Origin of the sequence: Sphingobium fuliginis (genome assembly GCF_004152845.1) — a bacterium.
GTDB lineage: Bacteria > Pseudomonadota > Alphaproteobacteria > Sphingomonadales > Sphingomonadaceae > Sphingobium > Sphingobium fuliginis.
In genome coordinates this window covers 1-350,847 of record NZ_SEON01000006.1, presented here as the reverse complement: position 1 = coordinate 350,847, position 350,847 = coordinate 1, and the positions used below count along the sequence as shown (strand labels likewise).

Annotated in this window: 285 protein-coding genes, 1 pseudogene and 1 riboswitch; of the genes and pseudogenes, 135 read left to right on the top strand and 151 right to left on the bottom strand. The window is 66.0% G+C overall.

The features are described from left to right. Positions 1-127: 127 nt before the first annotated feature. A pseudogene (gene acs, locus EWH10_RS16060) lies at positions 128-1,921 on the top strand (acetate--CoA ligase); the annotation flags it as partial. A gap of 67 nt (positions 1,922-1,988) precedes the next feature. Here acs (EWH10_RS16060) and EWH10_RS16055 read toward each other — a convergent pair. From EWH10_RS16055 to EWH10_RS15990, 14 genes are all read right to left on the bottom strand, one after another. Continuing rightward, positions 1,989-2,882, bottom strand: a complete 894-nt coding sequence (locus tag EWH10_RS16055) for a pirin family protein (protein WP_048575653.1) — start codon at positions 2,880-2,882, stop codon at positions 1,989-1,991. A 119-nt stretch (positions 2,883-3,001) separates the two neighbouring features. Continuing rightward, positions 3,002-4,072, bottom strand: coding sequence for a phosphotransferase (locus EWH10_RS16050; RefSeq protein ID WP_065846751.1), 1,071 nt, complete (start codon positions 4,070-4,072; stop codon positions 3,002-3,004). Beyond that, positions 4,069-5,238: an acyl-CoA dehydrogenase family protein gene (locus EWH10_RS16045; RefSeq protein WP_065846788.1), complete on the bottom strand. Its 1,170-nt coding sequence runs from the start codon at positions 5,236-5,238 to the stop codon at positions 4,069-4,071. Before EWH10_RS16045 ends, EWH10_RS16050 begins: the two co-directional genes overlap by 4 nt. A 16-nt stretch (positions 5,239-5,254) precedes the next feature. Then, positions 5,255-5,986, bottom strand: a complete 732-nt coding sequence (locus tag EWH10_RS16040; RefSeq protein ID WP_025549444.1) for a glucose 1-dehydrogenase — start codon at positions 5,984-5,986, stop codon at positions 5,255-5,257. A 19-nt stretch (positions 5,987-6,005) separates the two neighbouring features. Then, positions 6,006-6,734 (bottom strand): SDR family NAD(P)-dependent oxidoreductase, encoded by a 729-nt coding sequence (locus tag EWH10_RS16035; RefSeq protein ID WP_025549443.1) that lies wholly within the window; start codon positions 6,732-6,734, stop codon positions 6,006-6,008. A 25-nt stretch (positions 6,735-6,759) separates the two neighbouring features. After that, on the bottom strand, positions 6,760-7,200 hold the full coding sequence (locus tag EWH10_RS16030) for a nuclear transport factor 2 family protein (protein WP_065846753.1): 441 nt from the start codon (positions 7,198-7,200) through the stop codon (positions 6,760-6,762). Positions 7,201-7,225: 25 nt separating this feature from the next. Continuing rightward, positions 7,226-8,152, bottom strand: a complete 927-nt coding sequence (gene kce / locus EWH10_RS16025; protein WP_083199132.1) for a 3,5-dioxohexanoate:acetyl-CoA acetone transferase — start codon at positions 8,150-8,152, stop codon at positions 7,226-7,228. 5 nt (positions 8,153-8,157) lie between these two features. Continuing rightward, the gene (locus tag EWH10_RS16020) at positions 8,158-9,171 is read right to left on the bottom strand and encodes an NADP-dependent oxidoreductase (protein WP_065846756.1); all 1,014 of its coding nucleotides are present in this window, start codon (positions 9,169-9,171) and stop codon (positions 8,158-8,160) included. A 4-nt stretch (positions 9,172-9,175) separates the two neighbouring features. After that, positions 9,176-11,521: a TonB-dependent receptor gene (locus tag EWH10_RS16015; protein WP_065846757.1), complete on the bottom strand. Its 2,346-nt coding sequence runs from the start codon at positions 11,519-11,521 to the stop codon at positions 9,176-9,178. Positions 11,522-12,015: 494 nt separating this feature from the next. Further along, positions 12,016-12,999: a fumarylacetoacetate hydrolase family protein gene (locus EWH10_RS16010; RefSeq protein ID WP_065846793.1), complete on the bottom strand. Its 984-nt coding sequence runs from the start codon at positions 12,997-12,999 to the stop codon at positions 12,016-12,018. A gap of 29 nt (positions 13,000-13,028) precedes the next feature. After that, on the bottom strand, positions 13,029-14,063 hold the full coding sequence (locus EWH10_RS16005) for a VOC family protein (RefSeq protein WP_065846759.1): 1,035 nt from the start codon (positions 14,061-14,063) through the stop codon (positions 13,029-13,031). Then, entirely contained in the window at positions 14,060-15,670 is a 1,611-nt protein-coding gene (locus tag EWH10_RS16000) for an FAD-dependent monooxygenase (RefSeq protein WP_065846762.1), read from the bottom strand. The genes EWH10_RS16005 and EWH10_RS16000 overlap by 4 nt, the downstream gene beginning before the upstream one ends. Positions 15,671-15,763: 93 nt before the next feature. Beyond that, positions 15,764-16,447 (bottom strand): TetR/AcrR family transcriptional regulator, encoded by a 684-nt coding sequence (locus EWH10_RS15995; RefSeq protein ID WP_025549437.1) that lies wholly within the window; start codon positions 16,445-16,447, stop codon positions 15,764-15,766. 125 nt (positions 16,448-16,572) lie between these two features. Further along, positions 16,573-17,190: a TetR/AcrR family transcriptional regulator gene (locus tag EWH10_RS15990; RefSeq protein WP_025549436.1), complete on the bottom strand. Its 618-nt coding sequence runs from the start codon at positions 17,188-17,190 to the stop codon at positions 16,573-16,575. Between the two features lie 101 nt (positions 17,191-17,291). Here EWH10_RS15990 and EWH10_RS15985 point away from each other — a divergent pair, with 101 nt between their 5' ends. The 3 genes from EWH10_RS15985 to EWH10_RS15975 all read left to right on the top strand — a co-directional run bounded on the left by EWH10_RS15985 (position 17,292) and on the right by EWH10_RS15975 (position 21,223). After that, the gene (locus EWH10_RS15985; protein WP_048575642.1) at positions 17,292-18,053 is read left to right on the top strand and encodes an SDR family NAD(P)-dependent oxidoreductase; all 762 of its coding nucleotides are present in this window, start codon (positions 17,292-17,294) and stop codon (positions 18,051-18,053) included. A gap of 106 nt (positions 18,054-18,159) precedes the next feature. Then, positions 18,160-19,320 carry an acetyl-CoA C-acetyltransferase gene (locus EWH10_RS15980; RefSeq protein ID WP_048575641.1) on the top strand — a complete coding sequence of 387 codons (1,161 nt, stop codon included), beginning with the start codon at positions 18,160-18,162 and terminating at the stop codon, positions 19,318-19,320. Between the two features lie 193 nt (positions 19,321-19,513). After that, positions 19,514-21,223: an ATP-binding protein gene (locus EWH10_RS15975; protein WP_065846764.1), complete on the top strand. Its 1,710-nt coding sequence runs from the start codon at positions 19,514-19,516 to the stop codon at positions 21,221-21,223. 214 nt (positions 21,224-21,437) lie between these two features. Here the strand turns inward: EWH10_RS15975 and EWH10_RS15970 are convergent, their stop codons facing one another. Both EWH10_RS15970 and EWH10_RS15965 read right to left on the bottom strand, forming a co-directional pair. Then, entirely contained in the window at positions 21,438-22,091 is a 654-nt protein-coding gene (locus EWH10_RS15970) for a CoA transferase subunit B (RefSeq protein WP_065846766.1), read from the bottom strand. Continuing rightward, on the bottom strand, positions 22,091-22,801 hold the full coding sequence (locus EWH10_RS15965; protein ID WP_025549432.1) for a CoA transferase subunit A: 711 nt from the start codon (positions 22,799-22,801) through the stop codon (positions 22,091-22,093). Before EWH10_RS15965 ends, EWH10_RS15970 begins: the two co-directional genes overlap by 1 nt. 84 nt (positions 22,802-22,885) lie before the next feature. Between EWH10_RS15965 and EWH10_RS15960 the strand changes: the two genes are divergently transcribed. Continuing rightward, on the top strand, positions 22,886-23,788 hold the full coding sequence (locus EWH10_RS15960; protein WP_065846768.1) for a LysR family transcriptional regulator: 903 nt from the start codon (positions 22,886-22,888) through the stop codon (positions 23,786-23,788). A gap of 18 nt (positions 23,789-23,806) precedes the next feature. On the opposite strand, the gene EWH10_RS15955 is transcribed toward EWH10_RS15960, so the two are convergent. The 6 genes from EWH10_RS15955 to EWH10_RS15930 form a co-directional block, all read right to left on the bottom strand. After that, positions 23,807-24,406, bottom strand: coding sequence for a hypothetical protein (locus tag EWH10_RS15955; protein ID WP_025549430.1), 600 nt, complete (start codon positions 24,404-24,406; stop codon positions 23,807-23,809). A 292-nt stretch (positions 24,407-24,698) separates the two neighbouring features. Further along, the gene (locus tag EWH10_RS15950; RefSeq protein ID WP_065846794.1) at positions 24,699-26,495 is read right to left on the bottom strand and encodes a fatty acyl-AMP ligase; all 1,797 of its coding nucleotides are present in this window, start codon (positions 26,493-26,495) and stop codon (positions 24,699-24,701) included. Between the two features lie 117 nt (positions 26,496-26,612). After that, positions 26,613-27,479, bottom strand: a complete 867-nt coding sequence (locus tag EWH10_RS15945) for an SAM-dependent methyltransferase (protein WP_025551304.1) — start codon at positions 27,477-27,479, stop codon at positions 26,613-26,615. Then, positions 27,476-27,778, bottom strand: a complete 303-nt coding sequence (locus EWH10_RS15940) for an acyl carrier protein (RefSeq protein ID WP_025551306.1) — start codon at positions 27,776-27,778, stop codon at positions 27,476-27,478. The genes EWH10_RS15945 and EWH10_RS15940 overlap by 4 nt, the downstream gene beginning before the upstream one ends. Beyond that, positions 27,778-28,569, bottom strand: a complete 792-nt coding sequence (locus EWH10_RS15935; RefSeq protein WP_025551308.1) for an acyl-homoserine-lactone synthase — start codon at positions 28,567-28,569, stop codon at positions 27,778-27,780. The genes EWH10_RS15940 and EWH10_RS15935 overlap by 1 nt, the downstream gene beginning before the upstream one ends. 118 nt (positions 28,570-28,687) lie before the next feature. Next, positions 28,688-29,236 carry a hypothetical protein gene (locus EWH10_RS15930; protein ID WP_065846770.1) on the bottom strand — a complete coding sequence of 183 codons (549 nt, stop codon included), beginning with the start codon at positions 29,234-29,236 and terminating at the stop codon, positions 28,688-28,690. Positions 29,237-29,479: 243 nt separating this feature from the next. On the opposite strand from EWH10_RS15930, the gene EWH10_RS15925 reads away from it, so the two are divergent. Further along, entirely contained in the window at positions 29,480-31,672 is a 2,193-nt protein-coding gene (locus EWH10_RS15925; protein WP_065846771.1) for a TonB-dependent receptor, read from the top strand. 171 nt (positions 31,673-31,843) lie between these two features. Then, positions 31,844-33,961, top strand: a complete 2,118-nt coding sequence (locus tag EWH10_RS15920) for a putative bifunctional diguanylate cyclase/phosphodiesterase (protein ID WP_065846774.1) — start codon at positions 31,844-31,846, stop codon at positions 33,959-33,961. A gap of 190 nt (positions 33,962-34,151) precedes the next feature. Here EWH10_RS15920 and EWH10_RS15915 read toward each other — a convergent pair whose 3' ends face one another. Next, positions 34,152-35,003, bottom strand: coding sequence for a glucose 1-dehydrogenase (locus EWH10_RS15915; RefSeq protein WP_065846776.1), 852 nt, complete (start codon positions 35,001-35,003; stop codon positions 34,152-34,154). Positions 35,004-35,099: 96 nt separating this feature from the next. Between EWH10_RS15915 and EWH10_RS15910 the strand changes: the two genes are divergently transcribed. From EWH10_RS15910 to EWH10_RS15895, 4 genes are all read left to right on the top strand, one after another. Further along, complete coding sequence (locus tag EWH10_RS15910) at positions 35,100-35,708, top strand: flavodoxin family protein (RefSeq protein ID WP_065846778.1); 609 nt, start codon at positions 35,100-35,102, stop codon at positions 35,706-35,708. Between the two features lie 6 nt (positions 35,709-35,714). After that, a complete protein-coding gene (locus tag EWH10_RS15905; RefSeq protein WP_025551316.1) occupies positions 35,715-36,671 on the top strand; it encodes a cation diffusion facilitator family transporter in 957 nt (318 codons plus the stop codon). A 120-nt stretch (positions 36,672-36,791) separates the two neighbouring features. After that, complete coding sequence (locus EWH10_RS15900) at positions 36,792-38,081, top strand: MFS transporter (protein WP_065846779.1); 1,290 nt, start codon at positions 36,792-36,794, stop codon at positions 38,079-38,081. A gap of 22 nt (positions 38,082-38,103) precedes the next feature. After that, a complete protein-coding gene (locus tag EWH10_RS15895; protein ID WP_044661053.1) occupies positions 38,104-38,835 on the top strand; it encodes an SDR family oxidoreductase in 732 nt (243 codons plus the stop codon). A 6-nt stretch (positions 38,836-38,841) separates the two neighbouring features. On the opposite strand, the gene EWH10_RS15890 is transcribed toward EWH10_RS15895, so the two are convergent. From EWH10_RS15890 to EWH10_RS15850, 9 genes are all read right to left on the bottom strand, one after another. Beyond that, a complete protein-coding gene (locus tag EWH10_RS15890; protein ID WP_065846781.1) occupies positions 38,842-40,878 on the bottom strand; it encodes a M3 family metallopeptidase in 2,037 nt (678 codons plus the stop codon). 84 nt (positions 40,879-40,962) lie between these two features. Further along, on the bottom strand, positions 40,963-41,352 hold the full coding sequence (locus EWH10_RS15885) for a nuclear transport factor 2 family protein (RefSeq protein ID WP_048575628.1): 390 nt from the start codon (positions 41,350-41,352) through the stop codon (positions 40,963-40,965). Positions 41,353-41,555: 203 nt separating this feature from the next. Next, on the bottom strand, positions 41,556-42,578 hold the full coding sequence (locus tag EWH10_RS15880) for a family 8 glycosyl hydrolase (RefSeq protein WP_065846784.1): 1,023 nt from the start codon (positions 42,576-42,578) through the stop codon (positions 41,556-41,558). Further along, on the bottom strand, positions 42,568-43,044 hold the full coding sequence (bcsD, locus tag EWH10_RS15875) for a cellulose biosynthesis protein BcsD (protein WP_048578729.1): 477 nt from the start codon (positions 43,042-43,044) through the stop codon (positions 42,568-42,570). The genes EWH10_RS15880 and bcsD overlap by 11 nt, the downstream gene beginning before the upstream one ends. Further along, entirely contained in the window at positions 43,044-46,442 is a 3,399-nt protein-coding gene (locus EWH10_RS15870) for a cellulose biosynthesis protein BcsC (RefSeq protein WP_229742645.1), read from the bottom strand. The genes bcsD and EWH10_RS15870 overlap by 1 nt, the downstream gene beginning before the upstream one ends. A gap of 2 nt (positions 46,443-46,444) precedes the next feature. Then, on the bottom strand, positions 46,445-50,770 hold the full coding sequence (bcsA, locus tag EWH10_RS15865; protein WP_065846478.1) for a UDP-forming cellulose synthase catalytic subunit: 4,326 nt from the start codon (positions 50,768-50,770) through the stop codon (positions 46,445-46,447). Beyond that, complete coding sequence (locus EWH10_RS15860) at positions 50,770-51,507, bottom strand: cellulose synthase operon protein YhjQ/BcsQ (RefSeq protein WP_025550001.1); 738 nt, start codon at positions 51,505-51,507, stop codon at positions 50,770-50,772. Before EWH10_RS15860 ends, bcsA begins: the two co-directional genes overlap by 1 nt. Further along, a complete protein-coding gene (locus EWH10_RS15855) occupies positions 51,507-51,836 on the bottom strand; it encodes a hypothetical protein (RefSeq protein WP_061935063.1) in 330 nt (109 codons plus the stop codon). The genes EWH10_RS15860 and EWH10_RS15855 overlap by 1 nt, the downstream gene beginning before the upstream one ends. A gap of 479 nt (positions 51,837-52,315) precedes the next feature. Then, a complete protein-coding gene (locus EWH10_RS15850; RefSeq protein WP_065846477.1) occupies positions 52,316-53,686 on the bottom strand; it encodes an FAD/NAD(P)-binding protein in 1,371 nt (456 codons plus the stop codon). 253 nt (positions 53,687-53,939) lie between these two features. Here EWH10_RS15850 and yaaA point away from each other — a divergent pair, with 253 nt between their 5' ends. Then, positions 53,940-54,692: a peroxide stress protein YaaA gene (gene yaaA / locus EWH10_RS15845; RefSeq protein ID WP_065846482.1), complete on the top strand. Its 753-nt coding sequence runs from the start codon at positions 53,940-53,942 to the stop codon at positions 54,690-54,692. 85 nt (positions 54,693-54,777) lie between these two features. Here yaaA and EWH10_RS15840 read toward each other — a convergent pair whose 3' ends face one another. From EWH10_RS15840 to EWH10_RS15810, 7 genes are all read right to left on the bottom strand, one after another. Beyond that, positions 54,778-55,668 carry a Ros/MucR family transcriptional regulator gene (locus EWH10_RS15840; RefSeq protein WP_065846476.1) on the bottom strand — a complete coding sequence of 297 codons (891 nt, stop codon included), beginning with the start codon at positions 55,666-55,668 and terminating at the stop codon, positions 54,778-54,780. 173 nt (positions 55,669-55,841) lie between these two features. Then, positions 55,842-56,189, bottom strand: coding sequence for a hypothetical protein (locus tag EWH10_RS15835; RefSeq protein WP_065846475.1), 348 nt, complete (start codon positions 56,187-56,189; stop codon positions 55,842-55,844). 31 nt (positions 56,190-56,220) lie between these two features. Beyond that, positions 56,221-56,445 carry a hypothetical protein gene (locus tag EWH10_RS15830; protein WP_337960590.1) on the bottom strand — a complete coding sequence of 75 codons (225 nt, stop codon included), beginning with the start codon at positions 56,443-56,445 and terminating at the stop codon, positions 56,221-56,223. A gap of 595 nt (positions 56,446-57,040) precedes the next feature. Next, positions 57,041-57,907 (bottom strand): acyltransferase family protein, encoded by an 867-nt coding sequence (locus EWH10_RS15825; RefSeq protein WP_083199062.1) that lies wholly within the window; start codon positions 57,905-57,907, stop codon positions 57,041-57,043. 86 nt (positions 57,908-57,993) lie between these two features. Beyond that, entirely contained in the window at positions 57,994-58,569 is a 576-nt protein-coding gene (locus tag EWH10_RS15820) for a pseudouridine synthase (RefSeq protein WP_025550008.1), read from the bottom strand. A gap of 6 nt (positions 58,570-58,575) precedes the next feature. Continuing rightward, positions 58,576-59,721, bottom strand: coding sequence for a cupin domain-containing protein (locus EWH10_RS15815; RefSeq protein ID WP_065846473.1), 1,146 nt, complete (start codon positions 59,719-59,721; stop codon positions 58,576-58,578). Positions 59,722-59,782: 61 nt separating this feature from the next. Beyond that, positions 59,783-60,235 carry a hypothetical protein gene (locus EWH10_RS15810; protein ID WP_007686433.1) on the bottom strand — a complete coding sequence of 151 codons (453 nt, stop codon included), beginning with the start codon at positions 60,233-60,235 and terminating at the stop codon, positions 59,783-59,785. Positions 60,236-60,307: 72 nt separating this feature from the next. Here EWH10_RS15810 and EWH10_RS15805 point away from each other — a divergent pair, with 72 nt between their 5' ends. Continuing rightward, entirely contained in the window at positions 60,308-60,988 is a 681-nt protein-coding gene (locus tag EWH10_RS15805) for a spermine/spermidine synthase domain-containing protein (RefSeq protein WP_025550010.1), read from the top strand. Between the two features lie 285 nt (positions 60,989-61,273). After that, a complete protein-coding gene (locus tag EWH10_RS15800) occupies positions 61,274-61,861 on the top strand; it encodes an outer membrane protein (RefSeq protein WP_025550011.1) in 588 nt (195 codons plus the stop codon). A 60-nt stretch (positions 61,862-61,921) separates the two neighbouring features. Here EWH10_RS15800 and EWH10_RS15795 read toward each other — a convergent pair whose 3' ends face one another. The 3 genes from EWH10_RS15795 to EWH10_RS15785 form a co-directional block, all read right to left on the bottom strand. Further along, positions 61,922-62,440, bottom strand: coding sequence for a GNAT family N-acetyltransferase (locus EWH10_RS15795; RefSeq protein ID WP_044661061.1), 519 nt, complete (start codon positions 62,438-62,440; stop codon positions 61,922-61,924). A gap of 166 nt (positions 62,441-62,606) precedes the next feature. Next, entirely contained in the window at positions 62,607-64,355 is a 1,749-nt protein-coding gene (locus tag EWH10_RS15790; protein WP_065846472.1) for an MFS transporter, read from the bottom strand. Positions 64,356-64,369: 14 nt separating this feature from the next. After that, positions 64,370-65,812, bottom strand: a complete 1,443-nt coding sequence (locus EWH10_RS15785; protein WP_065846481.1) for a DcaP family trimeric outer membrane transporter — start codon at positions 65,810-65,812, stop codon at positions 64,370-64,372. 179 nt (positions 65,813-65,991) lie between these two features. Between EWH10_RS15785 and acs (EWH10_RS15780) the strand changes: the two genes are divergently transcribed. Beyond that, a complete protein-coding gene (gene acs / locus EWH10_RS15780; protein ID WP_065846471.1) occupies positions 65,992-67,944 on the top strand; it encodes an acetate--CoA ligase in 1,953 nt (650 codons plus the stop codon). After that, complete coding sequence (locus tag EWH10_RS15775) at positions 67,941-68,561, top strand: LuxR C-terminal-related transcriptional regulator (RefSeq protein ID WP_025549456.1); 621 nt, start codon at positions 67,941-67,943, stop codon at positions 68,559-68,561. Before acs (EWH10_RS15780) ends, EWH10_RS15775 begins: the two co-directional genes overlap by 4 nt. Here EWH10_RS15775 and EWH10_RS15770 read toward each other — a convergent pair. The 9 genes from EWH10_RS15770 to EWH10_RS15735 all read right to left on the bottom strand — a co-directional run bounded on the left by EWH10_RS15770 (position 68,551) and on the right by EWH10_RS15735 (position 79,356). Then, entirely contained in the window at positions 68,551-71,880 is a 3,330-nt protein-coding gene (locus EWH10_RS15770; RefSeq protein WP_065846469.1) for a PAS-domain containing protein, read from the bottom strand. The two genes, EWH10_RS15775 and EWH10_RS15770, sit on opposite strands and share 11 nt — an antisense overlap. A gap of 95 nt (positions 71,881-71,975) precedes the next feature. Next, positions 71,976-72,200, bottom strand: coding sequence for a hypothetical protein (locus EWH10_RS15765; protein WP_229742647.1), 225 nt, complete (start codon positions 72,198-72,200; stop codon positions 71,976-71,978). A gap of 154 nt (positions 72,201-72,354) precedes the next feature. After that, entirely contained in the window at positions 72,355-72,828 is a 474-nt protein-coding gene (locus tag EWH10_RS15760) for a YaiI/YqxD family protein (RefSeq protein WP_065846468.1), read from the bottom strand. Positions 72,829-72,886: 58 nt separating this feature from the next. After that, positions 72,887-73,036, bottom strand: a complete 150-nt coding sequence (locus EWH10_RS21795; RefSeq protein ID WP_165363373.1) for a hypothetical protein — start codon at positions 73,034-73,036, stop codon at positions 72,887-72,889. A gap of 23 nt (positions 73,037-73,059) precedes the next feature. After that, positions 73,060-73,299, bottom strand: coding sequence for a hypothetical protein (locus EWH10_RS15755; RefSeq protein ID WP_025549459.1), 240 nt, complete (start codon positions 73,297-73,299; stop codon positions 73,060-73,062). A gap of 52 nt (positions 73,300-73,351) precedes the next feature. Further along, positions 73,352-76,564, bottom strand: coding sequence for an efflux RND transporter permease subunit (locus EWH10_RS15750; protein WP_065846467.1), 3,213 nt, complete (start codon positions 76,562-76,564; stop codon positions 73,352-73,354). Between the two features lie 3 nt (positions 76,565-76,567). Next, the gene (locus EWH10_RS15745) at positions 76,568-77,695 is read right to left on the bottom strand and encodes an efflux RND transporter periplasmic adaptor subunit (protein ID WP_025549461.1); all 1,128 of its coding nucleotides are present in this window, start codon (positions 77,693-77,695) and stop codon (positions 76,568-76,570) included. Continuing rightward, on the bottom strand, positions 77,692-78,957 hold the full coding sequence (locus EWH10_RS15740; protein ID WP_025549462.1) for a TolC family protein: 1,266 nt from the start codon (positions 78,955-78,957) through the stop codon (positions 77,692-77,694). The genes EWH10_RS15745 and EWH10_RS15740 overlap by 4 nt, the downstream gene beginning before the upstream one ends. A 60-nt stretch (positions 78,958-79,017) precedes the next feature. Beyond that, a complete protein-coding gene (locus EWH10_RS15735) occupies positions 79,018-79,356 on the bottom strand; it encodes a hypothetical protein (protein ID WP_025549463.1) in 339 nt (112 codons plus the stop codon). A 688-nt stretch (positions 79,357-80,044) separates the two neighbouring features. Between EWH10_RS15735 and EWH10_RS15730 the strand changes: the two genes are divergently transcribed. Further along, entirely contained in the window at positions 80,045-80,185 is a 141-nt protein-coding gene (locus tag EWH10_RS15730) for a hypothetical protein (protein ID WP_197565247.1), read from the top strand. An 84-nt stretch (positions 80,186-80,269) separates the two neighbouring features. Here the strand turns inward: EWH10_RS15730 and EWH10_RS15725 are convergent, their stop codons facing one another. Then, positions 80,270-80,641, bottom strand: a complete 372-nt coding sequence (locus EWH10_RS15725; RefSeq protein ID WP_025549465.1) for a winged helix-turn-helix transcriptional regulator — start codon at positions 80,639-80,641, stop codon at positions 80,270-80,272. A gap of 86 nt (positions 80,642-80,727) precedes the next feature. Here EWH10_RS15725 and EWH10_RS15720 point away from each other — a divergent pair, with 86 nt between their 5' ends. Beyond that, positions 80,728-81,462 (top strand): SDR family NAD(P)-dependent oxidoreductase, encoded by a 735-nt coding sequence (locus EWH10_RS15720; protein ID WP_065846466.1) that lies wholly within the window; start codon positions 80,728-80,730, stop codon positions 81,460-81,462. Between the two features lie 90 nt (positions 81,463-81,552). On the opposite strand, the gene EWH10_RS15715 is transcribed toward EWH10_RS15720, so the two are convergent. After that, on the bottom strand, positions 81,553-82,305 hold the full coding sequence (locus EWH10_RS15715) for an SDR family NAD(P)-dependent oxidoreductase (RefSeq protein ID WP_065846465.1): 753 nt from the start codon (positions 82,303-82,305) through the stop codon (positions 81,553-81,555). Positions 82,306-82,421: 116 nt separating this feature from the next. On the opposite strand from EWH10_RS15715, the gene EWH10_RS15710 reads away from it, so the two are divergent. The 4 genes from EWH10_RS15710 to EWH10_RS15700 all read left to right on the top strand — a co-directional run bounded on the left by EWH10_RS15710 (position 82,422) and on the right by EWH10_RS15700 (position 85,537). Further along, positions 82,422-83,327 carry a LysR family transcriptional regulator gene (locus tag EWH10_RS15710; protein ID WP_065846464.1) on the top strand — a complete coding sequence of 302 codons (906 nt, stop codon included), beginning with the start codon at positions 82,422-82,424 and terminating at the stop codon, positions 83,325-83,327. Positions 83,328-83,876: 549 nt separating this feature from the next. Next, entirely contained in the window at positions 83,877-84,008 is a 132-nt protein-coding gene (locus tag EWH10_RS22145) for a hypothetical protein (protein ID WP_268236521.1), read from the top strand. Further along, positions 83,998-84,984, top strand: a complete 987-nt coding sequence (locus tag EWH10_RS15705) for an ABC transporter substrate-binding protein (RefSeq protein WP_065846463.1) — start codon at positions 83,998-84,000, stop codon at positions 84,982-84,984. The genes EWH10_RS22145 and EWH10_RS15705 overlap by 11 nt, the downstream gene beginning before the upstream one ends. Positions 84,985-85,240: 256 nt before the next feature. Further along, positions 85,241-85,537, top strand: a complete 297-nt coding sequence (locus EWH10_RS15700; RefSeq protein ID WP_065846462.1) for a hypothetical protein — start codon at positions 85,241-85,243, stop codon at positions 85,535-85,537. A gap of 93 nt (positions 85,538-85,630) precedes the next feature. Here EWH10_RS15700 and EWH10_RS15695 read toward each other — a convergent pair whose 3' ends face one another. Then, positions 85,631-87,733, bottom strand: a complete 2,103-nt coding sequence (locus EWH10_RS15695; protein WP_242495896.1) for a penicillin acylase family protein — start codon at positions 87,731-87,733, stop codon at positions 85,631-85,633. 65 nt (positions 87,734-87,798) lie between these two features. Continuing rightward, a complete protein-coding gene (locus EWH10_RS15690) occupies positions 87,799-90,627 on the bottom strand; it encodes a TonB-dependent receptor (RefSeq protein ID WP_065846461.1) in 2,829 nt (942 codons plus the stop codon). 181 nt (positions 90,628-90,808) lie between these two features. Between EWH10_RS15690 and EWH10_RS15685 the strand changes: the two genes are divergently transcribed. From EWH10_RS15685 to EWH10_RS15670, 4 genes are read left to right on the top strand one after another with little or no spacing between them, the layout of a single operon-like run. Next, complete coding sequence (locus tag EWH10_RS15685; protein ID WP_082166057.1) at positions 90,809-91,402, top strand: RNA polymerase sigma factor; 594 nt, start codon at positions 90,809-90,811, stop codon at positions 91,400-91,402. Beyond that, the gene (locus EWH10_RS15680; RefSeq protein ID WP_229742649.1) at positions 91,332-92,333 is read left to right on the top strand and encodes a FecR family protein; all 1,002 of its coding nucleotides are present in this window, start codon (positions 91,332-91,334) and stop codon (positions 92,331-92,333) included. The genes EWH10_RS15685 and EWH10_RS15680 overlap by 71 nt, the downstream gene beginning before the upstream one ends. A 38-nt stretch (positions 92,334-92,371) precedes the next feature. Then, on the top strand, positions 92,372-93,673 hold the full coding sequence (locus EWH10_RS15675) for an MFS transporter (RefSeq protein WP_025549475.1): 1,302 nt from the start codon (positions 92,372-92,374) through the stop codon (positions 93,671-93,673). A 23-nt stretch (positions 93,674-93,696) separates the two neighbouring features. After that, on the top strand, positions 93,697-95,202 hold the full coding sequence (locus EWH10_RS15670; RefSeq protein ID WP_065846460.1) for a CRTAC1 family protein: 1,506 nt from the start codon (positions 93,697-93,699) through the stop codon (positions 95,200-95,202). Between the two features lie 31 nt (positions 95,203-95,233). Here the strand turns inward: EWH10_RS15670 and EWH10_RS15665 are convergent, their stop codons facing one another. After that, entirely contained in the window at positions 95,234-96,373 is a 1,140-nt protein-coding gene (locus EWH10_RS15665) for an acyl-CoA dehydrogenase family protein (protein WP_242495895.1), read from the bottom strand. Between EWH10_RS15665 and EWH10_RS15660 the strand changes: the two genes are divergently transcribed. Further along, positions 96,366-96,701 (top strand): hypothetical protein, encoded by a 336-nt coding sequence (locus EWH10_RS15660; protein WP_165363372.1) that lies wholly within the window; start codon positions 96,366-96,368, stop codon positions 96,699-96,701. The genes EWH10_RS15665 and EWH10_RS15660 overlap by 8 nt on opposite strands. Positions 96,702-96,738: 37 nt before the next feature. Here EWH10_RS15660 and EWH10_RS21790 read toward each other — a convergent pair whose 3' ends face one another. After that, a complete protein-coding gene (locus EWH10_RS21790; RefSeq protein WP_158230068.1) occupies positions 96,739-96,906 on the bottom strand; it encodes a hypothetical protein in 168 nt (55 codons plus the stop codon). Between the two features lie 122 nt (positions 96,907-97,028). Between EWH10_RS21790 and EWH10_RS15655 the strand changes: the two genes are divergently transcribed. Beyond that, a complete protein-coding gene (locus EWH10_RS15655) occupies positions 97,029-97,976 on the top strand; it encodes a D-isomer specific 2-hydroxyacid dehydrogenase family protein (protein WP_025549478.1) in 948 nt (315 codons plus the stop codon). A gap of 216 nt (positions 97,977-98,192) precedes the next feature. Here EWH10_RS15655 and EWH10_RS15650 read toward each other — a convergent pair whose 3' ends face one another. Continuing rightward, positions 98,193-99,029, bottom strand: coding sequence for a LysR substrate-binding domain-containing protein (locus EWH10_RS15650; RefSeq protein ID WP_065846458.1), 837 nt, complete (start codon positions 99,027-99,029; stop codon positions 98,193-98,195). A 290-nt stretch (positions 99,030-99,319) separates the two neighbouring features. On the opposite strand from EWH10_RS15650, the gene EWH10_RS15645 reads away from it, so the two are divergent. The 9 genes from EWH10_RS15645 to EWH10_RS15605 all read left to right on the top strand — a co-directional run bounded on the left by EWH10_RS15645 (position 99,320) and on the right by EWH10_RS15605 (position 109,405). Further along, positions 99,320-100,138, top strand: a complete 819-nt coding sequence (locus EWH10_RS15645) for an ABC transporter permease (RefSeq protein ID WP_061936147.1) — start codon at positions 99,320-99,322, stop codon at positions 100,136-100,138. A gap of 2 nt (positions 100,139-100,140) precedes the next feature. After that, positions 100,141-100,941 (top strand): ABC transporter ATP-binding protein, encoded by an 801-nt coding sequence (locus EWH10_RS15640; RefSeq protein ID WP_065846457.1) that lies wholly within the window; start codon positions 100,141-100,143, stop codon positions 100,939-100,941. Beyond that, on the top strand, positions 100,938-101,564 hold the full coding sequence (locus tag EWH10_RS15635; RefSeq protein WP_025549481.1) for a cysteine dioxygenase family protein: 627 nt from the start codon (positions 100,938-100,940) through the stop codon (positions 101,562-101,564). Before EWH10_RS15640 ends, EWH10_RS15635 begins: the two co-directional genes overlap by 4 nt. Further along, on the top strand, positions 101,561-102,823 hold the full coding sequence (locus EWH10_RS15630; protein ID WP_048575950.1) for a rhodanese-like domain-containing protein: 1,263 nt from the start codon (positions 101,561-101,563) through the stop codon (positions 102,821-102,823). Before EWH10_RS15635 ends, EWH10_RS15630 begins: the two co-directional genes overlap by 4 nt. 17 nt (positions 102,824-102,840) lie before the next feature. Continuing rightward, on the top strand, positions 102,841-103,929 hold the full coding sequence (locus EWH10_RS15625; protein WP_065846456.1) for an LLM class flavin-dependent oxidoreductase: 1,089 nt from the start codon (positions 102,841-102,843) through the stop codon (positions 103,927-103,929). Between the two features lies 1 nt (position 103,930). Continuing rightward, positions 103,931-104,890 carry an ABC transporter substrate-binding protein gene (locus tag EWH10_RS15620; RefSeq protein ID WP_065846455.1) on the top strand — a complete coding sequence of 320 codons (960 nt, stop codon included), beginning with the start codon at positions 103,931-103,933 and terminating at the stop codon, positions 104,888-104,890. A 124-nt stretch (positions 104,891-105,014) separates the two neighbouring features. Continuing rightward, entirely contained in the window at positions 105,015-107,597 is a 2,583-nt protein-coding gene (locus EWH10_RS15615) for a TonB-dependent receptor plug domain-containing protein (RefSeq protein ID WP_065846454.1), read from the top strand. After that, positions 107,587-108,531, top strand: a complete 945-nt coding sequence (locus EWH10_RS15610) for an ABC transporter substrate-binding protein (protein WP_207212590.1) — start codon at positions 107,587-107,589, stop codon at positions 108,529-108,531. Before EWH10_RS15615 ends, EWH10_RS15610 begins: the two co-directional genes overlap by 11 nt. 82 nt (positions 108,532-108,613) lie before the next feature. Beyond that, on the top strand, positions 108,614-109,405 hold the full coding sequence (locus EWH10_RS15605; protein WP_065846452.1) for a class II aldolase/adducin family protein: 792 nt from the start codon (positions 108,614-108,616) through the stop codon (positions 109,403-109,405). Positions 109,406-109,574: 169 nt separating this feature from the next. On the opposite strand, the gene EWH10_RS15600 is transcribed toward EWH10_RS15605, so the two are convergent. Both EWH10_RS15600 and EWH10_RS15595 read right to left on the bottom strand, forming a co-directional pair. After that, positions 109,575-110,252: a fumarylacetoacetate hydrolase family protein gene (locus tag EWH10_RS15600; RefSeq protein ID WP_065846451.1), complete on the bottom strand. Its 678-nt coding sequence runs from the start codon at positions 110,250-110,252 to the stop codon at positions 109,575-109,577. 221 nt (positions 110,253-110,473) lie between these two features. Further along, on the bottom strand, positions 110,474-111,736 hold the full coding sequence (locus tag EWH10_RS15595; RefSeq protein WP_065846450.1) for an MFS transporter: 1,263 nt from the start codon (positions 111,734-111,736) through the stop codon (positions 110,474-110,476). Positions 111,737-111,957: 221 nt separating this feature from the next. Here EWH10_RS15595 and EWH10_RS15590 point away from each other — a divergent pair, with 221 nt between their 5' ends. Next, complete coding sequence (locus EWH10_RS15590; protein ID WP_065846449.1) at positions 111,958-112,974, top strand: fatty acid desaturase family protein; 1,017 nt, start codon at positions 111,958-111,960, stop codon at positions 112,972-112,974. Between the two features lie 81 nt (positions 112,975-113,055). On the opposite strand, the gene EWH10_RS15585 is transcribed toward EWH10_RS15590, so the two are convergent. After that, entirely contained in the window at positions 113,056-114,129 is a 1,074-nt protein-coding gene (locus EWH10_RS15585; RefSeq protein WP_061936133.1) for an aromatic ring-hydroxylating oxygenase subunit alpha, read from the bottom strand. Between the two features lie 249 nt (positions 114,130-114,378). Here EWH10_RS15585 and EWH10_RS15580 point away from each other — a divergent pair, with 249 nt between their 5' ends. Continuing rightward, the gene (locus EWH10_RS15580; protein ID WP_065846479.1) at positions 114,379-116,118 is read left to right on the top strand and encodes a sigma-54-dependent Fis family transcriptional regulator; all 1,740 of its coding nucleotides are present in this window, start codon (positions 114,379-114,381) and stop codon (positions 116,116-116,118) included. Between the two features lie 16 nt (positions 116,119-116,134). Here the strand turns inward: EWH10_RS15580 and EWH10_RS15575 are convergent, their stop codons facing one another. Beyond that, positions 116,135-117,061 (bottom strand): LysR substrate-binding domain-containing protein, encoded by a 927-nt coding sequence (locus EWH10_RS15575; protein ID WP_048575941.1) that lies wholly within the window; start codon positions 117,059-117,061, stop codon positions 116,135-116,137. A 121-nt stretch (positions 117,062-117,182) separates the two neighbouring features. Here EWH10_RS15575 and EWH10_RS15570 point away from each other — a divergent pair, with 121 nt between their 5' ends. From EWH10_RS15570 to EWH10_RS15480, 19 genes are all read left to right on the top strand, one after another. Beyond that, the gene (locus EWH10_RS15570; protein ID WP_065846448.1) at positions 117,183-118,625 is read left to right on the top strand and encodes a 2-hydroxymuconic semialdehyde dehydrogenase; all 1,443 of its coding nucleotides are present in this window, start codon (positions 117,183-117,185) and stop codon (positions 118,623-118,625) included. Next, entirely contained in the window at positions 118,622-119,431 is an 810-nt protein-coding gene (locus tag EWH10_RS15565; RefSeq protein ID WP_083199059.1) for a fumarylacetoacetate hydrolase family protein, read from the top strand. The genes EWH10_RS15570 and EWH10_RS15565 overlap by 4 nt, the downstream gene beginning before the upstream one ends. Continuing rightward, positions 119,424-120,209, top strand: coding sequence for a 2-keto-4-pentenoate hydratase (locus tag EWH10_RS15560; protein ID WP_065846447.1), 786 nt, complete (start codon positions 119,424-119,426; stop codon positions 120,207-120,209). Before EWH10_RS15565 ends, EWH10_RS15560 begins: the two co-directional genes overlap by 8 nt. Beyond that, complete coding sequence (locus EWH10_RS15555; protein WP_025548043.1) at positions 120,209-120,412, top strand: tautomerase family protein; 204 nt, start codon at positions 120,209-120,211, stop codon at positions 120,410-120,412. The genes EWH10_RS15560 and EWH10_RS15555 overlap by 1 nt, the downstream gene beginning before the upstream one ends. Beyond that, the gene (locus tag EWH10_RS15550; protein WP_025548042.1) at positions 120,412-121,302 is read left to right on the top strand and encodes an acetaldehyde dehydrogenase (acetylating); all 891 of its coding nucleotides are present in this window, start codon (positions 120,412-120,414) and stop codon (positions 121,300-121,302) included. The genes EWH10_RS15555 and EWH10_RS15550 overlap by 1 nt, the downstream gene beginning before the upstream one ends. Then, complete coding sequence (gene dmpG / locus EWH10_RS15545; RefSeq protein WP_025548040.1) at positions 121,299-122,345, top strand: 4-hydroxy-2-oxovalerate aldolase; 1,047 nt, start codon at positions 121,299-121,301, stop codon at positions 122,343-122,345. Before EWH10_RS15550 ends, dmpG (EWH10_RS15545) begins: the two co-directional genes overlap by 4 nt. Positions 122,346-122,374: 29 nt before the next feature. Further along, positions 122,375-123,148: an SDR family oxidoreductase gene (locus EWH10_RS15540; protein ID WP_102999889.1), complete on the top strand. Its 774-nt coding sequence runs from the start codon at positions 122,375-122,377 to the stop codon at positions 123,146-123,148. Between the two features lie 15 nt (positions 123,149-123,163). After that, a complete protein-coding gene (locus EWH10_RS15535) occupies positions 123,164-123,589 on the top strand; it encodes a tautomerase family protein (protein ID WP_044661076.1) in 426 nt (141 codons plus the stop codon). Positions 123,590-123,720: 131 nt separating this feature from the next. After that, the gene (locus EWH10_RS15530) at positions 123,721-124,068 is read left to right on the top strand and encodes a 2Fe-2S iron-sulfur cluster-binding protein (protein WP_025548035.1); all 348 of its coding nucleotides are present in this window, start codon (positions 123,721-123,723) and stop codon (positions 124,066-124,068) included. Further along, a complete protein-coding gene (locus EWH10_RS15525) occupies positions 124,065-124,511 on the top strand; it encodes a GlcG/HbpS family heme-binding protein (RefSeq protein ID WP_025548034.1) in 447 nt (148 codons plus the stop codon). The genes EWH10_RS15530 and EWH10_RS15525 overlap by 4 nt, the downstream gene beginning before the upstream one ends. Next, on the top strand, positions 124,512-125,444 hold the full coding sequence (locus tag EWH10_RS15520; RefSeq protein ID WP_025548032.1) for a catechol 2,3-dioxygenase: 933 nt from the start codon (positions 124,512-124,514) through the stop codon (positions 125,442-125,444). It abuts the gene before it with no gap. A gap of 64 nt (positions 125,445-125,508) precedes the next feature. Next, positions 125,509-128,058 carry a TonB-dependent receptor gene (locus EWH10_RS15515; RefSeq protein WP_065847830.1) on the top strand — a complete coding sequence of 850 codons (2,550 nt, stop codon included), beginning with the start codon at positions 125,509-125,511 and terminating at the stop codon, positions 128,056-128,058. Between the two features lie 295 nt (positions 128,059-128,353). Beyond that, positions 128,354-128,605 (top strand): phenol hydroxylase subunit, encoded by a 252-nt coding sequence (locus EWH10_RS15510; RefSeq protein WP_025548028.1) that lies wholly within the window; start codon positions 128,354-128,356, stop codon positions 128,603-128,605. A 23-nt stretch (positions 128,606-128,628) separates the two neighbouring features. Then, entirely contained in the window at positions 128,629-129,624 is a 996-nt protein-coding gene (locus tag EWH10_RS15505) for a ferritin family protein (RefSeq protein WP_044661077.1), read from the top strand. After that, the gene (locus tag EWH10_RS15500) at positions 129,621-129,893 is read left to right on the top strand and encodes an MmoB/DmpM family protein (protein WP_065847515.1); all 273 of its coding nucleotides are present in this window, start codon (positions 129,621-129,623) and stop codon (positions 129,891-129,893) included. Before EWH10_RS15505 ends, EWH10_RS15500 begins: the two co-directional genes overlap by 4 nt. Before the next feature lie 3 nt (positions 129,894-129,896). Further along, positions 129,897-131,453 carry a YHS domain-containing protein gene (locus EWH10_RS15495; RefSeq protein WP_065847518.1) on the top strand — a complete coding sequence of 519 codons (1,557 nt, stop codon included), beginning with the start codon at positions 129,897-129,899 and terminating at the stop codon, positions 131,451-131,453. Between the two features lie 51 nt (positions 131,454-131,504). Further along, on the top strand, positions 131,505-131,864 hold the full coding sequence (locus EWH10_RS15490; RefSeq protein WP_025548022.1) for a phenol hydroxylase subunit P4: 360 nt from the start codon (positions 131,505-131,507) through the stop codon (positions 131,862-131,864). Further along, positions 131,864-132,922 (top strand): NADH:ubiquinone reductase (Na(+)-transporting) subunit F, encoded by a 1,059-nt coding sequence (locus EWH10_RS15485; protein ID WP_025548020.1) that lies wholly within the window; start codon positions 131,864-131,866, stop codon positions 132,920-132,922. Before EWH10_RS15490 ends, EWH10_RS15485 begins: the two co-directional genes overlap by 1 nt. A gap of 69 nt (positions 132,923-132,991) precedes the next feature. Then, positions 132,992-134,659: a sigma-54-dependent Fis family transcriptional regulator gene (locus EWH10_RS15480; protein WP_065847520.1), complete on the top strand. Its 1,668-nt coding sequence runs from the start codon at positions 132,992-132,994 to the stop codon at positions 134,657-134,659. 16 nt (positions 134,660-134,675) lie between these two features. Here the strand turns inward: EWH10_RS15480 and EWH10_RS15475 are convergent, their stop codons facing one another. Then, entirely contained in the window at positions 134,676-136,082 is a 1,407-nt protein-coding gene (locus tag EWH10_RS15475) for a sulfatase family protein (protein WP_065847522.1), read from the bottom strand. Between the two features lie 21 nt (positions 136,083-136,103). After that, entirely contained in the window at positions 136,104-138,464 is a 2,361-nt protein-coding gene (locus EWH10_RS15470; RefSeq protein WP_065847524.1) for a TonB-dependent receptor, read from the bottom strand. A gap of 173 nt (positions 138,465-138,637) precedes the next feature. Here EWH10_RS15470 and EWH10_RS15465 point away from each other — a divergent pair, with 173 nt between their 5' ends. Then, entirely contained in the window at positions 138,638-139,528 is an 891-nt protein-coding gene (locus EWH10_RS15465) for a LysR family transcriptional regulator (RefSeq protein WP_037481824.1), read from the top strand. A 224-nt stretch (positions 139,529-139,752) separates the two neighbouring features. On the opposite strand, the gene EWH10_RS15460 is transcribed toward EWH10_RS15465, so the two are convergent. From EWH10_RS15460 to EWH10_RS15445, 4 genes are all read right to left on the bottom strand, one after another. Continuing rightward, the gene (locus tag EWH10_RS15460) at positions 139,753-140,844 is read right to left on the bottom strand and encodes a potassium channel family protein (RefSeq protein WP_065847525.1); all 1,092 of its coding nucleotides are present in this window, start codon (positions 140,842-140,844) and stop codon (positions 139,753-139,755) included. 92 nt (positions 140,845-140,936) lie between these two features. Further along, entirely contained in the window at positions 140,937-141,683 is a 747-nt protein-coding gene (locus EWH10_RS15455) for a type 1 glutamine amidotransferase domain-containing protein (RefSeq protein WP_065847535.1), read from the bottom strand. Positions 141,684-141,764: 81 nt separating this feature from the next. Then, positions 141,765-142,355 (bottom strand): hypothetical protein, encoded by a 591-nt coding sequence (locus EWH10_RS15450; RefSeq protein WP_065847527.1) that lies wholly within the window; start codon positions 142,353-142,355, stop codon positions 141,765-141,767. Between the two features lie 11 nt (positions 142,356-142,366). Next, the gene (locus tag EWH10_RS15445; RefSeq protein ID WP_025548007.1) at positions 142,367-143,542 is read right to left on the bottom strand and encodes a zinc-dependent alcohol dehydrogenase; all 1,176 of its coding nucleotides are present in this window, start codon (positions 143,540-143,542) and stop codon (positions 142,367-142,369) included. A gap of 135 nt (positions 143,543-143,677) precedes the next feature. Here EWH10_RS15445 and EWH10_RS15440 point away from each other — a divergent pair, with 135 nt between their 5' ends. Continuing rightward, a complete protein-coding gene (locus tag EWH10_RS15440) occupies positions 143,678-145,189 on the top strand; it encodes a PAS domain-containing protein (RefSeq protein WP_065847529.1) in 1,512 nt (503 codons plus the stop codon). 245 nt (positions 145,190-145,434) lie between these two features. Continuing rightward, positions 145,435-146,097, top strand: a complete 663-nt coding sequence (locus EWH10_RS15435; RefSeq protein ID WP_065847531.1) for a peroxiredoxin-like family protein — start codon at positions 145,435-145,437, stop codon at positions 146,095-146,097. Positions 146,098-146,234: 137 nt separating this feature from the next. Here the strand turns inward: EWH10_RS15435 and EWH10_RS15430 are convergent, their stop codons facing one another. From EWH10_RS15430 to EWH10_RS15395, 8 genes are all read right to left on the bottom strand, one after another. Next, positions 146,235-146,627 (bottom strand): 4Fe-4S dicluster domain-containing protein, encoded by a 393-nt coding sequence (locus EWH10_RS15430; protein WP_065847533.1) that lies wholly within the window; start codon positions 146,625-146,627, stop codon positions 146,235-146,237. After that, positions 146,624-148,216, bottom strand: coding sequence for an FAD-dependent oxidoreductase (locus EWH10_RS15425; RefSeq protein ID WP_130030068.1), 1,593 nt, complete (start codon positions 148,214-148,216; stop codon positions 146,624-146,626). Before EWH10_RS15425 ends, EWH10_RS15430 begins: the two co-directional genes overlap by 4 nt. Continuing rightward, positions 148,213-149,556: an LLM class flavin-dependent oxidoreductase gene (locus tag EWH10_RS15420; RefSeq protein WP_025548000.1), complete on the bottom strand. Its 1,344-nt coding sequence runs from the start codon at positions 149,554-149,556 to the stop codon at positions 148,213-148,215. Before EWH10_RS15420 ends, EWH10_RS15425 begins: the two co-directional genes overlap by 4 nt. Positions 149,557-149,656: 100 nt before the next feature. Then, on the bottom strand, positions 149,657-150,163 hold the full coding sequence (locus EWH10_RS15415; RefSeq protein WP_025547998.1) for a RidA family protein: 507 nt from the start codon (positions 150,161-150,163) through the stop codon (positions 149,657-149,659). Between the two features lie 17 nt (positions 150,164-150,180). Beyond that, positions 150,181-151,698 carry a flavin monoamine oxidase family protein gene (locus tag EWH10_RS15410; RefSeq protein ID WP_165363375.1) on the bottom strand — a complete coding sequence of 506 codons (1,518 nt, stop codon included), beginning with the start codon at positions 151,696-151,698 and terminating at the stop codon, positions 150,181-150,183. Between the two features lie 4 nt (positions 151,699-151,702). Beyond that, on the bottom strand, positions 151,703-154,276 hold the full coding sequence (locus EWH10_RS15405; protein ID WP_065847587.1) for a TonB-dependent receptor plug domain-containing protein: 2,574 nt from the start codon (positions 154,274-154,276) through the stop codon (positions 151,703-151,705). Between the two features lie 259 nt (positions 154,277-154,535). Beyond that, positions 154,536-155,873: an LLM class flavin-dependent oxidoreductase gene (locus tag EWH10_RS15400; protein ID WP_048576877.1), complete on the bottom strand. Its 1,338-nt coding sequence runs from the start codon at positions 155,871-155,873 to the stop codon at positions 154,536-154,538. Between the two features lie 80 nt (positions 155,874-155,953). Continuing rightward, complete coding sequence (locus EWH10_RS15395) at positions 155,954-156,523, bottom strand: 3'-5' exonuclease (RefSeq protein WP_025547992.1); 570 nt, start codon at positions 156,521-156,523, stop codon at positions 155,954-155,956. 322 nt (positions 156,524-156,845) lie between these two features. Here EWH10_RS15395 and EWH10_RS15390 point away from each other — a divergent pair, with 322 nt between their 5' ends. The 3 genes from EWH10_RS15390 to EWH10_RS15380 are packed head-to-tail and all read left to right on the top strand — an operon-like array spanning position 156,846 to position 161,315. Then, positions 156,846-157,709, top strand: coding sequence for a TauD/TfdA dioxygenase family protein (locus EWH10_RS15390; RefSeq protein ID WP_044661083.1), 864 nt, complete (start codon positions 156,846-156,848; stop codon positions 157,707-157,709). A 50-nt stretch (positions 157,710-157,759) separates the two neighbouring features. Continuing rightward, on the top strand, positions 157,760-158,773 hold the full coding sequence (locus EWH10_RS15385; RefSeq protein WP_065847591.1) for an ABC transporter substrate-binding protein: 1,014 nt from the start codon (positions 157,760-157,762) through the stop codon (positions 158,771-158,773). A 31-nt stretch (positions 158,774-158,804) separates the two neighbouring features. After that, a complete protein-coding gene (locus EWH10_RS15380) occupies positions 158,805-161,315 on the top strand; it encodes a TonB-dependent receptor plug domain-containing protein (RefSeq protein WP_025547984.1) in 2,511 nt (836 codons plus the stop codon). Positions 161,316-161,334: 19 nt separating this feature from the next. Here EWH10_RS15380 and EWH10_RS15375 read toward each other — a convergent pair whose 3' ends face one another. From EWH10_RS15375 to EWH10_RS15355, 5 genes are all read right to left on the bottom strand, one after another. Beyond that, entirely contained in the window at positions 161,335-162,756 is a 1,422-nt protein-coding gene (locus EWH10_RS15375) for an efflux transporter outer membrane subunit (RefSeq protein ID WP_371873092.1), read from the bottom strand. An 8-nt stretch (positions 162,757-162,764) separates the two neighbouring features. Beyond that, entirely contained in the window at positions 162,765-165,962 is a 3,198-nt protein-coding gene (locus EWH10_RS15370; RefSeq protein WP_044661086.1) for an efflux RND transporter permease subunit, read from the bottom strand. Positions 165,963-166,174: 212 nt separating this feature from the next. After that, positions 166,175-167,425 carry an efflux RND transporter periplasmic adaptor subunit gene (locus EWH10_RS15365; protein WP_025549483.1) on the bottom strand — a complete coding sequence of 417 codons (1,251 nt, stop codon included), beginning with the start codon at positions 167,423-167,425 and terminating at the stop codon, positions 166,175-166,177. A gap of 4 nt (positions 167,426-167,429) precedes the next feature. Then, positions 167,430-167,807 carry a hypothetical protein gene (locus EWH10_RS15360; protein WP_025549484.1) on the bottom strand — a complete coding sequence of 126 codons (378 nt, stop codon included), beginning with the start codon at positions 167,805-167,807 and terminating at the stop codon, positions 167,430-167,432. Positions 167,808-168,155: 348 nt separating this feature from the next. After that, positions 168,156-168,764 carry a TetR/AcrR family transcriptional regulator gene (locus EWH10_RS15355; protein ID WP_025549485.1) on the bottom strand — a complete coding sequence of 203 codons (609 nt, stop codon included), beginning with the start codon at positions 168,762-168,764 and terminating at the stop codon, positions 168,156-168,158. Positions 168,765-168,864: 100 nt separating this feature from the next. Here EWH10_RS15355 and EWH10_RS15350 point away from each other — a divergent pair, with 100 nt between their 5' ends. Next, a complete protein-coding gene (locus tag EWH10_RS15350) occupies positions 168,865-169,761 on the top strand; it encodes a LysR family transcriptional regulator (RefSeq protein ID WP_025549486.1) in 897 nt (298 codons plus the stop codon). Positions 169,762-169,820: 59 nt separating this feature from the next. Here the strand turns inward: EWH10_RS15350 and EWH10_RS15345 are convergent, their stop codons facing one another. Beyond that, positions 169,821-170,270 (bottom strand): MarR family winged helix-turn-helix transcriptional regulator, encoded by a 450-nt coding sequence (locus EWH10_RS15345; protein ID WP_025549487.1) that lies wholly within the window; start codon positions 170,268-170,270, stop codon positions 169,821-169,823. A 78-nt stretch (positions 170,271-170,348) separates the two neighbouring features. Here EWH10_RS15345 and hmgA point away from each other — a divergent pair, with 78 nt between their 5' ends. The 9 genes from hmgA to fdhD all read left to right on the top strand — a co-directional run bounded on the left by hmgA (position 170,349) and on the right by fdhD (position 180,018). After that, positions 170,349-171,689 carry a homogentisate 1,2-dioxygenase gene (gene hmgA, locus EWH10_RS15340; RefSeq protein ID WP_065847028.1) on the top strand — a complete coding sequence of 447 codons (1,341 nt, stop codon included), beginning with the start codon at positions 170,349-170,351 and terminating at the stop codon, positions 171,687-171,689. Next, positions 171,686-172,987 carry a fumarylacetoacetase gene (gene fahA / locus EWH10_RS15335; protein ID WP_044661089.1) on the top strand — a complete coding sequence of 434 codons (1,302 nt, stop codon included), beginning with the start codon at positions 171,686-171,688 and terminating at the stop codon, positions 172,985-172,987. The genes hmgA and fahA overlap by 4 nt, the downstream gene beginning before the upstream one ends. Then, positions 172,984-173,628 (top strand): maleylacetoacetate isomerase, encoded by a 645-nt coding sequence (maiA, locus tag EWH10_RS15330; protein WP_044661090.1) that lies wholly within the window; start codon positions 172,984-172,986, stop codon positions 173,626-173,628. The genes fahA and maiA overlap by 4 nt, the downstream gene beginning before the upstream one ends. Next, complete coding sequence (locus tag EWH10_RS15325; RefSeq protein WP_025549493.1) at positions 173,625-173,990, top strand: Rieske (2Fe-2S) protein; 366 nt, start codon at positions 173,625-173,627, stop codon at positions 173,988-173,990. Before maiA ends, EWH10_RS15325 begins: the two co-directional genes overlap by 4 nt. A gap of 87 nt (positions 173,991-174,077) precedes the next feature. Continuing rightward, positions 174,078-174,545: a formate dehydrogenase subunit gamma gene (locus EWH10_RS15320; RefSeq protein WP_025549494.1), complete on the top strand. Its 468-nt coding sequence runs from the start codon at positions 174,078-174,080 to the stop codon at positions 174,543-174,545. Next, entirely contained in the window at positions 174,542-176,122 is a 1,581-nt protein-coding gene (locus tag EWH10_RS15315) for an NADH-ubiquinone oxidoreductase-F iron-sulfur binding region domain-containing protein (RefSeq protein ID WP_044661091.1), read from the top strand. The genes EWH10_RS15320 and EWH10_RS15315 overlap by 4 nt, the downstream gene beginning before the upstream one ends. Beyond that, on the top strand, positions 176,119-178,965 hold the full coding sequence (fdhF, locus tag EWH10_RS15310; RefSeq protein ID WP_025549495.1) for a formate dehydrogenase subunit alpha: 2,847 nt from the start codon (positions 176,119-176,121) through the stop codon (positions 178,963-178,965). Before EWH10_RS15315 ends, fdhF begins: the two co-directional genes overlap by 4 nt. A 10-nt stretch (positions 178,966-178,975) precedes the next feature. Then, positions 178,976-179,212 carry a formate dehydrogenase subunit delta gene (locus EWH10_RS15305; protein WP_025549496.1) on the top strand — a complete coding sequence of 79 codons (237 nt, stop codon included), beginning with the start codon at positions 178,976-178,978 and terminating at the stop codon, positions 179,210-179,212. After that, positions 179,209-180,018 (top strand): formate dehydrogenase accessory sulfurtransferase FdhD, encoded by an 810-nt coding sequence (fdhD, locus tag EWH10_RS15300; RefSeq protein ID WP_025549497.1) that lies wholly within the window; start codon positions 179,209-179,211, stop codon positions 180,016-180,018. Before EWH10_RS15305 ends, fdhD begins: the two co-directional genes overlap by 4 nt. A 66-nt stretch (positions 180,019-180,084) precedes the next feature. Here the strand turns inward: fdhD and EWH10_RS15295 are convergent, their stop codons facing one another. The 5 genes from EWH10_RS15295 to EWH10_RS15275 form a co-directional block, all read right to left on the bottom strand. Further along, positions 180,085-181,650: a DUF4139 domain-containing protein gene (locus tag EWH10_RS15295; RefSeq protein ID WP_052628177.1), complete on the bottom strand. Its 1,566-nt coding sequence runs from the start codon at positions 181,648-181,650 to the stop codon at positions 180,085-180,087. Between the two features lie 8 nt (positions 181,651-181,658). Beyond that, positions 181,659-183,149 carry a DUF4139 domain-containing protein gene (locus EWH10_RS15290; protein WP_025549499.1) on the bottom strand — a complete coding sequence of 497 codons (1,491 nt, stop codon included), beginning with the start codon at positions 183,147-183,149 and terminating at the stop codon, positions 181,659-181,661. A 222-nt stretch (positions 183,150-183,371) separates the two neighbouring features. Continuing rightward, positions 183,372-184,766 (bottom strand): NAD(P)(+) transhydrogenase (Re/Si-specific) subunit beta, encoded by a 1,395-nt coding sequence (locus tag EWH10_RS15285; protein ID WP_044661092.1) that lies wholly within the window; start codon positions 184,764-184,766, stop codon positions 183,372-183,374. Between the two features lies 1 nt (position 184,767). After that, positions 184,768-185,058, bottom strand: a complete 291-nt coding sequence (locus tag EWH10_RS15280) for an NAD(P) transhydrogenase subunit alpha part 2 (protein WP_025549500.1) — start codon at positions 185,056-185,058, stop codon at positions 184,768-184,770. Continuing rightward, positions 185,055-186,194 carry an NAD(P) transhydrogenase subunit alpha gene (locus EWH10_RS15275; RefSeq protein ID WP_025549501.1) on the bottom strand — a complete coding sequence of 380 codons (1,140 nt, stop codon included), beginning with the start codon at positions 186,192-186,194 and terminating at the stop codon, positions 185,055-185,057. The genes EWH10_RS15280 and EWH10_RS15275 overlap by 4 nt, the downstream gene beginning before the upstream one ends. A 223-nt stretch (positions 186,195-186,417) precedes the next feature. Here EWH10_RS15275 and EWH10_RS15270 point away from each other — a divergent pair, with 223 nt between their 5' ends. Together EWH10_RS15270 and EWH10_RS15265 are read left to right on the top strand one after the other, a co-directional pair. Next, the gene (locus EWH10_RS15270) at positions 186,418-187,113 is read left to right on the top strand and encodes an FCD domain-containing protein (RefSeq protein ID WP_025549502.1); all 696 of its coding nucleotides are present in this window, start codon (positions 186,418-186,420) and stop codon (positions 187,111-187,113) included. Positions 187,114-187,203: 90 nt separating this feature from the next. Further along, a complete protein-coding gene (locus EWH10_RS15265; RefSeq protein ID WP_025549503.1) occupies positions 187,204-187,788 on the top strand; it encodes a TetR/AcrR family transcriptional regulator in 585 nt (194 codons plus the stop codon). Positions 187,789-187,820: 32 nt separating this feature from the next. Here EWH10_RS15265 and EWH10_RS15260 read toward each other — a convergent pair whose 3' ends face one another. Continuing rightward, positions 187,821-188,531 (bottom strand): helix-turn-helix domain-containing protein, encoded by a 711-nt coding sequence (locus tag EWH10_RS15260; RefSeq protein ID WP_025549504.1) that lies wholly within the window; start codon positions 188,529-188,531, stop codon positions 187,821-187,823. 147 nt (positions 188,532-188,678) lie between these two features. On the opposite strand from EWH10_RS15260, the gene EWH10_RS15255 reads away from it, so the two are divergent. From EWH10_RS15255 to EWH10_RS15245, 3 genes are read left to right on the top strand one after another with little or no spacing between them, the layout of a single operon-like run. After that, positions 188,679-190,412: an acyl-CoA dehydrogenase family protein gene (locus EWH10_RS15255; RefSeq protein ID WP_065847030.1), complete on the top strand. Its 1,734-nt coding sequence runs from the start codon at positions 188,679-188,681 to the stop codon at positions 190,410-190,412. 14 nt (positions 190,413-190,426) lie between these two features. Continuing rightward, entirely contained in the window at positions 190,427-192,514 is a 2,088-nt protein-coding gene (locus EWH10_RS15250) for a 3-hydroxyacyl-CoA dehydrogenase NAD-binding domain-containing protein (protein WP_044661094.1), read from the top strand. Next, on the top strand, positions 192,511-193,689 hold the full coding sequence (locus tag EWH10_RS15245; protein ID WP_025549505.1) for an acetyl-CoA C-acyltransferase family protein: 1,179 nt from the start codon (positions 192,511-192,513) through the stop codon (positions 193,687-193,689). The genes EWH10_RS15250 and EWH10_RS15245 overlap by 4 nt, the downstream gene beginning before the upstream one ends. 83 nt (positions 193,690-193,772) lie before the next feature. Here the strand turns inward: EWH10_RS15245 and dmpG (EWH10_RS15240) are convergent, their stop codons facing one another. Continuing rightward, entirely contained in the window at positions 193,773-194,795 is a 1,023-nt protein-coding gene (gene dmpG, locus EWH10_RS15240; RefSeq protein WP_025549506.1) for a 4-hydroxy-2-oxovalerate aldolase, read from the bottom strand. Further along, positions 194,792-195,733 carry an acetaldehyde dehydrogenase (acetylating) gene (locus EWH10_RS15235; RefSeq protein WP_025549507.1) on the bottom strand — a complete coding sequence of 314 codons (942 nt, stop codon included), beginning with the start codon at positions 195,731-195,733 and terminating at the stop codon, positions 194,792-194,794. The genes dmpG (EWH10_RS15240) and EWH10_RS15235 overlap by 4 nt, the downstream gene beginning before the upstream one ends. Before the next feature lie 127 nt (positions 195,734-195,860). On the opposite strand from EWH10_RS15235, the gene EWH10_RS15230 reads away from it, so the two are divergent. Then, on the top strand, positions 195,861-196,625 hold the full coding sequence (locus EWH10_RS15230; RefSeq protein ID WP_025549508.1) for an IclR family transcriptional regulator: 765 nt from the start codon (positions 195,861-195,863) through the stop codon (positions 196,623-196,625). Between the two features lie 41 nt (positions 196,626-196,666). On the opposite strand, the gene EWH10_RS15225 is transcribed toward EWH10_RS15230, so the two are convergent. From EWH10_RS15225 to EWH10_RS15180, 10 genes are all read right to left on the bottom strand, one after another. After that, complete coding sequence (locus tag EWH10_RS15225) at positions 196,667-198,646, bottom strand: hybrid sensor histidine kinase/response regulator (protein ID WP_065847032.1); 1,980 nt, start codon at positions 198,644-198,646, stop codon at positions 196,667-196,669. Then, a complete protein-coding gene (locus tag EWH10_RS15220) occupies positions 198,639-199,277 on the bottom strand; it encodes a chemotaxis protein CheX (RefSeq protein WP_025549510.1) in 639 nt (212 codons plus the stop codon). The genes EWH10_RS15225 and EWH10_RS15220 overlap by 8 nt, the downstream gene beginning before the upstream one ends. Then, entirely contained in the window at positions 199,274-199,657 is a 384-nt protein-coding gene (locus EWH10_RS15215; RefSeq protein ID WP_025549511.1) for a response regulator, read from the bottom strand. The genes EWH10_RS15220 and EWH10_RS15215 overlap by 4 nt, the downstream gene beginning before the upstream one ends. 81 nt (positions 199,658-199,738) lie before the next feature. Beyond that, a complete protein-coding gene (locus tag EWH10_RS15210) occupies positions 199,739-199,984 on the bottom strand; it encodes a hypothetical protein (protein ID WP_025549512.1) in 246 nt (81 codons plus the stop codon). Then, positions 199,981-201,930, bottom strand: a complete 1,950-nt coding sequence (locus EWH10_RS15205) for a chemotaxis protein CheA (RefSeq protein WP_130030067.1) — start codon at positions 201,928-201,930, stop codon at positions 199,981-199,983. Before EWH10_RS15205 ends, EWH10_RS15210 begins: the two co-directional genes overlap by 4 nt. Next, a complete protein-coding gene (locus EWH10_RS15200; RefSeq protein ID WP_025549513.1) occupies positions 201,930-202,766 on the bottom strand; it encodes a CheR family methyltransferase in 837 nt (278 codons plus the stop codon). The genes EWH10_RS15205 and EWH10_RS15200 overlap by 1 nt, the downstream gene beginning before the upstream one ends. Next, entirely contained in the window at positions 202,763-203,908 is a 1,146-nt protein-coding gene (gene cheB / locus EWH10_RS15195; RefSeq protein ID WP_065847825.1) for a chemotaxis-specific protein-glutamate methyltransferase CheB, read from the bottom strand. The genes EWH10_RS15200 and cheB overlap by 4 nt, the downstream gene beginning before the upstream one ends. Then, positions 203,905-205,311, bottom strand: a complete 1,407-nt coding sequence (locus tag EWH10_RS15190; protein WP_065847827.1) for a chemotaxis protein CheW — start codon at positions 205,309-205,311, stop codon at positions 203,905-203,907. Before EWH10_RS15190 ends, cheB begins: the two co-directional genes overlap by 4 nt. Further along, entirely contained in the window at positions 205,308-207,113 is a 1,806-nt protein-coding gene (locus tag EWH10_RS15185; RefSeq protein ID WP_242495894.1) for a methyl-accepting chemotaxis protein, read from the bottom strand. The genes EWH10_RS15190 and EWH10_RS15185 overlap by 4 nt, the downstream gene beginning before the upstream one ends. Before the next feature lie 279 nt (positions 207,114-207,392). Further along, on the bottom strand, positions 207,393-208,316 hold the full coding sequence (locus tag EWH10_RS15180; RefSeq protein ID WP_025547710.1) for a LysR family transcriptional regulator: 924 nt from the start codon (positions 208,314-208,316) through the stop codon (positions 207,393-207,395). A gap of 301 nt (positions 208,317-208,617) precedes the next feature. Here EWH10_RS15180 and EWH10_RS15175 point away from each other — a divergent pair, with 301 nt between their 5' ends. Genes EWH10_RS15175 through EWH10_RS15165 form a run of 3 tightly spaced genes read left to right on the top strand, consistent with a single transcriptional unit; the run spans position 208,618 to position 209,302 of the window. Further along, positions 208,618-208,884 carry a DUF2171 domain-containing protein gene (locus EWH10_RS15175; protein WP_044661102.1) on the top strand — a complete coding sequence of 89 codons (267 nt, stop codon included), beginning with the start codon at positions 208,618-208,620 and terminating at the stop codon, positions 208,882-208,884. Between the two features lie 26 nt (positions 208,885-208,910). Further along, positions 208,911-209,096 carry a hypothetical protein gene (locus EWH10_RS15170; protein WP_025547709.1) on the top strand — a complete coding sequence of 62 codons (186 nt, stop codon included), beginning with the start codon at positions 208,911-208,913 and terminating at the stop codon, positions 209,094-209,096. Further along, complete coding sequence (locus tag EWH10_RS15165) at positions 209,096-209,302, top strand: hypervirulence associated TUDOR domain-containing protein (protein WP_025547707.1); 207 nt, start codon at positions 209,096-209,098, stop codon at positions 209,300-209,302. The genes EWH10_RS15170 and EWH10_RS15165 overlap by 1 nt, the downstream gene beginning before the upstream one ends. A 17-nt stretch (positions 209,303-209,319) precedes the next feature. On the opposite strand, the gene EWH10_RS15160 is transcribed toward EWH10_RS15165, so the two are convergent. Both EWH10_RS15160 and EWH10_RS15155 read right to left on the bottom strand, forming a co-directional pair. Further along, on the bottom strand, positions 209,320-211,197 hold the full coding sequence (locus EWH10_RS15160) for a gamma-glutamyltransferase family protein (RefSeq protein ID WP_130030065.1): 1,878 nt from the start codon (positions 211,195-211,197) through the stop codon (positions 209,320-209,322). Between the two features lie 74 nt (positions 211,198-211,271). Further along, positions 211,272-214,394, bottom strand: coding sequence for a TonB-dependent receptor domain-containing protein (locus EWH10_RS15155; protein ID WP_170825641.1), 3,123 nt, complete (start codon positions 214,392-214,394; stop codon positions 211,272-211,274). 452 nt (positions 214,395-214,846) lie between these two features. On the opposite strand from EWH10_RS15155, the gene EWH10_RS15150 reads away from it, so the two are divergent. The 8 genes from EWH10_RS15150 to EWH10_RS15115 all read left to right on the top strand — a co-directional run bounded on the left by EWH10_RS15150 (position 214,847) and on the right by EWH10_RS15115 (position 225,582). Beyond that, on the top strand, positions 214,847-216,721 hold the full coding sequence (locus EWH10_RS15150) for a gamma-glutamyltransferase family protein (protein ID WP_065847259.1): 1,875 nt from the start codon (positions 214,847-214,849) through the stop codon (positions 216,719-216,721). 12 nt (positions 216,722-216,733) lie between these two features. After that, positions 216,734-219,682 (top strand): amidohydrolase family protein, encoded by a 2,949-nt coding sequence (locus EWH10_RS15145; RefSeq protein ID WP_065847256.1) that lies wholly within the window; start codon positions 216,734-216,736, stop codon positions 219,680-219,682. A gap of 84 nt (positions 219,683-219,766) precedes the next feature. Next, on the top strand, positions 219,767-220,270 hold the full coding sequence (locus EWH10_RS15140; RefSeq protein WP_065847265.1) for a RidA family protein: 504 nt from the start codon (positions 219,767-219,769) through the stop codon (positions 220,268-220,270). A gap of 28 nt (positions 220,271-220,298) precedes the next feature. Beyond that, complete coding sequence (locus EWH10_RS15135; RefSeq protein ID WP_065847254.1) at positions 220,299-221,885, top strand: flavin monoamine oxidase family protein; 1,587 nt, start codon at positions 220,299-220,301, stop codon at positions 221,883-221,885. Then, complete coding sequence (locus EWH10_RS15130) at positions 221,882-222,289, top strand: c-type cytochrome (RefSeq protein ID WP_025547696.1); 408 nt, start codon at positions 221,882-221,884, stop codon at positions 222,287-222,289. Before EWH10_RS15135 ends, EWH10_RS15130 begins: the two co-directional genes overlap by 4 nt. 112 nt (positions 222,290-222,401) lie before the next feature. Continuing rightward, positions 222,402-223,853 carry a UbiA family prenyltransferase gene (locus EWH10_RS15125; RefSeq protein WP_065847252.1) on the top strand — a complete coding sequence of 484 codons (1,452 nt, stop codon included), beginning with the start codon at positions 222,402-222,404 and terminating at the stop codon, positions 223,851-223,853. Positions 223,854-223,874: 21 nt separating this feature from the next. Beyond that, positions 223,875-224,285: a DMT family transporter gene (locus EWH10_RS15120; protein WP_025547692.1), complete on the top strand. Its 411-nt coding sequence runs from the start codon at positions 223,875-223,877 to the stop codon at positions 224,283-224,285. Position 224,286: 1 nt separating this feature from the next. Further along, positions 224,287-225,582 (top strand): hypothetical protein, encoded by a 1,296-nt coding sequence (locus EWH10_RS15115; RefSeq protein ID WP_065847250.1) that lies wholly within the window; start codon positions 224,287-224,289, stop codon positions 225,580-225,582. A gap of 1 nt (position 225,583) precedes the next feature. Here EWH10_RS15115 and EWH10_RS15110 read toward each other — a convergent pair whose 3' ends face one another. The 5 genes from EWH10_RS15110 to EWH10_RS15090 are packed head-to-tail and all read right to left on the bottom strand — an operon-like array spanning position 225,584 to position 231,230. Beyond that, positions 225,584-226,627: an acyltransferase family protein gene (locus tag EWH10_RS15110; protein ID WP_025547690.1), complete on the bottom strand. Its 1,044-nt coding sequence runs from the start codon at positions 226,625-226,627 to the stop codon at positions 225,584-225,586. Positions 226,628-226,647: 20 nt separating this feature from the next. Beyond that, the gene (locus EWH10_RS15105) at positions 226,648-227,727 is read right to left on the bottom strand and encodes an acyltransferase family protein (protein WP_065847248.1); all 1,080 of its coding nucleotides are present in this window, start codon (positions 227,725-227,727) and stop codon (positions 226,648-226,650) included. Then, positions 227,724-228,947, bottom strand: coding sequence for a polysaccharide biosynthesis protein GumE (locus EWH10_RS15100; protein ID WP_065847246.1), 1,224 nt, complete (start codon positions 228,945-228,947; stop codon positions 227,724-227,726). The genes EWH10_RS15105 and EWH10_RS15100 overlap by 4 nt, the downstream gene beginning before the upstream one ends. 25 nt (positions 228,948-228,972) lie before the next feature. After that, a complete protein-coding gene (locus EWH10_RS15095) occupies positions 228,973-230,097 on the bottom strand; it encodes a GumK N-terminal domain-containing glycosyltransferase (RefSeq protein ID WP_037481683.1) in 1,125 nt (374 codons plus the stop codon). Then, positions 230,094-231,230, bottom strand: a complete 1,137-nt coding sequence (locus EWH10_RS15090; protein ID WP_025547684.1) for a glycosyltransferase — start codon at positions 231,228-231,230, stop codon at positions 230,094-230,096. Before EWH10_RS15090 ends, EWH10_RS15095 begins: the two co-directional genes overlap by 4 nt. A gap of 133 nt (positions 231,231-231,363) precedes the next feature. Here EWH10_RS15090 and EWH10_RS15085 point away from each other — a divergent pair, with 133 nt between their 5' ends. After that, positions 231,364-232,332, top strand: a complete 969-nt coding sequence (locus tag EWH10_RS15085; RefSeq protein WP_229742655.1) for a glycosyltransferase family 2 protein — start codon at positions 231,364-231,366, stop codon at positions 232,330-232,332. A gap of 18 nt (positions 232,333-232,350) precedes the next feature. Here the strand turns inward: EWH10_RS15085 and EWH10_RS15080 are convergent, their stop codons facing one another. The 9 genes from EWH10_RS15080 to EWH10_RS15040 are packed head-to-tail and all read right to left on the bottom strand — an operon-like array spanning position 232,351 to position 242,728. Next, positions 232,351-233,376 carry a polysaccharide pyruvyl transferase family protein gene (locus EWH10_RS15080; RefSeq protein ID WP_044661109.1) on the bottom strand — a complete coding sequence of 342 codons (1,026 nt, stop codon included), beginning with the start codon at positions 233,374-233,376 and terminating at the stop codon, positions 232,351-232,353. After that, entirely contained in the window at positions 233,373-234,389 is a 1,017-nt protein-coding gene (locus EWH10_RS15075; protein WP_238320158.1) for a glycosyltransferase family A protein, read from the bottom strand. The genes EWH10_RS15080 and EWH10_RS15075 overlap by 4 nt, the downstream gene beginning before the upstream one ends. A gap of 28 nt (positions 234,390-234,417) precedes the next feature. Continuing rightward, positions 234,418-236,304 (bottom strand): WecB/TagA/CpsF family glycosyltransferase, encoded by a 1,887-nt coding sequence (locus EWH10_RS15070; RefSeq protein ID WP_025547678.1) that lies wholly within the window; start codon positions 236,302-236,304, stop codon positions 234,418-234,420. Positions 236,305-236,326: 22 nt separating this feature from the next. Then, positions 236,327-236,995, bottom strand: a complete 669-nt coding sequence (locus EWH10_RS15065; RefSeq protein ID WP_037481691.1) for a tyrosine-protein kinase family protein — start codon at positions 236,993-236,995, stop codon at positions 236,327-236,329. Next, the gene (locus EWH10_RS15060; RefSeq protein WP_025547675.1) at positions 236,992-238,362 is read right to left on the bottom strand and encodes an exopolysaccharide biosynthesis protein; all 1,371 of its coding nucleotides are present in this window, start codon (positions 238,360-238,362) and stop codon (positions 236,992-236,994) included. Before EWH10_RS15060 ends, EWH10_RS15065 begins: the two co-directional genes overlap by 4 nt. A gap of 30 nt (positions 238,363-238,392) precedes the next feature. Then, positions 238,393-239,673, bottom strand: coding sequence for an ATP-binding protein (locus tag EWH10_RS15055; RefSeq protein ID WP_065847244.1), 1,281 nt, complete (start codon positions 239,671-239,673; stop codon positions 238,393-238,395). A 22-nt stretch (positions 239,674-239,695) separates the two neighbouring features. Then, positions 239,696-240,493: an SLBB domain-containing protein gene (locus EWH10_RS15050; protein WP_065847242.1), complete on the bottom strand. Its 798-nt coding sequence runs from the start codon at positions 240,491-240,493 to the stop codon at positions 239,696-239,698. A gap of 10 nt (positions 240,494-240,503) precedes the next feature. After that, entirely contained in the window at positions 240,504-241,703 is a 1,200-nt protein-coding gene (locus tag EWH10_RS15045; RefSeq protein ID WP_065847240.1) for an outer membrane beta-barrel protein, read from the bottom strand. Continuing rightward, positions 241,703-242,728 (bottom strand): glycoside hydrolase family 5 protein, encoded by a 1,026-nt coding sequence (locus tag EWH10_RS15040; protein ID WP_065847263.1) that lies wholly within the window; start codon positions 242,726-242,728, stop codon positions 241,703-241,705. Before EWH10_RS15040 ends, EWH10_RS15045 begins: the two co-directional genes overlap by 1 nt. 71 nt (positions 242,729-242,799) lie before the next feature. Here EWH10_RS15040 and EWH10_RS15035 point away from each other — a divergent pair, with 71 nt between their 5' ends. Then, positions 242,800-243,369 (top strand): hypothetical protein, encoded by a 570-nt coding sequence (locus EWH10_RS15035; protein WP_237764072.1) that lies wholly within the window; start codon positions 242,800-242,802, stop codon positions 243,367-243,369. Positions 243,370-243,374: 5 nt separating this feature from the next. Here EWH10_RS15035 and EWH10_RS15030 read toward each other — a convergent pair whose 3' ends face one another. Genes EWH10_RS15030 through EWH10_RS15020 form a run of 3 tightly spaced genes read right to left on the bottom strand, consistent with a single transcriptional unit; the run spans position 243,375 to position 246,816 of the window. After that, entirely contained in the window at positions 243,375-244,370 is a 996-nt protein-coding gene (locus tag EWH10_RS15030) for an NAD-dependent epimerase/dehydratase family protein (protein WP_025547668.1), read from the bottom strand. Beyond that, positions 244,367-245,095: a methyltransferase domain-containing protein gene (locus tag EWH10_RS15025; protein WP_065847398.1), complete on the bottom strand. Its 729-nt coding sequence runs from the start codon at positions 245,093-245,095 to the stop codon at positions 244,367-244,369. The genes EWH10_RS15030 and EWH10_RS15025 overlap by 4 nt, the downstream gene beginning before the upstream one ends. Next, positions 245,092-246,816 carry an ArnT family glycosyltransferase gene (locus EWH10_RS15020; RefSeq protein WP_065847401.1) on the bottom strand — a complete coding sequence of 575 codons (1,725 nt, stop codon included), beginning with the start codon at positions 246,814-246,816 and terminating at the stop codon, positions 245,092-245,094. The genes EWH10_RS15025 and EWH10_RS15020 overlap by 4 nt, the downstream gene beginning before the upstream one ends. Before the next feature lie 243 nt (positions 246,817-247,059). On the opposite strand from EWH10_RS15020, the gene EWH10_RS15015 reads away from it, so the two are divergent. The 13 genes from EWH10_RS15015 (at position 247,060) to EWH10_RS14955 (ending at position 260,659) form a co-directional block, all read left to right on the top strand. Continuing rightward, positions 247,060-247,995: a glycosyltransferase family 2 protein gene (locus EWH10_RS15015; RefSeq protein WP_025547665.1), complete on the top strand. Its 936-nt coding sequence runs from the start codon at positions 247,060-247,062 to the stop codon at positions 247,993-247,995. A gap of 3 nt (positions 247,996-247,998) precedes the next feature. Further along, positions 247,999-248,976: a glycosyltransferase family 2 protein gene (locus EWH10_RS15010; protein ID WP_025547663.1), complete on the top strand. Its 978-nt coding sequence runs from the start codon at positions 247,999-248,001 to the stop codon at positions 248,974-248,976. Beyond that, the gene (locus EWH10_RS15005; RefSeq protein ID WP_065847412.1) at positions 248,969-250,132 is read left to right on the top strand and encodes an FAD-dependent oxidoreductase; all 1,164 of its coding nucleotides are present in this window, start codon (positions 248,969-248,971) and stop codon (positions 250,130-250,132) included. The genes EWH10_RS15010 and EWH10_RS15005 overlap by 8 nt, the downstream gene beginning before the upstream one ends. Beyond that, a complete protein-coding gene (locus tag EWH10_RS15000) occupies positions 250,125-250,856 on the top strand; it encodes a hypothetical protein (protein WP_025547660.1) in 732 nt (243 codons plus the stop codon). The genes EWH10_RS15005 and EWH10_RS15000 overlap by 8 nt, the downstream gene beginning before the upstream one ends. Continuing rightward, positions 250,853-252,043 (top strand): glycosyltransferase family 4 protein, encoded by a 1,191-nt coding sequence (locus EWH10_RS14995; RefSeq protein WP_065847405.1) that lies wholly within the window; start codon positions 250,853-250,855, stop codon positions 252,041-252,043. Before EWH10_RS15000 ends, EWH10_RS14995 begins: the two co-directional genes overlap by 4 nt. After that, the gene (locus EWH10_RS14990) at positions 252,040-253,257 is read left to right on the top strand and encodes a polysaccharide biosynthesis protein (RefSeq protein ID WP_025547659.1); all 1,218 of its coding nucleotides are present in this window, start codon (positions 252,040-252,042) and stop codon (positions 253,255-253,257) included. The genes EWH10_RS14995 and EWH10_RS14990 overlap by 4 nt, the downstream gene beginning before the upstream one ends. 3 nt (positions 253,258-253,260) lie before the next feature. Beyond that, complete coding sequence (locus tag EWH10_RS14985) at positions 253,261-255,057, top strand: HAD-IIIC family phosphatase (RefSeq protein ID WP_025547657.1); 1,797 nt, start codon at positions 253,261-253,263, stop codon at positions 255,055-255,057. Next, positions 255,057-255,287 carry an acyl carrier protein gene (locus tag EWH10_RS14980; RefSeq protein WP_025547655.1) on the top strand — a complete coding sequence of 77 codons (231 nt, stop codon included), beginning with the start codon at positions 255,057-255,059 and terminating at the stop codon, positions 255,285-255,287. The genes EWH10_RS14985 and EWH10_RS14980 overlap by 1 nt, the downstream gene beginning before the upstream one ends. Positions 255,288-255,291: 4 nt before the next feature. Next, the gene (locus EWH10_RS14975) at positions 255,292-255,822 is read left to right on the top strand and encodes an acyltransferase (RefSeq protein WP_025547653.1); all 531 of its coding nucleotides are present in this window, start codon (positions 255,292-255,294) and stop codon (positions 255,820-255,822) included. After that, a complete protein-coding gene (locus tag EWH10_RS14970) occupies positions 255,819-256,376 on the top strand; it encodes an acyltransferase (protein ID WP_048575521.1) in 558 nt (185 codons plus the stop codon). The genes EWH10_RS14975 and EWH10_RS14970 overlap by 4 nt, the downstream gene beginning before the upstream one ends. Before the next feature lie 10 nt (positions 256,377-256,386). After that, on the top strand, positions 256,387-257,847 hold the full coding sequence (locus EWH10_RS14965; protein WP_025547649.1) for a lipopolysaccharide biosynthesis protein: 1,461 nt from the start codon (positions 256,387-256,389) through the stop codon (positions 257,845-257,847). A gap of 309 nt (positions 257,848-258,156) precedes the next feature. Beyond that, positions 258,157-260,046, top strand: coding sequence for a PAS domain S-box protein (locus tag EWH10_RS14960; RefSeq protein WP_235600857.1), 1,890 nt, complete (start codon positions 258,157-258,159; stop codon positions 260,044-260,046). Then, the gene (locus tag EWH10_RS14955; RefSeq protein WP_226869583.1) at positions 260,033-260,659 is read left to right on the top strand and encodes a response regulator transcription factor; all 627 of its coding nucleotides are present in this window, start codon (positions 260,033-260,035) and stop codon (positions 260,657-260,659) included. Before EWH10_RS14960 ends, EWH10_RS14955 begins: the two co-directional genes overlap by 14 nt. A gap of 216 nt (positions 260,660-260,875) precedes the next feature. On the opposite strand, the gene EWH10_RS21785 is transcribed toward EWH10_RS14955, so the two are convergent. Then, positions 260,876-261,028, bottom strand: a complete 153-nt coding sequence (locus EWH10_RS21785; protein WP_165363374.1) for a hypothetical protein — start codon at positions 261,026-261,028, stop codon at positions 260,876-260,878. A gap of 555 nt (positions 261,029-261,583) precedes the next feature. Between EWH10_RS21785 and EWH10_RS22035 the strand changes: the two genes are divergently transcribed. After that, on the top strand, positions 261,584-262,975 hold the full coding sequence (locus EWH10_RS22035; protein ID WP_048575519.1) for a sugar transferase: 1,392 nt from the start codon (positions 261,584-261,586) through the stop codon (positions 262,973-262,975). Positions 262,976-263,114: 139 nt separating this feature from the next. Then, the gene (locus tag EWH10_RS14940) at positions 263,115-264,902 is read left to right on the top strand and encodes an FAD-dependent oxidoreductase (protein ID WP_229742659.1); all 1,788 of its coding nucleotides are present in this window, start codon (positions 263,115-263,117) and stop codon (positions 264,900-264,902) included. 52 nt (positions 264,903-264,954) lie between these two features. Here the strand turns inward: EWH10_RS14940 and EWH10_RS14935 are convergent, their stop codons facing one another. The 6 genes from EWH10_RS14935 to EWH10_RS14910 form a co-directional block, all read right to left on the bottom strand. Then, positions 264,955-265,926: an alpha/beta hydrolase gene (locus tag EWH10_RS14935; RefSeq protein WP_130030062.1), complete on the bottom strand. Its 972-nt coding sequence runs from the start codon at positions 265,924-265,926 to the stop codon at positions 264,955-264,957. 25 nt (positions 265,927-265,951) lie between these two features. Then, complete coding sequence (locus EWH10_RS14930) at positions 265,952-267,520, bottom strand: alpha-N-arabinofuranosidase (RefSeq protein WP_065847763.1); 1,569 nt, start codon at positions 267,518-267,520, stop codon at positions 265,952-265,954. A 40-nt stretch (positions 267,521-267,560) separates the two neighbouring features. Beyond that, positions 267,561-270,185: a glycoside hydrolase family 3 C-terminal domain-containing protein gene (locus tag EWH10_RS14925; protein WP_065847761.1), complete on the bottom strand. Its 2,625-nt coding sequence runs from the start codon at positions 270,183-270,185 to the stop codon at positions 267,561-267,563. A gap of 100 nt (positions 270,186-270,285) precedes the next feature. Beyond that, entirely contained in the window at positions 270,286-271,416 is a 1,131-nt protein-coding gene (locus EWH10_RS14920; protein WP_065847758.1) for a glycoside hydrolase family 43 protein, read from the bottom strand. A gap of 80 nt (positions 271,417-271,496) precedes the next feature. Continuing rightward, positions 271,497-273,041 (bottom strand): tryptophan halogenase family protein, encoded by a 1,545-nt coding sequence (locus EWH10_RS14915; RefSeq protein ID WP_044661124.1) that lies wholly within the window; start codon positions 273,039-273,041, stop codon positions 271,497-271,499. A gap of 83 nt (positions 273,042-273,124) precedes the next feature. Further along, positions 273,125-276,013: a TonB-dependent receptor gene (locus tag EWH10_RS14910; protein ID WP_044661125.1), complete on the bottom strand. Its 2,889-nt coding sequence runs from the start codon at positions 276,011-276,013 to the stop codon at positions 273,125-273,127. Between the two features lie 234 nt (positions 276,014-276,247). Between EWH10_RS14910 and EWH10_RS14905 the strand changes: the two genes are divergently transcribed. From EWH10_RS14905 to EWH10_RS14890, 4 genes are all read left to right on the top strand, one after another. Then, positions 276,248-276,991, top strand: a complete 744-nt coding sequence (locus tag EWH10_RS14905; protein ID WP_229742661.1) for a SapC family protein — start codon at positions 276,248-276,250, stop codon at positions 276,989-276,991. Between the two features lie 2 nt (positions 276,992-276,993). Further along, complete coding sequence (locus EWH10_RS14900; protein ID WP_044661126.1) at positions 276,994-278,013, top strand: cupin-like domain-containing protein; 1,020 nt, start codon at positions 276,994-276,996, stop codon at positions 278,011-278,013. 62 nt (positions 278,014-278,075) lie between these two features. After that, positions 278,076-279,137, top strand: coding sequence for an alpha/beta hydrolase (locus tag EWH10_RS14895; RefSeq protein WP_044662965.1), 1,062 nt, complete (start codon positions 278,076-278,078; stop codon positions 279,135-279,137). Between the two features lie 113 nt (positions 279,138-279,250). Beyond that, on the top strand, positions 279,251-281,212 hold the full coding sequence (locus EWH10_RS14890; RefSeq protein ID WP_065846424.1) for a sialate O-acetylesterase: 1,962 nt from the start codon (positions 279,251-279,253) through the stop codon (positions 281,210-281,212). A 15-nt stretch (positions 281,213-281,227) separates the two neighbouring features. Here the strand turns inward: EWH10_RS14890 and EWH10_RS14885 are convergent, their stop codons facing one another. From EWH10_RS14885 to EWH10_RS14860, 6 genes are all read right to left on the bottom strand, one after another. After that, positions 281,228-283,135, bottom strand: a complete 1,908-nt coding sequence (locus EWH10_RS14885; protein WP_065846425.1) for an NPCBM/NEW2 domain-containing protein — start codon at positions 283,133-283,135, stop codon at positions 281,228-281,230. After that, complete coding sequence (locus EWH10_RS14880) at positions 283,132-285,465, bottom strand: glycoside hydrolase family 95 protein (RefSeq protein WP_044661129.1); 2,334 nt, start codon at positions 285,463-285,465, stop codon at positions 283,132-283,134. Before EWH10_RS14880 ends, EWH10_RS14885 begins: the two co-directional genes overlap by 4 nt. After that, on the bottom strand, positions 285,462-287,021 hold the full coding sequence (locus EWH10_RS14875; protein ID WP_065846426.1) for a glycoside hydrolase family 43 protein: 1,560 nt from the start codon (positions 287,019-287,021) through the stop codon (positions 285,462-285,464). The genes EWH10_RS14880 and EWH10_RS14875 overlap by 4 nt, the downstream gene beginning before the upstream one ends. 11 nt (positions 287,022-287,032) lie before the next feature. Continuing rightward, entirely contained in the window at positions 287,033-288,652 is a 1,620-nt protein-coding gene (locus EWH10_RS14870) for a glycoside hydrolase family 43 protein (RefSeq protein WP_065846436.1), read from the bottom strand. A gap of 147 nt (positions 288,653-288,799) precedes the next feature. Beyond that, positions 288,800-289,792 (bottom strand): glycoside hydrolase family 43 protein, encoded by a 993-nt coding sequence (locus EWH10_RS14865; protein ID WP_065846427.1) that lies wholly within the window; start codon positions 289,790-289,792, stop codon positions 288,800-288,802. A gap of 22 nt (positions 289,793-289,814) precedes the next feature. Further along, the gene (locus tag EWH10_RS14860; protein WP_065846428.1) at positions 289,815-291,479 is read right to left on the bottom strand and encodes a carboxylesterase/lipase family protein; all 1,665 of its coding nucleotides are present in this window, start codon (positions 291,477-291,479) and stop codon (positions 289,815-289,817) included. 250 nt (positions 291,480-291,729) lie between these two features. On the opposite strand from EWH10_RS14860, the gene EWH10_RS14855 reads away from it, so the two are divergent. Continuing rightward, positions 291,730-292,773, top strand: coding sequence for a LacI family DNA-binding transcriptional regulator (locus tag EWH10_RS14855; protein WP_065846429.1), 1,044 nt, complete (start codon positions 291,730-291,732; stop codon positions 292,771-292,773). On the opposite strand, the gene EWH10_RS14850 is transcribed toward EWH10_RS14855, so the two are convergent. Together EWH10_RS14850 and EWH10_RS14845 are read right to left on the bottom strand one after the other, a co-directional pair. Further along, on the bottom strand, positions 292,737-294,368 hold the full coding sequence (locus EWH10_RS14850; RefSeq protein ID WP_065846430.1) for a glycoside hydrolase family 43 protein: 1,632 nt from the start codon (positions 294,366-294,368) through the stop codon (positions 292,737-292,739). The genes EWH10_RS14855 and EWH10_RS14850 overlap by 37 nt on opposite strands. Beyond that, a complete protein-coding gene (locus EWH10_RS14845; RefSeq protein ID WP_065846431.1) occupies positions 294,365-295,609 on the bottom strand; it encodes an MFS transporter in 1,245 nt (414 codons plus the stop codon). The genes EWH10_RS14850 and EWH10_RS14845 overlap by 4 nt, the downstream gene beginning before the upstream one ends. Before the next feature lie 339 nt (positions 295,610-295,948). On the opposite strand from EWH10_RS14845, the gene EWH10_RS14840 reads away from it, so the two are divergent. Together EWH10_RS14840 and EWH10_RS14835 are read left to right on the top strand one after the other, a co-directional pair. After that, on the top strand, positions 295,949-298,846 hold the full coding sequence (locus tag EWH10_RS14840) for a TonB-dependent receptor plug domain-containing protein (protein ID WP_229742662.1): 2,898 nt from the start codon (positions 295,949-295,951) through the stop codon (positions 298,844-298,846). Between the two features lie 306 nt (positions 298,847-299,152). Next, the gene (locus EWH10_RS14835; RefSeq protein ID WP_025549230.1) at positions 299,153-300,502 is read left to right on the top strand and encodes a cation:proton antiporter; all 1,350 of its coding nucleotides are present in this window, start codon (positions 299,153-299,155) and stop codon (positions 300,500-300,502) included. Positions 300,503-300,691: 189 nt separating this feature from the next. On the opposite strand, the gene EWH10_RS14830 is transcribed toward EWH10_RS14835, so the two are convergent. The 3 genes from EWH10_RS14830 to EWH10_RS14820 form a co-directional block, all read right to left on the bottom strand. Further along, a complete protein-coding gene (locus tag EWH10_RS14830; protein ID WP_044661133.1) occupies positions 300,692-301,696 on the bottom strand; it encodes an SMP-30/gluconolactonase/LRE family protein in 1,005 nt (334 codons plus the stop codon). Then, complete coding sequence (locus tag EWH10_RS14825) at positions 301,693-302,748, bottom strand: Gfo/Idh/MocA family protein (protein WP_044662968.1); 1,056 nt, start codon at positions 302,746-302,748, stop codon at positions 301,693-301,695. The genes EWH10_RS14830 and EWH10_RS14825 overlap by 4 nt, the downstream gene beginning before the upstream one ends. An 84-nt stretch (positions 302,749-302,832) precedes the next feature. Beyond that, on the bottom strand, positions 302,833-303,129 hold the full coding sequence (locus tag EWH10_RS14820) for a response regulator transcription factor (protein WP_025549227.1): 297 nt from the start codon (positions 303,127-303,129) through the stop codon (positions 302,833-302,835). A 356-nt stretch (positions 303,130-303,485) separates the two neighbouring features. Here EWH10_RS14820 and EWH10_RS14815 point away from each other — a divergent pair, with 356 nt between their 5' ends. Beyond that, the gene (locus tag EWH10_RS14815; RefSeq protein WP_025549226.1) at positions 303,486-304,832 is read left to right on the top strand and encodes a GntT/GntP/DsdX family permease; all 1,347 of its coding nucleotides are present in this window, start codon (positions 303,486-303,488) and stop codon (positions 304,830-304,832) included. 43 nt (positions 304,833-304,875) lie between these two features. Next, on the top strand, positions 304,876-305,553 hold the full coding sequence (locus EWH10_RS14810) for a FadR/GntR family transcriptional regulator (protein WP_044661134.1): 678 nt from the start codon (positions 304,876-304,878) through the stop codon (positions 305,551-305,553). Positions 305,554-305,559: 6 nt separating this feature from the next. On the opposite strand, the gene EWH10_RS14805 is transcribed toward EWH10_RS14810, so the two are convergent. Further along, complete coding sequence (locus EWH10_RS14805) at positions 305,560-306,090, bottom strand: gluconokinase (RefSeq protein WP_025549225.1); 531 nt, start codon at positions 306,088-306,090, stop codon at positions 305,560-305,562. A 172-nt stretch (positions 306,091-306,262) separates the two neighbouring features. On the opposite strand from EWH10_RS14805, the gene EWH10_RS14800 reads away from it, so the two are divergent. The 3 genes from EWH10_RS14800 (at position 306,263) to EWH10_RS14790 (ending at position 315,534) form a co-directional block, all read left to right on the top strand. Next, positions 306,263-309,307, top strand: a complete 3,045-nt coding sequence (locus tag EWH10_RS14800; protein WP_065846432.1) for a glycosyl hydrolase family 28-related protein — start codon at positions 306,263-306,265, stop codon at positions 309,305-309,307. 137 nt (positions 309,308-309,444) lie between these two features. Beyond that, positions 309,445-312,414 (top strand): TonB-dependent receptor plug domain-containing protein, encoded by a 2,970-nt coding sequence (locus EWH10_RS14795; protein ID WP_044661135.1) that lies wholly within the window; start codon positions 309,445-309,447, stop codon positions 312,412-312,414. Between the two features lie 69 nt (positions 312,415-312,483). Beyond that, positions 312,484-315,534 carry a glycosyl hydrolase family 28-related protein gene (locus tag EWH10_RS14790; RefSeq protein WP_065846433.1) on the top strand — a complete coding sequence of 1,017 codons (3,051 nt, stop codon included), beginning with the start codon at positions 312,484-312,486 and terminating at the stop codon, positions 315,532-315,534. Here EWH10_RS14790 and EWH10_RS14785 read toward each other — a convergent pair. Continuing rightward, positions 315,482-316,447, bottom strand: a complete 966-nt coding sequence (locus EWH10_RS14785) for an AraC family transcriptional regulator (protein ID WP_044661137.1) — start codon at positions 316,445-316,447, stop codon at positions 315,482-315,484. The genes EWH10_RS14790 and EWH10_RS14785 overlap by 53 nt on opposite strands. Before the next feature lie 97 nt (positions 316,448-316,544). Here EWH10_RS14785 and EWH10_RS14780 point away from each other — a divergent pair, with 97 nt between their 5' ends. Next, positions 316,545-317,294 carry an SDR family oxidoreductase gene (locus tag EWH10_RS14780; protein ID WP_025549220.1) on the top strand — a complete coding sequence of 250 codons (750 nt, stop codon included), beginning with the start codon at positions 316,545-316,547 and terminating at the stop codon, positions 317,292-317,294. Here the strand turns inward: EWH10_RS14780 and EWH10_RS14775 are convergent. Together EWH10_RS14775 and EWH10_RS14770 are read right to left on the bottom strand one after the other, a co-directional pair. Then, complete coding sequence (locus EWH10_RS14775) at positions 317,240-318,187, bottom strand: DMT family transporter (RefSeq protein ID WP_229742664.1); 948 nt, start codon at positions 318,185-318,187, stop codon at positions 317,240-317,242. The genes EWH10_RS14780 and EWH10_RS14775 overlap by 55 nt on opposite strands. 252 nt (positions 318,188-318,439) lie before the next feature. Next, the gene (locus tag EWH10_RS14770) at positions 318,440-319,039 is read right to left on the bottom strand and encodes a helix-turn-helix transcriptional regulator (RefSeq protein WP_025549219.1); all 600 of its coding nucleotides are present in this window, start codon (positions 319,037-319,039) and stop codon (positions 318,440-318,442) included. Positions 319,040-319,458: 419 nt separating this feature from the next. Between EWH10_RS14770 and EWH10_RS14765 the strand changes: the two genes are divergently transcribed. The 5 genes from EWH10_RS14765 (at position 319,459) to EWH10_RS14745 (ending at position 324,938) form a co-directional block, all read left to right on the top strand. Further along, complete coding sequence (locus EWH10_RS14765) at positions 319,459-320,004, top strand: spore coat protein U domain-containing protein (protein WP_044661138.1); 546 nt, start codon at positions 319,459-319,461, stop codon at positions 320,002-320,004. An 87-nt stretch (positions 320,005-320,091) separates the two neighbouring features. Then, positions 320,092-320,664, top strand: coding sequence for a spore coat protein U domain-containing protein (locus EWH10_RS14760; RefSeq protein ID WP_025549217.1), 573 nt, complete (start codon positions 320,092-320,094; stop codon positions 320,662-320,664). An 82-nt stretch (positions 320,665-320,746) separates the two neighbouring features. Further along, entirely contained in the window at positions 320,747-321,538 is a 792-nt protein-coding gene (locus EWH10_RS14755) for a fimbrial biogenesis chaperone (protein ID WP_025549215.1), read from the top strand. 29 nt (positions 321,539-321,567) lie between these two features. Then, the gene (locus EWH10_RS14750; protein WP_128830744.1) at positions 321,568-324,057 is read left to right on the top strand and encodes a fimbria/pilus outer membrane usher protein; all 2,490 of its coding nucleotides are present in this window, start codon (positions 321,568-321,570) and stop codon (positions 324,055-324,057) included. Between the two features lie 2 nt (positions 324,058-324,059). Further along, entirely contained in the window at positions 324,060-324,938 is an 879-nt protein-coding gene (locus EWH10_RS14745) for a hypothetical protein (protein WP_037482525.1), read from the top strand. 27 nt (positions 324,939-324,965) lie between these two features. On the opposite strand, the gene EWH10_RS14740 is transcribed toward EWH10_RS14745, so the two are convergent. The 3 genes from EWH10_RS14740 to EWH10_RS14730 form a co-directional block, all read right to left on the bottom strand. Continuing rightward, positions 324,966-325,448 (bottom strand): hypothetical protein, encoded by a 483-nt coding sequence (locus EWH10_RS14740; protein ID WP_130030061.1) that lies wholly within the window; start codon positions 325,446-325,448, stop codon positions 324,966-324,968. Positions 325,449-325,678: 230 nt separating this feature from the next. Continuing rightward, positions 325,679-326,938 carry a spinster family MFS transporter gene (locus tag EWH10_RS14735; protein WP_044661139.1) on the bottom strand — a complete coding sequence of 420 codons (1,260 nt, stop codon included), beginning with the start codon at positions 326,936-326,938 and terminating at the stop codon, positions 325,679-325,681. A gap of 22 nt (positions 326,939-326,960) precedes the next feature. Next, entirely contained in the window at positions 326,961-329,294 is a 2,334-nt protein-coding gene (locus EWH10_RS14730; protein ID WP_025549209.1) for a TonB-dependent receptor, read from the bottom strand. A 158-nt stretch (positions 329,295-329,452) separates the two neighbouring features. Between EWH10_RS14730 and EWH10_RS14725 the strand changes: the two genes are divergently transcribed. The 3 genes from EWH10_RS14725 (at position 329,453) to EWH10_RS14715 (ending at position 334,136) form a co-directional block, all read left to right on the top strand. Next, on the top strand, positions 329,453-330,088 hold the full coding sequence (locus EWH10_RS14725; RefSeq protein ID WP_025549208.1) for a TetR/AcrR family transcriptional regulator: 636 nt from the start codon (positions 329,453-329,455) through the stop codon (positions 330,086-330,088). A gap of 236 nt (positions 330,089-330,324) precedes the next feature. Then, the gene (locus EWH10_RS14720; RefSeq protein ID WP_025549207.1) at positions 330,325-333,423 is read left to right on the top strand and encodes a TonB-dependent receptor plug domain-containing protein; all 3,099 of its coding nucleotides are present in this window, start codon (positions 330,325-330,327) and stop codon (positions 333,421-333,423) included. A 149-nt stretch (positions 333,424-333,572) separates the two neighbouring features. After that, the gene (locus EWH10_RS14715) at positions 333,573-334,136 is read left to right on the top strand and encodes a CC0125/CC1285 family lipoprotein (protein WP_161942146.1); all 564 of its coding nucleotides are present in this window, start codon (positions 333,573-333,575) and stop codon (positions 334,134-334,136) included. Positions 334,137-334,199: 63 nt separating this feature from the next. Here the strand turns inward: EWH10_RS14715 and EWH10_RS14710 are convergent, their stop codons facing one another. The 3 genes from EWH10_RS14710 to EWH10_RS14700 form a co-directional block, all read right to left on the bottom strand. Then, positions 334,200-334,550 (bottom strand): glycine zipper 2TM domain-containing protein, encoded by a 351-nt coding sequence (locus EWH10_RS14710; protein WP_025551033.1) that lies wholly within the window; start codon positions 334,548-334,550, stop codon positions 334,200-334,202. Positions 334,551-334,651: 101 nt separating this feature from the next. Then, positions 334,652-335,668: a LacI family DNA-binding transcriptional regulator gene (locus tag EWH10_RS14705; protein ID WP_025551035.1), complete on the bottom strand. Its 1,017-nt coding sequence runs from the start codon at positions 335,666-335,668 to the stop codon at positions 334,652-334,654. Further along, complete coding sequence (locus EWH10_RS14700) at positions 335,665-336,903, bottom strand: MFS transporter (RefSeq protein ID WP_065846438.1); 1,239 nt, start codon at positions 336,901-336,903, stop codon at positions 335,665-335,667. The genes EWH10_RS14705 and EWH10_RS14700 overlap by 4 nt, the downstream gene beginning before the upstream one ends. A 160-nt stretch (positions 336,904-337,063) precedes the next feature. Here EWH10_RS14700 and EWH10_RS14695 point away from each other — a divergent pair, with 160 nt between their 5' ends. The 5 genes from EWH10_RS14695 to EWH10_RS14675 all read left to right on the top strand — a co-directional run bounded on the left by EWH10_RS14695 (position 337,064) and on the right by EWH10_RS14675 (position 346,246). Beyond that, on the top strand, positions 337,064-339,508 hold the full coding sequence (locus tag EWH10_RS14695; protein ID WP_065846435.1) for a TonB-dependent receptor: 2,445 nt from the start codon (positions 337,064-337,066) through the stop codon (positions 339,506-339,508). Between the two features lie 23 nt (positions 339,509-339,531). Next, the gene (locus tag EWH10_RS14690) at positions 339,532-341,085 is read left to right on the top strand and encodes a tryptophan halogenase family protein (RefSeq protein WP_025551041.1); all 1,554 of its coding nucleotides are present in this window, start codon (positions 339,532-339,534) and stop codon (positions 341,083-341,085) included. Continuing rightward, positions 341,085-343,352: a beta-glucosidase family protein gene (locus EWH10_RS14685; RefSeq protein WP_044661141.1), complete on the top strand. Its 2,268-nt coding sequence runs from the start codon at positions 341,085-341,087 to the stop codon at positions 343,350-343,352. The genes EWH10_RS14690 and EWH10_RS14685 overlap by 1 nt, the downstream gene beginning before the upstream one ends. Before the next feature lie 120 nt (positions 343,353-343,472). Next, a complete protein-coding gene (locus tag EWH10_RS14680) occupies positions 343,473-345,944 on the top strand; it encodes a glycoside hydrolase family 3 protein (protein WP_025551045.1) in 2,472 nt (823 codons plus the stop codon). 104 nt (positions 345,945-346,048) lie between these two features. After that, entirely contained in the window at positions 346,049-346,246 is a 198-nt protein-coding gene (locus EWH10_RS14675; protein ID WP_025551047.1) for a hypothetical protein, read from the top strand. Between the two features lie 228 nt (positions 346,247-346,474). On the opposite strand, the gene EWH10_RS14670 is transcribed toward EWH10_RS14675, so the two are convergent. Further along, a complete protein-coding gene (locus EWH10_RS14670) occupies positions 346,475-346,702 on the bottom strand; it encodes a hypothetical protein (RefSeq protein WP_025551049.1) in 228 nt (75 codons plus the stop codon). Beyond that, positions 346,692-346,895: a hypothetical protein gene (locus tag EWH10_RS14665; protein ID WP_048575535.1), complete on the bottom strand. Its 204-nt coding sequence runs from the start codon at positions 346,893-346,895 to the stop codon at positions 346,692-346,694. The genes EWH10_RS14670 and EWH10_RS14665 overlap by 11 nt, the downstream gene beginning before the upstream one ends. A 204-nt stretch (positions 346,896-347,099) precedes the next feature. Here EWH10_RS14665 and EWH10_RS14660 point away from each other — a divergent pair, with 204 nt between their 5' ends. Then, positions 347,100-347,753, top strand: coding sequence for an RBBP9/YdeN family alpha/beta hydrolase (locus EWH10_RS14660; RefSeq protein WP_044661142.1), 654 nt, complete (start codon positions 347,100-347,102; stop codon positions 347,751-347,753). 180 nt (positions 347,754-347,933) lie between these two features. Here the strand turns inward: EWH10_RS14660 and EWH10_RS14655 are convergent, their stop codons facing one another. After that, on the bottom strand, positions 347,934-349,919 hold the full coding sequence (locus EWH10_RS14655; protein ID WP_044661143.1) for a TonB-dependent receptor: 1,986 nt from the start codon (positions 349,917-349,919) through the stop codon (positions 347,934-347,936). Between the two features lie 178 nt (positions 349,920-350,097). Further along, a riboswitch (cobalamin riboswitch) is annotated at positions 350,098-350,342 on the bottom strand. A 26-nt stretch (positions 350,343-350,368) separates the two neighbouring features. Then, the coding region (locus EWH10_RS14650) for a hypothetical protein (protein ID WP_207212589.1) at positions 350,369-350,847 on the bottom strand (479 nt) is incomplete at its 5' end.

The following is a 350,847-nucleotide window of genomic DNA, read 5'->3' as shown; positions in this document are numbered from 1 at the left end:
GTAGAGGAGCGGATCGACCTAATGCCCGCGCTCGCCAATCCTCTTTACAAGCCGATGGTACCGGACGATCTTATGACTAAAGTCGACGACGTACTATATTACGCCAATGATGTGTCGCAACCAGACACCTACCCGCGCCGATGAGAGCAGCTTTGCGGAAGGGGATTTCGGCATAAGCTGGTTCAGCGACGGCATGCTCAACGTGTCGGCCAATTGCGTGGACCGCCATCTGGAGACGCGCGGCGATCAGGCGGCGATCATCTGGGAACCGGACGATCCGGAGGAACCGGCGCGGCGCTTCACCTACCGGCAATTGCATGAAGAGGTGTGCCGCTTCGCCCATGTGCTGAAAGGCGCGGGCGTGGGGCGCGGCGACCGGGTGACGCTCTATCTGCCGATGATTCCGGAGGCGGCCTTCGCCATGCTCGCCTGCGCGCGGATCGGGGCGATCCATTCGGTGGTGTTCGGCGGTTTCTCGCCCGAGGCGCTGGCGGGACGGATCAGCGATTGCGACAGCCGGATCGTCATCACCGCCGATGAGGGGCGGCGGGGCGGCAGGATCGTGCCGCTGAAGCGCAATGTCGACGCGGCGGCGGCTCTGGCGCCGGGGCTGGAACGCGTGATTGTCGTCCGGGCGACGGGCGGGGACGTCGCGATGGACCCCGCGCGGGACGCCTATTATGACGAACTGGCCGCTGAGGTCTCCGCCGACTGTCCGGCAGAGGCGATGGCGGCGGAAGACCCGCTGTTCCTGCTCTACACCTCCGGATCGACGGGCAAGCCCAAGGGCGTGCTGCATTCGACCGGCGGCTATCTGCTCTGGGCGGCGATGACCTTCGACCTTGCCTTCGACCATCGGCCGGGCGAGGTCTTCTGGTCCTCCGCCGATGTCGGTTGGGTCACAGGCCACAGCTATATCGTCTATGGACCGCTCGCCAATGGCGGCACCACGCTGATGTTCGAGGGGGTGCCGAACTGGCCGACGCCCAGCCGCATCTGGGAAGTGGTCGACCGGCATCGGGTGACGACGCTCTACACCGCGCCGACGGCGCTGCGTTCGCTGATGAAGGAGGGGGACGAACATGTGACCCGCACCAGCCGCGCCTCGCTGCGGCTGATGGGCACGGTGGGGGAGCCGATCAATCCCGAAGCCTGGCGCTGGTATCATGAGGTGGTGGGCGAGGGGCGCTGCCCCATTGTCGATACCTGGTGGCAGACGGAGACGGGCGGCCACATGATCACGCCGCTGCCGGGCGCGACGGACCTGAAGCCGGGCGCGGCGACCAAGCCCTTTTTCGGGGTCGAGCCCTTGCTGGTCGACGGCAATGGCGTCGCCGTGGAGGGCGAGGGGGAAGGCAATCTCTGCATCGCGCGGAGCTGGCCGGGGCAGGCGCGGACCGTGTGGGGCGATCATGAGCGCTTCTTCCAGACCTATTTCACCACCTATCCGGGCCTGTACTTCACCGGCGACGGCTGCCGGCGCGACGCGGACGGGGACTATTGGATCACGGGGCGCGTCGACGACGTGATCAACGTGTCGGGCCATCGCATGGGCACGGCGGAGGTGGAAAGCGCGCTGGTGCTGCACGAGGCGGTGGCGGAGGCGGCGGTGGTGGGCTTCCCGCACGACATAAAGGGACAGGGCATCTACGCCTATGTGACGCTGAACAGCGGCGAGGAAGCGACCGACGAACTGCGTCAGGCGCTGGTGAAATGGGTGCGCAGCGAGATCGGGCCGATCGCGACGCCCGACGTGATCCAGTTTGCCCCCGGCCTGCCCAAGACCCGTTCGGGCAAGATCATGCGCCGCATCCTGCGCAAGATCGCGGAGGGCGAGGTGTCGCCCCAGGCGCTGGGGGACATATCGACGCTGGCCGAGCCGGCCATTGTGGAGGAATTGATCCGGAACCGGGCCCGGTGATGCTTTCGGCCCCCGGGTCTCATCGAAACCCGCAGCCTTGGCGGGTTCCGATCGTCTGGAAATCGCTCTAGCGGAAGACCGGCACGCTTCCCGATGCCGTCCTTGCAGGGCCCTCCTGCCTCAGCCGCTGGGCGATCTCCGCGATCCGCCCTTCGCCCTCCGCAAGGGCGGCGGCTGTCGTGTGCACCGAATAGGAACCGAGGTGAAGCGGATGGGGATGCGGCCGTGCGGACCCCAGGACGAAGATCGCGCCCGCATCGCCCGCCTGGAGCGTGATCGCCTCCTCTCCCGGCTCGAACAGCGCCATCTCGCCCTGCGCTATCGGGGCGGAGCCGGAAAGACCGCCCTTCGCTACCGCCGCCCAAGCGAGCGAATGGCCGGGGGGCGGTGCGTAGGTCCAGCTTTCCCCGGCTTGCAGGCGGACCAGCAGATAGGTGATCCCGTCAGGCGCGCGGACCGGGCTCTGCGCGCCCGCGTGTCGGCCCAGGATCACATAAGCGGGGCCGGCCATGGGCATATGGTCCGCCTCTATATATTGGCTGTCGACCGGTCCGTTCTCCAGTTCGGGCGGCAGGGCGATCCAGAGCTGGAAGCCCTGCATCAGCGCCGAGCGTCCGGCGGACAGTTCCTTCCCGTGCCAGACGCCGCCGCCCGCGCGCATCCATTCCACGCCGCCGAAGGCCAGCGTGCCGGTGCCCGCCTGCGGATCGTCATAGGTCACGTCCCCTTCGGTGAAGACGGTGACGGTCGCGATGCCCGAATGGGGATGCAGCGGCATGGCGGCGGAAAGCTGCCGCATGTCGCCTGCAAACAGGTCGAGGAACACGAAGGGCTTCAGATAGCGGCCCAGATCGGACGGGCTCATCAGCCGGACGATCGAACCATGTCCGCTGCCGCGCGTGCGATGAACGACCGGGCGGGGGGCCGCCGTGCCGGCCATCATTCCATGAAGGGTTGCCATAATGCTTCCTGTTCCTGCTCCGCAGCGATCGAGACGATGATTTATGGCGGCGGGAATCGGGATGCCAGGCCCATTTCCTCAAAGCATCGTTGCCATATCCGGAACGATCGCCCGGCGCGTCACCCTGCCGCCGCCCTTTCCGCCTGCATCCAGGCGAGTTCGGCCAGTTCCGGGAACGCGTTCGCCCGTTCGCGCGCCTGGGCCGAGGCGGCGGTGCCGCGCAGCGCCCTGCCCTTGATGCCGTGGAAGATCGCCGCCAGCCGGAAGAAGTTGAAGGCGACGTGGAAATCATGATCGGGAATCGCCTCCCGACCGGTCCGGCGGCAATAGGAGGCCACATACTCCGCCTCGGTGGGAATGTTGAGCGCGGCGATGTCCATGCCGCCCAGTCCCGCGACGATGTGGGGCGGCATCCGGTACATCATCGCATGATAGGCGAAGTCCGCGAGCGGATGGCCGAGCGTCGACAATTCCCAGTCGAGCACCGCCAGGACGCGGGGTTCGGTGGGGTGGAAGATCATATTGTCGCAACGGAAGTCGCCATGGACGATCGACGTCTGGTCGTCCGGCGGAATATGCGCCGGCAGCCATTCGACCAGCCGGTCCATGTTCCGGTCCCGCCCGGCATCGGCATCCTCCAGATATTGCCTGGACCAGCGGTCGATCTGACGCTGGAAATAATTGCCGGGGCGGCCATAGTCGGCCAGTCCGATCGCTGCATAATCCAGGCTGTGCAGCCGGGCCAGCGTCTCGTTCATCGCGTCGAAATAGGCCGGGCGGTCATGGCTGGCGACCTGCGGGAAGCTGGCGTCCCAGAATATCCGCCCCTCGACCATGTCCATGACATAGAAGGGGGTGCCGATGACCCCTTCGTCGACGCAGAGGGCATGGACATGGGCGACCGGAAATCCCGCCGATCCCAGCGCGGACAGCACGCGCGCCTCCCGCTCGACGGCATGCGCGCCCTTGACCAGCCGGCCCGGCGGCTTGCGGCGCAGCACATAGTGGCGACCCGGCGTGACGAGCTTGTAGGTGGGATTGCTCTGCCCGCCCCTGAACTGTTCGACGCGGAGCGGTCCCGAATAGCCCTCGACATGATCCGCCATCCATCGCGCCAGACTGGCTTCGTCGAACCGGTGCGCCTCCCGAACGGCGACGGTGCCGGCGTTTTCCGCTTCACCGGTGCTCATGGCACGTCCCCCGGATGGGCGCGCCCGATGGCCTTGGCGAGCGACCATTTGTGCACCTCCGTCGGTCCGTCATAGATGCGGAAGGCCCGGATTTCGCGGAATATCTGCTCTACCACCGTGTCGCCGCTCACCCCGGTCCCGCCCATGACCTGCACGCAGCGGTCCGCGATCCGCCACAGCGCTTCGGATACCGCCACCTTCGTCATCGAGCTTTCGATGATGCCGGGCGCGCCGGAGTCCAGCACGCCCGCGCACCAGTCGATCATCAGTTCCGACTGTTTCAGGTCGATCAGATTGTCCGCCAGCATGAAGCCCACGCCCTCATGGTCGATCAGCGGCTTGCCGAAGGCCTGTCGCTTGACGGCATAGCCGCGGGCGATGTCGTGCGCGCGCCTCGCGCTGCCCCACCAGCGCATGCAATGGGTGAGGCGCGCGGGCGCCAGACGCACCTGCGCGTAGCGGAAGCCCTGATCGACCTCCCCGAGTATCCGGGTCGCGGGCACCCGCACGCCGTCGAGCCGCACGACGGCATGGCCGCCGGGCATGGTCCCATCGATGGTGTCGAGCAGCCGCTCGACGGTGATGCCGGGGCTGTCCATGTCGACAAGGAACATGGTGGCCGACTCCCCCGTGCGCGCCATGACGATCGAGAAGGCAGCGCCCTCCGCGCCTGTCGCGAAGCTCTTGCGCCCGTCGATGATCCAATGGTCGCCATCGGGGCGCGCCACGGTCCTGAGCATCGAGGGGTCGGAACCGGCCCCATCCTCGTCCGCCGGTTCGGTCATCAGGAAGGCCGACCGCGTCGTCCCGGCGGCAAGCGGCCGGAGGAAGCGGTCGATCTGCGCCGGGGTGGCCACGCGGGCGAGGAGGTGCATATTGCCCTCGTCCGGAGCCGCCAGGTTCATCGCCAGCGGGCCGAGCGGCGAATAGCCCGCCGACCGGAACAGCCGCGCCGTCGCGGCATGGTCCAGCCCCTGTCCGCCCAGTTCCGGCGGCAGATGGGGGGCGATGAGGCCGGCAGAGCGCGCCCGCGCCCGCAAATCCTCGACCAGCGCGTCCGAAGGGCCGTGACCGCCCATCCGGGGGTCGGTTTCGAAGGGGATCACCACGTCGCGGATGAAGGCGTCCGTTCGCGCGAGCAGTTCGTCCAGACTATCCCGCGTCATGGATGCGATAGCCTCGTCACTGCGCAAGATAGCCGCCATCGATCACCAGTTCGGCGCCGGTCATGAAGCTGGATTCGTCGCTGGCGAGGAACAGCACGCCATTGGCCAGTTCGATCGGCTGGCCCATGCGTCCCAGCGGCGTCGCCGCCACCACCCCGGCGCTGGTTTCCTCCGCCTGATCCTCCAGCACCATGGGGGTGGCGATGATGCCGGGATGGATCGAGTTCACCCGCACATTGTCCGGCGCATAGGTGACGGCGGCATGTTTGGTCAGGTGCCGGACGGCCGCCTTGGACGCATGATAGGCGGCCGCGCCGGGGACCGCCGCGATCCCCCAGATCGACGAGAAATTGACGATCGACCCCGCCCTTTTGGCGCGCATGCCCGGCAGCACGGCGCGCATGCCCAGGAAGACGCCGGTCTGGTTGACCGCGATCACCCGGTCCCAGTCGGCCAGATTCTCATCGGCAAGCGGCAGTTGCGACCCGCCGATGCCCGCATTGTTGACGAGGATGTCGACGGCGCCATGACGCGCCACGATGCCCTCCACCAGCTCCGCCCATTGCCCTTCGTTCGCGACGTCCATGATGGAAAAGCGGATCGCCGGATCGTCATAGGGCGCGTCGGGCGGGTTGACGTCGGTGACATGAACCTGCGCGCCCTCGCGGGCGAAGAGTTCCGCGGTGGCGCGGCCGATGCCGCGCCCCCCGCCGGTGATGATGGCAACCTTGCCCTGCAACCGCCCCATATGATGTCCTTTCGATCCTTCAGCCGATCCCGCCGTCGACGGTGATTTCCGCGCCGGTGACGTAGCTCGCCTCGTCGGAGGCGAGGAACAGCACCAGCCGGGCCACCTCGTCGGTGGTTCCGATGCGCTTCATGGGGATCATGTCCTCGTAGAATTTCAGCCGTTCGGGCGTGTTCTCGCCCAGCATCGGCGTGTCGATGATGCCGGGATGGATCGAATTGACGCGGATGCCGAGCGGCGCGAGTTCCGACGCCGCCAGCTTGCTCATGCCGCGCACGGCCCATTTGCTGGTGGCATAGGCGAAGATGCCGGGAACATTGCCCAGGCCCGCGCCCGACGAGATGTTGACGATGGCGCCGCCGCCGGTCTTCGCCATCGCCTCCGCGGCGGCGCGCATCCCCAGGAAGACGCTGAGCTGATTGACGCGATAGTGCAGGTCCCACAGCGCGGCGTCCGTCTCCAGCAAGGGCGCGGGCTTGTAGACGCCCGCATTGTTGACCAGAATGTCGATCTTCCCGAAGCGCTCCTCCGCCTCGCGCACGACCCGCGCCCAATCGGCCTGTTCCGCCACGTCATGGCGAACGAAATGACCGTTGGCTCCCAGTTCGGCGGCGACCGCCGCTCCGGCTTCGTTGAGGTCGGTGACGACCACCTTCGCGCCTTCCGCCGCGAACAGCCGCGCCTCCGCTGCGCCCTGGCCGCTTGCCGCGCCCGTGATCAGGGCGACCTTGCCTTGCAGCCTGCTCATGCGAACCTCTCCTCCTTCATGGCGATCACCAGCGCCGGTCCCTGCCCCACAGGAACCGCGCCTCGTCCCGGCTGGTGTAATCGGGGTCGAGATAGATGTGCATGCGGGCGATCAGCGCGCCGCGAAATTCGAAGACGCTGCAAAAGCGCCCGCCCGGCGTCGTGCCGCCTTCCCATGTCGCGTCTTCCCTGTCTTCGCCGCGCGTGGTGCCTTCGACCACCACGCTGTCGCCGCTCTCGATGAAGCGCAGCCCGTCAATATCGTGCCCGAACGCCTTGAACGAACCCACAAGGCCGGCGGCGAAGGCCATGAAGTCATCGCGACCCCGGCCGATGCCGAATTTGGGAAAGAAAAATTCGAAATCGTCGGTGAACCCGTCGAGCATGTCGGGCCGACCCGCGTCGCCCCGCCGGAAATAGTCGATCACCGCCATGATGCGGGGCGAATGGTCCTGCTGCTCGGCCATGGGCTCTCCCTCCCTGTCGATTGCTCTAGAAGGTGACATTGTCGCCGCCCTTCAGCGCCAATATCTCACGCGTCTCCGCCGGTGTCGCCACCTCCAGCGACAAGGGCTCCAGGATCGATCGGATCAGCCGCACCTGTTCGGCATTGGACCGGGCGAGCCGTCCCTTGCCTGCATAGAGCGAATCCTCCAGCCCGACGCGGACGTTCGCGCCATTGATCGCGCCCATGGTGACGAAGGGGATCTGATGCTTGCCCGCCGCCATGACCGACCAGCGATAATCGTCCCCGAACAGCTTGTCCGCGATGCGCCTGGCGTGGAGCAGATTTTCCGTGTCCGCGCCGGTGCCGCCGAGCAGGCCGAAGATGGATTGCACGAACAGCGGCGGCGTCACCAGTTTGCGGTCCAGGAAATGGGCGAGCGTATAGAGATGGGCGGTGTCGTAGCATTCGAACTCGAACTTGGTGCCGTGCCCCTTGCCCAGCCGCTCCAGGATCAGCTCTATATCCTTGAAGGTGTTCTTGAAGATCCAGTCGCGCGAAGCCTCCAGATGCGCCGCTTCCCAGTCATGTCGGAAGCTCTTGTAACGCTCCAGCATGGGATACATGCCGAAATTCATCGATCCCATGTTGAGCGAGCAAAGCTCCGGCGATGCGCGCAGCGGCGCGGCGAGCCGCTCGTCGAGCGACATGCCCTGGCCGCCGCCCGTCGTGATGTTGACCACGGCGTCGGTCGCCTGCTTGATGCGCGGCAGGAACTGCATGAACACATCGGGATCGGGCGTCGGCCTGCCCGTCTCCGGGTCCCGCGCATGAAGGTGGAGGACGGATGCGCCCGCCTCGGCCGCCTCGATCGCCTGCTGCGCGATCTCGTCGGGCGTCACCGGCAGATGGGGGGACATGGTGGGGGTGTGGACGGCGCCGGTGAGGGCGCAACTGATGATGACCTTCGACACGCCGTTCAATCCTTCGCTGCGGGAAGCCGGATCAGCAGCTTCCCCTGATTCTGCCCGGAATAGAGGCGCGCTATCGCGCCGGGGGCCTCGCCAAGCCCTTCCAATATGTCCTCGCGGTAATGCAGCCGTCCCTCGCGCAGCCAGGCCGACAATTGGGCGACGGCCTCATCGAAGCGATCGGCATAGTCGAACGTCAGGAATCCGCGCATCGTCGCGCGCTTCACCAGCAGGTGACGCTCGGGCCGGGCGCCCTGCGGCCAGGGATCCCAGCTTGCGATGGAGGCGGTGCCGCAAACGGCGATCCGCGCATGCAGGCGCAAATGGCGCAGCACCGCGTCGCTGATCGGCCCGGCTATATTGTCGAAATAAATGTCGACCCCGTCGGGACAGGCGCGGGCGATGGCGGCATCCAGATCGGGCTCGCCGCGATAGTCGATCGCGGCGTCATAGCCGAACTCGTCCAAGCACTGGCGCCGCTTTTCCGGCCCGCCCGCCAGGCCGACGGTGCGGCAGCCCGATATGGCGGCGATCTGGCCCACGCACGACCCCACCGAACCCGCCGCCGTCGAGACGAGCACCGTCTCGCCGGGACGGGGGGCGCAGATATCGAGCAGCCCGAAATAGGCGGTGACGCCGTTCAGCCCCAATATGCCCAGATAGAGCGACAGCGGCAGATCGGTGTCCGGGACGCGCAGCAATATGGCGGACGGGTCGACCGCCGCATGCTCCTGCCAGCCGAACAGGCCCATAACCCTGTCGCCCGGCGCGAAATCGCCATGCCGCGATTCCACCACCTCTCCGACGGCGAAGGCGCGCATGACGTCCCCGACATGGATCGGGTCGGAATAGTTGCTCGCATCGCTCAGCCAGCCCCGCATGGCGGGCTCGACGGACAGATAATGGTTGCGCACCCATATCTGTCCATCGGCGGGAACGGGCATGGGGCGTTCCTCCAGCGCGAAATGCTCGCTCTGGGGAATGGCCTGCGGACGGCGCGCAAGGATGACGGCCCGGTTCATCGCATCAATAGCTGTAGCTGAGCGTCGCGCCGTAAGTGGCGGGCATGCCGGTGGTGCGCGCCACCGTATCGACCACATGGGTGACGGTGGTGACGTAGAATTTATTGGTGACGTTGCGGCCCCAGAGCTGGAACTTCCATCCGCTGTCCGGGCTTTCGATGCCGACCCGCAGGTCGAGCACGGCATAGCCGGGCAGGGCGAATTCGGGCGCTCCCCCGAACGCCGCCACGCTGCGCGAGCGGTAGCGGACATTGCCGCCCAGCGAGAGGTCGAGATTGCCGGTCAGCGCGAAACGATAGTCGAGATCGCCGTTGAGCTGCCATTTTGGCGTGCTGGGAAAGGGTTCGCCCTTGATGTCGACGACGGCGGCATAGGGATCGTTGGCGAGGAAGCTCCGGTCGACGCGCGAGTCGACATAGGTCGCGCCGCCATTGAAGGTCAGCCCGTCGACGGGCCGCCAGTTGACGCTCAGCTCCGCGCCGCGGACGCTCGACCTCGGAACCTGCACCAGCCCGGGCAGATTGCCGAAGGCGGTGGTGATGTAGCCGATGATCTGCTTGTCGTCATATTTGTAATAGAAGCCCGCGCCCGTCAGTTGCAGCCGCCGGTCGAGCAGCGAAAGCTTGAAGCCGGCCTCATAGGCGAGCACCGATTCCTGCGTCACCGGGTCGAACTGGCTGGGGAAAAGGCCGGGCACCGTCGGGAAGCTGCCCGCCTTATAGCCGCGCGTGACGTTGGCGTAGAGCAGGCTGTCGGGATTCGGTTTCCAGTTGAGGCTGGCGCGCCAGGAAATATTATCCTCCTTCAGCGACTTTTCGACGCTGGGCACCGGGATGAAGGGCGTGCCATAGCCGACTTCGCCCAGCGTCGCGCAGGCGCCCGGCGCGAGCGCCACCGTCGGCGGATCGAAATTGCGCGACAGGTTCGACAGGAAGCTGAACGCGTTGGAGATCAGGCCGTCCCCCACGTCCAGCAGGCAGCCGCTGAACCGGTTGCGCTGGTCGCTGTAGCGCGCCGAAACCTGCGCCGTCACCCTGTCCGTCAGCTCATAGTCGAGGCTGCCGAACACCGCCTTGGTCGTGATCTTCTGATGGTTGCTGTTGATGAAGGAGGTGTAGCGGAACGGCCCCACCCCGCTGTTGCTGGCGATATAATCGCCGCGCTGGTCGTCCCCGGTGGTGTCGTGGCTGTAATTGCCGCCCAGCATCCAGCGGATCGGACCCGCCATGCCCGCGAGCCGCAATTCCTGCGACACCGTCTCTATGTCGGCGTTGATCGTCAGCAGGAAATTATTCTGCGGCACGCCGTCAGTGTCGCTGGGCGAGCGCTGCCTGAACCGCGAATAGGCGCTGATCGAGGTCAGGGTCACGGCATCGCTGACGTCCAGGTCGCCGCGCAGCGAGAATTGATAGAAGCTGTCGTCGCGGCGAAGGTCGGCGCCGGGGTCCCAGTCCGCGATGCGGCTGCGGTTGGGGGCCGGGACGGCGGCTTCCAGCGCGGCGGTGATGTCGGTATAGCCGCCCGCGGACGGAGCCACGGTCGGGGCATATTTGACGAACTGCGCCGCCTGCGTTTCGCTCCGGTCGATCCAGCCATTGGCGTTGAATTCGAAGCGCAGCGTGTCGGTGGGTTCCCAATCGAGCAGCAGGCGGGCGGTGGAATAGTCCCGGCGGCCGAGGCGGTCGGACGGGCGGGTCTGGCTGATCTGCCAGCCGTCGCGATATTCGTGGCGCACCGCCAGCCGCGCCTTCAGATTGTTTGCGATCGGGCCGCTGACGAAGCCCTGCGCATCCACCTGGTCGAACCGGCCATAGCTGAGGTCGACGCCGGCGGCGAGGTGGTCGGTCGGCTTGGCCGCGATATAGTTGATCGCGCCGCCGGTCGAATTCTGGCCGAACAACGTGCCCTGCGGCCCTTTCAGCGCCTCGACGCGCTCCACGTCGAGCGACGCCCCCTGCGTCATGGCGAGATAGGGCAGGGGCACCTGGTCGACATAGACGCTGACCGCCGGGGCCACGGCGACGGCGACGTCGTAGAAGCCGATGCCGCGCATCGTGAAGACCGGCGTGCCATAGGCGCTCGGCTGATAGGTGAAGCCGGGAACGATCTTCACCAGGTCCGACGGCTGGGTCACGCCCGCATTTTCAAGCTGGCTGGCGGACGCCGCCGTGATGGAGACCGGCACGTCGTTCAGCCGTTCCTCACGCTTCTGCGCGGTGACGATGATCTCGCCCACGGCAAGGTCGCGTTGCGGCGCGGCCTCGGCCTGTTCGGCGGGGGATTGCGCATGGCTGCACAGCGGAGCGACGAGCGCGCTGGTCGCGAGCAGGACGCATATGGGCTTCCTCATTTTTCCTCTCCCTCGTTCAAGCCCTGACTGCCTGATCTGGTGGGGCAGCCGGGTTGTTTGTTCATTCCTTGGCGCGGCATCTTCCCGGGCCGCATGCCCTTCGTTCAGGTCAGCGGCGGGCGCGCTTCCACAGCCGCCGGGCAAGGCGCCAGACCGGCGGGGCCGGGACGGTCGGACGGAAGTGGGGTGCATGATCGCGGCGCGCCGATTGTCCGCGAGCGGGCGGCGACATACCAAATGCTCTCGATGAACATCGCATTTCCTCTCCGGAAAGCCCTGTTGCCCTGCCGCCCCGCCCCGCATCGATCGTGGGGGTCAGGGGCGGTTGGCGGTCTTTCGATGCGGCGCGTTGATGTCGTGGACAATCTCGGCGCCGCCGGTTCGCCCTGTCGGCTCGGCTTTTCTTTTCGGGTTTCTGTGACCGTAGAATGCCATGCCGGCGGGCTGTGTCAATATAAAACTCTACATATGTGGAGTATTTCCCAGCCTCCCATTTACGCGCCTGTTATCCGGCTTCTTTGCCCGCCCAGCGACATGCCGCTGACCCCGTCGCGCAGCGTCAGATTGAGCTCGTCGCCCGGTTGCAGGAACCGGCCCAGCGTCTTCATTTCGACGCGCATGCCATCGCGGCGCGCGGCGTCGTTCAGCAGGTTGGTCTTGAGCAGTTCGATCAGGCCCGGTGTGCCTTGCGCGATGACGCCGCCCGGCGTTCCGGTCAGCACCATGTCGCCGGGCTTCAGGTCCATGATCGCCGCGATCTGGGTCAGCGTTTCGGCGGGCTTGTAGATCAGCTGTCCGGTGTTGGCGGACTGGCGGACCTTTCCATCATAGGTCAGCGAAAGTTCCAGATTGTCGACCGTCGCCGCGACCTCTTCGGGTTCGAGCAGATAGAAGACCGGCCCGGCCGGGCAGAAGGTGCGATAGCTCTTGCCCTGGAACCATTGCATGAAGGACGCGCCGAACATGGTGTCGCGCGCCGACATGTCGTTGCACAGGACCACGCCGGCAAGATAGGAGCCGAGATTGCCGGCCGTCACGGTGGTTCCCGCCTCCAGCGGACGGCGCAGGACGATGCCGACCTCCACCTCATAATCCAGAAGCTCGACCCCCTTGGGACGGACGATGTCGGCATAGGCGCCGCAGAGCGACGAACTGGCCTTGGCGAAAAGGAGGTTCTCCTTGCGCACATGATGACCGGCCTCCGCCGCATGCTCATCATAGTTGAGCCCCTGGCAGATCAGCGTCGCATCGGGGGTGACGGGGCTCAGAAGGGCGCTCGCGGCAAAGCGCACCGCCTCGCCCGTGGCGGTCAGGTCCGGCGCGGCTTCGATCGCGCCGATCAGTTCGCCCAGGGTCTTCGCGCCGCTCGCAATGCCCCGTCCCTCGACCCGGTCGACCGGCCCCTCGGGCGCATCGCCGGTCAGCACGGCCCAGCGCGGGCCCGCGCCTTCATCATAGCGGACGATCATCAATGCCATCATTCTACTCCTGCATTCCAATGGGGATGTCAGCGAAGCCAGGGGCGCGGAGGCACCAGCAGGGCGTCGACGATATTGCGGACGAGCGGCGGCGCGTCGGCCGGGGCGGGGGCGGGCGGCCGCATGGAATCGGGCAGGTCGTCGCCCCAGGACCAGAGGTCGCCGCGGGACAGCGGATGGAAACCGGTCGGATAATCGGCGGTCATCAGGTCGCCGTCCGCATAATGTTCCCACTCGTCCCCGGCGGAGTCCTTCCAATAATCGAAGACCTGACTGCCGAGCACATGGCGGCCGATGCCCCAATAATGGTTCCAGCCCCTGCCGCGCAGATATTGCTGGCCCTGCCCCACCGCATCGACGTCGATCGTCTCGGTCGAGATGTGCAGCAGGCGCGATTCCGGCCCGGCGAGCAGCGCGAGGCTGTGATGGTCGGCGGGCTCCGCGCCCCGGTCGAAGCGGAAGAAGCCCAGCACCGGCGCATCCTCGCCCACGGTCGCGACGTCGGTCGGGAGATAGCCGAAATGGCGCCGGTACCAGGTGGCGGTCCGTTCGAAGTCCGGCGTCTGGAGCACGACATGGCCGATGCGGAACACCGGCGCGGGCGCGGTCGGCGTCCGGACCGGCCTGTCGATGCGGCGGCTGGCCACGGGCGAGTTGACCTCGGTCAAGGGCTCCCGCACCGGCAGCGGCTCCAGCGATGCCGCGCCCCAGAGCAGGTCGACGCGCACGCCTTCCGGATCGAAGAGGCGCACCCGCTCGCCGCCGCCCGGCGCATTCGTCGCTTCGACCGGCGACTGGGTGGCGGCGGACAGCCGATCGAGATCGGCACGGTCCCTGGCGGCAAGGCCGAAGCCGACGAAGGCGTCCCGCTCCGATGCGATCAGCTCGACGCAATAGGGTTGCGGTCCATAGCCGCGGAAATGGCGCTGCCCGCCGCTGCCGCCCGCGACCGGCACGAAGCCGAAATCCTCCAGGAAGCGGGCCATGGCATCGATGTCGCGCCGCTCGAAGCTCACATGGACGACGGCGTCCGCCCGGACGATGGGATCGACTTGGCCGATCATGACCTTGCTCCCCTGATCCGGTCGATCATCGCCATCGGGTCTTCCGGCATGGCGTCGCCGCGCCAGGCGACATGCTGGTCGGGGCGGATCAGCACGAAATCGCGCTCGTAGATCCGCCGGGCATGCGCGTCGCGAATGTCGAGCAGGTCGACCGGCACGCCCCGCTCGCGCGCGGCGTCGAGCAGCGGCTGGGCCGGGGCGTCGGTGAAGCGGACCAGGGTGAACCAGGGCCCCAGCCGGTCGAAGATGGCGCTGCCATCCTCCAGGAACAGATGCGGCGCCCGCATGCCCGGCCAGGTGCTGGGCACATAATCGCGCAGCCGCCATTCCGGTTCGTCGCATTCATGGCAGACGATCGGCGACTGGCGGTAGCGATGGTCGAGTTCGATGCCCCGCGATTCATTCTCCGCATTGCCGAGTTCCGCGATCAGCGCGCCATAGGCGTCGCGCGCGGCGGCCCCCTCCGGCGTGTCGTCATGGATGATCGGGGCATAGGCTTGCGCGATCTTCAGGCGCACGCCCATGTGCAGGCGCGACGCGTCGACGATGGCGCGGCCCACCGGCCGGCGCTCCGCCTCTATGCTGTCGAGCAGGGCGGAGCCGCCCCAGCCCTGCAGGATGGCGGCATATTTCCAGGCGAGGTCGACGGCGTCGCCTATCCCGGTGTTCATGCCGTAACCGCCGGTCGGGATCACCTGATGCACGGCATCGCCCGCCATCCACACCCGCCCGCGCCCATATCCGTTCGCCAGCACCAGATGCGGCGACCAGGGGTTCGCCTGGATCACCTCGATCGGGAATTCCTGGCCCAGCGCATCGAAGGCGAGTTGCCGGGGATCGATGGCCGCCGCGTCCGCCCCTTCGGGCAGCATGCAGTGGAGCGTCCAGATTTCCTCGTCGTCCTGCGCGATCAGCGTGCTGCCGGCGGGCGACTGATAATGCCAGGCGATGCCGAAGCGCTGGAGCAGGTCGCGCGCCTCCGACCGGAAATGCACCATGAAGAAGCGGGCGACATTATATTGCCCGTCCCAGGCAAAGCCCAGCTTCTCGCGGACGATGCTGCCGCCGCCGTCGCAGCCCGCGAGCAGGGCGCAGCGCTGCCGTTCGGTGCGCCCCGTCGCGACTTCGCGCAGATGGACCGTCACGCCTTCGCCATCGTCGTCGAAACCCTCGACCGCCCAGCCGAACCGCATTTCGACCAGCGGAGATTCTTCCAGCAACCCGCGCAGCAGCGGTTCCAGGACGACCTGGCTCAACCGCATATAGGGTTCCAGCGGCTGCGACCCGTCATTGTTGGCGCGAATGTCTTCCCGCCAGCTTTCGACGTCGGGATAGCGGAAGCGGGCCAGTTCCCACTCGTTCAGCCGCGTCACCCAGGAAACGTCCATCGGATTGCCGCGCGGCACGGCGATGTCGCGTATCTTCTCCGCAATGCCCATGCGGCGGAACAGCTCCATGCTGCGGCCATTGGTCACGTCCATCTTCGGATGGCGCGTGGTCGAGGGATTGCGTTCGAGCAGCAGCGTGCGAACGCCGCGGCTTTGAAGCTCAAATGCGGTGGTAAGGCCGACAGGCCCCCCACCCGCTACGATGACTGGAACATCCACGGGGCATCTTCTCCATCACGGTCATTGCCGTCTGGAGAGCAGGGCTAACATGCCCTGCCGCAGGAGTCCATAAAAACTCTACAGTTGTGGAGTTTATTTGAAGACAGCGCGTTCGACGAGGTTCCAATAGCGTTCGACGGCCTCCTCATTCCTGATGGAAAAGCCAATGGTTTCCGCCATTTCGCGGTTGAGCGACGACAGGGTGGAGGTCATGCCGATGAGCATGTAATAGACATGATCGGGATCGCCCTGCAGGAGCTGGCCCTCCGCCTGCGCCGCCCGGATCTGGGGCAGGATGCGGTCGCGGGTCTTGCTGAGAACCTTCTCGACCAGCCAACCGATTCTCGGACTCGATCCCTGGTTCTCGCGCAGCATGAAATGGTGGAACGCGGTATGTTCGACCGTGAAGCGCAGGAAGGTCCGGAACTCGGCCCGCACGCGCTCTGACGCGGACATTCGGGAATCGGGGGGAATGGCCTCGTCCCACATGGTCTCGATCTGCTCGAAGGCATATTCGGCCACCGCCTTCCACAGCGCCTCCTTGGTGCGGTAATGATAGGTGATCAGCGTATATTCCAGGCCCGCGCGTTCCCCGATGCGGCGCACGCTGCTGCCGTCGAACCCGCGCTCGGCAAATTCGTTGAGCGCCGCCTCCAATATCGCCTGGCGCGTTTCGACGGACCGCTGCTGTTCGCGCCGGTTGGTCTTCCGCCGCTGGCCGGGCTGTTTCGCGGCGGCGCTTTCGTCCGGGGCCTTTTTGCGGTTTGTCTCTGCCATTGAGCCTCCAAATTGCAGCCGTGAAGCGGAAGCGTGCCCGTGTCCCCCGGCATCCTGCCCTGCCGCCGTGATCGGGATCGACGTTGGAAGGAGGGCAAGCCGCCTTCGCGCACGCTCTACCCAAGTCAATCGCGCGGATCGAGTCCCGAAACCAGAATGTCGACCAGCTTTTCCGCCACGGTTCCGGCCGGCATCGCCCCTTCCGGATCGTACCAGCGCCCCGGCCAGTTGAGCGCCCCCGCCAGCGCGAAAGCAGCCATCTTCACGTCGATCCGCGCGATCGAACCATCGGCAACGGCGTCTTCGATCAACCTGCGCAAGGCATTGTCGATCTCCCGCTTCAGCGCGCGATAGCGCGGCCGGCTTTCCGGCGAGAGCACTTCGTCCCCGGTCCGGATCACGCATCGCCCGAAATCGTCCATGTTGACCTCGGCATAGCGGCGCAGGAAGCGCGTCAGCCGATGGCGGCCGTCACCGGGCTCCCGCCGGGCCTGATCGGCCGCTTCCAGCAATTGCTGCAGGCCGATGGTGACGCATTCCAGCAGCACCTGATCCTTATTGGCCAGATAGTGGTAGATGGTGCGCTTGGATATGCCCAGGCTGGCGGCGACGTCGTCCAGCGACGTCGCGTGAAACCCGCGTTCGTTGAACATCCGCACCGCCGCGCGCAGCACGGCCTCGCGCTTGGCAAGGCGCTCGGCTTCTTTCTGGGCGGGGGTGCGGAATGGTGAAGCGGCGTGCATCAATGTCCTCTTTTTTCTCCATCGGAGCGTTGACAGGAAACCCGGCGCGACGCAATACACCCAAAAGTGCATGGGTCACTCATGAGTTTCCGGAGGCTGAAATGGATCTGAAGGGAATGGCTGCCATCGTCACCGGCGGCGCGTCGGGATTGGGCGGAGCCACCGCCGCGCGTCTGGCCCGGGGCGGCGCCAGGGTGACGCTGTTCGACCTGAACGCCGAATTGGGGACGGCCCATGCCGACGCCATTGGCGGCCAGTTCATGAAGGTCGACGTGACGGACGAGGGCGCCGTCGCGGCAGCGTTCGAACAGGCCGAGGCGCTGCACGGCGTCGCGCGCATCCTGGTCAACTGCGCGGGGATCGCGCCGGCGATCAAGACCGTCGGCAAGGAGCATGCGCCCCATCCGCTGGACGTGTTCAGGCGCACCGTCGAAGTGAACCTGATCGGGACATTCTGCATGATCGCCCGCTTCGCGGCTTCCCTGGCGAAGGCGGACGAGATCGAGGGCGAGCGGGGCGTCATCGTCAACACGGCGTCGGTTGCGGCGTTCGACGGTCAGATCGGCCAGGCCGCCTATAGCGCCTCCAAGGGCGGCGTCGTCGGCATGACCCTGCCCATCGCCCGCGACCTGGCGCAGCACAAGATCCGTGTGATGACCATTGCGCCGGGTATCTTCCTGACGCCCATGCTGGAGGCGTTCCCGCAGCATGTGCAGGATGCTCTGGGCGCGCAGGTGCCGCATCCCAGCCGCCTTGGGAAGCCCGACGAATATGCGCAGCTCGTGGACAGCATCATCGCCAATCCCATGCTGAACGGCGAGGTCATCCGACTGGACGGCGCGATCCGAATGGCGCCGCGTTGAGCGGCCCCGGCAGGCGAAGCGCTGGTTCCACGCGCGCGCCTGCCGCCTTCTGGAGCGGGGGACCGGTTCGGTCCGCCGCTCCTCCTCATGTCGAAGGAAGCTGAAAATGGCCGAAGCCTATATTGTCGAGGCGCTGCGTACTGCCGGCGGCAAGCGCAAGGGCGCGCTGTCGGGCGTTCATCCGGCGGATCTGGGCGCCGTGGTGCTGAACGCATTGGTCGACCGCAGCGGCATCGATCCCGCCGCGGTCGAGGATGTCATATTGGGCTGCGTCACGCAGGGCGGCGAACAATCCTTCGCCTTCGGCCGCAATGTCGTGCTGGCGTCGAAGCTGCCCGACAGCGTTCCCGCCGTCACCATCGACCGGCAGTGCGGATCGTCGCAGCAGGCGCTGCATTTCGCGGCGCAGGCGGTGATGTCCGGCACGCAGGATCTGGTGATCGCGGCCGGCGTGGAAAGCATGACGCGCGTGCCGATGGGCTCCAACTTCAATCTGCATGCGCAGGCGGGAATTGGGGAAGGGCCATGGCCCGCCAGCATCCGCGAGCGCTACGGCGTCGACGAGTTCAGCCAGTACCATGGCGGGCAGGCGATTGCCGACAAATATGGCTTCAGCCGCGAAGACATGGACGCCTACGCGCTGGAGAGCCATCGCAAGGCCGCGGCCGCCATCGCCGCGGGCGCTTTCGAGCGCGAGATCGTGCCGGTCGATACGCCGGACGGCCGCTTCGCGCAGGATGAGGGCGTGCGCGCCAATGGATCGATGGAGGCGCTGGCCGGTCTCAAGACGCTGACCGAAGGCGGCACGATCACCGCCGGCAATGCGAGCCAGATGACCGATGGCGCCTCCGCCGTGCTGGTCGCGAATGAGGAGGCGCTGAAGCGGTTCGACCTGAGGCCGCTGGCGCGCATCCATAATCTGACGGTGACGGCGGGCGACCCCGTCATCATGCTGGAGGAACCGATTGCGGCCACGGAAAGGGCGCTGCGCCGGGCGGGGCTGGGCCTGGACGAGATCGACCTGTTCGAAGTGAACGAAGCTTTCGCTTCCATTCCCATGGCCTGGCTGAAGGTGCTGGGCGCTGATCCGGGCAAGCTGAACGTCCATGGCGGTGCGATCGCGCTGGGCCACCCTCTCGGCGCGAGTGGGACGAAGCTGATGGCGACCCTTGTCCATGGATTGAGGGCGCGGGGCAAGCGCTATGGGCTGCAAGCCATGTGCGAAGGCGGCGGCATCGCCAACGTGACCATCGTCGAGGCATTGTGACGGTTCCTGCGGAGCGGGCGTCGCGGGCTTGCGCGCCCGGCGCCCGCGCCGGCGGACCGGCGGATGAACAGGGTTAAGGATGAGTTGACGGGCCGCAAACCCAGGCCGCCTCTAAGCCATTGATCATAATCGCTTTGTGATCGACGCCGTCCGATGTTAGAAAGACGCGCGGTTCCGATGCAGAAGGTTGTCGATGGACAGGAAATTGGCAAGCGAACGGGGTGCCGAACAAAAGGCGCTGGCGGCACGATGGACCATAGCCGCCGAAGCCATGGAGGCGCTGGCCGGCGCGCGGTCGATGGAAGCGATCATAAATGTCCTGCGGGCCTTTGCGCGCCGCGCGGTGGGGGCGGACGGCATCGCGGTCGTCCTGCGCGACGAGGACCAGTGTCATTATATCGCTGAAGATTCGATGGAACCGCTTTGGGCGGGACAGCGCTTCCCGGCATCGAGTTGCGTGTCCGGATGGGCGATGGAGCATCATCGGACGGCGGTGATCCCGGACGTCTTCGACGATCCCCGCGTGCCGGTGGAGGCCTATCGCACCACATTCGTGCGGTCGATGGTGATGGTGCCGATCGGCCGCATCGAACCCATGGCCGCTCTGGGCGCCTATTGGTCCGAATTCGCGCAGCCCACCGACAATGAGATCGCGCTGCTGGAGGCGCTGGCCCGCGCCGCGTCCACCGCGCTGGAGAACGGGCGGCTGTTTGCGTCGCTGGAAGCGCTGAACGACCAGCTCGAACGCCGCGTCCGGGAACGCACCACGGAACTGGAGCGGTCGCAGGACAGCCTGCGCCAGGTCCAGAAGCTGGACATGCTCGGCCAGTTGACGGGCCATGTCGCCCATGACTTCAACAATCTGCTGATGCCGATCGTCGGCGGGCTGGACCTGATCCTGTCGGGCAAGCGGACGCCCGAATCGATCGAGCGGCATGCGACCATCGCGATGCAGGCGGCGGAGAGCGCGCAGACGCTGGTGCAGCGGCTCTTGACCTTTGCCCGCCGCCAGCCCCTGACCGCGAAGGCGGTCGACCTGTCGGAGCTGCTTGGCGGGATGCAGGCCTTGCTGACCAGCACGCTGGGACCGCGTATCGCGCTGTCGGTCGATCTCCAGCCGATGTTGCCGCCGGTGCGCGCGGACGCCCATCAGCTTGAGGTCGCGCTGCTCAACCTGGCCGTCAACGGCCGCGACGCCATGCCCGATGGCGGCGCGCTCAGCATAAAGGCGCAGGCGCGCCAAAGCCGCCTGCCCGCCGCGCTGACGCCCGGTCCCTATGTCTGCCTGACCGTCAGCGACACCGGCACCGGCATGACCCCGGCGGTCAAGGCGGCGGCCATGGAGCCCTTCTTCACGACCAAGCCGTCCGGCCATGGCACGGGGCTTGGCCTTTCCATGGTCCACGGCCTTGCCGCCCAGCTTGGCGGCACGGTGGAGATCGACAGCGCCGTGGGACAGGGCACCAGCGTCCGGCTATGGCTGCCCGTCGAGCGGGCGCCTGCCGTGAAGGCGGCTTCCCCAGCAGTCGAGGAGGGGCCGAAAGAGCGTTCGGGCAAGGTGCTGCTGGTGGACGACAACGATCTCGTCCGGAACAGCACGCGGGAGATGCTGATCGACATGGGCTATGAGGTGGTGGACACCGACCGGGCCGAACGCGCGCTCAGCATGATCGAATCCGGCGACCGGCCGGACATCCTGATCACCGACCATATCATGCCGGGCATGACGGGGGTGGAACTGGCGCTGCGCCTGCGGGCCGATCATCCGCACATCGCGTTGCTGATCATATCGGGCTATGAGGGGGTGGACCTGATCGCGCCCGACATCACGCGCCTGTCCAAGCCCTTCCGGCATAATCACTTGCAGGCCTGCATAGCCGCGGCGCGGGCGCAGGCAGCCTGATCCGCATCCTGTTTCGGGGTCATGGCCCTTCTGCGGAGAAAAGCTTGGCGCCGGCCTGGCCCGGATATGTCCTGTGGCGATTCGCTTCACTCTATTCAGGCCATCCCTGAACAGGATGACTTTGCCGTGGATCGGAAGACGCGACCCTGGGCGCATTCGCTTCGATGCCTGAGGCGGCGAGGCCCATTGACGGGAGGGGCCTCGCCCTCTTTCCTCAGGCCGGTTGAGCGACGTCCACCGTGTAATGCGCACTGGTCTTGGCGGCGACTTCCTCCGCTGTCACGCCCGGCGCGCATTCGATGAGGCGGAACGGGCTGTCATGGTCGGGCCGCTGGAACACGCAGAGGTCGGTGACGATCATGTCGACCACATTCCTGCCGGTCAGCGGCAGGGTGCAGGCCGGGATGAACTTGGGACTGCCGTCCTTGGACGTGTGCTCCATGACGACGATGATCTTCTGGACGCCCGCGACCAGGTCCATCGCGCCGCCCATGCCCTTGATCATCTTGCCCGGGATCATCCAGTTGGCGATGTCGCCATGTTCCGAAACCTCCATCGCGCCCAGCACGGTCAGGTCGATATGCCCGCCCCGGATCATCGCGAAGCTGTCGGCGCTGGAAAAATAGCAGCTCTGCGGCAATTCGCTGATCGTCTGCTTGCCCGCATTGATCAGGTCGGCATCCTCCTCCCCCTCATAGGGGAAGGGGCCGATGCCCAGCATGCCGTTCTCCGACTGCAGCGTCACTTCCACGCCATCGGGAATGTGGTTCGCCACCAGCGTCGGGATGCCGATGCCCAGGTTCACGTAGAAACCGTCCTGCAATTCCTTCGCCGCCCGCGCGGCCATTTCGTCACGAGTCCAGGGCATTATGCGGCCTCCCTCTGGCGGACGGTGCGGAATTCGATTTTCTTGTCGTAAGGCGCTCCGACGATCATGCGCTTGACGTAGATGCCGGGCAGATGGATCGCATCGGGGTCGAGGCTGCCGGTGGGCACCACCTCCTCCACTTCCGCGACGCAGATCTTCGCCGCCGTCGCCATGGGCTGGTTGAAGTTGCGCGCCGTCTTGCGGAAGATGAGGTTGCCGCTCTCATCGGCCTTCCAGCCCTTGATGACCGCCACATCGGCGAAGATGCCGCGCTCCAATATGTAATCCTGCCCGTCGAAGCTCTTCACTTCCTTGCCCTCGGCCACCGCCGTGCCGACGCCCGTCCTGGTGTAGAAGCCCGGAATGCCCGCGCCGCCCGCCCGGCAGCGTTCGGCCAGCGTGCCCTGCGGGCAGAACTCCACCTCCAGCTCCCCGGCCAGATATTGCCGCTCGAACTCCTTGTTCTCGCCCACATAGCTGGAGATCATCTTCCTGACCTGCCGCGTGCGCAGCAGCTTGCCCAGCCCCTCGCCATCTACCCCCGCATTGTTGGAGGCGATGGTCAGATCCCTGACGCCCGAATCCCGGATCGCATCGATCAGCCGCTCGGGTATCCCGCACAGACCGAACCCGCCAGCGCACAGATGCATGCCGTCGAACAGCAAACCCTCCAACGCACTCGCCGCATCCGAATAAAGCTTTTTGACCATAAGCATGCCTCTCCTTCGGATCGCCATTCTGGCGGAGGCCAACTATCATTTCTAATGATTTGTTTTTTGCTTTAGCCAAAAGCCATGTCTACTAATCGCATCGGCCTCTTCCATCTGGAAACCCTGCTCTGGATCGACCGGCTCGGCACATTCGCTGCGGCGGCGGAGCGGTTGAACACCACCCAGCCGGCAATTTCGGCGCGGGTAAGGGAACTGGAGAGCCATCTGGGCGCCCGCCTGTTCCGCCGCGAAGGCCGGACCATGTCCTTCACCCCCGCCGGGCGGCAACTGGTGCGCGATTGCGGGCCTCTCTGGAGCGATCTGCAGAGCATGCTGCTGCGCTGCGGCGGATTGGCGGAAGCGAGCGGCGTGGTCCGCATCGGCGCAGGCGAAATCGCCGCGGCAAGCTGCCTTCCGGACTTCGTGTCGCAATTGAAGGGGGCAATGCCGCATGTCAGCCTGGAACTGGAAATCGACCTGACCGCCAACCTGATCCAGCAATTGCTGGTCGGGCGCGCCGATATTTCCTTCGCGGCCGGGCCCATCGCGCATCCGGCGCTCCAGTCGCGTCCCATCGGCGGGGTGAGCCTGGTCTGGCTCGCCAGTCCCGCCATTGCCGCGTCATTCCACGGCGATGCGGCGGACCGCACCATTCCGATCTGGTCGCTGGCCAGCCATTCCCCGATCTATGGGCGGATGCGCGACGCGATCGCCGCTTCGCAGATCGCCCGTAAATCGCTGAACCTGTGCAACAATGCGCGGATGATGATCGACATCGCCAAGGCGGGTGGCGGGATCGGCATCTTCCCGGAACCCATGGCCCGTGCCGACCTGATGAGCGGAGCCCTCGTGAAACTGGAGGGCATGCCGGCCCTGTCGCCCATCGAGTTCCATGTGGCCAGGCGTATTTCGGACAATGATCCGGTGATCGCCGCCATTTTCGAGCAGGCGAGCGCGCTGCGGCTGGGGCCGGAGGGCGAGGGCTGACCGCTGCCGAGACGGGCTTCAGGAACCCAGCGCCTGATTGGGATCGACGGTCCTTATGCTGCCGGGCATGTCGCGGCTTTCGGCCGGAGTGGCGGCGGCCGGGCCGCCCGGAGCCACGCCCGATCCCAGGGAAACCTCCTTGTCGACATAGACCTCGAACAGCGTGCCGGCGGGCAGCTTGACGTCCTTTCCGCGGACGATCACCGCCAGCGGCAGGAAGACGATGCCCGCGCCCACCGCGCCCAGGGTGCCGGACTTGCCCTGGGAATTGCGCTGGCCGCGCACCGGCACGTCCATCCCGCCCGCCCTGACCGTGCTGACCTTGATGTCGAGCTTGCCCGATCGGCCGAGCAGGCCATTGTCCCTGACGCGGCTCACTTCCCCCACCGCCGGGCTGCCGGCGGGGATGAGCGTCACGCCGCCGATCGTCACCGGCTTGGCCACGGCCAGTTCGATCCTGTCGCCGACGCGGGCGGATTTGGAGGAAATCTCCTGTCGGGTTTCCAGTTGGATGGCCATGCCTTCGGGAAGGATCGTCGATTGGGCAAGGGCGGGACCCGCGCTCGCCGCCAGCAGCAGGGGGATGGCAGAGCGCATCGGCAATGACAGGCGAATCATCGGTCCATCCTCTCCGCTTCGGCGGCCACGCCCCCGACCGGCATGCAATTTACGCTTCCGGGGCCAGGGCATCAAGGAACGAGTCGGACCTGGCGCGGGCGAACGGCGCAGCCATCGCCGCGACGACCTTCGGCTGTGCCGACCGTCAGCCAGAGCGCCGCGTTCAATCGGGCGCAGGTCGCGCCTTCGCGCGGATGCCGATGTGGGAGACGGTCGGGCGGACGCCGGCCGATCCCGGCCCTCAGGGTTTCGCCTGTCGGGTCGAACCGCGTTCCACCCTGTCAGGACGAACTCAGGCGGATGCCCTTTGCCCGGACGGCGCGAACGCCTGCGCCAGCGGTCCCGCCATGCCCAGCACCGTCAATTCCCCGTCCATCAGCATCCTGCCGGCCTGCTTGCGCTGCACCTTGCCGCTGGTCGTGCGGGGGATCGCGCTGGCGGGCACCATCACCAGATCGGTGATGGCCAGTTCCAGCCGCTCCATGGCCGTGGCGCGCAGCCGGGCGGCAAGGTCCTGGAGTTTCTCGTCCGACAGGGACCGGGCGTCGTCGCGCTTCATCTCCGCGATCAGGACGATATGCTGCGCATCGCCCATCTCGATCTCCACGGCGGCGGCGCTTGCCTGTCCCACCGTGCCGGAAAGTTCCGACCAGATCTGTTCGACATCGCTGGGCGCATGGTTGCGGCCCCGGACGATGATCAGGTCCTTGAGGCGGCTGACGATGAAAAATCCGTCGGCCGTGGAAAAGCCGAGATCGCCGGTGCGCAGGAACGGCCCGCCTTCGTCCAGCCGGCCGAAGCTCGCCTCCGTCGCGGCGGGATTGTCGATATAGCCGGCGGTGATGTGCGGGCCGCGCAGCCAGATTTCGCCCACCGCGCCATCGGGCAGCGCCTCGCCGGTTTCGGGATCGACGATCCGCGCCTCCGCCCCGGCCATGGCGGGGCCGCAGCAGGCGAGGTCCAGCACGGCGTCCCCGCCGGCGCTCTCCACCGCCCGACCTGCCGCGAGAGCGCGGCTGTCGTAGCTCTTGACGATGGGGTCGCTCCGGGGCGGAACCGCGATGGTCACGAGGGTGGATTCAGCCAGTCCATAGCAGGGCAGGAAGGCGCGCCTGTCGAAACCGGCATCGGCAAAGCATTCGGCAAAGCGGTCGAGCGTGGCGGGCCGCACCCGCTCCGCCCCGTTGAACGCGACGCGCCAGCCCGACAGGTCGAGACCGTCCGGCATGCCCCGCCGCGTGGCATGGTCGACGCAGAGGTCGTAGCCGAAATTGGGCCCGCCGCTGGTATGCGCGCGATAACGGGAAATGAGTTGCAGCCAGGACATTGGCCTGTTGATGAACGCGGCGGGCGAGGTGATCACGCAGGTCGAGCCCAGGAACAGCGGTTGCAGGATGTTCCCGAACAGCCCCTGATCGTGATAATGCGGCACCCAGCCGACGAAATGGGAATCCCGGTCGTGGCCGAAGGCGGCGCGGATCATCGTCTCATTGGCGATGATGTTGCCATGGCTGATCATCACCCCCTTCGGGTTCGACGTGGTGCCGGAGGTGAACTGGAGCACGGCGAGCCGGTCCGGCGCGAGCGCCAGCGGCGAGAAGGCGTGCGATTCCGCCGCGAGCGCGGCAAATTCCAGATAGCGCACCGGGCCGGCGGACAGGGCGGCGGACAGTTCCTCCCCGAACAGGCCGGCCATGCCGTCGTCCAGCAGGATGCAGTCGGGCCGGATGTCGTCCAGCATGTTCAGGATATTCCGAAGCCGCGCCTTGCGCCGGCCGACCGGGGCGAGCGGAATGGCGACGCCGCCGACCGCGAGGCAGGCAAGCAGCGCGAGCGCGAAGTCGGTCCCCGCCGAGAAGAGGAGGGCGATCCGGGGACCGGCCGGCCCCCCCGCCGCCAACCCCCCCGCCGCCAACCCCCGTGCCGCCATGGCGCCGGCAAGCTGCCCGACCTGCGCCGCCACCTGCGCATAGGTCAGGCTGCTCTGCGAACCATCGCCCTGGTCGAATATCAGCGCCGGCCGGTCCGGGACGCTGTTCCCATGGTCCAGTACGATGTCGACGATCGACCGGCTGAAGTCTATCTGCATCTTTTTTGCGAACCCGATGCTTTGGAGCCTTTTCACATGGAGCGAAAACGCCCAGTCCTTTGATGCCGCATGGTCCCGGTCGCCAGGCGATTCCGCCCGGTGACCGGGATATTCCGGTCATTCCGTCGCGAAGGCTATCCGGAGCAGGCCGATCTTCCGCATGCGGAAACCGGCGGCCGACATGCGCAGATAACGGGAATATTTCTCGACCGGATGGATGGCCGGATCGACCACCCCGCTGCGGACCGCGCCGCGCAGCCGGTTGCTCCACATCTCGCAGGTGCGCGCATAGTCCAGCCCGTCGTCGCGCAGCCGCTCGACGCGGAACAGACCCTTGCAGGCGACCACGATGTCCTCCAGCGTCGGCAGTTCCGCCGCCGGGAAGATCTCGTTCGCAATGAAGGGATTGGCGTCCTCCGGCGACATCCTGCCATAGGCGATGGTCTGGAGCGACAGACGGCCCTTCCCTTCCATCCAGTCGCGGCAGGCCTGGAAGAATTCGCGGTACACGCCGCGGCGCTCGTCCACGCTCTGCTGCGGATGGGCGAAATGCTCGAACGCGCCGACGGAGATGATCGCGTCGAACGGCCTGTCGGGACGATAGTCGTGCCAGTTGGAAAGGACCGCGCCGATGCCGGGATCGCCCGATTGCTCGATATAGGCGAGCTGTTCCTCGCTCAGCGTCAGGCCGACGCATTCGGCGGCGCCATGCCTGCGCCGCAGGTTGCGCATCATGCCGCCCCAGCCGCAACCGACGTCCAATATGCGCATGCCCTCGCCGGCGCCGACCGATTCCGCATGATAGTCGAGCTTGCGCTGCTGCGCCTCCTCCAGCGGGGCGTCCTTGGGCAGGCCGTCCCACATCGCGCTGGAATAGGTCATGCTGGGGTCGAGCCACGCCGAATAGAAGTCGTTGCCGACATCATAATGGTGGCGGATGGCGGCGGCCGATCCGCCAAATTCGATCTGTTCGTCCTGGATCATGGCCGGACGCCGCCCTGCTGCGCCGCCATGTCGCTGACCGCCGCGGCGATGCCCGTCGCCGCGTCGCGGATCGCCTCCGCCTCGAACAACAGTTCCAGCGGCAGTTCGTCGGGCAGGTTCAGCCAGTTCTCCAGCTCCACCATCAGCGAGATCGCCTTGGCGGAATCGATCCCGAAACTGTCGAACGGCGCATCGGGAGAGACGGCGGCGGGCGCCACATTCACGATTTCAGCGATGCGGGCAATGATCCAGCTTTCGATTTCCTCTGCCGATGCCTGTCGAATAAGGTCGGAATTCATCAATGTCCCCCTGAAGCCGAACGGGTCGCCCCGAATCTGCCATAATAGACGTCCGCCCCGGTCGTGGCGGACGGGTGTGTGACGGAACCGATCTCCGGCTGGGCGGCGATCTTCTGCAGTTCCGGATGCTCGCGCGCCAGCCGGGCCGCCGCGACGTGCACATTCTCCTCCTCCGGAAGAAGCTGGTCGATGGTGATGTGCGAAGGCCGGGGCAGGCCCCACATCTGGCGCATCTCGTCGAGCGCGGCCTGCGACACCTCCACCTCATAGGCGACGGCCTCCCCCTGGCCGTAGTCCATGGCGGAACCGAGCAGGGTCAGCTTCCAGCCGACGCCGTAGCAGAAGCTGAGCATGCGGACATCGGTGAAGCCCACGCAACGGTCGATCCCGGCCTCATAGGCCAGTTCCAGCGGCGCGATCATGCACGCGGCCTTCCGTCGCAGATTGTGGCGGCGCATGCCCCGCTCAATGCAGAATCCGCGGCTCAGTTCCCAGGTGCGCCCGTCGTCGATGGGGCGGATGCCGGCGGGCAGGACATGCGAAAAATGATCGAGCAGCATGGAACAGTCGTCGGTGGGGCGGAAACGCAGCCCCATGACGACCCGGTTCTCGGTCGAAAAGCCTATGATGTTGCTCGCGCGCGCATCATCATATTCGTCATATTCCAATCCGTCCTCGACCCTGAGATCCCAGCCGAGCTGGTTGACGAACACCTCCGCGCGGGCCTGGTGCAAATCTCTGATCTCGTCCTGGTACAGTGCGGAATTGTTCTTCGAAATCAGATGAATCAAATCCGTTCGTCCCCCGCATGCAGCGGCAGCGCCTGTAACATATTATACAGGGGAGGTCATCGGAAAGTTGCAGGGTGCAATCCATGTTCCCCGCAAAAATCCGGTCGATAAAGGGGGTTCAGGCGGCCTGCTTCTGCCGGGCGCGCTGGACATGCACCTTCACCGCCTGGACGGAGCGGTCGAGCGCTTCGGCAATGTCGAGGTCGCACCACCCGGCCTGCCGCTGGTCGAGGCAGAACAGCTCGGTCTCGGTCAGGGCGGAAGCGGCCAGATCGTCGCGCGCGTCGAGCAGGGCGATGCCCCGGCACAGGTAGAGCGTCGCCATGGCGTGCAGGTTCGCGCGTTCCTCCGGGCTTTCCAGCATGCTCAGCAGGCGGATTTCCACCTCATATTGCCGTTCGTCCCAGCCGGTGATCGGAAAGCAGATCTGCGGCAGGACCTCCGGCTGTGCGATCGGCCCGCACCAGCCGGTCTCACCGAACAGGAAGCGCCGCTCCCCATCGCCGACAGCATAGCAGGCATGGCTCGCCGCCTGAAGGCCCAGGGCCTGGCTGAAGCGGGTGACGAGGCTCTCGATGCTGAGCGTGCTGTCGACCCCCGCGATGAAATCGGCGGCGGTGGTCGAACTTCCGGCGCGAAGCTGGGTGCTGGGGATATATTCGCTCATGGTTCCTCACGCGGCATATGCCTGCCGTCATGCCGCGTCAGGTCTTAAAAGCGGGTTAAGCGTGCCTTCCTGCCGCCTGCTTCCTCTTTGCGGCGGAACGAGCGTTCGCCGGGTTGCGGGGCCGCCGGCCGCAGAGCGCAAGCTCGTCCGATCCGGAGCCGGACGCAGGAAGAGTTTAACCAGCGGTTTACCAAGTCCGCCTATGATCGGCGGATTGAAAAAATATAGCGGGTTTCGTGGGCGATGACGAATTTTGGGTACAGGCGGCGATGGAAGTGGGCACTTCTGGTTTCCGCGACGATCGAACTGGCAGCTTCCGGCACGGCCCGGGCGCAGGCCCCGGCCGATGCGGACATGCGCGCCGACATCACGGTGACGGCGCGCAAGGTGCCGGAACCGCTGCTGAAGGCGCCGCTGGCGGTCACCAGCATTTCGGGCGATTCGATCGTGGCGGCGGGGTTGCAGACCATCACCGACCTCACCCGCATGGCCCCCAATGTCGACATCGGCGGGGGCATTGCAGGCCAGTTGCAGGGGCAGATCTCGATCCGCGGCATCTCCACCCTGGTCCGCAATATCGGGCTGGAAACCGGCGTCGGCATCTATGTGGACGATGTCTATGTCGGCCGGCCGGAAAATTTCGTCCAGCATCTTCTGGATGTCGACCGGGTGGAAATCGTGCGCGGCCCGCAAGGGACGGAATATGGCAAGAACACCATCGCCGGCGTCGTCAACGTCCAGACGAAGCAGCCCGACGCCGATCCCGGCGCCTCCATCCGGCTGGACGCGGGCAATTACGATTACAGGCGGGGCGAGGCGGTGCTGGGCACGCGCCTCAATGAACGGCTTTCGGTGCGCGGCGCGGTGGCCTATGCCCGGCAGGACGGCTTCTACAAGCATCTGTCCGGCGGCAGGGATGCGGGATCGACCGACCTGCTGACCTGGCGGCTGTCGGCCAAATATGCGCCGACCGACCAGCTGTCCTTCATCGCCCGGTGGGAGGGGCTGCGCGACCGCGGCACGCCCGCCTTCTTCCAGGCGGACGCGCTGGCCGGCTATCCGGCGGATTTCCCTTCGCGGGAGCCGCTGCACATCAACAACAACCGGCCCAACCGGCTGCACCGCGACAGCCAGGGCATTTCGCTGAGGACGGAATGGGCATCGGACGCGATCACGCTGACGGCCATCACCGCCTATCGCGATTCCTCCTATCATGCCTCGCTGGACGACGATCAGGAGCAGGTCGACTTCGTCTCCGCGGACAATTTCAGCGACGATTCCCATTTCTTCAGCCAGGAACTGCGGCTGGCGGGCGGCACCGGCAAGCTGCGCTATCTGCTGGGCGCCTATTATTTCGACCAGATGGTGCGCACCGACCGGGGCCTGGGTCTGGGCGCCGATACCGGCGTGCCGGGCGAACCGATGCTGACCACCAAGGGCAGCGTCAAGACGGAGAGCGGGGCGCTGTTCGGGCGGCTCGACTATGAACTGACCGATCGCCTGTCGCTTTCCGCCGGCCTGCGCTACACCAGGGAGAAGAAGCGCGCCCATTTCGTCCAGGATGACGCCAGCGGGACGGGTATCTTCACCTATCTGGGCTTCCCGAACCTCACCTTCGACGGCCGGTCGACCGATGACGACCTGTCGCCCAGCGCGACCATTTCCTATGAGGTCGTGCCGGACGCCAATGTCTATGCGCGCTTCTCCCGCGGCTTCAAGAGCGCGGCTTACAATGTCGACCTTGCCTCCTCGCTGGGCGGGCTGACCGCCAGCCCGGAAAAGGCGACCAGCTATGAGGTCGGCTTCAAGATGCTGACGCTGGACCGGCGGATGCGGCTGAACCTTGCCGCGTTCCACACCGATTACGACCGGTTGCAGGTGTCGCAGGTGCTGGGCAGCGGGCTGGCGCTCACCAATGCCGGCCGCGCGCAGGTGGAGGGCGTGGAAGGCGAGCTGTCGCTGCAACTGACGTCCCGGCTGCGGCTGGAGGGTAATGCCGCCATTCTGGACGCACATTATAAGAGGTTCGACAATTGCGGCGTTCCCGCGTCGGTCATTCCCTCTGTCGGCAGCCCCAGCACCGACTGCACCGGCAACGACCTGGTGCTGGCGCCCCATTTCACCGGCTATGGCGCCGTCAGCTATGAGGTTCCGGTGCGGATCGGCACGATCTTCGCCCGCGCGGACGTGGATCACCGGTCGACCGTCTATTTCGAGCCGACCAATTCGGACGCCTTCAAGGCCGGGCCGCGCACGCTGGTCAACCTGCGTTTCGGCCTGCGTCGCGGGCAGTGGGACATCGCCGCCTGGGTGCAGAACCTGACCGACAGGATCTACAAGACCTATGCCGACGACCGGTCCGGTCTGGGCGTGTACCGAACGGCGGCATACGGGCCGCCGCGCACCTATGGCGTCAGCCTTTCGGCGGCATTTTAGGACGTCGCGCTTGGGCGTGCTGGCTATGGCCCATATGGCGGCCATTAAGGAAATCTTAGCCAGCAAATGGTGAAACCTTCTTAAGGGCCGCGGCGCCGGGACAGCAGGAGTAGAATGGCGGACCAGATTTCATCGCGGTCACCTGATGAATTTCAAGGCAGGCAGGACCCGATGGATGGCGACCAGCAGATACTGGCGTCGGCAGGGGTCTTGCGGTGGTCGGTCGACGGGGATGGGCTATGCCATCCCGATGCCGCCACCGCGAGCCGTTTCGGCGTGCGGGACGGCCAGCCGCTGCTCCGCTGGTTCCGCGGCGTGCACCGGATCTTTCGCAAGCCCGTCCTCCAGCTTGCCCGTGCCGTTCTGCGCATGGGCAGGGCCGAAGCGACGCTGACGCTGGAGGATCGTGAAGGCATCATGAGGAATATGCGTGTCGTCGCGCGCATCCGTCGTGACGGGGCGGGCCGGCCGGCGGCCGACCTGGTGATGATCGACGTCACGACCGAACATGCCGAAATCGGACGGCTGCGCCGCAGCACGGAAAATCTGCGCCTGATCGTCGAATATAATCCTCAGCTTCCCTGGCTGGCCGATCCCGACGGCCGGATCATCGACTTCACCGATCGCTGGCTGGAAAGTTCCGGCCTGGACCGGGAGGAGGCGGAGGGCAATGGCTGGCTGGCGGCGACGCATCCGGATGACATCGGCCCGCTGACCCACCGGATCACCCATTCGCTGACCACCGGCGAGCCCTTCGACGTGCGCGTCCGGCTGATGGTCAACGACCAGTATCGCTGGATGCGGGCGCAGGCCTATCCCCGGCGCGACGAGGAAGGCCGGATCATCCGCTGGTACGGCTATACCGAGGACATCCATGAAAGCGTGCTGATCGAGGAGCAGATACGCTGGAACGCCGAGCATGATTCGCTGACGCAGCTGCCCAACCGGGCGATGTTCAACGCCTGCCTGGACAAGGCGCTGGCGAGCGCCATGACCGACTTCAAGAAGGTCGGCGTCTTCCTGCTCGACATCGACAATTTCAAGGACGTCAACGACCTGATGGGCCATCATGCCGGTGACGAGCTGTTGAAGAGCTTTGCCTCCCGCCTCAAGGAAATCTTCGCCGGCGATGGGGTGGTGGCGCGGCTGGGCGGCGACGAGTTCGCCATATTGATCGAGAATGTCGAAAGCCGGCAGCAGCTTGCCGATCTCGCCAATCGCGTCCTCACCATTCGGGAGACGCTGTTCGCCGCCGGGCGCTCGCTCGAATGCCGCGGCAGCATCGGCGTGGCCGCATTCCCCGAGGATGGCCGGGTCGCGACGGAACTGCTGCGCCATGCCGACCTGGCGCTTTATCGCGCCAAGTCGCTGGGCCGGGGGCGCATGCAGATGTTCGAGCAGTCGCTGCTGGAGGACATGCAGGAGCGCGTGGCCATGATCAACCGGGCGCGGACCGCCGTGCGCGACGGCACGATCATCAGCTATTATCAGCCCAAGGTGTCGTTGCAGACGGGCGAACTGGTCGGGTTCGAAGCGCTGCTGCGATGGCGCGACAGTTGCGGCACCATCCGCTCGCCCGCCGAAATCTACGCGGCGTTCGACGATCATGACGTCGCCGACATGATCGGCCAGACGATGACCAGCCAGGTGTTCGCCGACATGGCCGCGTGGCGCGCGCGCGGGCTGACGCTGGGGCATGTCGCCATCAACGTGTCCTCGGCCGAATTGCGGCGGGAACGCTTTGCCGGACGCTTGATCGAGACCATGGACCGCTTCTCCATCGCGCCCGATTCCATAGAGATCGAGATCACCGAAGGGGTGTTCCTGGGCGCGGGGTCGGACACGGTGCGCCGTTCCATCGACGAACTGCACATGTGCAACATCCCGCTGGCGCTGGACGATTTCGGGACCGGCTTCGCCTCGCTTTCCCATTTGCGGTCGCTGCCCGTCAGCACGCTGAAGATCGACCGTTCCTTCGTCAGCGGCGTGACGGCGCGCGAAAGCGACGCCGCCATCGTTTCCGCGCTGATCACGCTGGGCCGCGCGCTCAACATGAAGGTGGTGGCGGAAGGCGTCGAGGAAGCGGACCAGTCGGTCAAGCTGCGCGAACTGGGCTGCGACTATGCCCAGGGTTTCTATTTCGGCCGGCCCGCGCCGTCGGAGAATATTCCCGCGCTGATCCAGTCCTGGAGCGAGAATAGCGCCATCATCACCCTGAACCGGCGCGCCGCGCCCTGGCCTCCGCGCGGGATGCGCGGGGAAGGCGGCGCGGACTCGCTGACCGCCTGAGGGAAGACCGGATCCCGGTCAGGTGAGGCGCAGGGACGTGGTGCGGCTTCAATCCGCTCGCGCCTGGAGCATGCTGCGCCAGATCGGACGCGGGTCGCGTGCTCCAGCTTTCTGTTGTCCCATCCTTTCAGGCGGAAAACCGGTTCCAACCCGTCGACAGGCTCAGGGCAGCTTTTCCGCACGATTGGCTCTAGCCGTTGACGATGGTGCCCCCATTGGGATGCAGCACCTGCCCCGACATGTAGCTGGCGTCCTCGCAGGCGAGGAAGAGGAAGGACGGGGCGACTTCATTGGGCTGGCCCGGCCTGCCCATGGGCGTGCTTTCCCCGAAATGCTCCAGCTTTTCCGGACTTGCCCCGCCGCTGGGATTAAGCGGGGTCCAGATCGGCCCCGGCGCGACGGCGTTCACCCTGATGCCGTCCCCCACCAGATTTTCGGACAGCGACCGGGTGAAGGCGGTGATCGCCCCCTTGGTGCTGGAATAGTCGAGCAGTTCCTTCGACCCCTGATACATGGTGACGGAGGTGCAGTTGACGATCGCCGCCCCGCGCTTCAGATGTGGGCGGACCGCCTGCGTCAGGAAGAACATGGCGAAGATATTGGTCTGGAAGGTGCGGCGCAGCTGTTCCTCGCTGATGTCGGTGATGTCGCTGTCGGGGTGCTGCTCGCCCGCATTGTTGACGAGGATGTCGATCCGCCCGAACTGCTCCACCACCTGCGCCACGGCCCGCTGGCAGAAGTCCCGGTCGCCCAGGTCGCCCGCGATCGTGAGCGCCCGCCGCCCTTCCGCCCGGACGATCCCGGCGGTCTTTTCCGCGTCGTCATGTTCGCAGAGATAGAAGATCGCGACATCGGCCCCTTCGCGGGCATAGAGCGCCGCGACCGCCCGCCCGATTCCGCTGTCGGCGCCGGTGACGATCGCCACCTTGCCCGCCAGCCGGCCGGAGCCGGGATAGCGCGGTTCCCATTCCGGCTTGGGCTCCAGCCGGCTTTCATGGCCGGGCAGGCCATCCTCATGGATCATCTCTTCGGTATCGGGCATCGCAAATCTCCTTTCCCCGAAGAACACATCGCCTGCTGGGGAGTTCATTGGCTGGAGCCCGGTTCGGCGCGTGGATGGGGCGGATGGAGACATGCGATGGTTCTGAAAGCCCTGGCCCTCAACTGCAGCCTCAAGGCGGGGGACGGCGAATCCAGCTCGACCGACGCGATGATCGCGGTGCTGGCGAAGGCCCTTGCCGCCCATGATGTCGAACTCACCGGCACGGTGCGGGTCGCGGCGCTCGACATCAGGCCGGGCGTGACGTCCGATGAAGGAGAAGGCGACGCCTGGCCGGCGTTGCGCCGCAGGATATTGGACCATGACATAGTGATCTTCGGCGGCCCGATCTGGCTGGGGCAGATCAGCAGCGTCGCCAAGCGGGTGCTGGAACGCATGGACGCCTTTCTGGGCGAGACAGACGAGCGGGGCCGCATGCCGAGCTATGGCAAGGTTGCGGTCGCGGCGATTGTCGGCAATGAAGACGGGGCGCATTTTTCGACCGCGCAATGGTTTCAGGCGCTGAACGATGTCGGCTGGACGATTCCGGCCACGGCCGCCTGCTATTGGGTGGGGGAAGCCATGGGCTCGATCGATTTCAAGGATCTGGGGCAGGTGCCGGAGAAGGTGGAGAAGACCGCGAAGATGGTGGCGGGCAATGCGGCGCATCTGGCCGGCCTGCTCCGGTCCTCCCCCTATCCGGGCTGAACCCAGGTGGCGAAAACCGGCCGCGTCGCGCATATCCGGGAAAATATCGTCCTTTACGGCGCGCTGCTGGCCAATATCGGCATTGCGGTCGCCAAGTTCGTCGCCTCGGCCCTGACCGGCTCCTCCTCCATGCTGACGGAGGGGGTGCATTCGATGGTCGACAGCGGCAACCAATTGCTGCTGCTCTATGGTCAGGCCAGGGCGAAGAAGCCCGCCGACGCCGCCCATCCCTTCGGTTATGGGCGGGAGCTGTATTTCTGGGCCTTCGTCGTCGCCATCCTGATCTTCGCGGTCGGCGCGGGCGTATCCATTTATGAAGGCTGGCTTCATATCCGGCAGCCGGAGCCGCTGCGCGACCCCGCCGTCAACTACATCGTCCTGGCCATCGCCTTCCTGATGGAGGGCGCATCCTGGACCATCGCCGTGCGGGAATTCGGACGCAAACGCGGCCCCAGCAGTTGGTGGCAATCGATCCGCCGGTCGAAGGACCCCGCCGGCTTCATCGTCCTGTTCGAGGACAGCGCCGCGCTGATCGGGCTGATCGTGGCGGCCATCGGCGTCTGGGCCAGCCATTATTTCGGCAATGCGCGGCTGGACGGCGTCGCCTCCATCGTCATCGGGCTGGTGCTGGGCGCGGTGGCGGTGCTGCTGGCGCGGGAGGCCAAGGGCCTGCTGATCGGGGAGAGCGCCGACCGGGCCATCATCGACGCGGTCTGGGCGCTGCTCGACCGGCGGCCGGAAATCACCGCCGTCAATCACATCCGCACCATCCACACCGCGCCCGACGCGGTGTTCGTGGCGATCAGCGCCGATTTCGCCGACGATCTGCGCATGGGCCGGGCCGAAAGCCTGATCGAGGAGATGGAAAGCGAGATGAAGCGGGCGATTCCCGAACTAACCTCCATCTATATCCGTCCGGAAAAGCGGGAGGACGCCTTGGTCCAGCCGCGCGCTTCCGCCTGACGGCCGGCCCGCCCCGCCTGTTCGCGGCCTTCCACGTCCATATTCCGTCAATTGGCCCCTTGACCATCTGATGACGATCGTCATCTAACGCCGGTCGATCGATCCGGGAGGAAGGCCTTCATGCTGTCAGCGACTCTCGCCCGCCAAATGGGCACGCGGCAAATCCATTATGGATGGGCCGTGCTGGCCGCGACCTTCTTCACCATGCTGGTCGTCGCCGGGGCCGTGGGCGCGCCCGGCGTGTTCATCATCCCCCTGCAAAAGGAATATGGCTGGAGTTCGGCGGATATTTCCGGAGCGCTGGCGATCCGTTTCCTGCTGTTCGGCGGGATGGGCCCGTTCGCCGCCGCCTTCATGAACCGCTTCGGCGTGCGGCGGATGATGCTGATCTCGCTGTCCATCATCGTCGGCGGACTGCTGCTGTCGATGGGCATGGCCCGATTGTGGCATCTCGTCCTGCTGTGGGGCGTCGTCATCGGCATCGGCACCGGGCTCACCGCCATGGTGCTGGGCGCCACCGTCGCCACGCGCTGGTTCGCGCACAGGCGCGGGCTGGTCATGGGGCTGCTGTCGGCCAGCACCGCCACGGGTCAGCTGGCCTTCCTGCCGCTGCTCGCCGCGCTGACGGAGCGGTTCGGCTGGCGCGCCTCGGTCCTGCTGGTGTGCGGCGCGATCCTGCTGGCGGCGATGGTCGTGCTGCTGCTGATGCGCGACCGTCCCGCCGACCTCGGCCTGCCGCCCTATGGCGAGAGCGAGGTGCATCCCGCCCCGCCGCAGCCCGCCAGCTTCGGCGCCCTGTTGATGAGCCCGCTCCGCATCTTGGCCGATGCCGCGCGGGTGCCCAGCTTCTGGATATTGTTCTTTTCCTTCTACATCTGCGGCGCCAGCACCAACGGGCTGGTCCAGACGCATTTCATCGCGCTTTGCGGCGACTATGGGCTGGCGGCGGTGGGCGCGGCGTCGATGCTGGCGATGATGGGGCTGTTCGATTTCGCGGGCACGCTGGCGTCGGGCTGGCTGTCGGACCGGTTCGACAATCGCTGGCTGCTGTTCTGGTATTATGGGCTGCGCGGCCTTTCGCTGCTCTATCTGCCGTTCAGCGACTTCTCGCTCTACAGCCTGTCGGTCTTCGCGATGTTCTACGGCCTGGACTGGGTCGCGACCGTGCCGCCGACGGTCAAGCTGACGGCGCAGCGTTTCGGACCGGAGCGGGCCAATGTCGTGTTCGGCTGGATCTTCGCCGGGCATCAGCTCGGCGCGGCGAGCGCGGCGCTGGCGGGCGGCCTTTCCCGCACCGTCTGGCAAAGCTATATGCCCGCCTTCGTCGCGGCGGGGATATTGTGCCTGATCGGGGCGGGGCTGGTGCTGCTGATCAACCGCGGGCGGAGCAAGACCTTCGTCCTCGCCTGACCGGCTGTATGGAGAGGCTTGGATGCTGCAAGGAAAAATCGCCCTCGTCACCGGAGCCGGACGCGGCCTGGGGCGCGAGATCGCGCTGGGCCTGGCCGGGGCCGGCGCGCATGTCCTGCTCCATGGCCGAAATATCGAGCAGCTTGAGGCGACCGCCGCCGCCATCGCCGCCTCGGGCGGGACGAGCGCGCCGCTGATCTTCGACCTGGAGGATGGCGAAGCGCTGCGGGCGGCGCTCGGCCCCTGCGGCCCGATCGACATATTGGTCAACAATGCCGGCCATCGCGACCGCAGACCGATTGGAGAACTGGACCGGCCCGCGGTGCGGCGGATGCTGGAGATCAATCTGGTCGCGCCCTTCGACCTCGCCCGCACCATCGCGGCCGGGATGAAGGAGGGCGGGCGGATCGTCAACGTCACGTCCATCGCGGGCCAGATCGCCCGGTCCGGCGACGCCGCCTACACCATGGCGAAGGGCGGGCTGGACGCGCTGACGCGGGCGCTGGCGGCGGAACTGGGCAGTCGCGGCATCACCGTGAACGCCGTCGCCCCCGGCTATTTCGCGACCGAGGCCAATGGGGAGATGACCGCCGACCCGGCCGTCGCGGATCATCTCGCCCGCCGCACGTCGCTCGGACGCTGGGGCCGGCCGGAGGAGATTGTCGGCCCGGTCCTGTTCCTGGCGTCGGACGCGGCATCCTACGTCACCGGACAGGTGCTGGCGGTGGACGGCGGCTACACCGCCCATTTCTGAAGCGATTCAGGCAGCCAACCCCCGCATCCGCAGCAGCGCGTCGACCTCCGGCGCGCGCCCGGCAAAGGCCCGGAAATTCTCGGCGGCGGGGCGGCTCGCCCCGGCGGCCAGGATTTCGCGCCGGAAAGCGGTCGCCCCGCCGCCCGGAATATCGGCATGGGCGAAAATCTCGAACGCGTCCGCCGACAGCAGTTCCGCCCAGAGATAGGAATAATAGCCCGCCGCATAGCCGCCCGCGAAGATATGGCTGAACGCATGGGCAAAGCGGTTCCATTCCGGCGGATGCACCACGGCGACCGCCTTGCGCACCTGATCCAGCACGGCGTTGACTCGCGCGCCCTTGGCCGGGTCATAGTCGCGGTGGAGCAGCAGGTCGAAGGTCGCGAATTCGATCTGCCGCAATATGGCAAGGCCCGCCTGGAACTGGCGCGCCGCCAGCAGCCGGTCGAACATCGCCTGCGGCAGCGGCTCGCCGCTGTCGACATGGCCGGACAGGCCGATCAGCGTGTCCCCGTCCCAGGCGAAATTCTCCATGAACTGGCTGGGCAGTTCCACCGCGTCCCATTCCACGCCGCTGATGCCGCCGATCGACGGCAGGTCCACCTCGGTCAGCAGATGATGCAGCACATGGCCGAATTCGTGGAACAGCGTCACCACGTCATTATGCGTCGCCAGCGAAGGCCGGTCGCCCGCGGGCGGCGCGAAATTGGTGGTGAGGTAGGCGATGGGCAGATGCAGCCGGTCGGCATCGCGGAAGCGCGAACGGCACACGTCCATCCACGCCCCGCCCCTTTTGCCCGCCCGCGCGAACAGGTCGAGATAGACGCCCGCCACCACGCTGTCGTCCGCGTCCAGCACGTCGTAGAACAGCACGTCCGGATGCCAGGTCGGCACGCCCTGCCGGGCGACGAGGCGGACGCCGAACAGCCGCTCGATCAGCGCCTGCGTTCCCGCAAGCACGCGGGGCAGGGGAAAATAGGCCTTCAGCGCCTCCTGATCCACGCCATGCAGCGTGCGGCGCATTGCTTCGGCCACATAGGAAAGGTCCCATGGCTGCACATCGTCCAGCTCCAGATGCTCGGCCGCGAAGGCGCGCGCCTCCGCCAGTTCGCGTTCCCCGACCGGCCGCGCCCGCCGGGCGAGGTCGGCCAGGAACGCCAGCGCTTCGTCCGCGTCGGCCGCCATCTTGGTCTCCAGCGAATGGGCGGCGGAATCGGCAAAGCCCAATATCTGCGCGGCTTCATGACGCAGCGCCATGATCGCGTCGATCCGTTCGCTATTGTCGTGGCTCCTGTCCTCCGCCTGATCGGAGGCGCGGCTGTTGTAGGCGCGATAGACCCGCTCCCGCAGCGTCCGGTCCTGCGCATGATAGAGGATCGCCAGCACGCTCGGCTGGCGCAGCGTGATCAGCCAGCCGGTCAGCCCCTTTTCCTGCGCATAGGCGGCCAGTATCGCCCTGTCGCTGTCCGGAACGCCCGCCAGCGCCGCCTCGTCGGTGACATGCTCGCTCCAGGCTTCGGTGGCGTCGAGCACCGCGTTGCCGAATTTGGTGCTGAGGTCGCTCAACTCCACGCCGATGTCCAGGAAACGCTGCCGCGCCTCCCCCTCCAGCGCGACGCCCGCCAGGCGGAAGCCGCGCAGGGCAAGATCGACCGCGCGCCGGGCGGCAGGCGGCAGGCTGGCGAAATCCGACCGGGCGGCGAGCCGGGCGACGGCATCGTGATGGGCGCGGTTCTGGCCCGCCTCCATCAGATAGGCTGTCATCAGCGCCTGCGCTGCGGCATGCGCTTCCCGCAATTCGGGCGTGTCGGCGACGGAGGCGAGATGCCCCACCGGCGACCAGACCCGCGACAGCAGGAAATCGGCGCGCTCGGCGGTCAGGATGACCGCGCCGAAATCATCCTTCCCGCTGGCGGTGATCCCTTCGATGGCCGCGCGGTGGGCCGCGATCGCTTCCTCCATGGCGGGGACGACATGGGCAGGCCGGATGGCGGCGAAATCGGGCAGGTCGCTGTCGGCAAGGAGGGGATTGGCGGTGGTCATGGCTACTCGTGGCTTGCGGGCCTCCGTGGCAGGAGGAACAGCCTCTAATTGGGCGTGGGTGAGCGGCTGTTCAAGCGTTTCCGGTCAGGCGAGCGTCAGATAGATTTCCGCTTCGATGACCCAGTCCGCGCCGACCTGCCGCCATTTGGCGCTGTAGGTGCCGGATGCGAGGGGACGGTCTGAACCGGCGGTCACGCCCTGCCATCGGCCATGCTCCATCGCGACGGGTTCGACCGGCGAGGCGACGATATGCTCCGGCGTGCGGGTGTAGATGGTGCGCTCCGCTGCGGCGAATTCCCGCTTCCACGCCTGAAGCTGCGCCTTGCGGCCGGAGATCACCGCGCTGTCCGATCCGGTGACGAGCATGGCCTGGGGCGCGAGCAGGGGACCGATGGCGTTCAGGTCCGCCTCCGCCAGGGCGCGGTTGAAATCGGCGCGGCGCATGCGGATGGCAAGGTTGGGGGATGTCGTCATCGGGTGGCTTTAGGATTCTTGACCGGAAATGGCCAGTTTAAGACATTCCCCTCCCGCAGGCGGGAGGGGTTAGGGGTGGGTGCGAGCGCAGCGAGCTTCCAGCTTAGCCGTTGAAAACTCACGCTGATGCCGCGCCAGCCCACCCCCTAGCCCCCTCCCGCCTGCGGGAGGGGGAATGTCCGCAATCCACCCCGGAAAACCGCTCAAATCCGCATCTGGTTCATCAGTCCCAGCGTCGCGGCATAATAGTCCTGATCGGCGGCGGCGGCCGGCAGGTTGCGGTTCAGCAGGCGTCCGGCGATGGCGGTGGCGCCGGCGGAGAGCGCATAGGGCGCGGTTTCGCCCGTGACCACATTCACCCAGGCGGGCAGCGGCCTGCCCGCGCGCACGAGGGCGAGCCAATAGCGCGCGATCGAGTCGCAAGCGCTCCGCCGCCCGCTCATCAGGCAGTAGAGCGGCACGCGGATGCCTTCGAAGCCGAAGACCGGATCGCGTCCCTCCGCCGGTTCGACCACGCCCTTGCCCTTGATGTCGAGCCAGTCGGCGGGAAGGCCGGAGGGGCCGAAGCGCGCGGCCTTCAGGATCTTCAGCCCATCGGCGGCCAACGGACCCCAGACGCGCGGTTCCAGCCGGGCGAAGGCGTCGATCGCCGGCCAGACATAATAAGAGGGGTTGACGATCACTCGATCCGCCTTGGCGAAGCCGACAAGGCCGGGCAGCAGCAGGGTGAAGCCGTGGCGCTGCACGATCAGCTTCTGCGCGACCGCGCCCCGGACCGCTGCCGACTGCTGCAGATAATCCGCCTTGCCCCAGCGGCGACCCGCCATCAGCAGCGCCCAGGCGATCAGCAGGTCGCCGTCGGTCGCATTGTTGGGATCGGCCACCGGATCGGCGCGGCCGGGCGTGTAGCGCCAGCTATGCAGCGCCATGTCCTTGCGCAACAGCGTCTGGGCGGTCCAGCGCGCCATGACGTCGAAGGCCGCGCTGTCGCCCGCCGCCTGCGCCAGCGCCATGCCGTAGCCCTGACCCTCGCTATGGCCGACGCCGCCATTGCCATTGTCGACGATCCGGCCTTCTGGCGCCAGGAAGCGGGCCTTGTAGCCCTGCCAGAGCGCGGGATCGAGCATCAGGCCATCCATGGATTTGGCGGAGGACTTGGCGCGGGCGCAGCCGGTCGTCAGGGCAAAGGCGAGGGCGGTCAGGACCGTCCGCCGTTCAAATCCCATGACGCAGTTCGATATGCCCGCCCTGGCTGCGTGAAATCCGGGTGCTGAGCCGTTCCCCGCTGCCCATCTGCCGGAACCATGCGTCATAGGCTCCCTCCAGGATGAAGGGGGCGACTCCGGCCCATATGCCGTCGGCATCGCCCTCCAGCCTTTCGGGCAGGCCGTCATGGAAGATGTCGATTCCTTCATCGTCCAGTTCGAATCGGACGCTGCCCCAATGCAGCCTGTCCCAGACCATGTTGCCGTGCTGGGTCAGCCTGTCCATATCCTTGGCATTGACGATCGGATGGCTTTTGGCAAGCCGCGCGCCGACCGCGCGGAAAAAGCCCTGCATCTGTTCCGCCGTGGCGGCGGAGGCGATTTCGCCGAGGATCAGGCTGACGAAGCGCTGGGCGGCCTCCCCGCCGGATGCGAGCATGGCGATGTCCTGATTGCCCGCCACCGGGAAATCCTTCACGAACAACATCAATTGCCTCCGATATTCTGCTTGAGCCCGATCAGTGTCTTGAACTCCTTATATTCACCGAAAGTGTTGATATTCAGTTCCCCGCCCAGCCGCGTGTTCGGGCTGACCCGATAGGAAATCGCGCCCGCCGCCGACAGGCCGAAGCCGGTCTTGCTGATGCTGTCATAACGGGAACGGACGTCGCTGTTCTGGCTCTTGAGGAAATCCAGCACGCCCTGCGCGCCCGGCTCCGTCGGATAGACGGGCTCACCCTGCTGATCGTAGCTCTGATAGCCGGGCGCGACGCTGGCCTGGATGCTCATCGGGCCGTCATTCGTCCAGTAACGGATCGGGAAATTGACGCTGAGGAAGCTCTGCGGGCTGAAATAGCCGCCATGGCCGTAGGTGAAGTAATTCTGGTTGTTGTCGTAATTCTGGTAATTGACGTTGAAGCCCACGGAAACGCCCGAGCGCGCATTCTGCCACGCCCGCAAATAGCCGCCGGCATTGATCTCCACGCTGTCATTGTCGCGCACCGCCGTGCCGTCATAATGATAGAAGGAGCCGTCGGCATAGACGCCATTGCCGTTGCGGTCATAGGACAGGGACAGGCCGCCGCCGCTCTTCATCACAGCGCCCCAGAAGGCGCCGGTGCGTGGGTCGTCCGTGCCCGCATAGGCGATGATGCTGTCGGTCACGGGCTTGCGGTCGGCCCAGATGCGGGCGGTGGCATTGGTCGACAGGCGGGGCGTCACCTCGATCCTGCCGGTGACATGCTCCTTGGGGAAACCCAGCGGCGTGACGCCCGCTTCCAGCTTCAGCAGCTTGCTGACATAGCTGGCGGTGACGGCGACGCCTGACTGATGCTGCGTTTCGGCGCTGGTGAGCTGGGACGGCTGCTCGTCCACGATCCCCTGCGCCTCGGGCGTGGCGTTGGTGCCGAAGCGGGCGAGGCCCGACCCGGTCGGGCGGCCCGAATCCAGCACGACCGCCGTCGCCTTGACGCCGACCCGGCCCCCCGCGACGGGGGCGGAGAGGGAAGCGCTGCCAGTCATTTCGCGCAATTTGCTGAGGCCCGTTTCACCCGAGCGCGACCGATAGCCTGTGTCGACGTCGACGCGCGGGCCGCTTTCGTCGGCCGATTGCTGCAATTGCTGGTCGATCTCCGCCAGCACCGGATCTGCGGGGACGTTCGTTACGCCGCTGTTCCGATCGGCATAGGCCTGATCGGCATAGACCAAGTTGCCGTAGGAAGGCGCCGGGGCCGTCATTCCGGGAAACCCGGCGGGGGCGGCATAGCCCGGCGCGGGCGGGTAGGCGGGCATGGCAGCCGGGACGGGCGCGCCAAAGCCTGACCCCACGGGCGGCTGAGGGGCAAAGCCCATGGGCGGCGCATAGGGCGCCGACAGGGCCGTGGGATTGCTGCCGAGCGCGAACGGATTGACCGGCTGCGGCGCGGCCATGGCGCGGAAGGGGTTGGCCGATTGGGGCGCCGCCGCGAAGGGATTGCCGTTCGCCATGACGGCGCCGGGCGCCATGCCGGTTTCGCGCATGTAGAGCGCACGGGCGGTCTTGAGGTAACGCGCCGCGTCCCCGTCATTGCCGCGCGTGCGGGCCATGCGGGCGGCCGCCATATAGACCCGGTAATCGGCCGGATGCATCTGGATCGCCTGCTGGGTGACGGCGCGCGCCGTTTCCATGTCGCCCGATGCGCTGGCCGTGTCGATCAGGCCCACCATCGCGTCGCGATCCGCCGGCTTCTGCGCCAGCAGCATGCGGAAGGTCTGCGCCGCCTGCGCGTTGAGGCCGCCCGATTGGTACAGCCGCGCCAGGGCCGAAAGGATTTCCTCATTGCCCGGCGCATCGTTCCATGCCGCCTGCAACATGTCGAAGGCCGGGGCGAACTGCCCCGCCTGCCGCATCCGGTCCGCCTGCGCGGCCGCCAGCGTCGCCTTCAGATTGCCAAGGCTGCGTTGGCCCTGAAGCGAGGGGCCGGCCAGCGCCGACGCCTTCTGCACGGCGCTCATGGCGATGCCGTCCTGTCCGGTTTGAGCCAGCACCCGCACCGCCGCGTCATAGGCGCCGGCGTCATTGGCGGGGGCGTCCAGCGCCTGCGCCGCCAGCTGGCCCGCGCCGCGCGCATCGCCCAGTTCCAGCATGCCCTGCGCCAGCGCGCCCATGCGGTCGGCGGACAGGCCGCGCATCTCCGACGCCTGGCGCAACATGGCGAGCCCCTGGCCCTGCGCGCCCCGCGCCCCAGCGGCCTTAGCCTGAGCGATGGTGGCGGATATGCCGAGGCCGGCGATGAAATTGCGCATCTCCGCCGTGCGCTGCCCTTCCGGGATGCGCGCGGCGACGGCCTGCGCATCGCCGGTGCGTCCCGCGCGGTCCAGGATCAGCGCGGCGGCGTAAAGCGGTTCGGGCTTGTCGGAATAGGAAAGCTGGCGGACCAGCGCGTCCTGCTCCGCCACGCGGCCCTGCTGCTGAAGCAGCCCGGCAAGGTCGTAGGCGACCCAGGGATCGTCAGGCGCATTGCCCATGGCGGCGCGCAGCAACTGTTCGGCGCGGGCGCTGTCCCCTGCGTCGAGGGCGGCGCGCGCCTCGTTGCGGGTGGCGCTGGCCTGGGCCGTCGCGGCTCCAGCGCCGGCCTTGCCCAACTGGCGGTAGAGTTCGGCCGCCTCATTATAGCGGCCCTGTCGTTCATAGACGCTGGCCAGCACCGATACCGCAGGCCCCTTGTCGCGAAAGTCCGACTGGCTGAGCGCAGCGGCGAGCCGCTCCGCCTGCGCGAGGTCGCCCTTGTCGAGCGCAGTCCGGGCGGAGTCCAAATCGGCATAGAAGCGCGCCGACTGCAATGCCTCGGCCCATTTGCCCGCGCCCCCCATGCGCGAGGCGCGGGTCAGCAGGTCGCGGGCCTGCGCGAATTCGGACTTGCGCAGCCGCACGATCCCCATGCCGCCCAGCGCGTCGGCGTCGTTGGGATTGGCGGATAGCGCCGTGCGGAAGCGGGCGGCCGCGGCGTCGAGCTGTCCGGCCTCCAGCGCGCGGAAGCCGGCGGCACGGGCGTCGCCGCCCCGGTCCGTACGGGTGGGGCGCGCGGGCGCGGTCGCGGTGCGCGCCGGGGCCTGCGCCGCCGCCTGGGCGGGAGGGGCAGGGCGGGCGGCTTGCGCAGGCTGCGGCCTGGCCGCGGCCTTGGGCTGGGGCGCATTGCCGGCAAGGCCGCGCCGCGCTTCGGCATTGGCGGGATCGATGGCCAGCACCCGGTTATAGGCCTGTCGCGCCAGGTCGCCGCGTCCCTTGGACTGCCAGTAGCGCGCCTGCTTGAGCAGCGGGGCGACACCCTGCACCTCCGCCTGCGCCAGGGGCATCGTCGCGATGGCCAGCAGCGGCAGGCCGAGGATGGAGATCGTCTTCTTCATGATCATTTCACCGCTTCGAGGCGCTTGGTTTCCTGCCGCTTGAACAGCAGATAGACCGGTGCGGAGATGAGGAAGGCGACCAGCAGGCCACCCAGGGCGATCAGGAACGGCCGCTGGCTCATCCAATAGGCGATCTTCATCCAGACCGGCAGCGATCCGACCCAATAGCCGTCGCCCACCGCAAAGCTCGCCATGCCTTCGCCGTCCACCACCGAAAGATCGCCCTGCACCTGCGCGTTGATCCTGGTGTCGTTGAGGCCGTTGACCAGCGCCGGCAGCGCTTCGGGATCGCTGGCCAGCAGCGCGACGACGCTGCGGCCGGTGTCGAAGGGCGACTGGAAGCCGACGATGCCGCTGAAGCTGTCGGACCCGGAGAAGAAGCCGTCGACCGTGCCGCTGTCGCTGCGCTCATAGGGGGAGAAGAGGTCGAAGGCCCGCTCCACCGGCGTGCGTTCGGTGACGCGCAGCCGGCCGTCCTGGTAGAAGACGGGCGCGCCGGAAAAGAGCGATTCCGACTGGGCGATCTGGACCGGGCCGATGACCAATATGTCCTTGCCCGCCATGCGCGCGGCATCGACCGACCGGGTGACGCTGGCCCGGATCGCGGGTGCGCCGGTCGCGTCCCCGAAACGGCCCATGACGTTCAGGAAGGCCTCGACCACGGCGGCCGTCGGATCGCCGGGCAGCAGGACGACCGTCTCCGCCATGTCGGGCCGCACGGTGAAGGGATAGCCCCCGCCCGCGAAGCTCGCCAGATTGGGCATGTGCAGCGCATGATAGGCGTGGCTGAGGTCGATCGAGCTTTCCGGCAAGATGCTGACGCGCACATTGTCGGGCAGCATCCCCTCGCAGCGCTGCTTGGACTGGACCAGCAGATTATAGTCGAACACCAGCGAGTTCTGGCCGAACAGGTCGTAGCGCGGCAGCACGACGTCGGCGCGCGACGTATAGGCCGTGGGCCGTCCGCCGCCGAACCATTTGTCCCACCAATGTTCGCCGGTCAGCGGCAGGGTGGTCAGATATTGGCCGTTCATCGACAGGTCGAGGCGCGAGCGGGACTTGTCCAGCCAGGGGGCGGACGGATAGCGGTAGCGCAGGTCGAGCTTGGCCCCCTGGCGCGGCCAGAAGAACAGGTCGGGCGCGACATGGAAACCGGCGCTGAGCGGGCCGGGCGGCAGGCCGATGCCCTGCAGGGCATAGCGCGGCACGATCTCGCCCAGGCGCACCGGCCGGTCGGTGCGCAGCCAGCGCGGCGCGGAATAGCGGGGGAAGGAGGGCAGGCGCACGCCGTCCAGCGACGCGCTCGCCCCGCCCAGCATGCCCCGTCCGATGGCGAGCGCCGCGGCCGCCTGCTTCAACTGCTTCTCGTCGCTGCCGCTGACGACCAGCAACTGGCCCTCGCTGTCCACCGGATTGGTGATGATGGTGGCGGCGGGCCCTCCGGGAAGGTTGATGCCGGGAATGCGGCGGCCCGGCGTCACGAACAGCACGGCGTTGCCGGCGGGGATCTGGCCAAAGCTGGGCTTGAAGGAATAGCCGCGATAGCTGGCCATGCCGCCGAACCAGGATGCGGTGCTGGCCGCTGCCTCCAGCTCGCCATTGGTGGGCTTGCCCGCGAAGACGAAGGGCAGTTTCAGCGCCACATTGTCGTTGCGGTCGAAAAAGGGCGCGGGCAGGCGCGCGAGGTCGGGCTTCAGCGGCAGCGACTGGGTGGTGATGTTCAGCACCGACCGCGTGTTGCTGACATTGGCCCAGAGCGAGCTGTGGAAGGGGTCTTCGCAGTCGCGGGTGTAATGGCCGATGAAGCGTAGGTTGAGCGAATTGTCGCCCGGCAGGAACAGCGCCGGGTTGATCGGCACGGTCACCGTCTGCGTCGTGCCGTCCGAAGGCCGAAGCGGCAGGGCGTTGACCACTTCTCCGTTCAGCAGGACGACGATCTGGCTGAGGTCGCCCAGCAGCGAGGGCGAGAAGTTGAAGGCCAGGGTCAGAGAGGCGCCGGTCACGACCTGGTTGCTGCGCAGGCCGAAGGGAATGCCATATTCGCCGCGCGTTCCGGCGAGGCGGATGGGGTTCTTGACCTGCAGGTCCTTGAGCAGCAGCCGCTGCGGCTTGCCGCCCGCCGCCGGGACCGGCGTGGCCGCGGCGGGGGTGCTCGCCGGCACGGCGGGAACCGCATTGGCCGAAGTGGTGGCGAGCGCCCCGGCGGCCGCGGCGGCGGCCATGGCGCGCATCGCCTTCTTCCGGCGGCGCGGCAGGCGCCATATGTCGATGATCGTGTCGATGCCCACGCTGAAAATATCCCTGATGGATTTGAGGCCGGCGACCGGCGCCAGCGGCTTGTCCGATTGCCACGCATCGGCGCGGCCCATGACGGCGCGCACCAGATGACGGGCATGCACCATGTCGAGCGGCTGGAAGCGCAGCTTGGCCCGGCCGTTATCCAGGCGAACCGTGTCGACCGGAATGGTCAGCGTCTCGTCGCCCATCGGCAGCGAGATGTCCGTGACCTTGCGTCCCTGGAGCGCGAAACCGTCCGGCAGCTCCGCCGCCAGCCCGCCCAATGAAATGTCCACGGTCGTCCCGTCGACGACATAGCCGTCGTCGAAATAGAGCGTCACGGGCATTTGCGCGGTGATGCGGATATTCTCGCGCACCTGCCGCTGTTCCCGTGCGACCGAAATCGCCGCGATCAGGATCAGCAGGCTGAAGCTCGCCCATGCGGTGTTCAGCAGCACCGTGTCCCACTGGGCGTCGAACAGGAGGGGGAAGTTCAGCTTCACGAAGCCGAAGATCACGCCGAACACCAGCAGCAGCGCGGTGATGACATGCGGCCGCACCGTGGTGCCGTCGAAATAGGTCTGGTCCAGCAGGCCGCCCTTGTCGGTCACGTTGAACTTGCCCTTGCGCGGGTTCAGCAGCGTGAACAGCGTCGGCTTCACCAGATGGAAGGCGAGCAGCGTTTCGTAGATCTCGCCCCAGAAGGGCCGCCGGTCGCCGCCCTGGATGCGCTCGCTCGACATGGTGGAGATGAACAGGTGCGGCAGCGCATAGGCGAAGATCAGCGCGGCCGACGCATGGATGATGTTCTGTCCGCCGATCAGATAGGCGAGCGGCGACGTCAGGAACACGATGCGCGGCAGCGGAAACTGGAAATGCAGCATCGCGTTCAGGTAGCAAAGCCGCTGGTGCCAGTTCAGGCCCGGCCCGAAAAGCGGATTGTCGATCCGCATGATCTGCGTCATGCCGCGCGCCCAGCGGATGCGCTGGCCGACATGCAGCACCAGCCGCTCGGTCGCGAGGCCCGCCGACAGGCGGATGCCGATATAGGCGGTGTTCCAGCCCATGCGCTGCAGTTTCAGCGCGGTATGCGCGTCCTCCGTCACCGTCTCGCCGGCAAAGCCGTTGGTCTGCTCCAGCGCGGATCGGCGGATGACCGCGCACGACCCGCAGAAGAAGGTCGCGTTCCACAGGTCGTTGCCCTTCTGCACCGCGCCGTAGAACAGGTCGCCTTCGCCCGGCAGTTCCTTCACATTGCCCAGGTTCCGCTGCACCGGATCGGGCGAATAGAAATGGTGCGGCGTCTGCATCAGCGCCAGCCGCGCGTCCTTCTGGAACCAGCCGACCGTCATCTGCAGGAAGGCGCGGGTGGGGACGTGGTCGCAGTCGAAGATCGCGATCAGTTCCCCGTCGGTCTTCTTCATCGCGGCGTTCAGATTGCCCGCCTTGGCGTGCAGATTGTCGGCCCGCGTCAGGTAGCCGCAGCCGGCCTGCCGCGCGAAGGCCCGGAATTCGGGGCGGCGGCCGTCGTCCAGGATATAGACGTGGAAGCGGTCGCGCGGATAATCCATGTCCATCGCCGCGAAAACCGTGTTCTGGACTATCGCCAGGCTCTCATTATAGGTGGGGATATAGACGTCGATGACCGGCCATTGATCGGGCTCGCCCTCGATCTCCACGACCGGGCGGTCCAGCGGCCAGCTCGTCTGCAACAGGCCCAGGACCAGGATGACCCAGGCGTAGAGTTCCGCCAGATAAAGGCCGGTGCCCAGCAGGGCCGCGGGCAGGCTGTCGAAGTCCAGCGTGTGCGTCGTGCGCCAGAACAGATAGCGGGTGGATACCAGCAGCGACAATATGCCGATGGCGATGGTCGACCGCTTGCCGGGCGAACGGTTGAACAGGATCACGCCCGCCATGGTGGTCAGCGCGAATATCCACTGCGATTCCAGGTCGAGCGGCACCGTCACCACGACGATGACGACGGCAGCCACGAAGAGCCCCGCCGCAAGCCTGAGAAGGGCCTGCGGGGCGAATTGGGAAGGGAGGGACATCAGGCGTCTCCTGTAACCTCGATGTTCGCCTCTCCCGGGGCGGGTTTCAGTCCGATGCGCTCTTCCACGGCGTCGGCGAACAGGCGCAGGTCCTGCAACGCGGCGCTCGGCGGCGCATATTTGCTGATGAGTTCGAACCGCGCGAGCGCTTCGTTGACGGCCTCGTCGCGGCGGATGGTGGCCAGCAACTGGTCCCCGAACAGGTCGCGAACGAAGCTGTGGCTGTGGCGCGACAGCTTCTGCCGGTCGTCCAGCTGGTTGAGGACGAAGACGGTGCGGTCCAGCTTCATCGCCGGGGCCGTCTCGCTCAGGCGGTTGAGCGTGGCGAGCGACGCGGCGGTGGGCAGAAGGGGACAGATATGCAGCACGCAGCGGGGCATCAGCAGTTCCAGCAGGTGCCGGTCCTCCGATGCGACATCGACGATCCAGATATGGCCGGGATCGAACATCCGCTCGAACTCCCGGTCCACCCGCGCCGCGAAGGCGGCGGAGCGGCTCTGGCCATGGCCCTGCATGACGCTGACCCCGAAGGCCACCAGCGGTTCGCCGCCGCCCGCGCCCCATTCCGGCACGGCCTGCGCCGGCATGAAGCCGAAATGCATCTTCAGCGAATCCTGGAAGGTGCAGTCGAGCGCGTTGACCTCATAGCCCTTGCCGGCAAGGTGCAGGGCGAGCTGGGCCGCCAGGAAAGTCGTGCCGGTGCCCCCCTTGGGCGATTGAAGCAGGATGACGGCCATCAATCCAGCTCCGAGAAGCGGTTGAAGAATTCCTTGAGGTCGACATTGTTCTTCGGCGCCGCCCGCCGCTGGGGCGCGCCATATTGGGCGAAGATCTGATTCGGCGCGGCCTGGGGCTGCGATGTCCTGGCGGCGGGGGCGGGCCGTTCGTCCTGCTGGACCTGCCGGACGGGCAGCCGTGCGGCGTCATCGCCCACCACCTTCTGGTCGCCCAGTACGGCCGCGAAAATGGGCCATAATTCCGTTTCCGAGAACCGGTCCTCAAATTCGCGATAGGCGAAGTCCTTGCGGTTCAGCTTCTCCAGCAGTTTGCGAGCATCGCGGCGCATTGGCCCCCCATATGCGTGAACGGTAAGTAGTTTGTTGCTTATAGCTAATTTACTATATCTTTCTTAATAGAATGACAGTGGGATGCGACAAAAAACTGAAAGCTGATATGGATCAAGAAAGATATGCCGATCGTTTCGCTAATAGACTGTTTCTGAACGGTATATGTCGGCAAATACATTCCACCGGGCTTTTCTGTCATGTCTCATCCGTAACGATCCGGGGCAGCAAGGATCGGTTTTGTGCCAATGAGATACAGGTGCGGCTCGATTCATGGCATTTTTTCAACCTGAACCGGATTGGATTATAAAGGGAATATCATGATCGGGCGGCTGACGGATAAAGGCCGGTCATTTCCCTTGCGACCCGGACAAGTGTTAAACAAGCTGGAATCACTGGCGCATCATCGCCGGATAGGCGACTTCATCAGGACCATATCATGAAGTGGTGGCCGATCCCGCAAGACGGGGATCGGGCTTTACTACAAACCCTCGGCCTCGACCCAATGGGCGCCAGTGATCTCCCGCGCCAGTTCCCAAACCTGGCGGCGGATGTCGGGAACGGCGACGATTTCCCAATGGGCGCCGCGGGTCATCGGGCCGACGACGAAAAGGCGGGGCTGGGCCGATCCGTCGCGGGCTATGGCATGGCATTGGCGGTCGACATCGATGCCGATCGCCAACGGATCGGGGCGGATGTCGCCCCGCGATGCCAGGCGACGCAGCAACGGATCGTCGGTGCGCCGCAGGTCGCCCAGCGGGCCGGTGCAATTGACGACCCTGGCGAAGGCGACGGTCTCGCCCTCTTCCCGGCCACGACGACGCAGATGCACATGGATCGTGCCGCCCTCCGGAACGGCCTGCACGACCTTCGCGGCGCGGATTTCCAGCCGTCCTTCCGCCTGCATCGCCGCCAGCCGCTCCGCCACCTGCGGTGCGATGCGGTGGCGGTGTACGTCCCAATAGGGGCGCAGGTGGCGCAGGCAGCGGCTGCGCTCCTCCGCGCTGGCGGCCCGCCACATATCCTGGGTGAAGCGGCGAAGTTCATCCACGGCATTGCGCCAGCCGATTTCCGCGCTGCGCCTGCGCAGCGTCCGGACCAGCGTGGAAGCGGCGCCCTTCGGCCGGTCGCTGCGCGGCGCATAGGGGGGTGCCGGCGCATGGCTTTGTGGCGCCAGCCCACGGCGGGATAGGGCGACGATCCGCCCCCGGAACCCGGCACGATCCAGGCTGAGCGCGCAATCCACCGCCGTCAGCCCGCTGCCGAGCAGCAGCACCCGATCGCTGTCCTGCAAGCCCGCCGCGATGGTCGCCGCCCAGGGATCGTTCACATAGACGGCGTTCTCGGGGCCGTCCCTGTCGCGCAATCCGGCAAAGGCGGGCAGGTCGTGCGGCGGCAGATTGCCGGGCGCCAGCGCCACGATGTCGGCTTCGATCCCGCCCCCGGAACGCAGGACGACGCATATGCCGTCGTCGCGCAGCTGCAGGTCGACGGCATCGCCGCTCAATATGGTCAGCCTGTCCGCGGCCTGCCCCCGCATCTGGTCCAGCATGGCGCTGAGATAGGCGCCATAGTCGCGCCGGGTGGCGAAGCTGCCTTCCTGGCCCAGTCCCTGCTGCTTCAGCCAGTCGGTGAAATGATGGGGGCTGTCGGGCAAAGCGCTCATATTGGCGGCGCGCACGTTGAGAACATGGCCGGCATGCGCCGCTCCATAGGCGAGGCCCCGGCCCATCCGTTCTTCATGGCGCTCCACCATCGTCACGCGCAACGCACCATGACGAAGCAGGTTGATGGCGAGCAGCGTGCCGCTGAACCCTCCTCCGATAATGGCGGCGTGATCGACCTTCAGCATGGATCAGGCATTTTTCCATAACAGCGGTTGGCCCGGATGGCGCGGCGGACCATGGAAGAAGCAGGATCGCAACTGTCCCAACCCCTTCCGCCCGAACGCATTTCCCAAGCCTAGGAGCGGACAGGCAATAGGGGCAAGCCCCATTGTGGACAAGGGTCGCGGCAATGCCGATCCGGCGTCATGGAACGCCGTCGGCAATATGCTGTGCAACGGCATTTTGACGCATGGGCGGCCGCTCGCTACGGAGGCTGGCATGATCGCACTGCTATCCCCCGCCAAGACGTTTGATTTCGAACGCGCGCTGCCGCCCCTGCCCGTCACCACCCCGCATTTCGCCGAAGAGGCGCGCGACCTGGCCAGATCGGCCGCCAACCTTTCGCAGAAGCGGTTGTCGGAGTTGATGCATATCTCGCCGCGCCTGGCGAAGCTCAATGCCGACCGCTTCCGCGATTTTGCCGACTTGCCCGAACGGCAGGCTTTGTTCGCCTTCGCCGGCGATGTCTATACAGGTTTCGAAGCCAGTACGCTGGACGAAGCGGCGGTCGCCTTCGCGCAGGACCATGTCCGGATGCTGTCGGGCCTTTATGGCCTGTTGCGGCCGCTGGACGCGATCCGGCCCTACCGGCTGGAGATGGGGACGCGCTGGGCGCCGCGCCACAAGAAGCTGACCGACTGGTGGGGCGATCGCATCGCTGAACTGCTCCGCGGGCAGATCGCGGAGGAGGGGTCGGGCGTGGTCCTCAACCTCGCCAGCCAGGAATATTTCGCGGCGGTGGAAGGCAAGCTGGCGGGCATCCGCATCATCGACGTCGATTTTCGCGAGCCCGGTCCCGACGGACCGCGCTTCGTCAGTTTCAATGCCAAGCGCGCCCGGGGCATGATGGCCCGATGGATGTGCGAGCATCGCATAACCGACGTCGATGCGATGCGCGGCTTCGACAGCGACGGCTATCGCTTCGATGCCGGGGAGAGCGAGCCCGATCGCTGGCGCTTCACTCGGGCCTGAGCGGGCTTGCCGCCGTTCCGTTGCTACGACCGCCCGGATGGCCGGATGGGAAGCGAGATCGTGATCGCTCGCTTCCCACCCATGATCAGGATTTGGCGGTCGCGGCTTCGGGCGTCTTTTCCTCGCCGCCCAGATGCGAACTGGCTGCTTCCAATGCCGCCTTCAGCGACTTGGGCTTGGCGGTTCCATTGGCCTTCGCAGGAGCGGCCTTCTTTACCGGGGCCTTTTCCTGCGCAGGGGCCTTGGAAGCGGCGGCAGCCTTGCCGTCCGCCTTGTCGCCCTTGGCGGCGGCGATCGAAAGGCGCTGGCGCGGCTCCTTCCTGTCCTTACTGGCGGAGGCCGGCGCCGCGGCGCGATTGCCGCGGTTCGATATGACGGGGGCGGGCCCATCCTTCGCCTTGTTCGTCTTTGGCGCTGCGGCCTTAGCAGGCGCCGCGGCCTTCGCCGGCGCATCGGACCCGGCGGCGGGAGCAGCCCTTTCCGATGATTTGGGCGCTGCCGCCTTGGGCGCGGCGGCCGGGCTTGCCGGAGTGGCCGCTGCCTTCGCAGGGGCTGCGGCCTTGGCAGCGACGGCCGGCTTACGGCCCAGGCCGGCCTTTTCCGCGACGGCGCGACGCGCCTGCGAATAGCTTTGCGCCACCAGCGGATAGGTGCTGGGCAGCTTGTAGCGTTCCCGATATTGTTCCGGCGTCAGGCCATGAGCGGCCAGATGGCGCTTCAAGGTCTTGTACGGCCTGCCGTCGATCAGGCTGAGGATATGATCGGGCGAGGCGAGGCTCTTGCGCACCGAAACCGCAGGCGTGAAGGTTTCGGCAGCGGGCTCGGCAATGGTCGCCGTGGCATTTTCCGTCAGCGCCGTGCGGGTGGTCTTGATCAGATCGGCCAGGCTTTCGCTCGGAACGCTGTTTCGCGAGACATAAGCGCTGAGCAACTGGACGGTAAGGGCAGTGATGTCGTTCTTGTCTTCGTCGGCCATGTGAGCGAACCCGTTTCAGGAGGATGTTAGCGCTATTTGCGCAAATCGACACAGATTGTAAATGTCGGATTTCCAGTAAATGGTCTTCTATGCCTGTATTTGCCGGCAATCGATCCAATGTCGGAAAGTCGATCCCGTTCCATGATCGTCAAATCGGCGTGCGTGATCGGGCATCAATCCTTCTCAATGACATCGGTCCTGGGCATGAGGCGGCAGTCGCGCCAGTTCCGGTCGCCCCTGGGCACGAAAGACACATAGTCGCCGTCGATGATGAGGGCCGCCCGGGGGCTTCGATAATATCGGCCCAGCGATATTGCCCCGCGTTTGAGCGTGAGCTGCCCGTCCTTCCAGACGACAGTGGCGCGGTCGGCATCGGCGCGGACGGAAAAGCGCCGTCCGGCGGCGCACTGGACCTCCATGTCGGCGTCCGGCCGTTGTGCGCCTGCCGGCGCGAGGGTCGCGGCGGCCGCCACTATGGCGGCCATCGGCATGAGGGCGCCGGGGAGAGAGCGGCATGTCATTGCTGGAGCCTTGTTGGAACGGACTTCCTCCCTAACTCGCCGTCGAGTCGTCGGTTCCTGTGGCGAGGGCGTTGGCGATCATGGCGGCCAGCGTCTCCTCCGCCCGCTGCTTGACGCCCGCATCCTTGGACAGCAGGTCGTGCCTGATCCATTGCGGCGCCCGACTGAGAATAGCCATGATCAGATTCGTCGTCTTCTCGTCCATGCCACCGCTATGCGGGCGCTGTTTGCTTCCGGCAACCGCAAAAGGAATCACCCAGATCAAGCTGCGCCTTGGGCGTCACGGACAATGGCCGCCGCGGCCATGGCGGAACGGCCCCGCGCCTTGACCGATGTTGAACCTGCGGGTGCTGAGTTGTTGCGGCGTGTCGCGAATTTTCGATGGGTTTGCCACGAAGCATGTCAGGCTATGAACCATGCCCGAACAGGTCAACGAAGGTGCTGTTGCACCTCCATCCTGTTTTCAGCAATGACATTATATGAGAAATATTATTCGGGCATGGTCCGACCATTTATGGCGTGACAGCGAGGCGTGTCGGCCCCGCTGCCAAAACGCGGGGGAAGTCTTCAGTCGTCCATCCGAATTAAATCACCGGATGAACGGGTCCGGGCCGCCCACGGCGCGGAGGTCGAAGGGGCCCTTGATGGAGCCATCGATCTTCTCGTGCCTGTAGAAGGGCTCGACGACAAGCTTGTTCCTCTCGCTATCGAGGTTGCGTTGCAGTTCCTGCGACTATTCGTCGGACGTCTCCCTAAGTCGATGGGAAAAAGATCGATGAGGCCCGATTCCATGAGGGAACGATTTGCCGCTTGGCCAAGTCGCGGGGCATCGATGCTTGCAGCAGGCCTGTTCATTGCCGAATGGCGAATGCCTTGCGCTTCACCGTGAATGTCTCGCGACGGCGGAGCCAATGCTGCACCGGCCGGTCCAGCAGGGCGAAGCCAAGGATGGACGCAAGCATGGCCATCAGCAGCATGGCGGTCGCCAAGGCAATGTCGCTTGCGGCCCCGCCGCCTGACCACCTTTCCATGAATGTGATCATCGGCCGGTGAACGAGATAGAGAGCGAAGGAGGCCGCTCCCAGCGATTGCAGCCCAGGCTGGCGGAGCAGATGCGATAATGCGCCCTGACCATGGGCGAATATCAATATCAGGACAGCCATCGGCGGCAGGAAGATGAGCTGGTAGCGAAAAGCGAGCGGAACTGCGAACCATTCCACGGCGACCATGGTCGCCGGCAGCGAAATGACCGCAAGTGCTTCCGTTGCGCTCGTCGCCCACCGTCGTCCGATGCCCGATCGCCAGGCCCGGCACAGCAGGATGCCCGCAATGAATTCGAACAGCCGCGTAAGCGGGAACACATAGAAGATCCAGTCCACCCAGGGCGAATAACCCGCGACCCTAAGGGCGGTAAAACAGCTTCCCGCCACGATCAGGACCATGCCGGCGATGAAGACCGCGCGCAGCACCGGCTCGCGCCATTTCAAAAGCCATGGGAAAAGCGCATAGAAGAACAGCTCGTCGGACAGGCTCCAGGAGGGGCCGTTGAGCGAATAATGGACCAACGGGTCTGGAGACCAGCTATGATCAACTGGACGGTCGAAGTGGGCGCAACCGACGATGCCAGCGATATTCGCACGACGTTGCGCATACCCTTTAGCTTGAACTAGACCAGATTTCGACCCGTCGGTTCGGCCGCTCTGGATCTGTGTTTTCACCGCCTTTTCCGGGTCGGCAGAGGATTGCTCCTGCTTGGAATATGCTCTGGCGCGGCGATCCGGTTATATCGGATGGGCGGGACACTCTACTGCGCGCCTGGTCGGACCCTGCCCTGTTCTGCCGCCGCTTCGCGCCATTGTCCCTGCGCGATGCCGTTGAGCGTCCAGTCCCCGATCCGCCACCGCACCAGCCGCAAAGTCGGGTGCCCCAGGGCAGCCGTCATGCGCCTGACCTGTCGGTTGCGTCCTTCGCGGATCGTCAGGCTCAGCCAGCAATCCGGCACGCTCTTGCGAAACCGGACCGGGGGATCGCGGGGCCAGAGGGGGGGCGCGTCGATGCGTTCGACCTGCGCGGGCAGGGTCAGGCCGTCCTTCAGGCGCACGCCACGCCGCAGCGCCGCCAGCGTCGCCCCGTCCGGGTCCCCCTCCACCTGCACGAGATAGGTCTTGGGCATCTTGAAACGCGGGTCGGCTATCCGCGCCTGCAGGCGGCCGTCGTCGGTCAGCAGCAACAATCCCTCGCTGTCGAGGTCGAGCCGGCCCGCCGGATAGAAGCCGGGGCGGTCGATATAGGCGGCCAGCGTCGGACGGGGCGGGCCCGTCCGTTCATCGCTGAACTGGCAGAGCACGCCATAAGGCTTGTTGAACAGGATCAGCGCCATGACGGATCAGTCCGCATCGAACGCCAGGCTGCCCTGGTCGATCAACGCCGCAACCAGCGTGACCACGGCGGCGGAGGCCGCGAGTTCCGCATCCACGACCATGGCCGGTTCCATGCACAGCCCCTCGGCCAGTCGCGCCGTGTCGCCGTCGCAATCGAAGCCATGGCCGTCCACGAACAGCAGCAGTTCCGGCTCTCCCTGGCGGATGAAGGAAAAGCGGCTGGCGGGATTGCGGCTGAGCGGCACGCCCTGAGCCAGAAGGGCGCGCACCGTCGCTTCGTCCGCCGGCTCATCCGGCCGCCAATCCATGTCCGCCGACTTGGGCAGGCTGTTGTAAAGGCCGAACCAGCGGGCGAAGGCGCGGCGGTCGGACAGCGCCTCCAGCACCATGGCATGCATCCGGTCGAGGGCCGACGCCGCGATCTCACCGGCATTGGGCTGGATGATGAGGTCGGGATCGGCATAGCGATCCTCGTCCACCATGTCGTCGGCCTGATGCCGGCACCAGTTTTCGATTAGTTCGGCGCGGGACGGCGCGCGGAAGCCGATGGAATAGGTCATGCAGTCCCCGCCCACCGCCACGCCGTCATGCGTGAAGCAGGGCGGGACATAGAGAATGTCTCCGGGTTCGAGGACATAGTCCCCCGTCGCCTCGAAATCGGGGATCAGGCGCAGGTCGTCATGCGGCAGCAGCGGCGTTGCGGAATCGCATCGCGGGCCGACGCGCCAGCGCCTCTTGCCCAGGCCCTGCACCAGGAACACGTCATATTGGTCGAAATGCGGCCCGACGCCGCCCCCGTCGGTAGCATAGCTGACCATCACATCGTCGATGCGCCAGTCGGGTATGAAGCGGAAGGGTTGGATCAACGCCGCGACATCGGGCACATGATGGTCGACCGCCTGCACCAGAAGTGTCCAGGCGTCGCCGAGTTCGGTGAAACGATCCTCCGGCAGCGGGCCGCTTTCCATGGCGAGCCTATCCGCCTGCCGGGTGATGAGGCGCGATTCGACGCCCTCCTCGCAGGCGAAGCCGGCCAGCTCGTCCGGCTCCAGCGGGTTGCGCCACGCGCTCCACGGGTTGCGGATCAGCAGCGGGCGCTTCTGCCAATGGTGGCGCAGGAACAGGTCAATGTCGAAACGGGCGAGGTGCATGCCCCGCCCATGCGCCGTCCTGCACCCGCTGTCAAAGAAAGGAACCGCGCCAGCGCGCCGTTCAGACGGCCCAGTTCAGGTAGAAGTCCTTGAGCGCGTGCGCATCATGGAGGGCGTTGTGCGGCATCCGGCTGTTGGACGCGGCGCTGAACCCCGCGCCGTTGATGAGTTCAAGGCGCAGCCCGTCCAGCCTGATCATCTCGGCCGGGCCGGTCACGAGCAGGGCGCAGAAATGGGCGAGGTCATCGGGCCAGTCGGCGATGATAAGCGGATCGCGGTCATGCGCCAGATAGGCTTCCAGATGCTGGGCGGCCTCCACCCGGTTCAACTGATGGTCGACGCCCGGCGGCACGAAGCGCAGATAGGGAATCACATTCTTCTCCACCCAGGGATGGATTTCGGCCGGCAGGGGAAGCGAGACGTAGAAATCCTGGTCTCCAATTTCGGGGACGAGCGCCAGGCTGATGAGGTCGCCGCCGAAGCCGTTGAATTCTGTATCGAGGAAATATCGCATCTCGCTCCTTTGACGCCGCGCCGCATTGCCGTAAAGCCCCCGCTGGCGGCGGACCCGCCGGGAGTAGTTGGTATGCAGGCACGCGAATTCATCGGAACGGCGCAGGTTCCCGGCGGGGAGGAACTGACCCTCTATCGCCGAGGCGGGGATTTCATGATCGTGCTCGACCGCAACGAACTGATGAGCAGCCGGATGAGCGGGTCGGAAGAGGCGCTCGCCAATCTGAGCTGCGAACGGCTGCGCGGCCGGGCGCGCCCGCATCTGCTGATCGGCGGCTATGGCATGGGCTTCACGTTGCGCGCGGCGCTGGCGGCGCTCGACGGCACGGCAACCGTCACCGTGGCGGAACTGGTGCCGGAGATCATCCAGTGGGCGCGCGGGCCGATGGCGGAACTGGCCGCGGGTTGCCTGGACGATCCGCGCGTGCGGCTGGTCCAGGCTGATGTGGCCGATCTGATCGGCACGGCGCGGGGGCTGTACGACGCCATCCTGCTCGACGTCGACAATGGGCCGGACGGCTTAGTGCGCCAGGCGAACGACCGTCTCTATTCGGCGCAGGGGATCGCGGCTGCGATCGCCGCGCTCAGGCCCGGCGGCATATTGGCGATCTGGTCCGCCGCTCCCGATGCGAGCTTCACCCGCCGCCTTTCCCGCGCTGGCCTGACGGTCGAAGAGGTTGCCGTGCGCGCCCGCAGCAACGGCAAGGGGCCACGGCACGTCATCTGGTTCGCCACGAAAAGAGCGTCCCGATAGCGCAAACGTCCGGGGTGACCCATGAACAGGGTCAGCGCGGCATGGGAATGCGCCTGCACGAACAACAGCAATAATGGTTCCGTCCTCTCATAAAAAAATCCCGGCCTCACGATCCGATGAGAAGGATCGTCCGTCATACGGGCTTATCGGCGACGTCGCTGGTGCAATTGTGCAACAAGGACAAGCTGTTGCGACCAATGAAGACCGACCGGCGGTTTACGCGGGACTATTCGAATTCTAAGTGCGGCACCCTCTGGATTTCGAAGCTTCTCGAAGGATATTGACTTGAAGAAGATCATCGCCATCGCCGCCGTCGCGGCTTCTTTCGCCTCTCCCGCCTTCGCGCAGGACGCGGTGCGCTCCAACTTCTCCGGCCCCTATGTCGGCGCCGTCGTGGGTGCCGACCATGCCGATCTCGGCGCGGACGCGCATGACACCGGGCTGCTCTATGGCGGCGTCATCGGCTATGACATCAACCTGCGGGGCGCGGTGTTCGGCATTGAAGGCGAATATGCCGATTCCGACACCAAGGATTCGAGCACCGACGTCTTCGTCGCCGGCGATCGCGTCAGCGCGCGCACCGGCCGCGATCTCTATGCCGGCATTCGCATCGGCGGCCAGGTTGCCGAAAATGTGATGCTCTATGCCAAGGGCGGCTACACCAACGCCCGCGCCAAGGGTTCCTATCAGAACGGCGCCACGATCCAGACCGCCTCGGGCAACCTTCAGGGCTATCGTCTGGGCGCTGGCGTCGAAACCAATGTGATGGGTTTCCTTGCCCGCCTCGAATATCGCTATTCGAGCTATGAGCGCGTCTTCGACGTGAAGCCCGAGCGCCACCAGGCTGCGCTGGTCGTCGGCTATCGCTTCTGACTTGGACGCGGGAGCGGCGCCCCATCGGGACGCCGCTCCCGCGGCATCTGGTTTGCCCGTTCAGCGAAATGATCTGGCGAGGATGACCAGCGTCGGATCGCCTTCCACCGGTTCGACCGCAAAGCCCTTTTCCCGCTCCAATTCTATGGTGCCGTGATTGTCGCGGCTCTCGATCGAGATCACCCGCCGCACGCCGCGCTTCTGCGCCTCGCCGGCCAGATGGTCGAGCACCGCCCAGCCGACGCCCCGGCCCTTATAATCCCCGCGCACCGATACGGCGACTTCGGCCGTGTCCATCGCATTGTCGCAGGCCAGGATGCCGGAGGCGACGAGTTCGCCCGTGGCGCCATCGAACGCCAGGATGCTTTCGCTGCGGAAATGGTCGGCATGGATCAGCGGGTCGAGTTGCTCATGACCGACATGGGGCACGGCGGAAAAGAAGCGGAAGCGTCGGTCCTCGTCGCTGACCTTGTCGAAAAAGGCCGCGAGCAGCGTCTCGTCGCTTTCCTCCGCAGGCCGGACATGGAGCTGGAGGCCCGACCGGGTCGGCAGGCTGAGGATGGTCTTGGCGTCGGTCATGAAACTGTCTCCCTTGTCAACGGCGCCAGAGTAGCTGTCGGACCGACGGCGCACCTTGATCCTCGACAATCTGGAAGGATCAGGGTGCGCCGGCAGGGAACCTCCAGGCCTTTGCTTTACCGCGTTTTCCAAGCCAGCAGATGATCCCGTCTGCTGGGAAAACGCCTTAGGCGTCGATATTGCGCCGGAAGGTTTCGGGCAGGAAGATCATTCCCAGGACGACGGTCGCCGCCGCCACCACCACCGGGTACCAGATACCGTAATAGATGTCCCCGGTCGCCGCGACCATCGCGAAGCCGATCGCCGGAAGCAGCCCGCCCAGCCAGCCATTGCCGATGTGATAGGGCAGCGACATGGAGGAGTAGCGGATGCGGCTGGGGAACAGTTCGACCAGCATGGCGGCGATCGGACCATAGACCATCGTCACCAGCAGCACGAGGTAGAAGAGCAGGGCGACGACGAGCGGCTTGTTGATCTCGGCCGGGTTCGCCTTGCCGGGATAGCCGACCCTGGCGAGTTCACCCTCGACGGCAGGGCGCGCCGCGACGGCAGGCTTGTCGCCCTCCGCCGCCCTGGCCGGGCTGGCGGGCGCGCCGATCAGTTGGGCGGTGAAGGGCGCGATGGCCGCCTTCTTCGCGTCGCCCGAAAGCCGGGACGGGTCGGGCGCCGTGAAGCGCCTGCCGCCGACCGCGACCGTTGCGACTGTGCCGGGCGCGGCGACGACGTTGGTGTAGTTGACGCCCGCCTTGGCCAGTGCGTTCTTGACGATGTCGCAGCTTGTCGTGTCGAACTTGTTCGCGCCGACCGGATCGAACTGGGAAGAACATTCCGCCGGGTCGGCCGTGACCGTGACCGGGGCGGCTGCCTGTGCCCGGGCCAGCGCCGGATTGGCGGCGTCGGTGAGCAGGTGGAAGACCGGGAACAGCGTCAGCGCGGCCAGGGCGCAGCCCGAAAGGATGATGGGCTTGCGGCCGATGCGGTCGGACAGCCAGCCGAAGAACAGGAAGAAGGGCGCTGCCATGAGGAGCGCGATGATGATGAGCGTGTTGGCGGTCAGGCCGTCGATCTTCAGCATCTTCTCCAGGAAGAACAGCGCGTAGAGCTGGCCGCAATACCAGACCACCGCCTGGCCCGCGATCGCGCCGAAAAAGGCGATGAAGACGATCCTGAGGTTCTTCCACTCACCGAAGGCTTCCTTGATCGGGGACTTGGAGCCTGTGCCCTCCGCCTTCATTTTCTGGAAAACGGGCGATTCATGCAGCTTCAGGCGCAGCCAAAGGCCAAGGACGAGGAACAGGCCGGAGACCAGATAGGGAATGCGCCAGCCCCATTCCTTGAACGCTTCCTCGCCCACGCCCGTGATGGGCGATCGGACGGTGATCACGATCAGCAGCGCCATGGCGAGCCCTGCGGTCGCGGTGATCTGAATCCAGCTCGTGTAGAAGCCCCGCCGGTTGTCGGGCGCATGCTCCGCGACATAGGTCGCCGCGCCGCCATATTCGCCGCCCAGCGCCAGCCCTTGGAACATGCGCAGCACCACCAGCATGATCGGCGCGGCGACGCCGACCGACTTGTAGGTGGGAAGGCACCCGACCAGGAAGGTGGACAGGCCCATGACCAGCAGCGTGATGATGAAGGTGTAGCGCCGCCCGAACAGGTCGCCGATGCGGCCGAAGACGAGGGCGCCGAAGGGACGGACGATGAACCCCGACGCGAAGATCAGCAGCGCCATGATGAAGGAGGTGGTCGGGTTGAGGCCCGTCAGGAACTGCGCCGCGATGATCGCGGTCAGCAGCCCGTAGAGGTAGAAATCATACCATTCGAACACGGTGCCGAGCGAGCTGGCGGTGATGATCAGCTTTTCGCTTCGCGTCGCTTCATGATGTTTTGGCAGTCCGTCATATGTCGAAGCCATAACCGTCCCTCCTGTCAGAAATTATATTTCGCCGCGACGTCGAACCGGTCGACATGGCCGTTGAGATCGTTGACGAGCCGGCGCTCGCCATGCCGGTACTCGATGCCGAGATCGACGTTCTTCACCGGGGAATAGAAGAGGTTGCCGGCGACGCTCCACGCCTGGCGATTGAACATCGCTATGCCCGAAGTCGTCGCCGGATCGAGATCGTCGGCGTAGGAGATGCGCTGATAGCTGGCGATCAGGTTGACGCGCCATTGGTCGTCCAGCGCATAGCGGCCCGCGCCGAACAATGCGAGGTTGCGGACGCGGGCGAGTTCCCCATTGGCCTGGAGGACCGCGTCCGTGCCGAAGTTCAGGCCGAGATAGCGGCCGATCCCTTCGCCATAGCTTGCCTGGAACCGGATGTCGCTGCCATGCCTGTCGTCCAGGAAGATCTTGCCGGCGGCGCTGATGCCCCATCCCAGGCGGGAATCGACGATATGGGCTGCGCCCGTTTTCGCATTGTCGACGCGCAACTGGCGGCCCAGCACCGCAAGGTCGAGGAAACCGAACCCGCCCGCATATTCCAGCCGCCCGGTGATGTCGGGCGCATGGTCCTCGCCATTTTCGACGAGGGCGGGTGCGCCGACGGTGGCGGAAGCCGTTTCCGGATTTTCCGCCGCCAGATGGAAGGTGAGGCCGTGGCCCAGCGGAAGGCTGTAGCGCACCATCGGCTGGCGCACGAAGATCAGGCCGTCGACGCCCCCGACATAGTCGGTGCTCTCCGGGAAGATTGCGGGGTTGGAAAAATTGGTGAAATCCTGCCCGAAGGTCCAGCGATCGAGCTGGATGAAGGCGCGCCGCATGGCGAGGTCATAGGCGTTGGTCGTGCGCTGCGTGCCCTGGCCCAGCGCCTGGGGCGTGCCGGGCGCGGCCTGGAAGTCGAATTCGATATAGGCCTTCAGCGCATGCTTGCCGAGCTTGGTCGTGGCATCCACCCAGAAGCGCGTCTGCTTGGCCGAGAAATCGGTGACATGGGTGGGGGAAGTCGGGGAGGCGGGATTGAAGACGGGAATGGACTGCGGCAGATAGAGGTCGCGCCCCAGCGTGTTGCTCGGATCGTCGCCGCCGCTGTAGCGGGCGCTGCTCGCGAGCAGCTTCACATAGCCGGACAGGACGACATTGCTATTGCCAGAGCGGAAGCCAAGCCTGGGCGTGCCGTCCGCCAGTCGGCTCATCTGCGCCGAAGCCTCCTGGCTCTTGCGGGTGGCGTCGGCGGCGGCGGCGCGGGTTTCGTCCTGCTGGCTGCGCGCGGCGGCGAGTTCCGTCCGGAGCTGGGTGATCTCGCTCTCCATCCGTTCCAGACGCGCGGCGAGATCCGCCTCCTTCATGGTCTGCGCGCCGGCCAACTGGGGCGCGGCGAGCGCGCTCGCCCCCAGCAGCACGCGCAATAATGGCCTGTTCGGCTTTGGCATCGACCTCTCCAGGATCCGGCTTGTGTTCCGGCTATGGTCAGGATCGCGCATGCCGCCGTGGCGCGACAGCCGAACCATGGTCGGACATGTTCGACCTTCGTCGGGGGTCCGATGTGCGCCTGCGGCAATTAGGATGCCGCCCACGGATCGGTAGCGATCAAGGAGAGGAGTGCGAGACTATGGACCAGGGCATTTACCCCGTTCCCAACCACTGGGCGAACGAAGCGCTGGTCGACGCCGCGCGATACCGGCAGATGTATGCGCGCTCGATCACCGATCCGGATGGCTTCTGGGCGGAGGAGGCGCAGCGCCTGGACTGGATGCGTCCTTTCAGCCAGGTGAAGGCGACCAGTTTTTCGGCGGAGGATTTCGGCATAAGCTGGTTCGCTGACGGCACGCTCAACCTGTCCGCCAATTGCCTCGACCGCCATCTGGCGGAGCGTGGCGACGCCATCGCGATCCTCTGGGAGCCCGACGATCCGGCAGAGCCCGAACGGCGCATCAGCTATCGCGCGCTGCATGAGGCGGTATGCCGCTTCGCCAATCTGCTGAAGGCGCGGGGCGTCAGGCGGGGCGACCGCGTCACCCTCTATCTTCCCATGGTGCCGGAGGCGGCGGTCGCGATGCTGGCCTGCGCGCGGATCGGCGCGATCCACTCGATCGTCTTCGCCGGCTTCTCGCCCGAAGCGCTTGCCGGCCGCATCGAGGATTGCGCGAGCCGCATCGTCGTCACCGCCGACGAGGGCCTGCGCGGCGGCAGGAAGGTTCCGCTGAAGGCGAATGTCGACGCCGCCCTCGCCCATTGCGCGGATGTCGATACCGTCATCGTGCTGCGCCGCACCGGCGCCGATGTGGCGATGGTCGGGGGGCGCGACATCGACTGGGCCACGGCGGTGGAAGCCCAGCCCGCGGAGTGCGAGCCGGAGGAGATGGGCGCGGAAGACCCGCTCTTCATCCTCTATACCTCCGGTTCGACGGGCAAGCCGAAGGGCGTGCTGCACACGACCGGCGGCTATGCCGTCTGGGCGGCGATGACGCACCAATATGTGTTCGATTATCGCCCCGGCCAGATCTACTGGTGCGCCGCCGACATCGGCTGGGTCACGGGCCACAGCTATGTCGTCTATGGGCCGCTGATGAACGGCGCGACGACCGTGATGTTCGAGGGCGTGCCCAATTTCCCGGATGCATCCCGCTTCTGGCAGGTGGTGGACAAGTTCGGCGTGGAGATTTTCTACGGCGCCCCCACCGCCCTGCGCGCGCTGATGCGCGAGGGCGACGAATGGGTGCGCAAGACCAGTCGCAAGTCCCTGCAGCTGCTGGGCAGCGTCGGTGAACCGATCAATCCCGAGGCATGGGAATGGTATCATCATGTCGTGGGGGAAGGGCGTTGTCCCATCGTCGACACCTGGTGGCAGACGGAGACCGGCGGCGCGATGATCAGCCCGCTGCCCGGCGCAGTCGCGCTCAAGCCGGGCTCCGCGACGTTGCCGATGTTCGGGGTCAGGCCCGAACTGGTCGATGGCGACGGGCGGCTGATCGAGGGGGCGGGCGAAGGCTGCCTCGTCCTCGCGGATAGCTGGCCGGGGCAGATGCGCACCGTCTGGGGCGATCATGACCGCTTCTTCCAGACCTATTTCACGACCTTTCCGGGGCGCTATTTCACCGGCGACGGATGCCGACGCGACGAGGACGGCTATTATTGGATCACCGGCCGCATCGACGATGTCATCAACGTTTCCGGCCACCGCATGGGCACGGCGGAGATCGAGAGCGCGCTCGTCGCCCATCCCAAGGTTGCCGAGGCGGCCGTCGTCGGCATGCCGCACGACCTCAAGGGGCAGGGCATCTACGCCTATGTCACCACCAATGCCGATGTCGAGCCGGACGACGCCCTGCGCGGCGAGCTGATACGCTGGGTACGCAGCGAAATAGGCCCCATCGCATCGCCGGACGTGGTGCAGTTCGCCCCCGGCCTGCCCAAGACCCGTTCGGGCAAGATCATGCGGCGCATATTGCGGAAGATCGCGGAAAACGACGTTTCCAACCTGGGCGACACGTCGACGCTTGCCGATCCCACCGTGGTCGATAATCTGCTGGCGAACAGACCACGGTTGGAAGAGGCGCAATAGAAACGATTCTCATCGCGGACGACCACCCGCTTTTCCGTCAGGCGCTGGCGGTGGCGGTGATGAAGGTCGCTCCGCGGGCCAGCATCATCGAAGCGGGGACGCTCGCCGGCGCCGTTCAGGCGGCGAGCGGGGCCACGGGCCTGCGCCTCATCCTGCTCGACCTGAAGATGCCGGGCGCGGTCGGCTATTCGGGCATAGCGCTGTTGCATGCGGAACAGCCGGACGTGCCGATCCTGGTGGTTTCAAGCGCGGACGGGGCCAAGGCGGCGGAGGAAGCCCAGGCGCTGGGCGCCGTCGGCTTCCTCTCCAAGGATAGCGACCTGCCCGCGATCGAGGCGGCGATCGCGCGGGCGTTGGGCGGCCACCGGCTCCCGCCCGCTCCGCCGCGACCCGAGGATGCGGTCCAGAAGGAGATCGCATCCCTGACGCCGACCCAGTTGAAGGTCCTGCTGGAGGTGCTGAACGGCAAGCTGAACAAGCAGATCGCGCACGACCTCATGGTGACCGAAGCGACGGTGAAGGCGCATATGACCGCGATCATGCGCAAGCTGGATGTGCAGAACCGCACGCAGGCGGCACTGGTCGCGCGCTCGCTGGGGCTCGATCTCAACCACTGACGCGGGCCAGGAAGGCCGAGATCGCCTCCGGCGCCGCAGGCTTGGCGATGAAGGCGATGTCGAGCATGGCGGCGCGGGTGGCGAGGCTCGCATCGTCCTCCGCCGTGACCAGCGCGGCGGGCAATCCCGGATGCTCCCGCCGCAGCGCCGCGATCAGGGCAAGGCCGTCCTCTTGCGTCCCAAGCTGGAAGTCGACCAGCGCGGCGTCGGCTGCGGACGCGAGCTTTCGGGCGGTCCTGCCTTCGGCGGCGGCCAGCGGCCGATGGCCGAGGCTGGCCAGCAGCGCCTCGGTCGCGGCTACGATCATCGGATCGTCATCGACCACCAGCACGGCCAGACCCCTCGCCGCCGGAAGGGGGGCCTGCGCCCCCGGTGCCGGTGCCGGCGCGGCTGGCCCGGTTGCGGCAGGCATCAGCAGGCTGAACCGGCTGCCCTTTCCGGGCACGGACCGCACCTCGATCCGCCCGCCGAGCAGCCGGACGATGCGGCGTGCAAGGGCGAGGCCAAGGCCGAGTCCCTCGACGTCCAGCGCGCCGAGCCGGGTGAATTCCCCGAAGATCGTCCCGATCTGGTCGGCGGCGATGCCGACGCCGCTATCGACGACGTCGATCCGGATCATCGAACCCCTGCGCCGGACGCCCAGTAATATCCCGCCCTGCTGCGTGTAGCGCAGGGCGTTGGAGACGAAATTCTGGAGGACCGAGCGGAGCAGTCCCGGGTCGGTATCGAGATGGCCGGAAAGGGGACCGGTCAGCAGGCGCAGCCCCTTCTCCTTCGCCATCGGCGCGAATCCTTCAGCAAGGCTGGTGAGAAACGGCGTAAGGTCGATCGGCTCCGGGCTGGGCTCGACACCGCCGGCATCGAGCTTGCTGATGTCGAGGAGAGCGCGAAGCAGCCCTTCCGCCGCCATGATCGCGCTGTCGATGCGTTCGGCAAGGATGTGCGGCGTTCCTTCCACCTCGCGTTGCAGGGCGGCGGTGAACAGCCGCGCGGCGTGGAGCGGCTGAAGCAGGTCGTGGCTGGCGGCGGCGAGGAATCGGGTCTTGTCCTTCGTCGCCTCGGCCAGGCGCAAATTGGTCTCGCTGAGTTCGCGTGTGCGGTCGGCGACGCGGGTTTCCAGTTCCGCCAATGTGCGGCCCAGCTCGTCGCGGATGCGTGCATCCTCGGTGATGTCGATGAAGCTGGTGACATAGCCGCCGCCGGGCATCGGCCCGCCGATGGTCTTGATGACGCGGCCGTCCTTTCGCCGCCGTTCGAAACTGTGGGGCAGGCCGCGGCGCATGTGCCGAAGACGTTTCCTGACGTGGAATTCTATGTCCTCGTCGCCGAAATCGCCCAGCCGCCCATTATGGCGGATCAGTTCCGCGATCGGCACGCCCACCCGCAGGAAGCCGGGAGGAAAGTCGAACAGGTCGAGATATTGGCTGTTCCATGCGATCAGGTTCATGTCGGCGTCGACCACGCTGATGCCGGCATCGATATGCTCGAAGGTCGCGGCGAGCAGTTCGCGGGAGAAGCGAAGCGACTGGCCGCGCTCTCCCAGCAGCCGGGTAACGTCGGAAAGGCTCATCTGCCCCCCGGCCAGTGCCGAGGCGACCAGCGCGCGGGCGGAGGAAGCGCCGACGACGCGCGCGATGAGCGTGCGGGCGCGCTGCGCCGACCGCCTGTCGATGGGCGTGCCCCGCATGGCCGCCGGAAATTCGCGGGCAGCCTCCTCTTCACCGATGAAGCTGGCGGTGAGCTGCGCCAGTTCGGCCAGGTCGGTGATCGGGCGCTGGCTGCCGAGGCGGGGCAGGACGGGCGCCTTCACCTTGCGCGCGGCGACCAGGCCGAAGACCAAAAGGTTCGCGCCCAGGCTCCACGCCACGCCATGCACCAGCGGCGACGCGGCGCCGATGCCGAAGAGGCGCAGGGGATCGGCGGCGCTTCCCTCCAGCGCATCCAGCCAGGCGGGCGGCAATATGGGCGGCAGGGCGAGGGTGTAGAACCAGATGACAAGGCCGACGGCAAGGCTTGCCCGCGCCGCCAGCGCATCGCGACCCGGCGCATAGGTGGCCAGGATCAGGTGCGGCGTGAACTGCGCCATGGCGGCGAAGGCGACAAGGCCGATCGAGGCGAGCGACTGTTCGGCCGAAACCAGCAGCGCCCAGGCGAGCGCCGCCGCGATGATGGCGAGGATGGAGAGGCGCCGCACGAGCAGCATGCGCCGGCCGAGCGCCCCGGCGCCCGCTTCCCCGCCGTTCTCGCGCGCGAGCAGGGTGGGGAAGAGGAGGTCGTTCGAGACCATGGTCGCGAGCGCGGTCGAATCGACCACGACCATCGACGCCGCCGCCGCGATCCCGCCCAGCAGGGCCAGGGCAAGCACGATGCCCTGTCCGGTCATTCCGGGCAGGGCCAGCATGTAGAGATCGGGTTGGGCGCCGCGCAGCAGGCTTGCGCCGGCCAGCGCGATGGGCAACACCATCAGCGCCATCGCGCCGAGATAGGCGGCCAGTCCCCAGCGCGCGCCGACAAGATCGCCCGGTTCCCGCGCCTCAACCAGGCCCATGTAGAATTGCCGGGGCAGGACGATGACGGCCATGGCGGAGATGAGGAAGATGATGCCGACCTCGATCGACAACCGTTCCGGCCGGAAATTGGCGGACAATATGGCGACGCCGCGGCTGAGGTCCGTCGGGTCCGCCTGTCCCAGCAGGACGAAGGCGAGGACGGCCACCGCGGTCAGCGCGACGATCTTGAGGAGGGATTCGATGCCGATCGCATAGACCAGGCCTTCGCTGCGCCCCGCCAGTTCGAACCGGCGGGCGCCGAACAGCATGGCGAACAGCGCCAGCAGCCAGGCGGCGGTCAGCATGGTCAGCGTCGCGACGGGGCGGCCCGTCACGATGGAGATCGCGCTGCCGATGGAGCGGAATTGCAGCGCGACATAGGGCACTGTTCCCAGCAAGGCGATGACCGTGACCAGACGGGCCACGACCACATCGTGACCGAAACGCGCGGCGATGAAGTCGGACACGGTGGTTGCCTGTTCCTCCGCCACCGCCTCGGCCAGCCTGCGCAGGAAACGGGGCGCGACGATCAGCAGGCAGATCGGCGCGAGATAGATGGGGAGGTAATGCCAGCCGTCGCGCACGGCGCTCCCGACCGCGCCGTAGAAGGTCCAGCTTGAGCAATAGACGCCCAGCGCCAGCGCATAGGCGCCGTGGCGCACGTCATAACGGCCGAGCGCAAGGCCGCCGCGCCTCTCGACGATGGTGGCGATCCCGAACAGCAGCAGGACGATCGCGAGCGCGAGAAGGGCCGCCGAAAGCAGACTCATGGCCCATCTCTACTGGCTCGACGACGCCGGAACAATGCGCCGAAGAGGTCGTATTTCCGCCGGTGCGCGGAGCGCCCGGTTCCGGCAATTCCGCCTTATCGGTCGCTGATATTGGAGCCCGTCGCCTGATTATCCGCGCCCGGCGCGTTGGGCGGCACCTCGCCAGATCCGCTGGTCGGCAGCGGTCCTGCGGCGCCATTGCCCGGCGCATCGTCCGCGCGGTTGATGGCCGATCCGTTGACTGCATTCCGGTCGGACGGGGTCTCGCCCGAACAGGCCCCGGCAAGCAGGCTGCCTGCGATCAAAAGCATACGGACCATCCTTTCCTCCTCTCTTGGCATGCGCACCAGCGTCCCGCGAGCCGATCACCGACCTGCGCCTCATCAAACGCGACCGGGCGCCGGGCGATCCTGTCCCATCGATGACGCAGGTTAGGGCGCGGTCGGGTTTCGGGCCCTGCTCCAGGTCTTGGTCTTACCGCCGCCGCAATCGGACGACCGCTTCGTCCAGGGCGGACAGGAAGCGGGACCGGTCGGCCTTCGCGAACGGCGCTGGTCCGCCGACGCCGTCCGCCAGGATGCCGGCGCGCAAGTCCGCCTTGATCGCCCGTACCGCCACGGCATTGCCGATGGAGGCATGGGTGAAGGGCTTGCCCGTGGGCGCGATCACCGCACCGCATCCAGCCTTCAGGCATCGGTCGGCCAGCAGGATGTCCGCGGTGATGATGATCGAGCCGGCGTCCACATGCCCGGCGATCCAATCATCCGCCGCATCGAAGCCCTCGCCCACAACGATGCGGGAGACGAGCGGATGCGCCGGCACCCTGATGGGACTGTTGCTGACGACGATGACCGGCACGCCATGGCGCCAGGCGACCTTGTAGGTCTCCTCCTTCACCGGGCAGGCGTCGGCATCGATAAGGATGTTGGGCGTTTTGGTCTGGGACATGGCTGCCGCTCCATGCACCGCCTGATGGGCGCCGCGCAAGGCGGGATGAATGCGTGATCTAATCCGCCGGGCGCATCGGTTCGCCCTCCGGCGGCATGGCGCCCGTGGGGGGTCGCGACGCCGGATCGGGCGCGTCGATGCTTGAATGGATCATCAGGCCGACGATGACGACAATGCTCAACAGGATCGCCGTCAGCAGCAGGCCCATGCCAAGCCTTCTGCGTCGCCCGCTCATCGCCTGTCTTTGGCGCGGGGCTCGGGCCGCGCCGGCAGTTCATCCAGCTTCGCGAGCAGGTCCTTGAAGAGGTCGTCATCCTGTATGGGAAAGTGCCGCCGGAATCCTTGACCGAGAAGCTCAAGGTCTTTCGCTGTCAGCAGGCCAATGGAAACGATCTGGTCCGGCACGGCATCCTCCTTATCGCTGGGAACTGCGGCGGAGCCCGCAAGTGCCAAGGATTCCACCTGCGACATGAAATCTCTCCCGCTCCCCCGGCAGCAAGCCGGGGGAGCGGGCATTCCCCTTTCAGGAGATGGCCGCCATTTCCTCCTGTCCCGGCGCAGCCGACCCGACCCGCCGGCCGAAGCGGGCATAGAGCGTCGGCAACAGGAACAGGGTCAGCAAGGTTGCGGAAACAAGGCCGCCGATGACCACGGTGGCGAGCGGCTTTTGCACCTCCGCGCCGGGGCCGGTCGCCAGCGCCATGGGCACGAAGCCGAGCGAGGCGACCAGCGCCGTCATGACCACCGGCCTCAGCCGCACCTTGGCGCCTTCACAGGCTGCCTTGCCGCGATCCATGCCGCGCGCCATCAGGTCCTGGATCGACGTCACCATGACCAGCCCGTTGAGCACGGCGATGCCGGACAGGGCGATGAAGCCCACCGCGGCCGAGATCGAGAAAGGCATGCCGCGCAGCGCCAGCGCCAGAACGCCGCCGACCAGCGCGAGAGGGATGCCGGTGAAGACGATCACGGCGTCCCGCACGCTGCCGAGCGCCCCGTAGAGCAGCAGGAGAATGAGCGCGAAGCAGGCCGGTACGACCAGCAGCAGCCGTTCCCGCGCCGATGCCAGATTTTCGAACTGGCCGCCCCATTGGAGATAGGTGCCGGCGGGCAGCCGCACGTCCCGCGCGATCCCCGCCCGCACATCCGCGACGACGCCGGACACGTCGCGCCCGCGCACATTGGCCTGCACGACGATCCGGCGCTTGCCGTTTTCGCGGCTGATCTGGTTCGGGCCGTCGACCAGCGTGATCCGGGCGACGCTTGCCAGCGGCACGAAGGCACCCGCCGGAGTGGGCACCGGCACCTGGCTCAGCGTCTCCAGATCGGTTCGCGCCTCCTCGCTCAGCCGGATCGTGACGGCAAAGCGCCTGTCGCCCTCGAAGATCATGCCCGCGTCGCGCCCGCCCACCGCGGCGGCCAATATGTCCTGCAACACCCGCGCGCTGATGCCCAGCCGCGCCATCGCATTGCGATTGGGTTGCACGTCGAGAATGGGGAGGCCTTCGGTCTGTTCCACCCGCACGTCGGTGGCGCCTGGGGTCCGCCGCAGCACGGCGGCGATGCGATCCGCCGTGCCGCTCATCTGGTCGACATCGTCACCGAAGACCTTGATGGCGATGTCGCCGCGCACCCCCGCGATCAGCTCGTTGAAGCGCATCTGGATCGGTTGGGTGATCTCATAGGCGTTGCCCGGCAGCATCGCGAGCCGCTGCTCCAGCCGTTCGACCAGATCCGCCTTGGCGAGGCGGGGGTCGGGCCATTGCGCGCGGGGCTTCAGGATGACGAAGGTGTCGGTCGCATTGGGCGGCATGGGGTCGGAAGCAAGCTCGGCCGTGCCCGTCTTGGAAAAGACGAAGCGGACCTCGGGCTCGCCCGCGACGACGCGTTCGACCGCGAACTGCATGGCCTGGCTCTGGTCGACCGAAGTGCCCGGAACGCGGACCGCCTGGACGAGTATGTCGCCCTCGTCGAGCTGGGGCAGGAATTCCTGCCCCAGCATCGAGAAGCCGGCGATGGCCGCCAGAAATGCCGCGACCCCGATCCCGATCGTCCGGCTGGGCCGGCGCATCGCCGTTTCCAGCCCCGGCCGATAGCGTGCGTTCAGCCAGGACATGATCCGCCCCTCCTTCTCCTCGACCGGCTTCGACAGCAGCAGGGCCAGCATGGCCGGAACGAAGGTCAGCGAGAGGATGAAGGCGAAGCCGAGCGCGAGGATGACCGTCATCGCCATCGGCGTGAAGGTCTTGCCCTCCACACCGTCCAGCGTGAGGAGCGGGACATAGACGAGGATGATGATCGCCTGGCCGTAGACGGACGGGCCTATCATCTCGCGCGCGGCCAAGGCCACGGCCGACAGCCTTTCTTCAGGGTTCAGCGTCCGGCCACTGTCATGCTGGTGCTCGGCGATCCGGCGCAGGGCATTTTCCACGATGATGACGGCCCCGTCGACGATGAGCCCGAAGTCGAGCGCGCCCAGGCTCATGAGATTGGCCGAGACACCGCCGCGCAGCATGCCGAAACTGGTGAGCAGCATGGTGATGGGGATGACCAGCGCGGCGATCAGCGCGGCTCTGAAATTGCCGAGCAGGGCGAACAGCACGACGATGACGAGCAGCGCGCCTTCGGACAGGTTCTTCGCCACCGTGCCGATCGTCGCGTTGACCAGCGCGGTGCGATCCAGCACGGGCTCTACGATGACGTCGGTTGGCAATGAGGCATTGATCTCGTCCAGTCGCCCGGCGACGGCGGAGGCAACGGCCCGGCTGTTTTCCCCGATCCGCATGACCGCGGTGCCGACGACGACCTCCCGTCCGTTCTCGGATGCGGACCCCATCCGCAGCGCCTGGCCGGTCCGCACCGTCGCGACCTGATGGAGCAGGATGGGAACGCCTTCCCGCGTCGCGATGACCGTTCGGCTGAGATCGTCGGCGTTGCGGATGCGGGCATCCGACCGCACCGTCAGCCCTTCGCCGTTGCGGTCGATGACGCCCGCGCCGACGGCGCTGTTATTCTCCTCCAATGCGGTCGCCAGATCGTTGAGGCTCAGGTTCAGCGCCGCGAGCCGCTGGACATCGGGCGCGACCTGATATTGCTTCACATGGCCGCCGATGGAATCGATGCCGGCGATGCCTGGCGTGTTCTTGAGCAGCGGGGCGACGATCCAGTCCTGCACCGTGCGCAGATAGGTCGCCTGATCGGACTGGCCGACCAGCCGCTCGCCCTCCGGCGTGATATAGCTGCCGTCGGGCTGGATGCCGGGTTCGCCGGGCGAGTGTCGATCATCCTTGCGATGGGCCAGATGGACCGTCCACATATAGACTTCGCCAAGGCCGGTGGCGATCGGGCCCATTTCAGCCGTGACGCCGTCCGGCAGGCTATCCTCCGCGCTGCGCAGCCGTTCGGCAACCTGGGCGCGGCCGAAATAGATGTCGGTGGAATCGGTGAAGACCGCCGTCACCTGGGCGAAGCCATTGCGGCTCAGCGATCTTGTATATTCCAGCCCCGGCACCCCCGCCAGCGCGGTCTCTATCGGGAAGGCGACCTGCTTTTCGACCAGTTCGGGCGACAGCGCGGGCGCGCGGATATTCACCTGCACCTGGTTGTTGGTGATGTCGGGAACCGCGTCGATGGGCAGGCGGCTGAGCGCCCAGCCGCCGATCGCGGCCGCGATGAGGGTGACGAGCAGCACGAACCAGCGCCGCTCGACCGAAAAGGTCACGATACGCCCGATCATGGTTCAATCCTCATGCGTGGCTTCGCTCTTCCCGAGCTCGGCCTTGAGAGTGAAGCTGTTGGCGACGGCGATCTGCTCGCGCCCGGTCAGGCCCGACAGGATCGTGACCGCGTCGCCGCCTGGCCGGCCTGTAGTGACCGGCACGGCCCTGAACCCCTGGGCTGTGCGGACGAAGACCGAGGGCCGCCCTTCGACCGTCTGGACCGCGCCGGACGGCACCGTCATGCCGCCCGATTCGCCCGTCACCGCGATGGCGGCGGTGACGGGTTCGCCGATACGCCACTGGCCGCCGCGATTGTCGATAATGGCCAGCACGGGGACGAGGCGCGTGCTCTCATCGAGCACCGGAGAGACGAAGCCGATGCGTGCGCTGGTCCTGCGGCCCGGCGCGGTGATGTCCACCCGCGCGCCCGGCCGGACGCGGCTCGCATCGCCAGGGGAAAGCGACAGGCGGACCGCCAGTTTAGAGAGATTGGCGACGCGATAGAGTTCGGCATCCTCGGCGACCATCTGCCCCAGCGTCACGGTGCGGGTGATGACCTGGCCACCGATCGGTGCGGCGATGCCCAGCCGGTTGAGCCCACCGCCCCCGCCCCCTGACGCCGCAATCCGCTGCCGGGCGAGGCGCAGCGCGATCCCGGCCTCCGTCGCGGCGGTGCGTGCCGCGACCAGATCCTGTTCGGGCGAAACCCGTTCGGCAAACAGGCGCTGTTCCCGCCGCAAATTGGATTGGGCGAGCGCCAGCCGCGCCTGCGCCGCTTCGGCCTCCGCCTTGAGCGAGGCGATCTCGCGGCTTTCGATCACCGCCAGCATGTCGCCCTTGCGCACCCATTCGCCCAGATTGCGGCTGAGGGCCACGATGCGCCCGCCGATCGCGGCGGAAACCACCTGCGTCCCCTGCGGATCGCCCTCTATGGTGGCGGGCAGGGTGATGGCGCCCGCCCCACCCGGGGTGGGCCGGGCGAGTTCGATGCCCGCGGCGGCGATCTGCTGCGCGGTGAGGCGGATCAGCCCTTCCCCGCCGGCATGCGCCTCCCCTTCGGCATGGCTTTCTTCGGCAGGCTGGTTTCCGCAGGCGGCGACCGTGAATGTCAGGATTGCGGCCATGACGGTCCGCTGGAGGAGGTTCATCGATCGTCTCCCTGATCCGGCGCGCGAGCGGTCAATCGCTCCAGCTGCGCTCGTGCATTGTGATAGGCGAGCAGCGCCTCTATGGCGGCTGCCTTCGTTTCGGTGAGCGTGCGTTCGGCATCGAGCAGGTCGAGCTGACTGAACTTGCCCTCGCGATAGCCGATGCGGGCGATGCGGGCGGCTTCCTCAGCGGCCGCAAGGGCGGGTCCGGTCGCCGTCTCCGCGCCGATGGCGGCGTTCGCGGCCTCGGCCTGCGCCTGGGCTATCGCCTGGGCGACCTCCTGCGCGGTGGCTCGCCGCTGGGCTTCGGCGCGACGCTGCTCCGCCAGGGCCTGCCCGACCGCCGCCTTGCCGCCGTTGAGGAAGGGGAGGGGCAGCGACAGGCTGAAAAGCGCTGCGCTGTCGTTGGTCGCTTCCAGTCGGCGGACGCCCGCGCCCACCGTCAGATCGGGAATGCGCTGGGTTCGGGCAAGCCGCACCTGCGCGCTGCTCGCCGCCAGATCGGCGTTGGCGGCGGCAAGCGCCAGCGTCTCTGTCAGCTCCAGGGGCTGCAACGGGCCGGGGGCTGTGCCGATGCGGTCGAACCAGCCTGCGTCGAGAGCGCCGGGGATCGCCTGCCCGATTCGCTGGGCCAGGATGAAGCGGGCCGTTTCCGCCGACCGTTCCATCCGCACGAGAGCGGCCTGCGCATTGATCCTGGCCAGCTCGGCGCGCTGCACCTCCATGGGCGAGGCGCGGCCGGCACGCAGGCGGACATGAGCGGCATGCAAGCCTTCCCCGGCAATCCGAAGCTGGTCGCGCGCATTCGCCAGCCGCCGCTCCGACGCCGCGGCCTCCGCATAGGCCCGCGTCACCGCGAACCGCAGGTCGACCCGCGCAACCGCCTGTTCGATGAAGGCGCGATCGCGCTGGGCGGCCGCGATGGCAAGCCGGGCCGATCGCTTTCCGCCCAGTTCCAGCGGGAGGGCCAGCGAAGTCGTGGCCTCCAGGCTTTTCGTGTCCGAATAGAGGCCGGTGCCGGCCACATTCTCGGCTTCGACGGTGAGGATGGGGTTCGGCCGCAGACCGGCCGCTGCCTGCGCGGCCCTGGCTGCATCGACGCCGGCCCCGGCCGCGTCCAGCGAAGGGGCAGTGGCGCTGGCGAGATCGAGCGCCTGCTCAAGCGTCAGGCCGGGCGGTGCTTCGGCCGTCGGCGCGGACTTCGCCTGCGCGGCGGATAGGGGTGAGGTGGCGGCAAGCAACGCCGCCAGCAAACGGTTCATGTTCGGAAACTCCTGACAACGGATGACCGCCTGCGCGATGCGCAGGCCGGGCGGCAGTGGTCAGGCGATCGGCGGTCTCAACTCGCTCCGCGGAGGTGCGGCGCCATGGATGGTGGGCGTCCAACGCAGCTTCACCATCCGATGGACCGGACCGGACGTGATTTCCGACATGGCGACAGCGGCCGCGACATGATGCCCATGGCATCCCCCATGTTGGTGAGGATAGGCGCGGTCGGTATCGCCGGACGTCTGTCCCGCATCGCCGCCGTCATGCGTTTCGGCAGCCGCTGGTCCTTCTGCGTCGATGCAATCGATCGGCTCCATCGCATGCGCGACCGATGCCGTCGTAAAGGACAGCGCCAGCGCGAGACAGGCGAATAGGGCGAGCAGCCGGTTCATGCGCCTGCCTTTAACGAGCATTTTCGGGCTGGTTGCAAGGGGAGAACGCTACCCCGCAGCGCGTTTTTCGGCATGGCGATGGATATTCGAGCGACGATTCCGCCATGCGGGCGCCTCATTTCCTGGAGGAAGCGGCTATGTTTTGACGGCTACTGCCTCGTTGAAGCGGAGCGCGGGACGCGAAGCACCGTCAACCGGTGCGGGGGTGAGGCTTGTCGGCCTGAGGCTTATGATCAGGGGTCTCCGTCAGGCATGTTGTTCCTCCAGCGCACGCGTTTGCAGGCGATCTGCCGCTGGCCTGCCTATACGCCTGCTATCGTCCAGAAGGTTCGACAGGACTGACAGGGAAGGGGAGCGATGGTCCGGCTTCCGGACATGCCGGCCTGCGGTCATGGCATCCTCCTGCAGCGGGCTGAGCCGGAGCATGTCCCTGATGCGGTCCGCCAGTTGCCGGGCGCGTTGTGAGGGCTTGGAGGAAAGGGCAACCTCGTAGGAGATGGCTGGCAGGGCCGGCAGCAAGCCGGTGAAGCCGGGTGTCGAATTGTCCGCGAAGAAGCGCGAATGCGCCGTTATCTCGATGCCGCAGGCCACCGCCGCACGAAGCGAGGCAAGTTTGGAGGATTAAACGACGACTTTGAACCGTCGACCCGCCTTGTGAGCGTGGAGAAGATCTTCTCCCGATAGAGGCATGGCTCCTCCTGAACCATCCTATGTCCTCTCGCAACAGGCGCCGAACGCCAAGCTGGTCCGTTGTCCCGAGACCGGGCATGGCTTCCTGTTCCAGGAAATCGAGGACTTCGTTGCCGAAAGCGATCGCTTCCTGGCCTAGGCGGATGGAGCGGCGGCACCGGCTTCCGCCTGTGGAAGCACGACCCATGTGGCAGTCCGGGGCGGTTCGCCCCTCGGGAATCGCCTAGCCCCGCCGCCATTTGTCACGCTCGGCAAAGACGCGGGCGACTTCCTCCATATGTTCCGCGCCCCAATTGGACAGGGGCGCTAGGGCATCGGCCAGGCTGCGGCCCAGTGCGGTCAGCGAGTAATCGACCCGGGGCGGCACTTCCCTATAGTCCGTCCGGACGACGATGCCGTCGCTCTCCAGTTCCTTGAGCTGCTGGATGAGCACCTTGTCGCTCACGCCGCGCACGGCCCGCTTCAGTTCGCCATAGCGATTGGGCGCTTCCAGCAGGAAGTAGATGATCAACGGCTTCCACTTGCCGGCGATCACCTTGAGGGTGGCGTCCAGGCCGCAGGAGAAGCCCGGCATGCAGGATGGTTGCTCGGACATATTTTTGATACTTACCAAAAGGTGCATACTTGTCCATAGGAATGTGCCTCGCCAGCTACGCATCACCTGAACAAGGAGACGCGAAGATGAAGAGATTGAATGGCAAGACGGCGGTGGTGACGGGCGGCGCAAGCGGCATCGGTTTCGCCACGGCGCAGCGTTTCGTGGAGGAGGGCGCTTTCGTTTTCCTCTTCGGACGTCGGCAGGAAGCGCTTGATGCGGCCGTCGCCCGGCTTGGCGGGAACGCGGTCGCCGTGCAGGGATCGGTGACGAGCCCTGAGGATCTCGACCGGCTGTTCGCCGCGGTGGAAGCGCGCCGGGGCCAGCTCGACATCGTGGTGGCCAATGCAGGCACCGGCGAGTTGGTGCCTTTGGGCGAAATCACCCCGGAACATTATGACCGCACGTTCGACGTCAATGTGAAGGGCGCGATCTTCACGGTGCAGAAGGCCTTGCCACTGATGCGGGAGGGCGGCGCGATCATATTGACCGGCTCGACCACCGGAGAAATGGGAACGCCCAGCTTCAGTGTCTACAGCGCTTCCAAGGCCGCCGTCCGCAATCTGGCAAGGAGCTGGGCGCTGGACCTCAAGGGCACCGGCATTCGCGTGAACGTGCTCTCGCCCGGGCCGACGCTCACCGATCTGGCGCTCGACGTCGTCGGCAGGGAGGCTTTCGAGGCATTGGGTGAAGCAACGCCCCTCGGGCGCCTGGGCGATCCGTCGGAGATTGCGGCGGCGGCGGCGTTCCTCGCGTCGGGAGACAGCAGCTTCATGACCGGCGGCGAGCTGTTCGTCGACGGCGGCCTGGCGCAGATATGAGCGGGCGCCGGGCGTCATCGGGGTCTTGACAGGAACAGGCGCCGACCCCCCCTCCCCCGGGGGGCCGGCGCCGTCCGGCAAGCGGGCCTTTCAGATCTGCACTTGCCCGCCGTCCAAGAAAAGTTCGATCCCGTTGATGAAGCTCGCCTCGTCGGAGGCGAGGAACAACACCGCCCTGGCGATTTCCTCCGGCTGTCCGACGCGGCCGGCCGGGATCAGTCCCGCGAGATATTCCTTGGTTCCTTCCGCCTGTTCGCCGCCGCCGAACAGTTCATTGAGGCCGGCGGTCTCGGTCACGCCGGGGCTGACCGCGTTCACGCGGATGCGGCGGTCCTTCAGGTCCAATATCCAGTTGCGGGCGAAATTGCGCACGGCTGCCTTGGTGGCTGAATAGACGCTCAGCGCCGGCGTGCCCGCCACGCTGGTGGTGGAAGCCGTCAGGACGATGGATGCGCCGTCCTTCAGCAAGGGCAAGGCCTTCTGCACGGTGAACAGCACGCCCTTCACATTGGTGTCGAAGGTCCGCTGATAATGGTCCTCGCTGATCGCGCCCAGCGGGGCGAACTCGCCGCCGCCCGCATTGGCGAAGAGGACGTCGATCTGTGCATGGTCCTGCTGGACCGCGTCGTAGAGCCGGTCGATGTCGGCCAGGTCCGCCATGTCGCCGCGAACCCCCGTCACCCTGCCGCCGATGGACCGGACCGCCGCGTCGAGCGCATCCTGACGGCGGCCGGTGATGAACACCGATGCGCCTTCCCCGGCAAAGGCCTTCGCCGTGGCCAGCCCGATGCCGCTCGTGCCGCCCGTGATCACCACCACCTTGTTGTCGAACTTGTCCGTCATCGTCTGTCTCCTTGAGCATTTCGGCGGGATCGCCCTTGCCCGATGGAGATAGATCCGGGACGATAAGGCTTGTAGTCGGCAGATATGGCACTTAGCGTTCCTCCAGAGGAACGGTGATGAAGATTGATCTCAATGACTATGCCTATTTCGCGCAGGTTGTGGCCCATGGCGGTTTCGCGGCGGCCGGCCGCGCCCTGCGCGAACCCAAGTCGAAACTGTCCCGCCGCATCGCCGGTCTGGAGGAGCGTCTGGGGCTTCGGCTGATCGAACGGTCCAGCCGCCGCTTCCGCGTCACTGACACAGGCCAGTCCTTTTATGAGCGATGCCGCACTATCCTGGCCGAAGTGGAACAGGCCGAAGCACTGGTCATGCAGGCGCAGGCCGAACCCCATGGCCGGGTTCGCTTCAGTTGCCCGAACGGTCTCGTCGAAATCGTCTCGGACCTGGTTCCCGCTTTTCTCCGGCGCTATCCCGGGGTCCGCCTTCAAATCGTCGCGACCGACCGGGCCGTGGACCTGATCGAGGAACGCATCGACGTCGCCCTGCGGGTGCGCACGACGCTGACGGGCGATGCGGCCCTCACCATGCGTTCATTGGGGAAATCGACGCGCATTCTGGTGGGCAGCCCGCAATGGGCGAGCCGCCTTGCCGATATTGCCGGACTGGCCGATCTGCCCTGCCTGGGTACGAGCGACGCCGGCGATGAAAGCGAATGGCATCTGGAAACCGACGACGGGCGTTCGCATACCATCCGCTTTGCGCTCCGGCTGGGTTGCGAAGACATGCTGGCGGTGCGGAAGGCAGCGGTCGAGGGCCTGGGGATCGCCCTGCTTCCCGACCATATCTGCAATGCCGCGCTGGCGGAGGGGCAGCTTGTGCATATCCTTCCCGCATGGCGCGGCGTGCAAGGGATCGTGCATCTGGTCTTCACGACCCGGCGCGGCCTGCCCCCGGCGGTCAGGGCCTGGATCGACCATCTCGCCGCCGGTTTCCCGCGGGGGATGCTGGCCGCGCAACCGTGATCGCCCTGGCGTTCCGGCTGTTTCCGCCCCGGCGATCCCGCCGCAGAAAATCCCCGCCCCGGCGATCCCGCCGCAGAAAATCCCCGCCCCGGCGAGCGGGGCGGGGACCGGTGCGACCCGATTCCTTCGTGACCGTTGGCGGACTATCTTTCCCTGCATCATGCGCAAACAACATGGATTAGGCGGTCCGGCGTCCTCGCCCCTCATGTCGGATTTTTACAATCCGAATCGGGTGGATTGCGCAAGAGCAGCTCTGCGACCCGAAGGGCTTTCATGCCTTTCTCCTTGGCTCGGCGGCTTCGGCTGTCGGGCCAGTTTTTTGGGAGTGCGGGCCCCCGCCGGCGGTCATGGGGGCATGGGAAAGGGGCGGGGCGCTTCCATGACCCATGGTGCGCGCCCGGCTTCCCTCATCGCCGTTTATGGGTTGGCCGCTCCTTCGAAGGGCACGGTCCTGCGCTAAAGAAATCTAATAGGTCCACCAGCATTGCTTGTGAGACTAATCTCTACCATTAAAATAGATAATGGCCATTCCATGCCGGGAGGATGAGTATGAAGCCGTTACGTGCCCTGATAGATTCCTGGCTCCGCTTGCGCGATGCCGCCCGCCGCGAATTTCTGCGTGATCCGAATGTGATCCTCTTCGAGCGCGCGCCGCAGCAGGAAAGCGCCGGTGGTCGCTGAGGGCTGGTCGCGGCGTGGTTTTCTGGCGGCGGGCGCGGCGTCCGGTCTTTTGCTGGCCGGCTGTGGCGCGGGGCGCGGCAGGCCCCGGCTGCGCGCCGCGATCGTCGGCAAGGGCGAGACCGACATGCGGTTGCTGTTCAAGGCCGCTGGCATCCCCCGGCAGGATTTCGACATCCACTATAGCGAGTTCCAGTCGGGACATCTGGTGGTGGAGGCGTTGAACGGCGGGTCGCTGGATTATGGAGGAATGAGCGAGATTCCGCCGATCTTCGCGGCCGCCTCTACGATCCAGAGCTTCCGTCAGATCGCCGTCCTTCACGGCGACGTCAATAATCAGGCGGTTCTGGTGCCCAAGGGATCAAAGGCGCGTTCCATAGCCGACCTGAGGGGCAAGCGCGTCGGTTATGTGCGGGCAACCACCTCGCAATATTTCCTGATCCGGATGCTGGAGGAAGCGGGTCTTGGCTGGGGCGACATTACGCCCGTGGCCATGGGCGTTGCCGACGGCGCGGCGGCCTTTTCCCAAGGCGCGCTGGACGCCTGGGCGATCTATGGCTTTCCGATCCAGCGGGCCATCGCGACCGAGGGTGCGCGGATATTGCGCACCGCTTACGGCATCCTGTCGGGCAACTATCTCGTATGCGCCCATGCCGATGCGCTGGCCGACGCGGAAATGTCCCAGATCATCCGCCAATATCTGGCGCTGGTGCAGCAGGCCTATGGCTGGGCCGTGGCCAATGAAGCCGAATGGGCGGGCATCGTCGCGACGGACATCGGCGTTCCGCGCGATTATGTGGTGGACCAGTTCCGCCGCAAGAGCGACAGTTACGAACTGCGCCCCGTCTCCGATGCGGCCATCGCCTCGCAGCAGCAGGTGGCGGACCTCTTCCTCGCGCAGAAGCTGCTGCCCAAGCCGGTCGATGTCCGACCGCTCTGGGACGCGCGATTCAACGATTCCATACCGAAAAGAGGCTGAAAATCATGGTCCGCCACCCACCCGTCGCCTCAGGCCGCCGGGTGGGAAAGGCCGATCGCGCTCGCTATTCCGGCAGGACGCCAGGGAAGCCGGCGGTCATGCATGAAAAGCAGCAAGGCCGCGACACGGTCGCAAGGCTTCGCGTCGGCATCTCGGCCAGTATGCTCCCGCCAAAGCCCGCCACCGCTGCTGCCGGGCACTGGAACATGCAGGCTCTCCGCCAGTTGGCTCCTTTTACGGCTGACAGGAGAGATCCATGGTTCCCCAACATATTCCCGACGGCAAGGATCAGGCTGACGGGACTGGCGCGTCCCTGGACGACCTGCCCGCAGCGGGTGGTAGAGACCCGCATGGGGCTGTCGGCAGCGGCTCACATCTCACCCCGGACCGCAAGCCTGACATCAGCACCCCACCCGCAGCGGGCACTGACAATCGGGGCAAGCGGCCGAAGGAGGGCATTGGCGAAGTCGAAGGCAGCGGTGCAGGCGCGGGCGGCGGCGGGAATCCCGAGGATTTCGACAGCGACACCGCCGGCGGCGGCGCGGCGCAGTAACGGGCCCGCCGCGCCTTGCGTCTGTGCGAAGACATGCCGGATGGCTTGGTCGCGGTCTGACGCAACATATATGTCCCGGCGATCCGGCCACCGTCAAAAGGCGGTCTTCTCCTCCAGATGCTGTTCGACATCCGCGCGATCGATCCACAATGTGCGGAATTTCTTGTCGGCCAGCAGTGGGAGCTGGTCGCTGTTATGCTTGGAGCCCGGCTGGCTGGAATTGCCGTAGCTCATCAGGCCCACCGCCTTCATCGGCGTGCCGAATTCGACCATCGACACCCAGGTTTCGCCGTGGACGGGCGTGCGCTCGCCATTCTTCATCGGCCCCCAGGTGATCGTGCGAAACACGCCGGTGTTGCCGAAGCCTCCATTGGCCGGAAGGTTCACGTCGCCGATATGGAAGCGCGAGACTTCGCCATATGGGCGGTCAACCGCGCCATAGACTTCCCTGGTCTTCGCCACCGCCTGCTTCAGCATGGCGACCGCCGCCGCCGGGGCCTTCAGGCCGCGTGGCGTCTCCAGCGGATCGTCCAGCGTCCATTTGACGGCATAGTTGGATTGATCCGTGAAATTCTTCGGCGCGAAGATAGCGGCCCAGGTCTCGAACAGCAGGGCGGCACGGCTGTCGGGTTCGAAGCGACGGTCCCAACCCTTGAGCAGCGTCACGGCCGTCTGCACATCGGGATCGGCGGAGGCCGACGCGGCCGCCAGCAGATCGGGCAGCAAGCGTTCCGCCATCAGCGATGTCGTCGTCACCTTGCGCGCCACGAAATCCTCGAAGCCGATCTTGTCCGTACCGCTCATCAGCTTGACCGACATCTGCGCACGCTGGCTCATCGGTCCCACCGGCGCGAAATAGGCGGGGAAATCCCTGGGATCGAGCGCACGGGGCCAGGTGGCCAGCCATGGCGGATCATTGGCGTTCTGCACGAAGCCGCTGGCGGGATCGAGCACCTTGGGCATGTCGTCATAGCTGTGGACATCCTTCCACAGCGTTGCGGAGGTGTCGCCGGGAACGGGCGCGGACCAATAGCTGAGGTCGCCGTTCGCATGTCTGGGCAACAGGCCGTTGTCGAGATAGAGGATATGGCCCGCACGGTCGGCATAGATGATGTTGAACATCACCACCTGCATCTTGCGCAGCGCCTTTTCGAAGCCGGCCCAGTTTCGCGCCTTCCCCATTTCGAGATATTGCTGGAGCACGCCGGGGCGGTCCAGCCCGGCCACCTTGAGCGCGATGGTCGTTTTGCCGTCGGGCAGGGTGAAGACCGGGCCCTGCACGGCGCTCTTCTGTTCGAAGCTGACGGTTTTCAGCGATCCGTCCGCCTGTTTCACCTTGTAGCTTTTCGTGACCGACCTGAACGGCAGGACCCTCCCGTCGAAGCGATAGCCACTGCCTTCCAGCGTCAGCCTGTAGCTGGTGAAGCCCTGCATCGTATTGACGGTGTTGGTGAAACCCAGGTCATTGTTGAAGCCGAAGCGCAGCACGGGCAGCCCCACTTGCGTGGCGCCATAGATGGCAAGGCCCGGCGCATTGATCTGCGCCTCATAATAAGTGAGCTGGCTTGGCGCCCAGGGCAGATGCGGATTGGCGAGCAGCATCGCCTTGCCGCTCGCCGAGCGGGACGGCGCAACAGCCCAGGCGTTCGATCCGCCCGCTTCGTTGATCGATGGATCGCTCAACACCTTCCGGTCGGATGCGATATAGCCGAAGTTCATCAGCCTTTGCGCATGACCGATGATGTCCACCCCGGTCAAGGGGAGCACGACCTTGACCTCCGGCGCGATCCTGTCGGGATGCGCGGCGGCATAGGCATTCACCCCGGCGGCGAAAGCGTCGAGGTTCTTCCGCATCTGCGGGGTCTGCTGCCTGAACCATGATTTCGACCGTTCGGGAACGTCGTTGGCGATCAGCCATTTATCCTGGCTCTCATATTTCGCCCCCCAATATTCCGCGGCCCGGGCGCGGCTTTCGCCATACATGCGCAGCAGCAGATTGCCGTGGCTTTGCGCCTGGGCATAGCCGAAACCGTAGAAGCCGCCTTCTTCCGTCCTGGCATAGATGTGCGGCACGCCGAAGCTGTCCCACAAAATCTCGCCCCCGCCCCATTTGGCCGAAGGGGCGGCGACGGAGGCAGTCATTGCGGAGGAAGCGGCCAGCGCCGCCAGCCAGATCGTCATGTGGCGCATCGCCATCATCTCCTGTCATCGCGGAAAATGCGCCGCCTCTGTGGGAAGGCGGCGCTTCATGGTCCTGTGGGTTAGAAGTTCAGTCCGACACGGGCATAATAGAACCCGCCGGTGAAGCCGATGGGCGAAGTGCCGGGATAGGCGCCCTGGCCCAGCGTGGCGCTGATCTGCCCGGTTTCGTCGGGATAGACGTTGAACAGGTTGTTCGCGCCGACGGCCAGGTTGACCAGCGGCGTGACCTGCCAGCCCAGTTCCATGTCCGTGATCCACTTCGCGCCATAGCTGCGGTCGTTCGGATAGGTCGTGACGCCGCCGCTGGTCACGCCGTTCTGCAACACCTGGAACTTCCCGAAGCGCGTCAGGCGGGAGGAGAGCGTGAAATCGCCCAGCGTCGCGAGATTGCTGATCGACAGCTTCGTGCGCGGCAGGTTGGTCGTCATATTGCTGCGCCGGGCGCGGTCGAACAGTTCGAAGCTGATCGTGCTGAGTTCCGGCGGGTTGTCGATGATGTCGGTGATCTTGGTCTTGTTGTAGTTGTAGCCAAGGTTCCACTGCATGGCGAGCGCATCGAACAGGTTGTGTTTGTATGAGGCGACGATGTCGATGCCGCGAGTCCGGGTGTCGATGGCATTGGTATAATATTGGGCCGACAGGGTATTGGCCTGCGATGCGGGAATACCGCTGGCGATCAGGATGTTGGAAACCGCCGTGCCGGTCAGCGTGCTGGTGATGGTGATGCGGTCGTCGACGTCGATCTGATAGGCGTCGATCGTCAGGTTGAAGTTCGGCAAGGGGGTCAGCACAACGCCGCCCGATATGTTGAACGACTTTTCGGGCTTCAGCGGCTTGGCGCCCAGCGCGACCGCCGCCGGATCGTCCACCGCCAGCGTCTTGATCTGAAGCAGGACGTTGTTCACGCCATTGACGGTGCGGAACTGGTTGGTAGTCTGGGTATAGATCTGCTGCGCCACCGCCGGCGCGCGGAAGCCGGTATTCGCCGCTGCGCGCAGGGCGATCCACGGTGCGATGGCATAACGGCCGTTCACCTTCCAGATCAGCGTATTGCCGCTGCCGTCGTCATAATGCTCGAACCGGGCAGCCGCGCCGATGGTGATGTCCTTGCTGGGGTCCCAGGCGACATCGCCATAGACGGCATAGTTGTCGCGCGACATATAGGCGGCGTCGCTGGGCTGGAAGCCGGCGGAACTCTGCGCGCCGGGCGTCATGCCCGATGAGATGAAGGTGCCGACCGCATAGCTTGCCGGATCGCCCGCGAAGGTCTGGTAGCGCTCGTGCCGCTGCTGCGCGCCGGCCGACACCTGGAGGTTGCCGCCGCCGACGTCGAAGCCGCGCGTCAGGTCGAGCGAGGTGACGAACTCCGACGACTTCAGCGTGCCGATGTAGAATTCGGTGGGGCTGAGCGCGCCCAGCGTGGGATTGACCGTGCCTTCGGAAGACTGGCGGGCGCGGTTGCGGCCGTAGCCGGTGGAAAAGTCCCAGTCCCATCCGGACAGTTCACCCTTGGCGCCGACGGTGAATTCGAAATCCTCCTCGTCGATCATGACGTGCGGGCGATAGCCATTGGGGTAGATCGCCATCACATTGTTGACGTCCTTGGGATAGCGGTAGGAATACCACAGGTCCGACCGCCGCTGGCTGTAGGTGCCGAAAGCATAGAGCTGGACGCCGCCAAGGTCGTAGCCGGCGTTGAGCGCGGTATTGATGCTGCGGGAGGGCATGACGCCGAAGCTGGTGGTCACGATCCGCTCCTTGCCCACGGCTGCGGCATCGCGCGGGTCGAGCTGGCCGCCGATCAGCGGATAGAGGCAGGTGGTCGTCGCCGTCACCGAACAGTCGGCCAGCGGCAGCGCCCGGTTCGACATCTCCTGCTTCTTGAGGTTGAGGGAGAGGTTGGCGAAGCCGTTGTCGCCCAGCTTCATGCCGAAGTTCAGGTCCGCCTGGTACAGTTCGCCGTCGGAACGGTCGAAATTCTGGCCGGCGGTGACGTTGGCGGAACCGCCCTTGGCGTCATCCTTCAGGATGATGTTGATGACGCCCGCAATGGCGTCGGAGCCATATTGCGCCGCCGCGCCGTCGCGCAGCACCTCGATATGATCGACGGCGGAGGTCGGGATCATGTCGAGGTCCGAAGGGACCGATCCGTTGTAGAGGGTGGATACCGCGTTGATGAGCGAGGTCTTGTGGCGGCGCTTGCCGTTGACGAGGATCAGCGCCTGATCGGGATTGAGACCGCGCAGACCGCCGGTCGCGATGACCGTGGACGTCGCGCCTCCGGCCCGCACCGGCAGGTTGAAGGATGGCACCAGCGTGTTCAGCGCCTGGAAGACGCCGGCCTTGCCCGTCCGCGTCAGGTCCGCGCCGGAAATGACGTCGATCGGCGTCGGGCTGTCGGTGACGGTGCGCGCCTGCCCGCGCGATCCGGTGACGACGATGGCGGGACCGTCGGGTTCTTCGGTGCTCGTGGCGCCGGCTTGAGGGGCAGGGCCTGCGCCGGCCGACTGAACGGCGAAGGGCAGGGCGGTGACGCCCAGGCTGGCGACCTCTACCGCGCGTGTCTTCTGCGCCCGGGCGCTCAGCGCCAGCGCCATGACATTGTTGTTCGACAATGTGATCTTCAGACCCGACCCCGCGATCAGCCGCTGGAGCGCGACGTCGGGCGCCATCTTGCCATTCACCGACTGGGCGTGCAGCCCGGCAACCTGATCATAGGGAAAGAGAAGCTGGATGCCCGACTGCTTGGCAAAGAGCGTCAGCGCGGTCTGCATCGATTGGGCCGGGATCTTGAACTGCGTCGGTTCGGCGGCGGCCGCCGACTGCGCGCTCCATGCAATGAGCGCCGCCGTTGCGCACAACGACAGGTTCCGAAAATTCTGCGTCATCGTACCCCCTGTGAAAATTTGCATTGTCAGTGGTGGATACGGAGGCCGATCGCGTTTCTGCTAACGACGCTTGAAAATATCTCATTTTCGTGACGTCGAGGCTCATTCTATCGAATGAAGACCGCTGCGCCGCCAAAGAGACGAAAGCGTAGGGAGGTATCGACAGGAACAGGGGACAAGCGTGGACGTGGAATCGATCAGGGCGAGGCTGGATTGGTTCAAGCAGGCCATCCTGCCGCATGAGGGCGCCTTGCGTTCGCGGCTGCGCAGGGTCGTATCGCGCAGCCACGATGTCGACGATCTTGTCGCGGAATGCATGACCCGCGCCTATGCGAGCGGCGACATCCACCGCGCGCATAGCGGAAAGGCCTTTCTGTTCCAGATCGCGCGCAACCTTCTGATCGACGAGGCCAGGCGGGAAAAGATCGTCTCGCTCGAACTGGTGGCCGAACTCGACGTGCTGCAGGCCGACAATTCGACGGAGGAAGCGCTGCAGGCGCGTGACGAACTGCGTCATCTGCAGGCCATTCTGGACACGCTGCCGCCGCAATGCCGCCGGGCCTTCATCCTGCGCCGCGTGCACGGGAAATCGGTCAAGGACATAGCAGAGGAAATGGAGCTATCCGTCTTTACCGTAGACAAGCATTTGACGCGGGCGGCCGTGAAGATAATGCAGGCTATCGGGCAGTTTGAGGGTTCTGGATTTGGCTGGTCGCTACAGAAGCGCGGAGGACATGCAGGCGATCGAGGCCGAAGCGGCTCGTCTGTACCTTAAGGCGCGGGCAAGCGACGCCGCGGAAGACTGGGACCAGGCCTATGCGTGGGTGGCGCAGGATCCCGCTCACGGCTTCGCCTTCGCCAAGGCGGAGGCGGGCTGGGAACTGACCGGCCGGTTGCAGGAGCTGCCTGTCGGCGGGGACGATCAACCGGCCCCCGTCCCATCGGTTTCTGGCGCCGAGGACGCCGCCGTCCCGCTGATCGGGCGGCGGGGCCTGCTCGTCGGCCTTGCCGCTGCCGCCGCATCGATAGGGGTGGCGGCGACAGTGACGCTCAGGTTGCTGGGGGCGGTCGACCGCTATCGCACGGCGCTGGGCGAGACCCGCACGGTCAAGCTGGCGGACGGATCGCTGGTTCACCTCAACACCAACAGCTCGGTCGAGGTCGCCCTGCGCGACGACATCCGGTCGATCAAATTGCTGAAGGGGGAGGCGCGCTTCGATGTCGCCCACGACGCCAGGCGGCCTTTCATCGTCAATGCCGACGGCACGCTGGTCCGTGCGGTGGGAACCATGTTCAACGTGCGCCTGCGCCCCGACGTCACCGAACTGACGGTGATCGAGGGCATGGTGGCGGTGCGCAACGGAGGCTCCGCCGTCCGCAGGATCGGCAGCGGACGCAGCGCCGCCGTGCGCAGCGGCAGCATTGCCGTCACCCATCTCGAGCCGGCCAAGATGAAGCAGCGGATCGCCTGGCAGGAAGGCATGGTCGAATTCGACGGCGATACGCTGGCGCAGGCGGTGGAGGAGTTCAACCGCTATCGCTCCAACCCCATGGTGATCGGCGATCCCGCCATTGCCAGCCTGCGGATCGGCGGCGCCTTCCGGCTGGACCGGTCGCAGGATTTCGTCCAGGCGCTGGAGAGCGGCTTCGGCGTGCGCGCCGTCCCCGGCAGCGACAGTTCGATTATATTGGTGTCCGCCGAATAGCATTAGCAGAAGGCGGCGGGCCGTCCGTATCCGCAGGGATGGAACATGTTTCGTCTCTCCAGCCGGCCAGCCTGTCCAGGCAGGACCGCCTGCGCTCCATCCTGGGCGGGTCGATCGGCAATCTGATCGAATGGTATGACTGGTACGTCTATTCTGCCTTCACCCTCTATTTCGCCCCCGTCTTCTTTCCTTCGGACGACAGCACCGCGCAACTGCTGAACGCGGCGGCGATCTTTGCCGTGGGCTTTCTGATGCGCCCCATCGGCGCCTGGATCATGGGCATCTATGCCGACCGAAGGGGCCGGAAGGCAGGTCTGACCCTGTCGGTCATGCTGATGGCGGGCGGTTCGCTGATGATCGCGGCGATCCCCGGCTATGCGTCGATCGGCGTGATGGCGCCGCTGCTGCTGCTGTTCGCGCGCCTGATGCAGGGGCTGTCGATCGGCGGAGAATATGGCGCCAGCGCGACCTATCTTTCCGAAATGGCGCAGCAGCGGCAGCGCGGCTTCTTCTCCAGCTTCCAATATGTGACGCTGATCGCGGGGCAGTTGCTGGCCCTGTGCGTGCTGTTGCTGCTCCAGCTTGCCCTGACGGAACATCAGCTCGAAAGCTGGGGCTGGCGCGTGCCCTTCGTCATTGGCGGGCTGATGGCGGTGGGCGTCTATCGCCTGCGCCGGGGCCTCAGGGAAACCGAGGCGTTCGAGCAGAGCGCGGCGGTGGAGGAGCAGCCGCGATCGAGCGGATGGAACCTCATTCGCCGCCATCCCCGCGAAGTGCTGCTGGTGATGGCGCTGACGGCGGGCGGTACGCTCGCCTTCTACGCCTACAGCACCTATATGCAGAAGTTCCTGGTGAACAGCGCCGGCTTCGGCCGGCAGACGGCGACCGCCATCATGGCCTCGGCCCTGTTCATCTACATGCTGCTGCAACCCATGGCCGGATGGCTTTCCGACCGGATCGGGCGAAAGCCTTTGCTGATTGGCTTCGGGGCGGGCGGCGTGCTGTTCACCACGATGATCTTCACAACGCTGGAAACGGTCACCTCCTCTTTCAGCGCTTTCCTGCTGGTGCTGGCGGGACTGGTCATCGTCACCGGCTATACCTCGATCAACGCGATCGTGAAGGCGGAACTGTTCCCGGCCAATATCCGCGCACTGGGCGTCGCGCTGCCCTATGCGCTGGCGAACACATTGTTCGGCGGCACGGCCGAATATGCCGCGCTCTGGCTGAAACATGCCGGAATGGAGGGCGGCTTCTACTGGTATGTCACCGCCATGATCGGGGTCTCGCTGATCGTCTATCTGCGCATGCCCGATACCCGCAACACCAGCCGCATCTAGCTGTGGAAAGAAGGGGGAGCCCCATGAAGACCAAGATCCCGTCCCTGTGCCATATCCTGCCGGCGATGCTGCTCTGCCAGCCCGCCGTCGCCCAAGACGCGGCGCCGGCGGAACCGCCGTTCACCTCCGTCCAGACCGCCGATTTCGCCATTGCCGGTTCGCTGTCCAACAGTTGGGCGGATTTCGACAATGACGGCGATCTCGACCTGGCCGTATCGTTGAAGGGCGGCGACATCCGTCTATACCGCAACGACAAAGGCCGCTTCGTGAATGTCGGACCGGAATTGGGCCTGCCGACCTCCGGCCCGGAAATGCGGGGCGTCGCATGGGGCGATTATGATGGCGACGGGTGGATCGACCTGCTGGGCGGGGCCACCATGCCGGGCGATCTGAGCCTTGTCTTCCACAATGAGGGCGGGCGGAAATTCACCAATGTCGCCCCGGAACTGGGCCTTACCATCCCCAACCGTTCAGCGCGTCAGACGAGCTGGGTCGATTATGACAATGACGGCGACCTCGACGTCTATGCGGCCAACCGCATCGGTCCCAACAGCCTGTTCCGCAACGATGGCGGCAGGTTCGTGCAGGTTTCGCAGGGTGCGGGCATATCCGACCCGCGGCCGACGGTGGGCGCCTGCTGGTTCGACTATGATCGCGACGGTTTTCTCGACGTCTTCCTCGCCAACCAGTCGGGCGCGGCGGACGCGCTCTGGCGCAACAATGGCGACGGCAGCTTCACCGACGTCGCCCCGCAACTGGGCATGGACAATCCGGGCCGGTCGAAGGAGGAAGGCGGGGTCGGCTGCGCCGTCGGCGACTATGACAATGACGGCTTTCTCGACCTGTTCGTGCCCAATTACGGCATCAATACGCTCTATCATTATAATGGCGATGGCAGCTTCACCAATGTCGCGAAGGAATTGGGTGTCGCCATCGACAATCACGCCGTCGGCGCCGCCTGGGGCGACTATGACAATGACGGCTTCATCGACCTTTATGTCACGTCCTACCACGGCCCGCGCGATCAGCAGCAGCCCAGGGACAGCCTGTTCCACAATGAAGGCGGCAGGGGCTTCCGCCAGGTCCTGACAGAAAAGTCCAGGCTGAACGTCGGGGACCATGGGGTGCAGTGGGTCGATTATGACCGGGATGGAGCGCTCGATCTCTCTGTCATGCGCGGCTATACCAGCCAGGGTGGACATTTCCTGTTCCACAATGATCTGGATCGCGCGGCGGCCAAGCGCAGCCTGTCCGTCACGCTACTCGACGCGAAGGGGCGCTTTACCCGCATGGGGGCGGAAGTGCGCCTGTATGACAAGGCGGGCAAGATCCTCGCCACGCGCCAGCTTTCGACCGGCGACGGCTATAATTCGGAAAATGCGGCGCCCCTGCATTTCGGCCTGAAGTCGATGGAAGCAGTGAAGGTGGAAGTCAGCTGGATGGCTCGCGACGGGCGCAAGGTCCAGACGCTGCGTAACGTAAATCCGGCGCGCTATCTGGGCAAATCTCTCGTGATCAGGGAACGGTAGCGCATGACCGTTCCGGAAGGGCGATGGGGCGTCACCTGTCGCCCTTCCGCGGCGACGCCTGTCGGCTGAAACCGGCGCGTCCGGCAGAAGTCAGGATCGAATCGTTCTGCGGGGCATGGGCGCGGCTGCACAGCACGTCGCGATAATGGCGCTCAAGCGGATTATTGCGGGTAAGCCCCGGATTGCCGGTGGCCTCCACCGCCAGCGCGACGGCATCGATGGCGTTGCCGGTGATGAGATATTTGAGGAGTTGCGCGTCCGACGCGGAAGGCGGCGACCCTTCGTCGGTACGGCGGATCAGGTCCTGCAGCAATATCCTGTTGTTCAGCAGAAGCGCGTCCATGCGGCCCAGCAGTTCCTGATAACGATAAAGGGAGGATAGGGGTGCCCCCAGATTTGTCGGTATACGGCTGCTCGCAAATTCCGCGAACCAGTTGCGCCCTTGTTGCGCCACCGCGTCGTAGAGGCTGCCGAGCAGGCCGACCATCCATGCGAGCTGGAGCGAATTATCCTCGTTCCATTCCTCCGGCCGCCGCAAGTCGACGGCGTGGTCGAACGGAATCGCCACATCGGTCAGGATGACGTCGTGGCTGCCGCTTGCGCGCATCCCCGCATGATTCCAGGTTTCCTCTATGCGTATGCCCGGGCTGCCTGCCGGCACAAGGAAGTAGCCGACAAGCGGATCGTCCCCCTCGGTACGGCCCCAGACGATCATGTAGCTCAGGATCGGGCTTCCGGTGGAGAAGAGCTTGTGACCGGAAATCCGCCAGCCTTCCCCGTCGCGCTTCCCCGTGGTGGCCGGCAGGCCGCCACGCGTGGGCGTGCCCAGTTCCGGCTCAACACGCAATGCATTGGAAAGCGCCCCCCGCGATACTGCTTCGGCCTCGACACGGCGGCGCAGATGTGCGGGCCAGCGGTCCTTGCCGCGCACACCGGCGTGGGTCAGATACTGCATGATGAGGACCAGCGCCGTTGAGGGGTCCCCCTTCGCAATCTCCAGCACGACTCGGCTGGTCTCCGCAAGGTCCGCGCCCCGGCCACCTCTTTCGGGCGCAATCGTCAGCGCCAATAATCCATGCTCATGCAAGGCGGCGAAATTTGCAAAGGGAAAGGAAGCGTCGCGATCATGATCGGCGGCGGTTGCAGCGAAACGCTCGCGCAAAATGGCCAAAACTTCGTCCGGGACAGGAGTGGGCCGCAAGTCGGATGCTGTCGCCATTATTTCCCCAGCGCTATATCAAAAAAGGACCGATTGCCGATGGCTGATCGACGTCTTTCCTCGCCGCTTCCGTCCGCTGCCGGAACTCGACAACATCTCCGATCAGGCGAGCGATCAACCCTGTCGAGCCACCATGAAAGCCAATGGACGCAACAAAAGGGCGCGTCAATTTTATAACATAAATCCCAATATCGCATTTTCTCATTGGGGCAGGCGCCTGATGTTCCCCACCGGCTTCTCCTCCAGCCATAATCGGAATCCCGATGAAGTGTCGGCCTGAAGTCGGTCGCCCCCGGTGAGCCATTAAATTCTCGAGTTCATGCTTGAGAAAAATTCAGATGTGAGCGCGGGCAGCCAGGTATATTCCCTATGCCGATCCTTGAACCTGCCATGCCGACATCGGCCTTGGAGGCAGGAACATCTTGGCTGGAGCAAGCGAGCATGTTCATCGCAACTTCTATCGCGATTTCAAAATGACGACCCATCCTCATCCTGTATCGCCCGCCCGAGCACCGGGCCGGCCGCAAGGCATTCATGAGCAACTTGCGCGGCAGGCCGTGCTGGAACACGGACCCTTCGGCAAGAGTCGCCGTGCCGGGGAACTGACATGTCCTTGATCATCGCCAGCCAGTTGGAACCCGATTTCAACCGCAGCCTTGGCCTGCACCCGTCCGCCCCGACCCTGATCGACGTGGCGGAGGATGAGCCGTGGACCGCCGCGAACGAGGCGGACATATTGCTGGTGCGGCCGTCCCTTGCCTGGCGGCGATCCACACAGGAGGCCCGGCCGAAAATATGGCCGGGGCGGCTCAAATGGGTCTATAGCGCCTCGGCTGGGGTGGATTTCTACCCCGGCTGGCTGCTGGACGCCCCGCTCGTCACCTGCGGTCGCGGCGTCGCGTCGGAGGAGATCGCGGACTATGTGATCGCCGCCATTTATGCCCATGCCAAGAATCTGGAGGCGGCGACCGCCCGTTCGCGCGATCAGTGGGTTCCTCGCCCGCTGGGCCGCGTATCCGGGACGACCATCGGCATCGTCGGGCTGGGCGCGATCGGCGCAGCGGTGGCGCGGCGCGGCCTGGCGCTGGGCGCGCAGGTCATCGGCCTGCGGCGAAGCGGCGCGCAATCGGGCATCAGCGGCGTGCAGCATGTCCGCGACCTGGAAACGCTGGCGGCGGAGGCGGATCATATCGTCATCGCCGTGCCCGGAACGCCGGAGACCCGCCACCTCTTCAACGAAGCCCTGTTCGCCCGGATCAAGCCCGGCGCGCATCTCATCAACATAGCGCGGGGCTCGGTGATCGATCAGGAGGCGCTTATCGATGCGCTGGACAGCGAGCGGCTGGGTTTCGCAACGCTGGACGTCACCGATCCGGAGCCGCTGCCCGAGGGGCATGCACTCTACACCCATCCGCGCGTACGGCTGACGCCGCATATCTCCAGCAACTACAGCCTGATCCGCCACCGCTTGCTGGAGAAGGTGAACGACGATCTGTCCCGCTTCATCCGCGGCGAAAAGCCCAGCGACATCGTCGACCCGGCACGTGGCTATTAGGAAGGAGCCGCATCAGGACCGATCCGGAGCGATGCCGTCGAACATGTCATCATCGTCATGCTGAACCTGTTTCGGCATGGCGGTTCGGCGGCGGCAATGGCCGGCGACAATTTGCCGTCCGGCGCGCCAAGGCGATTTCCAGGCAATGACTGGGCAATCCATAACGACAACGACAGGCCGAAAGCTGCGATCCGGTCAATCGGATCCGAAACCGCGCTACAGCGTCTGCACCGTTTCCCGCGCCAATTCGGCCAGCCGATGCGCCGCCTTGTCCAGTTTTTCCCCAGCGCGCAGGATCGCGGCGACGCGCGGGAGTTGCGGCAGGCCGTCATGCTCCAGCACCCGGTCGTTCTCCAGGAACAGATGCGTGCGGCAGGTAATGCCCAGGCCAGCCCCCACCGCCGCCTTCAGCGTCGCCAGATTGGGCGTCTCCACCGCGATCCGCCATTGCAGCCCGCTATCCTCCAGCGCCCGGATCGCCGCCTCCCGGAAACGGCAAGGTTCCTCCAGTACGGCGAGCGGGATCACCTCCCGCTCTGCCAGCGCGGCCTCGCCATACCAGCTCATCGGCGCGACCGTCACCGCATGCGGATCGTTGGGCGCGGCGAAACCCAGCAGGATGTCCAGCTCGCGCCGGTCGAGCAATGTCTGCAACTCCGCCGTGCCGGCAACCCGCGCATAGATCTGCGCATCGGGATGCAGTTCGGAAAAGCGCGACAGCAGTCCGCTGAGCAGGCTGTCCGCGAAATCCTGCACCATGCCGATGCGCGCCGGGCCGGCGAAACGGCCTGCGCTGACCGCCGCGACCGCCTCGTCATGCAGCATCAGCACCCGCCGCGCATAATCGAGCAGCACTTCCCCCGCAGAGGTCAGGTTCAGCCGCCGGCCTTCCCGCAGGAACAGGGTCTGCTGCACCAGTTCCTCCAGCCGCTTGATCTGGAGGCTGAGCGCGGACTGGGTCACGAACACCTGCTCCGACGCGTTCAGCATAGACCCCGTGTCCACGATGGCGACGAAGCTGCGGAGCAGATTGGTAGGCAGATTGACCGGCATGAAAACCTCATTGCAAGGGAAGCACAGCCGATCCGAAGCCGGGAACGGAGTCGCAGCCTTATCGCGAAGACTTATATATCAATCAAAATAGTAGAGATTTAAAGAGGGCATAAAAATCTTGGGTACAACGATCCGGACGCGCAAACCCGCCATTTTCTGCGGCCGGACGCGTCCGATTCAGGCTCAACCGGTTCGAATGAGCGCTGCTCATAGGTCGGCCAATTAAAACTTAATTGAAACAGTAGAGAATTCATGTTGGGCTTTCCCTCACCTATCGAGAGGGCGAGTTGATGACGGTTTTGACGGCGGACAGGCGCGGCCATGCGCATGGCGGGGTACAGAAATTTTCCCTGGCGCGCTTCGGCGGACGCTGGCTTTCGCCTGTCCTCTTGCTGCTGCTGTGGGAATTGGGGTCGCGCAGCGGCCTGATTCCCGAACGCACGCTGGCCGCGCCCTCGGCCGTCATCGGGACGCTGGTGGAGATGCTGCTGTCGGGCGAATTGCCCTCGAACCTGCTGGTGTCCTTCGCCCGAGTCGCCGTCGGCCTGCTGATCGGGGTGGGGCTTGGCCTCGCCCTCGGTCTGGTCGCCGGACTGTCCCGTACCGGAGAGCTGGCGGTCGACCCGCTGATGCAGATCAAGCGGACCATTCCCGTGCTGGCGCTCACGCCGCTTTTCATCGTCTGGTTCGGGATCGGGGAAACGCCCAAGATCGCGCTCATCGCCTTCGCGGCGGTCTTTCCGGTCTATCTCAACCTCTACAGCGGCATCCGCGGCGTCGACCTGCGCCTGCTGGATGCGGCGAAAAGCTTCGGTCTCAGCCGTTGGGAGCAGATCTGGCACGTCGTCCTGCCCTCCGCCTTGCCTTCGTTGCTGGTCGGGCTGCGCTACGCCCTGTCCGTGGCCATATTGGTGCTGGTCGTGGCGGAGCAGATCAACGCTTCGGCGGGGCTCGGCTATCTCATCAACAATGCCCGCGATTTCATGCGGACCGACATCATCGTCGTCTGCCTCATGGTCTATGCCATTCTCGGCCTTGGCGCCGACTGGCTGGTCCGCACCGTCGAAGCCCGCGCCCTGATCTGGCGCCCCAGCATAGTGGAGCAATAAGCATGGACGCCCGTCTCGGATTCACCGCCCTGCAAAGCGCCGCCGGCCACAGCGATATTCCGCATCCCGAACCGGTGGTGAGGCTGCGCGATTTCACCCGACGCTTCGGCCCCAACACGATCATCGACGGCCTGGACCTCGACATCGCGCCCGGCGAGTTCATCGCGCTGCTGGGTCGTTCGGGTTCGGGCAAGACCACCCTGCTGCGGACCCTCGCCGGGCTGGACGAGGTGCGGGGTCAGGATGTGGAAGTCCCCGATTCCCGCGCCGTGGTGTTCCAGGATGCGCGGCTGCTGCCCTGGAAGCCGGTATGGAAGAATGTCGCCCTGGGCCTCAAGGGCGACCGGGTGCGCGACCGCAGCGAAGCCGCGCTCAAGGAGGTCGGCCTTGGTCATCGGCTCGACGCCTGGCCGCTGACGCTCTCCGGCGGGGAGGCGCAGCGCGTCGCGCTCGCCCGCGCTCTGGTGCGCGAACCCAAGCTGCTGCTGCTCGACGAGCCCTTCGCCGCCCTCGACGCGCTGACCCGTTATCGCATGCACGACCTCGTCCTGTCGCTCTGGCGCGCGCACCGGCCCGCCGTGCTGATCGTGACCCATGACGTGGAGGAGGCGATCGCGCTGGCCGACCGGGTGCTGGTGCTCGACAAGGGACGCATCGTCGCGCAGGAGCGGATCACGGTTCCGCGCGGCGAACGCTCCGCCATTTCCGGGCGGCTGCGCGAAAAACTGCTCTCCTATCTCGGGGGCGAGGATCATGGCGAGGGCGTCGTTCCTTTCGCGCCCATTGCCGAGGCAGCCGAATGAACGCTGTCTCGACCCTGCAACGACCCGTCGAGGGCGCTGCGGATATCGGCCGCCTGCGCGGCTTCGTCACCGCCTTTGCCGACCTGCTGGCGGCGACCCGCGATGAAGGGGCGATATTGGAAAGCGGACGCGCCCTGCTGAGCCGCCTGATCGCCAGGGACGACTGGCTGCCGGAGCAATTCACCCGCCCGCATCCCGACCGCTATCAGCAATATCTGCTCCATTGCGACAGCCGGGAACGGTTCAGCGTCGTCAGCTTCGTCTGGGGGCCGGGCCAGTCGACCCCCATCCATGATCATACCGTCTGGGGCCTGGTCGGCGTGCTGCGCGGCGTGGAAAAGGTCGAGCGCTTCCGTCAGTCGCCCGATGGCCGGCTGATCCCGCACGGCGAACAATTTCTGCGCGAGGGCGAAGTCGACGCCGTCTCCCCCCGCATCGGCGACATTCATCGCGTGACCAATGGCCTGCCCGACCGGCCGTCGATCAGCATCCATGTCTACGGCGCCAATATCGGCGCGGTCGAGCGGGCGACCTATGCCGCCGACGGCACGCCCAAGACCTTCATATCGGGTTACGCCAACGGCGTGATCCCCAACCTCTGGGACAGATCGAGAAACGCATGACCACCGATACGCTGGACCGTATTCAGACTGCCACGCCGCAGGATATTCGCCGCGCCCTGCTGGTGGGCAGCGAGATCGCCCTGATCGACGTGCGCGAGGAGCATGAATTCGCGCAGGGCCACCCCCTCTTCGCGGCCCAGATACCGCTGCGCCGTATCGACGAGGAAGCGCGCTGGCGCATCCCCCGGCTCGACACGCCGATCGTCGTCTATGACAATGGCGAAGGTCTGGCGCGCAAGGCGGCCGTGCGGTTCGAGGGGCTGGGCTATACCGACGTCCGCGAACTGGAAGGCGGCCTCACCGGCTGGCGCGAGGCGGGCTATGAGCTGTTCGAGGATGTGAACAGCTATTCCAAGGCCTTTGGCGAACTGGTCGAACATCGTCGCCATACGCCCTCGCTGGCAGCGGAGGAGGTGCAGGCGCTGATCCGGGAAAAGGCCGACATCGCGATCCTCGACGCCCGCCGCTACGACGAATATAACACGATGAGCATTCCGACCGGCACCAGCGTGCCCGGCGCCGAACTGGTGCTGCGCGCCCGGACCATCGCGCCCGATCCCGATACGACGATCATCGTCAACTGCGCCGGCCGGACGCGGTCGATCATCGGCACGCAGTCGCTGGTCAATGCGGGCCTGCCCAACCGCATCTTCGCGCTGCGCAACGGCACGATCGGCTGGACGCTGGCCGGGCAGGAGCTGGAGACCGGCCAGACCCGCGTCGCGCCGGAGGTGGACAATCGCTCGGCGGAGGAGGCCCGCGCCCATGCCCGCGATGTCGCTTATCGCGCCGGGGTGAAGCGTATAGGCTGGGACGAACTGGAGGAGCTGAAGGCGGACAAGGCCCGCACCCTCTATCTCTATGACGTGCGCCAGCCGCGCGAATATGAGGGCGGCCATCTCCCCGGCTTCCGCAACGCGCAGGGCGGCCAGTTGGTGCAGGAAACCGACCATAATGCCCCGGTGCGCGGCGCGCGCATCGTCGTCACCGACGACCTCGGTCCCCGCGCCGACATGACCGCCTCCTGGCTCGCGCAACTGGGGTGGGAGGTCTTCGTGCTCGACGTCGACTGGTCCGCCGTGACGCTGGAGAAGGGGCCGGATGGCGCGCCCGGCCCGCGGGGGCCGGAGGGCCGCTACAAACGCCCTTATGAAGGCACCGACAACAAGGCCGCCGCCATGCAGGCCTATCTCGACTGGGAATATGGCCTCGTCGCCCAATTGGAGCGCGACGGCACCCACGGCTTCTTCGTGATCTGATCGGGAAGGAAACGATCATGAGCGTCAAGTTCATCGGCTATATCGGCTTCAACAACAGCTCCGAAATCCAGTCGGCGGTGCGCAGCCGCGCGCTCGACAGGGATTATGTCGAAGCGGCGGCGAAGGCGCAGGAGGAGGGCGGCTTCGACCGCGTGCTGATCCCCTTCAGCTCCAACAGTCCGGAAAGCCAGATCGTCGCGGCCCATGCGGCGGCGATCACTTCGACGCTGGGCTTCCTGGTCGCGCACCGGCCCGGCTTCACCCAGCCCACCGTCGCGGCGCGCCAACTGGCGACGCTGGATCAATTGTCGGGCGGCCGCGTCGCCGTCCACATCATAACCGGCGGCGCCGACGAGGAAATGGCGCGGGACGGCGACACCAGAAGCGTGAAGGCGGAACGCTACGCCCGCACCGACGAATATCTGTCGATCCTGCGACAGGAATGGACGGCGGCCCAGCCCTTCGACCATCAGGGCAGGTTCTACGACGTCAAGCAGGCGTTCAGCGCCGTCAAGCCCGACAATCTGCCGGTCTTCTTCGGCGGCTCGTCGCCCGAGGCGATCGAGGTCGCGGGGCGCCATGCCGATGTCTATGCTCTTTGGGGCGAAACGCTGGAGGCGGTGCAGGACACCGTTCGGCAGGTGCGCCGCTCGGCGGTGCGCTATGGCCGCGATCCCGGCTTCTCCCTGTCGCTGCGCCCGGTGATCGCGGATACGGAGGAAGCGGCGTGGAAGCGCGCGGCAGAGATCGAGGAGCAGGTGCGTGAGAACCGCATTGCCGCCGGATTGCCGTTGACCGGCCACCGTCCGCCCAATGCGGGGTCGCTCCGCCTACTTGAAACCGCCAGCGCCAACCGGCGCGACAAGCGGCTATGGACCGGCATCGCCGCGCTGACCGGCGCATCGGGCAACAGCACGGGGCTGGTCGGCACGCCCGAGCAGGTGGCCGACGCCATGCTCGATTATTATGACATCGGCATCGACCATTTCCTGATCCGCGGCTTCGATCCGCTGGCGGATTCCATCCTCTATGGCCGGGAACTGCTCCCCGTCGTGCGGCGCAAGGTGGCCGAGCGCGAAAAGGCCGAACTGGCGCTGGCGGGCTGACATGGCGAAGAACAGGGGTGCGATCATCGCGGTGGCGCTGGTGGCGGTGGCGGGCTTCGGCCTTGCCGCCGCGAAATTCGGTGGCGGCGACGACAAGGTGCTGCGCGTCGCCAACCAGAAGGGGCAGGTCAAATCCATGATGATCGCCTCGGGCGTTCTCAAGGATGCGCCCTACACGGTCGAATGGTCGGAATTTCCCGCCGCCCAGCCCTTGCTGGAAGCGGTAGGGGGCGGCGCCGCGGACCTCGGCCTTGCCGCCGACGCGCCCTTCATCTTCGCCTATCAGAGCGGCAGCCCGGTCAAGGCGATAGGCATCCAGACGCCCTTCGCCCAGGCTGGCGAAGCGCTGGCCATATTGGTGAAGAACGGATCGCCCGCGCATTCGATACAGGATCTGATCGGCAAGTCGGTCGCCACGACGCGCGGATCGATCGGCCATCACCTGCTGCTCCAGGCGCTGGAGCGGGCGCATGTTCCGGCGGATCGGGTGCGCGTCACCTTCCTGCCGCCCGGCGACGCCAAGGCCGCCTTCGACAGCGGGGCCATCGACGCCTGGTCCATTTGGACGCCCTATACCAATGTGGCGATCAAGGAAGGCGCGCGGGCCGTCGTCGATGCGAAGGATTATGGCCTGCCGGTCTATATCGACATCGCCCATGGCGATTCCATCGGCCCCAAGCGCGCCCTGCTCGCCGATTTCCTCCGGCGGGAGGCGAAGGCCGTCGAGTGGGCCCGCGCGCACCCGGACGAGTTCGCGCAGGTGCTGGCCAAGGAAACCGGGCTGCCGCTCGACATCGCCCGCGCCAGTTTCGAGCGCAACAACCGCGTGGCGCGGCCCATCGACGGCAAGATCGTCGCGCATGAGCAGGACATCACGCAGCGCTTCCAGAGAGCCGGTCTGACCGAGGGCAAGCGCCCGGTGGCCGACGCCTTCGACCGCAGCTTCGGCACCGGCGGATGAAGCTGAGCTTCGTCGCCGCCAAGCATATCTAAAATTCAGATTTACTCATGAATCGGCTAGCGAAGTCATTTCTCAATCATATCGATAGTAAATAGATGGTCCCCGGAAACCGGGGGATATATTCATGAACCTTGACCGCCTTTATCTGTGCTCGACCGCGCTTGTCGCGGTACTTCTGACGTCCGCGCCCTCGCTCGCGCAGACCGTTGCAACGCCTGACAGCGCGGATGCCGAGGCGGCCGATTCGAGCGCCATCATCGTGACCGGCGTACGCGGCGCGCCCCGCACCGTGGCGGAAAGCCCCGCGCCCATCGATGTGGTCGGCGCGGAGAAGTTGCAGGCCACCGGCTCGGCCGAATTTGGCGAAGCGCTGTCCAAATTGCTGCCCTCGCTCAATTTCGGCGCGACCCATGCGGGCGTCTTCTCCATCGGGCGCCCCGTCACCAATCGCGGCCTGGCGCCCGCCTACACATTGGTGCTGGTCAACGGCAAACGGCGGCACAATGGCGCCTTCCTCAACAATTCGACCGCCGACACCTCGGGCGCGAACCCGGTCGACATCGACCTCATTCCCACCAGCGCGATCGACCGGATCGAGGTGCTGAAGGACAGCGCCGCCGCCCAATATGGCACGGACGCCATAGCCGGGGTCATCAATATCCAACTGGCCAAGAAGGAAGGGCTGAGCGGCGATTTCACCTATGGCACGCTCTACGACGCCAATGGCAGGCCGGACAGCTGGAAGGGGACGATCCGCTACGGCACGAAGATCGGGGAGGACGGCTTCCTGACCCTGAGCGGCGACATCCGCAAGCGCGGCGGCGCCTGGTGGAATCTGCCCGCGACCGACGCGAACATCTACGGCCTTCCCGCCAACCGCACGGTGGACCAGGTGGCGGCGACCAGCGGCCTCACCCGCGATCAGGTGCTGGCCAATGTCGCCGCCGCCAATGCCCGCAACGCCCAATGGAGCCGCGACGGCGCGCATAATGGCGACCCGCAGATCAAGGCGTTCAACCTCTCCTATAATGCCGAACTGCCGGTGACGGAGAATGTCACCCTCTACAGCTTCGGCACCTATGGCGAGCGCGACGCCCAGATCGGCAATAATTTCCGCCGCCCCAACAGCACCGCCAATTTCACCGCGCTTTTCCCGGACGGCTATTATCCGCTCAACAATATAGACGAGAACGACTTCCAGTTCGTCGGCGGTCTTCGGGGAACGCTCTGGGGCTGGGACTATGATGTCAGCTCCTCCTTCGGCCGCAACTACAGCCATCAATATTCGAAGCTGTCCGTTCGTCCTTCGCTGGGACCGACCAGCCCGACGAGCTGGCCCAATCTCGCCAATTTCGAGTTCCGGCAATGGACCCATAATGTCGATCTGCATCGGGAGGTTGAGATCGGCCTGGCCCAACCGCTTCAAATCTCCATCGGCGGCGAATATCGGCTCGACCGTTTCCGCACCTTCGCGGGCGATCCGCTGGCCTATGAACCGGCCACATACAGCTTCCGTCCCGGCGACCAGCAATATGACTGGAATGTCGGCGTCACCGCCTCGCCGGTGGTGCAGGGGGGCATCGTCCTCTCCCCCGCCGATGAAGCCGACATCAGCCGCAAGGTCTATGCGGGCTATGTCGATCTCGGCATCTATCCGCTCGACGCCTGGTATATCGGCGCCGCGATCCGCGCCGAACATTATAGCGACGGTTCGGGCAGTCCGGTCGGCCTGAAACTCAACAGCCGTTATGAGGTCAGCCCCACCTTCGCCATTCGCGGCACGGTGGGCACCGGCTTCCGCGCGCCGTCGCTGACGCAGATCGGCTATGCGCAGACCGATGGGCGCACTTCCTCCTTCTTCAACGCGCAGACCGGGCAGACCGAATTGCGGCCCACCGTCGCCAAGCTGGTGACGGCGGATTCCGCCGTCGGCCAGCTGCTGGGCGCGAAGCCGCTCAAGGCGGAAAAGACCTGGAATGCCGGGCTGGGCTTCGTCTTTACGCCCACGCCGTCCCTGTCGGTGACGCTGGACGGCTATTATATCCGCATCAAGAACCGGATCGAACGCACCGGGCGCCTGTTCGGGCCCGGCATTTCCGCCATCCTCGCGGCCAATGGCCTGTCGGACATCGAACAGGCCGAATATTTCATCAACGCCGCCGACACCACGACCAAGGGCTTCGACCTGGTGGCCGATTATTCGAGGAACCTGGGCGATCTGGGCAAGCTGGGCCTGACCTTCGCCTTCAACTATTCGAAGACCAAGGTGACGGACGTCGTCGCCACCCCGTCGCAACTCTTCGGTCCCACCGGCGCTTCGCTGCTGGGGGCGGGTTCGGTCTTCTTCGGCGGCGACAAGATCGGTGAGCTGGAAGTGCTCCAGCCGCACACGAAACTGGTCAGCACGCTCAACTGGAGCAAGGGCATTTTCGGCTTCAGCCTCACCGCCACCCGCTACGGCAAATATACGCAGCGCACGGCGGCGGGCGACGACCGTCAGTTCGGGGCGAAGGTCATCACCGACGCCAGCGTCAGCGCGAAGGTGACGGAATTCGCCACGCTTTCGGTGGGCGCCACCAATCTGTTCGACGTCCGCCCGGAAACCAACGGGCCGGGCAATCCCCAGACCGGGCAGGGCTATTACGGCCCGTCGCCCTTCAACCCCGCAGGCGGCTATTATTATGGACGGATCGCGCTTGCTTTCTGATCGCCGCACCTTCCTGGCGGGGGCGGCCGCCCTCGGCCTCGCCGCCTGCGCGGGGAAAAGCGGCCGCACGAAACTGGTGCTGGGCGACCAGGTCCATCTGCTGGAGTCGAAGGCGGAGGCGGCGGGCGCCCTGAACGACCTGCCCTATGACGTGCAATGGGCGAATTTCGTCGGCGCCGCGCCGCTGCTGGAGGCGCTTAACGCCGGGGCGGTCGACACCGCTCCGGCGGGCGACCTGCCGGTCGTGCTGGCCGCCTCGGCCGGCGTGCCGCTGAAGATCATCGCGGGTTCGATTTCATCGACCAAGGACATCGGCATTCTCGTGCCCGGCGACTCTCGGATCCGGTCCGTCGTGGGCCTTGCGGGCAAGCGCGTGATCGTGTCGAGCGCGAGGGGCAGCATATCCCATTATCTGCTGCTCGAAGCGCTCAAGGAAGCGAAGCTCGACCGGCGAAAGGTCGACATCGGCTTCATGCTGCCCAATGACGCCGCCGCCGCCTTCGCCGCCGGGCAGATAGAGGCATGGGCGACCTTCGGCACCTATCAGCTCGCGGCCGAACAGCGCGGCGCGCGCGTGCTGCGCAACGGGGAGGGGATCAACAGCGGCCTGACCCTGATCGCCGCGTCGCAAGCGGCGCTCGACAACCCGGCGAAGCGCGAAGCCCTGCGCGACGTCCTCGCCCGCCTCCGCAAGGCGAGCCTGTGGTCGCAGGCGCATCCCGCCGACTACGCCCGTATCTTCGTCCGGCAGACGAAGGTCGACCCCAAACTCGCCGCCCTGATCGTGGAACGGCAGAACCCGCTGCTGATCCCGCCTGACGCGACGGTGGTGAAGCCGTTGCAACGGGTGGTCGACCGCTTCCATGCCGATGGCGAGCTGCCGGCCCATATCGACGTCGCCTCGATCGTGGACGCAGGCTTGTTCCCCGCATGAGCGCCGCCAATCGATCGATAAGTCATTCTCATTGGGCGGTGTCCCGCCGCCTCCCTAAAATACCGCGCAAAGGAGCAGCGCCATGGCCACAGTCTTGAAGGACGACCGCTTCCGCCAGTCGGGCATCAGCGAAGCGGAATGGAAGGTCCGCGTCGATCTTGCCGCTTTCTATCGCCTGTCCGCCCTCTATGGCTGGGACGATTTCATCTACACCCATATCTCGGCGCGCGTGCCGGGGCCGGAGCATCATTTCCTGATCAACCCCTTCGGCCTGATGTTCGATGAGATCACCGCCTCCAGCCTGGTCAAGGTCGACCTCGACGGCAATGTCATCGGGGAAAGCGACTATGGCATCAACTATGCCGGATATGTGATCCACAGCGCGATCCACGGCGCGCGGGACGATGCCCATTATATCGCCCATTTCCACAGCGCCGACGGCATGGCGGTGTCGGCCTATGCCGAAGGGCTGCTGCCGCTCAACCAGCGCGCCCTGGCCCTGATCCCGCGCCTTTCCTACCATGATTATGAAGGCGTGGCGCTCAATCTGGACGAACGCGAACGGCTGGTGGCCGACCTGGGCGACACCAATGTCATGCTGCTGCGCAATCACGGCACGCTGGCGCTGGGTTCGACGCCGGGCGAGGCGTTCAGCGGCATCTATCATCTGGAGGAAGCCTGCAAGGCGCAGGTCCGCAGCCTTGCCGTGGGCCGCGACAGGGTGCTGATCGCCCCGGAAGCCGCGCAGGAGGAAGTCCGCCGCCAGATGAGCCGCGAGCGCAAGCCGGTGGAAGGCGCCAGATCGCATTACGACCTCGTCTGGGAGGCCGCGCTCCGCAAGGCGCAGCGCCAGTCGCCCGGCTTCGACGCCTGAGGGCATGGCGCAGGAAGGATGCGCGGCTGTGTCCGCCGCGCTCCTCTCCTTGTCGGTGGCTGTCCGTTGAGCGGGTGCCGGACGATGCGCGCATCGACTTGCGCCCGGTTGAAACCCTATGCGGTCGATTAGGCCGGCGAACGGATGCGCAGCGGGCGCGGGCCTGCATTCAATCCTCGAAGGAGATTTCCAGCGGCGGCAATCCGGCGATGGACGCGACCAGCCTGTCGCCTCTTCCTATCGGCCCCACTCCAGCGGGCGTACCGGTGAAGATGAGATCGCCGGGGGCGAGCGCCACATAGGTCGAAAGATTGGCGATGATTTCGGGCACCGACCATATCATCTGGGACAGGTCGCCGGACTGGCGAAGCTCTCCGTTGACAGCCAGCGAAATAGCCCCCGACGACGGCGGCAGACCGGGGCGCAGGTCTCCGACGGGTGCGGAATCGTCGAACCCCTTGGCCATGTCCCAGGGGCGGCCCGCCTTCTTCGCCTCCGACTGCAGATCGCGGCGTGTGAGATCGAGGCCGACGGTCCAACCCCAGATGGCCGCGCTCGCCTGTTCGGCGCCGATCTTCGCACCGCCCGAACCAAGCGCCACCACAAGCTCGGCCTCATGATGCAGATCGCTCGTCAAAGGCGGAAAGGGAAGGCGCGATCCATTCGCCGCGACGGCGTCGGACGGCTTTGAAAAGAAGAAGGGCGGCGCCCGGTCCGGATCGGACCCCATTTCCCGCGCATGGTCCGCGTAATTCTGACCGACGCAGAATATCCTGCGAATGGGAAAGCGCTCCTGCGATCCTTCTATGGCGATGGTTGCGGGGGAAAGCTTCGGGATCGCATGCATGGCCAGTCCTCATTCTGCCGGGCGCCGACGAAAGCGGGAGGATGCGATCCTCCCATGGCGCGCTGCCCCCGATGAGCACAGTTGCCCCCGATCAGGCAATAGCCCTGCTGTCGCGAAAGGCATTGGGAAGGTTTTTCGCGGGCAGGGGCACCCCAAGGCCAGCTTCACGGCCTGCAATTTCTGGACGGCCCTAAGCCAAGGTGCGCTTCGGTCTCTGAGGCTCAGCCTCGTGGCGGCCGCGTCTCGGGAAGCGTCAGCAGCACGGGAAGCACCGCCAGCGACACCAGCGCGATCATGATGCCCGGCGCTGCGGTCGATCCTGTTCGCTCCGTCAGCAGTTGTGCGAGCCACGGCGTCAGGCCACCGAACAATGCGGTCGCGGTCGTGGCGCCAAGGGCTAGCCCGCTCAGCCGCCCTGCGGCCGGAACCTGTTCGGCCGTCGTCACCGCGCCCACGGCACTGACGCCGCCCGCTAAAGCGGCGAGCACCACGGCGCCGGCCAGCGCCGACGACGTTCCCGCTCCGGCGAGCAGTCGGAAGGACAGATAGGGCAGCGCGGCCGACAGGACGGCCAGGGCGACGAGCACCGGGCGACGCCCGAACCGGTCGGCGGCCAGGCCCACAAACGGCGTCACGACAATCACGGCGACCGCCGCGACGGTCGCCAGTTTGAGCGCCTCCGCCTCGCCGAGCCCGCCAGACGAGACCAGATGGATCGGCAGGTAGGTGATGCCGACATAATAGGTGATCGATCCCAGGGCCGAGATGGCGAAGCCCCTCGCCACGCCTGCTCCATGGCGCGATACCGCATGACCGAGCGGCCTGCTCACCAGCGTCCCTGCCGCGCGATGAAGCGCGAACTCGGGCGATTCCCGCATCGCCGCGCGGGCCACCAGGATCGTGCCCGCCAGCGCCGCGCCGAACAGGAACGGCAATCGCCAGCCCCAGCTTTCAAGCGCCGGAGCGGGAAGAAGGCTCACGGTCAGCGCCGCCGCGCCCGCGGCCAGCAACCCGCCGACCTCGCTGGTCGCCGCCGCCATCGACGTGACGAGCGCGCGACGATGCGGCGCCGCGCCTTCCAGCAGATAGGCGACGACGCCGGTATATTCGCCCCCCACGGCAAATCCCATCACGCACCGCAGGGCCAGCAGCAATATCCCGGCGAGCGGGCCGATCTGCGCCACGGTCGGCAGCAGGGCGCTCAGCAGCATCGCCACCGTCATCAAGGCCATGGACAGGAGCAGCGTCGCCCTTCGCCCATGCCGGTCCCCGAAATGCCCGAACACCATCGCGCCCAGCGGCCGCATCAGATAGGCGACCGCAAACCCCGCCAGCGTCGTGAGCATCGCATTCCCGCCCACGAAGAACACGCGCGCAAGCACCGTGGCCAGGTAGAGGAACAGGGTGAAATCATACCATTCGACCACGGTGGACAGCGCCGCAAGGGTGAGCGAACGGCGGTCAAGTGGTTCAGAGGCGGGCATAAGCCATCCTTATCACCATCCGGCATGGCGGCAATCGCCGCGCCGACCTTTTGTGGAACGGGCGCGATGGACCGGTTGTCCGCCCTTCAGGAAAACTGGCCCGCGGCGGCGGGCGATCCGATGCGCTGCGCGAGCGCCCGCATCAGGAGCGAGCTTGACGCCGGATCGCACCGATCATAGCGTCCGCGACGGTTTGATGTTGCATTCGGAGACCTACTCCCATGGAAGAAAGCGCCAAGGAGCGTCCCCCCGGCTATCGATATTCGCGGCGGGGCACTTTGGCGCTGATCCGCGATCTTTCCGTCATCGACGATCGCCGCAACGCTCTGCTGCTCGTCCTCCAATGGGCAATAGCGATCGGCGCCGGGGCGATCGCCATCCATGTCGACCGAATTCCGGTTTACCTGCTGGCCGGCATCGTCATCGGAACGCGCATTCAGTGCCTGGCGGTGATGATGCACGATGCATGTCACGGCATGCTGTTCAGCAACCGGCGCCTCAACGACCTGATAGGGGACATATTCGTCGCCTATCCGCTCGGCTTCAGCGTCGACCTGTACCGTGCCAATCACCTGCATCACCACCGCTACACCAACACGCTGCGCGACCGCGATTATCGTGTCCAACGGCGGGATCCCGACCAGCATTTCCCGAAAAGCGCGGCTGCCATGGCCTGGCTGCTGGTCCGCAGCGTGACCGGCCTCAACCTCTATCGCATGGCGCGGGACAGCCGCGTCTGGGCGCCCTTCGCCAATTTCCACAATCCCCGGCGCTTCGGTTATGATTTTCCCCTGGGCCTGCGCATCCGCTATGTGCTGTGGGCGCTGCTCTTCTACGGCCTGATCCTGTTGTCGCCCTATCGCTGGAAGATATTGGGGCTCCTGCTGATCCCGCAGTTCATCTGGGCGAATGTCTTCAATCGGATCCGGGCAATGGCGGAGCATAACGGCGTCTCCGACGAAAGCGAGCTGAAGGGCACGCGCACGGTCATCCCCACCCTGCTCGACAGGTTCCTGATCGCGCCCTTCAACGTGAGCTATCACCTGGAACATCATCTGTTCCCGTCGGTGCCCTGGCCCAATCTGCGCCGGCTGCACGCGCATCTGATGACCGATCCGGTCTATGCGGCGGAAGCGCACGTCACGCAGAGCTATTGGGGCGTGATCCGGGAGTTGATGCCGCCGCCCCTGCCGGCAGGGGAAGGCGAACTTGCCGCCCGCCCGGAAGTAAATCCCTGATGCCGACCTGTTTTCGCGCCTGACGCCCGGCGCTTCTTGCCGATGAAGCGCGAAATCCCGGCGCCGCCCGACTATTTTGGTTCAGGACCGGGCAACGGCGCGGCCCCATCCACTTGAAGTCGCATTTTCATTATCTATCGCCCGTTGCAGCTGTCGGCGTACCTTCACGGCCGCCAGATCGTTGGACAGCAGCATGGGTTTGAGGTCGAAGAATTCCTCGCCCCCCATCTCCCTTTGGCTCGCGGCGATGATGGGGCCATCTTCCGTCTCGAACGCCGCGTGCATGGCCGCCGTCTTGAACCTGTTATAGTCTCCATCCTCTTCCGCATGGTTCCGGCGCGTGGCGAAGAAATAATGGGTCTCATTCTCGTCGCCGGGCGTGCAGCTGTGCAGGTCATATTGGCTGACGCCCTGTTCGAAGGGCACATCGTCCTGCGCGGCCGCGATCGACAACTGGATATTGGCGGGCGCCGTCCATGTGACGCGGATGCTGTGCCGCGCCGTCTCCTCCGGGCGGGGCAGGAAGGGGGCGAAGATTCCGATGGGCGGGGTCTGGCTGTAGTCCCAACTGGCCGAAACGCTGTGGTCCGTTTCCTCCACCTGCGGGATCAGCGGCGACAATTGTCCGCGCGTCGTGATGATCTCGCCATGGACGTAGTCGACATGGCTGAGGTCCATGACATTGTCCAGGATCAGCCGGTAATCGACCGGCAACTTCATATAGGTGTGGCCGACGCCGTTGGCATGGCCCTCGTCCAGCGGCGCGAAGTCGGGCAGCAGCGCGGGATCGGCGGCCTCCTCCGCCATCCAGATCCACAGGAAACCGTGCCGTTCGATCAGCGGAAAGCTGCGCACGACCTGTCCCTTGGGCAATTGGCCGCGGCCGTGCGGGTTGTGGACGCAATGCCCGCCCGCGTCGAACCGCAGTCCATGATAGGGGCAGGCGATGGCGTCGCCCACCCGGCTGCCCATGGAAAGCGGGGCGAAACGGTGCGGGCAGCGGTCCTGAAGGGCGACCGCCTCTCCCCGCGCATCGCGGTAGATCAGGATCGACATGCCCAATATCCGGCGGTGGAAAAGCTGCGTCGCATCGACTTCGCTGGAGAGGGCGGCGACGTACCAGGCGCGCTTGAGATACAGGCTCTTTGCAGACATGATGATCCTTTTCCCATGGTCGCCGCACGGATGGCGGCTGATGCGGATCGTTCAGCAAGCAGCGTGCCAGATTGCGCGTCTCCGCCCCGTCCGTTCCGCATAAGCGGGCCGAAATCCCGTTCTTCCCGGACAAGGGGTGGGAAGGACATGCCGCGCACGACCACCTGTATGGGGGTGGAACAGGATCGGACTGTTGAAAATCATCTGCTTCTTCCCCTATGGTTGTCGAATAATCGACAGGAGTGGGGCGTGGCGCGGGCAGGCGGATCGACATCGGGCAAGTCGGGACTGGGGACCGCATTTCACGATGGCGGAGTCGCGCCCACCGGGGACCGCGACCTTGCCGACCTGCGCGACAGCTTCCATTTCGACCCGGCAAGCGCGGAGATCCGCCTGGGCAAGCGGCGGATGCTGCTGGTCGACGACATCGTCCTGGGCCAGTTGCGGCGCGAACTGGTGCGCGCGCTAGGCTATGAAAGCGCGCGCATGCTGATGTCGCGCATCGGCTATGGCACCGGCGTCGCGGATGCGCAGCTCGCGCAGGAATTGCGGCATCGCGGCAGCCTGGAGGACATCTATCGCGCCGGTCCGCAATTCCATGCGCTGAAGGGGGCCGTGCAGGTCGAGGAACTGGCGTTCGAGGCGGATTTCGAGGCCGGGCGTTTCTACGGCGAATATGTCTGGCACAATTCGGCGGAATGCGCGTCCCATGTGCAGGAAATGGGCATCGGCGCGCATCCGGCGGGATGGCAGCAGGCGGGATATGCATCGGGCTATGCCTCCACCTTCTTCGGCCGGCCGATGGTGTTCCGCGAACTGGAATGCATCGCGATGGGGCATGACCGCTGTTATCTGGTCGGGCGGCCGGCGGATGAATGGCCGGACGCCGACGCCGAACTGCGCTGGTTCCGCGCCGACACCTACAGCCGTCGACCGGTGCCGCCGGACAGCGCAGGGCCGGTGGACGTGGACCTGCATATGGGCGCGCGCGCGATCGTGGGCGCGTCGTCCGGCTTCAACACGGTGCTGCATCTGGTGGACAAGGTCGCGCCCACCATGGCGCCCGTGCTGTTCCTGGGCGAAAGCGGCGTCGGCAAGGAAGTGTTCGCGCGCGAACTGCACAAGCGCAGCCGGCGCGCCGACAGGCCGATCGTCGCGGTCAATTGCGCCGCCATTCCGGAGACATTGCTGGAGGCGGAATTGTTCGGGGTGGAGAAGGGCGCCTTCACCGGCGCTGTCGCGACACGCCCCGGCCGGTTCGAGCGGGCCGCCGGCGGCACCCTGTTCCTCGATGAGATCGGCACGCTGTCCCTCGCCGCGCAGGGCAAGCTGCTGCGCGTTTTGCAGGACGGCGATTATGAGCGGGTGGGCGGGACGAAGACGCTGACCGCCGACGTCCGCCTGATCGCCGCCACCAATGCCGACCTGCGCGCCGAGATGGAGGCGGGCCGTTTCCGCGCCGACCTGTTCCACCGGCTGAGTCCCTTTCCCGTCTATATCCCGCCGCTGCGGGAGCGCCGGGCGGACATCCCGGTGCTGGCCAATCATTTCCTTGCCCGCCTCTGCCAGCGGCACGGCCGCGGCCTGCTGCGCCTGGAGGCGGAGGTCGTCCGCGCCTTCCACGACTATGGCTGGCCGGGCAATATCCGCGAGATGGAGAATCTGGTGGAGCGGGGCGTCATCCTGGCGGCGGACGGGGAGGCGATCGGCCTGCACCATCTGACGCTGGGCGTGGGCAACCGGACAGACGGCTTCGTGCCCGACCCGTTCCGCGATTTCGTCGCGCGCCGTTTTCGCCAGCATGGCAGGGGCGCTGAGCAGGATGTCGGCGCGATGCTGCTCGACAGCGGACTCAGCCAGCAACAGATCGCGGATCAACTGATTGCGGCCGCCCTGTGCCGCAGCGGCGGCAATGTCAGCGCCGCCGCCGCCGCGCTGGGCATGACGCGCGCGCAGGTGCAATATTGGAAGGGGCGGCGGGGCGGATGAAGGGCCCCGCCGGAAATCAACGGCCGTGGTCGGACGGCCGTTCCGTCACCGTCTTCACCGCCTGCCGGAAACCGTCGATCAGCGGCGATTCGTCGCCGGAGCGGTAGATCATGCACAGGTCGAACGCGGCCGGACCGTCATCTTCGGCCAGCGGTACATAGACCACGTCCGGCAATTGCAGCGTCCGCGCCGATTCCACCGCCGCCGCCAGTCCCACGCCGCTCGACACGAAGGCGACGGCCGTCACCACGTCGTCGACCGTCTGCACGACATTGGGTTCGATGTTGAGGTCGTGAAAGGCGCGCAGCAGGAAATTGCTGAACCCGCCCGACTGGCTGGCGCGGGGATAGAAGATCATCGGTTCCCCCGCCAGGTCCGACAGGGCGATGGATGCGCGGCCCGCCAGCCTGTGGTTGCGCGGCATGGCGATGATCATCGGCTCGTGCACCACGGTTTCCCATTGCAGTCCGGGATATTCCAGGAAGAATCGGTTGAAGCCGATGGCGATCCGCCGTTCCTGCAACGCCTTCACCTGCGTGTCGCGGTCCATATTGTGCAGGATCACCTCGACATTGGGATAGCGCTTTCGGAAATCGAGCACGATGCGCGGCACGATGTCGAGCACGGCGGACCCGAACACGCCCACGTCCAGCCGGCCGAGCGCGCCCTGACCGATCAGTTGCGTCGTGGCGCAGGCCTGCTCCACCAGGTTCAGGATGTTGACCGCCTCCGTATAGAGGGCCTGCCCGGCGGCGGTGGGTTCGACGCCATGACGCTTGCGCACCAGCAGGGACACGCCCAGCACTTCCTCCAGATACTGGATCTGGCGGGTCAGCGGCGGCTGGGACAGATGGAGTTCCTGGGATGCGCCCCGGATGCTGCCATGGCGCACGGTCTCCACGAAATAGCGCAGGTGGCGGATGTCGATGCGGTTCGCGAACATGTCTTGCGCCTTTCGATGCTGGTCGAGATATGCCTTACAGGTATCTCAAAGCGTATAAAACAGTATTATTGGGTAAGGCTATCCTTCGTTAGAAGGTCAGGCAACGACATGGAGAGGACAGTTGGCGCATTTCCAGCATTTCATCGACGGAACCTTCACGCACGGAACGTCCGGCAGGACTTTCCCCAAATATCGGCCCAGCGATGGCGCGCTGATCGGCCATGTGCATGAGGGCGGCCGCGCCGAAATCGACCTGGCGGTGCAGGCGGCGCGGGCGGCGCAGAAGGGCCCCTGGGCAAGGCTGACGGTGGACGATCGGTCCGACCTGATGCGGGCCGTCGCGGACGGCATCGTCCGGCGCTTCGACGATTTCGTGGCGGCGGAAATGGCCGATACCGGCCAGCCCCGGTCGATGATGGAACATGCCTTCATCCCGCGCGGCGCGGCCAATTTCCGGATCTTCGCCGACGTTGTGAAGAATGTCGCGACCGAGAGCTTCCAGACGCCGACTCCGGACGGGCGGGGCGCGCTCAACTATGCGATCCGCAAGCCCAAGGGGGTGATCGGCGTCATCTGCCCATGGAACGCGCCGCTGCTGCTGATGACGTGGAAGGTCGCGCCGGCGCTCGCCTGCGGCAACAGCGTGATCGTGAAGCCGTCGGAGGAGACGCCGGGCACCGCGACCCTGCTGGGCGAGGTGATGAACGATGCGGGCGTGCCCGCGGGCGTCTATAATGTCGTCCACGGCTTCGGCCCGGACAGCGCGGGCGGATATCTGACCCAGCATCCGGGCGTCGACGCGATCACCTTCACGGGGGAGACGCGCACCGGCACCGCCATCATGCAGGCGGCGGCGCATGGCCTGCGTGACGTGTCCTTCGAATTGGGCGGCAAGAACAGCGCGATCGTCTTCGCCGACGCCGATCTCGACGTGACGCTGGAGGCGCTGGGCCGATCCGTCTTCCTCAATTGCGGGCAGGTGTGCCTGGGCACCGAGCGGGTGTTGGTCGAGCGGCCGCTGTTCGAGGCGCTGGTCGCGGGTCTCAAGGAAAAGGCGGAGGCGCTCAGGCCCGGCGCGACCTTGGGCCCGCTCATCTCCGCCGAGCACCGCGAAAAGGTGCTGTCCTATTATGAAAAGGCCGTGGCGGAGGGCGCGAGTGTCGTGACCGGCGGCGGCGTGCCGACCATGCCCGAGGAACTTTCGGGCGGCCATTGGGTGCAGCCGACGATCTGGACCGGCCTGGCGGACGAGGCGTCGGTCTGGAACGAGGAGATTTTCGGTCCCTGCTGCCACATCCGCCCCTTCGACAGCGAGGAGGAGGCCATCGCCGTCGCCAATGCGACCGATTACGGCCTTTCCACCGCCATCTTCACGCGGGACCTGTCGCGCGCGCACCGCGTCGCGGCGGAGGTCGACGTGGGCATCACCTGGGTCAACAGCTGGTTCCTGCGCGACCTGCGCACGCCCTTCGGCGGCACCGGGCATAGCGGCATCGGCCGGGAAGGCGGGGTCCACAGCCTCGAATTCTATACCGAGCTGCGCAACATCTGCGTGAAGCTGTGACCGTGCTGGACGCGGCCGCCATCGCCCGGCACGGCGACGAACTGTACGAGGCGCTGGTCGCCGGCGCGACTGTCCCCAATCTGCGGGACCGGGTGCCGGGCATCACCATCGTCGATGCCTACCACATCCAGGCCCGCATGATCGGGCGGCGCGTCGCCGCGGGCGAGACGGTCGTCGGCAAGAAGATCGGCGTCACCTCCCGGGCCGTGCAGAACGCCATCGGCGTGTTCGAACCGGACTTCGGCATATTGACCAGCGCCATGGCCTATGACGATGGCGCGACCGTCCCGATCGAAGCGCTGATCCAGCCCAAGGCGGAGGCGGAGATCGCCTTCGTCCTGAAACGCGACCTGAAAGGCCCGGGCGTCACGGCGGCGGACGTGCTGGCGGCGACGGACCATGTCCGCGCCTGTTTCGAGATCGTCGACAGCCGCATCACGAACTGGGACATCCGCATCCAGGACACGGTGGCCGACAACGCCTCCTGCGGCGTCTATGCGCTGGGCCGCGAGAAGATCGATCCGCGCGACGTGGATCTGGCGCTGGCCGGCATGTGGGCGGAACGCAATGGCGAGCAGGTGGCCGTGGGCGTGGGCGCGGCCGTGCAGGGATCGCCCGCCAATGCGGTCGCCTGGCTCGCCAATACGCTGGGCCGGCTCGACATGCCCTTCCTGGCCGGGGAGGTGATCCTGTCCGGCGCGCTGGGGCCGATGTTCCCGGTGGGCGAGGGCGACCATATCGCCATGCGCATCGGCGGGATCGGCGATTGTTCCCTGACCTTCGGCCGGAGGACCGCCGATGCTTGATGCAGCAGCCATCGCCGAACTGGCGAACCGGGTGGACGGCGCCCAGTCGAACCGCCACACCATCGCGAAGCTGACCGACGATTATCCGGGCATGACCGTCGATGACGGCTATGCCGTGCAGGACGAATGCCTGCGCCGCTGGCAGGCGCGGGGCCGGGCGCTGATCGGCTACAAGGCCGGTCTCACCTCGCGGGCCAAGATGATCCAGATGGGCGTCGACGTGCCGAGCTTCGGCCTGCTGATGCGCGACACATGCGATGCGGAAGGCGGCGTGGTGCCGACCGCCGGGCTGATCCATCCGCGCGTCGAGGGGGAAATCGCCTATGTCATGGCCCGCGACCTGTCCGGCCCGGCCGTTTCCATCGATCAGGTCCATGCCGCGACGGACTTCATCCAGCCCGCCATCGAGATCCTCGACAGCCGGTTCGAGAAGTTCAGGTTCGACCTGCCGAGCGTCGTCGCGGACAATGGCTCCAGCGCGCGCTTCGTCATGGGCGGGCGGATGCGGCGGCCCAATGATGTCGACCCCGCGACCATCGGCATCGTGCTGGAAATCAACGGCGAGGCGGCGGCGCTGGCCTGTTCGGGCGCGGTGCTGGGCCATCCCGCCCGCGCCGTGCAGATGCTGGTCGCCTGGCTCCATGAGCGGGGGCGGATATTGCCCGCCGGCTCGGTGGTGCTGACCGGCGCCGCGACGGAAGCGATGCCGATCGCGAAAGGCGACATCGTTTGCGCCCGCTTTCAGGACATGGGCAGCATCAATGTGAGGATAGACTGATGCCGATTATATCCGTGGTCATTGGCGAAGGCCGCTCGATGGAAAAGAAATGGGCCTTCATCCGCGCCCTCACCAGGGCGACGGTCGAAACCATGGACGTGCGTCCCGACCAGGTGCGCGTGATCCTGAACGAAACCCCCTTGGACCATTATGCCGTCGCCGGCGTGACGTTCGGCGAAAAGGCGCAGCAGGGACAAAGTTGATGACCAAAGTGAAATGCGCCATCATCGGGCCGGGCAATATCGGCACCGACCTGCTCTACAAGCTGCTGCGTTCCGACAGGCTGGAGCCGGTCTGGATGGTCGGCGTCGATCCGGCGTCCGAAGGGCTGGCGCGGGCGCGGGAGCTGGGGCTGAAGACCACCGATGCGGGCGTCGACGGCCTGGTGCCGCATGTCGCCAGGGACGGCGTGAAGATCGCGTTCGACGCGACGTCGGCCTATGTCCATGCCGAAAACAGCCGCAAGCTGAACGAGCTGGGCGTGCTGATGATCGACCTGACGCCGGCGGCCATCGGTCCGCTTTGCGTGCCGGCGGTCAACCTGGCGCAGCAGGCGCGCGACGGCGCGGTCAACGTCAACATGGTGACCTGCGCGGGTCAGGCGACGATCCCGATGGTGAACGCGGTCAGCCGCGTCCAGCCGGTCGATTATGCGGAGATCATCGCGACGGTGGCGTCCAGGTCGATCGGCCCCGGCACCCGCAAGAATATCGACGAATTCACCCGCACCACCTCCGCCGCGATCGAGAAGGTGGGCGGCGCGGCGAAGGGCAAGGCGATCGTCGTCGTCAATCCCGCCGAACCGCCGCTGATGATGCGCGACACCGTCTATTGCGAGACCGCCGACGAGCCGGACCGGGACGCGATCGCCGCATCCGTGCAAGAGATGATCGCGCAGGTGCAGCGCTATGTGCCGGGCTATCGGCTGAAGAACGGGCCGACCTTCGAGGGGCGCAAGGTCTCCATCTTCCTGGAGGTCGAGGGGCTGGGCGACTTCCTGCCCCGATATGCGGGCAATCTGGACATCATGACCGCCGCCGCCGCGCGCACGGGCGAGATGTTCGCGCAGGAGATGATGGAGAGCGTGCAATGACGACGACGGCGCAGATCAAGGGCCGGAAGGTCAAGCTGCATGACATGTGCCTGCGCGACGGCATGCATTCGATGCGGCACCAGATCAGCCTGGACCAGATGATCGCCATCTCGACCGGGCTGGACGAGGCGGGCGTGCCCCTGTTGCAGGTGACGCATGGCGATGGGCTGGGCGGTTCGTCGCTCAACTATGGGCGCGGCGCGCATAGCGACCGCGACTATATCACCGCCGTCGCGTCCCGCATGAAGAACGCCACCGTGTCGGTCCTGCATGTGCCGGGCATCGGCACGCTGGACGAACTGCGCATGGCGGCGGATTGCGGCGCGGGCTGCGTCCATGTCGCGTCCCACTGCACGGAGGCGGACGTGACCGAACAGCATATCGGCCTCGGCCGGAAGCTGGGGCTCGACACGGTGGGCTTCCTGATGATGGCGCACATGACCTCGGTCGAAACGCTGGTCGAACAGGCGCTGCTGATGGAAGGCTATGGCGCGACGACCGTCTATTGCGTCGACAGCGCCGGTTACATGCTGCCCGAAGATGTGACGGCGCGGATCGGCGCGTTGAAGGGCGCGTTGCAGGCGGAGACGGAGATCGGGTTCCACGGCCATCACAATCTTGGCCTTGGGATCGCCAATTCGCTGGCCGCCGTGGCGGCGGGCGCCAGCCGGATCGACGGGTCCGCCGCCGGTTTCGGCGCTGGCGCCGGCAACACCCCGCTGGAGGTATTCGCCGCCGTGTGCGAGCGGATGGGGGTGGAAACGGGCGTCGACACCTTCCGCCTGATGGACGTCGCGGAGGAGCGGGCGCTGCCGATGATGGCGAAGCCCCCGCGCGCCGACCGGGACAGCCTGACGCTGGGCTATGCCGGGGTCTATTCCACCTTCCTCTACGCGGCCAAGGATTGCGAGCGCAAATATGGCCTGCCCGCCCGCGACCTGCTGGTCGAACTGGGCCGCCTGAAGATGATCGGCGGGCAGGAGGACATGATAGAGGATACCGCCCTCACAATGGCGAAGGAGCGCGGGCTGATTTCGGCCTGACGCCCGGTTTTCAGATCGGAGTGAAGAGCATGTCCGTTCCGGGCAGGAATTTCGGCGCCCATTGCGTGGTCGTCGGCGCGAGCGGCGCATTGGGCAAGGCGATCGTCGCCGGGCTGGTGGCGCGCAAGATGCATGTCGTCGCGGTGGCGCGGTCGCGCGAGCCGCTGGAGGCGCTGGTCGATCGCCATGGCGCGGGCGTGGTGATGCCGGTCGTGGCCGACTTCGCGTCCGACGATGCGGTCGATGCGCTTCGGGCGCGGCTGGACCGGCCGGTCGCCATGGTCGTCCATGCGCCCGGCGTGCCGGTGGCGGGCGGCATTCGCGCCGCGCCCACCGACGCGCTGGTGGAGGCCTGCAACATCAAGGTCGGCGGCTTCGTCCGGCTGGTGCGCGCGGTGGAGGACCGACTGCGCCGCCACAGCCGCCTCGTCGCGATCGGCGGCCATTACGGGTTCGAGCCGACCGCCTATGCCGCCACCGCCGGGGTCGCCAATGCGGCGCTCGCCAATGTGGTGCGGCAGATGAGCTGGGCCTATGGCGGGGAGGGGATCACCGCCCATCTTGTCGCCCCCGGCCCCGCCGATACCGATCGGCTGCACAAGGTCGCGGCGGCGCGGGCCTCGGAAAACGGCGGCTCGGTCGCGGACGAGCTGGACGCGATGCGCGGCGAATCCGCCATCGGCGCGCTCACCACCCCGGGCCAGGTCGCCTGGGCCGTGGCGATGCTGCTCGATGCGGAGGCGGACGCCATGGCGGGCGCGGCGATAATGCTGGACGCGGGCCGCCGGCGCGGCCTGCCTTGAGGAAGGAGAAGCGGCATGCCCATCGTGCAATTCCATCTGGTGGCGGACCAATATCCGGAAGAAGCCGTCGCCGCGCTGCTGGAGGCAGCCTCGTTCTTCTATGTGCAGGCGCTCTATCCCACGGTTTCGCCGCCGCCCCTGGAGCGGGTGCGCGCTTTCGCCACGAGCGTGCCGGCGCATCGCTGGGCGACGGGCGGCCGGCTGGTCAGCGATGGCGGGGCGGCAGCGCCCTGGTTCACCTGCATCGCCCTCGAAGGCCGCCCGACAGAACAGTTGCAGGCCCTGGCGGCGGGGTTCACCGACCTTGTCGAACGCCATCTGGGCTGCGACCGGTCGCTGATACGCGGCACGGTGATGCCGGTCGCCCCCGCGCTGTGGAGCATCGGCGGCGTTCCCGCCAGCGAGGCGCGCGCGTCCGAAGCGTCGCTGCGCGCCGGATGACGGGCCAAGGATGATGGGCAGGGGTGATGCGCATGGAGTATCACAGGCGAGCGGAAAGGGTATTTGTCGGTAATTCACCCCATGATTATGATCGGTGAAAAGAACAGAATGACTGGCAGGAGAGAGATCGGATGGACGATCGCGATGTTGAAGGCCTGACCCAAGCGGCGCCGTTTCAGATAGAGATAGGGGGCGTGCGCTTTCCCTGCCGCGCCGACCAGAGCCTGCTGGCGGCGATGATCGCGTCCGGACGCAAGGCGCTGGCCGTGGGATGCCGCAGCGGCGGGTGCGGCGTCTGCCGCATCCGGATACAGGCGGGCCGCTGTTCCACCGGGCATATGAACCGCGCCGTGGTGAGCGCCGCCGATGAGCAGGCGGGCATCGTCCTGGCCTGCCGCGCCTATCCGTCGAGCGATATTCGCGCCGTGCCGTTGCCGCGCGCATCCTTCGGCGCCGCCCCGGTCGGCCGCGCCGCATGAGCGCGATTGCGGAGATCGGCGCCCCCGCGGCGCAGGCGGTGGAGCGGATGCTGTCCGCCGGCCGCGCCCGCGCGGAGGCGATCGGCGCCCGCGTGCATGTCGCGGTCGTGGATGGGGCGGGCAATCTCGCGGGCTATCTGCGGATGCCGGGATCGTTCCTTAGTTCAGGCGAACTGGCGATCGACAAGGCCTATACCGCTGCCAGCTTCGCAATGGCGACGCGCGATTTCGGCGCGCTGCTGGAGCGGGCGCCCCGCCCGGTGCGCGACGGTTTGCTGCGCCGGCCGCGCCTGACGGAAGTTCCGGGCGGCTGTCCCGCCGAGGTGCAGGGGCGCCTGATCGGGGCGGTCGGCGTGTCGGGCGGCAGCGAAGTGGAAGACGAGGACATCGCCGCAGCCGCCCTGGCGGCCATGCTGCGCGACGATATTTCTGGGAGAGAATGAATGGCGATTCGTGGATTGCTCCGGGTCGGCGAAGTGTGCGTCAGGGTGTTCGACATCGACGACGCGCGCCGCCACTATGGCGAGCGGATGGGTCTTATCGAAACCTATCAGGGCGACCCCGACAAGCTCTATTACAAGGTCGCGGACGAGCATGACTGGTATTCGCTGGTCCTGGAGAAGGCCGATGCGCCCGGCGTCGAATATTTCGCCTTCCGCACCTATGAGGATGCGGAGATCGACCATTTCGCCGCGGCGCTGACCGAATATGGCCTTGCCGTCGAACATGTCGAGCCGGGCGTGTATCCCAAGAGCGGCCGGCGCATCCGCTTCACCCTGCCGTCGGGCCATGTCATGCACATCTATGCCGACAAGGAGAAGATCGGCAACGGCATGCCGACCCGCAACCCCGGCACCATTCCCGACGAAGGCTATATTCGCGGCTTCCGCTGCGTGCGGCTGGACCATGTGCTGCTGGGCGGACCCAACATCGTCGAGAACAGGGACATCTTCACCGGGATATTCGGCTTCACCGTCAGCGAGGAACTGGTCACGCAGGGGGACGAGACCCGGCTTGCGGTCTTCCTTTCCTGCTCCAACAAGCCGCATGACATCGCCTTCATCCTGCAACCGGATGGCAGCCGCTTCCACCATGTCTCCTTCCTGCTGGATTCGGTGAACGACCTGTTCCACGCGGGCGACCTGATCGGCAAATATGAAATCCCGGTCGACGTGTCGGTGAACCGCCATGGGGTGACGCGCGGCGCGACCATCTATTTCTTCGATCCGTCGGGCAACCGCAATGAAGTCTTCACCGGCGGCTATGTCCATTATCCCGATACGCCGACGCTGACCTGGGACACCAGCCAGTTGGGCAAGGCCACTTTCTCGCAGGACAATATGCCGCGCGAGAGCTTTCTGAACGTTCTGACCTGACGGTCATCGACAAGACAGGCCGCGACAAGGCGGCCGATACATAAGGGACAAGGGGAGTTTTATCATGAAGTCTGGAATTTCGAACGGCGCGTCCGCGCTGGCGGTGGCGCTCGTCCTTTCGACATCGGCCGCGATGGCGCAGGACGCCGCCGCGCCGCAGGAGAATGTCGGCCTCCAGGACATCGTCGTCACCGCGCAGAAGCGGTCCGAAAGCGCGCAGCAGGTGCCGATCGCCATTTCCGCCGTCACGTCGGAAGCGCTCCAGTCCAAGGGGCTGACCGACATCGCCAGCATTTCCGGACAGGCGCCCAACGTCACCCTGAAAAGCTCCGGCGCGTTCGGCGGGTCCAGCTCGACCCTCTTCACCTATATCCGCGGTATCGGCCAGAATGATTTCGGCTTCAACCTGGAACCGGGCGTGGGCGTCTATGTCGACAATGTCTACCTCGCCCGCAACATCGGCGCGAATGTCGACCTGCTGGACCTTCAGCGCGTCGAAGTGCTGAAAGGACCGCAGGGCACGCTGTTCGGCCGCAACACCATCGGCGGCGCGCTCAACATCGTCACCTCCGATCCGGGCGACGAATGGAAGGTGAAGGGCGAAGTCACGACCGGCCGCTACGATCGCATCGACGTGCGCGGCGCGCTGGAAGCGCCGTTGGCGCCGGGCGTGCTGCACATGGGCCTCGCCTTCTCCACCAAGCATCGCGACGGCTGGCAGAAGCGCATTCCCTATGAAGGCGATACCGGCAACAACCCGATCTGGCTGCTGGCGACCGGCGGCGCGTCGGGCGGCCCCGCCAACGGCAATACGGACGGCGCGATCCTCTTCCCGACGACGGCGAAGGACAGGCCCGACCGGTCGGGCAACATGAACCAGACCGCCGTGCGCCTGAAATTCCTGTTCACGCCCAATGACAGGCTCACCATGCGGCTGATCGGCGACTATCTGAACGTGGATGAGCAGGCGACGCCCTTCTCGCTGCTGGCGGTCAACCAGAATGCCTATGTCGCGCTCTACAACACCTGCATCTCGGGCAATCCGGCCTTCTACGCGCCGGTCGCCGCGCTGGCGGGCGTGCCGGCCGCCGGCGTGACCGACCTGTGCCAGGGCGTGCGCGGCAATGCCGGGTCGCCGGCCGGCATCCAGCCTTCGCTGGAAAGCCAGGCGGGGCAGAACCTGCCCTATGACAACCGCCATGTGATCCGCAACGCGGACGGCAGCATCAATCCCGATCTCAGCTACGCCAGCGGCGCCAATTACAACAAGATCGACAATTACGGCATCAATGGCCAGATCGATTACGACCTGACCGATGCGCTGACGATCAAGTCGATCACCGCCTATCGCCGGCTGAAGTCCAAATTCGGCGCCGACATCGGCGGCGCGCCCTTCTCCGCGCTCGCGCCCACCTTCGCGGATTGGGAAAACCAGCTTTCGCAGGAAGTGCAACTGGTCGGCAATATATGGGAAAACCGCTGGAAATTCGTGCTGGGCGGCTATTATTTCCATGAATATGGCCGCCACGCGGACCGGGTGCCCTTTATCGGCGGCATGATCCAGATCGTGTCGAACGACCGTTACGACACCAAATCCTATGCCGCCTTCATGCACAACAATATCGATGTCATCCCCGACAGGCTGGGGCTGACCCTCGGCATCCGCTATACCCGCGACGACAAGCGCTTCACCGGCACGCAGCGGGACGAAAACGCCTTCGGCCTGCGCTTGACCCAGGCGCCGCCCGCGCTCGTCCTGCCCGATCCCAACGACATCTACCGCGTCTATCCGCTGGGCGAAAACAGCATGTCGTTCGAAAATGTCTCCTACCGGATCGGCGCGGAATATCACATCAACCGCCGGGTGATGGCCTATGCCTCCTACGCCACGGGCTACAAGGGCGGCGGCTGGACCACGCGCCTGACGCTGCCCAATTTCACCGTCGTCAACGGCGTGCCGGTCAAGCTGCCCGCGCCGACCTTCGGCCCGGAAAAGGCCTATACGACGGAAATCGGCATCAAGTCCGAACTGTTCGACCGCCGCGTCCGGCTGAACGTCGCGGCCTTCAACACGGAATATAACAGCATCCAACTCACCTTCCAGAACGGGTCGTCCCCGGTCACCGCCAATGGCGGGGACGGACGCATCCGCGGCGTGGAGGCCGAGCTGAACCTGGCCCCGGTGCGCAACTGGACGCTGGACGCCAGCCTTGGGTATCTGGACGCGGAATATCAGAGCATCCTGCCCGGCGTGCCGCTGACGGGGAAGGAGAAGTTCGTGAACACGCCCAAATGGCAGGCGCAGGCGGGCACCGCCTACACTTTCGAGACCAGCGGCATCGGCAGCTTCACGCCGCGGGTCGACTGGACCTATGCCAGCAAGACCTATAATGACGAGGCGAATACGCCGGTGCTGGCCACGCCGGCAGGCAGCTTCTTCAACGGTTCCGTCACCTGGCGCGCGCCCGGCGAACGCTACGAAATTCAGGCCGGGGTCACCAACATCGCCGACCGCCGCGCCGTCGTGTCCGGCTACACCAATGCGGAGGCGATCTATTCGGGCGTATTCAGCCGCCCGCGCGAATGGTTCCTGACCCTGCGCGTGCGCAACTGAGGACAAGGGGGTTCCCGTGGCCGGTCGGGCGTCGCGGGACAGAGGGCGCAAGGGACGGTTCCCGCGCGCGGCCTGCCATGACCGTCCGGATCGGCCGCCTCCGCAGCCCGGTCCGGGCGGTCCTTTTTTTGGGCGGGAAGGGGGCGGGCGCGATTTCGACAAAATTGTCGACGGCGGCCCGCCCTTGACAAAATTGTCGATGCGGCGTGCGCGAAAGAGCCCGGATTTCCGGGAAAGTCGAACTGGCATGGGCCTTGCTAAACAGAAAGGACAAGGCAACAGCCGGGAGAGGAAGATGGCGGAACGACCGCAATCCGACATATTGGACGCGAAGTTCGTGCGCGTCCGCAACCGCCGCGAAAACGGCCTGATCGAATTCGACTTCGCCATCGGCGCCCCGGAAATCTTCGTGGAACTGCTGATGCCGACCGCGGCGTTCGAGGAATTCTGCGCCGTCAACCGCGTGACCGACGTGACCGGCCAGCCGCTGGAGCAGGACGATTTCGACGCCCGGCTGGCGCGGGTGCTCGCCGGCGAAGCCCGATAAGCAAGAGAGGAGAGACCGACCCCATGCAGATGGACCTGCGCACCGTCACCATCGCGCCGCAGCGGCAGACCTATGGCCATGTCGCGCGCCATATCGGCGGCGACAAGCCGGCGTCCCGCTATCAGGAGGGCACGATCGGCCTCCAGACCACGGGCAACCAGCATTATCGTCCGCTCTGGGACCCGGCCCACGATTATTTCGACGAAAGCCGCACGAAGCTGAAGATGGCGGACTGGTACGCCTTCCGCGATCCGCGCCAATATTATTACGGCAGCTACGTCCTGGCCCGCGCCAGGCAGCAGGAAGCGGCGGAGGCCGCCTTCGACTTCGTGGAGACGCGGGGGCTGGCCGACGCTTTGCCCGACGACATCCGCGCTCTCGCGCTCGACCTGATCCTGCCGCTGCGCCATGTCGCCTGGGGCGCGTCGATGAACAATGATTTCATCGCCGCCTATGGCTATGGAACCGGCATCACCCAGCCGGCGCTCTATTATGCGATGGACCAGCTGGGCATCGCGCAGTTCGACACGCGCCTTGGCCTGCTGCTCGCCGAACCCGAAGCGCTGGACGCGGCCAAGGAGGCGTGGCTGCACGACGTGCGCTGGCAATCGCTGCGCCGCCTGGTCGAGGACCTGTTCGTGGAGCAGGACTGGTTCGAACTGTTCGTAGCGCAGGATCTGGTGCTCGACGGCCTGCTCTATCCCCTGGTCTTCCAGACGATCGTCGACGGCGACCTGGCGCAGCGCGGCGGCGCGGCGGTGGCGATGGTCACGCAGTTCCAGAATGAATGGGCGGCGGAAACGCGCAAATGGGTCGACGCGCAGATCAAGGCGGCCTGTGCCGACGATGCGGGCAATGCCGCGCTGATCGGCCAGTGGATCGCCAAATGGACGCCGCGCGCCGCCGCGGCGCTCTGTCCGCTGGCCGAAATGGGGCTGGGGGACCGGTCCGCCGCCGTCATGGACGAACTGTGCGCCGCGCTCGACGCCCGCGCCGCCAGGGCGGGGGTCCGCGCATGAGCAGCACCGTCTTCCTCGCGCTTCAGGCCAATGACGACACCCGCCATGTCATCGACGCGATCATGGCGGACAATCCCGCCGCCAGCCTGGACCCGCAGCCGGCGATGGTGCGCATCACCGCGCCGGGCACGCTGGTCGTGCGCCGCGAAACGATCGAAGAGCTGGTCGGCCGCGATTTCGACCTTCAGGAACTGCACGTCAACATGATCTCCCTGTCGGGCCGCGTGGACGAGACCGACGACATCTTCACTCTGAGCTGGGACCGCTGAGCCATGGACATGCCCGTCACGAAGAAGAAGAAACTCGGCCTCAAGGAACGCTATGCGCTGATGACGCGGGGCCTGGGCTGGGAACCGAGCTATCAGCCGATCGACGACATCTTCCCGATGGACCGGTTCGAGGGGATCAAAATCCACGACTGGGACGCATGGGAAGACCCGTTCCGCCTGACCATGGACGCCTATTGGAAATATCAGGCGGAAAAGGAGCGGAAGCTCTACGCCATCGTCGACGCCTTCGCTCAGAGCAACGGCCATCTCACCCTGTCCGACGCGCGCTACATCAATACGGTGAAGCTGTTCGTCAACGGCTTCGCCCCGCTGGAATATATGTCGCACCGGGGGTTCGCCCATATCGGGCGGCAATTCCGGGACGTCGGCCCGCGCGTCGCCTGCATGATGCAGTCGCTGGACGAAATGCGCCATTCGCAGACGCAGATCCACGCCATCAGCAATTATAACCGCTATTATAGCGGCATGGCGGAGTTCCGCCATCATCACGACTATCTGCCCTATCTTCAGGTGCCCAAGAGCTTCTTCGAGGATGCGGCGACTGGCGGCCCGTTCGAATTCATCGTCGCCATCGGCTTCGCCTTCGAATATGTGCTCACCAACCTCGTCTTCGTGCCCTTCATTTCGGGCGCGGCCTATAATGGCGACATGGGCGCGATGACCTTCGGCTTTTCCGCCCAGTCGGACGAGGCGCGGCACATGACCCTGGGGCTGGAGGTCATCAAGTTCGTGCTGGAGCAGGACCCGGTCAATGTCCCCATCGTCCAGAAATGGCTGAACAAATGGACCTGGCGCGGCGTGCGGCTGCTGACGCTGGTCGCGATGATGCAGGATTACATGCTGCCCAAGCGGGTGATGAGCTGGGCGGAGGCGTGGGAAATCTATTTCGAGGAGAATTGCGGCGCCCTGTTCCGCGATCTCGCCCGCTACGGCATCGTCATGCCGCCCTGCGTCGAGCAGATCAGGCTGGAGCGCGACCACCTGTCCCATATCGCATGGTGCCATTTCTATCAGGCGCGCGGCACCAGCGACTTCCATGTCTGGCTGCCGTCGAAGGAGGACATGGACTGGCTGTCCGCCAAATATCCGGACACGTTCGACCGCTATTACCGTCCGCGCTATGAATATTGGGCGAAGTGCGAAGCGGAAGGAAAGCCGTTCGAGGCGACGGCCGTGCCGATGCAATGCCAGGTCTGCCAGATTCCGATGATGTTCACCGAACCGGGCGATCCGCTGACACTGTGCCAGCGCCATGCCGACTACAAGGGCGAGCAATATCATTTCTGCTCCGACCATTGCCGCGACATTTTCGAGGATGAGCCGGAAAAATTCATCCAGTCGAAGATCGCAGGGCATGAGGTCTTCAAGGGCAACGCCTTCCGCCCCGGCACGGACCCGACGGCCGAGGGATTCAATCCCGCCGCCGAGGCGCTGGCTTTCTTCCGCATCGAACATGGCCGCGACAACGGCCTGCACAACGGGTCCACGGATGAAAGGAACTTCGCCCTGTGGCGCGGCCTTGCAAAGGCCAACGACTGACAGCCGGCCACACCGCCCTCACGGAAGGGATCATATTCCAGGAGAGACATCATGGCCGTCAAAGCCATCGACACCTATGAATTCGAACCGGCCGACAAGGCTGAAAATTTCCACGGCGCCTGCGTCATCTATGCCGGCTGGGACGGGCATCTGCTCTTTTCCAGCCCCTATGCCTGGCCGTTGCCGCCGGACCTGCCCTTCGCGCACTTCATCGCCGGACCCATGGCGGAGATTTTCGGCCAGCATCCCGACTGGGCGGGGATCGACTGGAACAGCGCCGTCTGGACCCGTAACGGCGAAGCCTTCGCCCCCGACATGCAGGCCAGCATCGCGGCCAATGGCCTCAGCCACAAGGATGCGTTGCGCTTCCGCACGCCTGGCCGCGACGGCCTGAACGGAGCCGGCATCTGATGAGCTACACGCTGACCATCGAAACCACCGGCGACGAGGTGGAAGTGGCGGAGGGGCAGACCATCCTCGACGCCTGCCTGCGCGCGGGCATCTGGTTGCCGCATGCCTGTTGTCATGGCCTGTGCGCCACCTGCAAGATCCAGGTGACGGACGGCGAAATCGACCATGGGGAGGCGTCCAGCTTCGCGCTCATGGATTTCGAGCGCGACGAGGGCAAGGCGCTGGCCTGCTGCGCCCGCCTTGAAAGCGATGTCAGCATAGAGGCGGATATAGAGGAAGACCCCGACGCATTGGGAATCCCGGTCGAGGATTTCGAGGGCGTCGTCACCCGCATTGATCCGCTGACCCCGACCATCAGGGGCATCCATGTCGCGCTGGATCGCCCGATCCGCTTCCAGGCGGGGCAATATGTGAACCTGACGGTGGGGGAGGAGGGGGTTCTGACCCGCGCCTTCTCCCTCGCCAGCAATCCCCATGCGCCCGGCGCCGTCGAACTCAATATCCGCATCGTGCCCGGCGGCGTCGGGACGACATGGATACATGAGCATCTGAAGGAGGGCGACCGGGTGAAGCTGTCCGGCCCCTATGGCCGCTTCTTCGTGCGCCATTCGGCGAAGGCGCCCATGCTCTTCCTGGCCGGTGGTTCGGGCCTGTCCTCGCCCCGCTCGATGATCCTCGACCTGATCGCCCGCAACGAGACGCTGCCGATCACGCTGGTCTATGGCGCGCGCAGCCGGGAGGAGCTTTATTATCATGAAGAGTTCGAGGCGCTGGCCCGGACCCATGCCAATTTCCGCTACGTCCCCGCGCTTTCGGACGAACCGGCGGACAGCGGCTGGACGGGTTTTCGCGGCTATGTCCACGAAGCCGCCAGGGCGGCTTTCGACAATGATTTCCGCGGACACAAGGCCTATCTTTGCGGTCCGCCGGTGATGATCGAGGCCTGCCTTGCCACGCTGATGCAGGGGCGCCTGTTCGAAAAGGACATCTACACCGAAAAATTCTTCTCCGCCGCAGACGCGCAGCAGGTTCGAAGTCCGCTTTTCAGGCGCATCTGACCGGATATTGCGCTAGGATCGGGCTGAAAGCGGCGAAACGGCCGGACCGGCGAGGGGAGAAGGGCAAAGATGGCGAGCAAGGCGCTCGACGACCGATCGGGCCGGATCGACCTGTGGTCGAAATTGCGGTTCGACCCCGGCACCGGCACCGTCTGGCTGGACGAACAGCGGATGCTGCTGCTGCACGCCGGGTCGCTGGGCGCGCTGCGGGCGGAAATGGTGCGCACGCTGGGCGAAGGCCGGGCCGGCGCGCTGCTGATGCGCATGGGCTATCAATCCGGCATGCAGGATGCGGAGATCGCCCGCAAGATGGTGGGCGACCGCGATTATGAGGAGGTCTTCCTGCTGGGCCCCCGGCTGCACAAGCTGGAAGGGCTGGTGCAGGTGGAGACCATCCGGTGCGAGCTGGACCTGGACGCCGGGCGTTTCCACGGCGAGTTCCGCTGGACCGAAAGCTGGGAGGCGGAAAGCCAGATAGTCCATTTCGGCATCGGCGAACACGCCACCTGCTGGAACCAGTTGGGCTATGCCTCCGGCTATGTCAGCGCCTTCATGGGCCGCCCGGTCATCTTCCGGGAGACGATGTGCAAGGCGAAGGGCGACCCGCATTGCACCATCGTGGGCGAGATCGCGTCCGACCTGCCGGCGGACGACCCCTATCTGAAGGCCATGCACCCGGAGGACATCGCCGGCCAGTTGCGCGCCATGGCGGAGGAGATCGGGGAACTGCGCGCATCCCTGCGGCGGGAAAAGCAGGCCGGATCGCTGATCGGCCAGTCGCCCGCTTTCCTGAAGTCGATGAACCTGCTGCGCCGCGCCGCCGACAGCAGCATCACCGTCCTGCTGACCGGGGAAACGGGCGTCGGCAAGGAAGTGTTCGCCCATTGGCTGCACGATAACGGGCCGCGCCGCGACAAGCCCTTCGTCGCGATCAATTGCGGCGCCATCCCCCATGACCTGATCGAAAGCGAGCTGTTCGGCGTCGAGCCCGGCGCCTATACCGGCGCCCAGCGGCAGCGGCTCGGCCGGTTCGAGCGGGCGGACGGCGGCACGCTGTTCCTGGACGAGGTGGGCGACCTGCCCCTGCCCGCGCAGGTCAAGCTGCTGCGCGTGCTCCAGACGGGGGAGGTGGAGCGGCTGGGCGGCGACAGGCTGCGCCATGTCGATGTCCGCATCGTCGCGGCGACCAATGTCGATCTGGCGTCGGCGGTGGCGGCCCGGACGTTCCGCGCCGACCTCTTCTACCGGCTCAACCCCTTTCCCGTCGCCATCCCGCCGCTGCGCGATCGGGCGGCCGACATTCCGCTGTTCGTCGAGGCGCTGGTGGAACGGCTCACCCGGCGGCACGGCAAGCCGGTGCGCGGCGTGTCCGACCAGGCGATGCGCGCGCTGATCGCCTATCGCTGGCCGGGCAATGTGCGCGAGCTGGAGAATGTGCTGGAGCGCGGCGTGCTGCTGGCCGAACCGGGCGGGCGGATCGACGTCGACACCCTGTCGATCGTGCTGGAACCGGACAGCCGCGAACAGGCGCATGTGCGCCCGGACGGCAGGCTGGCGGTCACCGGCGCGCCGCTGATACCCGACATCGACAGGGCGCCGCTGCTGCTGGCGGATTATGAGGCCGCGCTGGTGGAGGAGGCGCTGCGCCGCGCCGGGGGCAATGTCGCGGATGCGGCGCGCATGCTCGGCATGTCCCGGCGGCAGCTCGACTATCGATTGAAGCAGGCGGGCGGCTGAACGCCGCGAACGCCCTTCATTCCCCGGGGCGGTCTGCGAACTTGCCCAGCATGTCCTCGCTATAGCTATGCTCCGGATAGGGCAGCATCTGCGCCAGCCAGCCGGCATGGGCGGCCTTGAGTTCGGCGACCTTGCCGGGCATCGCCGCCTTGCGGTCGGCGCGTTCGCGCTCATCCTGCGACAGGTCGAACAGATAGTCCCGCCCGTAGGACCGCAGATATTTCCACTGGCCGCTGCGCACCGCGATCTGGTCGCCGGCGCGGTGGCGCCAGAACAGCGTGCGGTCGGTCCTGCTGTCGACGTCGCGCAGGAAGGGCATCAGGTCGATGCCGTCCAGCCCCTCCACCCGGTCGGGGTCGCCGCCCGCCGCCGACAGCAGCGTGGGCAGCGCGTCCATCGACATGGTCACCTGCGCGCTGTCGCGCCCCTGGGGCAGATGGGCGGGCCAACTGACGATCAGGGGCACGCGGATGCCGCCCTCCAGCAATTCGCCCTTCATCCCGGTCAGCGGCCAACTGTCGGAAAAGCGCTCTCCGCCATTGTCGCTGGTGAAGATCACGATCGTGTCCTCCTCCAGCCCCAGCCGCGCCAGTTCGGCCAGCACGCGGCCGACATTGGCGTCCATGCTCTCCATCATCGCGGCATAGGCGCGGACATTGCCGCCGTCCATCTGGCGCGGATCGGCGGTGGCGCTGCCCTGGGCGGCGTCGCCGGGACCCTGCCAGGGCCAATGGGGGGCAGTGAAGTGCAGGCTGATGAAGAAGGGGCGTTCCTTCCTCGCCGCCTGCTGCATCCGGTCGATCGCCTTCGCGCCCAGCAGGTCGGTCAGATAGCCGGGGCGGTCGATTTCCGTCCGGTTCTCGAACAGCTTGCCCATCTCATGGCCGTTGATGCTGGTCGCATGGGCGAAATAGTCGGTGCCGCCCGACGCTATGCCGAAGAAATAGTCATAGCCGTGATCGAGCGGGCTGGAGGCCGGCAGTTCCCCCATATGCCATTTCCCGACCAGCGAGGTCGTGTAGCCCAGATCCCGCAGCAGGCCGGGCAGGGTCCTGGTGCCGCGGGGCAGGGACAGTTCGGCGCCGTTGAAGGCGATCGGCTCCTCCAGCCCGATGCGGAACCGCCCCTGGTAACGGCCGGTCAGCAGGGCGACGCGGGTGGGTGAGCAGACGCAGCTATTGGCATAGGCGTTGCCGAACTTCACGCCCCGCGCGGCCATGGCGTCGATCGCCGGGGTCCGGATGTTGCGGCTGCCATAGCAGCCCAGGTCGGCATGGCCCATGTCGTCGGCCATGATATAGAGGATGTTGGGCCGGCGCGGGCCAGATCGCCCGCCGCGGGCGACGGCGGGGGCCGCCACCGCCGAACCCAGGGCGGCGAGCGCCGCCCGGCGCGTCATCGCGCCGGTCATCGATGTCTTCATGTCGTCAAACCTCCTGTCCGGTCACCAGCGCGTCGACAGCGTCACGCCGTAGAGGACCGTTCCTTCGTTGGGCACGCAGGTGTTGGTGTTGCTGAGGCCGTCGAACGGCTCCTTGCGCAGACAGGTCTTTTCCGAGGTCAGATTGTCCGCGTAGAAGGAAATCTGGTGCCGCCGGTCCCGCCCGAAATCGAAGCCCATGGAGGCGTCGACGAAGAAGCTGGGATCGATATAGCCGCTGCGCGCCTTGGTCAGTTCATTATATTGCGCGCCGACATAGCGGCCGCTGAGCCGCCCGGTCAGGCGATTGTCGCCCAGCTCGACGGTCTGGCTTGCGGTCCCGTTGAACGACCAGCGCGGCGATTGCTGGAGCGGCGCGCCCTTGAGCGCGGTCTGCGGGGTGAGCGCGCCGACGTCGATCACCTCGGTGTCGAGGAAGGCGCCCGCCAGGTCCAGTTCGAAGCCGCCGCCGGGCGCGATCTTCGCCTCTGCCTCCACGCCGGTCAGCCGCGCCTTGGGCAGGTTGATGAAGGCCGGGCCCAGCACCGGCACCTGGCCGAAGGTCTGCAGGTCCTTCCAGTCGTAGCGGAACGCCGCGACGTTGATCTGCACCCGGCGATCGAACAGGCGCGACTTGAGCCCGAGTTCATAGGCGTTGAGCGTTTCCGGGCGGACCGGGGTGTTGCCGGTGCCGTTGAACACGCCCTGGGCGCGGATGTCGAAGGAACCCGACTTGAAGCCGCGCGAATAGCTGAGATAGGCCATGACGTCGGTCGCCAGTTCATAATTGGCGGAGATTTTGCCCGCCAGCTTGCTGACATCCTGCTTCAAGGGCGTGAGCGGGCCGTGGCAGCCGACCACGCCGGCCGCGCAGGGCAGGGTGAAATTGGCGGCGAGGCCGGTCAAGAAGCCGTGCGAGAAGAAGAAGTCGGCGGGCAGGCGGGCCGCGCCGGGCAGCCCGGTCACGCTGTCGAGGGCGGTGATCACGTCGCGCAGGCCCTGCCGCCTGTCATTGGTCCAGCGCAGGCCCGCGCTGATGTCCAGCCGGTCGGTCAGCGCATAGTCGAGTTGCCCGTAGAAGGAGGCGATCTCCGCCTTCTGGTCGATGGCGACCATCGGCACCACCGCCAGCGTCGGCGGTCCGGCGAAATTGTTGCGCACGATGGTGGCCAGGCTGTCCTTTTCATAGGACCAATAGGCCCCGGCGATCCATTTCAACGGCCCGTCCGTGCCGGAGGTCAGCCGGACCTCCTGCGAATAGACGTCGTAGAGCGCGTCCTGGAACACCTGGAACTGGGCGTAGGGCAGGCCGCCGCCTTCCTCCGCATAGAGAACCTTGGTGCGGTCGAAGGCGGAGATGGCGGTCAGGGAGAAGCCGCCGAAATCATGGCGCAGGCGCAGCGATCCGCCCTCGAAATCGACATCGGCCAGGTTGCTGCCCGCGTCATAGGCGTCGCGCCAGCGCGACAGGGAGGGATTGAAGGTCAGGCCGCCCTTGCCGGTCGACACGCAATTATTGACGCGTTCGAACTGTTCGACGCCCAGATCGTTGGCGGGGCATGGGGTGACGCCGTCGGGCAGGAAGCGGCCGACCGCCTTGCGCGGCGGGCGCGATCCGCGATTATAGCCGACATGGCCCGACAGCAGCAATTCCGTGTCGTCATCGGGTTGCCAGCCGATGCCGAAGCGGCCGGAATAGCGCTTCGTCGATCCGATCTTCTCGCCGGTCGCGACATCCCGGAACACGCCGTCGCGGGTCTGCACCTGCCCCGCCACGCGGATGGCGAGCGTATCGGTCAGCGGCACGCCGATCGCGCCTTCCACATCGATCCGGTTGAAGCGCCCGGCATTGATGCGGGCATAGCCGTTGAAGCCCTCGCCCGCGTCGGGCCGGCGCGACACATAGTTGATCGCGCCGCCGGTGGTGTTGCGGCCGAACAGGGTGTTCTGCGGCCCGCGCAATATCTCCACCCGTTCCAGGTCGAACAGGCCGAAGGTGCTGGAGAAAGGCGTCACCAGCGACACCTCGTCCAGATACTGGCCCACCGCCTGTTGCGCCGTAAGGTGGAAATTCTGGGTGCCGACGCCGCGGATGGAAATGCCGGCATTGACGGCAGAGCTCTGCTTGAAGCTCAGGTTCGGGAATTGCCGGACCAGATCGGTCGGATCGGCGATCCGCCGTTCGGCCAGGGCCTCTCCGCCCAGCGCGTTGATCGCGATCGGGATGTCCTGGACATTTTCCGCGCGCTTCTGCGCGGTGACGACAATGTCCTGGATGCCGGCCGATCCGGCATCGTCCTGCGCGGCCGCCATCGCCGGCAGGCAGAGCCCGGCGAGCAGCGCCAGCCTCGGCATGCGGCGCGCCAGATGTCGTTTCCCGTTCATATCTCCCCCTCCATGATCTGGCCGATCATCCGTCGGCCCCGCTTGTTCCGGGCACTGTCGCCATAAGGAGGCGGCAGGACAATGGGGCTCGACCTTGCCCGGTGACAAGGTGCAGCCTATACCCTGGTGCAGCGCCCGCAGAGGCGCGGCAGCAGCAGGGGGAGAGATCGGCCATGTTCCGTTTCACGCCGCGCCAGTTGGAAATCTTCCTGGCGGTCGGCCGGGCGCAGTCTTTCCGTCAGGCGTCGGAAAATCTGCGCATATCGCAGGCCGCCGTCAGCGAGCAGATGCGCGCCTTGGAACAGCAGATCGGCGCCACCCTGTTCCACCGCAGGGCGGGACGCAGCATGCGCCTGACAGCCGAAGGCGAACGCTTCCAGGAAGGCGTCAAGACCTTCGTCCAGAAGGGGCATGAGCTGGGGCGGCTGTTCCGCGGGGCGACGCCGCAGAAGCTGCGCATCTTCATCGGCACCTTCCTGCTTAACGAATATGTGCGGCCCGCGCTGCCGCGTTTCCTGATGGAGAATGCCGACATTGCCCTGGATTTCGTCCACAATGCGTCTGGGGCGGACGTCGACGACCAGGTGGCGCGGGGCATTCTGGACTGCGCGATATTTTCCCGCGAGCAATCCGATCCGCAAGGCGGGTTCGAACCGATCTTCGCAGAGCCGGCCTTCGTCTTCGCCACGCGGGAGCTGCGCGACCAGGCGAAGCTAAGGGGCTTGCAGTCGCTCCCCTTCATCAGTTGGAACATTCCGCCGCTGCGAACCTGCGACCAACTGCGCATGCTCGCATCGGCCGGAGTCATGCAACCGGTTTTGCACAGCGAGGTGCAGCATCACGAGGTTGCCGTGGAACTGGCCACGCAGGGCGCGGGGGCCGTCATCATGCTGCATTCCACTGTGCAGAGGCTGGATCGCCAACACCGCCTGGTGCCGATCGTCAAGGTCGGCACCTGGGAGAGGCGGCTGTTCCTCTCCCAATCTCTCGATCAGGGCACGCGCGACCGCCTGGCTTTGTTCTTTCGCGAAGTCGTCGGCAACGGGGAAGCGCGCCGTGGGTGATTTCGATCCATCAGCTCTTCGATCTAAAGGCTCCAGTCACTTGCGACAGGATGGCGTTCTTCAGCTACACGACGTTCATGCCGGCAGATCGGACGCACCACTATCTTTTGCGATACCTGTCCTTTTGGGCGATCATTGGCGGTCCCATGGGTGCCTCTGATCCTAACAACGACCGTCTCCAATCTTCACCGCAGAATTGCGGTCGGCAGCCCAAATCGCAAGCGTCAATATGCGGCGCCTGTCTCCGTTCGCGCAGGCCGCCGGTCGATCTCGGGCATGGCATAGCCCAGGGTCGGTGCAACGCGCCGGACCAGCGGTTCCCATTCCTGGCGCGCCGCGACATATGCCTCGATGCCGTCCGCCTTCACCGCGATCCCGGCGTTTCTGAGCGTCCGGGTCGCATGCAGATAGCTTTGGCGGAGGCGCTGGGCCTCGGCGGCGGCATCGCTGCGGACGTCGGCGGTCGGGAAGTTCGAATCCAGCGTCTCCAGCAGCAGCCGGGCGCCGCGTCGCATCGAGGCGGCCGGGGCGAAGGCCGCCGCAGCGCCATGGCGCCGCGAATCCAGCGCGGTTTCGATCAGGGTAGCCGCGTCGAGCAGGACGAAGGTCAACCGCGACACGGCGTAGAGCGGCTCCTCGAAGCGGAAGTAGAACAGCAGCGGATAGAAATGGTGCGCCTCCTTGGTCGCGGCGAGCGATCGGGCGAGATTGCCCAGCTCGCTGGCCGCGTTGCTCGCCTCGCCTTCCGGCATGAGCCGCGCCAGCATCACCGCCGCATCGCCGGTTCCGTCAGTCATCAGGTCAACCGCGAGCGCCAGGACATTGCGTTCGCGCAGGCCGGAATAGACCTGGACGAGATAGCTCAGCACCAGTGACAGCACCGACGCGCCGATCAGCGAATTTATGAGGAAGAGCAGGCGCGTGCCGGTCGTGTGCGGCGAATAATCGCCGCCCCCGACGATCGACAGACTGTTCCCCGCGACCAGAAGCGCTGTCACGAAGTCGGTCGGGGACTCGCCGCTGGACGGCCGGATCGCGGTGCCGAGTTCCGGCCGGATCACGAGCGCAGCGCCCAGCGAAAGGCCGATCGCCCAAAAGCCTATCAGCGAAACGACGATGAGCGGGCCGGCGAATGAGAGCATCGTGCCGCGACGCCTGCCCGACAGCCCGGCGATGGCGTGGAGCAGCGCCCACATCCCACGGTTCCAGTGGGGCGCGAGCAGCCCGGTGCCCGCCCGCGCATAGAGCACGGTCAGGAAGATGTCGGCGAGGAACAGCAGGATCAACGCCGCGCCGAATATCTGTTCGATGATCATGTCCTACCCTCAACAGGCAATCGGGCGGCCGGGGATCTGCGCCCGGTCGGCAGTCCGGTTCCCACCGGCGCGCTCTTTCGGCTCCTCGACCCTTATATGGCGGCGGCATCCCCGTGGACCGGTGGCGCGGACTTCCGCAGGGCCTGGGCGACCGCTTCGCCGACGCCGCGCGCGCTCGCCGGGTTCTGGCCGGTGATCAGCCGCCCGTCCTCCACGACATGCTTGCCGAACGGCAAGACAGCCTTGGTGTAGCGCGCGCCGCGCGCCTTCAATTCTTCCTCCAGGTTGAACGGCACGATGTCTTCGCGATTGTCGGCCTGTTCCTCGGCCCAGGAGAAGGCGGTCAGGTCCCTGTCCTGCACAAGCCAACGGCCGTCGCCCAGCCTTGCCTCCATGAACCCCACCGGGCCATGGCAGACGGCGGATACGATCTTCCCGCTGTCGTGGAATTCGGCAAGGAGGCGGCCAAGCTCGGGCGAGCGGAAGTCCCACATCGTGCCATGGCCGCCCGCCAGATAGATGGCGTCATAGTCCGCGACGCTGACCTCGCCAAGCGGCAGGCTGTGGTTGAGGCGGTCCATGAACTGCCTGTCACGATAATGGCGGGTGACGCCGCCGCCAAGGCGGCTGTTGTGCCCCATTTCGGGCATCATCAGCCCCTGGGGATCGAGCGGGACCCAGCCGCCCGACGGGCTCGCAATCTCGCTTTGGAAGCCGTGCTCCTCGACCGCATCCCAGAAATGGGTAAGCTCCCCAAGCCAGAGGCCGGTCCTGAACCCCACTCGATCATATTGGTCGACATTGGTCACGACGATAAGGATTTTGCCGGTTCGATCCATGATCATCCCTCATTCGTTCAAAGTGCGGCCGGGCTCCGCTGTCGCCGGCGAACGCCTTCGCCGGGTCAGGGATTGGCGACGCTAGGCGACCAGGTGAGGAACAGCGTCCGCCGTCTGGCCCTCCGCCCGATAATCCGGCGGAATGTCGAAGTCCCCGCGGGCAAGCCCGCGTGAGGCCTGCGGTCCCCGCGGAAGGCCCGACCGATCGGAATAGTCCCGCTCCCCGGAATGTGGGTCGCGGCGGTGCACAGCCTTGACGCCCGTATAGGCGAGGATGTCGAGCAGGGTGATTCCCGCCACCAGGGCGATGGCGATCGCGGCATTGCCGCGCTTGGGATTGTCGCGGTGCAAGCCGGTTGCCAGGGTGGCCAGGTCGAGCGCGTCGCCGCCGATCCGGGCTGCAAGCCCCAGCGGCTTGTCCACCGACAGGGTCGGGATCGCGCTGGCCAATTCGCGCACGCCATAGGCGCGGATCAGGCCTGCCTTGTCGTCAAGGCCCAGCGCGCGGGCGATGCGCCCGGGCGCCACCAGTTCGGTGATGCCCAGGCCGATGGAGAACCAGCCGAGCGCGCGCGCCAGCCGGTCGGCACTGCTCATCGAACTTGGACCCTTCTGCTCGACGCGGGGGTCCCCGTCGGAGCGCGCGATACCGGTGAGATTGGTGAGAGGCATGGGTGCTTCCTTCAGGGTTGGAGCATGACCTTGATGCAGCCATCCGCCTTGTCGCGGAACGTGGCGTACATCTCGGGACCTTGGGACAGGTCGACCTTGTGGGTGATGACGAACGAGGGGTCGATCTGGCCATCCTCGATCCTGCGGAGGAGATCGCCCGTCCAGCGCGGGACGTGCGCCTGCGCCATGCGGAAGGTCAGGCCCTTGTTCATGGCTTGCCCCATCGGAATCTTGTCGACCAAGCCAAGATAGACCCCGATGATCGAGATGACGCCGGCAGGCCGGCAGACATAGATCATCTCGCGCAGCACATGCGGCCGGTCGTTCTCCACCATCAGCATCTGCTTGGCGCGGTCGATCAGCGTGTCCGGCTGGCCCAGATTGACATGGCTCTCGGTGCCGACGGCGTCGATGCACTTGTGCGGCCCCTCTCCGCCGGTAAGCTCGTTCAGCCGCTCGACGACGCTTTCCTCCTCGAAGTTGATGGTGATGGCGCCCGCCGCCGCGGCCATGGACAGGCGTTCGGGAAGGTGGTCGATGCCGATCACCTGCTCGGCGCCCAGCAGGATGGCCGACCGGATCGTCATCTGGCCGACCGGGCCGCAGCCCCAGACCGCCACCGTATCGCCCGGCTGGATGTCGGCCTGAACGGCGGCCTGCCATCCCGTCGGCAGGATGTCGGAGAGGAAGAGGAGCTTCTCGTCCTCGATCCCGTCGGGCACCTTGATGTGCGTGGTGTCCGCGAACGGCACGCGCAGATATTCGGCCTGACCGCCCGGATAGCCCCCGGTCAGGTGGGTGTATCCGAACAGCCCCGCCGTCCTGTGGCCGAAGGCCTTGTCGCCCAGTCCGCCCTTCCGGTTCGTCCGCTGACAGACCGAGAAGTTGCCGCGCCGGCACTGGTCGCATTCTCCGCACTGGATCGTGAAGGGTATGACGACGCGGTCGCCTTTCTTGAGCGAATCCTTGGCCGCGCTGCCCACTTCGACGACTTCGCCCATCGTCTCATGGCCCATGATGTCGCCGGGCAGCATGGCAGGGATCAGATTGTGGAAAAGGTGAAGGTCGGAACCGCAAATCGCGCAGCTTGTAACCTTGATTATGGCGTCGCGGGGGTTTTCGATCGAAGGATCGGATACGGTATCATATCGGATGTCCTCCTTGCCGTGCCAGACTAGGGCTTTCATGCCGGTCTCCTTGGTTGGATGGCGCCCATCTGGGGCTCGCCCCGCCCGCAACCCATAAGGGCGATCCCTAGGGAACCTTCCCCGGTCAGCGGCTTTTGCCGACTGGGCGGCAAGCGTTTGAGGAGAGCCGGCGCCGTGGTGCAAGAGTTACGACCAACGGCCGCCCGGGAAGGCAGCGAAGCGCTCTGTTCCGACGACGACGGGCCGGCGCGCGACACCAGCGAATGGCGGCGGTTCGCGGACGCCCTTCGCAGTAGCGAAGCCCGTCTGAGGGCGGCGACCGAACTGGTGGGCATCGGCATCTACTCGTGGAACCCGGACACCGGATCGCTGGAGTGGGACGAGCGGCTAAGGGCGATGTGGGGCCTGCCTGCCGATACGCCGGTCGACATGACGCTGTTCGAAGCCGGCATTCATCCCGACGATCGCCAGCCGGTCCGCGATGCGATCGCGCGCTGCGTCGATCCCCGTGGCGACGGCAGCTATAATGTCGAATATCGCGTGATCGGGAAAGAAGACGGCATCACGCGCCGCATCGCCACCTCCGGCCGCACAAGCTTCACCGACGGGCGCGCGGTCGGGTTCATCGGCGCCGCGATCGACGTGACGGCGCAGCGGCGGGCGGAGGCCGCGATCCGCGCGAGCGAGGCGCAATTCCGCAGCTTCGCCGCGCATAGCAGCAACCTGATCTGGATCGGCGACCCGGTCGCCGGCGCGATCATCTACCGGAGCGCCGCCTATGAGCGGATCTGGGGCGTGCCCTGCCAGGAGGCGGCGAGCGACTTCGCCGAATGGATGAAGGACGTGCACCCCGAGGATCGCCCGCAGGTTGGCCACGCCCTCGCCGCCGTGAAGGCCGGAGACGTCGTGCAGTTCGAATACCGGATCGTGCGGCCCCGCGATGGCGCCATGCGCTGGCTTCGGGACACCAGCTTTCCGATTTTCGACGACGCGGGCGCTGTGACCCGGATCGGCGGGATCACCGAAGACCTGACCCAGGACGATGTCCGCCATGTCTATGTGGTGAGCGGCAAGGCGGCCGAGGCGCGCAAGCTGAGCGCGCTGGTTCGGGCGCTGGGTTATCGCGGACGGACGTTCGACAGCGGTTCCGCCTTTCTCGACATGGCGCCCGTCCTCTCGCCGGGCTGCGTGCTCCTGGACCTGCGCAAGGGGCGGGACGAGGGGCTGTCCGTGCCACGCGAGCTCAGGGCGCGGGCGATCACGATACCCACCATCGCGCTGGACATGGCGGGTGCCGATGTGACGTGCGCGGTTTCCGCGATGAAGGCGGGAGCCGTCGACTACATCCTTGCCGGAGACGAGGCGTCGATGCGCGCCAGCCTTGCCGGCGCCATTGCGGAGTGCCAGGCTTCGGCGCGGGCGCCAACGCGGGACGAAAACGCCAGCGCCCGCATCGCGCGACTGACACCCCGCGAACGCGAGGTGCTGGTCGGCCTGGTCGACGGCGGGACCAACAAGATCATCGGCCAGAAGCTCGGCATCAGCCCCCGGACGGTCGAACTGCACCGCGCCCAGGTGATGAATCGGCTGAACGCGAACAGCCTGACCGAACTGCTTCAGCTCGCCCTGGCCGCCGGGATCACGCCGGCGAGCGGCGAGGGCGGTGAACAGCGGGGCGTCACCTAGGCTCAGGACCCGCCAGTAATGGGTCCTGAGCCTGGGCCCGTCTGCGATGGCCAGTTTCGATCTCCATGCCGGCACAGGCCCACCCGACCGGGAAATTCTCACGAAAACCGGCCCGTTCGCCGGCTCGGGCCCCCTCGAATGCAACCGATCTATGATCATTCTTCGTGATTGGCCGGGCAAGTCTCATTGGTGGCGGTCGCCGGTCGCCGCCAAAATGGGGGAGGTGCACGGCGAAGGAGATCATCATGGCCACGACAGTCAACGAAACGCTCAAGGCTCGCTATGTCGCTTTGCAGGCGGAGCGGGAGAGGAGCTGGCCCCCGGCCCAGCTTGAGGGCAATGCCCGGCAACGCAAGCAGTTGCTGGACCGTTTCGATCCCGCCGCCGTGGCCCAGCCGGGCACCGTGCTGCCGCCTCTGTCCTTCGTGGAGGTGGGGGGCGATACCCTCGGCCTGGACGAACTCACGGCAGGCGGCGCCGCGCTGTTCCTCTTCTTCCGCTATGCCGGTTGTCCGGCCTGCAACATCGCCTTGCCCTATTATGCCGATGCGCTGTTCCCCGGCCTTCGCCAGCGCGGCATTCCGCTCGTGGCGTTGAGCCCGCAACCGCCGTTGCTGCTGCGGGAGGTCAAGACGCGGCACGATCTGCCCTTTCTCGTCGCAACCGACGCGGATAACGCGCTGGCGCGGCTGCTGAACATCAGTTTCCAGCCCGATCATCGTCCCTCGCCGCCGCCGGCCGGCTGGATCGGTGAAGTGACGGGCACGGGCAGTTGGGAACTGCCCCAGCCCGCTTTCCTGCTCGTCGGCGCGGGGCGCGTGCTGCGCTGGTTGCAGGTCAGCCCCGACTGGCTCGACCGCCCCGAAGCGGAAACCGTCCTCCACCATGTGGACCAGCATATCGGCTGACGGAACGCCTCGCCTTTCCCATGGCCAATGCGGGGAAGGCGAGGGGACGGCCCGCCTGCTCAGGCGTCATGGATCGATCGTTTCACAGCGGCAGAACCGGCTCATGCGCCGGCATCGCTCCCCGCCCTGTCCGTCACTCACGCCCTGTCGGACGCCTGGCGTTCGGAATAGCGGCGCGCCGCGATCTCGGCGCCTTCGCGCAGCAGCGGGCCCAGCTGCCAGAAGTCATGCAAATGGCCCGTGCTGCCCGGCTCCGGCTCCCGGTCCCAGCCATGGTCGTGGCGCAGCCGCCCCAGATGCCCGGACGCCAGGATCGCCTCTGGCGAGATCGCTTCGGGCTGCCTCTGGTCCGGACCGACATAGATCGCGTCGGCTTCGCAATGAAGCTCGCACAGGAAACAGGTCTGGCATTGGTCCAGCCGCGCGATCCGGGGCGCGCCATCAGGCCCGGCATCCAGCACATGGGTGGGGCAGGCCGAAACGCATGCCTGGCAGGCGGTGCACCGGTCTTCGAAGATATGGGCGATCATGCGGCGGCTTCCTGCAAGGCGGGGGTTTCGAAACGGGTCCAGACCTTGTCGGTGCCGCCGGTCAGCAGGCGGCTGGCAAGCGCGGCGTCCGTCGCGGGGCGGTCCGCACGCATATGCATGCCCCGGCTCTCGTCGCGTCTATGGGCGGCCGCGGTCACCCAGCGCGCAGCGGCGATCATCGCGGCATGTTCGCGCAGCCCGCCCCTGTCCAGCCCCACGCCCTGGTCATGATCGGCCAGCAAGCGCCACGCGCCGTCCAGCGCGTCACGCGCCCGCGCCAGCTTGGGCGCGCTGCGCCAAAGGGCGTCGTCATAACCGATGGTGGCATGCTGAACGACCGGCAGGACCGCCTTCAGATCGACCGGGCGCGGGGAAGCGGCCGGGCGCAACCCCGCCTGGCCGACGGCCCGCGCCGCCGCGCCCAGACGCCGCCCGTCGCGCTTCGCCCGTGCCGCCGCGGCCGCACCGGCGATCCGGCCGGAGGTCAGCGCCCAGGCGGCATTTTGCGCGCCGCCGCCGCTCGTCGCCCCGGCGACCAGTTCCCGGGTCGCGCTGTCGCCGGCGGCATAGAGTCCGGACAGGCTCGTCTGGCAATGCGCGTCCACGACCTGCAACCCGCCGGTCCCCCGCACCGTGCCTTCCCCGAACAGCTTGATCTCGAACCGGTCCCGGAAAATATCCAGCCCGCGCCGCTCGAACGGCGTGGGGGAGGCGGGCTGGATGCGCCGCAATATCGGCTTCAACCCGTCCGGCGCATCGCTGAGGTCGGCGATGACCGGCCCGGCCAGCATGGCGCTCGCCAGTGCCCTCAGATGCGCGCCTTCCCCGCCTATGGGCGGCGGAATGTCCAGTTCCCGGCCGTCTTGGTCGAAGAAGCGCGCGGCGAAATAGGGCAGGGTGCGTGTCGAGTTCCACGCGGGGGAGAGGGAATAGGAAACGGAAAATTCCATGCCGGACAGCGCGGCGCCCGCCTCCGCCGCCATCAGCAGCCCGTCGCCGGTATTGCCATGGCTGCCGATCAGCCCGGAACGGAAGGCGCATCCGCCCGTCGCCATGATCACGGCGCCCGCCCGGGCCCGCCATGATTGCCCCGTCAGGCGCCCATGCCCGGCCGCGCCCGCGACCGATCCGTCGTCATGCACCAGCAGTTCCAGCGCCGGATGATGGTCGAGGATACGGACCCCCGCATCGGTCGCGTAGCGCCGCAGCGCGCGCATATATTCCGGACCGCGGACGCCGGGATAGAAGGTGCCGCCCCTGCCGTCGCCGCCAAAGGGATAATAGCGGGCGAGCGTGGGCAGGGCGATCCAGCTTTCCTCGATGATGCGCGCCATCCAGTGCCGCTCGGCCAGTCCGAAGCTGCGCGCATGGCGTTCCTCGACGGCGGCTTCGCGCTTGCCGGGTTCGGGGGCGACCCACCAGTGATTGGGGCCGCCCGTCGCCGTGACGCCGCTGGTGCCGACGAATCCCTTGTCGACTAGCAGCACGTCGGCGCCCGCCTGCGCCGCGGCGATCGCCGCCCAGCAGGCAGCCATGCCGCCGCCAATGATCAGCACGTCGGCCTGAAGGTCGATCCCTTCCTCCGTCATTCCGCGGCGATCGCGTGCTGTTCCCGCGCATGCCGGTTTTCCGGAACCGGCAGGCCCAGATGTCCGCGCAAGGTGCGGTGCGCATAATCGTCGCGGAACAATCCGCGCGCCTGCAGGATCGGCACGACCCGCTCCCGGAACAGCCTGAAATCCTTGGGCCGCGTCACTCGCAGCAGGAAACCGTCGGCGGCGCGCCCGGTGAACCAGCGCTCGATTTCGTCCGCTATGGTCTCGGGCGATCCCACGAAGTCCGTCCGCCACTGGCCGAAGCGATAGGCCGCCTGGCGCAGCGTCAGCCCTTCCTCCCGCGCCACGCGGATGATCCGTTCGGCATGGCCCTTGTAGCTGTTCAGCGTGACGCCGCTCAGGTCGGGGAAGGGCGCGTCCAGATCGTAGCGGGAAAAGTCGTGATAGTTGAACGCCCGCCCGATCTGCACCAGCAGCTTGCCGACGTCGAGCGCTTCCTGCGCGGCCGCGGCGATGGCCTGCGCCTCTTCGTCGGTCTCTGCGATGATCGGCGCCAGTCCGGGCAGCACCTTGATCAGGTCGGGATTGCGCCCCAGCGCCGCCGCCCGCGCCTTGATGTCCGCATAATAGGCCCGCCCGGTCTCGAAATCCTCCGCGCTGGTGAAGGTGCCCTCGGCAATGGCCGCGCCCAGGTTGCGGCCCTCATTGCTGTCCCCTGCCTGGAAGATCACCGGCTGTCCCTGCGGCGACCGGCTGAGCGCCAGCGGCCCGGCGACCGAAAAATGCGCGCCCTTGTGGTCCAGCCGGTGCTGCTTGGCCTTGTCCAGGAAAATGCCCGCCTCGCGGTCGCGGGGGAAGGCGTCGTCCTCATAACTGTCCCACAGGCCCTGCACCACATCGACGAATTCGCGGGCGCGGGCATAGCGCAGCTTGTGGTCGAAATGCTCCTCCCGCCCATAATTGCGGGCGGCGCCCTCCAGCCCGGTGGTGACGACATTCCATCCGGCCCGGCCCCGGCTGATCTGGTCGAGCGACCCGAATTGCCGCGCGACATTATAGGGCTCCCAGTAAGAGGTGGTGAGCGTGCCCACCAGCCCGATGCGCGACGTCGACGCCGCCACCGCCGACAGCAGGGTCAGCGGCTCCAGCCGGTTCAGGAAATGCGGCGCGGTATCGGGCGTGATGAAGGGCGAATCCACGATGAAGACCAGGTCGAACTTCGCCGCCTCCGCCGCCCGGGCATTGTCGATATACCAGTCGATGTCGATGCTGGCGTCGCCCGGCAGCTCGGGGTCGAGCCAACTGACATGATCCGCCCCGACCCCTTCCAATATCGCGCCAAGATGCAATTGCCGCTGCGCCGTGTCCGCCATGTCCAAATCCTCCGAATATGGGAAAAGTCTAGACCAGGCGGTGGGACAGTGACCAACGAGGCCTTCTCATAGGCTGTTTGAAGCTTCTGAACGGAACCGCTTATTTCGCCTTGACGGCGACCGCCTCGATCTCGACCAGAAAGCCCGGATTGGCGAGAGCGGCGACCTGCACCGTCGACCGGGCGACCTTGTTGGGCTGCGCCGCCGTGCCGAAGAACTGGGCGTAGCCTTCGGAAAATCCCTTGAAATCCTGCTTTCCGCCCAGCTTGGGATCGCCCACCAGAAAGACGGTCAGCTTGACCACGTCCTGCAGGCCATAACCCTGTGCCGCCAGCAGCGCCTCGATCTTGCGGAAGATGCCGACCGTCTGCGTCCGCGTGTCGCCATAGGCGGCGGGTGTCGTGGGGTCGGCCGCCTTGTCGGCCACGGGCGGCACCTGCCCGCTCAGATAGAGCGTCTCCGCCCCGGCGGGCACGGTCACGCCGGTCAATATGGGCGATGGGCCCTCGGCGCCATGCCGGACGACCTCCGACGCGGCGTGGGCGCTGCCGGCGCCGCCGACCAGCAGGCCCAGCGCGGCGAGGGGACGGATGAGGGGATGGGACATGATGGAAACTCCTTCTTTCAGGCGTGACGGGGGGTGACGTTTGCGGGCGACGGTACCAGAGCATCGGCGGCGCGCCGGGCGGAAAGCACCGCGCCTTCCTGCCAATGGCCCGAATATTGGGACAAATGGCTGCCCGCGAACAGGAAAGGGCCATCGGGCTGGTTGAGCAGGCGAAAATCGTCCAGGCTGTTGCCGTCCGCATGCCAGTCCAGCCAGGGCCCCAGATTATGGGGCGTCTTGCGCCAGTTGACGACGACCGGGGATTGCAGGTCCGCGCCATGGCCGGGATGGATGCGATCGACTGCGGCGCGGGCCAGCGCGATCTGCTCCGGGATCGGCCGCGCGGCAAAGCTCTTCGCCGCGTCCAATGCCATATAGGCGGCGAGCAGGACCGCCTGCGGCTGCTGGAAACGGTCGGACGGATACCAGATGACGGAGGTTTCGCCGCCGACGAAGGACAGGCCGCCATAAACCTGCTGCTCTTCCCAGAAGGGACGGCTCTGGAAGGCGACCTTGACCGTATCCTGATAATGAGCGGCGGCTATCGCCCGCTTCACGGGCGCGCTGAAATCGCCCTTGATGCCCGCCAGCACCGGCAGGGGCAGGGTGATGATGGCGCGGTCGGCCCGCACGACCTGCGCGCCGCCCTTCGCATCGCGCCAGACGATGCCGACGCCCGCGCCGGCCCGCCTGACCTCCACTATGTCCGCCCCGGTGACGACGGGCCTGCGCAGCGATGCGGCCAGCGCGCGGGGAATCCGGTCCATGCCGCCGACGGGCGCCAGCATGGTCGCCTGCATGTAGATCTCTTCCTCGAACAGCAGGCCCGCCAGATTGGGATTGGCGAGCAACTGGTCGAGCGTTCGCGGCGCCACCGCCTGCTGCACCTCGTCGAACGCGCCCGGCGGGCGCGCCAGCCCCGACCGCGCGCTGCCGCCATAATGGCCGTCCGCCGCAAGGTCGCCATAGCCGGTGAGGAAGCTTTCCAGCGCCTTGCGCGTCGGCGCATCGATCGTCTGGTCGAACGACCCGGCGCGCAGTCCCTTTTCCAGCAGGGCGGACAGATGCCCGCGCAGGTCGTTCGCCGCCTGCCGCAGCCGCAGCGGCCCGTCCGCATCCGCGATGAAGGCGCTGCGGCTGCTGTTCACCAGCACCTCCAGCGGCACATGCAGGTCCCTGCAGAGGCCCAGAACGCCGTCATGATGGCTGGGAATCCGCGCCGCGCCCGCATTCAGGTACAGCCCGTCGCCAAAGCCGACCCGCTGCGTCGTCCCGTCTGTGTCGGTGAAGCTGTCGCCGCCGCGCAGCGTCCACACCCGCCCGCCGACGCGCTCGCGCGCCTCCAGCACGGTGACGTCGACGCCGCGTTGCTCCAGTTCCCTTGCGGCGACCAGCCCGGCGATGCCCGCGCCCAGGATAACGACGCTCCCCACCCCGTCCGTCCGGGTCGCACCAACGACCGGAGCGGGAAGCGCCGCCGCGAGCGTGGCGCCGCCCAGCGACCGGAGCAGGGCGCGCCGGTCGAGCGACGCCACGCCCTTAAAGCTCCGCCGAGACACGGAGATACCAGAAGCCGCCCAGCACGCCGAGCGGCGAGGCGTCGGGATAGACGAACCCGCTCGCCGGAGCGCCGGTGGAAGGATAGAGCAGCCGGGTCTCGCGGTCGGGATAATTGTCGAAGATATTCTCCCCGCCCACGGCGATCCGGAACTTGTCCGCGACTTTCACGCCGACCTCCAGATCGAAGGAGACTTCCGCGCCGAAAGTCTTGTTCCCGCCATTGGAGGCAAGCTGGTTATTGGTGAACTTGCTGAAATAATTGGCGCGGGCGACGACATCGACCGGTCCTGCCTCCGCCGTCTGGGTGAACACGCCGCGCCAGCGGGGCAGCAGCGTCTCGATGTCGCGCTTGCGCTCGTCGTCGATCAGTTGCAGGGACCGTCCGCCCGGCAAGGTGATGGTCCGGCGATAGCTGAGCTTCGTACGGTTGTAATTGACCGCCAGCGACGATCCCAACTTGCCCCAGCCCGTATTCGCCCGATAATTCGCTACAAAGTCCACGCCCTGGGTCCGGGTGCCGAAACCATTGGTGAAATATTGGACCGCGCCCAGCGAATTGGGATCGACCACGCCCAGCGCGGCCAGTTGCACCCGATCCGCATCCGTCACCGAAACCCGACTGGTCAGTCCGATGCGGTTCGTCACCTTGATATTATAATAGTCCGCCGTGATGGTGAAGGACGGTGTGGGCGTCAGGACAAGACCGCCGCTGAAATTGACCGACTCCTCGGGCTTCAATGCGGTCGCGCCATAATATCTGGCGGCGGCGTCTTCGGGCGACAATGTGGCGATCTGCACCGGCACCGGATTGGTACCGATGAAGGAGGTCTGAAGGTTGCGCAGGTAAAGCTGCCCCGGCGTGGGCGCGCGGAAGCCGGTGCTGGCCGCCCCGCGCAACGCGATGGCGTCGCTGAACGCATAACGCGCCGTCGCCTTCACATTGGTGGTGCCGCCAAAGTCGTCATAATGTTCGTAACGCACCGCCCCGCCCAGGGTGAAGCGCGGCGTCACGTCCACCTCCAGGTCCAGATAGGCCGCCTGGCTGGCGCGCGACCGGTCGACGATCGATGTCGGGCCATAGCCGGGAAAGCCGTTGGAGCCGACCGGATGCGTGACGAGGAAGGTCGAACCGTCGGCGCGCCGCACCGTCTGGGACGCATAGATGCCCTGCGTATAGGACGCCGCGTCGCCCGCGCCGATCAGGAAGCTCTCGCGCCGATATTCGAAGCCGCCCGCAATGTTGAGTGGGCTGGCAAGGCCGATCTCCAGCGGATAGCTAAGGTCCAGATTGGCGTTCAGCTCGCGCTGCTCCAGCGACCCGTCATAGAAGTCGGTCGGTGAATCCGGCCCCAGCGACGGGTTGAACGTGTCGCTGATATAATATTTGATCCGGTTCTGGCCGTAACCGATGCTGGCGTCATAATGCAGTCCGCCGATTTCGCCCTTATAGCCGCCGACAGCGGAAATGTCCGTATTGGTGCTGCGGAACCGCGGCGTGAAGCCATTGGGAAAGATATTGGCGTCATTCCAGGTCCGCCCATCGGCATTCCATGTCCCATCCGCATTGCGGTCGAGATAATAGAGCGAAATCGACTTGCCGAAGGTGAAGGGGCTGCCGGCCGGCCCTGTCGTCGTCACGGCGATCGGACGCCGATAGTTGAAGTCGATGACCTGATCCGAATAGCCGTAATTGCCGAAGAAATAGAGCGCGTCGTCGCCCAGCGGCAGTTCTGCGTTGACGAAGAAGCGATAGGCTTCGGTGTCGGGACTGCCGAACCTCGTCACCGGCTGCTTGACGTCATAGCCCAGCGTTTCCAGAACCACCGCGTCCGGACGCTGTACGGCGCGATTGGTGTCATGGGCGTTGATATATTCGCCGGTCAGGTTGATGAAGCCGCCTTCATTGCCCAGCTTCAATCCCCAATTGCCCGACAACTGGATGTCGCGCCCGTCGCCCTCATAATATTCGCCATAGCGTGCGTTGAGGCTCAGCCCTTCCGCATTGCTCTTGAGCGCGAAGTTGATGACGCCGGCAATCGCGTCCGATCCATATTGGGCGGCGGCGCCGTCGCGCAACACCTCGACCCTCTGGACCGCCGCGCCGGGAATCTGCGACAGGTCGGCGCTCTGCGACCCGGCGGCGAGCGACCCGCCGCTCACCTGCACCAGCGCGGAACGGTGGACGCGCTTGCCGTTGATCAGCACCAGCGTCTCGTCCGGCGGCAGGCCGCGCAACGTCGGCGGCCGGACGAAGGCCGATCCGTCGAACAGCGCATTGCGCTGAAGGTTGAAGGAGGGAACCAGATTCTTGATCGCGGCCTTGATGTCGCTGGTCGCCTGCGATGCCAGGTCGCCGGCGCTGAAGACGTCCACCGGCACGGCGGATTCGCTGACCGTGCGATCCGTCCGGCGCGTACCCGTGACGATGATCGCGTCGCGTTCACTCGCGGCCGCCGCCGCCGCATTGTCGGCGGGCTGCGCCTGCGCGCCTTGGGCAAGCGCCACCGCCGCCAGGGCCACGCCGGCCCCGGCCCAGATTTTCACCGAATGCATGAAGTCCCCCTGCTTATGATTTGTCGCATGATCCGCGCGGGCGGGACATGGCTTCGGCCCCGTCCCTGCGCTGAATTATCTACTATATCGGTAGATTATTGAGGCAATCGAGTTTTCGTCATAGATGGAACGGTGCGGAATATAGGGCGATTTCCGGACGATCGATCCCGTTCCGGTTCGCGATCCGACCGGCGGCAAGGGGGAGCGACCTTGCCGCTCCCCTCCGTCAAAGCCCGGCCTGCGGTCGGCCCGCGGGCGATCAGGCGGCGCTCTTTTCGGCCGCTTTGCTGCTGTAGCGATTGTCCGGCTGGGCAAGGCCCAGATGTTCGCGGAAGGTGGTGCCTTCATATTCGGTGCGGAACAGCCCGCGCGCCTGCAGGATCGGGATCACCCTGTCGACGAACAGGTCGAGCTGTCCGGGCAGCGGCTCGAACACGACGAAGCCGTCGGCGGCGCCGCTTTCGAACCATTGCTGCAACCGGTCGGCAACGGTCTCGGGCGACCCGACGAAGGCGCCGCGCGGCGTCGCCAGCCTTTCGGCCACTTGCCGCAGGGTCAGCTTTTCGGCGCGCACCAATGCCAATATCCGCAACGTCGCGCTCTGCTGGCTATTGATGCCGATATGCTCGACGTCCGGGAAGGGCGCGTCCAGATCATATTGGCGGAAATCATGGTCGTTGAAGGTCCGCGACAGGAAGCCAAGGCCGGTATCGATCGATTCCAGCGACGCCAGTTCGCGATAACGCGCCTCCGCATCCTCGTCCGTCTCTCCGACGATCGGGGCGATTCCCGGCAGGATGAACAGTTGGTGCGGATCGCGGCCGAAACCCTTGGCCCGCGCCTTCACATCGGCATAATAGGCCCGGCCCGCCTCCTCGTCCTCGGCATGGGTGAAGATGACCTCCGCCCGCTTCGCCGCGAAATTGCGCCCGTCGTCCGAAGCGCCCGCCTGGAAGATGACCGGCTGGCCCTGCGGCGTCCGCTTGATGTTGAGCGGCCCGCGCACCTGGAAGAACTCGCCCTTGTGGTCCAGCCGGTGGAGCCGCTCCGGATCGACGAACTGGCCGCTTTCCTTGTCCGCGACATGGGCGTCCTCCTCCCAGCTGTCCCACAGGCCCTGGACCACGTCCAGATATTCCCCGGCGATGCGGTAGCGCACGGCATGGGGCGGATGCTCGGTCTTGCTGAAATTGGCGGCGGTATCGCCCAGCCAGGACGTCACGATGTTCCATCCCGCCCGGCCGCCGCTCAGATGGTCGAGCGAGGCGAACTGGCGCGCGACGTTGAACGGCTCGGAATAGCTGACCGTCAGCGTCCCCACCAGCCCGATGCGGGATGTGGTCGCCGCCAGCGCGGACAGGATGGTGATCGGCTCGAAGCGGTTGAGATAATGCGGACTGGACTTCTCCGTGATCGACAGGCTGTCCGCGACGAAGAGGAAATCGAACTTGCCGCGTTCGGCGGTGGCCGCCTGCTTCTGGTAAAAGGCCAGGCTGGTGCTGGCATTGACGTCGCGGCCCGGGTGCCGCCAGTCGTTCCAGGTGCGGCCGACGCCGTGCAGGATGAAGCCGAGCTTGATATGACGGTGCTGGGACATGATCGGTTCTCGCTCAATGATTGGCGCGGACCGGTCTATTATTCCGCCCATCGGCCGACCAACGCATAATGGTCGCCCATTTATCGATTCTGCAAAACCATTGAGCGCGGCTCGTAATTGGGCAGCGACGGCAAATATGCCGGATGCGGCAACTCCCCGGCGCGCGGTTCCAGCTTCGCCAACACTGTCCACAGCCACAGCGCATCGTTCGCCGCGCGATGGCGGGCCGGGCAAAGCCGGTCCGCATGCCGCTGCGCCGCGAATATGTCCTCGCTCGTCACCGCCAGCGCGTCGAGCACGGCGGAGACATGCTCGATCGGACGGGCGCTTTCCCGGCCGGCGGCCTTCGCCAGCATATCCCACCAATAGGCGTCGATGCCGCTGTCCGCGACAAGGCGCCGTCCGCCGACCGCCCGGTCGAGTTCGGCGAAGACCCGATCGGCCGGCATGCCCTCCTGCTCCAGCTGCTCCGGGCTTATGCCGTGCAGGTCCAGCGCTTCCCGCGTCCAGTCCCATGCGCGCCAGTCGGTCAGGGGACGGATCAGCCAGGACCGGGCGCCTTTCGCATCGGCTATTCCGACCTCGATGGGAAAGGACCGGCCATGACGGGGAAGGCAGCTCGCTTCGAAATCGATCGTCACATAATCCATCGGCGCGATCTCCGTTATTCCGGCAATTGCCACGATCCCGACCGGATGTGGCGACGCTCCTTCCGTTCCGATCTACAGGCTTCGGACGGCGAACAGTTATTTTCTCTGCCCGAAGAACCATGAATGATTGGAATAGGAGGGCCGATGAATTGTTGCGCCAAGGCAATGATATTGAAGGACCCGTATTTCCACATGGATGAGTATTGCCAATAATATTCGGATATTCAAAGCATGCCGACCAATCATCATAACCCGATGGCGCATCCATCCCTTAGCAATGGTCCTGCACGGAAATCGTCCGGCGACCTTGAAAGGTGATGATATGTCCTCCGCAGCAGCAGATATTCTGGACCGCGCCGATGGGATCATCGGCATCCGCCCCCTGCAACCGACCATCGGCGCCGAAATCGACGGCGTCGATCTCAGCAGGCCGCTTTCCCCCGGACAGCGCGACGCGATCCGCGCCGCCCTGTTGCGCTACAAGGTCGTGTTCTTCCGCGACCAGCCGCTGACCAATGAACAGCATGCCGCCTTCGCCGCGGCCTTCGGCCCGCTCTACACCCATCCCAGCACCACCGCCGATTCCAGGATCGCGCCCATCCACAAGATCGCGGCGGCCGACGCGGCCCGATATGAAAAGCGCATCCATCGGGACGTAAGGCCGGGCGACGCCTATCACAGCGACACGAGCTGGCGGCTGGTGCCGACCTGGGGCGCCGTGCTGCGCGCCGTCACCCTCCCCGATGTCGGCGGGGACACCATCTGGGTCGACGCGCATCTCGCCTATGAAGGGCTGTCGGACGACGTCAAGGCGCGGCTGGAGGGGCTGCACGTCACCCATGACTTCCGGGAAGCTCTGGTCGGCGCCGGGCACGACTATCCCATCGTCGCGCATCCCGTCGTGCGCACCCATCGCGAAACCGGGCAGAAGATCCTCTGGGTCAACTATACCCAGCGGCCGCAGATATTGGGCGTGGAACTGGCGGAGAGCCGCGAATTGCTGGAGGAGATCGTCCGGCAATATAAGCGGCCCGAATATCAGGTCCGCTTTTCCTGGCGTCCCAACTCGGTCGCCTTCTGGGACAATCGGGCGGCGGTTCACTATGCCGTGCGCAACTATGGCGATTTCCCGCGCGTGCTGGAACGCATCCTGATCGCGGACGAACCGCTCTACGCGAACCTCTGATCCTTGGCGGGCCGGTTGCGGCTGCCGCCGCCGCCGGTCCCGGAGACGCCATGACGCGCACCATCCTCTCCCGGCGCAGGGTTCTTCTTCCCTGGATCGTCCTCTTCGCCCTGATCGCGCTCGCCGCCATCGGCTTCGCCTCGCTCCGCCCGCATGGCGGGGGCGATCCGGGCCGCCCCGTCCTGAAGATCGGGGATCAGCGCGGCGGCGCGCAGGCGTTGATGCGCGCCGCCGGCGAACTGGACGATCTGCCCTACCGGATCGAATGGGCGCAGTTTCCGGCAGCCTCTCCCTTGCTGGAGGCGCTGGCGGCGGGCGCGATCGATGTGGGGGGCGTCGGCGCTCCGCCCTTCGCCTTCGCCTATGCCGGCGGCGCGAAGATCAAGGCGGTCTTCGCCTATCGTCCGCAGGGCCCCGGCGTTGGCCGCGCCTCCGCCATCGTCGTGCCGAAGGACTCGCCGGTCCGGTCCGTGGCGCAGCTCAAGGGGCGCAAGCTTGCCACCGTGCGCGGTTCGGCCGGGCAGGATCTGGCGCTCCGCCTGATCGAACAAGCGGGCCTTGCGTCGTCCGATGTCCGCTGGACCTATCTCGACAACGGCGCGGCCAAAGCGGCGCTGGAAAGCGGCGCGATCGACGCCTGGTCGACCTGGGGCAGCTATGTCGGCATCGCGGTCATGGAAAATGGCGACCGGGTGCTGGCCGATGCCAGCGGCCTTCCCGCCCAGACGGGTTTCTTTGCGGCATCGGAGTCCGCGATCCACGGCAAGCGGCCGATACTGGCCGATTTCCTGGCGCGGCTGAGCCGGGCGCGGCGCTGGGCGGCGGCGCATCCCGACGCCTTCGCCCGGACGCTGGCGCAGGAGACCGGCCTGCCCTTCAAGGTCGCCCGCTTCTCCATCACCGCCTATATCGGCACGGCGGAACCGATAAACGATGCTCTGGTTCGCGAACAGGCCGAAATCTTTGCCCGTTACCGCCGCGCCGGCATCATCCCCGCGCTGCCCGACATTCGCGGCGCCTATGACCCGTCCTTCAACGCCACGACCCTGGCCCGGCGGGACTGACGCCCTCTTTTTTCATTTCGAAGGATCTCCGATGAAAAGCCTGCTTCTCGCCGGCGCCGCACTTTCCGGCGCCGTCCTTCCATCCTTCGCCGCCGCGCAGGAGCTTGCCGCCGCCGACGATGCGGAAGCCGCCGGATCGGCCATCGTCGTCACCGGCACGCGCCGGGGCGGGGGACGGACGGTGGCGGACAGCCCCGTGCCCATCGATGTCATCAGTCCCCAGGAATTGCAGGCCACCGGCCGCACGGGCCTCAAGGAAGTGCTGGGCAACATCATCCCCTCCCTCACCATGCCGGCGCTGGGCGGCGGCGGCACCTCGGCCAGCGTGCGCCCCATCTCCATCCGGGGCCTATCGGGCGATTATCTGCTGGTGCTGGTCAATGGAAAGCGGCGGCACACGACCGCGCTCATCAATAACCTTTCGCGCATATCGGGCGGTTCCACCCCGGTCGACATCGACCTCATCCCCACCAACGCCGTGGGCCGGATCGAGGTGCTGCGCGACGGCGCCGCCGCCCAATATGGGTCGGACGCGATTTCCGGCGTCATCAACATCCTGCTGGACGACGCGCCGGAGGGCGGCTCCTTCTCAGCCACCGCCGGGCAGCTTTACGAAAAGGGCGGCGCACTGGTGCAGCAGGGGCTAAGCTACGGCACCCGCATCAGCGGCGACGGCTTCGTCCGCATCGCCGTGGAGGGGAAGTATCACGACCGCGCCGACAGCTCCGCCGAACCCGTGCCCTATGTCTATCCTTTCGTGAACGGCGCCCCGGACCCGCGCGAAACCCATGCCGATCATCTGATCGCGGGCGGCTATGGCCGGTCCAACCGGGACAAGATCGTCAACGGATCGGTCAATGCCGAACTGCCCCTCGGCGCGCTGACCGCCTACAGCTTTTCCACCCTCAGCTATCGCGACATCGATGACAAGCGCGGCGCGATCTTCCCGGCGACCACCGGCTATGGCGGGCAGGCGAATGTGCAGGGCCAGACATCCCTTCCCGGCCTCTATCCCTCCGGCTTCCAGGCGCGCCGGCGCATCAAGGAATGGGACTGGCAATCCGCCATCGGCCTGCGCGGCGATCTGACGGCAGGCTGGTCGTTCGACCTCTCCACCAGCTATGGGCGCGACCATGTGAAGCTGGGCGCCGAAGGCACCCTCAACCCTTCGCTCGGCCCGTCCAGCCCGACAAGCTTCTTCATGGGCAAGCAGATACAGGACCTCTGGGTCAACAATCTGGAATTCACCCGCGGCTACGACATCGGCACGGCCCGTCCGCTCGACGTGGCCATCGGGTTCGAGCATCGCTGGGAGAAGTTCCGCAACCGCGCGGGGGAGCCGGACAGCTATCGCGACGGCGGCTATGTGATCCCCGCCGACGGAACGCCCTTCGGCAACGCCTATGGCGGGCGGTCGCCATCGCCGGGACTGGTTTCCTTCACCGGAACCTCTCCGGCGGACGAGGCGACGCTCAGCCGCAACAACATCGCCGCCTATGTCGACCTGTCGACCGACCTGACGCCCGGCTGGTTCGTCGGCGTCGCCGGGCGCTTCGAACATTATGACGACAGCGCGGGCGACACGGTGTCGGGCAAATTCTCGACCCGTTACGAATTCGCGCCCGGCCTTGCCGTCCGTGGCGGCGTCAACACCGGCTTCCGCGCTCCCTCGCTGGCGCAGGGCGGCTTTTCGACCACGCAGAACACGGCGACGATCATCGGCAATAACCGGGTCAGCACCACATCGAAATTCCTGCCGGTCGGCAGCATCGCCGCGCAGGCGCTGGGCGCCACCCCGCTCAAGCCGGAAAAGTCGCTCAACTATACGGCCGGCCTGTCCTTTGAGCGCGGCCCGTTCCGCCTCACCGTCGACGCCTATCAGATCGCGGTGGACGACCGCATCGTCAAGACCGAATTCCTCGGCACGGCGGCCAATGGAGGGGCGGCCATCCGCGCCATCCTGGTCGCCAACGGCATCGACGATGTCGACAGCGCCCAATTCTTCGCCAACGCCATCGACACCCGCACGCGCGGCATCGACGTCGTGACGGAATATACGCTGCGCACCGGCGCGCTCGGCAGTTTCCGCCTGAACGCGGCCTATAGCTATAACCGCACGAAAATCACCCATGTCGTCGACACGCCGCCGGAACTCGCCTCGCTCAACGTCACCCTGTTCGGGCGCCAGGCGCAGCGCGACCTCGTCGCCGCGACCCCGCGCACGAAGCTGGTGCTGACGAACGACTGGTCGCTGGGCCGCCTGCATGCGCTGGCGCGGCTGACCCGCTTCGGCCGCTATGTGGAATCGAGCAATGTCGCGACCGGCGACCGGCGCTTCGGCGCGAAATGGATCGCGGACCTCGATGTCGGCTATGACATCAGCGATCGGCTGACGCTGTCGGTCGGCGCGAACAATCTGTTCGACGTCTATCCCGACCGCCATGGCGTGATCGCCTATGACGGATCGGGCGCCTACGGCAATTTCGCGCCGTTCGGGCTGAGCGGCGGCTTTTATTATGGGCGCGTTTCGGCGCGCTTCTGACCGCCGCCGCGCTGCGGGCTCAACTGCTGGTCCAGCCGCCGCCCAGCGCCCTGAACAGGTCGACCTGGGCGAAGGCCACCGCCCGGTTCGCCGTCGCCAGATCGCTCTCCGCCGCCGCCAGCGTCCGCTGCGCGTCCAGCACGGTCAGGAAATCGATCTGCCCCTCCCGCTGCCGGGCAAGGCTGATGCGGGCCGCCCGCCCGGCGGCCTCCCGCGCGGCCTTCAGCGTATCGCGGCGCTCCAGCGCATGGGCATAGACGGACAGCGCCGTCTCGGTTTCCTCCAGCGCCTGCAGCACCGTGCCGTCGAACGCCGCGAGCGACCCGTCGGCATCGGCCCTGGCGGCTGCGATCCGGGCGCGATTGGCCTCCTGATTGGGGAAGGCCCAGTTGATCAGCGGCCCCAGCAGCCAGCGGAACGGCCCGCCGCCGAAAATATCGCCGCCGCCCACCGCCGTCGTGCCGATCGATCCGCCCAGCGTGATGCGCGGATAAAGGTCCGCCGTCGCCACCCCGATCCGCGCCGTGTCGGCGGCCAACCGCTGCTCGGCGGCCCGCACGTCCGGACGCCGGGCCAGCAGGGCGCGCCCGTCCCCCACCGGTATGGGCTGGCTGAGGCCGGGCGTCGTCTTCTGGTCCTGCACCGGCGCGGGCAGCTCCTGCGGCGTCCGCCCCGTCAGCGTCGCCAGCCGGAACAGCGCGCTGTCCCGGTCCGCGATCAGGCTGGGGATGATCGCCGCCTGCTGGTCGCGCAGCGCCGTCACGCGGATCACGTCCAGCCGGTCCGACCGGCCCACCTCGAACCGCGCATTGGTGATGCGGATGCTGTTGTCGAGCAGCGCCACCGTCTGCCGCGCCACGGCGATCCGCTCCGCCGAACTGGTCGCGTCGACATAGGCGCGCACCGTGTCCGCGACCACCGCCACGCGCACCGCGTCGGCGTCGGCCGCGGCGGCGTTGACGTCGCCCTTCGCCGCCTCGATGCTGCGCTTCACCCGCCCGAACAGGTCGACCTCATAGGCGACGTTCAACCCCGCATCGACGGTCCAGTTCTCGCGGTCGGCCCCCGGCAGCGTCTGCGCGGCCGACGCCCGGCCATAGCTGGGCGAACCGCTCAGGGTCGTCTGCGGCAGCCTGTCGGAACGGGCGCCGCGCAACTGGGCGCGGGCCTTTTCCAGCCGGGCGACGGCCACGCGGATGTCGCTATTGGCCTTCAGCGCGTCCTGCACCAGCCCGTCCAGCATCGGATCGCTGTAGAGCCGCCACCAATGCTCGTCGGCCTGCGCCGTGCTGACTGCTGTGCTGGCCGCCGGACTGGCCGCGCCGATAAAGGCCCCGGCAGCAGCGGTCGGGGTAGCCGGGGCCTTATAGTCCGGCCCTGCGGCGCAAGCGGTCAGGGCCGACGCGCCGAGCAGAAGGGGGAGGAGTGTCTTGATCATCATGCCGTTCCTTATTCGGCGGGTTGCAGCGCGGCGGGGGCCTGACCCTTGCCCTTGCGGGAAAAGCGGTCGCCCAATGCGCGGCACACGACATAGAAAGTGGGGGTGAAGAGCAGGCCGAAAGCCGTCACGCCGGTCATCCCGAAGAAGACGGCCGTGCCCAAAGCCTGCCGCAGCTCCGCGCCCGCCCCGCTCGCGATCACCAGCGGCACCGCGCCCAGGATGAAGGCGAAGCTGGTCATCAGGATCGGACGCAGACGGGTCTGCGCTGCCTGAACGGCGGCATCCACCGGCGAAAGTCCCTGTTCCTCTTCGGCCTGCTTGGCGAACTCGACCACCAGGATCGCGTTCTTCGCCGCCAGGGCGATCAGCACGACCAGCCCGATCTGCGTTAGGATATTATTGTCCATGCCCCGCAGGTTCACGCCCAGCATGGCCGCGAACAGGCACATCGGCACGATCAGGATGATCGACAGCGGCAGCGTCAGGCTTTCATATTGCGCCGCCAGCACCAGGAAGACGAAGAACACCGCCATGGCGAAGACGACGCCCGCCGTATTGCCGGCGATCACCTGCTGATAGGCGACGCCCGTCCATTCCTTGCCATAACCGGCGGGCAGGGTGGAATCGGCCAGCTTCTCCATCGTCGTCAGCGACTGGCCCGAACTGTATCCGGGCGCGGTATCGCCGTCGATCTCCACCGCCGGCAGCAGGTTGTAGCGCACCACGCGATAGGGGCCGGTCTTGTCCCTGAAGGTCGAGACGGAACCGATGGGCACCATCTGCCCGCTGTTCGACCGGGTCTTCAGATTGGCAATGTCCGCCACCGTGCCGCGATGGTCGGCATCGGCCTGCGCGGTCACGCGATAGGTGCGCCCCAGCAGGTTGAAGTCGTTGACGAAGGCGGAGCCCAGATAGACCTGCATCGCTTCGAACACGCGCTCCGGCGGCACGCCCAGCAGGTCGGCCTTGCGCCGGTCCACATCGGCATAGACGCGGGGCGTGCCGACATCGAACAGCGTATAGACCATGTTGAGTCCGGGCGTCTGGTTCGCCTTGGCGATGAAGTCCTGGGCGACCTTGTTCAGCCCGGCATAGCCATGATCCTCACGATCCTGCACCATCAGGCGGTATCCGCCCGCCGAACCGATGCCCTGGATGAGCGGCGGCGGCACGAGCAGGATGCGGGCCTTGTCATAACCGGCGACGGCCTTGTTCGCCTGCTCCATGATCCCGGCATAGGTGACGCCTTCTTGCCGACGCTCGGCGAAGGTCTTGAACGGGAAGTAGATGGCGGCGCTGTTGGGCGCCTGCGTCTGCGAAGGGCCATGGAAACCGGCGAACATCACCGCGCCGCGTAGGCCCTTTACCGGCAGGATTCTCGCCGCGACCTCCCGCGTCACCTTGTCGGTGCGTTCCAGCGAAGCGCCGGAGGGCAACTGCACCACGGCCAGGAAATAGCCCTGATCCTGCGCGGGGATGAAGCCGCCGGGCGTCACCCAGAACAGGGCGATGGTGGCGGCGATCAGCCCCGAATAGGTCAGCAGCATCTTCTTGGGCCGCGCGACGAGGAAGCGGGTGAGGCGGGCATAGCCAGCGCTCAGCCGGTCGAAGCCGCGATTGAAGCGGTCGGCCGCCTGCCCGGCCAACCGGCGCCAGCGCGGCGCATTGTCCAGATCATGCCCGCCATTTTGGGCATGGGGCTTCGACTTCAGCAACAGCGCCGCCGCCGCCGGAGACAGAGTGAGCGAGAGGATCAGCGAAATGATCGTCGCGGTCGAAATGGTGACGGCGAACTGCTGGTAGAAAGCGCCCGAAATGCCGGTGATGAACAAAGTCGGCACGAACACCGCACACAGGACGAGGACGATGGCGATCAGCGCCGTGGACACCTCATCCATGGACACGCGGGCGGCCTCCAGCGGCGACATGCCATGCTCGATATTGCGCTCGACATTCTCGACCACGACGATGGCGTCGTCGACGACGATGCCGATGGCCAGCACCAGCCCGAACAGCGACAGATTGTTCAGCGAATAGCCCAGCCCCGCCAGGATCGCCGCCGTGCCGATCAGCGAGACCGGAATGGCGATGATCGGGATGACCGCCGCGCGCCAGTTCTGGAGGAAGACCAGAATGACGAGCACGACCAGGATCACCGCTTCGAACAGCGTGTGATAGACGGCGTCGATGGACTGGGCGATGAATTCGGTCGGATTGTAGATGACGCTATATTCCAGCCCCTTGGGGAAGCGCTTGGAAAGCTGCTCCATCTCCGCCTTCACCTTCTCCGCCGCGTCCAGCGCGTTGGAGCCGGGGCGCTGCATCGTCGCGATGACGACGGTGGGCTTGTTCGACAGATAGGTGTTGATGCCATAATCCTGCGCGCCCAGTTCGACGCGGGCGACGTCGCCCACCCGGACCTGACGGCCGTCCGCATCGGTGCGGATGACGATGTCCGCAAACTGCTGCGGCTCGGTCAGGCGGCCCTGCATCTCGACGCCAAGCTGGAAGGCTTCACCGCGATCATAAGGGGGCTGGCCGATGGAACCGGCGGACACCTGCACATTCTGGGCGCGCAGGGCCTGCACGATCTCGCCCGCGGTCAGGTTGAGCGCGGCGGCGCGGTCGGGGTCGATCCAGATGCGCATCGCATAGTCGCGCGATCCGAAAAGCTGCACGTCGCCCACGCCGTCCAGCCGCGCCAGCCGGTCGCGCACCTGCGTCAGCGCATAGTTGGAGATATAATCGCGGTCGAACGTCCCGTCCGGCGACTGGAGGTTCACGACCATCAGGAATTCCGGGGTCGTCTTGCGCGTGACGACGCCCAGCCGCTGCACCTCTTCGGGCAGGCGCGGGATGGCGACGGCGACGCGGTTCTGGACCAGCACCTGCGCGGCGTCCAGATCGGTGCCGACCTTGAAGGTGACGGTGATCGTGACCTTGCCGTCGCCGGTCGACTGGCTGCTCTGGTAGAGCATGTCGTCGACGCCGTTGATCTCCTGCTCGATCGGCGCGGCGACGGTGGACGCGACGGTTTCGGCGGATGCGCCGGGATATTGGGCGGACACCGTGACCGTGGGCGGCACGATGTCCGGATATTGCGAAACGGGCAGACCGACAAAGGCGATCGCGCCGACCACGGTGATGATCACCGCGATCACGGCGGCAAAGATCGGCCGGTCGATGAAGAAACGGGAGAGGCGCATCGGACGAATTCCTCGATGGCGTGAAAAGGGGTTCGCGATCCGGGGAGCGCGCGTTTCAGCTTGATTTCCTACCTCTGCCTCCGTTCGCCCTGAGCTTGTCGAAGCCTGTCCTGAGCGCCTGCCTTGCAGGCAGTCGAAGGGGGCTTCACTTCTCTTCAAGGAAAAGTGCAGGGCTTCGACAGGTTCAGCCCGAACGGGGAGGGCGTGATGCCTTAGCGCGCAAAGGTCGCCTGCGCCGCAACCGGCGCCGCCGCATCCACCGCCGCAACCGGCGCCGGAGCCGCCTTGATCGCCGCCGGCTTCGTCGCGACCTTCGCACCCGGCATGGCCGCCTGAATGTTCGACACGATCACCCGGTCGCCGGGCGTCAGCCCCGCGCGGATGATGCGCAGCCCGTCCACCACCGGACCCAGCTCCACCGGCTTCGCCGCGACGCTGTCGTCCCGCCCGACCACCAGCACGGTCTTGCGCGCCTGATCGGACTGGATCGCCTCATCCGGCACCAGCAAGGCATTGACCTTGCCGCCATTGGCCAGCCGCATATTGCCGAACAGCCCCGGCGTCAGGAACATGTCCGGATTGTCGAACACGGCCCGCACCCGGATCGTCCCCGAACGCGGATCGAGCCCATTGTCGGTGAAGTCCAGCCGCCCCTTGTGCCGATAATCCGCTTCATCCTGCAACCGCACCTCGACCGCCCCGCCAGCGCCCCTGTCGCGCTGCGACTTCAGATACAGCGCCTCGGACGCATCGAAGTTGAAGTAAATGGGATCGAGCTTGTTGACCGTGGTCAGCAATGTCGCGCCCGCCCCTTCGCCCGCCGAGACGAGATTGCCGATATCGACCCGCCGGTCCGAAACCCGCCCCGAAATCGGCGCGCGGACCTGCGTGAACTCCATGTCGAGCGCCCGCTGCCGCTCCCGCGCCTGCGCCCCCGCCAGCGCGGCCTGCGCCGCCTGCAACCGCGACCGGAGCGAGTCCACTTCACTCGCCGAAACCGCCTCATCCCCCGTCAGACGCTGGACGCGGCTATAATCATTCTGCGCCAGCAGCAAGGCGCTGCGGGCGCTCGCCGTGCTGGCCTTCGCCTCCGCCAGAGCCGCCAGGAAGGGCCGCTGGTCGATGGTGAAGAGCAGTTGCCCCGCCTTCACATAATCGCCGTCCCTGAAGTGGATCGCCGTCACCGACCCCGACACGCGGGGACGAATCTCGACCGTCTGGCTGGGCGCGAAGCGTCCGACATAATCGTCCCACTGCGTCACCGCGCGGGTCAGCGGGGCGGAGACGCCCACGGTGACCAGCGGGGTGGCGGCGGCCTGCGCCTCGGGCCTGTCGATCAGCTTCCACGTCACGCCGCCCAGGATGGCGAGCGCGATCACGCCCAGCGAAACATGGCGCTTTCGCCAGCGGGCGAGGGGGGTGGCCGACCTGGTGTCGACGTCGATGGGGGTGTGCATGTTCATGGTGTCAGCTCCGGGAACCTTGGAAGCGCCGTTGCGCGCTGATGCTGGCCAGCAGCGTTTCGAGCTGGCCCTCGTTGAATCCGGCCTTCAAAAAGGCCTTCAGGAAGGAAGGACGGACCGCATAGCCGCGATGCCAGGCGTCGACCGCCAGACGGCGCAGGCTCTCCAGCCGCTTGTTGGCAAGGCGCGGATTGGCCCGCTCCCCAAATATCCAGCTTTTCACCCGGTCCCAGCGGTCCGGCGCGCGCAGCGACGACAGGCCGTCCCCCCGCGCAAGCTGGATGATCTGCCATTCGACGGGCGCGAAACCGGCGTTCGCCGCCCTTTTGACGCCAATCGCTCCGCCATCTTCGGCCAGCGTGGCAAGTTGCAGAAATGCCATGGCAATTCCCCTGTGCATGACGCGCAACCGGGAATCGGGCCGACGCATCGTCGTCCGCTGCGAGCCATCCCGGCCGAACGTGGAAAAAAAACCTCTCCGCCGCGCGACCGGCGGGCCGCGCGTCGAACAATGGAATGATGGTCAGGTCGCGCCGCCCTGTTGGGCTGGTCGCGTCAGGTCGTCAGCGACGACAGGATTTGAGAAACGTCCGCATCATGTGACCTCTTTTGGAGAGCAGGTCTATTCAATACTGACTGGTATATAATGCGGTGCAGCAGCAGGGTCAACAGGCTTTTTATACCGTTTGGTAATTTTTCGGTATGGAATTCCGGAAAGCCCGGTTTTCCGTCACTTCCCCGGCCAGACGGCCAGCGTCGTCTCCACCAGTTGCTCCAGCAGTTCACGCGACATCCCCGCGCTCGCATGCACGGCCATGCCCTGCACCACGGCGGTCAGATAGGTGGCCAGCGCCTTCGGCTCGATCGTGTCGGGAAAGTCGCCTTCCTCCCGCGCCCGTTCCAGCCGCGCCACCAGGGCCGCGTCGGAGGAGGCGCGGCGGGCGATGACCTCGTCGCGGATCGACTCGGCCTGCGTGGCGCAGGCGACCGCGCTGATCACGCCCAGGCAGCCATGCGGATCGGTCGTCCCGGTCTGGATCGCCAGCGACCCGCGCAGCAGCCGTTCGGCCACGCCCTTTGCGGTGGGTTCGTCCAGCGCGGACTTGATGTAGCACAGCTTGTCGCGCTCATAGAGGTCGAGCGCCTTGCGGAACAGCGATTCCTTGTTGCCGAAACAGGCGTAGAGGCTGGGCTTGGTGATGCCCATCGCCTCGGTCAGTTCCGCCATGGACGCGCCTTCATAGCCACGCCGCCAAAAGACGGTCAGCGCGGCACTGAGCGCTTCTTCGGGATCGAACTCCCTCGGGCGTCCCCTCGCTGTCTGAGTCTGTGTTTCCATACCGAGCGGTATATAGTGAGAGTTGCGCCCATCGTCCAGACACGGCTTCTACGGAGCGCCACTTTGCCCTATCAGCCGGAAAAAAGAGAGTAAAGCGCGCATGCAGACCCGCCTTCTTCAATATTTCCTGGCCCTGGAGAGGGAAGGGCATTTCGCCCGCGCCGCCGCTGCCTGCCATGTCTCGCAGCCCACGCTCTCGGCCGGCATTTCCGCGCTGGAGGCGCAACTCGGCAAGCGCCTGATTCAGCGCAACCGCCGCTACGCCGGGCTGACCGAGGAGGGCCGGGCGATCCTCCCTTGGGCGCAGCAGCTTGTCGCGGCGGCGGACAATCTGATGCAGGCGGCGGCGGTCGCCAAGGGCCCCTTGCAGGGCGAATTGCGCCTGGGCGCGATCCCGGCCGCCATGCCCGCCGTCGGCCCGCTGGTGGAGGCGCTGCTGGAGCGGCATCCCGGCCTCAACATCTCGGTCCGGGCGCTGACCTCGCGCCAGATCGAGCGGGAGCTCGCCGCCTTCGAACTGGACGCGGGCCTCACCTATCTGGATTTCGAGCCGCCCTCCCACATGCTGGCCGCGCCCCTTTATGTCGAGCGCTACATGCTGGTGGCGGCGCGGGGCGTGCTGGATGAAAAGCGCCCGCCGGACTGGGAGGATGTGGCCGCCCTGCCGCTGTGCCTGCTCCATCAGGGCATGCAGAACCGGCGCATATTGGACGCCCGGCTGGGCGAACGGGGCCTCGCGCTGCGCCCGGTGGTGACGGCGGACAGCTATGTCGCCCTGTTCGCGCTGGTGCGGCAGGGGCGGCTCTGCTCCATCGTGCCGGACAGCCATGCGATGCTGCTCGACGGTCTGGACTGGGTGCGCACCTTCGCGCTGCCGGACGCGGAGGAGGGGAGCCGCATCGGCGTGATCGTCTCCGACCGCGCCCCGCTGGGCCCGCTGGCGCAAGCGGTCCTGACCGTGGCGCGGGACATTTCGGACAGGATGGGGCTGGGTTGAAACGCAGCGCGCCCGACCCGAACGGGATCGGCTGATCCCGTAGAGCGGCCGGACAAAAATTATTCCCCATCCCCCAACACAATCGCATCGATCCGCCGCAACATGGCGACGAACGACTCCACCTCCTCCGCACTGAAATGCGAGAATATCCCGCTCTCCAGCTCCAGCGCCCTGGGCGCGATGGCCCCATGCAACCGCCGCCCTTCCTCCGTCAGCGCCAGCAGATGCGACCGCCGGTCCTCCGCATTGGGCAGGCGCTGGACAATCCCCTGCCCGCTCAACGCAATCGCCGCCCGGCTGACCGTCACCTTGTCCATGCGGCTCCGGGCGCAGATCTGCTGCTGCGTAACGCTGCCAAGCTCCGCCACCCAGGCAATGACCCGCCATTCCGCAATGCTGATCCCGAACAGCCTCTCATAACTTTGCGCGATGGTGTCGCTCAGCAACGCCGCCGTGAAGGACAGGCGATAGGGAATGAACTGATCGAGGCGCAGCGTCTTGGCGGTCATCCACAACTGGTAACATTTGATACTTCATCGGCAAAGCGCTATGATGGTAACAATTGATACCACAGGAGTCGCGCCGAAATGGGAGAGAGCAGGCCATCCGCAGCCGCCATGCTGACAGGCTTCGGCAATCATTTCGCGACGGAGGCGGCGCCCGGCGCCCTGCCCGTGGGCCGCAACTCCCCGCAACACGCCCCCTATGGCCTTTACGCCGAACAACTGTCCGGCACCGCCTTCACCGCGCCCCGTGCGGAAAACCGGCGAAGCTGGCTCTACCGCCTGCGCCCCGCGGCCAATCACCCGCCCTACCGCCCCTATGAGGCCGACACCCTCCTGCGCAGCGGCCCCTTCGACGAAGCCCCCCCGACGCCCAACCGCCTGCGCTGGGACCCCCTGCCGCTCCCCGAACGATCGGTGGATTTCCTCGACGGCCTCATCAGCTATTGCGGCGCGGGCGACCCGGCGGCGGGCGAGGGGCTGGCCGTCCATCTCTACGCCGCCAACCGCCCGATGGAAAAGCGCGCCTTCACCAATGCCGACGGCGAAATGCTGATCGTGCCGCAGCAGGGCAGGCTGCGCCTCACCACCGAAATGGGCGTGATGGACGTCGCGCCGGAACAGATCGCGCTGATCCCGCGCGGCGTGCGGTTCAGGGTGGACCTGCCCGACGGAACGGCGCGGGGCTATGTCTGCGAAAATTACGGGGCCTTGTTCCGCCTCCCCGACCTCGGCCCCATCGGCGCCAACGGCCTCGCCAACGCCCGCGATTTCGAAACCCCCGCCGCCTGGTTCGAGGATGACGACAGCCCCCACGAAATCGTCCAGAAATTCGCCGGCCAGCTGTGGACGACGACGCAGGACCATTCCCCCTTCGACGTGGCGGCCTGGCACGGCAATCTCGCGCCCTGCCGCTACGATCTGCGCCGGTTCAACACGATGAACACGGTCAGCTACGACCATCCCGATCCGTCGATCTTCACCGTGCTGACCTCCCCCAGCGACCGGGCGGGAACCGCCAATTGCGACTTCGTGATCTTCCCGCCGCGCTGGATGGTGGCGGAGGACACATTCCGCCCGCCATGGTTTCACCGCAATGTGATGAGCGAATTCATGGGCCTGATCCACGGCGTCTATGATGCCAAGGCAGGCGGCTTCGCGCCGGGCGGCGCGTCGCTGCACAATTGCATGGCGGGCCACGGCCCGGACAAGGCCAGCTATGAAGGCGCGCTGGCCGCCGAGTTGAAACCGCACCGGATCAGCGACACCATGGCCTTCATGTTCGAAAGCCGCTTCGCCTTTCGCCCGACCCGCTTCGCGATGGAAACGCCGCTGGGCCAGTTGGACTATGACGATTGCTGGTCCGGCTTCACCAAGGCGCAACTGCCGCAAGGGGCCGGCTCAAGAGAAGAGGAGGGGGCATGAGCTTCCCGCAGATAGACGAAACCCATGATCCCGCCCGGTCGAGCTGGGTCGAGGGAGCCGATGGCCATCCCGACTTCCCGGTCCAGAACCTGCCCTACGGCATTTTCTCGCCCCCCGGCGGCGCGGCGCGGGCGGGCGTCGCGATAGGGGAGCGGATTTTCGACCTGCGCGCCGCCGCCGAAGCGGGCCTGCTTCCCGCCGCCGCCGCCGCCGTCCTGCACGGAACCACCCTAAACGCCCTGATGGCGCTCCCGGCGGCGGACCGGCTGGCGCTGCGCCGCTGGCTCAGCGCCCTCTTCAGCGATGAAGGACAGCGCCACGCCGTCGAACCCCTGCTGCACCGGGCGGCGGATTGCGCGCTGCACCTGCCCGCCGCGATAGGCGATTATACCGACTTCTATGTCGGCATTCACCACGCCACCAATATCGGCAAGCTGTTCCGCCCCGACAATCCGCTGCTGCCCAATTATAAATATGTCCCCATCGGCTATCATGGACGGGCATCCTCCATCCGGCCGTCAGGCGTGCCGGTGATCCGCCCGCAGGGCCAGCGCAAGGCCCCCGATGCCGATGCTCCGGTGGTGGGGCCCAGCCAACGACTGGATTATGAGCTGGAACTGGGCATCTGGATCGGCGCGGGCAATGCGCTGGGGGAGCCTGTGCCGATTGCCGAGGCGGCGAACCATATAGCGGGCTTCTGCCTGCTCAACGACTGGTCGGCGCGCGACTTCCAGGCATGGGAATATGTGCCCCTGGGCCCGTTCCTGGCCAAGAATTTCCAGTCCACCATCTCCCCCTGGGTCGTGACGGCGGAGGCCATGGCCCCCTTCCGCATCGCCCAGCCTCCAAGGCCGCAGGGCGACCCGCAACCCTTGCCCTATTTGTGGGACGAACAGGATCAGGCCCATGGCGCACTGTCCGTCGATCTGGAGGTCCATCTGTCGAGCGCAAACATGCGGGCGCAGGGCCTCGCGCCCATGCGCCTCTCGCGCGGCCCCGCTTCCTCCATGTACTGGACCGCGCAGCAGATCGTCGCCCATCATGCGTCCAACGGCTGCAACCTCAATCCCGGCGACCTGCTGGGGACGGGCACGCTCTCCGGCCCGACGCCGGACAGCTATGGCAGCCTCATGGAACTGACCGAGGGCGGCAAGACGAAGATCCTCCTGCCGACCGGTGAGGAACGCGCCTTTTTGCAGGATGGCGACGAACTGGCGCTTAAGGCGGTGGCGCGGGCGGACGGCTATGTCCCCATCGGCTTCGGGGAATGCCGCGCCCTGATCGAGCCGGCGCGATGAGCGCGCTCACCCTCCACGGCTATTGGCGTTCGACCAGCTCCTATCGCGTACGGATCGCGCTGAACCTGAAGGGCGTGGCCTATGATCAGGTCACGCACGACCTGCGCACCGGCGCGCAGCGGGAACCGGACTATCGTGCCCTGTCCCCGCAAGGGCTGGTCCCCGCCGTGGAGGCGCAGGGTTTTGCGTTCACGCAAAGCCCCGCCATTCTGGAGTGGATCGAGGAACGCTGGCCGCAACCGCCCCTGCTGCCGCCCGATGCGGAGGGGCGGGCAATCGTGCGCTCCATGGCGGCGCTGATCGGCTGCGACATCCATCCGCTCAACAATCTGCGCGTCCTTCAGGCGCTGAAGCAGGATTTCGGCGCGGACCAGCCCGCCCTCGACACATGGATCGCCCGCTGGATCACGGACGGCTTCGCCGCGCTGGAGGCATGGGTGATGCGCCATGGCCGGGGCTTCGCCTTTGGCGATCGGCCGGGGCTGGCGGACTGCTATCTGGTGCCGCAACTCTATTCGGCGGAGCGCTTCCATGTCGACCTGTCCGCCTTTCCCGCCCTCGTCGCGGCGGGGGAAAAGGCGCGGGCGCTGGACGCCTTTGCAATGGCCCATCCGTCCGTCCAGCCCGACGCCGATCCATGAGCGAGGACGAACGGCTGACCGCGACCCCGCCGGGCGTGGCCCTGGCTCCGCTCGACAGCATAGCGGACGGCAAGGCGCGCAATTTCGTGATCCAGATGCGCAAGGGCCGCTTTCACGGCTTCGTCCTGCGCATCGGGAACGAAGTCCGCGGCTATGTCGACCGCTGCCCCCATATGGGCCTGCCCCTGGCACAGAAGCTGGACGATTATCTGACGCCGGACGGCGCCCTGATCGCCTGTAGCTGGCACGGCGCCCTCTTCGCGCCATCCGACGGCGCATGCCTGGGCGGCCCCTGCGCGGGCGCTGCGCTGATCCCCTGGCCGGTGACGGTCGAAGACGGAATGATCGTGACGGCGGTTTGATAGATAATCTCTATCAAACATGATCGTCTTCGATTTGACGCCACTCCCGCCAGCGCGCAGCATGGCGCGCAGGAAAGGGCGGAAAAGATGCAGCAGGAAGACGCGACGAGGCTGATAGAGGACTGGACCCGGACCCATGGCCGCACCCGCGACCGCCTGCTCCCGCTGCTGCACATGTTGCAGGAAGAGATAGGCTTTATCGATGATGCAGCCATCCCCGCCATCGCCACCGCACTCAACCTCAGTCGCGCAGACGTTCATGGAGTTGTGACCTTCTACCATGATTTCCGCCGAACCCCCGCCGGCCGGCATGTCGTAAAACTCTGCCGCGCCGAAAGCTGCCAGGCCCGCGGCGCCACGGCAATCGAGAAGGCCGCAACCGATCGGCTGGGCGTCCCCATGGGCGAGACGCGCCCGGACGGACAGGTCACGCTGGAACCCGTCTATTGCCTCGGCCTGTGCGCCGTCGGTCCCAACGCCCTTGTCGACGGAAGGCCGGTCGCGCGGATCGATGCGGCCACGCTGGACCGGATCGCGCAGGAGATCGCGGCATGAAGCGGGTCTATGTCAGCCGGGACATGGCCTCCGTCGCCCTGGGCGCGGACGAGGTTGCCCACGCCTTCGAAGCCGCAGGATGCGAGGTGGTCCGCACCGGCAGCCGGGGGCTCTTTTCCATCGAGCCCTTGGTCGAGGTCGAAAGCGAGGGGAAGCGGATCGGCTTCGGGCCGGTCGGCCCCGCCGACATAGCGGCCGTACTGGACGGCAGCCATGAAGCGCGGCTGGGCGACGTGGCGGCCTTGCCCTTCTTCGCCGGGCAGCAACGCTTCACCTTCGCGCGCTGCGGAGTGATCGATCCGCTCAGCCTGAAGGACTATGCCGAACATGGCGGCTGGCGCGGGCTGGAAACGGCGCGCGGCATGACGCCCCAGGCGGTGGTGGATGCGGTGAAGGCATCCGGCCTGCGCGGGCGGGGAGGGGCGGGCTTTCCCACCGGCATCAAATGGCAGACGGTGCTGGATGCGGTTTCGGACGCCAAGTTCATCGTCTGCAATGCCGATGAAGGCGATAGCGGCACCTTTGCCGACCGGATGCTGGTCGAAGGCGATCCCTTCTGCCTGATCGAAGGAATGGCGATAGCCGGTCATGCCGTGGGAGCAAGCCACGGCTATATCTATATCCGCAGCGAATATCCCTTCGCCATCGCCGCCATGCGGGAAGCGATCCAACTCTCCGCCGAGCGGACCGCGCCTTTCACGCTCGAAGTGCGCGTCGGGGCGGGCGCCTATGTCTGCGGCGAGGAAACTGCGTTGCTTGAAAGCATCGAGGGCAAGCGGGGACAGGTGCGGGCAAAGCCGCCTCTTCCGGCGCTGGCGGGGCTGTTCGGACGACCGACGGTGATCAACAATCTGCTCAGCCTGGCGGCGGTTCCCTTCATCCTGGCGGAAGGGGCGAAGGCCTATGCGGACGTCGGCTTCGGCCGGTCGCGCGGCACCATCCCGGTGCAGCTTGCGGGCAATGTGAAGCATGGCGGCCTCTATGAGATCGGCTTCGGCATCACGCTGGGCGAACTGGTGAACGACATCGGCGGCGGCACGGCCAGCGGGCGGCCCGTCCGCGCGGTGCAGGTCGGCGGCCCCCTTGGCGCTTATTTCCCGCCCAGCATGTTCGACCTGCCCTTCGATTATGAGGCTTTCGCGCAGGCTGGCGGGCTGATCGGCCATGCCGGGATCACCGTGTTCGACGACAGCGTCGACATGGCGCATATGGCCCGCTTCGCGATGGAATTCTGCGCGGTCGAAAGCTGCGGCAAATGCACCCCTTGCCGGATCGGGTCGACGCGGGGCGTCGAGGTGATGGACCGGATCATCGCGGCGCGGGACAGCGCGACCGTCGTTCAGGCCGGACGCAATTGGGAGGGGTATCTCCAGAAAGCGCTCAATTCCCGCACGCCCGACCGGATCGATACCGGGCTGGAGGCGCAGACGGCGTTGCTGCGCGACCTTTGCGACACGATGAAACATGGCTCGCTCTGCGCGCTGGGCGGTTTCACGCCCTATCCGGTGCTGAGCGCGCTCGATCATTTCCCCGAGGATTTCGGTGCCAAGTCGCCGGTGAAGGAAGCTGCGGAATGAGCTACACGCGCGAAACCGACCATGGAACCCCGCCCGCCATATCGACCGGCAGGAGCGTGACCCTCACCATCGACGGCGATACCGTGACGATGCCGGAAGGCACGTCGATCATGCGGGCGGCCTCGCTGACCGGCTGTTCGATCCCCAAGCTGTGCGCGACCGACAATGTCGAAAGCTTCGGTTCCTGCCGCCTCTGCCTGGTCGAAGTGGAAGGACGCAACGGCTATCCCGCCTCCTGCACCACGCCGATTGCCGAGGGCATGGTGGTGCGGACGCAGAGCGAGCGGCTGAAGCAGTTGCGGCGCGGGGTGATGGAGCTGTACATCTCGGACCATCCGCTCGACTGCCTGACCTGCCCGGCCAATGGCGATTGCGAATTGCAGGAGCAGGCGGGCGCCGTGGGCCTGCGCGACGTGCGCTACGGCTATGACGGCGCGACCAATATGGGGCAGGCGAAGGACCGGTCGAACCCCTATTTCGACTTCGATCCCAGCAAATGCATCGTCTGCTCCCGCTGCGTGCGCGCCTGCGACGAGGTGCAGGGCACATTCGCCCTGACCATCGAAGGGCGGGGCTTCGACTCCAGGGTTTCGCCATCGCAGGGGCGGGATTTCCTCTCGTCCGAATGCGTGTCCTGCGGCGCCTGCGTCCAGGCATGCCCGACCGCGACCCTGACCGAGAAGAAGGTGGTGGAGATCGGCACTCCGGATCGCGCAGTCGTCACCACCTGCGCCTATTGCGGCGTCGGCTGCACCTTCCGCGCGGAGATGCGGGGCGAGGAACTGGTCCGCATGGTGCCGTGGAAGGACGGCAAGGCCAATCACGGGCATAGCTGCGTCAAGGGCCGCTTCGCCTGGGGCTATGCCCAGCACCGCGACCGTATCCTCAAACCCATGATCCGCGCTTCGGTCGACGAACCCTGGCGCGAAGTGTCGTGGGAGGAGGCCATCGCCCATACCGCCAGCGAGTTCCGGCGCATCCAGGCAAAATATGGCACGCGCAGCATCGGCGGCATCACCTCCAGCCGCTGCACCAATGAGGAGACCTTCCTCGTCCAGAAGCTGATCCGCCAGGGTTTCGGCAACAATAATGTCGATACCTGCGCGCGGGTCTGCCATTCTCCCACCGGCTATGGGCTGAAGACGACCTTCGGAACCTCGGCGGGCACGCAGGATTTCGACAGCGTGATGCAGGCCGACGTGATCCTGGTCATCGGCGCCAATCCGACCGACGGCCATCCGGTCTTCGCCAGCCGCATGAAGAAACGGCTCAGGCAGGGCGCCAAGCTGATCGTCATCGATCCCCGGCGGATCGATCTGGTGAAGTCGCCCCATGTCGAGGCTTCCCATCATCTGCCGCTCCGGCCCGGCACCAATGTCGCCATGCTGACGGCGCTGGCGCATGTGATCGTGACGGAAAAGCTCTATGACGAGGCGTTCATCCGCGATCGTTGCGATTGGGATGAGTTTGCCGAATGGGCCGATTTCGTTTCCGAACCGCAGCGCTCGCCCGAAGCGGTCGAGCCCCTTACCGGCGTCAAGGCGACGGAGGTCCGCGCCGCCGCCCGGCTTTATGCGACCGGCGGCAATGGCGCGATCTATTACGGACTGGGCGTGACCGAGCACAGCCAGGGCAGCTCCACCGTCATGGCCATCGCCAATCTCGCCATGGCGACCGGCAATATCGGGCGCGAAGGCGTGGGCGTGAATCCCCTGCGCGGGCAGAATAATGTGCAGGGTGCCTGCGACATGGGCAGCTTCCCGCACGAATTTTCGGGCTATCGCCATGTCTCCGACGATGCGGTGCGCGGCCAGTTCGAACAGGCCTGGGGCGTCACGCTGGATGCGGAGCCGGGGCTGCGCATCCCCAACATGCTCGATGCAGCGACGGACGGCACGTTCAAGGGCATCTTCATCCAGGGCGAGGATATTCTCCAGTCCGATCCCAACACCCATCATGTCGCGGCGGGGCTTGCCGCGATGGAATGCGTCGTCGTGCAGGACCTGTTCCTCAATGAGACGGCCAATTATGCCCATGTCTTCCTGCCGGGATCGACCTTCCTGGAGAAGGATGGAACCTTCACCAACGCCGAACGCCGCATCCAGCGCGTGCGCAGGGTGATGGCGCCGCTCAACGGCCATGCCGATTGGCAGATCGTCCAGTTGGTCGCGCAGGCCATGGGGCTGGGCTGGTCCTATGCGCACCCTTCCGAAATCATGGACGAGATCGCCGCGCTGACGCCCACCTTCGCGGGCGTGCATTATGACCGGCTGGATGCAGAGGGATCGCTGCAATGGCCTGCCAATGATGCAGCGCCCGACGGCACGCCAACCATGCATATCGGCGGCTTTGTGCGGGGGAGGGGCAAGTTCGTCGTCACCGACTATGTGCCGACCGATGAGAAGACCGGGCCGCGCTTCCCGCTGTTGCTGACCACCGGGCGCATCCTCAGCCAATATAATGTCGGCGCGCAGACGCGGCGGACCGCGAACGCGGCCTGGCATCCGGAGGATCGGCTGGAAATCCATCCCAACGACGCCGAAAATCGCGGGATCAGCGATGGCGACTGGGTCTCGCTCAAGAGCAGGGCCGGGGAAACCAGCCTGCGCGCCCTGATCACGGAGCGGGTCGCGCCGGGCGTGGTCTACACCACCTTCCACCATCCCGACACGCAGGCCAATGTCATCACCACCGACTATTCCGACTGGGCCACCAATTGCCCGGAATATAAGGTGACGGCGGTCCAGGTCATGCGTTCCAACGGACCGAGCGACTGGCAGCGCGACTATGCGGAGCAGGCACGGCACAGCAGGCGCATTGCGCCCTTGGAAGCGGCCGAATAGGATCGAGCGCATGAGCGATGAAAATGAAGTCATGTCGACCGAGGACCGCCTGATCTACATGGCGAACCAGATCGCGCGCAATGTCGCGGCGTTGGGCGAGGCGGAAGCTGTCGCCATGACGGCGGACCATATCCGTGCCTTCTGGGATCCGGCGATGAAGCAGCGCATTGCTTTGCTGGCGGCCGCGCGTCCCGGCGCACTGTCTCCGATAGCCGCCGCCGCTGTCGGCCGGGTCGTGGCGCTTTGAGCGCCGCGCCCGAAGATCGGCCCTTCACCTTCAGGCACATAACGCCGGCAGGCCCCATCACCCCGGTGACGCGGGAATTGGCAGAGGAAGTGCCGATCGCCATCGAATTCAACGGCATCGGCTATGCCGTGTTGATGGCTACACCCGCCGATGTCGAGGAACTGGTGCTGGGTTTCACGCTGGCGGAGCGGTTGATCGGCCGGGAAGATGCGCCGTTCGAGGTGGATGTGCATGCGACCGAACAAGGGATCATTGCCCGGGCGACCCTGCCGGAGGAGCGAACGGAAGCCTTGCTGAGCCGGGTGCGGCATCGCGCCTCGGAATCGTCCTGCGGAATTTGCGGGGTGGAGAATCTGGAACAGGCGATCCGGCCCCTGCCATCCGTCACGGTTTCGACACGGGCCGACAAACAGGCGGTTTTTCGGGCGCTGGGGGAATTGAAAGGACATCAACCGCTCAATGCGAGAACCGGCGCGGCCCACGCGGCGGCGCTGGTGGCGGCAGACGGCACGATCCGCCTGGCGAGGGAAGATGTCGGGCGGCATAATGCGTTCGACAAGCTGATCGGCGCGATGTGGCGGCGTGGATGGACATGGGATGGCGGCTTTGCGCTGCTTTCCTCGCGCTGCTCCTATGAATTGGTGGAGAAGGCCGTGCTGGCGGACTGCCCCCTGCTGGTGACGATCTCCGCGCCGACGCGCCTTGCAGCCGAACGGGCGGCGGGGGCGGGGCTGGCTCTGGTGGCGCTGGCGCGCGCTGACTCCATCCTGTTATTCGGGGAAGGGGGGCTGGACCTCGATCAGTGAAGAAGCGCAGGGCTTCTGCCGCGATACTGGTTTCGCGGGAATCCGGATGCGCTCCAGGGCCGGGCCCTAATTCGGCTGCCCGGCGGATCGGAAGCGCAGGCGGATCGTTCCGTTCGCCGGCACCGTCATGGCCCAGACCTGCTTGCCCGGCTTTTTCGTCAGGCGACCGCTGAAGCCGCTGAATAGCCGTCCGCCGTTCGCTGGAAAGTCGATCTCGAAACGGATGGGGAAGGGATTGGCGTTGCGCACGACAAGGTTGTGATGGAGGATGCCCTTGCCCGCCTCTTCCTGTTCCGGTTCCAGTGTCAGGTTGCTGGCTTGCGCGAAGGACCATTCGACTTCCTCGTCGACGGTCTTGTCGCCTGTGGTGCTTTCCCCGACATACATGCGGCCCCAGGGGCTGTCCTGATAGAGAACCGCGCGTCCCGCCGGAAGGGGATCGCCCAGGCCATCCTTCCTGCCGTTGCGGAAGCGGAACAGCATCCGGGGATCGTCCGGCTCTTCCCACCTCATCTCCGTGCGATAGACCAGGCTGCCCTTCACCTTCTGCTTCACCAGAAACGCCACCTGCTTCTGTGCACGGGCGGCGACGGTGACGGGAACGGGAATGCGGTACAGCTTGAGGTCGCCCAGATTTTCCGCCCTGGCGACCACGGCGACAGGAGCGGGGGCCGACAGCATGCCTTCCTGCCGCCGCTGGGCCGTCACGACAATGTCTTCGCCCGCCATCATCATGGCCATGGGCGGCGGTGCAGGCGGCGGCGGCGTGCCGCTGCCCAGGTCGCTCGTCGTCCCGGCGGGCCAGCAGGCGCTGAACCTGTTCAGATAGCGGGCTTCTTCACGCGCCCTTTCGCCGCTGTCGTCGCGGCTGTCCTCCGAACGGTTCACCCTTCCGGCTATGGCGGAAGCGGTTGCATCGGCAAAGCTGGTGTCGTCCGCGCTCGCCAGCGTCAGCCAGCCGAGCAGGTCCAGCGATTGGCCGTGCGGGGCCAATGTGCCGACATAGGTCGCATCCCAGTCGAAGCCGGTGGCGATATAGGCCAGGGTGATCGTCGCAGGTCCGCCGGGCTGGTCCCTGGTCGTCATGGTCAGCACCGGCTTTGCGGAGAGGGTCGCGGGCGCCCCCGGATAGAGGAGCGTCTGGTGCAGTCCGGAGCAATAGAGCGCCTCCACGCCTCGCATGGTCGTCACCACCAGACGGTCGGCGGCGGATCGCACGGTCGCGCTTTCCTCGACCGTCCTGCCGCTTGCCGGGTCGGTGCGGCGAAGGATCACCCGTTGCCCGGTAAAGGCGTCAACCAGCCCCTTTTGCGACAGCAGCGCCGCGTCGCGATTGCGCTCCCGCGGGGGCGCGCCAAAGAGGATCGCCGATTGCGGCACGATGCCGCTCGCCACCCCCTCGAACCGGATCACGGCTTCGCCCGGCGGCAACATAACCGTGCGCGTCTCCGCGATCAGGGCGAAGGCGCCGGGCTCATCGCGGTCGAGCGGAGCCTCTCCCCGCTCCGGGTCGCGGTAGAGCGTGACCGCCACCTTGTCCGGACCGCTGGAGATCACGACCGGCAACTGCGCCCTCGCGGCCAGGGGCGCCCAAAGCGGCAGGATCATCAGCCACAGCCACAGGCGGGGCATGGCCGCGCTTACCAGGGGGTGAGGAAAGTGGCGGTCAGTTCGACCTTGCCATTGGCGGGCACCGGCACCACCCAGCGCCGCAGGTCAGCCGTTTCCTGCACGCCGGGAATGCTCTCCTCCGGCACGCGCAGGTCGCGCCACCACCACCATTGGGACAGGCCGGACTGGACCACGTCGACATTCACCGGCACCGGCTTGGCATTGGTGACGATGTAGCGCATCCGCGTGCGAAAATATTTCTGCGGCCGCTCGACATAGCCTTCCGCCTTTGTGCCGTCGGGATAGGCGACGCGCCAGCGCTCGGTCTTCGTCCATTCGTCCGTCGTGATCGTGTCGCGCTGCTCGACCACCGGCTGCACCTTCACGTCGAAGGCGTCGCCCGTTCGCAGGGCGAGGGTGGAGCCGCCGGGCGTGTGCGGAATGCCGCTTTCCCCGATGAACTGGGCCTGCCCGCGCGCATCCCGCATATAGACGCGAACCGTGCCCGCGGGCAGGGCCGCGCCGATTCCGGAAGCCTTGGCATTGGAGAATTTGAGCACCGATGCGGCGCTTTCCGCCTGGTCCTTGCTTTCCATCCAGTTGCTGCGGAACTCGTAACCGCGTTCCGCCGGCACGCCCGATGCGTCGAGGAAGCTCACCTGCTTGGTCTGGGCATTGGCGATCGTCGTGCGACCCTCGATCGGATAGACATGGAAGTCGCCCAGTTGCTCGCCGCCGCTCTCCGTGCCGGGCCGGTTTCCGCGAGGCTGGGGCCGGCCGCCATTATAGCCGCCATAAGATTGCTGCACCTGTCCGACTTCCCCGGCGACCAGCAGGGCGCGGGCGTTGGCGAAAGCGGTGCCGGTGCTGTTGTTGAGCGTGATCCAGCCCTGCATGTCGAGCTTGCCCGCTTTCTCGTCGAACAGGGCGACATAGTCTGATTTCCAGCTCATGCCCGGCGTCAGGTAGCTCAGCGTCACCGGCCTTGCACCGCCCTGCGGCGCATCCATGGTGACGCTCAGCGTCGGGCGCGCGCGCAGATTGGGCGGAATGGAGGAGAAAATGACCCGCACAGGCAGACCGTCGTCGCGCAGCACCTCGATCCGCTCACCGATCTTCAGCACCACCCCGCCATTGGCCGCCAGCACCATTGCCTGTTCCCGCGTTTCCGCGCCGGTGGCTGGGTTGGTGCGCAGCAGGGTGATCGTCTGGCCCACCGCCTTTTCCATCAGCGATGCGGGTGACAAAAGGTCATAGTCGAAATTCTGCTCGACAATGCCGATGCCTTCTCCCGACAATGTCACCGTTTCCGGGCGAATGCGCGCCGAGACATCGGGAAATTCCTGCCGGGAGCGTCCGGAGGGCAGGGTGATGCGGCGGAGGTCCTGCACCAGCGCCAGATCGTTATTATAGATGGTGACGGACAGGTCGCCCTGGGCATTCGGCGCGGAAGGCTGAGCAAAGAGCGCCTGGGGAGCCAGGACCGCAACCGAGATTATCGCAGGACATATCAGACGCATGAAGCCCCCCTCCGCCAATCCTGCAAGACATGCCGCAAAAACAAAGGTCGTTCCAGAGGCATAATCCCGGAACGACCTTTGTCGCCTTTCAAGATGACGGTGGTGCAGGGCGGACAGGACTGCGCCATTCTTCCGCCCCGCTCGCGAAGGCGTCCAGCCCGCACCCGGCCCGCCGCCCTTCCATCCGTTCGGATGCTGCGGAGGGAGGCGCCAGTCCGTCGCTCAATGCAGGCCCGAACCGCCGCCAGCCAGTTCCTTGGCGATGGTGCCGACCATGTCCTTGGCATCGCCGAACAGCATCTGGGTGTTGCTGTTATAGTAGATCGGATTGTCGATTCCGGCGAAGCCCGCATTCATCGAACGCTTGATCACGAAGACCGACTTGGCCCGATCCGCCTCGATGATCGGCATGCCCGCGATCGCGCTCTGCGGATCGTCGCGCGCCGACGGATTGATCGTGTCGTTGGCGCCGATGATCAGCGCCACGTCCGCCTGCGGCAGTTCGGGGTTGATGTCGTCCAGCTCGATCAACTGCTCATAGGGCACGTTGGCTTCGGCCAGCAGCACGTTCATATGTCCCGGCATGCGGCCCGCGACCGGATGGATCGCGAACTTCACATCGACGCCCTTCTTGGTCAGCGCCTGATACAGTTCGCTCACCTTGTGCTGCGCCTGCGCCACCGCCATGCCATAGCCCGGAATGATGACGACGCTGCTGGCGTTTTCAAGCTGCAACGCCGCTTCCTCGGCCGAGGCCGAACGGACAACGCGGTCGTCCTTGCCGCCCGCCGCGCCGGCCACGACCTTGCCGAAGCCGCCGAACATGACATTGGCGAAGCTGCGGTTCATCGCCTTGCACATGATGACCGCCAGGATGAAGCCCGACGCACCGTCCAGCGCGCCCGCCACGATCAGCAGCTTGTTCCCCAGGGCAAAGCCCATGGCGCTCGCCGCAAGCCCCGCATAGCTGTTGAGCAGCGCGATCACGGTCGGCATGTCCGCCCCGCCGATCGGGATCACCAGCAATATGCCGAACAGCAGCGCCAGCGCCACGAAGGCGGGGAACAGCCAGGTCTGCGTCGGATCGAGCGCGAGCATCGCGGCGATCACCAGCGCCGCCAGCGCCACGGCGCCGTTCACCACCCGCTGCCCGACGAAGGAGACGGGACGGCTGCCCATGATCTCCTGCAACTTCGCGAAGGCGATGACCGATGCCGTGCAGGTCAGGAAACCCAGCAGCATCTCGAACATCAGCGCCCACATGATGAAGCTGCCGGCATATTCGCCATGGGCGTGCTTGTAATATTCCGCCGCGCCGATCAGGCCCACGGCAAGCGCGCCGAAGGCGTGGGAGATGGCGGTCCGCTGCGGGATCGCCGTCATCGGCATCAGCAGCGCCATCGGGATGCCGGCGGCCGCGCCCGCGACCATGGCGATGAGGATCAGGTTGTAATCGACCACCTCATGCTGGACCAGCGCGCCGACGATGGCGACCAGCATGCCGATCTCGCCCGCGCGCACGCCCCGGCGGGCCGTCGACGGGTGGCTCATCCACATCAGCGCCAGGATGAACAGCGACGATGCGATGATCGCCGCAAAGGGTACGAATGCGTTCATCTCACTTCCCCCGCGGCTTGAACATCTTGAGCATGCGGTCGGTGATCATGAAACCGCTGACCAGATTGACCGTGGCGCAGAACACCGCGACGAAGCCCAGCGTCTTTGCCAGCGGCGTCGCGCCTTCCTCGCCCGTGATGCTGATCGCGCCCACGATCACCACCGCTGCGATGGCGTTGGTCAGCGACATCAAGGGCGAATGCAGCAGCGGCGACACCTTCTTGATGAGCTGAAAACCGACGAAGGCCGCCAGGATGAAGACGAACAGATAATCGGGATTAAGCGAACTCATGACAGTGCCCCCGTCAATTGAAGCAGCCTTTCGCTGACGACTTTCCCACCCTGCGTCACGCGGATGGCGTTGCCGATTTCCTCGTCCAGCACCGGCGCGTTCCGGTCCTTGTTCCAGAAGGCGGAGAGGAAGTTATAGAGGTTGCGCGCAAACAGGGCCGATGCGTCGGCGGCGAGGCGCGAGGGCACATTCTTGTGCCCGACGATCTTGACGCCGTGCCGTTCGACCACTTCGCCCAGCACCGCGCCCTCGACATTGCCGCCCTGCTCGACGGCCAGGTCGACGATCACGCTGCCCGGCTTCATCGACGCGATCTGCGCGTCTGAAATCAGGCGCGGCGCGGGCTTGCCCGGAATCAGCGCGGTGGTGATGACGATGTCCTGCTTGGCGATATGGCCGGACACCAGCTCGGCCTGCGCCTTTTGATAATCCTCGGACATTTCGGTGGCATAGCCGCCCTTGCCCTCGCCCTCGATGCCCGCGACGCTCTCGACGAAGATCGCCTTTGCGCCCAGGCTCTCGATCTGCTCCTTGGTCGCGGAGCGCACGTCGGTGGCGGAAACCTGCGCGCCCAGCCGCTTCGCGGTCGCGATCGCCTGCAGGCCCGCGACGCCGACGCCCATGATGAACGCCTTTGCCGGCGACACCGTGCCCGCCGCCGTCATCATCATCGGGAAGGACCGGCCATATTCGGCCGCCGCGTCCAGCACCGCCTTGTAGCCGGCAAGGTTGGACTGGGAGGAGAGAATGTCCATCGACTGCGCGCGGGTGATGCGCGGCATGAACTCCATCGCCAGCGCCTCGAAACCGGCGGCGGCATAGGCGTCGACCCGCGCCCGCTCGACAAAGGGATTGAGGCCCGCGACGATCCACGCGCCGGGCTTGGCGCCCGCGATGCTGGCCACGTCCGGCCCCTGCACGCCCAGGATGATGTCGGCATCCGCCACAGTAGCGACGCGATCCGCCACCGTCGCACCCATGGCGGCATAGTCCGCATCGGATATGGCGGCGGACAGGCCCGCCCCTGCTTCCACCGCGACTTCCGCGCCCAGCGCCTTGAATTTCTTGACCGTTTCCGGCGTGCCGGAAACGCGGCGCTCACCGGGCGCCATCTCTTTCACTATGCCGATCTTCACTGCATCCACCCTCGTCCCATGTTGGCAGGGCTCTGGCGCGGCCAAAAGCCGTCCTATCCTCAGCCCATACTAATATGCCCATTATCGACCCCTATGAATCGCAATACCGCCAAACCGGAAAGAATCAAACAAATAATATGCACATAATAGGACAGGATGTATGAGGAGTGCCCTTTTGCCGGCAAATTCGCTATGGGCGGTCGGACCCCAGACGAGGAGTAAGATGAGCATCCGCAAGCAGAATTCCCGCGAAGGACTGGTGACGGCGGCCGTGGCGAAGCTGCGTGACATGATCGTCGCCCAGCCGCCCGAAGCGCAGATCGGATCCCTGCCCGATCTGGCGAAGGCGCTGGGCGTGGGCATCGTCACCGTGCAGCAGGCGGCGCGCGTGCTGGAGCATGAGGGTTTCCTGAAGGTTCGGCGCGGCCCCGGCGGCGGCTATTACGGCACCCGGCCCGATGCGGAGGGTTTGAGCCAGGCGATTTCCGGCTTCCTGGCGCTGCATCATTCGGCGCATCCGGAGGCCATCGACATCATCACCCTGCTCGACTGCGAACTGATGGCGGCGGCGGCGCGCGCCACGGACGAGGCGCTTCGGCAGGAGCTTGCGGCGCTGGTCAAATCCATCGACGGGCGCAATACGGCGCGGCAGCGCGGCGCATTCGACCAGAGCATGCTGGACATTCTCTACCTGATGGTCGACCGCCCGCTGATGGAACTGCTCTCCCGCGTGGCCGTGCACCATTATGCCGAATATCCGCGCGGGCCGGTCTATGGCGGAAGCGAGGGCAAGCAGCGCTGGAAGCGGGAAAGACGCGCCATCATCGCCGCGATCCTCGACGGCGATCCGGAGCGCGCCCGCTTCGAAGCGCAACGGCGCCGACGGGAGATCATGCGCCAACTCGACGCGGCCATCTGAGGAGGCCGGCTCGGGCAAAGATGAAGCGCCGGTCCCTTCATCGGGAACGGAGGCTTCGCGGGCATTTAAGGATGTGCTAGCGCCGCCACGATGACAAAGCCTGTGCCGCCTTCTGGACCGAATGACGAGCCATCGTCGCGCCGCCGCCAGATATTGGAGATCGCCGCCCAGCTATTCGCGAAAAAGGGTTATCGCGGCACCTCCATGCGCGACATCGGCGAGCAGGCGGGCGTGCTGGGCGGTTCGCTTTACCATCATATCAGGTCCAAGGACGCCTTGTTCGTGGAACTGCACAATGCCGCGCTCGACAGGGCGGAAGAACGCATAGCCGCGGCCGTGCGGGCGCAATCCGATCCTTGGGCCCGGCTGTACGCGGCCTGCGCGACATTGTTGGACATCCAGCTTGCCCCCGGCTCCCTCACCACGCCGATGATGAACGACTTTCGGGAAGTGCCGGATGATGTCCGCGAACAGCTGATCGCGCGGCGCGACCGGTTCGAAGGGCTGTTTCGTTCGCTGGTCGAGGAACTGCCGCTGCCGGCCCCTATCGACCGGTCGATCTATCGCAACCTGCTTCTGGCGCAATTGAACGCCACCGCCGACTGGTACCGTCCCGGCAAGCTTGCTCCGGCGGAGATTGCGGCGCAGATCGTCGCCGTCTTTCGGCATGAATGATCTCTGCCCCGCCGGGGGAGGGCGTCCGCGTGCTAAAATTCGATGGAAATCTGCACCTTGAGCTTGCTCACCCCGGCCGCTTCGGCAATGCGCGTCTTCGCCTGATCGATGACCTCCTTCAGCGACCGGGCATAGGCCTCCGCGCCCGATGCGTCGGTTTCCCGGAGCGGCGGACGCCCCTTGCCGTACAGCAGCTGTTGCTCGGACAGGCCGAAGACCGCCGCAAGAATGCGCAGATTTTCCCTTCTCGGGGTCGTCCTGCCTGTCTCCCATCCCCAGATGGTGGGCTTGCTGAACCCCGTCCGCTCGGACAATGCCGTGCGGCTCAGCCCCTTTTCATGCCGCAGCCGCAGCAGGCGTTCGCCCAATCCTTCGGCGGCGGCTTCCTCCGGCGGATCGGCGGCAGGCTCCACATCGTCGCGCCCTGGACTGCGCAGCCTGATCGCGCTTACCGCGCCCTGGGGCAGCGACGTTTCGAAACGACAGCCGAACAGGGTCTCGTTCTGCCAGACGACACGGGCCACGACCCGGTCGGCATCGGGCAGGGACAGCATGATGCTCTGCCCGATCTCCAGCGTCGACCTGGTTTCTATCAGCATGCCGGCGGTCGAGATGTCGTGGATCACCACATTCGTGCTCGCGCCGTCGGACGTGCCGGGAAGTTCCAGGCGAATGCGCCAACGCGCGGCGTCTCGCCTGTTTTCGGACTCGGGTGGCTGGTCGACGATCGCTGGTATGGGCATTTTCCGACTATTCGCACCGGCGGGTTTCCGGAATGTTAATAAGTCGGTCGTGGACCTTGGGGATTGCCGAATGGCAGGGGATGCGCCGCGATTGACTGTAACAGATGTTTGGTATAGCAGAGGCCCGCGATTTCCAGGAGAGTCCCGATGTTCAGCTATGTTCCCCCGATAGACGATTATCGCTTTCTGTTGACGGAGGTTCTCGGCTTCGACCGGACAATGGCGGACATTGGAAAGGAGGTCGATGCCGACCTGGCGGTGGCCGTCCTGGAGGAAGCGGGCCGGATGTGCGCCGACCGGCTGCACCCGCTCAACCGCCATGGGGATGAGGAGGGAAGCCATCTCGTCGACGGATCGGTGAAGACGCCGGAGGGTTTTGCCGACGCCTGGCGGGACTTCGCGGCTGCGGGCTGGGCATCGCTATCGGCGGAGCCGGAATATGGCGGGCAGGGGCTGCCCTTCATCCTCCAGCTCTGGCTGGACGAGATGCTGTCGGCGGCGAACCTGTCCTTCGGCCTGTTCCCGGGCCTGACACGCGGCGCGTGCGAGGCGATCATCGCCCATGCCAGCGATTCGCTGAAGGCCACCTATCTGCCGCGCATGGTGAGCGGCGAATGGACCGGCGCCATGGCGCTCACCGAAAGCGGCGCGGGCACGGACCTGGCGCTGCTGAAGACCAAGGCGGCGCCCGGCGCCGACGGCAGCTACGCCGTCACCGGGCAGAAGATCTTCATTTCCTCGGGCGATCATGATTTCGGCGGCAACATCGTCCATCTGGTGCTGGCGCGCCTGCCCGATGCCCCGGCGGGGGTGAAGGGGATCAGCCTGTTCCTGGTGCCCAAATATCTGCCCGACGCCGATGGCGGCTTCACGATCCGCAACGCCATGTCGGTGGGCGCGCTGGAAAAGAAGATGGGCATCCACGCCCAGCCGACCTGCGTGATGAACTATGACGGCGCGACCGGCTGGCTGGTGGGGGAACCGAACAGGGGCCTGGCCGCCATGTTCACCATGATGAATGCCGAGCGCCTGATGGTCGGCATTCAGGGGCTGGGCATTGCCGGCGCAGCCTATCAGCAGGCCGCCGGCTATGCGAAGGAGCGGCTCCAGGGACGCAGCGCCGATGGCGCGCGGGGTCCGGTGGCGATCATCGAACATGCCGATGTGCGGCGCATGCTGCTCAATATCCGGGGTTTCGTGGAGGCCGGACGGGCGTTGGCCGGGTGGACGGCCTTGCAACTCGACCGGGCGCATCATCATCCCGATGCCGCTGAGCGGGCGAAGGCGGATGCCCTGGTCGCGCTGCTGACGCCGGTGGTGAAGGCGGCCTTCACCGACTTCGGCTTCGAAAGCGCGGTGCAGGCGCAGCAGGTGTTCGGCGGGCATGGCTACATCCGCGAATGGGGCATGGAGCAATATGTCCGCGATGCCCGCATCGCCCAGATTTATGAGGGCACCAATGGCGTGCAGGCGATGGATCTGGTCGGACGCAAGCTTCCCATGGCGGGCGGCGCGGTGGTCGATGGCTTTTTCACCCTGGTGGACGCGGATCTGGAAGCTGGGGCGGGGCTGGACATTGCAGCGAAGACGGGCGACGCGCTCACCCTTCTGCGCGGCGTAACCGCGTCGCTGCGCGGCGCGGGGGTCGACGCAGCCGGAGCGGCGGCGGTCGACTATCTGCGCCTTTTCGCGCTGGTCTCCATGGGCTGGATGTGGACGCGCATGGCCACCGCCGCGCGGGGGGATGCGCCGCTGCATGCGGCGAAGCGCGCGCTGGCCGACTATTTCGCGCAACGGATGCTGCCGCAGGCCCAGGGGCTGGCAGCCGGCATCGCGGCGGGTGAGGCCACGATCATGGCGCTTGGCGCCGACGCCTTCTGAACGAAAGGATCATCATGGCCGTCGAGATGACCCGGGCGGGTGCGACCATCGTCCTGCGCCTGTCCAACGGGCCGGTAAATGCCCTTTCGGTGGGCAACGGCTTTGTCGAGGAACTGGGGGCGAAAGTCGGGGAAGCGGCGAGCGATCCCGCCTGCCGCGCCATCGTGATCGCCGGCGCCGGCCGGATGTTCTGTGGCGGCGCCGACATCGGCGATTTCGACGGTGATCCCGAGCAGGTCGACCGGCTGCGGCATCTGATTGCGACGGTCGAGGCGTGCGCCAAGCCGGTGATCATGGCGATCCACGGCATGGCGCTGGGCGGTGGCCTGGAACTGGCCATGGCGGGCCACTACCGCGTTGCCCAGGCGGGAAGCCGCCTTGGCCTGCCCGAAGTGACGCTGGGCCTGCTGCCCGGCGCGGGCGGTACGCAGCGCCTGCCGCGCCTGATCGGGGCAGGCGCAGCGCTCGACATGATGCTGTCGGGCAAGCCCGTGACGGCGGAGCGCGCATTGTCGGCGGGACTGGTCGATCAGTTGGTGGACGGCGATGTTGTGGAGGCGGCGCTGGAGGTGGCGCGCAACGTGCCTCCGCTGCGCCGTTCGGGCACGCTGCCGGTGCCTGCCGACCTCGCCGGGGCCGTCGCGTCGCGCCGGGCGAAGCTGCGGGCCGGGCTGAGCCAGGCGCCTGCCCGGATCGTCGATTGCGTCGCGGCGCTGTCCGGCGATCTGGCCGCCGGTTTGGCGCTGGAAGCGGCGCTGTTCGGGGAATTGCTGCGCTCCGAAGCCTCTCGCGGCCTGCGTCACGTATTTTTCGGGGAGCGGACTGTGGCGCGCATTCCCGGATTGGCGCCGGACGTGCGCCCCCGTGACGTCGGTCATGTCGGTGTTGTGGGCGGCGGCCTGATGGGCACGGGCATCGCGCTTGCGCTGTTGAATGCGGGCCTGCCCGTAACGATGGCCGAACTGCGGCCCGAGGCGCTCGCCAAGGCCGAAGCCACCATTTGCAAGACGATCCAGCGCGATGTGGAGAAGGGCAGGATCGGTCAGGACGTGGCCGATGCGCGCATCGCCGCCTTCACGGCGGCGACCGAACTGGAGGCGCTCGCGGATGCCGATCTGGTGATCGAGGCGGTGTTCGAGGATATGGGCGTCAAGAAGCAGGTCTTTTCCGCGCTCGATGCGATCGCCCGGCCGGATGGGATATTGGCGAGCAACACATCGACGCTCGACCTCGACGCCATCGCCGCGCTGGTGGCCGATCCGTCGCGGGTCGTCGGCCTGCATTTCTTCTCGCCCGCCAATATCATGCGGTTGCTGGAAGTGGTTCGCGGCAGGGAAACCGCGCCGGATGTGCTGGCGACCGCGATGGCGCTGGGCAAGCGGATCGGCAAGGTCGGCGTCGTGTCGGGCGTGTGCGACGGCTTCATCGGCAACCGCATGTTCGAGGAATATCTGCGCCAGGTCTGGTTCCTGCTGGAGGAAGGCGCGCTGCCGCAGCAGATCGACGCCGCCATGGAGCGGTGGGGCATGGCGATGGGGCCGTGCCGGACGATGGATCTGGCCGGACAGGACATCGGCTGGGCGATCCGCAAGCGCCGTATGGCGGAACAGCCCGACCGGCCCTATTCGGGCGTGATAGACCGCATCTGTGAACTGGGGCGGTTCGGACAGAAGACGGGCAAGGGCATCTACGCCTATCCGGATGGCCGGACGGCGGAAACCGATCCGGAAATCACAAGGCTGATCGAGGATTACTCCGCCGAGACAGGCCTTGAGCGGCGCGCGTTCAGCGATGAGGAAATCGTCGGCCGTTGCCTGCTGGCCCTGGTCAATGAAGGCGCGCGGATCGTGGAGGAGGGAATCGCCTATCGTCCCGTCGACGTCGACATGATCTACATCCATGGCTATGGCTTCGGCCGCGAACGCGGCGGGCCGATGTTCCAGGCCGACATCATGGGCTTGTCCACCGTTCTGGACCGGCTTCGCGCCCTTGCCGCCGGCCGTAACGGATGGGCATGGACGCCCGCCCCGCTGATCGAGCGGCTCGCTGCCGAGGGTGGGCGCTTCGGGGATCTCAACATTCAGGACAGGAACAGCATATGACGGATGTCTTTCTGGTATCGGCGGCGCGGACGGCCATCGGCAGCTTCGGCGGCTCGCTCAAGGACCAGAAGCCGGGCGAACTGGGTGCGCATGTGGCGCGGGCGGCGATCGAGCGCGCGGGGCTCGAGGCGAGCCTGATCGGCAATGTCGTGCTGGGCAATGTCATCCCTTGCGAGCCGCGCGACGCCTATGCCGCGCGCATAGCGGCGATCGGCGCGGGCATTCCGCAGGAAACTCCGGCGCACAGCGTCAACCGCCTCTGCGGATCGGGTTTGCAGGCGATCCTTACTGCAGCCCAGTCGATCATGCTCGGTGACTGCGACATCGCGCTGGGCGCGGGCGTGGAGATCATGAGCCGTGCGCCTTATTTCCTGCCCGCCGCCCGCTGGGGCCAGAAGATGGGCGATGCGGTGGTGCAGGACGGGTTGACCGGCGCGCTGACCGATCCCTTCCACGGCATCCATATGGGCGTCACGGGGGAGAATGTCGCTGCCCGCTACGGCATTTCGCGGGAAGACCAGGACGCGCTCGCCCATGAAAGCCAGAAGCGGGCGGCGAACGCCATCGCGCAGGGCTATTTCAGGGAGCAGATCGTGCCGGTGGAGGTGACGGTGCGGCGCAAGCCGGTGCCGTTCGACACCGACGAATTCGTGCGCGCCGATGCGGCCCCGGAGGATTTCAGCAAGCTGAAGCCCGTCTTCCAGAAGGATGGGACCGTGACGGCCGGCAATGCGTCGGGGATCAACGACGGCGCCGCCGCCGTGGTGCTGGCAAGCGGGGAGGCGGTGAAGGCGCAGGGATTGAAGCCGCTCGCGCGACTGGTCGCCTATGGCCATGCGGGGGTCGATCCGGCCTATATGGGCATCGGCCCGGTGCCCGCCACGCGCAAGGCGCTGGAGCGGGCGGGGATGGGCGTGGGCGATCTGGACGTGATCGAATCCAACGAAGCCTTTGCGGCGCAGGCCTGCGCCGTCTCGCGGGAGCTGGGCTTCGATCCGGCAAGGGTCAATCCCAATGGCAGCGGCATTTCGCTGGGCCATCCGGTGGGGGCGACGGGCGCGATCATCACGACCAAGCTGGTCTATGAACTGCAGCGCACCGGCGGCCGCCTGGGCCTGACGACCATGTGCATAGGCGGCGGCCAGGGCATCGCGGCCATCTGGGAACGGGTGTGAGGCCTGGCTCGCCCATGGCCTGACGGACGAACCGTCAGGCCATGGGCTTGCTCACGGGCGAAGGGGCGAAGCCGCCCCGCCGCTTATTTTGCGCTGAGATCCAGCGCGACGTCGACGATCATATCCTCCTGACCGCCGACCATCTTGCGACGGCCCACTTCCGCAAGGATGCTGCGCGCGTCGAGGCCATAGTCCTGCGCCGCCTTTTCCGCATGGCGCAGGAAGCTGGAATAGACGCCCGCATAACCCAGGGTCAGCGTTTCGCGGTCCACGCGCACCGGCCGGTCCTGCAGGGGGCGGACCAGTTCTTCGGCGGCGTCCATCAACGCATAGAGATCGCAGCCATGGTTCCAGCCATAGCGGTCCGCTGCGGCAATGAACACCTCCAGCGGCGCATTGCCGGCGCCGGCTCCCATGCCGGCCAGGCTGGCGTCGACGCGGACCGCGCCGTTCTGCACGGCGACGATGGAATTGGCGACGCCCAGCGAAAGATTGTGGTGGGCGTGCACGCCACGCTGCGTCTCGGGCTTCAGCACGCGATCATAGGCCTGAAGCCGCGCCGCATATTGCTCCATGTTGAGCGCGCCGCCGCTGTCGGTGACATAGACGCAGTGCGCGCCATAATCTTCCATCAGCTTGGCCTGCTGCGCCAGCGCATCCGGATCGGTCATGTGGCTCATCATCAGGAAGCCGGACACGTCCATGCCCAGGTTGCGCGCCGCCTCGATATGCTGCTTCGAAACATCCGCCTCCGTGCAATGGGTGGCGATGCGCACCGACCGCACGCCCAGATCATAGGCATGCTTCAGATCGTGCACCGTGCCGATGCCGGGCAGCAGCAGCGTCGTCAGGACGCTATGTTCCAGCACGTCCGCCACGGCGGCGATCCAGTCATGGTCCGTATGCGCGCCGAAACCATAGTTGAAGGACGACCCGCTAAGGCCGTCGCCATGGGCGACCTCGATGGCGTCGACCTTGGCGTCGTCCAGCGCCCGGGCGATCTTCTGCACATGGTCGATGCTATATTGGTGACGGACGGCATGCATGCCGTCGCGCAGCGTGACGTCCTGGATGTAGAGCTTGGTCTGGGTCGGATCGAAGGTCATGCGACGGCTCCTTCATGCATGCGGACGGCGATCTTTTCGGCGGTGCGCAACGCGGCCGAGGTCATGATGTCGAGATTGCCGGCATAGGCGGGCAGGTAATGGGCGGCTCCCTCGACCTCCAGGAAGACGCTGACCTTGAGGCCCGTGAATTCCCCGTCCATCTCCGGAATGCGCAGGGGACGGTTCGATCCGATATGTTCGAACTGCACCGCCTGCTTCAGCCGGTATCCCGGCACATAGGTCTGCACTTCGGCCACCATGCGGTCGATGCTGGCGCGGATCTCGTCCTGGCTGGCGTCGTCGCACAGGCAATAAACGGTGTCGCGCATGATCAGCGGTGGCTCGGCGGGGTTGAGGATGATGATGGCCTTGCCGCGGCTCGCCCCGCCGACGTCGACGATCGCCTGGCTGGTGGTCTCGGTGAATTCGTCGATATTGGCGCGCGTGCCGGGACCTGCGCTCTTGGAGGCGATGGAGGCGACGATCTCGCCATAATGCACCTTCGCGACGCGGTTGACGGCATGGACGATGGGGATGGTCGCCTGGCCGCCGCAGGTCACCATGTTGACGTTCGACGCATCCAGGTTGGTTTCGCCGTTGACGGGCGGAATGGTGTAGGGGCCGATGGCCGCGGGCGTCAGGTCGACCACCCGCTTGCCATGCGCCTGGAGCAGTTCATTGTGCCGCTTGTGCGCGCCTGCCGACGTCGCGTCGAACACGATGGCGATGTCCTTGAAACCCTCCAGCGCGATCAGGCCGCCAATGCCCTCCGCCGTGATGGGCACGCCCATGCGGGCGGCGCGCTTCAGCCCGTCCGATTCCGGATCGATGCCGACGAAGGCACCCATTTCCAGCGTCTCCGAAAGACGCATGATCTTTATCATCAGGTCGGTGCCGATATTTCCCGATCCGATGATCGCAACCTTGGTTTTGGCCATATCCTTCAAGCCTTTTCGTAAAGGAAACGCATGTCGCCGGCGCCGGGTACGGGCCGCCTCACAGGGCATCAGAATAAGGGAGCTTTGTACTTGACGCCACCGGGCCAAGCTGTGATCTTCTCACATCATGAGAAACAGGACGCCGCAAATCAGTTCGCTCAAGCGGACCCTGGCCATGCTGGAGGGGGTTGTGGCCGATGGCGGGCAGAACAGCGTTTCCGCGCTGGCGCGGTCCATCGACATGCCCGTGGCGACGGCCCACCGGCAGGTGACGACGCTGGTCGAGGAAGGGTATCTGACGCCGGTCGGGCGCGGACGGCATGTCGCGGGCGCGCGGCTGCTGCGGCTCTTGCAGCGGCTCGACGAAAAGCAGTTGATCGTCAACGTCGCCGCGCCCGCCATGCACCGGCTGGCCGTGAAGGCGCGGACGATCGTGCAGCTGGGGACGCTGGAAAATGACATGGTCACCTATCGCCTGAAAATCGGCCAGGGGGCGGCAGGACTGTTCACGCGGGTGGGAATGCAGTTGGAGGCCTATTGCTCCGGCATGGGCAAGGTGCTGCTCGCCCATCTTCCCCCCGGCGAGCGGGATGCCTATCTCGCCAACGGCCCCTTCGTTGCCCTTACTCCGCGCACCATCGTCGATGCCGGCGCCCTGGCATGCGAGCTCGATCTGGTGGCGCGGCAGGGATATGCGATCGACGATGGAGAAATTGCCGAAGACCTGACCTGCGCGGCCGTTCCGATCCGGAGGCCGGACGGCATGGTGCCCGCCGCCATATCCATATCGCAGTCGATGAGCGCGAGGAAGATCGGGCATGACGAGGTGATCGAACTGCTGCACGCCACAGCGCGGGAGATCGAGCAGGTGGCGTTCAACGCAGCGGAATGAGGCGCCACCGACGACCTGCGCCGGAATTCACGCAGCGCGTCCTAGCCCTTGTCGATGATCTCGCGTACCCGTTCCGCCAGGCTGCGGAAGGTGAAGGGCTTGGCCAGCAGTTCGACGCCGCTGTCCAGCCGTCCGTCGCGCATGATCGCATCCCTGGGATAACCCGATGTGTAGAGGATGCGCAGCCTGGGCTGCCGGGCGCGGGCCGCCGCGGCGAGTTCGCTGCCCGACATGCGGGGCATGACGACGTCCGTGATCAGCAGCTTGATCGGCTGGTCCTGCTTGTCCAGCAGGGCAAGGGCGGAAGCGCCGTCATGCGCCTCCACCACCCGATAACCCAGCTCGCGCAGCGTTCCCACCGTATAGGCGCGAACATCGTCGTCATCTTCGACAACCAGGATCGTTTCCGACGCGCTGCCGAAGGGTTCGCGCTCGTCCATCGCATCGGCGGGCGGTTCCGCGCTCTGGACGCTGCGCATCAGCAGCAGCGTCACTGTCGTGCCTTCCCCCAATGCCGAGTCGATCAGCACGCTGCCGCCGGATTGCTTGGCGAAGCCATAGACCATGGACAGGCCAAGGCCCGTGCCCTTCCCGACCTCCTTGGTGGTGAAGAAGGGATCGAACACCTTGGTCAGGGTGTCCGCGTCCATGCCGGTGCCGTTGTCGCTTACCGTGATCGCCACATAATCGCCGGGACTGACATGGCTTTCGTCGCTCTGGTGCGCGGCGACCTGCCGGTTGCCTGCGGCGATGGTCAGCGATCCGCCCTGCGGCATGGCGTCGCGGGCGTTCACGGCCAGGTTGAGGATCGCATTTTCAAGCTGGTGCGGATCGGCCTCTATGGTCCAGACGTCGTCCGGCGCCTCGATGGCGATGGCGACCGCTTCGGTGATGGTGCGGGTGAGCAGGTCCGACATGCCGGCCAGCAGGCGGGGCACCTCCACGGCACGGGGGTCGAGCGGCTGCCGGCGGGAGAAGGCAAGCAGGCGCTGGGTCAGCGCCGCTGCCCGTTCCGCACCGCGCATGGCATTGTCCAGCGCGCGGCCCACCCTGGGATCGGCCGAATTGTCGAGCCGCCGCAGCGCCATGTCGACGCTGCCGGTGATGATGGTCAGCAGATTGTTGAAATCATGCGCGATGCCGCCGGTAAGCTGGCCGACGGCCTCCATCTTCTGCGCCTGGCGGAGCGCATCCTCCGCCCGCAGGCGTTCGTCTATCTCCTGCGCGACGCGCTGCTCCAGCGTGTCGTTCAATTCGCGCAGCCGCGTTTCCTGAAGCTTCGCATCGGTCACGTCATAGATGACGCCCAGCAGCCGGTAACCGCTACCCTCGCTGTCGCGCATCGCCTCGCCACGGCGGGCGATCCAGCGGTCCGCGCCATCGTCGCTGCGGCGGATGCGGAACACGCTGTCGATGCTGGCAGGTTCCGCACCGTCTTCGGGTATCAACGGCTCCTCGTCCTCGCACACGACCGCGTTGATCGTCCTGACCGGCAGCCGGTCGGCGGGGTGGAGGCCGAGCAGCCGGCAGAATTCGCTGGAGACCGACACTGTCGCGAAGCCGTCCCGATATTCGAACGTGCCGATCCCGCCGGCGCTCTGCGCGATGCGGAGCCGCTCCTCCGTGCGCTTGCGGTCGGTCACATCGACCAGCAGCCCGGTGAAACGTATCGGCTCGTCCTGATCGTCAAGCTGGCTCCGGCCCCGGCCGTGCATCCATAATATCGCACCGTCCGGAGCGATGATGCGGAATTCCTTGGAGAAGAATTCGGAGCCCGCCAGCATGCCAGCGACCGCGATGCGGATGCGGGCGCGATCCTCCGGATGGATGGCGCGGAAGAAGGCGGCGGTCGGCAATGGCTGGTCGGCGGCATCGGCGCCCAATCCGTACAGCTCGGCAAAACGGGCATCGACGGTCAGCCGGTCCCGGACGATGTCCCAGTCCCAGGCGCCGCTGGCCCCCGCCGCCGCGAGCACGGCGCGCAATTGATCCGCGTTTCCGATGATCGCTTCGTCAGCCATCCTCGCCCACGATGCGCGAGATGAACTCGTCGAGCAACTGCTTGAGCGTCGCGAGCGAAGGAATGTCCATCAGCATCGCGATATAGCCGCGAATGTCGCGCTGGCGCACCGCAAAGTCGATGTAGAGAAAGAGGACCAGCCCTTCCGACCCTGTCGTTTCGTCGATTTCGAACAGGGTCGCGCCATTGCCCCGCAGCACTTCGGGGATGGTCATGGACAGCGACCGCTTGAGCATGTTGGCCATGGTCGCAAGGCAGCTGTTGAGGATGATGTTGCCCGTCTCGGCCAGCGCCTCCTGCTCCATCTCGACCGCTTCCTCGGCCGAAAGGGCGCCGCCCGTCACCGCCCGAACCAGCTCCAGGCTGTTCGTTTCGGGGAAGATCAGCAGGGCCCGCCCGCAAAAGGGACCCGAAAAATCCTGCCGCACCGCGATCAGGTCGACCACTTCGCGCTCGCTGATCAGGCGGGCGGCGCGGCGCTGGCTCACGACCTCCACCGAAGGGACGGACAGGACGACCTGGTCCCCGATCATCTTCCTCAAGGAAGAGGCGGCGCGGCTCACGCCGATATTCACGATCTCGGTCAGGGCGTCCTGTTCGAGTTCGCTCAGCGCGACGTGGCCCGTTATCATTCCTGGCTGGACCTCAGCTTGAGCGCAGCGCCGGTCAGGAAGCCGGCAAGGCCCTCGCTGGTGACGGGCTTGGCGATGAAGGCGGCGCCGATCGCCCGCGCCTGCGCGATGATCTCGTCCTGGATATTGGCGGTGATGATCGCGATCGGCATGTCCGGCCTCAAAGCGCGTATCTCGCCCGCAAGTTCCAGCCCATCCTGTTCGGTCATGTTGAAATCGATGAGAGCGACTTCGATCCGCTCCTTGCCCAGCAGTTCCAGCGCCTGCGCCCCGCTGCCGGCCTCGATTTTCTGCCAGTCGGGCTGAAGTTCCGCCAATGCCTTTCCCGCGACGATCCGCGCGAGTTTGCTGTCGTCCACGATCAACACGGTAACGGGCATTCATGACTCCACTCAATCTCGACCCGGTCGGGCCTTCATCTTCTTCTATAGGAAGGAACCGCAATCGCAGATATGAAATTGTTACACCTTGATCCGCATTGGCGATGCAAAGGCGATTTCCCGCAGGAACGGGCTTTCGGGCCGGCCGATGACGGGCCGGCCGGCGGCGAGGACCAACTGCACCACGGCAAGATGCGCCCGCGCCAGCCCGGCGATGTCGATCCTGTGATGGGGATGCTCCAGCAGCGCGGCCAGCAGCGGTTCGGCGTCCTCCACCGTCGCAGCGCCTGAGAGGATGATCCGGTCCTCCTCCACGACCACGCTCATGCCACCAGCTCCGGCAGGTCCAGCACCAGCAGCACGCTGCCGTCGGACATCATCGCCGTACCCGCCACGGCGGGCATGGCGGCCAGCAATCCCGTGCTTTCGCGCACGACGGCGTCGAACCGCTCCCCGAAGGCAGCCACGCGCAGCGCGGTGCGGCAGGGTCCGGCATCGGTCACCACCAGCCGGGCAAGCGCGCCGCTCGTGGGTTCCAGCCCCAGCAGCGCCGCCAGGTCCAGCACGGGCACGGTCCTGTCCCGCAATATGCAGGCATGCGCCTGACCGACCGGCTGGACCGCGCTGGCGTCGATCCGCGCGGTTTCAACGATCTGGTCCAGCCTGACGCCGAGCTGACGGTCCCCCGCCGCGACGACCAGAAGCGGAGTCGTGATCGCATTGGCCGGCAGGCGCAGGGTGATGCGCGTGCCCCGGCCGACATCGCTCTGGATCGTGATGGTCCCCGCCAGCCGTTCGACCGCCGCCCGCACGGCGTCCATGCCGACGCCCCGGCCCGACAGCATAGTGGCGCTTTCGGCGGTGGAAAAACCGGGGAGGAAGACGATATGCAAGGCTTCCGCATCGCTGAGCGCGGCCGCCGCCTCGCCGCTCATCAGGCCCTTGGCGACGGCTGCCGCCCGCATCGCCTGCGGATCGATCCCGCGCCCGTCATCGGTCAGGACGATGGAGATATGGCCGCCATCTTGCCGGACGGCAAGCCCGATCCGCCCTTCGGCGGGTTTCCCGCTGGCCACCCTCTGTCCGGCCGGCTCCAGCCCGTGGTCGACGGCGTTGCGCACCAGATGGAGCAGGGGTTCGAACAACTGGTCGGCCAGTTGCTTGTCGACCTGCGCCGTCTCCCCCTCGATGGTGAAGCGGATCGCCTTGTCCACCATGGCCGCGGCCTCCCGCGCCAGCCGCGGCAGGCGGCGCAGCACGGGTTCGAGCGACACCAGCCTCACCTGCGCGACCGAGCGCTGGAGCCGTCCGGCGACGCGGGCGATCTCGTCCTCCGCGGCACGGAGTTCGGCGGCGAGCAGCGGATCGATGACGCGCAGGCGGGCCGCTATCGGTTGCAGCGCACGGATCGCGACGGCAAGTTCGCCGCTCTGGTCGGCCAGCCGGTCGAGCCGGACCGCCTCGACCCTGAGCGTGGCCGCAAGTTCGGTGGCATAGGGGGCAGAATCGCTTGCCGCTGGCGACGGATTGAACGGCGCGACCGCAATCTGATCGGGCGCTAGCCGGAACGCGGCGCGCACCTGCGCTTCGTCGGCGGCGCTCAACCCCTCTATGGCGGCCATGCAGCGGAACGGCTCGCAGGCGGCGAGGTCCGGCCAGGCATCGCCGGCGGGCAATATGGCGATGCCCAGCAATTGAGGCACATTCTCGACCATGGACAGCGGGTCCTCGCCCCGGAAGAAGCAGTCGGGATCGGGGGTATAGCGGAAGGCCGTTCTCGCCCGGCCGGGGTCGACCATGGCCAGTTCGGCGCGGCTGCGCAGGGCGGCGATCCAGTCCTGATCAGCCGCGACCGGGGGTGAGACGGGCAGGGGGAGGTCAGCTTCACCGGTTTCCCCGTCCCCTGCGATCAGGGCGATCAGGCGGTCCGAAAGGCCGGTGGCGTCGGCGTCCAGCGAAGCGGCGCCCTCCATGGCGTCGATCCAGCGGTCGGTCTGGTCGATCGCCTGCATCAACAGGTCGAGCATGGCTTCGTCCAGCGCCCCGTCGCCTTTCCTCGCGCCTTCGAGTCGGGCCTCTGCGACGTGGAGCAGCCGTTCCGCCGGCGCCATGTCGAACAGGGCCACCGACCCCTTGAGCGTATGGGTGGCGCGGAACAGCCGGTCGAGCGCCGGGCGATCCCGTGCGTCGCGGCCAAGCGCCACCAGGGCGGCATGCGCATCCGCCACCAGATCGCGTCCTTCGAGCAGGAATTGTTGAAGCAGCTCGTCCATCAGCGCCGACGATAGACGATTGCCTGGCGCAAGCGAACCAGATCGAAGCGCTCGTCGATCCGGGCCATGGATTCGCTATGGCCGAGCAGGAGATAGCCGCCGGGAAGAAGCGCCTCGTGCAGATGCCGGGCGGCGGCGATGCGCGATTCGTCATCGAAATAAATGAGCAGGTTGCGGCAAAGCACGATATCGAAGCGGCCCTGGCTCGCCACCGAAGCCGCATCGTTCAGGTTCGCCTGGGTGAAGAGCACGGATTCGCGCAGGTCCTGGACGATCCGTCTGCGGTGCTGATGTTCGCGTTCGAAATAGGCCGCGAGCATGTCCGCCGGCAGCCGGGCGAGCGCGCGCGCCCCATATTGGCCGTCCCGGGCGGCATCGAGCGCGTGGGTGTCGATGTCCGACCCGACGATCTCGACATGATAGGCGTCGACCAGCGGCCATCGCTCCAGCAGCCAGAGCGCGATCGAATAGGCTTCCTCCCCGGTCGAGCAGGGAAGGGACCAGATGCGGATCAGGTCGCCGGGCCGCTTTTCCGCGGCGATCCTGGGCAGGATCTCGTCCGCCAGCGCGGTGAGCTGATGCTCCTCCCGGAAGAAATAGGTCTCGTTGATGGTGACGGCGTTGATCAGCATCTGCCGCTCGTGCGCATCGCGCTCCAGCAGCAGGAGGTAGCGGGCGATGTCGGTTGTCGCGGTCCGGTCCATGCGGTGCGCGACCCGGCGTTCGAGGTAGAAGCGCTTCTTCTCGTCGAACTTCATGCCGGTCAGGCGGTAGAGCAGCGCCGTCAGCCGCGTCAGCGACGATCCCGCAAGCAGCGTTTCGGGCACCTGCGTCATCCCTGCGCCCAAGCGAGGAGCTGCGCCGCCAGATCTTCCAGCGGCAGGACCAGATCGGCGCCGCCAGCCGCGACGAGCGCGCCGGGCATGCCCCAGACGACGGAGCTTGCCTCGTCCTGCGCCAGCACATGGCCGCCGTCCCGGTGGAGGGCGGCCATCGCCTCCGCCCCGTCATGCCCCATGCCTGTCATCAGCACGGCGACCAGCGCCCGTGGCGGGAACAGCGCCCGCGCGCTTTCGACCAGCCGGTCCGCGCTGGGATGCCATAGCCGATCCGCCCGCATCGGGGCGGCCAGTATCTGGGGCACGCCATCCCGGCGGGAGAAGATCAGGTCCGCGTCTCCCCGCCCGATATAGGCGGTGCCGGGGCGAAGGGGGCGGGGCTGCCGCACCTCCTCCACCGCGATGGCGCATCCCCGGTCGAGGCGGCGGGCCAGCGGCCCGGTGAAGCTGGACGGCATGTGCTGGGCGATGACGATGGGCCAGGGGAAGTCGGCAGGCAGCGGACCGAGCAGCGCGTCCAGCGCCGACGGCCCACCGGTGGAGACGCCCACCAGCACCGCCTCTATCCCTGAAAGCGCCTCGGCTTTCTCGTGCGAAGGAAGGTGGGCGGGCCGCCTGCGGGGTGGAATGGCTGTCGCGGCCTGTCTGGGCATGGACGGGCGGATGGGAGCAGCGGAGCCGCCCGCAAGGCGCGTGGCGGCGGCGCGCCGCCGGACCCGCTCGGTCAGCCGGGCGCTGCGCGGGATGCGGGCGCTGGCGGCCTCGCGGACCTTGGCGACAAGCGTGGCCGCGATTCCTTCGATCTCGATCGACAGCGGTCCCCGCGGCTTGGGAATGAAATCGACCGCGCCCAGCGCCAGCGCTTCCAGCGTCTCGTCCGCCCCGGCTTCGGTGAGGGAGGACAGCATGACGACCGGTGTCGGCCGCTCGACCATGATGCGGTCGAGGCAGGCGAGTCCGTCCATTCCGGGCATGTGAATGTCCAGCGTCACGACATCGGGCTGGAACGCGCTGAGCTGTGCCAGGGCTTCGTCGGCGTTGCGGGCCGTGCCTGTCTCGAAATCCCCGGCTTCGGCGAAGATTTCGGTCAGAAGCTGCCGCATCAATGGGCTGTCGTCGACGATCAGCAGTCGGATCATGGCGCTGGCGTCGGCTGGCGGCGAGCGATTTCGGCCATAAGGGCTTGCTCGGCTGAAGAAAGCAACGCTGCCGGCTGGACGACGAGCAGCGTTCTGCCGCCACCGTCCGAAGCGTGCAGCACCTCTCCGAAAATCCCATCGGCCAGCGCATCGGGAAGGGGTGCGGGAACGAGCATGCTGCGTTCGACGGCAAGGATGGTGCGCGCTTCGTCGACCAGAAAGCCGACGCGCCGGCCGTCGGTGCGCAGCACGATCAGCCGTCGCCGCGCTCCGCTGGCCGGGGAACCCGTCAGACGCATGACTTGATCGACCACCGCGAGCGGTTCGCCGCCAGTCGCCGCCAGGCCCGCCAGCCACGGCGGCGCACCGGGCAGCGTGGTCAGCCGCTCCGGCGGCCCCATCACCTTGTCGATGGCCCCGACCGGCAGGGCAAGGTCATGGGGACCGATGCGGACGAGCAGCAGGGACATCCGCGGGCTGGAGGGCGAGGATGCAGGCGCGGCTTTGCCGGTTCGCTGATCCTTCGTCACCGGCAGGCGCGCGGCGGGATCACGCAGCAGTTCGTCGACCGCCAGCATCGACACCAGCCGGCCGCCGCCCTCGGGACGGCAAATGGCGCTGATCCGCGCCTCGCCTTCCGTCCGCAACAGGGCGGTGGGTAGGCTGTCGATCCGCCCGGGCGACACGCGCAAAAGTCCTTCGACATGATCGACCAGCAGTCCCAGATTCTGCCCGCCGAGCGTCACCACGACGATGCGGCGGCGGGCACGGTCCGTCTCCGCCCCCTCATCGCCGGAAAGGCCCAGCAGCGCCGCGAGCGACAGCACGCCCAGCGACCGGTCGCGCCAGCGGATCGTCCCCACCACGGCTGCATCCGCGCCGGGGAGCAGCGCCACGTCGCGGGGCATGCGCAGCACTTGCGCAACCTCCTCCAGGGGCAGGGCGAAGCTCTGATCGCCTATCGCCACGCGCAGCAGCGCCAGCCGGTCGTCCCGCATGGCGTGCCGGACAGGTCGTGCCATGGCCCCGCCTGCGCTGGCGCGTCGCGCACTCGCGCGCAGGGGAAAGGCCTGTGCGATCCATTGGTCGAGGGGGAAATCCTCGATCCTGCCCGCCTCGTCCCCGTCGGACCTTTCCACCGCATCGATGGCCAGGGCGATGGGATCGCTGCCCCCCAGCACCAGCAAATGGCGCGCCGCGCCCAGCGCTTCGCCGCCGGTCATCGCGGCCGGGGAAAGCACCGCGATCGTCTCTCCCCGCACATTGCCCAGCCCCAGCAGACCCTGCGGCGCCAGTGGAACCGGCGTCAGCCGCGGCAATCGGGCGAGTTCGCGCACGCGGCCCGCCGCCACGGCATAGCGCCTGTCACCGGCACGGAAGACGAGCCGGTCGCCCGCCGTCATGCGCCGGACTCTCCGCTGTTGAGCGAGGCGGCGAGAGAGGCGATGTCTTCAATGGCCGCAGCCAGCATTTCCGCGCTCTGCGCCTGCTGGTGAGCGGCAGCGCCCGCCTCCCGCGCAGCTTCGGCCGCCAGTTCGGCCGCCTTTGCGATCTGCTCGCAGCCGCTTCGCACCTCTCGCGCGGCGTGCTGTATCGCCTCCGCGCCATCGAGGATCACGCCATTGTCGGCGCGGGTCGCGTTCAGCTCCGCAGCCATGCCGGCGAAGCGGGCAAGCAGCGCTTCGTTGCGCGTCGTTTCCGTCTCCCCCGCCGCGGCGATCTGGTCGAGCGTGCGCTGCGCGATCTGAATGCCTTCCTGGATGGCGCGCACGACATCCTTGCCTTCTTCGGCATTGGCGGCCAGGCTGCGCGCCAGTTTCCGAATGTCGGCCGTGACGGTCGTGAAGCCTTCGCCCGCTTCGCCGGACCGGGTCGCCTCCACCGCGCCGCTCACCCCCAGCATGTTGGTCTGGAGCGCGCCGAGCGCCAGCGTGTCGGCCACCTTCTCCGCCCGCCGCGCCGTTTCGTTCAGCCTGCCGAGCAGGTCCAGCACGGCGCGCGTGTCTTCGACGGCGGCGCCCACGCCGTCGATCAGGCCGGTCAGTTTCGCGCTTCCTTCCCCGACCGTCGCGACCAGCCCGTCCAGGCTTTCGACCGCGCCGGCCGCCCTGTCCTTTGCAATGGTGGCGCTGGTTTCGATCTGCCCCATGGCGGCGCTGGCCTGCAATGTGGCGGCGCTTTGAAGCTGTGCGCCGCGCGCAATCTGCTCGATGGCGATCTGGATCTGGCTGGATGCGCCCGACAGCTCCTGCACCGTGGCGGATAATTGTTCGGCGGCCACGGCGATCTGCTCGACCTCCTGCGAACCGGCCCGTTCCGTCCCCAGCGCGCCGCTCAGCGCCGCCAGCGCTTCCGCCGTCTGCTGGCTCTGCTCCAGCGAGGCGGCCTGCTGCTCTATCGCCTGCTGCGCCTCGGCCGCCGCGGCGGACTGTTCCTCCGCGGCGCTAGCGACCTGCTCGGCCCCGCGTTCCGATTCCGTGGCGGCCACCTCAGCCTGGACGGCGGCGGCGGCGATCTCCTGCGCGCCGCCCAGAACGGTGGCGAGGGCGTCCCGCGCTTCTTCCAGGGCTGTGCTGACATGGCTGCCGCTCCGCGCCTCCCCGCTGGCGCGTTCGCTGGCCGCGCGGACCCGCGCCGCAATCGCGCGGACCTCCGCGACGATGCCCGTCGCAATCGCGCGGATGTCGGTCGCGCTCGCCTCCGACGCTTCGGCCAGTTCGCGAACCTCGTCGGCAACGATGCCGAAGCCCCTGCCGCTGTCCCCGGCGCGGGTCGCCTCGATCGATGCGTTCAGCGCCAGCATGCCGGTCTGTTCGGCCAGGTCGCCCATGGCGTCGCCCACCGCGCCGATGCGGGCGGCGGCCAGTTCCAACTGCTCTATCACCGTGACCGAGCCAAGCTGGCGGCGGGCGTTCAACTCTATCGCCGCGACGGAAGCATCGATCTGTTCGGAGATTTCCTTGAACGACGCCTCCAGCCTTTCGGTCTGGCTGCGCGATGCGGCGGCGCGGATGCTCGCTTCCCGAAAATTGGCGCGCAGATGGCCGACGAGGCCGAGCGACTCCTGCGCGGCGCTGGCCGCCTCCTCCGCGCCGCTCGCCATCTGCTCGACATTGCGCTGGAGTTCGGCCGCGGCGGACGCCGATTCCCCCAACCCGCTGGCCAGTTCCTGCGTCGCCTGGTCGAGCCGCTCGACCGCGGTCATGGGCTTGCGCCTGCGTCCCGGCCGTGCAGGGAGCCGTTTGGGCGGGCTGGACCCGTTGGGGGCCATGGACTTGTCCATTGCCGGCCGGTCGTCAGGAGAGGATGCGACCGATCTGCCACGGCCAGCCTTGCCGAGCGCAGCCTTTTTCACCAGGGCCATGGGTAACTCTCTTCCTCGCTTCGATTTCCTACCCGCATAAGCGAGGCGGAAGGCGCACGCCATATCTCCGTGAAAAATGGCAGGGGTGGACTGGCGGAACCGCCGCTTCGCGCAGCCCGCTCAGGATTCCTCGCTCAGCGCTGCGGGCACGTCATAGCCCCACTCCGCATATTTGCGGGCGACGACCGATGTCATCAGCGCGAGTTCGGGGGAGCGGTCGCCGGGACGATGGCTCAAGATGATGGGGGACGTGGCGGGTTCGGCCAGTTCGCGAAAGGCGACGTCGTGGCTGCGCGCCCGCCGGACCGATTCGGGAACGATCGCCATGCCTTCCTCCGCCGCGACGAGGCCGATGGCGATCTGAAGCTCGCGCGCTTCATGGACGATGCGCGGCTCAATCGCCTGGTCGCGGAACAGGGAAATCACTTGATCGGCATAGCTGGGGCGCGGCGCGCGGGGATATACGATCTGCGGTTCGTCCGCCAGTTCGCGCAGCGAAATCGGCCCTTCGCCGCTTGCCAGGGGATGGTCGATCGGAAAGGCGGCGACCAGCTTTTCATCGCGCAGGATGATGCGGCGCACGCCCGGATCCTCGAACCGGATGCGGCCGAACCCGACATCGATCCGCCCTTCCTTCAGCGCGGCGATCTGGTCCAGCGTGGTGCTTTCCACCATGACCAGTTCGACATTGTCGGCGACCTTGCGGAACGCGCGGATCAATTCGGGCAGCCGCGCATAGATGGTCGAGGCGACGAAGCCGATCACCAGCCGCCGCCGCCGGCTGGTCGCCGCCGCCTTCACCATCGCCTCCACATCTTCCATGCGGCTCAGCACCTGCACCGCCTGCGCGTGCAGCAGGCGCCCCACGCCGGTCAGGCGCAGCGGACGGCTGGCGCGGTCCAGCAGGGGCGCGCCGACATGCGCCTCCAGCTGCTGGATCGCGCGCGACAGCGGCGGCTGCGCGATGTGCAGCCGTTCCGCCGCGCGGTTGAAATTGCCCTCGTCCGCCACGGCCACGAAGTAGCGCAGAAGGCGCATGTCCAACATGATGATACCTCCGGAGTATGACTTTCCGGCCGCGTCGACCCTTGAACCGCCGACGGCCGGGCAGACGGCCTTGCCTGAAACCGTAAGCTTTCAGGAGATTCGGCGCAATGTCCGCATCGGGACCGGGATGATACTTTCGTCGTCGATCGGCCGTGCCGAAGGCATGCGGCCCGGTGCCGGCCCCATCTGGGCAGAGGGGCGGTTTTGCGTGAAGTCGTGGCTCCGGCGCGCCAGTCGGCGGCGCCCGGCGCATCTCTCGCGCGGCTCCATGCGTTCAGGGCGGAAGAAGGAGACGGACATGGCAGAGCTGAGCGCAATCAAGGAACATATGGACATCATCGGCGCCGACGGCGTGCACATCGGCACGGTCGACAAGGTGGAAGGCGACCGGATCAAGATGGTCAAGGCCGACAGCGGATCGCATGGGGACCATCATCATTTCATTGCCGGCGGGCTGGTCGCCGCGGTGGAAGGGAATCAGGTCCGGCTTTCGGCGTCGGGTTCCGCAGCGGTTCTCCTGGAGGAGGAGGAAGGCGGCGAAGCGATCATGGACGACGGCAACTGACCCAGGCCGTAGAGCGGAGGATCGTCATGGCTGCGGATGCGCAAAGCGATCATAGGGCCGTGGTCGGGAACATGACCGATGAGGAACTGATCGACAGCTGGGAAACGGCCTCGGACAAGGAGACGGAGAATCTGTCCCCCTTCCTTCAGGCCGTGGTCGAGGAAATGGATCGGCGCAAGATCGCCTTCTCCGTCGATCCGGGAGGCGCATGATGGCGAGCACTCTCAGGAAAGGCGATCCCGTGACGTGGAAAAGCCATGGCGGACAGGCCCATGGCAAGGTGGTGAAGAAGGTCACCGAAACCACGCGGATCAAGGGCCACAAAGTGGCCGCCACGCCGGGCAATCCCGAATTCATCGTGGAAACGGATGAGGGCAAGCGGGCTGCGCACAAGCCCGATGCCCTCAGGAAGCGGTAAGCGCCTCGCGGGTCGCCTCAATAACCGACCGCATAGCCCATGCGGCGGGGGTCGGCCCCGCCCATGCGCGCGCCCGATGGATCGACCGCTATGCCCTGGACGCTGCCGATCGCATAAGGGCCGACCTTCTCGATCCGGTGGCCCATGGCGGTCAGCCCTTGCAGCACCGGATCGGCAAAGCGGCCCTCCGCCTGCACGGTGATCGCGGCGCCGGGCCTGTAGAAATTCGGATCGGCATCGAGCGCGAAACGCGGCGCCTCTATGGCTGCCTGGATCGGCATGCCGCGATCGACCATGTTCACCAGGAACTGGAATTGTGTCTGGCCGATCGTTTCGCCGCCGGGCGATCCGAACACCAGATGCAGCCGGCCCTTGTCCAGAACGATGGTGGGGCCGTTGCCCAGAAGGGCGATCCTGCCGGGCGCGACCTTGTTCGGGTGCCCGTCATAGGGTGCGGTGGACCCCAGCCTCAACCCGTTGTTGAAGAGGATGCCCGTATCGCCCATCACCAGAAAAGTGCCGAAGCCGCCGCCAATGGTGGTCGTGACGGCGATGGCGTTGCCGTCCGCGTCGACGGCGGACAGGCTGGTCGTGTCGCCCCCTCGCGTGCGGTCGTCGCCCCGCGCCGCGAAGCGCGGCCGCGCCTGTTCCAGCGCCGCCCGGTCGAAGGCGGCGGCATCGCCGCCCTCCGGATAGAGACCCGCCCGGGCCGGATCGATCAGCCTGCGCCGTTCCGCCGCGAAACGCTTGGAGAGCAGGCCCTCGACCGGCGTCTGGGCGAAGCGGGGATCGGCGGCGTAGCGATAGACATCCGCCTTGGCGACCTTGATCGCCTCGATCAGCAGATGAGTGAGCTGCGGCCCCTCGGCGGGCAGGGCGGCCAGGTCGAAACCCTCGACCAGATTGAGCTGCTCGCACAGTTCCAGCCCGGTGCGGGAGGTCAGCGGACTGCTATAGACGTCCAGCCCGCGATAATGGGTGCTGACCGGATCGCTCCAGCGCGGCTGATAGGCCTTGAGATCGTCGAGGCGCAGCCAGCCGCCGGTTTCGGTCGAAAAGCGCGCAAATTCCTGCGCGATGGGGCCTGAGTAGAAATAGTCATAGGCGGCTTGCAGGGCACGATCCCGGTCCGCGCCGCCCTTCAGCGCCTTCGTCTCGGCATTGGCCAGCGCTTGCAGCGTGCGGGCGAGATTGGGATTGCGGAAGATCGAGCGGGCCGCAGGCGGCTGTCCATCCGGCAGGAACAGGGCGGCGCTGGTCGGATAGAGGCTCAGCGTCTTTTGCGCCCGGCCGATGAACAGGGCGATGGACGGGTCGAGCGGGTGGCCGTCGCGGGCATAGCCGATCGCTGGCTCCAGCAATGTGGCGAGCGGCAACCTGCCGAATCGCCGGGCAAGCGCGATCCAGCCGCCAAAGGCTCCGGGCACCGTCAACGCCTTCGGGCCATGGTCCAGCGCCTTGGGATCGACCTGCGGGTCGAGCAGGCGCGGCGCGCCGCCGGTGAAGGCGAGCGAGTGGACCTTGCCCGCCTTGCGGTCGAGGCAGGTGGCGAAGCCGTTGCCGCCCGCGCTCGATGCCCAGGGTTCGACGACATTCATCACCGCCATGGCGGCCACCACCGCGTCGGCCGCGCTGCCGCCCTGCATCAGCATGCGGGTTCCGGCCATGGCGGCCAGCGGATGACCGGCGGTGACGCCGCCATGCGGCATCGGCACTTCGACACGATGCGCCGCGACGCTCGTTCCGCCGGAGCGGGGCGCGTCGGGGGCACGGGCGCCCGACTGCCCGCGGGCGGCGGATGGAAGGCCCGTGAGCGCCAGTCCCGCAAGCCCGGCGGCCAGCAATTCTCGACGGTCGAGCGCTTCCGGGCGCCGGGGCTTATCGGGAGCGGACATGGGTCAACCTTCGATCCTGGGGGCAAGGGAAAAGGGGATGCGGCGCCGGGAGCATGGCGCCGCATCCCGCCGCATCAGAAGGATTTCTTGATGCTGGTGTACCAGTAGCGCGCCTGCGGCTGGTAGAGGTTCGACAGATAGCCGCCCGACGCCAATGGCGGGTCCTTGTCGAAGATGTTGCGCGCGCCGATCTGGATGCTCGTGTCGTTGAGCGGCCCGCCATTTTTGAACGTATATTGGGCATAGAGATTGACGGTCGTCTGTCCCTTCACGATCCAGGGATTGGTCGAGCCATCGCGTACCGCATTCTCATATACGCTGTCGATGAACTGCGTATAGGCGCCGATCTTGACCGGCCCCAGCGTCCAGTCGAGCGTCGCCGCGATCCGCCAGCGCGGTTGGCCGTCGCGGCCCACCACGTCGCCCCCGCCCTGGATCGGCACGCCTGCATTGACCAGACCCGCGGAGCGCCCGTCGATCACCGCCGTCACCCCTGCCGGAGCATCGACATAATAGCTGATCAGGCGCGATGCGTTGACGTTGAGGGAGAAGGTGCCGATCGATGCGGTCGGCAGCAGATAGTCGAGGTTGAAGTCGATGCCCTGCACCGTCACCGGCAGCAGGTTCTCGAAATTGGCGACCACATAGAGAAGCTCGCCCACCGGGGCGAGTCCGGTGCCCGCCACCAGCGCCACGTCGTCCGCCGTGGGATCGCGGCGCACGACATTGGGATTGCTGCTGCCCTGCACGCGCCGCAGATAATCGAGGTTGAGGCCGTTCTGATAGTCGAGCAGGCCGACCACATTCTTCTGCTTGATGCGCCAGCGGTCGACGGTGAACGTCACCTTGCCCCAGCCGTCGCCCAGCGGCGGGGAAATGACCGCGCCAAAGCTCCAGCTTTCCGATTCCTCCGGCTTCAGATTGGGATTGCCGCCGCTGCGCCGCAGGACGGAGATGCTGCGGTTGCACTGGGAGAAGTTGGCAATCCGCCCGGCGCGCAGGTCCGCTTCGCAGAGCACATAGTCGATGCCGGTGTTCACGCGGTCCAGCGTGGAGGTATTGATCACCTCAAGGTTCGGGGCGCGGAAGCCCTGCGACCAGGAACCGCGCAACCGCATGCCCTGAAGCAGTTCCCAGCTTCCCGCGATCTTCGGCTTCGCGACCGATCCGACGTCGCTATAGTCTTCATAACGTCCGGCGATCTGGAAATCGAGGCTGCGGAAGAAGGGAACCTCCATTTCCGGACTGAAGATCGGGATGGCGAGTTCCGCATAGGCGGACTTCACGTTGCGCTTGCCGCGCACGTCGGGGCTGGGACTGGCGCCGCCCAGGTCGGAACCGTAGAAGATGCCGGTGACGGCATCGGTATAGGTGGTGTCGACCCCGCGAATGCCGCCCTGATAGGGGGAACGATTGTCATGATAGGTTTCGCGGCGATATTCGACGCCTGCCGCGATGCCGATGCTGTTGTCCGCCCACAGGCCCAGCAGATGGGCGTTGGAAATCTTGAAGTCCCACAGGGCCAGCGACGTGCGTGTCTTGCGCGTCGCCTTGATGCGGAAGCTGTCGATGGTCGCGTCGCTGTTGGGCGTGCAGTCGCCGATGGACGGCGCCTCGACGCAACCGCCGTTGAAGGGGTTGTAGGCGTCGGGCGTCGTGCGGTTGATCGCGGCCTGCAGCAAAGTGTTGGAGAAGTTCTCCTGCGTATCCGCGGCGGTGGCCCATGTATAGAGGCCGGCCGTATCCCAGTCCCAATTGCCGATATTACCCTTCAGGCCACCCAGGAAGCGATATTGATAATTGGTCACCTCCACGCTGCGCGACCCGACATCGACATAGCTGAGGGACGTGATCTGGACGGGCAGGCCCGTCGCCGGAACGACGGCGGTGCTGAGCCCGGGCAGGCGGTTGGGGGAACCGATGGGCCCAAGCGGATTCCAATAGGCGTTGGCGGCGACGGTGATCGGGATGTTCGCCAGCGAACCCGGCGCGCCGATGATCGCTTCCGTCTTGCCGCGATAGAAGCCCGCTTCGCCATAGAGGGTCAGGTTGTCGGTCAGGTCGAAATGCCCGTTGGCGAACAGGTTGATGCGCTTGACCGAAGGCTGGGTGGTGAGGTCGTCGAACGTCGCCGGCGAATTGAAGCGCAGGTTGGAATCGACGTTCGCCATTTCCGTCGCGCCGTTGCCGTCATCATAGCATGTGCCGGTGGTGCCCGACGGGATGCGGCATCCGCTGTTGGTGCTCGGTTGGATGTGGAACTGGCTGGAACTGTTGGTGAAGGCGACGCCGTTACTGGTGATCGTCCGGTTGAGGAAGGTGCCGTTGGCGGCGGGGCTGAGCGCGCGGAACGTGCCCCAGGGCGTGCTGGTGCTGGTGCCGTTGAACGCGGAGACGCCGGCGAAGCTGGTGCCCGCGACATAGCCGCGCCGGTCGACATTGGCGGTATAATCCTGATCGCTGAGATAAAGCTTCGACTTCTGCGCATAGCCGGCGAACAGGGTGATGTTGCCGCGTCCTTCGCTGAAATCCTTGCCGATCAGGCCGTTGACGGTGAACTCGCGAAGATTGGTACCTTCGGCTCCGCCATATTGCGCGTCGAACTTGGCGCCGTTGAAATCGGAATTGAGGACATTGTTGACGACGCCGGCAACAGCATCCGAACCGTAGAGAGCCGCCGCGCCGTCGCGCAGCACTTCGACGCGCGCTATGTTGCCCACGGGAATGGTGTTGGCGTTATAGCCGAAAGTCGGGACGCCGGAATCGATGACGCCGGTGATGGCCTGTGACGTGGGGTGCAGCACGGTGCGGCGGCCGTTGATCAGCAGCAGCGTGTTGCCCTGGCCCAGGCCGCGCAGCGATACGGTGGAAACGTCGCCGCGCGCCGCGTTCGCATTGCCGCCGCCCAGCACCTGTTCGTTGAAGGTCACGCCGCCCAATTGCGGGATGGACCGGAAAAGATCGGCGCCGGACACTGCGGCCACCGCTTCGATCTGCTGTTCGCCCACCACGCTGACGGGCAGCGCGCCGGTCGTGTTCGCGCCCCTGATCTGGGTGCCGATGACGACGATCTCGGCGTCTGCTCCGCTGTCCTGCGGAGCGGTGTCGGCTGCCGTCTGCGCGTGAAGCGCCCCTGCCGTCAATGCCCAAAGGCTGGCTCCCGCCAGCGTCGAAATGCTGTTCCTTCTCACCCTCATCTTGCTGTTCCCCTGTGATGAAGCCCGTCCGCCGATCCCTTCGGCGGACGGGCTTTGCGCGGTTCAGCTATCGGGCAGGTGCGCGCCGATGAATCCCGTGCACGACAGGCGGTTGTTCTTATATATTGGGAATTGGCCCAGACTGTGCATTCGCGGATCCCCCGATAGCTGGAGTTCCGGCATCATCCCCTGTGGACCATGTTGTTTCCGGCCCCACGCCGGCAGCATGCATTGACGGACGAAACGCCCACTATCGCATCCGTTCGGGAGAGTAGAACTGATCAGAACATGATTTCCGCCATGGCCGGATGAATATTTTTAAAATTCCATGAAATTTCCTGAAGCATAGTGGAAAGCGGGATCATTCTCGTTACAGGGAAAGGACCGGCAAGGCAGATGCCTGCTTTCCCTCGGGTAGCGCTGACTATGCCGATTACAGGGGATCTTCGTTCATGACCGATACTGCAGGGCAGGGATTGAGCCGTCGCGACTTCGCGGCATTGGCTATGGGGGGCGTCGCCCTGGCCCAGACGGGAGCCTCCGCGCAGGACGCGGCGCCCGCCGCCAGGGCGCCGCTGGAGCCGACCCGGCTGGTGAGCGCCGGCGAAACGCTGCGGCCGGAGATCGTCGGCAATTTCGGCATCGTCGCCGCCGGGCGTCATTATGCGGTGGCGGCGGGGACGCGCATATTGATGGCGGGCGGCAATGCGACGGACGCGGGCGTCGCGGCGGTGTTCGCGGCCGCCGTGACGGAGATTTCGCATTTCGGCTTCGGCGGCGAAGCGCCGACCATCATCTATGACGCGAAGGCGAAGAAGGTTTCGCTGGTGAACGGGCAGGGCGTCGCGCCCATGCTCGCCACGCCGGACAGGTTCGCCAGGGCGGGCGTCATTCCCGGCAACGGTCCCAATGGCGGCACCGTCCCCGCCATGGTCGACGCCATGGCCCTCGCGCTGCAACTCAACGGCACGATGACGCTCGATCAGGTGCTGCAACCCGCCATCGAACTGGCGGACGGTTTCGTCATGTATAATTTCCTGGCCGAAGTCTTCGCCAGCCAGAAGAAGGCGACGTCCAAGTGGAAGGACGCCTATGACACCTATTATCCGGGTGGAGCCTTGCCGAAAGTGGGCGAAATCTTCCGCCAGCCCAATCTGGCGAAGACCATTCGCATCATCGCGGAAGCGGACCGGGCAGCCTATAAGAAGACGAAGAACCGCAAGGCCGCGATCCAGGCCGGGCGCGACGCCTTCTACAAGGGCGACATCGCCCGGCGGATCGGCGCTGCGATGGAGCGCGACGGCGGACTGATGCGCTATGAAGACCTCGCCGCCTATAAGGGCAAGGTCGAAACCCCGACGATGACCAGCGTCTTCGGCTATGAAGTCTATAAGGGCGGCTTCTGGAGCCAGGGCCCGGCCATGCTGATGGCGCTCAACATTGCGGAGGCGGCGGGCATCGCGTCGATGGAGCCGGGGTCCGCGCCCTATCTCCACACCGTCGCGGAATCGATCAAGCTCGCCTTCGACGACCGCAACGCCTATTTCGGGGACCCGGATTTCGCGACCGTGCCGATGAAGGGCCTCTTGTCCAAGGCCTATGCCGCAGAGCGCGCGAAGCAGATCGGGCCGAAGGCTTCGCTGGAGCATCGCTATGGTGACCCCTGGGCGTTCGAGGGCAAGGCTCGGACAACGCCCGCCTTTACGCCGCATATGCTGAAGGCCCCGCCGCGCCCGACCGCCGACACCACCGCCATCGAAGTGGTCGACAAGGACGGCAATCTGTTCAGCGCCACGCCCAGTTCGGGCTGGTTGCTGGGCGGCGCCTATATTGCGGGCGATACCGGCGTGCCGATGAGCAACCGGCTCACCGTCTTCGATCTCGATCCGGAAAGCCCCAATGTGCTGGTGCCGGGCAAACGGCCGCGCACGACGCTCTCCCCCTCCATGGTGCTGAAGGACGGCGCGCCTTATCTGGCCATCGGCACGCCCGGCGGCGACAATCAGGACCAGCAGATCATGAACGTGCTGCTGCGCGTGCTGGCCTTCGACCAGCCGCTCCAGGCCGCCATCGAGGCGCCGCGCATCAACAGCAACCATTTCCACGCCTCCTTCGCGATCAAGAAGGATGAACCGGGCGTGCTGGAGATCGAGAATCGCGTGCCGCAATCGGTGCGCGATGATCTGGCCGCGCGCGGGCACAAGCTCGACGTGCTGGGGCCTTTCGCCGTCTCCACCGGGATCGTTGCGGCGGGCGTCGTGCCCGGCAGCGGCACCTTGCGCGGCGGGGCGGACGTGCGCCGCGAACGCTATGTCTTTGGTTGGTAAGAGGGCGCGTACATGAAGTCTCCGCTGAAGCTGTTTTCCCTCGCCCTGCTGTCGGCCTGCGCCGTGCAGGCCTATGCCCAGCCCGCCAATCTGCCCCCGCCGGGTGGGGAAAAGCCCATCGCCTTCGACGTGCATGAGGGCACCTCCATGGCCGTGTCCGTCTCGCCGGACGGCAAATGGCTGGCGGTCGATCTTCAGGGAAGCCTCTGGATCATCCCCGCCAGGGGCGGCAAGGCGAAGCGCATCACCGACTATTTCAACGATGCGCGCCAGCCGGTCTGGTCGCCCGACGGATCGCGCCTCGCCTATTTCGCCTATCGCGACGGCGGCTACGATCTCTGGACGATCAAGCCCGACGGCAGCGACATGCGCAAGCTGACGCTGGGCGCGTGGGATGATCGCGAACCGGCCTGGTCGCCCGATGGGAAGACCATCGCCTTCTCCTCCGACCGCAGCGGCAATTACGACATCTGGACGCTGGACGTCGCCAGCGGGGCGGTGAAGCAGATCAGCAGCAGTCCGCGCGAGGACCGGATGCCGAGCTGGTCGCCCGACGGCGCGAGGATCGCCTATGCCGGGATCGACGGCAGCAGGACGGCGCTCTACGCAACGACGCTGGCGGACGGCAGGGAAAGCCTGCTCAAGCAGGCCGAGGGCAGGGTGGATGCGCCCTCCTTCGGCCCCGGCGGCGAACTGGCGTATGTGGTGCAGGACGCGAAGGGCAGCCATCTGGAAGTGGACGGGAAGGCCGTCAGCGCAACCGAGAATGTCTTTCCCTTCCGCATAAGCTGGGGGAAGGGCGGCTATTATTACGTCTCGGACGGCAAGATCAGGCACCGGAGCGGCGGACGCCTCTCCACCGTCGATTTCGCCGCCACGCTGGAGGTGGTGAAGCCCAGCTATGCGCGGGCGAAGCGCGACTGGGATTCCACCGCGCCGCGCAAGGCGCTGGGCATCGTCCATCCTACCATCTCGCCCGATGGCAGCCGCATCGCCTTCGTGGCGCTGGGCGATCTCTACCTTATGTCCTCCAAGGGCGGCGTGCCGGAGAACCTCACCAAGGACGCCGCGTTGGACGCCGATCCCGCCTGGTCGCCTGACGGGCAGAGCATCGTCTATACCTCCGACAAGGGCGGCGGCTTGCCGCAACTGTGGATACGCGATCTCAGGACCGGCAAGGACCGCCAGCTCACCGACATGGATACCCAGCCGCTTGGCGCGGCCTGGTCGCATGACGGCGGCCGCATCGCCTTCCTCGATGTCGACGGGCGTTGGGGCGTCGCGGGCGTCTGCGTCGTCGACGTGGCGAGCGGCAAGGTGACGCGGCTTCAGGCCTCGCTCGGCCAGCCGGGCAGCCCCACCTGGTCGGCGGACGGCAAATATGTCGCCATCGCGCTCTCCTATAAATATTCCAACAGCTTCCGTGAGGGCACCAACCAGGTCTACGTCATCCCCGCCGATGGCAAGGGCGAGCCCTTCTGGCAGGTGCCGCAGGACAATGCCGGAACCGACACGCGGGGCGGCGGCGGTCCCGCCTGGTCGCCCGACGGCACGAAGATGGCAGCGATCTACGAAGGCCTGCTGAAGATCTGGCCCGTCGCCGCCGACGGCAAGCCGATGGGCCCGCCGCGCAGCTACACCTCCGAAATCTCCTATTTCCCGACCTGGACCGCCGACAGCCGCACCATCCTCTACCAGTCGTCGGACAAGCTGAAGGCGATCGATACCGAAACCGGCGTGATCCGGGAGATTCCGGTCGACCTCAGCTACCGCCTCGCCAATCCGACCGGGCGGATGGTAATCCACGTCAGCAATCTGGTCGACTCCGTCCGCGACGAGACCCAGCATGACAAGGACATCGTGATCGAGGGCAACCGCATCGCCGCGATCCGCGATCATGATCCGGCGCTGCATCAGGCGGACCGTTTCGTCGACGGCACCGGCCTCACCGCCATTCCCGGCCTGATCGAGCATCACGCTCATCTGCAAAAGGATTTCGGCTCCAATCTGGAACGCGCATGGCTCGCCTATGGCATCACCACCGTGCGCGATCCGGGCAACCAGGTCTATGACGCGATAGAGGATCGGGAGGCAGCCGAAGCGGGCGTGCGCATCAGCCCGCGCCTCTATGTCAACGGGCCGCTGTTCGAATGGCAGCGCGTCTATTACAAGATGGGCGTCGCCGTTTCCGGCCCGGCTCATCTGGAGCGGGAGCTGGAGCGCGCCCGCATCCTCAAATACGACATATTGAAAAGCTATGTCCGCATGCCCGACATCTACCAGCGGCGCATCGTGGAGGCGGCGCACCAGATGGGCGTGCCGGTCACCGGCCATGAAATCTTCCCCGCCGCCTATACAGGGGTCGACGCGACCGAGCATCTGGGCGCGACCAGCCGCCGCGGCTATTCGCCCAAGCAGGGGCCGATGGGCATGGCCTATGAAGATGTGATCCAGCTTTTCGGCAGGAGCGGCCGCACGCTGACACCCACCAATTTCGGCGCCCTGACCAATTATCTGGAGAAGAACCCGTCCTATCGCGACGATCCGCGCATCAACCTCTATCCGATCTGGGCGCGCAAGACGGTGACGGAAAGCGATCCGATGGCGGCGCTGTTGCGGCCGATGATGGCGGGCAGCCTGACCAGCCTGAAGAAGATGTTCGATGCCGGCACGCTGGTCGCGGCGGGCACCGACACGATGATCGCGACCAACCTGCATGCGGAGCTTTCCTCCTATGTGGATGCGGGGCTGACGCCCTTCCAGGCCTTGCAGACGGCGACGGTCAATTCGGCCAAGTCGCTCAACCTGGACGCAGGGACGCTGGAGGCTGGCAAGCTGGCGGACATTACCCTCCTCGCGGGCGATCCGCGGGAGAATATCGCGAACACTTTCAATGTGAGGAAGGTGATCGCCAACGGAAAATATTATGACGTCGCGGAACTTGTTTCCGGCGGGCAATGATACCGCAACATAGGCATGGCGGATTTTCCTTCCCGCCTCGTTCATCGGGATACAGGCATCAGCAATATGGGAATGGGGGCGTTCATGGCAAATCCGTCGGCGTTCAGGCTTTCTCTTGTCGGCATCGTGGCCGCCGCTTCCTTGTCATCGACGGCCCATGCCGCGCCGGTGGAGCATAAACAGGCCCCCGGCGCGATGATCGCCAGCGCCGCCGTGGTCCCGCCCGGCAGCACGCTCTATTTCCTCTCCGGCGCGACCGGCGCGCCCATCGACCCCAAGGATACGGAAAGCCCCGGCGCCTTTGGCGATACCGAGGCGCAGGCAATGTCGATCTTCACCAGGATGAAGGCGCAGCTTGCGGAAATGGGTCTCACCATGGGCGATGTGGTCAAGCTGACCGTCTTCCTGGTGGGAGACCCCAAGCTGGGCGGTAAGATGGACCGCGACGGCATGACGCGGGCCTATAAGAAATTCTTCGGTACCGCCGATCAGCCCAACCTGCCGACGCGCTCGGCCTTCCAGATCGCAGGTCTCGCCCGGCCGCAGCAATTGATCGAGATCGAGGCGATCGCTGCCAGGGGCAACTGAACTTCCGCCGCCGCGCACAGGGGGTATTATGGAGAATAGCATGCAGCCGAGCCGCCGCCAGCTTCTGGGCCTGATCGGCAAGGCGGGTGGCGCGGCGGCCATGTACCAGGCGATGACCGCGCTGGGCCATGCCGCCGAAACCCAGTTCGACGGTCCCCCCGTCCTCTCCGGCGCGAAGCCGGGCGCGTCGGTCGTCGTGCTGGGCGCGGGCCTGGCCGGCATGGTCGCCGCCTATGAACTGGAAAAGGCGGGCTATCAGGTCAAAGTCCTGGAGTTTCAGGACCGTCCGGGCGGCCGCAACTATACGTTGCGCGGCGGCGACACCTTCACCGAAAGCGACGGCACCGTGCAGAAGGTGCAGTTCGCGCCGGGCAACTACATCAATCCCGGCCCCTGGCGCATCCCGCATCATCATAATTGCCTGCTGCATTATTGCCGGCAGTTCGGCGTGGCGCTGGAGCCGTTCATCCAGCTCAACCATAATGGCTTCATCCATTCCAGCGAAGCCTTTGACGGCAAGCCGCAGCGCTACAAGGCGGTGGCGACCGACTTCCGGGGCCACACCTCGGAACTGCTGGCCAAGGCCGCGAACGCCAAGGCGCTGGACGGCAGCGTGAGCGCGGAGGACAAGGAGAAGCTGCTGGAGGCGCTGCGCCATTGGGGCGTGCTCGACGACAATATGGCCTATACCAGCAGCGTGGCCGTCTCCGCCCAGCGGGGCTATGACCGCCCGCCCGGCGGCGGCGTCGGCGGCGCGCCGTCGCCCTCGCAGATCGCGAAGCTGGGCGACGTGCTCGACCCGCAGGTCTGGACGGCGATGAGCTTCTATTTCAACTATGTGATGCAGACGACGATGTTCCAGCCGGTGGGCGGCATGGACATGATCGGCAAGGCCTTCGCCAAGCAGGTCGGCAAGCTCATCACCTATAATGCCAAGGTCACGAAGGTCGCCCAGAACGGCAAGGGGGTGACCGTCAGCTACAGGGACGTGCCGAGCGGCAGGATGAACAGCGTCAGCGCCGACTGGTGCGTGTGCACCATCCCGCTGTCGATCATCAGCCAGGTCGAGATGCAGGTGGGCCCGAAACTGGCGGCGGCGATGAAGGCGGTGCCCTATGCCGGCCAGCTCAAGATGGGTCTGGAATTCAAGCGCCGCTTCTGGGAGGAGGACGACAATATCTATGGCGGTCACAGCTTCACCGACCAGCCGATCGCCCAGCTATCCTATCCCAACGACCGTTTCTTCTCCAGCGGGCCGGCGGTGCTGCTGGGCGCCTTCGCCCGCGATGCGGGGGCGTTCGAACTGACCGGCATGACGCCGCAGGAACGGATAGAGGCGGCGCTGGCGCAGGGCGAAATCTTCCATCCGCAATATCGCAAGGAATTCCTGAACGGCGTTTCCGTGCCCTGGAGCCGCGTGCCCTGGATATTGGGATGCACCTCGCGCTGGAGCGAGGAGAACCGGGAGGCGCATTACCAAAATCTGGTCGCCATTGACGGGCGCGTGGTGCTGGCGGGCGAACATGCCAGCTATTATGGTGGCTGGATGGAAGGATCGCTGCTCTCCGGCCTCGACGCGATCACGCGCATCCACCAGCGGACGCAGGCGGCATGAGCCCGCGCCGCGCCCTGATCCTCGTCCCGCCGCTATTGGCCCTTCTCGCCGCGCCGGGCCATGCCGACACGCCCGGCGGCGTGCAGGCGAAGAACAAGGCGGTGGATGGGGAGAAGGTCTACAGGCAGATCTGCGCCGCCTGCCACATGCCCAATGCCATGGGCAGCGGCGGCGGCGCCATTCCGGCTCTGGCGAAGAACAGGAAGCTGGCCGATCCCGCCTATCCGGTCACCATCGTGACGAAGGGCAAGGGGGCCATGCCGCCGATGAGCGACATGCTCTCGCCAGCGCAGGTGGCGGCGGTCATCACCTATGTGCGGACCCATTTCGGCAACGCCTATCCCCAACCCGTCACGGAAGCGGACGTAAAACGCATCGCCAGGCCCGGCCGAAGCGCGGAGTGACAGGAAAGGCTGTTCCTTCCCGCGCACCGCGAAAACCCTTAGCAATTTCCCCTTAATTGATTCCCTTCCTCGCCTCACATCTAATCAGTTTGGATGAAGTGAAGGGGAAGCCATGCAAGTCGCTGTCCAGTCGAAGCCGCAGGTGAATACCCAATGCCGTCCGCTTGTCGTCGATCTGGACGGCACGCTGATCAAGGGGGACTTGCTGGTCGAATGCCTGATCTCGGCCTTCAACGACAGACCCCGCACCATCCTCTCGTCCTTTCTGCGCACGCGATGGAACAAGGCGGCGATCAAGGCGGAACTGGCGGACAGCCCCGATTTCGATCCCCATTACCTGCCCTATGACGATCAGGTGCTCTCCCTGATCCGCGCGGCGCGGGCGGAGGGAAGGCCGACCTACCTCGCCTCGGCGGCCGACGCCCGGCTGGTGTCGCAGATCGCGGATCATCTCTGCCTGTTCGACGGCTGGTTCGCGTCCGACGGGACGACCAACCTGTCGGGCAGGGCCAAGCGGGACCGGCTGGTCGCGGAATTCGGGGAGGGCGGCTTCGACTATATCGGCAATGCCATGGTCGACGTCCCGGTCTGGGAGCATGCCGCGCAAGGCTATGCCGTGCGCGCGCCCACTGCCGCCTTCCGCCATATGCAGCGCAGGGGCCGCCCGCTCAAGGCCCTGGCGGAGGAAGGGGCCAGCCCCGGGCTCTGGCTGCGTCAGTTGCGCGTCCACCAATATGTGAAGAATGCGCTGGTCTTCGTGCCGCCGCTGATCGGCAATGAGATCACCCGGCTGGCCCTGCTGCAAAGCCTCTGCGCCTTCGTCGCCTTCTCCCTGATCGCGTCGTCCATCTATATCGTCAACGACATCGTCGACCTGCATGCCGACCGGCGGCACCCCAGCAAGCGCGGCCGTCCGCTCGCCAGCGGGCAGTTGCCGATCGGGGCGTCGCTGATCGTGTCGGGCCTGCTGCTGACTCTCGGCCTGCTGACGGGGGCGATGGTGTCGCTGCCGCTGCTGGGCGTGCTGTTCGGCTATTTCGCGCTTACCAGCGCCTACAGCTTCGTGCTCAAGCGGAAATTCCTGATCGATGTCCTGGCGCTATCCCTGCTCTACGCTGTGCGGGTGATCGGCGGCAGCGCGGCGACGGGGATCGTCATGTCCGACTGGCTGCTCGCCTTCGCGGTCATGTTCTTCACCAGCCTGGCGCTGATCAAGCGCTACACCGAACTCGCCAAGCGCAAGGACGCCGATCTGGGCGACGCCAGCAACCGCAATTACAAGGTCAGCGACATGACCATGGTGATGTCGATGGCGGTGGCTTCCGCTTATGTCTCGATCACCGTGCTGGCGCTTTATTTCACCTCGCCGGCCGTCAACGGCTCCTATCGCCATCCCGACCTGTTGTGGATCATCTGCCCGATCATGCTCTATTGGGTGGGGCGGATGCTGATGCTGGCGCATCGCCGCCTGATCCACGACGATCCGGTCGTCTTCGCCCTGCGCGACCGCATGAGTTCGGGCATGGTCTGCCTGGTCCTGCTCATCATGTTCGCGGCGCACTGATCCCATCCCCGGAGGAAAACCTTGCCTGCCCAAGCCCTGGCTGAACATCGCGCGGCCGCCGGCCTGCTGTGGCCGCTTCTGGTCCTGACCTGCGTGCTGCTGTCCTCCGGATCGCAGGTGCTGATGAAGATCGGCATGAACGGCGTCCCGGTGCAGAATGCGCTGGCGCGCGGATCGGCGATCGAGATCGCGACCACCATCGCGACCACCCCGCTGGTGATCGTCGGCATGGCGATGTTCGGCCTCAGCGCCGGGGCGTGGCTGATGGTCCTGTCCCGCATGAACCTGTCGCAGGCCTATCCCTGCGTCGCGCTCGGCATCGTGGTCACCGCCATTTGCGGCTTCTGGCTGTTGGGGGAGGCGATTTCGCCGGCGCGTCTCGGGGGCATCGGGCTGATCGTGGCGGGCGTGCTCGTGACGGGGCTGAGCTGAGATGGCCGCGACCGCCCTTGGCGCGCCCGCCCGCCGCATCTGGCCGATCGGCGTCGGCCGCGTCGACCTGGTGCTGGTCATCCTGCTCAGCATGACGGCCATGGCGATCTGCCTGTTCAACGGCAAGGCGCTGTCGCCGCAGGTCTATGACACGTTCAACATCTATTTCCAGGCCGATCCGCCCCGCGTCATCTCCAACATGACGGAGCGCTGGAGCCCGTACCAGAACCGCACCGTCGCCCATCCGCTCTTTTCCATAACCGCATTGTCATCGGTCAAGGCGCTGGCCTTGCTGGGCCTGCCGCCGATGCAGGCGATCGGCCTGCTGCTGATGCTCGCCGCCGCGGCCAGCGCGGGGGGCTTCCATGTGGCGATGCGGCTGATGGGCCTTGCCCCCGCGGCGGCGGCCGGCTTCACCCTCGCATTGCTCGCCAGCGCCGGTTTCCTCCACTGGTATGCCTTTATCGAAACCTATGCATTCAGCGCGACCGGCATCGTGCTGATGCTGATCTTCACCTGTTCGATGCGGAGCCTGCCCCGCTCCGGCTGGATCGTCGCTTCGGCGGCAAGCGTCGCGATGCTGATCACCAATTGGGGCCTGGGGCTGGCGGCCGCTTTCTTCCGCCTGCCGTTCCGCCAGTTCCTGCTGGTCAGCGGGGGCGCCTTCCTGCTGGTGTCGGCGGTCTCCGCGGTCCAGATGAAGCTGTTGCACCGCGCCGCCTTCTGGCTCGACCCGCGCATCATCGTCAAGGAAAAGACCTATGCCGGACCGAAGATGCACGCCGCCGGCATGGCATGGCACCCGTCCATCAGCGCGCGCAACGCCCTGCTGATGCCGGGCGTCGTGCCATCGCCGCAGCGGGCCGACATGCAGACGGAGATCGGCTCCTCGACGGTCGTGACCAACCAGTTCGCGCCGCTCGGCCAGTGGGGCGTCGCGGGCGGCATCGCCGCCGCCGCCTGGCTGGTGCTGCTGGCCGGAGGCGTCGCGGGAACGCTGGCCGACCGGCAGAGGCGGCCCATCGGCCTGGCGCTGGGTCTCTTCCTGGCTTCGAAGATCCTCTTCCACAGCGTCTATGGGGAAATCACCTTCCTCTACGCGGCGGACATCGCGGTTGCCGCGCTGGCTTTCGCGGCGCTGGGATGGTTCTCCCCCTATCGCAAGGCAGTCGTCGGCGCGCTGATCCTCTTCATCGCCGTCGGTTCCATCCATAATGAGCGGCAGTTTCTGACCGCGGCGAAGCTTTCCAACCAGATTGCCCTGGACAAGCAGCATGGCCGCGCATCCGGCATCTGAGTCAGATGCTGAACCGCTTCGGCAAGGACTGCCGCATGCCTTCGTCGCTATAGAGCCACATCCGGCCCAGACTTCCCGCCCGGTCGTGAAGGACCAGCGATCCGAACAGGGAGAACAGCATCAGGAAGGGCGTGACCCATAGAAAGGCATGATCCCCCAGCGGCAGGACGGACAGCGGCATGGACAGCGCGGCGATGACCAGCCCATGGCCGAGGTAGATGCTGAGCGTTCGCCGCCCGAAGAAGATCAGCGGCCCCTTCAGCCACGAAATCCGGCTGAGCAACAGGGCGACGCCGACTGCCGCCATCAGGCCCGCCATGGACAGGCCGATCTGCGCGCCGGGATGGCGCGTCAGCATCAAAAGGGCCGCAAAGCCTGCCGTTCCGCCGACGATCAGCGTCGCGGCATGGCGCGGCGCCCGCTCCGCCAGCGCCCGGCCATACCATGCCCCGCCGATGAAGAACGGCGCATAGAGCAGGCCGTTGCGCCACGGATAATGGGGCAGTTCCGCCACCGGCCCGGCCGACAGGGCGCAAAGCAGGAAGATCGCCGACAGATGGACGGGACTTCGGAAGCGGGCAATCGCCTTGGCAAGGACCAGATAGATCGCCATCAGCCACAGGAACCATTGTCCGCTGGGCGGGATGATCCACATATAGATGAGCTGCCATTTGGAAAGGCCCAGCGGCTTCAGCCCGTCGGTCGGGTCGAAATAGCGGAAGAACAGCCAGTAGATCACGGTCCACAGGCTGTAGAGCCAGACGAGATTGGCCACCCGGCCGGTCAGCAGCCGGCCCCAGGACCGGCTGAGCGCCCCGGCGGCGAACAGCCCCGCTATGGCGAAGAACAGCGGCATGCGGACCGGCTTCGCCAACGCATCGAGCGTGGAAAAGACCGCCCAGCCATGGCCGATGGAAGCACCCGTCAGCGCGGCATGATGGAAGACGACCAGCAGGATCGACAGGCCCTTGGCCACGTCCAGCCAGTCTATGCGTCCCTCATCCTCCTTCACCGACCCGTGCGCGACCCTGTTTTCCTTGCGCATCTGGCTTTATCCTTATCGTCTCACCTTCGAACCTCCGCCCGGCTGAGATCGGGCAATAGGATGACCTTGGGCTGCCGGTCGAACAGCCTTGCAAGCAGGCGGCGCAAACAATGGTTGGCCGGCCCTTCGACGAAGCGATGGGACAGCGCCGCGATGCCGACCGCCAGCAGCAGCGATGCCACGGCGCGCGGCGCCGGCGGCATCGGCAAATATCCCGCCAGATAGAAAGCGGGCATGTGCAGCAGATAGAGCGAGAAGCTCCACGCCCCCAGCCGCCGCATCGCGCCATTGCCCCACAGCCAGTCGTTCAGCCGATGGTCGATGGTCGCGCTGTGGATGACGCAGGCGCAGAGCAGGACCTTCGCCAGATCGCCATAATAGCCGATATGCTTGGGGTCGCCGCGTGTCGACGGGAAGAGGAAGGGTTCGGCCCACGCCGGCGACAGCAGGATGGCGGCCAGGAAGGCCAGGGCGCTTCCCAGCACGAGCATGGCGAGCGGCGGGCGCGGCGGCGCCGCCTTCATCAGCAACGCCGTGCCGATCCCGGCGATGAAGATGTGCAGCTTTGCGAAGACCGAGAAGCCGGGCGCCCAACTGCTGATCGCATAGCTCAGGCAGATCGCGGTCGCCAGCGCCAGGAAGGCGACCGGCCTGTTCGGGCGGCTGCTGTGGAACGCCATCCAGATCAGCGGAAAGAGGAAATAGAACTGGAATTCCGGGCCGATGGACCAGAAGATCGGCTGCGCGCTGGTGAAGCTGAGCAACCGCAGGAGCTGCTGGCCGTCTATGCGATAGATGAACGCCGGATCGGCATAGCTGAAGAGGAAGAAGGACAGCAGCGACACCGCCAGATAAAGCGGCAGGATTCGTCCCGCCCGCGCCGCGCCATAGCGCAGCAGCGCCGCGACGTCGGGCTTCTGCCCCAGATAGAGATGGCCCATCAGGAAGCCGCTCAGCACGAAGAACAGCATCACGCCATAATCGCCCAGGCGGTGATTGACCCAGGGCGGCAGCCCGACATCGGGAAAATGCGACAGCATCACGATCAGCGCCGCAAAGCCGCGCAACCCGTCCAGCGCTGGAATATGCCGCCCGCTCATGCCGGGGGCGTGCTGTCCGCTGCCCTCCGCCCGCGTGCGAAGCAGAAGCCGTAGAGCGCCCACATCAACGCCGCCGTCTTGATCGAGAGCAGCGAATTGCTGATCGGCAGGCACAGGATGAGGAACAGCATGGTGCCATGTTTCGCCATGCGGTCGCCCGGTGCCCTGCCGAACCCGGTGAGCGACAGCGCCAGCCAGAGGCCGAGCGCGATGAGCACGGATTGGGACTGGATGAAATCGGCCCATCCCGCATCGTCCAGCCGCGCGAATTCGGGACTGACCCCCAGCAATGCGGCGGCATCCATCGTCCCCAGCGCATGCAGGCCGATGCCCAGCCGCCCGGCGAAATTGTCGCCATTGGGCATCAGCAGGCCGAACGCGTCCCCCAGCCAAAGCAGGCCCAGCATGACAGGCAGGTAGATCGCGCTCCAGCGGTCGGGCAGATAGCGGCAGAGCGGCAGATAGAGGCAGAAGAGCAGGATGACCGTCATCCCGAGCCGCCCGTCGCAGATCACCAGCAGCGCGAAGGTGGACGCCACCATGAAAGCCCGGCCCCAGCGCGACAGTTCGCGCCAGCAGGCCGCCGTGAAGATGGTGACGACGACCGCCCAGTTGCCGAGCGACACCGGCTCCAGGAACAGCGACGACCCGCGATGGAAACCGAAGCCGTTGAGCAACAGCCGCCCGCCCGGCCGTTCCGAACTCAGGAACAGCGATCCGCCCGCCCAGAAGGCGTCGGCGTCATATCCGCGCGTGTTCACATAATAATCGACCACGTTGAAGAAGGCGCCATATTGGTCCGGCCGCGCCAGTTCCCACATGCCCACCAGCAGGATGCACGCCTGCATGACGAGGACCGACCGGCGGAACAGGTCGGCGCGCAGCGCCGTGCCCAGCAGGATGAAGGCCGGGATCAGCAGCACGTCGCCCAATATCTTGGGATTGAACTGCGCCCGGATCGCGCTGGTCAGCAGCACGGCCATCACCAGCAGCGCGGCCAGCGTCCACCATCGCGCCGCCAGCGCGACCGGCTGGAACAGGCCCAGCAGCAATGCAGAGATGACGATGCCGCCCTGCATCACGGACACGATCGACCCGCTCATCGGCGCGACATGGCTGTTCACCCAGGCGAGGAACGGGTTGAACAGGACCGTCGCCGCCAGCAGCGCCATGGCCGCCACCGGCACGACCGCGCGCAGCATGTCCCCGGCGCCTTGCATCCGGACGTCTCTTTGCAGGACAAGCTCAGCCAAGGGCGACCTCCACCAGCCGGTCGGCCACATCGCCCCAATCCTGCGTCGGCGCTGGCCGCCGGCGCGTCTGGGCGGCTCTGGCGAAGGCCTGCACCATCCCATCGGCGTCGCCCGGCCGATAGCCGAAACGCAGCCCATGTTCGCCCACCGCGAAATCCGGGCAGATGGCGGGCAGGCCGATGGCGCCATATTGCATCAGCTTCAGGCTGGAATCCGCCAGATAGGCCGATGCTTCCGCCGGCAGATAGGCCGCGATCCCGACATCGGCATGCTGGATATAGGGCAGCGTCCGTTCGAAGGGCATCTCATCGTGCAGCACCACATTGGACGGAAAGGCGTGCCTGGGCGTTCCGATCATGTGGAAGGTGAAATGGGGAACCGCCTGCGCCAGCGTGCGGATCGCGCCCTCGTCGAACAGCATCGATCCGACCGCCACCGCATTATGCGGCCGGTCATAGGGGCTGACGGTCGGCCGGCGCAGGTTTCGCAGGTCGACGCCATGGGGAATGAAGATGCGCGGACAGTCGAAGCTGTCGAAATGCGGCAGCATGCTGCGGGCGACGACCACGACCATGTCGATGTCGCGCGCCTGCCTTTGCAGCGTCGTTTCGATGCATGGCGGCACGCCGGCGGTCGCCAGCAGGTCGGTCGCGCGATAGACGATCCGCGCATGCGGGGCGATGGCCCGCACCCGCCGGATCAGCGCGGGGGCGATGCCGGATTCGATCAGGATGAGGTCCGCCGTCGCCGCCGCCTCGTCCAGGGCGGGGCAGGCCATGCCGGCCCAGCGGTGGAACAGCCAGCCGGTCAGCGCATCGGGCACCGGCATCTTGACCGGATGCCAGCGGGTCCGCCACAGATAGGCGCGCAGGCCGTCCACCGTTTCCCAGCGGTTGGCGCGCGGGTCCAGCCCCGCCCGGCTGTCGCCGCGCAGCCGCGACAGCCAGCTGTAGCCGATGGACAGGAAGGCGACGTCATGACCCCGTTCGGCCAGTTTCTGGGCGATGAAATGCACGCTGGCGCGGCGCGCCGTGCGATAATCGTGGCGCGACAGGATGAGGATGCGGGCGTTGGTGACGCCATGGGGTGCGAGGGCGGCCGAAATGGGGATGTTCAATGGCGTCTCTCCCTGCGGCCGATGATTTCGTCGTAATAATCTTCCAGTTCCGCCATGTTGGACCGGATGTGGAAACTGTTGTTGACCCATTCCCGTCCTGCCCGGCCGAAGCTTTCGCACAGGTCCGCCGACAGCAGCAGCCGTTCCAGATGCGCGGCATAGCTGCCGGTGTCGCGCCGCTCCGCCAGCAGGCCGCTCTGCCCCGGCCGGATGGCTTCGCGCATCGGCCCGTCGTCGAAGGCGACCACCGCCATGCCCAGGGCCTGCGCCTCCATCAGCACGATGGGCAGCCCTTCGCTGTCGCCATTCGCGGCGCGGATGCTGGGCATGGCGAAGATCCTGTGCCGGGCCATGGCGGCGAACACCGCCTCTCGCGGCTGCGGGCCGGCAAATACCGGCTGGATGCCCAGTTTTCGTGCCTGATCCATCAGCGCCGGCTTCATCGGGCCGTCCCCGATGATGGTCAGCGGCTCCTCGCGCAGGCGGGGCGGCAGCTTCGCCCAGGCGTCGAGCAGGAAGTTGACGCCCTTCTTCTCGACCAGCCTGCCCACGAACAGCGCGCCCCGGCGCAGCGAGGGGGAATCCACCTGCGGCAATGCGGCGGGGTCGATGCCCAGGCGGATGACCCGCAGCTTGCCTTCGGGATAGCCGGCCTCCAGCAGGCACTGCCTGATCCAGTTCGACACGCAGATGATGCCGTCGACATAGCGCATCAGGACGGGCTTCAGCATCAGGTACCAGAGCCCCTCCGTGCGCCGCGCATGTTCGCGGGCGGTGACGGTCGCGTCATAGCCATGGGCCGTCACCACCAGCGGCATGCGCCGCCGCAGGGCAAGCGGCAGAATGCCCGCGCCATCCTGAAGGAAATGCGCGTGGATCAGGCCGGCGGAGCGTGAGGACAGTTGTCCGTCCAGATGGTCGTAATGTCCGGTCAGCCGACTGCTGATCCTTTTCCACTTTCCGGCGCCGGGTTCATGAAGCAGATGCAGTTGCTGTCCGTCCCGATAATGGCCGCCGACAATGTCGTCGGCCATGACGAAGGGGCGGTATCGGCGCAGCGACCGGATATGGTCCGCAATGAAGGTCTCCGACAAGGGCAGGAAACCGCGTCTGTAAATGGCGACCATCGGCATATTGTCTGTCCGCACTGGGAAGATCGGGTTCGGACCCTTGGGACATATCCTAGGGGTATTCCCTCAATTCGCTGCTGCTTGTGCGGCTGTTATATCCAAAGCCCACCCCTGTTTCGAGTAAGGCATAACACCTATGCAGCGGAACCTAACCCCTTGTGTCTCGGTGATAATTGCCGCCTATGATGCGCAGGATACGCTGGTTCGCGCGGTCAATTCGGCGCTGGCGCAGCAGGTGCCGGTCGAAGTGCTGATCATCGACGATGCGTCGAGCGACGACACGCTGCGGGTGGCGCGGGGCCTGACGCGCATGCACGACAATGTCCGCCTGATCGTCAGCGCGGAAAATGGCGGACCTTCGGTCGCGCGCAACAGGGGGCTGGCCGCGGCGCAGGGCGAGTGGATCGCGATACTCGACGCCGACGATGCGTTCCTGCCGGGGCGGCTGCAACGCATGACCGGGGTGGCGAGGCGGCATGAGGCCGATCTGGTGGCCGACAATCTGCTGTTCTTCGACTGGCAGGCACAGGCCGTGGCGGGCCGGGCGCTCAGGCTGGCGGACGATCATGTGCAGCAGGTCGGCGCGGCGGATTTCGTCGGCCAGTGCATGACCGGCCGTTCCCCCTTCGATTATGGCCAGCTAAAGCCGATCTTCCGCCGCCGTTTCCTCCATGCGCGCGGACTGCACTATCCGCCTCACCTCCGCCATGGCGAGGATTTCGCCTTCGTTCTGGACTGGCTGCTGGCCGGCGCGCGCTTCATGCTGATGGGGGAGGGGCTTTACCTCTTCACGCAGCGCATCGGTTCGATCTCCTCGGACAGTTCGGGCCAGTCGCGCACCATCCTCAACCTCCAGGCCATGCGGGACCATACGCTGGGCCTGCTCGCCCGCCCGCGCATCCGGGCGGACAGGGCATTGGCGGGGCTGTTGTCGAAACGGGCGGACGCGATCCGCGACCAGGCGATCTGGAACCGCGCCTATCCGCACCTGCGCGCCCGCCGGCCGGGGGCGCTGCTGATGGAAATGCTGCGCGACCGGCGCAGTTGGCCGATGCTGGCCCGTCATCTGGTCCGGCGGCACAGGGCGCGGATGCTTGCGCGTTAAGGCCCCCGCAGGCAATATTCAGCCTTCACGGCCCCCCGCAATGCCATCCAGCGCATAGCTCAACTGTTCGACCCTCTGCGCGAAAATCGCATCGCCGCTCAGGAAAGCGGGCGCGCCGACCAGCCGATGCAAAACCGTCGCCATGCGCTCCGTCCGCCGCCTGTCCCACCGCGTCATCGCGCCCCGCGCGGCACGCTGCGCCGGCAGGCGCCCCGGCAGCGCGCGCAGGTGATGCTTCACCTTGGGGCGCACCGATTGCCATAGCGCATTGCCCTCCCGCCGCATCATCCGCCGATAATGCGCCATGGCGCTATCCCTGTCCGGCCGCGGCAGGCGGAAATCCTGTCCGATGCAGCGCTGCACCTGCCCCTCATAATAGGCCCGCAGGCTGATCGAGGGCAGCGCCACCGGCTCATAGGGCAGGTCCAGCGACAGGGTCCAGTCCAGCCATTTGAAGCTGTTGATCCGCCGGGACGACGCAACGGGCACCCAGGGCACCCGCATCGTATCCGCGATGATCGCGGCATGCATGGAATCCGCGATCACCAGCCGCGCCGATCGGATGCGCTCTATCACCCGATGCGCGCATTGCCGGGGATCGACCAGTTCCACGCCCGCCAGCCCGCAGGCCCTTTCCCAGGGGCCTTCGTCCATCGCCTCATAATGGGGAATGAAGATCGTCCCGTGCCGTTCTTCCTCGGCCAGTGGCTTCAGCCGCGGCAGGGTCGACAGCAGCAGCGCACCGTCCGCGACCGCCCGTTCCGGCCGCCCGACCACCTGCGCCGTCAGCGGCCCGCGCAGCGCCGTCACCTTCCACCGCCCGCTGTCGAAATCGGCGGGCACGGGACGATAGCCGATGCCGCTGGAAAACACCCTGATCCGTTTCGCCTGCGGCATGTCGTTGCCGATGATCGTGCCGATGCCGCAGAACAGCTCGCCATCATCCTCGTCCGACCAGCGGCCCGGCGCGAGTTCTTCCCAGAGCCAGCCGTTCAGGTCGTCGCCGAAATTCCCCTGCGGCGCCCGGTAATAATAAAGCTTCACGCAGGCATCTCCCGCAGGGCCGCCGGGCGCAGCTTGCGGCGCAGGATTTCCGTCCAACAGCCGGGCAGGTCACGCCAGAGGTGCCGGTAGGCCCTTGCGATCATCGCCCGCTGGAGCCGGTCCATCAGGCCCAGATAAAGCCGCGGATGCATCAGGATCGCCGCCAGTTCCATCTGGAAGCTGCGTCGCCGCTGCTGCGTCAGCATCAGGCTTTGCGCATCGATGCCGTCGATCGCCCCCATCAGCTCGTTCGCCCGGATCATGGAAAGGATGCGCCGCAGGTTGCGCCCGCCCAGCCGCTCATGCGCGTCGCGATACAGGTTGATGCCTTCGCCGCGCAGGCTGTTGGCGGAAAGCGAGAAGCAGATGCCCCGCGCCCGATGCGCAATCCGCGCCCACATCAGCCAGTCTTCCCCGGCATAGCGCAGGCTCTCCTCGAACCGGAGCGATCCCACCGCCGACCTGCGCAGGATCACGGACGATGTCTGGCACAGATAGTCGCGCACCATCGACGATCCGCCGCTCGTCCCGACGAAGCGATAGGTGCCGCGCGTCCCGTCGAGCAGTTCGACCCCCTGCTGCGCGGGCAGCGCCTGGAAAAACGCCATGGCCGCGAACATGGTCGTCGGCGGCATGGCGCTGTCGCAGAAGTAGAAATCATGCGCCGTGCCCAAAGTGTCGATCCCCCAGGCCAGATGGTGCGTCGACCATTGATCGTCGGAATCCAGAAAGGCGATATAGCCGGAATCCGGCGATAGGGCGTCCAGGCCATGGTTGCGCGCCGCCGCCGGGCCGGCATTGGCCTGGCGAAGGATGCGCAGCCTGATCCAGTCGGGCAAGGCGAGATTATCGACATCCAGGTCGGCCGCGACCGGCGAACCGTCGTCGACGACGATCAGTTCGACTTCGGCGGGCCAGGGAAGATATTGGCAGGCGACCGACCGCACAGCTTCGCGCAGCAGCCCGCGCTTGCGCTGGAAGAACGGGATGACGACCGAAATGCGCTTCGGCATGGTCGTCCGGCGCCGGGCCATGCTGGGGTCAGGCCGCATCGGCCCCCCGCAGGGCTGTGGTCGGGGCTGGCGGGGGCGTATCCTCCCAATCCTGCCCGCGCCAGGCATCCTTCAGCGCATGGACGATGAAGCTCAGATTGCCGCGCAGATAGCGGTCCGCGAGCCGGGTCGGCTCCTGAAACAGCCGCCATGCCCATTCGAACCGCGCCCGCTGCACCCAGGCCGGGGCGCGCCGCACCCGTCCGGCGAGGAAGTCGAGCAAAGCGCCGCCGCACAGCACGGGCCGTCCGAACTCCGGCGCCCAGCGCGCCGCCCAGATCTCCTGCCGGGGATTGCCCATGCAGGCGAGCACCAGATCGGCCTTGCTCGCCCCTATGCGGTCGCTCAGGCCCGCTTCCTCCTGCGGGTCGAAGAAACCATGCTGCATTCCCACGATCGAGAGCCGCGGGCACAGGCGGCGCAGCGTCACCGCCGCGCGCTCCGCCACGCCCGGCGCCGCGCCGACCAGGAACAGCCGGAGCCCTTCGGGATGGTCCTTCAGCAGCGCGGGGATGAAGTCCGTGCCGTTGAGGTTGACGGGAAAGGAGCGGCCATAGCGCAACCGGCTCGCCAGATCGACGCCGATGCCGTCGTTCAGCACGAGCGCATTGCTCAGCGCCCCGGCCAGTCGGTCGTCCTTCCGCGCCAGATTGGCCATATGGGCGTTGCAGAAGGCGATGACCTTCGGCCTTTGCGCGCGGACATGGGACCGGATTTCCGCCAGCGCCTCCGTCTGGGAGAGAACGGCGACCTTCACCGGACCGATGGCCCGCTGGCGATGGCCCAATATCTGGTCGTAGATATGCACGATGCGCGCCGAGACCTCCGGCCAGCTATAGCCGCGCAGCGGTTCGGCCGCGTCCTTCAGGGCTCCCCTGACCCTGGCGGTGCGGAAATCCTTGAGCAGCCGCGCGGCCGACAGGAGATCGTCGAAATGCAGGAGCGTGCCGACGCCCAGCTTCTCGCAGGACCGGCGATGCGCCGGAATGTCGCTGGCGGCGGGATAGAGGCCGGCGGAAACCGCCTCGATCAACGATATGCCGAACCCTTCATAGGCGCTGGCGGACGCGAAGATGCTGCTGCGCCCGATCAGCGCGCGAAGCGCCTCGTCGCTGGGGCTGTCGTGGAATTCCACCTTTTGGGATATACCCTGTTCGACGGCGATCCGGCGCAGGTCGGACAGGGCGACGCCCATGGGCTTGCCCGCGACGATCAGCGACCAGGCCGGGTCCAGCGCATTCAACGCGGCGAACCAGCGGATCAGCCGATCGATCCGCTTGTTGGGGGCGATGCGGCCGAAATAGAGGATCGCCCGCGCATCCGGGTCGGCGGCGGCCGCGAACTTGTCGATGTCGACGCCATTTTCCACCAGCGTCAGCCTCTGGCGGCAGATGCGCGCGAAACTGTCCTGATCCGCCTCGCTACAGGCGATCGTCGCGTGGAAGCGGCTCAGCGACAGGCGGGATATGCTGTGGAAATAGACCTGCTTCAGCCGCTGCGCATAATCTGTGTGGAAGAAGCCGCCATGGGTGCTGAGCACCATCGGCTTCTGGTGCAGAAAGCGCGTGAGGGCCAGGAAATCGACGAAGAAATCCATGGCATGGACGTGGATCAGGTCGCAATCGCGCACATGGCGCAGCACCGCCGGCGCAATGGGATAGCGCCGTCCGCCGCGGAAGGGCAGGCGGACGACCTCCACCCCGCCGATCGTTTCTCGCGCGGGCAGTTCCGCGCCATCGCCGTCGAAGATGCGGTTCAGCGTGACCATGCGCACGTCATGGCCCGCCCGCGCCTGCTCCTCGCAGAGGTTGCGGGTGAAATTCTCCAGCCCCCCGATGCCCGGATGATATTGGCGGGAGATATGGACGATCTTCATGCCTGTTCCACGCTTCATGCCGTCACACGATCATGACCGTGCCGATCAACGGCATGCCCAGCATCGACAGCTTGTTGATCGTGGACTTGAGGTCCGCCGTGGTGGTGGCGTCGCGGCTGACGGCCAGTATCGCCACCTCCGCGCCGGCCGCTGCCAGGGCGAGGTCCTCGACATGGCTGGCGTCGACCAGGCACAGGTCGAAATCGGCCATCATATCGGCCAGGTCCCGGCTGTCGGATGCGGCCGCCAGCAGGGACAGTCTGGGGATCGAGGCAGGCCGGACGAAGGCGTGGAGGTCATCTTCCGGATCGGTGGGCGTGACCGGCGTCTGGCCGAGCAGCCGGTGCTGGACGAAGTCCGACTGCTTCATGTCGACGAGCAGCGTCCGCAAGCCGCTCAGCGCCGCCGACACCGCGACATTGGCGGTCAGGATCGCCGCCTCGTCGACCGCGCCGACCGTGAGGACGGCGATGGAGGAGGGCGCCCGCCCGTCCGCCAGGCGGAGCGCGGCCAGCGTCGACTGTATGTCGCGCGCCTGCACCGCCAGCCGGTCTTCCGGGTCGCTGATCGCCACGACCAGCGGATCGACCTGGATCGGCCCCACGGCATTCATCTCGGGCTTTTCGCCCGGGCCGGCGGCGATGAAGATCGCGCCGGGCTGCTCGCTTCTCTCTGTGGATCGGAGTCTCATGACCATTTGGCTCCTTCAAGGCGGAGTTGCTGTCCGATGTGACGGAGGTCGGCCTGTCCCAGCACGGGCACGCCGGTCAGATATGTCATCGCATCGCGGCTGCGGACGCGGGGTTGTAGCCATTCCAGCAGGACCGCCGTGCCGATGGCGAGCATCAGGCCCAATATCGTCATCATCAGCAGCCGCACGGGAATGTTCGGCGCGTTCGGCAGCAAGGGCGCCTCTGCGGCGTTCAGATGCAGCACGTTCAGCGAAGGGATGCTGCTCTTCGCGCGCAGTTCGGCCATTTGCTGCGTCTCGGTCTCATATTGCTTCTTGGCCGATTCCACATTGCTTTCCAGCACGTTGAGCTTGCCCCGGTCGCCCGCGAGCGACAGCATGCGGGCGCGGTGCTGGTTCAGCAGCGACTGCATGGCGCCCCGGTTGGCCGCGGCGGCGGAACTGGCCGCGGACAGGCTGCCCGAAGTCTTGGCCGTTTCCTGCGCCAGTGCCGCCCGCAACTGGGCAAGCTGGGAATTGGCCGCCCGCATCAACTCATGGCTCGGCCCCAGTTCGGCCGACATCTGGCGGATTTCGGCCGACTTGGTCGCGATCTGCGCACGCAATCCCTGGACCACCCCGCTCGACTGCACTTCGGGCATGCTCGCCCCCGCGGCGGCGCGGGCGCCTGCATCGGCGGCGGACGCTTCGGCGGTGGACAATTTGGACGACAATTCGCTCAGCCGCGTGCTTTCCGCATCGATCGCCCCGGTGGAGACAATGCCGTGCTCGCGCTGGAACTTCGCCAGTTCGCTCTGCGCGCTTTCCATCCGCGCCTCGGATTCGCTGAGGCGGGTCTTGAACCAGTCGGCGTAGCGCTTGGCGAAATCATTGCTCATCGACAGGCGGGTCTTGTTGAACGCATCGGCAAAGGCATTCGCCATCTCCGCCGATCTGGCCGCATCGGTGCTGCGATAGGCGATGTCGATGGTGCTGCCCGCCGGGCTGGGCGTGACCTCCAGCCCGCTCTGGACCCGCCGGTTCAACCAGCCCTGGAAGGTCTGGGTTCCGTTGGTCTGGTCGAACCACTGCCTGCGCAGTTCGGGTTCCTTGTCGAGGCCCAGCGCGCGGGTGACATGGCCGGTGATCGCCTCCCCGCGCAATATCTGCGCCTCGGTCGCCAGCATGGCGGCGGGTTCGCCGGCCGCGCGGGTCTCGCCCGGCAGCGGGTCGGGCGCGCGCGTGTCGAACAGCAGCGTGGCCGACGCCACATATTCGCGCGGCGTCATCAATATCCAGATCGCGGTCAGCAGCATGACGCTGCAGAATATCCCCGCCACCAGCCGCCAGCGCTGCAATATCGCGCGGAATATGTCCAATATCAGCATAGTCACTATCCTATTCGATGGCGATCCGGCCTATTCGGCGGCGATCGGGCGATGAAGATCGTTCATGCTGATGATGTTCTCATCGATCTTCTCGCTGTTCTGCGCGGCGAACAGCATGGCCAGCATGAATTGCGGCGCCAGACTGTCCTGGAAGGCGATGCGATCCTCTGCCGCATCGATGATCAGCGCGTCCCGCAACTGGGACAGGATGCGCTCGCCCCGTTCATCCGCCAGCGCGTGCCGGGTGATGAAGCCGTGGGCGGCGGCGGTGCGGGCGATGGTTTCGATCATGCTCCAGTGCGGGCTGTTCGTCGCGATCACCTTGCGGAACAGCGCGGCGTCCTCCGCATTGGTGAGCGCCCAGTCATTGACGGCCCGCGCCACCCCGGCCAGCGTCGCGGGCAGGTCGACCTTCCGCTCCTTCCGCTTGATCACCTCGAAACAGGCGAGGGCGCAGAACAGCCGGACATGATAGGGCGATCCGCAGGCGAGATGGGCGATGGTCTCCCGGCTGGCATCGGTAAAGCCCATGCCGATCGACCCCGCGCCCTTGGCGATGATGTCGAACACCGCCTGGGATTCGATCCGCGAAATCGGGATCACCGACATGTGCCGCCGCAGGGACGCATGGCCCGCGATCAGGGCATCGACCCCCGCCGCGATGCCCACCGCGACGATATGAACCGGCATGGCCGCGTCGGACAGCATCTTCATCAGCCTTGCGACGTCATGTTGCACGGCGCTGTCGGTGATGCGGTCGAATTCGTCCAGGATCAGGATGAAGCGGCGACGGGCGCGCGGCGCGATCTGCTCGACCACGTCCCGCGGATTGACCGGACGGTCCGCGGGCCAGTCGACCGGCGCCCCGGCCAGGGCATCGACATAGGGCCTGATGAGCGCCCCGAAATCCTGATCGGGTTCGCACGCCGAATAGAGCACGACGAAGCCCCGGTCGTCGGCCATATTGGCGAAGACCCGCGCCAGCGACGTCTTGCCGGACCCCCGCGCGCCGTAGATCAGGGCGTGATTTCCCCGATCCAGAACGCCCTCGACCAGCAGTTCCAACTGTTCCTGCCGGCCGTGAAGATGGCTGGAACTGGTGACGGGCTGGGTCGAGTTGAACCCCTTGCGGATGGCCGACCGCAACATGTCGGCCGTCGGGGGCGCCGGGGTGGCGGGCTCGGCGGCGGCGGCGGCGCGGATGGCCGCCATGCGGCGCGCCAGCTCCTTGCTCTGGGGCTTGGGCTTGGGCTTGGGCTGGGGCTGGGGCTTGGGCCTCAGCCACCGCGCTATCCAGGAAAACAGGGGCATTTCGGGTTCCTTCCCAGCCTGATCAGAAGATGCGTTCCTGGACGGTGAAGACGTCGCCCGGCTTCACCAGCATGTCCAGGTCGGCGCGCTTGATCCTCTGGTTGCCGCGGTTGAGGCTGATCTTCTTTTCGGACCCGCCCAATGTCGGCCCGCCCGCCTGCGCCAGCATCTGGCGCAGCGTCATGCCGCTTTCATAGGTGATCTTGCCCGGCTTGTTGACCTGGCCGTAGATGAAGACGTCCTCCGCCTTGGGCACGAACAGCGAATCCCCGGGGCGCAGCATCTGCCCGGTTCCCGTCGCGCTGTTCAGGTCTTCCAGCGGGATGCGGCGGTCTTCCTCGCCCTGGCGCTGCAATATGGCGTAATCCGCGGCATCGGTCCGCGCGCCGCCGGTGCGGGCCAGCATCATCGCGATCGTCTGCGGCCGGTCCAGCGGATAGACACCGGGATTCTGGAGATTGCCGAAGACGGTCACCGCCCGGCTGACATAGCTCACCACCTCCACATTGACGATCGGATTGACGAAATATCCGCCCGCCTTCAACTGATCGCGCACCTTGGTCGCCAGCGCATTGGCGGTCACGCCCTGCGCCACGACTTCCCCGACGCTGGGCAGGGTGACGCTGCCGTCCTCCTTGATCCGGGTTTTGACGTCGAACGGATAGGCGCCGAAGACGGAAACCCTTATCTCGTCATTGGCGCCCAATATGTAGCTGGACGCCAGCGCCGCGCCCGGCGCGGCATTGGCCGCCACCGCCGGAACGGCTGCGGAAAGGGACGCAAGGATCAGGACGGAAAGGGCAGGGAAGATCGGTTTCATGGCCAGTACCTCATAGATCCAGTCCGACGAACAGCAGTCCCGACGTACTTTTGTACCGGAACTGGTCGACGGCCGTTGTTCGCCACTCATGGCGTATCTCCGCCCCGGCATTGAGGCGGCTGCGCAACTGGTAACGATAGCCGGCAAAGACCGCGCGGGTGCGGTCCGACCGGCGCAGCAGCGGTGTGTCGAGCTGCAATTCGCCCTTGAACGATCGGCGGCTGTAGCTTCCGCCGGCCGACAGGCCGGACCGCGCCCCCAGCTTCAGATTGCCGCGCAGGGTGAAGTCGGTCTGCACGATATAGGTCGCGCCCGTATTGCTCTGATTGCGGGAGCTGCGGTCGACATCCAACAGGACCGACAGCCGGTTGGAAGGGGTATAGACCGCCTGCGCCTCCACCCCCAGGCCGGAGAAGTCCGCAATGCCGGGCGCGCGCGGCTTGGTCTTGAAATAATTGGCGCCCAATTGCCAGCTCAGGCGCGGCGCCACGGCCCGGCGGAAGAGGATGCCCGCGCGGTAATTTTCCGCGCCGTCGCGCAGGCCGGGTATCGCCCCGTCGGCATTGGGGCGGCGGAAACGCTCATATTGGAACGTCGCGCGGATTTCGCCCAGGCTTGCCTTGGAATAGCCGATGCCCGCCATCGCCGTGGACGTGTCGATGTCGAATATCCGCCGCGAAGATGCGCTGTTGCTGGTATTCAGATAGCCCACGGCGGCCACGGGGAAGAAACCATAGGGCTTCTCGCAGTCGACCGCGACCCTGTAATCCTGCGTCCGCTGCGTATTGCCGACGACCACGCCCTGATCGGAAAGGTTCGATTGTGCGAAATTCAGCCGCGCCCTGGGCTGCACATGGCAGTAACCTGATACGGACAGATCGGCATCGGCCTGAAGACTGATCCTCTCCCGATCGAGAAATTCGAAACGCTGGTGGAAATCATAGCCCGCCGACCCGATCACCGTCAGCCGGTGAAGACCGAATTGCCGGCGGTAGGTCACGTCGACGCTGGGCGTGATGCGCAGGTCGTCCTGCTCTCCGGCGACCAGGTCGTCATTCTGCCGCAGGATGTTGCTGTCGTAGAGCAGGCGCACGGTCGGCCGGACCCGCAATCCGTCGGGCGGAACCTCCACCTCGGTCTGGGACAGGGCCGCCTGCGGGATCATGAGGGCCGCCGTGGCGGCTGCGCTCATGACGGAAAACTGCTTCATCATGGCTCCCTTGCAACGATATATTTGCTGAGCACCGCGGCCTGCGGACGGGGGCCGCCGGTCGGCTGAACGCTCATCGGATAGCGGGTGCCCCACCAGGCGCCGCCCGCCCAATAGGTCCATCCCATCCAGACGTCGCCATTGGCGCGCAAATGGGCGAGCAGAACCTCCAGCCCGCGCAGGCAATTGTCGTCCGGCGGCGCACCGAATTCGCCCAGGAAGCCGCGATGGCCATTGGTCCGCAGCCATGTCGTCGCACCCGCCAGCCGCGCGTCGATCAGGTCCGGACTGACGCAGCTCGTCGCCGTGCCGGAACTGTCGGCATCCAGATATTGGTGCATCTCGAACGCATAATTGCCGCCGGGATCGCGAAAATCGGCGAAGGCGAGCGCGTTGGAGTTCGATCCGCCCGTGGTCCAGCTATGCGCGCCGCTATATTTGGAACCCGGCACGAGGATGAGATTGGCCGCCCCCGTCCGCCGGATCGCCGCGACGCTGCCGTCCGCCAGCGACCGCCAGGCGGCGGGCGTCATGCCATAGGGCTCGTTCATCAGGCCGAAGGCGACGGCGCCATTGCCCTTGTAATGCTCCGCCAGCCGCTGCCACAGATCGGCCAGCATCGCCGACCCATTGGAAATCTGGTCCAGCCGCTGGCCGCCGTACCGGCCGTAATTATGCACGTCCAGCACGATGGTCCGGAACGGCGCCAGACTGGCGAACGACTTGTCGATCAGGGCCATCTCTGTCGTGGAAAGCGGCTTCAGCGGCTCCGGCTGCACCCGTTCCCAGAGGATCGGCACGCGGACGATCTGCATCCCCATGTCGATGAAGGGCTGGGCCGTCCTTGCGTCGGGATAGACATAATCTTTGCCGAAGACGCCGGGCTTGCGCGCGGAATTGAATTCCCCGCCTGCTATGTTGACGCCCGACAGGGGCGGTTGCCCGGCGGCGGGCTGCTCGGCGGTCAGCGGCAGGGCCAGCAGCATCAGCAGCGGCGCCATGGCGAGGCGAGTCGCCACACTCATCGGATGAAGCCCCTTTGTCGCCATGGCGATGCGCCTGCTTCCCCGCTAGGTGCTGAAGGGAAGGAGACATGATGAGCGCGAAAGGCGACCTGCTCGCAAAGGCCCCAGCCGGCGACGCCCCCGACAGGACGGCGGCGGACGCCCTGCCCTGGTTTCAGGGCGCCGACAGCGTGCCGACCCATTTCGGCATGGTGGGACTGCTCCAGGAAAAGGGGATGGTCGTGGATCTCGGCGCGCCCCAGCCGGGCGGCACGCGGCCGATCCATTACCGGCGGTCTTCCGGCGCGCTGCTGTCGATTTCCGTCCCGCTTTCCATGGCGATCGCGGCGGGCGATTTCCTGCTCGTGAAGTCGCTGACCTGCCCCGACGGCGCGGTGCGGCCGGTCGCGGTGCGCCCGCCGGCCAGCCCGGACTGGATCGCCATAGCCGATCTGGAGGGCATATTGCGACACTATGGCGCGGGCGCATCCCGCTTCGTCCGATGGAGCGCCGGGGCGGGCGCGGCCTGCGGCATTGCCGCGCTGTGCGGGGTCGCGGCGCCCGTCACGGCGCTGGCGGGCATGGTCGCGGGCGTCGCGGCGCTTGGCCTCCATCGCCGGGACCGGCGCGACCGGGGCCGCGTCAGGCGCCTGATCGGCTGAAGCGCTCATACCAGCAGCCCTTCATTGCGATACCAGGCGACGGTGCGGCGGAAGCCCTCCTCCAGCCCCACGGCGGGCCGGAAGCCCAGCGCCTGTTCCGCCCGCGCGATGGAAAAGGCGCGGTTATGCTTGAAGAAGGTCAGGCGGCGGCGGTGCAATGGCGGCTGCACCCCCAGCGGCGCGCAGAGCAGTTCGCAGCCATGGGCGGCCAGGTTGACCAGCCCATAGGGCACGGTGCGCCGGGGCGCGGGCACGTTCAGCACATTGGCGGCGGTCGCGACATAGTCGCGCAACGGCAGATAAGTCTTGCCGCCGATGATGAAGGTGCCGCCCGGCGCCGCGTCGCTCGTCATCGCCAGCAGGAATCCGTCGACCAGATCGTCGATATAGACCGGGTGGAAATTCGGCCGCCGCGATCCGATGAACAGGAAACGGCCCTGCTGCACCATGCGGAACATCTTCAGCATGCGCGTGTCGCCCGGCCCGTAAATGGCGCAGGGGCGGATGATGACGACGTCCATGCCCGGCTGCATCATCGCGTCGCGGCACAGGTCCTCCGCCAGCAGCTTGCTTTCCTGATAGGGGTCGCGCGGGTCGAAGGGCGCGTTTTCGTCCGCCGGCGTCTCCGCCACATCGCCATGCACGCCGATGGACGAGCAATAGACGAAGCGCGCCACCCCTGCCCTGCGCGATTCCGCCAGCAGCGCTGCCGTGCTGTCGCGATTGGCGCTCAGGAACTCCTCCCGCGCGCCTTCCGACCGGTACATGGCGGCGATGTGGAAACAGGCCGTCGCACCCTCCACCAACCGGGCGAAGGCATCGGTGTCGGTCAGCGATCCGCCGATCCATTCGATGCCGCTCTCCCTTTCGGCGGCGCTGGGCGGACGGCGGGTCATGGACCGGACATGATAGCCCATGCCGATCAGCCGCCGCGCCAGCGCGCCGCCGGTGAAGCCGGTCGCGCCGGTGACGGCGACGATGGGGCGTCCGTCCGCGCTCATGCCTTCCTCTCCCGGTCGAAGCGCTGGAGCACCGGATTGCCGATCAGGCTGGTGACGCCGATGCGGCGCAATCCTTCCTCCACCATGCGCACCGGCTTCCCCGCCAGGCGGTGGAGGCCCATGGGCGCGCTGAACTGCTTGAAGCGGCGTCGGGGCGCGAAGCCGTTGCGGCGGAAGGCCTGCTCGATCCGGGCCGGCCAGAAGCTGCGATAGGTGCGCGTGTCCTTCTCGATCAGCCGCTTGATCGGGAAGGTCGCCGCCGACAGCGCATTGGCGCCCATCAATGTCGGATAATCGACGATGACGCTGTAGCGGGCGACGCGACAAAGTTCGTCGATCAGCCTGTCCGGATCGTCGATATGCGCCAGCAGCCTGATGCTGGTGACAAGGTCGAAACGGCCGTCCGGGAAGGGCAGGGCCAGCAGGTCGCCGGTCACATAATCCACCCGGCCGGCATCGGCGCCCTGCAACAATTGTTCGGCGCAATCGGCCGTCGAGCCCAGCACCGTCGTCTGAATTCCCATGTCCAGCAGTCCGCCGACAAGCTGCCCATGGCCGCCGCCGACATCCAGCGCGCTCTGGTGGAGGGGCGGCCCATCGTCGACCAGATCGCGCAGGCCGCGTTCCTGGATGTCGAGCAGATAGGCGCCGGAAGGCCCCGCAAACCGGCGGGCATATTGGACCGACCCCGTTTCCAGATCGGGGGGAGGAAGCAAACCAGTCATGCCGCACCCGCGGTTGCTGCAATGCCAAAGAACGCAGGCGGACATGACTGGCCTGACGGCACGCACCGCCCGCGGGGCGGCAGGGGCCTGACCACGGACGCACCTTTCGTGCCGGGAAGGGCCTGCTTCCCGACATGGGGGCAGGCACGCCGCACGGTTGGGTGCCGCCAGCTGTAGACGTGGAAGCTGCTGTGCGTGGGGACGGGGGTCAGGCGCCGCTCGATCTCACGGGCGATTTCGGGGCGCACGCCCATGGGATTGCGCCACTGATAATCGGACACGATGACGACGCCGTTATCGGTGCAGTCGATGACTTCGGACAGGGCCGCCGGGCTGTCGATCAGCGGACGGCCGGTGCGGAAATCGCTGTTGAAGTCGGTCGGCGGCTTGAGCTCGCCCAGCCGGCTGTGGCTGATGAACAGGTTGAACGGCCCGATATGCGCCAGGGTGCGCAGGTCGTCGCCGGTGACGAGCAGGCTGCTGCCTTGCGCGATCCGCCGCAATTCGGGCGCCGCCCTGTCCCATTCGCCGTCGGGCACCGGCGCGGCAAGGGCGGCGGGCCCTTGCGCAAGGGTCGACGCCATCAGCCGGGCGGAATGGCGGTAGGCGACGTCGCCGCCCATCAGCAGCAGCATCGCCGCGCCCGCCAGCAGGGCTGGACGCAGCGTTCCCCCGCCGCCGAACCGTTCGACCAGCGCGCCGATGGCCAGGCCATAGGCCATGCAGATGAAGGGAAAGACGTAATAGCTGTAGCGCCACGCCTTCATCCCCGCGAAACTGTGGAGCGTCAGGCACAGCATCGCCATGATCGCGCACAGGCTGGCCAGCGAGGGATTGCGCCGCCACGCCGCCGCCAGCGCAACGGGCCAGAGCAGCAGCATGGCGGGCATCTGCGCCCGGAATTCGCGCAGATAATAGAAGGCGTCGTCCTGCGATCCGGTCGCCCAGCGCTCGGCATGGCGATAGCTTTCCAGCGCTGGCCCGGCCTGCGACAGGGCGATGGTTGCGCAGGCCAGCGCGATTGCGCCCAGCACGATCAGGTGCAGCGGGCGCATCGCCGCTATCGTCGCGCGCTGGTCGAACAGCAGCCAGCAGCCCATGGCCAGCGCGGCAATCGCCGTCACCGGTTGCAGATGGGCCGCTATGGCCAGGCAGAGCGCCGTGGCGGCCAGCCAGCCGGGCCTGAACCGGCCCGCAGGCCGCGTGGCGAGGAAAAGGCTTCCCGCCGCGGCCAGTATCATCAGCGCGTGCAGGGCGTAGAAGCGGGCGAAATGCGCGATGTCGAGCGTGTAGCCGGCAAGGCCGAACAGCGCGGCGCCGGCCACTGCGCTCCATATGCCGCCGCTCTGCCGCAGCCACTGGAAGACCAGTCCGACGCTGATGCCCGAAAAGAGCAGCGAGGGAATGCGCGCCACCCAGAGGTCGGATCGCCCGAACAGATCGAAACTGCCGCCGACGATGGCGGTGAACAGCCGCGCCCGTTCGTAACGGCCGTCCAGGATCGCGAAGCTGCCGTCCGCGGCCCAGCTGCGCCCCGCCAGCAGATGGTAGAATTCGTCGATATGGGCGGGGCGCGTCTGAATGGTCAGCCCATAGACCAGGCAGGCCAGCAACCCCGCGGCCAGGGCAGGGGCCGCTCCCGGCAGGGCCATGGACGCGCGCCGGCCATCCTGCGACGGCAGGGCGGCGTGCGATCCCAGATGCTCCGATGTGGTGGCCATGAATATGATCTCATATCCGGCAAAAGCCGACAGGATGTTCGATGGCGCAAGAATTCGATCTAACCGAATTTAAGTCAATATAGGGGAGAACGCCTAGCCGTAGGTATGACTACATAATGGTATGTTTCTGAAATTTATGTGAATGTGTTTCCAAGGTCGCTGAATCGATTGGCGTTGAACCCGATTGTGGAAATCATAAGGGGCATCGCCGGCAATATTATATAATATTGTAGGAATGGACGCATGGTCGATGTTTCGATTGTCGTTCCTCTTTATAATGAAGAGGACAATGTACGGCTTTTGCATGAAGCGATCAGCAATGCATTGACCGACTTCCGGCCCAGCTATGAAGTCGTGCTGGTCGATGACGGCAGCAGGGACGCGACCTTTATCCGCGCGGCGGAAGTCGCTGAGCGGGACGGGCGCGTGCGCATCGTCAAGTTCCGCGGCAATTACGGCCAGACCGCCGCGATGGCGGCCGGCATCCAGAATGCCCGCGGCGACATCATCGTCACCATGGACGGCGATCTGCAGAACGATCCGCTGGACATACCCCGCATGGTCGAACTGATCGACGCCGGGCACGACATCGTCGTCGGCTGGCGCAGGAAGCGGCAGGATGGCGGGCTGCGCGTCTTCGTGTCGAAATGCGCCAACCGCATCATGGCCCGGCTGATGGGCGTGGCGGTGCGGGACAGCGGCTGTTCGCTGAAGGCCTTCCGCAGCATCCTCATCAAGCAATTGCCCATGTATGGAGAAATGCACCGCTTCATTCCGGCCCTCTCCCGCCTGGCCGGGGCGCGTCTGGCGCAGATCGAGGTGCGGCACCATCCGCGCCAGTTCGGCGTCTCCAAATATGGCTTCTCGCGCATCTACAAGGTGATGCTGGACATCGTGTCGATCCGCATCCTGCTCAGCTTCGTGCGGCGGCCCATGGCTTGGCCGCGCCATATGATCGTCGGCATCACCCTGCTTGGCCTGCTGTCCGTCGCGGCGGCGGTCTGGGGCGGGGGGCTGGCGCTGCCGATGCTGGCCATCGGCGTGCTCTGGCTGTCGCTGGCGCTGTTCCTGCTGGGATGGGCGGTGATTGGGCAGATGCTCGCCAGCCTGACCGGCAATGTTTCGGGTTTCGCGTCGCTGGGCGCGAAACTGTCGGCCCAAATCAAATTGGGGGATTGAACAATGGTTGCCACGGCAAAGCTGGACCTGGTCGAAGTCATGGACATTTCCGTCATCGTCCCGGTCCTCAAGCGTTTCGACGATGTCGCCCGCGTCTATGCCGAATATCGGGACAGGGTTGCATCCTCGGGGAAAAGTTACGAGTTCATCTTCGTCATCGACGGACAGCCGGACTATCCGGTCGCCACGCTGGAACAACTGCAACGCGACGGCGAACCCATAGAGATCATCCGCTTCGGCCGGGAGTTCGGGGAATCCGCCTGCCTGCGCGAAGGCATCCGCCAGTCGAGCGGGCGGCACCTGCTGTTCCTGCCCGCTTATTTCCAGATCGGCGGCGCGGCGATCTCCGAACTTCTGGATCATCTGGACGAAGCCGACGTCGTCGCCGCCCGCCGCGACAGGCGGGCGGACGCCATGTTCAACCGGCTGCGCGGCTGGGGCTTCCAGAAGATGGCGCGCTTCGCCGGAGCCAAATATGACGATCCCGGATGCCTCGTCCGCGCCGTCCACCGCAGCGTCTTCGACGAAATCCCGATCCAGGATGAGAAGCAGCGCTTCCTGCCCCTGCTGGCGGAGGTGCATGGCTTCAAGGTCGTCCAGCTCACCCTGCCGCAGGCCGAAAGCGACGCTGGCCGGCCGCAGCACAAGCCGGGCGTCTATTTCGACGTGATGATGGACCTGATGGCGGTCGGCTTCCTCGTCCGCTTCATGCAGCGCCCCTTCCGCTTCTTCGGCACGGTGGGCGCGGCGTCGATCCTGAGCAGCCTGGTCCTGATGGCTTTCCTGCTGTTCCAGCGGGAGGTCAGCAATATCCCGCTGGGCGACCGCCCGCTGCTGGTGCTGGTCGTGCTGCTGCTGGTGCTGGGCATCCAGATCGCGGCGATCGGCCTGATCGCGGAGATCGTCATCTTCACCCGCGGCGACGGCAAGCAGCATTATCGGATCGAGAAGATCGTGGAGCATGTGTCCGCCGATGCCTGAAACCGTCATCATAGGGGCGGGCATCCAGGGCGCCACGCTGGCGCTCGCCGCGCTCGAACGGGGCGTGTGCCCGATCCTCGTCGATCGGGACGACCAGCCCTCCGGCGCGTCCGTCAACAGCTATGGCATCGTCCATGGCGGGCTGCGCTACCTCCAGTCGATGAACATCCCCCGCTGGGTGCGCAGCCGCCGCGCGCAGAACTGGTATATCGACCGCTACCCCCATCAGGTGCGGCCGCTGCGCTGCGTGATGCCGCTTTATGCCGGCGCCCCCCGCTCGCCCCGGCTGTTCGCCCTTGCGCGAGGCTTCGACCGGCTGCTGCGAACGGCGCTTGGCCAGCATGTGCCGCTTCCCGAAGATGGCGCCTGTTCGCGGCAGGAGGTCTTGCAGGCCTATGACGTCGCATCCCATGGCCTGCTGGGCGGCGCGGTCTGGTACGATGCGCAGTTGCTGAACCCGCCCGCGCTGTTGAGGGAAATGCTGGCCGAAGTGGAGCAGCGCGGCGGCGTCGTGTTGCGCTCCACCGAAGTCACCGGCCTGATCGAGCAGGGCGGCCGCCTCCAGGCCGTCCTGTTGCGCAACGCAAGCGACGGGCGCGAACAGAGGATCGCCGCCGACCGGCTGTTCGATTGCGGCGGCGCGCAGGCGGGACGCTGCATGGGGCCGGCGCGCCGGGTGCCGAGCGCGGCGGTCCTCGCCTTCAACCTGCTGATGGACATTCCCGCGCCCCCCGCCAGCGACGCCTACGCCCTGTCGCCCACGCCGGGGCGCGGACGCAGCTTCTTCTTTCGCCGTTATGGCGCCGCGACGCTCGTCGGCACTTTCTACCGTCCCGCGCCCGGCATCCTTTCGCCCGAACCCACGGCGGAGGATGTCCGGTCCGCCCTCTCATCCATCCGCCAGTGCCTGCCCAATGTCGAACTGGACGAAGGATCGGTGCTGGCCACCTATGCCGGCCTGCTGCCGGACCGCGACGGCAGCGGCCGGGCGCTTCATCCGGGCGACCGGCATCTGCGTCCGGGGCCGGAGGGCTATCATATGCTGGTCAGCGGCAAGCTGACCACCGCGCCGCTGCTGAGCGAACAGGTGGCGCGCCGCCTGTGGCCTGCCGCGCCCTTGCCGCGAACCGGCGGATGGCGGCCGCGCCATGCCTGAGCTGATGATCGACGCGCACGTCCATCTGCATCCCGGCGACGATCCGCGGGACCGGCTGATGCAGGCGCATGGGCGCATGATGGCGGCCGCCGGGAAGGACTGCCTGCCCGTCTTCATGCTGGCGGAGCAGCAGGGCTGCAACGCGTTCGGAATGCTGAAGGCATCGGGCCGGTCGACCGCGGAACCGGAAAGCCTGTGGCTGGAAACCGGTTCCGCCGACATATTGGTGCTGGCCGGCCGGCAGGTCGTCAGCGCCGAACGGCTGGAGATACTGGCGCTGGCCACCGCCGCCGGTTTCGCCGACGGCGCGCCGGCCGAACAATTGGTCGCTGCGATGGGCGCGGCGGACGCGCTGACCATCCTTCCCTGGGGCGTCGGCAAATGGGCCGGCGCGCGAGGACGGCTGGTCGACAGGCTGCTGGCCGGCGATCCGGAAGGCCGGTTGCTGTTGGGCGACAATGGCGGGCGCCCCGCCTTCTGGCCGGAACGCCGCTTCCGCCACCGGACGGTGCTGCGCGGATCGGACCCCCTGCCATTGCGCGGCGATGCGCGGCGGATCGGGACTTTCGGAACCATCCTGCATGGCGGGCTTTCGGCCGACCGGCCCGGACGCGACCTGCGCGCGCTCATCCGTTCGGCCGGGCGGCAGGCGCGGCATTATGGCGCTCTTGCAAGCCCGCTGCATTTCCTCGGCAACCAGCTTCGCCTGAGGATGGCCTCATGAAGATATTGATGCTGGCGCCCCAGCCCTTTTACGAGGAACGCGGCACGCCCATTGCCGTGCGCATGGCGGCCGAAGCTCTGGCGGCGCAGGGGCATGAGGTCGCGCTGCTGAGCTTCCATGAAGGGCGCGACGTGCCGATGCCCGGCGTGCGGCATCACCGCATCGCCGCCCCGCCGGGCGTCCGCAATGTCCCCATCGGTTTTTCGCTCGGGAAGCTGGTCTGCGACCTCTGGATGCTCTTTGCCGCGGTCGGCCTGCTTCGGCGTTATCGCCCTGACGTCATCCATGCCGTCGAGGAAGCGGCCTTCTTCGCGCTGCCCTTGTCCCGGCTGTTCGGAACGCGCCTCGTCTATGACGCGGACTCGATCCTGAGCGAGCAGATCGTCGAAAAATGGCCGCGGGCCCGCGCCATCGCCTGGATCGTCGAACGGTGCGAGCAATTCGCCTTCCGCCGCAGCGACCTGGTGATCGCCGTCTGCCCCGCCATCCAGCAGAGCGCCAGCCGCTCCGCAGCCGCCGATCGCATCCACCTGCTGCCCGACGTGGCGATGGAAGGGCCCGCCACCGCGGCGCCGGTCGAAGACCTGCGCCCGAACGCAAAGGATCGCCCGCTCGCGCTTTATGTCGGCAACCTCGAATCCTATCAGGGCGTCCACCTGCTGATCCAGGCGATGGCGGCGCTTGCGCCTGCCGAGCGTCCCGCGCTGGTCGTGATCGGCGGCAAGGCGGATCATGTCGCGCAGCATCGGCAACTCGCCCTGCAATGCGGGCTGGAAGGCGATGTGCGCCTGCTTGGCCCGCGCCCGCTCGATGGCCTCGGCCGCTATCTGGCGCAGGCCGACATCCTCTGTTCGCCGCGGCTGAAGGGCCGGAACACGCCGATGAAGATCTTCTCCTACATGGCGTCGGGCAAGGCGCTGCTGGCGACCAACATCGAAAGCCATTCCCAGGTTCTGGACGCGCGTTGCGCCATGCTGACGCCCGCGACGGCGCAGGACCTGGCGCAAGGGTTGCGGCGGCTCTGCGCCGACGACGCGCTGAGGGCGAGGCTGGGGGAGGCCGCCGCCGCAAGGGCGCGGCTCGACTATGGCCATGCCGCCTTCGTCGACCGGCTGCGGCGCGCCTATGCCGTGCTTTCGCCGGATGCGGGCACGCCCCCTCCGCCCACCGCGCTGGAGGCCGCATGACGGCGGTCGGCGCCAACGCGCGGGCGACCAACAAGGCCGCCTCCAGCCTGTTCGCCGCGCTGGGCTTCGGCCTGTCGGGCGCGGCCTTCACCCTGGGCATGCTGCTGCTGGCGCGGGAACTGCCGGTGGAGGCTTATGGCCGCTTCACCCTGGCCGTCGCCCTGTTCAATATCTTCGGCCTGCTGACGCCGCTGGGCGTCGACCAGCTGTTCCTGCGCGGACCGATGCGCGCGGGCAAAGGATTGCTGGCTTTCCTGATCTTCTCCGGCCTTGTGGTGGGCGGACTGGTGGGCATGGCGGCAGGCCTGCTGGGCGGACTGCATCCGGCGGAGGCATGGCTGACCGCGCTGGCGATTGCCGGCGGCGGGCTGGTCGCGGCGACCAGCACCGGCCTTCGCGCGCGGGCCGTGCCCGGCGCCTCCATGCTGCTTGCGATTTCGGCCAGTTTCGTCCTGTTGCTGGCCGGGACCGCGGCCGTCGTCTTCGGCCTGAAGGACGGGACGGCGCCTCTTGCCATATTCGCCGCCGGAAACATCGTCTTCGGCGCGATCGGCTGGGGCCTTCTGCGCCGCAGGGCGAAGGACGGCGATGCCGTCCACCCCGCCCGCCGCTGGCGCGAGGCGGGATCGATGCTGGGCCTCGTCGCCCTCGGCACGGTGTCGCTTCAGGTCGAACGGATCATCATCCCGATCCCGCTGGACCTGAAGGAACTGGCGCTGTTCGGCGTGCTGGCGTCGGTCGCGATCTTTCCCTTCCGCCTGCTCGCGTCCGGCGTCGGCTTCACCCTCGCCCCGCGCCTGATCGGTGCGCAGCGGGCGCGCCGGCAGGCCGTCGTGCTGGCGGAGGCCAGGCCGCTGCTGGCGGTGATCGTCGTGGCGACGGCGGGCCTTGTCGCCTGCGGCCCGTGGATCGCCGCCATAGTGACAGGCGGCCTCTATGCCATCGGCCCGGCCCTGATCCTCGCCGCCTGTGCGAACGGCGTGGGGAAGGTCGCCATGGCCTTCCCCCGGGCGATGCTCACGGCGGCGGGATCGCCCGCCGATCTGGTGCTGCTCAACGGATGGGGGGTGGTGGGTCTGGCGCTGACGGTCTGCGGCGCGCTGGCCGGGGCCGCCTGCGGAATCACCGGGCTGCTATGGGGGGCGACGCTGGGCGGCGCGATCCCGACGCTGTTCACGCTGCACCTCGCCTGGCGTCGGCTTGGAAAGGATTGAGAAATGACCACCCAGATGGGCTTTGCTGAGATGATGCAGTCGCTGCACGCCGGATCGGCGGCGCTCGACTACCGCAAGACCGGCCGGCTGCTGCGCGAGATGGAGGCGCAGGCGGGCGTGCACGTGGCGTTGATGGGCAATGTCACGCTGGACCTTCTCACCCCCTTCCTGCGCGTGGAGGCGGCGAAGGTCGGCCAGATGTCCGCATTCCATGTCAGCCCCTTCGGCCAATATATGCAGGACCTGCATGGCGAGGCGCTCCAGCGCTTCGACCCCCATGTCATCGTCCTGCTGCTGTCGGCGCAGGCGATGCGGCCCGACGCCTTCGAACGGTTCCACCAGCTCTCCGTCGAGGACCGTCATCGCCTGCGCGACGACATGATGGCGGAGGTGGAGGGCTGGATCGACAGCGCGGTCATGCGCACCGCGGCGACGCTGATCGTCGCCAATTTCCCCTGTCCTTCCAGTGCGCTGGGCGTCGCGGACCTCAGCAGCGATTATGGCGAGCGCGAATTCTTCCTGGACCTGAACCTGGCGCTGCTCCGCGCCGTGCGGGCGCGCCCCAGGGCGATGATGCTCGACGTGGTCGAGGCGATGGGCCGGGTCGGCACGCGCCAGGCGGTGGACCGGCGGATGCACTATATCGCCGGATTGGGCTGGACGGACGCGATGATGCGGGAATTCGGCGCGGTCTTCGCCCATGCGCTGGTCGGCGCGCTCGGCGCCGCGCGCAAATGCCTGGTGCTGGACCTCGACAACAGCCTGTGGGGCGGGGTGGTGGGCGAGGACGGCCCCCATGGCATCCGCGTCGGCCGCGGCGACATGGTGGGGGAGGCGTTCCGCGCCTTCCAGCTCAGGATCAAGGCGCTGAAGGAACGCGGCATCCTGCTCGCATTGTGCAGCAAGAACAATCCGGAAGATGTCGAGGAAGTGTTTCGCCTGCGTGACGACATGCCGCTGCAATTGTCGGATATGGCGGCGACGGCGATAGGCTGGGACAGCAAATATACGGGGATCGGGAAGATTGCGAGGCAGCTCAACATCGGTCTGGACGCGCTGGTGTTCCTCGACGACAACGCGGCGGAGATTGCGGCCGTGCGGCAATATTGCCCGGATGTCCATGCCGTGCTGCTGCCGCCCGATCCATCCGACTATGTCGACATATTGGACGCGCTGCCCTGGTTCGAGAAAAGCCGCCTGACGGCGGAGGACAGGGCCAGGACCGAACATTATGCGCTGGCCGCCGGGCGGGATGCGCTGTGCGCGTCCTGCGACCCGATGGACTATCTGCGCGGGCTCGACATGCGCGCGGCGATCCGCGACGCCGGGCCGGCCGACCTGTTGAGGGTGCATCAGCTCTTCAACAAGACCAACCAGTTCAACCTGACCACGGGCCGCCCCACCATGGGGGAGGTGGAGGCGATGATGACCGACCCGGCATGGCAGCTCATCGTGGCGGATCTGCGCGACCGCTTCGGGCAATTGGGCACAGTGGCGATCTGCGCCCTGAGGCGGGAGGGCGCGGCGCTCCATATCCGGCATTTCCTGATGAGCTGCCGCGCCATGGGCCGGGGCCTGGAACATGCCGTGATGAACGATGTCAAGCGCCGCTTTCTGGAAAGCGACGCCGCATCCCTGCACGGCAGCCATGTTCCGACGGCCAAGAACGGCCCGGTGCGCGGCTTTTTCGACGATCAGGGCTTTGCCGCCGCCGATGGCGGCGACCGCACCGACTATGCGCTTTGCCGGGCGGATGTCGCGTTCAGGGATTGCGACTGGATCATGCTGGAGACGAAATAATGGCTGTGAACATGGACGACCTGCTGAACCTTGTCGGCGACATCATCGAAGTCGATCCGTCCCGGATCGACCTGCGTCTCGACCGGGACGATGTGCCCGGCTGGGATTCGCTGGCCCATCTGCGGATCATCACCGCGTTCGAGGCGCAATATGGCGTGCGCCTCAGCATGGACCAGATCGCCGAGATCCGCACGGTGGAACAATTGTCGCGGACATTGGGCGAGGCGTGACGCCATGCGCATGGGTGTCGCCATACGCCGCTTCGCCATTCCGGGCTTCGTGCACAGCCTCTACCATCTGTTCGCCGGGCGCGCGATCGTCAGCCCGCGCGCGGAACTGGAATGGAGCAGGCTGCTGAAGATCGGCCGCAGGTCCCAGATCAGCTCCTTCGTGAAGATCAAGGCGAGCGAAGGGCCCGTGCGGATCGGGGAGCGGACCGACATAGGCTGCGGCGTGTTCATCGCCGGGCACAGCCATGGCATCGTCATCGGCGACGACTGCCTGATCAGCCCGAACGTCTCCATCATCGGCGTCAATTACCGCTATGACCGCGCCGACCGGCTGATCCGCGAACAGGGGTTGCAGTCGGGCGGCCCGACCAGCATCGGCAACAATGTCTGGATCGGCGCGGGCGCGGTGATCCTGGACAACAGCCAGATAGAGGATGGCGCGATCATCGCGCCCAATGCAGTGGTGTCGGGCCGGGTGCCGGCCATGTCGGTCATGTCGGGCAATCCCGCCAAACTGGTGTTCACGCGCCGATGAGACTGTTCGTCACCGCCCGGCTCGACGACCTCTATGCGCGATGGACCCGCTGGCGCCTGCGGGCGGCGGGCGGCAAGGCGGGCCGGGCCTTGCGGGTGCGCGGCGGCGTCCCCTATCTCGCCGGGCAGCTTATCCTGGGGGAGGCTGTGCGCCTGCGCAACGAGCCTGCCCGCATCAGGCTGAAGACCGCCGGAAACGGCCGGATCGTCCTGGGCGATCAGGTATCGCTCAACAGCGGCGTCACCATCTTCAGCGCCGCCAGTGTGGAGATCGGCGCCTTCAGCCGGATCGGGGATCATGCCAGCCTGTTCGACACCAGCTTCCATGCCGTGCATGAAGGGCATGCCGCCCGGCCCCGGCCGATCCGCATAGGCCGCAATGTCTGGATCGGGCGCAACGCCACGATCCTGCCGGGCGTGTCGATCGGGGATCACAGCGTCATCGCCGCGGGCGCCGTGGTGTTCCAGGATGTTCCCCCCCGCCAGCTCTGGCGCGGCAATCCGGCCAGTTTCGTCAAGCATGTCCGCGCGGGCGACGACTTCATAAGACAATAAGGGAAGCATCATGTCCGCAACCACGGGCGGCATAGCCGGGAAAATCCGATCGGGCATGGCCTGGTCGCTGGTCGAAAGCTGGAGCGTGCAGGCGCTTCAGTTCCTCGCCTTCATGATCGTCGCCCGCTATGTCGACGCCGCGGCGCTGGGCGTGGTCGCCATGGCGCTGCTGGCGGGGCAGTTCTTCCAGATGACGGTGCTGTCGGGCATCAGCGCCCCGATGGTCAGCGCCGGGCGCGACGATCCCGACCTGGACGATACCGCCTTCTGGATCGCCTTCGCCCTGGGCGCGCTGATGCTGCTGCTCACCCTGGCCTGCGCCGGCGTCGCGGAACGGGCGTTGGACCAGCCGGGCCTGGCATGGGTGCTGCGCTGGCTCAGCATCGCCAATTTCCTTTCCGCGCTGAACGTCGTGCCGCAGGCCTGGCTGACGCGGGCGCTGATGATGCGGCCGCTGGCGGTGCGATCCACCCTGTCGACCATGGCGGGCGCGCTGGTCGGCATTCCCATGGCGATGGCTGGCTATGGGCTGACGGCGCTGGTGATGCAGAATCTGGCGACCGCCCTGATCGGCGCCGCGATCCTCTGGGCGGCGTGCCCCCGGCGGCCGCGCTTCCGCTTCGCGCGGCAGAAGGGACGGGAAATCTTCTTCTACAGCCGTCATGTGACGCTGACGGGCATCGCCAATTTCTTCAATTCCAACTCCGACGTGCTGATCGTGGGCGTCGTGCTGGGCGCGGCGGCGGCGGGCGTCTATACGGTCGGCAAGCGCGCGCTGCTGGCCGCCAACTTGCTGCTGGCGCGGGCCCTCTCCCGCGTGGCCTTCCCGGCCTTCTCCCAGCTCAAGCACGATCCGCCGCGACTGACGGCGGCCTTCCTCAAGCTCGTATCCGCGACATCGCTGATCACCACCCCGGCCTTTGTCGGCATGGCGCTGGTGGCCGATCCCTTCATCCATCTCGTCTTCGGACCGCGCTGGGCGGGGGCGGTGCCTGTGATGCAATATCTCAGCCTCTTCGGCGCGCTCCAGGCGGTCGGCATCTATAACCAGTCGCTCATGCTCGCCCTTGGCAAGCCGCAATGGCAGACATGGCTCGCCGCCCTCTATGCCGTGGTGAACTGCACCCTCTTCTTCGCGACGGCGGATCAGGGGCCGGGCGCGATCGCCGCCGCCTTCACCCTGCGCGCCTGGCTGCTCTACCCGCTCTCCGTCCTGGGCGTGGTCCTGCTGCTGCCGATCGGCTGGGCAGATTACTGGCGCGCCGTTCGGCTGGGGCTGTTCGCTTCCGCGGCCATGGCGGGATGCGTTCTGGGCGCGCGGCCCTTTCTGGTCCAGATGGCCCCGGCCGAAGCGCTGACCGTCACCATCCTCACCGGAGCGCTGGCCTATGGCGTTGCGCTCCTGTTGCTCGGGCGAAACGCGCTGGTTCAGCTCCTGATGTTCGCCAGGGGCCGCTACGGCACGGCATAACCTATGTTAATATATTGCTCTTGCGCGATTTTATTGCCGTAAAGATGTAAAATTCCGTAGCAATACCTACTAGGCAATCCGTGACCATGCTGTTACCACTATTGCAACGCAGCAATTCCCCTTAAGCTATTTCCCTTAGGAAGGGCTGGCTTATGGGGATGACGCATGAGCGGAGTCGGGCCGATCCCGGCCTGCTCCAATAAAAACCAAGGTCGCAAGAAATAGTTCTGGGCTATAAGCGCGGAGTCAAAGACTATGCTTGCAACCGGTGCCGGGGAGCGCCTTCAGCGGCGTTTCTCGCTGGCATTCATGCGTAATGCGTCGCGACGGTTCGTCCCCGCCGCGTGGGCCGCGTGGATTGCCGAAGTGCGCTGGAGCGGCCTCGGCAAATATATCGCGTCGCTGGTCATCGTCTTCCTCGCGTCCTCGTGGATTTTCCGCAACGGCGTCGCGTCGCTGACCGCCGGGGACTATGCCGTCCTCACCCTGATCGTGATTTCCGTCGCCACCCTGATGGGGATCGGCCCGGGCGCGGTCACCACCGCCGGCCTGCTGACGGTCATCTACGCCATTGTCGACGTGAAGATCAGGGGCGGAACCGGCGAGGACGGCCTGGCCTTCCTGCTGGTCATGGTGGCGGCCAATGGGGTGGCGCTGAAATCCACCTTCTGGCGTGCGCGGGCGGAACGGCAGGGCGCCTATGTCAACCGCCTGACAGAGCAGTTGAAGCTGCTGACCGACGGATCGGTCAACTACGCCCTCTACATGACCGATGTGGAGGGGCGGGTCGTCCACTGGAACCGGGGCGCCGAACGCTTCACCGGCTGGGACAGCCGCGACATCGTGAACCGCCCGGTATCGCTGCTCTATTCCCATCATCCCGGCATGGAAGACAATATGGCCGAAGCCTTCGCCCTGGCCAAGGAGCATGGCAGCTGCGAATTCGACTGCCATTTCATCAGGAACGACCGCAGCAGCTTCATGCAGAACTGCGTGGTGACGGCGCTGCGCGACAACAAGGGACGGCTTCAGGGCTTCGCCAAGCTGGTGCGCGACGTGACGGCGGAACGGGCGCAGGAAGTCGCCCTTCAGGAACGCGAAGCGGAATTGCGGTCCATCCTGGAAACCGCGCCCGACGCAGTGTTCGTCGTCGATATTTCGGGGCGGATCGACTATATGAACAGCACCGCCTGCCGCATGTTCGGCTATAATCTTTGCGAGCTGGAAGGCGCGGAGTTCGACCATCTGCTGACCGGAGCGCAGCCGCCGCGGGAGGTCCGCGACGAGCCTCTCCATGTGGAGAGCGACGGGCCGCTATCCTATCCGCGCAGGCTGATCGGGCGCCGCCGCAACGGCTCCAACTTTCCCATCGAGATGAGCTTCGTGAAGATGGAGGGCGCGCATGAGACGCACTATACCGCCTTCATCCGCGACCTCACCGAACAGGATGCGACCAAGGCGCGGCTGGAACTGCTCCAGACGGAGATGCTGCACGGCACCCGCTACAGCGCGATGGGCGCGATGGCCTCCATGCTGGCGCATGAGCTGAACCAGCCGCTGACCGCGCTCGCCGCCTATATGGAGGGCAGTTCGATCCTGCTGATGCGCGGGCAGGAGGCGGACCGGCCGAAGCTGAACCGCATCTTCCGCTCCGCCGCGCAGGAAGCGGTGCGCGCCGGCGCGATCATGCGCCGCCTGCGCGATTTCGCCAGCGACGGAGAGGCGCTGCTGGAAATCCACGACGCGCAGGATGTGGCGCGCAGCAGCCTGGCGCTGATCGCCGCCATGGCGGAGGCGGCGGACGTCACCGTCGAAATGGACGTCGCGCCGGGCACCGGATCGATCTTTGCCGATCCGATCCAGATCCAGCAGGTGATCGGCAATCTCTGCCGCAATGCCATCGACGCCATGCGCGAGGAGCCGGAACGGCGGCTGACCGTGCGGGTCGCGGCGGCGGACGAACTTACCACGCATTTTCTGGTTTCCGATACCGGCTCGGGCATTCCGCCCGCGATCAAGGACCGGATTTTCGATGCCTTTGTCAGCAGCAAGGAAGAGGGGACCGGCGTCGGCCTGTCCATCTGCCGCACCATTGTCGAAGCCCATGGCGGACGGATCTGGCTGGAGCCGAGCGTCACGGGAAGCTGCTTCGGTTTCAGTCTCAGACGCAAGAAGGGAAACGCCATTGGAACCCACTAAGCTGATCCACATCGTGGATGACGAGGATTCGGTCCGCGCCGCGACCGCCTTCCTGCTGGAGCTGGAGGGCTATACGGTCCGCACCTGGCAGCGCGGCACGCATTTTCTGGCGGCCGCCGCGAACGAGCCGCTGGGGTGCGTGATCATGGACCTGCGCATGCCGGAAATGGACGGGATAGAGGTGCAGCGGCGACTGAACGAGGCGGAACTCTATTTCCCCATCATCATGCTGACCGGCCATGGCGACATCGCCTCCACCGTGACGGCGATGAAGATGGGCGCGGTCGATTTCCTGGTGAAGCCCTTCGAGCGGGAGACGCTGCTGCGCGCGGTCGAAAATTGCTGGACGCTGTTCCAGGATACCGGCGCGCGCCGTCAGCGGGCGGTGCGCGCAGGGGCCATGGTGGAGAAGCTCACCCCCAGGGAGCGCGACGTGCTGTCGGGGCTGACCATGGGCCTGCCGAACAAGCATATCGCGCTGCAATTGGGCATCAGCCCGCGCACCGTGGAAATCCACCGCGCCAATCTGATGTCCAAGCTGGAGACGCGCAGCCTGTCCGATGCCTTGCGCGTGGCGTTCGCCGCCGGGATCGGCAGGCAGCTGGATTGCTGAGGAACACGGGCCGGCGATCGGCGGGCCGTTGTTTCCGGCCCGGATCGGGCCGTCTCCCGAAATGGACCGCCCTCAGCCGCATTTCGCGGCCGGATGAGCGATAGGAGCGGTTCGACCGGCCATAATCCGATCGAACCGCTCCACCGCGCCCGGATGCGGAGCCTTCGTCCTCCGATCCCCGGCGCGTCGCTGCCTTCTCCTCTCTCTCCTGAAACTTCAGCGCCGCCGTCCTGCCGGCGATCTGATCGTGAACAGGGCATCGTCGGGCGCCGCCCTGCTCTTGACGACCTGCAATGGCGATCCGCCATAGGGGGGGTGCGGCAGGCTCGATTGCCTGTCCTGGCCCTCCACCCGGGCGGATGATTTCACCAGCCGCAGCGATGCCCGTTTCGCGCCCTGCGCCGACCGGCGCCATGTGCGTCCTCTCCGCTTCCGCCTGATAAGGTCCCAGGTGAGATAGGGCAGTGAAATGACCAGAAGATAAAGCGATGCCGGCAACCACAGGAGCGCGAAGAGCCGATCCCGCCACCCAATCCTTACAATGTTCCGCGACTTGTTCTGCAATCGCCAGAGATTACAGGACCCAAGCATCCATATCCCGGAGACGACCGCCATCGCGATAATCATTGCCATCCTGTTCCATCATCCAATCGCAGCTCTTTCGGCTGCCTCGCGAAGCTGTCCTGTATGAACTATAGATGAAAGGCGTCATCTGTCATCTACGCAGGAATACCCACCGGCTGATATTTCGGACCGTCGATCAACCCTCTGTATTCTCCCGGATTGCACCTGAAGCGACATTATGTCTGATTTAGCGCGGATAAGGATCAGGTCGCCGGAACAGATATTCTGCATCAACTGCGTTTCGATCGAATGCGTGCCACGGGCACGGAGAATCCTCCAGGCGCGCAAAATGAGGTGTGCATGTCGAGAATTGACCTGGCGATGGCGACCCGTCCTGCCGGCGGACGGGGCCCTGCCGCGGCGCATCGCGCCTTGCGAATCTGGCTTTGCCTTGCCCTGGCGCTGTGGGACATGGTGGCGTTGACATGCGGGCTGAGCGTCGGACTGGCGCTCGCGCCCGTGGACGGGGGGCTTCGCGACAGCGGCGCCTCCGTCGCGGCGCTGCTCATGGCCTATCTCATCATCGCCTTTCACAATCAGGCCTATGATCCCCGCGGCCTGACCAATGCGACGACCAGTTGCCGCAATGCCGCGCGGGCCTTTGCCGGCACGGTGCTGATCTTCTTCCTCGTGCTGTTCGCGGTGAAATCGACCTCGACCTTCTCCCGCGCCGCCGTGCTGGCGGGGCTGGGCTGCGCGGGCGGGCTGCTGCTGGCGCAACGGCTGCTGCTGAGCCGCCTTCTCGAACGCCATTTCGGGGACCGGCTGTTTGCCGAACTGCTGATCGTGGACGACTGCCCGATTCCGGAAAATCCGGGCCAGATGGCCCTGGTGGACGCGCAGGCCATCGGCCTTCGCGCCGATCTGGACGACCCCTATATGCTGCACCGGCTGGGCATGTTGCTGCGCGATCACGACAGGGTGGTCGTCGCATGCCCCGCCGACCGCCGCGTGACCTGGGCGCAGATGCTGAAGGGCGGCAATATATTGGGCGAGATCGTCTCTCCCGAAGTCGAATCCATGGCGCCGCTGACGGTCGGGCGCTGGCAGGACATGGCCACGCTGGTGGTGGCGCGAGGGCCGCTGAACCTGGCGAACCGGGCGACGAAGCGGCTTCTGGACCTGTTCGTCACCGTGCCCCTGCTGATCGGGCTGATGCCGCTGATGATCGCCGTTGCCGTTGCGATCAAGCTGGATTCGCCCGGCCCCGTCTTCTTCCGTCAGCAACGGATTGGGCGGGGCAACACCCTGTTCAGCATCCTCAAATTCCGCAGCATGAAGGTGGAGCGATGCGATATGGACGGCGTCCGCTCGGCCAGCCGGACGGACGACAGGATCACGCGCGTCGGCCGCTTCATCCGCCGGACCAGCATCGATGAATTGCCGCAGCTCATCAATGTCCTTCTGGGTGAGATGAGCCTTGTCGGACCAAGACCTCATGCCATCGGATCGACGGCGGAGGACATATTGTTCTGGCGCGTCGACCGCCAATATTGGAAAAGACATGCGCTGAAACCCGGAATAACCGGTCTCGCGCAGATTCGCGGGTTCAGGGGCGCCACCGAAACCAGGGCGGATATTTTGCAGCGGGTGGAAGCCGATCTTGAATATATGAATGGCTGGAGCCTGATGCGCGACATCGTGATCCTGTTCGGCACCGTTCAGATTCTGGTGCACAGAAACGCCTTTTGATCCCCGGCAAGACTGCATTTCCGATCGATACCCTCCCCGGAACGACCGAATGCGCATTTCCCCGCAATGGGTAAGTGATCACACCGAATGGATCATCGCCGCCGCGCATGAAATAAATCTTCCATTATTGGGGAGCATCATGGATCGACGGACTTTCCTCGCCGGCGGGCTGGCCGGCACGGCATTGGCGGCCTGTCAGCGCGACAATGAACCGCGCATCGTCCAATCCTCGCGCAGGCCGATGGTCGGGCGCCGGACCTTGCGCGCCGATGTCGTCGTCTATGGCGCGACGCCGGCAGGCATCGTCGCCGCCGTCAGCGCCGCGCAGATGGGCGCGTCCGCGATCATCGTCGGCGGATGGCGGGAACGGCAGCCGGGCGGCATGCTGTCCGGCGGGTTGAGCTGGACCGATTATCGCGACATCGACGCCTTTGGCGGCCTGGCCCGTGCCGTGATCGAACGGCTCGCGGCGGCGGGCGGCATGCCGCGCAACCGCTATGCCTTCGATCCCGCCCTTGCCGTGCCCCTGTTCGAGCGCATGACGACCAGTGCGGGCGTGCCGATGGTCTGGTCCGACGGCGTGGAGGACGTCAAGCTCGTCGATCGCCGCATAAGCGAATTCTTCCTGCAATCGGGCAGGATCGTGCGCGGGCGCATGTTCATCGACGCCAGCTATGAAGGCGATCTCATGGCGCGTGCCGGCGTCGCGTTCAAGGTGGGGCGGGAGGCGGCCGACGCCGCCAATCCGCTCAACGGCTATCGCGGCGCGAAAAACGGCCATCTGGTGCGCGGCGGCCGTCCCGATGAGGACAGCATCGCGCCGATCAGCCCTTTCTGGAATGGCGAGGGCGGCGCCCTGCTGCCGCATGTCGCGGCGGCGCCCGATCTTCCCCTTGGCGCGGCGGACAAGGCGGTGCAGGCCTATTGTTTCCGCCTGACCATGACCAACCGTCCCGACCTGCGGCAGGACCTGCCCGCCCGCGCGCCCGATGGCTATGACGAATCCCGCTACGAACTGCTGTTCCGCGACCTGGACGCCCGCCGGCGCAAGGGGCGGATATATGGACGCGACTGGACCTTCGCCCGCGATCTGGTGAAGGCGGATGAGGTCGCGCCGGGCATTTACGACGTCAACAACCGCGCGCTGATGTCCATCGATGCCGTGGGCCTCAGCCACGACTATCCCCAGGCCGACTATGCGACACGGGAGAAGATCTGGAAGGCGCATGAAGCCTATCTGCGGGGCTGGTTCCACGCCATGGCCTATGGCCGCGACCCGCGCATTCCGCCGGGCCTGCAACGCGAGGTGCGCGAATGGGGCCTGGTTCGGGGCCGGCACATCCATCCGCATCCCAACGACCTGCCGGGCTGGTCGCCGCAACTCTATGTCCGCGAGGCGCGCCGGCTCGACAATGGGCTGAACTGGTCGGGCAGGGACCTGTCGGACGTGGACGGCGCGGAGCCGCGCCGCAAGGGCATCGTCGCCATGGGCTCTTATTGGCAGGACAGCCATTCCACCCGGCGCATCGCGGTGCAGGACGGGGCGGGGCGATGGGGCATCTGCAATGAAGGCTCGATCATGTTGCGGACCGGCGGGAAATATGAACGCTCGCCCCTGCCGATGGACCTGATGCTGCCGCACCGGGACCAGTGCACCAATCTCATAGTCCCCTTCTGCGTGGCGGCGACGCATCAGGCCTTTGCCACGATCCGCATGGAACTGACGTCCATGGCGCTGGGCGAAGCGGCGGGCAGGGCGGCCGCCATGGCGCTGGGCGAAGATAATGTGCGCGACGTGCAGGACGTGCCGATTCCGGGACTCCAGGCCGCGCTGGTCGCCAATAAGGGCGTCATCCACGGCGTTTCCGCCTTCGAGGATTATCGGCGGCGGCTGAAGTTCCGGCTGAACCGGATGCTGGGAGGCTAAGGACAGAGGGGCCGATCCGGCGATATGGGATCAACCCCTCCCTTCCACTCTGTTACCGCGCCCGCTTGAGCATGCCGTGCATGTCGATCCACCGCACGAAGGCGTCGAACCAGCCGGTGCTGGTGGTCGCCTTCGGATACATGCCGAAGCCGTGGCCGCCCTGTTCGTAAAGGTGGAATTCCACCGGGCGATGCGCCGCGCGCCAGTCGTCGATCAGCTTGAAGTCGCGATTGCCGAACAGCGGATCGTCGGCGGCGATGGCGGCGAACATCGGCGGCGCGTCCTGCGGCACGGTCATGCTGCCCAGCGGACCGTAGATATTGCCGATGAAGGCGGGCTTCGCTTCCGTGGCCGACAGCGTCGTCGCCATGGTCAGCATCGCCCCGGCGGAAAAGCCGATCATGCCGATCCGGTCCGGGTCGACATGCCATTGCGCCGCCCGTGCGCGGATCAGGCGGAAGGCGGCGGTCGAATCCGCCAGTTGCGGGGCAAGGTCTGTCGCTGCCGAGGCGGGAGCGGGCAGCGGTGTCCTGGCCACGCCGGAGAACATCTCCTGCATCGACCGTTCGAAACCCGCCATGTCGGCCGGCGTCTGGCGCAGCCGATATTTCAGCACGAAGGCGGCAACCCCCCTGGCGGCAAGCGCCCGCGCGACGTCATAGCCCTCATTGTCCATGGAAAGCGTGCGGAAACCGCCGCCCGGCGCGACGACGACCGCCGCGCCGGAAGCCTTGGCCGGATCGGGCAGGAAGGGCGTCAGCGTCGCAACGGTGACGTTGCGGGCAAAGCGGCTGCCATATTGGCGGTGCCAGCTTTCCTTCGCCGTGGCGCCGGGAAGTGCGCCGGTGCCCAGTTCGATCGCGTCGGGCTGGGCCGGGGCGGCAATGGGCGTCATCCTGTCGTCCTGCGCCTGACCCAGCGCCGGAGCAGCCAAGGCGCAGGCGGCGATGCCGATGGCGAAAGCGCGGGCCGCCGGGAAGCGGAAGGGGCGCCGCAATGCCTTCCGAGCAGATAGATGCTTCATCTCATCCTCCTGTGACTATCGATCCTTATTGCAGGTCGAGCACGACCACCGACTTGGGCGGCAGCGCCACCGTCAGCGTGCCGCCGCTCACCTGCGCGCCGGTGAAGGCGGCGGGCTTCACCACCTCCGGCGCGTCGAAGCTGTTGTGCGAATTGATCGCGGGGGCGGTCAGGATGCGGCCCGACACATTGGCGGCGTTCAGCCCGTCCAGCTTCACCGTCACCATATTGGTCTGGTTGGGATCGAGGTTCGACAGCCCGACATGGACCTTGCCGTCCCTGGCCCGCACCGCCGATCCGCTGACCGCCGGCATGACGAACCTGTCCTTGTTGTACCAGGGCGTGTCGATGTCGATCGGCAGCACCGTCGCGTCCTGCCAGGGCTTGTACATTTCGAAGACATGATAGGTGGGGGTGAGCACCATCTTCCTGCCTTCGGTCAGGATCATCGCCTGCAACACATTCACCATCTGCGCGATGGCGCTCATGCGCACGCGGTCGGCATGTTTGGCGAAGATGTCGAGATTGACGGAGGCGACCAGCGCATCCCGCAGCGTGTTCTGCTGCCGCAGGAAGCCGGGATTGGTGCCGGGGTCGGGCGCATACCATGTGCCCCATTCGTCCACAGCCAGGAATATCCGCTTCTGCGGATCATATTTGTCCATCACCTTGCTATGGCCGGTGATAAGCTCGTCCATCTTCCATGTGGCGGCCAGCGTGTCGGCCCAGGCGGTCTCGTCGAAATTGACCGGATCGGCCTTGGGCGGCCAGCCGCCCTGGGGCAGGGTGTAATAATGGAGCGACAGCGCATCCAGTTGCTTGGCCGCGTCGCGCATCATCACTTCGGTCCAGTTATAGTCGCCGCCGTTCGCGCCAGACGCGATCCGCACCAGCGTCTTGCCCGCCGGAACCTTCAGGAAGGTCGAATAGCGCTTCGTCACGTCGGCGGCATATTCGGCGCGCATGTTGCCGCCGCAGCCCCACAGCTCATTGCCGATGCCGAAGGCGGGCAGCACCCAGGGTTCCTTGTGCCCGTTCTTCGCGCGCTCATCGGCCAGGCTGCCGGCGGGCGCGGTGATATATTCGACCCATTCCGCCATTTCCTGCGGCGTGCCGTTGCCGACATTGCCGGAAATATAGGCTTCCGCGCCGACCTGCCGCAGCAGTTCGAAATATTCATGCGTGCCGACGCTATTGGGTTCGGTCACGCCGCCCCAATTGGTGTTGACCTTGATCGGGCGCTTGCCCTTCGGGCCGACGCCCTCCCGCCAGTGATATTCGTCCGCGAAGCAGCCGCCCGGCCAGCGGATCACCGGGACGGAGAGGTTGCGCAGTGCCGCCACCACATCGTTGCGGAAACCATTGGTGTTGGGGATCGACCGATCATTGCCGACCCACAGGCCGCCATAGATGCCATGGCCCAGATGTTCGGCGAATTGCGTGAAGATGCGGCGGTCATAGACCGGGCCGGGCCGGTCGGCATGGATGGTGGCGGTGGTCGGCTTGCCGGCGGTGTCGGCGCTGGCGGTCGTCGCCGCCAATGCGCTGGCGCAGAGAAGCAAGGCGGCGGTCGTGCGGCGCAGGGTCTTGATCATGGTCGTCCTTTTCGGAAAATGGCGGCGGAATGGGCGAAACCTATTTGGGCAGCGGGATCATCCGGGCGATGCTGTAGCGGGCCTGCGGGACCTGCACGCCGTCGTCCGGCTGGCCGCTGCCGACGCTCAGGCCATAATCGCCCGGTATCAGCCCGCGCTCGCCCGTGATGGTGACGAAGCTGAGGTCGCGGGGGCTCAAGGTGAATTCCACCTTCCGGGTCTCGCCGGGCTTCAGCGTCACCCGCTGGAAGCCGCGCAGGGCAAGGCGAGGCGCGCCCTCGAACCGTGGGGGCGTGATGTAGAGTTGCGCGACATCGTCGCCCGCCCTTGCACCCGTGTTCGTGATGGCGGTGCGCACCTTCAGGCCATTCTCGACCGAACCGTCCACCGGCTCGACCGTCAGCGGGGCGTAGCGGAAGCTGGTGTAGCTGAGGCCGTGGCCGAAGGGATAGACGGGCTTGCCCCTGAAATAGCGATAGGTGCGCCCCTCCATCCCATAGTCGGTAAAAGGCGGCAGGTCAGTGACGCTCCTGTAGAAGGTGACGGGCAGTCGGCCGCCCGGATCGGCCTTGCCCGAAAGGACATTGCCGACCGCCAGCCCGCCGGATTGGCCCGGATACCAGGCTTCGACGATGGCGGCGGCATTCTCCTTCACCCAGGACAGGTCGATGGCGCTGCCATTCATGGCGATGACGACCAGCGGCTTGCCCAGCGCCCTGGCCTTTTCCAGGAAGGCGCGCTGGTCGGCGGGCAGGTCCAGCGTCGTCTTGTCGCCGCCGTCGAAACCCTCCACCTTGACGGGCATCTCCTCGCCCTCCAGGTCGGAGGTCAGGCCGACCACGGCGACGACGACATCGGCATCCTTCGCGCCCGCTGTCAGATCACGGTCGAGATCGTCGGTAACGCGCTTCCAGAAGATCGCCGGGCTGGCGGCGACGCCGCTCTCGCCCTGCAGGCGGATGGCGTAGCGCTCGCCCCTGGTCATGCGCACCTCGACCAGCTTCAGCGGTTCCGCCCAGCGCGAATATTCGCTGGCGGAGACGACGGGCTTGCCGTTCAGCGAGACCTCGCCCTTCACTCCGGTCAGCGCCAGCCGATAGAGGCCGGTTTCCGGCGCGACCAGATAGCCGCTCCAGCGGACCCGATGCTGGTCCGACAACTGTTTGAACTCGGCCGCCCGCGATACGATGCTGGTTTCGGTCCGCGTCAGCACCGGCCGGGTTGCAAACTGGTCCTTGCCCGTGGCGTTGAAATATTCGGCCTTGATTCCCGGCTTGCCGTCCGGCGTCAACAGCGCGGTGCCGGGGACGAGGTCGCCGTCCGTGATCGACGGGCTGAAGGGGATCACCGTCACGCTGTCCGCGCCCATGACCTGTTTCAGGCCCTCCGCGACCGAAATGGGTGGAGCGCTCTTGGCCGAGGAATAATTGCCGCGCAGCACGCGGGTCGCATCCGCCAAAGGCCCAGCCAGCGCGATTCTCGTCCCGGGCTTCAGCGGCAGGACGCCGTCATTCTTGAGCAGCACAAGGCTCTTTTCCGCGGTGCTCAGCGCCAGCGCCTGATGATCCGGCGTACCGATCGCGCTTGGCGGGATCGCGTTGGGCTTGCGGGAGGACAGGCCCGGCAGGTCGCCATTGCGGTATCGCGCGGAAAAGAGCCGGACGAGGGCGGTGTCGATGTCGCCCATGCCGATATGGCCCCGCGCCAGCGATTCCTTGTATCGATCGCCAAGGTCGGTGCGTCCGCCCAGCGTCGCATTGTTGCATTCGCTGTCGACCCCGTAGCGCAGCGCGACGGCAACGCCGGTGGCGGCGTCGGGCGCATATTTGTGATGCTCGTAAATGTCGACCACGGCGTCGCAGTCGGACACGACATAGCCCTTGAAGCCCCATGCGCCGCGTAGATAGTCCTGCAACAGCATATGACTGCCGCAGGCCGGTTGCCCGTCGACGCGGTTATAGGCGCACATGATCGACCCGGCCTTGCCCTCGACAATGGCGGCGCGGAAGGCGGGCAGGTAGGTGTCCTCCAGATCGTGCGGTGTGGCGAAGATATTGTCGGTGTGGCGGCTGGGTTCGGGGCCGCTATGGACCGCGAAATGCTTGGGCGTGGCGACGACCAGAGGCAGGTCCGGATTGTCCCCCTGCATGCCCTGGACGAAGGCGACGCCGATCCGTGCCGTCAGATAGGGGTCTTCGCCATAGGTTTCCTGCCCCCGGCCCCAGCGCGGATCGCGGAAGATGTTGATGTTGGGCGACCATGTGTCGAGGCCCGTGCCGATCCGGCCGAGATGCCCCGTCTGCCGTCCCAGCCTATGCAGCGCCCGGACCTCCGTGCCGATGGTGGCGGCGACCTGCCTGATCAACGGCGCGTCGAATGTGGCGGCAAGGCCGATGGGTTCGGGAAAATTGGTCGTGGGCACCGCCCCGATCGCGCCATGAAGGGATTCGGTCCACCAGTTATAGGCCGGGATGCCGAGGCGCGGGATCGCGGGCGCGACGTTCAGAAGCTGCCCGACCTTCTCGTCCAGCGTCAGCCTGTCGACGATCTCCCGCGCCTTGCCGTCGGCCTCCGCCCATATGTCCGTGGCCTGCGCATGGACAATTGCCGGGGTCGCGAGGCACAATATCGCGCCGGCCGCGCGCAAGGCGAAAGCGGTCTTCATGATTATCTCCCCAAGAAGCGCGCTGTTTTCAGCGTCGCTCGATATGTCTCGTCCGGTCGGTGGGGCGCGGGGGATGGCACTTCCCCCGCGCCCGGCGCGCTCAATGGGCCGCGCCGTCCTTCATCCCCTTGGCGACGAAGGGATTGATGGTCCGGATCGTGCCGTCGGGATTATAATGCAGTTCGGTCACCTTCACGTTGCGCAGGCGGGTCTGGCCCGACAACTGGCTGTCGGCGTAGAACAGCCACCATTTCCCGTTCCATTCGACGATGGAATGATGGGTGGTCCATCCTTCCACAGGCTCCAGGATGCGGCCCTTGTAGGTGAAGGGACCATAGGGTGAATCGCCGATGGCATAGACCAGATAATGGGTATCCCCGGTCGAATAGCTGAAATAATATTTGCCCTTATATTTGTGCATCCACGACGCCTCGAAGAAACGGCGGTCATGGTCGCCGCCCAGCAGCGGCTTGCCCTTGTCGTCCAGGATCTGGATCGCGCGGGGCGCTTCGCTGAATTCCAGCATGTCGCCGGTCAGCTTCGCGACGCGCGGCGCCAGCGCGGGCTTGTCGTCCTGTCCCAGATCGGTCTTCGACCCATCGGGATCATATTTGCCGTCGACATTGCGCTGAAGCTGTCCGCCCCAGATGCCGCCGAAATACATATAGCTCGATCCGTCATCATCGGTGAAGACGGCGGGATCGATCGAATAGCTGCCCTTGATCGGCTGCGGCTGCGCCTTGAACGGACCCATGGGGTCCTTCGACGTGGCGACGCCGATGCGAAAGGCGCCCTCCTTGTCCTTGGCCGGGAAGTAGAGATAATAGGTGCCGTTCCTGTACGCAGCGTCCGGCGCCCACATCTGCTTGTCGGCCCAGGGCACGTCCTTCACATCCAGCGCCACCGGGCCGACCGTCACGGGGCCGCCGATCCTGTCCATCGACAGGATGCGATAGTCCCGCATCTCGAAATGGCTGCCCAGATCGTCCTCCGGCGTCGGCCCGTCGATGTCGTGGCTGGGATAGACGTAGATTTTCCCGTTCCACACATGGGCGGACGGATCGGCGGTGTAGATGTCCTTGACCAGCGGCTGCGACAGATATTCGGATGCGTCGCGCTTCGCTTCGGCCTTCGGCTGGGCTTCGTTCGCCGGCTGCGACTGCTGGCATCCGGCGGCGAGCAACAGGGCGGCGAGCGGCAGGGCTTCCAATGCGCGCAACTTCATGGGCATGCTGATCCTCTCTGGTTATTCCCGCAACGATAGCGCTACCATTTTGCGAAGGCAATCTTGTACGACAAATTATATGGCCGTCAGACCGGTTGCAGTCCATGGGCCACGATCTTGTCGATCAGATCGCGATGGCGCGGCAGGCCGGCGCGCAGCTTCGCCGTCATGGCGGTATTTTCCCGCCGGGCGCGGTCCGCCAGATGGGCGTCGCGCGCCAGGGCGGGCCGGTCGACCTCTGTCCGGAATCCCATGCCGTAGAGCACATATTGGTAGCTCGCCGCCGGGAAGACCTCCTCCACCCGGTCGAACTCGTCGAGGAACCAGGGCGATTGGTAACGCCAGAGCAGCATCAGTTCCTTCAGACGATCGGGAATGGTCTCCTCCCGGACATTGTCGCGCCAGAAATCGCTGTCGGTGCGCTTCGTCAGCACATAATGCAGCTTCAGGAAATCGATGATCCGCCCCCAGCGATAATGGGTCGTGGCGTTGAATCGCGAAGCGATGATGTCCATCACCTCGCGGCAGGCGGGCATCTGCTCTGCGATGATCTTGGCCGACAGTTCGATGAGGACGATGGCCGACGCCTCCAGCGGTTCGAGGAAGCCCGCGGCCAGGCCCACGGCGACGCAATTGCCCTTCCAGAAGGTTTCGCGATGGCCCGAACGGATTGCGATTTTCCGCGCGCCCAGCCCTTCGGCCAGCGGACCGATATAGGCGCGCAGTTCCCGTTCCGCCTCTTCGTCGGAAATATGGTTGCTGGAATAGACATGGCCGATGCCGCGCCGGGTCGGCAGGCCGATGTCCCAGATCCAGCCCGCGCTCTGCGCCGTGGAGATGGTGTGCGACGCCATCGGGCTGTCGGGCCGCTCATAGGGCACCTGCATGGCGAGCGCGGTGTCGCAGAACAGCACGTCGTTGCAGTCCCTGAACGGCACCTTCATCGCGCCTTCGATCAGCAGCGCCTTGAATCCGGTGCAGTCGACGAACAGGTCGCCCTCGATCTCGCCGGCCTGGGTGGTGCGGATGGCGCGTATGTCGCCATCCTCCTTCATCAGCACCTGCTCCACATCGGCCAGGACATGACGCACGCCCAGCTTTTCGCAGCAATGGCGTTGCAGGAAGGGCGCGAACTTGCCCGCGTCCAGATGATAGGCATAGTTGGCCAGCGCGTCATATTCGGCGGTCGCGATGGTCTTGGGTGCCAGGCCGTCGTCGCAGATGCGGCCCTGCGAACAGACGCTGTCGCAGAAACTTTCATCCCCCTCGCTCGCCAGCCAATGGGGGGCAAGGTTCACCTGCCCGAAATTCTGGGGCAGCATCAGGGGGTGGTAATAGCCGTCGTCAGGCGTTCCCGTCGTCCAGCGGGCGAAGCGCGCGCCTTGCTTGAAGGCGGCGTCGCATTCGCGGAACAGGTCGGTTTCGGAAATGCCCATGCGCGACAGGGTGGTGCGCAGCGTCGGCCATGTCCCTTCGCCCACGCCGATGATCGGCGTGTTGGGGGATTCGACCAGCGTCACGGTGAAGCCGTTGCCGATGCGGCTGCGATGGCGGGCGGCGATCACGCCGGCGGTCAGCCATCCGGCGGTCCCGCCGCCGACGATCACGATGTTGCGGACGGGATGAACCATGGCGACAGCCTTGATAGGGAAAGCGGGAAGGAACGCCAAAAAGGGAGGGGATGTCAACCGACATCCCCCCAGGGCGAGACAGGTTAGAAGCGGTAACGAACGCCTGCGGTGTACCGCCGGCCATAGGCGTAGACGTCAAGCAACTGGTTGCTGAACCGGCCATGGGTGCTGACCGTTTCGTTGGTGAGGTTCAGCGCCTCGCCGAAGATGGTCAGTTGCTTCGTGATGTCGAAGCTGGTGCTGAGGTCGACCTGCAACGCCTCGTTCACGAAGGTCGGTTCGGCGCCGAAGGCCGAATTGTTCTGCGCCTGGCCGAAGGCCTGCAGATATTTGTCGCGCCAGTTGACGGCGGCACGGATCTGGAAGCCGTTCTTGTCGTAGAAGCCGACGAAGTTCGCGCTGTTGGCAAGGCCGGTTACCGCGAAACCGCTCTGCGACAGGTCGGTCCTGTCATAGGGCTTGTTCGTATCGACGAAGGTGGCGTTGGCATTGAAGCCGAAGCCGCTGTCGCCGAAGACATGCTGCCATGCCAGTTCCACGCCCTTGATCGTGGCGGACGGGCCGTTGACCCGCTGCGACACGGTGAAGACGGCCGGCTGGCCCGTCGTCGGATCGACCACGCCGTTGATGGTCTGGCGCTGCGTGCCGGCAACGATGAAGTTCGATACGTCCTTGATGAAGAAGTTCACCGCCGCATAGGAGTTGCGCTGATAATACCATTCCGCCGCGAAGTCGAAATTGTCCGCAAGGAAAGGCTGCAATCTTGGATTGCCCCCGGTCGCGGTCAGCGCGCCGACGCGCTGGCCCACACCGACGTTCAGAACGGGCGTCAGGGTGTTGAGCGAAGGACGGGTCAATGTCCGCGATGCGTCGAAGCGGAGGTGGAAATTGTTCGTGACCTCCAGCTTCATATCCAGACTGGGAAGCAGATAGGAATAGCTGCTCTTCGTCGAGATCGGCTGACTTTCGGAGAAGGTGACGTTGAGGAGCGTCGGGTCGGCGGCGCTGCCCGTAAGGGCAATGGGCAAGCGACCGACGCCGCTGGACGTCAGGTTGGTGATCTCCTCGCGAACCCCCGCATTGAAGCGGAAGGGCATCCCCGCAATCTCATGTTCGAAATTCACGCTGACATAGGCGGACCAGGTTCGTTCCCTGATGTCCTGGACGCTGCCGGGATCGAGCGCGAGGTCGAAGGCTCCCGTGAAATTCGGCCCGACCGTGGGATCGGCATAGTTGAAGCCCGGGATGTTCGTCGTCTGCGGATTGCCCAGCCCTTCCAGATATTCCTGATAGGCGCGCGGGTCATAGGCCAGCAGTTCCGGCGGCAGATTGCCGGAGAAGCCCGGAATCCAGTTGTTCAGGCTGATCGGACGGCCATAAAGGCTGGTCGGGATCGGCACGCCCGTATTCCGGCCCGAAGGTGTGCCGTAGCCCGCATAGGCCTGCCAGAAATTATTGGCGAAGGTGTTGCGGTTCTCCAGCCGGAAGCGGTCCTCCATATAGCGGCCGCCGAACTTCACGCGGAAGCTGTCGTCCTCCCAGGTGCCGCCGAGACGGAATTGCTTGATCTCATCGGAGTTCTTCTGGACCGACCGCACGGTGACGTGCGAACCGATGATGGTGGGATCGCTCCAGCGCGACTGATCGCCGGCCGGGCCATAGGTCGTCAGTTCGGGGAAGCTGTTCTTGCTGTCGCCGGTTACGCGGACGCCCAGCGCCGTGCCGAGCAGGCCGCCATAGCCGATGTCGCCATTCTCGCTGCCGATACGGTTTCCGGGGTTCTGCCGGCTCTTGGCGTAGGAGGCGTCGGCTTCGAACTTCAGATTGTCGGTCGCATCCCATTTCAGGTTGACGCCGACCTGATTGGTTTCCAGCAGACGGCTGTCGCGGCCGGCCGTGAAGTCGGTCGGCGTGCCCGCCTGGATGAAATTGATCGTCGTGCCGTTCTCGTCCTGCTCCACATTGCGCAGGTCGCCCTGGTTGAACCACATGCCGAAACCGGAAATGTCGGTCACGATCTTCTGACGCGAATAATTGTCGTCGATGGTCAGCAGCACGTCGTCCGAAGGCTGCCACTGGAAGGCGATGCGGCCGTCGATGCGTTCATCCTTGGTATAGCGCTGGTCGGCGCCATATTGCTGCTGATACCAGCCGACGACATTCTGCCGGTTGGTCGGGGTCGCCCAGGCGGCGGATTCAGTATCCGACGTCGGGGAACAGCTTGCGGCGGTGCTGCCTGCAAGCTGGCACGGCGCGAACCGGCCGCCCTGCCAACCCGAAACATAGACGCGGTTCACCTGGGTATCGCGACGGGTATAGACCGCGTCGACAAGGATGCCCATTGTGTCGTCGGCAAAGGTGGTGCTGAACAGGCCGCCGATCGTCGGCACGATCTTGCCGGCATCGTCCTGGACCGATCCGGCCGCGCTCATCGCGACGCGGGTGCCGGGGTGATCGAAGGGCTTGGGGTAGGAGATATTGACGGTTGCGCCGATCGAACTGCTCGACAAAGAAACGTCGGGCGTCTTGAGGACAGCCAGCTGGCCCACGAAGTCCGATCCGACAGTGGTGAAGTCGACCGATCGTCCGCCGGTCGCCGTCGAAATCCTGCGGCCGTCGATCAGCGTTTCGTTGAAGTCTCCGGCGAAACCGCGAACGGTGATGCCGTCCGGCTCGCCACGCGAACCGGCGCGATTGATCGATACGCCCGGCAGGCGCTGGAGCGACGCCGCGACGTTCGAATCCGGGAACTTGCCGATGTCTTCCGCAGAAATGACGTCGACGACGCCGGAAGAATCGCGCTTGATGTCGAGATTGCGCTGCAATGAGCCGCGAATACCGGTGACGATGATGTCGGCATCGCTGGCCGGCGCGGCGTCCTGGGCCGTGGCCGGAACGGCGATGGCCAGGACCAGCAGGCTTGCCGTCGCCGCAAGCGCGGCACGGCCGCGCGCCGGTTCGGCCTTGGTCATTCTATACGTCATGATCCTCCCCTTGTTCAGACAATATCTCGCCCGAACGCCGCGGCACTATTGCTGCGGCGATCATGTTTTCTTGATCAGGGTGATTTGTCCCGCTTTTCTAAGCGGATTTGATCATCCTCACCCAGGTCTTCTTTTTTTCTGCTGAAAATGGTAGCGCTATCTAAACGCGCGATCAAGCGGAATTGTAGGCGTAATCATTATCCGCCAGGATGCAGCCTTCGCATGGGGAAAAAGCCGGCCGAAGCGGCAAGCCGAGCGGCCGTCAATAAGGTGGGAGAGGATATGGAAGAGGTGGAACTGCTGAACAGCGAACTGCACGCAACCTTGCGGATGCGGCCCGCGAATGAGGGACGCGATCCCTTCGTCCGCATCGTGGTCGGCGAATTTGCGGCTGCGGCCGCTGCCTGTCCCCTGTTGTTTTCCAAACATGCGGAGACGGGCGCTTTCTATGCCGGGGCGCTGATGGGCTTCAAAAGAGGGGAATGTCTGATCGATTCGCCCGACGGCCGACCGGCCTTCCGGCCGCTGGAGGCGGATCGCGAGGGCTTCTTCGCTCTGGGGGAGAGCATCGCCTTCGATCCCGCTCATGACCGTTTTGCCGGGCGGGAGGGCGAATCGCTGTTCGATGCGCAGGGCGCGCCGACGGCATCGCTGAAGGCCGTGCAGAATGCCTTGGGCCGCCTGATGGCAGGGGCCGCGGATACCGACGCCTTCATCGCGGAGATGCTGGCCCATCGCCTGATCGAGCCGATCGACATCTCTCTCAACTTCGATGATGGGGAAAGGCTGCGACTCGACGGGCTTTACACGATCAGCCTGGATGCGCTTGGCGATCTGGACGATGCGACGGTGCTCAAGCTGTTCCGTGCGGGGCATATGCAAAGCGCCTATGCCATGATCGGCTCGCTCCGGCACATCGCGCTGATGGCGCGCCGCCGCAATGAACGGCTGGCGGTGCCGGCCTGAACATGGGCGACGCCAGCCCCGTGATCGAGGCGTTCGCGGCGGCCGATATGACGGCGGCTGACGATCTGCGCGCATTCGCCGCCCTGTGCCGACCCGCGGTGATCCGCGGGCGGTTCAACGACTGGCCGGCAGTGGCGGCCGGCGGGCAGGGCGGGTCCGCGGCGCTGCACTATGTCGCCCGATTCGCCGCCAGTTCGAGCGCCGAATATTTTACCGCGGGCGCCGAGCTTGGCGGACGTTATCATTATGGCGACGGTCCCGGCGGCTTCAACTTCACGCGGGAAACGGCCAGTATCGGCGATGCGCTGGGCCGGATCGCCGCCAATGCCGAAAGCGGGAGCGAAACCGCCTATCTGGGATCGCTGCCCGCCGATTCCCATTTTCCCGGTTTCGCGGAGGAGAATCCCTGCAATTTGGTGGGCGCTGGCGTTCATCCGCGCCTCTGGATCGGCAACCGGTCGACGGTCGCCTGTCATTATGACAGTTACGACAATCTCGCCTGCGTGGTGGCGGGACGGCGGCGCTTCACCCTTTATCCGCCGGACGCCATCGGGGATCTTTATGTAGGGCCGGTGGACCATACCCTGTCCGGCCAGCCCGTTTCCATGGCGGCGGGCGCACCCGATGGAGCGGCGACCTATCCCCGTTTCGCGGCCGCGCGGGCAAGGGCCCTCGTCGTCGATCTCGCTCCGGGCGACGCGCTTTATCTGCCCAAGCTCTGGTGGCATCAGGTAGAGGCGCTCGACGACGTCAACATCCTCGTGAATTATTGGTGGGACGGGTTCGCGGCGGGCCCCGATTCGCCCTATGCGGCGATGCTGCTGGCGATGATCGCCCTGGCCGAGCGGCCCGAGCGTGAGCGCGCCGCGTGGCGCGCCTATTTCGATCATTACGTCTTCCGGCCGAACGGCCATCCGCTGGCGCATCTGCCGGAGGAGCGGCATGGCGTCCTGGGGCCGCTGGCGAAGGGCAATTATGGCCGCATCCGGACATTGGTCATGCGGATGCTGCGGGGCGCCTGAGCCTGGAAGACAGGAGCTTGAAGACAAATGACATGCGATGGAAAGGGGATGATGTGAAGAAGATGATCATGGCCGCGATGGTCGGATCGGCATTGGCGATGAGCGCCGCGCCCGGCGGGACGCAGGTGGCGACGGGCGGACCGCCGGCGGTGGCAGGCGCGAAAGCCGTGACCGTGGAGCGGATCAAGGTGCATGCGCCGTCCATCGAAGGCAATCTGGAGGGGGAGGCGGCCGACCGCGACGTCCTGGTCCTGTTGCCGCCCAGCTATGGCCGCGAACCGGGCCGGCGCTATCCCGTCATCTATGCGCTGCACGGTTATTCCATCGGAGCGGAACAATGGACGAAGGAAATCCATGTCCCGACGACTGTGCAGAATGCCTTTGCGAAGGGCTCGCGGGAGATGATCCTGGTGCTGCCCGATTCGAAGACTGTCCATAATGGGTCGATGTATTCGGGATCGATGACGACGGGAGACTTCGAAACCTTCATGGCGCGTGATCTGGTCCGCTATATCGACACCCATTACCGCACCATCCCCCGCCGCGAAAGTCGCGGCCTGGCGGGGCACAGCATGGGCGGTTACGGCACCAGCCGCATCGGCATGAAGCATGCCGACATGTTCGGCGCCCTTTACATGATGAGCCCCTGTTGCCTGTCCCCGCGCAGCGCCGGGCAGATGGACGCGGCAGCGTTGAAGGCGCTGGAGGCGGTGAAGACTCCTGCCGATTCGGCTGCCTTGCCTTTCCTCCTCAGGGCGCAGCTCGCGACCGCCGCGGCCTGGTCCCCCAATCCCGGGAACCCGCCGCTCTATCTGGACCTGCCGGTCAAGGACGGCCAGGTGCAGCCGCAGGTTCTCGCCCGCTGGGCGGCCAATGCGCCCCTGGCCTTTGTCGACCAATATATCGGCAATCTGCGCCGCTACAGGGCGATTGCCATCGATGTGGGCGACAAGGACGGGCTGAAGGACGACGCACGGGCGCTTCACGAAGCACTCGACCGCTATGGCATCGCCAACAGCTTCGAAATCTACGACGGCGATCATACGAACCGGGTCGCATGGCGTTTTCAGGACAAGCTGATCCCGTTCTTCGCCAGCCATCTCGATTTCGGAACGGCGAAATAGGCGCCTTTCTGTGGTAGCGATAACAAATCCAGTTGCCGCCGGAGGAAAATGGATTATCCCTGCGCGTGACGGCCTGGGACAGGGCCGACAGGACAGGGAGGAGCGAACGGCCTATGTTTTCCCGCAACATCATCTGGCACTTGGGTTTGACCGTCAGTCTGGTCGCGCTGAGCGCGGCTCCGGCGTTGGCCGCGCCGCGCTTCGACCCCATGTTCGGCGATCATGCCGTCATCCAGCGCGATCATCCGGTGACGGTGACGGGCAGGGCCGATCCCGGCGAAGCCGTCTCGGTCACGCTGGCGGGTGAGGTCCGGCAGGTCCGCGCCGACAGGGAAGGCCGTTTCGCGGCGCAGTTCGGCCCGCTCGCGACCGCAGGATCGGTGACGCTGGAGGCCCGCGCTCCGTCGGGCAGCGCGGTCGCGCAGGATGTGGCGGTGGGCGACGTCTTCCTCTGTTCGGGCCAGTCGAACATGGAGCTGGAGGTCCGCAATGCGCAGGATGCGGTGGGCCAGATCCGCGCTTCGGCCGATGACCGATTGCGCCTGATGCTGGTGCCGCGCGCTGTGGCGGACGATCCGTTGCGCGACTTCCGGCAGGCGCCGTCCTGGCGCCCGGCCGGACCGGACAGCGTGGCCGATTTCTCAGCCGCCTGCTATTATATGGCGCGGGAATTGCGGAAGGCGGCCGGCGTGCCGATCGGCGCCATCGCCAGCAGTTGGGGCGGATCGCGGATCAGCCCGTGGATGGGCGCGCGGGCGCAGGCGGCGGTCGGACAGGCGGCGCAATCGGCGCTCGTATCGCTGCATGGGCGCGATCCCTTTGCGGCGGAGCGGGCGGCCAGCGCCGAATGGGAAAAATGGTGGCGCAAGGAAACCGGGGATGCCGCCGGCAAGGAACCCTGGCAGCCGGACAGCAGCATCGCATGGCAGGACGTGCCCAGCATAGGCCCTTGGGAACAATGGGGCGTTCCCGCGCTGGCCGACTATAATGGCATGGTCTGGTTCCGCAGGGAGATCGAACTGACGGCGGCGCAGGCGAAGCAGGCGGCCACCCTCTCCCTCGGACTGCTGGACGATGTCGGCCGGGTGTGGATCAATGGCAAGCCGGTGGCGATGAGCGCCCGAAGCTGGCAGCCGAGCATGTTCGACGTGCCCCCCGGCGTGCTGAAGCCGGGACGCAATGTGCTGATCGTCAATGTGCAGGACAACTATGCCAATGGCGGCTTGTCCGGCCCGGCGGAGGTCATGAAACTGGGGCTTGGGCAGGGGCAGGGCGGGGACCTGCCGCTGGGCGACGGCTGGCGCTATGCGGTGCCGGCCAGGTCGCCGGCGGGCGCGCCGCGCGTGCCGTGGGGCGACACGACCGGTTCGGGCACGCTCTACAACGGCATGATCGCGCCGCTGGGGTCGATAGGGTTGAAAGGCGTCGCCTGGTATCAGGGCGAATCGGACGTGGACCTGCCCGGCTATGCCGACCGCATGAAGGCGATGATGGAGGATTGGCGGCGGCAGTTCGGTTCGCCCGACCTCGCTTTCGTCGCGGTCCAGCTTGCCGCTTACGGCGCGCCGGTGACGCAGCCGGGGGAAAGCGGCTGGGCGGCGATGCGCCAGGTGCAATATCAGGCGATGGCGCGGGATGCGCATGGCGGCCTCGCCACGGCCATCGACCTGGGCGACCCGTTCGACATCCATCCGGGCGAAAAGCAGGAGGTCGGCCGCCGCCTGGCACGGGCGATGCGCGCCGTCGCCTATGGCGATCCGGTGTCGCGCACCGGCCCGCAGGCGGCGCGGGCGGTGGCGACGACGGACGGCGGCGCGGCGGTCGAGTTCACCGGGCTGACCGGCGGGCTGCATATGCGCAGCGCGAGTCAGGCCATCGGCTTCGAACTGTGCGGAGCAGCGGCCGGAAGCTGCCGTTTCGTACCCGGCCGGGTGGAAGGCACGCGCATCGTGCTGGCGGGCGACGGCCTGCCGGCGACGCGCGTGCGCTATGCCTGGGCGGAATCGCCGGTCGTCAACCTTTATGACGAAGCGCCGCTGCCGGTCGGATCGTTCGAGCTGCCGATCACGCGGTAACGGATGGAGGGGGGATCAGCGCAGCAACGCTGCGTCCCCCCAGCTCACCGGAACGGCATTGCCCTTCGCGCCGTCGGCGCGGGCGACCAGTTCCAGCAGCTTGATCCCCTTCACATCCGCGGCGATCGCCTGGGCCGGCGCGCCCCGGCGCATCGGCGGCGTGCTGGCGAGCGGCTTGCCGTCGCCATAGAGGAAGAAGCGCACCGCCTGATCCCCTTCGAGCGCGCTGTCGTCCACGCCGACCTGCGCCGCAAAGCGGGCGAAGCCGGCGTTGCGCACTTCAAGCCGGCTGTTGGCCAGAATGCCTATGCCCGAGCCATAGGTCCTGCCTGCGATGACAAGCGGCTGGTTATAGGGGGTGAAGTCCGCCATCGCGCCGCCCCAGCCGGCATACATCGGCCGCTCCCCGATCCCGCGCGTGCCGCGCCAGTTGGGGATGGAACGATAGATGGTGGGATCGGGTTCGGGCTGCACCACGCCGTCCGCCGCCGGATTCACCATGCCGGGCTGTTCGGACAGGTAGAGGCCGCCGGCCAGCGTCCGGTCGCCCCTTGCGCGGAACACGACCGTTTCGCGGGGAGCGACGCGCAGCTTCATGTCATGCGTGAAGCTGCTCTTCTCCCCCGTCCAGAGATTGGCGAGCGCGATGGGGCGGTCGGCGCGGAACTTCAGGTGGTCGGCGGTCAGGATCGCCTCCACCGGCGCAAGGCCGCGGTTGAAGAGGGCGACCGCCTTGTCCCCATTGGCCAGCGTCTTGACGAGAATCTGGAAGCCGTCCGCGTCGAAAGCCATGACCGCCTGATTGCCGGCCGGGTCCTGGTTGAGCGCGATGATGTCGGCATTGCCGAAAATGTCGATCAGCGGCTGCGGCGTGACGCGCAGGTCCGCGCCGATCAGCAGCGGCGCGTTCATCATCGCCCATAGCGAGAAATGCGACTTCGCCTCGATCAGGTGGTTCGCATCGAAATCACCCTTGCCGATGAAGAGCATGTCGGGATCGTTCCAGCCTCCCGGATGCGCGTATAGGGCACGGCGGGCGGCGCTGTCGTAATTGGTGAGCATTCGTCCCCAGTCCGGCGAAATGTCATCGCTGGTGCGCGAGATGTTGCCGACATCCTTGCCCCAGCTCCGGACATTGGCGCTGCCCCAGATGCAGAGCGAGAGCATATAGTCGCCATCGGGATTATATCGGGCGAGCGACTGGTTGATGTCGGCGAACAGCGCCTTGACCGCCGGGATGTTCGACCGGCTGATGCTGTGCTGGTCGATCAGCGGCGCCAGGGCGCGATATTGCCCGCTCTTCACCCGCTCGGCGTCGGCGGCGTAGGCGCGGATGCCGCAGCCGTCGACCTTGATCGCGTCGAAGCCCCAATCGGCGAAGAAGAGGCGGATATCCTGGTCGGTATGGCCGTAAAGGCCGACTTCGCGTTCTGCGACGCTGCCCTCGGGAAGCTGCTCGCTGCCATCGGCATAGGCTTGCGAGCAGATATTGCGGCCGAGGTCGGAATAGATGCCGGCCTTGAACCCCATGGCGTGCAGCCTGTCGGTCAGCGGGCGGAAGCTGGGATCGCCCTTGACCCGCGCGGAGGGGAATTTGTCGGTGCGGATCATCAGCTTGCCGTCGCTCACCCGGCGCCTGATCCACCAGCCATCGTCGATGTTGATGTAACGATAGCCCTTCTGTGCGAGGCCGGTGTCCCGGATACGCTCAGCCGAGCCCATCAGCTTTTCCTCGTCCACATGGGTGAAGAAGGCGTTCCAGCTGTTCCAACCCATGGGCGGCACTTGCGCGCTGCCCGCCCGATAGGCGGACCAGCGGCCGGTGGGGGCGAGCGGGTCAGCGGTCTGCACCGGCGACTGCGCGGAAAGCGCGGTGCCGGCGCACAGCGCCACGGTCGGCAGGAGGAAACGGCGCAGGGTCATGCAAAATCCTTGAGCGTCAATGTGACCGGCAGGCCGGCCTTGAAGGTGAGGGGGCGGCTCTTCGTCCCGAGGCGGATGGTGCGATGCCCGCTGAGTTCGGGGCGCATGATGGCCCTGTCCAGCCGCCCATCGCGCCAGTGGAGATCGATGCCGCAGCGGCCCCGCGCCCGCAGGCCGGTGACGCCGCCGGTGGGCCAGGCCGCAGGTAGCGCGGGCAGCAGGTCGATGACGTCGCCATGGCTGCCCATCAGCATTTCGACGATCCCAGCCGCGCCGCCGAAATTGCCATCGATCTGGAATGGCGGGTGGGCGTCGAACATATTGGGATAGGTGCGCTCCGACCCCAGCAGGAAGCGCAATATCTCATGCGCATGATCGCCCTCGCGCAGGCGCGCCCAGAGGTTGATGCGCCAAGCGGTCGCCCAGCCGGTCGCACGGTCGCCGCGGATTTCCAGCGTGCGGCGCGCGGCGGCGGCGAGCGCGGGGGTGCCGTCCGGCGTGATCTGGCGCGAGGGGTGCAGGCCGTAAAGATGAGAGACGTGGCGGTGATTCTGTTCGGGCGCGTCGGCGTCCCAATCCTGCTGCCACTCCTGGAGCTGGCCCTGCCGCCCGATCCTGTAGGGGGCGAGCCCGTCGTGCGCGGCCTGCATTTCGCTGACAAGGGCGGCGTCCTGGCCGAGGATCTTCGCGGCCTCCATCGTCCGGGAGAAGAGGTCGCGCAGGATCGCCATGTCCATCGTCGGCCCGGCGCAGACGGTGCCGCCGTGGCCGTGCGGGTTTTCGGGGCTCATCGACGGATTGGTGACGAGGAAGCCGGTCGCCGGATCGCGCTGGAGCGTGTCGAGGAAGAAGCGCGCCGCGCCCGTCAGCAGCGGGTAGATGGACGCAAGATAGGCGCGATCGCGGCCATAGTCATAATGATCCCACAAATGGATGCAGAGCCACGCCCCGCCGGTCGGCCACAGGCCGAACTGCGCACCGTCGATCGGCGCGGTGGCGCGCCAGAGGTCCGTATTGTGATGCGCCACCCAGCCGCGCGCGCCATACATGGTCCGGGCGGTGCGCGCGCCCGTGACGGCGAGTTCGCGCACCATCTCCACCAGCGGCTCGACACATTCGCCGAGCGCGACCGGCTCGGCTGGCCAGTAATTCATCTCGGTATTGATGTTGATCGTATATTTGGAGCCCCAGGGAGGATTGAGGCTGTCGTTCCAGAGCCCCTGCAGGTTTGCGGGCTGACCGCCGGGGCGCGACGAACAGATCAACAGGTAGCGGGCATAGTGGAAATAGAGCGCGGCGAGCGCGGGATCGTCGCTGGTCTGCGATGCGGCGATGCGCTGGTCGGTCGGAAGCTGGGCGGCCGGCGACGTGCCAAGGTCCAGGCTGACGCGGCGGAACAGCCGCCGGTGCGCGGCGGCGGCATCCGCGGCGATGGTCGCGAAGGAGCGGTCTTGCGCACGGCCAAGCGTCGCGGCGGTGCCGGCGACGGGATCGCCGCCGACATCGTCGAACCGCCTGAAGCTGGTCGCCATGGCGAGGAACAGAGTGACCGACTTCGCGCCCCGGATGCTGAGGCGGCCGTCTGCGCCGTGGGTGGCGCTGCCGCCCTCCACGCGGGCGGTCAGGCGGGCGGCGAAGCGGAGCTTGCCCTCCATCCCCTTGGACGCGCCGTTGCGACCGGTGAGCAGCAGGCTGGTGGCGCCGTCCGCAGCGACCTGAACGCCGCTCTGGGAGGAGCGGAGGGAAATGTCGACGTCGAGCCCGCCGGTCGAGGAGAGGCGGACGGCAATCAGATTGTCGGCGGGGGAGGCGACCACCTGACGGACATGGGCGGCGCCGCCGGCGGTGAAGCGGGTGGTTGCCATCGCGCTGTCCAGATCGAGTTCGCGGTGATAGGCGGCCGCCTGCCCGACGTCCGGAAAATCGAGGATCAGGTCGCCCAGCGTCTGATAGGGCATTTGCGCCAGCGGCTTTGCCATCAGCGTCTTGTTGGCCAGCGCTTCGGCCTCCGCGATCCTGCCCGCGAAAATGAGTTCGCGCACCTGGGGCAGGTTCGCCTTCGCCTCCGGATTGACCGGATCATAGGGCTGGCCGGCCCAGAGCGTGCCTTCGTTGAGTTGCAGCCTTTCCCGCGCCACCCCGCCGAACACCATCGCGCCAAGGCGTCCGTTCCCGATCGGGAGCGCTTCCGTCCACGTCGCGGCGGGCTGCCGATACCAGAGCGTCAGCGGATGCTGCGCTCCAGGTGCGGCGTCTGCCGGCCGGGCGGCGGCGAGCGCGGCGGTGCCGGCGGCCATCGCCATCATGGTGTCACGGCGGCTGAGGCTCATGGCCGCACGCCCTGTGGAAGCGGCATGAGGGTGAAGCTGTCGACATCGAGATAGCCGCCGGCCGGCGCGGGATTGTAGCAGGAAAGCGCGATCTGCTGCCCCTGGAAGGTGCCCGTGCGCCAGTCGAAGGCGAGCGGGAAGCTGCCGCCCACCTCCGCCCATTTCCGGTTGTCGAGGCTGTAGGCGACACGGCCCAGCTTCGCGTCGAAATCCATGTCGGTGCGCAGCCAGAGCGTGCGGCCGGCGATGGACAGGGACGGGACGCGCACCTCTGTCTTCGGCCCGTCCATGGTGCTTTCGGTCAGCATCATGCGCAGCGCCTTCGCACCCCCTGCGCCGCCGACGACCGAAAGTTGGGCGTTATATTTGCCGAAGCTGCCAAGGCCGCAAATGTCGCCCGGCCTGATGCCCGCCGTGTCGAGCTTCGTCACGGCGCGCATCCTTGGCCCCTGCGCCTTCTGCGTCAGCGTGTTGCGCGCGGTCCAGATGCCGTCGGCCTGCGTGGCGTGGAGGCGGAGGAAGCCGGGGCGCTGCGTCAGCGACCATTTGCTGTCGTCAGGATTATGATTCCACTGCCATTGCAGCCCGAGCTTCGATGCGGAGAAATCGTCCGAGGCGGGCGGTTCGGCAAAGGCATGGCCCTTGATCGGCTTGGGCGATCGTTCGGGAACGTGATCGGGCCTGTCGGGCGTTCCCCACCAGGGCCAGTCGTCCTTCCAGAAGATCGGGCTGATGTTGGTCATGCGCCCGATCGCGCCGGCATCCACCATGACGAAGCCGTACCAGCTCCCGTCGGGCATATCCACGATCGCGCCCTGATGACCGCCAATCCTGTCGTCGATCGATGGCTTGGTTTCCCACGGTCCCCACAGGCTGCGCGAGCGGGAGACGGTCATCGCCAGCTTGCCGGGAATGGCATTGAACAGATAGTACCAGCCATTGTGGCGGATGATCTTCGATCCTTCCGCGCCCTTGTTGTAATAGGTGACCTTCGCGGCGGTGACGGCGCTCAAATCCTTGTTGAGCGTCAACAGCGTCACCGTGCCGTCGCTGCCGATCGAGGTGCCGAGATAGGCCGTTCCGTCGGCATCGATGAACAGCGCGGGGTCGAAGGCTTCGCGGTCGATCGCCCGATACGTCCACGGACCTTCGATCGTCGACGATCGATAGATGCGCGTCCTGTGCCCGACCGGCGTGACCGCCAGATAGAACATGCCATTATGGCGGCGCAGGCTGGCGGCATAGAAACCATGGCGATAGTCGCCGCCGTCCTTCAGGTCATAGCGCGGGTCGCCATCGAGCCGGTCGACCACATGGCTGACGATCCGCCAGTTCACCAGATCCTTCGAGTGAAGGATGGTGACGCCGGGGGAGTTTGCGAAGGTCGTGGAGACGAAATAGAAATCCTCGCCAACGCGGATGATGTCGGGATCGGGATAGTCGGCGAAGAGGACGGGATTGCGATATGTGCCGTCGCCCTGATCGGCGCGCCAGACCTGCGCGGGCGCGGCAAGGGAGAGGCTGGCGGTCAGCGCGACGGCGACCGGGCGGAGCATGGCGCGCTTCCTCATGGGGCGGGTGTGTAGTGATAGGGGCCGACGACCGTGCCCACGAAGCCCCCGGCCTTCCGGGTGCTGAGCAGCGTGGCGTCCACCCCCTGCTTCAGCGTCCGGGTCTTGCCGCCGGCGCCATAGTCGAACGCCACCGTCCCGCCGGTCACGCGCATGGTCAGGGTCACGGGTCCGTTCGTGGCGACGGGGGCATAGGCGACCAGCGTGTCGGCGTCCGCCGCATCGCGGGTGTAGAGCGCGACGACGGGCTGGCCGGCGATGCGGGTCAGGCCGAAGAAGAGGTTGCTGCGGTCGCTCTGCACGGCGGCCAGCCCGGCGCGGTCGCCGTCCTTGACCGGCGTGTAGCGCAGCGTGGTGGAGAAGGTGGCATTGGCATGCTGCTGCCGCCGCCCGATGAAGGCAGGGACGCCGTTCAGGTCCCCGATGGCCGCCCCGCTCTCCAGTTCCAGCGCGCCGTCCCTGATCCGGTAGAAGGGCTTGTGCGGGGTGCGAATGCCGATCCACTGCATGGGCAGGCGCGTGCCGTTGAAATCCTCGACATAGGAAAAGTCGCCGCTCGTCGGGATCGCCGGCCTGGGCTGCGGCGGAAGGTCGGGGCGCTTCGCCGCATGGGGGATCGCCTGACCGCGCGGCAGGATGATCGGCCAGCCGTCCTTCCATGTTACCGGCAGCAGGAAGGTTTCGCGGCCGATATTGTAATGGTCGTCGCCATCATAGGGACGCACGGCCAGGAAGGTCGCCCACCAGTCGCCCCTCTGCGTCTCCACCAGTTGGGCGTGACCGGCCGATCCGATGAAGTTCGACCGCGCGGGGTCAAGATCGCGCTGGGTGAGGATCGGGTTCCCCTCATAGGGCGTGTAGGGGCCGCGCAGATCCTTCGAACGGAACACGACCTGCGAATGGTTGACGCTGGTGCCGCCTTCGGCCGCGGTCAGATAATAATAGCCGTCCTTCCTGAAGATATGCGGCCCTTCGATCCAGACCGGCTTTTTGCTGATGTCGACGCCGCCGTTGATGAGTTGCGTGCTTTCCCCGACCATCTTGCCGGCGCGCCAGTCATATTCCTGAATCCAGATGGCGCGGTGCCCGTCATAGCGGGGCGGTTCGTTGGGCGCGCGGTTGTTGACGATATAGGCCTTGTCCCCCTCCCAGTAGATGGAGGGGTCGATCCCTTCGAACGGCAGCCATATGGGGTTTGACCAGGGGCCGGCAGGGTCTTTCGCCGTGATGATGAAATTGCCCCTGCATTCGACGCAGGTGTTGACGATGTAGAAAGTGCCCTCGTGCCAGCTGATGGCCGGCGCGAATACGGCCTGCGAAATGCGGCGGCCGTTGAAGTCGAGCTGTTCCGGCCGGTCGATCGCATTGCCGATCTGCGTCCAGTTGACGAGGTCTTTCGACCTGAAGATCGGCAGGCCCGGATAATGGGCGAAGGAGGAGTTGACGAGATAATAGTCGTCCCCCACGCGCATGACCGATGGATCGGGATAATAGCCGGTCAGGATCGGATTGCGATATTCACCCGGCTTGACCGCGATCTTCTCGATCGACTTTCCTTCATAGGCAAAGCGATCGAACCGGGCGGGCGCCGCCTCGGCGGTGGCGGCGCCCAGCATGAGCAGGGAAAAGGACAGCAGCGCAGAAGGAAGGGGTAAAAGGCCTAAGGTCCGGTGCGTCACGATCAATCTCTCCTGGAAGTGCCGACCATCCCGTGCGGCTCGCTTAGTGATAGCGCTACCAATCATATGTGTCGAGCGGGATGCTCAGTTCCGCGCAGGGCGCGCCGTTACTCCGGCCTCGGTCTGCACCACCGGTTTCAGGGTGCCGTCAGGATTATATTCCAGCCGCTCGACGGTGACGGCCCGCCGGCCGATAGCGCCGTTCAGATCGCCGATCGCAAGCGTGGCGTTGTGCAGGAAAATATACCAGTTGCCCTTAAATTCGGCGATGCCCGGATGGATGGTGAAGCTGTACTTGCCAGAGCCGGTGAGTTCGCCGCGATAGGTCCAGGGGCCGTCGAGGGACGTTGCGGTCGCATAGGATATGCGCTCGTCCCGATGCGTCGCCCTGTCGAGGGAGGCATAGGTCAGATAATAGAATCTGCCGCGCTTGTGCAGCCAGGGGCCTTCCTCGAAAAGGGGCGGAGTGATCTCCCTGATGGGTCCGTCCAGCTCGATCATGTTGGACTTCAACTTCGCGATATAGGCCTGACGATTGCCCCAGGCGATCCAGCTCGTGCCATCGTCGTCCGTGAAGACTGTGGGATCGATGTCTTCCCAACTATGGGTGCCCTTTGGCGTCATCTGGTTGGTGATCAGCGCCGAGCCCTTCGCATCGACGAACGGGCCGGTCGGCCTGTCCGAAACGGCGACGGCGATCGCCTTGCCCGGATGCGTGTTGTCATGCTCGACCGCGGCGTAGAACCAGTAGCGGCCGTTCTTTCGGATGGTCTGCGACGCCCATGCATCCTTCTTCGCCCATTTGAAGTCGGACACCTTCATGATCGGGCCATGATCGGTCCAGTGCCGCATGTCCGTGGTGGAATAGACCAGCCATTCCTTCATGTTGAACATCTCGTCCCGCTGCGCCTCGTCATGGCCGACATAGAGGTAGAGGCGGTCGCCATCGACCATCGGCGCGGGATCGGCGGTGAACTTGTCGCGGATGATGGGATTGGACCCCGGCGCCGCGTCTTGCGACAGGGCAGGCGCGGCAATGGCGGCAAGGGTGAGGAAGGGAAGCAGCGACCGGCGCATGGATGGACAGTCCTTTTGATGTTCAGCTCAGGATAATGCGGCGCGCCGCGCCCTGCGGATCGTCGACCATGCGGCATTGATTGTCGAAGACCATGGTCGCGCACCGCGTCGCGTCGGTCGGCGTCCAGTTCAGGCCCGGCTGGCTGGGATTGCCGGTGCGGGCGAAATTGGCCCAGGCCGTCGCCATGGTGCGGGCCAGCTTCCGCGCTTCGGGCGTATTGCCGGTGCCCTGATCGCACAGCGCTGTATTGTCGAACACGAAGGCGAGGTCGGCGGTGTGCCATGCGCCAGCGACTCCGTCCAGCTGGGGCGACTGCCACTGGAAGAGATATTGGTACATCGGCGCGGCGCCCGGCTGCTTGTCGCGCAGGCCAACCATGGTCTGGATGCGATTGCGGTAGCCCAGGGAGTCCACGCCGTAGGAGAGGGTGCGGATCGCCTTTTCGGGGTGGTCCCGCTTCATCTGGGCGATAAGCGCGTCCGCCTTCCGTGCGCCATAGCGTTGGTTGAGGTCGGCGCGCCATTCCGCCTCGCCGGGATTCTGGCCGAACCGCATTCCCTCTTCGCTGGTGTTGCCGATCAGCATCGGCACGTCGCGGGAAACATCGGGCGCCACGTCGAAGAAGGACCGCACCGTGATGACCCGGCCGTCCATTGTCGGATTCCAGCCCACGCGCGGAGTGGTGGAGGGGCCGCCCACCCCGCGCGGGCCGTTGACCTGCTCGGCCACCTTGTTGCCCGCGGCGAAAAGCGTCGCCCAGTCCATCCTTTGCAGCGCGCCGATGTCCCGCGCGCCGATACCCAGTTCCTTGACGACCCGGCGCGAGAAATCGCGCGATTGCTCCAGCGTCGGAATATTGCCGCCGCCGCCCGATTGCGCCGCCGCGCGATGGATGAGACCCTTGCCCGACGGCATGCCCATCAGCGTCGTCACCTTGGATGCGCCGCCCGACTGGCCATAGATCATGATCCGGTCCGGATTGCCGCCGAAGGCCGCGATATTTTCCTGCACCCAGCGTAGCGCCGCGATGCAGTCGGTCATGCTGACATTGACCGATTCCTCATAGGGCGCGCCGCCCACCTCGGTCAGGTCCAGAAAGCCCAGCACGTTGAGGCGGTGGTTGATCGACACCTGCACCACGTCATGATGCCGCGCCATCTGCGCGCCGTCGTGAGAGGCGAGTTCGTAGGAGGAGCCGAAGGCGAAGCCGCCGCCGTGGAAATAGACCATGACAGGGCGATTGCCCGATAGCGAGGGCGTCCATATGTTGAGCTTCAGCATGTCCTCGCCAAGGAAGCCGTCGGTCCATTGCTGGAGGAAGGTGTGTTCCTTCGCGCGAAAACTGTGCAGCGTCTGCGGGCAGTTCGCCCCATAGGCGAGCGCGGGATAGGGATCGGCCCAGGGCTTGGGGGGCCTGGCGGGAAGCCAGCGGTTCTCTCCCCCCGTATCGTCGCCATAGGGTATGCCCTTGAAGGTGAAGACGTCCCCGGCGACATAGCCGCGCACCGGGCCATAGCGCGTCCTCGCAATGGCGTTGCGCGGCGTGGTGCAGGTTCCCGCACCGCCCGAAATGGCGGTCGAGCGCGGAGCGGCCGCTGCTTCGCCACCCAGCAGCGCCGCCGCACTGCCCAGGGACGACGCCAACAGCGCCTGACGTCGATCGAAAAGCATGGCCCGCTCGGTCATCCAGCATCCCCTTGTCGATTATGATGCCGGCGTCCAGGATCGACCGGCGCTAAAATCCTATACGATCCAGAGGGCTGGTCAATAACTCACACAAATATTTTATGCGCCGTCGCCCGCCGGGGGATGACCCGGCGAACGCCTCTCGCCGGGCTCCGGCATCTCCGCCGATCCATGTCCTCTTTGCCCCTTTGCCGCAGGCGATCCTTGGCTTAGATCACCGTTTTGGGTTTGTCGAAGACATGGGGTGGGCATGGCGAAACCGGAGCGTCCGGCGCGCGGGGCGACGATCGTCGATGTGGCGGCGCGGGCGGGCGTGTCGTCCATGACGGTGTCGCGCGTCATCAATGGGCGCGCGGGCGTGAGCGCACAGGCGCGCGCGGTGGTGGAGGAGGCGATCAAGGCGTTGGCTTACACGCCGAACGTCGCGGCCCGCAGCCTGGTGACGTCCAGCGAACTGCGCATCGGCGTGATCTATTCCAATCCCAGCGCCGCGTTCATGAGCGAATTTCTGACAGGGGTGTTCGAGGAAGCGTCCGCCTGCAGCGCGCGGCTCGTGCTGCTGAAGGGGGAAGGGGGGCGCGCTCCGTCCGCCGCCGCGCTGGAAGACTGGATCGAATCGGGGATCAGCGGCGTGCTGCTCGCTCCGCCGCTGGGCGAAGCGCCGGATGTGCTTCGCGTCCTGCGGGCCAGGGGCTGCGTCATGGCGGCGGTGGGCGCATATCAGTCCCCCGATACGATTTGCGTGCGCATCGACGATCGGGCCGCGGCCTATCAGATGACCGGGTTGCTGCTGGACATGGGGCATCGCCGACTGGGGTTCATCCTTGGCAATCCCGATCAGGCGGCAAGCGCCGAACGCATGGCTGGCTTCTACGCCGCTGTCCGGGAACGGGGCGGGGTGGAGGTGCAGGTCGCGCAGGGCGATTTCACCTATATGTCCGGCCTCGCCGCTGCCGAGCAGTTGCTGGGCGCGGCCAGTCCGCCCACGGCGATCTTCGCGAGCAATGACGACATGGCGGCGGCCGTCGTGTCCGTGGCGCACCGGCGCCATCTGGACGTTCCGGCGGAACTGACCGTCGTGGGGTTTGACGATACCACAGCCGCCCAGACGCTGTGGCCGCCGCTGACGACCGTGCACCAGCCGGTGCGGGATCTGGCGGCGGAGGCCCTTAACCTGCTGGTGGCTCAGATCGCGGCGGGCGCCCGCCGTTCCCGCGTTCCCCGCGAGAGGATTCTGGAGCATCGGATCGTGCAGCGTCAGTCCATCGGAGCGCCGAGCTCTTCCTCCACATAGACGAAACTGGCGAAATCCGCCGGATGGGCCTGGCCCGACAGGTCCTGGCAGGCCATGCCGATGAAGGCGCCGGTGAAGTTGGGGAGGCCGGGGTGGGTGACTTCGTCCGACAGGATGCTGGCGTCGTGGACATCCGGAAGGATATGCCAGTCTTCCCCATCGGCCCGCCAGGCGAAGCGCAGCCGGTCGCCATCCACGGCGGCGCGCAGATCGATCGCGCCGTCGGGCAGCCGGTCGGCGACGATGTCGAATCTGTTGCCCTCCGGATTTTCGGGCGAAGCGGAGAGGATCTGGAGCTGCCGCCGGCCTTCCTCGGCGCTGACGCATAGATAATAGAATTTGGTGCTGTTATAATAATAGATGAGGCCCGCCGCCTGCTGGAAGCTGCGGGGCTCGAAGGAGAGCGAGGTCGTCGCGGTGAAGCGGAAGGCGGTCTGCCGCCGCGCCACCAGCGCCTGCTCGAACAGGCTGCCGACCGTTTCACGCCCGTAAAGACGCAGGAAGCTGGGCCGGGCCGTCAGGCTGAACAGCCGTTCCGGGGCGGGGCTGCGCAGCCATTGCAGGTCCCGTGGCAGTTGGGGAAGGTCGAAGCGCCCGTCCCAGCGTTCGATGTCCCATGGGGCGGGCGGCAGGTCCGGCGCAGGCGGCGTCCGGTCGGGCCGCGCGTCCCCGTTGACGGTGCGCAGCCAGCCATCCTCGCCCCACAGCATCGGTTGTATCGCGGTTTCGCGCCCCATGATGCAGCGTTCGCGCCCCGGCAGGGGACGGCCGCACAGATAGGCCAGCCAGGTGCTGCCATCCGCCAGTTCCACCAGATCGCCGTGGCCGGCGCGGGCGATGGGCGCGTCCTTGCGGCCTGCGCTGGTCAATATGGCTCCATCCGGATGCACTTCATAGGGGCCGAGCAGGTCGGGCGCGCGCGCCATGACGACGGCATGATCCCAGCCCGTGCCCCCTTCGGCGACCAGCAGATGATAGAAGCCGCCACGCTTGTAGAGATGCGGCCCTTCGGTAAAGCCGCGCTCCGTGCCCTTGAAGATCAGCGTCGGTTCGCCGACCAGCTTCAGCGTCGCGCGGTCCAGTTCCTGCGCCTGTATGCCGGCGAACCGGCCATGGCCGGGCCGGTGGTCCCACAGCATGTTGAGCATCCAGCTGCGCCCGTCATCGTCATGGAATAGCGCCGGGTCGAAACCGCTGCTGTTGAGGTGCACCGCGTCCGACCATATGCCGTCGACCGTTTCGCAGGTGACGACATAATTGGGGAAGTCGCGCAACGACATGCCCTTCGCCCCCTGAACGGTGGTGGCGCCGTAACGCTTGACGTCCGTGAAGACCAGCCAGAAGCGGCCGTCCGCATGGCTGAGGTCCGGGGCCCATACGCCGCAGCCGTCGGGATCGCCGCGCATGTCGAGCTGCCCCGCGCGGTCGAGCGGGCGGGCGACGAGCCGCCAGTTCACCAGGTCGCGGCTGTGGTGGATCTGCACGCCCGGATACCATTCGAAGGTGGATGTCGCGATGTAGAAATCGTCGCCCACGCGCACGATCGACGGATCAGGATTGAAGCCCCGCAAAATGGGGTTGGAAATGTTTGTCATCGAGGCTTGCGCACCAGCGTCCACAAAATGACGGCGCCGACCAGGTCGAGCACGCCGAGCAGGATGAAAAAGGGCTCATAGCCGACCCGGTCGACCATCTGCCCAAGGGAAAGGGAAAAGACCAGCACCCCCAGATTCCCGGCCAGGCCCGCCATGCCGGCGGCGGTCGCCACCTCATTCCTGGCGAACAGGTCGGACGCCAGGGTGATGACCGTCACCGACAGGGTCTGATGGGCGAAGCCGCCGAGGCAGAGCAGGGCGATCGCCGCATAGGGATTGGTGGCAAAGCCGACAAAGGCCATGCCGGTCATCAACAGGGCGCCAAGCGTGAAGGCCCAGCGCCGCGCATCGACAAGGTCGATCCCCCTGCGCTGGAGGAAGGCGACGACGGCCGGGCCGAACAGGCATCCAAGGTCGGCGGCCAGGAAGGGCAGCCAGGCGAACAGCGCGATTTGCCCAAGATCGAAGCCGCGCACGCGCGCGAGGTAGAGCGGCATCCAGAAGGACAGCATGCCCCAGACCGGATCGGCCAGCAGGCGGGGAAGCGCTATGCCCCAAAGGTCGCGCCGCCGCGCAAGGGCGAGCACAGCGGGTTTTTCGGCGCGAGCGGCCAGGCGCTGTTCCTGGTTGTTCAGGATATAGTCGCGCTCCGCTTGACTCAGCCGCCGGTGCCGCATCGGGCTGTTGTAATGGAGGAACCAGAGGACCGACCAGATGAGGCCTATGCCCCCCGCCACGACGAAGGCCAGCCGCCAGCTATGCACCATGACGGCCCAGGCGACGAGCGGCGGGGCGAAGACCGCGCCGAAGGAAGCGCCGATATTGTAGATGCCGCCCGCGATGCCGCGTTCCCTGGAGGGGAACCATTCCGCCACCAGCTTCTGGCCGGCGGGCTGGGCCGATCCTTCCGCCAGGCCGAGCAGCCCGCGCAGCGCGGCGAATCCGAACCAGCCATTCACAAGGCCATGCGCCATGGTGACCAGCGACCAGACCGCGACGCATATGGCGAAGCCAATGCGCAGCCCTACGCTGTCGAGGAAATAGCCGGCCGCCGGCTGGAGCATCACGCCCAGTTGGAAGGCGCCGGTTATCCAGCCATATTCGACGTTGCTGATCTTCTGTTCGGCAAGGATCACGGGCGCGGCAACGCCCAGCACGGAACGCGACAGATAATTGATGACCATCGCGCCCACAAACAGGCCGATGATCGTCCAGCGGAACTTGCCGACCAGCGTCAACATGGCGGCCTGCCCCAGCGCGAGCCGCGAAATCGCCTGGGTTTTCGGGCGATGGGAGCCGGGCCGCCGTCCTCCACGGACTTGGCATGGCGGCGGCATTTGTGGTTCGAAAGCAACATCCCCTCCCGATAATCTTGTATGAGTATTGACAATAATCCTCCTCCAATCAATAGGCATTGTTAGCGCTAACTAAAAATCAGTCGATTCCTTGTTATCGTTTGACGGTGAAGGCGCGCGGCCGGGGCGACAGCCCCGCATTCAGATGCAAAGCATCATTTTATTGGGGAGAGCAGGATGTCGGATTTCCAGTTTCAACGCCGTTTGATGCGCGCGGGTTGCGCCATGGCAAGCATGGCCGCGCTCGGCATCGGCCTTGTCCATGCGCCCGCTTTCGCACAGGCGGCGAGCCAGGCTTCGGCGCCCCAGAATGGCGAAGAGCGCGCCAGCACTTCGGACATCGTGGTCACCGGATCGCGCATCAAGGCCAGCGGCTATACTGCGCCGACGCCCACGACCGTGATCGATGAAACGTCGATCCAGGCCAATGCGCAGCCCAACATCTTCACCACCATTGCCCAGTTGCCGTCGCTTCAGGGCTCAAGCGGCACCACGGTCAACACCTTCAGCACCTCAAGCGGCCAGCAGGGCCTCAGTTCCTTCTCGCTGCGCGGCGTGGGCGCGATCCGTACCCTGACGCTGATCGATGGCCAGCGGGTTGTCGGCGCGAACGTGACCGGCGTTCCCGACGTCAGCCTGTTCCCGCAATTGCTGATCCAGCGCGTCGACGTGGTGAATGGCGGTGCGTCGGCCTCCTACGGATCGGACGCCGTGGGCGGCGTCGTCAACTTCATCACCGACACCCGCTTCAAGGGGCTGAAGGGCAATATCCAGGGCGGCATCAGCAAATATGACGACAATGAACAGGTGCTCGTCCAGCTTGCGGCCGGCACCAGCTTCCTGGACGATCGCGCGCATCTGGTCGTCAGCGGCGAATATGCCAATGAAGACGGCGTGGGCGGTGGCGACTGGGGCATCGGCCTGGCCGGCGGCCGCGACTGGTTCAAACAGACCAGCCTGATCGACCGTGGCGTCATCAATGACGGATCGCCGCGCTATGTGCTGCGCGATTATGCGCAGGCCTATAACTACACCAAATATGGCCTCATCACCTCCGGCCCGCTGCAGGGCACGGCGTTCGACCAGAACGGCAACCCGTTCCAGTTCAACTATGGATCGAACGGCGTCCCCGCGCGTGACGGCACGACCAATGTGCGCGGCTGCTTCCCCGGCTTCTGCCTTGGCGGAGACCTGTCGGGCAATGTCGATGCGGGCCGTTCGCTCCAGTCGTCCATCGAACGCATCAACACTTATGCACGCCTCGGCTTCGACTTTGCCGATAATGACGAACTCTACTTCACCTTCAACTTCGGCCAGGTGAAGACGCAGAACCAGCCGGTGGGCGGCATGAACAAGCCGGGCCTGACGATCCAGTGCGCCAATCCGTTCGTGCCGGCGTCGATCAAGGCGGCCTGCGCGACGGCGGGCATCACCAGCTTCGGCTATGGCACCAGCAACGCCGCGCTGGGCAACACGCAGGTCAACACCGACCGCCGCCAGTATCGCGCGGTGATCGGCGCCAAGGGTCAGTTCGACTTCCTGGGCACCGAATGGTCGTACGACAATTATTATGAGCGCGGCACGAACTATACCGACATCGATGTGTCGAACATCCTGCTCACCAACCGCTTCAACGACGCGATCAACGCAACCACGCTGAACGGCGCGGTGGTGTGCGCCAGCGCCGCGGCGCGGGCGAACGGATGCCAGCCGCTCAACATCTTCGGCGGCAACCCGTCGGCGGCTGCGCTCGCCTATATCATGCCGGAGAACGGACCCCGCCAGCGGACCCGCCAGACGCAGGACGTGATCAGCATCAACATCTCCGGTTCGCCGGTGGAACTGTGGGCCGGACCGCTGTCGATCGCCTTCGGCGGCGAATATCGCCACGAATTCTATCGCGTGAAGGCCGATCCCTATGGCGTCGGCACCAATTTCCAACCGAGCGAACCCGACTATCCGTTCGATCCCACGCTGCTGCCCGGCGGCAACAACTGGTATGCCGGCAATTACAAGAGCGGCGGCGGCGCCTATGGCGTGAAGGAAGCCTTTTTCGAGGCCGATCTGCCGGTCCTCAACAGCGACGCGCTCGGTCGCGCCAACATCAACGGTGCAGTGCGCGTGACCGACTACAGCACGTCCGGCACCATCTGGGCATGGAAGGTCGGCGGCACATGGAACCTCCCGATCGAAGGATTCCGCCTGCGCGGCGTGACGTCCAAGGACGTCCGCGCGCCCAACCTGTCGGAACTGTTCGCCGCGCCGGTCACCACGACATTGCCCAATTTCTTCGACCCGTTCCGGGGCGTCAATGTGCTCGCGATCCAGAACAGCATCGGCAACCCGAACCTGCGTCCGGAAACGGCGCGCAACACGACGGCGGGCATCGCCTTTTCCGGCGCGTCCTGGCTGCCGGGCCTCAGCGTTTCGTTCGATTATTACAAGATCAAGATCAAGGACGTCATCTCCAGCCTGGGCGCGGGCGACATCGTCAACCTTTGCTTCCAGAATGTCCGTCCCGAAACCTGCAGCGCGTTCAACCTGAACAACCAGCAGGGGCCGAACTTCATCAATGTGCAGGCGTTCAACCTGGCGTCGATCGATACCAGCGGGTTCGACATAGAGGCGAGCTACCAGTGGCGGCAGCCTCTGGGCCTGCCGGGCACCCTGACCCTGCGCGGCCTTGCGACGCATGTCAGCAAGTTCGTGACGGACTCCGGCCTGATCGGCACGATCCCGGTCGACAGCGCGGGCGTCAATACCGGCAACACGCCCGACTGGAAGTTCCTGGCGATCCAGAGCTACGAGAATGAGAAATTCTCGTTCATGATCCAGGAGCGCTGGTTCAGCGACGGCGTGCTGGGCCACCAATATGTGGTTTGCCAGCCGGGCACCTGCCCTGCGTCCACCAACAATCATCCGACCATCGACCAGAATTTCATGCCCGGCGCCTTCTACATGGACATTGGCGGCACCTATAATGTCACGCCGCAGGTGACCGCCTATTTCAAGGTCGACAACCTGTTCGATCGCGATCCGGCCAAGTCGCCATTCTTCGTCAATCCCGCGCTCTACGATGTCGTCGGGCGCATGTATCGGGCAGGCGTTCGTTTCCGTTTCTAGGACATGGTGCGGGAAATCGGGAACCGGTCTTCTGCTCATGACCAGGTCAACGTCTGAATGAAGACCATGCTGTCGGGGTCGAAGCGACACCGGCAGCATGGCGATGAACTGGGGAGAGGTTTGCGTCCAGAGCTTTGCCTGGGCCAGGGCAGCGGCGGTTTTCCCCTTCCCCCGCCTTGCCCCATGCCTCTCCTCCCTCTTCTTCCGCGGCATCGGGCCGCTTGCGCCGGGCCGTCAAGCGCGCAATCCCTTCCTTCCACCGGGAATATGTGGTAGCGCTCCCAAAATAAGAGGCGAGAGGGTGGGATGGCAGGGGATATTTTTCCGTCGCTGACGAACATATTGGCGCCCCACGGGCCGCCGGTCAGCGCGAAGCTGCTGAGTTTCGCTCCCGGCGACTACAGCATCCATTTCTTCCTGCAACTCGCGCTCATCGTCCTCGCCTGCCGGGGGGTGGGCTGGTTCTGCCGCAAATTCCTGGCGCAGCCCCAGGTAGTCGGGGAAATGATCGCCGGCGTGATCCTGGGGCCCTCGCTGTTCGGCGTCGTCGCGCCCGACCTGCAGGCGATGATCTTTCCCAGGGAAACCAACAATGTGCTATACGCCGGCGCGCAGTTCGGCGTGGCGCTTTACATGTTCCTCGTCGGCCTGACGCTGCGCCTGGATCATTTCCAGTCGAAGGCCCGGAACGCGGCGATGGTGTCGGGCGCGGGGCTGTTCGCGCCTTTCGTCATCGCGATCCTGATCACGCCCTGGCTTGTCACCGTTCCCGGCCTTTTCGCGGAGGGCATAGGTCAGGGCAGCGCGACGCTCTTCATGGGCGCATGCATTGCCCTGACCGCCTTTCCGATGCTGGCGCGGATCATCAACGAACGCGGCCTTGCCGACAGCCCGCTCGGAACCCTTTCGCTGACGGCCGGGGCGTTCGACGACGCCGCATCCTGGTGCGTGCTGGCCGTGGTGCTCGCCCTGTTCGGCGGCGGCAGCGGCGTTGCCGTTCTGGCGATCGTCGGCGCCTTCCTCTATGTCGGTTTCCTGCTGCTGTTCGGTCGGCGCCTGCTTGCGCCGCTGGGGCGCGCGGTAGAGGCGCAGGGCGAAATGAGCATGACCGTGCTGGCGATCACGCTGGCGCTGTTCTGCCTGTCCGCCTTCATCATGGACGCGATCGGCATTCACGGCATATTCGGCGGCTTCATCCTGGGCGTATTCATGCCGCGCGGTTTGTTCGTGGAGGAACTGAGGAAGAAGGTCGAACCGTTGGCCGTCGTCATCTTGCTGCCGATGTTCTTCACCTATTCCGGGTTGAACACGCGCCTCGACATGGTGAATTCGCTTTCCTTCCTGCTCATTGCGCTCGGCATATTGGTCGCCTCCATCCTTGCCAAGTTCGGCGCCTGCTATGCGGCGGCGCGCCTGTCGGGCGAGGATAATCGGACCGCGCTGGGAATCGGCGCGCTGATGAACTCGCGCGGACTGATGGAACTCATCATCATCAATATCGGCATTCAGAAGGGCATTATCGAACCCGCCCTGTTCTCGATGCTGGTGTTGATGGCGATCGTCACCACCATGATGGCGGGGCCGCTGTTCGAGATAGTCTATGGAAGGCGCGCGCGGGCGGAGGGGGAATTGGGTCGGCTGGGGGCCGCGGCCTGATCTCCCTGTCGTGAGCCGCCCCTAAGGTGTGTGGGGATTCAGCTCAGGGTGGAGCGAAAATGGTGGATTTCGAGAACCTCGAAACGAGGCAGGTGACTCGTTTCGACGCAGCGTACTCAAAGTACGTGAGCACTGGAAGCGCAGAAAGCCGTCATTTGCAGCCCGCCATGGGCTGAATCCCCACACACCTTAGACCGGCCGAACCGGCACGACCGCGAGCATATCGGAGGATGTGAGGAAAAGGCGTCGCCCGGCGGCGTCCAGCGCGCAGTTCGCCACCGACTTGCCCGTCCCGATCAGCCCCAGCGCCCTGCCGTCCGGGGCGAGTATGTGGACGCCCCCCGGACCTGTGGCGAAGACATGCCCATTGCGTGAAACCTTGATGCCGTCCGGCAGGCCGGGCAGGCCCTTCTCCTGTTCCGCGCGCATGTCGTGGAACAGGCGCTGACCCGTCGGAAAGCCGCGTTCATCGAGCGAATAGGCCAGAACCTCCGGCCGCTGCTCATCGGACAGTGCAAGATAGAGCGTCCTGCCGTCCGGCGATACCGCAACGCCATTGGGGCGGCGGTGACTGCCGTCCAGCAGCGACAGCGCTCCGTCCGGACCCAGCGCATAGAGGCCGCAATGCTCCAGTTCCCGCAACGCAGACCTATCGCCATCCGTCAGCCCATAGGGCGGGTCGGTGAAATAGATCATGCCCGACGGCGCGACGCACAGATCATTGGGGCTGTTGAAACGCTTGCCCTGGAACCGGTCGGCCAAAATGGTCCGGGCGCGCGTGCGCAGGTCGATTCGCACGATGGCGCGCGTGCCGCTGTCCGCGGCGATCAGCGCGCCGGAGGAATCGATCGCCAGACCGTTGAGGCCCGGCTCCCTGATGCCGGGCGGCACGGGGCCTTGCAGGCCGGAAGGCGACAGGAACGGACGCACCCCATCCTTCGGCCGCCAGCGATACAGGATATTGGACGGCGGATCGTTGAACAGCAGGCAATTGTCCCGCGGCGCCCAGACCGGACCCTCGGCCCATTTATAGCCCCTGGCGAGGACGGTCACGGACGCGGATGGCGCGACGATCCGGTCCAGTTCGGGGTCGAGCCGCCGGATCGAGCCGATGGGGGCGGCCACCGCCGCGCCCAGCCGCGCGCCGACGGGCAGGCTCGCCAGACCGGCCAGGAACATCCGGCGCGACGTCATGCCCTTATGGCGACCTCTCGCCGCTCGGCCGCCGAACGGTAGATCGCTTCGATCACGCGCATGTCGGCAAGGCCTTCCTCGCCCGGCACGATGGGGGTCGTGCCGTTGACGATGCATTCGGCCATATGATCGAGCTGCCCCGCAAACTGGTTCTTGGCCGCGGGCGGGAGCGTGCGCGGGGTCGTGACGCCATCCTTGCGGATCGACATGCTCTGCCCCTGATAAGGGGTCGCCGGTTCCATGTCGATCCAGCCCTGCGTGCCGATGACGCGATAGCCATTATGGGAGGAACTATAGCTGGAGATGCAGTTGGCGACGATGCCGGATGGAAAGCGCAGCAGGAAGCTGATGCGGTCCTCCACCGTCTTGAAGCGGGGATCGGCTTTGTCCGTGGTCTCGACGGCGCTGACCGAAACCGGCTCTTCCCCGGTCAGGTAACGGGCTGCGTTCAGGCTGTAGATGCCGATGTCCATCATCGATCCGCCGCCCGACAACGGTCGGTCGAGCCGCCACTGGTCCGGCCGGGCCGGGAAACCATGTTCGGCGGTGATGAGGCGGGTGGGGCCGACATGGCCGCCGCGCGCCAGTTCGATGGCGAGCCGGTTATAGGGTTCGAACCGCGAACGATAGCCGATCATCAGCTTCGTCCCCGCCTTGCGGCAGGCGGCGATCATCGCCTCGCACTCCGCGACGGACACGGCCATGGGCTTTTCACACATCACATGCTTGCCCGCCTGCGCCGCGCGGATGCTATATTCGGCATGCATGCTGTTGGGCAGCACCACATAGACGACGTCGATGTCCGGATTGTCCCGGATGCGATCGAAATCGGCATAGCTGTAGCGGTGGGTCGCCGCTATGCCATATTGCGCGCCATATTGGTCCAGCTTGGCCGGCGTGCCGCTGACGAGGGCGACCAGCCTCGCATGCTCGCAACCCGCGAAGTTCGGCATGATCTGGCGCGTGGCGTAGGAACCCAGCCCGACAATGGCATAGCCGATCTTGCGCGCCGGCGCCGCGCCGGCGCGCGTTGCCATGCCGGCCAGAACCATTCCGGCGCCAAGGCCGCCCAGGATTTCACGACGGGAAGTGGTCGCCACGCGAAGCTCCCTTTTTTCTGGAGGATGAATGAGGGGTCAGTCGGCGGCGCGGCCAAGCGCGGGGCGCAGCCAGCCCAGATTGCGCGCGACGATGGCCGCCTGGGTGCGGTTGCGGACGTTCAGCTTCCGCATCAGCGCCGTCATATGAACCTTCACCGTGGCTTCGGCCATGCCCAGTTCATAGGCGATCTGCTTGTTCAGCAGGCCCGAATGAACGCAGCGCAGAACCTTCATCTGGGTGGGGGTGAGCTGGGGCGGTTCGGCCGTCCTGATGCCCTGGGGCCTCTGATCCTGATGACCGAGGCTGTCATGCAGATCCAGCGCGATGTGCATCCTCTCTCTCCCTGTTTTGCCGGGCGCTGTCCTGCCCGGCGCTATTCTACCCGGCCTATTCCGCCAGGCTTGCCGAGGCAGCGCGGTTCGCGCACTGCCATGTCGGATTCGATAACGCTAACATACCGGAATCGGTCAGACAGCTTCAAGCGAAAAATGCGATATACGACCCCATATCTGTGGTTTTGCGCTGAAATCATGGCTATGACCTGTCTAACAGGTTTAAGCAGCGGCTGATCTCCGCATGGCCCTATCACCATATAGAAGAGAGGGGAGAGGATGGCGTTAACATCAGTTATGGCGGCGGTGGCTCCTCATCCGCCGGTCGCCCGCGTCGGTGCGGGAGCAGGCGCCGCATGAGCCCGGCGGACTATCGGCTGATCTTCTCGGCCATTGCCGGCATCGCGCTCTCCATCACGCTCATCATCCGGGGGCGGCTGCATCCGTTCGTGGGCCTGCTCTGCGGCGCCTTCACCGTGGGGCTGCTGGCGGGCCTGCCGATGGAGGAAACCGCAAAGGCGGTGGAGAAGGGCGCGGGCGCCATCCTGGGCGGCACGGGCCTTGTCGTCGCGCTTGGCCTCGGCCTTGGCGCGATGCTCCAACTGTCGGACGGCGCAGGCGGACTCGCGCGCGCTGCGCTGCGCATTTCAGGCATTGGGGGCGCGCCCTGGGCCAGCCTTTTCACCGCCATCGTGATCGGTCTGCCCCTCTTCTTCGAAACGGGGCTGGTGCTGCTGCTGCCGATCGTCGCTTCGGCGGCGGCGGCCTTGCCCAATGGGCAGAACAACGACACGGCCAAGCTCCGCCTGATGCTGCCCGCCCTGTCGGGCCTGTCGGTGGTCCATGCGCTGGTGCCGCCGCATCCCGGCCCGTTGCTGGCCGTGAACGCGCTGGGCGCCAATCTGGGCCTGACGCTGGTCTATGGCCTGATCGTCGGCATCCCCACCGCCATCATCGCCGGCCCGCTGCTGGCCCGCTTCACCGCGCCCGGCGTGAAGCTCAGTCCTCCGCTGCTCGATCCCGTGCGCGTCGATGTCGCGACTCCTTCCGTCGGCCGCGCACTGGCGGCCGTGCTGCTGCCGGTCGTGCTGATCGCGGCGGGGCAGGCGGTCGCGCTGATGCCGCCGGACATGGCGACGCTGTTCCACTGGCTGAGCTGGATCAGCGATCCGGTCGTCGCGCTGCTCGTGGCGGTGCTTGCTGCATTGCCGCTGCTGTTCGGGCGACGCATCGCCGACCGCAGCATCCAGAACGCCATCTGGACGGAGGCGATGACGCCCGCCGGGGGCATCATCCTGGCCATCGGCGCGGGCGGCGCGCTGAAGCAGGTGCTGGTGACGGCGGGGCTTTCCGACATGTTGGTGCGGCTGGCGCAGGGCGGCGCGATCTCCCCGATCCTGCTTGCCTGGGGCGTGTCCGTCTGCATTCGCCTGGCGACCGGTTCAGCCACGGTGGCGACGATCACCACGGCAGGCGTCATGGAGGGGCTGGTCGCCGCATCCGGCGTGCAACCCGAATGGATGGTCCTCGCCATCGGCGCGGGTTCGCTGTTCTTCTCGCACGTCAACGATCCCGGTTTCTGGCTGGTGAAAAGCTATCTTGGCACCGACATGCCCGGCACTTTCAAGACCTGGTCGATCATGGAGACAGTCGTCGCCGTCGTCGGCCTGCTGCTGGTGCTGGCGGCGAGCAGTATCTTCTAGCAAGGGGGGCAGCCATGACTTCGACAGACAGGCAGGTGTCCCGATGACGCAGGCGCGGCTTTCCGACCATGCCTATGCCGGCATTGTCGAGATCATCAAGGCGGAAGGTCTGGAGGTCGGTGAACGCCTGCCCTCCGAATCGCGGCTGGCGGAGATGTTCGGCGTCTCCCGCGCCATCGTGCGGGAAGCTTTGGTGCGGCTGGCGTCGGACGGCATAACGGAGGCGCGGCGGGGCGCCGGCTCCTTCGTCAAGAGCCGCCCGTCGGAACGGCTGACGGCCTTCATGCCGCTCAGCGAACTGCCGACGACGCTCGGCAGCTATGAGGTGCGCTTCGTGCTGGAGGCGGAGGCCGCGCGCCTCGCCGCCACCCGGCGGACGGGGCATGAAATGGCGCATATCGAAGAAGGGCTGGCGCTGTTGAGCCAGGCCCTGCTGTCCAGCGAGCCCGCCCATGCCGAGGATATGGAACTGCACCGCCGCATTGCGGAAGCGACCGGCAATCCGGCCTTCGTCATCACCTTCGATGCGCTATATGGCGATGTAGAGAAGATCATGCGGGCGGGCGTCGACATCTCCCGCTCCCGCCCGCCGGAGGTGATCGCGACCATGCTGCGCGAGCATGAGCTGATCGTCGACGCGATCCGCGCCCAGGACCCGGAGGGCGCCGCGCTCGCGATGCGCTGGCATTTGTGGGAAGGACGCCGCCGCCTGATGCCGTGAAGGCAATCAGCGCAGCCAGTCCAGCGTCAGATCGCGCAGCGCGCCGGGCGGCGTGTCGGTGGTCAGGATCATCGCGCCCTCGTCCGGCTGCGGCCGTTCCAGCGTCGCCAACTGGCTGTCCAGCAGGCTGGCGGGCATATAATGGCCGGGGCGGTTGCAAAGGCGCGCCAGCAACTGGTCCCGGCTGTTTTCCAGCAGGACAAAACGCACAGGCGCGCCGATCGCCGTGCGCAGCCGGTCGCGATAGCTTCTGCGCAGCGCCGAGCAGGCAAGGACCGCCGCGCCGTTCGCCGCTATCGCATCCGCCGCCGCTTGCCCCAGACGGTCGAGCCAGGGCCAGCGATCCTCGTCGGTCAGCGCCCGCCCGCCGCGCATCTTCTCCACCGCATCGGTCGAGTGGAAACTGTCGCCCTCCAGAAAGGGACAGGCCAGCGCTTCGGCCAGCAGGGCGCCCAGCGTCGACTTGCCGCAGCCGCTGACGCCCATGACGATGACGGCGAGCGGCAAGGAGGGGGCAGGATCGGCGGATGATGGCAAAATGGCGTCCCTGGCAGGCGGGCGATGGCGCCCTGATGACGCACCGCCCCGATGTCCCTTCGCTATAGCTTTGCCGGCAGAGGCATGAAAACTACGACCTTTGTCGCAAGTGCCAAGCGCCGGCCCCGGCCTTAGCCATGGGTCGAGGCGACAACTATCTCGGGAGACGGTGATGATCGGACGCGCCATGATGGCGGCTCTGCTGGCGGCGACGGCCCTGGCGGGGGCCGAACAGGCACAGGCGGAGCAGGCATCCTCCGCGGGCCGCTCGGTCTTCCCCCTTGCCCCCGACGAACCCGATGCCGTCACCGTCAGGGCGAAGGGCGACGGCCGCGCGGACGACAGCGCGGCGATCCAGCAGGCGCTCGACAAGGCGCGGGACAGGACCGGCCATGGCATCGTCTTCCTGCCGTCCGGCACCTATCGCATCACGCGCACGCTGGTGATCCCGGCGGGCGTGCGCGTCTATGGCGTGGGGCCGACGCGCCCCGTGATCCTGCTGGGCGCCAATACGCCCGGGTTCCAGCAGGGCGTGTCGACCATGATCGTCTTCGGCGGCGGCGACCAGTATAATGTCGGCCAGGTGCCCGTGCCGGTGCCGACCGTCGTCCCGCGCGAAAAGGTGGTGCGCGACGCCAATTCAGGCACTTTCTATTCCTCGATGAGCAATGTCGACATAGAGATCGCGCCGGGCAATCCGGCGGCGGCGGGCGTGCGCTTCCGCATGGCGCAGCATGCCTTCCTCAGCCATATGGAATTCCGCCTCGGCACCGCCTTTGCGGGCGTCTATCAGGCGGGCAACGTCATCGAAAATGTCCATTTCCAGGGCGGCCGCTATGGCATCGTGACGGAAAAGACCTCGCCCGCCTGGCAGTTCACCCTGCTCGATTCCACCTTCGACGGCCAGCGCGACGCCGCCATCCGGGAACATGAGGTGGACCTGACGCTGGTCAATGTCGCGATCCGCAACACGCCCGTCGGGATCGAGATCGACCGGGGCTATGGCGACAGCCTGTGGGGCAAGGATGTCCGATTCGAAAATGTGTCGAAGGCGGGCGTCATCATCTCCAATGAGAAGAATGTCTTCACCCAGGTCGGCTTCGAAAACGCGCTGGCGGTGAACAGCCCGGTCTTCGCGCGCTTCCGCGACAGCGGGCAGGCGGTGAACGGCAAGGGCAGGGCCTATAGGGTGGCGTCCTTCTCCTACGGCCTCGCCGTGCCCACGCTCGGACGGACGGGCGAGTACAGGACGGAAGCGGAGGTGGAGGCGCTGCCCGCCATGCCCGCGCCCAGGACGCCCGCCATCCGCGACCTTCCGGATATGGCGCAATGGGTCAACGTCCGCACGCTGGGCGCGATGGGCGACGGCAGGGCGGACGACACCGCCGCGATCCAGAAGGCGATCGACAGCCACCGCATCCTCTATTTCCCGACCGGCTTCTACAAGGTCACCGACCGGTTGAAACTGCGCCCGGACAGCGTGCTGATCGGCTTGCACCCGGCGGTCACGCAGCTTTATATTCCGGACAACAATCCCGGACATGCCGGCCTCGGCACGGTGCTCCCCATATTGGAAAGCCCCAGGGGCGGCGACAATATCCTGTCCGGCCTCGGCCTCTTCACCGGCCGCGTGAACCCGCGCGCCTCCGCGCTGCTGTGGCGCTCGGGCGAGAACAGCCTGGTGGACGACGTCAAGATCATGGGCGGCGGCGGCACCCCCACCGCAGACGGCACGACGCTCGGCAGCCTGCGGGTCCACACCGGCGATCCCGTCACGGACGACCGGCTGGACGCGCAATATCCCAGCATCTGGGTCACGGACGGGGGCGGCGGCACCTTCGTCGATGTGTGGAGCCCCAACAGCTTCGCGCAGGCGGGTTTCTATGTCACGGACACCCGCACGCCGGGCCATGTCTATGAAATGTCGGTCGAACATCATGCCCGCAATGAATTCGTGCTCGACAATGTGCATAATTGGGAGTTCCTGGCGCCCCAGACCGAACAGGAAGTGGGCGACGGGCCCGACGCCATCTCGCTCGACATCCGCAATTCCAGCAACCTGCTGTTCGCCAATTATCATGGCTATCGGGTCACGCGCACCTATGCGCCGGAGGAAAGCGCGGTGAAGCTCGCCAATTCGGGCGACATCCGCTTCCGCAACGTCCACATCAACGCCGAAAGCGGCTATGCCACCTGCGACGACGAAGGCTGCGGCACCTTCCTGCGGGCGAGCAAATATCCGTTCGACAATGCGATAGAGGATGTGACTCGCAAGCTGTTCGTGCGGGAAAGGGAGTTTGCGAAGCTCGACATCGGACCGGCGGGCAGCACCATCCCCGCCCCGCCGCCCGGCGGCACGAAGGTCGATAAGCTGGAGGACGGCTTCTGGTCGATCTCCGGCGCGGCGGTGGACCCGCAGGGCGCGCTCTATTTCATCGACCGCCGGTTCCAGCGCATCCACCGCTGGAGCGAGGACAAGGGGCTGGAGATCGTGCGCGACCATGCGCTCGACCCGGTGAACCTTGCCATCGACGCATCGGGCCATGTGATGGTGCTGTCCTCCCTGGGGCCGAAGGCGGGCGTCTATTCCTTCGATCCGGCGGGGCCGAAGGATGCGATGACGCCGATCCGGCCCACTCCGGTGCGCAACGCCGCCGCCGCCCGGACATTGCTGCCGGTCAACTGGTGGAACAATGGCGAGTTTCGCGACCAGCTCGACTTCGGGACCTATCGGTTCACCACATTGGCGGAGATGTTCGCACGCGACGTGGGAACGCCCAAGGCGCAGGAATATCTGTCACCGGACGGCAGCCTGTCGCTGCCCGCCTTCCGCACCTGGCAGCAGGGGCCGGTCGACCATAGCGGCTGGCGCTGGTCCGACAGCCTCAACGCTTATGGTTTCGTGTCGGGCGAGCCGGGCGAGCGCCTGTTCGTCACCAATGCGTCGGAAAATGTCACCTATAGCGGCACGGTGGGCGCGGGCGGCGCGCTGACCGATCTTCGCCGCTTCGCCAATCGCGGCGGGGAAAGCGTGGCCGTGGACGGCCGGGGCCGCGTCTATGTCGCGAACGGGCAGATCTTCGTCTATGGGCCGGACGGCAGGGAAAGCGGCCGGATCGACGTGCCCGATCGTCCGTTGCAGATCCTGTTCGGGGGCCCGGACAGGCGCACGCTGTTCATCCTGACGCACCACGCCCTCTACGCGGCGAAGCCGTAGGAAAACGCCGCCACGGCGCGCCTACGACCTATGTCGTAAGTGCGGCGCGGCGGGCCGGGGGCTAATCTTTGCGGCATCGCCGGGCATGGGCGCAGCCGGCCGGCAACGGGCGGCCAGATATAAAAGGGGAAGGATCAATGAAAGTGACGATCGCAATCCATCGACATCTGGCCGGCGTCAGCCTCGCGGCGGTGGCGAGCATGGCTCTGGCCGGCGCGGTCCGGGCCCAGGACGCGGCCACGCCCCCGACGGCCGCGCCCCAGGCGCAGACGGAGGATGCGGGCGCGGCGCGCAATGCCGACATCGTCGTCACCGGGTCGCGCATCACGACCAGCGGCTTCAACGCGCCCACGCCAACCACGGTGATCGGTGAGGAGCAGATCGCCAACAATGCGCAGCCCAATATCTTCAACACCGTCGCCCAATTGCCTTCGTTGCAGGGATCGACCGGCGCGTCGACCGGCACCTTCAGCACGTCGAGCGGCCAGCAGGGCCTCAGCTCCTTCTCCCTGCGCGGCCTGGGCCCGATCCGCACCCTGACCTTGCTCGACGGCCAGCGCGTCGTCGGCGCGAACGTCACCGGCGTTCCCGACATCAGCATGTTCCCGCAGCTTCTGGTGAAGCGCGTCGACGTGGTGACGGGGGGCGCGTCGGCCTCCTACGGCTCCGATGCGGTCGGCGGCGTCGTCAACTTCATCACCGACACCCGTTTCGAAGGGTTCAAGGGCAATATCCTTGGCAGCATCACCAAATATGGCGACGATGAAACCGCGCTGGTGCAGGCGGCCTGGGGCAAGTCCTTCCTCGACGATCGCCTGCATGTCGTGCTGAGCGGCGAATATGACCATGAAGGCGGCGTGGGCGCCGGCGACTTCGGCACGGACCTCGCCGGCAGCCGCGACTGGTACCGCGCGACGACGCTGATGAACACCGGCCAGCTCAACAACGGCCTGCCGCAGTTCAACTATCGCGACTATGCACAGCCCTATCAATATGCGCGCTACGGCCTCATCAACAACGGCCCGTTGCAGGGCATCGCCTTCGACCGGAACGGCACGCCCTATAATTTCAACTATGGTTCGGGCGGCCAGCCGCTCGGCAACGGCCAGGTCAGCAACTGCTTCCGCGGCAACAGCTTCTGCCAGGGCGGCGACCTGTCGGGCGCGCCGGGTTCGGGCGCCTCTCTGAAATCGGCGCTGGAGCGCATCAACGGCTACACCCGGATCGGCTACGACTTCGCCGACGACAATGAAGCCTATGTGACGGTCAATGTCGCGCAGGTGAAGACCAGCAACCAGCCCAGCCCCGGCTATAACCGGCCCAGCCTGACCGTCCAGTGCGCCAACCCGTTCCTGCCGCAACTGGTGCGCGACCGCTGCGCCACGGCGGGCATCACGGAATTCAGCTTCGGCAGCAGCAACGGCGCCTTCCCCGATCCCCGGGTGCACACCGACCGCAGGCAATATCGCTTCGTCGGCGGGCTGAAGGGCAAGATCGGCGTCGGCGGAACGGACTGGAACTATGACGCCTATTATGAACATGGCATCACCATTTCCGACATCAGGGTGCGGGACATCGTCCTCCAGAACCGCTATGTCGCCGCAACCAATGCGATCACGCTCAACGGCGCCGTCGTCTGCGCCGATCCGGCGGCGCGGGCGGCGGGTTGCCAGCCGATCAACATCTTCGGCGGCTTCACCCCTTCGGATGCGGCGCTGGCCTATGTCGCGCCGCATGAGAACGGACCGTTCCAGCATACGAAGCTGACGCAGGACGTCGCCAGCCTCAACTTCTCGGGCAATCCGTTCGAACTGTGGGCTGGGCCGGTCTCGGTCGCGTTCGGCGGCGAATATCGCCGCGAATTCTATCGCGTGAACGCCGATCCCTATGGCGCGGGCGTTTCGCCGCTCAGCCCCAACAGCCCCGACTATCCGGCCGATCCGCTGCTCAATTCGACGCTGGGCAGCAACTGGGCGGCCGGCAACTACAAGAACGGGCGCGGCAAATATGAAGTGTGGGAAGGCTATCTCGAAGTCGACCTGCCGCTGATCGACAGCGACGCCATGGGCCGCGCGAACCTCAACGGCGCGGCGCGCGTCACCAACTACAGCACGTCGGGCACGGTCTGGACGTGGAAGGTCGGCGGCACCTGGGACACGCCGCTCGACGGCATCCGCCTGCGCGCCGTGACCTCGCGCGACGTGCGCGCGCCGAACCTGTCGGAACTTTTCGCGGCGCCCACGGTGACGACGCTGCCCAACTTCAACGATCCCTTCCGCAACCAGGCGGTGCAGGTGTTCCAGAACACCATCGGCAACACCAATCTGAAGCCGGAAGTGGCCCGCAACACCGAACTCGGCATCGTGCTGGCGCGGCCGTCATGGCTTCCCGGCCTCAGCCTCTCCTTCGACTATTACAACATCAAGCTCAGCGGCGTGGTCTCCACCCTGTCGGCGGACCAGATCGTCCGCTTCTGCTTCGAGGGCAACCAGGCCTTCTGCGGCGGCTTCCAGCTCGACGGGCCGCAGGGCACCAATTTCGTCAATGTCCAGCCCTTCAACCTCGCTTCCTGGAAGACCAGCGGCTTCGACATAGAGGCAAGCTATCAGTGGCAGCAGCCGCTGGGCCTGCCGGGCAGCTTCACCGTCCGGGCGCTGGGCACGCATATCCGCAAGTTCATCGTCAATGCGGGCATTGCGGGCGTCGACCCGGTCGATCAGGCGGGCGCCAACAACGGCAATACGCCGGACTGGAAATGGCTGGCGGTCCAGACCTACGACAGCGGCCGGTTCAGCTTCACGGTGCAGGAACGCTGGATCAGCGACGGCACCTTCGGCAATCAATATGTCGTCTGCCAGTCGTCCTGCCCGGCCTCGACCACGAACCACCCGACCATCGACTATAACCGGATGAAGGGCGCCTTCTACGTCGACATCGGCGCGACCTTCAAGTTCGGCGAAAACCTGTCGATCTACGGCAAGGTGGACAATCTGTTCGACAAGGACCCGGTCGCCGCGCCGCAGACCAACACCGGCCTGGACATCAACCCGGCGCTCTACGACACGCTGGGCCGCATCTACCGCGCGGGGGTTCGCTTCAACTTCTGATCTGCCACTCTCTCCCCCACCTCGTCCCGGCCTTCACCGGCCGGGACTTCTTGTAACTGGAGTATGTCGATGGTTCGTGGATTGAGCGGGGCCTGCGCGTCGGTGCTGCTGTTGCTGGCGGCGGCTGTACCCGCTCACGCTTCTCCATCCGTCTATACCGTTGCGCCCGACGAGCCGCGCGCCGTCACCGTCAAGGGCGCGGGGGACGGCCGGGCGGACGACAGCGCGGCGATCCAGCGCGCCATCGACGCGGCGGCGGAAAAGGGCGGCGGCGGCATCGTCTTCCTGCCGGCCGGCACCTATCGCATCAGCCGGACGATCTTCCTCTGGCCGGGCGTCCGCATCTTCGGCATCGGGGAAAGGCGCCCGGTCATCCTGCTCGGCCGGAACACGCCGGGCTTCCAGCGCGGCGTCGCCCATATGCTGATGTTCACCGGCAGCAAGCGCCAGACCGACCGGGACACGCCGCCCGCCGCCTTCCCCCCGGCGGGCAGCGTGCCGTTCAACAGGACCATCGCGGACGCCAATCCCGGCACCTTCTATTCTGCGCTCGGCAATATCGACTTCCGCATCATGGACGGCAATCCGGCGGCCACCGCGATCCGCTTCCACTCCGCCCAGCACAGCTTCGTCAGCCATGCCGATTTCGACATCGGCTCGGGCCTCGCCGGCCTCTACCATGTGGCGAATGAAGCGGAAGACCTGCATTTCCGGGGCGGGCGCTACGGCATCCTCGCGGAAAAGCCGTCCCCCGCCTGGGGCTTCGCGCTGGTCGACGCGACGTTCGAGGGACAGCGCGACGCCGCCATCCGCGAGCATGAGGCCGGCCTGACGATGGTCAACGTCGCCTTCCGCAACGTGCCGGTCGGGATAGAGATCGACCGGGGCTATGGCGACTGGCTCTGGGGCCAGGACCTCCGGTTCGAGAATGTGGCCAAGGCGGGCGTCGTCATCTCGAACGAGAAGAATGTCTATACCCAGATCGGCTTCCAGAATGTGCTGGCGGCCAACACCCCCACCTTCGCCCGTTTCCGCGAAAGCGGCCGCACCGTCGCTGGCAGGGGGCAGAACTACAGGATCGCCTCCTTCACCCACGGCCTGACGCTGCCGGGCGTCGGCCGCATGGGCGAGTACCGGACGGACATGCAGGCGGAAGCCATGGGCGCGCTGCCGGCCCCGTCCGCTCCCGCCATCCGCCCCTTGCCGCCCGTCCCGGAATGGGTGAACGCCCGCACGCTCGGCGCCAAGGGCGACGACAGGACCGACGACACCGCCGCCATCCAGAAGGCGATCGACAGCCACCGCGTCGTCTATCTGCCCGCCGGCTTCTATCATGTCAGCGACACGCTGCGCCTGCGTCCCGATACGGTGCTGCTGGGCCTGCACCCCAGCCTGACGCAGATCGTGCTGCCCGACGGCGCGCCCGGCTGGGCAGGGGTGGGCGCGCCCAAGGCGCTGGTGGAAAGCGCGAAGGGCGGCGATGCGATCGTCGCGGGCCTCGGCCTCAACACCAACGGCGCCAATCCGCGCGCCACGGCGCTGCTGTGGAAGGCCGGCGCCCACTCCATGGTCAACGACGTCAAGTTCCAGGGTGGCCACGGCACCGACCGCTTCGACGGCAGCCGGGTCAATCCCTACAACAACAATGCCACCGGCGATCCCGATTCCGCCCGACGCTGGGCCGGCCAATATGCCAGCCTCTGGGTGACGCAGGGCGGCGGCGGCACCTTCGCCAATATCTGGAGCCCCAGCACCTTCGGCCATCCCGGCATCCTGATCTCCGACACGGAAACGCCCGGCCGCCTCATCCAGGCGTCGGTCGAGCATCATGTCCGCACGGAAATCGGCCTGAACCGCGTCGCCAACTGGGAACTGCTCGCGCCGCAGACGGAGGGTGAAGCGGGAGAGAGCGGCGACGCCGTGGCGCTGGAAATCAGGGACTCGCGCAACATATTGGTCGCCAATTTCCACGGCTATCGCGTCACCCGCACCAAGGAGCCCGCACCCGCCGCCATTACCCTCTATAATTCCCATGACATCCGTTTCCGCAACGTCCATGTGAATGGCGAAAGCGGCCTTGGCACCTGCGACGAAAATGGCTGCGCGACCTTCCTGCGGCTCACCAAATTCCCGTTCGAAAACGCCATTCGCGACGTCACCCATGGGCTGGACGTTCGCGAACGGGAGTTCGCCGTGCTGGACGTCCCCGCCCGGCCGGAGCCGGTGAAGCCCGCCAGCTTCCTGGGCGGCAGGGTGGAGAAACTGGCAGACGGCTTCCATTCGGCGGGCGGCGGCGCGGTGGATGCGCAGGGCCGGCTCTATTTCATCGATCGCCGCTTCCAGCGCATCTGGCGCTGGTCGGACGAAGGCCGGCTGGAGATGGTGCGCGACGCCTCGCTCGATCCGGTCAACCTCAGCATCGACCGTTCCGGCAATCTGCTCGTCCTCTCCTCCTACGGGCGCAACGGCACGGTCTACAGCGTCAGGCCCGGCGCGCCCGACGGCGAGATCAGCGTCATTCCGGCAACGCCCGTCGCGCCCCACGCGGGCAGGGCCACGGTGCTGCCGGTCAACTGGTGGAACAATGGCGAGTTCAGGGACCAGATCGATCCCAGGACCTACGAATTCACGACGCTTGCCCAGATGTTCGCCCGCGACATGGCGGCGCCCAAGGCGCAGGAATATGTCTCGCCCGACGGCAGCATCGCCCTGCCTGCCTTCCGCACCTTCGCGCAGGGTCCGGCCGACCATCGCGGCCTGCGCTTCTCCGATTCGCTCGACAGCTATGGTTTCATCCAGGGGGAGCCGGGCAGGCGCGTCTTCCTCACCAATGGTTCGGAAAACCGCACCTACAGCGGCCTGGTGGGCGCGGGCGGCGCGATCACCGACCTCAGGCCGTTCGCGGATCGCGGTGGGGAGGGGGTCGCGGTGGACCCGCAGGGCCGGGTCTATGTCGCGAACGGGCAGGTCTTCGTCTATGCGCCCGACGGCAGGGAGGTCGGCCGCATCGACGTGCCGGAACGGCCCTTGCAACTGCTCTTCGGCGGGGAAGGCGGCCGAACCCTCTTCATCCTGTCGCACCACGGCCTCTATGCGGTGAAGCCGGGGCGCGGGGGCTAAGCTCCGGACCGCCGCCACCGTGGAGCCGCGCGAAGCTGCCGGGCGGACAGCCCAGCCGCTTGCGGAACGCGGTGCTGAAGGCGCTGGCGGAATCATAGCCGATTTCCTCCGCGATCCGGCCCAGGGACCTGTCGCCCCGCAGCAAGGCGTGTTTGGCGATCGCCATGCGCCAGCGCGCAAGATATTCGATCGGGCCGCAACCCAGCGCCTCACCGAAGCGCGCGGCGAAGGCGGAACGCGACATGCCCGCCACGCTTGCAAGCTGCGCGACGGTCCAGGGCGCGCGCACATCCTCATGCATGGCCCGCAGCGCGCGGGCCAGCGCGGGATCGCGCATCGCGCCCAGCAGGCCCCGATGGTCCGCTTCCCCACCGCCCGGCCGCCAGCGAAGCGCCTCCACCAGCAGCATCTCCAGCAGGCGCCGGGTGATCAGTTCCTTGCCCGGATGGCTGGACAGGCATTCGTCGGCCAGCATCCCGATCAACTGGCCGAAGCGCGTGGCGCGGCCCTGCGCTGCCGGGATATGGATCAGATCGGGAAGCAATGACAGCAGAAGGGGGGCGTTGGCCCGCTCGAACGCGAAGCTGCCGCCCAATGCGATGAAGTCCGGATCGCCTGGCTGATCCCCGTGCCGCACCGCTTCGCCGCGGGGTTCCACCCAGGTGCAGGGAAGACCCGCTTCGCTGCTCAAGGAAAAGGGCGGGGTGGTCGGCATCAGCAGGAAGTCGCCCTGCGCCAGCCGAAGCGGTGCGCCCCCTTCGAAGGCGACCCAGGCTTCCCCCGCAAGGATGATCGTGAAGCCGGGCGCGTCATGCGCGCGATAGCGAACGCCCCACCGCCCGCGCCCCGTGATCGGCTTGGCGATGGCGGCGCTGGGTCCAAGCAAGGCGATGATGTCGCTAAGGGGATCCATGTTATGGACGATCCGTAATCTTATATGGATCATTGATTATAGATCGTCCGAAACGGTCCGTCTATCGGTCATGCATCGACATCGAGCGAGGCAGACGATGAGCAAGACGATCCTGATCACCGGCACTTCTTCGGGCTATGGCAAGGCCACGGCGCTTCATTTCCTCTCGCAGGGATGGAATGTCGTCGCAACCATGCGACGGCCCGACCCGGCCCTGTTCGGCGGCCATTCCGAACGCCTGCGCCTGCTGCCGCTGGACGTCACCAGCGAGGACAGCATAGCCGCGCTGGTCGCGGCCGCCGGCCGGGTCGACATAGTGGTCAACAATGCGGGGATAGGCGGCGTGGGCGCCTTCGAAGCCATGCCGATGAGTCTGGTCCGCCAGCTCTTCGAAACCAACAGCATCGGCACCATGGCGATGTGCCGCGCATTCATACCGCAGATGCGCGAGCGTGGATCGGGCATGATCGTCAACGTGACGTCCACCGTGGCGTTGGGAGCCTTTCCGCTCGCGGCGGCCTATAGCGCGACCAAGCATGCGATCGAGGGATTCACGGCTTCCCTCGCGCATGAACTCGCCTATTTCGGCGTTCAGGTGAAACTGGTCGAGCCGGGCTATGCGCCCACCACCCGCTTCGGCGCGAACGCCATCATCCCCGTGACCGACCTGCTGCCCGGCCGATATGCGGATTTCGCGCAACCGATCCTCGCGGCCTTCGCGTCGCCTGCCCTGACGACCAGAGAGAGCGACGTCGCGCAAGCCGTCTGGACCGCCGTTCATGACGGGACGGGTCAGCTCCGCTTTCCGGCGGGCGCCGACGCGGTGGCGCTGGCGGAGGGACGCTGATCCTGTTCCGGCGAACCCACGCCCCAGCTCAGCAACACCCCGCCCAAGATCATGGCCATGCCGGCAAGATGGTATCCGAACAGCGGTTCCCCAAGGATCAGGGCAGCCAGCACGGCCCCGAACAGCGGCAGCAGGCTGATCGTCTGTCCGGCGGCGCTGGCGCCCACATGGCTGACCGCGGCGTTGAACGACATATAGGCGATGATCGAGGGAAAGATCGCGACATAGGCGATGGCGGCCATCACGCTTCCGTTCCAGTGCATCCGCGCGATCGCCTGCGTCTCGCTCAACGCGCCCATGCCCATCGCCAGCGCGCCGATGGCGAAGGTCACGAACAGAAAGACCAGCGGGGCGATGGGCGGGCGCAGGCGCAGGCAGGCGGTATAGACCGCCCATGCGCCACAGCCGCATAGCACCAGCAGGTCTCCGATGCCCAGGCGCAGCCGCAGGATTTCGGACAGATCGCCCCTGAACACGATGAATGTCACGCCCAGCGTCGACAGCGCAATGCCCGCGACCCGGCGGAGGGGCGCTCTGTCGCCAAAGGCGATGCGGCTCACGATGACGACGAATGTCGGGATCAATCCCTGCAACAACAGGCTGTTGGCCGCCGTCGTGTGGCGAAGGCCCGAATAGAGGAAGCCGTTGAACGCAGCGACGCCGGCCAGCCCCAGGAACAGGATCGTGCGCCAATGGCGGCGGATCAGCGCGCGCTGGGCCATGACGGGACGCCACGCAAAGGGGGCCAGGATCAGCAGCGCCAGCATCCAGCGGCCGAAGGCCAGCGTCAGCGGCGGAATTTCGCCCCGTACCGCGCGGCCGACTATCGCATTGCCCGCCCAGAACGCCATGGTCATGCCCAACATGGCATAGGCCCGCACCTGCAAGTTCAAATCCTGCCGCCCTTTCCTTTGGAGCACGCCGCGTCAAATCGGACGCAGGTCGCGCGCTCCAGTTTTCCGTTGTCGCATCCTTTCAGGCCGAAAACCGGTTCCCACCCTTCGACAGGTTCAGGACAGGCTTTTCTGCACGACGCACGCCAACTTCGGTCAGCCGTTCCTTAGGCGGGCAGGGGCCGAGAGGCCAGCCTGCTTTCGCTCCTGTTTTTCGCGGCCGTCTGCTTCGGCTGGCGGCGGGGCAGCGGGCTATGCCAATATCTTGAACGGCTGCAACTGGGCGAACAATGCCTCGCGGCTCCTCACGCCGGTCTTGGAATAGATGCGGCGGATATGGGTTCTGACCGTTTCCAGGGATATTTCGAGATTTCCCGAAATCTGTTCGGCGTTCATCCCGCTCATCATGGCGCTCAATATCTTATACTCGCCATTGGTGAGCCGATAAATGTCCTTGACGTCGCCCGACACGATCGACTGGTCGATGAAATGTTTGGCGGAAAAGAACATGATGCCGATCTGCTCGCCCTGTTCTCCCCGCCCGCTTGCCCCGATCGGCCTTCCGCGAAGGATGAGATAATCGTCCGCAACGGGTAGAATGACCATGGAGGAAGATGCGTCGGACCCGGCATGGGCGGCGAACAGCTTGAGCCGTGCGTGGTTTTCCGGTTGCAGGGCGAAGAGGCGGCCGTCCTGTTCCTGCAATTCGGACGAATGCTGCAGCAGGGCTGTGGCGGCCCGATTCTGCCAATGCAGCCGCAAGGAGCGATCGATTATCGCGTGCGGAATGGGATCGGCGTCGACCCAGCTCGCAAAAATCGATTCCCCATCCGCGATGGAGCCTTCAGCCACACATACCCCCCGGCAGCAGCCTCTCAATCTTGATCTATATCGGTCGAATCGACAGCTATTACGTCGGATATAGAGAAATTGAATAAATTGTCCTTAACAAATTAACAGCCCTTTGTCCCGATCTCGTACATGATCGAGGCGATCTGGGTCGATCTGGCGGAAACTATGCCTTTCATCCGCCTGAATCCGCGACTTTGATGATCGAAGGGCAAGATGCGCTTGTTGCCTGTTAACCATTAAAGCGGCGTCATACCCAATATTGAGTATTAACTTTCGTTAGATATATATTAATACTTTCGACCAGCTCCAGGGGTGGGGAAAGAGAGTCGCGCGTCCTCCCTGAAGTTACGGTCCGGAGCAAACCCATTGGAGACGGGGGCGGTTCTGGCCGATTTTCGTAACAGATGGGGAAGTATTCCATGAAGAAGATGATCCTTGCCTCCGCGGCAGCAATGCTTGTCGCGAGTCCGGCCCTTGCGGCCAACTCGGCCACCGACCAGTTCCAGATCAATGCGCAGATCCCCGAAACCTGCACGATGCAGAACGTCAATGACGTGAACCTCGGCGCGCTGAACATTTCCACGACGGCCGGCAATGGCGCCCTGCTGCTCAGCAGCGATGCGACGCAGAACACCAACCAGTTCTGGGTGAGCTGCAACAAGCAGAACCAGATGACCCTGTCCGGTCCCGCGACGCTCCAGGGTTCGCGCGCCTTCCAGGCGGGCGTCGACGACGCCGGCTTCACCGACAAGCTGAACTACCGTGTCGAGGCTCTGAACTATTTCACGAGCGGTGCGCAGCCCAGCTTCTCCAGCGCGCAGGGTGCCCAGAACCAGACCAGCCGTGGTCCCGTTCACCGCCAGGTGCGGCTGGCTGCGAAGGTGCTGTCGTCCGAAAACACGCTGCGCCCGCTGGCCGGCAATTATACTGGCACCGTTACCGTCACCGTCCAGACTGCGCTCTGAGGCATGGCTTGGATCGGGATTCGCAGACGTTCCTGATCCCGTCGCCGCTCTGACGCGCAATCCATTTCAAGATTCAAGGAAATCCTTATGAAGAAGCTCCTTATGGCCGCCACGGCCGCAGCAGTCCTGATGGCCGGCACGCCCGCTTTCGCTGCCAACACCGACAGCGACACCTTCGACATCAACGCATCGGTCGCCAAGACCTGCACGATGGAGAATATCGGTGACATTCAGCTTGGCACCGTCAACGTCAACACCAACGCCGGCAGCACCGCGCTTTTCATCAACGACGTCGCCAGTAGCTCGACGAACTCCTTCTACGTGTCGTGCAACGACACGAACAGCATGACCATCTCGTCGGCCAATGCCGGTCGTCTGACCACCAGCACCCCGCTGACCGGCGCGGATGCGGGCTTCAAGAACACGATCAACTACTCGCTCGCCGCCGACAATTACCGTAATGGCGGCCTGCTGCAGCAGCCCGGTTTCCGCCGTTCGGCGCTGTTCGGCCTGGTCCAGCTCAACAACGGCGCCTCGCGCGGCGCGCTGCATCGCCAGGTCAAGTTCGACGCATTGGTCGATCCTCTGAACAACCTGGATGCTCGCCCCGTGGCTGGCACCTACACCGATACCGTGACGGTCACCGTCACCGCGAGCTGATCGCAGCATATCACGGGAATTGGGGGAGTCGTTCATGGCTTCCCCGATTTCCGCCGTTCATGATCGAGGGGGGAAGAGGACGATGTTCCTCAAATGGGTGAAATTCGTTCTGCCGCTGCTTCTGCTGACGGGCATGGCGACCGGCGCTCAGGCTGCGCGGGTCACGCCGATGTCGGTGGATCTGGAGCCGCAAGGTACGCGGTCCACGGCGCGGATCGAGGTCGCCAATAATGAAGACCGCCAGTTGCCGATGGAAGTGCGCATGTATCGCGGCGTCATCGGGGAACGCGGCGAACTGACGCTGGAGCCCGCCGACGACCGGTTCATGGTCTTCCCGCCCCAGACGCTGATCGCGCCCAACGGCAAGCAGGTCTTCCGCATCCAATATCTGCCGGACGGCCCGCTGACGCAGTCGGAGGTCTATTATGCCGCCGTCAGCCAGATCCCGGTCCAGCTTCCCGCCGAACAGTCGCGCATCCAGGTCGTGATGCGCTTCAACGTGCTCGTCAACGTCGTGCCCGACGGGACGACGCCCGATCCGGTGGTCGCCCAGATCGCACCGATTTCCCGGGAGGTCGAACTTGGTCCGGACGAAAAGGCGCCGGAGGACAAGGATGTTCGCAAGACCAGGACCGAAAACGGTCTGGAAGTGCGCATCGAGAACAAGGGCAATCGCTATTTCCCGGCCGGCCGGTCCGGTTGGACCATCAGCGGCGTCGATGGCGCGGGGAAGCCCTATAGCGCGGAATACAACGCCGCTCAGATGAGCGAAATGATCGGAATGGGAATCGTCGCCCCGGGTCGCGCCCGCGTCTTCTTCATCCCGACTCCGGAAAAGATGGCGGCTGGGGCGACGGTGACGCTGAAGCGCTGATCCATTGAACATGCCCGAGGGGGGGCAGGGTGAAACATCTACTCTTCAGCGTCGCCACAGGCGCATTGGTCGCATCGTCGACTATCGCGCTGGCGCAGGCGGCCGGGCAGCCAAGCGCAGGCGCGCAGCCCCCGGCTGCACCCGCACCGCCGGGTTCCGCGCCGCGCCCTGCGGACAAGGGCCTTCAGATGACCCTGCCCCTTTTGCGGCAGGGCAATGTCTATGGTGACGTCTCTGCGACGGTCTATATGGACGGCACAGTTCTTTTCGACCGCCAGTCCCTGATCGAGCATATCGCACCCCTGCTGTCGGAAAGCGGACGGATCAAATTCGCCGCCGTCTTGCCCGGCACGCCTTCCGTGTCGGTCGCGGACGCGGAAAGAGCGGGCGTCACCCTCATCTACGATTCGTCCGAATTGCAGGTGCGCGTGGATCGCATCGACGGGACCATGGTCGCTGCCCAGGCCTTGGGGGAGGCCGTGCGTTTCTCGCTCCCCGCGACGACGCTGGAGCCGGAGACGTTCAGCGCCTATCTGAACATGATCGGGGACATGCGGGTTACGGATTTCCGCGACTTCGAAAAGCCCGCGATGATCCTGCAGGGCGCCATGCGCTATCGCGGCGTCGTTCTGGAGTTCGACGGCGGTTACGACCAGGCGCTGACGGGCGGAGGCGGCTTCTACCGGCGTCAGGCGCGGCTGGTCTATGACGAATATCAGAAGCAGCGGCGCTGGACGGCGGGCGACCTTCAGCTCAACGGCCTGTCGATCACTTCCGGCACGCTGCTGGGCGGCATCGCTGTCGAAAAGGGCAGGCGGACCTTCACTGGCAGCACGCCGCTCGTCCAGCTTGGCGGGCAACAGGTTCTGCTGGACCGCGATTCGACCGTCGATGTGATCGTCGACGGCCAGCAGGTGGAGCGGTTCCAGCTCAATTCGGGCACTTACGACCTCTCCCGGCTCCAGGCCCAATATGGCGGCCGCAATGCCCAGCTGTATGTCACCGATGTCAGCGGGCGGCGGCAGATCACATCCTTCGACTCCTATTTCAACCCGTCCGATCTGGTGGCGGGCGAAACCGAATATGGCGCCGCACTCGGCTTCGTGCCGACCGACTTCCGCGCTCAGCCGATCTATGGTCATTCTCCCGCGCTGTCGGCCTATTATCGCCGGGGCATCAGCAACCGGCTGCTGCTCGGCGGCGCGGTGCAGGCGGGGGATGATGTGCAATTGGGCGCAATCGAGATAATTTCCACGCCGCGCACCATCCCTGGCCGCTTCGAATTCTCCAGCGCCATCAGCACGGGGCGGGGCACCGGCTATTCGCTGCGCGGCGCCTATTCGCTGCAATTCGGCTATGGCATCCAGGGCAAGCAATTGTCCGTCAGCGCCGATTATCGCAGCAGGAATTTCTCGACCCTGTCCGACGCCATCGGTTTCGGGCGCTTCCGAACCTTCACGCTGACCGCCAATTACGGCCAGCAACTCAGCGAGCGCACCAGCCTGGTCGTCGGCGGCAACTGGTTCGAGCGGGAGGGGTTGAGGGGAACCAAGCTCGCCTTCGTCGATGTCATGCACCGGGCGTCTCGCTTCCGGCTGACCGGTGGCGTGGAATATGGCAAGGACGTGTTCGGACGCAGTTTCGGCGCGCGCATCGCGCTGGTCGTGCCCTTCGGCCAGAAGACGCGGGCGGAGGCAGGTTATAACAGCCGCCGGGACGATGCGCGTCTCACCCTGACGCGCAGCTATGACGATACGGTCGGGTCCTTCGGGTACGACATCGCGGCGCGCAATTCGGACGGCATGGCTTCGGTCGACGGGTCGGCGACCTATATCGGCAACCGCTTCTATTCGCGCTTCACTACCATCTCTTCGGGCAATGGTTTCTCGCGCATCGACGACCGGCAGGACAGCCGCCTTCAGATCGGTACCTCGATCGCCATGGCGGGGAACAGCATCGCCGTCGGGCGGCCGGTTTCCGACAGCTTCCTTGTCGCGAAGGCGCATGAGGCGCTCAAGGACAAGCAGGTCGTGGTGGGACAGTCGGTGGACGACGGCAAGGTGGAGGCGCAAAGCGGCACCTGGGGTCCGGCCATGGACGGGCGGCTCAACAGCTATAACCGTCAGAGCATTCAATATGACCTGAAGAACGGGACGGAGGGCTATGACATCGGCACGGGCGTGCACACCGTCAATCCGCCCTATAAGAGCGGTTACAAGCTTGTCGTCGGCAGCGACGCCAACATCAGCGCCTACGGCTTCCTCTATTATCAGGGGGAGAAGGTCAGCCTGCTGGGCGGCACCATTTCGGCGGTGGACGATCCGGACTTCGAGCCGCAACCCTTCTTCACCAATTCGGCCGGCCGTTTCGCCACGCAGGGCCTTCGTCCCGGCAAGAGCTATCGCGTGGAACTGCGCAATCCGGACATGATGTTCACGATTCATGTCCCCGCCGACACGAAATCCTTGCTACAACTGGGCGATGTGACGGCCCGCCCCGCCACCGGGACACAGGAGTGAATATGATGCGCCGATTTTGCCGCTGCCTGGGTTTCGCATCGCTCGTCATGCCGGCCCATGCCTGGGCGGAATGCCAGCCCTCCTTCATCGAGGGGCCTCGCGAGGTCCGCCTTGCCGCCGGCGACGGCATGGACCAGCGGCAGTTGACCGAACCTTTCCGCATCATGATACGCAATGACGGCGACAGTGAATGCCGCCTGCGGCTTCGGGTGACGCGGGATCTGGGCGCATCCGACGCCTCTTTCCCCAACTACACACTGAACGGCCCGGGCGGAAACATCGCCGTGACCTCCGCCTCGCCTGCGGATGTATCCAGCGGTGGCGGCGTCGTCATTCTGCAGCCGCATGCGCGCAGCCCGGTCGGCTATACCGTCAACGTGCCGGTGAACTGGGGCATGCGAAGCGGCGATTATCGCCAGCAGCTGATCTTTGCCCTGTCGGAAGACATCGGCAACACGCCGCTGGATACGGCGCAGGTTCGGTTGAAGCTGGAAATTCCGGCGACGGCGCGCATTCGCTTCGCCGGCGTCGGCGGGGAAGGGGGAGCGGCCCGGATCGACCTGGGCGAACTGTCCACCACCATGCCTACGGTGTCGCAGCCCTTTGCGGTGCGCGTGCTCAGCACATCCGGCTATCAGCTACGTTTCGCATCGCAATATGGCGGAATGCTTCGGCGGACCGATGGGCCGGACGTCATTCCCTACCGGCTGTTCGTGGATGGCCGCGCCTTCAACATGGCGACCGGCGATCAGATCAATGTCGGTGAGCATACCGGGTCGCAGGGCGACGTGCATGCGGTTTCCATCACCGTCGATCCGGACCCGACCTGGCATGCCGGCAAATATACCGACCGGGTGACCGTCGCCGTTACGCCGATCTGATTGCGGGGTTGCCCGGTCCCGGCCGGATCAGAAATAAGTGATGGTGAGATTGATCGCCAACGGCGATTGAAGCGCACTATATTGCACGCCGATCGGGCGCATGCCGAATTTGGCGCCGACACGGTTGGCAACCGGCGTCCAGCCCGATGCATTGAGCTGACGCGAAAGCCCGGCATAGCTGAACCGCACCTGCTCGTTCGGCGCCAGTTCGCGATAGGAAGCGACAACCTGAAAGCCGTCCGCACTGTTGCAAAGCTCCATCACGCTTCCCGACTGAAAGCCCGCACCCTCGCTTAGCTGAACGGGATCGCTGTCGATCTCGCAATAGGCCGGAACCACGGCCCTGACAGCGAAGGATCCCTTCGCGGTCTCGGCCGCGGTGGCGGGGTTGGCCAGCAGCAATGCCGACGAAAAGATGGTGGACGCAGCGCATAGTCGAACGAATGTCATATCCGGCCCTTTCGGTTGCCGTTCGTCTAACATCCGCGAATTAAGGAATGCTTGATGCATTATCCTTAACGAACCGTCTCCGACGGGCCGAAATATGGCCGAAATCGGCTGAACGAAGAGGGGAAGGGTTTGGAGACGTTCCCGCTCTCGCGTTCAGCCGAGCGAAAAGCGGGGAAGTATCCGGATTTCGCCAACGCAGTGTATCACTTCGGTTCCGGCAGTTCATCAGTCAAAAATGTAAACCATCCGTTACGGACTTTCGACCTTTTGGGTGATGCCCGATGGAGGGGCTATGCGCTGATCCAGTCCCTGCGCAGCGCCTTGCCCGCGAGCGCCATGAACAGTCCGGCCAGCAGGTAAAAGCCCAGCGCCGCGACGATCGCATAGCGCAGGGCTTCGTGGCCGAATTGCGGCGTCAGCGCATCCGACAGCGCGCCGACGCTCCAGCTGCCAAGGCCCAGGCCCACCAGATTGTTGATCAGCAGGAAGGTTGCCGATGCGCTCGCACGCATATGGGCGGGCACCAGATGCTGGACGGCGGTCAGCACCGGGCCCAGCCAGACATAGACCAGCGCCTGCGGGATTAGGAACAGGCAGAAGGCGAAGGCCACGCTGTCCGACAGCACGCCGATGACGAACAGCGGCATGCCGACGATATAGCTGGCGGCGGGAACCCAGGCATAGGCGGCCCTGTCGCGTCCGCCGAGCCGATCCCCCAGCCAGCCGCCCAGCAATACGCCCGCCACGCCGCCGGCCAGCAGCAGTGCGCCGAGAAACTGTCCCGCACCCATCAGATCGAGGCCGAAGCTGCGCATCAAAAGGCTGGGGAGCCAGAAGGCGACGCCATAGCCGCAAAGCGACGAGCAGGCCGCGCCCAGGGCAAGCAGCCAGAAGCTGCGCTTGGCCGCCAATATGCCGAAGACGGCGGAAACCGGTATAGCATCGGCCTGCATGTCGGGGCGAGCCGGCTCCCGGACGGTGAGGCGGAAGATGGGCGCGATGATCAGGCCGGCCAGGCCGACGACAATGAAGGCCGTGCGCCATTCGACCGTCTGCGCGATATAGCCGCCCAGCAGCACGCCGCCCGCCGAGCCGAGCGGAATGCCGAGCGAGTAGATGGAAAGGGCGCGGGCGCGCTGGCCTTGCGGGAAATAGTCGGAGACGACGGCATAGGATGGCGCGACGCCGCCTGCTTCCCCCACGCCGACCCCGATGCGGAACAGGAACATCTGCGCGAAACTGCCCGCCATGCCGCACAGCGCGGTGAAGCCGCTCCAGACCGCAAGGCTGGCGGTGATGACCCATGTGCGGCTGGTGCGGTCCGCCAGCAGCGCCAGCGGGATCGCCAGCGTCGAATAGAGCAGGGCGAAGGCGATGCCGCCCAGCGCGCCGAGCTGCGCGTCGCTAAGGCCCAGTTCCGCCTTGATCGGCCCGGCGAGGATACCAAGGATCTGCCGGTCGAGGAAGTTGAAGGTATAGACCAGCAGCAGCATGGCGAGGACGATCGCGCGATAGCCTTTGCCTGCCGTTTCCTGCGCGCGTCCGGTCATGCTGCCGCTGGTCCCTTGCAAATTAGAAGCGGAAGCCCGCCGTGATCGTCCAGGTGCGCGGGTCGCCATAATAGACAGTCTGGATGTTGCCCACGCTGGAAAATTCCTGCCCGTCGGTCTTGTACAATTCCTTGAAGGCATTCTTCACCGCGCCGCGCAGATAATATTTGCCCTCCGCGAAATCGGCCTGAACATAGGCGTTGGCGATGGTATAGCCGTCTTCCTGAAGGCCGGGGCGGTTGTCCACCGACAGCCACTGCTTGTCCACGAAGCGCATGTCCCCGCCCAAGGTCAGCGACGCGCTGCCCAAGGGAATGCTGTAGTCCGCCGCCAGCCGCACCGTCATGGGCGGCGCGAAGGGGGGCTTGCAGGTGATGGCGTTGCCGGTCGGATTGCAGGAGAAGGCGGGCGCGCGGCGGCCGTCGTTGAACTCCTTGTAATCGGCGTTGAGATAGCCGACAGAAGCCGCGACGTTCAGGTTGCGCATGGGTTTTACCGAAGCCTCGAACTCGACGCCCCAGATGCGCAGCTTGCCTGCGTTCACGACGGGGAAGGAGCCGCCCGCGATGCCGGTGGTGCCGCCGCCGACACGGGCCTGGAAGTCCTTGTAGTCGGAGTAGAAGGCGGCCGCGGACAGATTGACCCGCCCGCCCAGGAAGCTGCCCTTGGCGCCCGTCTCATAGCTCCAGACCGTCTCCGGCTTGAAATAGGGGATGATGGTGGTGACGCCGTCCACCACCTGCGTCACGTCGCCCAGCCCGTTGACGCGGCCGTTGAAGCCGCCCGACTTGAAGCCCTTGGAAACGGTCGCGTAGAGCAGCGTCTCGCGCGTCGGCTTGTAGGATAGGGTCGCCATCGGCGTCCACGCGTCGAAATCGACATGGTCTAGGTCATTATAGGGCGCCGGCAGGCTGCCGGGGAAGAGGAAGGGCGCTGTCTGCGCGCCGGCGAGCACCGTATAGGTGGACCGGTTATACTCCTTGCGTTCCTTCGTGTAGCGCAGGCCTGCCGTGATCGAGAGCTTCCGGGTCAGATCATAGGTCATCTGGCCGAAGGCGGCGTAGCTCTTCACATTCTGGTGATCGTCGATGAAGCGGGTGAAGGTCAGCGGCAGGATAAGGCCGGGAGCGGCCTGAAGCTGAAGATAATTGTCGTCATAGCTTTCCTGATGGGACCGGATCGTCTCATTCAGATAATAGAGCCCGAACACGCCCGACAACGGGCCGCTGTCATATTTGAGCTGCAGTTCCTGGCTGAACTGCTTCTGATGCACGCCGACGAAGGCGTCCGCCACTTCCAGTTCGGTGGCGTCGAAATCGATGTAATAATCCGGGCGCAGCTTGCGATAGCCGGTGATGGAGGTCAGCGTCACCGCGTCGTTCAGTTCGACATTGGCGGTGAAGGACAGGCCCCAATGGTCGAGCCGCTGGCCCTGGCCCGGCGCCAGGCTGGTCGACGCCTTGTAATCATATTTGCCATAGGGATAGGCGGGCTTCACCACCGGCACCCCGATCACCTGGAAGGCGGAATTGTAGAGCACGTTGGTGAGCGGCGCGGTGGCATAGCCCAGTGTCGGCGCCGTCCGCTGGCGGGTATAGTCGCCCGACAGGATCAGTTCCACCCGGTCGCTGGGTGTGGCGCGCAAAATGGCGCGGCCGGCCTTGGTGTCGCGATCATTATATTTGCGGCCGGTCAGAGGATCGGTGACAGTGCCGGCGCGCTTGTCATAGACGCCCGCGATGCTGAGGGCGAGCTTGTCCTGCACCAGCGGCGCGGAGACATAGCCGTTCGCCAGCCAGGTGTCGTAACTGCCATAGGTCAGGCTGCCCATTGCCTTGAAGTCGGTGGTGCTGGGCTTGCGGCTGACGATGTTGACCGCGCCGCCAATGGTGTTCTTGCCATAGAGCGTGCCCTGCGGGCCGCGCAGCACCTCCACCCGCTCGACGTCGAACAGGTTCACCAGCGCGCCCTGGATGCGGCTGAAATAGACGCCGTCGACATAGGTGCCGACTGCCGGATCGAAGGTCTGGAGCGCGTCGGGCTGGCCGATGCCGCGGATGAAGAAGTTGGAATTGGAGGTGGAGCCGCGTCCCTGCACCAGATTGACGTTCGGCACCGCCCCCTGAATGCCCGACATGTCGTTCGCCTGGAGCCGGGCGATGCTTTCCGACGAGATGGCGGTGACGGACACCGGCACGTCGAGGATATTCTCCTCCCGCCGGCGAGCGGTGACGATGATCTCGCTGCCGCTGTCGAATGCGGGCGTTTCATTTTGCGCGATGGCTGGAAGCGAAACGGCGCCGCCCCATGCTGCGGAGGCGAGCGCGGCGATACGCAGGGAATGGCGAGCCTTCATGGACGGTTCCTCTCCTGAAATACGCCCGGAAATCCGGGTCGCGGGACTGTTCCTGCGATTCGATAATGAAAGTTGAACCAACTTTCAACTTGAAATAAGGACGCATGACGGGAACAGGCCGGATGCGGCAAAAAGATCACGGATGGGGAGGATGACGGATGACGGATTTGCTGGGCGAAAAGGACAAGACGCCGCGCACCGCCCGCGGGGAAAGAACCCGCCGGGCGCTGTTGTCGGCGGCGGCCGAGGAGTTCGGGGAAAAGGGCTTCCACGAAGGGTCGATCAGCGGCATCACCCGGCGGGCAGGCTGCGCGCTGGGCAGCTTCTACACTTATTTCGACAGCAAGGACGACATCTTCCGCGCGCTGGTCGCGGATATGTCCGGACAGGTGCGGGACTATGTCGGGCCGCGCATCGCGCAGGCCCGCGACGGGATCGATGCCGAACGGCTGGGGCTGCTGAGCTTTCTGGAGTTCGCGCGGAGCCACAAGGAAATCTACCGCATCATCGATGAGGCGGAGTTCGTCGACCAGGCGGCCTATCGCACCCATTATGAGAGCACGGCGTCTCGGATATTGGTCCGGTTGCGCGAGGCGGCGGCGCGCGGGGAAGTCTCCGGCGAGCCGGATGAAATCCATGCCTGGGCGATCATGGGCATGAACGTGTTCCTGGGCCTGCGCTTTGGCGTTTGGGACGACAGCCGCCCCGTTCAGGAGGTGGCCGCGATCGCCAACGCGCTGATCGAGCGCGGAATCGGAAGCGGCGGCAGGGATGGAAATCCTGACAACGCCTGACGGCCAATCTCCATGAGTCCTGGAGGCATTCCACCCATGATCTCATCCGAATTTGCGCGAGATCATCCGGAATAGCCTTAAATTGTAGCAATTGAGCAACTATCTTCTTCCTACCGCAGTCGATCCTAATCCAGGTTGCATTCCAGCCAGCGTCCCTCAACCCCGATCGCGCGTTCAGCGGCAGCGCCGATCTTACTGCGGTTCGGCGCGACTTCTTCCTGTGAGGGGATCGAGCAATGCGAACCAATTCGGCTATCATCCACCGCGCCCTCTGCAATAGCTCTGCACTGACGGCCTGTCTGGCGAGCCTCAGCCTGATCGCCCCGGCGGCGGCGCAAAGCAGCACTGCGCAGCAGTCCGACACGCAGACCGCGCCCGGACAGGCCCCGGCCCCCACGACCAACTCCGCCGAACCGAGCGAGGGCGACACGATCGTCGTGACCGGGTCCATCCTGCGCACGACGACGGCAGCGACGCCATCGCCCATCACCGTCGTCAATGCCGAGACGCTGGAACAGCGCGGCATCAACACCACGCAGGAGGCGGTGCAGCGGCTGGCGTCGAACAACGGCCCCGCGCTCACCAACTCCTTTTCCGCCAATGGGGCCTTTGCCGCCGGCGCATCGGCGGTGTCGCTCCGTGGCCTCAGCACCAACTCGACGCTGGTCCTGTTCGACGGCCTGCGCGCGGCCTATTATCCGCTGGCGGACGATGCGACGCGCAATTTCGTCGACCTCAACACCATTCCCGACGACATCGTCGACCGGATCGAAGTGCTGCGCGACGGCGCGTCCTCCACCTATGGCGCGGACGCGATCGCGGGTGTCGTGAACGTCATCACGAAGAAGCAGATCACGGGCATATCCGGCCGGGCGGAAGCGGGCATCAGCCAGCGGGGCGACGGCGCCAATCACCGGCTCAGCCTGACGGCGGGCTGGGGCGATCTCGATGATCAGGGATTCAACGTCTATATCAGCGGTTTCTACTTCGATCAGGCGGCGCTCTATAACCGCGACCGGCGCTATCCCTATAATTCGCAGAACCAGTCGGGCATCTGCCGCGACGGCGTGTGCGGACCGTCCATCGGGCCGAATGGAGGATCGATCAATCCTTCGACAGGCGGCTATTCCGGTTTTTCGACCACCACCGACGCCAGCCTGTTCGCCACCACCTTCTTCGTGGCGCCGGCCGGTCCGGACAATGCCGCCGAAACCGGCCGCTACCAGTTCCTCAACCCCGCCGCCGGCTGCATCGCCGGGGAGACGCCTTATACGCTGACCCCACAGGAATTCGCGGCGGACGCGCGTGCGCCCGGAACCGTATGCCAGGGCGATCTCGTCAATCAATATGGCGTCATCTCTCCCAATATCGAAAGATGGGGCGGTTCCTTTCGGGCGACGGGACGGATCACCGACGACATAGAGGCCTATTTCCAGGCGAATTTCCTTCAGAGCAATGTGAGCTTCACCGGCCTGCCCGCCAGCATCCGCCGCAACGGCCCGGCCGGCATCAACTTTCCCCGCTTCAGCACGGCGGCCGCCGCTGGCGGCGCCAATTCCGTCGGTTCGCTTGTCCTTGCCCTGCCGGTCTATGTCTGCCCGCTGATCAATAACTTGCCCGATCCCAATTGCACCGCCGCCAATCCGGCTGCCCGGCTCAATCCGAACAATCCTTTCGCGGCGCAGGGGCAGGTGGCGCGCATATTGGGGCGCATACCCAATATCCAGGAATATAATGAGACCCGCAGCCGCACCTATCGCGCCGCTCTGGGCGTTACGGGCAAGTTGTGGGACGACTGGGACTTCGCGGTGAATGGCGTCGCAATGCGCACCGACCTGCGGCGGACGCAGAACGGTTATATCTATATCCAGAATCTTCTGAACGTGATTGCCGACGGCAGCTATGATTTCGTCAACCCTTATGCCAATAGTCAGGCGACGCTCGATTATCTGTCGCCAGACAATGTGACGGATGCCAATTCCCAGCTTTATGCCGTGGAGGCGACGCTCAGCGGCAATCTGTTCGACCTGCCAGGGGGACCGATGCAGATCGGCGGCGGGCTTTCGCTGCGCTATGAATCCATCGATGCGCCAAGCGCCAATTCGGACGTCAACGGGCCGACGCAGCGTTATTTCGTCCTCAACGCCTTCGGCACCAAGGGCCACCGGACGGTCCGTTCGGCCTTTGTCGAGCTGAATGCGCCGGTGCTGGAGTCGCTCGAGATCAACGCTTCGGGCCGCTATGACGATTATTCGAGCGGACAGCACGCCTTCTCTCCGAAGGTCGGGGCGAAGTTCACGCCGATCCGCCAGGTCGCGCTTCGCGGCACCTGGTCACGCGGCTTCCGCATCCCCAGCTTCGCGGAGGCCAACGCCATTCCGACGACCGGCTTCGTCACGGCCGCTCAATCGCTGTACAACGACGCCTTCCTGTCGCAATATGGCTGTTCCCTGGCGACCTTCAACAGCTGTCCGGCCTATATCAGCAGCGCCAGCTATGGCCAGACCACGCTGGCCAGCCCCGACCTGAAACCGGAACGGTCGACCAGCTTCACCGCCGGCATCGTCGTGGAGCCGATCCGGAACATTTCCCTCAGCATCGACTATTTCAACATCAAGAAGACCGGCGCGATCACCACGCCCAGCAACCGCCCGGCGCTACTCGCTTATTATGCGGGCCAGGTGGTGCCATCCGGCTATAATATCATCGCGGATGCGCCCGCGCCCGACTTTCCCGGCGCGACGCCGCGCGTGGCCTTCGTGCAGTCGCAGCTTATCAACGCCAACACCATCCGTTCGGAAGGACTGGACTTCGCCGCGAGGGCGCAGATCGACCTCGGCCCGGACATTCGCTTCACCTCGGCGCTGGAGGCGAGCTATATCATCAATCTCAGCACGACATTTCCGGACGGCACGACGGAATCCTATGAAGGAACGGCCGGCAACTTCAACCTGACCGCCGGATCGGGCACGCCGGAATGGCACGGCAACTGGCAGAATACGCTGGAATGGGGGAAATGGACGGTCAGCGCGACAGCCGAATATTTTGGCGGCTATAATCTTTCCGCCGCCGACCAGGGGACGGAGCCGGGCGATTGCGGCCTGCTTTCCGCGCCTTTCGTGAAGTGCGACGTGCCTGCCTATATCACGGTCGACCTGACGACCAGCTTCAAGGCGTCGGATCGCTTCACCTTCTACATCAATATACTCAACCTGTTCGACGATCTGCCGCCGATCGACCCCGTCACCTACGGCGCGAACAACTATAATCCGGTCCAGGGTGGACTGGGAATATTCGGGCGCTCCTTCCGGGCCGGCGCGCGGTTCACCTTCTGAGAGTTTGGGAGGACCGGAGGAGGAATTCTCCGGTCCGGGCCCGGCATCTTCATATCCGCCCCCTGCGATCATTCAGCTTTGCCCAGCCTGCGGCACCCCAATCCATGGTTGCGCGTTGATCCGGTACGAAGAAAAGCAGCGAGGATGCCATGATGAAAATCGGAAAGAAATGGATGCTTGCAACGGGCCTCATGCTTGCGCTTGGCGCCTGCACGACGGCAACCCCCTATCAGCCGGCCGGGCAGAGCCGCGCTGCCCCCGGCGGCTATGCCGACGAGCAGATCGAGGCGAATCGCTTTCGCGTGACCTTTTCCGGCAACAGCATGACATCGCGGGAGACGGTGGAGCGCTATCTGCTCTACCGCGCCGCGGAACTGACGCGCCAGCGCGGCTATGACTGGTTCGTCATGGCCGACCGCAATACCGAGAGGCGCAGCCGGACCTATGTCGACCGGCCGTTCGCGCCGGGCGCCTTCGGCTATTGGGGCCCATCCTGGCGCTATTATGGGCGCGGCTTCGGTTGGCGGAGCTGGGATCCCTATTGGGGCGATCCCTTCTGGGACAGCCGGATCGATGTGCGCACCGTGGACCGCTATGAGGCCAGTGCAGAAATCGTGATGGGCAGGGGCCGCAAGCCCGCAGATAATGTCCGCGCCTTCAGCGCCGAAGAAGTGATGACGAATCTGGGCCCCAATATCGTCCGGCCCAACTGACCGCAGGCGGAATAAAAAAGGGGCGGCAGCGCCATGGCGCTGCCGCCCCTTCTACGATCCGGCTTAGCAGCTGGAGTTGCGATCGATGGCGCGGCCCGCAAGTGCGCCGGCGCCCGCGCCGATGATCGTGCCGGGAGCCCGGTCGCCGCGGGTATCGACCGCGCGGCCCAGCAGCGCGCCCGCGACGCCGCCCAGCAGCAGGCCGGTCGTGCCGCCCGACTTGCGGCAGCGATAGCCGCGGTCGTCGCGATAGGAACGGTAGTCGCGATAGTCGCGGCGGTCGGAATAGCGAACCCGCTCGTGGCGATCATGGCGGTGCCAGCCGCCGTCGCGGGCGAAGGAAGTGGCCGGAACCGCCGCGGAAAGGGTCGCGGCAGCGGCAGCGATGGCGAGCATGGTCTTGCGAATGGTCATGACTGGTCTCCTCTTACCTCGTCGTTGACCGCCTTATTCCATGCCGCACATGCGCCAATCCTGAACCGGCTTGTTATCAATGGTTAAGCTGGGGGCCGGCGCTATGCGGCCCCGGTGCTGCCGCGCACGACAAGGGCGTGGGGCAACATCAGGCGGGATTGCGGCCCGGCGCTTTTCTTTCGGAAGGATGGGTCGACCAATATGTCGACGGCGGCGGCCGCCATTTCCGCCTTGGGCTGGCGGATGGTCGTGATCTGCGGCCAGGCCGCGCGCGAGGAGGCCGAATCGTCGAAGCCCGCGACGGACAGCGACTGGGGCACGGCTATGCCGAGTTTCATCGCGGTGATGAGGACGCCGAGCGCCATGTCGTCATTGCAGGCGAAGACGGCGCTTGGGCGGTCCGTCCGGTCCAGCAGCGCTTCCCCCCGTTCCAGGCCGGAGCGAAAACTGAAGTCGCCGCGCAGCACCGCATCTTCATCGACCGCAATGCCGGCCTCCGCCATGGCCGCGCGGAAACCTTCCTCCCGCCGGGCGGACGCGCTGTGGCTGAGCGGCCCCTGGACCAGGCCGATGTGGCGATGGCCAAGGCCGATCAGATAGGCGGTCATCTCCCGCGCCGCGCCGCGATCGTCCATGCGCACCGCGCCAGAATCGGGCGATTCGCCGGATGGGGCGATCAGCACATGGGGCACGTCGGATTCGCGGAACAGGTCGATCAGCTCAGCCGCATCGCAAATGGGCGGGGCGATGATCGCGCCATCCAACCGGAGGCTCGCTATGCTGGCGCGGACATGATCCTTCCAGTCCGGCCGGTTCAGCTCGACCGGCTCCACCACCAGATGATAGCTGCGTTCCCGGCATCGCAGCAGCGCCCCATGCTGCACATCTGCGGCATAGCCCGAAACGGGATCGTCGATGAACAGGCCAAGCAGATAGGAACGGGAACTGGACAGGCTGCGGGCAAAGGCATTGGGCCGGTAATTGAGTTCCGCCACCACGCGCTGCACCGCTTCCCTGATCTCGGGTCGGACATGGTCCTCCCCATTGATGACGCGCGAGACGGTCTTGGGGGAAACGCCGGCGCGGGCCGCGACGTCCTTGATCGTGACGGTACTCATGGGCGGGTCTCCTGCGGCCGCGCGCACAGGGCCGCGAACTGGGCGATGAAGGCATAGCAGGCGGCGGGCAGGATCAGCGCGGGCAGCAATGCCGTCGCATCCGCCAGCGCGCCGGTCAGCAGTGGAACGATGGCCCCGCCGACCACCGCCATGCACAGCCACATGGATGCGACCGGCGCCTGCCGTTCGTCTTCCGGCAGGGCGAGCGCGTAGATCGTCGGGTACATGATGGCGTTGCAAAGGCCCACGGCCAGCAGGGCGCTGGCGCCGGTGACGCCCGGCAGGACGATGGCGGCGGTCGTCAGGACGGCCGCCCCGAAGGACACGGCCATCAGCAGCCGCGCCTCCGCGATCCGCTGCATCGCCCATGCGCCCAGGAAACGCCCCACCATCGCGCCGCCCCAGTAGAGGCTGACCAGTTGACCGGCGAGAACAGGCGCCGCGTCCAGCCGGTCCGGCCGCATCAGGACGGTGGGCAGCAACGCGCCTATCGCCACCTCCGCGCCGACATAGACGAAGATCGACGCCGCGCCCCAGCGCAACCGGCGGGAGCGCATTACCCGGAACATCTGCCCGATGGAGGCGAATCGGCGCGATTCATCCTGCTCCAGCAAGGCGCGATTGCGGAAATAGGCGAAGGCCAGCAGTCCCGTGACCAGCGCCGTCCCCGTAAAGGGCAGGGCCGCGCCGACATGCCGCGCCGCCTGCGGGTCCAGCTCGCCAAGCAGCAGCGGCGCGCTGAGCAGCGGACCCAGGACGGTGCCGAACGAATTGAAGCCCTGAAGCAGCGTCAGCCGGCGCGCCGCGCCCCGCGAAGGTCCGATCACGGCCACGACGGTGTTGGACGCGATCTGAAGGAAGGTCTGCCCCGCCGAAACGAGCAGCAGCGCCCCCAGCACCATGGCGAAGGACAGGGCGTTCTGGGCCAGGGTCAGGGCCAGGCATCCCGCCGTGATCACCGCCAGGCCGGCGACGATGGCCCGCATGTAGCCGGCGCGCACGATCGACCAGGTGATCGGCAGCGCGAAGAGCATGTAGCTGGAATGAAAGGCAAGCTGGACCAGCAGCGCGCCCTTGTAGTCCAGGTCCAGCATCAGCTTGAGCTGCGGCACCAGCAGGCTGACGGACGATGTCAGGAAGCCCCCGGTGAAGAACACGCCGATGGACAGCCGGAAAAGCCGGCTGTCCACCTGCTCTTGATCGGAAAGGGGCGGGGATGACGTGACGGCCACCATGGAAAGAGGCTTTGGCTGAACCTTGGAGAATATAGTGAAGCCGCAAAGCCGTTCCGGCGCAATATGGCAATATATGACAACGATGTCAAAAATCATGTTGACATCGTTGTCAGGCTTGGGTCAATAGGCGCCCACAGACCATGTGGGTCCAGGGAGAGAGATGATGAAAAGCTTTGCGCTGGCCGCGAGCACCGCGCTTGCATCCGCAACCTTGTGGATGACCCCCGCCTTCGCACAGGATGCAGCGCCCCAGACGGCGCAGCCCGATTATGGCAGCGACATCATCGTGACGGCCACCCGTCGCGAAACCACGCTGCAATCCACCCCCATCGCCGTGTCCGCCTTCGGTCAGGCGCAGCTCGACCGGCAGCAGGTGAAGGACGTCACCGACCTCGCCCGCTTCGTCCCGTCGCTCCAGTTCAACCAGCAGGGCGACCAGTCGGCGGTGCTGCTGACGCTGCGCGGCATCGGCAACGACAGCGCCTATACCGAAGTGGCGGACCCCGAAGTCGCCATCTATGTCGACGGCATCTACTCGCCGCGCGCGCAGGGGGCGTCTGTGCTGATGTACGACATGGAGCGCGTCGAGGTGCTGCGCGGCCCGCAGGGCACCCTGTTCGGCCGCAACGCGACGGTCGGTGCGCTCAGCCTCATCTCCGCCAAGCCGAAGCTGGGCGAGTTCGGCGGCAATGTGGAGGTCGTCGCGGGTAATTACGACCGTCTGGGCGTGCGCGGCGCGATCAACATCCCGGTCACCGACACGCTGGCCTTCCGCGTCGCCTTCGTCACCGACCGGCATGACGGCTATGCCGATTTCCAGCCTGCGCCGGACGTGCCCGGCATCAACCGCTCGGCCTTCATCACCACCGGCAAGAAATATTATGCCGCCGACCAGCAGTCGGGCCGCGTCTCCATGCTCTGGCAGCCGAGCGAACGCTTTAGCTGGAACCTGTCGGCGGAAGGTTTCCTCGACAATGGCGCGCCGGTCATCGGCCTGCTCCAGACGCCGCGCCCCGGCACGAAGCGCTGGTCGACGCTCAGCGACACCGCGCCCGACACCGACCGCTATTCCGTCGCGGTGCGCAGCACCATGAACTACGATGTCACCGACGGCATCCAATTGAGCTATATCGCGGGCTGGTCGCGCATCGGCGGCTCGACGCAGACCGATGCGGACGCAGGCGCTCTGCCGCCGACGGGGCAGGTCGACGCGGACGGCAACGACCTGCCGCTCGGCGCCTTCGGGGAGAACCGGACGCTCTCCTCGCGCTACGATTTCCAGAGCCATGAGGTCCAGCTCAAGTCGACCGGCGAACAGGCGATCGACTGGATTTTGGGCGCCTATTACAGCCATGAGAAGAACCGCATCCGCTTCGACATCGACCAGCGGAACGGCTATCGCGACGGCACCTTCAGCTGGGCGGGCAGCTTCATCCAGGCGAATCGCCAGATCGACAGCCGCGCCGTCTTCGGCCAGGCGGTCTGGCATGTCAGCGACGCGCTGCGCGTCACGGGCGGCCTGCGCTACACCTCCGACAAGAAGGAGGATATCGGCGGGCGCAACGTGACCTTCTCCGGTTGCCCCGCGACCCTGCCCGCCGACGCGTGCCAGGGCGGCATCTTCGGCGCCTATCCGAACGCCACGGCGGATGAACTGGCCGCGCTGCTGCCCGGTTTCTCCATTTCCAGCAACGATGTGAAGGGCAAGTGGGACAAGCTCACCTATCTCGCCCGCGTCGATGCCGACCTGGCGGAGGATGTGCTGGGCTATGCCAGCATCAGCACCGGCTTCAAGTCGGGCAATATCCAGGACAATGCCGGCCTGACCGATCCGGAAACGCTCACCAACTATGAAGTCGGCCTGAAGTCGCGCTTCCTCGACCGGCGCGTCACGCTGAACCTCGCGGCCTATTATAGCGACTTCAAGGGCTATCAGGTGAACCAGGCCGTCACTTTCCGCGACGATGCGGGCAATGTCGTGCGCAGCCAGATGATCACCCAGAATGCGAAGGGCGCCAAGGCCTATGGTCTGGAGGCGGAAATGGTGGCGAACCTGACCGACAGCGACCGGCTGCAATTCTCCGGCACGCTCCAGAAGACCAAGCTGGAGGAACTGGAGAGCGTCGACGGGCGCCTCTACGACGGCGGCAAGCTGTCCTCCATCGCGCAGCTCAAGGGCAATGAACTGGCGCATGCGCCGCGCTTCTCCGCCACGCTCAGCTATGAGCATGATTTCGAACTGGCGAGCGGCGCGAAGATCACGCCCCGTTTCACCACCCATTATGAGACCAAGAGCTGGCTGAGCTACTTCAACGGCGATGCGAATCCCTTCGTCAATCCCAACGATCCGGCCGACAATATGCCGAACCGCGGCACCAACGGCACCGATTGGGACCGCCAGAAGGCCTATTTCCGTTCCGACGCATCGATCCGCTTCGCGTCGCCGGACCAGAAATATTCGGTCGAAGCCTTCGTCCAGAATATCGAGAATGGGAAGATCCGCACGGGCGCCGGTTCCTTCGGCGCGCCGCGCTACGACCCGGTATTCCTGTCCAACCTCCAGCCGCCGCGGACCTGGGGCGTGCGCGCCCGGGCCAACTTCTGACCGGCTGACGAGGAGAAGTTGAGATGACGGCCGACATTCCCTCCCCCGGTCGGATCGTCATCGTCGGCGGCGGAACGGCCGGATGGCTGTCCGCCGCCACCTTCTCCCGCACGCTGGGGATGCGCGACGTGACGCTGGTGGAATCCAGCGAGATCGGCATCATCGGCGTGGGCGAAGGGACCTTTCCCACCATCCGCTCGACCCTGGCGGGACTGGGCGTTGGGGAGGGGGAATTCCTCCGCTCCGCCGATGCGACCTTCAAGCAGGGCGTGCTGTTCGACGGCTGGGCCACGGGCGCGGACAGCTATTTCCACCCGTTCAACATGCCCATCGGCGGCGAGGATGAGGCGCTGCTGCCCCATTGGCTGGCGATGGAGGGACAGCGCGCTTCCTGGGCCGACAGCGTCACCGTGCAGGAACGGGTGATCCGCGCCGGGCGAGCGCCCAAGCGGGTGCAGGACCCGGATTTTTCCGGTCCGATGAACTATGCCTATCATTTCGACGCGGCGCGTTTCGCGGACTATCTGCGGACGATCTCGCTCGCCGCCGGTGTCCGGCGGATCGAGGGCATGGTGGCGCATGTCGAACAGCGGGAGGATGGCGACATCGCCGCCCTGACCCTCAGGGACGGGCGGCGGGTAGAGGGGGACATCTTCATCGACTGTTCCGGTTTCCGCGCCCTGCTGATCGGGAAGACGCTGGGCAGCGGCTTCGTCGGCTGCGGCGACACGCTGTTCAACGACCGCGCGCTGGCGATGCAGGTGCCCCATGACCGCCCGGACGCGCCGATCCGTCCCTATACGCTGGCGACCGCGCATGAGGCGGGCTGGACTTGGGACATCGGCCTCCCCGAACGGCGGGGCATCGGCTATGTCTATTCCAGCCGCCATTGCTCCGACGATGAGGCGGAAACCGTGCTGCGCCGCTATGTCAGGCCGGGCGGCGAGGCGCTGACCCCGCGCCAGCTTCGCTTCGCTACTGGTTATCGCGAGCGGCAATGGATCGGCAACTGCATCGCCATCGGCCTGTCGGCGGGTTTTTTCGAGCCGCTGGAATCGACCGGCATCATGCTGATCGAGGCGGCGCTGCGCATGGTGGGGGATTTCCTCCTGCCTGCCGGAAGCGCCAGCGACACCGCCGCCCGCAATGCCGCGGCGCGCCGCTTCAACAGGCTGATGACGGCGCGGTTCGAACGGATCGTCCGCTTCCTGAAGCTGCATTATTGCATTACCCGCCGCACCGACACGGCCTATTGGCGCGACAATGCCGATCCGGCCTCCATCCCGGCTGATCTGCAGGACCTGCTCGCCCAATGGCGGCACCGCCCGCCCTCGCGCTTCGATTTCACGGTCGATCTCGAAACCTTCCTGCCGCCCAGCTATCATTATATCCTCTACGGCATGGGTTTCGAAACCCGGCTGGCGGGCGGCATCGGCCGCTATCCCGGCGGGCAGGAGGCGCGGGCCGCCTTCGCCAGGGTGGCCGGGGCCTCCGGCGCCGCCGTCTCCCATCTTCCCGACCATCGTGCGCTGCTCGACCATCTGCGTGGGCGGCAACCCTCTGCAAGAGTATCCTGATGACGCGCAAACCGCTGATCGCTTCCCTGCTTCTTGGCGTCGCCGGCCTGGCCCATGCGCAGCCTTCCCCGCCGGTCCCCGCCGCCAGTGCCGGCAGCAACCGCGCCCTGTCGCCGGAAGCACGCGCCAGGGCGCTGGTGGCCGCCATGACCATCGAGGAGAAGCTGGCGATCATCCACGGCTATTTCCCGCCGCTCGCCCGGCCTTCCCAACCGATCGCCATGATCCCGTCCGCAGGGCACATCCCGGGCATCCCGCGCCTCGGCATCCCGACCCTGCGGGAGAGCGACGCGAGTCTGGGCGTCGCCAACCAGATCGAGCAGCGCAAGGGCGATACGGCGACGGCCCTGCCGGCCAGCCTCGCCACGGCGGCCACCTTCAACCCGGCGCTTGCCTATGCGGGCGGCGCGATGATCGGCGCGGAGGCGCGGGCCAAGACCTTCAACATCCTGCTCGCGGGCGGCGTCAACCTGACCCGCGATCCCTGGAACGGGCGGAATTTCGAATATCTGGGCGAAGATCCGCTGCTGGCCGGGGTGATGGCGGGCGAGCATATCAGGGGCGTGCAGAGTGCCCATATCGTCTCAACCATCAAGCATTTCGCGTTGAATTCGCAGGAAACCGGCCGCACCGTGCTGGACGCCCGGATCGACAGGGCGGCGCTGCGCGAAAGCGACCTGCTGGCCTTCCAGATCGCGACGGAGATCGGCGATCCCGCCTCCGTCATGTGCGCCTATAACAAGGTGAATGGCGATTATGCCTGCGAAAATGACTGGCTGCTCAACCAAGTCCTGAAGAGGGACTGGGGTTATAGGGGCTGGGTCATGTCCGACTGGGGCGCGGTCCATTCCACCGGGAAGGCGGCGCTGGGCGGGCTCGATCAGGAATCGGGGCAGGAACTGGACGATGCGATCCATTTCGGCAAGCCGTTCGAGGAGGCTGTGAAGGCCGGCCGGATTCCCGCGGCCCGGCTGGACGATATGGTGGAGCGCATCCTCCATGGCGTGATCGCCAGCGGCCTGATGGACGATCCCGTCCCGGAAAGCCCGCGCCAGATCGACTATGCCGCCCATGCCGACATCGCCCAGCGCGCGGCGGAGGAGGGCATCGTCCTGCTGAAGAATGAGGGCGATCTGCTGCCGCTGGCGAAAAGCGCGCGGCGGATCGTCCTGATCGGCGGCCATGCCGATGTCGGGGTGCTGTCGGGCGGCGGATCGTCGCAGGTCCGCTCCGTCGGCGGGGCTCCGGTCGAAATTCCGCTGACAAAGGGGGCCGCCGCCTCCTTCGCGCGGATGACCTGGCATGCTTCCTCGCCGCTGAAGGCGATCCGCGCACTCGTGCCGCAGGCGGAGGTCAGCTATGTCGACGGCGGCGACCCAAGGGCCGCGGCCGAAGCGGCGCGTCGGGCGGACCTCGCCATCGTCTTCGGCTGGCAATGGCAGACGGAGGCGCAGGACCCTGACAATATGCGCCTGCCGGACAATCAGGATGCGCTGATCGAAGCGGTCGCCACTGCCAACCGGAAGACCATCGTCGTGCTGGAGACGGGCGGCCCTGTGGAAATGCCCTGGATCGCGAAGGTGCCGGCGCTGGTGCAGGCCTGGTATCCCGGCCAGCGCGGCGGCGAAGCCATGGCGAATATCCTCTTCGGGGACGTCGCGCCTTCGGGCCGCCTGCCCATCACCTTCCCGGTGCGCGCCGGTCAGGCGCCGCGTCCGGAACCGGCGGGCCTAGCCGAACTGCACGCGGCCGAGGCCCGCCGGGACGCCGGGGACAAGACCAATTACGGCATGACCGGCGGCGTGGCGCCCTTTGCGGTCGATTATCCCGAAGGTGCGGAGGTCGGCTATCGCTGGTATGCGATGAAGGGCGTGAAACCGCTTTTCCCGTTCGGCCATGGCCTGACCTATACCAGCTTCACCTATGCCAATCTGGCGGTGCAGGACGGCGCGGCGCTGACCGTCAGCTTCGACGTGACCAATGCGGGCAGCCGTGCGGGCGCGGACGTTCCGCAACTTTATGTGCAGGCGAAGGGGAGCGCAGGCATCGCCGCCTGGCGGCTTGCCGGCTTCGACAAGCTCAGCCTGTCGCCCGGCGAGACCCGGCGCGTCACCATGACCGTCGACCCACGCCTGATCGCGCGCTTCGAGGAAGGGAGGGGCTGGCGGCTCGACGGCGGCAACTATGCGCTGGCGGTGGGGCATCATGCGGGCGACGCCGCGCTGAAGGGCGTGGCGAGGCTTAATGCCAAGAGCCTGAAGCCCTGATGGGGGCGGTTGGCCCAAGTGCAGAATGTGCTCCTGCCTCCGCGGGAACGCATTGATGCCCGGACAGAAAAAATTCCGCTATTTCGCCAGCATGAAGGCGACCTTATTCCAGGAGACGACATGACCATCGGCCTTTCGCCCGTTTCCCTGACCGTCCTGACGGTCCTGCTCGCGGCATCCGCGGCGGCGCAGCAGCCCGCGGCCTCGGTTGCGCATCCCGAACTCTGGCCCAGGGTGGATGCCCAGCCCAAGCGCGACCCGGCCGTGGAAAGGCGCGTCGACGCATTGCTGAAGGCCATGTCGGTCGAGGACAAGGTCGGCCAGCTCATCCAGGTCGACATCGGCTCCATCACCCCCGCCGACGTGCGGACATACAAGGTCGGATCGGTCCTGAACGGCGGCAATAGCGGCCCTTATGGCGACGAATATGCTTCGCCCGCCAAATGGTTGAAACTGGCGGACGAATTCTATGAAGCCTCCATGTCCCGGAGCGACAGGGGCCCGAAAATCCCGATCATCTGGGGCACCGATTCCGTCCACGGCAACAACAACATCGTCGGCGCGACGCTCTTCCCGCACAATATCGGCCTGGGCGCGGCGCGCGACCGCGATCTCATCCGGGAGATCGGGCGCGTGACGGCGCTGGAGACGGCGGCGGCGGGGCTCGACTGGACCTTCGCGCCGACGCTGGCGGTGGTGCAGGACGACCGCTGGGGCCGCACCTATGAAAGCTATTCGGAGGAGCCGCAGATCGCCGCCGACTATGCCGGCGCGATGATCGAGGGCGTGCAGGGCAAGGCCGGCACCAGGGATTTCCTCGCGCCCGATCATCTGATCGCCACCACCAAGCATTTTCTGGGCGATGGCGGCACCGGCGGACGCGACCAGGGCGATACGCGCGTGTCGGAGGAGGTGCTGCGCGACGTGCATCTGGGCGGCTATCCCGCGGCGATCGAGGCGGGCACGCAATCGGTCATGGCCAGCTTCTCAAGCTGGAACGGCGCCAAGATGAGCGGCAACAAGTCGCTGCTGACCGACGTGCTGAAGGATCGCATGGGTTTCGACGGCTTCGTCGTGGGGGACTGGAACAGCCATGGGCAGGTGCCGGGCTGCTCCAATGAGGATTGCCCGCAGGCGATCAATGCCGGGCTCGACATGTTCATGTATTCGGGGCCGGGCTGGAAACAGCTTTACGACAACACGCTGCGGGAGGTGAGGGCGGGCACGATCCCGATGGCGCGGCTGGACGACGCCGTGCGGCGCATCCTGCGGGTGAAGATCCGCGCCGGGACGTTCGAGCGGGGGCGCCCCTCCACCCGCGCCTTTGCCGGCAAGTTCGACGCCATCGGCTCCGCCGGCCATCGCGCCGTCGCCCGGCGCGCCGTGCGGGAATCGCTGGTGCTGCTGAAGAATGAAGGCGTCCTGCCGCTCAAGGCCAATGCCGACATCCTCGTCGCGGGCGAGGCGGCCGACAGCATCAGCCAGCAGGCGGGCGGCTGGTCGATCACCTGGCAGGGGATCGACGTGCCCAATTCGGCCTTTCCCAACGCCCAGTCGGTCTGGAAGGGGATAGAAGAGACGGTGAAGGCCGGCGGCGGCACGGCGCGCTACGCCCCCGACGGCCGCTTCACGCAAAAGCCGGACGCCGCCATCGTCGTCTTCGGGGAAAAGCCCTATGCGGAGTTCAAGGGCGACGTTCCCAATCTGGAATACAGCCCCGGCGACAAGCGCGATCTGGAGATGCTGCGCCGCTTCAAGGCGGCGGGCGTGCCGGTGGTGGCGGTTTTCCTTTCCGGTCGGCCGCTTTGGGTGAATGCGGAACTCAACGCATCCGACGCCTTCGTCGCGGCCTTCCTGCCGGGAAGCGAGGGCGGCGGCGTGGCCGATATGCTGTTCGCCGGCGCGGACGGGAAGCCGCGCCATGATTTCCGCGGGAAGCTGAGCTTTTCCTGGCCGAAACGCCCGGACCAATATGTGCTGAACCGCCGCGATCCGGGCTACGATCCGCTTTTCCCCTTCGGCTATGGCCTGAGCTACGCCCGGCCCGGCAAAGTAGGGACGCTGGACGAGAGCCGCCCCGCCGGCATGGCGGCGGCGACGCCCGGCACCTTCTATGGACGCGGCCAGACGCCGCCCGGCTGGGCCATAGAGGCGGAGGGCGTCACACAGAGCGGCGTCGACCGCCGCGCGCAGGAGGACAGCCGTCGCTTCGTATGGAAGGGGGCAGGGCAGGTCGCCTTCGTCGCCCCCCGCGCCTTCGACCTCTCGCGCGAGAGCAACGGAGAGATCAGCCTGGTCGTCGAATATCGGGTGGACGCAAAGCCGGCGGGGAAGATGACCGTCGGCCTGCAAAGCGGGCAGAGCACGGTCGAACTGCCGATCGGCGGCGCATTGTCCTCCGCAAAGCCCGGGGAATGGTCTCGGCTCGTCGTTCCGCTGCAATGCTTCGCCAAGCGCGGCGCGGACATGCAGGCGGTCACCGCGCCGCTCGTGCTGCGATCCAACGGCGCTGCCGACATCAGCATTTCGGACGTGAAGCTGGACTATGTCAGCGTGCCGATGGACGCCTGTGGCGACGCGGCGCCGCACTGAGGGGAAGGAGCGATAAAGCAGGTTAAACCCTATTCGGTTGTCGCCCTGTGGTGAGGATACCGTCCGGACATGGCACGTTGAGACCCTCGAAGCAGGAGATCGACATGCAGAATGACGGACAGCGCGGCGAATCGACCCAGGACCCGGCGGAGGGCCGCAATGACGTGCCGCCGCCGGAAAAGGGTTCGCCCGGCGGCGATGCGGGCCAGGCCGACGATGAAGCGGCGGAGCGCGTGGAGAAAGCCGAGGACAGCGATCCCAATCCATTGGCGCCGCCCGTCAATACGGAAGCGGGCAGCTAGAGCAGATGGAGTCATCTGCTGGCTCGGAAAACGCGATAAACACAAACCTAGAGCAGTCGAGCCGATGCAATCGGATCGGAATCTGCTTTGGATATGGTGCGGAACTGCCCGTGCTGAGCCCGTCGAAGGGCGGGGCCGGTTTTCCGCCTGAAAGGATGCGATAACGGAAATTCGGATGCGCGTGCCCCGCCTCCTGCCTGACGCAGGGCGCTCCAGCCAAATGCTTCATCAACCGGAGAGCAGCGGGTAACGCATGCGCCAGTCGTCCAGCAGCGCCTCGATCGCGGCGATTTCCTGAAAGCTTCCGGTCGGCGCGGCGGCCCAGTTGCAATGCGGATGCGTCGCGCGGCTATAGAGCCGGATCGGCCCCACCAGCCTGCGCCAATGATGTTTGCTGCGTCCATGATCGCGCACCAGACGGGCGACGATCAGTTCGACGAGTTTGTCAGCCGTCATTCTCTTTTCCCTCGGCGCAAGGCCATTGTCCCGGCAGTTCCAGATAAGCCTCCAGCTCCCGCCAGTGCCGGTCCCATCCGGGTCCGCGCCGTTCTTCCGGCACATGGGCCTCCACCATGCGCCTGGCCCGCGCCACGACATTGCCGGCGGGTGCGCGCAAACGGTCGAGAATGTCCCTGATGCCGTCTGTCATGAAGATCGCCGCCGCATCCATCGCTGATAGGAGCAGGCGTGCCGGCTTTCAACTTTCCCGAACCGACTGGCCCGCCTGACCTCGATCAGGCAGAGGGAGCGCGCCTTTCGGTTCGTCGCGCAGCGGCAACAGCAGTCCGCAAAACATCCATCCACTATTGTCAATCATAATGATAGAGAATATGTCATGGGCAGGAGGTTTCCCATGCGCCCATATGCCCCTGAACTGACCGCTTCCGCGACGATCCTGACCGTGCCTGGCCTGATGAACAGCGGGCCGGGGCATTGGCAGACGATCTGGGAAGCCGAACTGCCCAATTGCCACCGCGCCGAACTGGGCAGTTGGGACGCCCCGCAGCGCAATAGCTGGATCGGCAATCTCAACCATGCGATCGATCGCATCGATGGCCCGGTCATTCTGGCCGCCCATAGCCTGGGCTGCCACGCCGTGACCTGGTGGGCCGCGTTCGAATGCCGCGAATGGAGCGAAAAGATCGTCGGAGCCCTGCTGGTGGCGCCGCCTGAACTCGAATCGGGCGCCGTCGACTCCCGCCTGCGCGGCTTCGCGCCGACGCCCAAGGCGCTGCTGCCTTTCCCCTCGATCCTCGTAGCCAGCCGCAACGATCCCTATATCTCCTTCAGCCGGGCGAGGCTGCTCGCGCAATTCTGGGGCAGCCGTTTTGCCGACGCGGGAGAGGCGGGGCACATCAACGCCGATTCCGCGCTGGGCGATTGGACGTTCGGACGATTCCTGCTGTCCCGGCTCGGTCAGCCTTTCGAAGATCAGGGAATGGATGGCCAGCGCATCGCCGGCGAGCGGGAACGCAGCGCGGAGGCGACGCTGCTTTACGGCGTCTGACCATTGCCTTCCTGTTGTTGAATGGCCGCTGGACGGAGGCGAAGCGGCGCGGTTGAGCTCTCCGCCGGCCTTCGCCTGTTCCTCCTCCCCACGCTTCGCGCGGGGAGGATGTCCGTTTGAAACGATGCGGCGACAGAAATGTCGAGCGCGCGGCCAGCGTCCGCTTCAACGCGGCGCGCCCTAAAACTTGACCTTCATCCCCAGGCGCACGGTCCGGGGCTCCACGACCCGGCTCAACCGCCCTTCCTGCGGACCCGTCATGTCGAAAGCGGGAATATAGGACTCGTAAAAATAAGCGATGTCCTTGTCCCGGCTGTCGAAGATATTCAGCAGCTCCCCATAAAGTTCGATCCGCTTGCCCTTCCACGCGCCGCGGGCGTTCACCACCGTGCTCCCCTTGTCCCGCACGCTATTGTCCTCGATCAGCGGATAAGGCCCCAGATGCCGCACCCGCAGGCTCGTCTCCCAGCGCCCCAGCACGACAGCCACGCCCGCCGAAGCGGCATTTTCGAAGGCATTGGGAATCCGGTCCCCATTGTCGTAGCGCGAATGGCTGGCGGTATAATTGCCGTCCAGCGCCAGCCAGGGCAGCGGCCGCCAGAAGGCGACGATCTCATAGCCATGCCGCTTGCTGGCGCCGGTCGGCTCGACCGCGTTGCTATCCCCGACGAAGCGCAATTCGCTGCCCACATTCAGCCACCAATAGGTCGCCGTCAGGCTGGCCGAACCGATCTGGACCCGCCCGCCCAGCTCCTTGCCGGTGCCGCGCACCAGCACCGGGACAGGCGTGTCGACATTCACCGCCCCCCGCACATCGTTGCTGTGGAAGCCACGGCCCCAATTGGCGTAGAGTTCCAGCGCGGGCGCGACCCGATAGGCGAGCGACGCCTTGGGCGACAACAGGCTGTCCGACCCCTTGCCTTCGCCCAGAGCGGCGGCGGCGGCATCCCTTGCCCGCACCGCATAGCGATAATGATCGCCGCGTAGTCCGCCCGTCACGCGCAGGCCGGGCAGCGGCTGCCACGTCACGTCGCCATAAAGCGCCAGCGACAGTTCCTCGACATGATAGCGGCCGAGCGAGGAGAGGAAGGCCCGGTCGGCGGTGCGCGACACCCCGACATTGCCCATATGATCATAGCGATCCTCCGTCCCGACGCCGAAGTCCAGCGTGGACCCCAGCGACCAGCGCTTCTCCGCCGTCGCGCCGATAATCCAGCGGCGGTCATATTGGCGGATCTGCGCGCTGCTGCCGTCCGGATCGGCATAGGTCGGGTTGGAATACATCGACCAGTCATAATATTGCGCATAGCCATTGGCGCGCCAGTCCGCCTGCGTCACCGCGACATTGCCGACGAGGCGCGTCGTCGCCCCCCGCGCCGAGGGATCGGGCGAGCAGAACATATCCGCACAGACCGGCGATCCGACGATCCGTTCCGGAATCTGCTCGGTCGGCCGCCATGTCGCGCGATAGGCATGCAGCGTTGCCTCCACCGCCCCCGCCCGATATTTGGCGAAACCGGCATAATGGCGCAGATGCTCCGGCTCCTCCCATGGCCCGTCATAGGCCTTGGCCTGCGCCACCAGCGTCAGTTCGCCCGGCCCGAAGCCCTTGATCGTGCCCCCCGCCGCGATCCGCCGCGAACCGTAGGAGCCGCCCTCCACCGACATCCACGGCCGGTCGAACCCGTCGATCGTCTTCATATAGGCGGCGCCCGCCAGCGCGAAGTCGCCGCCATCGGCGCGATAGGGGCCTTTCCGGAAATCCTCCCGCGCGATGATCTCCGGGATCAGGCCGTTCAGGTCCAGATAACCCTGCCCATGCCCGTGCGAGCGGAAATTCATCTGCACCCCGTCAATATAGGTGGTGAAGTCAGACCCATGATCCAGGTTGAAGCCGCGCAGGAAATATTGGTTCGCCTTGCCGCTCCCCGAATGTTGCGCCGCGACCATGCCCGGCACCGCCTCCAGCAGTTCCGCCACGCGCAGCAGCGGGCGGACCAGCAGGTCGGACCCGGCGACACTCCCCTCGCTCGCCGCCTGGGCGACGCCGATCTTCGCCTCGCCCCGGCCGAAGACGATGATCTCCGCCTCCGGCGCCTCCGTCTCCGCCAGAGCCGGGACCGCATGTGCCGCGATCAAACCCGCAGCCATTATCTTCCATTGCATTCGCATTCCTTCCGGCGTCTCGCGACATCCGGCGGAGCCTGACCGCCAGACGACGGCCGGCGCGCAGGGACGGCCGGACGCCAAAAGCGACCGTTCCCGCGAACCGATGCGGCCTCCACCGCTCGTTCGTCGCTCAGACGGAAAGACACCGTGCCGCGGCCATCCCCTGGGCCAGGGCAAGAGCGACCAGACGCCGGCAGGTCTCCTGGCTCGCGGGTCGTCGCATCGATGCAAGGCCTTCCCAGGCCTCGCAGGATTTAGCGTCCGGCCCAGTGGCTGGCGGCGGAAGCCTCGCTCCGCCGCGCATATGCATCGCGCTCACCGCTTACAGTTGCAGGGACAGCCGCGGCTTGGGGAGGTTGCCCTCCCGCACCGCATTCCCCTTTAAGCCCCGTTCGGGGCACCGGCGCGATCATTGCGGGAGACGATATGTCCCCCGCGCCTTCTCGTTACACGCGGTGACGCCCCGCTTGCAAGAGGCTCTTCGTACTCCAGCAAAGGGCGGAGACCAGCTTCGCCGTCGCCCGCATCCACCAGGCATCTACAAGCGACATTCGCATCTGCGGCATGATCAAATACAGCAAAATCAACGGGTTGTCCGTGACCATGCGACTTTTTTCCGGGAATTTCCAAAAACTGTCATTTTTGGGGTTGCCTGAATCTCCTGGCCCACCTAGATGCCCGTTCACCGGACGGGACGACGCCACTGAGGCGCTGAACTGGACGGTCGCCAACAGGTACGGACGCTGGTCTCCCAGAACGCAAGGAACGGGGTAGGATAGCTGTCCGGTATGGTTGTCGGCTCTTTGACATTGTTGATTGATGAAGGGACATGTGGGCGGCGGCTCCGGGTTCTTGTGGCTTCTAGGCGCAGGATACTCGGTTAAATTAGCCATCCTCACAATGTCCTTACACACCATGTAAGATT

Coding starts and splice junctions, on each gene's coding strand:
- EWH10_RS16010 (WP_065846793.1), bottom strand. CDS start 12,999: ATGGCATTGATGATCGTCCGCTATGATGAAGGCGCGGGCCCGCGCTGG.
- EWH10_RS15225 (WP_065847032.1), bottom strand. CDS start 198,646: ATGGCTGACGAAGCGATCATCGGAAACGCGGATCAATTGCGCGCCGTG.
- EWH10_RS15695 (WP_242495896.1), bottom strand. CDS start 87,733: ATGGCGATGCGCCACATGACGATCTGGCTGGCGGCGCTGGCCGCTTCC.
- EWH10_RS14680 (WP_025551045.1), top strand. CDS start 343,473: ATGACCATCGGCCTTTCGCCCGTTTCCCTGACCGTCCTGACGGTCCTG.
- EWH10_RS15890 (WP_065846781.1), bottom strand. CDS start 40,878: ATGACCACCGCCAATCCCCTCCTTGCCGACAGCGACCTGCCCGATTTC.
- EWH10_RS15620 (WP_065846455.1), top strand. CDS start 103,931: ATGGCGAAGAACAGGGGTGCGATCATCGCGGTGGCGCTGGTGGCGGTG.
- EWH10_RS22035 (WP_048575519.1), top strand. CDS start 261,584: ATGTCGAGAATTGACCTGGCGATGGCGACCCGTCCTGCCGGCGGACGG.
- EWH10_RS15895 (WP_044661053.1), top strand. CDS start 38,104: ATGCTGCAAGGAAAAATCGCCCTCGTCACCGGAGCCGGACGCGGCCTG.
- EWH10_RS15250 (WP_044661094.1), top strand. CDS start 190,427: ATGGCCGTCGAGATGACCCGGGCGGGTGCGACCATCGTCCTGCGCCTG.
- EWH10_RS14755 (WP_025549215.1), top strand. CDS start 320,747: ATGTTCCTCAAATGGGTGAAATTCGTTCTGCCGCTGCTTCTGCTGACG.
- EWH10_RS15945 (WP_025551304.1), bottom strand. CDS start 27,479: ATGATCCAGGACGAACAGATCGAATTTGGCGGATCGGCCGCCGCCATC.
- EWH10_RS15050 (WP_065847242.1), bottom strand. CDS start 240,493: ATGAAACCGATCTTCCCTGCCCTTTCCGTCCTGATCCTTGCGTCCCTT.
- EWH10_RS15255 (WP_065847030.1), top strand. CDS start 188,679: ATGTTCAGCTATGTTCCCCCGATAGACGATTATCGCTTTCTGTTGACG.
- EWH10_RS15510 (WP_025548028.1), top strand. CDS start 128,354: ATGGCGGAACGACCGCAATCCGACATATTGGACGCGAAGTTCGTGCGC.
- EWH10_RS15720 (WP_065846466.1), top strand. CDS start 80,728: ATGAAGAGATTGAATGGCAAGACGGCGGTGGTGACGGGCGGCGCAAGC.
- EWH10_RS15955 (WP_025549430.1), bottom strand. CDS start 24,406: ATGATTCGCCTGTCATTGCCGATGCGCTCTGCCATCCCCCTGCTGCTG.
- EWH10_RS14920 (WP_065847758.1), bottom strand. CDS start 271,416: ATGCCCATGAAGTTGCGCGCATTGGAAGCCCTGCCGCTCGCCGCCCTG.
- EWH10_RS15770 (WP_065846469.1), bottom strand. CDS start 71,880: ATGAGTCTGCTTTCGGCGGCCCTTCTCGCGCTCGCGATCGTCCTGCTG.
- EWH10_RS16040 (WP_025549444.1), bottom strand. CDS start 5,986: ATGGGGCGGTTGCAGGGCAAGGTTGCCATCATCACCGGCGGGGGGCGC.
- EWH10_RS15585 (WP_061936133.1), bottom strand. CDS start 114,129: ATGTCTGCAAAGAGCCTGTATCTCAAGCGCGCCTGGTACGTCGCCGCC.
- EWH10_RS15125 (WP_065847252.1), top strand. CDS start 222,402: ATGCAAGTCGCTGTCCAGTCGAAGCCGCAGGTGAATACCCAATGCCGT.
- EWH10_RS14870 (WP_065846436.1), bottom strand. CDS start 288,652: ATGCTGGGCGCCGCCACCGCCGAGGCGGCGCCCGCCCGGTTCGATCGC.
- EWH10_RS14860 (WP_065846428.1), bottom strand. CDS start 291,479: ATGACCGAGCGGGCCATGCTTTTCGATCGACGTCAGGCGCTGTTGGCG.
- EWH10_RS16050 (WP_065846751.1), bottom strand. CDS start 4,072: ATGAGCACCGGTGAAGCGGAAAACGCCGGCACCGTCGCCGTTCGGGAG.
- EWH10_RS15200 (WP_025549513.1), bottom strand. CDS start 202,766: ATGACGCAGGTGCCCGAAACGCTGCTTGCGGGATCGTCGCTGACGCGG.
- EWH10_RS15915 (WP_065846776.1), bottom strand. CDS start 35,003: ATGCCCGATACCGAAGAGATGATCCATGAGGATGGCCTGCCCGGCCAT.
- EWH10_RS14790 (WP_065846433.1), top strand. CDS start 312,484: ATGGTTCGTGGATTGAGCGGGGCCTGCGCGTCGGTGCTGCTGTTGCTG.
- EWH10_RS15165 (WP_025547707.1), top strand. CDS start 209,096: ATGGCGAGCACTCTCAGGAAAGGCGATCCCGTGACGTGGAAAAGCCAT.
- EWH10_RS15980 (WP_048575641.1), top strand. CDS start 18,160: ATGGCCGAAGCCTATATTGTCGAGGCGCTGCGTACTGCCGGCGGCAAG.
- EWH10_RS14700 (WP_065846438.1), bottom strand. CDS start 336,903: ATGGTGGCCGTCACGTCATCCCCGCCCCTTTCCGATCAAGAGCAGGTG.
- EWH10_RS15085 (WP_229742655.1), top strand. CDS start 231,364: ATGCAGCGGAACCTAACCCCTTGTGTCTCGGTGATAATTGCCGCCTAT.
- EWH10_RS15075 (WP_238320158.1), bottom strand. CDS start 234,389: ATGCCGAAGCGCATTTCGGTCGTCATCCCGTTCTTCCAGCGCAAGCGC.
- EWH10_RS15575 (WP_048575941.1), bottom strand. CDS start 117,061: ATGTTCGCGAACCGCATCGACATCCGCCACCTGCGCTATTTCGTGGAG.
- EWH10_RS14765 (WP_044661138.1), top strand. CDS start 319,459: ATGAAGAAGATGATCCTTGCCTCCGCGGCAGCAATGCTTGTCGCGAGT.
- EWH10_RS15805 (WP_025550010.1), top strand. CDS start 60,308: ATGCAGGCACGCGAATTCATCGGAACGGCGCAGGTTCCCGGCGGGGAG.
- EWH10_RS15970 (WP_065846766.1), bottom strand. CDS start 22,091: ATGCCCTGGACTCGTGACGAAATGGCCGCGCGGGCGGCGAAGGAATTG.
- EWH10_RS15350 (WP_025549486.1), top strand. CDS start 168,865: ATGCAGACCCGCCTTCTTCAATATTTCCTGGCCCTGGAGAGGGAAGGG.
- EWH10_RS14985 (WP_025547657.1), top strand. CDS start 253,261: ATGACCACCCAGATGGGCTTTGCTGAGATGATGCAGTCGCTGCACGCC.
- EWH10_RS16020 (WP_065846756.1), bottom strand. CDS start 9,171: ATGAACCGGGCCGTCATCCTTGCGCGCCGTCCGCAGGCCATTCCCCAG.
- EWH10_RS15880 (WP_065846784.1), bottom strand. CDS start 42,578: ATGGGATTTGAACGGCGGACGGTCCTGACCGCCCTCGCCTTTGCCCTG.
- EWH10_RS15025 (WP_065847398.1), bottom strand. CDS start 245,095: ATGACTGGTTTGCTTCCTCCCCCCGATCTGGAAACGGGGTCGGTCCAA.
- EWH10_RS14735 (WP_044661139.1), bottom strand. CDS start 326,938: ATGACCGGACGCGCGCAGGAAACGGCAGGCAAAGGCTATCGCGCGATC.
- EWH10_RS15615 (WP_065846454.1), top strand. CDS start 105,015: ATGAACCTTGACCGCCTTTATCTGTGCTCGACCGCGCTTGTCGCGGTA.
- EWH10_RS14705 (WP_025551035.1), bottom strand. CDS start 335,668: ATGAGTACCGTCACGATCAAGGACGTCGCGGCCCGCGCCGGCGTTTCC.
- EWH10_RS15465 (WP_037481824.1), top strand. CDS start 138,638: ATGTTCCGTTTCACGCCGCGCCAGTTGGAAATCTTCCTGGCGGTCGGC.
- EWH10_RS14800 (WP_065846432.1), top strand. CDS start 306,263: ATGATCGGACGCGCCATGATGGCGGCTCTGCTGGCGGCGACGGCCCTG.
- EWH10_RS15840 (WP_065846476.1), bottom strand. CDS start 55,668: ATGGCCGACGAAGACAAGAACGACATCACTGCCCTTACCGTCCAGTTG.
- EWH10_RS14730 (WP_025549209.1), bottom strand. CDS start 329,294: ATGAAGGCTCGCCATTCCCTGCGTATCGCCGCGCTCGCCTCCGCAGCA.
- EWH10_RS15855 (WP_061935063.1), bottom strand. CDS start 51,836: ATGCGCCGCGATGCTCGCAAACTGCTGGAGAAGCTGAACCGCAAGGAC.
- EWH10_RS15555 (WP_025548043.1), top strand. CDS start 120,209: ATGCCGATTATATCCGTGGTCATTGGCGAAGGCCGCTCGATGGAAAAG.
- EWH10_RS15375 (WP_371873092.1), bottom strand. CDS start 162,756: ATGATGATCAAGACACTCCTCCCCCTTCTGCTCGGCGCGTCGGCCCTG.
- EWH10_RS15140 (WP_065847265.1), top strand. CDS start 219,767: ATGGCAAATCCGTCGGCGTTCAGGCTTTCTCTTGTCGGCATCGTGGCC.
- EWH10_RS15950 (WP_065846794.1), bottom strand. CDS start 26,495: ATGCAGATAGACTTCAGCCGGTCGATCGTCGACATCGTACTGGACCAT.
- EWH10_RS15190 (WP_065847827.1), bottom strand. CDS start 205,311: ATGACGGCGGGCGACCGGCTCGTCTTCCGTGCCGGTGACAGGCGCTAT.
- EWH10_RS14895 (WP_044662965.1), top strand. CDS start 278,076: ATGATCATGGCCGCGATGGTCGGATCGGCATTGGCGATGAGCGCCGCG.
- EWH10_RS15470 (WP_065847524.1), bottom strand. CDS start 138,464: ATGAACGGGAAACGACATCTGGCGCGCCGCATGCCGAGGCTGGCGCTG.
- EWH10_RS14815 (WP_025549226.1), top strand. CDS start 303,486: ATGAGCCCGGCGGACTATCGGCTGATCTTCTCGGCCATTGCCGGCATC.
- EWH10_RS15010 (WP_025547663.1), top strand. CDS start 247,999: ATGGTTGCCACGGCAAAGCTGGACCTGGTCGAAGTCATGGACATTTCC.
- cheB (WP_065847825.1), bottom strand. CDS start 203,908: ATGATCCGACTGCTGATCGTCGACGACAGCCCATTGATGCGGCAGCTT.
- EWH10_RS15455 (WP_065847535.1), bottom strand. CDS start 141,683: ATGGATCGAACCGGCAAAATCCTTATCGTCGTGACCAATGTCGACCAA.
- EWH10_RS15605 (WP_065846452.1), top strand. CDS start 108,614: ATGGCCACAGTCTTGAAGGACGACCGCTTCCGCCAGTCGGGCATCAGC.
- EWH10_RS15070 (WP_025547678.1), bottom strand. CDS start 236,304: ATGAAGATCGTCCATATCTCCCGCCAATATCATCCGGGCATCGGGGGG.
- EWH10_RS15415 (WP_025547998.1), bottom strand. CDS start 150,163: ATGTCCCATCCCCTCATCCGTCCCCTCGCCGCGCTGGGCCTGCTGGTC.
- EWH10_RS15065 (WP_037481691.1), bottom strand. CDS start 236,995: ATGAGACTCCGATCCACAGAGAGAAGCGAGCAGCCCGGCGCGATCTTC.
- EWH10_RS15870 (WP_229742645.1), bottom strand. CDS start 46,442: ATGAAGAAGACGATCTCCATCCTCGGCCTGCCGCTGCTGGCCATCGCG.
- EWH10_RS15735 (WP_025549463.1), bottom strand. CDS start 79,356: ATGAACCGGCTGCTCGCCCTATTCGCCTGTCTCGCGCTGGCGCTGTCC.
- EWH10_RS15490 (WP_025548022.1), top strand. CDS start 131,505: ATGGCCGTCAAAGCCATCGACACCTATGAATTCGAACCGGCCGACAAG.
- EWH10_RS15850 (WP_065846477.1), bottom strand. CDS start 53,686: ATGCTGAAGGTCGATCACGCCGCCATTATCGGAGGAGGGTTCAGCGGC.
- EWH10_RS14825 (WP_044662968.1), bottom strand. CDS start 302,748: ATGGTTCTGGCCGGCATGGCAACGCGCGCCGGCGCGGCGCCGGCGCGC.
- EWH10_RS15900 (WP_065846779.1), top strand. CDS start 36,792: ATGCTGTCAGCGACTCTCGCCCGCCAAATGGGCACGCGGCAAATCCAT.
- EWH10_RS15445 (WP_025548007.1), bottom strand. CDS start 143,542: ATGAAAGCCCTAGTCTGGCACGGCAAGGAGGACATCCGATATGATACC.
- EWH10_RS15650 (WP_065846458.1), bottom strand. CDS start 99,029: ATGCCGGTCAATCTGCCTACCAATCTGCTCCGCAGCTTCGTCGCCATC.
- EWH10_RS15315 (WP_044661091.1), top strand. CDS start 174,542: ATGAAGCGGGTCTATGTCAGCCGGGACATGGCCTCCGTCGCCCTGGGC.
- EWH10_RS14675 (WP_025551047.1), top strand. CDS start 346,049: ATGCAGAATGACGGACAGCGCGGCGAATCGACCCAGGACCCGGCGGAG.
- EWH10_RS15540 (WP_102999889.1), top strand. CDS start 122,375: ATGTCCGTTCCGGGCAGGAATTTCGGCGCCCATTGCGTGGTCGTCGGC.
- EWH10_RS15260 (WP_025549504.1), bottom strand. CDS start 188,531: ATGCCCATACCAGCGATCGTCGACCAGCCACCCGAGTCCGAAAACAGG.
- EWH10_RS14665 (WP_048575535.1), bottom strand. CDS start 346,895: ATGACAGACGGCATCAGGGACATTCTCGACCGTTTGCGCGCACCCGCC.
- EWH10_RS15400 (WP_048576877.1), bottom strand. CDS start 155,873: ATGTCCCAGCACCGTCATATCAAGCTCGGCTTCATCCTGCACGGCGTC.
- EWH10_RS14720 (WP_025549207.1), top strand. CDS start 330,325: ATGCGAACCAATTCGGCTATCATCCACCGCGCCCTCTGCAATAGCTCT.
- maiA (WP_044661090.1), top strand. CDS start 172,984: ATGAGCGCGCTCACCCTCCACGGCTATTGGCGTTCGACCAGCTCCTAT.
- EWH10_RS15995 (WP_025549437.1), bottom strand. CDS start 16,447: ATGGCAGAGACAAACCGCAAAAAGGCCCCGGACGAAAGCGCCGCCGCG.
- EWH10_RS15360 (WP_025549484.1), bottom strand. CDS start 167,807: ATGGCATTTCTGCAACTTGCCACGCTGGCCGAAGATGGCGGAGCGATT.
- EWH10_RS15105 (WP_065847248.1), bottom strand. CDS start 227,727: ATGAGCGGGCGGCATATTCCAGCGCTGGACGGGTTGCGCGGCTTTGCG.
- EWH10_RS15090 (WP_025547684.1), bottom strand. CDS start 231,230: ATGCCGATGGTCGCCATTTACAGACGCGGTTTCCTGCCCTTGTCGGAG.
- EWH10_RS15670 (WP_065846460.1), top strand. CDS start 93,697: ATGAAGACCAAGATCCCGTCCCTGTGCCATATCCTGCCGGCGATGCTG.
- EWH10_RS15495 (WP_065847518.1), top strand. CDS start 129,897: ATGGACATGCCCGTCACGAAGAAGAAGAAACTCGGCCTCAAGGAACGC.
- EWH10_RS15700 (WP_065846462.1), top strand. CDS start 85,241: ATGGTTCCCCAACATATTCCCGACGGCAAGGATCAGGCTGACGGGACT.
- EWH10_RS14915 (WP_044661124.1), bottom strand. CDS start 273,041: ATGGTTCATCCCGTCCGCAACATCGTGATCGTCGGCGGCGGGACCGCC.
- EWH10_RS15020 (WP_065847401.1), bottom strand. CDS start 246,816: ATGGCCACCACATCGGAGCATCTGGGATCGCACGCCGCCCTGCCGTCG.
- EWH10_RS15115 (WP_065847250.1), top strand. CDS start 224,287: ATGGCCGCGACCGCCCTTGGCGCGCCCGCCCGCCGCATCTGGCCGATC.
- EWH10_RS15035 (WP_237764072.1), top strand. CDS start 242,800: ATGAGCGCGAAAGGCGACCTGCTCGCAAAGGCCCCAGCCGGCGACGCC.
- EWH10_RS15885 (WP_048575628.1), bottom strand. CDS start 41,352: ATGACGACATCCCCCAACCTTGCCATCCGCATGCGCCGCGCCGATTTC.
- EWH10_RS14865 (WP_065846427.1), bottom strand. CDS start 289,792: ATGCGCCGGTCGCTGCTTCCCTTCCTCACCCTTGCCGCCATTGCCGCG.
- EWH10_RS15305 (WP_025549496.1), top strand. CDS start 178,976: ATGAGCGATGAAAATGAAGTCATGTCGACCGAGGACCGCCTGATCTAC.
- EWH10_RS15985 (WP_048575642.1), top strand. CDS start 17,292: ATGGATCTGAAGGGAATGGCTGCCATCGTCACCGGCGGCGCGTCGGGA.
- EWH10_RS14655 (WP_044661143.1), bottom strand. CDS start 349,919: ATGCAATGGAAGATAATGGCTGCGGGTTTGATCGCGGCACATGCGGTC.
- EWH10_RS15185 (WP_242495894.1), bottom strand. CDS start 207,113: ATGACCGCGGTCGAGCGGCTCGACCAGGCGACGCAGGAACTGGCCAGC.
- EWH10_RS14820 (WP_025549227.1), bottom strand. CDS start 303,129: ATGCACATCGCGCTGGATCTGCATGACAGCCTCGGTCATCAGGATCAG.
- EWH10_RS14795 (WP_044661135.1), top strand. CDS start 309,445: ATGAAAGTGACGATCGCAATCCATCGACATCTGGCCGGCGTCAGCCTC.
- EWH10_RS14695 (WP_065846435.1), top strand. CDS start 337,064: ATGATGAAAAGCTTTGCGCTGGCCGCGAGCACCGCGCTTGCATCCGCA.
- EWH10_RS15325 (WP_025549493.1), top strand. CDS start 173,625: ATGAGCGAGGACGAACGGCTGACCGCGACCCCGCCGGGCGTGGCCCTG.
- EWH10_RS14690 (WP_025551041.1), top strand. CDS start 339,532: ATGACGGCCGACATTCCCTCCCCCGGTCGGATCGTCATCGTCGGCGGC.
- EWH10_RS21795 (WP_165363373.1), bottom strand. CDS start 73,036: ATGGGCCTGCTGCTGACGGCGATCCTGTTGAGCATTGTCGTCATCGTC.
- EWH10_RS15835 (WP_065846475.1), bottom strand. CDS start 56,189: ATGACATGCCGCTCTCTCCCCGGCGCCCTCATGCCGATGGCCGCCATA.
- EWH10_RS14850 (WP_065846430.1), bottom strand. CDS start 294,368: ATGACAAACATTTCCAACCCCATTTTGCGGGGCTTCAATCCTGATCCG.
- EWH10_RS16035 (WP_025549443.1), bottom strand. CDS start 6,734: ATGAGCAGGCTGCAAGGCAAGGTCGCCCTGATCACGGGCGCGGCAAGC.
- EWH10_RS15110 (WP_025547690.1), bottom strand. CDS start 226,627: ATGCGCAAGGAAAACAGGGTCGCGCACGGGTCGGTGAAGGAGGATGAG.
- EWH10_RS15920 (WP_065846774.1), top strand. CDS start 31,844: ATGGATGGCGACCAGCAGATACTGGCGTCGGCAGGGGTCTTGCGGTGG.
- EWH10_RS15535 (WP_044661076.1), top strand. CDS start 123,164: ATGCCCATCGTGCAATTCCATCTGGTGGCGGACCAATATCCGGAAGAA.
- EWH10_RS14660 (WP_044661142.1), top strand. CDS start 347,100: ATGCGCCCATATGCCCCTGAACTGACCGCTTCCGCGACGATCCTGACC.
- EWH10_RS15505 (WP_044661077.1), top strand. CDS start 128,629: ATGCAGATGGACCTGCGCACCGTCACCATCGCGCCGCAGCGGCAGACC.
- EWH10_RS14745 (WP_037482525.1), top strand. CDS start 324,060: ATGATGCGCCGATTTTGCCGCTGCCTGGGTTTCGCATCGCTCGTCATG.
- EWH10_RS15645 (WP_061936147.1), top strand. CDS start 99,320: ATGACGGTTTTGACGGCGGACAGGCGCGGCCATGCGCATGGCGGGGTA.
- EWH10_RS15590 (WP_065846449.1), top strand. CDS start 111,958: ATGGAAGAAAGCGCCAAGGAGCGTCCCCCCGGCTATCGATATTCGCGG.
- EWH10_RS16045 (WP_065846788.1), bottom strand. CDS start 5,238: ATGACGCGGGATAGTCTGGACGAACTGCTCGCGCGAACGGACGCCTTC.
- EWH10_RS15170 (WP_025547709.1), top strand. CDS start 208,911: ATGGCTGCGGATGCGCAAAGCGATCATAGGGCCGTGGTCGGGAACATG.
- EWH10_RS15860 (WP_025550001.1), bottom strand. CDS start 51,507: ATGGCCGTCATCCTGCTTCAATCGCCCAAGGGGGGCACCGGCACGACT.
- EWH10_RS15175 (WP_044661102.1), top strand. CDS start 208,618: ATGGCAGAGCTGAGCGCAATCAAGGAACATATGGACATCATCGGCGCC.
- EWH10_RS15925 (WP_065846771.1), top strand. CDS start 29,480: ATGACGAATTTTGGGTACAGGCGGCGATGGAAGTGGGCACTTCTGGTT.
- EWH10_RS15640 (WP_065846457.1), top strand. CDS start 100,141: ATGGACGCCCGTCTCGGATTCACCGCCCTGCAAAGCGCCGCCGGCCAC.
- EWH10_RS15810 (WP_007686433.1), bottom strand. CDS start 60,235: ATGCGATATTTCCTCGATACAGAATTCAACGGCTTCGGCGGCGACCTC.
- EWH10_RS15715 (WP_065846465.1), bottom strand. CDS start 82,305: ATGACGGACAAGTTCGACAACAAGGTGGTGGTGATCACGGGCGGCACG.
- EWH10_RS15245 (WP_025549505.1), top strand. CDS start 192,511: ATGACGGATGTCTTTCTGGTATCGGCGGCGCGGACGGCCATCGGCAGC.
- EWH10_RS15550 (WP_025548042.1), top strand. CDS start 120,412: ATGACCAAAGTGAAATGCGCCATCATCGGGCCGGGCAATATCGGCACC.
- EWH10_RS16030 (WP_065846753.1), bottom strand. CDS start 7,200: ATGGCCGAGCAGCAGGACCATTCGCCCCGCATCATGGCGGTGATCGAC.
- EWH10_RS15015 (WP_025547665.1), top strand. CDS start 247,060: ATGGTCGATGTTTCGATTGTCGTTCCTCTTTATAATGAAGAGGACAAT.
- EWH10_RS15635 (WP_025549481.1), top strand. CDS start 100,938: ATGAACGCTGTCTCGACCCTGCAACGACCCGTCGAGGGCGCTGCGGAT.
- EWH10_RS14760 (WP_025549217.1), top strand. CDS start 320,092: ATGAAGAAGCTCCTTATGGCCGCCACGGCCGCAGCAGTCCTGATGGCC.
- EWH10_RS15675 (WP_025549475.1), top strand. CDS start 92,372: ATGGAACATGTTTCGTCTCTCCAGCCGGCCAGCCTGTCCAGGCAGGAC.
- EWH10_RS15785 (WP_065846481.1), bottom strand. CDS start 65,812: ATGCCAAAGCCGAACAGGCCATTATTGCGCGTGCTGCTGGGGGCGAGC.
- EWH10_RS14890 (WP_065846424.1), top strand. CDS start 279,251: ATGTTTTCCCGCAACATCATCTGGCACTTGGGTTTGACCGTCAGTCTG.
- EWH10_RS15205 (WP_130030067.1), bottom strand. CDS start 201,930: ATGGACGAGCTGCTTCAACAATTCCTGCTCGAAGGACGCGATCTGGTG.
- EWH10_RS15485 (WP_025548020.1), top strand. CDS start 131,864: ATGAGCTACACGCTGACCATCGAAACCACCGGCGACGAGGTGGAAGTG.
- EWH10_RS14875 (WP_065846426.1), bottom strand. CDS start 287,021: ATGCTCCGCCCGGTCGCCGTCGCGCTGACCGCCAGCCTCTCCCTTGCC.
- EWH10_RS14880 (WP_044661129.1), bottom strand. CDS start 285,465: ATGAGCCTCAGCCGCCGTGACACCATGATGGCGATGGCCGCCGGCACC.
- EWH10_RS16015 (WP_065846757.1), bottom strand. CDS start 11,521: ATGAGGAAGCCCATATGCGTCCTGCTCGCGACCAGCGCGCTCGTCGCT.
- EWH10_RS21790 (WP_158230068.1), bottom strand. CDS start 96,906: ATGGGTCGTCATTTTGAAATCGCGATAGAAGTTGCGATGAACATGCTC.
- EWH10_RS15130 (WP_025547696.1), top strand. CDS start 221,882: ATGAGCCCGCGCCGCGCCCTGATCCTCGTCCCGCCGCTATTGGCCCTT.
- EWH10_RS15975 (WP_065846764.1), top strand. CDS start 19,514: ATGGACAGGAAATTGGCAAGCGAACGGGGTGCCGAACAAAAGGCGCTG.
- EWH10_RS14960 (WP_235600857.1), top strand. CDS start 258,157: ATGCGTAATGCGTCGCGACGGTTCGTCCCCGCCGCGTGGGCCGCGTGG.
- EWH10_RS15265 (WP_025549503.1), top strand. CDS start 187,204: ATGACAAAGCCTGTGCCGCCTTCTGGACCGAATGACGAGCCATCGTCG.
- EWH10_RS15790 (WP_065846472.1), bottom strand. CDS start 64,355: ATGGCTTCGACATATGACGGACTGCCAAAACATCATGAAGCGACGCGA.
- EWH10_RS15235 (WP_025549507.1), bottom strand. CDS start 195,733: ATGGCCAAAACCAAGGTTGCGATCATCGGATCGGGAAATATCGGCACC.
- EWH10_RS14940 (WP_229742659.1), top strand. CDS start 263,115: ATGGATCGACGGACTTTCCTCGCCGGCGGGCTGGCCGGCACGGCATTG.
- EWH10_RS14990 (WP_025547659.1), top strand. CDS start 252,040: ATGACGGCGGTCGGCGCCAACGCGCGGGCGACCAACAAGGCCGCCTCC.
- EWH10_RS14965 (WP_025547649.1), top strand. CDS start 256,387: ATGTCCGCAACCACGGGCGGCATAGCCGGGAAAATCCGATCGGGCATG.
- EWH10_RS15990 (WP_025549436.1), bottom strand. CDS start 17,190: ATGCACGCCGCTTCACCATTCCGCACCCCCGCCCAGAAAGAAGCCGAG.
- EWH10_RS14855 (WP_065846429.1), top strand. CDS start 291,730: ATGGCGAAACCGGAGCGTCCGGCGCGCGGGGCGACGATCGTCGATGTG.
- EWH10_RS15660 (WP_165363372.1), top strand. CDS start 96,366: ATGGCCAAAACTTCGTCCGGGACAGGAGTGGGCCGCAAGTCGGATGCT.
- EWH10_RS15930 (WP_065846770.1), bottom strand. CDS start 29,236: ATGAGCGAATATATCCCCAGCACCCAGCTTCGCGCCGGAAGTTCGACC.
- EWH10_RS15450 (WP_065847527.1), bottom strand. CDS start 142,355: ATGCCTCTCACCAATCTCACCGGTATCGCGCGCTCCGACGGGGACCCC.
- EWH10_RS15220 (WP_025549510.1), bottom strand. CDS start 199,277: ATGATAACGGGCCACGTCGCGCTGAGCGAACTCGAACAGGACGCCCTG.
- EWH10_RS15910 (WP_065846778.1), top strand. CDS start 35,100: ATGGTTCTGAAAGCCCTGGCCCTCAACTGCAGCCTCAAGGCGGGGGAC.
- EWH10_RS15740 (WP_025549462.1), bottom strand. CDS start 78,957: ATGAACCGTTTGCTGGCGGCGTTGCTTGCCGCCACCTCACCCCTATCC.
- EWH10_RS15515 (WP_065847830.1), top strand. CDS start 125,509: ATGAAGTCTGGAATTTCGAACGGCGCGTCCGCGCTGGCGGTGGCGCTC.
- EWH10_RS15380 (WP_025547984.1), top strand. CDS start 158,805: ATGAAAAGCCTGCTTCTCGCCGGCGCCGCACTTTCCGGCGCCGTCCTT.
- EWH10_RS15600 (WP_065846451.1), bottom strand. CDS start 110,252: ATGCATGCGATCCCGAAGCTTTCCCCCGCAACCATCGCCATAGAAGGA.
- EWH10_RS15690 (WP_065846461.1), bottom strand. CDS start 90,627: ATGACGCAGAATTTTCGGAACCTGTCGTTGTGCGCAACGGCGGCGCTC.
- EWH10_RS15290 (WP_025549499.1), bottom strand. CDS start 183,149: ATGCGTCTGATATGTCCTGCGATAATCTCGGTTGCGGTCCTGGCTCCC.
- EWH10_RS14710 (WP_025551033.1), bottom strand. CDS start 334,550: ATGACCATTCGCAAGACCATGCTCGCCATCGCTGCCGCTGCCGCGACC.
- EWH10_RS15760 (WP_065846468.1), bottom strand. CDS start 72,828: ATGTCCCAGACCAAAACGCCCAACATCCTTATCGATGCCGACGCCTGC.
- EWH10_RS15710 (WP_065846464.1), top strand. CDS start 82,422: ATGAAGATTGATCTCAATGACTATGCCTATTTCGCGCAGGTTGTGGCC.
- EWH10_RS15730 (WP_197565247.1), top strand. CDS start 80,045: ATGGCTCCTCCTGAACCATCCTATGTCCTCTCGCAACAGGCGCCGAAC.
- EWH10_RS15655 (WP_025549478.1), top strand. CDS start 97,029: ATGTCCTTGATCATCGCCAGCCAGTTGGAACCCGATTTCAACCGCAGC.
- EWH10_RS15150 (WP_065847259.1), top strand. CDS start 214,847: ATGACCGATACTGCAGGGCAGGGATTGAGCCGTCGCGACTTCGCGGCA.
- EWH10_RS15430 (WP_065847533.1), bottom strand. CDS start 146,627: ATGATCGCCCATATCTTCGAAGACCGGTGCACCGCCTGCCAGGCATGC.
- EWH10_RS14830 (WP_044661133.1), bottom strand. CDS start 301,696: ATGACGTCGCGCCGGATGTTCCTGGCCGGTCTGGCGAGCCTGCCCGTC.
- EWH10_RS15500 (WP_065847515.1), top strand. CDS start 129,621: ATGAGCAGCACCGTCTTCCTCGCGCTTCAGGCCAATGACGACACCCGC.
- EWH10_RS15820 (WP_025550008.1), bottom strand. CDS start 58,569: ATGGCGCTGATCCTGTTCAACAAGCCTTATGGCGTGCTCTGCCAGTTC.
- fahA (WP_044661089.1), top strand. CDS start 171,686: ATGAGCTTCCCGCAGATAGACGAAACCCATGATCCCGCCCGGTCGAGC.
- EWH10_RS15480 (WP_065847520.1), top strand. CDS start 132,992: ATGGCGAGCAAGGCGCTCGACGACCGATCGGGCCGGATCGACCTGTGG.
- EWH10_RS15530 (WP_025548035.1), top strand. CDS start 123,721: ATGGACGATCGCGATGTTGAAGGCCTGACCCAAGCGGCGCCGTTTCAG.
- EWH10_RS15520 (WP_025548032.1), top strand. CDS start 124,512: ATGGCGATTCGTGGATTGCTCCGGGTCGGCGAAGTGTGCGTCAGGGTG.
- EWH10_RS15435 (WP_065847531.1), top strand. CDS start 145,435: ATGGCCACGACAGTCAACGAAACGCTCAAGGCTCGCTATGTCGCTTTG.
- EWH10_RS14910 (WP_044661125.1), bottom strand. CDS start 276,013: ATGACCAAGGCCGAACCGGCGCGCGGCCGTGCCGCGCTTGCGGCGACG.
- EWH10_RS15425 (WP_130030068.1), bottom strand. CDS start 148,216: ATGACGGAGGAAGGGATCGACCTTCAGGCCGACGTGCTGATCATTGGC.
- EWH10_RS14935 (WP_130030062.1), bottom strand. CDS start 265,926: ATGAAGCATCTATCTGCTCGGAAGGCATTGCGGCGCCCCTTCCGCTTC.
- EWH10_RS15595 (WP_065846450.1), bottom strand. CDS start 111,736: ATGCCCGCCTCTGAACCACTTGACCGCCGTTCGCTCACCCTTGCGGCG.
- EWH10_RS15295 (WP_052628177.1), bottom strand. CDS start 181,650: ATGCCCCGCCTGTGGCTGTGGCTGATGATCCTGCCGCTTTGGGCGCCC.
- EWH10_RS16055 (WP_048575653.1), bottom strand. CDS start 2,882: ATGGCAACCCTTCATGGAATGATGGCCGGCACGGCGGCCCCCCGCCCG.
- EWH10_RS14840 (WP_229742662.1), top strand. CDS start 295,949: ATGGCAAGCATGGCCGCGCTCGGCATCGGCCTTGTCCATGCGCCCGCT.
- EWH10_RS14725 (WP_025549208.1), top strand. CDS start 329,453: ATGACGGATTTGCTGGGCGAAAAGGACAAGACGCCGCGCACCGCCCGC.
- EWH10_RS15965 (WP_025549432.1), bottom strand. CDS start 22,801: ATGGTCAAAAAGCTTTATTCGGATGCGGCGAGTGCGTTGGAGGGTTTG.
- EWH10_RS15135 (WP_065847254.1), top strand. CDS start 220,299: ATGGAGAATAGCATGCAGCCGAGCCGCCGCCAGCTTCTGGGCCTGATC.
- EWH10_RS14930 (WP_065847763.1), bottom strand. CDS start 267,520: ATGATCAAGACCCTGCGCCGCACGACCGCCGCCTTGCTTCTCTGCGCC.
- EWH10_RS15750 (WP_065846467.1), bottom strand. CDS start 76,564: ATGATCGGGCGTATCGTGACCTTTTCGGTCGAGCGGCGCTGGTTCGTG.
- EWH10_RS14970 (WP_048575521.1), top strand. CDS start 255,819: ATGAGACTGTTCGTCACCGCCCGGCTCGACGACCTCTATGCGCGATGG.
- EWH10_RS15100 (WP_065847246.1), bottom strand. CDS start 228,947: ATGCAAGGCGCCGGGGACATGCTGCGCGCGGTCGTGCCGGTGGCGGCC.
- EWH10_RS15060 (WP_025547675.1), bottom strand. CDS start 238,362: ATGCTGATATTGGACATATTCCGCGCGATATTGCAGCGCTGGCGGCTG.
- EWH10_RS15030 (WP_025547668.1), bottom strand. CDS start 244,370: ATGAGCGCGGACGGACGCCCCATCGTCGCCGTCACCGGCGCGACCGGC.
- yaaA (WP_065846482.1), top strand. CDS start 53,940: ATGATCGCACTGCTATCCCCCGCCAAGACGTTTGATTTCGAACGCGCG.
- EWH10_RS14740 (WP_130030061.1), bottom strand. CDS start 325,448: ATGCATCAAGCATTCCTTAATTCGCGGATGTTAGACGAACGGCAACCG.
- EWH10_RS15040 (WP_065847263.1), bottom strand. CDS start 242,728: ATGAGTGTGGCGACTCGCCTCGCCATGGCGCCGCTGCTGATGCTGCTG.
- EWH10_RS15005 (WP_065847412.1), top strand. CDS start 248,969: ATGCCTGAAACCGTCATCATAGGGGCGGGCATCCAGGGCGCCACGCTG.
- EWH10_RS14810 (WP_044661134.1), top strand. CDS start 304,876: ATGACGCAGGCGCGGCTTTCCGACCATGCCTATGCCGGCATTGTCGAG.
- EWH10_RS16005 (WP_065846759.1), bottom strand. CDS start 14,063: ATGATCGGCCAAGTCGATCCCATCGTCCGGGCGGACGCCGTCGTCCAT.
- EWH10_RS15395 (WP_025547992.1), bottom strand. CDS start 156,523: ATGGATTATGTGACGATCGATTTCGAAGCGAGCTGCCTTCCCCGTCAT.
- EWH10_RS14975 (WP_025547653.1), top strand. CDS start 255,292: ATGCGCATGGGTGTCGCCATACGCCGCTTCGCCATTCCGGGCTTCGTG.
- EWH10_RS15420 (WP_025548000.1), bottom strand. CDS start 149,556: ATGGCGGACACGGCGCAGCGGCAATTGCATCTTGGCGCGATATTGGAA.
- EWH10_RS15630 (WP_048575950.1), top strand. CDS start 101,561: ATGACCACCGATACGCTGGACCGTATTCAGACTGCCACGCCGCAGGAT.
- EWH10_RS15210 (WP_025549512.1), bottom strand. CDS start 199,984: ATGAGCGTGGTCGTGGAGGAGGACCGGATCATCCTCTCAGGCGCTGCG.
- EWH10_RS15745 (WP_025549461.1), bottom strand. CDS start 77,695: ATGAACCTCCTCCAGCGGACCGTCATGGCCGCAATCCTGACATTCACG.
- EWH10_RS15285 (WP_044661092.1), bottom strand. CDS start 184,766: ATGAACGCATTCGTACCCTTTGCGGCGATCATCGCATCGTCGCTGTTC.
- bcsA (WP_065846478.1), bottom strand. CDS start 50,770: ATGTCCCTCCCTTCCCAATTCGCCCCGCAGGCCCTTCTCAGGCTTGCG.
- EWH10_RS14995 (WP_065847405.1), top strand. CDS start 250,853: ATGAAGATATTGATGCTGGCGCCCCAGCCCTTTTACGAGGAACGCGGC.
- EWH10_RS15230 (WP_025549508.1), top strand. CDS start 195,861: ATGAGAAACAGGACGCCGCAAATCAGTTCGCTCAAGCGGACCCTGGCC.
- EWH10_RS15475 (WP_065847522.1), bottom strand. CDS start 136,082: ATGAAGACATCGATGACCGGCGCGATGACGCGCCGGGCGGCGCTCGCC.
- EWH10_RS15525 (WP_025548034.1), top strand. CDS start 124,065: ATGAGCGCGATTGCGGAGATCGGCGCCCCCGCGGCGCAGGCGGTGGAG.
- EWH10_RS15560 (WP_065846447.1), top strand. CDS start 119,424: ATGCTTGATGCAGCAGCCATCGCCGAACTGGCGAACCGGGTGGACGGC.
- EWH10_RS15385 (WP_065847591.1), top strand. CDS start 157,760: ATGACGCGCACCATCCTCTCCCGGCGCAGGGTTCTTCTTCCCTGGATC.
- EWH10_RS15045 (WP_065847240.1), bottom strand. CDS start 241,703: ATGAAGCAGTTTTCCGTCATGAGCGCAGCCGCCACGGCGGCCCTCATG.
- EWH10_RS15345 (WP_025549487.1), bottom strand. CDS start 170,270: ATGACCGCCAAGACGCTGCGCCTCGATCAGTTCATTCCCTATCGCCTG.
- EWH10_RS15795 (WP_044661061.1), bottom strand. CDS start 62,440: ATGACCGACGCCAAGACCATCCTCAGCCTGCCGACCCGGTCGGGCCTC.
- EWH10_RS15625 (WP_065846456.1), top strand. CDS start 102,841: ATGAGCGTCAAGTTCATCGGCTATATCGGCTTCAACAACAGCTCCGAA.
- EWH10_RS15215 (WP_025549511.1), bottom strand. CDS start 199,657: ATGCCCGTTACCGTGTTGATCGTGGACGACAGCAAACTCGCGCGGATC.
- EWH10_RS14785 (WP_044661137.1), bottom strand. CDS start 316,447: ATGGATCCCCTTAGCGACATCATCGCCTTGCTTGGACCCAGCGCCGCC.
- EWH10_RS15940 (WP_025551306.1), bottom strand. CDS start 27,778: ATGAATTCCGACCTTATTCGACAGGCATCGGCAGAGGAAATCGAAAGC.
- EWH10_RS15960 (WP_065846768.1), top strand. CDS start 22,886: ATGTCTACTAATCGCATCGGCCTCTTCCATCTGGAAACCCTGCTCTGG.
- EWH10_RS14980 (WP_025547655.1), top strand. CDS start 255,057: ATGGCTGTGAACATGGACGACCTGCTGAACCTTGTCGGCGACATCATC.
- EWH10_RS15765 (WP_229742647.1), bottom strand. CDS start 72,200: ATGGTCCGTATGCTTTTGATCGCAGGCAGCCTGCTTGCCGGGGCCTGT.
- EWH10_RS14835 (WP_025549230.1), top strand. CDS start 299,153: ATGGCAGGGGATATTTTTCCGTCGCTGACGAACATATTGGCGCCCCAC.
- EWH10_RS22145 (WP_268236521.1), top strand. CDS start 83,877: ATGAAGCCGTTACGTGCCCTGATAGATTCCTGGCTCCGCTTGCGCGAT.
- acs (WP_065846471.1), top strand. CDS start 65,992: ATGGACCAGGGCATTTACCCCGTTCCCAACCACTGGGCGAACGAAGCG.
- EWH10_RS15815 (WP_065846473.1), bottom strand. CDS start 59,721: ATGCACCTCGCCCGTTTCGACATTGACCTGTTCCTGCGCCACCATTGG.
- EWH10_RS15365 (WP_025549483.1), bottom strand. CDS start 167,425: ATGAACATGCACACCCCCATCGACGTCGACACCAGGTCGGCCACCCCC.
- EWH10_RS14900 (WP_044661126.1), top strand. CDS start 276,994: ATGGGCGACGCCAGCCCCGTGATCGAGGCGTTCGCGGCGGCCGATATG.
- EWH10_RS15145 (WP_065847256.1), top strand. CDS start 216,734: ATGAAGTCTCCGCTGAAGCTGTTTTCCCTCGCCCTGCTGTCGGCCTGC.
- EWH10_RS14905 (WP_229742661.1), top strand. CDS start 276,248: ATGGGGAAAAAGCCGGCCGAAGCGGCAAGCCGAGCGGCCGTCAATAAG.
- EWH10_RS15755 (WP_025549459.1), bottom strand. CDS start 73,299: ATGTCGCAGGTGGAATCCTTGGCACTTGCGGGCTCCGCCGCAGTTCCC.
- EWH10_RS15320 (WP_025549494.1), top strand. CDS start 174,078: ATGCAGCAGGAAGACGCGACGAGGCTGATAGAGGACTGGACCCGGACC.
- EWH10_RS15155 (WP_170825641.1), bottom strand. CDS start 214,394: ATGAGGGTGAGAAGGAACAGCATTTCGACGCTGGCGGGAGCCAGCCTT.
- hmgA (WP_065847028.1), top strand. CDS start 170,349: ATGGGAGAGAGCAGGCCATCCGCAGCCGCCATGCTGACAGGCTTCGGC.
- dmpG (WP_025549506.1), bottom strand. CDS start 194,795: ATGACCTTCGATCCGACCCAGACCAAGCTCTACATCCAGGACGTCACG.
- EWH10_RS14845 (WP_065846431.1), bottom strand. CDS start 295,609: ATGTTGACGCTGGTCGGCAAGTTCCGCTGGACGATCATCGGCCTGTTT.
- EWH10_RS14780 (WP_025549220.1), top strand. CDS start 316,545: ATGAGCAAGACGATCCTGATCACCGGCACTTCTTCGGGCTATGGCAAG.
- EWH10_RS15405 (WP_065847587.1), bottom strand. CDS start 154,276: ATGCATTCGGTGAAAATCTGGGCCGGGGCCGGCGTGGCCCTGGCGGCG.
- EWH10_RS14715 (WP_161942146.1), top strand. CDS start 333,573: ATGATGAAAATCGGAAAGAAATGGATGCTTGCAACGGGCCTCATGCTT.
- EWH10_RS15160 (WP_130030065.1), bottom strand. CDS start 211,197: ATGTCCGCTCCCGATAAGCCCCGGCGCCCGGAAGCGCTCGACCGTCGA.
- EWH10_RS15370 (WP_044661086.1), bottom strand. CDS start 165,962: ATGCGCCTCTCCCGTTTCTTCATCGACCGGCCGATCTTTGCCGCCGTG.
- EWH10_RS15355 (WP_025549485.1), bottom strand. CDS start 168,764: ATGGAAACACAGACTCAGACAGCGAGGGGACGCCCGAGGGAGTTCGAT.
- EWH10_RS15390 (WP_044661083.1), top strand. CDS start 156,846: ATGTCCTCCGCAGCAGCAGATATTCTGGACCGCGCCGATGGGATCATC.
- EWH10_RS15055 (WP_065847244.1), bottom strand. CDS start 239,673: ATGCCCCTGTTTTCCTGGATAGCGCGGTGGCTGAGGCCCAAGCCCCAG.
- EWH10_RS14685 (WP_044661141.1), top strand. CDS start 341,085: ATGACGCGCAAACCGCTGATCGCTTCCCTGCTTCTTGGCGTCGCCGGC.
- dmpG (WP_025548040.1), top strand. CDS start 121,299: ATGACGACGACGGCGCAGATCAAGGGCCGGAAGGTCAAGCTGCATGAC.
- bcsD (WP_048578729.1), bottom strand. CDS start 43,044: ATGTTGTTCGTGAAGGATTTCCCGGTGGCGGGCAATCAGGACATCGCC.
- EWH10_RS14670 (WP_025551049.1), bottom strand. CDS start 346,702: ATGACGGCTGACAAACTCGTCGAACTGATCGTCGCCCGTCTGGTGCGC.
- EWH10_RS15270 (WP_025549502.1), top strand. CDS start 186,418: ATGAGCATCCGCAAGCAGAATTCCCGCGAAGGACTGGTGACGGCGGCC.
- EWH10_RS14885 (WP_065846425.1), bottom strand. CDS start 283,135: ATGACCCTGCGCCGTTTCCTCCTGCCGACCGTGGCGCTGTGCGCCGGC.
- EWH10_RS15725 (WP_025549465.1), bottom strand. CDS start 80,641: ATGTCCGAGCAACCATCCTGCATGCCGGGCTTCTCCTGCGGCCTGGAC.
- EWH10_RS14925 (WP_065847761.1), bottom strand. CDS start 270,185: ATGAAGACCGCTTTCGCCTTGCGCGCGGCCGGCGCGATATTGTGCCTC.
- EWH10_RS15000 (WP_025547660.1), top strand. CDS start 250,125: ATGCCTGAGCTGATGATCGACGCGCACGTCCATCTGCATCCCGGCGAC.
- EWH10_RS15460 (WP_065847525.1), bottom strand. CDS start 140,844: ATGATCATCGAACAGATATTCGGCGCGGCGTTGATCCTGCTGTTCCTC.
- fdhF (WP_025549495.1), top strand. CDS start 176,119: ATGAGCTACACGCGCGAAACCGACCATGGAACCCCGCCCGCCATATCG.
- EWH10_RS15280 (WP_025549500.1), bottom strand. CDS start 185,058: ATGAGTTCGCTTAATCCCGATTATCTGTTCGTCTTCATCCTGGCGGCC.